The sequence below is a fragment of the Arthrobacter sp. 24S4-2 genome (assembly GCF_005280255.1).
In the GTDB taxonomy this organism is placed as follows: Bacteria; Actinomycetota; Actinomycetes; order Actinomycetales; family Micrococcaceae; genus Arthrobacter.
On sequence record NZ_CP040018.1, the window covers coordinates 1,600,584 to 2,061,956 of the forward strand.

The following is a 461,373-nucleotide window of genomic DNA, read 5'->3' on the forward strand; positions in this document are numbered from 1 at the left end:
GTGCGTTGTACAACGCTTCGTCCAGGATGCCCTGGCGCTTGGCCACGATCGTGGGGACGAGCGCCTGCCCGGCCACGTTGACGGCCGTGCGGCCCATGTCCAGGATCGGGTCGATCGCCAGCAGGAGGCCGACGCCGGCCAGGGGGAGGCCCAGCGTGGACAGCGTCAGGGTCAGCATCACGACGGCGCCGGTGGTGCCGGCCGTTGCGGCGGAGCCCAGCACGGAGACGAGGGCGATCAGCAGGTACTGGGTGAAGTCGAGCTGGATGCCGAAGAACTGGGCCACGAAGATCGCCGAGATGGCCGGGTAGATCGCGGCGCAGCCGTCCATCTTGGTGGTGGCGCCCAGCGGCACGGCGAAGGAGGCGTAGGCGCGGGGGACGCCCAGGCTCCGCTCGGTCACGCGCTGGGTCAGCGGCAGGGTGCCCACCGAGGAACGGGAGACGAAGGCCAGCTGCACGGCCGGCCAGACGCCGGAGAAGTACTGCTTGACGGACAGTCCGTGGGTGCGGACCAGGACCGGGTAGACCACGAACAGCACCAGGGCCAGGCCCACGTAGATGGCAAACGTGAACTTGCCCAGCGAACCGATGGTGTCCCAGCCGTAAACGGCCACGGCGTTGCCGATGAGGCCCACGGTGCCGATCGGGGCAATCCGGATGATCCACCACAGGACCTTCTGGATCACGGCAAGGGCCGAGGCGTTGAGGTTGAGGAACGGCTCGGCGGCCTTGCCCACCTTCAGGGCGGCCACGCCGACGGCGATCGCGATCACGAGGATCTGCAGGACGTTGAAGCTGACGGCGGTGGTGGCCACGCCGTCGGTTACGGTGGTGCTGGCGCCCAGGCCCAGGAAGTTCTTCGGGAACAGGCCGATAAGGAAGGCCCACCAGTCACCGGACTTGCCGCTGTACTTAGCTTCCTGGGTGATGCCGGTGCCGGCGCCGGGCTGCAGCAGCACGCCCAGCCCAATGCCGATCAGCACGGCGATCAGCGACGTGATGGCGAACCAAAGCAGCGTGTTCCACGCCAGCTTCGCGGCGTTGGACACCTGCCGGAGGTTCGAGATGGAGCTGACGACGGCGGTGAAGATGAGCGGGACCACGGCGGTCTGCAGCAGCGAGACGTAGCTCGAGCCGATGGTCTGCAGGGTGGCGCCGAGGGCATTGGGGCTTGCCTTGGTGCTTCCCGTGTACTTGGCAAGGAGGCCAAGGCCCAGGCCCACGATGAGGGCGGCGATGATCTGGAAGCCGAACGATCCGACCCATTTGGGCAGCCGGAAGCCGGTGTTTCCGGCGGGGAAGGGGGTGCTGGTTTGAATGGTCACCCGAACACGCTAGGCGCGGGATGCATACCACCACGAACGCACGTTGAGAAATGTTACGGGAATAAAATCGATCCGCCCTTCGAATTCCCCAGAGAATGGCGTAATGGGGCCCTTTTGTGAAGTTATTCCCGGCGCAGGTGTGGCAAACGTCTCGCGCCTGAGTGGCCCAGACGCCGGTGCAGTCAGCCTCAGGGCCTACGTCAGCAGCGCCCGCCTGAGGGTGTCCAGGCCCACGGAGCCGATGTTCAGGGCCTTGGTGTGGAAGGCCTTGAGGTCGAAGCCGGGGCGGGCCTCGAGTTCGGCACGGATCTGCTCCCAGAGGCGCTGCCCCACCTTGTAGGAGGGCGCCTGGCCGGGCCAGCCGAGATAGCGGGCAAATTCGAAGTTGAGCTGTCCCACGCTGATGGCGAGGTTCTCTTTAAGGAAGGCATAGCCCTTGTCCGGAGTCCACCTTCCGCCGCCCCAGCGTTCCGGGACGTCGAGCTCCAGGTGGACGCCGATGTCGAACACCACCCGGGCGGCACGCATTCGCTGCATGTCGAGCATGCCCATATGGTCGCCCGGGTCCTTGAGGTAGCCCAGTTCCTGCATTAGCTTTTCGGCGTAGAGTGCCCAGCCTTCGCCGTGGCCGGATGTCCAGCAGACGTTGCGCCGCCACTTGTTGAGCAGCTCCCGGCGGTAGATCGCCGTGGCGATCTGCAAATGGTGCCCGGGGACGCCTTCGTGGAACACTGTGGTGGTCTCGGCCCAGGTGGTGAAGGTGTCCTCGCCCGCGGGGACAGACCACCACATCCGGCCCGGCCGGCTGAAGTCGTCGGTGGGTCCGGTGTAGTAGATGCCGCCCTCGTCGGTGGGTGCAATCAGGCATTCCAACGTCTTCATGATGTCCGGAATCTCGAAGTGCACGCCGGCAAGATCCGTGATCGCCCTGTCCGAGAGGTCCTGCATCCAGGCCTTAAGGGCGTCGGTGCCCTTGAGTTGGCGGTCCGGATCGTTGTTGAGGATCTCCTTGGCTTCCTCGACCGACGCGCCGGGGCGGATCTCCGCGGCCACGCGTTCCTGTTCGGCAATGAGCCGGTCCAGTTCCTGGACGCCCCAGGCGTAGGTCTCATCGAGGTCCACGGCGGCTCCGAGGAACGCGCGGGAGGCCAGCGCGTAACGGTCCCGGCCCACGGCATCCTTGTCCGGGGCTGCGGGGAGCAGTTCGGTGGACAGGAAATCAGCCAGCCTGGCGTAGGCGGCGCGGGCCGCGGCAGCGCCGCCGTCGAGCTTTGCCTGCAGTCCAGCCGAAAGCTGGCCTTCCTTGGTCTTCGAGCCCGCGGCCATTTTCGCGAAGAAGCCGTCCTCGGCTGCATACTTGGTGGCCTGCTCGATGACGATTGACACCTGCCGCGCGGCGGAGACCTTGCCCTGTTCCCTGGCGGAGCGCAGCGATTCAATGTAGCCGTCGATCGCTCCGGGAACGCTGTGGGCGCGACCGGCGATGTGCTCCCAGTGCTCCTCCGTATCGGTGGGCATCAGGTCGAAAATGGAGCGGATATTCTGCGCCGGCGATTCGATGTTGTTCAGTTCGGCGGCATCCCAGCCGGACGCGTGGATTTCCAACTGCAGTCCCAGCCGTTCGCGCATGGCGTCCAGCGTGACGGCGTCCACGTCGTCTTCCGGCTCCAGCCCGTCCAGGGCCGCCAGGGTTTCGCGCGCTGCGGTGGCGAACTCCGCTATTCCGGCCGGGGAAAAGTCCTGGAATTCGGTCTCGTGGCCCGGCACGCCCAGCACTGTGGCGAAGCTCGGGTTGAGCCTGATGAGCGTATCCGTGTAGGCGTCGGCGACGGCGTCGATGGCTGTGTGGGGGCGCGCTGAGGCGGCGGGTTCGGTAGTCACCCCACGAGACTAACGGGGCAGTCCCAGTTATGAAAGACTCACTGAACTTTTCGGTGTGTCAGCGGACGGCCGCTGCGGCGGCAATCCGCACCGCCTTACCCCCGGCTGCGTTTCCAGGCTCCCGGCCCCGGAGTTGGTGCCAGCCGCAGTTGCTGTCGCCGGACCCACTGCCGGATGCTGGGCTTCGCCTCGCCTTGGGCGGCGGCGGTGCCGAGGGAGAGTACGACGGCGGTCAGTGCCGCCAGTTCCTCGTCGTTCGGTTCGCCTTTGACTACTGAGAACAGCGGCTCCGCAGCTTCTGGTTCGCTCCCCGCCGTTTCGCTCCCCGCCGCCGCGCCGCGGCCCGGCTCCACGTCCGGCATCACAGCGGGATGTTTCCGTGCTTCTTGGCGGGAAGGCTGGCGCGTTTGTCCCGCAGCGCACGCAAGCCCTTGATGAGCTGCATCCGGGTTTCGGAGGGCGCGATAACCGCGTCCACGTAGCCCAGCTGGGCGGCCTGGTACGGGTTGAGGAGCTCCTCCTCGTACTGCCTGATGACTTCGGCACGCTTGGCCTCGACGTCGCCGCCCGCCTCCGCAACCGCGGCGAGTTCCCGGCGGTACAAGATGTTGACGGCGCCCTGGGCACCCATGACGCCAATCTGCGCCGTGGGCCAGGCCAGGTTCAGGTCGGCGCCGAGCTTCTTGGAGCCCATCACGATATACGCGCCGCCGTAGGCCTTGCGGGTGATCACGGTGAGCTTGGGGACCGTGGCTTCGGCGTAGGCGTAGAGGAGTTTTGCGCCACGGCGGATGATGCCCTGGAATTCCTGGTCCTTGCCCGGCAGGAAGCCAGGCACGTCCACCAGCGTGATGATGGGGATGTTGAAGGCGTCGCAGTGCCGCACGAAGCGGGCGGCCTTTTCCGAAGCCGAGATGTCCAGCGTGCCCGCGAACTGCATGGGCTGGTTGGCGACGATGCCCACGGTGTGTCCTTCGATGCGGCCGTAGCCGATCATCACGTTGGGCGCGTAGAGGGCCTGCATCTCCAGGAAGTGGCCGTCGTCGACGATCTGCCCCACGACCTTGCGCATGTCGTAGGGCTGGTTGGCGGAGTCCGGGATGAGCACGTCCAGGGCGAGGTCGTCGTCGTCGACGTCCAGTTCCTGCTGGTGTTCCAGCACGGGAGCTTCGGCCAGGTTGTTGGAGGGCAGGAAGTCCAGGAGTTCGCGGACGAATTCGATGGCATCTGCTTCGTCCGAGGCGAGGTAAGTGGACGTGCCCGTGGTGGCGTTGTGCTGGCGTGCGCCGCCCAGGGTCTCCATGTCCACGTCCTCACCGGTGACGGTCTTGATGACGTCGGGGCCCGTGATGAACATGTGCGAGGTCTTGTCCACCATCACCACGTAGTCCGTCAGGGCGGGGGAGTAGGCCGCTCCGCCGGCGGAAGGGCCCATGATGAGCGAGATCTGCGGGACTACGCCGGAGGCGTGGACGTTGTTGCGGAAGATGTCGGCGAACATGGCCAGCGAAGCCACGCCTTCCTGGATCCTCGCGCCGCCGCCGTCGAGGATGCCCACCACCGGGCAGCCGTTGCGGAGGGCGAACTCCTGCACCTTGACAATCTTTTCGCCGTTGACCTGGCTCAGCGAGCCGCCGTAGACCGAGAAGTCCTGGCTGTAGACGGCGACGGGACGGCCGTCCACGGTGCCGTAGCCGGACACCAGGCCGTCGCCGAGGGGCTTCTTCTTTTCCATGCCGAAGGCCGTGGAGCGGTGCACGGCAAGGGCGTCCAACTCAACGAACGACCCTTCATCGAGCAGGAGGTCGATGCGCTCGCGTGCGGTGTTCTTGCCGCGGGCGTGCTGCTTCTCGATGGCCTCGGGGCCGGATGGTTGCTCGGCGCGCGCCTGGCGGTCGCGGAAGTCTGCAATCTTTCCCGCGGTCGTTGTCAGATCGTGGCTCATCAAGTGTCTCCGGCTCTGTAGCTGATAGTCGCTGGCCCTGTAGTTCGACGGCGCTTAAGTAGCTTCCGCACAAAAACCGGGCCCTGTTGGCTAGTCTAGTGACGCTATTGGCCCTGACCGCTGTAGAAACCCTACAATTTTCCGCGCCATAGACGAGCCGGACAGTATGTTACTCGTCGGTAACATAAGTCAGTTAGAGTGTCCTTATGACTTCAAGCAATGATGCTTCGGGCACCGCCGCAGGGCCGTACCAGGCCGCCGGTTCCCTCCATGGCCGCACGATTCTGATGTCCGGCGGCAGCCGCGGCATCGGGCTGGCCATTGCCACCCGGGCCGCGCGGGACGGCGCCAACATAGTGCTGATGGCGAAGACGGGCGAGCCGCACGCCAAACTCGAAGGCACTGTCTACAGCGCCGCCGAACAGCTTCAGGCCGCCGGTGGCCAGGCGCTCCCGATCGTCGGAGACGTGCGCAATGATGACGACGTGGCCGGTGCGGTTGCCGCCGCCGTCGAACGCTTCGGCGGGATCGACATCGTGATCAACAATGCCTCCGCCATCGATCTGTCCAAGACGGACGCCATCGACATGAAGCGCTATGACCTCATGCAGGACATCAACGTCCGCGGCACCTTCCTGCTGTCCAAGCTCGCACTGCCGGCCCTTCGCCGGTCACCGTCCGCAAATATCCTCACCCTCTCGCCGCCCCTGAACCTGGATCCAAAATGGGCCGGCATGCACCTGGCGTACACCATGGCGAAATACGGCATGAGCCTCACCACGCTTGGCCTCGCCGACGAACTGAAAGATGACGGCATCAACGTCAACTCGCTCTGGCCGTGCACGCTGATCGACACCGCCGCCATCCGCAACATGCCCGGCGGCGAGACCATGGTCAAGGCCGCGCGCGGGCCGGAGATCATGGCGGATGCGGCGCATGCCGTGCTGACGGGCAGCAACGCGACAGGCGAAGCCGGCCCCCTAACCGGCAATTTCTACACTGACGAACAAGTACTCGCAGCGGCCGGTGTGACTGACTTCTCCGCATACAGCCTCGGCGCTCCGGAGAGCCGCCTGGTGCCTGACATTTTCCTTTGAGAACGTCCGCATCCACGGCCGGAGCTGCGCCAACTCGGTAGGATTCAACTATGGACGCCCCACAGCACGCCGACGGTCAGGAACCGATCAACCCGCCCTCCCCGGACAGTCCCACAGGCGCCTCCCCGGCAGTGCAGCCACAGGCGGTCGCCCGCGTGGGGCTGGACCGGAGCGAGCTGGGCAGCGGCGATTTCCTGGCGGCCAACGGCATCGCGCAGCTCACCGTGGTGGACTCCACAGGTTCCACCAACGCTGACCTCCTCCAGGGCGTAACTGTGGATCCCCGGGCGTGGCCGGACCTGTCGGTGCTGACCGCCGAACACCAGACCGCGGCACGCGGCCGGCTGGACCGGCACTGGGAGGCGCCGGCACTGAGCTCCGTGTCGGTCTCGATCGTGCTCCGGCCGGTGAACGCGGACGGGCGGCCGCTGCCCACGCACAGCTATTCGTGGTTCTCGCTGCTCGCGGCCCTTGCGCTGCGCGAAGCCCTTCTGGAGACGGCGGGCATCCCGGCCGAGATCAAGTGGCCCAACGACGTCATGGTGCGCGGCAAGAAGATTGCCGGGATCCTTGCGCAGCTGGGCCCTATGGGGGACGGTTCCGTCCCTCCGGTGGTGCTCGGCACGGGCCTGAATGTCACGCTGACTGCGGCGGAACTGCCGGTTCCAACGGCAACGTCCGTCTTCCTGGAGAACGCCCGCACGGTGGACCGCACCACGCTGCTCAAGAGTTACCTCTCACGCTTCGCTGCGCTCTACCGCAATTTCTGCAATGCCGATGGCGATCCCGCCGCCGGGATGGCCGGCGGGCCGTCACTGCACAAGCGCGTTGAATCGGTGATGTCCACTCTCGGCAAGCAGGTGCGCGCGCAGTTGCCGGGCGACCACGAAATCATCGGCCACGCATCCCGCCTGGACGAGTACGGCTCCCTCCTGGTGGTCGATGCGGCCAAGCACGAGCACGTCGTGACTGCCGGCGACGTGGTCCATCTCCGGCCGTGGACGCCGCCGGGCTCGGAGGGCAAGGAACCCGGCACCGCGGAAAGCGGATATGCGTAGAGATCTCCTGCCGGGTGAACAGGTCATCACTGTAACGCGGCCGCAGCCCCGGAAGCTGTTCATTCCGGCGCTGCTGTTCATCGTCGTTCCTGCGTTGGGCGCCTTTGCGAGTGCCTGGATCATCAAAGGCGAACCGGCGAGGCTGGTGCCGCTGATCACCGGGGAATGGACGCCTTGGCTTGTCGCAGTGTGCGTCGCCGCAGTTGCGTGGATACTGTTGGGGTATTGTCTGCCGCGTCTGCTCAAATGGCACGCGACGCAGTACGTGCTGACCAGCCGGCGGATAGTTGCCCGTTACGGCATGTTGCGGAGGCGGGATATGCAGATTTCGCTCGCCGCGGTGCGTCACGTGGAGGTGAGCCAGTCGCTGTGGCAACGCATATTGCGTTCCGGGAATATATCGTTGGACACCGGGCATGGCGTCGACGCCGTGATCCCGGATGTTCCGGAGGTGGCACGGTTTCGCAACTTTGTCCTCGACGCGATCGATGAACTGCCGGACAGTGCGACGTTTGATGGTGCGGGTTTTGACGGTGGGATTTTTGAGGCCGACCGGGCTCAGGGCTTGGCCGGGGACGTGACGCGATACGGGTGGGATACGAGAGAAGGTGGAAGAGATGAGCGCTGAGAATGCCGGCCCGATGAATGAGCCGGAGCCCTCTGAGCTGCCGTCGCCGCCGAAGGCCGTGGTGGAAACCGCCACGCTCGAGGCTGCGATCATCGAAACAGCCACCCTGGACGCGGTGTCGCTGGAGCCGGAACCTGCCCTGGTGGATACTGCGTCCGTTGAGGCCGCCTCGCTGGGCTCCACCTCACTGGACTCCGCGTCCGTTGCGGCACCCGTGCTCGAAACGTCCGTACCTCACGACCCGGTGTTCCACCAGCCGATACCCCATGACCCCGTGGCTCGTGATTATGCGGCGGAAAGCGCCGCCGGGGACTCGGCGCGCGCCGAACCCACTCCCACCGGGGTGCTTTCCGCCGAACGGCTGGCAGCCAAAGCGCTCGAGGCCAGGCTGCTGGGCGGGGAACGCAAGCTGCGCCGCCGTGAAGTGGCCGCCGGTGCCGGCCTGTCCCTGCTGTCTGCACGCAAACTTTGGCGCGCCTTGGGCTTTCCCAACCTCGGCGACGACGATATGGCATTCACCGAACGCGACCAGGCGGCGCTGTCCACCGTGGTGGACCTGGTCCGGGCCGGAAAGCTCACCGAAGAAGCAGCAATTTCCGTCACCCGTGCCATCGGGCAAATGACCGACCGCATGGTGGTGTGGCAGATCGAGGCCCTGGTGGAGGACATGGTCCACCAGCAGGGCATTCCGGACGCCGTGGCCCGGAAGCGGCTGGTCAACCAACTGCCGTCCCTCGTTGATGCTCTGGAGGAAATGCTGGTCTATTCCTGGCGCCGCCAGCTCAACGCCGGTGTCCAGCGCCTGGCCGTGCGGGCCGAGGCCGGCCTCCAGGCAAGCGAGGAGGGCCGCGAGGGTGACGAGGATGACGCCCCGTTGCCCCTTGCGCGGGCCGTCGGCTTCGCGGACCTGGTTTCCTATACCAGCCTTTCCCGGCGCATGAACGAAAAGACCCTTGCCCAACTGGTGCAGCGCTTCGAGAACAAGTGCGCCGAGATCATCTCCGTGGGAGGCGGCCGGCTCGTGAAAACGGTGGGCGACGAAGTCCTCTATATCGCTGAGACGCCGGCAGCCGGTGCGGAAATTTCCCTGGCGCTGTCGCATGCCTTTGCCGAGGACGAGATCCTGCCAGAGGCCAGGGTCGCGATGGTCTGGGGCCGCATCCTCTCGCGCCTGGGCGACATCTACGGCCCCACGGTGAACCTGGCTGCCCGCCTGACGGCACTGGCAGACCCGGGCACGGTGCTGGTCGATTCCATGACCGCAGCTGCCCTGGAACAGGACGAACGGTTTGTGCTGGTTCCGCAAAAGGCCGAGGAAGTCCGCGGTTTCGGTGAGATCCACCCCGTGCTCCTGCAGCGCGGCAGCGGCCGCGGCCTGGTCCTGGACTGATCTGGACTGTTCCCCGCGGCATTGCCGAGTTCTGCGGCCGTTCACGGGGTTTCTAAAATTGATGGCCTTATGGCATAGTCGGAACTGACCCGCCACTTTTCTGCCGGGTTTTGGCATGCGCGGAGTGCTCTTTTGTGGGGGAAAACTGGTAATGAAGCGGCTACTTGGAAACGTGCGGCCAAAATCAGGACCGACGCGGAGCCGTCGGCGTACCAAAACACTGCGCGCCGCAGTATTTGCGGTGGCCGGTGCTGCGCTGGTGGCGGGTGCGGTGATTTATCCGGGGTTCAAGACCACTGAGGTGGAGTTGAACGACGGCGGTGTGTGGGTGGTCAGCAAGGCCAAGAACGCGGTGGGCCGGCTCAATTACCCCTCTCGTGTCCTGGACGGTGCGGTGACTCCGGCGAGCACCACGTTCGACGTGCTGCAGGACGCGGCGAATGTGTTTGTCGACGACAACGAGGCATCCACGCTCAACCAGGTTTCGGCCGCGAACATGCGCCTGGGCGGCGACAAACAGCTGCCCGGTGCGGCGGATGTCAGTTTCGGGTCCGACGTCATCTCAGTGACCGACGCCGCCAAAGGCCGGACCTGGGCGTTGTCCCCTTCTTCCGTCAACGGATTCGATGCGGAATCGAGTGAACCCGCGGTTGAGGGATCGCAGGGACTCGTGTCCGCCGTCGGATCCGATGACCTGATCTACAGCGTTGATCCGAAATCCGGCAAGGTCACCGTGACGGCAATGTCCGCGGACGGTGTGACCCGGGAAATAAAATCTGAAACCTGGGGCGGGTTGAAGGGTGCGGGGGATCTGCAGCTGGCGGTGGTGGGGGATAAGCCGGTGGTGCTGGATGCGGGCCGGGGGAAGCTGTTCCTGCCGGGCGGGCGTGAGCTGGCGCTGGAGAACGCGCGGGACGCGAAGCTGCAGCAGTCCGGTCCGGCGTCGGACAGTGTTGCCGTCGCCACGCAGAAGGCGCTGCTGAAACAGCCGCTGGACGGCTCGACGGCGAAGACGGTCACGTTCGGCGGTGAGGGTGTGCCGGCGGCGCCGGTGCAGCTGGGCGGGTGTGTCCATGCGGCGTGGTCGGGGGCGAACAAGTACGTCCGTGACTGCGTGAATGATGCTGATGACAAGAACGTGGATGTGCCCAAGGCGAGTGCGTCGCCGTCGTATGTGTTCCGGGTGAACCGGGACCTGGTGGTCCTGAACGACGTGAATTCGGGCAATGTGTGGCTGGTGAACCAGAACATGCAGCTGGTCAACAACTGGGACGACGTCGTCCCGCCGCAGCAGACGTCGGATGACGCGGACAAGGACTCCGCCGACGAAGTCCAGCAGACAGTGCTGCCGGACCGGACGAAGCCTAACAACCCGCCCGCCGCCAAACCGGACACCTTCGGTGTCAGGGCCGGCAAAACCACCGTCCTTCCGGTCCTGGACAACGACACCGATCCCGACGGCGACGTCCTCACCGTGCGCGGTCCGGATGCGATCGGCTCGGGGACGCTCGCGCCCATCTACGGTTCCACCGGCTTTCAGGTAGCCGTCCCGGCGGACAAGACGGGATCGGAAACGTTCAAATACACCGTCGACGACGGCAGGGGCCTTTCCGCCTCCGCCGATGTAACCCTGAACATCATTCCGCCGGGGGACAACACGGCCCCGCGGCAGAAGCCGAACCGGAACACCGCGCTGGTGGTCCAGGCCGGCAAGTCCGTCACGCAGAACATCCTCACCGACTGGATCGACCCCGACGGCGACGACCTGTATGTCAGCAAAGCCGTCAGCAGCGACCCCCGTGACCAGGTGAAGGTCCGTCCTGACGGCCTGCTCAGCTTCCAGGACGGCGGAACGGAGCCGGGCCGCAAGACGGTGTCCCTGGCGGTCGGCGACGGCCGGGATACCACTGAGGGCAAGATCACCGTTGATGTCCGCGCACCCGGTGCCCTGCCGCCCATCGCCAACGCGGACCACGTCGTCGCCATCGCCGGCGTCGACACCGTGATTGCCCCGCTCAAGAACGACACCGACCCCCAGGGCGGCGCGTTGCGCCTCGCCCAGGTGGCGCCGGACGGCAACTCCACCGCAACCCTCGGAGCCGACCAGCAGACGTTCACGTTCAGCGCTTCGACGCAGGGGACCCACTACATCACCTACATGGTCACCAACGGACCCGCCAGTGCCCAGCAGCTGGTACGCGTGGATGTGGTCCCCGGCGGCGGCGACGGAGCCCCGGTGGCCGTGCGGGACACAGCGCTGCTTCCCAGCGGCGGCAGCGTCCTGGTGGATGTCCTCGGCAATGACTCTGACCCTTCCGGCGGTGTCCTGGTGGTGCAGTCGGTGACGGCGGCAGACGGGCTTCCGGTCAGCGCGGCCGTCCTTGACCATTCAGTCGTCAGGATCACCGACATCCGGGCCGAGGGGCAGCTGAACGTCAAGTACACGATCTCGAACGGGAAGTCCTCGGCCGCCGGCGAAATTGCCGTGCTGGTGGTCCCCGCGCCGGCGAAACTGCAGGCACCCCAGGCGAAGCCTGACGAAGCAACCGTCAGGACAGGCGACGTTGTCACCATCCCGGTGCTGGAGAACGACGCCGACCCCGACGGCGGGAAGCTGACCCTCGAGCCGGTTCTGGCCCAGGCGCCCGACGCCGCGGACGGGCGCACCTTTGTCGCCGGCGACGCCCTGCGTTTCATCGCCGGCGATGTCCCCAAAACCGTCTATGCGATCTACAAGGTCACCAATGCGTCCGGCCAGTCGGACTCGCAGCAGGTCACCATCCACGTCCGCGGCCGCGATGACGAGCGGAACACCCGCCCCGAGCCGAAGAACCTCACGGCGCGCGTGGTCGCCGGGATGGTGGTCCGCGTTCCCGTTCCGCTGCACGGCATCGACCCCGACGGGGACTCCGTCCAGCTGATCGGCGTCGACAAGGCTCCGGCGATGGGGACCGCGGTCGTCAGGGACGGTTACCTGGAATTCACGGCAAGCGCGAACGCCGCCGGCACCGACACCTTCAGCTACCGGGTCCGGGACCGGATCGGCGCCGAAAACACCGGCACCGTGATCGTCGGCATCGCCCCGCAGGAACCCAACAACCAGAAGCCCATCGCCGTTGACGACTCGGTCGACGTCCGCCCCGGCCGCCAGATCGCCGTCGACGCCCTGGGCAACGACTCGGACCCGGACGGCGACCCGATCAGCCTGGTCTCCAACGGGTTCGAAGGCCGCCCCGAACTCAAGGTCGAAGCAGCCGAAGGCGGCAAAGTGCTCCTGACCGCGCCCGGTGCTGCCGGTCATGAAAGCGTCGGCTACAAGATCCAGGATGACAAGAAGGCACAGGCCAGTGCAGTCGTCCGGGTCCAGGTCAGCCCCGATGCCACCCTGAAGGCCCCCGTCGCCCAGGACGATGTTGTCACTCCAGCGGAGACACTGGGCAAGGCAGCCGTGGACGTTCCGGTGCTGAAAAACGATTCCGATCCCGACGGCGTAGCCGCGGATCTCAAGATCAGCCTGCCGGACGGCAACCCCAACGCCCGCGCCGGCAACGACGGCAACGTTGTGGTGACCCTCACCGCGAACGACCAGCTGGTCCCGTACACCGTCACCGACATCGACGGCCAAAGCGCGACGGCGGTCATGTGGGTCCCGGGCCAGGGGGACCAATACCCCACCCTCGCCAGGACCGACGTCGTCGAAGTCATGTCCGGCAAGGAAGTCAGCCTGGACCTGAAGGAATACGTCCGCGTCCGGGAAGGGCGCACCCCGAGGATCACCCAGGTGGACAAGGTCAAGGTGCAGGGCGCGGATGGCCAGAACGTGGTCACCGGCGACGGCAACACCCTGCGCTACGCCGCCCTCCTGGACTATGTGGGCCCCGGCTCCGTCACCTTCGAGGTGACGGACGGGACCGGTCCCGACGATGCACAGGGACTGAAATCCACCCTCAGCATCATCACCCGGGTCATCCCTGACCCCAACGCGAACCACCCGCCAAGCTTCAGCGGCAGCGACCTCGATGTCCCCAAGGGCGAGACCGCCGCCCTGGATCTGGGAAACCTCGCCAAGGACGTGGACGACGGCGACTCCGGCAAGCTGAAGTTCGAACTCGACGGGACACTGCCCGAGGGCTTCAAGGCCACGCTGGAGGGCTCGGCGCTGAAGGTCAGTGCGGACTCTGCAGTAACGCCTGGACGCAGGGGCTCCATCCCGCTGAAAGTCACGGACGGCCGCTCCGAACCGGCCAAGGCCACGGTTACGGCCACAGTCGTCGCGTCGAACCGCCCGCTGCCGGTGGCCAATGAGGACGTCGTGGAAAAGTCCAACGCGGGGAAGACCGAATCCATTAACGTCCTGGCCAACGACTTCAATCCCTTCAGTGATGCACCGCTGAAGATCGTCTCAGCGGCCGTGGAAACGGGCTCGGCCGCCGGATCACCCACCGTGGCAGGGGACTCCGTCAGTGTCACGCCCGCAGCAGGCTTCAAGGGCGTCATGGTTGTCCGGTACACGCTGCTGGACAAGACAGAAGATCCGAGCCGGCAGGCAACCGGCCGGGTGCGCATCACGGTGCGGGACAAGCCGGATGCGCCCTCCGCACCGTCCGCAACGGACGTCCGAAGCCGGACCGCCGTGCTCAAGTGGGCGCCTCCGTCCGACAACGGTGCCCCCATCACCAAGTACACGGTCCGTTCCACCGGGTTCACACAGGAATGCCCCACCACCACCTGCACCCTCTCCGGGCTGACCAACGACGTGAAGTACGTATTCACGGTCACGGCCACCAACGAGGTGGGCGAATCCGCGCCTTCGGTGCCGTCCAATGAGATCCGGCCGGATGAAAAGCCGTCCCCGCCGGAGGCTCCCACGGTCAAGGCCGGGGACAAGAACATGGTGGTCAGCTGGCCCGCGGCCAAAACGGAGGGTTCCGCCGTCAAGAGCTACAACCTGGAGATCTCCCCGCCGCCGGCCAACGGGATCGCCGTCAAGAACGGCGTGACCGGGCTGAACTACACCTGGCCGTCCCTGACTAACGGCGTGCGGTACAAGGTACGCGCCCAGGCCGTTAACGAGCTGGGGCCGTCCGACTGGGGGATCTACTCCGCAGAGGACAACCCCGCCGGAGTGCCGGCCGCCCCCGCGGCGCCGACCACCACGGTGGCCTCCGCCGTCGGAAGCTCCAACCAGCTGAAGGTCAGCTGGAGCGAACCCGACACCAATGGCGACGCGATCAGGAACTACTACGTCACCATGAGCGGCGGCGACGGGACCACCCACACCCAGACGGTGCCCGGTACGGTACGGACCGCAAACTTCACCGCCAACAACTCCGAGTCGTCCTACACGTTCACCGTCCAGGCGGAGAACAAGGCGGGAAAGGGGGCCGTCAGCCAGCCGTCAGCACCCCGGCGCGCCACCGGCAAGCTCTCCCAGGTCTCCGGGGTCAGCGCCACCGAGGCCAACACCGGCGGCGCCGGCCAGCAGGTCACCATCAACTTCCGCGAACTTACCGCCGAGCAGCGCAACGGCTCCGCCTACGGCGAGGTCAGCTACACCTACAATGCCAGCTCGGCGTCCGGAACCCAGTCCGGAGCAATCAAGCCCGGACAGACCGTGAGCGGCTTCGCCAATGGTGCCCGCTGGACTTTCACGGTGACCGCCAACTCCGCTGTGGCACCTAGCTCGGATGCCAGCGCCGCTGCCGCTGCCACGCCGTACGGCGCCCCGGAACCCCTTCGGCTTCGGGCCAGAACGGCGGCCAGAACCAGAAGTCGCTCAGCTTCAGCTGGAACTCGCCGTCGACGTCCACGAATGACGTTGCCTACACGCAGATCAACATCGACGGCAACGGCTGGGAACGGGTGGCGGCTTCAGGCACCCGCACCGTGAACACCGGGGGCTTCGATGAACGCCACTCCATTCAGGTCCAGACCGTCAACTCCGTGGGAACCGGCGGCGGCATCGCAACCGCTGCCGCCCAGTCGGGCCCGGCCAAAACCAGCTGGGACACCACAGTTCCCGCCGCCGGATACCGCACCTGCACGGACCTGCCGGCGTCGGGACAGACGTCCTGGGACTCGACGACGCCCGGCCACCGCTGTGACGGAAAGGTCAGCGGCTACCCCTGGATCTACAACGGCAACAACTTCAGTGTGAATTGCTGGATGTGGCGCACGGTCCCTGACGCGCGGGGCCCCGGCCAGTGGTACCGGATCAACTCAGCCCCTGATGGCCGGTACGTCGGACGGACGATCCACGTCAGCAACACCACGCTGGGGGATCCCGGCCCCCAGGGATCCCGCAATGCTGAGCCCCGGGGCACGAGGAACCGCAGGTCAAAGGCGTGGGGAGGGCTCCCCATCGCGGTCCGGGACATGGTTGGGTAGGCTATCGCGGGAAACAGAGAGCCCGGTACCGGGTCTTTGGACACGCTGCCCTGGGGGCGGCTGCGATTTTGAGGGATTTGAAAACTTGTGACAACTCTGTTCGGCAAGCTGGGTCTCAGGGAGCGCCGCAGGAAGTTGGTTTCGGGCGCCGTTTTTGCGGTGGCCGGTGCTGCGCTGGTCGCTGGTGCCGTGATTTATCCCGGGTTCAAGACCACTGAGGTGGAGTTGAACGACGGCGGCGTGTGGGTAGTCAGCAAGACCAAGAACGCCGTGGGGCGGTTGAACTACCCCTCTCGTGTGCTTGACGGTGCGGTGACGCCGGCGAGTACCACGTTCGATGTGCTGCAGGATGCCGGGAACGTGTTTGTGGATGATGAGACGGGTTCGACATTGAACCAGGTTTCCGCCGCGAACATGCGCCTGGGCGGCGACAAACAGCTGCCGGGTGCGGCGGATGTCAGTTTCGGTGCGCAGGTCATTTCGGTGACCGATGCGGCCAAAGGCAAGGTCTGGGCGCTGTCCCCATCCACGGTGAACGCGTTTGACGAGGAGTCCAGCAAACCCGCCCTTGTCGGCGCTGAGGGCCTGGTCTCCGCCGTGGGTTCCGATGACCGGATCTATTCCGCGGATCCCACATCCGGCCAGGTGACGGTGACCGGGGTGGATTCCAACGGCGACGTGACGGAGTCTAAATCTGAAACGTGGGGCGGGTTGAAGGGTGCGGGGGATCTGCAGCTGGCGGTGGTGGGGGATAAGCCGGTGGTGCTGGATGCGGGCCGGGGGAAGCTGTTCCTGCCGGGCGGGCGTGAGCTGGCGCTGGCGGACGCGCGGGACGCGAAGCTGCAGCAGTCCGGTCCGGCGTCGGACAGTGTTGCCGTCGCGACGCAGAAGGCGCTGTTGAGGCAGCCGCTGGACGGCTCGACGGCGAAGACGGTCACGTTCGGCGGTGAGGGTGTGCCGGCGGCGCCGGTGCAGCTGGGCGGGTGTGTCCATGCGGCGTGGTCGGGGGCGAACAAGTACGTCCGTGACTGCGTGAATGATGCTGATGACAAGAACGTGGATGTGCCCAAGGCGAGTGCGTCGCCGTCGTATGTGTTCCGGGTGAACCGGGACCTGGTGGTCCTGAACGACGTGAATTCGGGCAATGTGTGGCTGGTGAACCAGAACATGCAGCTGGTCAACAACTGGGACGACGTCGTCCCGCCCAAAAACCAGTCCAACGACCAGGACCAGGAATCGGCGGACAACAACACCGTCAACATCCTGCCGGACCGCACCAAACCCAACAGGCCGCCGGAAACCAAGCCCGACGCCGTCGGCGTCCGCCCCGGACGGACCACGGTCCTGAGCATCCTGGACAACGATTCCGACCCCGACGGCGACGTCCTGACGGCGTCCGTTGGAACCTCCGGGCCCAGGTCCGGCAGCCTCCAGAACATCTACGGCGGCACCGCTTTCCAGATCACAGTGCCTCCGGATACCAAGCCGGGCACCGAAAATTTCAACTACAACGCATCCGACGGCCGCGGACTGTCCGCCGGCGGCCAGGTCACCCTGAACGTCGTGGGCCCTGACGAAAACAAACCGCCCGTCTTCAAGCGCGGCGACCCCACCACCATGCTCGTGGAACAGGGAAAAACCGTCAGCCAGAACATCCTCACCGACTGGACCGACCCCGACGGCGACGACCTGGTCCTGATGGACGCCACAGCAGACAACCAACAGGACCAGGTCAAGGTCCGCCGCGACGGCCTGCTGACCTACCAGGATTCCGGCGCCGCACCTGGCAAGAAGTCTGTGACGGTGTCCATCTGGGACGGCCGCGCCACCACCACCGGCAAGGTTGTGGTGAACGTGCAGCCGCCGGGCGCCCTCGCGCCGGTGGTCAATGCGGACCACGTCACCGCCGTCGTCGGCCAGGACCTCGTGATCGCACCGCTGAAGAACGACGTCGACCCCAACGGCGGCGCCCTGCGGCTCGCCCAGGTGGAGGCCTCCGGGCCGGCCGAACTCGGCCCCGTCACCGACGGCGGAACCTTCACCTTCCGCAGCGAGACCGCCGGCCCTGTCTACCTGAGCTACATCGCGAGCAACGGTCCGCAAAGCAGCCAGGGGCTCATCCGCGTGGATGTGGAATCGGGCAACGACACCGGCGACCCCGTGGCGGTCCATGACGTTGCGCTCATGCCGACAGGCGGAAGCGTGCTCCTCGACCCGCTGGCCAACGACTCCGATCCCTCCGGGGGAGTGCTGGTCCTGCAGTCAGTGACCCTCCCGGAAAACTCCACGGCATCTGTGAGCGTGATCGACCACAGCGTCCTGCGCATCACCGATATCGTCGGCACCAAGGAGCCGTTCCTGTTCACCTACACGATGTCCAGCGGCCGCAAGTCCGCCACAGGCAGCGTGTCAGTGGTCCCGGTTCCGGCGCCTGCCGTCGTCGAAGCCCCCCAGCCGAAACCGGACGAAGTCAACGTGCGCGTCAACGACGTCGTCACGATTCCGGTGCTGGCCAACGACACCCACCCCAGGGCGAGAAGCTGACCGTGGATCCGGTGCTGCCGCAGGCGGTGGCGGACCAGGACGGCAAGAGCTTCGTGTCCGAAAACACGCTCCGGTTCATCGCCGGTCCGCAGCCCAAGACCGTCCGCGCAATCTACAACGCCGTGGACCCGCAAGGGCAGAAGAGCGCGGCCGCCGTCACCATCCACATCCTGCCGCTGGAAGGCGCGGAGAACTCCCGGCCCCAGCCCAAGAACCTCACGGCACGGGTGGTCGCATCGGGGTCGGTGCGCATTCCGGTGGAACTGGACGGCATCGATCCTGACGGTGACTCGGTCCAGCTCACCGGCATCGACAGCACGCCCAACATGGGCACCGCTACGGTGGGCAGCAACTTCATCGACTTCACCGCAGCCGGCGACGGCGCAGGCACCGACACCTTCCGCTACAAGGTGGTGGACCGGCAGGGTGCCGTCAACACGGGCACCGTAACGGTGGGCATTGCGCCGCGGAGTGACAACAACCAGAAGCCCACCCCGGTGGATGATGAAGTGAAGGTCCGGCCGGGCCGGCAGATCGCCGTCGATGCCACCGGGAACGACACCGACCCCGACGGCGATCTGATCCGCATCCTCACCGACGGCATCGAAGCGGATCCTGCGCTGCAGGCCACGGTCAGCAAACAGAGCGGGCGGATCCTGCTAATGGCGCCCGGCGCCGAGGGCACCGTGAACGTCCGCTACACGGTGGCCGACGACCGTGGCGCGTCAGCCCAGGCCACCATCCGCATGGTGGTGGACGGCAACGTGCCGCTGCAGGCACCCATCGCCCGGGACGACCGTGTGACGTCCGCGCAGACGCTGGGCAAAACCGCCGTCGACGTCCCCGTCCTGAAAAATGACGAGGACCCCGACGGCGTGGGCGAAAACCTGAAGATCAGCACCGCGGCTAAGACCGCGCGGCCGGGCACCGAGGGAAACATGATCGTGGACCTCACCGAAGCGCCGCAGCTCATCCCCTACGAGGTGGAGGACGTGGACGGCCAGAAGTCCACCGCCATCATCTGGGTCCCGGGACTTGGCCAGCAGGTTCCCACGCTGGCGAAAGATGAAGTCCTTGAAGTCATTGCCGGGCAGTCTGTCACGGTCAACCTGAACGACTGGGTGAAGGTCCGCGACGGACGGTCGCCGCGCCTCACCCAGACCGACCGGATCAAGCTGATCGGTGCCGACGGCGGCGATCCCGTGGCCGGAAACGGCACAGCGCTGAAGTGCACCGCGGGTGTGGACTACATCGGTCCGGGCTCGCTGAGCTTCGAGGTGACGGACGGAAGCGGCCCCGACGACCCGGACGGGCTCAAGGCCACGCTCAGCATCCGCACGAAGGTCCTTCCGGATCCCAACCGGAACAATCCGCCCGCCCTGCTGGGAAGCGCTGTAGACGTCCCGAAGGGCGACTCGGCGAGCACCGACCTGAGCCGGCTGGCGTCGGACCCGGACCGGGACGACGTGGACAACATGAAGTACGAGCTGGTGGGCGACAGCCCGGCCGGCTTCAACGCCCGTATCGAGGGGAAGACCCTGAAGACGTCCGCGGACGGCTCAGCGGCCACCGGCACCTCGGGAGCCGTGCAGGTGAGGGCGAAGGATCCGCGCGGGCTGGAAGCAACGGCAACGTTCCAGCTGGCGGTCACTGCCTCCAACCGGCCGAAGCCCGTTGCCAGCGACGATCTGGAGCCCAATGCGGCGGCGGGCAAGACCGTGTCCGTCAACGTGCTGGCCAACGACTCCAACCCGTTCCCGGAAACTCCGTTGAAGATTGTCCAGACCGGAGTTGAAACGGGCCTTGGGAACGTTGACGTGGCGGGGGGCAACGTGAACGTCACCCCGGCCGATGGCTTCACCGGCACGCTGATCGTGTCCTACACCGTGGAGGACAAAACAGGGGAAGCCTCACGGAATGCCACGGCCCGGATCAGGCTGACGGTCAAGGACAAGCCGCTGGCCCCCGCCACCCCTCAGGCGCAAAGCGTGGGTGACCGGACTGCCCTCCTGAACTGGACCGCCCCTGCGGACCGCGGCTCACCCATTACCAAGTACACGGTCTACGGCGAAGGCGGGTACAAACAGGACTGCCCGGCGAACTCCTGCACCCTGAACAACCTGGTCAACAACACCAAGTACCACTTCCAGGTGACGGCCACCAACGAGTTCGGCGATTCCGACAGGTCTCCCGTCTCGGCCGAGGTCAGGCCCGACGTCAAGCCGGACACTCCGGTGGCCCCGGCGCTGAGGTTTGGCGACAAGCAGCTGAGCGTTAGCTGGTCCGCCCCGGCCAGCAAGGGGTCCCCGATCAAGTCCTACGACCTGGAAATCTCCCCGGCTCCCCCCGGACAGAACGCCCAGATCCAGAACCTGACCTCGCTCAGCTACGTCTGGAAGGGGCTGCAGAACGGTGTGGCCTACAAGGTCCGCGTCCTGGCCCGCAATGACGCCAAGGAGCCGTCCGAGTGGAGCGCCTACTCGGCTGCGGAAACTCCTGCCGGTGTTCCGGTCACGCCGGCCGCACCCAGTGTCGCCGGGGCCGGCTCGGTGGGAACGCAAAGCCAGCTCAAGGTCAGCTGGCCGGCGCCGAACAACAACGGTGATGCCATCTCGGCGTACACGCTCACCACTTACCGGGGCGGTGCCGCGGTCACGAGCCAGCAGGTGACGTCCGGGACCACCCAGAACGTGACCGTCGACAACTCGGAATCGGACTACACCTTCACCGTGTCCGCCACGAACAAGGCCGGTACAAGCGGCACCAGTGGGAAGTCGGCCCCCATCCGGGCCGCCGGCAAGCCGGGCACGGTGAGTAGCGGGACGGTGGTGGAAACCGGAACGAGCGGCCAGCTGAAGGTGACGTTCACCGAACTGACGCCGGCGCAGCGGAACGGTTCCCAAGCCACGGAAATCCGCTACAGCTACAGCGCCTCAAGCGGCCAGCAGGGTGCCATCAACCCGGGCGGAGGGAACATCAACGGGCTTCCCAACGGAACCAACGTCACCATCAACATCATCGCCACCTCGATCAAGAACAACACTTCGGGTGATGCCAAAGCCATCGGCACGGCCAACCCGTACGGACCGCCGAACGCACCCAACGTGGACGGACGGAAGTCCGCCGTCGGCGACGGCCAGGTGCACTGGACCTGGAACGACCCTGCCACCAACGGCCGGGCGCTTAAATTCTATGAGGTGAGCGTCGACGGCGGCGGATGGACGAACGTCGGCAGCGCCAACCGCTACGACGTCTCCGGCGGCGGCTGGGACAAGACCCATACCCTTCGGGTCCGCGCCGTTACGGCTTCAGTCGGCCCTACCGGCAGCGCATCTTCGACCTCGGGCAACGACCCTGCTCCGCCGCCCGCGGTCTCCGAAATTCGGGCACACAACAGCACCTGTCCCGGCAAACCGGGCCAGCCTGACTCATACAACCCGAGCGGTCCGTCGTGTGGTGTCGGCTGGGTGGAAAATTCGTGGGGCTGGCTGAAGGTTGACTGCACCAAGGACATCTATGGCAACGGCACCGACTGGTACCGCCTGACGGAATCCGCGAAGAGCGGCTGGTACGTAAAGTCCACCACCGTGGACTTGAGGGGACCAAAGCCCGGCGGATGCTGACGCAAACAATTAGACTAACCGCTGGACGAAGCGGGCATGGGCCCGAAGTTTCACCCGAACCCGGAAGAGGATTCACCACATGACCATGACAACTGAGCAGGCCGCCTGGTTTGCAGGAACGTTCGAGAAGCTCGTTGCCAACGTGGGCCAGGCGGTACTGGGCAAGGCCCACGTCATCCGCCTGACCTTTACGGCCATGCTTGCCGAAGGGCACGTCCTCTTCGAGGATGCCCCCGGAACCGGCAAGACCTCCCTGGCCCGCGCCCTGGCGGCAACGGTCCAGGGCTCGAACAACCGCATCCAGTTCACCCCGGACCTGCTGCCCTCGGACGTCACGGGCGTGACGATCTACGACCAGAAGACCCAGAAGTTCGAGTTCCACAAGGGCCCGATCTTCAACAACATCGTGCTCGCGGATGAGATCAACCGGGCCTCGCCCAAGACGCAGTCCGCCCTCCTGGAAGTCATGGAGGAATCACGGGTCACCGTCGACGGCACCACCTACGAGGCAGGGCGGCCGTTCATGGTGATGGCCACCCAGAACCCGATCGAGCAGGCGGGCACCTACCGGCTGCCCGAAGCCCAGCTGGACCGGTTCCTGATCAAGACCTCCATCGGCTACCCGGACCACGCCTCAACCGTCCAGCTGCTGGGCGGGGCCAACCTTAAGGACCGGTCGAAGGAAATCACCCCCGTGATCACGACGCAGGCGATCGGGGACATGGCTGACCTGGCCGCCACCACCCACGTTGACACCGCCGTGCTCGAATACATCTCCAGGCTCTGCGAGGAGACCCGCAGCGCCCCGGAGACCCGCCTCGGCGTGTCCGTACGCGGCGCGCTGGCCATGGTGCGTGCCGCCAAGGTCTGGGCCGCCAGCCAGGGCCGCAACTTCGTGCTGCCGGACGACGTCAAGGACCTCGCATCCGTTGTCTGGACCCACCGGCTGGTGATGGACCCGGAAGCCGAGTTCTCCGGTGCCACGCCCGAGGCCGTGCTGACGCGCGTCCTGTCAGAGGTCGCCGCCCCTCAGCAGCGCGCCGCCGTCGTCTAGCCCGACGGCCCCGCCGCCGCGGGATCCCGGTACCCCTGTAATCCAGCACTAACAAAGGCATCCACATGTCCACCAGCACTCCGCTGAGCCGGCTTGCTGAACAGCTGCAACGGCCCTTCCGCCGGGACGGCCGGCCCACCCGTCTCCATCCCGCCGCCCTCTGGTCAGAGGCCGTCGGCACGGTCGGCCTTGCACTGGCCCCGGCCTGGTCCAGGGTCCGTGACCTGTGGCTGAGGTACATCTGGCCGGTGCTCTCGGTTGTCAGCGTCCTTGGCTGGTCCGTCCTGGCCGCCTCCATCCTGCTGTGGAGCGTCGGCCAGGCCTACGGCTGGCAGGAGGCGAAGGCCGCCGCCGTCGCGGCCTTCGTGCTGTTCGTCATCGCCGTCGGATTCATCCTGGGCCGTTCCTCCTACGGCGTGGTGCTGGATCTCGCCAGGACCAGGGTGGCGGTGGGGGACAGCGCCGTCGGCAGCATCGCCGTGTCCAACACGTCCGCCCGGCCCCTTTTGCCGGCCGCGCTGGAGCTCCCGGTGGGCACCGCCACTGCCGTCTTCCACCTGCCGCGGATGAAACCGCAGCAGGTCCACGAGGACCTCTTCACCATCCCCACCTCACGCCGGGCCGTGATCGTGGTGGGCCCCGTCCGGTCCGTCCGGGCCGACCCGCTCCACCTGCTCCGGCGCCAGGTGCTCTGGACGGAACCGGAGGACCTTTATGTCCACCCGCGGACCGTTGCCCTGGCCGGGTCCGCGGCCGGTTTCATCCGCGACCTGGAGGGCATGCCCACCACGGACCTGTCCAGCGCGGACGTGTCGTTCCACGCCCTCCGTGACTACGTGCCCGGCGACGACCGCCGCCACATCCACTGGAAGACCACCGCCCGGACCAACAAACTCATGGTGCGCCAGTTCGAAGAGACCCGCCGCGCCCACCTGGCCATCTCACTGTCCATCAACACGGATGAGTACGGCTCCGAACTGGAGTTCGAGATGGCCATTTCCGCCGCCGCGTCCATCGGCCGGCAGGCTATCCGCGAACAGCGCGAACTCGACGTCCTCACGCAGAAGGGCCCGCTCAGGTGTGAGACCGGCCGGAACATGCTCGATGACATGACCCGGATCGTGGGCTCGCCGCTGCGGAAGACCGCCGTCGACCTCGCCCGGACGCTTGCCGACACGGTGCCGAACGCGTCGGTGGTCTTCTTCGTGGTGGGCAGCCGTGTCTCGCCCGCCCAACTCCGTTCTGCCGCGGCGTCAGTACCTCCGGGCGTCCGCAGCCTCGCCGTCCGCCTCCAGACGGGGGCCGCACCGGCGCGGGCCAACATCGCGGACCTGACAGTCCTGACGCTCGGTGACCTGTCAGACCTCGCCATCATCCTCAGAAAGGCGGCTGCATGAGCTCCGCGCCCGCTTTCCGCCCGCGCCGGCAGCCCGCCGAACAGCAGCCTTCCGCCTTCAGCGACGGCCAGCCGGCCTGGCACTTTATGCTCGACGCCGGTGCGCTGCTTGTCCTGCTGGGGCTGGGAGTCCTGGGGTTCAGCCTCAGCTTCGGCGGCGACCCGTATTATCTGATCGCCGGATTCGGCGGCATCCTGCTCGGCCTTGGGATTGCCGCGGCAAACGCACATTTCCGCCTGGGCCTGCTGATCACCGCCGCGGCCACCCTGGGCGCCTACCTTGTCCTGGGAACCGTACTGGCAGTTCCGGATGCCGCCATCGGCGGGTTCCTCCCTTCGTTTGAATCCCTCCGCACGCTCCTGCCGGGCGTCGTATTTGCCTGGAAGGACATGCTGACAGTGGGCGTCCCGGTGGGAACCGCCGGGGGATGCTCATTGTCCCGTTCCTCAGTGCACTGATCACGGCGCTGGCCGCGGGACTGGCGTCCTGGCGGCTGAAGAGCCCGTACTGGCCGCTGCTGCCGGTCCTGGTGCTGTTCGTCACGGGCATTGCGTTCAGCACGAACGCCGGGTTCCTGAACGTGGAACGTGGCATCTCCCTGACGGTGGTGGCCATCGCCTGGGCCACGTTCCGCAGGGACGCCCACCGGCGCAGCGACACCCGGAAGGTGTCCGTCAACCGGCCGACGGCGGACGCCGCCACAGCGCGCCGGGCCAAGGTGCGCAGGCTCGGAACGGCCGCAGGCGTCATTGCCGCCACCGTGGTGATCACGGCGGTGGCATCGCCCCTGGTCACCGCCAGCGACGACCGCACCGTACTCCGCAACACGATCGTTCCGCCGTTTGACCCGAAGGACTACATCACCCCCTGGCCAGCTTCCGCAATTTCGTCAAGGACAAGAAGGACGACGAGCTGTTCCTCGTGAAGGGCCTGCCCCGTGACGGCCGGGTCCGGCTGGCCGCGCTGGACGCCTTCAACGGCACCAACTACAACATGGACCCGAACAGCTCCGGCAACTTCAGCAAGGTGGGGGACGCCAAGTCCATCAACACCCTCGCTGATTCCGACGGCATTGTCCCCAGCAACGATTACACCCTGGACATCACCATCGGGGACTACCAGGGCTACTTCCTGCCGGGCGGCCGCCGCACCACCGGAATCAGCTTCACCGGGGACTCTTCCGGAGCCGCCTCAGGGCTGTACTTCAATTCCGGGACGGACACTGCCGTCACCACCCGTGGCCTGGCGAAAGGCGACTCCTACAGCGTCCAGGTAGCCGATCCCGCGAAGCTGGAGCACGGGCAGCTGACGCAGTACGACTTTGCCAAAGTGACCCTGCCGGAAGCCCTCGAAGTTCCGCCCGTGGTGGGCTCCCAGGCCAACGACCTCTCCGCGGATGCCCCCACGGCGATCGACCGGGTCCGGCAGATCGAGGCACATTTCCAGAAGAAGGGGGCCTTCAGCAACGGCCTGATCGACGACGGCCAGCTGCCCAGCGTGTCAGGGCACGGCTCGGCGCGCATCCGAAACCTCCTGACCGCGAAGCAGATGCTGGGCGACGACGAACAGTACGCCGTGGCGATGTCCCTGATGCTCCGGCACCTGGGCATCCCGTCCCGTGTGGTGATGGGCTTCTACCCGGATCCCAAGAGCCCGGAAAACGGCGCCGGCGAAGTGAAAATCACCGGCAAGGACGTCCACGCCTGGGTGGAGGTCGCCTTCGACCGCGTCGGCTGGGTGTCCTTCGACCCCACTCCGCCGAAGGACAATGTTCCGATTCCGCCGGACCCCGAGAACAAGTCCAAGCCCAAACCGCAGGTCCTGCAGCCGCCGCCCCCGCCGCAGGAGCCGGCCGACCTGCCGCCGGATTCTTCCCCGGACGCCTTGGACGCAGACCAGAAGAAGAACAACCCCTGGCTGTTCTGGGGCCCATCCTCACCGCAATCGGCATTGCCCTGATTCCGATCGGGATCCTGGCCCTGCCGCTGCTGCTCATCGCCCTGCTCAAGGGCCGGCGCCGCAAGACCCGTTTCTCCGACGGACACCCGGCCCAACGGGTGGGCGGCGGCTGGAACGAAGTGGTCAGCCTCGCCACGGACATGGGGGCCGCGGTGGACGGCAGGGCTACAAGGCGGGAGTCCGCCGTCGTGCTCGGCGAGGCATTCCCCGGCACCGCCGGAACCACCACCTTGCTGGCGCACCGGGCTGATGCCTCCATCTTCGGTGCCGGCCAGCCGAGCGAAGCAGACGTCCGGGAGTACTGGACCATCGTGGACGGCTCGCTGAAGGAAATGACCGCCACAGCGGGCTTCTGGGGACGGCAGGCGGCCCGCTTCTCGCCGCGCTCGCTGCTGGCGGACGGCAGGACCGCGCTCAAGCTGCGTGGACTCAGGCCAGTCCCCCCGGCCAAAACGGACCCCGCCGGTAGGGTGGAGAACAATGACGCATAACACCGAGCGCTGCCAGCGCTGCCAGCAGCTGATACGGCCCGGAGCATCTTTCTGTCCTGCGTGCGGCGCCCCGCTGACCAACCGGGCAGCACGCAATGTCCGGAACATCGACCACTCCCAAAAGGAGCTGATGGACAGGGCCGCCGCGCATGGTGGACCGATTCCCGGTAGTATCCCGGTAGCGCCGGCCCGGACGGAAACGGTCCGGGAAGGCGCCCACGGACGCGGGGCCGCGCTACAAGGGTCCCAGGAACAAGGTGTCCACGTACAAGGGGAGGTACCGGAATGGGCGGCAAGCTGGAGTTGGTTCCTGCAGCGGCCGGCAAACGCCTGGGCGCCGCAGTGCTCGACTGGGTGGCCCCGGCAGCGGTGCTTGCGGTGATGTTTACCATCGGATTCGCCAGCATCACCCGCACCCAAAGCGGCGGGTTCATCATTTACGACACCGGCACGCTGGTGCTGCTGGGCAGCATCGCCATTGGCATCACGGTTGTGTACATGCTGGTGCTGCTGGGGGTCGAGGGCCGGACCGGCAACAGCATCGGCAACCGGCTCATGGGAATCCGGAGCACGGACCAGGACGGCTACGCCCCTGGCGCCGGAGCCCTGTTCCTGCGCGGCCTCATCACGGGGGCAGGCATCCTGCTGGCCGTGGTGGCAGCGGTGTTTGTGGTGGTCTTCAAATGGTTCGAGGCGGCCCTGTGGATCCTCACACCCCTGGCATTGGTCGGGGTCGCATGGGCAGTTTTCGTGGTGGTTTCCAGCTCGTGGGACAAGAACGGCAAGGCGCGGGGCTGGCACGACGCCGCAGCCAAAACCCTCGTGTTTGATGTCGCGGAAGGGCGAAATCCCGTGACCACCGGCGGAATCCAGGGGCCGTACAGTTTCGCGCCGCTGGACCTCCCGCCGGTGCAGCAGGTTGCCTCGCCGATAGCCGGAGCCTCTGCCAGCCAGCCTGTCGCCATTCCGCAGGCACCCCTGAACCCGAACCAGTGGCAGCCGCCCGCCGTACCCCAGCCGATCTCACCCCAGCCGATCTCACCCCAGCCGATCTCACCCCAGGCGGCCGCGCCTCAGCCGCCTGTCGTGTTCCAGCCAACGGTTCCCCAGGCGGCCGTGCAGACCCAGCCGGTGCCTCCCGCCCTCCAGACTCAGCCCGTCCAGACGCAGCCCCTTGAGCCGCCGCCGGGGCATGGGCTGTTCGCGCCCTCCTGGGCCGCGCACCCGGACGATGACCATGACCGGACCCAGATGCGTGGGGAAGCTGTCCCGGCGCCCGTAGCAGTGTTGCGGATCAGGCTTGATGACGGCCGGGACTTCCAGCTGGACCGCACGGTCCTGATCGGCCGGAATCCCAGCGGCCTTCCGGGCGAACACATCGCCCAACTGCTCGCAGTCGCAGACCCGGGCCGCTCCATCTCCAAGACCCACCTGCACCTGCTCGAGGACAACGGAGGTGTGTGGGTGACAGACCGCAACTCAACCAACGGCAGCGCCGTCACCACCCCGGACGGCATCCGAACAGCTCTGCAGGCCGGGCAACCCGCCTATGTACGCCCAGGGTCCACCGTGCATTTCGGTGACCGCACCTTCCACCTAGGACAGGCATGAATTCCCAGCCGACCGCCGCCGCCTCCGACACGGGCCGGGAGCCCGGACTTCAACTGAGCTGCGGCTACGGGACCGATCGCGGCCTGCGCCGGGAGCTCAACGAGGATTCGTTCATCGCCTCGGATCCGGTGTTCGCCGTCGCGGACGGCATGGGAGGGCACGAAGCGGGCGAGATCGCCAGCGGAATCTGCGTCCGGACGCTCGCCGGGATGCCGCAGCTGGCGACGGGGGAGCGCACGGCAACGGCCGCCGTCGTGCAGCAGTATCTGGTCAGTGCCGATGAACGGATCCGGACCGCCACCGGGTCCCGCGCGGGCACTACCCTCTCCGGAGTGGTGGTGGTGGAACAGATGGGTGCCCCGTACTGGCTCGTCTTGAACATCGGCGACTCACGGACCTACCGGCTGAGCCAGGGCGAATTCACGCAGGTCACCGTTGACCATTCCGAAGTCCAGGAACTTGTGGACGCCGGCGAGATCACCAAGGAGCAGGCAACAGTCCATCCCCGCCGGCACGTGGTGACCCGCGCCCTGGGCACCGGCGACGAGACGGAAGCGGACTACTGGCTGCTGCCCGTTGAGGAAGGCGACCGGATCATGGTGTGTTCGGACGGCCTGAACGCCGAACTTACCGATGACCACATGTTCCGCATCCTGAGCACTGTTGGCCACCCGCAGGACGCGGTCGATGCCCTGATCCAGGCAGCGCTGCGAAGCGGCGGACGCGACAACGTCACCGTTATCGTCGTGGATGCCAAGAACGTCATGAACGACGCCGGAACTGACACTGCGCCCCGTCCCGGCATGGGCGTCGAAGACGAGGACACGCTGCCGCGCGCCGAGGTCCTGGATAGCACCGAGGTGGACACGGAGGAGCTTCCCGAGGCTCCGGACGCCGTGAACGACGACGGGGACCGTCACGATGGCCTCAAGTAGCTACACTCCGGGCACGTGGATTGGCGTGGTCCGGGCGGGGACGGCCGTGTTCCTTGCCCCCGGCGCCCCGCCTGCGCTGGTGGACTCACTGTGGGAACTGCTGGCGGGCGAACCCGAGGTCCACGAGGTGCTGCATGCCGTGACCAGCGCCTCCTCCGGCTCGCTGGCGGAAATCCCGTGGTTCGGAATCGTGGATTTCCGCGATTCCCTGCGCGTGTTCCTTCGCGGCGACATTGAACTGACAGCACGGCTTGCTGCCGGCCCGGTGGAACTCAACGGCAGGGACGTCACCACTTGGACGGAACGCCGGCTCAGCCAGCCTGAGTGGTACAGCGTCTCCGTCCCCGGCGACGGTGCCGGCCCGGGCGAACTCCCGCTGGGGGAGGGGGTTGTGCTGTTGCAGAGCCTCACGGTGGGCCGCGTTGACGCTGCCATGCCCCCGGTGCCTGTGCAGACCACTCTGCCGGTCTCCGTGCAGGTACAGGAACCGGTCCGGGAAGTGCCCGCTGAACACGGTGCATCCGCCGAGACTGTGATGGGTCTTCCCGACGACGAACTCGAATACACGGCCGCCGGGATAGACATCCAGCACGACGAACCCGTTCAGGATGTGCCGGAGTCCGCCTCGGCAGGGCAGAATCCCGAGCCTGTGCCCGCGAATGAGCTGACGGGCAGCTACGACCACCTCTGGGACAAGACCGTGATGCGCCGGATCGAGGATGCTGCGGTGCGGGACGAACCCGAAGAGGAGCACGGGGACCGGCCCGGCGACGACCCGGGCGGCCCGGAGGAATCCGCCGACGGGGACGTCGATCGGGTTGAGGCAGCCGCGCAGGAACCCCCGCAGGTCCCCGCGCAGCCCGCTGTCCCAGCCCAGCCCCCCATTCCGGCCCAGCCCCCCATTCCGGCCCAGCCCCTCATTCCGGCCCAGCCCCTCATTCCGGCCCAGCCCCTCATTCCGGCCCAGCCCCTCATTCCCGCGCAGCCCCTCATTCCCGCGCAGCCCCTCATTCCCGCGCAGCAGGGCGGGCTGATCGATTCCGTGCCGTGGCATACCGGTGGCGACAACGCCGCCCGGCCGCCGGCACCGCCGTCGTTCGTTCCGGAAGCTGCCGGCGACATGCCGGACTGGCACAGCCCGTCGGCCGTTCCGCCGGTGCTGGAAGGCGACCACGATGGCGAAACCGTCATGAAAAGCGACGTCGCCGGCCCCGGCCCAGCCGCCCGGCCGTCCGTTCCGGCCGTGGGAACCGATGTCAACACCGGGCCGATGGTCCTGGCACGTGTCTGCGCCCAGGGCCACGCAAACCCGCCAACGCATTCGCAGTGCGCCGGCTGCGGCATGGCGCTGGCCGCGGACGCCGTGCAGGTGCGCCGGCCGCAGCTGGGGCGCGTCCGCGTCTCCACTGGTGAACTGATCGACCTGGACCAGTCGCTCGTCATTGGCCGCCAGCCGTCCGTGTCCCGGGTCCAGGGCGGCGGGATGCCGAAGCTGGTCCAGGTGCCCAGCCCAAGCGGCGACATTTCCCGGTCACATGTTGAGGTCCGCCTTGAAGGCTGGCATGTGATGCTCTGCGACCTCAAAGCCACCAACGGCACAGTCCTGGTGCGGGAAGGCCAGCCGCCAAGGCGCCTTGCCCAGAACGAGATGGCGATCCTTCTCGACGGCGACATTGCAGAACTCGGCGACGACGTGTCGCTCCGGTTCGAGGAGATTCTATGAGTTCCAAGCGGCCAGTAGCCCCGCCGCCGCCGATTCCCGGCTTCACCTATGTCAGCCTGCTCGGTTCGGGCGGGTTTTCCGACGTCTACCTGTACGAACAGGACCGGCCTCGGCGCAAGGTCGCCGTCAAGGTCCTGCTCTCCGACCTGAAAACCGAGGGCGCACGGCGCCGCTTCGAGTCCGAAGCGAACCTCATGGCCCAGCTGTCCTCGCACCCTTACATCGTCACCATCTTCGAAGCCGAGGTCACCGAGGACGGCCATTCCTACCTGGCTATGGAGTATTGCTCCCGGCCCAGCCTGGACGTCCGCTACCGCCGACAGCGGTTCAGCGTGGACGAAGTCCTGGCCGTCGGGATCCAGGTGGCATCCGCCGTCGAGACCGCCCACCGGGCCGGCATCGCCCACCGCGACATCAAGCCGGCGAACATCCTGGTGACCGACTACAACCGACCGGCACTGACGGACTTCGGAATTTCCGGCACCCTCGGCAGTGATGCGGACGAAGACGCCGGCATGTCCATTCCCTGGTCCCCGCCCGAGCAGTTCCGGGATGGCCCGGTGGACGGCGTGATGGTTGACGTCTGGGCCCTTGGCGCCACGCTGTATACCCTGCTGGCCGGACGGTCGCCGTTTGTCCTCCCGGGAGCCGACAACTCCCAGCGCGAACTGATTTCCCGGATCACCAATTCGCCCGTGCCCCGGCTGGGCCGTGCCGATGTCCCCGAATCCCTGGAACTGGCCCTGTCCACGGCGATGGCCAAGTCGGCTGCGTCGAGGTATTCCTCGGCCCATGCCTTCGCCCTGGCCCTGCAGCGGATCCAGGCCGAACTGAACCTTTCCGTCACACCCTTTGAGGTGCTGGAGGAAGCGCACGCCGAGGAAAGCCACCCCGACGACGGCTTCGAGGAGACCCGGGTTCGGAGCATCGCCTCGGTGGACCCGGACCAGACCGGAAACGCCCCGACGTTCCCCGCCCGGACGAGGCCTTCGACGCCGGGCGCGTTTCGGCCCGTCCTGCCGTCGGGCCAGCCATTCAGCCCTTTGCCGGGGCCGGCTGCGGCGCCCGCAGGTCCCGTCCAGGGCCCGGTTCCCGGATCTGTTCCCGCGCCGGGCGTCCGCCCGGACCAGCATGACGACTGGGCCCAGGGCACCATGCTGCGCGGCAGCATCGCGGCTGGACCGCAGGCAGCACCGCAGTCCGGTGCGGGCACCGGCATTTCCGCCGACGCCGACGCCGACGCCGCCACCGTCCACCGGGCCGCCGGAAGCCGGCCGGGCGGGCGGCCGGACAGCCCGACGGGCGGTGTCCGGGACGATTCGGACCTCGCCGCAACAGTGAACCGGCCGCAGGCATCCGAGCCGGTGCCCGCAGGAACCACCGCGGATCACCGCAAGCGGAATCTCTGGCTGGCCGTGGCCGGCGGCGCCGCCCTCGTCGTCGCCGTGGTGGTGGGACTCGTGCTGGGTTCCTCCCGGCCGGAGCCGGTTGTTGAACCGACCGGACAGGTCTCCAAACCGCCGGCGGACGCCCTGGACAACGGTACGGTACCCGATGTCACCAACCTGGTCGGAGTGAAGGGCCCCGCCGGAAAGGCAAAGTTCACCTGGACGAACCCGCAGCCAAAACTCGGGGACACCTTCAAGTGGCGGGTCTTCGATTTCGGGGCCACCGGCACCGGCCAGTATCAGGCCACGGAAAAACCGGAAGCGGAAGTGGCGCTCAACCCGGTGGACATGACCTGTATCCAGGTGATGATAGTCCGAACCGACGGGGCCTCGTCGCCGCTGGAAGCTGACGCAATCGGCTGCGTCAAATAATGAGGAGGCACGGAACATGGGGATCTAGCAGTAGATTTCTGTGGCGAATGGTACGAACCGTCGGACGAGGATGTTTTCAGCATCGGCCGCGAGGGTGACCTGGAGGTGGACGACAACCCCTACCTGCACCGGCGTTTCCTCCAGATCGCCCGGTACGACGGCATCTGGTGGCTCAGCAACGTGGGCAGCATGCTGTCCGCCACCGTTGCGGACAGCAGCGGCGGCATGCAGGCGTGGCTCTCGCCGGGTGCGCGGATCCCGCTCGTTTTCAGCCACACCAAGGTGATCTTCACCGCCGGGCCCACCACGTACGAATTCGCCGTCCACCTCAAGACGCCGTCCTTCCGGCAGGAGGCCCCCGACGAGAAGAGCGGCGGTGACACCACCATTGGCCCCGTCGTCTTTACCGACTCGCAGAAGGCGCTCATCGTTGCCCTTGCGGAACCGATGCTGCGGCGAGACGGCACGGGCTTCAGCGCAATACCGTCGTCGGCTGCCGCCGCCAGGACCTTGGGCTGGGCACTGACCCGGTTCAACAGGAAGCTGGACAACGTGTGCGACAAACTGGACAGGGTGGGAGTGGCCGGTCTACGCGGCGGTGGCGGAAAGCTGGCCACCAACCGGCGTGCCCGGCTGGTTGAACACGCCGTGACATCGAACCTGGTGACGGCCGAGGACCTGTACCTGATCGACAAAATAAGGGGGGTCGACGAAGGATGAAGATCCGACTGACACTGCGCCGGGATCCTGCCGAAGCCAAAGACCTTGCCGTAACCGTTGACGGCCTGGCGACCGTGGCGGACATCGCCACCCAGCTGTGGGCCGCCGATCCCGAGCGTCGCGGCACCCAGCCACCCGGCAACCTGTCCCTCAGCATCGACGAGGCCTTCGTGGCTGGCGGCATGCGGGGCAACGTCCTGAACCGTCAGGACAACCTGCTGGAGTCGGGCCTGCGGCCCGGCTCCATCGTCTCCCTGACGCAGGTGAGCGAACAGTTTGCCGCGCCGGGCGCGAACCGGGGCCCCGCCGCGGCAACGCTGCGCATTCTGTCCGGGCCCGACGTCGGGCAGGAGTTTTCGCTGCCGTCCGGCACCAGCTACATCGGCCGGGACCGCGACGTCGACATCCGGCTCTCAGACCCGATGACGTCCAAGCGGCACGCCCGCATCACGGTGGGGGAGACCGTGGAAATCGTCGACACGAATTCCGCCAACGGGCTGATCATGGACGGGCTGCCCGTCACGCGCGCCACGCTGAATTCCTCGGACACGGTGACCCTGGGCGACACGACCGTTGCGGTTGTGGGGCTCGGCCACCACGGGGGTGCGCCGACGTCGCCGCTGGTGGACTTCAACCGCTCGCCGCGTGTGGTTCCGCGCTTCGCACCGCCCAAGCGGGTCCTCCCGGCCGGGCCTAAACGCCAGGACCACCAGCCGTTCCCTTACATCATGCTCATCGCGCCGCTCATGATGGGCGCCATTTTGTTTGCCGTCACGGGCAATGTCCTCTCGGTCCTGTTCATGATGATGATGCCGCTGTTCATCATCGGCCACTATGTGGACCACAAGATGCAAAGCAAACGTGAACGCAAGGAGCAGCTGAAGCAGTTCCGCGAGGCGATGGCCGCGTTCCGCAAGGACATCACCGAGCTGCAGAACATCGAACGGTCCGTGCGGCTGCAGGAGGCACCTTCGGTCAGCGACACGGTGGATTCAATCTACAAGCTGGGGCCGCTGCTCTGGACCCACCGGCCGGAGCACAAGGGGTTCCTGGGCCTGCGCTTCGGGCTGGGCACGGCGCCGTCGCGCATTCCCTTCGAAGAACCCGGCAACAACGAAACCGAAGCCGAATACATGCAGGAAATCCAGGCCTGCCTCAAACAGTTCCAGGTCATTGAAGGCGTACCCATCGTCTCCCAGCTCCGCACTGCCGGCGCGTTCGGGCTGGCGGGCGCCCGGGGGCTTGTGGACGACGTGGCCCGCGGCATGGTGCTCCAGACCGTGGGGCTGCATTCACCGGCTGAGGTTGTGGTCGCGGCCATCACGTCGGCACAGTCGCGGGAGCGCTGGAACTGGCTCCAGTGGCTGCCGCACGTCGGCTCGGGCCACAGCCCGCTCAGCGGCGACCATCTCGCGGCAGGCCCGGCCGGCGGATCCTCGCTGCTGGCCCGGCTGGAGGACCTTATCGACCAGCGCGAAGCCGGTGCCCAGTCGCCTCGGCCGGTTCCCCGGCCCGGCCTCGACAGCGAAACCGGGGACATCCCCGGACCTGTCCTGCCGTCCGTGCTGGTCATCGTGGAAGACGACGCCCCGGTGGACCGCGGACGCCTGACAAGGCTCGTTGAGCGCGGCCCCGACTCCGGCGTGCACGTGATGTGGGTAGCCACGAGCGTGCAGTCCCTCCCGGCCGCGTGCCGCGACTTCATGGTGGTCGACGGTGACAACGGCACCACCACCGGCCAGGTCCGGCTGGGCCGGCACACGTACCCGGTCAGCTGCGAAAGCCTGGATGCTGAACTCGCCGGACAGCTCGCCCGGATGCTGTCCCCGGTCATCGATGTGGGCAAGCCCGTGGACGACGACTCGGACCTTCCCCGTGCGGTGTCCTACGTCAGCCTGATCGGCAAGGACTTCATGGACAACCCTCAGGCCGTGGCGGACCGCTGGAAAGAGAACAACTCGGTCCACGCCACCGCGGTCGCCAACCGCAAGGACAACGGCACCCTCCGGGCCCTGGTGGGGTCCAAAGGCATCGAACCGCTGTACCTGGACCTGAAGAACGAAGGTCCGCACGCCCTGGTGGGCGGCACCACCGGCGCCGGAAAATCGGAATTCCTGCAGTCCTGGGTCATGGGCATGGCAGCCGCCTACAGCCCGGACCGGGTGAGCTTCCTGTTCGTGGACTACAAGGGCGGTGCGGCCTTCGCGGACTGCCTGCACCTGCCCCACACCGTTGGCCTGGTGACCGACCTGTCCCAGCACCTGGTGCGCCGCGCCCTGACGTCCCTCCGGGCCGAACTGCACTACCGGGAACACCTGCTCAACCGCAAGAAGGCCAAGGACCTCCTGGGCCTCCAGCGCGAAGCCGATCCCGAGGCGCCGCCCTACCTCATCATCATCGTGGACGAGTTCGCGGCCCTGGCCACGGAAGTCCCTGAATTCGTGGACGGCGTGGTGGACGTAGCAGCCCGCGGCCGGTCGCTGGGCCTCCACCTGATCCTTGCCACGCAGCGGCCCGCTGGCGTCATCAAGGAGAGCCTGCGCGCCAACACCAACCTTCGCGTCGCGCTTCGCATGGCCGACGAGGACGACGCCACCGACATTCTGGGCGTTCCCACCGCGGCGTACTTCGACCCCTCGATCCCGGGACGAGGCGCGGCCAAAACCGGCCCGGGACGCATCCAGGGCTTCCAGACCGGCTACGCCGGCGGCTGGACAACGGAGAAGCCGCAGGCCCCGCAGATCGACATCGTGGAGATGGCGTTCGGTTCCGGACCCAGCTGGGCCGCACCTGCGCCGGAGAAACCGGTACGGGAAGAACCCGCGGGCCCCAATGACATTGCCCGGATGACGGCAAACATCATCAAGGCAGCGGAAGTCCTCTCCATCGAGCCGCCACGGAAACCGTGGCTCAACGAGCTGGCCACCACCTACGACTTCTCCAAGCTACCCAACCCCCGGACGGATGAACGGCTCCTGCTGGGCGTGGCTGACGACCCGGCCCACCAGGACCAGCCCACCGTTTTCTACGAGCCGGACAAAGACGGCAACATGGCCATCTACGGCACGGGCGGCTCGGGCAAGTCAGCCGCCCTGCGGGGCATCGCGATCGCCGCGGCGGTCACGCCCCGCGGCGGCCCGGTCCACGTCTACGGCATCGACTGCGGTTCCTCGGGGCTAAAGATGCTCGACGGGCTGCCGCACGTGGGCGAGATCATCAACGGTGACGACGTCGAACGCGTTGGCCGGCTGCTGCGCTGGCTGCGTGACGTTGCCGACGACCGTGCGGCCCGATACGCCGAGGTCCGCGCCTCCACCATCGTGGAATACCGGAAGCTGGCCAACGATCCGGACGAGAAGCGGATCTTCATCCTGGTGGACGGCATGTCCACGTTCCGCGAAGCCTACGAATACAGCCGCCTCTCGGCGCTGTGGGACATTTTCCTGCAGCTGGCCACCGACGGCAGGCCCCTGGGCATCCACCTGGTGGTCACCGGCGACCGGCCCAACTCCGTGCCGGCCTCGCTGCTGGCATCGATTCAGCGGCGCCTGGTGCTGCGGCTCTCGTCCGAAGACGACTACATTTCATTGAACGTGGCCAGGGACGTCCTGAGCCAGGGCTCGCCCCCGGGCCGCGGCCTGCTGGGAGCGCACGAGGTCCAGCTCGCAGTGCTCGGCGGCGACTCCAACCTGGCCCTGCAGGCACGCGAACTGCACAAGCTCAGCGAAGCCATGCTCCGCCAGGGCATGCAGAAGGCGCCGCAGATCGAACGGCTCCCCGAACAGGTGGACCTGGACATCCTCCCCGCCGGCAGTCCGGACCTGCCCGTCATCGGTGTGGACGACGAAACGCTCCAGCCGGCCGAGATCATGGCCAAGGGCCCGCTGCTCCTCGCCGGCCCGCCGGGTGCGGGGCGCACCGTTGCCCTGGTCACCATGGCCTACGCGCTGCGCCGGTCCAACCCGGACACCGAGCTGATCTACATCGGCTCCCGCCGCTCCGCCGTCGCGTCGCTGAAGGTTTGGAACCGGTCATTTGTGGGGACGGACGACGTCGAGGAGGCCATCGAGGACCTGGTGGAGTACTCGTCCGGGAACCCGGGCAGCCTGGCCATCTTCATCGAGGGCCTCACCGAGTTCACGGACACTACCGCGGAGTCCGGCATCGAGCAGCTGGTCACCACGTCCATCAAGGCAGACCAGTGGGTGGTGGGCGAATCCGAAACCTCCACCTGGTCCTCCGCCTGGTCCCTGTCACAGCCGTTCAAGTCAGGCCGCCGGGGACTCCTCATCAACCCGGGCGACATCGAAGGCGACAGCCTCCTGAGCACCTCGCTGGGCAAGATCAGCTCCGACTTCATCCCCGGCCGCGGCTACATCGTGGGCCGGGGCAAGGTCCGCAAGCTGCAGATAGCCCTGCCGCCGGAAAACCGCAGCCAGACCGGCCCGGACCTGGGCCGGGTGGGAGCGGCGCGCTGAGTGGTGCATGGGGAGCGGTGCCCATCGACGGTGGTTGGGGCGCGGGATAGGTTCTAGGTAATGGATCTTCCGGATGAGCCGGGGGCCGCTGGGGAGCCGATCGGATCGGGTCCGTTGACTGAAGGAGAAAACTAACGGCTATTTGGGGTGCAGACATTGCTCAGCTCAAGGCACTGGGAACCAAGCTTCAGGCTGGTTCGTCCGAGATTGAGAAGCAGAAGTCGCAGCTGACCAAGGCTCTTGACGGCACCGACTGGAAGGGCCCGGACGCGGACAAGTTCCGCAGCGAATGGTCCGGTTCGCACGTCACGGCCCTGGCCAAGGTGGCGCAGGCGCTGCAGGAAGCCGGCAAGCAGGCTACCAAGAACGCTTCCCAGCAGGAAGAGGCTTCCCGCTAGGAACGCCTCCCTCCGGGAGTACTTTGCCGGATGCCCCGGACGCAGCTACGCGTCCGGGGCATCCGTGTGTTACCAGCCAGACAATGTCGTAGATCTAGGGCAGGATAGGTCTGTGAGCACAGGGAACACGGCAGAAGACACCAAGACAGACAGCACAAACCAGGCAAGCAGTGGCCAAGTGCCTTCCGGCGAGGTGCGCGAGGAGTACGAAAGCCTGGTGGAACAGGTCCGCAAGCACCGCTTCGCCTACTACCAGGAAGATGCGCCGACCGTTTCGGACGCTGAGTTCGACGAACTCTTCCGGCGCCTCGAAACGATTGAGGCCATGCACCCGGAGCTGGTGGCCAACGATTCCCCCACCCAGGCGGTGGGCGGCGAAGTCTCCGCCGCGTTTGCCGCCGTCGAACACCTGCAGCGGATGTACAGCCTCGAGGACGTCTTTTCCCTCGAGGAACTCGAGGCCTGGATCGCCAAGGCCGAGGCCAGCGTCGCCAAGCTGGGCAACGGCAGTGCCGGTCCCACCTGGCTCACCGAACTCAAGATCGACGGCCTGGCGGTCAGCCTGCTGTACCGCGACGGCAAACTGGTCCGTGCAGCCACCCGCGGGGACGGCTACACCGGCGAGGACATCACCCACAATGTCCTGACCATCAAGGAAATCCCGCAGCAGCTAAGCGGCAGCAACTTTCCGGCCGAAATGGAAGTCCGCGGCGAGGTCTTCATACCGTCCAAGGCCTTCGCCGAATTCAATGAGGCACTGATTGAGGCCGGCAAGGCGCCGCTGGCCAACCCCCGCAACGCCGCCGCAGGCTCGCTGCGCCAGAAGGACCCGGCGGAAACCGCCAAGCGCCCGCTGCGCATGTACGTCCACGGCATCGGTGCCCGCGAAGGCCTGGAAACGGCAAGCCAGTCGGACACCTACCGCCAGCTCGCCGAATGGGGACTGCCTACGAGCCCGTACTTCGAGCTGCTCGGCAGCCTGAAGGAAGTGCTCGGCTTCATCAAACGCTACGGCGACAAACGGCACAGCCTCACCCACGAGATCGACGGCATCGTGGTTAAGGTGGACGATTTCGCCACCCAGCGTGCCCTCGGGTACACCTCCCGGGTGCCGCGCTGGGCCGTCGCCTACAAGTATCCGCCGGAGGAAGTCCGCACCAAGCTGCTGGATATCGCGGTGAACGTTGGACGTACCGGCCGGGTCACCCCGTTCGGCGTTATGGAGCCTGTGAAGGTGGCCGGCTCCACCGTGGGAATGGCCACCCTGCACAACCAGGACGTCGTCAAGGCCAAGGGCGTGAAGATTGGCGACATCGTGGTGCTCCGCAAAGCCGGGGACGTCATCCCGGAGATCGTGGGCCCCGTGCTTGCGCTTCGGGACCAGCAGGACCCGCCGGTGCGGGATTTTGTGATGCCCACCGAATGCCCGTCCTGCGGGACGCCCCTTGCTCCCGGGAAGGAAGGGGACGTGGACATCCGCTGCCCCAATTCACGCTCCTGCCCGGCGCAGCTGCGTGAACGTGTGTTCCATGTGGCCAGCCGCGGCGCCTTCGATATTGAGGCCCTGGGTTGGGAAGCCGCCATCGCCCTGACGCAGCCTGCCGAACCGGAAACGCCGCCCCTCACCAGCGAAGCCACGCTCTTCCGGCTCACGCGCGAGGACCTTGCCGATGTCCGCATCAGCCGCGAAAAGCGGTCCAAGGGAGTGGGCACGGGCGAATTCGAGCTGGTGCCGTACTTCTTCAGCAAGGGCACGGCCAAGTCACCTTCGAAGCCGACGGTCACCACCGAAAAGCTCTTCACTGAGCTGGCGAAAGCCAAGACCCAGCCGCTGTGGCGCGTCCTGGTGGCGCTGTCCATCCGCCACGTCGGGCCCCGCGCATCGCGCGCCCTTGCCACCGCCTTCGGCTCGATGGACGCCATCCGGCAGGCCTCCGAGGAGGAGCTCGCCCACGTGGACGGCGTGGGCCCGGTGATCGCCGCGGCGCTGAAGGAGTGGTTCGCCGAGGACTGGCACCGTGAAATCGTGGACACGTGGGCCGCGGACGGCGTGCGGATGGCCGATGAGCGGGACGAATCCACGCCGCGGACTCTGGAAGGGCTGACCATCGTGGTCACCGGCAGCCTCGAAGGCTTCAGCCGGGACGAGGCCAAGGAAGCCATCCTCATCCGTGGCGGCAAAGCCGCAGGATCCGTCTCCAAGAACACCAGTTATGTCGTGGCCGGGGAGAACGCCGGAACAAAACTGGACAAGGCCGAGCAGCTGGGCCTGAGAGTGCTGGACGAGGACGGGTTCCGCGAGCTGCTGGCCAACGGTCCGGCCGTCGCAGCTGAGGAAGCGGCCGCTGCTACCGGGGATTCCGAAGACCACCTGGAAGGGACGGCGGAATGAGTGCCCCGACAGCTGACCGTGCAGCCGACCTGCTGGAGGTGGCCAAGGCTGCAGCCGCTGCCGGGGCCGCCGTGCTCGCCGCCCGGAACGCCGCCGAACTGGATGCCAGCAACAAGGGAGCGGCGGGGGACTGGGTGACCGCTTTCGACGTGGCCGCCGAGAACGCGGTGCGCGAAGTCATCACCCGGGCACGGCCGCAGGACACCATCACCGGGGAGGAACACGGCACGGTCAGCCGCGGGAATCCCAGTGGCTACCGCTGGTCCATCGACCCGCTGGACGGCACCACCAACTTCATCCGGAACATCGTCTACTACGGCACCTCAGTGGCCGTGGCGGCCCCCGACGGCGCCTGGCTCGCCGGCGTCGTGAATGCCCCCGCCCTGGGCCGCATCTACTATGCATCGCGAGGCGGCGGTGCCTGGCTCGAGGAACAGGGCCAGCGGACCCAGCTCACCGGCCCCGTTCCCGGGCGCAAGGGCCAGATCCTGGCCACCGGCTTCAGCTACGATCCCGATGTCCGCGCGGAACAGGCCGAGGCACTCGGCGGCTTCATGGACGGGTTCGCCGATGTGCGCCGGCTCGGGTCCGCTGCGTTGGACCTGTGCCTCGTGGCGGACGGCACCCATGACGCCTTCGGGGAACGCGGGCTCAATGAGCATGACTTCTCCGCCGGCGCCCTCATCGCCGAGGAGGCCGGATGCTGGGTCCGCCGCCCACGGCTGACCAGCCCCCTCGACGGCGGGCCTTCGGATGAGGAACGGCTTGCCGCGTGGACGTGCGCCGGGACCCTCGAGCTGTCAGGGAAGTTCCCGCTGTAGGAAGGGCTCACGCCCCCGCTGTGGCCAGCCCTGCGGCGCCGGAGTAGCGGTTGAGCGGCCGTTCCAGTCCGTAGTGCCCGCGCAGTGTGCTGGCGGTGTACTCCGTCCGGAACAGGCCGCGCTGCCGAAGCACCGGCACCACATGGTCCACGAATGCCTCCAGCCCTGAGGGAAGCACGGCGGGCATGATGTTGAAGCCGTCGGCGGCGCCGTTTTCGAACCAGAGCTGAATGGCATCGGCCACCTGCTCCGGCGTTCCCGAGAACGTGCGGTGCCCGCGGCCGCCGCCGAGGCGCCCGATCAGCTGGCGCACCGTGAGCCGCTCGCGGCGGGCAAGTTCCACGATCAGGGTGTAGCGGCTCTTCGCGCCCTGGACGGAATCTTCATCCGGGAGGTCCGTGGGCAGTTGCCGGTCCAGCGGCAGGTCCTCCGGGCTGACGCCCAGGGTCTTCGCCAGTTCGATCCGTGCATACTCAGGGCGGATCAGCTCATCCAGTTCACGTTCCAGCTTCTTGGCCCCGGCCTCGGTGCCTGCCAGCACCGGCACGATCCCGGGCAGGATCTTGATGCCCTCCGGGTCGCGGCCGGCTGCCGCCGTCCGGGCCTTGAGGTCGGTGTAGAAATCCTGGGCGTCCTCGAGGGTCTGTTGTGCGGTGAACACAGCCTCTGCGTACAGTGCCGCCAAGCCTTTGCCGTCTTCGGAGGATCCGGCCTGGACGATCAGCGGGTACCCCTGGGGTGAGCGCGGTACGTTCAACGGACCGCGGATCCTGAAGTGCTCGCCCACATGGTCGATCGGCCTGACCTTATCCGGATCGGCCCAGACACCGGCTTCCTTGTCCGCCACCACGGCGTCGTCGTCCCAGCTGTCCCACAGCTTGCCGGCGACATCCAGGAACTCCGCCGCCCGCTCATAACGGGTGGCGTGGGCAGGCTGGTCATCGTCGCCGAAGTTCCGCGCGGCCTCGGGCCCTGCGGTAGTGACCACGTTCCAGCCGGCACGGCCTCCGCTGACGAAATCCACGGAGGCGAATCGACGGGCAAAGTTGAACGGATCATTGTACGTGGTGGATGCGGTGGCAATGAGGCCGATCCTCTCGGTGGCTGCGGCGATGGCGGTCAGCAGCACGGTGGGTTCGAACTTTCCGGCCGGCCGGCGGCCCACGTTGCCGAAGATCACGGGGGAGTCTGCGAAGAAAATGGAATCGAAGGTGCCCCGCTCGGCGATTTGTGCCAGGTTGCGGTAGTGGCTGATGTCCGTGCTGGCAAGGGGGTTGCTTTCGGGCAGCCGCCAGGAAGCTTCGTGGTGGCCGGTGCTCATAAGGAATGCGTTGAGGTGCAAGGTGCGTTGGGAGGGTGCCATGGTGTGATCCTGTCGGTCGGGTTGGAGATGGGTTGGCGGTCGTGTGCGGTTCGGTGGTGCAAATCAACCACAGCCAAACCGGCCGCTGCCAGCCTTGGCGACCACTGGAGAAACGGTGCGACACAGCGGGAAACCCCCGGAAATGCAGGGCAACACAGGGCAACTTCTGGACACACAACGAAACGCAGGACACAAGTCAAGGGCATCGGGACAGCACGGATCGTAGTGATAGTTCAGTCACGGAAACGGCCGTTTCGCGGGGAGGGGGACGCCCCCGCGACTACCATGTACAAGTGCATTCGCAGATCCTCATTCGCCCCGCCGTTCCGGCAGATTACGACGCCGTTGCCCGCATCACCCGGGACGCCTACCTCGCCGCGGGCTACTTCGCGAGTGCCGACCACCCGTACATGCTGCAGATCCAGGATGTCGCCACGCGGGCAGCGCAGGCCACCGTGTGGGTGGCTGAGCGCGCGGGCCGCATTGTCGGTTCGGTGACGCTGGCAGTTGCCGGAGAGCCCTATGCGGACATTGCACTGGCCGACGAACTCGAATTCCGCATGCTCGTGGTGGATCCGAACGTCCAGCGCAGCGGCGCGGGCAAAGCGATGGTCGAGGCCATCATCGGCCATGCTAAGTCGCTGGACGGCATAAAGGGTGTGGCCCTGACGACGGGCCGCGATTGGGAAAGCGCGCACGGGCTGTACCGCAAGACTGGCTTCCAGCGTGTTCCCGAGCGCGACTGGTTCGTGCCGGACACCGACATAAAGCTGCTGGTTTACCGGCTCGACGTCTAGCAGCCCTAAAGTGGTGCCGACTCAAGGCACCATCGAAAGGCACACCATGCGCAAGACATTCGGCACCGGCTCCACGTGGGAGCAGAAACTCGGCTATTCCCGCGCGGTACAGGTGGACAACACCCTGTACATCTCCGCCACTGCCGCCAGCGGGGACAACGGAATCGTGGGTGAAGGCTTCTACACCCAGACGAAGTACATCCTGGAAAAGCTGGGCGCAGTCCTCACCGAGGCCGGGTTCGAATACGGCGACGTGGTGCAGTCCAAGCTGTACCTAACGGACATCAGCAAGTGGGAAGACGCCGGCCGCGCCCACGGCGAAGTGTTCGGCGAGATCCGTCCCACGCTGTCCCTGGTCCACGTGCTGCCGTTCCTCGACCCCAAGATGCTGGTGGAGATCGAACTCGTGGCCCACAAGAGCGCCAGCTAGCAGGCTCCAACGCTATTGAGCCGGGAGGCCGTAGCGGTGTTCCGGGCGGCCCGTGGTTCCGTAGCGGAGTTGGATGTCGACGGCGCCGTCGTCCGCCAGCGAGGAGAGGTACCGCTGGGCGGTGGCGCGGGATACCCCCACCCGCCCGGCCACTTCCGCCGCCGAATACTGCTCGCCTGGTTCCAGGGACTCCAGCACCGCCACCTCGGTCGCGGAGCGCGGCTTGGCGGACGCCGTGACGTCGCCGGGGATCAGCGAACGCTTGGCCCGCTCCACAGTGTCCTGGTCCAGGGAGCCCGGCTGGGCCAGGATCCGCCGGTACCGGGCATAGGAGCGGAGCTGCTGCGACAGGGACTCGGCGGTGAACGGCTTCAACAGGTACCCGAGGGCGCCGCGACGGAAGGCCACCCGCAGCGAAACGGAGTCGGACGCCGCGCTCAGGATCATGGTGTCCACATCCAGCTGGCGGAGCAGGTCAAGGCCCGAGCCATCAGGCAGGTACACATCCAGCAGCACCAGGTCCGGGCGCAGGCTGTGGATGGCCTGCAGCGCCTGCGACGCCGATCCCGCAGGCGGCAGCGCCAGGAATCCCGCCACCGAATCCACATACGCCGCGTGCAGCTTGGCCACGTGGAAATCGTCATCCACAATCAGCACCCTGAAATCCTCAGCCATCCCTGTCCTTCCCGATGAAACTGTCCTTCCCGATGGGCTTGTCCCTTCCGGGCAGGTCGGCAGTGGTCCGCGGCAGCGTTGCCATGAACACGGCGCCGGGGCCGCCTGGGGAGCCGGGGTCCAGGACGCTGACGTCCCCGCCGCGGCGCCGAGCAAGCTGCCGGGCAAGCGCCAGCCCCAGGCCCTGGCCGCCGCCGGCACGCGCCGGCCGTGCCGCCGTCGTGAATCCTTCGGCGAACACGGCTTCCGCCCCGGCGGTCGCCGTTTCGGGAGCCAGGCCGTCGCCGGAATCCGCGACGACGATGTGCAGCGTGCCGCCGTCGGGTCCCGGCTCGTCCAGCAGTTCCACTTCCACCCAGCGGTCCGACGCGGAGCCGGCGACGGCGGCGTTCACGGCGTTGTCGATCAGGTTTCCCAGCACTGTGGTGACGTCCTGCGGCTCGGTGACCTGTCCGCGCACCAGGGTTTCCGGGCCGATGCGCAGTGTCACGCCGCGTTCGTCCGCCTCCACGCCCTTGGCACCGACGAAAGCCTGCAGGTAAGGGTCCTGCAGGAGCTCGGCCTGGTCCACCGGGAACTTGAGCGGACCGGTGGCGGCCAGGCGCGCCAGGTAGTCGCGGGCCTGTTGGTGCTGCCCGATGCTCATGAAACCGGCAATGGTGTGCAGTTGGTTGGCGAACTCGTGGCGCTGGGCGCGCAGCGCGGTGGACATGGTGCCAACGGCATCCAGCTGGCGGGTCAGGTGCTGCAGCTCGGTGCGGTCGCGGAGCATCACCACCCAGCCCAGGTCCTCCTGCCGGTGCAGCGCCTTGCGGGCGCTGGCCACCAGCACGCGGGCACCGGAAATGACTTCGACGGCGTCTGCTTCGGCCGCGTCCGGCCGGGTCAGGGCCTTCAGCTGCTCCGGGACCGGAGCCTGCTCCCACGGTGTGCCGGCGAGATCGGGCTGGTCGAGGAGCCTCTGCGCCGCCGCGTTGAAGACGCTGATCCTGCCGTCGGCCGCTACGCCGATCACGCCGTCGTCAACGCCCTGGAGGACAGCCACCTGGTCATGTACCAGCGTGCTGATCTCCTCCGGTTCCAGGCCCAGCGTCAGCCGCTGCAGGCGGCGGCGCAACAGGAACGAGGCCAGGATTCCGGCCAGCAGGGACCCGGCCGCGGTCAGCGCGATGGGCGTGATGTCCCGGGCCAGGCTCTGGACGACGCTCTCAGTGGAATACCCCACGCTGACCTCGCCCACCACCGTGTCCGAATCCGGGCCGAAGACCGGCACCTTGGCTCCCGCCGATGGTCCCAGCGTTCCGGTGTTCCGGGTGGTCACCTCCTTGCCCGAGAGGGCTTCGGAGGGATCCGTGCTGACTTTTTCGCCGAGCCGGTCGGCATCCGGGTGCGCGAGCCGCAGGCCCGTTTCATCCGTGATCACCACGAACAGCGCGCCGGTGCGGGTCCGCGCACCCTCGGCCGCCGCCATCAGCGGGCCGGTGAGCAGAACCGACGCCGGGGGAGTGCCCGCCTCCCGGCTGATGGCCTGGACCTCCCGGCGGACCGTGGGATCCGAGGCTACGGTGCGCGCCAGGGTGAGTGCCTGGCTTTCCGCCTCCCGGCCCAGCCGCTCATACGTCAGCCAGGCATGCACCGCGCCGCTGAGCAGCACAACGAGCAAAACCACTCCGAGCTGGAGCAGCAGGGTCTGCGTGGAAAACCGCAGTGGCTGCCTCGGTGCCGGACGCTTCATTGCCCTCCTGACGGGATTGTGGCCGCTGTGCCGGGGATTTCCGCCGGACGGCGGCAGGGCCGAAACAGGGGAAATCGGCGCGCTGAGCTAAATGAGCAAAATGCTCCCAATAAGCAGTATGCCAATCAATTGAGCCAAAGGCACGGCCGTGACGCGGGCCACCCTAACGTCTGTAGTACGCATCACACCGGGGTGGTGCGTAACACACAAAGGAGCCGGCTGTGCTGGTATTACTAGGATTCGCCATGATCGCGGTATTCATGGTGCTGATCATGACGAAGAAGTTGACGCCAGTGCTGGCGCTGATCATTGTTCCCACCGTCTTCGGGCTGTTCGCCGGGGCTGGACTGGGTATCGGGGACATGGTGCTGGACTCGATGAAGTCCATGACGTCCACCGCAGCCCTGCTGATGTTCGCCATCATCTACTTCGGCCTGATGATCGACGTCGGGCTGTTCGACCCGCTGGTGCGGTTCATCCTCCGCAAGCTGGGCAATGACCCCGCCAAGGTGGTGCTCGGCACCGCCATCCTGGCCGCCGCGGTGTCCCTCGACGGCGACGGCTCCACCACCTTCATCCTCACCACCGCCGCCATGCTGCCCATCTACCTGCGGCTGAAAATGAGCCCCGTGGTCCTGACCTGCGTGGCCGGCCTCGCCAACGGCACCATGAACATCCTGCCGTGGGGCGGCCCCACCGCCCGCGCCGCCACCGCGCTCAAGCTCGACGTCAACGACGTCTTCGTTCCGATGATCCCGTCCCTGATCGCCGGCCTGGTCGTTGTCCTCGTCTTCTCCTGGCTGCTTGGCCTGCAGGAACGCAACCGCCTCCGCGCAGTCGCTCCGGAAATCTGGGGAACGCCGTCGTCGGCAGAGCCGTTTTCCGCAGTAGCGTTCGACGGCGGCACCCCGGCAGCCGGCACGGCCGGCGGGTCCGGAACCGGCCGCGGCCGCAAGGGCTCCGGTCCTGCCCCCGCCGGCCTCTCCCCGGAAGGTTCCTCCGTTGCAGTCCTGGAACGGCCCGAAACCCTTGTTGACGACCGCGACTCCGCCATGGCGGACACGGCCCTGGACCCGAACCGGAAGACACTGCGGCCCAAGCTGCAGTGGTTCAACCTGGGCCTCACCGTCGCCGTGATGGTCATGCTCGTTGCAGACCTGGTGCCGCTGCCGTTCGTCTTCATGGTGGGCTCGGCTATCGCCCTGCTGGTGAACTTCCCCAAGGTCAAGGACCAGGGCGCCCAGCTCATCGCCCACGCACCGTCCATAGTGGCCGTCGTCAGTATGGTCATGGCCGCCGCAGTGCTCACCGGTGTCCTGAAAGGCACCGGCATGGTCGAGGCCATGTCCGCGTGGCTCGTGCAGATCATCCCCACCAGCATGGGCCCGTTCATGGCCGTCATCACCGGCGTCCTCAGCATCCCTATGACGTTCTTCATGAGCAACGACGCCTTCTACTTCGGCGTCCTCCCGGTACTGAGCGAGACGGCTGCGCACTACGGCATCAGCGGTGCCGAAATGGCGCGGGCCTCCATCACCGGCCAGCCGTTCCACCTGCAGAGCCCGCTGGTTCCTGCCATCCTGCTGCTCGTGTCGCTGGCCAAGGTGGACCTCGGCGACCACCACAAAAAGGTGCTTTGGCGCACCGCCGTCATCTCGCTGGTAATGCTCGGAGTCGGAATGCTGACGGGAGCCATCGGCATCGGCTAGGGTAAAGCTGCCTGCGGCCGCACGCTGCTTGCAGATGCGCTGTGGGTCGGTGCTGCCCGTCTGACGCCCGCTGGGGGTCGTCAGGCGGGCACACTGTTGCAACGTAGACTATGGGGGAAACCAAAACTACATTGCAGGGGAGATCCATGGCTGCGATCAACCGCGACGACGTCGCGCATCTCGCGCGTCTCGCGCACATCGAGATGAGTGCTGAAGAGCTGGACCGGATGGCCGGCGAACTCGCCGTCATCGTCGAATCAGTGAAGTCCGTAAGTGAAGCCGCCGGTGATGATGTCCCGGCCACGTCCCACCCCATCCCGCTGACGAATGTGTTCCGCGAGGACGTTGTGGGCCACACCTTCACAGCCGAGCAGTCCCTGAGCGGTGCCCCCGACGCATACGAAGGCCGCTTCAAGGTTCCGGCCATCCTGGATGAGGACTGATACATGACTGAACTGAACAGCACCGACTCTTCCAGCTCCGCCCTGATCCGGCTCTCCGCGGCCCAGCTCGCCCAGAAGCTCGCGGCCGGCGAAGTCACCTCTGTCGAGGTCACCCAGGCCTGCCTGGACCGCATCGCAGCGGTTGACGGCGGCCCGCGCGGAGTGCACGCCTTCCTGCACGTCAACACCGAGGAGGCGCTCGCCGTCGCCGCAGAGGTGGACGCCATCCGCGCCGCCGGCGGTACTGCCGCCGAGGAACTCCACGAACTCGCCGGCGTGCCCATCGCCGTCAAGGACCTCATCGTCACCGTCGGCCAGCCCACCACGGCCGGCTCCAAGATCCTCGAAGGCTGGCTCAGCCCGTACGACGCCACGGTGGTCAAGCGCCTCCGCGACGCCAAGATGCCCATCCTGGGCAAGACCAACCTGGACGAATTCGCCATGGGTTCCTCCACGGAGCACTCGGCCTACGGCCCCACCCGCAACCCGTGGGACCTGGACCGGATCCCCGGTGGATCCGGCGGCGGCTCGGCTGCCGCCGTCGCCGCGTTTGAAGCGCCCCTTGCCCTGGGCACGGACACCGGCGGGTCCATCCGCCAGCCCGGCGCCGTCACCGGCACCGTGGGCGTGAAGCCCACCTACGGCAGCGTGTCCCGCTATGGCGCCATTGCGATGGCCTCCTCGCTGGACCAGATCGGCCCGGTCTCCCGCACCGTGCTGGACTCGGCGCTCCTGCACCAGGTCATCGGCGGCCACGACCCCTATGACTCCACGTCCCTGCAGGACCCGCTGGAGGACCTCGTTGCCGCGGCACGGCTGGGCAATGTGGACGGCATGAAGATCGGCATCATCAAGGAACTCCACGGTGAGGGCTACCAGGCCGGCGTCGAGAACCGTTTCAACGAATCGCTGGAGCTGCTCAAGCAGGCCGGTGCGGAAATCGTTGAGGTGTCCTGCCCCAACTTCAAGTACGCGCTGGGCGCCTACTACCTGATCATGCCGTCGGAGGCTTCCTCCAACCTGGCAAAGTTCGACGGCGTCCGGTACGGCCTGCGCGTCCTACCCAAGGATGCGCCGCTCACCATCGAACGCGTCATGGGTGCCACCCGCGCCGCAGGCTTTGGCGACGAAGTGAAGCGCCGCATCATCCTGGGCACCTACGCGCTCAGCGCCGGCTACTACGACGCCTACTACGGCTCGGCCCAGAAGGTCCGCACCCTGATCCAGCGTGACTTCGAGGCCGCGTTCGCCAAGGCCGACGTGCTGATTTCCCCGACCGCGCCCACCACGGCGTTCAAGCTGGGCGAGAAGCTCAACGACCCGCTGGCAATGTACCTCAACGACGTCGCTACCATCCCCGCCAACATGGCGGGCGTCCCCGGGCTCTCCCTGCCAGGCGGCCTGGCCGACGAGGACGGACTGCCCGTGGGCATCCAGCTGCTGGCTCCGGCCCGCCAGGATGCGCGCCTGTACCGGGTGGGTGCTGTCCTTGAATCCCTGCTCGAGGCGAAATGGGGCGGACCGCTCCTGGCCCAGGCCCCGGCTCTGGCCACCTCGGTGGTTGAGCCTGTCGAGACCCTCGAAACCCAGGAGGCAAAATAATGAGCGTTGACGCAACCCTGAGCTTCGAAGAGGCCATGGAGAAGTACGATCCCGTCCTGGGGTTCGAGGTCCACGTGGAGCTCAACACCAAGACCAAGATGTTCTCCTCCGCGCCGAACGTCTTCGGCGACGAGCCCAACACGAACGTCAACGAAGTTGACCTCGGCATGCCGGGCGTGCTGCCCGTGGTGAACAGGACCGCAATCGAGTCCTCCATCAAGATCGGCCTCGCGCTCAACTGCAAGATCGCCGAGACCTGCCGCTTCGCCCGGAAGAACTACTTCTACCCGGACACCCCGAAGAACTTCCAGACGTCCCAGTACGACGAACCCATCGCGTACGACGGCTACCTGGACATCGAACTTTCGGACGGCACCGTGTTCCGCGTCGAAATCGAGCGCGCCCACATGGAAGAGGACGCCGGCAAGCTGACCCACATGGGCGGCTCCGCAGGCCGCATCCAGGGTGCGGACTACTCGCTGGTGGACTACAACCGTTCCGGCGTTCCGCTGGTGGAAATCGTCACCAAGCCGATCCAGGGCGCCGGCAGCCGTGCTCCGGAACTGGCCAAGGCCTACGTGGCCGCGGTGCGTGAGATCGTCAAGAACCTCGGCGTTTCGGACGCCAAGATGGAGCGTGGCAACGTGCGCTGCGACGCCAACGTCTCGCTGCGCCCGCACGGCCGCGAACGCTTCGGCATCCGCTCGGAAACGAAGAACGTGAACTCGCTGCGCGCCGTCGAACATGCCGTCCGCTACGAGATCCAGCGGCACGCAGCGGTCCTGGATTCCGGCGAGCCGGTCATCCAGGAAACGCGCCACTGGCACGAGGACACCCGCTCGACGACGTCGGGCCGGGCCAAGTCCGACGCCGACGACTACCGCTACTTCCCGGAACCGGACCTGGTGCCGATCGTCGCTTCCCGCGAATGGGTGGAGGAACTGCGCGCCACCCTGCCCGAGCCGCCAGCCGAGCGCCGCAAGCGCCTGCAGGCCGACTGGGGCTATTCGGACCTGGAATTCCGCGACGTGGTCAACGCCGGCGTCATGGACGAGATCGAGGAAACCATCGCCGCCGGCGCCACCGCCACGGTGGCCCGCAAGTGGTGGATGGGCGAGATCGTGGGCCGCGCCAAGAACGCCGACGTCGATCCCGGCCAGCTGGGCGTCAAGCCCGAAACCATCGTGGAACTGAACAAGATGGTCGAAGCCGGCAAGATCAACAACAAGATGGCCGCCGAAGTGCTCGACGGCGTTCTCGCCGGCGAAGGCACCCCCGCGGAGATCGTGGAGAAGCGCGGCCTGGCCGTGGTCTCCGACGACGGCCCCCTGCTGGAAGCCATCGACGCGGCCCTCGCCGCGCAGCCCGACGTCGCGGAGAAGATCCGCGGCGGCAAGTTGCAGGCCATCGGCGCGATCGTGGGCGGTGTCATGAAGGCCACCCGCGGGCAGGCCGACGCCAACCGCGTTCGCGAGCTGATCCTGCAGAAGCTCGGCGTCGAAGGCTGATTCACCCGTTTTAACCCAACCGGGTCGCAGTTAATGTCGTTTAGAACGCTCATAACGACATCTACTGCGACCCAGTTGGGTTAAGTGTCGCCTACGCCTGGCCCACAAGTCCGGCCATGATGTCTTCCAGGGCCTCGCAGACCATCATCACCGAGGTCCGTTTCAGGTTTTCCGGGCGGGCCAGGATGTCGATGCGGCGGCGGGTGCTGATGCCCTGCAGCGGCCGCAGGACAATCTCCGGATTCAGCACCGGCCGTGCGGTATGCCGCGGCAGCAGCCCTATCACGCTGCCGGTTGCCACCAGTCCCGCCACGGTGGAGTAGTCGTTGATCCGGTGGACAATGTTCAGTTCCCTGCTGGACACGGCCGCGACGGCGGACAGGACATCCGCGGGGGAGTAGCCGGTGTGGCTGGTCACCCAGGGTTCGCCGACGACGTCGTGCGCCGTTAGGATTTCCTTCCCCGCCAGCCGGTGCCCGGCGGACAACGCCACGTCCAGCGGCTCGTGCGCCAGAGGGATGACGGCCACCCGCTCCTCCGGCCAGCGCGGGCTGTGGTCCATGCGGTGTGCCAGCACCAGATCGTAGCGTGCAGTGAGCGCCGGGAAGTCCTGCTGGGCCACGTCCTCGTCCGAGAGCAGCACCCGGGGTTTGTCGGGTGAGTCCAGCAGCCGGGCCAGCGGTGCGAACAGTGCCTGCCCGGCGCTGTGGAAGCCGCTCACCGTCACGGGGGCGACCGTGGAGCCGTGGTACGCGCCGATCGCCATCCGGGCGTCCGCCATGGCGCTCACGACGGCGGCCCCGGCGTCGGCCAGTGCCTGGCCGGCCTCGGTAAGCACCAGGTTCCGGCCCTCCTTGCGGGTCAGCGGCACGTCGACGCTTCGCTGTAGCGCCGCCAGCTGCTGGGATACGGCGGAGGGTGTGACCAGGAGTGTTTCGGCGACCGCCTTGACGCTGCCCAGCGCGCCGAGTTCCCGAAGCATTTCGAGCTGATGGATTTCCATGCCTCCGATTCTATTGCTTAGAGATTCCTAAATCGTCGATTGAGATAAATTCGGTTGTGCTAATGCTTCTTTGTGGTTCTAATGAAGGGAGCCAGCCGCGCAGCACCACCGCGGGGCAACCGCAGGATTCAGACCGCAACACCGAGAGTTAGGAAGCCAATGAAGGCTCTGTACAAGGCCGGCGCACACGCTGGATTTGAGCTGGTGGACCGCCCCGAGCCGGAAACCGGCCCCAGCGACGTGAAGATCCGCGTGATGACCACCGGGATCTGCGGCACAGACCTGCACATCCAGTCCTGGGATGCGTGGGCACAGGGCATCATCCAGGCTCCGCTGATTGCCGGCCACGAGTTCTATGGCGAAGTAGTGGAAACCGGCGAGGACGTCATGGACGTCAAGGTGGGCGACCGCGTCTCCGGCGAAGGGCACATCGTCTGCGGCATCTGCCGGAACTGCCGCGCCGGACGCAAGCAGATGTGCATCCACACGGTGAGCGTCGGCGTGCAGCGCGACGGCGCGTTCGCCGAATACGTTGTCATCCCCGAAACCAACGTCTGGGTCCACCAGGACCCGTCCGTGACCCCCGAGCTGGGCGCGATCTTTGATCCCTTTGGCAACGCCGTCCACACCGCCCTCAGCTTCCCGCTTGTCGGCGAGGACGTCCTGATCACCGGGGCCGGCCCCATCGGACTCATGGCCATTGCCGTGGCCCGCCACGCCGGCGCCCGGAAGATCGCCATCACGGACGTCTCGGCACCGCGGCTGGAACTGGCCCGCCAGCTGGGTGTGGACCTTGCCATCGACGTCTCGAAGATGCGCGTCAAGGACGCCCAGCGCGAGCTGGGCATGCGCGAAGGATTCGACATCGGGATGGAAATGTCCGGCCACCCCACAGCTCTGCCGGAGATGATCGACAACATGAACCACGGCGGCCGCATCGCGATGCTGGGCCTGCCGAGCCAGTCCATCGACATCGACTGGGGCAAGGTGGTCACGCATATGCTGACCATGAAGGGCATCTACGGCCGGGAAATGTTCGAGACCTGGTATGCCATGAGCGCCATGCTGTCCTCCAACCCGGTGCTGCATGCCAACATCTCGGCGGTGGTGACGGACGCCTTGCCCGCCACGGACTGGGAGAAGGGCTTCGAGGTTGCCCGCGCCGGCGTAGGCGGCAAGGTTGTCCTCGACTGGACCGTTTTCTAAAACCCCACAATTTTCGGCAACGTACAAGAATTCACCCCGCTGAGGAGCGCACCCCATGTATTCAGCCATCAAGGACCAGCTGCAGAGCGAGCTGGATGAGATCCGCACCGCGGGCCTGTTCAAGACCGAACGCCACATCGACTCGCCCCAGGCCAGCCACATCACGGCCGGCCAGATCGGCGAGTCGGGAGCAGACGTGCTGAACTTCTGCGCCAACAACTACCTGGGCCTGGCGGACCACCCGGACATCATTGCGGCCGCGAAGGCCGCCATGGACGAGCGCGGCTTCGGCATGGCCAGCGTCCGCTTCATCTGCGGCACCCAGGATCTCCACCTGGCGCTGGAGGCGCGCGTCTCGAAGTTCCTGGGCACGGAGGACACCATCCTGTTCTCCAGCTGCTTCGATGCCAACGGGGGCGTGTTCGAGTCCCTCTTCGGTCCCGAGGACGCCATCATCTCCGACGCCCTGAACCACGCGTCCATCATCGACGGCATCCGGCTCTGCAAGGCCCAGCGGTTCCGCTACGCCAACCGCGACATGGCGGACCTTGAAGCGAAACTGATCGAGGCCACCACGCAGGAGAAACCCGCCCGCCGCAAGATCATCGTGACGGACGGTGTCTTCTCCATGGACGGCTACCTGGCCCCGCTCGAAGCGATCTGCAACCTGGCTGAAAAGTACGACGCCCTGGTGATGGTGGACGACTCGCACGCTGTGGGCTTCATGGGCGCCACCGGCGCCGGAACCCCCGAGCACGCCGGCGTGGGCCACCGGGTGGACATCTACACCGGCACGTTCGGCAAGGCGCTGGGCGGCGCCTCCGGCGGGTACGTCTCAGGCCGCGCCGAAGTGGTGGCCATGCTCCGCCAGAAGGCACGCCCCTACCTGTTCTCCAACTCACTCGCACCGGCCATTGTCGCGGCAACGCTGAAGGCCCTGGACCTCGTGGAGAACTCCGCAGAGCTGCGCAGCAAGCTGTTCGCCAACGCCGAGCTGTTCCGGAGCCGCATGGCGGCGGAAGGCTTCGAACTGCTCGACGGCGAGCACGCCATCGTGCCGGTAATGTTCGGCGATGCCGTGATGGCCGCCAAGGTGGCCGACCGGATGCTCCACCACGGAGTGTTCGTCACCGCGTTCAGCTACCCCGTGGTGCCCAAGGGTGCGGCCCGGATCCGGGTCCAGCTCTCGGCCGCACACAGCGCAGAGGATGTCGAAGCGTGCGTCCGCGCGTTCGTCGACAGCCGCAACGCGGTGGAGTCCTAGGTACTGACGTGACGTCCTGACGGGTGCAAGGATGTAGGCATGTCAGCAAATTACGATGTGGTGATTGTGGGCGGCGGCATTGCCGGGCTGTCCCTGGCCTCTGCCCTGGCCGGTAAATGCAGTGTGGCCCTCGTTGAGGCCGAACAGTCGCTGGCGTACCATACGTCGGCGCGTTCGGCCCGGCAACTGATCCCCAGCTACGGCCCTGTCGTAGTGCAGGAACTGACCCTCCGCACCCTGGGGCTGATAGCGTCCCGGGATGCGGAAATGCCCGAGCCCGTGCTGTCGCCGCGCAGCTTCATGCTGATCGGCGACGAGGACACGGTCCGCGAGGAAGCCAGCGGTCACATGCACCGGATCTCCCATGCCGAGGCCCTGGAACTGTGCCCGGTGCTGGATCCCGGGTTCTTCACAACGGCCGGCCTGGATACCGGCTCTTTCGCCTGCAACGCGCCCGTGCTGCTGGAGGACCACAGGCAGCGGGCAGAGGCCGGCGGCGTGGACATCATCACCGGTGCCAGGGTGCATTCCGCCCAGCGGGTGGGATCCGGCTGGGAGCTCGGCGCCGGCCAGGAAGCCTTCCAGGCCGGCACCGTCGTCAACGCGGCCGGCGCCTGGGCCGATGAGCTGGCTGTGATCAGCGGCGTGGAGAAGCTCGGTCTCCAGCCGTACCGCCGCACGGTGGCGATTGTCGACGTCGAACGTCCCCTCCCGGAATCCTGCCCCATGGTGGCGGCGGCGGACGAATCGTTCTACTTCCGCAAGGAAGGCAACGACGTGCTGATTTCGCCGTCGGAATCCGTGCCGAGCGGACCGGAGGATGCGAAACCCTATCCCGGCGACGTCGATGCGCTGGTGGCGCGGCTCAACGCCGTCACCACCCTGGGCATCAAAAACGTCAGGACAGCGTGGACCGGACTGCGCACCGAAGCCGCCGACGGCGTTCCGGTCGTGGGGTTCGACGCCGAAGCCACCGGATTCTTCTGGCTCGCCGGGCAGGGCGGCTATGGCTTCCAGACGTCCTCCGGCATCGCGGAACTGGCCGCCGAACTGATTCTGGCCGGGCCGTCTGTGGGGCAGCGCGTCCGGGACGACGACGCCGGCCTGGGTCCGGCATCCCGGACAGCAGCGGCGCTGGCCGCCACGCGCTGGTCCATCCGGCACTGAAGAATGGACTCATGAGCACCCTCATCACCAACATTGCCGAACTGATGACCCAGGACGCGGAGCACCGCGTCCTCAAAGATGCCGCCGTGGTGATCGAGGGGGAGCGCATCTCGTGGATCGGGCCGGCGTCCGGCGCCCCCGCCGCGGACGACGCCGTGGACGCGGGACGGAGGGCGTTGCTGCCGGGCTGGGTGGATTCTCACACGCACCTGATCTTCGCCGGCGACAGGACCGCCGAGTTCGAGGCCCGCATGGCGGGCGAGAGCTACAGCGCCGGGGGCATCGCGGTGACCACCGGCGCCACCCGGAGCACAAGCGACTTCGACCTCACCCGGCTGGCCCTTGGCCGGGTGGCCGAGGCCGTTTCCCAGGGGACTACGTACCTGGAAACCAAGACCGGCTACGGGCTGGACCTTGAGAACGAGACGCGCAGCGCCCGCATCGCCTCCACCGTGGCTGACGAAGTGACCTACCTGGGCGCCCACCTGGTCCCGGCCGGAGCCGATGCAGACGAATACACGGACCTGGTGTGCGGGCCCATGCTGGCCGCAGTCCGTCCCTACGTCGGCTGGGCGGACGTGTTCTGCGAGCAGGGCGCCTTCAACGAGGAGCAGTCGCGCCGCGTGCTCCAGGCCTGCAAGGACGCCGGACTGGGCCTCCGGGTCCATGGCAACCAGCTGGGCCAGGGCCCCGGCGTGCAGCTGGCCGTGGAGTTCGGCGCGGCCAGCGTGGACCACGTGAACTACCTTTCCGCCGCGGACATCGATGCCCTGGCCGCCAGCTGGGCCGGCGGCAAGGAGTCCGGAACGCGCGGCATTGGAAGCCGTGGAACCGTGGCCACGTGCCTGCCCGCCTGCGACCTCTCCACCCGCCAGCCGCTGGCGCCCGGCCGGGAACTGCTCGACGCCGGGGTGCCGATAGCCCTGGCTTCCAACTGCAACCCTGGCACGTCCTATACGAGCTCGATGGCGTTCTGCGTCACCACCGCCGTGCTGCAGATGCGGCTCAGCGTCCACGAGGCCGTCCGGGCCGCCACCTACGGCGGCGCGCTGGCGCTCCGGCGGGAAGTGGGGAACGACGTCGACGGCGAACGGGCGGTGGGTTCGGTGGCCGTCGGCCACCGTGCGGACCTGCACCTGCTCAACGCCCCCTCCGCCACGCACCTGGCCTACCGGCCGGGCATCCCGCTGACCCACGCCGTCTGGCGGGCGGGCGTCCGCGCCCGCTGACGTCGGTGCGGGCTGCGGCCGGCTAGAAGACCATCGGCGGGGCGTCCAGGACCGTCTCGTCCACACGGCGGTCCACCCACTGGCTGAACGGCTTGTCCAGCTCATATTTGCCCATGTCGGTGCGCACCAGGGTCCGCACTTCGGCGTTGTCCGGGTTGTTGAGGGACTCGAAATACTCCACGGACCAGTGGAACCAGCGCATGCAGAACAGCCGCATCGTGAGCCCGTGGGTGACGAAGAGGGCGTTCGGAGCATAGCTGGGCTTGGACCAGTGCCGGTGCAGGGTCTCCATGAAGGACGAGATCCGGTCGTAGACGTCCGAGCCGGATTCACCCTCCCGGAACCGGTAGAAGAAGTGGCCGTAGGCGTTCCGTAGTTCCTTCTGGTCCTCGATCTCCCCGGCGATCTGGAAGTTCGCCCAGTCCTGCTCGCGGAGCCGGGGCTCTTCGATGACCCGCTCCACGAGGGATCCGAGGTTGAGCGCTTCGAGGGTCTGGTAGGCCCGGAGGTAGGGCGAGACGTAAACACACACCTGCCGCCCGTCCAGTTCCCGGCGGACCTGTTCACCGGCTGCCTTCGCCTGTTCCAGGCCGAGTTCCGTCAGCGGAATCCGGTAGTCGGGCACCCGGTTATAGATGGAGGTGTCGGCATTGGCGGCGGACTGGCCGTGCCGGATCATGATGATTTTCCCGGGCTCACTCATAAATTCCAAGCATAGGCCCCGGTGCAGACGGTCCCGGAGCGCCCGCAGGGCGGCGGACAGGAAAGAACCAGAAAGTGCAGGCAAGATAGGAACATGCTGGTTCCCTCCCGCCGTCGTCTGCGGATAGAAGTCTGGATCGTCCTGGGTCTGTCACTGGGGCAGTCCGCCGTGTACTCCGTGGTCCAGTTGCTGGACAAGCTGACCCGGGCGCCCCTCGCGGAAGGGACCTCCACCCTCAACCGTTCGCAGAGCACCCGCGAGTACTTCGACCTCACGTACCAGCTGCTGGACATTGTGTTCGCCCTGGTTCCCGTGGTGCTGGTGATCTACTTCCTTACCGGGCACCGGACGGCGGGGGAGTCCGGCGCCTCCGCCTTCCGCAAACTGGGCTTCAACTTTGCCCGCCCCGGCAAGGACCTGCTCCAGGGCATGGGCCTCGCGGCACTGATCGGCATTCCCTCCCTGGGACTCTATGCCGCCGGCCGGGCGCTGGGCATCACCACCGCGATCATTCCCAGTGCCCTGGACTCGTACTGGTGGACCGTGCCCGTACTGATTCTTTCCGCGGTGCGGCACGGCATCGTGGAGGAAGTCATCGTGGTGGGGTACCTGCTGGACCGGCTCGGCAAGTTCGGATGGAGCATGCCGCTGGCCATCTTCGCCAGCTCCATGCTCCGGGGCAGCTATCACCTCTACCAGGGCTTCGGCCCGTTCATCGGCAACGCCGTGATGGGCGTTGTGTTTGCCTGGATCTACACCAGGACCCGCCGCGTCATGCCGCTGGTCATCGCGCACGCGGTGCTGGACATCGTGGCCTTCGTCGGCTTCAGCCTCTTCGGCAAGGCCATTGGGCTGGGGTAGTTGCTAGTTAAAAGGATTCGGCCGCTATCGGTGGGTGACGTCATTGGCACCCGCTGATAGCGGCCGAAGTTCAGGGGCAGCGCGCTGCCCGTGGCCCATGGCGGACCACACGGTGGATCAGGATCAGATGATTACTGCCCCGGAGGCGGTTTCGAAAGTGACGGAAAGGATTCCCGGCGTCCCGTGCGGTGCGATCCAGTTCACCGCAACGTCCTCCAGCGGCCTCTCGACCGGCTCGCCCAGCCATTCTGTGACCCGCTCCGCGGAGCCGGCAATGGTGAGGCTGGACATCTTGACGTTGCTTGCGTAGGCGTTGGACGGGTGGAGGTCCGGATCGCCTTCCCACTTGAGCATGTAAGGCACCTGCGGGTCCGCGATGAGGCCCAAAATGCCGATCTGCTTCCAGACGAGTTCGCGGCCGTCGGGGAACTTGCGGTTGCCGTTGACGGCGGCGCGGCCCAGACGTTCTTCGAACGGTGCCAGGTCGTCCACTTCGACGCACCAGCCCATCCAGCCGCCGCCTGCGGCGGAGCGTGCCCGGACGGCCTGGCCGAACGGAGCCTTGTCGGATGCCGGGTGGTCAAGGACCTCCACAACCTCCAGGTATTTGTGCCCGGCGAGCGGGATGATCATGTTACGGGTGCCGAAACGGGGGTGCACCCCGCCCTTTACGGCTTCGACGCCGAGGGCGGACGAAATACGTTCGGTGGTGGCTGCCAGGCCATCCTGTTCACAGGCGTAAGAGACGTGATCCATGCGCATGCCATCATCTTGACACTTTGTGATGGAGCTCTCAGCTAAGGGTCCCCTAACCTTGATGGGATGTCCCGAACGGGCGCCCGGGAGCCGCCGGAACCAGGGGGTTGACGTCCTTCGTCACAAAGCTGTTCACGCGCATCTTCCCTTTCCTAGACTGGGCCCAGGTCATGAGCGCCAGCATCAAGCCCCGGCTTGCTGGCCGGCAACCCTCGTTCCGCGGTGGGGTGCCCCGGGTGAAGACCAGGCCTTCCGGCGCCCGCCGGGCGGCAAGCGCGGCACCAGCCCTGGGACGGCACATCCTGCCTCCGGCACAGGTGCCCTTCCCAAGAAGGAGCTTCCCGATGTCCAACGCATGGTCATTTGAAACCCGACAGATCCACGCCGGCCAGGAGCCGGACAGCGCCACCGGCGCGCGGGCGCTGCCCATCTACCAGACGACGTCGTTCGTGTTCCCCAGCGCCGAAAGCGCCGCCAACCGCTTCGCGCTGGCCGAGCTTGCGCCCATCTACACACGGATCGGCAACCCCACCCAGGACGCGGTTGAACAGCGCGTCGCCAGCCTCGAAGGCGGCCTGGCGGCCCTGCTGCTGAGCTCCGGGCAGGCAGCCGAAACGTTCGCCATCCTCAATGTCGCCGAAGCAGGCGACCACGTGGTGGCCAGCCCCAGCCTTTATGGGGGCACCTACAACCTGCTGGCCCACACCCTGAAGAAGTTCGGCATCTCGGTGACGTTCGTCGAGGATCCGGACAACCTCCAGCACTGGAAGGACGCTGTCCGGCCCAACACCAAGCTTTTCTTCGCCGAAGTGGTGTCCAATCCCCGCCAGGACGTCCTGGACATCGAGGGCGTCTCGCGCACCGCCCACGAAGCCGGCGTCCCGCTGATCGTGGACAACACGCTGTCCACTCCCTACCTGATCCGGCCGCTGGAGTGGGGCGCGGACGTCGTGGTGCACTCGGCAACGAAGTATCTCGGCGGCCACGGCAGTGCCATCGCCGGGGTAATTGTGGACTCGGGCAACTTCGACTTCGGCAAGGACCCCGAAAGATTCCCTGGCTTCAACATCCCCGACCCCACCTACAACGGACTGGTGTACGCGCGGGACCTCGGCGCGGACGGTGCCCTGGGCGCCAACCTGTCCTACATCCTCAAGGCCCGCGTGCAGCTGCTTCGCGACCTTGGCTCGGCCGTCTCCCCGTTCAACGCCTTCCTCATTGCCCAGGGCCTGGAAACCCTGAGCCTGCGCGTTGAGCGTCACGTCGCCAATGCGGTGAGCGTTGCCGAGTGGCTGGAAGCCCGGAACGACGTCGAATCCGTTGCCTATGCAGGGCTGCCGTCCAGCCCCTGGTACGAACGCGGCCGCAAGTACGGGCCCAAAGGCACCGGCGCCATCGTGTCGTTCAACATCGCCGGCGGTGCCGAAGCCGGTAAGCGGTTCGTGGACGCCCTGGAACTGCACTCCCACGTGGCGAACATCGGTGACGTGCGCTCCCTGGTCATCCACCCGGCGTCGACCACGCACAGCCAGCTGACCGCCGAGCAGCAGGCGGTTGCCGGCGTGACGCCGGGCCTCGTCCGGCTGTCGGTGGGGCTCGAACACATCGATGACATCATCGCTGACCTCGACGCCGGATTCCGCGCCGCCAAGGGCGACTGAGGCGCCGGCGCGGCCGCCCCGACGGGCCTGCCGCCGCAGCGCTGAACCCCTGTGACTCCCGGCGCCTCGACGCCGGGAGTCATATTGGTGTCACAATCTTCGCCATTGCACGGACGCATTTCGTAGACTCGTTTCAGGTCATGAGTGCCAGTGACAGCCCCGGCTTGCTGGCCGGCAACCCTCCTTTCGCGGCGGGGTGCCCCGGGTGAAGACCTGGCCTGCCGGCCAGTTGGCGGCGGGCAAGCGCGAAGAAGAGGTCTTCAAATGACGATTGCCGTCACCCGCAGTGGTGTACCCGAAACAAACATTCACACAGTGAATACCAACACAGTGAATACCAGCACGGCCCCTGATGGAACCGCCCCTGATGGAACCGTCAAGTTCCTGAGCATCGGCAGTCTTGACCTGGAAGCGGGCGGCCACCTGCCGGAGATAACGCTCGCCTACGAAACGTGGGGCACCCTGAACGCCGACCGCTCCAATGCCGTACTGGTGCAGCACGCGCTGACCGGCAGCACGCATGTGACGAGGGGAGCCAGCGACGAGGAGGGCTGGTGGGAGCAGCTTGCCGGCCCGGGTGCACCCGTTGACACTGACCGGTACTTCGTCGTCTCCATTAACATCCTGGGCGGCTGCTACGGCTCCACCGGCCCCTCCACTCCAGCCCCGGACGGGAAGCCGTGGGGCTCACGTTTCCCCCTGGTCACCCTTCGCGACACCACGGCCGCCGAGGCCCGGCTGGCCGACGTTCTGGGCATCGACAGCTGGTACGCGGTGCTGGGCGGATCGATGGGCGGGGCCCGCGCCCTGGAATGGGCGGTGAGCTACCCGGACCGGGTCCGGCGCTGCGGCGTGATTTCCATCGGTGCCAGCAGCACTGCCGAGCAGATCGCCTTCGCCCAGGCGCAGACCCTGGCCATCCGGCAGGACGTCAACTTCAACGGGGGCGACTACTACGGCGGCCAGGAGCCCGAGGCCGGCCTGGCCCTTGCCCGCAGGATCGCGCACATCACGTACCGCTCCGCGGATGAGCTGGAGACCCGCTTCGGCCGCAGCGCCCAGGGCGGCGAAGCGCCACTGCAGGCAGTCTCGCTGGGGGACCGGGGCCGCTACCAGGTGGAGAGCTACCTCGACCACCAGGGCACCAAGCTGGTGCGGCGTTTCGATGCCAACAGCTACATCGCCATCACGGAAGTACTCATGAGCCACGACGTGGCGCGGGGGCGCGGCTCGCTCAAGGAAGCCCTGGCTCAGGCCAGGGCGGAATTCTTCATTGCCGCCGTGGATACCGACCGGCTGTATTTCCCCGCGCAGTCCCATGAACTCGCTGCGGCACTTCCAGGCGACGTGCCGGTACACGTGATCGAGGCACCTATCGGCCACGACGGATTCCTGACCGAGATCGGCCAGCTCAACGTGCAGTTGCGGGAGAACTTCTTCGCATAGGCCGTCGGCTCAATGTGCATTTATGCAGAGCAGTCCTGCAGAAAATGGCGTTGAGCCTGCGGCAATGTGAGTCCATACTCTAGGGGACCGGCGCATTGGTGGTGCACATCACACGCGTTCGCTACGGAATGGTCCACATGGTGTCGACGGAGACGCCGAAGGAGTTCACACATGAGTACGCAAAACTCTGCCGCAGGGCGCACAGATGAGACTGACGTCAAGGCCTCAGGCCTGAAGAAAGTGGTCACGGCCTCCATGGCCGGCACTGTTGTTGAGTGGTATGAGTTCTTCCTCTACGCCTCCGCGGCCACCTTGGTTTTCGGCAAGATGTTCTTCCCCAATTCCGGCACGGAACTGGACGGGATCATTGCCGCCTTCGTCACCTACGCTGTGGGTTTTGTTGCACGCCCCATCGGTGGCATCGTCTTCGGCCACTTCGGCGACAAGTTCGGCCGGAAACAGCTGCTCCAGCTCAGCATCATCCTGGTGGGCGTCTCCACCTTCGCGATGGGCTGCCTGCCCGGCTTTGCGCAGATCGGCTATTTGGCCCCGGCGCTGCTCGTGTTCCTGCGCTTCGTCCAGGGCTTCGCCGTCGGAGGTGAATGGGGCGGCGCAGTGCTCCTCGTGGCAGAGCACAGCCCGAACAAGTCGCGCGGGTTCTGGGCCAGCTGGCCGCAGTCCGCCGTACCGATGGGCAACCTGCTGGCCACCGGCGTGCTGTTCACCCTGTCCTCCACCCTGTCGTCCGCGGACTTCCTCGGCTGGGGCTGGCGCGTTGCGTTCTGGCTGTCCGCGGTGATCGTCATCATCGGCTACTACATCCGCACCAAGGTCCAGGACGCCCCGATCTTCCTTGAAGCACGCAAGGAAGTCGTTGTTGAGAACAAGGGCTACGGCGTGGCCGAGGTCTTCCGCCGCTACCCCCGCGGCGTGTTCACCGCCATGGGACTGCGTTTCGCGGAAAACATCCTCTACTACCTTGTGGTTACGTTCTCCATCACCTACCTGAAGGTGATCGTCCAGGCCGACACGGCCCGGATCCTGCTGCTCCTGCTCGTGGCACACCTCATCCACTTCTGCGCGGTGCCGCTGGTCGGAAAGATGTCCGACGCTTTCGGCCGCCGCCCTGTTTACATGGCCGGCGCCGTCCTCGGCGGCACCTGGGGCTTCTTCGCCTTCCCCATGATGAACACGGCCAATGACCTCGTCATCCTCGCAGCCATCACCATCGGCCTGCTCTTCCACGCACTGATGTACGCCGGCCAGCCGTCCATCATGGCCGAGATGTTCCCCACCCGGATGCGCTATTCAGGGGTCTCGTTGGGCTACCAGGTCACCTCGATCGTGGCCGGTTCGCTGGCGCCGATCATCGCGACGGCCCTGCTGAGCACCTTCAAGTCCTCCACGCCGGTGGCGCTGTACCTGCTGGGCGCCTGCATCGTGACAGCCGTTTCCGTGTACTTCCTCAAGGAGACCCGCGGCATCTCGCTGCACGACGTCGACGCCGCGGACGCACAGGGCACGGCGGACCTTCTTGCCTCCGGGAAGAAGTAGCCGCCCATGCACGCCGCAGTCCTCTATGCCACCGTTCCCGCCGGAACCGGCTACACCGAAGCCCGTCCGCTTCTGATCCAGGAACTGGACCGGCCCGAACCGCGGCCAGGCGAGCTCGGCGTCGCCATCACGTACTCCAGCCTGTGCCACTCCGATCTTTCGGTGGTGGACGGATCGCGGGTCAGGCCGCTGCCGATGGCACTGGGGCATGAGGCCGTGGGGCGGGTGGTGTCCGTCGGTGAGGGAGTGGACGATGTCTCCGAAGGCGATCACGTGGTGCTCGTCTTCGTTCCCAGCTGTGGCGACTGCCGGGCGTGCCGTTCCGGCCGCCCGGCACTGTGCCACCGCGCCGCGGAGGTCAACGGCTCGGGCGACCTCCTGCACGGTGAGGCGCTGCTGCGGACGCCGGCGGGGGAGCGGATCAACCACCACCTCGGGGTGTCGGCCTTCGCGGACTATGCCGTGGTGGCGCGGGAATCCGTGGTGGTGATCGGCGAGGACGTCCCGGACACCGTTGCGGCCATGTTCGGCTGCGCGGTGCTCACCGGAATGGGGGCCGTGCTGAACACGGCGGCCGTCACCGCCGGGCAGTCGGTGGCAGTGTTCGGGCTAGGGGCCGTCGGACTTTCCGCCGTGATGGCGGCGTCCCTGGCTGGCGCCTCCGCCGTCATAGCCATCGACCCCAACGAAGGCAAGCACCAGCTCGCCCGGGAGTGCGGCGCCACCGCAGTGGGAACTCCCGACGACTCCGCCCGGCTGGTCGCCGAGGCGACCGGCGATGGTGTGGACACCGCCGTCGAGGCCGTGGGGTCCGCCGGCGTCATCGCCGCGTGCCTGGACCTCGTAACGCGAGGGGGCGCCGTCGTCTGCGTCGGACTGCCGAAACCGTCCGCGGAACTTACCGTCGGGGCCCTGCAGTTCGCCGGCGCCGGGAAACGGCTGCTCGGTTCCTACATGGGTGACGCCGTGCCGGAGCGGGACATCCCGCTGTACCTTGACCACTGGCGGGCCGGGCGGCTGCCCGTGGAGCTGCTGCACACCGACACGAAGCCGCTGGCGGAGATCAACGAAGGCCTCGATGCCCTCGCCGCCGGCGAGGTGGTTCGGCGGCTGTTCCGGGCGTAGGCGCGCCTCGGTAGGCGCGTGTGTGTCAGGCCGCCAGGATTTCCTGGCGGCCTGACACTTCCGCCTTGAGCGCATCCACCACGGCCCGCACAGGCGCCGATCGCAGGGACTCCGGCCGCGCCACGGCCCAGATGGGAAGCTGGCGCTGGAACAGCTCCGGCAGCACCGGAACGAACTCCGGGTTGTCCGCCACCATGAAGTTCGGCAGCAGGCCGATGCCTGCGCCGCAGCGGACAGCCTCCACCTGGGCGAACACGCTGGTGGCCTGGAAGCTGGATTTGGGGGCGGGCAGCTGCGAGGACCGGTGCCCCAGCTCGGCCACCTGCAGCGCCGACTCCACGTAGGAAACGAAGCCGTGATCCCGGACATCGTCCAGGGCTGCGGGCAGCCCGCGGGACCGGACATAGCCGGGCTAGCGTAGAGGCGCAGGAAATAGTTGGTGAGGAAGATGGGCTGCGCGTTGGTGACTTCCGTCCGGCCCACCACCACTTCCAGGTCCACGCCGGAGCGGTTCTGGCTGACTTTGCGCGTGGCGCTGAGCATCTCCACGTTCAACAGGGGATTCGCCTGCTGCAGCCGGACCAGCGCCGGCGCGACGAATTCCGCGCCGAACCCGTCCGAAGTGCTGATCCGGACCAGGCCGGAGAGCGTGGCGTCGCCGTTGCTGATGGCGCCGGTCAGGGAGCCGAGCGTCGCCTCGATCGCTTCCGCGGCGGCGACGGCCTGGCCGCCCAGCTCGGTGAGTTCCCAGCCGTGCGGGCTCCGCTCCAGGGTCCGTCCGCCCAGCTGCCTGTCCAGGGCGAGGATCCTGCGGGAGATGGTGGTGTGGGTGGTGCCCAGCGTGTCTGCCACGGCGTTGAACCGGCCCAGCCGGGCCACGGTCAACAGGATCAGCAAGTCATCCGGACTCGGCAGCCGGTTCAAATCCATGGTGCAGCCTTTTCGGATCGGTGTGCATCAATGCACATAGCCTCTGTAATTTTTCCCCTTGATTGCACTGTAACAGGGTGTGATGGTGGACACGGAACGTCCGGCCGCATCGGCCGGTCCACGAAGCAAAGGAGCTTTCGCCATGGCAGTTGTCGCTTGGATCGGTCTTGGAAACATGGGTGGGTCCATGTCAATCAACCTGGCCAAGGCAGGGCATGACGTCCGCGGTTTCGACCTCAATCCCGAGGCAGTGGCGGCTGCCGAGGCCGGCGGCGTGAAGCCCGTGGCGAGCATCGCCGAAGCGGTGGACGGGGCCGACGTCGTGTTCACCATGCTGCCGAAGGGCGAGCATGCCCGTGCCGTGTACCTGGGCGGGGACGGCGTCCTTGCGCACGCCGACACCCGGACGTTGCTGGTGGATTCCTCAACCATCGATATCGCCTCCGCGCAGGCACTGCACGACGCCGCCGCTGCCGCCGGCTACCGCTTCGTGGACGCCCCGGTGTCGGGCGGCATGAGCGGGGCGAAGGCCGGAACACTCACGTTCATGATCGGCGGCGAGGCGGGAGCCGTTGCCGACGCCACCGAATACGTCCGTCCCATGGCCTCCAACATCATCCCCACCGGCGGCGCCACGACAGGGCAGGCGGCGAAAATCTGCAACAACCTGATGCTCTTCATCAACCTTGCCTCCACCGCCGAAGGTGCCGTGCTCGCCGAGCGCCTGGGCCTGGACAAGCAGGTCTTCTGGGACATCGCCTCGGTTTCCTCCGGGGACAGCTGGGCACTGCGGACCTGGTACCCGGTGGGCGGCGTGGTTCCCACCGCCGCGTCCAACAACGACTTCGCCCCCACCTTCACCACCGAGCTCGCCAACAAGGACATCGGCCTCGCCATCAGCGCCGCCCGCGACACCGGCACCCCGCTGGAAATCGGCGAGCACGTGCAGACCCTCTTCCAGCGGCTCATCGATTCCGGCCAGTCCGGCAAGGACTGCTCGATGATCATCAAACTCGTCGACGGCTCGCTCGAGACCTCCAACTAGCCGCAGCCGCAACCACGAAAAGGACATTTCCATGCAACGCATTCCGCACTTCATCAACGGCGCCCTGATCAGCGACGCCGACCGCTTCGGCCCCGTCTTCAACCCCGCCACGGGTGCGCAGGAGAAGGAGGTTGCCCTGGCCTCGGCCGCCCGCGTCGAGGAAGCCATCGCCGCCGCCCAGGCCGCCCTGCCCGGCTGGCGGGCCACCAGCCTGGCCAAGCGCACCAATATCTTCTTCCGCGTCCGGGAACTCCTGACGCAGCGCAAGCCCGAACTGGCCGCCATCCTCACCAGCGAGCACGGCAAGGTGCTCTCCGACGCCGAGGGCGAGATCTCCCGCGGCCTGGAAAACATCGAGTTCGCCACCGGACTCTCCCACATGCTCAAGGGAGAGCGGTCGGAACAGGTTTCCAGCGGCGTGGACGTCCACTCGGTGCGCCAGCCGGTGGGCGTAGTTGCCTGCATTACCCCGTTCAACTTCCCCGCCATGGTGCCGCTGTGGATGATCGGCAGCGCATTGGCGTGCGGAAACACCGTCCTCCTCAAACCCAGCGAGAAGGACCCGTCGTCGGCCGTTTTCATCGCGGAGGTGTTCGCCGAGGCGGGCCTCCCGCCGGGGGTCCTGAACGTGGTCCACGGCGACAAGGAAGCGGTGGACGTGCTGCTGGAGCACCCGGGGGTGAAGGCCGTCAGTTTCGTGGGATCCACCCCGATCGCGCAGTCCATCTACAAGCGTGCGGCCGACCACGGCAAGCGCGTCCAGGCGCTGGGCGGTGCCAAGAACCACATGGTGGTCCTGCCGGATGCGGACCTGGACATGGCCGCGGATGCCGCCATCTCAGCCGCGTACGGCTCCGCGGGGGAACGGTGTATGGCCGTCTCCGTGCTCGTGGCGGTGGGCAACATTGCCGACGACCTTGTATCGGCGATCAGCAGCCGCATGGCGGACCTCAAGATCGGTCCCGGTACGGATCCGGCCTCGCAGATGGGTCCGCTGATCACCAAGGAACACCGGGACAGGGTGGCCTCCTACGTGGCGGGGGCAGCGGATGAAGGCGCCACGGTGGTGGTGGACGGGCGTGCCCAGGCCTTCGACTCGGACGGCTTCTTCATCGGGGTCAGCCTGGTGGACCACGTGAAGCCAGGCATGAAGGTGTACGACGACGAAATCTTCGGCCCCGTGCTGTCGGTGGTCCGCGCGGAGAGCTACAGCGACGCCGTCAGGCTGGTCAACGACAACGAGTTCGGCAACGGCGTGGCCATCTTCACGCGCGACGGCGGGGCGGCCCGCCAGTTCGAGTTCGACGTCGAGGCCGGCATGGTGGGCGTCAACGTGCCCATCCCGGTTCCGGTGGGGACGTTCTCCTTCGGCGGCTGGAAGAACTCGCTTTTCGGCGACACCCACATGTACGGCCCGGACAGCATCCGCTTCTACACCCGCGGCAAGGTTGTGACCACGCGCTGGCCGGATCCGTCCACGTCCGTGATCGACCTCGGCTTCCCGCAGGTCGACTAAGCGTCAGGCGGCCCGGACCGAATCAGGCGGGTCGCTGCCCTGAAACAGCCCGTGCCCTCACTGCTAAGGCAGGAGGCACGGGCTGTTTTGGCACCGCCAATAATGTCCCAGACATTAATGTCATAGCCCAGAGAGACACTTGGGTTATGGACGGTATTGGGGGGTCCGAAGCGGCTCTGGCAACGGTGGGGTGCGATTGTGCTTGCTGCTGTGGTCAGGAGCCGGTAGCAGAGGACGCAGCCTTGGCGCTGTGCCGTGGCGTGTCCGAGGAGGAGGGTGCGCGGCTGATTGATGAGATCCGGGCGCTGGAGGACAGGAAGTCTGCGTTGGCTGCCCGTCAGGCCCGGTTGTCGGTGGCCTTTGATCAGCTGCAGCGCCGCGCCCAGGCTGAAGCCGGGCTTCCGGCGGATGAACTGGGGAAGGGCATCGCCGCTCAGATCGCCCTCGCCCGTCGTGAATCGCCTGCCCGCGGTGGACGGCTGCTGGGCCTGGCCAAAGCCCTTGTGACGGAGATGCCCCACACGCTCTCCGCTTTGGAGGCTGGGCAGCTGAATGAGTGGCGGGCCACGTTGCTGGTGCGCGAAACGGCGTGCCTGTCCGCGGCGGACCGGTGCGCGGTCGATGAGCAGCTCGCCGCGGATTCCGGGGCCCTGGCCGGCGCCGGCGACCGGACCGTCGTCGGCGCGGCACGGGCAGCGGCCTACCGATTGGATCCGCGCTCGGTCGTCAACCGGGCGCGGAACGCCGTGGCCGACCGGCACGTGAGCCTCCGTCCGGCTCCGGACACCATGTGTTACCTGACCGCGCTGCTTCCGGTCACCGCCGGCGTGGCCGTCCAAGCAGCGCTCACCCGGCAAGCTGACAGACTGCGTTCGGCCGGTGACAGCCGCTCCCGTGGGCAGATCATGGCCGATGAGCTGGTTGAACGCGTGACCGGGACGCCGGGCGGGATCAGCGGCATTGAAATCCAGCTCGTCATGACCGACCGGACTCTCTTCCAGGGCGACAGCGAACCGGCCCGCCTCCCCGGGTACGGCATCGTCACTGCCAACTGGGCCAGATCGGCGGTCACACCCTTGCTGGAAAGCCCGGGCGGCGAAGCTGTTGCTGGCCCGGCTACAGCTCCGTTCACTGCCTGGGTTCGCCGGCTTTACACGGCTCCGGGCAACGGGGAACTCATAGCGATGGATTCCCGGGCGCGGCTCTTCCCCACAGCACTGCGCCGTTTCATCCAGGCCCGGGATGACACCTGCCGCACACCCTACTGCGATGCACCGGTCCGCCACCACGACCACATCGTTCCGTGGCGCGATGGCGGGTCCACCAGCCTCAAAAATGGCGAGGGACTTTGCGAAGCCTGCAACCAGAGCAAGGAAGCACCCGGTTGGGGCGCCGAACCACGCCCCGGACCCCGACACACCCTGCAAATCCACACTCCGACCGGGCACAGTTATCAATCCACTGCGCCCCCATTGCCCGGGACGCCGCCCGGAATGCCGTTGCCCGGCTCGGTGCTGCCAACAAACCGGCGCCCGAGATGCGAACTGCTGCACCGCGCCAAAATCCTGAAACGGACGCGCCTCCGTAGCGCGCTTGCCGCCTGAGGGATGGAGCATCCCCACTAGTGGTGCCTTCAGCGGAGCAATAGGATGACTGGATTCCGCCCGGTGATCGGCAGCCCGCCGCCATCGCGGCGCCACAGTCAACGTGTATGAAGGGCGGTCCCAGCCATGCTTGCCACCGACATCCGCCGGCTCTTCCCCGGGCTCAGGGACACCATTTACCTCAACACCGCCAGCATGAATGTCGGATGTACTCCCGCTAGGGAGGCCTACGAACTGGCGCTTGGGCGCTGGTCCGCCGGCCGGTTCGACTGGATGGAAGCTGAGCGGGCCGGGGAGGAAGCCCGCGCCCTGTTCGCAGAGATCATCGGCGCCACCGCCGCGGAGATAGCCATCGTTCCGGCGGTGAGTACGGCCGCGGGGATTGTCGCCGCCAACCTGCCGACCGCGAGGCACGGCGAGAACATCGTCGTTGCCGAGAATGAATTCAGCTCAAACTACTATCCCTGGCTTCTGCTCCGGGAACGCGGCTACGTGGTCCGCACCGTGGCGCCGGAGGGTGACGGCGTTTCGGCCGAGGCTCTTGGACGTGCAGCCGACTCAGGCACCCGCCTGATCGCAGTCAGCGCCGTGCATTCCGCCAACGGTTACCGGGCGGACCTGGCCGCGCTCGGCCAGGTGGCTGCCAGCTCCGGCGCCTGGTTCTTCGTCGACGCCTGCCAAGCGGCCGGCGCGGTGCCACTCGACGTTGTGCACGACGGGGTCGATTTCCTAGCCGCCGCCAGCCACAAGTTCCTGCTCGGCTCGAGGGGCATGGGCTATCTCTACGTTCGCCACGGGCTCCTCGATCGCCTCTTACCCATCGTGCCCGGTTGGAAGGCCGCCAGAACACCGGCCGAGAGCTTCTACGGACCCGCCATGGACCTGTCCCCGACTGCATCCAAGCTCGACGCTTCGTTGGCTTGGTTTCCCGCCCTGGCTGAACAGGCGGCGCTCGGCATCTTCCGCCAGTTCGGAATCACAGCCCTCCTCGACCGCAACGCCCAGCTTGCCGTTCGGCTTCAGGACGCGCTGGCAGCTGAGGGTTCTGCCTTCCGTCCGTTCCCCGACCGGCATCGCTCCACCATTTTCTCCGTCCCCGTGACCGACACCGAGGCGGTAATGGCGCGCTTCCGTCGGGACAACGTGGTGGCGTCGGTCCGGGCCGGAAAGATCCGGCTGGCGGTACATTTCTACAATTTGGAGAAGGAAGTCGATCGTGTTGCCGAGCTGATCGGGCGGGCATGAGGTGTGGGGGACAGCCTCACAGCGCTTGGCGTCGGCTAGGTCCGCAGCGGCCGGGGGGCCGAGGTTGTGGGCCTCTAGCCCTTCATGATCTCGTCACGGCGGGCCATGTATTCCTCCATGGCGATCTTGCCGTCGCTGTACTGCTGGTCCAGTTCCGCGAGTTTCCGCGCGCGGAAACCCAGGGGGGCCGACGGCGGCGGGGGAGTTGCCGGCGCGGACGGCTGCTGCGGTTCCGGGCGTGACTGGTTGGTCGGATAGTCCGGGCTGTCCTCGTACGGCACTTGTCCGGGGCCACCGGTGGCCGGGAAGGCAGGGTTCTGGTAGCCGGGGTTGTTCTGGTAGCCCGGGTTGACGTACGGCTGGTCCAGCGGGGGCTGCTGCGGCCCGCCGATCTGCCGGAAGCCGCCGCCGAAGTAATCCTGCTGGGTGAAGCCGTCGCGCGGCTGGTTGTTCGGCCGGCCCGGCTGCTGCCCGGGGAATTGGCCCGGGAACTTCGAGTTGAAATCCTGATTTTGGTTCTTGCCGCGGACCGACTTCCGGTACATGCGCATGGCGAATGGAACCACGAACGACAGGATGATGATCCAGAAAAACACGTTGCTCACAGTGGAGGGCCTCTCAGAAGTGTCCCTTCAGTTTAACCCCCGCGGCCAAGCCCCACCCGGGCGGTCCTCGGCGGGACCTCGCGCCAGCCGGGCAGACCACCTATTTCCGGACCACCGGCATTTCCAGGAACCTACCGTAGGCCGCAACGGCGTCATCGATTGCACGGATGGTGGCTCGGTCGCCGCCACCGCCGGCCACCGCTCCGATGCGGATGTCCAGCTCGCAGCGGCCGCCGCCAAAGACATGGCGCCACGAGCCGATCATGCGGCCATCCCGCAGCACCACGTGCATGGGAGTGTCCCGCTCGGGCAATGCGGGCGCCGTGCCGCCCAGGAAGTGCCGCGTCCGCGAATAGCCCATGACGTATTCGTCGTAGCACTGGATCAGATCGATCCGTGGCTGTCCGTCCGCCGCAGGTTCGTGCTGGGAGTCCGGCAGGAAATGAACCTCCGTGCCGTCCAGCGCGGCGGTCTCGAGTGCATCGGGGTCAATTTCGAGCGCCAGGCTCAGTCCCAGCCGGACGTCAGCGACCGTAAGCCCGGACCAGTCGGCACAGTCTTTGACCGTGGCCGGTCCCCGGCTGCAGAAATAGCGCCTGACAAGCTCCGCCAGTGCCTCCTCGCGGTCGGACGGGCCTCCTGCCGCTGGCGGAACACGCTCGTCGAAGAGGGCGTAGGTCTGGCGCAGCGCTCCTCCCTTGCTGCGAACGGGCGTCCCGCTGGTCAGGACCCCGCTGATCTCAGCGTGCATGATCAGGTATGCAAGTTCCAGGCCCCTGGCCGCGAAACCGTTGCGCTGCAGTTCTGCCGCGAGCTCTTCCCGGGTTTTGTGGGCGCCGTCGGCCACGGCGGCGGCCATGACCCCTCGGCTCCTGGCCGCCGCTGCGGAGTCGATGCCTGTTTGCCGGTACATGCCCCCGTTTCCCTGATGCAGCCGGGGAGCGGACAGCAGCATCAGCCAGCGGAGGTCGTCTCGGTGCACAAAATGCCAGGTGGGCCGCAGGATGTGCGTCCGGAGGATCCTGCCGTCAGCAACGGCCTGTTCGACGTCGGCGGCGTTGGCTCCTGCTGTGCGCTGCGCCAGAGTCCAGCGCGCATAGGCGAACTCCTGCGACTGGACGGCCAGCAGGCTCTTCAGGGCAGCCTCGGGTGAAACCGCGTGGGGAGGGCGGAGCTGCTGCCGGCTAAGCCTTAGCCTGACAACGCCGTCGGCGTCCACCCGTACCTACCCCTGCCTGGGCTCTTGTCCCGGGACCTCGCCCGAACCCAACGGCATGCCGGGACCAAACACCGGACCGGGCGTGGGCCGTTTGGCCGTGACGCCGTCCCCGGAGGACTGGTGGCGCAGCCGGCGGACAACCCACGGAACGAAGTATTCGCGCGCCCACACCAGGTCCCCGGACCGTGCCTCGCGCCAAGTGCGCTGGGGGAGCGGCTTGGGGGAGAGCGGCTCCAGGGTGTGCCGGACGTTGAGGGAATCCAGCACCATGGCCGCGATGGTGTGGTGGCCCAATGGCGAGAAGTGCAGGCGGTCCTGGTTCCACATCTGCGGGTCGCTGAGCTGGCGGAGGGACCACATGTCGGCGATGACGGCGTCGTGCCGGGCCGCAACGGTGCGGAGGTTCTCGTTGTAGATGGCGATCTTGCTGCGGATTCTGCCCAGCACGGAGGAACCGGTGTCCGGGCCGTTGAACAGCACCACGGTGGCGCCGCCCAGGCTCAGGATGTGCACCACTGAGTCCAGCTTTTCGGCCAGTGCATCCGGGTCGCCGCCGGGACGGATAAGGTCGTTGCCGCCCGCGGACAGGGTCACCAAATCCGGTTTGAGGGCCAGGCACGGTGCCAGTTGCTGGTCCACGATCTGCTGCAGCAGCCGTCCGCGGACAGCCAGGTTCGCATAGGCAAAATCAGCGTGGCCGCGGCTCAGTTCCTCGGCCACGCGGTCCGCCCAGCCGCGGTGCCCGCCCGGGCTTCCGGGTTCCGGGTCGCCGATGCCCTCAGTGAAGGAATCACCCATGGCGGCATAACGTCCCCAGGGGTGGGCATCAACAGTGTCCTGCGGATTCGGAATGGCTTCAGTTTCGCTCACGTTTCCATCCTGCCTCGTAGGTAACAAGCTACGCCACCGTAGGTTGTTACCCGGGGGTAACTGCAAGAATGGTTCCATGACTGAAGCCGACGTTTCCACCGCCCCTGTTGTCCTGTGGTCCACCCCGGAAGAGACCCGCTCGGGAAAGCCGCTCCTGGTGCTGCTGCACGGTTACGGTGCCAATGAGCAGGACCTCCTGAGCCTTGCGGATCTCCTCCCCGGCGATTTCGCGGTCGCGTCCGTCCGGGCCCCAATCGCCATGGGGCCGGGCTTCACCTGGTTCCCGCTGACGGACTCCGCAGACTACTCGCTGGACGCGGTCAAGGACGCTGCCGGTTTTGTCCTGGACTGGCTCGACGGCGTCAAAGGTGACCACCCGACCGTGACCCTGCTTGGTTTCTCGATGGGCATGGCGATGGCCACCACACTGCTGCGTCAGCGTCCCGCTGACTTCGCCGCCGTCGTCGGACTTTCCGGTTTTGTGGTGAACGCAGACGGGGATCCGAGCTTCCGCGACGGCGAACTGGACGGCACTGTGCCGCTGTTCTGGGGCCGCGACCAGCAGGACCCGGTCATCACCCAGGACAAGATTGAGTACACCATGGGCTGGGTGCGGGGCCACGTGAAGCTGACGAAGGTCCTCTACGCAGGCATGTGGCATGGGATCAACCAGCAGGAAATCGGCCACGTGTCCGAGTTCCTCACCCACGAGGTGCTGAAGAAGTAGTTCAGGAACCGGCGGGGGTCGAAATCCGCACGGTCCGGCCATTGACAGTGACTGTGTCGCCGTCGTGGAGCTGGCGGCCCCGCCGGTCGTCAATTTCGCCGTTGACCTTGACCAGCCCGTTCCTGATCAGCTCCGTGGCCTCGACGCCGTCCTCCACGAGGTTGGCGAGCTTCAGCAGCTGGCCCAGGCGGATCATGTCGTCACGGATGGGGATCTCTTCGATTTCCGGGTTGCTCATACAAGCAATGATGCCTGACGTAAGGTGAATCCAGTGACCCATGCACCCCGCCTTCCACTCATTGCAGGACTGCCGCTGGCTGTAGCCGCCGGCCTCGCCATCCCCATCCAGGGCCGGATCAACGGTGCGCTGGGCGCCCGGCTGAACGACGGCATCGCCGCCGCGGTGGTGAGTTTCACCACGGGGCTGATCCTGATGACGGTGGTGTCGCTGGTCCTGCCGAGAGGCCGCCGCGGGTTGGCGCAGATCCTGCCGGCGCTCCGGGAACACCGCTTTCCGCCGGTCTACGTAATCGCCGGCACGATCGGTGCCTTCTTTGTCTTTGCCCAGTCCTTCACCGTGGGGCTCCTGGGCGTGGCCCTGTTTACGGTGGCCACAGTGACGGGCCAGACGCTGAGCGGGCTGCTCGTGGACCGGCTGGGAATCGGCCCCGCCGGCAAGAAGTCGGTCACCGGCATCCGCGTCCTGGGCACCGTGCTGACCATCGCCGCCGTCGCCTGGGCCGTGTCCCCACGGTTCGGCGGCGCCGGGGCAGGCGGAGCCGCCGGGCCCGGCGCCGGCGCGGACCCGGCCCAGTTGCTGCTGCCGGTGCTCCTTCCCGTCATTGCCGGCTTCCTGATGAGTTTCCAGCAGGCCATGAACGGGACGGCCACCGTGCATTACGGCACGCCCGTCGCCGCAACCCTGGTGAACTTCATCTCCGGCGCCACGGTGCTGTGGGTGGCCTGGCTGATCAAGCTGGCCGTCGTCGGGGCAGGGAACGGCCTGCCGGGGGACTGGTGGTACTACCTGGGCGGTCCCATGGGGTGCGCGTTCATCGGACTGGGAGCCCTGCTGGTCCGGAGCCTGGGTGTGCTGGTTACGGGACTGGGCATGATTGCCGGCCAACTGCTCGGTTCCCTCGGCCTGGACCTGGCCCTTCCCGCGCCCGGCACAGTGGTGGCCCTGCCCACCGTCCTTGGCACCGTCCTGACACTCGGTGCCATCGTCCTGGCCACCTTGCCGTGGCCCCGCGGCGCGCTCAAGCGGTAGCCGGGCCGGTAGGCTAGGACACGCAGCATCCTGCACATTTTTCCTTCGTACCGCCCCGCCCGGCAACCAGCCGGGTGCAAGGGGCCTGAAAATCGCGCGGACCGCACCCAGCGGCCCTGTAGAAATTGGAGTTCCCATGGCAGCAAAATCCGTACTCGACCAGGTCATCTCCCTCTCCAAGAGGAGGGGCTTCGTCTTCCAGGCCGGTGAAATCTATGGTGGCTCCCGTTCTGCCTGGGACTACGGGCCCCTCGGTGCCGAGCTGAAGGAAAACATCAAGCGCCAGTGGTGGCAGTCCGTGGTCCGCGGCCGCGAGGACGTGGTGGGCCTTGATTCCTCCGTGATCCTTCCCCGCCAGGTATGGGAAGCCTCCGGCCACGTGGAGGTCTTCTCCGATCCGCTGGTGGAGTGCCTCTCCTGCCACAAGCGCTACCGCGCCGACCACCTCGAGGAAGAGTACGAGGAGAAGAAGGGCCGTCCGGCCGAGAATGGCCTGAAGGACATCGCATGCGCCAACTGCGGCACCCGCGGCGAATGGACGGAGCCGCAGGAATTCTCCGGCCTGCTCAAGACCTTCCTGGGCCCGGTGGCCAACGAGGAAGGCATGCACTACCTGCGCCCGGAAACGGCGCAGGGCATCTTCGTGAACTTCAACAACGTGCTCACCACCTCGCGGAAGAAGCCGCCCTTCGGCATCGGCCAGATCGGCAAGTCCTTCCGCAACGAGATCACGCCCGGGAACTTCATCTTCCGGACCCGTGAGTTCGAGCAGATGGAAATGGAATTCTTCGTCGAGCCCGGCACGGACGAGCAGTGGCACCAGTACTGGATGAAGGAGCGCATGGACTGGTACACCGGCCTGGGCATCCGCGAAGAGAACCTGCGTTTCTTCGAGCACCCGCTGGAGAAGCTGAGCCACTACTCCAAGGGCACCACGGACATCGAATACCGCTTCGGCTTCCAGGGCTCCGAGTGGGGCGAGCTGGAAGGCATAGCCAACCGCACGGACTTCGACCTCTCCACGCACTCCAAGGCCTCCGGTCACGACCTCAGCTACTTCAACCAGGCCACCAACGAGCGCTTCACCCCGTACGTGATTGAGCCCGCCGCCGGCCTGACCCGTTCCTTCATGGCGTTCCTGATCGACGCCTACACCGAGGACGAGGCCCCAATGCCAAGGGCGGCGTGGATGTCCGCACTGTGCTGAAGCTGGATCCGCGGCTGGCTCCGGTCAAGGCCGCCGTGCTGCCGCTGAGCCGCAACGAGGACCTGTCCCCGAAGGCAAAGGCCCTGGGCACCCAGCTGCGCAAGAACTGGAACATCGACTTCGACGACGCCGGCGCCATCGGCCGCCGCTACCGCCGCCAGGACGAGATCGGCACGCCCTTCTGCATCACCGTGGACTTCGACACCCTCGAGGACCAGGCTGTCACCATCCGCGAACGCGACACCATGAGCCAGGAACGCGTCTCCCTGGACAAGGTGGAGGGCTACCTTGCCGCGCGGCTGATCGGCGCCTGAGCATGGCAATCGAATACCGGGAGTGGCGCGAGGGCGACGACCTGGCGCTGCTGGAAATCTGGGGCGGACCGGAAACGGTCCAGGCCGGGCAGTTCCGCGGCACCCTGGCACCTTCGGGCAACTCGCCGTGGCGCCGCTGCATCGTGGCCGAAGACGTGGTCGACGGAATCGGCGTCCCCGTGGCGGCGGGAGTCGTCCACGAGGCGTCCCTCCACCCGGAACGGCTCTGGGCGTACATCGAAGTGTCCCGCGACCACCGCCGCGAAGGCATCGGCTCCACCCTGCTGACCATGCTGCGCCACGAGGCTGCAGCGGCGCCGTCGGGCGTCTCCAAGCTCCGGTGCAAAGTGGAGCCGGAAACCCCGGGGAAGCCTTCGCCGAAGCTGCCGGCCTGGCGCCCATCCAGCGCTCGCGGCTGGTGGTGGTGGAGTCCGCCCCGCTGAAGCTTCCTGTGTTCGGCGACGGTTCCGAGGCCGCCGCATCCGAGCAGGTGGAGGACCTCGCCACCGGTTCGGTTGAACTGAGCGACGTCGTGGGCCGCTACTACACCTCGGTGCACGGCTGGGACAGTCCGGGCGAACTGGGAATCCCCACCGTCCAGCGCCTGTTCCTGGACGACCTCACCGGCGCGCACGGCGCCATCGTGCTGCGCGCACCGAAGGCCAGTGCCTTCGGGCAGGGCGTGCCGCCCAGCCGGAAGGGCCGGCTGCAGGCTTTTGCCATCAGCTACGCGCAGGCTGTCCCCGGGGTTGGCGGTCCCGAAGAGGGCCACGCGGCGAAGGCCGGCGGGCCCTCGGACGTGTTCCTGGGCCACGAACCGGAACTGCCTGCGGACGAGGCGCAGGCCGCGGTCCGCGACCTGCTGGCGCTGATCGCGTACCAGTACCCGGTGCTGCTGGAACTGGACGATTCGATGACAGCGCTGCGCGCCGTCGTCGAGCCTCTGCTGGCGGACGGCAAGGCACGCGTTCAGGGTGCCGAGACGTTCGTCGTTGCCGACCCGGCCTAGCCCTTAACCCAGCTGGCCCGCAGCAGTCCCCGTTTTCCAACGGCGGCTGCTGCGGGTCAGATTGGTTTAAGGCGGGATGCGAATCTGCCGGCCTAACCGCGCCGTCCGCCCGCGCGCCGCGGCCCTTCGGCCGCATCCAGCCGCTGCCGTTCCTTGTCTGTCGGTGCACCGCCGGCCAGGTGTGCGGGCATCCACCAGGTTCCCGGGGCCGGCGTCAGGGGGAAGTCCCCGGCAGCAACGTCGATGCCGGACTGGAGGACCTTCCTGAGCTCTTCGGTGGCAGGCCGGGCGTCGTGGGCAGGGTCCGGCAACGTCCCGGGCTGCAGGGGCTCGCCCACATGGATCCGCACCGGCGCCCGCCAGGCCCGCCAGGGGGAGAAACCGTGGTGCCGGGTCAGGAGCCGGTGCGCGCCCCAGACGGACACCGGGATGATCGGCACCCCGGCTTCGGCGGCCATCCGGACGGCGCCGGTCTTGCATTCGCGGACCGTGAAGCTTCGGCTGACACCGGCTTCGGGCAGGACGGCGACATACTCGCCAGCGCGCAGCTTCGCGACGGCGGCATCGTACGCCCCGCCGCCGGAACCGTAGGGAACCACCACCTGCCCGGCCGCGCTGACGGCGGGCCCGGCAAACCAGTGGTCCGCCGCTCCCTGGGTGATCAGGAAGCGCAGTTGTGCCCGGGTATGCTGCCACAGCACCAGCTCCGCAAAGGCGAAGTCCAGGTAGCCAAAATGCGTGATGGCGACGACGGCTCCCTCACCCGGGACTACCCGACGGTATGGCCCGTTGAGTGCTCCCGCCGCGGGGAGGTGCTCCTTCCCGGTGAGAATGACACGTACCCGGAACAGCCCGCGGAACACCAGCCCGGTCCGGACAATCAAGCGGTAGAAGCGGTCATTCGGCCGCGGACGCCATGCCAACTCAGCGCCCGCCCGCCGGCCGGCGCGGAGGCCAGGGGATAAAGCCCGACGTCGACTCCACGTACTGCTTGTAGCCCGGCCGTGCGGACATCGCCTTCTCGGTAAGGCGCTTACCGGTCTTGCCGGCCAGCGCCCAGATCATCAGCGCAGGGGACAGAACGGTCAGGATTCCGGGCCAGGAGTCTGCGGCGATGAGGAACAGCCCGGTCCACACGGCGGCATCACCGAAGTAGTTCGGGTGGCGGGTGTACCGCCACAGCCCCGTGTTCAGGACCGTTCCCTTGTGGGCGGGGTCCTTCTTGAATTGCGCCAGCTGCCAGTCGCCCACGGTCTCGAAAACAAAGCCGACAGCCCAGAGCACCACACCCAGCAGGGCCGCCCAGCCCAACGGGCCGGTGGCGAACATCCCCACCTGGGCGGTGAGGGAGACGAAGAACATCACCATGCCCTGAGGCAGGTAGACGCGGCGCAGCGCATAGGCGTTGCGCGAGCCGGGCGCCCCGCCGAGAATGGCCTCATAGCGGGGGTCCTCGTGGCCGCCGCGGGCCCGCCAGCCGATGTGTATCCCGAGACGGAGGCCCCACACGCCTGTGAGCAGCAGGAGCAGTAGGCGACGGCCGTCGTCGCCCGTTCCCGCGGACAGCAGCCACGACACCGCCGCAACGGCGACGAAGCCGGGACCCCAGGCCACGTCCATCACGGAGTGCCTCCGCTGCGCCACCGCAACGGCGAAGGTGGCGGCAAGGACGCCGGCCACAGCCAGGGCTGTCCACGGCAGGCTGGCCAGGAACCCGTACACGGGAAAACCGGCCATGATCAGAGCACCACCGGAATGCCGGCCGCGGTTTCCGGCAGCAGGGCATCAAACCGGGCCGGTCCGGCGCCGACTTCCACTCCGGCGCGCTCGCCGTAGGCCTTCAGCACGTAGCCCGTGGCCAGGTTGTGCCACAGCCGGACCCGGCGGAACATGAAGTGTCCGGCCCCGGCCAGCGACACGTAGCGCAGTTCCTGCGCGAGGGGAGCGGCGCGCTGTGCGAACTTCAGCGATTCGGCGGGACTGGTCCAGCGGTCCGCGGAGCCGTGAACAATGAGCACCTTGCGGCCGGCCACCCTCTCCGCCGGTGTCTCGGCACTGAGCCACGGGGCCAGCGACACAACGGCACCAACGTGCGGGTCGTCGGCCACGCATATAGCGGTGAGCCCTCCCATCGAATGCCCCAGCAGGTAAACCGGCACGCCCGGGTGCTGTTCGTGGATCCGGGCGAGCGCCCACCGTGCATCCTGCAGCGGTGACATGTCCGGGCCGTTCCAGCCGCGCACGCTGTTCCGAAGCGTCCAGACGGCAAGTCCGTGCTTGCCGCCGGCACGGTGCAGGTGCCTTGCGAAGGGCACCATGCGGGCGGGGCTGAGGTGGCGTGCCTCAACAGGCTGGTAGCTGTGCGAACGCCCGCCGTGCAGCACCAGGGCCACGCCGCGGGTGGCGCCGGCGGCTTCGCGCACGGTCAGCACTGGCCGGGTGACGGCCGCCCCGGTATTTTCTTCGCCGTTCGTGCGATTGCCCACGCGCGCCTCCAGACTCCTCGTCCTACAGTTATAAACCCAGTGGTGCCGGCGTTTAGTTCCGGTCTGAGCCGGTACTCCTGGGCATGCCGGACATTCCCGCGGTCATACAGGGCATTCGGAGCCGCTAAGCCCAGCGATTGCTGTGCAGTTTCCAACGAATGATGGGGCCTCCGGATGTGATCCAGAAGCGTCCGGCATATCTTCAGCTCCTGAAGCATGGCATGCAAACTTTCTCATCCGGAGCTGATCTGCATGGTTTTCCACCATTGGCCAGTTATTGCGATGCCGAGCAGGGAGACCGGGATGCAGAGGAAAAGCTGCAGCGGGCTGACCGTATCGGCCGCCGCCGCGCCGCCCATGCCCATCCAGAGGCTCGGTGCGGCGTAGGGAAACCACGCTCCGGCCCCGAACGCTGTCACTACCTGGGTAGTGACGACCAGCAGCACGAGTGCGCCGACGCCGGGCAGATAGCCGCGGGCAACGCTGGCTACCACGGCGAGAGGACATGCGAGCAGGGCTGCCATGCCGCCGGCGCACCATGCCTTGCCCGCGGCTGCCAGGTCCTCCGGACCTGGCACGCCCAGGCCGATGGCGGCGCCGGCAACAAGCGCAGCGACAACGGTGGCCAGACATAGCAGCAGGGCCCAGAGCAGGATCACCGTGAACTTCGCGTAGGCGAGCCGCCGCCGACTGACCGGTAGGGCAAACAGGCAGGCCTGGGTTTTTTCGGTGAACTCGCGACCGAAGCACCAACACACCACGAAGCCGATGCCCATCAGCGCTCCGACGGACAAGAGCATTCCCACCATTGCCAGATACCCGGCCCAGCCCGCGCCGGTTAGCATGGCGGCGGCTTTGAGGCCGATCTGGCTGGACCCGTCGGAGGTCGCAGCGACCATGAAGGCAGCTGCGAGCACTGGCAGGCCGGCGCCAATGAGGACGGATACCGTCCGCACCACCGGTGCCCGGCGGAATTTCAGGGCCTCGAATTCGCGTGCCTGCCCGGAAGTCCTCATGGTTGCTCCTGCTCTCGCATGTCGGAGTGCAGTACCAGGTCGAAGAACCGGCGTTCAAGGTCCACGGTTCCGGGCTGCAGTGTGCCAATGATCTTTCCCCGGTGGAGCACGCTGATCCTGTCGGCGATGCGTGCGACCTCATCAAGGTGGTGGCTGGAGACCAGGACGGCTGCGCCCCTGTCCCCGCATGCCTCCTGGAGCAACCGGCGGAGAACGATGACACCGCGGGGGTCCAGTGCGCTGGTCGGTTCGTCCAGGACAAGCACGTCCGGTCCATGGGCCAGGGCCGCGGCCAGACCTACGCGCTGCCGGTTTCCCAGCGACAGCGTCCCGGCGCGCCGGGTGGTGTATTGCTCCAGCCCCAGATCAGACAGGGCCCTCCCGGCGGCGGATCCGGCGGCGTCCCGGTCCATTCCGTGCAACCGGGCGGAGCAGTACACGTTCTCGCGTGCGGTCAGCTCCGGGTACGCGAACGGGGTCTCCAGCATTTGCCCGACCCTTGACCATACCTGCGGTCCTGCATCGGCTACCGATAGCCCCGTCAGATGAGCCGAGCCTCGGTCGGGTTTGAGCATGCCCAACAGGATCCTCATCAACGTCGTCTTTCCGGCGCCGTTCAGTCCTACCAGGGCGTGGATTTCCGACGGTCCCACGTCGAGGGACACATCGTCCAGGACGGGGATTCCGCCGAGGGCTTTCGTTACTCCCACCGCCCTAATGGCTGCGGACGTCTCCATCAGTTTCGCCGCTCTGTCCGGCCTGATTCGCCCATCAGGTCCAGGGCCGTGTTCATACGGTCCCGCAGTTCCTGCCCGTCCGACGCCGACGCCCAATCCAGCAGGGCGGCAGTCAAGCCGCCCAGGCAGGCTCCTGCTGCGACTCGGGCTTCAAGTCGGCCAACGCCCGTCCCCGTCAGTGCTTCAACGATCCGGTCCTCGGTCCTGCGGTTGTTCTCCCAGATGCCGGCCGCAAGCCGCGTATGTCCTGCTACCAGCTTGATCCTTTCCCTGGTCGATTCGTCGGTGGCGCCGGGCGCCGAGCTCCACGCGGCCAGAAGGCCCAACCGGACACGTTCCAGGGCCGGCAGCCCGGGGTCCTGGTCGGCAATGTGATCCGCAATCACCGGATCATATGGGTCATCCAAGACCACGGCCTCCTTCGTCGGAAAATACCGGAAAAAGGTCATCTGCGAGACACCGGCCGCCTCCGCGATCTGCGCGACGGTTGTTCCGTCGAAACCTTGCTGAAGGAACAGTGCCATGGCCCGTTCCTGCAGGAGCGCCCGGGTGGCTGCGGCTTTTCGCATAATGAGAATGTTAGTCTCTAACATTCTCGGTGGTAAAGATCTTCCCTCCGGCCGGCACATGCCGTACCCAGCCTTGAATTCGGCCTTCGACTGGATATATCCCAAGGTTGCCCGATCGACGGCAAGTCCCGGGCAGCACGTAAAGTGCAGGCATGAGGTTTTACTGCTGATGGGTGCCGGACACTCGCACGGTCACATGGATCATTCGGAGCTGACACCCGGGGCACTCGCTGCGCGGAAACGCGCCAACTGGCTCCTGGCGGCGGTGCTGGTACCGCTGACGCTCCTTACCCTCGCGGCCATGGCCATGATGTGGCCCTCGGGGAACAAAGCGGACCTGAAGCTGTCCAGTCCCTACGCGGCGGCGCCCGGGGTGACGTTCGATACCGGCAAGATCCAGCGGGTGGTGGTGGAAAGCTGCATCCAAGGGGCCGCCCAGCCACAGGCAACCCAGCAGGGGAGTGACTGCACCTTCGCATTTACCGAGCCGGACAAGGGCGGCAACCCGGTCAAGGTGGTGATCAACCCGGACGTCGTGAAATCCCATGGCGTCAAAGTCGGGGACGACATCCGCTACCTGAACCTCTCCAACGCCCAGGGCGCGTCCGGCGGCCAGGGCTCGCCGGCCTATATCTTCGTGGACTTTGTCCGCACCATGCCCATCATCCTGCTGGCCATCCTGTACGCCGTGGTGGTGATCGCCGTGGCGCGCTGGCGCGGGCTGCGGGCGCTCATCGGGCTCGTGGGCGCCTACGCGGTGCTGGTGTCCTTCATGCTGCCGGGGCTGGTGGAAGGGAAGCCGCCCCTCCTGCTGGCGCTGGTGGGGTCCACGGTGATCATGATCGGGGTCCTCTACTTCGCGCACGGCTTCACGGCGCGAACATCCACTGCGCTGCTGGGCACCATGTTCGGCCTGGGCATCACCGCGCTCCTGGCGGCGTGGGCCACGGATGCGGCCAACCTGGCCGGTGTGGGCAGCCACGACGCCGCCACCCTGGCGAACATCTCGGACAACATCTCCATTTCCGGCATCATCCTGTGCGGCCTGATCATCTCCGGCCTCGGTGTCCTCAACGACGTCACCATCACCCAGTCCTCCGCGGTGTGGGAACTGTATGAGCTCGCCCCCGAAACGGGCGCGCGGCAGCTGTTCTCGTCCGCCATGAGGATCGGCCGCGACCACATTGCGTCCACCGTGTACACCATCGCGTTCGCCTATGCGGGGGCGGCGCTGCCCATCCTCATCATCGTGATGCTGTACGACCGTCCGCTCGGCGAGGCGCTCACCAGCGCCGAGCTCTCCGAGGAAGTCATCAGGACGCTGGTGGGCTCGGTGGGCCTGGTGCTTGCCATCCCGGTCACAACACTCATCGCGGTGCTGGTGGTCAAGGCCACCGGTCCCCGACGGCTCGGTGCAGTCGGCGCCGCGGCCTCGCAGCCGGACCGCGACGACGGCAACGTCCGCGAGCTTGAAACCGCGGCTGAGTCCGCTGACGCCTTTGAATCGTTCGACACCGGCGAGCTTGCCGCCGTCGTTATGACGCGGCGGGCACGCAGGGAAGCCGAGCGGAGGGAGACGGAGTAGCTCCCGGGCCATGACATTTGTCATCGATGATTGGTGACACCTGCCCCCGGCACCGGACGCGGATCACGGCTTGGATGGGTAGTGGACCAACCCATCAGCCAAGGAGAGTCATGACAACAACGGGTGTGCCGGCCGTCCACGCCGCCGGATTGCACAAGAGCTTCGGAAAGGTCCACGCCGTCCGCGGCCTGGACCTCACCGTGCAGCCGGGGGAGGTGGTGGCGTTCCTCGGGCCCAACGGCGCGGGCAAGACCACCACCATCGATATGATCCTCGGATTGAGCGCCCCTGACCAGGGAAGCGTTTCCATCTTCGGCCACACTCCCCGGGGAGCCATCGCCCGCGGCCAGGTGGCAGCCGTGATGCAGACCGGCGGCTTGTTGCGGGACATCAGCGTCCGTGAGACCGTGCAGCTCACCGCCGCCATGTTCGATTCCTCCCGTCCCGTGGATGAAGTCCTGGCGCGGGCCGGCATTCTGGAGATCGCGGACCGCAAGGTGGAAAAGTGCTCGGGCGGCCAGCAGCAGCGCCTGCGCTTCGCCATGGCACTCGTCTCCGATCCCGGACTGCTCATCCTGGACGAGCCCACCACCGGCATGGACGTCGCCGGACGGCGCGACTTCTGGACCGCCATCAGGGCCGATGCCCTGCGCGGACGGACTGTCATTTTCGCCACCCATTACCTCGAAGAAGCCGATGCCTACGCGGACCGGATTGTCCTGGTCCGGCAAGGCAGCATCGTTGCCGATGGCACTGCCGCCCAGATCAAGAACCTTGCCTCCGGCCGCACCGTCAAGGCTTCGCTCCCGGCAACAGAGCGCGGGCTGCTGGCAGGGATGCCGCCTGCGGAAAGCATCGAGTACGACGGCGGACGCCTCACCGTCCGCACCGGCGACTCGGACGCCGTCGTCCGGTACTTGCTCAACAACACTGGAGCGCATGACGTTGAGGTGGCTGCCAACAACCTCGAGGAGGCCTTCGTCGCCCTCACCGGCGACGCCGCCGCGCCGGAATCCGAGAGCATGAGTTTTGAAGGAGACCTCGTATGAGCACGGCGGCCATCCAGGACCGAAAGCCATCCGCGGGCGGGGTCAACCGGACGTTCCTCTGGATCGAGATCAAGCGGATGCTGCGGAACCGCCGGACGATTATTTTCACGGTGTTCATGCCGGCAATCTTCTTCTTCATTTTCGGCCTGTCCAACAAGGACCAGCACCTGCCCAATGGACACAGCTACGGCCAGTACATCCTCATCAGCCTGACGGTTTATGCGGCCATGACCGCAGCAACGGGCGCCGGCAGCCAAGTGGCAGTGGAGCGCGCACAGGGCTGGAGCCGCCAACTTCGCCTCACGCCCCTCCTGCCCGGTGCGTACATCGCAGTGAAGGCCCTGGCTGCACTGACGCTGTCCCTCGTAGCAGTCGTTGCCCAGTTCGCCATCGGTGCCCTGGCCGGTGTCACCATGGATGCGCAGACCTGGCTGACAGCGGGGCTTGTGGCCTGGCTGGGCTCCCTCGTCTTCGCTGCCCTCGGATTGTTCGTCGGCTACCTTATGCCGAGCCAGAACGTCATGCAGATCCTTGGCCCGGCCCTGGCCATCCTTGCCATGCTCGGCGGGCTGTTCATGCCGATCGAGGTCATGGGGGAGACGTTTGGGAACATCGCCAAATTCACGCCGGCCTACGGGATCGGACAACTGGCGCGGAGCCCCATCACCGGCGAGTTTGATTGGGCCTGGATCGCCAATGTGGTCTTTTGGCTGGCGATATTCGTGGCCGGGGCCGCGATGGCTTTCCGCCGCGACACGAAACGCGTCTGAACAGGCCACTAAGGTAGGCACCATGACCAGCAAGACAGGCGGCATTTCCTGCAGGGACGTGTTCACCGGCAACATGTTCAGGGGACCTGGCCCGCGCGGCTGGTTCATTGGAGCGGGACTCTCCATCCTCCTCTGGGCCTGGCCGACGTGGAACCTCGTGTGGTCCGTGGACGAGCCGCCGGCCTGGAAAGCGGCGGCGTCGGTGTCGCTGATCGCGTTCTTTGCCGCCTACGCCTTCCTGCCCCAGATCAGTTGGCGCCTGGGCGTCCGGGTGGGCATCGCGTCTGTCTGCATCATGCTGGCCCTGAGCGGGGTGATCATCTTCCTCATCGGAAGGGAAGCCTTGTGGACTTGGACGTTCCTCGCCTGCGCCATCGCCATGACGTCCCTTCCGCCGCGCACGGACTTCTTCCTCATCGTCACCTTGTCCGTCGCCTCCGCCACCATCCAACTGGTGACGGGAAACGCGGAGCAGGCGCTCGTCCAGTCCGGGCTCGTGTTGTCACTCGGCCTCATGATGTCCGCCTTCGCCCGGCTGATCAGGCAGACCGCCCGTCTCCGGGAAGCGCAGACCAAACTGGCCGATGCCGCCGTCGCTGCGGAGCGCAGCCGGGTAGCCCGGGACATGCACGACATCCTGGGTCATTCCTTGACGGTGATCGCCGTCAAGGCCGAGCTGGCCGGGAGGATGCTGGACACCGTCCCCGGAGATCCTGCCCGGGACAAAGCCGCCGCCGAGATCGCCGCGGTGCAGGACCTGGCCCGAGGTGCGCTCGCCGACGTCCGGGCCACGGTGGCAGGCTATCGCGGCGTCAACGTCCTGGCCGAGCTCGCCGTCGCCCGGACGGCCTTGGAATCGGCCGGGATCGACGCCGAATTGCCGGGAACCGTTGAACAGGTTCCGGCGCGGCACAGGGAACTCTTCGGCTGGGTGCTGCGCGAAGGCATCACCAATGTTGTGCGGCACTCCGGCGCCGCGCGCTGCCGTGTCCGGCTGTCGGCGTCGGGCGTTCTGGTGGAGGACGACGGCGTCGGCCTGGCGTCCGGGGGCCGCTCCGGGAACGGTCTGATTGGGATCCGTGAAAGGGTGGATGCCGCCGGGGGAACCGTCAGCATTGGCCCGAGTGACCTGGGAGGGTTCAGATTGGCGGTTGAGGTATGAACATTCGATTGGTGATCGCGGATGATCAGGCGCTGGTGCGCGGAGCCCTGGCAGCATTGCTCGGCTTGGAGCCGGATATCGAGGTGGTCGCGGAACTGGGCGACGGGACCGGGGTGGCGGCCGCCGTCGTCGAGCACTCTGCCGATGTGGCAATGCTCGACGTCGAGATGCCCGGCCTGGACGGGATCAGCGCGGCAGCAGCAGTCCGGCGTGCGGCACCGTCCTGCCGGGTCCTCATGGTCACTACCTTCGGCCGGCCCGGCTACCTCAAGCGCGCCATGCAGGCGGGAGCCTCCGGATTCGTCGTCAAGGACACCCCGGCGCGGCAGCTGGCCGAAGCCGTACGCCGGGTCCATCAGGGACTCCGCGTGGTGGACCCCGTGCTCGCCGCGGAATCATTGACCGCCGGAGACAGCCCGCTGACCGAGCGTGAAGCGGAGGTGCTCAATGCGGCGTCCGACGGCGGAACAGTCGCCGATATCGCGAAGTCGGCAATGCTCTCCGAAGGGACGGTCCGAAACTACCTGTCTGCGGCCATGGCAAAGACGGGCGGGCGGACCCGTGCCGAGGCAGTGCACATCGCGGAAGACAACGGTTGGCTGCTCTAGGTGTTGCCCGTCCGGCGGGGTTGTGCGGCCGGTTCGCCGATTTGCCCGGCTTTGAGACAATGAACGGGTGACTGTTGTAGCAACGCCTCCCGCCCCCAAGCTGGAACTCCCGCCCCTGAAGCTGGGACCCCTCACGGTGGACACCCCCGTGATCCTGGCTCCCATGGCGGGCATCACCAACTCCGCTTTTCGTCGTTTGTGCCGTGAATACGGTGGCGGCATGTATGTGGCGGAGATGGTCACCTCCCGCGCCCTCGTGGAGCGCACTCCCGAGTCGTTGCGCATCATCTCCCATGACGACGACGAAAAGGTCCGGTCGGTCCAGCTGTACGGCGTGGACCCGGTGACCGTGGGCCAGGCAGTGCGGATGCTGGTGGAGGAGGACCGGGCGGACCACATCGACCTGAACTTCGGCTGCCCCGTTCCCAAGGTCACGCGGCGCGGCGGCGGTTCGGCCCTGCCGTGGAAGATCGACCTGTTCACCTCGATTGTCCGGACGGCCGTCAAAGAGGCGTCCAAGGGCAACGTCCCGCTCACTATCAAGATGCGCAAGGGCATCGACGAGGACCACCTGACGTACCTCGACGCCGGCCGGATCGCCCGCGATGCCGGCGTCGCCGCCGTCGCACTCCACGGCCGCACGGCGGCGCAGTTCTATTCGGGCCAGGCAGACTGGTCCGCCATCGCACGGCTGCGTGAAGCACTGCCGGACATCCCGGTGCTGGGAAACGGCGATATCTGGTCCGCCGAGGACGCTGTGCGCATGGTCCGCGAAACCGGAGTGGACGGCGTGGTGATTGGCCGCGGGTGCCAGGGCCGCCCGTGGCTCTTTGGGGACCTGCAGGCCGCTTTCGAAGGCAGCGACGCCCGCCACAGGCCGAACCTGCGGCAGGTTGCGGAGGGCGTCTACCGGCACGCCGAACTCATGGTGGAGACCTTCGGCGACGAAGGCAAGGCACTACGTGAAATCCGCAAGCACATGGCCTGGTATTTCAAGGGCTACGTGGTGGGCGGGGAACTGCGGACCAGGCTGGCCCTGGTCACCAGCCTGCAGGTGCTGCGCGAAACGCTGGCCGAGCTGGATCAGGATTCCCCGTACCCCGGTGTGGACGCCGAAGGCCCCCGCGGCCGCGCCGGGTCGCCCAAGAAGCCTGCGCTGCCCAAGGACTGGCTGGATTCCCGGGCGCTCAACGCCGAGCAGTCCCAGGACATCGCCGCCGCGGAACTGGACGTGTCAGGTGGCTGAAACCCGGACGGCAGCACCCGTGCTGCCGGGCTACGAAGCCCACGACTCCGCCCGCTGGGTGGAGGAGCCGCCCAAGACCACGTACCGCTCCGACTTCGAACGGGACCGTGCACGGGTCCTGCACTCGTCCGCGCTGCGCCGGCTGGGCGCCAAGACGCAGGTTGTCGCCCCGGACACCGACGACTTCGTCCGGACCCGGCTCACGCACAGCCTTGAAGTGGCCCAGGTGGGCCGCGAACTGGGGCGGACGCTGGGCTGCGATCCCGACGTGGTGGACACCGCCTGCCTCAGCCACGACCTCGGCCACCCGCCGTTCGGACACAACGGCGAATCCGCGCTCAATGAGATGGCGCATGGAATCGGCGGATTCGAGGGCAACGCCCAGACCCTCCGGCTGCTGAGCCGGCTGGAGCCCAAGGTCCTGGCCGCCGACGGAACGCCGGCCGGGCTCAACCTCACCCGCGCCAGCCTCGACGCCGCCGCCAAGTATCCCTGGTCGGCGTTGAACGCCCCCGTGATCCACGGCCAGCGGACCAGCAAGTTCGGCGCCTACGAGGACGACCTGCCCATCTTCGACTGGCTGCGCGAAGGAGCACCGGAGCGCCGTTCGTGCCTCGAAGCGCAGGTCATGGATCTCGCGGACGACATCTCCTACTCGGTGCACGACGTCGAGGACGCCATCGTGGCAGGGCACTTCCAGCTGCGCTGGATGGACAACCCGGACCACCGCGCCCGCGTGGTGGGCTACGCCAAGCAGTGGTACCTGCCCCACAACGATCCCGCGGCGATCGACGCCGCCCTGGCCCGGCTCGAGGCGACGGACGTCTGGGTGCGCGAAGCCGACGGCAGCCGCAAGGCAATGGCCGCCCTGAAAGACATGACCAGCCAGCTGATCGGCAGGTTCTGCCAGAGCGCCCTGGAAACCACCCGCGCCGTCTACGGCCCCGAAAACCTGACCCGCTACAACGCCGAACTGATGGTGCCGGACGAAACCGTGATGGAAATCGCGGTGATGAAGGGCCTGGCCACCACCTTCGTGATGACCACAGAGCACCGCCAGCCCATCTACGAACGCCAGCGCGAGGTCCTGCACGCGCTCGTGACGGCGCTGAACGCCACCGGGGACCGCCACCTGGAGCCGATGTTCGCCGCTGACTGGCGGGACGCGCCCGACGACGGCGCCCGCCTTCGCGTCGTCATCGACCAGGTCGCTTCATTGACGGACGGTTCGGCGCTGGCCATGTACGAACGGCTGGTGGGCAGCCTGCCGTCGCTTTGGTAGCGGCTAGGATGGCTCTGTGGCTGGGCTGATTAAACGCGAAGATATTGACGAAGTACGCCAGCGCACGGATATCAAGGAAGTCGTTGACGGCTACGTGACGCTCAAGGGCGCCGGGCTGGGGTCGTACAAGGGCCTTTGCCCCTTCCACGACGAGCGCTCGCCGTCGTTCACCGTCCGCCCGCAGGTGGGCCGGTACCACTGCTTCGGCTGCGGCGAGGACGGCGACGTCATCGCCTTCGTCCAGAAACTGGACCACACCTCGTTCCATGAAGCCGTGGAAAAACTTGCCGCCCGGATCGGCTTTGAGCTGCGCTACGAGGACGGCGGCACGGGCCCCAACCGGGAAGACGTGGGCAAGCGCCAGCGGCTTCTGGACGCCCACAAAGTGGCTGACGAATTTTTCCGGGCACAGTTGCTGACTGCGGGCGCCGCCGAGGGCCGCAACTTCCTCCACGGCCGCGGCTTCGACCGCGCCGCAGCCGAGCAGTTCGGCGTGGGTTACGCCCCGCAGGGCTGGGATGCGCTCCTCAAACACCTCCGCGGGCGCGGCTACACCGATGCCGAGCTGAAGCTCACGGGCATGTTCTCGGAAGGCAACCGGGGGATCTACGACCGCTTCCGCGGCCGCCTGATCTGGCCCATCCGCGACATCGCGGGCGACACCATCGGCTTCGGCGCCCGGAAACTCTATGAGGACGACCAGGGCCCCAAATACCTCAACACCCCGGAGACAACGCTCTATAAGAAGTCCCAGGTGCTCTATGGCATCGACCTGGCGAAACGGAACATCGCCAAGGAGCGGCAGCTGGTGGTGGTGGAGGGCTACACCGACGTCATGGCCTGCCACCTGTCCGGCATCGCCACCGCCGTGGCCACCTGCGGCACCGCGTTCGGCGCCGACCACATCAAGATCGCCCGGCGGCTGCTGTCCGACGACGGCACCGGCGGAGAAGTCATCTTCACCTTCGACGGCGACGCCGCCGGCCAGAAAGCTGCCTTGCGCGCCTTCGAGGAGGACCAGCGCTTCGTGGCGCAGACCTACGTCGCGGTGGAGCCCACCGGCGCCGACCCCTGTGACCTGCGGCAGTCCCGGGGCGACTCCGCCGTGCGGGACCTGATCAGCAGCCGCCGTCCGCTGTTTGAATTCGCCATCAGGGCCACACTGAGGCGGCACAACCTGGACACCGTCGAAGGCCGCATTGCCGCCTTGCGGGAGTCCGCACCGGTCGTGGCCCAGATCCGGGACGCGGCAATCCGGCCCGGCTACGCCCGCGAACTCGCCGGCTGGCTCGGCATGGCTGTTGAGGAGGTCAGCCGCGCGGTGGCCGTCGCCGCCAAACGCGCTGCCCAGGGCGAAACGCCCACGGGCCAGGGCGGTGGGCAGCAGCGGACAGGCGCGGCTCCCGGCATTGCCGAGTTGCCGGCGTCGGGCGTTGTGCCGTCCTTCAACAGGCCGGACCCCAGGGACCCGGTGGCGTCCATGGAGCGGCAGGCGCTGGAGGTGGCCCTCCAGGAGCCCGCCATGCTCGCCGGAGGGATCTGGGACCGGTTTAGTGCGGCCGGGTTCAAGACCCCCGCCTACCAGGCCGTCCACGACGCCATGCGCGCCTCCGGGCCCGGCCTGACGGGTGATCCGGCGCGCTGGGTGGAGCAGGTCATGCAAGAGGTGCCGGAGCCTCTCCGGCCGCTGGTCTCTGAGCTTGCCGTGGTGCCGCTGCCGGCGAGCAACGCCGAAGGTGTGCTCAAGTACTGCCGTGACATCCTGGCCCGGCTCTTCGAACTGCAGATCACCAGGGTCAAGGCGGACAAGATGGGGCAGCTGCAGCGCCTGGACGGTTCAGCCCACCCAGAGGAGTTCCAGCGGCTGAACCGTGAGCTGATGATGCTGGAAATGGAGCGCCGCTCGCTCCGTTCCGATGCCTGAGCCCGGCCCGGCACGCAGGCCCGGGACTCCTTCGGATCCGCTCAATTCCGTTTCCCGATTTCACTTCCCAGCGGGGTCTTTGCTAGGCTAGTACCCGCTTCATTCCTCCTTAGCTCAATTGGCAGAGCATTCGACTGTTAATCGAAGGGTTGCTGGTTCAAGTCCAGCAGGAGGAGCGCGCAGTCCCCGTTCCGGGTCACCGGGGCGGGGACTTTTTTATACCCCGGCGGGGTATTTAGGCGTGCGCTGCCGCCCGATTTCACATTGGGGCAAAACCTTTGCTAATGTCATACCTGCTTCATTCCTCCTTAGCTCAATTGGCAGAGCATTCGACTGTTAATCGAAGGGTTGCTGGTTCAAGTCCAGCAGGAGGAGCGGACAGGCCCTGTGGCCGGCTAACAGCCGGCCGCAGGGCCTTTTTTATTGGGGCGCTAGACGAAGTCCATCTCCACTTGCAGGAAGCGCTCTGCCTCGGCTATGGCTTCGCGGAAGGCTTCGTCCTCGGTGGGGGACTTCCGTGGCTCGCGCGGGTGCCATTCATGCGGCGCTGAGTGCACCCTGGTAAAGCCGCCGTCCGGCGGCGCGTAGAAGATGCCAAACCGCTGCACAGGCCATTCAGGCGACGTTTCAGGTGCCACCAGGAGCGCGGCGTTGAAGGCAGGATTGAACCATTGGGCGATGGGGCGTCGCCGGTCTTCGGTGAACAGCCCGGCGGCGTACAGCGCTGCCGACTGCGGGCTTGTCTGACTGCACAGCCGTTCCCACCACAGGGGCAGGATGCCGCCGTCGCATCGCTGCCACGTGGCCGGAAGGGGTGGATGATGCTGCCAGTCGGGCACACAACAACTTTATCGCGCGGGCAATTGCCGGAACAGGGCCAAAGACCCTGTCGGGGCACACGGTGTCAGGGCCGGTTCCAGGGGCCCGGGTTGACCCGGTACAGCAGGGCCGAGCCGGCAACAGCACCCAGGATGATGCCCATGGCCGGGTTCCCCATGGCGCGTCCGGCGAAGTAGCCGGCGACGGCGCCGAGCACCGCGCCGAGGAACAGGCCCCTGCGGTTGCGGTGCGGTCTTCCGGTCATCAGTTCAGCCTAGCGGTAGCCTGCGCGGGCTCTCGTGGATGGAGGGTACCTCAGTGAATGGAGGGTACCTCAGTGAATGGAGGGTACTGTGCGCGGCCGGACGATCAGCCACAACACGGCAACGGCCAGCAGGATGCTGGTGGCCTGCACGCCTCCCATGACGGTTGCGGAGATGTCACCGAACCAGCCCACCACCGGGGAAACGATGCCCGCCATCATGAACGTTGCGGCACCCAGGAGCGACGCGGCGGTTCCCGCCTGCGCTCCGTGGGTGGACAGTGCCAGGACCTGAACGCAGGGGAACGTGAAGCCGGTGCCGAGGATATAGAACCAGAGCGGCACCATCACGCCCCAAAGTCCGAAGCCCAGTTGGTCGAAAATCACAATCAGGAGCGCCATCAGGAACATCCATGCCGTGGAACAGGCCAGGATCCACTGAGGCGGCACCCGTTTGATCACCCGGGAGCTGCTCTGCACGCCTGCCACGATGCCCAGCGAGTTGATGCCGAACAGCAAACCGTACTGCTGCGGCGTGAACCCGTATACATCCTGGAACAGGAACGGCGAAGCGGAGAGGTACGCGAACAGCCCGGCGAAGTTCATGCCGCCAAGCAACAGCAGGCCCACAAAGATCCGGTCCGAAAACAGGAGCTTGTAGCGCTGGGCGGCGGTGAGTCCGGACTTGCCCCGGAGTTCGCGGGGGAGTGTTTCGCGGACCAGGAGGATGGCGGCAATGATCACCAGGGTGCCGTAGCCGGCCAGGAAGTAGAAGATTCCCGGCCAGGGCATGATCAGCAGCAGCTGCGAGCCAATGACGGGAGCCAGGATCGGGGCCATCCCATTCACCAGCGCCATCCGGGAGAACATCCGCACCATGGCGTATCCGCTGAAGAGATCACGCACCATCGCCATGGCCACCACGCCGCCACCGGCCGCTCCGATGCCCATCAGCACCCGGAAGAGTCCCAGGCTTGCCAGGTCGGTGGAGAGTGCAGCGCCGAGCGAAGCTGTGATGTGCAGCGCAGTGGCAAGGATCAGGGGCAGCCTCCGGCCGAACTTGTCACTGAGCGGTCCGACGACCAGCTGGCCCAGGGCGAAGCCGACTGTTGTTCCGGTCAGCGTGAGCTGAACTTCCGCCTCGGACACCCCGAGACTGGCCTCAAGGGCAGGAAAGGCCGGAAGGTACAGATCGATCGTGAATGGCCCCAGGGCCGTCAGGGCACCGAGGAGCAGGATGTACAGGAGTTTCCGGCGGCGGCTCAGGGAGTCGCCCGGATTGGCGGGGATGCTCACAGGGAACCATCCTATGGCCCTTGGATCATACTTTTACAGCGTTGGAGGGCGCGCCACACGCTATTACCAGAAGGAGGGCCCGAACCTGAATGATAGTTTTGTCAGCGGGGAGTGTGTGAAGCCGCGCAGGCCCCCGGAATCCAGCGGAATCCGAATCAAAGATGGAACCAGTTAGGCGGGATCGATGAGCGGACGACACAGCGGCCGGAGCAAAGGCGGACTGAGTATTGCGGCGCTGCCCAAAACGCTGAGGCTGGTTGCCAAGCTGGCGCCACGGCAGCTCAACGACGAAATCGCCCTCGCAAAAATCGAGGTCAAGCGCAAAGGCATCCAGGTCGGGGTGGCGGCGGCGTTCTTCGCCGTCGCACTGCTGTTCGTTGCCTTCCTCGTCATCGGACTCATTGTTGCCGCGATCATGGGGCTTGCCACCATCATGCCCGCCTGGCTTGCGGCCCTTCTGGTGTGCGCCGTGTTCCTCGTTATCTCCGTCATCGGCGCACTGGTGGGACTGCGCAAGTTCAAGAAGGCCATGCCGCTGGTTCCCGAAGACACCATCCGCGGCCTCAAGCACGATCTCGGCATTGCGAAGCAGGGCTCGGAGTTCGATCCGGCCGTCCTCGACCCGTCCTCCGAGCAGGCCAAGGCAGCCAAGGAAGCGAAAGCTGCCCAGGAGAAGGCCGAGAAAGAGGCAAAGAAAGCGGCAAAGCCCGACCTTGGCCCTGCCCCCACAGAGGCCGAACTGCGGCGGCGCCTGGACCAGCGACGCCGCCACCTGACCGGCGTCCGCGACGAACTGGGCGAGGAACTCGACGTCAAGACGCAGGCTCAGGTCCTGCTGGACGCCACCCAGAAGCAGCTGAAGACCGGCAAGGAACGGGCCGGCCAGCAATTCGAGTCGCTGACGCGTTCTGCCTCCAATTTCCTGAACCGCGCCAATGAAGGGCAGTCCGGCGTTCGCTGGAAGCCTCTCGCAGCACTGGCCGCGTCCGCGGCGGTACTCGTCGTCCTGCTCCGGAGGCTCCTCAAGGGCTAATGGCGGGCCCACGGCGCCATCGCCGGGCCGGCACGCAAGGCGAAGGGCACCAAGCTGCGCCTCCCGAGAATCAGGCAGGCCGCAATCGTGGCCCGGGCGGCCGACGAGTAAGTGGAAGGAGGTTAGGGGTGAAATTCATCAACGCCGGCGCGCGTCAGGGCCAGGGGCACGTAGACAGCGACGCCGTCTTCACCATCCCCAACCTCCTCACTGTCCTCCGGTTCATGGGGGTGCCGCTGTTCATCTGGCTGGTCCTGTGGCAGAAGGAATATGCCGCCGCCACGCTGGTGCTGGTCATCATGGGCAGCACGGACTGGGTGGACGGGTACATCGCCCGCCGGTTCAACCAGACCTCCCGCCTCGGCCGGATCATGGACCCGGTGGCGGATCGCCTGGCCCTCATTGCCGTCGCCGTCACACTGGTCATTGCCGGCGTCGTGGAGTGGTGGTATCTGACCGCGCTGGTGGTCCCGGACGCCATCCTGCTGACCGCTTCGCTCTTCTACTTCCGCGGCCACCCGGACCTGCCCGTCAGCCGGATCGGAAAGATCCGCACGGCACTCCTCCTGGTCGGCACCCCGTTGCTGGTCCTGGCCAAACTGCCGATTCCGTTCACTGAGGCCTACTTCGTGGCGGCGTGGGTCTTCCTTGGATTGGGGCTGCTCGGCCACTGGGTGGCGGCCTACAACTATTTCCGGGCCATCGTCCGTAAGGGCAGACTCCTGGCCGCGGACCACGGCGGACGCGGCTGATGGTGGGGCTGGCCGTCTTCCTGGCCGTGCTCGGCGCCTTTTGCCTGGCATTCGGCGCGCAGCGCCAGGGAAGCGCCGTCAAGGCGGACACCGGCGGCCTTGCGCTCAGCTCCTATGGCTTCCTCCGCCTGCTCCGGAATCCCCGCTGGGTGTTCGGGCTGCTGCTGCTGTGTGCCGGCATGGCGATGAACGCCGTCGCCCTCGTGTCGGCGCCGCTCACGGTGGTGCAGCCGATCGGGGCCATTGCCCTGGTCATCACCACGATTGTCAATGCCAAGGATCAAGGGCTGAGCATCAACCGGGCCACCGTGGTGGCCATCTCCGCCTGCGTGACCGGTTCGGCGATGTTCGTGCTGCTGGCGGTGAACGTCACGCAGGAAAACCACCACGTGAGTTTCGACGACGAACTCACCATTGTTCTGCTGCTCGCGCTGGCTGTGGGCCTTTTCGGCACCCTGGCCCTGGTGTTCAAGCACCGGATGAGTGCGTTCATCTACATACTTGGGGCCGGCGTGCTTTTCGGCTTCGTTGCGGTGCTCACGCGCATCATCGGCAAGCACCTGCTCGACCCGAACGGGCTGGCACTGCTCAACGTGCAGTGGTATTCGGTGGTGGCAATCGTCGCCGCGGGTGGGCTGGGTTCATGGTTTGTCCAGTCGGCGTACTCCGGGGGGCCGCCGGACCTTGTCATCGCCGGGCTGACGGTCATCGACCCGATCGTGGGCATCGCCATCGGTATTGCAATCCTTGGCGAGCTCCGGCCCGATGTCCACGCCGTATTGGCAATTGCAATGGGGACGGCCGCTTCCCTTGCTATCGTGGGAGTAATCGCCCTCTCGCGGCACCACCCCGAAGTGACCAAGCGCAAGAAGGACGCGCGCAAGGCCGCGGGACGCGTGCCGTAGGGCGATCGATACCCAGACTTCACCAGAAGTCCCGGCGCGACAGCGCCGAGGGACAGCCGGCTCCCACAGCCACCGCTGACCGCCCCGTGACCACCAGGAGCTCTCCACGTGACCATGCCTGACAGCCAGCAACCTCTCACCATCCTGATTGCTGCGGACACCTACCCGCCCCACGTCAACGGTGCCGCCCAGTTTGGCTACCGGTTGGCCAAGGGCATGACCGCGCGGGGACACGACGTCCACGTGCTGGCCTGCCGGCCGGACAAGGGCAAGAGCTTCACCGAGTCCCGCGCCGAGGGCACTGTCCACCGGATACGTTCGCACTCCGTGCCCACGCACGAATACTTCCGCATCACCTTCCCTTGGGAAATCAAAAAGGAGATCAGCCTCCTGTTCGACCGCGTCAAGCCCGACGTGGTGCACATCCAGAGCCACTACATGATCGGTGAGCACGTTCTGTACGAGGCCGAACGGCGCGGCATTCGGATTGTGGCCACCAACCACTTCATGCCCGAGAACCTGAACCCTTTCCTGCCGTTTCCACAGTGGTTCAAGGACATCGTGGGACGCATCTCCTGGAAGGATATGGGCAAGGTGATGGGCCGGGCGGACGTCGTCACCACCCCAACACCCCTTGCGGCCAAGGCCATGCACCAGCACGCCTTCCTGCGTAAGGTGCTGCCGCTCTCCAACGGCATCGATTCAGCCGCCTATGAGCTCCGCGAGGACGAAGTCATCGAGCGGCACCCCTACCCCACAGTGCTGTTCGCCGGCCGCCTCGCCGAGGAGAAGCACGTCAACGTGCTCATCGATGCGGTCGCCAAGACTCCCGCGGAGCTCAACGTGCACCTGGAGGTTGTGGGCGGCGGAGAGGTGCGCGCAGCCCTCGAAGCCCAGGTATCCCGGCTCGGACTGGAATCCAGGGTGAAGTTCCTGGGCCTGGCCAGCGACGCGGAACTGCGCGAGGCGTACATCAAGGCGGACCTGTTCTGCATGCCGGGAACGGCCGAGCTCCAGTCCCTGGTCACCCTGGAGGCCATGTCCGCCTCAACCCCGGTCCTGCTGGCCGATGCGATGGCATTGCCACATCTGGTGCGCGACGGCGAAAACGGGTACCTGTTCACTCCGAACGACAGCGACGACATTGCCGCCAAGATCATGCGCGTGCTCGAGCTGCCGGCGGAGGATCTGGCCCAGATGGGCAAGGCCAGCCGGTGCATGGTGGAGCCCCACAGCATCCAGGGGACACTGCAGACGTTCGAGGACCTCTACTACGGCGCCAGCTACGACGACAAAGTGGTGTAACCCCGGCGTTCGGCCGGGCCCGGAGTGCCGGTGCACGAATCAGGCGATTACTATTGCTAGAGTGTTTTTGCCCCGGAACTGCCGAGGCTCCCGGCGGAGCCTGCAGTACGCGGGGTGCACGGGGCTATAGCTCAGCTGGTTAGAGCGCGGGACTCATAATCCTAAGGTCCTCGGTTCAAGTCCGAGTAGCCCTACATTCCAGCCCTGCCTCCCCGTCCACGCGGAGCCGGGAGCCTGTGCCACGGGAGCCGTGGCCGATGTTCAGACATCGGCCGCGGCTCTTTTTGTTTGCCGCCCTTCCTGTTTGCCCCCTTGCCCGGACCGTTCAAAGCCTTGCCCGGACCCTTCAAAGCCCTGTTTCGGCTTGCCCGTCCGGCCCCGCTGCGGTATGTTACTGGTGAGTAACTTATCACTGGCCCACAGACCGGGACCCTTGGTCGCTGCTGATCACACGTGAAGGAACAACATGTCCAAAGCTGCAATCGACATCAACAACCTGCCGTACGCCGACGGGGACTTCTTCGCCTTCGAGCAGCTGCTCAGCGGCAAGGAGCAGGACAGACTGGCCGAAGTCCGGGAGTTCCTGGCCCGCGAGGTCAAGCCCATCGCCGTCGACTGCTGGAACCGTGCCGAGTTTCCCATGGACCTGATTCCGAAGCTGGCCGAGATCGACCTCGTCAGTCCCGTGCGGCGCCAGGGCTACTCCAACCTCTTTGCCGGCATCCTGCACGCCGAGGCCACCCGCGCGGACACCTCCATCGCTACGTTCATGGGAGTCCACGACGGCCTCTTCACAGGGTCCATCGAAGCCCTCGCCTCACAGGAGCAGCAGGATGCCTGGCTGCCCGACATTTACTCGCTCAAGAAGATCGGCGCCTTTGGGCTGACCGAACCGCTGGGCGGGTCCGACGTCGCCGGCGGTACCCGCACCACTGCGCGGCGTGAGGGCGGCAACTGGATCCTGAACGGCGCCAAGCGCTGGATCGGGAACGCCACGTTCTCCGACTGGGTGGTCATCTACGCCAGGGACCTCGCCGACAGCCAGGTCAAGGGCTTCCTGGTGGACACCCGGACCGAGGGCTACAGCGCCACGAAGATCGAAAACAAGATCTCGCTGCGTACCGTGCAGAACGCCGACATCACGCTGGAGAACGTGGTGGTGCCGGACTTCTTCAAGCTGGCCAACGCCAACAGCTTCCGCGACACGAACAAGGTCCTGAAAGTCACCCGCCTCGCCGTTGCCTGGCAGGCCGTCGGCCAGCAGCTCGCGGCTTTCGATGTCGCCCGCCGCTACGCCGTGGAGCGCAGCCAGTTCGGCCGTCCGATTGCATCCTTCCAGCTGGTCCAGAACCAGCTGGTGCAGATCCTGGGCAACGCCGTCAGCTCCATGGGCATGATGGTCCGGCTCTCGCAGCTGGAGGATGCCGGCGAGGCCAAGGACGAACAATCCGCGCTCGCCAAGGCCTTCACGACGGCGCGGATGCGCGAAAGCGTGGCCATTGGCCGCAGCCTCCTCGGCGGCAACGGCATAGTGACGGACTTCGAGATGGCCAAGATCTTCTCCGACGCCGAGGCCATCTACTCCTATGAGGGCACCCACGAGATCAACACGCTGGTGACGGGGCGGGCAATTACGGGCATTTCCGCGATCGTGTAGCCGGCCCGGCGGCGGCCCTCATCCTCTTCCCGGCACGCCCGGCGGGAGCAGGATTGAGGGCCGCAGGTCCGTCACGAAGGACAACGGATTGACGTAGTCTTCGCCCCGGCGCACACCCCAGTGCACGCAGGGAATTGCGGCGCAGTGCCCCGGCAGGACTGTTCCGATCACGTCGCCCTTGGCCACCACGGCACCGGCCGAAAGGCTGCTCTGCACAGGTTCGAAACTGCTGCGCAGGCCGCCGCCGTGGTCGATGGTGATCACCGGCCGGTCCACCACCACCCCCACGAAGCTGACCGTTCCGGACTCCGGCGAGGTGACCGGGGCGCCGTCGCCCGCTGCCTGAAGGTCAACGCCGCGGTGCCCGCTCATCCACGGCTTGTCCGGGGGATCGAATGCGCGGAGCACGGCCGGCCTGGGTGTCAGCGGCCAGCTCCAGGGGCCGGGTGTGACGGCTGCGCCGGACGCCGGGGCGATGGCTGCGACGGACAGCAGGATGGCGGCCGGGATGGCTCGGGCTTTCATGTCTTCAGCCTGCTGCCCGGAAGCAGGGGCCGGAAGGGCCTTGCGCCGCTATGTGGACAAGGCCGGCGGCGGGTCCAAATGGTGCAATTCACCGGGGCCGCTGTAGTACACTTGACGGAGCAGTTTGCTGTGCCCTCAACGATGCCCGGCTGGCGGTTCAAGTCACTTTCTGGTCACTTGGTCCTGTTGACCGTTCTAGTCAGCACGTCTCATTCAGAGGTGTGGGGGAGCAGTGGCTGACTACGCGTATCCAGCCCTCCTCATAGGAAGCCCAAAACTTCCGGTGCGGAGGACTGTGCCTCCTGCGGTCCGTTCCATATGGCACGGATGGGAAGCGCAGCGGATGCCAGGAGCAGCGCCCGCCTGGGCGAAGCTAATCAACCGTCAACTATTGGCAGGGTAAGAGAGCCTTGGGTTCTCTCATGAATGACCTGCCGGAAGGAGCGTCGGCATGCCCGTCGTAACTATGCGCCAGCTGCTTGACAGCGGCGTCCACTTTGGACACCAGACCCGTCGTTGGAACCCGAAGATGAAGCGATTCATCTTCACGGAGCGCAACGGCATCTACATCATTGACCTGCAGCAGTCGCTGTCCTACATCGACCGTGCCTACGAGTTCGTGAAGGCCACCGTTGCACACGGCGGCACCGTTCTCTTCGTCGGCACCAAGAAGCAGGCGCAGGAATCCATCGCTGAGCAGGCCACCCGCGTTGGCCAGCCGTACGTCAACCAGCGTTGGCTCGGCGGTATGCTGACCAACTTCCAGACGGTCTCCAAGCGCATCCAGCGCATGAAGGAACTCGAAGAGATTGACTTCGACGACGTCGCCGGTTCCGCATACACCAAGAAGGAACTGCTGCTCCTTCGCCGCGAACTCACCAAGCTCGAGACCAACCTCGGCGGTATCCGCAACCTGACCAAGGCACCGTCCGTGCTCTGGATCGTGGACACCAAGAAGGAGCACCTCGCGGTTGACGAGGCCAAGAAGCTGAACATCCCGGTTGTTGCCATCCTCGACACCAACTGCGATCCCGACGAAGTCGACTTCCCGATCCCGGGCAACGACGACGCCATCCGCTCCGTGAACCTGCTGACCCGCGTTGTTGCCGACGCTGTTGCAGAGGGCCTGATCGCCCGCAACCAGCGCGCGACCGGCACCACCGAAGCTCCGGAAGAGCCGCTGGCTGAGTGGGAGCGCGAGCTCCTCGAAGGCAGCAAGGCCGAAGAAGCTCCGGCTGCTGCAGAGGCTCCGGCCGCTGCAGAAGCTCCCGCTGCTGCAGAGGAGGCCCCGGCGGCTGCCGAGGCCACCGAGCCCGCCGCCGGCGAAGCCGACGCTGCCAAGTAGGCAGACAAATAAATCTGGACCATCCCCGGCACTGTCCGCAGTGCCGGGGGTTTCTGACAGGATGGCCGCTCACTCCGTGAGCTGCCGTCCTGTCAGTCCGTACACCACACAAAATTTCTAGACAGAGGGGTTCACATGGCGAACTACACTGCCGCTGATATCAAGGCTCTGCGTGAGCGCACGGGCGCCGGCATGATGGATGTCAAGAAGGCTCTTGACGAAGCCAACGGTGACGCCGAAAAGGCCATCGAGATCATCCGCATCAAGGGCCTCAAGGGCGCTACCAAGCGTGAAGGCCGCTCCACCGCAGAAGGCCTGGTTGCTGCCAAGGTTGACGGCGGCGTCGGCGTAATGATCGAAGTCAACTGCGAGACCGACTTCGTGGCCAAGGCTGACAAGTTCATCCAGCTGGCCGACAAGGTCCTGGCCGTCGCAGTCGAGTCCGGCGCAGCCGACATCGAAACCCTGCTGGCCACCGAAGTTGACGGCAAGCCGCTGTCCGAGGTTGTCGTCGAAGAGGGCGCAATCCTGGGCGAAAAGGTTGTTGTCCGCCGTGTTGCCCGCATCGAGGGCGGCACCGTTGACGCGTACCTGCACAAGACCTCCAAGGACCTCCCGGCCCAGGTCGGCGTCCTGTTCGCCGTTGACGGCGAAGGCGAAGGTGCCGCAACCGCAGCTCACGACGTCGCCGTCCACGTTGCCGCCATGGCTCCGAACTACCTGACCCGTGAAGACGTTCCGGCTGAGCTGGTTGAGTCCGAGCGCCGCATCGCCGAGGAAACGGCCAAGGCCGAAGGCAAGCCCGAGGCAGCCATGACCAAGATCGTGGAAGGCCGTGTCACGGGCTTCTACAAGGGTGAGGTGCTGGTTGACCAGGCATTCGCCAAGGATGCCAAGAAGTCTGTGGCGCAGGTCCTCGAAGAGGCCGGCGTCAAGGCTACGAACTTCGCGCGTTTCCGCGTCGGTTCCTAGTTACACACGCAAAGGGGTGGTCACTTCGGTGGCCGCCCCTTTTGCATGCAACCGCAGCCTTCCGGGCTGCATGTACGGGCCGGGGAAATGACACCTTTGGCCATCCGGCACGATAACCTAGCTCAGAGCTCATTTACGGGAAGGCACCATGGAAACCGTCAACAATTCTGTCCAGTCAGAGAAGAGCCGGCGTCGCGTCCTCCTGAAACTTTCCGGCGAGGTCTTCGGTGGCGGAAAGCTGGGCGTGGACCCGGACACCGTCCGCGGGGTCGCCAAGCAGATCGCCGCAGCAGTTCCCGACGTCGAAGTGGCGATCGTGGTGGGTGGCGGCAATTTCTTCCGCGGCGCTGAGCTGTCCCAGAGCGGCATGGACCGCTCCCGTGCGGACTACATGGGCATGCTGGGCACCGTGATGAACTGCCTCGCTCTCCAGGATTTCCTGGAACAGGCAGGCGTTGAGACCCGCGTGCAGAGCGCCATCACCATGGGCCAGGTTGCCGAGGCATACATTCCCCGCCGCGCCATCCGCCACATGGAAAAGGGCCGCGTCGTTATCTTCGGCGCAGGCGCCGGGCTGCCGTACTTCTCCACCGACACCGTGGCCGCCCAGCGTGCGCTGGAAGTCCACGCCGACGTCGTGCTCATGGCCAAAAGCGGAGTCGACGGCGTCTACACCGCAGACCCGAAAAAGGACCCCAGTGCCGAAAAGCTGGACCGGCTCAGCTATGACGATGCCCTGCGCCGCGACATCCGCGTCATGGACCAGACAGCCATGACCATGTGCAAGGACAACAACCTCACCATGGTGGTGTTCGGCATGGAAGGCGAAGGCAACGTGACCCGGGCCATCCGCGGCGAGGACCTGGGCACCGTAGTCACCCCCTAGCAACAGCTAGGATGATTTGAGGAAGGTCTGCCCCCGAGGGACAGGCCGCAAAGACGGAACGAACCGTGCAAAGTTCCGGCCAGCCGGAATGCACCAATTTCTGAGGAGAGACCGTGATCGAAGAGACCTTGCTCGAAGCCGGGGACAAGATGGACAAGGCTGTCGAGGTAGCCAAGGAAGACTTCGCCTCGATCCGGACCGGCCGTGCCACGCCAGGGCTCTACAACCGGGTGCTCGTGGACTACTACGGCTCGCCCACCCCGCTGCAGCAGCTGGCATCGTTCGCCGTTCCGGACGCCCGCACCATCCTGATCACCCCGTTCGACAAGACCGCCCTGCGCGATATTGAACGTGCCCTCAGCGACTCCGAAGTGGGCGCCAACCCGTCCAACGACGGCAATGTCATCCGGATCACCATCCCCGAGCTGACCAAGGAACGCCGCAAGGAATACGTCAAGATCGTCAAGGCCAAGGGCGAGGACGCCAAGGTGTCCATCCGCAACATCCGCCGCAAGGCCAAGGAAACCCTGGACAAGCTGGTCAAGGACGGCGAAGCCGGCGAGGATGAAGGCTCACGCGGCGAGAAGGAACTCGACGCTATGACCAAAGCACACGTGGACGGCATCGACGATCTGCTGAAGCGCAAGGAAGCCGAGCTGCTCGAGGTCTGATGAATCAGGCAGAGCAGGGGCCCGGACCGGGGGTCCGGGCCCGGGGGAAGCAGCGCTCCAACCCGACACCGAAGGCCGGAAGAAACCTTCCCGCCGCCACCGCGGTGGGTCTCGCGATGCTTTTCGCCGTATTGGGGGGCCTCCTCTTCCTGCCGCTCGGATTTGTCCTGGTCACCACCACCTTCGCGGTGTTCGGCGTGTGGGAGATCTTCCGGGCGCTCGAGGTGAGCGGGACCCGGCTGCCCATCGTGCCAGTCATGGTGGGCACTGTGGGCATGCCGCTGGCGGCATACTTTGGCGGAGTCGAGAGCCTGCTGTTTGCGTTGCTTGCCAGCAGCGTTGCGGTGCTGCTGTGGCGCACCATTGAGAGCGCCGCCGGGTCCGCACGCAGTATCTTTGCCGGAGTCTTCACCTTGGCGTGGGTGCCCTTCTTCATCAGTTTCGCGATCCTGCCGCTGCATGCGGTGGGGAGCGCCACACCCGTGGGCCTCTGGCCCGGCGGAGTGATTCCCAACGGGGCGTGGCAGATCGCCACGATGCTCCTGCTGGTGGTCTCCAACGACACGTTCGGCTATCTTGTGGGGGCGTCCTTCGGGAAGAATCCCATGGCGCCGAAGATCAGCCCGAAGAAATCCTGGGAGGGCTTTGCCGGCTCGATCGCCGGGGCCATCGTCGTCGGCGTCCTGGCCTGCCTTTTCGTACTGGACAAGCCCTGGTGGGTCGGAGTCTTGCTCGCCGTGGGCATGGTGGCAGCGGCGACAACCGGGGACCTCGCCGAATCCATGGTGAAACGCGAACTTGGCATCAAGGACATGAGCAGCATCCTGCCCGGCCACGGCGGCGTCATGGACCGCCTGGATTCAATCGTCTTCGCCTCTCCGGCGGCGTTTATCCTGTTCACAGCCGTTTCGGGAGCCTGAGGCGTCCTGTCTGGCAACCGCTCTGCGCCGTAGACTGGTGCGGAGCATGAACAGCTGAACAGCATGAAGGAAGCAAAAAGTGACAGTGGACATTCAACGGCAGATACCTGCGTCATTTGACCGCGTGCAGCGGAACGAATACGGCTACAACGCCAAGCAGGTGGACCAGTTCCTGCAGCGCGCACGGGTATCCTTCGAGAACCCGCATGCTGCCGCCGAGGCCATCAAGAGTGCCGACGTCCGGGCAGTCTCTTTTGATCCGGTCAAAGGCGGCTACGCGGCTGCCGGCGTAGACGCCGCGCTGGACCGTCTCGAGGACGCTTTTGCGCGGCGCGAACGGGACGACCTCATCGCCGCCCGCGGCGAGGACGCGTGGCTCCGCGAGATCGGCAAACTGTCCGGCCTCCTCCGCGGACGGCTCCACCGGACCGACGGCGACCGGTTCCGCCGGCCCGCCGGCACCCGCGGGCGCAGCTACAACACGGTGGACGTGGACAACCTGTGCCACGACCTCATCGGCTACCTCGAGCACGACCAGCCGCTGAGCGTGGACAACGTCCGCCGTGCGGTCTTCCGCCAGGCCAAGGGCAAGGACGGCTACGAGGAAACTCAGGTGGATGCCTTCCTGGACCGTGTGGTTGAGCTCATGGCCGCCATCGACTGAACGGTGGTTACGGACGGCCTGACGCCGCCGCTTAGCGTTCGGTCGCCAGCGGCCGTTCCGGCGTGTGGAGCCTAGTCATCACCCTGGTCAGGGTCCGCGGCACACGGGCCTTCGTGGCACGGGACACCAGGATCATCACAGCGAATGCTGCCGGCACGGTCCAGGCGGCCGGCTGGGCCAGCCAGGCCGGAGTGGCCGTGCCCGACCCGGACACGGCTCCGGCCACCATAGCCCCGCCGCAGAGGACCCCGCCGGTCGCCATGCCGGCAATCGCTCCCGCGTCGGTGAGGCCGCGCCACCAGATCCCCAGCAGCAGTGCGGGGCAGATCGTCGAAGCGGTGAACGCGAAAACCAGGCCCACGCTGCCGGCCAGTGCCAGCGAGTCGGTTGTGAAGGCGAAGCCGAGCGGCACGGTTGCTGAAATCAGTGCCGCCAGCCGGAAGCCCCGGACACTTCCGCCCAGCACGTCCTGGCTGATGACGCCGGCGAGGGACACCACCAGGCCCGACGTGGTGGACAGGAACGCCGCGAAGGCACCCGCCACCACGAGGGCGGAGAGCATGTCGCCGGCCGGCCCGCCGACCAGCCTGCCGGGCAACAGGAGGACCAGGGCATCCGCCCTGCCGCCCTCCGCCAGGCCGGGAGCGAACATCCGTCCCGCCAACCCGTACGCCGTGGGGAACAGATAGAAAACGGAAAGCAGTCCCAGAACGATCAGCGTGGTGCGGCGCGCTGAATGCCCATCGGGGTTGGTGTAGAACCGCACCAGGACATGCGGCAGCCCAAGGGTGCCGAAGAGCAGGGCAACCAACAACGAGATGTTTTGGTAAGGGCCGGACGGGGCAAGGCCGGTGGGATTGGCATTGGCTTCGGCGATTGCCGGAGTCCCGTTGCCGGCGAGGACCAGGGCGATAAACACGATCGGTACCGCCAGCGCAGTCAGCTTCAGCCAGTACTGGAAAGCCTGCACAAAGGTGATGGAGCGCATTCCGCCGGCAACCACGGTGAGGCACACCACGATGACCACCGCCACCGATCCCACCCAGGACGGCAGGCCCGTGGTGATCCGAATGGTCAGGGCGGCGCCGTGGAGCTGCGGCACAATGTACAGCCAGCCCACCACCACAACCACGAGGCTGGTGACGCGGCGGACCCGGCGCGAATCCAGGCGTACTTCGGTGAAATCCGGAATCGTATAGGCACCGGAGCGCCGTAGCGGGGCGGCAACGAAGAGCAGCAGCATGAGGTATCCGGCGGTGTAGCCGATGGGAAACCAGAGCGCGTCGGTGCCGGAGAGCAGGATCAGTCCGGCCACGCCCAGGAAGCTGGCCGCAGAGAGGTATTCGCCGCCGATCGCGGACGCATTCCACCAGGGCCTGACTGTCCGGGACGCCACGTAGAAGTCGCCGGTGGTACGGGAAATGCGCAAGCCGTAAAACCCGATGACGGCCGTGGCCACGGACACGGCAACGAAGGCCGAGATGGCCACTACCGGGTTCAAGGCCGCCTCACCGTTCCTCCGCCAGGTCCCGATACCGGGCCTCGTTGCGGGCCGCCGTCCGGATGTACAGCCAGGCACTGAGGCCGATCACGGGGTAGATGCCGGCGCCCAGCAGGAGCCAGCCGAAGGGGATGCCAGCGATTTTCGATTCCGCCAGCCCGGGAACCAGCCCCAGCAGAACAGGAAAGGCAAACAGGATCAGCAGGAAGCATGCGGCCACTACCAGCGCGAGCCGCAGCTGGGAGCGGATCAGGGACCGGACGAACACCTGCCCCACTTCGGATTCCTCGGCGGCCTCGCGGGAATCCACCACCGGCCTCGCGGCGGACCGCGGGGCCGTCACCCGGACGCGCGTCATGCCTGCGGCCGGATCCGGGTGGTTTCGAGCTTCTCCCGTACCGAGGGAAGGTGCCGGCGGCTAATGGGCAGCTCGGCTCCCGCCACGGTGACGCTCGGTCGGGCGGCGGCCAGCTTCATGTGGCTGACATGGTTGAGGGCGATCAGGTAGGAGCGGTGCGTGCGGAGGAATCCTGCCTCGGCCCACTGCTGCTCCAGATCGGCCAGGGGAACACGGATCAGGAAGCTGGCATCGGCGGTGTGCAGCCGGGCGTAGTCGCCCTGGGCCTGGACATACGTGACGTCGTCGCGCCGGATCATCCGGGTGGTGCCGCCCAGGTCCACGGTGATCATCTCCGGCGCAGTGGCCCCGTCCTTCATGAGCTCGCTGATGCGGCCAACGGATCGGGCCAGGCGTTCAGCGCGCACGGGTTTCAGCAGGTAGTCGACGGCGGCAAGCTCGAAGGCTTCCAGCGCGCATTCCTCGTCGGCCGTGACAAAAACCACCGCCGGCGGATTGCTGCTGCGTGAGATGGCGCGGGCGATGTCCAGGCCCGACAGTGCCGGCATGTGGATGTCGAGGAACACGGCGTCCACGGCTTCGGCGTCCAGCACCCGGAGGGCTTCGGCCCCGGACGAGGCCCGGTGCACCGCGCCGATCCTGTCATCCCGCCCAAGCAGGAAAGCGAGCTCCTCGACGGCGGGGAGTTCGTCGTCGGCGACGAGGACGTTGATCATGCTTCTAGATTATCCCGGCGGCCCGCATCCCGCGGTGTTGTCGGCCAGAATCCCGGTGTCCAGTCGGCTGGTGGTCCGGTGGCCCGCCGTCAGGCATCGTGGCTGGGCTGCGACTTGGGCACCCGCATGGTGATCAGCGTGCCCTCGCCGGGAGCCGTTTCGATGACCAGGCCGTTGTCCTCGCCGTAGACCTGGCGGAGCCGGGCGTCGACGTTGCGCAGTCCCACATGGTCTCCGTCGCTGTGCCCGGCAAGCACGGACCGCAGCTGTTCCGGATCCATCCCCACGCCGTCGTCCTCGATGGTGACTTCGGCGAAGGCGCCGGAGTCATTCGCCGCAATGGTGATGTGCCCGGGACCCTCTTTGGCCTCCAGGCCATGCCGGACGGCATTTTCGACCAGCGGCTGCAGGCTGAGGAACGGGATTACGGTGCTAAGCACTTCCGGTGCGATCCGCAGGCTGACCTGCACGCGGTCGCCGAACCTCGCCCGTTCAAGCAGCAGGTACCGGTCGATGCAGCGGAGCTCTTCAGCGAGGGTGGTGAAGTCCCCGTGCCGGCGGAAGGAGTACCGGGTGAAGTCCGCAAATTCGACCACAAGCTCACGGGCCCGCACCGGATCCGTGTTGATGAAGGACGCAATGGCGTTGAGGGAGTTGTAGATGAAGTGCGGGCTGATCTGGGCGCGGAGTGCCCGGACCTCGGCTTCCATCAGGAGAGTCCGTGAGGCGTCGAGTTCGGCGAGTTCAACCTGGGCCGCCACCCAGTCGGCCACTTCGCCGGTGGCCCTGACCAGTCCGGCCCCAGCGGACGGTGCGAAGGCGGCCACTACCCCCACCACCCGTGCGCCGGCCTTGATCGGGGCGATGACGGCAGCGCGCTCCAGGTCAGGAGTGATGAGCCCGGAGGCTGTATCGCCGGCGAGCATCTGCAGCTCGCCGGCCGGGATCACGGCGGTGTGGCCGCTCTCGAGGACCCGGGCCGCGAGCCCCATGAGCGCCGGCCTGAGTTCCTCGGCCGCGCCGTCCCAGGCGAGCACCCCGGACGTGTCGGTGATGGCGAAGGCATCGGAGCCCAGGAGCGTGCGCAGCTGCCGGCTGGCTTTGGCCGCGCCGGCGGGGTTCAGCCCCGTGCGCAGGTGCTGTCCGGCCCGGGACGCGGCGTGCAGTGTCCGGTACGTTGCGCGCTCGGCATCGGTGCCCAGTTCGCGGAAGGAGCGCAGGACTTTGAGGCCCACGGCGACGACGACGGCGATCGCCATCGCGATGACGGCGAGGGCCGCAGCGGTGAACAAGGGGGAGTCCGGCATGTTGCCCAGCGTAGCGGCGGGTGCCGTTTGGCGCAGCATCAGGACCGCTGAGCGACGGCCAGCGGACTTCTCTGGAATGTAGGCAAGTCACGCGTCAGAGTGATTGCAGTCACACTGGCCGGAAGCTGTGTCCAGAGGATCAGGAAGCCGGTGTGCACGGCAAGTCTCAATGAGGAGGAATGATGGGTAACGATGCCCGAACTCCGGACGCAACGGCGTCCGTGGACTTTAAGCAAGTCCAGTCGACCGAACAGTTCCAGGAACTGCGCAAACGTCACCGCAGCTTTGTCTTTCCCATGGCCGTGGCGTTCCTGCTCTGGTACTTCGCCTACGTCCTGCTGGCCGACTACGCCGTTGGCTTCATGTCCACCAAGGTCTGGGGCAACATCAACATCGGGCTCATCCTGGGCCTGCTGCAGTTCGTGTCCACCTTCGCCATCACGGGCTGGTACGTGAGCTACTCAAACCGGCGGCTTGATCCCATCGCCGCCGAGATCCGCCATGAAATCGAAGGCCACGAGTTCGACAAGGCCGGCAACCGAGTGGGCGGGACAGCAAAATGATCGGAATGGTTCCGGCGGTCAACGTCGCCGCCCTCAAGGACACCACACTGCTGAACATGGGCATTTTCGCCCTATTCGTCGCGGTCACTATGTTTATCGTGATCCGTGCCAGCCGCAACAATAAGACGGCGGCTGACTACTACGCGGCCGGGCGTTCGTTCACGGGCCCGCAGAACGGCACCGCCATCGCCGGCGACTACCTCTCGGCGGCCTCGTTCCTAGGGATCACCGGTGCCATCGCCATCAACGGGTATGACGGATTCATGTATTCCATCGGCTTCCTCGTTGCCTGGCTCGTGGCCCTGCTGCTCGTGGCCGAACTGCTCAGAAACACGGGCAAATTCACCATGGCGGATGTGCTCTCCTTCCGGCTGAAGCAGCGCCCTGTCCGGATCGCGGCAGCCATTTCCACCTTGGCCGTCTGCTTCTTCTACCTCCTGGCCCAGATGGCCGGTGCCGGCAGCCTCATCTCCCTGCTGCTGGGCATCAGCGACTGGGGCGGACAGGCCCTGGTGATCGTCGTCGTCGGCGCCCTCATGATCATGTACGTACTGATCGGCGGCATGAAGGGCACCACCTGGGTCCAGATCATCAAGGCGATGCTCCTGATCGCGGGTGCTGCAGTCATGACGTTCTGGGTCCTGGCCATATACGGCTTCAACCTCTCCGACCTGCTCGGCGGTGCGGTGGAAACCTCGGGCAACCCGAACATGCTCAACCCGGGCCTGCAGTACGGCAAGACCGAAACGTCCAAGCTGGACTTCATGTCGCTTGGCCTGGCCCTGGTGCTCGGCACCGCGGCCCTGCCGCACGTGCTCATGCGTTTCTACACGGTGCCCACGGCCAAAGAGGCCCGCAAGTCCGTGGTCTGGTCCATCTGGCTGATCGGCATCTTCTACCTGTTCACCCTGGTCCTGGGCTACGGTGCCGCTGCCCTGGTGGGCGCCGACACCATCAAGTCGGCTCCGGGCGGCGTCAACTCCGCTGCACCGCTGCTCGCCTTCCACCTTGGCGGACCGCTGCTCCTCGGCTTCATCTCGGCGGTGGCATTCGCCACCATCCTCGCCGTGGTTGCCGGCCTCACCATCACTGCTGCGGCGTCGTTTGCCCATGACATCTACGCCAACGTGATTGCGAAGGGGAAGGCCGACGCCGACACTGAAGTAAAGGTGGCACGGCGCACCGTGGTGGTCATCGGCCTCCTGGCCATTGTCGGCGGCATCTTCGCCAACGGCCAGAATGTGGCCTTCCTGGTGGCGCTCGCCTTCGCGGTCGCGGCTTCGGCGAACCTGCCCACGATCGTCTACTCGCTGTTCTGGCGCAGGTTCACCACCCAGGGCGCAGTCTGGAGCATGTACGGCGGTCTGGCGTCGGCGATCATCCTGATCGCGCTGTCACCGGTGGTTTCGGGTGCCAAGACATCGATGATCCCGGGATCCAACTTCGCGATTTTCCCACTGAGCAACCCGGGCATCGTGTCCATTCCGCTCGCGTTCTTCCTGGGCTGGCTGGGCACCGTGCTGGACAAGAAGCTGGAAGACACCACCAAGCAGGCCGAGATGGAAGTCCGCTCCCTCACGGGGGTGGGCGCCGAGAAGGCCGTGGATCACTGACCCGGCGGCGCTGACCCGACACAACGCCCACACAACAGGAGCTCCCGCCGATGGCGGGAGCTCCTGTTTGCTAGGGGAGGACCAGGTTCTTAGCCCTGTGGATCAGGCTTTGGGCCGGAGCTTGATGTTGATCATTTTCATGTCCTTGTTGCCGTCGAAGCGGTAGGCAAGGTCCACTTCCTTGCCGTCGCAGGTGATGATGCCAGCGACGTCGGCGGAGTTGTTGCCGTTTTCCGTGCTCACCTTGACGTCGTTGTAGCTCGGCTTGCACGTGTTGTTCAGTTCCAGGCTTTGCACTCCGGCGGCGAATTCCTCCTTGGACAACTTGTCCTGCAGGGCCGGGTCGAGGAAGTCGTCGTACGCCTTGTCGGTGTCTCCCGCGATGACACGTTGGGTGAAGTCGTCCGCGAGGCCCCTGGCCTTGCTGGTTGCGCCGCCGACGAGGTTGACCAGCAGCACCACTCCCACGATGGCCAGCAGCAGAACTCCGCCAGCAATGCCCAGTACGATCCACACTTTCCGGCGGCTCTTCACCGGCGGCTGTTGGCCTGGTGCGCCATACGGCCCGGGCACGCCATATTGCTCTTGCTGGCCGGGCGGCGCGTACGGCGGTACCGGCGGTTGAGGCGCTCCGTGCTGCGGCGCTCCATACTGTGGTGCTCCGTACTGCGGCGCTTCATACTGCGGGCCGGGCGGCTGCGGGACGGCCGGCTGCTGCCACTGGGGCGGCCCGCCGGCATCCGGCTGGTACGGTTCCTGAGGATTGCTCAAGATCAAGCCTTTCCGGCAGCCGCCCTGGCCACTGCCTGATGCACGGGCCGTTCACGGCCGCGATGGGTTTTACTCGAACCCAGCCTATAGCCCCGGGCCCCCGTGACTTCTTTCCTTTACCGGCACACGGCCACGCTTTACCGGCACAGCGTCACGCTGACGTAAATCCCTAACCCGCGGCAGGGCCACGCTCAAGCAGCGGCTGGATCCGGAAAGGGATCAGCTCGCCCATCGCCAGCGCGGTATCCGTCCGGTCCACTCCGTCGCAGGCCAGGATCTTGCCGTTGATGCGGAACAGGTCCTCGGCGTCCAGTGCCACCACCCGCAACAGGAGGTCTGCCGAGCCGGTCAGGCCGTAGCCTTCCAGGATTTCCGGGATGCCCGCCAGGTCCACGGCCAGCTGGCCCAGCTTCTGCTGCTGGACGTGGACCGAGATAAACGCCATCAGCGGGTATCCCAGGGCGGCAGGATTGATCCGCCGTTCAAAGGTAAGGAAGACGTGCTTCTTCTCCAGCTGGGCCATCCGGGCCTGGACCGTATTCCTGGACAACCCCAGTTTCTGCGCCAACGCCACGACTGTCCGCCTGGGGTCCTTCGCGAGTGCCGAGAGGAGTCGGGTGTCGGTGCCATCCAAAGCTTGCATAATGCGCAAGGCTAGCACGGTGGATGGTCGGCAGACAGTGCATTCTGCTCAGTATTTTCGGCAGTGGTTGTACCCATTGAGCATTGTGAGTATGGTCACAATTATCCGGGGCAACGGCGCCCGGGCGGCTGGCGTGCACGGGGATCACGAGTCCCTTGAGCGGCGGTGACACGACGTATGAAGGTTGCGTGCAACTGTGTTTACAGACGAGTTGGGCCAGGGCGGCAACGTCGCCGGCGGCCCGGACAACAGTGCAGGACATCACAGCGGGGCAGGCGAGAGCTTTGTCCAACTGATCACTCCCGGCGGTGAGCGCGTCAGTCATCCCCAGTATGACCACTGGGTCCGGGACGTCAGTGATGAGCAGCTCGGCTCCCTTTACGAGGACCTGGTGGTCATCCGGCGGATCGACACCGAAGCCACCGCCCTCCAGCGCCAGGGGGAACTCGCGCTCTGGCCGCCGCTGCTGGGCCAGGAGGCCTCCCAGATCGGTTCCGCGAGGGCGCTCCGGGATGATGACTTCGTGTTCTCCAGCTACCGCGAGAACGGCGTCGCGTACTGCCGGGGGGTGGACCTGACCGATATCGTCAAGGTGTGGCGGGGTAACGCCTCCGCGGGCTGGGATCCGTACACCATCAACATGGCAACCCCGCAGATCATCATCGGCGCCCAGACCCTGCATGCCACGGGGTATGCCATGGGCATCCAGAACGACGGAGCAGACGCCGTCGCCATTACATACTTCGGTGACGGCGCCACGAGCGAAGGCGACGTTAACGAAGCCATGGTGTTCGCCGCCAGCTTCCAGTCCCCGGTGATCTTCTTCTGCCAGAACAACCATTGGGCCATTTCCGAACCGGTCCGGCTGCAGTCCCACATCAAGATCGCCGACCGGGCGGCCGGGTTCGGCATTCCCAGCATCCGGGTGGACGGCAACGACGTCCTGGCCGTGATGGCGGCAACCCGTGAAGCCCTCGAACGGGCACGCCACGGCGGCGGCCCCACCTTCATCGAAGCCGTCACCTACCGGATGGGCCCGCACACGACGGCGGACGACCCCACCCGCTACCGGGATGCCAACGAGCTGGAGGACTGGGCGGCGAAGGACCCGATTGCCCGCGTCCGGGGCCTGCTGGAGCGCAAGGGCCTGCTCACGGAACAGCTCGAGGCGCAGGTGGCTGCCAAGGCCGACGCCGTGGCCAGGGAAATGCGGGCCGGCTGCATCAACATGCCGGATCCGAAGCCGCTGGACATCTTCAAGCACGTCTACAGCACCCCCAACTCCTGGCTGGACCGCCAGGAAGACCACTACTCCCGCTACCTGGCTTCCTTCGGCGATCCCGCAGGGGCCCACTCTGAAGAAGGTGCTCGCTGATGACGCAAATGACCTTTGCCCGGGCAATAAATTCCGGACTCCGCAAGTCCCTCGAAAACGACCCCAAAGTGATCCTGATGGGGAGGACATCGGCACCCTCGGCGGCGTCTTCCGCGTCACCGACGGTCTGCAGAAGGACTTCGGCAAGCACCGCGTTGTGGACACGCCGCTGGCCGAGTCCGCCATCATGGGCACCGCCGTCGGACTTGCCTACCGCGGTTACCGGCCGGTGGTGGAAATCCAGTTCGACGGGTTCATCTATCCCGCTTTCGACCAGATCGTCTCCCAGGTGGCCAAGCTCCACTACCGTACGCAGGGCGCCGTGAAGATGCCCATCACCGTCCGCGTTCCGTTCGGCGGCGGCATCGGATCCCCGGAACACCACTCGGAGTCTCCCGAGGCGTACTTCACCCACACCTCCGGACTGCGCGTCGTCAGCGTCTCCAACCCGCAGGACGCCTACATCATGATCCAGCAGGCCATCGCTTCAGATGACCCGGTGCTGTACTTCGAACCCAAGCGCCGTTACCACGACAAGGGCGAAGTGGACGAGTCGGTCGACCCCGCCACGGCACTGTCCATGGAGAAGGCGAGGGTAGTCACCGAGGGCAAGGACGTCACACTCGTTGCCTACGGCCCGCTGGTCAAGACGGCCAAGGACGCCGCCCTGGCTGCGGCGGACGAGGGCATTTCGGTTGAGGTCATCGACCTGCGCTCGCTGGCCCCGGTGGACTTCGCAACCCTGGAAGCCTCCGTGCGCAAAACGGGCAGGCTGGTGATCACGCACGAGGCCGGGCAATCCGGCGGTCTCGGCGCCGAGGTGGCCGCGAGCATCACGGAACGTTGCTTCTACCACCTCGAGGCGGCCCCCGTCCGGGTGACCGGCTTCGACATCCCGTACCCCTATTCGAAGCTTGAGATGCACCATTTGCCGGGTCTGGACAGGATCCTGGACGGCGTTGATCGTGCCCTGGGCCGCCCCAACTCCCTCAGCGGGCTGGAAGGATGAGCGCCGCCATGATTAAGGAATTCAGGCTCCCGGACCTCGGCGAAGGGCTGACGGAATCGGAAATCCTCAGCTGGAAAGTTGCCGTGGGCGACACCGTGGCCCTGAACCAGGTCATCGCGGAAGTGGAAACGGCCAAGGCCGTCGTCGAACTGCCGTCACCGTTCGCCGGTGTGATCACCGCCCTCCACGAACAGCCCGGAACCGTCGTGGAGGTGGGCAAACCGATCGTTTCCTTCGAGGTGGCGGGCGACGACGGCGGGCCCGGCGCCGGAGGTCCGGCACCGGCGGAGACCGCCAGGCGCGAGCCAAACCTCGTGGGGTACGGCGCCGTCGTCGAAGGTTCCGGCCGGCCTGTCCGGCGCGCCCGCACCTTCGCGGCCCCGGTAGTGGAAGCCGCCGAAAGTACGGCCCCGATCGTGGAGCCTGCCGAGACCCGCGCCGCCCTGACAACCGCTGCGGAACGGCCGCGGTCCACCCCGCCCGTGCGCAAGCTGGCCAAGGACCTCGGCGTTGAGCTCGCGGCGGTGACCGGCACGGGCGCCGGCGGGCTGATCACGCGCGATGACGTCCGCAATTTTGTGGGCGGGGGAGACCTCCCCGCGGCGGCCCAGGCACTGGCCGGGGCAGAGCCTGCCGTCAGTGCGGGAACCGGAGCACAGGCGCCGCGTGAAGTACGCACGCCCATCAAGGGAGTCCGGAAACTGACCGCGGCGGCCATGGTGTCCAGCGCCTTCACGGCACCGCACGCCACGGAATTCCTCACCGTCGACGTCACGCCCACCATGGAACTGCTGGCCCGGCTCAAGGCCAGCAGGGCTTTCGAAGGCCTCAAGCTGACGCCCCTGACGCTGGTTGCCAAGGCGCTGCTGATCGCCCTACGCCGCCAGCCGACGCTTAACACACGTTGGGACGAAGCCAACCAGGAGATCGTGCAGTTCAACTACGTGAACCTGGGAATCGCCGCGGCCACTCCCAGGGGGCTGACGGTGCCGAACATCAAGGACGCCGACCGGATGTCCCTGACGGAGTTGTCCACGGCGCTCACGTCTTTGACCGAGACTGCCCGCGCCGGGAAGACCAGCCCTGCCGAGCTTTCTGGCGGCACCATCTCCATTACGAACATCGGGGTGTTCGGCATCGATGCCGGCACACCGATCCTCAACCCCGGCGAAGCTGCGATCCTCGCCATGGGGGCGGTGCGGAATATGCCGTGGGAGTACAAGAACGAGGTGGCGCTGCGCCAGGTCATGACCCTCAGCCTGTCCTTCGACCACCGCCTGGTGGACGGCGAGCAGGGGTCCCGTTTCCTCGCGGACATCGGTGCCATCCTGGCTGACCCCGGCATGGTCCTGGCCATGGTCTAGCCAGCAGACGGCGGAAGCTGCCGGCCCACCCTTCCCGGAGCGGTGGCCGGCGGCTGCGGCCGTCGGCAATTGTGGGGCACTTTGAGGCCAATTTGCGACGGCGCCACCACAGTTTTCGGCGTGTCCGTGTCTAAGTGCCCCGGTTAGGCCGCGGGCCAGCGTCCCGAGAGGCGTCAGCTTTGATTTTTCCGCGGCAGCGTCAGCTGAGCGGTTGGGGCGTGGCGGCCACCAGCAGGGCAGCGAGGGCCATGCTTTCCAGCAGCGGCCGCGCAGACTTGGTGGCCACCCGCCGACCGTGGCTGCGGACAGAATGCGGTGTGGAGTTGATGAGGCCAAAGGCTGCGTGCGCCCGCATGCGGAGTTCGGCCGCGTCCGTCCCGCCGTGAAGCTGTTGAAGCACTTCAACCCACAGCTCCACGTAGTTGCGCTGGAGGGTGCGCACGTCGGCCTGGTCGTCGTCGGTGAGATTGCTGAAGTCGCGGTCCTGGACCCGGATGACGTCGGGGTTGCTCAGCGCGAAGTCCACGTGGAACTGGACCAGCCGGGCCAGGGCGGCAGCGGGGTCGCCGGCATCCGCCACAACACGGCGTCCGCCGTCCAGCAGTTCCTGGCTCACGCTCAGCAGGAGCGCCCCCAGCACCGCCTGCTTGCCCGCGAAATGCCGGTAGACGGCGGGTCCGCTGACACCTGCGGCGGCGCCGAGGTCCTCCAGGGAAACGCGATTGAAGCCGTTGACGGCGAAAAGTGTGGCTGCCGAGGACAGCAACGCCCGGCGCCTGCTCTCTTTTGCCTGGCTGCGCTGGGTTGCTTGGGTGGGCGGGGTTGCTTGGGTGGGCGGTATTGCCCGGATGGGCAGCTCCGCCTGGCTGTCGGGGCCGGGCTGCGTTGCCGGGCCACGCTCGATGATCGGCACATTTCCTCCTTGGAACTGCAAATCCTAGCAATGCGCGAGCGTGTTGGACATCACAGTTAATAGAGACTAACCTAAATCTCAGTTATGCGGTACTAACCGAATTGCTCAGGTCGGCCCCGTTGGGGCGTCCGGGAATGGAAGCAGTCAATGGAGACAATCGCCAGCCAGCTGGACGCGAGCAGCGCAGCCTTCACCGCAAACCGGGAGGCCCAGCTGGGGCTCGCGCGTGAGCTGCGGGAACGCCTCGCGGCCGCAGCCCTGGGCGGTCCGGAGAAGTCCCGGGAACGCCACGTTGCACGCGGCAAGCTCCTCCCGCGTGAACGCATCGACCAGCTGCTCGACGACGGCAGCCCCTTCCTGGAGATCGCCCCGCTGGCAGCCAACGGCATGTACAACGACGATTCCCCGGGGCCGGCGTCATTGCCGGGATCGGCCTGGTCCACGGCCGCCAAGTGCTGGTGATCTCCAACGACGCGACAGTCAAGGGCGGCACCTACTACCCGATGACGGTGAAGAAGCACCTGCGGGCGCAGGAAATTGCCCTGGAGAACCGGCTCCCCTGCATTTACCTCGTGGACTCGGGCGGCGCTTTCCTGCCGAAGCAGGACGAGGTGTTCCCGGACAAGGAGCATTTCGGCCGGATCTTCTTCAACCAGGCGAAGATGTCCGCGGCAAAGATCCCGCAGATCGCCTCGGTGATGGGCTCCTGCACCGCCGGCGGCGCGTACGTGCCCGCGATGAGCGACGAGACCGTGATTGTCCGCAACCAGGGCACAATCTTCCTGGGCGGTCCGCCGCTGGTGAAGGCCGCGATCGGTGAAATCGTCACGGCGGAGGAGCTCGGCGGCGGGGACGTCCATTCGAAAATCTCCGGCGTCACCGACCACCTGGCCGAAAACGATGAGCACGCCCTGCAGATCGTCCGGGACATCGTCTCCACCCTGCCGGGGCCGGCTGCCCCCGCCTGGGAGGTGGACACCGCCGTCGAGCCTGTGGCGGATCCGGAGGAGCTGTACGGCGCCGTCCCAACGGACGTCAACGCGCAGTACGACGTGCGCGAGGTCATCGCCCGGCTGGTGGACGGCAGCCGGTTCCACGAGTTCAAGAAGAACTACGGCACCACCCTGGTCACCGGCTTCGCGAAGCTTCACGGGCACCCGGTAGGCATTGTTGCCAACAACGGCGTGCTTTTCAGCGAGTCCTCGCTCAAGGGCGCGCACTTCATTGAACTGTGCGACCAGCGCGGCATTCCCCTGATCTTCCTGCAGAACATTTCCGGGTTCATGGTCGGCAAGGACTCGGAGCAGGGCGGCATTGCCAAGAACGGCGCCAAGATGGTCACCGCCGTCGCCACCGCCCGCGTGCCCAAACTGACCGTGGTGATCGGCGGATCCTTCGGTGCCGGCAACTACTCCATGTGCGGGCGGGCCTACTCACCGCGTTTCCTCTGGATGTGGCCCGCCAGCCGGATCTCCGTGATGGGAGGCAACCAGGCCTCCAGCGTGCTGGCCACCGTCAAACGCGACCAGTATGAGGCACGCGGTGAGGAATGGTCCGCCGAGGACGAGGAAGCCTTTAAAGCACCCATCAAGGCCCAGTACGAGGACCAGGGAGGCCCGTACTACTCCACCGCCCGCCTCTGGGACGACGGCGTGATCGACCCCGCGGACACCCGCACCGTCCTGGGACTGGCGCTCGACGTCGTCTCCCGCACCCCTCTGCCGGAGACCTCCTTCGGCCTTTTCCGGATGTGAGCCAGCAATGACTATTTCTTCGCCGACCACAACCTCCCAGAAGCCGCTGTTCAACACGGTGCTCGTCGCGAACCGCGGCGAGATCGCCTGCCGCGTGATCCGGACCCTGCGCGCCCTTGGTATCCGTTCGGTCGCCGTCTACAGCGACGCCGACGCCGGTGCCCGCCACGTGCGCGAAGCCGACCGTGCCGTCCGGATCGGCCCGGCGGCCGCCACCGAGAGCTACCTCAAGATCGGGGCCATCATCCAGGCGTGCCGCGAGACCGGCGCCGAGGCAGTGCACCCGGGCTACGGCTTCCTGAGCGAGAACGTCGACTTCGCCCGCGCCCTCGAAGCTGCCGGGATCACGTTCATCGGGCCCGGCGTCGAATCCCTCAACGTCATGGGCGACAAGATCCGCTCCAAGAACCACGTGACCGGTTACGGCGTGCCCGTGGTGCCGGGCGTTGCCGAGCCCGGGATGACGGATGCCCAGCTGATTGAGGCCGGCACGGGTGTCGGGTTCCCGCTGCTGATCAAGCCCTCCGCGGGCGGCGGCGGCAAGGGCATGCATATTGTAGAACGCCCCGAGGACCTGGAGGCCACCCTGGCCACCGCCCGGCGGGTCGCGGCCAGCGCCTTCGGCGACGACACCCTGTTCCTGGAACGGCTTGTCACCACGCCGCGGCACATCGAAGTCCAGGTTCTCGCCGACAACCACGGCAACGTCATCCACCTGGGGGAGCGTGAGTGCTCGCTGCAGCGCCGCCACCAGAAAGTCATCGAGGAGGCGCCCGCCCCGCTGATGGAGTCCCTGCCCGACGGCGCTGCCGTCCGCGCCCGGATCGGTGAGGCCGCCTGCAACGCCGCCCGCAGCGTCCACTACTCCGGCGCCGGCACCGTGGAGTTCCTGGTCTCGGACAACGCCCCGGACGAGTTCTTCTTCATGGAGATGAACACCCGCCTCCAGGTCGAACACCCAGTCACCGAGATGGTCACCGGAATCGACCTGGTCGAATGGCAGGTCCGGATCGCCGCCGGTGAGGTGCTCACGGTGGCCCAGGGCGACGTCGTGCTTAACGGGCACTCGGTGGAAGCGCGGGTCTACGCCGAAATCCCGGAACGCAACTTCCTGCCCTCCACCGGACGGGTTGTGTTGCTGGACGAACAGTCCGCTGACTCAGCGGGCCGCGTCCGCGTCGACTCCGCACTGCTGGAGGGTCTCCAGATCTCCTCGAGCTATGACCCGATGATTTCGAAGGTCATTGCGTGGGGGAGGATCGCACGGCGGCGTTGGACACCCTGGACGATGCGCTCGCCGGGTACACCGCGCTGGGCATCGACACCAACGTCGAATACCTGCGACTGCTGATCAACGACGCCGACGTCCGCGCCGGACGGCTCGACACGGGCCTGATCGAGCGCAGGATGCCGGAATTCACCTTCCGCCATGCGGGTGAGTTCGAGGTGGCTGCCGCTGCCGTCTACCTCGCTGCTGTGCAGGAGCATGATGCGCAGGCCGCCGGGACAAGCCCGTGGGACCTCCGCGACGGTTGGAGGCTTGGCGCTCGCGCCCCGCGGCGGATCAGCCTGGGCCTGCCCGGCGGCGGTGTCGCCACGGTAGGGGTGTCCGGCGCGGTAGGGCAGGGCACGGCGACGTTGAGCGTCGACGGCGGGCCGCAGCGCCCGGCATCACTTCGTTTCCCCAAACGCAACCACGCAGAGTTGATTCTCGGCGGCGAGGTCCGGACGTACTCGCTCGCGCCGGTGTCCATGGGAAGCGTCCGGCCGGGCCGGGACAACCCGGCGCCCACGGAGATCTTCCTCGGCAACGACGGCTGGTCCTGCCGGCTCGAGGTGCTCACGCGCGAGTCCCGGCTCGCACGCGTCCTGGCCGCCGTCCAGCGCGAGGAAGGCGCCGCGGACCCCGAGGTCCGGTCAGCCATGCCGGGCACGGTGGTGTCCGTCTCCGTCCGGGACGGCGAAACCGTCGAGGCCGGTCAGGTGCTGCTCTCGGTGGAGGCCATGAAGATGGAGCACCAGCTCGTGGCGCCGCTCGACGGCACGGTCCACATCAGCGTCGGATCCGGCGACCTCGTCAAGGCGGACCAGGTGGTTGCCACGGTCCACCCCGCTGCCACGGCCGCACCGCCGGCGGCGGCGGACGCAGTGGAGGACGCCGTCATCGCTATGGGCGCGGCAGAGTAGCCCCTCCGCCGCCGGTTCCAGACCGATTCGGACGGTCGGTCCGGATCTAACCATTCACTACCCCCAACAGACCAGTTAGTTAATAAGACAAGGAATACCCAACATGGCTGATTTTGAGCTCAGCGAGGAATACCAGGACCTCAGCAATACTGTCCGCGAATTCGCTGACGAAGTGGTGGCACCGGTATCCGCTAAGCACGACGAGGAACACAGCTTCCCGTACGAAGTCGTCTCCCAGATGGCTGACATGGGCCTCTTCGGGCTCCCCTTCCCGGAAGAGTTCGGCGGCATGGGCGGCGACTACTTCGCCCTGGCGCTGGCCCTGGAACAGCTGGGTCGGGTGGACCAGTCCGTGGCGATCACCCTCGAAGCCGGCGTCTCCCTTGGCGCCATGCCGGTCTACCGCTTCGGCACCGATGCCCAGAAAGAGGAGTGGCTGCCGTCCCTGGCGTCCGGAAAGGCGCTCGCCGGCTTCGGCCTGACCGAGCCGGAAGCCGGCTCCGATGCGGGCGGGACCAAGACTACCGCCCGGCTCGAGGTCGTCGGAGGCGAAAAGACCTGGATCATCAACGGCAACAAGGAGTTCATCACCAACTCCGGCACTGACATCACGCGCCTGGTCACCGTGACGGCCGTAACTGCCAAGCACGAGCGCAAGGACGGCAGCGTCAAGAAGGAAATCTCCACCATCCTGGTGCCCACCAACACCCCCGGATTCAAGGCGGAGAAGGCCTACAACAAGGTGGGCTGGAACGCCTCCGATACCCACCCGCTGACGCTCAAGGACGTCCACGTGCCCGAAGCGAACCTCCTGGGCGGACAGGGCCGCGGCTACGCGAACTTCCTGTCCATCCTGGATGAGGGCCGCATCGCCATCGCAGCACTGGCCACGGGAGCGGCGCAGGGCTGCGTGGACCTGTCCGTCAAATACGCCAAGGAGCGCAGCGCCTTCGGCCACAACATCGGCAAGTACCAGGCCATCGCCTTCAAGATTGCCCGGATGCAGGCCCGCGCCCACACGGCACGGCTGGCCTACTACGATGCCGCGGCGCGGATGCTGGCCGGGAAGCCGTTCAAGACGCAGGCGGCCATCGCTAAGATGGTCGCAGGTGAGGCAGCCATGGACAACGCGCGGGACGCCACCCAGGTGTTCGGCGGCTATGGTTTCATCAACGAGTTCACCGTGGCACGCCACTACCGCGACTCCAAGATCCTTGAAGTGGGGGAGGGCACCACCGAGGTCCAGCTGATGCTGATCGCCCGCGAACTCGGCCTTTAGCACCCCGTTGGGGAGCAAACCAGGGAGCGGGACCAGGAGGGATCGACGATGATTGACAAGGTTGTTGCCAGCGCTGAGGCCGCGGTTGCGGATATTCCCGACGGCGCGTCACTCGCCGTCGGGGGTTTCGGATTGTGCGGCATCCCGGTGGCCCTCATCGATGCCCTGCACCGCCGCGGAACGCGTGACCTGGAAACGGTGAGCAACAACTGCGGCGTTGACGATTGGGGCCTCGGAATCCTCCTGAAGGACGGCCGGATCCGCCGCACCATCAGCTCGTACGTGGGGGAGAACAAGGAATTCGCCCGGCAGTACCTCTCGGGCGAACTTGAGGTGGTGCTGACCCCGCAGGGCACACTCGCCGAAAAGCTGCGCGCCGGCGGCGCCGGCATCCCGGCGTTCTACACACCGGCCGGCGTGGGTACCCAGGTGTCCGACGGCGGCCTGCCGCAGAAGTACGACGCCGACGGCACCATCGCGATCGCGTCCGCGCCCAAGGAGGTCCGCACCTTCGGCGGCGCCGACTATGTGCTGGAGGAATCGCTGACCCCGGATTTCGGCCTCGTTCACGCCTGGAAAGGCGACCGGCACGGAAACCTCGTCTTCCACGCCACGGCAATGAACTTCAACCCGCTGTGCGCCATGGCCGGAAGGATCACCATCGCCGAGGTGGAGGAGCTGGTGGAGCCGGGCCAGCTGGACCCGGAGCACGTCCATGTTCCCGGCATCTTCGTCCAGCGGGTCGTGGTTGCGCCGCAAGGCGAGAAACGCATCGAAAAGCGCACCGTTGCCGTGTCCGCGGCGGTCACCCAAGCCGAAGCAGCCGAGCAGGCAGGAGCATAGCCGTGGAATCGAACAGCACGCAGGGAGCCCCTCCCCGCCCCGAAGCCGTCCGCCACGAATACCGGCGGTCCGCCGTCGGGCACCCCGGGGGCGCCAATCCGGAGGCCAAGGGCTGGACCCGCAATGAGCTGGCCGCCCGGGTGGCGCAGGAACTCCACAACGGTCAGTACGTCAACCTCGGCATCGGGATGCCGACGCTGATCCCGAACTACATTCCGGCCGGTATCGAAGTGGTGCTGCATTCGGAAAACGGCATCCTGGGCGTGGGGCCGTACCCGGCCGATGACCAGGTGGACCCGGACCTGATCAACGCGGGCAAGGAAACCGTCACCGTCAACAAAGGCGCAGCGTTCTTCGACTCGGCGGCTTCGTTCGGCATGATCCGCGGCGGCCACGTGGACGTGGCCGTGCTCGGCGCCATGGAAGTGGCGCAGAACGGCGACCTGGCCAACTGGATGATCCCGGGCAAGATGGTCAAAGGCATGGGCGGGGCGATGGACCTGGTCTTCGGTGCCAAAAAAGTCATCGTGATGATGGAGCACGTGGACCGCAACGGCAAGCCCAAGATCGTGGAGCGGTGCACGCTGCCGCTCACCGGCAAGGGTTGCGTGGACCGGATCATCACGGACCTAGCCGTGATCGACGTCGTCACCGAAGGAAGCTCCGCCAGGCTGGTACTGCGCGAACTGGCCCCAACGTGACGGCCGAGGACGTCGCCGCGGCCACCGGCGCCGAGCTGTTCGAGGAAGACCAGGAGCTCACCGTATGACGGCCGGCCACGCGGCACAGAGTGCCACCGCGGACCCGACGCCGCCGCGGATCATCGAGCAGCGCGGCCTGTATTTCGATGAACTGGAAGAGGGCGTGCTCTACGCGCACCGGCCAGGCAGGACGGTCACCGAGACGGACAACGTCATCTTCACCACCATGACCATGAACACACAGGCACTGCACCTGGATGCTGCCTGGAGCGCCGGGCAGCCCTTCGGCCAGCGGCTGATGAACTCGATGTTCACCCTGGCCACCGTGGTGGGTCAATCCGTAACGCAGCTGACCCAGGGGACCATCATTGCGCAGCTGGGCCTGACCGACGTGTCCTTTCCGCATCCGATGTACCACGGCGACACGCTGTACACGGAGACGGTCATCACCGGTAAGCGGCTGTCCGCATCACGGCCGGGCCAGGGAATCGTGACCATGCAGCACACGGGCCGGAACCAGGACGGCGCGGTGGTGGCGCTGGCCACGCGCAGTTGCCTGATGTGGACGCGGGAAGCGCACGCCGCGGCGCAGAAGGAAACAGCGCAGAAGGAAACAGCGCAGAAGGAAACCGAGCAGAAAGAATCCGCGGAAAAGAGGACAATCTAAGCATGAGTTTCCTGATGGGTCCCGCCCTGCTTTTTTGCCCTGCCGACCGCCCCGAGCGTTACCAGAAAGCCGCCGGGCGTTCCGACGGCGTGATCGTGGACCTGGAGGACGCCGTGGCCCCGGCTGACAAGCAGCGCGCCCGCGGCGCCATCCTGGCCCAGCTTGGCGCCACCGGCGATGTTCCGGAGCTGGATCCCAGCCGCACCATCATCAGGATCAATCCCGCCGGCACGGACGAGTTCGAGAAGGACCTGCACTGCCTCAAGCACACCCCGTACCGCCACGTCATGCTCGCCAAGGCCGAAAATGCCGGCCAGCTCAAGGCGCTTGAGGGGTACAGCGTGATTGCGCTGTGTGAGACGGCCGCGGGGATCGTCAATGCCGCCGCCATCGCCGCCGAGCCCAACGTGGTGGGGCTGATGTGGGGAGCCGAGGACCTGCTCGCCTCCCTGGGCGGGACGTCCAGCAGGAACGACGACGGCGGCTACCGTGCTGTTGCCCTGCACGCACGCTCCACGGTGCTGCTGGCGGCCGGCGCCTTCGGCAAGGAAGCCATCGACTCCGTGTACGTCAATATTCCGGACCTCGAAGGGTTGGCTGCGGAGTCCCGTGACGCGGTGGCTTCCGGGTTCGGGTCCAAGGCCTGCATCCATCCCAGCCAGGTTGCCGTGGTTCGTGACGCATATGCCCCGGCCGAGTCGGACGTCGCGGCCGCAGCCGCGCTGCTGGAGGCAGCAGCGGCTGCTGGCAGCGGAGTGTTCCAGTTCGACGGAAAGATGATCGACGGCCCCATCCTGAAGCACGCGGAATCAACCTTGCGGCGGGCCGGCCGCTAGAAACGTTGCAGGACATGCCAGAGGCCGGGAGTCGAACGACTCCCGGCCTCTGGCATTTCCGGCTGGATTGCCGGCCTGGGCTACTGCCCGGCTTTGACGGCGAGGACGGGGCAGTCGGCCTCGAGGAGGATCTGCTGGGCCGTGCTGCCCATGATCAGTTTCCCCACCGGAGTGCGTCTCCGCAGGCCGATGACAATCAGGTCCGCACGGTGCTGTTCGGCTGCCTGCAGGACCTCGTTGGCTGCATCGTTGCCACGGACCGGCTGCTGGATCAGGTGCTCGATCCCTTCGCTCCGGAGACGTTCCTCGATTGTGGCGATGTCATCGCCGGCGGCGTAGCGCTTGTCCACAACGGCGTCGCCACGGGAAGAATTGATCACCACCAGCAGCTTCCCGTTTTTCCGCGCTTCGTCAATAGCGGTGGCCAGGGCTGCCGCCCCTTCCGGGGTGGGTACGTATCCGACGATGATGCTCATGGGCTCTCCTGCCGTCGTTGTGTGCGGGGAGCCTGCCGGCCGCTTTCGGCCAGGTGGTTGTCCGGGGGTGTGTCCGTCGCTTCGGTGTGTGTCGGGTGGATGCCGGCAATCACCGGCACCGTCTGCGGGCGGGCCTTGCGCCAGAGCCGCATCAGCAACGGCCAGAGGAGGATGACCCCCACAATGACGTAGATTCCGACGGCGATCGGCTCGCTCAAGAGGCCGGAAGGGTCGCCGGCGCTCAGCTTCAGGGTCTTGCGGAGCTGACCTTCAATCCGCGGCCCGAGGATCACGCCGAGAATGAGCGGCAGTACGGGGAGTCCGAAGCGCCGCATCATGAACCCGAGCGCACCCAGCACCAGCAGGATCACCAGGTCGAACGCCTGCAGGTTCACCGAGTAGGCGCCCAGCGTGGCGAAGAACAGGATCCCCGCGTACAGGTACGGCCGCGGGAGCTGAAGGAGCTTTGCCCACAGCGGCGCGAGCGGAAGGTTGATGATGAGGAGCAGGAAATTGCCGATGAAGAGGCTGGCGATCAGGGCCCAGACCAGCGGCCCCTGGCTCTCGAACAGCTGCGGGCCGGGCTGGATGCCGTACGAGGTGAAAGCCGCCAGCATCACGGCTGCCGTGGCGTTGGTGGGCAGTCCCAGGGCAAGCATGGGGGTCAGGGTTCCTGCGGCCGCCGCGTTGTTGGCGGCTTCGGGTCCGGCCACGCCTTCGATTGCGCCCTTGCCGAACTCTTCGGGGTGCTTACTGAGGCGCTTCTCCGTGACGTAGGAGAGGAACGTGGGGATCTCCGCACCGCCCGCAGGAAGTGCTCCGAACGGAAACCCGAACGCGGTTCCGCGTAACCAGGGCTTCCAGGAACGCTTCCAGTCCTCTTTGCCCATCCACGGCTGGCCTACCGGGATGATGTTCAACGGCGTGCGGCGCAGGTGCGCGGCCACCCAGAGCGCCTCGCCGACGGCGAAGATGGCTACAGCCACCACCACGATGTCCAGTCCGTCAGCCAGCAGGGGCTGGCCGAACGTGAGGCGTGCCTGCCCGGTGACGGAGTCCAAGCCCACCAGGCCGATTGCCAGTCCCAGGCCCAGCGAGGCGAAGCCCCGGAGGCGGGATGATCCCAGGACGGCTGTGACCGCCAGGAGCGCAAGCACCATGATGGCAAAGTAGCTCGGTGAACCCAGGCTGACGGCGAATTTCACCACGACGGGTGCGCAGACGGCCAGCAGCGTGGTGCCGATGGTGCCGGCCACAAACGAGCCGATGGCCGCCGTCGCCAGTGCTTGGGCGGCCCTGCCGGCTTTCGCCATCTTGTTGCCTTCGATGGCGGTGACCACCGACGACGATTCCCCGGGAGTGTTGAGCAGGATGGATGTCGTGGAGCCGCCATACATGCCGCCGTAGTAGATGCCGGCGAACATGATGAAGGCGCTGGTGGGTTCCAAGGCGTAGGTGACCGGGAGCAGCAAGGCAATGGACATGGCCGGCCCGATCCCCGGGAGCACGCCGACGGCGGTACCCAGGACCACGCCGATCACGGCGTAGAGGAAATTCATGGGGGTCAGGGCGGTGGCAAACCCGTCCATGAGGGAGGAAAAGACATCCATCAGAGAATCCCTTCCAGGAGCCCGGCGGGCAGCGCAATGCCGAGGCCAAGGTAGAAGCCATAGAACGTGAGCAGGGACATGGCAAGGGAAACCAGCCCGTCGCGGACGTAGTGCCGGCTTCCCAGGGACCACACGCTGCCCCAGAACAGGATGGTTCCCGAGACCACCCATCCTGCCCAGTCGATCAGGAGGATGTTGGCGATGAAGGCGCCGGCCAGGGGCAGGACGGTCTTCCAGTCGGCGGGGTGCGCCAGGTCAACGTCCTCGCCGCCCTCGGCCTCGCCGTGGCCGCCCCGCAGGACGTTGACAGCCAGCAGCACGGCACAGGCGAGCAGCAGTCCGCCCACGATGTACGGAAGGGTCTTCGGCCCTACAGGATCAGACTGGGAGTAGGGAACGACGATGCGCGCCGCGTCCCAGATGACCAGGGCCCCGGCCGCCCCGAGCAGGAGGGCTACCCCCAGCTCGGAGCGGCCTTTGAGCCGTGAGGTCAAAGTGGTTGCGGAGCTCACGCCAGGCCAAGCTTCGTGAGGACGTCCGCCACCCGCTTGTCCTGCTCGGTCAGGAAGGTCTTGAAGCCGTCGCCGGTGATGAACGCGTCGGTCCAGCTGTTGGTCTTCAGGGCTTCCTTCCAGGCGTCGGTGCCGTGCATCTTTTCGAGGGCGCCGATCAGCTTGGCCTTGTCGGCGTCGCTGATGCCGGGAGGGGCCACCACGCCGCGCCAGTTGCTGAACACCAGGTCGATCCCGGATTCCTTCAGCGTCGGTGCGTCCACGCCGTCGAGGCGCTTCTCGCCGCTGGTGGCCAGGACACGGACCTCGCCGGATTCAATCTGCTTGAGGTATTCGCCGGCGCCGGAGGCTGCAAAGCCGAGCTTGTTGCCGAGGATGGCCGGGAGGAGGTCACCGCCGCCGTCGTAGGCAACGTAGTTGACCTTGGTGGCGTCGATGCCAACGGCCCCGGCAAGCTGCATGGGCAGCAGGTGATCAGGGCCGCCAGGCGAGGAACCGCCGCCCACGGCGATGGACGCGGGATCAGCCTTCCAGGCCTTGACCAGGTCATCGATGGTCTTGTAGGGCGAAGCTTTGTTGACCATGATGGCGCCGGGCTCTTCGATGAGCTTGGCCAGTGGGGTGGTGTCCGTCAGCTTGGACTGGGACTTGTTGGTGTAGCTCGCGCCCACCACGCCAAGGCCCATCAGCATGGCGAGGTCGCCGTTGCCTTTTTCGTTGACTATGCGGGCCAGGCCGACGGTTCCGCCTGCGCCGGCGAGGTTGAACACCTCGGTGTTGGTGGCAATCTTCTCGTCGTCGAGAACCTTCGCGGCTACACGGGCTGTGGTGTCGTAGCCGCCGCCTGCAGTGTTGGGGACCAAGATCTGGAGCCCCGTCAGCGGACCGGCGGCTGCGCCGGAGCTGGCGGCGGGGGAGCTCTTGCCGGTAGCTCCGCAGCCGGTGGCCATCAGGGCGATGCCGGCGGCGACGGCGGCAATTCGCAATGCGCGGATCTGGCGCATGGTGTTCCTCTTCTCAATAAGACTGCTAAGCAAAACTGACTGGTGCTTTGATGCTAGGGGCACAAGTGACGGACATCACTCTTGTGTACGCAGAGAAAGTTAAGTTCATTTCGTTCACGTTTCCGGCCCTCAACCAAGCCGGACCGGCACCCGAATCGGCGCCGGAATTGAACCGCCGCCGTGGGGTATAGTTCACCCCACCGCCGCGGATTTGCATCCCCACGGACGCTCCCGCCTCCGGTCTAAGGAATCCGGCTGAACCATCACCCAGGAAATAGGAAAGACGGCACGTGACTCGACGAAGAGGAATGTCCCTCGCCGGGCAATACCTGTTGCTGCAGCTGCTGATCGTCCTGGCCGTCCTGGTGGCCGTTGTCGCCATCTCCCTGGCCCAGTCTGCCGCGGCCTTTGAACGGACCGAGGGCCGCCGCGCACTGTCGGCCGCGGAAGCCCTTGGCAACAACCCCACGGTCCGGACCCTGCTGCCATCAGCCGAGCCGCGCAGCGGTTCTGCCCTGCCGGCCGTCGCGGAGTCGGTCCGCACGGTTTCGGGGTCCGCGCAGGTTGCCCTGGCCCGGCTTGACCGCACGGTGGTGGCTTCCTCGGACCCTGGGCTGCTGGGCCGGCCGCTGGAACTTGGCGGGAGCCGGGTGATGGAGGGACGGGCCTGGACCGGCGTGGTGGATGCGGCTGCAACTCCGATACTCTCCGCCCACGTTCCCGTCCTTGATGACTCGGGCAAAATGATCGGCATCGCCTCGATCAGCAGGAACTATCCGTCCACGTGGGAGCGGCTGGGGGACGCCGTGCCGAACCTGCTCACCTACCTTGGGGTGGCCAGCGTCCTGGGCGTGGCCGGTTCCCTGCTCCTGGCACGCAGGGTGAAGCGGCAGACCCTCGGCATGGAGCCCAGCGAAATCACCGGCCTGGTGGAGAACCGCGAGGCGATGCTGCACGGCCTCAAGGAAGGGGTGGTGGCGCTGGACCTCCACGGACGGATGACGGTGGCCAACGACAGTGCCCGTGCGCTGCTGGGCCTGCCCGCCGACTGCGTGGGTAAAGACCTGGCCGGCCTGCCCGTTGAACCGGCGCTGAAGGAAGTCCTGACCGGTGAGCAGCCGGACCAGGACCAGATGGTGCTTGTGGGGGAGCGGCTCGTCGTCCTGAACCGGGTGCCCATCCGTTCCAAGGGCCGCGTGATCGGTTCCGTCGCCACGCTGCGCGACCGGACCGAGCTTTCGTCCCTGGAACGCGAACTGGGCGCAACGCGCACAGCGACGGACACGCTCCGGGCGCAGGCCCATGAATTCGCGAACCAGCTGCACGTCATTTCGGGGCTGATCCAGATCGGTGAATACGATTCCGTGGTGCAGTTCGTCAATGGTGCAACGCTGGACCGGACGCGCCTCAACGACGAAGTCACCGGCCGCATCCAGGACCCGGCGCTCGCAGCCCTGCTGATCGCCAAGTCCAGCCTCGCCGCGGAGCGGGGGGTGCCGCTGCAGCTGGACTCCGATTCGGCGTTGTCCCCGGTGGCGGACGAACTCTCCCGCGACCTGACGACGGTGGTGGGAAACCTCGTGGACAACGCGCTCGACGCCGTCACGGGAGCCGCGGAGGCGTCCGTCCGGGTCCTCGTCCAGGACAGTCCCGAGGAAGTGGTCGTCACCGTCCGGGACACCGGCCCGGGCATTGACGGCGCGGCTGCCGAGGAGATCTTCAAACAGGGATTCAGCACCAAACAGCCCGGCCCGGCTGGTGCCAGGGGCTTCGGCCTGGCGCTGTCGCGGGTCGTCTGCCGGCGCAGCGGCGGCGAGCTGGAGGTGGCCAACGACGGCGGGGCCGTCTTTACCGCGCGGTTTAAGCGTCCGCGGCTGAAACGGACGCCGCCAACGCCGACACCGCCGCCGGGAAAGGTGGTACAGCCATGATCAAAGTCCTCATTGTCGACGACGACTTCATGGTGGCCAAAGTGCATGCGGGGTTCATCCAGCGGACGCCGGGGTTCGCCGTCGTCGGGGTTGCCCATACCGGGGCGCAGGCCATGGCCGAAACCGCCCGCCTGCAACCTGACCTGGTGCTCCTGGACATCCACCTGCCGGACATCAACGGCCTGGACCTCATGACCAGGTTGCGGGAAACGGCGCCGGAGCTGGACGTATTGGTGATCAGTGCGGCCCGCGAAGTGGAGACCGTCCGGCGGGCTCTTCGCGGCGGCATTGTCCATTACCTGATCAAGCCGTTTTCACAGTCGGACCTGCAGGAACGGCTGGAGCATTACCGCAGCGCGTACCAGGGCCTGGACCTCTCGAAGGATGTTGCCGAGCAGTCGGACGTCAACCGGGTGTTCGGGCTGGAACGCGCCGAGCGCGAGCGCAGCGAACCCCACCTCCCCAAGGGCTGCAGCGCGGAAACCCTCCGGCTGGTGGTCGACGTGCTCCAAACCGCCGACACTGACCTGGCGGCCGCAGAAGTCGCCGACCTGCTGGGCATGTCCAGGGTCAGCGCGCGCCGGTACCTCGAATACCTCCACGACGAGTCGAGGGTGGATGTCAGGCTCAAGTACGGTGCCGGCCGGCCCGAACGCCGTTACGCGCTGAAGCCCGCGTAGCATCGGCGACCGGAAGTGCCCGTCAGCGACCCGGCGGGAGCGAGAGCGGCGGGATGGCCTCATACAAGCGGGTCCGGATCCAGCGCTGGCCGGACTCCCGGAACTCCGCCCGGCTCGCGAAGCGGTACAGGTAGCTGTGGACGCGCACCCACCGGGGACGGGCGCCGTCGAACGGGTCCAAGCGAAGTAGCCGGAGCACAGCCGCGTCCCCTTCCAGGAGCTTGGCCAGGAACGCGTAAAACCATTCCTCGTGCACGGTGCGCAGGGGCAGGAACCACATGAGCCAGTCAAGGCGCAGGTGGTACGGAGCCCACTGCCGCGGGAGCCGGCGGACATCCCCCGGCTTCCCGCGGAAACCGTACTCCCGCCAGTCGGACCCGTCGTCGGGCTCGGCGTCTAGGGTCCCTTCCACCACGATCTCAATCCGCAGCTTGGTCACCGTGCCGAATGCCCCGTATGTGTTCACCAGCTGCCAGCGGTTGAAGCTGGCATTCATGAGCTGCCGGTGCTGGATGAGGTTCCGGGCCGGCCAGTAGCTCAGCACCAGGAGGAGCAACGTCACGGCCAGGACGATGGCGAGCCACCACACCGGGGCCCGCCAGCCTTCGGCGCCGGAACCGGTCCCGTGCCAGTCCAGCGGGATGACGGGCAGCACGGCATGAGCCACCGGATCGCTGACGGCCGCGAAAGCCAGGATGATGGCCATCCAGTTCAACCAGGCAAAATTCCCGGTTGCCACGAGCCACAGCTGGGTGAAGATGACGACGCCCGCCGCGACACTGGCCAATGGCTGCGGGGCGAACAGGAAGAACGGGACCACCAGTTGCGCGAAGTGGTTGCCCAGGACCTCCATCCGGTGCAGCGGCTTGGGAAGAAGGTGCGCCTGGCGGCTCAGCGGGCCAGGCATCGGCTGGGTCTCATGGTGGTAGTACAGCGCAGTCAGGTCCCGCCACTCGCTGCCTCCGCGGATCTTGATCATCCCGGCCCCGAACTCCAGCCGGAACAGCAGCCATGCCAGCAGGATGAGGATCGCCCGGGGCGGGGGAACCTGGTCCGAGCCAAGGAACGCCACAGTGAAGCCCGCCTCCAGCAGCAGCATCTCCCAGCCGAAGCCGTAGAACGTCTGGCCAACGTTGACGATCGACATGTACAGCAGCCACAGGGCAAGGAAGGCGATCATCGGAAGCCACGCCGGACCCAGCTGGGGAAGTCCCGCCACGAGCATGGCCGCGATGGCCATGCCGCACCAGCAGACCCACTGCAGCAAGCGGTCCGAGTAGCGCCACAGGAACAGGCTGGGCCGGCGCCGGCGCCTGAAGCTGTCCAGGTAGTCGGGGACGGGAAGCAGGCCGCGCTCGCCGAGGAGGGCAGGAAACTGGTTGCGGCAGGAGAGGAAGGCCACGAAGAAGATCGTCGCAACGCCGCGCTGCAGCACCTGCCGGGCGAACTCGTACTCCGGCGCGTCGAACCAGGCGGCCCACTCCACGTTGTTCACGTTACGCCTGCCGCGCACGGCGTCAATGGACTGCGGGCCGGACTTTTCCGCCACGGCGCCGAACCCTCCCGCTGCGGCGCCGGTCCCTTCCGCTGCGGCGCTGAACCCTCCCGCTGCGGCGCTAGGATCGAACCATGTTTGCTCTGGTGCTCATCGCCGTAGTGGCCGGGGCACTGGCCCAACGCATCGCCGGTCTCGGCTTCGGCCTGCTGGTGTCCCCGGTCCTGGTGGTGCTGCTGGGCCCCTTCGACGGCGTGATGATCATCAACCTCTGCGGGGCGGCGTCGTCGCTGCTGATCCTGTCGAGGGTGTGGCGGCACGTCAACTGGCGGCGCTACGCCGGGCTGGCCGCGTCCGCAGTGGTGGGAGTGGCCCCGGGCGCCTGGCTGGCCAGCAATGTCCCCGCTGCGCCCCTGGAAATCTGCATCGGAGTTTTGCTCATCATCGCCCTGCTCGCTTCCCAGCGGCTGACGCGGAGTTCGTGGCGCGCCACGGGCCCGGTCCCCATGGTGTCGCTGGGGTTTTCCAGCGGCCTCATGAACGCTGCGGCAGGCGTGGGCGGCCCGGCGATCACCGCTTATGCGATCGCCACGCGCTGGGACCAGAAGAGCTTCGGTGCCACTTTGCAGCCGTACTTCGTCACCACCGGGCTGACCTCGCTGACCACCAAGTACTTCTTTTCCGGTGGCCACGTACCGGCGCTGGAAGGGTTGCAATGGCTGGGAGTTCTGGCGGCCATGGTGCTCGGAATCATCGCGGGCGACCTGCTCTCGGGCGGGTGCGGCCCGGGGCGGTCCGCCGGATCGTCGTGGTGATCGCCTACACGGGCGCCGTGTCAACGATCACCAAGGGCATGGTGGAGCTCGCCTTCGGCTAGGTTGCCCGGGCCCGCGGGCGCCCCTTGGCGGGTCAGCATGCGGGATACTTAACGGATGCAGCCACGCAGAATCGTTCTTCTCGGATCCACCGGTTCCATCGGCACCCAGGCGATTGACGTCGTCGACGGCGCCCCACACCTGTTCGAGGTGGTGGCGCTGAGCGCCGGCGGCGGCAACCTGGAGCTCCTTGCCCGGCAGGCTGTGCACACCAGGGCCGCGGCGGTGGGCATTGCCGGCGGCGACGCGGCTGCTCTTAATGCATTGATCGACGACGCCGCCCGCGCGGCCGGCGTCACCGGCTACCGCCCCGAGATCATCACCGGACCGGACGCGTCCACCAGGATCGCGGCGATCGAGGCCGACGTTGTGCTCAACGGCATCACCGGCTCCATCGGGCTGGCACCCACGCTGGCGGCCTTGAAGTCAGGGGCCACGCTGGCACTCGCCAACAAGGAATCGCTGATTGTCGGCGGCGCACTCGTGAAGGCTGCAGCCCGGGAGGGCCAGATTGTCCCGGTGGATTCCGAGCACTCCGCCATTGCCCAGTGCCTGCGCTCCGGAACGGCCGCCGAGGTGGACCGGCTCATCCTGACAGCCTCCGGCGGACCTTTCCGCGGCCGGACACGCGAGGAGCTGCACAGCGTATCGCCCCAGGAGGCGCTGGCGCACCCGACGTGGGACATGGGCCTGATGGTCACCACAAACTCCGCAAGCCTGGTGAACAAAGGCCTCGAAGTCATCGAGGCGCACCTGCTGTTCGACATTCCGCTGGACCGGATCGACGTGGTGGTCCACTCGCAGTCCGTGGTCCATTCCATGGTCCAGTTCGTGGACGGGTCCATCATTGCCCAGGCCTCACCCCCGGACATGCGCCTGCCCATAGCGCTGGGCCTCGGCTGGCCGAACCGCGTGCCCAACGCGGCGCTGGCCTGCGACTGGACGAAGGCCACCAGCTGGACGTTCGAACCGCTTGATGCCAAGGCATTCCCGGCCGTCGGGCTTGCCAAGGACGCCGCGAAGCAGGGGAGTACGTTCCCGGCCGTCTTCAATGCCGCCAATGAAGAGGCAGTGATGGCCTTCCATGCTGGCCGGATCCGGTTCACCGACATTGTGGATACCATCGAAGCGGTGCTCAGCGAACACCCAGGATCTTCCGGGCTGACAGTTGAGTCCGTGCTGGATGCTGAAAAGTGGGCACGAGCACGCACCCACGAACGTTTAGCAGTGAGCAGTCTCTAGGAAGCAGCAGATCTAAGCATGAGTCCCGTTATCCTCTTCATCCTTGGTGTCGTCTTTGTGGCGGTCGGCATCGCCGTCTCCATCGCGCTGCATGAAGTGGGCCACCTCCTTCCGGCCAAGCTGTTCAATGTGCGCGTCACCAAGTACATGATCGGCTTCGGCCCAACCCTGTGGTCAAAGCGCAAGGGGGAAACCGAATACGGCGTCAAGGCCATCCCGCTGGGAGGCTACGTGTCCATGATCGGCATGTACCCGCCCAACAAGGACGACGGCACCGTCCGCCCCTCCAGCACCGGCATGTTCCAGACCCTCGCCAGCGAAGCCCGTTCCGTGGCCCACGAGGAAGTGGGGCCCGGAGACGGGAAGCGGGTCTTCTACCGGCTGCCGGTCTGGAAAAAAATCATCGTGATGCTTGGCGGCCCCGCGATGAACCTGCTGATCGGTGTGGCGCTGACGGCGGTGCTGCTGATGGGATTCGGGACCAGCACACCCACCACCACTATTGCTGACGTCTCCAAGTGCCAGGTCAAGGCCGGGGAGACCGTCGATCCGGATTCCGCCGACTGCAAGCTCACGCCCGCTGCAGCGGCACAGCTCAAGCCCAATGACACCATCACCTCGTTTGACGGCAAAGCCGTGACCAGCTGGGCTGAACTCACCGGCTGGATCCGCGCGTCGGCGGGCCGGGAAGTCAGCATCACCGTCGACCGGGACGGCTCGCCCCTCACCACGAAAGTGACTCCGGTGCTCTCGGCGCGGCCGGTCATCGGCGCCGACGGCCGGCAGGCCACTGATTCCAACGGAAGTCTCCAGTATCAGGAAGTCGGCTTCCTGGGGATCGGTGCCCAGACGGCGCTCGTCGCCCAGCCGGCGTCGTCCGTGCTGCCCATGGCGGGGGAAAACATCAAGCAGGTGGCGGGAGTCGTATTCAATCTCCCGGCACGCGTGGTGGGCGTGGCCAAGGCGGCCTTCAGCGAGGAACCCCGCGATCCGAACGGCCCCATCAGCGTGGTGGGTGTGGGGCGCGTGGCCGGTGAAGTTGCGGCCATGGAAGAGGTGCCCCTGCAATCCAGGCTCGCGGCGCTGGTTGGCCTGCTGGCCGGGCTGAACTTCGCACTGGCCGTGTTCAACCTCATCCCGCTGCTGCCGCTGGACGGCGGCCACGTGGCCGGGGCGCTGTATGAAGGTGTCCGACGGCGGGTGGCCAAGTTGTTCGGCCGCCCGGACCCGGGCGCCTTCGACATCGCCAAGCTGCTCCCGGTGACCTACGTGGTGGCTGTGCTGCTGATGGGCATGGGTGCCCTGCTGATATACGCCGACATCGTCAAGCCGGTCAACCTCTTCGGCTAGTCAGCCTTCACGGGCTTAGTTTCATATATCACCTCTTTTTGACTGATTTTTAAAAATCAGTCAAATTTGATTGATACTGAATAATCAGTCGGTTATGTTTGCTTTATGTACGTACTCACGATCGACCAGCGTGGCAGCACCGGGGACCGGGACCGCGTTCCAGGGCTCCTGGCCGAGCTGCAGGAAATCACCCGGAGCGGACGGTTCGAACGCTCCGTGGGCGACGAAGTCCAGGGTGTGGTGGAACAGCCCGGGGATGTGGTGGAAATCGCCCTGCATGCCCTGCGAAGCGGCCGCTGGTACGTGGGAATCGGGGTGGGTGCCGTTGACCTGCCGCTGCCCGCCAGTCCGCGGGAAGGCTCCGGGCCCGCCTTCGTCGCCGCCCGGTTGGCAGTTGATGAAGCCAAGTCCGCTGCCGCGCACGTGCCGCTGTCCGTGGTTTCCGGCGGAATGGGGCGGGGCGCAATGCCGGCGGAAGCAGGGCCGGGCGCCAAAGCCTGTGCCAACGCCGAGGCAGTCCTGCGCCTGATCGGCCGGCTGGTGCAGGACCGCACGGAGGCGCAATGGAAAGTGGTGGACGCCCTCCGCGCCCTGCAGCAGCAGGGCGGTACCGCCAGGCACGGGAGCCAGAAGCTCGCAGCCCGGAATCTCGGAATCACGGATCAGTCGGTGAGCCGCGCCGTGCTCCGGTCCGGCTGGCAGGAAGAATGGGCCGCGAGGCCGGCGGCCGAGATGCTCCTGTCGATTGCCCATGACGCCGTCCTGGAAGGAAACCGGTGAACGCTCTCTGGATTACGATTGCCCTGCTGACCGCAGGCTTCGTCGGCTGGCCCGTCACGGCCCTGGTGTTCCGGCTGGCCCGCACCATCGACGACAAAGCGGATGCGGCCAAGGCGGCGGAGGACCGGGCCGGTGCCGCCGACCGCTCGGCCGATGACCCCGCCGCCGACGTCACCGTTGATCGTGGACAGGAAGACCGGGAACCAGCAGGCCGGGAATCAGTAGACCGTGAACCGGGCACTTCGCCGGCGCCCGGTACCCGCATCCTGCGTGGCGGCGCCATCATCGGCGTCCTGGAGCGGCTGGCCGTGTGCCTTGCCATCATGGGAGGCCAGCCGGTGGCCATCGCCTATGTAGTGGCCATCAAGGGCCTGGGGCGTTTTGCCGAACTGAAAGAGACCCCCGTGGCGGCCGAGCGGTTCATCATTGGCACCCTGGCGTCCATGCTGTGGGCGGCCGGCGTGGCCGCACTCGCCAGGATCCTCTTCCTCGGCTGACCTCGGATACATACTCTGGCGGACAGGGAGATAGGGTATCCATATGACTGTTTTTGCTGTTGAGTACGTATACGCCGCCGACTCCACCGAAGCACGCAACGCCGCCCGCCCGGCGCACCGGGAGTGGACGGCAGGCCTCGCCCGGGAGGGCGCTCTCCTGGCCAGCGGCCCGTACGGGGACGGAGCCGGAGCCCTGCTCATCTTCAACGCCGCGGACGAGAACGCCCTGAATGGCCTCCTTAAGCAGGATCCCTTCGCCGCGGCCGACGTCATCGCAGGCACGCGCACCACCGAATGGGCCCCGGTGACCGGCCTGCTGGCCGAGCACGCCGCGTAGCCCGCCGGCTTAACACACCACCGATACTTCGATTTAAGAGGAGTCCACGTGACCTCGGTCAGCCTGGGAATGCCATCAGCACCGCCACCCGTCCTCGCTCCGCGCAGGAAGACCCGCCAGATTAAGGTGGGCTCGGTGGGCGTAGGCTCCGACTCGCCCATCAGCGTGCAGTCGATGACCACCACGCCCACCACGGATATCAACGCCACCCTGCAGCAGATTGCGGAATTGACGGCGTCGGGCTGCGACATCGTGCGGGTGGCCTGCCCGTCCGCGGACGACGCCGAGGCGCTCCCGATCATCGCCCGGAAGTCGCAGATCCCGGTGATCGCTGACATCCACTTCCAGCCGAAGTACGTCTTCGCGGCCATCGAGGCGGGTTGCGCGGCCGTCCGTGTCAACCCGGGCAACATCCGCAAGTTCGATGACCAGGTCAAGGAGATCGCCCGGGCGGCCAAGGACCACGGCACCTCCATCCGGATCGGTGTCAACGCCGGCTCCCTCGAGCCCGGCATCCTGAAGAAGTACGGCAAGGCGACCCCGGAGGCCCTTGTCGAGTCCGCCGTCTGGGAAGCCTCGCTGTTCGAGGAGCACGGCTTCCACGACTTCAAAATCTCGGTCAAGCACAACGACCCCGTCATCATGGTTGCCGCGTACGAGATGCTTGCCGAAAAGGGTGACTGGCCCCTGCACCTCGGCGTCACTGAGGCCGGTCCTGCATTCCAGGGCACCATCAAGTCCGCTACTGCCTTCGGCGCGCTCCTTTCCCGGGGTATCGGCGACACCATCCGCGTTTCCCTCTCGGCTCCTCCGGTCGAGGAAATCAAGGTGGGCAACCAGATCCTGCAGTCGCTGAACCTGCGTCCCCGCAAGCTGGAAATCGTCTCCTGCCCGTCCTGCGGCCGTGCCCAGGTGGACGTCTACACCCTCGCCGAGCAGGTCACCGCAGGCCTAGAAGGCATGGAGATCCCGCTGCGTGTCGCGGTCATGGGTTGCGTGGTTAATGGCCCGGGTGAAGCGCGTGAAGCTGACCTGGGCGTGGCCTCGGGCAACGGCAAGGGACAAATTTTTGTTAAGGGCCAGGTCATCAAGACTGTTCCCGAAAGCGAAATTGTTGAGACACTGATCGAAGAGGCCATGAGAATCGCTGAAGAGATGGGGGAGGCCGATGGCGAAGATGCTGTCAAGGGTAGCCCCGTGGTTAGCGTCTCGTAAGGAGAGCGCCGGAGCCGGCGTATCCATCAGGGTGCTGGCCGGCCCGGACACTGCCGGGCTCAGGGAACTGGCCAAAACGGACGCTGTGGCGAACGTCTTCATCCTGTCGCACCTGGCCGCGACCGCTACGGCCGCGCCCACCATGGGCGGGGCCAGTATCTTTGGGGTGTTCGACGGCGACGACCTGATAGGGGCGTGCTGGGCGGGGGCCAACCTGGTTCCCATCCAGCTGGATCCGGAATTTGCCGGGCTCGTCGCCATGCGCGCACACCGCTCCGGCCGCCGCTTCGCCTCGATTTTCGGCCCGGCCGAAACCGTCCTGGCAATGTACGAACAGCTGGAGCAGCTGGGCCAGCTCGCGCACGATGTCCGGGCGGACCAGCCGCTGATGACCATCGCCGGGCCGCCCGCGGTGAAGGCGAACGCAGCACTTGGCTTTGGCCAGCTGGCCGACTTTGAGAAGATCCTGCCGGCCTGCGCTGCCATGTTTGAGGAGGAAGTGGGCTATTCGCCGTTCCTCGGCGGTCGTGACTTCTACAGCAGGCGCGTTGAGGGGCTGATCAGGCAAGGCCATTCCCTGGTCCACCTCAGTGACGACGGCCAGGTGATGTTCAAGGCTGAACTGGGCGCCGTCACTCCCGACGTGACCCAGGTCCAGGGCGTGTGGATGAACCCTTCCGGCCGCGGGCTCGGACTCAGCGCCGGCTATATGGCCGCCGTCGTGCTGCTTGCGCAGCAGCTCGCCCCTGTCACCAGCCTTTATGTGAACGACTACAACGCGCGCGCAAGGGCAACCTACGGGCGGGTGGGGTTCCGCCAGGTGGGTACGTTCGCTACAGTGCTGTTCTAGCTGGCCGCCGGTCCCGATGCCCCGTCCATTGCGCCCGGCGAAGCCCCCGAGTCTACTGCAGAAAAGTGTGTGACGACTCTTGTAATGGTGCCGTGGATCACATACGTTCTACCTATGCCGCGCCGATGGGGTGCGTGCGGTCTCAGAGGGGAAACAGCAGTTGGCACTACGTGTGTACCCTCCCAGCAGGTACACCTAGCGCCTCCTCCGGACTTACCGGTCTGACAGGCCGAAAGAGCCACGCCAAAACAGGATGACCAGCCGGCAACGGCCAGGGGCTTCCTTTCAGTTCTGGCGTGGCTCTTCTCCGTTAAGCGCCACGCTCACGCCGTCGTGTCCCCGCCCGCGCGGCTTCCTTCACCTCGCATGGGACTCGGCACCCGCCGCGCCACGGTAGATTAGTACCCAGACGAAATTGCCCAGCCCGTCATCCAAACAGGCGCCTCCCAAGAAACGGATTCCTACCCGTGGTCCTTCGACTTTCCAAGCTGTTCCTGCGCACCCTGCGCGAAGATCCCGCCGACGCCGAGGTTGCGAGCCACCGGCTCCTGGTGCGTGCCGGCTATATCCGCAGGGCAGCGCCGGGCATCTACACCTGGCTGCCGCTGGGCCTGAGCGTGCTGCGCAAGGTGGAGAAGGTCATCCGCGAGGAAATGACGGCCATTGGTGCCCAGGAAGTCCACTTCCCGGCGCTCCTGCCCAAGGAACCGTACGAGGCCACCAACCGCTGGACCGAGTACGGCGAAGGCATCTTCAGGCTCAAGGACCGCAAGGGCGGCGACTATCTGCTCGCCCCTACGCATGAGGAAATGTTCACGCTGCTGGTCAAGGACCTTTACTCCTCGTACAAGGACCTGCCCCTGAGCATCTACCAGATCCAGAACAAGTACCGCGACGAGGCGCGTCCCCGCGCGGGCCTGCTGCGCGGCCGCGAGTTCATCATGAAGGACTCCTACTCATTCGACGTCGACGACGCCGGCCTGGACGCCAGCTACAACGCGCACCGCGCCGCCTACCTGAAGATCTTCGAACGCCTTGGCCTCGAAGTTGTTCCCGTGGCAGCCACGGCCGGCGCCATGGGCGGCTCCAGGAGCGAGGAGTTCCTGCACCCCACCGAGATCGGTGAAGACACGTTCGTGCGTTCGGCCGGCGGCTACGCAGCCAACGTTGAGGCAGTGACCACCGTGGTGCCCGCCGAGATCGACTTCACCGACGCCCCGCCCGCGGAGATCCGGGACACCCCGAACACTCCCACCATCGAAACCCTCGTCGACGCCGCCAACCAGATGGTTCCCCGCAGCGACGACGACGGCGGCGCCTGGACAGCCGCTGACACCCTCAAGAACGTTGTCCTCGCCGTCACCCTGCCCACGGGGGATCGCCAGATCGTTGTCATCGGTGTTCCCGGCGACCGAGGTGTCGACCTGAAGCGCGTCGAGGCCAACATCGGCGCGTACCTGCCCGTTGCCGGCGAGATCACCGTGGAAGCTGCGGGCGAAGAAGACCTCGCGCGCAACCCCCTGATCGTCCGGGGATACCTGGGCCCGGGCATGTCCCTGGGCACTCCGCTTCTTGGCCTGGAAGGCGCCGCCAAACTCCTCTACCTGGTGGACCCCCGCGTCGTCAGCGGCACCGCCTGGGTGACCGGAGCCAACATGGCCGGCAAGCACGTGTTCGGCCTCGTAGCCGGCCGGGACTTCAGCTGGGACGGCGTGATCGAGTGCACCGAAGTCCGCGCCGGTGACGAAGCCCCGGACGGTTCCGGTCCGCTGGAGACCGCCCGCGGCATCGAGATGGGCCACATCTTCCAGCTCGGCCGCAAGTACGCCGAAGCCCTCGAACTGAAGGTCCTGGACCAGAACGGCAAGCAGGTTGTGGTCACCATGGGTTCCTACGGCGTTGGCGTGACCCGTGCCGTCGCGGCACTGGCCGAATCCAACCACGATGCCAAGGGCCTGGTCTGGCCGCGGGCCGTGGCCCCGGCTGATGTCCACGTCGTGGCGGTCGGCCGTGGCGAAGAGATCTTCGCCGCTGCCGAGCAACTCGCCCTTGAGCTTGAAGCCAACGGACTTGAGGTCATCTACGACGACCGCCCCAAGGTCTCACCGGGCGTGAAGTTCGGCGACGCCGAGCTCATCGGCGTGCCGACCATCCTCGCCGTCGGCAAGGGCCTCGTGGACGGCGTGGTGGAGATCAAGGACCGCCGCAGCGGTGAGGCGGAAAACGTGGCCGTGGACAAGGCTGTTGACTACGTGGTCAACGCCGTCCGCAGCAAATAACTGCTTGCGGTCCAAGGAGTGATCTCGGGATTCGAGTCGCTGGAGCCCGCCACGCTGATCCTGATCATCGTTGCGGGCTTCGCCGCGGGCTGGATTGATGCCGTGGTGGGCGGCGGTGGACTCATCCAGCTCCCGGCCCTGCTGCTGGTGCCGGGCATCAGCCCGGTCCAGGCGCTGGCCACCAACAAGATGGGTTCCATCTTCGGCACCACCACCAGCGCTGTGACCTTCTACCGCCGGGTGAAGCCGGACCTTTGGACGGCCATCCCGATGGCGGTCATTGCGCTGGCCGGAAGCTTCGGCGGGGCCGTGCTGGCGGCCACCCTGCCCGCGAGCGTGTTCAAGCCCATCATCGTGGCGGCGCTGGTCGCCGTCGCGCTCTTCACGGCGTTCAAACCGAACATCGGTGACCTGACCGCGCTCCGTCACGACGGCCGGACCCACTATGTGGTGGCGTGCCTCATCGGTGCGGCCATCGGCTTCTACGACGGCCTGATCGGACCCGGTACAGGCTCGTTCCTGATCATCGCCCTGGTGTCCGCAATGGGCTACGCGTTCCTCGAAGCCAGCGCCAAGGCGAAGATAGTGAACATGGCCACCAACGCCGGTGCCCTGATTTTTTTCCTTCCGCACGGCTCACTCCTGTGGGGAGTAGGGCTGGTCCTGGGGCTCGCGAACATGGCTGGCGGCTACCTCGGCGCACGGACTGCGGTGAAACAGGGCAGCACCTTTATCCGCAACGTTTTCCTGGCGGTCGTCGGTGCGCTGATCCTCAAACTGGGCTATGACATTTGGCAGGACACCTTCGCCTAACGGGCCCTCCCGGCCGGGCGGCAGAGGGCGTAGCATGCTCCTATGTCAGCAGGATCGGAACCTTTCCGGGACGCACTGGACGCAGCCGCGCGGCACGCCACCGCCTGGCTGGAAAGCCAGCCAAAGCGGCACGTCGGACCGGCCGTGTCAGCGGCAGATCTGTCCGCCGACTTCGGCGGCCCGCTGCCGGATAGCGGGATGCCTGCGGCCGAGATAATCAACTACCTCGCCGCGAAGGCCGAGCCTGGCCTGATGGCAATGCCCTCCGGACGCTTCTTCGGCTGGGTCATCGGCGGCTCGCTGCCGGCCGCCCTGGCGGCTGACTGGCTCGTGAGCGCGTGGGACCAGAACACCTTCCTCCGGGCAGCCACTCCCGCCGCGGCGGCCATCGAGGAAGCGGCCGGCCGCTGGTTCCTGGATCTGCTGGGGTTGCCGGAAGAGTCCGACGTCGGCTTTGTCACCGGGGCTACCATGGCCAACTTCACCGGCCTTGCGGCCGTCCGGTGGCGCGTCCTCGCCGACGCCGGCTGGGACGTTGATGCGGACGGACTCGCCGGAGCGCCGGCCATCCGCTGTCTTGTCGGCCAGGAGCGCCACGACTCGATCGACCTGGCGCTGCGGTACCTCGGCCTGGGCCGCCCGGCCGCGGTGCCCACGGACCGCCAGGGCCGGATAGATCCGGCGGAGCTGGACCGCGCCCTGGACCGTGCGCTCAACGGTTCCAACGGATCCGCCCCGACCCCGTTGATCGTGTGCCTGCAGGCAGGAAACCTGCATTCCGGAGCCTTCGACCCCTTCCTTCAGGCGATCACCGTCGCGAAAGCCCACAAGGCCTGGGTGCACGTCGATGGTGCCTTCGGACTCTGGGCGGCAGCGGTTCCCGAGGCCGCAGCGCTGACCGCAGGCCTGCACCTCGCCGATTCCTGGGCCACCGATGCGCACAAGACCCTGAACGTTCCATACGACTGCGGCATTGTGGCCGTCCGCGACACACAGGCGCTCCGCGCCGCGATGAGCGTGAATCCCAGCTATATGATCCGCGACTCCGGTGCGGCCGCGGATCCCTTCCAGCTCGTTCCGGAACTGTCGCGGCCGGCCCGCGGTGTGCCCGTGTGGGCGGCGATCAAGTCCCTGGGCCGGGACGGCGTCGCCGCCCAGGTCCGCCGGCTCATGGAACGCGCTTCCGCCCTTGCGGACAGGCTCTCGGCGCTGGACGGCGTCGAAGTGCTGAACGACGTTGTGTACACGCAGGTTTCGCTGGCCTTTGGCGACGACGCCACGACCCGCGCCGTGACGGCCCGGATCATCGGCGACGGCCTGGTGTGGATGTCCGGCTCCCGCTGGCAGGGACGTGATGTCCTGCGGATCTCGGTGAGCGACTGGACCACGGACGACGGCGACGTCGGGCAAGCAGTCGGGGCCGTGCGGAGGGCGCTGGCCGCCGTCCGCGGCTAGACGGCGGCCAGTCCGGCGGCTTCTCCGGGGGCGGGGAGGTCATGTGCCGCGGGCAGCCTGCTGAGGGTGTGCCCGGCGAGCGTGCTCGCCACCCACAGGGAGCGCGCGAGGTCGCCGCCGTGGTGCGGCCGCGAGGCGTAGGAGAGCGCGTTTTCAACTTCCCGGGCAACGCTCCACTGCCGGGCGATCTCGGCATCGAGGCCAGCCGCCACGCTGAAGTCCCGGCATCTGTCCAGAAGACCCCGCTCCGGGTCGGCGCGCGGGAGGTCCCGGATGCGGTTCCACAGCAGCGGGGCCACGGCGAACTCGGCTTCGCCGATCATCGGCTGCGGGTCGATGGCTGCGAATCCGTCCGTGGCGGCGTCAGCGGACGGCAGCGCGGCAGCTTCAGGGCGGGCGAGGACATTCAGGTAGTGGAAATCGGTGTTGACCAGGACATCGGTCCCGGCCCGCCGGCCAACGGCGCCCCGGATCTGGCAGACCTCAAGGGCGGCCTCCAGCAGCCACCGCGGAAAGGGCCGCCCCAGTTGCTCCCAGTCCGCTGGCAGGTCATCGCTCCACTGCTCGGCCCGCGCGGCCACATGGTCGAATTCCTTCCATTCCGGGCGGTGGTCCGGAGTGAGGCTCAGCTTCCGCATCAGCACGCCCCAGACGTCCACGGCCGCGTCCAGAGGAACGTCCTGCAGGGAGCGGCCGGCGTCGAGCCGCTCCAGGAGCATGGAGCACGTTCCGGCGTCCGACTCCAGGAGCCGGACTGCGCCGTGGCCGTCCCAGAGCCTGAGGGCGTGACGCTCCACTTTGGCTTCGTCGTGGGGGTAGGCAACCTTCAGCGCGGCCGGAGTACCTGCCCGGAGCACCGGGACCACCAGGCCGCCGTGCCCGTTCCACGGCAGTTGCCCCGGGCGGAGATCCACCTCCAGCTGCCAGCGCTCAAGGCGTCCGCAGACGAGCCCGGGAAGCGATCCAAGCCAGGCTCGACCCGGGCTGCTGCCGCTGTACCTCCGCAGGAGGTCGGGCGGAATCGGGACTTCTGCTGGGCTGCTCATTTCCTCCAGAGTAGTTCAGCGGGCGGCATCCCGAGCGGAAATCAGACGACGCCCGTGGCGCCCAGGAAGTTGCCAATGGCGAATGTCGCGGCAAGCGCCAGCGCCCCGCCAACCACCACCCGCACCGCTGCCCTGGATTTGGAACTGCCGCCGAGCCAGGCGCCAACGGAACCGGTTGCCGCCAACGCCACCAGCACGGCCGCGAACGTCAACGGGACCCTGATGTTCTCCGGCGGCAGCAGGATGGCCAGCATGGGCAGGATAGCCCCCACGACAAAGGCGATTGCCGAGGCCAAGGCAGCGTGCCAGGGGCTGACGATGTCCTCCTGGTCAATGTTGAGTTCAGCCGACAAATGGGCAGACAGGGCGTCGTGTTCCGTGAGTTCCCTGGCCACCGCCTGGGCAGTGGCCTGGCTCAGGCCCTTGCTTTGGTAGATGGCCGCCAGCTCGGCGAGCTCTTCTTCGGGCTCTTCCTCCAGCTCCCGCCGTTCCTTTTCGATCAGGGCTTTCTGGCTGTCGCTTTGGCTGCTGACGGAAACGTATTCACCCAGTGCCATCGAAATTGCGCCGCCCACCAGGCCGGCGGCGCCCGCGGTCAGGATCGGGCCGGTCGCGGAGGTGGCACCGGCCACGCCCACTACGATTGCGGCAACGGAGACGATCCCGTCATTGGCCCCGAGCACACCGGCGCGCAGCCAGTTCAGCCGGTGCGCAATGTCATTGCCATGGGGCTCGTTCTGATGCAGCGCTGGTGCTCCGGCAGTATCCATGACTACAGCAAAGCACCACTGTCGGGGGCTTGCCAGTAATACGGTGCTAACGAAGGTAAGCCATGCTTCGCACGGCAGGCTCAGGGTGCCGGCGCCGTGCCTGTTCCCGTGGACTGCGCTGAGTTGGGGGACGGCGCTGAGTTGGGGGATGTCGGGGCCGGGTTGGCTTCCGGCAACTGGGGGAGCTGCGCGGTGTCCACCACGATGCCCGGCAGGGGACCGGAATCGGCACCCCAGAGCGCCGCCCGGTTTGCGGCAGCCAGCAGGCCGGAGATGGCCCATTGCCGCGTGCTGCCATCGCTAAGCGCCACCAGGTCACCGTAGACCGGCAGCGTGCCGGCCTCCAGGCTTCCGAGGCCGGCGGCAGGCTTCTCCAGGAACAGCGGGCCAAGCGTGTAGCCCGCTTCCCTCGGCGGAATGCTCGCGCAGTCTGCCCGGCTCAGGGCCTCAGCCTCGGCCAGCACGGCTTCGTGGCGCGCCAGGAGTTGCGATGCCGAGCCGGCGGCACTGCCGTCGAGGCGCGCCAGTGCCACCTGGTAGCCGTAGACCGTTTCAGCCTCGGTCTTGACTGTCATGGCCAGGGCTGATTCCGAGGTTGCGCCGCCCCCAGCCGCGCCGGAGGAGGTCGCCGCGGCCGGGCAGGACCGTGCAGACTCAGACGGAGACGGAGACGCAGCCGCGGGCGTCGAACCCGGTTCTGCGGGTGCCGGGAGTTCCGGGCCGGGTGCCCCCACCGCCGTCGCCAGCGAAGACGCCTGAAGCAGCTGCGCGGTGCCAACGGCCGCCAGCAGGCGTGCCATCCCGCCGTCGGCCGCTTCCGCATCCTTAAACCGCCGGCTGCTGCTGGCGCTCAACGCCGCCGCCAGCTCGGGAGCTGAGCCTGCGGTCGGGGCTTCGCCGCCGGCAGGCGATGGGGCGCCGGTGCCCGGGGCGGTAGCTGAGGGGTTACCGGAAGCGGTGCCCGTGGCAGTTGGCGTCGGGCCCTGGTCCGGCCCTATGAGAGCCCTGGCCTGCGTTGTCAGCAACGTCACAGTGTGCAGAAGGGCCTGGCGCTCCGCTCCGGAAACGGCGTCGGCAAGTGTGCTGCTGGCCTGGCGCAACCGCATCGTTTCCGCGAGGGCCGCGGTGCGCGCCTTCTCAGAAAAGGCGGGTTCCGGGGCCTCGGGCGGCGTCCCCGGAATCAGGGCCAGTCCGAGGCTGAGGACCAGTACCGCCAATGACGCAAGGATGCCGTACCGGAAATAGCGGGCCGGCCGTCGTCTTTCCTTGGTGTCGTCTTTCACAACAGACCATTTTGTCATGCCCGGCAGCAAGCGAGTGCACCATGCCGCCCATAAAATCGCTACGCTAGTACACACAACATCATCTAGCGGGAGGCGGCCGGCATCGTGAGTAATGCAGAAGCCACGACTTCATCAGACCGGACCGGGACGGGTAAGGCTGAGGCCGAATCCGTCCACAACCCGGAGGCCGAGCGCGTCCGGGCGCTGCTGGAACCCTCGGTCCAGGCAAACCGGCTCTACCTGGAGGACGTTGCCATCAACATCCAGGGTTCCCACCGGGTGGTCCACGTGGTGGTGGACCTGCCGCAGGAGGAACCCGGCGGAGTAAGCCTTGACGTGATTGCCGAGATCTCCAAGGAACTCTCGGACATCCTCGACAGCGACCCCAGCTACGACAGCCGTCCCTATGACCTGGAGGTTTCCTCGCCCGGCGTTGGACGGCCCCTGACCGAGCCGCGCCACTGGCACCGTGCCCGCGGGCGCATGGTCAAGGTGAACGTCATCCAGGGGGACAACGTTATGGGCAGGATCCAGTCCGTCGACGACGACGGCGTGACCCTGGTTCCGGAGATCGCGGCAAAAAAGGGAATGAAGCCCAAGCAGGGCGAGCCAGAGAAAATTCCTTTCGACAGGATCCGCAATGGAAAAGTCGAGATAGAGTTCAGCCACCTCGACGAGGTCGGTCTGGAAGACGAACACAATGGACCTTCTGAGGAGGCCTGATGGATATTGACATGAGCGCACTGAGACTTCTGGAGCGTGAGCGTGAAATTCCGCTGGACCTCCTGATCCCCACCATTGAGCAGGCACTGCTGGTGGCCTACCACAAGTCTCCGGGAGCCTTCGAAAAGGCCCGCGCAGAGCTGGACCGCAAGAGCGGCCACGTGACCATCTGGGCCACCGAAATCGACGACGACGGCGCCCCGATCGGTGAGTTCGAGGACACCCCGGCCGGCTTCGGCCGGATCGCTGCCAGCACGGCCCGCCAGATCATCCTGCAGCGCCTGCGCGACGCCGAGGATGACAACGTCCTGGGCCAGTTCAAGGGCCGCGAGGGCGAGCTTGTGGCGGGCACCATCCAGCAGGGCAACAACCCGCACATGATCCAGGTGAACCTCGGAACGGTGGAGGCGCTGCTGCCCCCGCCCGAGCAGGTACCCGGCGAGAAGTACATCCACGGCAACAGGCTGCGCGCCTTCGTTATCGACGTGCACCGCGGCACCAAGGGCCCGTCCATCACGCTGTCGCGTTCGCACCCCGGCCTGGTCCGGAAGCTGTTCGAACTGGAAGTTCCGGAAATCGCCGATCACTCGGTGGAGATCGTGGCGCTGGCCCGCGAGGCCGGGCACCGCACCAAGATCGCCGTCAAGGCCAACATTGCGGGCATCAACGCCAAGGGCGCCTGCATCGGTGAAATGGGTTCACGCGTCCGGGCAGTGATGACCGAACTGAACGACGAAAAGATCGACATCGTCGACTTCAGCGAGGACCCGGCCACGTTCATTGCCAGCGCCTTGTCGCCGTCGAGGGTGAATTCCGTCACTATCACGGACGAAGCGACCCGCTCCGCCCGCGTTGTGGTGCCGGACTACCAGCTGTCGCTGGCCATCGGCAAGGAGGGGCAGAACGCCCGCCTGGCCGCCAAGCTCACCGGCTGGCGCATCGACATCGTCTCTGACGCCGCGGCTCCGCGCGAAAACTGAGCCGCACCGGCGGAGGGACCCTCGGACTGTCCGGCCCGGTTTCGACCCGTTGTTTCGGGGCCTGGGCACCTGAGGGGCTAGAATAGACATTGACCGCGCCTTAAGGCCGGTATTCGTGCGCCCTGAGCGTGCCCGCAGAATCTGCGTTTCATGAGGAAACCGGATTTGGCGGGTGTGTTCCGGGCGGCAGATATGTATGGGCAGGAAAGATACTCACCGTGGCGCTAGTGCAACACCTTGAGAATCAGCCGCAGCGTACCTGCATCGGATGCCGGAAAAAGGGGCCGCGGTCTGAGTTACTCCGGCTCGTCGCCGAAGGCAGCGGTTCCACCGCTGTCGTGGTGGACGAACGACGCCGGATGGCTGGCCGGGGTGCATGGCTGCACTTCAGCGAAACGTGCCTGGCGCTGGCAATCAAGCGGCGTGCGTTCGGACGTGCCCTCCCGGGCACAACCGGAACAGCCGCCGTCGAACGCCGGATAACGGCAGGCACGAAAGCCGTGGACACTCCGGTGGCCGCAGCAACAACCGTCCAACCTGAAAGCGGGTCAGAAAACTGATGGAAACCCGATGAGTTCCCAGCGATGAGTGCGCAACGATGACAACTTTGTTGCGCTCTGCAATGGGCCTTTCAGCTGCTATGGCGGCGGAGGCCCGCAGTAAGAAGTAGACGGTTCGTGCCTGGCTCGGTGCGGACCGAGACAGGAGAAATGTGGCCAAGGTCCGCGTACATGAGCTTGCTAAAGAGCTCGGTATTACTTCCAAAGATGCAGTAACCAAACTGCAGGAACTGGGCGAATTCGTTCGCTCTGCCTCTTCCACCATTGAGGCCCCCGTTGTGAGGAAACTCCGCAACGCCTACCCCGCCGCTGGCGCTTCGAAGTCCGAAGCTCCCGCCGCAGCGCCTAAGGCGCCGGCGAGCCCTTCGGCTAACCGCCCGGCCCCCGCGCCCGGCCCGGCAGCTCCGAAGGCTCCGGAACCCAAGGCTGAAGCTCCGGCTGCGGCCGCGCCGTCGGCACCCGCTCCGGCAGCAGCACCCGCCCCGGTGGCCCCTGCTGCTGTAGCTTCTGCTCCTGCGGCCCCGGCTCCGGCTGCACCGTCCACCGGTGCAAAACCCGGCGCCCGCCCGGCCCCCAAGGCTGAAGCTCCGGCTGCCCCGTCCCGCTCCGGCGGACAGGGCAGTTCCGCTCCCCGTCCGGGCGGTCCCCGTCCCGGCAACAACCCGTTCGCCACGTCCCAGGGCATGCCCCGCGGACGCGGCGGCGACAACGAACGTCCGCCGCGTCCGGGTAACAACCCGTTCGCTCCTTCCCAGGGCATGCCCCGTCCGGGCGGAAACCGTACCGAGGGCGAACGCCCCGGCGGTCCTCGTCCGGCAGCTGGCGCCGGGGGTCCCCGTCCGGGTGCTCCCCGTCCCGCTGGTGCACAGGGTGCACGTCCGGGTGCTCCGCGTCCGGCCGGTGCTGCCGGTGCACGTCCCGGTGCAGGCGGCGGAAACCGTCCTACTCCCGGCATGATGCCTAACCGCACCGAGCGTCCCGCACCCGCTGGTGCAGGCCGTCCCGGCGGCGGAGGCCGTGGTCCGGGCCGTCCGGGCGGCGCTCCGGGTACCGGTGGCGCTCCCGGTGCCGGTGGCGGCGCTCCGGCCGGCGGTGGCTTCGGCAAGGGTGGCCGCGGTCGCGGTGGCACCCAGGGTGCCTTCGGTAAGGGCGGCGCAGGCCGTGGCAAGCAGCGCAAGTCGAAGCGTGCCAAGCGCCAGGAACTGGAGCAGATGAGTGCTCCGTCGCTGGGCGGCGTAAGTGTGCCCCGCGGCGACGGCAACACCGTTGTCCGGCTCCGCCGCGGCTCGTCCATTACGGACTTTGCCGACAAGATCGAGGCAAACCCCGCAGCACTGGTGACCGTGCTCTTCCACCTCGGCGAGATGGCCACGGCCACGCAGTCGCTGGATGAAGAGACCTTCGCCCTGCTCGGCGAGGAGCTTGGCTACAAGCTTCAGGTCGTATCGCCGGAGGACGAGGAGCGCGAGCTGCTCAGCACCTTCGACATCGACTTCGACGCCGAACTGGAAGCCGAAGGCGACGAGGACCTCGAAGCACGTCCGCCGGTGGTCACCGTCATGGGTCACGTTGACCACGGTAAGACCCGCCTGCTTGACGCCATCCGTAACTCCGACGTCGTCGCGGGTGAACACGGCGGCATCACGCAGCACATCGGTGCCTACCAGATCACCACCGATCACGAAGGCATCGAGCGGAAGATCACCTTCATCGATACTCCGGGCCACGAGGCGTTCACCGCCATGCGTGCCCGTGGTGCGAAGGTCACTGACATCGCCATCCTGGTGGTCGCAGCGGACGACGGCGTTATGCCGCAGACCGTTGAGGCCCTAAACCACGCACAGGCGGCCAACGTGCCGATCGTCGTGGCTGTGAACAAGATCGACAAGGAAGGCGCCAACCCGGACAAGGTCCGCGGCCAGCTGACCGAGTACGGCCTGGTTCCCGAAGAATACGGTGGCGACACCATGTTCGTTGAGGTCTCTGCCCGCCAGAACCTCAACATCGACGAGCTGCTCGAGGCTGTCCTGCTCACCGCAGACGCAGCCCTGGATATGCGCGCCAACCCGAACAAGGACGCCCGCGGCATCGCGATTGAAGCCAACCTGGATAAGGGCCGCGGTTCCGTGGCCACCGTCCTGGTTCAGTCCGGCACGCTGAAGGTCGGCGACACGATCGTGGCAGGCACGGCCCACGGCCGCGTCCGCGCCATGTTCGACGACGACGGCAGCATCCTGAGCGAGGCCGGCCCGTCCCGCCCCGTGCAGGTACTGGGTCTGTCCAACGTCCCGCGTGCAGGCGACACCTTCTTCGTGACCGCTGACGAGCGCACCGCCCGCCAGATCGCCGAGAAGCGTGAAGCAGCAGACCGCAACGCCGCACTGGCCAAGCGCCGCAAGCGCATCAGCCTGGAAGACTTCGACCAGGCCGTCGCCGAAGGCAAGATCGACACCCTCAACCTCATCCTCAAGGGTGACGTGTCCGGTGCCGTGGAAGCCCTCGAAGACGCGCTGCTCAAGATCGACGTCGGCGAAGGTGTCCAGCTCCGCGTTATCCACCGCGGTGTCGGTGCGATCACGCAGAACGACGTCAACCTTGCAACGGTCGACTCCGCCGTCATCATCGGCTTCAACGTCAAGCCCGCCGAGCGTGTTGCCGAACTGGCAGACCGCGAAGGCGTGGACATGCGCTTCTACTCCGTCATCTATGCAGCAATCGATGACATTGAGATGGCCCTCAAGGGCATGCTCAAGCCGGAGTACGAAGAGGTCCAGCTTGGCACCGCCGAGGTCCGCGAAGTGTTCCGTTCCTCCAAGTTCGGCAACATCGCCGGTTCCATCGTTCGCTCGGGTGTTATCCGACGCAACACGAAGGCCCGCATCAGCCGCGACGGCAAGATCATCGGCGACAACCTCACCGTTGAGACGCTCAAGCGCTTCAAGGACGACGCCACCGAGGTCCGCACGGACTTCGAGTGTGGTATCGGTCTTGGCTCGTTCAACGACATCACCGAAGGCGACATCATCGAGACCTTCGAGATGCGCGAGAAGCCGCGCGTCTAAGGTCGCGTAGCAGTCTCGGTGCGGGGCCGTTGGATTTTTCCGGCGGCCCCGCATTTTTCCGCCGACAAGGGGGCCCCGCCCCTGCGACGGACGGCCTGCGATCTTCGATCGGCAGCCGTCCGTCTCCGGCAGGCCCGATGCCACTCCCGGGCCCCCTCATCAGCTCCAAAAGGGCCGCCGGAAGAATCCAACGGTAGTCCGTCATAGACTCGCCTTAGTGAGTGGCATTTATTCGAACTTGTGTACGTAAGCCGCTATGGCGCCGTCGTACATCCAAATTTTTAGGAGTGGAAATGGCTGATCCGGCACGCGCTGCCAAGTTGGCGCAGCGGATTAAGGTTGTTGTTGCAGAGGCTTTGGGCCGGAAGGTCAAGGATCCCCGGCTTGAGGGGATTACCGTCACCGATGCCCGTGTGACCAATGATCTGCAGCACGCCACGATCTACTACACCGTGTTCGGGGACCAGGTTGTGCAGGCGGATGCCGCCAAGGGCCTGGAGAAGGCCAAGGGTGTGCTCCGGCAGGAAGTAGGCCGCAACATCACCGTTCGGCTGACCCCCACCCTGGAATTCGTGGCTGACCAGATTCCGGTCAACGCCTCCAACCTTGAGGAACTGCTCCGCGCCGCCAAGAAGCGCGACGCCGAAGTGGCCGCCCTGGCTGCAGGCGCCAAGCACGCCGGCGACGCCGATCCCTACAAGAGCGACATTCCCGAGGACGTGGAAATCGACGAGGACGACTTCGACGAAGAGGATGAGGACCTCCTCGACGACGAAGAACTCGACGAAGACAGCAACAAATAGAATCAATCGCATAGGGCCGCTGGCCCAGCGCGCCAAAACATCAGTGTGGCCGGACCCGCGAAGGGGCCGGCCACACTTTTGCGTTAAGTCCGGTCAGCCACAATCCGGTCAGCTGTGGGAGTGCCCGTTGAGGTCCACGGAAACCAGCTTGCCGTCAGGCGCCTGGTTCTCTGCCGGAAGGGAATCGACCGTTGCATAGAGCGTCGAATCCCTGAGGGCAACGTCAGCAGTAAGGTTTCCGGTCAGCACCACCGTCCGGTCATCCCCGGAGCAGCCGAGCCGGAGGACGCCTTCGCCAAAGAGGGAAGCGACGTAGACGTTGCCGTCATCGTCCACTGCCAACCCGGTGGGGGACATGACGTCGTCAGCGAACAGCGTGACCTTGCCGCTGTGCGGGTTCACCCGGTAAACGGCGCCGCGGGCACCGAGGGCGGGATCCTCCGGTCCGCCCGGGAGCACGGACACGTACAGCAATCCGTCTGGGCCTACCGCCACATCGGTCGGCACAGGCTCAAACGCGTAGCTGTGGTCCGCGACGCAGGCCGGCAAATTCAGGGCCGTCGCCACTTGGGCCGTGACCACAAACGGACGAGGCGGCAGGACCGCCACTGTTTCCGCCTCTCCCGTGTCGGAGTCGACTGCCACGATGCTGTTGGCCCCGGCGTCGGCCACGTAAACAGTGTTCCCGGACAGCGCGATGCCGTACGGGTGGGAGTCAACGGTTCCGGTGTACGACGCCGGAACTTCAGGCGGAAGCTGCGCCGCACACCCATCCGGAAGGTCCTCGAAGCCGTACTGGACGTCGCCATCGGCATTTTCTTCGGTCTCCAGGGCCGCCAGATCACCAAACGTAGCCTGCGTTCCGTCGGCTGCAATGGTCCTGACGTGACCGGCAAGCGGGCGGGGATCCATGGGGCCGGCCCCCTGGCTTTCAACGAAATAGGTGGTGGAACGGCGCTGGGCGCTGCCCGCGACGTCCCATCCGGCGTCGGAGTACAGTACCGTCTTGGTTCCGTCGTTCTTCACTTGCGTCAGCCTGCCGGCAAATTCCTCGCTGACTATCACCGTGCCATCACGGCCGGTGCTGACATGCAGCGGACCCACCAGTGCAGTGGCATGAGTCGTGGGCGGGGTTTCCGCCGGAGCTGCGACGGCCGCCGAACCGGCGGCCAGGAATACCGCGGCGGTGGCCGCAGCCGCGACAAGGGACAGGTATTTTCTCATGGTTTTCTCCAATGGCCAGTCATGCATATCAAAGGCCTAGAGACCACGGAGTTGGCTTCCGGAAAACACGGCTGCCCCCACTGCGGACATTCTATTTCTTCGCCCTCGGCTTAGTCGATGGCCCCGGCAAACTGCCGCCGGCGTCTTCACGTGAGGCGGGGGATAGCTGGCTATGATCGGAGCATGGATGCCCAACCCTCTGCCGCTGATATTCAGGAGTTCCTCAGCCAGGCCGTTGACCTGGCCGTTCGGAATGTGGACGACGGCGGTGGCCCGTTCGGTGCGCTGGTGGTCACACGTGACGGAAAGCTCCACTTCGGCGTCAACCGGGTAACCCGCGACAACGATCCCACCGCGCACGCCGAGGTTGTGGCAATCCGCACGGCGGCGGCCGAATCCGCCAACTTCGACCTCAGCGGTGCCGTGCTCTATGCGAGCTGTGAGCCGTGCCCGTTGTGCCTGTCTGCGGCGCTGTGGGCACGGATCGACCGCGTATATTTCGCCGCGGACCGGCACGGGGCAGCATCCGCCGGGTTCGACGACGCCGTCTTCTACGAGTACTTTGAGGGCACCCGGCCGGAACTGATGCCGGTCAGCCAAACTGACGTGCCGACGTCGAACGTTCCCTTTGAAGCGTGGCGCGGCAACCCGGACCGCACCGAATACTGACGTCTTTTCTGGAACCGCGGCTTGTTCTGGAACCGCGGGCAGCCGGTGCCGGCGGGACCTTCGACTCTATGCCGGTCCGGCCCCGAGGCGTCCGATTAATCCATGACTTCAGGCGCGACTGGAAGGCAGCGAGGAGCCGTGGAAGCAAGACTCGTCAGGTGCCCCGCTTGCGGGAAGACCAACCGGATTCCCGCAGCTGCCCCGGCCGTCCCCGCTGCGGCAACTGCCGCCACGAGCTGCCCTGGATCGTCGATGCTGTTGATGCGGACTTCAAACGGATTGCCGAGCAGTCGACCGTGCCCGTGCTGGTCGACTTCTGGGCGGTATGGTGCGGGCCGTGCCTGCTGGTCAGCCCGGTGCTTGAACAGCTCGCGACCGAAAAGGCGGGCCGGATCAAGCTGGTCAGGGTGGACGTGGACCGCGCGCCTGGACTTTCCTCCAGGTTTGCCGTCCAGGCTATCCCCACCCTGATGGTGATCGTCAGCGGAATGGTGATCGCCCGCCAGTCGGGTGCCGCACCGGCGCCTGAACTCCGTACCTGGCTCGAACACGCACTGTCCTCAAACCTGAGCTGACACGCCTGGACTTTTGGCTTACGTCCGCCGGGACCGCCGGCCACCCCGTGCGCCCAGGCCCCCAGCAGCGGCGACCCCATGCCCAGCAGGAAACCGAAGTCGTACCAGTTCCCGGCTCTCCCGGTGTTATAGAAAGGAAATTCCTGCCACGCGCCGAACACGTGGGCAATGAGGATGATCCACGCCGTAATACCGTTCCAGAAGCCCCACAGCAGGTCCTGCCACCACATGTCGTTCCTCTCCGGAGCCGCCCCTGTGGACAGGTTAGACGTCGGCCGGCTCCTGCACTAGGGACTCTGTGCCCGTCTTTGGCGGTTACCTGCGGTCGGGTAGCCGGCCCAGTCCTTCCACGAGGTCTGCCTGCGCGCCGCAGAGCGCGATCCGGACCCAGCCTTCACCGATGGAACCGAAAGCTGTCCCGGGAGCAAACGACACTCCGGAATCAGCCAGGAAGCGCCGGACCCAGGAGCGAACATCGCCGCCGCTGGCGTGGGATACTTCGGCCCACAGGTAGAAGGCGCCCTGCGCTGAAAGGAAAGGGATGCCTTTGTCCCGGAGGACGGCGGACGCCGCATCGCGATTGGCCCGGTAATGCGCGTGGGCGTGGTTGACGTAGTCCTGCGGCCCTGTCAGTGCGGCGATCGCGGCGTACTGCGAAGGCGAGGCCACGCAGGAGACAATCGACTCCATGACGTTGTTCATCTTCTGCTCCAGCCCGGGCGGGCAGACCAGCGCGCCGATCCGTAGCCCGGTAAGGCCGTAAGTTTTCGAGAGTGTCAGGGAAGTGAAAACCCTGGCTTCTCCGGGGACGTCACTGTCGAACCTGGCCGGGCTGACATGGGGGACGTCGTAGGTGAAAGCCTCGTAGCATTCGTCGGAGATGATCCACAGGTCATGGCGTCGGGCCAGCTCCACAAGGCTGCGGGTCAGTTCCTCGCCCAGCACCGCGCCCAGCGGATTGGACGGCGAGTTCAGGACCAGCACACGGGTGCGCGGCGAGACCAGCGCCTCAATGTCTGCGATCCTCGGCTGGAAGTCATGTTCCGGGTACAGCGGATACTCCACCGGCACGGCGTGAAGCAGCCGGCTGGTCATGGCGAACGTGGGGTAACCGGGATTCGGGATCAGGATTTCATCTCCGGGGGAGAGGAGCAGGCTCATGGCGAAGTGCAGTCCCTGCTGGGCGCCGTCCACCACGTAGACCCGCTCAGCCCCGATGTCTACGCCATTGTGCTCACGGAACTTCGCTGCGAAGGCCTCGCGGAGGGCGGGGATTCCGGCGTTCGGCGTGTAGTTGGTTTCGTCCCGGTCCAAACAGGCCATGCCGGCTTCGAGGACGTGCCGGGGGAGGGGGAACCCCGGTTCTCCGATGCTCAGCACAATGGCGCCTGGGCTGGCCCATGCGGCTTCGGTGATCTCGCGGATCTGGTTGACGGGAACGTCGCGGATATGTGCGGCAAGCTCGGGCATGTCTGCCATCCTAACCGTCAGCGTCACCGCCGGACGGCGGGCTCTCCCCTCTCGGCGTCCGCCCGGCCCGCCGGGCCCGCCGGGCCGGCCGCCCGCCGTCGGGCTTTCCCCGCTCGGCGTCCGCCCGGCCGACCGCCTGACCTGCCGCCGTCGGACGAAAAGGGAGAGCGTTCGGCGCGGATATACTGGGAGGCGTGCTTTCTGGACTGGTAATAGTGGACAAGCCGCAGGGATGGACCAGCCACGATGTGGTTGGTCGGATGCGGCGGCTGGCCGGTACCCGGAAAGTGGGGCACGCCGGAACGCTGGATCCCATGGCCACGGGGGTGCTGGTGCTTGGCATCAACAAGGCCACCCGCCTGCTGACCTACATCGTCGGAACCTCCAAGACCTACACCGCCACCATCCGCCTCGGTGAATCCACCGTGACGGACGACGCCGAGGGCGAGGTCGTCAGCACCCAATCTGCCGCTGCCGTCACCGAGGAAGCCATCCGAGCCGGCGTCGCGGCACTCACCGGTGAGATCCAACAGCGTCCCAGCAGCGTCAGCGCCATCAAGGTGAACGGCGAGCGTGCGTATGCCAGGGTCCGGTCCGGAGAAGACGTAAAGCTCGCGGCGCGACCGGTCACCATTCACCGCTTCGATGTCCACTCGGTCCTTCCGCAGCGTGAAGGGGAGGTCCTCGACGTGGACGTCACCGTGGAATGCTCTTCCGGAACGTATATCCGTGCCCTGGCCCGGGACCTTGGCGAAGCGCTGGGTACGGGAGGCCATCTGACGGCGCTCCGGCGGACCCAGGTTGGCCCGTACACGCTTGACCAGGCCCGGACTCTCGAGCAGCTTGCCGAGGAACTTGAAGTGCTGGAAATGTCCCTGGCCGCGCGCGCGCTCATGCCCAACCGCGAGCTCAGCGAGGATGAAACCACTGAAATTTCTTTCGGTCGTCGCATCTCCGCCGGGGCCGCGGCCGGCACGCCCGAAGCAGCCACCGCGGACAAGCCCGCCGCAGCTTTCGCCCCTGACGGCGCCCTCGTGGCCCTATTGGCCGACGCCGGCAGCTACGCAAAACCGGTGCTGGTGTTTGCCCCCAGCAACGAACAGCAGGCCAAGTAGCGTGGACGCATACTTTTACATCATTCTGGCCATCGGGCTGCTTTCCACAGTCATCTGCACCGCGGCGGGGATCATGAAGAAGGCTCCGAACGATGCGACCATCCTGTCCGTCGCCGCTGTGGAACTCGCGCTGCTGGTTTACCTGGTGGGTTCGATTGTCCGTGTTGCGTCGGGGGAGCACATCGCCGGCGAAGCGTGGGAGTTCTGGGGCTACCTGGTGACTGCACTGATTCTCCCGGTAGGCGCCGTGTACTGGTCCATTTTGGAGCGCACCCGGTGGAGCAACTTTGTCCTGGCTGCCGTGGGCGTCACCGCCCTGGTTATGGCCGCCCGCATGAACCAGATCTGGTACTGAATTGGAAGAAGCACACAACGTGACTCCGCAGACCCCCGCCAACAAAACTCAAAATACCGATGCCAAGGCCCAAGCCCAGTCCACCGACACCCGGAATACCGGCCCCGGACGGCTGCTGATTGCGGTTTATGCCGTCTTCGCCATCTCCGCTACGGCCCGGGCCGGCTATCAGATCTTCACCAAGTTCTCCGAAGCGCCGCTGGCGTATCTGCTCTCCGCCTTCGCAGCGATCGTTTATGTCGTGGCGACGGTCTCGCTGGCGAAAGCGGGACGCACCTGGTTCAAGGTCTCCGTGGCTGCGGTCCTTGTGGAGCTCCTGGGCGTGCTCGTGGTCGGGGCGCTAAGCATTTTCGACTCCGTCAGCTTCCCGCATGAAACCGTGTGGTCCCTCTTCGGCCGCGGCTACGCTTTCATACCGCTGCTGCTGCCCATCCTCGGACTTGTGTGGCTATACCGCAGGCGTCCGGCACCGCTCAAGGCATAGCGCGGCACCTGATCCTTCCGGACTGATTCCTCGGGCGTAAATTGTCTGACCCCTTTGGGAGAGTTATCCCATGGAAGCCATGGGGGATCTTGCAGCGGGAGGTGCGTTGCGGTGGGCGAAGCTTCGCGGCGCCTCTGCTGTTCAACCTCCTGCTGTTCCATCGCGTGCTGTTCAACCGGCTGCCGCGCGCTTCCGCGGCCTGCGCAGCGTCCCCTCGGAACGCCGGCATCCGGACGCTTTGGCGTCCGACGGCGGTGCGTCCGGTGATCTGGCCCGGAGCCTTGAGTTGCTCAAAAGCCTTAGTTCGACGGCGGTCGCCGAGGCCGCACTGCTTGATTTCCGTGAGGCCGCGGATTTCGCCGCCAACGTCGAGGAAGTCTCCCGGACGGTCGAATACTTGCAGGTTGTTGCGGCCGGTGCTGTGGACCGGAGCCGGCGCCAGGCCACAGCAGCGGCGCGTGCAGGGTCGGGCGCGGCGGTTGGCTGGGTTACGGGATGGGGTGAGACTGCCGTGCGCGAGCCGGTGGGCTGGGTCACCGGGAAAGCCGGCCAAGCCGAGAGCGGCCCTGGCGACAGCCAAACCGGCCCATCGGGAAGCGGGCCTGGCGCCAGCGGTCCGGCGGCCAGCGGCGGGCCGGGATCCGCCCCGCCGGATCCTGCGGATGACGGGTCCCGGAACGCCCCCGAGTTCCTCCGTGCCCGGCTGCGGATCAGCGCCGCTGAAGCACGCCGCCGGATCACTCTCGCTGCGGCGGTGCTGCCCCGGACAGGGTTCACGGGCCACACGGAGCCTGCGGAGCGGCCCGAACTCGCCGCCGCCCTCGCCGCCGGGACCATCGGCTCCCGTCCGGCGACCATCATCACAATGGCTTTGGACCGTGTCCGGCACCACGCCCCGGACGAGGCCCTGGCCCGGATGGAACATGCACTGACCCGCACCGCGGCCGAACGCGACACCGACTTCCTGACCCGGATCGCCCGCCAGTGGACCGATGCGATCGACCAGGACGGTTCGGAGCCTTCCGAGGAAGAACTCCGCCGCCGTCAGGGTGCGTTCCTCCGCCCGGCCCGCCGCGGACTGCACCATGTGGAAATCTTCGCCACCCCCGACCAGTACGAATCCCTCCTCACCGTCATGAACACCGCCACCAACCCCCGCACCCGCCCGGAGGGGCTGCCGACTGTGACACCGGCAGCGACGGAAACGGCGACGGCCCAGATACGGACACAACCAACGGTGCGGCGGCGGACAGCGGCGCCATGGCAGACACCGGAACCGGCACGGAGGGCGCTTCCGCCGCGGCCCACAATGCAGAGGCGGACACCACTGCACCGGCCGGCGAGGACTGGGATGGGCAGGACGGCGCCACCGACACGGACCTGGACAGGCGCACCCGCCCGCAGCGGCTCCTCGACGGCCTCATCGGCGCGTGCAAGGCAGCCCTCGCCGCCGGCACCCTCCCGGCCGCGGGCGGGCTGCGGCCCCAGGTCATGGTCACCATCGACTACCGCGACCTCCTGGACCGCCTCGAACACACCACCAACCAGGGACCCCGCTACCGCTCCCGAACCGCAGACACCAGCCACGGACATGGCTCCGGCTCCGGCTCCGGCCACAACGACACAGCCCACCACGCCAATGCTGCCACCGGCTCCGCCCCGGGTGAGGGCCCGCGCGATGCGGGCGACCACGGCTTCCACGGCTTCGACACCGGCCACGGCTTCGACGGCTCCAGCCATGCCGACAACCACGGCTTCGACGGCTCCAGCCATGCCGACAACCACGGCTTCGACGGCTCCAGCCATGCCGACAACCACGGCTTCGACGGCTCCAGCCATGCCGACAACCACGGCTTCGGAAGCGCTACAGCTGGGCACCACGGGTCCACCGGGATCCCGGGCACGGGGTCGTTCACGTTCACCGGCCCGGTCACCGCCGCCACCGTCCGGAAGATCGCCTGCGACGCCGACATCATCCCCGTCCTGCTCGGCAGCGAAGGCCGCATCCTGGACATCGGCCGCACCACCCGGATCTTCCCGCCCCACATCCGCAAAGCCGTCACCGCCCGCGACCAGGGCTGCGCCTTCCCCGGCTGCACCATCCCCGCACCCTGGTGCGAAGCCCACCACATCACCTACTGGTCACACGGCGGACCCACCAGCACCGACAACGGAACCCTGCTCTGCTCCCATCACCACCACCTCATCCACAAAGAACTGTGGACCATCCAGGTCAAAACCGGCGTCCCCTGGTTCATCCCGCCACCCCACATCGACCCACACCAACAATCACAACGAAACAGGTACTTCAGACTCGAATGGCGCGCGCCAGGTCCCCGAGCTCACCGGCCCGTCACGGCAGGTGACGACAAACGCTGACCCTCGAATCGCCCGCACGAGCACCTCGGGGTTCCTTGTGTACGTGGACCAACCCACTGATTCGTACAGGGCAACCACCTATGCGGTGGGAATCTCACTGCCGGTATGAAAACTGAACCCAGGCATCGGATCAGTGTTGAATATCCGCGGTCCGCCGCAGTCCGAAGAGAGCACACTCTGAACCGGGCGATTCGAGGGGTGCTATCGTGACAAATCGCCGGTGCAGCGTGTTAAGGGGGATGCGCGAAAGCGCCGAGCAAGATAGGGGAGCTGATAGTGAAACCCATTCCCGCAAATCCGTCCAGGGTCCTCTTCTATGGTGTGACGGGAAGCGGCAAGTCGTCGGCCGCACACGCGTACGCGGCCGCTTCGGGCCTCCCGGAGTTTTCGGCTGACGACGATATCGGCTGGCTGCCCGGGTGGCAGCAGCGCGGCGCCGACGAGCAGCGGGAGATCGCAGCGGATGTCGCGGCACGCGATCGCTGGGTCCTCGACAGCGCCTATGGCGTTTGGCGCGACATCGTGGTTCCCAGAGCCGAGCTCGTTGTGGCGTTGGACTATCCGCGTTGGCTTTCGCTCTCCCGCCTGGTGCGCCGCTCCCTTCGGCGAGTGATCGCAAAAGAGCAAGTTTGCAATGGGAACACGGAAACGCTCGGGAGGCTTTTAGCGAGGGACTCGATCTTCTTCTGGCATTTCAATTCATTCGCCAGGAAGAAACGCGTATTCAGCGAGTGGCAGTCCAACCCCGACATGCCGCCTGTGTTGGTGTTTCGCAGGCCTGCGGACTTGAACGACTGGCTGGCCCAAGTTCCAGCGGCGACCCGTCCTTGGGTGTCGATGACGACGCCGGCCGCCTCTGATCTGGTGCCGGGCACCGGCCGGGGTGTCGGCCGAGGTTGGGGTGTATAGGGGTGATTTGAGGTAATTGCCGCAGGCAATTGCGGGTAATCTTAGAGAGTTCCGGGGCCAGGCGCGGCTCCCCGGACGAGTCAATGGCAGGCAGCAAAAGGCGAGGTTGATGGTCCACATCTGGAACGATCCGTCCGAGGTCCCCGCGGACTTCGGCCCCACCGTTGTCACGTTCGGCAATTTCGACGGCGTGCACCGGGGCCACCAACAGGTGCTGTCGCAGCTCATCCGAACGGCGCGGCTCAACGGGGCGCGGTCAGTCGCTGTCACGTTTGACCCCCATCCTGCGCAGGTGCACCGGCCCGAGTCTGCTCCCGAGCTAATCATGGGCCTGGAGGACAAGCTTGTTGCACTCGGCGAGCTGGGCCTCGATGCCGTGCTCGTCATGAAGTATTCCCTGGAACTGGCCAGCCTCACTCCGGAGGAGTTCGTGGCCGGCGTCCTCGTCGGCAGCCTCAAGGCCAGCCACGTGGTGATCGGCCACGATGCGCGCTTCGGCCGCGGCAACTCCGGCGACCTGGCCACCATGCAGGAGCTGGGGGAGAAGTTTGGCTTCACCGTACAGGTCATCAGCGAGTTCGGTTCCGAAGGTTTTCCGATTCACAACGACGCCGGCGAGGACCGCCGCTGTTCGTCCACTTGGGTTCGTGAGGCCTTGCGGGAGGGCGACGTCACTACCGCAGCTGCTGTGCTGGGCCGTCCGCACCGGATGCGCGGCGAAGTGGTCCATGGCGCCGCCCGCGGCCGTGCCCTCGGTTTCCCCACCGCCAACCTTGCCGCGGACGCCACCGGCTACATTCCTGCGGACGGCATCTACGCCGGCTGGCTGGTGGATCAAGCTGGCACCCGCTGGCCGGCTGCCATCTCGGTAGGATCCAACCCGACGTTCGACGGCGTGAGCAGGCAGGTTGAAGCACACGTCATCGACCGCCCGGAAGAGCCCATCGAGGACTTCGATCTGTATGACCAGACAGTAGTGGTGGAATTCGTGGCGCGGCTGCGCGGCATGGTGGCGTACCGTGGGCCGGAGGCGCTCGTCGAACAGATGCGCCTGGACGTCGTCCAGGCCCACGACATCCTGTTCCGGCGCTGACCACAGTCACTGGCAAGGAAGGCACCGCTGTGTCGGTTGAGAAGAACACCAGGAAACTGGAAAAGGACATTGTCCGGGATTTCAGTTCGCGGATGAGTTACGCGTCCTACCTGCAGCTGCCCACGCTCCTCAGCGCGCAGCAACCGGTCAGCGATCCCGAACACCACGACGAACTGCTCTTCATCATCCAGCACCAAACCACGGAGCTGTGGCTGAAGCTGGTCCTGCACGAGCTGCGCAGCGCGGCGGCGTGGCTCCGCAGCGACGACCTCGGCTCCGCCTTGAAGGCAATCGCGCGGGTCAAGCACATCCAGAAGACCCTGACAGAGCAATGGTCTGTGCTGGCCACGCTCACGCCCACTGAGTACTCGCAGTTCCGCGGCTTCCTGGGCAACTCTTCCGGCTTCCAATCCAGCCAGTACCGGGCGGTGGAGTTCGTCCTGGGCAACAAGAACCGCAAGATGCTCCCGGTGTTCGAGTCCGATCCCGAGGCCCATGAACAGCTCCGCCGCGTCCTCGAGGCGCCGAGCATCTATGACGAATTCCTGGCCTACCTTGCCCGTCAAGGATTCGACATTCCGGCGTCCCTGCTGGAACGCGATGTCACGAAGGCGCACCAGTTCTGCCCCGAGCTGGTGCCGGTGTTCAAGCACATCTACGAAAACGCGTCGGACAACTGGGGCGCCTACGAAGCGTGCGAGGAACTGGTGGACCTGGAGGACAACTTCCAGCTCTGGCGGTTCCGGCATCTGCGGACAGTGCAACGGACCATCGGCATGAAGGCAGGCACGGGCGGGTCAAGCGGCGCGGCGTTCCTGCAGAAAGCCCTGGAGCTGACGTTCTTCCCCGAACTCTTCGCTGTCCGGACGGAGATTGGCCAGTGAGCACGGTTCACGAGACTCAAGACGCCTTCCTGCAGCGCGCCGTCGAACTCGACGCCGCAGACCCGCTGGCAGGTTACCGCGACCACTTCATCGGAACGGACACTGACCTGTCCTACCTGGACGGCAACTCCCTGGGCCGTCCGCTGAAGCGGACCGTCGCGGACATCAGCGCCTTCATCTATGAGAGCTGGGGCGGCCGGCTGATCCGGGGCTGGGACGAGGGCTGGCTCCAGCTGCCCGAGGCCATTGGCGACCAGCTGGGCCGGGCCGTGCTCGGCGCTGCTCCCGGGCAGATCATCATTGCCGACTCCACCACTGTGGTCCTGTACAAGCTGATCCGCGCGGCCCTCGCCGCGGTCACGGACCCCGCCAGAACCGAAATCGTCCTGGACACGGACAACTTCCCCACGGACCGCTACCTCCTGGAAGGCATCGCCCGCGAAGAAGGGCTGACGCTGCGATGGATCGGCGCCGATCCCGCCGCCGGCGTGACCGTGGATCAGATGCGGTCGGCCGTTGGGCCGGCCACCGCCGTCGTGGTCCTCAGCCAGGTGGCGTACCGCTCGGGGTACCTTGCCGACCTGCCGGCGATCACGTCCGTAGTGCACGACTCCGGCGCCCTGATGGTGTGGGACCTGTGCCATTCCGCCGGGTCGGTTGAGCTGCAGCTCGATGACGCCGGAGTCGATTTCGCCGCAGGCTGCACCTACAAATACCTCAACGGCGGCCCGGGCTCGCCTGCCTTCGCCTACGTCAATTCGCGCCATCTTCCGGGGCTGAATCAGCCGATCTGGGGCTGGATGGGCCGCAAGGACGCCTTCGAGATGGCGGCGGGCTACGAGCCGGCCCCGGGCATCCGGGGGTTCCTCAGCGGAACACCGGCAATCTTTGGCATGATCGCAATGCAGGGCACGCTGGACCTGATCGAAGAAGCCGGGATGGGCGCGCTCCGCGAGAAGTCACGGAAGCTGACTGCCTTCGCGCTCGAACTCCATGATGCGTGGCTGGCTCCGGCAGGTGTGCAGCTGGCGACCCCGCGTGACCCGGAGCAGCGGGGGAGCCACATCACCGTGGACCATCCGGACTTCCGCGGAATCACGGCCGAGCTCTGGGAACAGGATGTCATCCCTGACTTCCGCGCTCCGGAGGGGATCCGGATCGGCCTGTCACCGCTCAGCACGTCGTTCGCGGAGGTCTACCGCGGTGTCGCCGCCATCCGTGACCTGCTGGCCCGCCCATAGGTGTGGGCGCCAGCGAAGCGTGTTTCGACAAGATTGCAGCTTGGCCGGTAAACTAAACGTTGGATCCGGCTGCAGTCCGTGGCGGCTGGCTCTTGCTATGCGCGGGAAATCCGGGATTAACCGGGATCTTCGACGCAGGCACACCCGGCAGTGCGTTACTGATTCGGGCCTCACGGCACATCTCTAGGAGTTATTGTGGCACTTGAAGCCGCTGTAAAGCAGTCCATCATCAAGGATTTCGCAACGTCCGAGGGCGACACCGGTTCACCGGAGGTCCAGGTTGCAGTCCTGACTCAGCGGATCAAGGATCTCACTGAGCACATGAAGGAGCACAAGCACGACTTCCACACCCAGCGCGGTCTGCTGGCCATGGTTGGTCGTCGCAAGCGCATGCTCACCTACCTCAAGAACACTGACATCAACCGCTACCGTGCGCTCATCGAGCGCCTCGGCCTGCGCCGCTAGTCAGCTCTAAGGGGCGGCCCATTCCACCCGGAACGGGCCGTCTCCTTCAGTACAAAAACTAAACAGGAGGATCAACCGCATCACGCATTCGCGGTCCTCGGTAGTGATCTCCGGGAAGCTTCGTTGACTGAAGCAGGGCCCGTGGGTCTCGATCGATGACCGGGTGCAGTGCAGGCCAGTAGACAGATGCTGGACTGGGTTGATGCGGCTGGACTTCCGTAAATCATGAAACGGAGGTGACTCTCTTGGAGGGTCCCGAAATCCAGTTCTCAGAAGCAGTCATTGACAATGGCCGCTTCGGCAAGCGTGTAATCCGCTTCGAAACCGGCCGTCTTGCCAAGCAGGCAGCCGGCGCAGCCATGGTGTACATCGACGAAGACACCGCGCTGCTGTCCGCAACCACCGCCGGCAAGCACCCGCGTGAAGGCTTCGACTTCTTCCCGCTGACCGTTGACGTCGAAGAGCGTATGTACGCCGCCGGCCGCATCCCGGGCTCGTTCTTCCGCCGCGAAGGCCGCCCGTCCACCGAAGCGATCCTGGCTTGCCGCCTGATGGACCGCCCGCTGCGTCCGGCTTTCATCAAGGGCCTCCGCAACGAGGTCCAGATCGTCGTTACCGTCCTGGCGATCAACCCGGACGAGCTCTACGACGTCGTGGCCATCAACGCCTCGTCGATGTCCACCCAGCTCTCCGGCCTGCCCTTCTCCGGCCCGATCGGTGGCGTCCGCGTTGCCCTCGTTGCTGACGAGAACGGCTCGCAGTGGGTTGCTTTCCCGAAGCACTCCCAGCTTGAGAACTCCGTGTTCAACATGGTTGTTGCCGGTCGCGTTGCCGGAGACGACGTCGCCATCATGATGGTTGAAGCCGAAGCCACGGACAACTCCTGGAACCTCATCAAGGAACAGGGCGCCACCGCTCCCACCGAAGAGGTTGTTTCCGAAGGCCTCGAGGCTGCCAAGCCGTTCATCAAGGCCCTCTGCGAGGCCCAGGCCGACCTGGCTGCCCGCGCCGCCAAGCCGACCGTCGAATTCCCGGTCTTCCTCGACTACGAAGACGATGTCTACGCCGCTGTTGAAGCCGCTGCAGCCGAGAAGCTTGCCGCTGTTTTCCAGATCGCTGACAAGCAGGAGCGCGACGTCGCAACGGATTCGCTCAAGGACGAAGTCACTTCTTCGCTTGCCGGCCAGTTCGAGGGCCGCGAGAAGGAGCTGTCCGCAGCTTTCCGCTCGGTGACCAAGCAGGTCGTGCGCCAGCGCATCCTCAAGGACCAGATCCGCATCGACGGCCGCGGCCTGACGGACATCCGCCAGCTCACCGCGGAGGTCGAGGTTCTGCCCCGCGTCCACGGTTCGGCCATCTTCGAACGCGGCGAGACCCAGATCATGGGTGTCACCACGCTGAACATGCTGAAGATGGAACAGCAGATCGACTCGCTGTCGCCGGTAACGCGCAAGCGCTACATGCACAACTACAACTTCCCGCCGTACTCCACCGGTGAGACCGGCCGCGTGGGTTCGCCCAAGCGCCGCGAAATCGGTCACGGTGCCCTGGCTGAGCGCGCCATCGTGCCGGTGCTGCCGTCCCGCGAGGAATTCCCCTACGCCATCCGTCAGGTGTCTGAGGCTCTCAGCTCCAACGGTTCGACGTCGATGGGTTCCGTCTGCGCCTCCACGCTGTCCCTGCTCAACGCAGGTGTGCCGCTGAAGGCTGCCGTTGCCGGTATCGCCATGGGCCTGGTTTCCGACCAGGTCGACGGCCAGACCCGCTACGCTGCGCTGACCGACATCCTTGGCGCCGAAGATGCTTTCGGTGACATGGACTTCAAGGTTGCCGGTACCTCCGAGTTCGTCACGGCCATCCAGCTGGACACCAAGCTCGACGGCATCCCGGCCTCCGTCCTGGCTGCCGCCCTGAAGCAGGCACGCGAAGCACGCCTGCACATCCTCGAGGTCCTGAACTCCGCGATCGACACCCCGGACGAGCTCTCCGAGTTCGCGCCGCGCGTCATCGCGGTCAAGATCCCCGTGGACAAGATCGGCGAGGTCATTGGGCCCAAGGGCAAGATGATCAACCAGATCCAGGAAGACACCGGCGCGGACATCTCCATCGAGGACGACGGCACCGTTTACATCGGCGCCACCAACGGCCCGTCCGCCGACGCCGCACGCTCCGCGATCAACGCCATCGCCAACCCGCAGGTTCCGGAAATCGGAGAGCGCTACCTGGGTACGGTCGTCAAGACCACCACCTTCGGTGCCTTCATTTCCCTCACCCCGGGCAAGGACGGCCTGCTGCACATCTCCGAGCTGCGCAAGATCGCCGGCGGCAAGCGCGTTGACAACGTCGAGGACGTCGTCTCCGTGGGCCAGAAGATCCAGGTCGAGATCACCAAGATCGATGACCGCGGAAAGCTGTCCCTGTCTCCGGTCATCGCCGAAGAAGAAGGCGCTGAAACCGCTGAGGTCGTTGAGGCGGCCGCAGAGTAGTCTGCAGCGCACTTGGCAGTGCAAACACGACGGCGGGGCCGGTGGAATTTCCACCGGCCCCGCCGCCGTTAAGCCGAGCGATGGAACGGGCAGTTCCCGGGGCGTGGGGCAGCGGTCCGCTGGTACGATTGCAGGCAGATTTGGCACCCGTTTCTTGAAAGGCCTTGATGACTGTCGTACGCCTGCCGCTAGTGCAGAACCAGCCCGGTGACACCCTGATCCACGGAGCCGACGGCGGGTCCGTTGTTCGCCGTTCGGTGCTCCCCGGCGGCGTGCGCGTACTGACGGAGGCCATGCCCGGCCAGCGTTCCGCGACCATCGGCTTCTGGGTAGGCGTGGGTTCCCGGGACGAAGCGCACGGGCAGCACGGGTCCACGCATTTCCTCGAGCACTTGCTGTTCAAAGGCACCAGGCGGCGCACAGCGCTGGAAATCGCATCCGCTTTCGACGAGGTCGGCGGGGAGTCCAACGCGGCCACGGCCAAGGAAAGCACCTGCTACTTCGCCCGCGTCCTGGACACCGACCTTCCAATGGCCATCGACGTCATTGCCGACATGATCACTGGTGCAGTCCTGGACCCGCAGGAGATGGAGCAGGAGCGCGACGTCATCCTGGAGGAAATCGCGATGGACAGCGACGATCCCACGGACGTTGCCCACGAGCATTTCGTTGCCGCCGTCCTTGGAACACACCCGCTGGGCCGTCCGATCGGCGGGACCCCGGAGGCCATCCGGGCGGTTGCCCGCGATTCCGTCTGGGACCACTACCGCCGGTATTACCGCCCGGGCGAGCTTGTCATCACGGCGGCCGGCGGCCTGGAGCACGACGTCGTCTGCGGACTCGTGGTGGATGCGCTCCACGAGGCGGGCTGGTCGCTGGAGCCCGGTGCGGCTCCGGTGGACCGGCGCTCGACTGAACGGGCGGAGATCACCGGGACTGCCGGACTGCACGTGGTGAAGCGGCCCGTTGAGCAGGCAAACATCATCATGGGCTGCCCCACGATCGTCGCCACGGACCAGCGCCGCTACGTCATGAGCGTGCTGAACGCGGTGCTCGGCGGCGGCATGTCCTCGCGGCTTTTCCAGGAAGTCCGGGAAAAGCGCGGCCTGGTGTACTCCACCTACTCTTTTGCCTCGTCCTACGCCGATGCAGGCTACTTCGGCATGTACGCCGGCTGCACGCCGTCGAAGGTCCGCCAGGTCCTTGAATTGCTCGGGGCTGAACTGGACAAGCTTGCGGAGCACGGCATCTCCGATGACGAACTGAAGAAAGCCGTGGGCCAGCTCTGCGGCGGCATTGTGCTCGCGCTGGAGGACACCGGCTCACGGATGTCGCGGCTGGGCCGGGCCGAGTTGGTGTCCGGTGAATACCAGGACATTGAGGAGACACTCCGGCAGATCAAGGGTGTCACCGTGGAGCAGGTGCGGGAGCTGGCCCAGGAGCTGGCAGCAGCCCCGCGGACCGTGACCGTCGTGGGACCGTTCGAGGAAGACGAAACCTTCGGCCTCTGACCTGGCCCGTTCTGCCCGTTGCGCCGAGGCTGCCGGCTGTGCGTTCCGGACATCCCCATCTGGACATCCCAACGTAGCCGCGTGATGATGAACCCGGGGTCACACTGGAGGAACCATGGACCGTACGCACCCGGGCACTGCGCAGGAGCTCGAGGCCTTCCTCGGCCATTGGACAGGCACTACCCATATTGAGGCGTCGCCGCGCGGACCGGCCCGGACAGCGGACGCTGAAGTGGTGTTCACCAAGGCCGCCGGCGGCTTTGCCGTTCTGCAGAGCTACCGTCACACCGAATCCGGAGGGATCCGGTTTGAGCGGCACGGCATGTTCACCATGGACACTGACCACCCGGACACTGTCTGGTACCACATGGACAGTGTGGGCCTGCCGCGGGAAGCCCCGACGCGGTGCGGCTTGCACGGCGGGGTGCTCACCGTGGAACGGCGCAACGGCAGGGACACGACCCGGCACACTTTCCGGGTGAACGACGGCGTGCTGACGCACACGTCCGAGGTCCGCCGGGCCGACGCCGCGGCTTTCGCCCCGTTCATGACGTCCGTTTGCCGCCGAACCTGACAGCGCGAGCGGGCATTTCCGGCCCCGGGGGCGCCCGGGAACCACGCGATCCGAGACCTAGACGCTCTTGGCCGCGCGTGTTGTGAGGTCTTCATCTGAAATTGTGCGGACAGCGCGAGCTGGAGTACCGACAGCGATGGTCATCGGAGGGACACCGCGGGTGACGACGCTGCCTGCGCCGATTACGGATCCGTAACCGATTCGTACGCAGGGCACGACGGCTGAGTTGCTGCCGATCCACACCTTGTCTTGGAGGACGATCGGTTCCGAGAAGCGAGCGAAGTCGACGTGGCAGCTGGGGTGGACGGGGAGTCCGGTAGCGGTAAGGGTCACGCTCGGCGCAATCATGACGCCAACGGACGGCGTGAATCCCGTGCGCTAGTTATTGCAGGACAGCGTCCGGGGGACGCGGTGTGATGACCGGGTCTGCATGGCGGTGCACCAGCGCCCACGTGTTGCCCTCGGGGCGATAAACGCTCGTTACACGCAAATCAAACTGCGATATTTCGTCTCCTCCTCCAAGCTTGGCCTGCCAGTGTTCTATGTCGAGGAAGACGGCGAGGTCGGAAGTCACGTGCCTGGTGAGGCCATCAACAGCAGTGACACGTCCATCCTTGAACCGGGCAGCGGCTGAATCGAGGGCCTTAGATACCCGATCCCAGCCCACAACTGGAGGACCCCAGGGATTCGCAAGGGACCCGTCCTCGCCGTGGGAGAAAATGGCCTTGGCGGGTTCCGGGTCTCCTTTAGCAAAATCATTCATCGTTTGATGAAACCGGCCGACGACCTCGTCAAGCTGCATTGTTCCCACCTTCTGCCTGATTGTGGCGTTCCGAGTACCGAATCATACGCCGGGGGATCCCTCCCGTCACCAACTGCCTGAATCGATCAAAACGGGCACAAATGGCAACGGGCGGTCCTCAGTGACGGCGGGGTTGTCGGCGAAATGTCTCCGATCATCGAAACGGGTATCTCAGTTCCAAGGGCTGAGACGCGACATGGAGGCCCATGTCCTTCAAGGGTCCGCGACGCCCTTCTCGATGGATACCAGTCAGTGCGATCACTCACCCGGCTCGCCTCGAGATGGAGTGCGAAGACTGACGCATTGAGGTGCAGCAATGGCGAAAAACCGGTCCCCGGATCTTCCCCTGTAAGGAGGGCCGTGACGTAGGCCGATTCACACCGGGATGATTGCGTGTTTGTGTCCCTTCCGCAAAGCTCCGGTTATGCAGAGGGCTGCGCGGTCGCCAGGGCACCGGCAGAGGTTCGGACCGTGGCCACGTGGAGGTTCTCGGTGGCGGCGATGATGCTCCTTACTGTTTCGGGGTCTGCCTTACGCCCGCCTGGGGGGCAGTCCTCAAGGGTCGTCGTCGGCACAATGCACCAGCCGGCGTCGGTGGTGACAGGATCCAGGTCATGCCAAGCATTTTGCGCCCCCGCGGACAGCCAGTCAGCCGGCTGATTCCACAATCCGCGTAATCGGTGCCCCGTTCAGGGCAGGGGCGGCCGGGGAATCCCACACCTTCTGCTGAAGCTTGGCCAGCAGCGCTTCGGCCTGGTCCAGGCTGTCGAAGTCGAGTTCCACCACCACGTAGCGGGGATCGTCCACCGGACGGCCGACGCGATGGGCAAGAACGCCCGAGGCCACCCGGTTTACCGGGTCGCGATCGAACGCTGTCTTCCACATCGCAAAGTCCTTGATGCCGTGTTCGATTTGAAGCGTGTACATTTCAGTCCCTTCCTTCCAGGGCGCCTTCGCAGTTACGGATAGCCACACGGTAGGCCTGCACCGGGCACGCCCGGTATCCCAGAAATCTGGAAGGGCCGATGCCCCGCACGTTTCGGGGGCTTGCCGGGCCATACTGTTCCCATGACCACGAGTTGGGCGGTGAGCCGTAGCCTGGAAAGAATTGCCCTGCTCTGCGGTTCGTCCCTGGAGGACCATGAGTTGCGCGCAGAAGTGCTTTCCGAGCTGGGGAGCATTGTTCCTTTCACCTGGTTTGCCTGGCCGCTGACGGACCCCGAAACCTGCACGGGCGTTTCCCCGATGGCCCGGATTCCATGCCCGCAGGAACTGCCCGCCCTCATCAGGCTGAAGTACGTGACCTCGCCCGGCCGGTGGACATCGCTCCTTGCTGGTGCTGAGCCTGCTGTGACCCTGCAAACGGCAACCGGGGGAGACCCTGACCGCAGTCCGTTGTGGAGCGGCATCCTCAGGCGCTACGACGTCGCGGATGTCCTGTCCACGGTTTTTGCCGACAGCCACGGCTGCTGGGGCTGGTTGGATCTGTGGCGGAGCGCGGACGAACGGCTCTTCACGGACTTGGAAACGAAGCACCTGGCGGCAGCGGCGCCCATTGTCGCGGCCGGTTTGCGGGGAAGCAGGGCAGCCCGGATGAGGCGCGATTCCCAGCCGGGCCGAGAGGACCAGGAACATCCTGACGACTCGGACCACCGCCTTGCCCACCACCGCCGGCTTCCGGCATCCGGTCTGCCCCAACAGGCGGTGCTGACGCTGGACGCGGGGCTGGCTATCACTGGCCGGAGCGCCTCTGCCGCTGACTGGCTAGCCCTGCTGCAGCCAGGGCCCCGCCCCTACGAGGCCGTTCCGGCAGAGGTCTTCAACGTGGCGGCGCAGCTCCTGGCGCGCGAGGCAGGGGTGGATTCCCATGCGGCGTCGGCCCGGGTACCCATCGGTTTGGGCCAGTGGGCGGTGCTCAGGTCATTCCGGATGGACGTGGGGAGGGGCGGCGAAGCGCCGCTGGCCGTGACAATCCAGGAATGCCCGGCGGCCGAACGGCTCGAGGTGTTTGCCCGGTGCTTCGGCCTGACGCCCAGGCAGCGCAGCCTGCTGGGACTCGCCGCGGGCGGACTGGACACCGCGGCGCTGGCGGCGGCCCTCGGGATCAGCCCTTACACGGTGCAGGACCAGTTCAAGGCAGTGTTTGCCGCATGCGGTGTCCGGAGCAGGAACGCCCTGCTGGCCCTTGCGCTGGGGACATCGGCGAGCGCCCGTCGTCGTGAGAACCCATCGTCCTAAAGCTCCGCCGTCGCAAGAACCTGTCGCTGTCGTAGCGAGCACGCGTACGCACGAATCCCGCCGCTGGAAACCGGACGCGGAAAACCTACCCGCCGGCAAACGGCGGCAGCACGTCCACTACGTCATCCGGACCCAGGACCACTGACCGGTCGCGGACCGCCACCTCGTTGAGCAGGAAGCTGCTTCGCGACAGGAGCCTGGCAAGTGGCGGGGTGCCGGCGGGCGGAACCGGCCGTTCGACGTCAAGCACGGCAGCCAGCAGTGCCTCGACCGTGGAGCCGGCAGGGAGCTCAAAGCGTTCCTCTTCCACGCCGGCCGCGGCGCGTGCGGCAGCGAAGTAACGTACGTTCAACGGTTTAGCCTCCGATGGCGCTCATGCTGCGGTCGGGCTGGACGAAATCCGGTGCGTCCAGGCCGACGTGGTCCATGCCATGGGCCTTGGGCTTGACCCACATGGCGTCCTGCCAGCGTTCCGCGAGCTCCTGGTCGGTGGCGCCGCCGCGCAGCAGCCCCAGCAAGTCGAACTCTTCCCGGGAAAACAGGCAGCTCATGATCTTGCCCTCGGCCGTGATCCGTGTCCGGCGGCAGTCCGAGCAGAACGGTTCGGTGACCGAGGCAATTATGCCCACAGTGCCCAGTACGGGCCCGGTGGCCTCGGCTGAACCCGGGGCCCGGCGTCGGACTTCGAAGCGTTCGGCCGGAGCGCCGTCGCGGTCCCGCGGATCAGCACTGAGCACGAAGTCGACGGACAGGAGTTCACGGATTTCCGCGGCCGTGATCATGTTCCGTCTGGTCCAGCCGTGGTCCGCGTCCAGGGGCATCTGCTCGATGAAGCGGAGTTCATAGCCCCGGTCCAGTGCCCACGCCAGCAGCGAGGGGGACTCGGCGTCGTTGATTCCGCGCATCAGCACGGCATTGAGTTTCACCGGGCCCAGCCCGGCGGCCCAGGCAGCGTCCACTCCGGCCAGGACCTTGTCCAGGAACGGGCGGCGCGTCAGCTTGGTAAATGTCTCTTCGTGCAGGGAATCGAGCGAGACGTTGATTCGGGAAAGTCCTGCAGCCTTGAGGCCGGCCGCTTTCCTGTCCAGGCCGACTGCGTTGGTGGTCATGGAGATCGGCAGCTCGGGGTGGGCCTGGCGCAGGGCGGAAATGATGTCCAGCAGGTCGGCCCGGACCAGGGGTTCGCCTCCGGTGAGGCGCAGTTCGCGAACTCCCAGCACGTCGACGCCGATCCGAACGATCCGGACGATTTCCGCCGCTGACATCACGGCTTGTTTGGACAGCCACTCCAGGCCTTCGGCCGGCATGCAGTACGTACAGCGCAGGTTGCATTTGTCCGTCAGGGAGAGCCGCATGTCCGTGGCGCGGCGTCCGTAACGGTCCACCAAGCCCGCAGGCATGCCCGCCGGGCGCGACGGCAGCGCCAATGCGGGTACTCCCGGATCCGAACCGGTCCCCTCCCGGGGCTGCGGCATGCCAAGCTGAACACTCATAAAATCAGGCTACGCCACCTAGGGGCCAACCATCACGCCTGTGACAAACACGGATCTTACGGAATCCCTACGGATCGCCCCGGACGCCCGCAAACCGGTGCCGCGGCCCGGCCCCGTCCCTATGCTGGAGGTGTGAACAAGTCCCAGCCTGCCCCGGTCCAGGCCGAAGTGGGGAACCGGCGGATACTCCTCGTCGAAGACGAACAGACCATCGCCGGCGTGGTCCGTGACTACCTGGTTCAGGCAGGCTTCCAGGTGGACCTGGCCGGTGACGGCTTTACGGCCCTGCGGCTGGCAGCCGAGCGGAACCCCGACCTTGTGCTGCTGGACCGCATGCTGCCGGGACTGGACGGAGTGGAAGTATGCCGTAGGCTCCGCCAGACCATGAGTGTGCCGGTCATCATGCTCACTGCCCTCGGGACCGAGGACGACAGGATCCTGGGCCTGGAGGTCGGCGCCGACGATTACATCACCAAACCGTTTTCACCCCGCGAACTGGTGCTTCGGGTCCGTTCCGTGCTGCGGCGCAGCATCCAGGAATTCAGCCCTGAGCCTGCGGTTGAGGTGGCCGGCTTTGAGCTCAACCCGGCAGCCCGGACCGTGACACACCACGGCCGCCTCCTCGCCCTGACCATCCGCGAGTTTGACCTGCTGGCCTTCCTGCTTCGGCGTCCAAACCAGGTTTTCAGCCGCGAGGAGCTGATCAAGGCGGTGTGGGGCTGGGACTTCGGAGACCTGTCCACGGTCACGGTCCATGTCAGGCGGCTGCGGGAAAAGATCGAGGCTGACCCCACCCGGCCTGCCCTCCTGAAGACGGTGTGGGGCGTCGGCTACCGGCTGGACACCCCGGACGGGGCATCCGGTGCAAACCTCTGAGCTTCTGGCCATCGTGGCCTGGGCGCTGCTGTGGGCCGTGGTCATCGGCGCCGTGTCGCTGCTCCTGCTCAGGCCCCTCCGCAGGACCTCCATCGCCGTTCAGATCTGCGTGGTGGTGCTCTCCACGGTCGCCGTCCTGACCGCGGGAATGGTCAGTGCCTTCAACGCCATGTTCATCTCTGCCCGGGACCTCGAAGTCATGTGGTACGTCCTGGCCATCGCCTCCGCCGTGGCACTGGCCATCTCCCTGGTCCTCGGGGCACGGGTCTCGCGCAACGCCAAGCTCCTCGCCGCAGCCGCACGGAGCATCGGGCGCGGCGAAAACCCGGGCCTGCCCGCACCGCTCATGAGCTCCGAACTCTCGGAACTCGCGGACGAACTGGAACGCAGCAGCCGCATGCTGGCCGAATCCCGGGAACGGGAGGCCGCGGTGGAGAATTCCCGCCGGGAACTTGTCAGCTGGATCTCGCACGACCTTCGCACTCCGCTGGCCAGCATGCGCGCCATGGCTGAAGCCCTCGAGGACGGGATGGCCGCCGACGTCCACGGCTACTACCGCAAGATCATCGGCCAGACTGACCAGATGGCCGTAATGGTCAACGACCTCCTGGAACTCTCGAAGATCCAGGCCGGAACGCTGCGGCTCAAGGCCGAGCCGCTGGACCTCTACGACCTCGCCAGCGACGCCATAGCGGACCTGGCGCCGCTCGCCGCCCGCCGGCAGATCGCGCTCGACGGCGGTGGCGTCCGGGAGTGCCTCGCGCTGGCCGACGGACCGTCCCTGGGGCGTGCGGTCCGCAACGTGGTGCTCAACGCCATCCTGTACAGCAGGCCGGGCTCCGGCGTGAACGTGGAAGTCGGCAGGGAAGGTGGGCACGCTGTGGTGTCGGTGACGGACGGTTGCGGCGGAATCGCTGCCGAGGACATCGGCCACGTCTTCGAGACAGGCTGGCAGAAAAATCCTGCCCGCGGCCGGTCCGGCGGAGACTACTCCGGACGGGAACCCGACGCCGGCATGGAACCGGCCGCGGGCTACCGCGGCGCCGGGATCGGGCTCAGCATGGTGGCCGGGATTGTCCGCGCCCATGAGGGCAGCGTCACGGTGGAGAACGTCGACGGCGGGTGCCGGTTCTCACTGCTCCTCCCGGCCCAGGAAACTGCGAACCAGCCTGCAAGCCCACGAGATGACCTCCAGGAAACCACGGTGCAACGTGAACAGTGATTCGCAGAGCAGGGCGCCCGGCCGCTGGGCGGCCGCCGCCGGCGTCGTGGCCGTGACCGCAGGTGTGGTCCTCGGCGAACTCGTCGCTGCCTTGGTGAGCCCGTCCCTTTCGCCCGTTACGGCCGTTGGGGGTGCCGTCATCGACGCTGTTCCGCCAGCCGTCAAGGAGTGGGCGATCGCACTCTTCGGTACTGCTGACAAGGTGGCGCTGCTCACCGGAATGGGATTGGCCATTGCAGCCCTGGCTGCGTTGGCGGGCGTCGTGGAATGGCGGCGCCGCTTTGCGGGGTTTGCGGTGATTGCAGTATTCGGCGTCGTGGGCCTGCTGGCCGTCCTTAGCCGCGCCCAGGTCACCGGCAACGCCATTCCGCTTCCCCTGCTTGCAGCTGGAACCGGGATCCTGGTGCTGCGTTGGCTGATCCTGCGCCTGCGGGACTGGGGGAGGGACCCGGCGGGGCCGGATGCCCCGCAAGCCGGAGCGGCAGCAGGAACAGAGCGCCGCCGCTTCCTGCAAGCACTGGGCGGCGGTGCCGTCGTCGCCATGGTTGGCGGCGTGCTTGCCGCCGCGCTGCGCGGTGCCGCCGCGGGCGTCAGCGAGCTTCGGAGCAAACTGTCGCTGCCTTCACCGGCATCTGCCGCCCCGCCTGTTCCGGCCGGCGCAGAGATCAGGCTGAGCGGCATGGACCCGCTGGTAACGCCCAACCAGGATTTCTACCGGATAGACACGGCGCTGACTGTTCCGGCGGTTGACCCCGACTCGTGGGTGCTCAGGGTCACCGGCCTCGTGGAACGCGAAATCGAGCTGGACTTCGCCACGTTGCTGGCCAAGCCCATGATCGAGCGCCACATGACCATCGCCTGTGTCTCCAACGAGGTGGGCGGCGACCTCATTGGCAATGCCCTGTGGCTGGGGTGGCCCGTCCGGGAGCTGCTGGCCATGGCCGGGCCCAAGACCGGCGCAGACATGGTGCTGTCCCGCAGCAAGGACGGATGGACGGCCGGCACGCCGCTGGAGGTCCTAACCGATGACAGGGACGCCCTGATCGCCGTGGGCATGAACGGCGAACCGCTGCCGCTGGAACACGGCTTCCCGGTGCGCCTCATCGTGCCGGGGCTGTATGGGTACGTGTCCGCCACCAAGTGGCTCACGGAACTGAAAGTGACGCGGTTCGCTGACGACGTCGGCTATTGGACACCCCGCGGCTGGACCGACCGCGGGCCCATCAAGACGTCCTCCCGCATCGACGTTCCGCGGGCCGGCCGCTCCGTCCGGGCCGGGTCGGTGGCATTCGGCGGTGTCGCGTGGGCGCAGCACACCGGCATCAGCAAGGTGGAACTCCGGGTCAACCGTGGTCCGTGGCAGGCCGCCGCGCTTGCTCCCGGCATTTCCCGGGACACCTGGTACCAATGGCAGCTGTCCTTGCCGCTGACAACCGGGCAATATGAGATCCAGGTCCGGGCCACCGACCTCAAGGGTCAACCGCAGGTTGAAGAGCGCTCCCCGGTGGCTCCTGACGGTGCTACCGGATTCCACACCATTAGAGTTGACGTGACGCCGTAGCAGGCCCAATCGCAGTTCACCCGGACCGAGGTAAGGAACGCATGCACCGCACCGACAACAGGCACGTCACCGGCGGAAGCCACGGCAGCGATCCCGACGGCGCCCACCCGGCCCGCTCCGTGGAGGCCCACCGCGACGCAGTTCGGGAGCTCCTGGCGGGACTCGGCAGCCCTGGCCGCACTGAACAGCTGCCACTCCTCGATGCGCTGGGCCGCGGCCTGGCCGAGGATGTCCTTGCCCCCATGAACCTGCCGCCTTTCGCAAACTCGCAGATGGACGGTTTTGCCGTCCACAGCCCGGATCTTCCCGACGGCGGGGCGGAGCTCACGGTTGTGGCCCCCATCCCAGCCGGTGCCACCGCGGCGGCGCTTGAACCGGGCACTGCCGCCCCCATCATGACCGGGGCCATGATCCCCCGGGCGCGGACGCCGTCGTACCCATTGAGAGGGCGGTGCCCGATTCCTTTCCGGAGCCCGGCACGGCTGCAGCGGTCCGGCTGCCGGCAACGGAGTCCGGAACCTACGTCCGCCACGCCGGCAGCGATATCCGGGCTGGGGAACTGGCGCTCGCCGCCGGAACCTTCCTGGGCCCGGGCCAGCTGGGACTGCTGGCGGCCCTGGGCATCACGGAAGTCACCGTACACCGGCGGGTGAAAGTACTCCTTGCCACCACGGGGGACGAAGTGGTGGAGCCCGGCCGGCCGCTGGAACCCGGCAAGATCTACGACGCCAACGGCACCCTCCTGGAAGCAGCCATGCGCCAGGCCGGGCTGGAAGTCCTGCGGACCGCGATTTCAACGGACAGTCCGGAGGAGCTGACAACCCTCCTTAGGGAGCACGCTCCGCACGCGGACCTGATCGTCACCACCGGTGGCGTCAGCAAGGGCGCCTACGAAGTGGTCCGGCAAGCTGCCGCCGGGCACGCTGTCGAGTTCCTGCACGTGACCATGCAGCCCGGCGGCCCGCAGGGAATCGGAAAGTTCGACGGCGTGCCGTTCGTCGGGTTTCCGGGGAACCCGGTCAGCTGCCTGGTCTCCTTCGAGCTTTTCCTCCGTCCCGTCCTCAGCGCCCTCCTCGGAGCGCCGGAACCGCGGCCGGCCGTCCGGGCCAGGCTGGCCGGCCCGCTGGAGTCGCCGGCAGGGAAGCACCAGCTCCGCCGCGGCACCCTCCTGCCGGACGGCACGGTCCGGGTGGAAGGCGGAGAGGGCTCCCATCTGATCCATGCACTGGCCCATTCCAACGCCCTGATCCACGTCCCGGTGGGGACTTCTGCGCTCGCCGCAGGCGCAGAAGTGGAAGTATGGACGCTGTGAACACTGAAGACAACGCTGCGGCCCTGACGCATCTGCGCCGGGACGGCACAGCACAGATGGTTGATGTTTCCGGCAAGGCAGAGACCACGCGCGAGGCCACGGCCACAGCCACCGTCCGCACCACTGCCGAAGTCCTGGCACTGCTGGGCTCCGGAGGGCTGCCCAAGGGCGATGCCCTGGCGGTGGCCAGGGTAGCCGGGATCATGGCGGCTAAAAAGACCCCCGACCTCATCCCGCTGTGCCATCCGCTGCCCATCTCCAAGGTCACCGTTGACTTCGAACTGGGCCACGACGCGGTCACGGTCCTCGCCACCGTCAAGACCCGCGGGGTCACCGGCGTGGAAATGGAGGCGCTCACGGCTGCGTCGGTGGCAGCCCTGAGCGTGTACGACATGATCAAGGCCGTGGACAAGCACGGAGTGCTGACTGACATCAGGGTCCTGGCGAAAAGCGGCGGCAAGAGCGGGGACTGGACAGCATGAGCAGCTTTGGACAGCAGGCCGAACCGCACCGCCACGGCGACGCCACCGGGCGGAAGGCCGGCGTCGTGATTGCCTCCAACCGGGCGGCGGCCGGCATCTACCGGGACGAAACCGGCCCGGTGATCATCGACTGGCTCACCGAGCACGGCTTCGAAACGTTCCCGGCCATGGTGGTGCCCGACGGTGAACCGGTGGGGGCCGCGCTGCGCGCCCTGCTGACGCAGCAGCCCGCGGTGATCATCACCAGCGGCGGAACCGGGCTCAGCCCCGATGACCTCACGCCGGAAATGACCGTTCCCCTGCTGGACCGCGAGATTCCAGGGATCATGGAGGGCATCAGGCAGGCCGGACTGGCCAAGACACCCATGGCCATGCTGAGCCGCGGACACGCAGGCGCCGCCGGCCGGACGTTTATTGTCAATCTTCCGGGATCACCCAAGGGCGTCATGGACGGCCTCAGCGTGCTGGACCCGGTCATCGGTCACCTTTGCGACCAATTGGAGGGCGATCATGGGCACTGAAAACAGTTTTGGAAATGGCCTTGAAACCGGCCCCGCAACCGGTGCGGCAACCGGCTTCGAGATTGTGAACGCGGTGCTGAGCGCGGAACCCATCTCCGTGGCGCAGGCAATTGCCGCGGTGGAATCGGACACGGCGGGCGCCGTGGTCAGCTTCAGCGGAGTGGTGCGGAACCACGACGGCGGGAAGCCCGTGGAGCGGCTCAGCTACAGTGCGCATCCCACGGCACACCAGGTAATGGCCGACGTCGTGGCACAGCTCGTCGCTGAACACGCCGGCGACGCCGTCGGGGCCGCTGTTGCTGTCCCTGTCGGTGCCGCCTCCGGCAGCGAGCCGGTTCGCATCTGGGCCGCACACCGGGTGGGCATGCTGGAAATCGGCGACCCCGCCCTGGTTTGCGCGGTGTCCGCGTCGCACCGCGGCCAGGCCTTCGAAGTGTGCTCGGAGCTCGTTGACCGGATCAAGGCGCATGTGCCCATCTGGAAGGAACAGTTCTTCAGCGACGGGACCGTCGAATGGGTAGGGGCCGACGGCTAGCTTCCCGCGCCGGAGCCCGGTATCCCGCGGACGGAGCCCGGGTAACCTGCAGGACCGGTTCATTCGGGCGGCGGCCCGACGGTAGGGTTAAGTGCATGACCGAACAACTTGCCGTCGCCGTCCTGGGCGCGAACGGGCGCATGGGCGCCGAGGCCGTGAAAGCCGTTGAAGCGGCCGCCGACATGAAGCTCGTAGCGGCCCTTGGGCGGGGCGATTCCCTGGATCAGCTGGTCGACGCCGGAGCCCAGGTTGTGGTGGACCTGACCGTCCCCGAAAGCACCGAAGCGAACGTCCGCTTCGCCGTCGAACATGGTATGCACGCCGTCGTCGGCACCACGGGCTGGGACGCGGGCCGGCTCGCTGGTCTTGAGGAACTGCTTGGCCGGAATCCCGGCGTAGGCGTCCTGATCGCACCCAACTTCGCGCTCGGCTCCGTGCTGGCCTCGGCGTTTGCAGCGAAGGCCTCCAAATACTTCGAATCCGTGGAGGTCATCGAACTGCACCACCCGGACAAGGTTGATGCACCGTCGGGCACGGCGGTCCGGACCGCGCAGCTGATCGCGGCCGAGCGCGCGGCCGCCGGGGTTGGCGCCAGTCCCGATGCCACCACCACAGGACTCGACGGCGCCCGCGGCTGCGACGTTGACGGCATCCGCGTCCACAGCGTCCGGCTCCGCGGCCTCGTGGCCCACCAGGAAGTCCTGCTCGGCGGCCCGGGGGAGCAGCTGACGCTGCGGCACGACTCTTTCGACCGTGCCTCGTTCATGCCCGGCGTGCTGCTGGGAGTCCGGAATGTCACGTCCAACCCCGGGCTGACCGTGGGCCTGGACGGCTACCTGGACCTCGGAGTCTGACGGCTATGGGCAATGTTCTAACGGGCCTGAAGAAGAACCGCACCAAAATCTGGGTCGGAGCGGTGACGCTGCTGCTGGTCTTCTATTTGGTGGTTTCCTTCCAGCGGTCGGTCCTGCTCCTCACGGACGCGAACCCGGTGGCAAAGGCCATTGGGGCCGCCTATCTGGTTCTCCCCATCATTGGAGCCTGGGCGCTTATCCGTGAACTGCTGTTCGGTGCCCGCACGGAGCAGATGGCCAAGGTCCTCGAAGCCGAAGGCGGGCTGCCGGTGGATAACCTGCAGCGCACTCCCGCCGGGAGGATCGTGCGGGAATCCGCCGACGCCGAATTTGAGAAGTACCGGACCGAGGCCGAGGCTGCGCCGGATGACTGGCGATCCTGGTTCAGGCTCAGTTGTGCATACGACGCCGCGGGCGACCGCAAACGGGCACGCGCGGCGATGCGCGATGCCCTGAAACTGTTCCGCGACAGCAACGCCGCTCCGGGCACCGGCCGCACGTCCCAGTAACCAGTGTTGCAGCGGGCGCCGTCCGAAAGCACCCGTGCCCGCTGTTCCTACTGCACTCCCGCCCGCCGGTGCCGGCCCGCTTCGCTGGCGGCGTGGGCCACCCACTCCAGCGGCCCGCGCCAGTTGAGCGCCGCAACCGAACCGCCAATGAGGACGGCGGTGAGGGCCTGGGCGGCGTACACGCCTTCCGCAGTCCAGCCGAGGGGCAGCGGCTGCAGGTACATGGCAGCCACCAGGCACACGTGGGCCGTGTACAGGCTGAGTGTCATGGCGCCGGCCCCGCGGAGCGGCAGCAGCAGGTCAAGATTGAGCCATTCGCCCAGCCGCCCCAGCAGCAGGCAGGCTCCCACCACGGCGGCTGCGAAGGCCGAGGTGTGGAGCAGGTCCAGTGACGTGCCCGAATGCGGTGCGCTGCCCGCCAGCCACCACAAGGACCCCGATTGTTCGACGCCGGCAAGGTTCACCTGCAGCAGGCTGTCCAGCGGGTAGCGGGGGTCAGCCAGCTGAGCCTGCAGGGCCTCCTTGCCGCCCCACTGGTCCATCGCCAGCTCGCCCAGCCATTTGGCGAACACGGCCACCACCGCCCCCCGGCCAGCAGCATGACCTGCACCGTCGTCTTCGTCAGCGCCAGCCGGCCGATCACCAGGCCGATCAGGAGATAGCTGAGCCACTGCAGGACAGGGTAGTAGCCGGTCAGGAAGACGTCCCCGAGCAGGCGGCCGGGCGTGGCAAGGTCGTCCCAGTTTGGATTGTGGCCCAGCTGCAGCGGCGGTGAGGGTGCCAGGAGCCACGGCCGCAGCAGGAACGCCAGGACCGGTGAACCGAGCACCCATCCGGCGGCCAGCGCGCAGAGCGGCCTAATGCTGAGGCCGATGAACGGCAGGACACATAAGAACAGCACCGCGTAGTGGACCAGGATCACCGCGACGTTGACTTCCAGCCCGCCGAGGAAGAGTCCGACGACGGCGATCACGAGGGCGCGGAGGGCGATCCCGCGGCGTGCGGCCCACAATTCCGGGCCTTCCGGCGGCCGCTGCTTTCCCGTGGACAGGGCCAGCCCGATGCCGGCCAGGACGGCAAACAGGGCCGCCGCCCGCCCGGAGAAGGTGAGGCCGATCCAGGTGGGCGTCAACTGCGCGTCGGCTTCGAATGTGGGAAGCAGGTGGGTGGCCATCATGCCGAGCAGGGCCAGCCCCCGGGCAGCGTCAATTCCGGTGAGTCTGGTCGTCTTGGTGGTGCCTTTGGCGGTCCTCGAGGGTGAATCAGTGCCACGGGAGGTCATAAGCCGATCGTCTCATATCCGGCCGACGCCCCTTGTATTCGAATATATGTTCGAATACTATCGGGTCATGAACAACGCACCAGATCGCGGAGCAACAGTGGCCGGCACAACGAAATCGGCGGCGGGCAGGGCGCAGCCGCGCAGCCCGGGATCCGACAGGCCGGCTCCGGCCGCGGCGACGGGGCTGCTGAAGGCAATGAGCCCCGGCGTGGTCGATTACCTCTTCCGGCAGCTGGTGACCGGAAACCCGGCCGAGGACGTCCAGTGGGGCAGCGAAGGAGTGGCACTCTCGGCACAGCCACCGGGAGCGGAACTGGCGCGCAGGCTATCCGAGTGCGACCTTGAGGCGCTCACCCCCGTAGAGCTGTTCCACTATGTCCGCGCAGCCCAGCGGCTCGCCTCATGGGCGGAGTCGCTCCGGGAGGACGCCGTGAGCCGGTCCTGCGGTACGCCTACGTCTGGAACGCACCCTGAGAAGTGACACCTGACGGTCCGAATTTGACGATCATCACGCCTTCGCCATTGTCCTAACAAGGCACGGACAGGGTAACGTTTTTCCTATGGCTGAAACTTCCGCGAATATCCCTGCTTTTGGCACCCTCCTGACCGCCATGGTCACGCCGTTCACTGAGGACGGCAAAGTGGACTACCAGCAGGCGGCGGAACTGGCCGTGAAGCTTGTCGACGACGGCTGCGACGGCCTGGTCGTCACTGGAACCACCGGCGAAACCTCCACCCTCGCCGACGAGGAGAACGTGGGGATGTTCCGTGCTGTGAAGGAAGCTGTCGGCGGCCGTGCCGCGATCATCGCCGGCACCGGAACCAACGACACCGCACACTCCGTGCATCTTTCCCGGCAGGCAGCCGACGTTGGCGTCGACGGCCTCTTGATCGTCACGCCGTACTACAACAAGCCCAGCCAGGCCGGCGTGCGCGCCCACTTTGAGGCCATTGCCTCCTCCACCGACGTTCCCGTGATGCTTTACGACATCCCCGGCCGTTCCTCGATCCAGATTGCTCCGGATACCATGATCCGGCTTGCGGAGCACCCGAACATCGTCGCGGTCAAGGACGCCAAGGCTGATTTCGCTGCCGCCACCCGCGTCATGGCAGAGACCGACCTGCTCTTCTACTCCGGCGACGACGGCCTGACCCTGCAGTGGATGGCGCTGGGCGCTGTCGGGCTCGTGGGCGTCACCACCCACGTTGCCACCCGCCGATTCCGCGAGCTGATCGACGCCATCAACGCGAACGACTTCGGCACCGCCCGGAAAATCAATTTTGAACTCGAACCTGTTATCCGGGCCACGATGACCCGCGTACAGGGGGCCGTTGCGGCCAAGCAGATTCTTAAGTGGCAGGGAGTCCTGCCCAACTCGGTTGTCCGTTTGCCCCTCGTGGAGCCGGACGAAGCCGAGATCGCAATCATCCGCGAGGATTTGGCGGAAGCAGGAATGGTCTTTTCCTAATCGGCAAAGACCCCACTGTTCCGCCCGGAAAGTAGTGCACTATGACCCAAACCGCCCTTCCCGGCCTTGTCACGCCACCGAAACTGCCCCAAGGGACCCTGCGGATCGTCCCGCTCGGCGGCCTGGGGGAGATCGGCCGCAACATGGCCGTCTTCGAAATCGACGGCAAGCTGCTTATCGTCGACTGCGGCGTCCTCTTCCCTGAAGAGACCCAGCCCGGCGTCGACCTGATCCTGCCCGATTTCTCCTACATTGAGAACCGGCTGGATGACATCGTGGCCGTCGTCCTGACCCACGGCCACGAGGACCACATCGGTGCCGTGCCGTACCTGCTGCGCCTGCGGGCCGACATTCCCCTGGTCGGGTCCCAGCTCACGCTTGCCCTCATCGAGGCCAAGCTGCAGGAACACCGGATCAAGCCCATCACGCTCACCGTGACGGAGGGTCAGGTGGAGCGCTTCGGTCCCTTCGAAACCGAGTTCGTTGCGGTCAACCACTCGATTCCCGATGCCCTGGCCGTTTTCATCCGCACCGCGGGCGGAACTGTGCTGCACACCGGCGACTTCAAGATGGACCAGCTCCCGCTGGATGGCCGCATCACTGACCTGCGCCACTTCGCCAAGCTGGGCGAAGAAGGCGTTGACCTGTTCATGTCGGATTCCACGAACGCCGATGTCCCGGGCTTCACCACCGCCGAGAAGGAAATCGGCCCCACCCTGGACCGGCTCTTCGGGCAGGCCAGCAAGCGGATCATCGTCGCGTCCTTCTCCTCGCACGTCCACCGCGTGCAGCAGGTCCTGGACGCCGCGGCCAACCACAACCGCAAGGTTGCCTTCGTGGGCCGCTCCATGGTCCGCAACATGGCCATCGCTGCAAAGCTCGGCTACCTTGACGTGCCCGACGGCATCGTGGTGGACATCAAGAACATCGACAACCTGCCGGACAACCGCGTGGTCCTTATGTCCACAGGTTCCCAGGGCGAGCCGATGGCGGCCCTGTCCCGGATGGCCAACGGCGACCACCGCGTTGTCGTGGGCAAGGGCGATACCGTCATCTTGGCCTCGAGCCTCATCCCGGGTAACGAGAACGCGGTTTTCCGCATCATCAACGGCCTGCTGAAGCTCGGCGCCGACGTCATCCACAAGGGCAACGCCAAGGTCCACGTGTCCGGCCACGCCGCCGCCGGGGAGCTGCTGTACTGCTACAACATCCTCGAACCGCTCAATGCCATGCCGGTGCACGGCGAGACCCGGCACCTGATCGCCAACGGCAAGATCGCCCTCGAGTCGGGTGTGCCGGACGAAAGCATCCTGCTGGCGGACAACGGCACCGTGATCGACCTCCGCGACCACCAGGCGGACGTCGTGGGCCAGGTTGAGGTTGGCTTTGTCTACGTGGACGGCTCCAGCGTTGGCGAGGTCACCGAAGCTGACCTGAAGGACCGCCAGACCCTCGGCGATGAAGGCTTCATCTCCATCATCACCGTGATCCACCGCGCCACCGGCAAGGTGGTCTCTGGGCCCGAGATCCACGCCCGCGGCGTCGCCGAAGACGATTCGGTGTTCGATGAGATCATCCCCAAGATCAACGCCGCGCTGGAAGAGGCCGTCCTCAACAACACGGAGCACACCACCCACCAGCTCCAGCAGGTTGTCCGGCGCGTTGTCGGCACATGGGTCAACCGCAAACTCCGCCGCAAGCCCATGATCATCCCGGTCGTGCTTGAGGCATAAGCGACTGGACATGTCTTGGCGGGGCCATCCCCGCAGGAAGGTGAGCCTTGGGGCCACCGTCCTGCGTGGAGGCCCTGCTGTTTTTAAGCCGGGCCCAAGCCGGGCGAAGCCCGCCCGGCAGCACGTCCTTCAGGCCCTCCCATCTGCAACATGCATCCCCGGCCGCCCCGCAAATCCGCGGTTTCTGGCCATTGATCCGGTACCGTGGCGAGTATGGCGACACGTACCTCCTCCGCGCCTAGGGGCAACTCAAGCGGCAAGTCAGGCAGCTCAGCGGGCAGGGGCCCCGCTGCGTCCAAATCCAGCCGGACCGGAGGCACGTCCGGCACGGCCCGCACGCGCCAGCTGGCCGCCGTCGAACCCCGGCAGCCGTGGCTTGTACGCGTAGCCGCAGGGGCCTGGCTGGGCATCGGCCACGTGGTGGGTGCCGGCGTTCGCCGGATCGGCTCTGACGTCAGCGACCTCGCCCCCGAGGACCGCCGGGACGGTGCTGCCCTGTTCAACCTGGCCCTCGGCGTCTTCGTCGCCACCTTCGCCTGGTGGGGCTTCAAGGGCTGGTTCCCCGACACTGTTTTTGCGATCGTCAACGGGACCTTCGGGTGGATGTCCCTGCTGCTGCCGCTCATGCTCTTCGTCTGCGCCTTCCGGCTGTTCCGCCAGCCCTCGGACGGGCGCGGGAACAACAGAATCGGCATCGGATTCCTCATCATGACCTTTGCCGGCTGCGGCCTGGCCCACGTCATTGGCGGCCAGCCCACGGTTGAAGACGGTTTTGACGGACTGCGCCAGGCCGGCGGGATGCTCGGCTTCCTGGCCGCATCGCCGCTCGCTGCACTGCACACCGCCGTGCCGGTGGCCGTTTACGCGCTGCTTGCCTTCACGTCCCTCCTGATTGTTACCGCCACTCCCTTCGGGGCGATTCCCCGGCGCATCAGGGACGCCTACGAGCACCTCATGGGCATCGACCTGCAGGAGCCCGGCGACGAACACGACCGCAGCTACCTCTACGAAAATGCAGCCGAGGCGGAGCCGAAAAAGAAGAGGCGCGGCCGCCTCTTTGGCAAGGACCAGGACACCGATCCCCGCCTCGAAGGCTATGTGGGAGACGAAGCCTTCGAGCACGCCGTCATCGACGACGACGAGGCGGCGGAAAACGCCAAGGGCGGCAAGGGCGCCCGGCCGGCGCCCGGCGTCCGGCGGCCCACGCAGGCCGAAATCGCCGTCGGGAAAATCAAGGCCGCCCAGGGTCTCGGCACCAAGGGACAGGACCTCCACGGGGATAACGCCACCGAGGCCATTCCGCTCGTCACCCCGGGCATGGTCGCCGCCGGATCCCTGAACGCCGCCGCCGGAACTGCAGCAGCAACCGCCGCCGCAGCCGCGGCTGCGCAGGTTCCCTCACGCCCCGTCGCCCCGGCACCGCTGCCCACGCCGATTCCGCAACGCACGGAGCAGCTTTCGCTTGCCGGCGACGTCACGTACACGCTGCCGCCGTCGGACGTCCTGGCACCCGGCTCCATCCCGAAGGAGCGCACCGAGGCCAACGACGCCATCGTGGCCTCCCTGACGGACACGCTGAACCAGTTCAACGTCGACGCGCAGGTCACCGGCTTCAGCCGCGGGCCCACCGTGACCCGCTACGAGATTGAGCTATCCGCGGGCACCAAGGTGGAACGCGTCACGGCGCTGTCCAAGAACATCTCCTACGCCGTTGCCTCGAGCGACGTCCGCATCCTGAGCCCGATTCCCGGCAAGTCCGCCATCGGCATCGAGATCCCCAACACGGACCGCGAGACGGTCTCCCTCGGCGATGTGCTTCGCAGTCAGAATGCCCGCCGGACCGACCACCCCATGGTGATGGGCGTCGGCAAGGACGTCGAGGGCGGCTACGTGGTGGCCAACCTGGCCAAGATGCCCCACCTGCTCGTGGCCGGTGCCACCGGCGCCGGTAAGTCCTCGTTCGTGAACTCCATGATCACGTCCATCCTGATGCGTGCCACCCCGGACGAGGTCCGCATGGTCATGGTGGACCCCAAGCGCGTGGAACTCACAGCGTACGAAGGTGTCCCGCACCTGATCACGCCCATCATCACCAACCCCAAGAAGGCAGCAGAGGCCCTGCAGTGGGTGGTCCGGGAAATGGACGCCCGCTACGACGACCTCGCCAACTACGGGTTCAAGCACATCGACGATTTCAACAAGGCTGTCCGGGCCGGCAAGGTCCATCCGCCCGTTGATTCGAAGCGGGTCATCCGCCCCTACCCGTACCTGCTGGTGATTGTCGACGAACTCGCCGACCTCATGATGGTGGCCCCGCGCGACGTCGAAGATTCCATTGTCCGCATCACCCAGCTCGCCCGCGCCGCCGGCATCCACCTGGTCCTGGCCACCCAGCGCCCCTCCGTTGACGTCGTCACCGGCCTGATCAAGGCCAACGTCCCGTCCCGGATGGCGTTCGCGACCTCCTCCGTGACCGACTCCCGCGTGGTCCTGGACCAGCCAGGAGCGGAAAAGCTCATCGGCCAGGGTGACGCGCTCTTCCTGCCCATGGGCGCCTCAAAGGCCATGCGCGTCCAGGGTGCCTGGGTCACCGAGTCCGAAATCCACAAGGTGGTCGAGCACGTCAAGGGGCAGCTCAAGGCTGTCTACCGTGACGACGTCGCCCCGGAGGCGCAAAAGAAGCAGATCGACGACGACATCGGGGACGACCTCGAAGTCCTGCTGCAGGCCACCGAACTGGTGGTCACCACCCAGTTCGGCTCGACATCCATGCTCCAGCGCAAGCTGCGCGTCGGCTTCGCCAAGGCGGGCCGGCTCATGGACCTGCTCGAGTCCAGGGGAGTGGTGGGGCCGTCGGAGGGGTCCAAGGCACGCGACGTGCTGGTGAAGCCGGATGACCTGGCTGCGGTTCTGGCAGCCATGAAGGGCCAGGATGCCCCCGCCGCGCCGGATTCGCAGACTGCGGCGCTGAGCGACAACGCCAACGCGAACATCGCCCAAGGCGGTTACGCCGAGGACCTGGTTGCCGCGGACCTGGAGAACCGGACACAGAAAGTTGAGTACTTCGACGGCGCCGACGGCGGCTCGGGGGATACGGCGACGACGAAGAGGGCTCCGAGGACGCCTGGTCGCTCACCGGACGGTAGCCTAGGAGGGTGACTAGCACTGAAGCCAACAGCTCAGGCTCCGCCTCCGGGATCTGGAACCTTCCGAACATCCTGACGATGCTGCGGATTGTTCTGGTGCCGTTCTTCGTCTGGTTCCTCCTCGCGGACGCCCCGGGGCTCACCAGCCAGAACGGGATCTGGCGCTGGGCTGCGGCACTGACGTTCGCCGTCGCGATCTACACCGACAAGCTCGACGGCGACATCGCCCGCAGCCGCGGGCTCATCACCGACTTCGGCAAGATTGCCGACCCCATCGCCGACAAACTGCTAACGGGCTCTGCCCTGGTGATGCTCTCCCTCCTCAGCGAACTGCCGTGGTGGATCACCATCCTGATCCTGGTCCGCGAATGGGGGATCACCGCACTCCGGTTCTTCGTCATCCGGTACGGCGTCATCGCGGCGTCGCGCGGCGGAAAACTGAAGACCGTTGTGCAGACCGTTGCGATCCTGCTGTATGTGGTCCCGCTCGCGTCGCTGGCACCGTGGCTTGGTGTGGTGGCCTTGCTGGTGATGCTCGCCGCCGTCGCCATCACCGTCTGGACCGGTGTCCAGTATGTTGTTGAAGCACTCAAGCTGCGGGCGAGCGGACGGCGTGCCGCCAGCCAGCGCGTTCAAGGAGAAATGCCGTGAGCAATCTGCACCGCACCGCCGAACAGGCCGTTACCGGAGCCATCGCCCGGGGAGTGACCGTCGCCACCGCCGAATCGCTGACGGCGGGCATGGTGACGGCCGTACTTGCCGACACGCCCGGCGCGTCGGACATGCTGCAGGGCGGCGTCGTTTCCTACCAGAATTCGGTCAAGGCCGACGTCCTGGACGTGCCCCGGGAGCTGTTGGACGCCGTCGGATCCGTCGAAGGCGCCGTTGCAGAAGCGATGGCAGCGGGAGCACGAAGGGTCTGCGGGGCCGACATCGGAGTGTCGACAACCGGCGTCGCCGGCCCGGAACCGCACGGCGGGAAAGCAGTAGGGACCGTGTTTGTTGGCATTGCCACAGCGGCGGGCACGACGTCGTTCGGTTACGTTTTCGAAGGGAACCGTGCCGACATCCGCGGGCAGGCTTGTGCGGCTGCCTTGGAACGGCTCCTTGAAGCACTATCTTCCGAGGCTTACCCGGCGTAAAGTTGCCGGGAACAAAATTTGATTCCTAATAGTTGTTACATTGTGTCGCTTCCGAACAATGGAGGCGCCTAGGATGAGTAAATAATTATGGTTCGCCTGATGACGGCGGACCTGACGTACGAGGGAGCAAGGCGATACAGATGGTAAAGCAGCCCGTATCCGTGAACGGCGTTGTCCGCTGGAAGGATGTGGGCCTCGCCGATCAGGCAAAGAGCGAACAGAAGGAGCGCAAGATGGTAGTACTTCGTCACGAAATCGGTGATGTTCTGCGCGACGTTCGCCAGCGTCAGGGCCGAACCCTCCGCGAAGTTTCACACAGTGCCCGGGTTTCCCTGGGATACCTCAGTGAAGTGGAGCGCGGCCAGAAGGAAGCCTCTTCGGAGCTGCTGTCTTCGATCTGCTCGGCCCTGGACGTTCCGCTGTCCAGCATGCTCCGCGAAGTCAGCGACCGCGTTGCTGTCGCTGAGGGCGTAGCTGTTCCGGACACCATTCCGCAGGAATTCTCGCAGCGTTACGGCCGCGATCTTGACCGCGAACTCAACACCGAACTTTCTGACGAACTGGCCAAGGGACTGCTCTCGGGCGCCCGCTGACCCGCATTCGTCAGGACTAAGTCGTTCCAGACTCACACGAAAGGCCTCCGGCGCAGCCGGGGGCCTTTCGTGTCGCCGGGACTTTTCACAGCCCCTGGGGCATTTCGTGATTCGGGTCCCGAAGCTATTTGGCTTCGTCCTTCGGGAAGCCGTCCCGTTCGTAGGTCGAGTTGAGCTTCGCCATATAGGCGGCCAGTGTCTGCAGCTCTTCCACCGGCCATTCGCCCAGCCGTTCACGAAAAACCTCGCGCCGGGCATCCTGTACCTGGTGCATCTTCTCCTCGCCTTTGGCCGTCAGCCGGATGGTCTGGGCACGGCCATCGAGGGGGTCGGCTTCCTTGGACACCAGGCCGATGCTCTCCAGGAAAGCGATCTGACGGCTGACCGAGGGCTTACCCACGCCGATGCAGGATGCCAGTTCCGTGAGCCTGATGGGCCCCTCGCGGCGGATAACAGTCAGGAGACCGTACGCGGCGGGCTCCATATCAGGGTGAACCTGCCGCGACAGCTGCTGGGAAATGGAACGGCCGCGGCGCCAGAACAGGCTGATCTGGTGCTCCACGGTCCGCAAGGCCGCGTCGACGCTGTTTTCGGTGGTTCCTGAAGCCTCGGGTTCCACGGCTGGGTTGCTCATGGCAACCATTCTATTGGCCACGGGCGTGAGAGACTTTATCGGTGAGAATCAGCGACTTTTGGCGGCTAATGGACGATGAGTTCGGAGCGGGGTACTCCCGCGTGCTCAGCAGCTCGCTGGTACTGGCAGGCGTCGGCAGCCGCACCGCGGACCAGGCGCTGGCAGCAGGAGTTCCGCCGCGGCAGGTCTGGCTGGCGATGTGCGATGTGCAGGACGTTCCGGCCGAACGCCGGCTTGGCAGGGACGTTAAACCCTCCCGGAACTGATCCGAGGCGCTCTGACACGCCGGGCCCCGCCTGACACGCCGGGCGGTTGTTCGAATATCTGTTCGGGTAGGGCTATGCTTTTTTCAGACCGTTTTCCACATACGCAATGTCATCCGGCAAGAATGTCGGTGGGTGCCGTTAGCGTCGGTGATGACAGATATAGGGCCGCTCAGGCCACTCCACAGCGAGAAAATTAGAGGTGTGAACCATGGCGGCAGCCCCGGATCGTCAGAAGGCGCTCGACGCAGCGCTTGCACAGATTGACAAGCAGTTCGGCAAAGGCTCCGTCATGCGGCTGGGCGACGAAGTGCGGGCCCCCATTGAAGTGATTCCCACCGGCTCCATCGCCCTGGACGTCGCGCTGGGAATTGGCGGCCTGCCGCGCGGCCGTGTCGTGGAAATCTACGGACCGGAATCGTCGGGTAAGACCACCGTCGCGCTTCACGCTGTGGCGAATGCCCAGCGCCTGGGTGGAATCGCTGCGTTCATCGACGCCGAGCACGCCCTGGATCCGGAATACGCCGCCAAGCTGGGTGTCGATACGGACGCCCTCCTGGTGTCACAGCCGGACACCGGCGAGCAGGCCCTGGAAATCATGGACATGCTGATCGGCTCGGGGTCCCTCGATGTCATCGTCATCGACTCCGTCGCCGCACTGGTGCCCCGTGCGGAAATCGAAGGCGACATGGGCGACAGCCACGTAGGTCTGCAGGCCCGCCTCATGAGTCAGGCGCTCCGAAAGATCACCGGACGCCTGAGCCAGACCAAGACCACCGCCATCTTCATCAACCAGCTGCGCGAAAAGATCGGTGTGTTCTTCGGATCCCCCGAAACCACTACCGGTGGTAAAGCCCTGAAGTTCTACGCGTCCATCCGCATCGATGTCCGCCGGATCCAGACCCTCAAAGAGGGCGCCGATTCCGTGGGCAACCGCACCAAGGCGAAGATCGTCAAGAACAAGATGGCCCCGCCCTTCAAGATCGCCGAATTCGACATCATTTATGGCCAGGGCATCTCCCGTGAGGGCGGCATCATCGACATGGGCGTGGAGCATGGCCTGATCAAGAAGTCCGGTTCCTGGTTCACCTACGACGGTGACCAGCTGGGCCAGGGCATGGAGAACTCGCGGCGCTTCCTGCGCGACAACCCGGAGCTGGCCGCGGAACTGGAGCGCCTCATCAAGGAGAAGCTCGGCGTCGGCGTCAAGCCCGCCGAGGCTGAAAAGGAAGCGTCACCGAAGCTCAAGGCCGTTGACGGCTTCTAGGGGAAACCGGCTAAGCGGGCCAGGTTTCCCCTCCCGGAAATCTGGCCCGGCTGCGTTCGGCCAGGCAGGCCAGGATACGGGCTTCACTGACGGGGCCCAGGCTTCCCTGCACCCGCAGGCCGAACAGGACACTGAACCGGATCCGGCCTCCGTGGCCCGGGCTATCGTGCTTCGGCAGCTCACCAGCTCGCCCAAGAGCAGGCTGCAGTTGGCCCGCAAGCTCGCCGAACGCAATGTTCCGGAGGACGTGGCTGAAGCCGTGCTGGACAGGTTCGAGGAAGTCCGGCTCGTGGACGATGCCGAGTTCGCAGACATGTGGGTTCGGAGCAGGTCCCAGACCCGGAAGCTCGCCAAAGGCGCGTTGCGGCGGGAGCTTGCGGACAAGGGAATCGACGCCGACATTGCGGCACAGGCCTTGGAACAGCTCAGCGACGAAGCGGAGGAGTCTGCCGCCCGTGAACTGGTCCAACGCAAGCTCAAAGGCACAGCAGACCTCACGGACCGCTCCGAGCGGGACAAAGTCACGCGCCGGCTCGCGTCCATGCTGGCCCGCAAGGGATACCAGCCGTCGCAGGCCTTCCGCATCGTAGGGGAAGTCCTCGATGCCGCTACCGGTGAACGTGCGGCAACGGAATTCCTGTGCCGGTACCCTTAACACGTGAGTTTGACCATTCCCTCCCCAGCATCCGGCACCAGCACTTCGTCCAGCACCGAAACGGTGGCTGCTTCTGTGCCTGCGGCCGACGAGCACCGCACCTACCAGGTGCGGACCTTCGGCTGCCAGATGAACGTACACGATTCCGAGCGCATGGCCGGGATGCTGGAAGACGCCGGGTACGTCCCGGCGACCGGTGAGCACGCCGACGTGGTGGTGTTCAACACGTGCGCCGTCCGGGAGAACGCCGACAACAAGCTGTACGGCAACCTCGGGATGCTGGCGCCGGTCAAGGCAGCCAACCCCGGCATGCAGATCGCGGTGGGGGGTTGCCTGGCGCAGAAGGACCGCGAAACCATCCTGAAAAAGGCGCCCTGGGTGGATGCCGTCTTCGGCACGCACAACGTCGGGGCTTTGCCTGCGCTCCTGGACCGTGCCCGGCACAACAATGAAGCACAACTTGAAATCCTGGAGTCCTTGGACGTCTTCCCGTCCACCCTCCCCACCAAGCGTGACTCTGTTTACTCAGGCTGGGTATCAATCTCCGTGGGTTGCAACAACACCTGCACGTTCTGCATCGTTCCCGCCCTGCGCGGCAAGGAGAAGGACCGCCGCCCTGGCGACATCCTCGCCGAAATCCAGGCACTCGTCGATGACGGCGCCATCGAAGTCACACTGCTCGGCCAGAACGTGAACTCCTACGGCGTGGAATTCGGCGACCGGCAGGCCTTCTCCAAACTGCTGCGGGCCTGCGGCGAAATCGAAGGGCTTGAGCGGGTCCGGTTCACCAGCCCGCACCCCGCAGCGTTCACTGACGACGTTATCGACGCCATGGCCGAAACCCCGAACGTGATGCCGCAGCTCCACATGCCGCTGCAGTCAGGCTCTGACAAAGTGCTCAAGGACATGAAGCGTTCCTACCGCTCCACCAAGTTCCTGGGCATCCTGGACAAGGTCCGGGAACGCATTCCGCACGCGGCCATCTCCACGGACATCATCGTGGGCTTCCCTGGCGAAACCGAAGAGGACTTCCAGGCCACACTTGACGTCGTCGAGAAGTCCCGGTTCGCCACGGCCTTCACCTTCCAGTACTCCAAGCGCCCTGGCACGCCGGCCGCGGACCTGCCGGACCAGCTCCCCAAGGCCGTGGTCCAGGAACGCTTTGAGCGCCTGACTGCGCTGCAGGACCGGATCGCGGCTGAGGAGAACGCCCGCCAGCTCGGCCGGCGTGTGGAAGTCCTGGTCACGGCGCAGGCGGGCCGCAAAGCGGAGGAAACACACCGGCTGTCGGGCCGGTCGCAAGACCAGCGGCTGGTGCATTTCTCCGTCCCCCAGGGCGCGGAAACGCCACGGCCCGGCGACCTCGTGACGGTCACCATCACCGAAGCAGCCGCCTTCCACCTGGTCGCGGATCCGGCGTCGGCGGCGGACTACGTCCTGCGCCGTTCGCGTGCCGGCGACGCCTGGGACAGGTCCCAGGCAGACTCCTGCGGAGCCCCGGTGCCCGGCGCAGGCGCCGGTAGGAGCGCCGGTAAGAGCGGCGTGTCTCTCGGCATGCCGGCGCTCCCCGTCCGCCGCAGCTAGTCCGTGCGCAACCCCCAGCAGACCGCACCGGAAACGCCACTTCCGGTCACCGGCGGAAGCGACGTCCAGCAGCCCTCGGTCGTGGCGGTGGTGGGGCCCACCGGGTCCGGCAAATCAGACCTGGCCGTGGCCCTGGCGCTGCAATTGGACGGCGAAGTAGTCAATGCGGACGCCATGCAGTTCTACCGCGGCATGGATATCGGCACGGCCAAGATCACCCCGGCGGAGCGCAGGGGAGTCCCGCACCATTTGCTGGACACCCTCGACGTGACCGAAGAAGCCAGTGTCTCCGATTTCCAGCGGGAGGCGCGAGCTGCAATTGCTGATATCCACGGCCGCGGCAAACGCGCCATCCTCGTCGGCGGGTCCGGACTGTACGTCCGGGCCGCCTTGGACGTTCTGGAGTTTCCCGGCACGGATCCGGACATCCGGCGCCGTCTGGAAGCGCAGCTCGCCGACGCCGGGCTGGCCCCGTTGCGCACCCGCCTGGAGGCCGCGGACCCGGTCTCAGCCGCACGCCTGGGCGACGCCCGCCGGGTTGTCCGCGCACTGGAGGTCTTCGAACTGACGGGCCGCCCGTTCAGTTCCTTCATGCCTGCCAGGGAGTACTTCCAGCCGGCAGTGCAGATCGGGCTCGAGGTGGACCGGCAGCTTCTCAAGGACAGGCTCGCCCGCCGCGTTCATGGCATGGTGGCCAACGGTCTCCAGGACGAAGTGCAGCGGCTCGACGCCGCCGGTTTGCGCGAGGGCAAAACCGCCGCCCGGGCGCTGGGCTATTCACAGTTCCTGAAGGTCCTCGACGGCGAATGGGATGCGGACCAGGCCACGGAGGACACCATCGTGGCGACGAGAAAATTCGCCCGCCGGCAGCTCACCTGGTTCAGGGCGGATCCCCGCATCACGTGGCTGGACTGGCAGGACCCGGACCTCGTGGCCAAATCCGTGGGACTCTGCCGGTGATCACCGGCTCCGTCGCCGCAGCCGTTCGCGGCAGCCGGTTTTCCGGCCCGTCCTGCCGTGACTGTAACCTTGAACCATGGACGAAACCCTTGCACCCGCCTCAGACCGCGCACTCCAGAGTCTGAGCGGCCTGGCGTTCTCCAAGGGCCACGGTACCGGCAACGATTTTGTGCTTGTCGCCGACCCCGCAGGCACGTGGCCCATTACCCCCGAACAGGTCGCGGAACTTTGCGACCGCCACCGGGGCATCGGCGGTGACGGCCTGATCCGGGCCGTGCCGTCGCGCTACCTCCCCGAAGGCCGCGAGCTCCAGGCCGTGCATCCCGACGCCGAGTGGTTCATGGACTACCGCAACGGTGACGGCTCCCTATCCGAAATGTGCGGGAATGGCGTGCGCGTCTTCGTCCACTTCCTGGTCGCCGAGGGACTGGTCCGGCTCGGTGCCGGCGAGTCGCTGGTCATCTGCACCCGCGGCGGCGTCAAGACCGTGGTGCGCACAGAAAACGGCTACGCCGTGGACATGGGCCCGTGGGAATTCATCTTCCCCGGCGAAGCCACCGCGCGGGCCATGGACTCACTCGTGACCGCTGACGGCCTGGAGGTGCCCCGACCGGCGCTGTCCGTTAGCATGGGGAACCCGCACACTGTGGTGGCCCTGGCGGAGCTCAGCGAACTTGAGGCCACGCAGCTTTTCAAGGCGCCCGACGTCGACCCAAAGCCCGCCAACGGCACCAACGTCGAGTTCGTCGTCCCGTCCGAGCCGCTGGTCCACGACGGCGTCGGCACGGTCACCATGCGCGTCCACGAACGCGGTGTAGGGGAGACCCAGTCCTGCGGCACCGGAGCCTGCGCCGCCGCGGTGGCTATCCGCCACTGGGCCGGCCAGGGCGCCCCGACGCCTGGGACGTCAAGGTGCCCGGCGGCGTCGTCGGCGTTAAATTCTTTGCCGGGCCCGAGGGCCACGAACACGTGGAACTCAGCGGCCCTGCCGTGATCGTGGCTAGCGGGAAGCTTTCCTGACCCGAAGGATCCTGAACGACTTGGATGTGCTTTCCCGGGTAACGGTGAAGCTCTTGTCCAGTTCGCCCGCCAGCCAGCGCTGCAATGAATCGGAACCCAGGTTCTTCTGGACCACCAGCCAGGCCGAGCCGCCCGGCGCAAGGCGAGGCAGCCACAGCAGCAGCAGGGAGTGAAGCTCGTCCTTGCCAATCCGGATCGGGGGATTGGACCAGATCGTGTCGAACCGGAGCCCGGGATCAACGCCGTCGGGCAGGCTGGCGGTGACGTTGCTCAGCCCCAGCAGGCCGGCGTTCTCATTCGTCAGCGCCACACAACGCTCATTCACGTCCACGGCGTAAACCTGGGCGTGGGGAGCACGGAGCGCCATCGTCAGGGCGATCGGTCCCCATCCGCAGCCGATGTCCAGCAGGTTGCCCTGCGGCGAAGGGGCCGGAACGTCGGCCAGCAGCACGGCAGTTCCCTTGTCAATGCCGTCCGGGCTGAAGATGCCGCTGGAGGTCTGCAGCCGTCGGGTTTCACCGGCAAGCTCCACGGTTAGCGGTTTGCGGGTGAACGGCCCGGCTGGCTGGGCGCTGAAATAGTGTGCAGACTCCATAACTCGCCAGATTAGTTGTCCCGCGCGCGGATGGGAAACGCGGGGAACGGGGCGGGGAAACCGATCTGCTAATCTTTAATCCATGTTCTTGATCTTTGAGTAGCCGGCCCGGGCCTTTGCCCGTCCCGCAGCGACGCAGGTATTCACCTTCCGCTCCGTGCGCCACCCCGCCGTTATTGCCTGGCCGGGTGCTCCGCCCGAACTACTTGGAGTCCAGCAGTGCTGACCATCTGAACCGTCCCAACGCCTGGATCCTGCTCATTGACGGGCAGCATCCACTCGCTGACAGTGCCCATCCATAGGATGCGGTCAATGAGCCTACCGGTGTCACCGACGTCACCATTCCACGAAGAGATGCCTGCCCTGCAGTCCGTCACTTGCGTTCAACGCCCGTACCGGCGCCAGCGGGGCCTCCGCCAGCGCCGGCATCCCAGGAGCCCGAATGACCAATAGTCGTCAGCCCAGCGCGAATACCGCGCCGCAGTCAAGCAATCAGCATTATTCTGAAGATGTCGAATCTTCAAAGGAGAACATGACCAACCAGCCCAACACCGGATCAGATTCAGCCTCCCAGGACATGAGCCCTGAGGAAATCCAGGCTGTCATCGACCGGATTCTGTCCAAGGATGTCCCGGCCCACGTTGCCAAATCCGCTCCGGAAGATCCCCGGGGCGTCCTCGGATCGGCCCAGGCGATTTCCCGCCAGGACAGCGAACACAGCATCTTCGACGGCGACCAGCAGGACTTGGAAGAACGCCGTGCCCTGCGTCGCACCGCCGGGCTCTCCACGGAGCTTGAGGACGTCACCGAGGTTGAATACCGGCAGTTGCGCCTCGAACGCGTTGTCCTCGCCGGTCTCTGGACCGAAGGCACCCTTGCCGACGCCGAGAACTCGCTTCGCGAACTCGCCGCACTCGCGGAGACAGCCGGTTCGGAAGTGCTGGACGGCATGGTCCAGCGCCGCGCGAAGCCTGACCCGGGCACCTTCCTCGGTTCCGGCAAGGCACAGGAGCTCAAGGACATCGTGATGTCCACCGGCGCTGACACCGTGGTGGTTGACGCCGAGCTGGCACCGTCCCAGCGGCGCGGACTCGAAGACATCGTGAAGGTCAAGGTTATTGACCGGACCGCCCTGATCCTCGACATTTTCGCGCAGCACGCCAAGAGCCGCGAAGGCAAGGCGCAAGTAGAGCTCGCGCAGCTCGAGTACCTGCTCCCGCGCCTGCGCGGCTGGGGCGAATCCATGTCCCGCCAGGCCGGTGGCCAGGTGGGCGGCGCGGGTGCCGGCATGGGCTCCCGTGGCCCCGGTGAAACCAAGATCGAGCTGGACAGGCGCAGGATCCGCACCCGGATGGCCAAACTGCGGCGTGAAATTGCCGCAATGAAGCCCGCGCGCGAAACGAAGCGGGCCAACCGCCGTCGTAATTCCGTGCCTTCGGTTGCCATCGCCGGTTATACCAACGCCGGAAAGTCCTCGCTCCTGAACCGGCTGACCGACGCCGGAGTCCTCGTGGAGAACGCCCTGTTCGCGACGCTGGACCCCACAGTCCGCAAGGCGGAAACCGCCGACGGCCTGGGATACACCCTCGCCGACACCGTGGGGTTTGTCCGCTCGCTTCCGACCCAGCTGGTGGAAGCCTTCCGCTCCACCCTGGAGGAAGTGGCCGACGCGGACCTGATCCTGCACGTGGTGGACGTCTCGCATCCTGATCCGGAAGGACAGATCGCCGCGGTCCGTTCCGTGTTCAGCGAAGTGGACGCGCGCAAGGTTCCGGAAATCATCGTGCTGAACAAGGCCGACGCCGCGGATCCCTTTGTGGTGGAACGCCTCAAGCAGCGCGAACCCCGCCATGTTGTGGTGTCTGCCCGCACCGGGCAGGGCATCGCCGAACTCCTGAAGGCGATCAGCGAATCCATTCCCCGGCCCAGCGTCAAGATGGAACTGCTGATTCCGTACAACCGCGGGGACCTGATCAGCAAACTCCATGAGGCGGATGCCGAAATCCTCCGCCTCGAGCATGAGGAAGAGGGCACGCGTGCCCTCGTCATGGTGCGCGAGGGGCTCGCCTCTGAACTGGAATCCTTCATCAGCAATGTCTGATCCAGGGGCTGGTGAGACCAGCGGCTCGGCCGGCGAGCAGTTTGTCATCGAACTGCTCGACCGCGCGGTTTCCGGCATGGGCGGACAGAGCCGCAGCGGCCAGCACGAAATGGCCCGGCAGGTGGCGCGCGCTATCGACAGCGGCGACCACCTGCTGGTCCAGGCCGGAACCGGCACCGGAAAGTCCCTCGCGTACCTGATTCCGCTGATCGCCCATTCCCTGGTCAGCGACAAACCCACCCTCGTGTCAACGGCCACCCTGGCCCTGCAGACGCAGATCGTGGGCAGGGACCTTCCCCGGCTGCTGGAGACAATCACTCCGGCGCTGGACCGTCCCGTCAAGGTCGCCCTGGTCAAGGGCAGGTCCAACTACGTCTGCCGCCACAAGCTCGAGGGCGGCTTTCCTTCGGAGGAGCCCTCCGAAGGCCAGCTCTTTTCCCTCGGCGAGGACACCAGCGTCCCGCACTTCGCCGCAGCCATGGGCGGCCCGGCATCCCAGCTGGGCAAGGAAGTGGTGCGGCTCCGCGAATGGGCCGAGAAGACGGCCAGCGGGGACCGGGACGAACTTATGCCCGGCGTGACGGACCGCGCCTGGCGGCAGGTCTCGGTCACCTCCATGGAATGCCTGGGGGCGCAGAAATGCCCCATGGCCGCGGAGTGCTTTAGCGAGCTTGCCCGGCAGGACGCCGCCGATGCCGATGTTGTGGTCACCAACCACGCTATGCTCGCCGTCAGCGCCTTCGAAGGCCTGGCAGTCCTGCCGGAGTACGACGTCGTGGTGGTTGACGAGGCCCATGAGCTGCAGGACAGGGTGACGGGAGCAGTTTCCGGCCAGCTGTCCGTGGCCATGGTCCACGCCGCCGCTTCGGGCGCACGCAAACATACCGGCATCACGGTTGATGCACTAAGCAACGCCGCGGCGAACCTCGAACTGGCCATCGCCGGTGCCCCCAGCGGGCTGTTGCCCAACGGCCTGAACGACGAGCAGCTCGACTGCGTGGACCAGCTGCGCGAAGCCTGCCGCGCGGCCCTGTCGGATTCAAAGGGGGACAGCTCAGGAACGGCCGACGGCGGGCGGCAGCTCGCGCGGTCACGCCTCATGGTCATCCTGGAGCTGTGTGAACGCCTGATCGCGGCCCGCGACAACCGGGAAGTGGTGTGGTTTTCGCGGGCCAGCACCTTTGATCCGCAGCAGGGCTACTCGCAGCCGGACGACGGCGCGCCGGCACTGATCAACATCGCCCCGCTGAGTGTCGCCGGAAAACTCCGCGACGGGCTGTTCGCGGGCCACACCGTGGTCCTCACCTCGGCAACCCTAGCGATTGGTTCGGCTTTTGAGCCGGCAGCGGGAGGGCTGGGGCTCGTGGGACCCGGCGCGCCCAGCTGGACCGGCATCGACGTCGGATCCCCGTTCGACTACCCCAAACAAGGGATCCTCTACGTTGCCAGCCATCTGCCCAAACCGGGCCGCGGAACATCCCCGGAGGCGCTCGACGAACTCGAGAAGCTGATCCGGGCATCCGGGGGCGGGGCACTCTGCCTCTTTTCCTCCCGGCGGGCCGCGGAGGAAGCCGCAGAAGCCATGCGGCCGCGCCTGGATCTCAGTATTCTCTGCCAGGGCGAATCGACCATGACGGCCCTGGTTCGCCAGTTCGCCGACGAACCGGACACCTGCCTTTTCGGCACCATGTCGCTCTGGCAGGGTGTCGACGTGCCCGGCGGCTCGTGCCGGCTGGTGGTCATCGACCGGATCCCGTTCCCCCGGCCGGATGATCCCCTCATGACTGCCCGTTCCCGGGCGGTGGCCCAGGCGGGCGGCAACGGCTTCATGTCGGTGTCGGCCACGCATGCGGCGATCCGGCTTGCCCAGGGGGCGGGGCGCCTGATCCGCTCTACGGGGGACAAGGGCGTTGTGGCTGTACTTGACTCCCGGCTGTCCACGGAACGCTACGGGGGCTTCCTGCGGGCCGCCCTGCCGCCTTTCTGGCCCACCACGGACCCGGCGATCGCGGTTGCGGCGCTGGCGCGGCTGGCCAAGGCGCCGGCGGCAGCCGCGGCCGCCGGCTGAACCCTTCCCGCGCCTCGCGCCGGCTGAACCCTTCCCGCGCCTCGCGCCGGCTGCGGTACTGCCGTCCGTGCCTGGCGTGAGCCGGGCGGGTAGGGAGGCGTGAGGCCGGTTAGAGCGAGCGGAGCACCGACACGACCTTGCCCATGATGTTGGCGTGATCGCCCAGAATGGGCTCGTACTGGGTGTTCTGCGGAAGCAGCCAGGTGTGGCCGTCACGCTGGCGGAACGTCTTGACGGTCGCTTCATCATCAAGCAGGGCGGCCACGATGTCGCCGTTGACGGCATCGCTTTGCCGGCGGACCACCACCCAGTCGCCGTCGCAGATGGCGGCATCGATCATGGAATCTCCGGTCACCTTCAGCATGAAGAGCTCGCCGTGGCCAACGAGCTGCCGGGGGAGGGGCATGACGTCCTCCACCATCTGATCGGCCAAGATGGGGCCGCCTGCAGCGATCCGGCCCACCAGCGGGACCATCGCGGTATCCGTCGCTGTGGCCAGTTCGGAAATTGTGAGTCCGCCCACGGTGCGCAGCCGGGCCGGCTTCTCGACGCCGGAGATCTTGGCGGACCCCTCATCCAGGGTCAGCGGCATGAGCACTTCCATGGCACGGGGACGTTTGGGGTCGCGGCGAAGGTAGCCGAGCTTCTCAAGCTGCGAGAGCTGATGCGTGACGCTGGAGAGGCTGGCCAGGCCCACGGTGTCGCCGATTTCGCGCATCGACGGCGGATAGCCGTTGTCATTGACCGAGCGCTGGATGGTTTCCAGAATCTTCTTCTGCCGCACCGTGAGGCCCTTGGGCTTCGCTGGTGATTGCTGGCTCCGCTGCGTAGCCCTGCCGCCGGTGGCTTGTGCTGCCATGTTCGCCAACGCCTTTCGTTCCACCCGGCCTCCGTGGCTGCAGCTGCCGGGAACTTCCGGCCTGAAAATGTCAGACCCTGCTGATCAACTGCAGAAGTGGTTGATCTGTAGCTCAAACGTAGGCCAGCCACACACCTTTTTCAAACATTTGTTCTAGTGAGTCTCGACAATGTTCGTTAATAAGTGCTAGAACAGAACCAGCAAAGTTCGAATATGTGTTCTAGTCTCCAGCTCCATTCGGCCCTATGTTCGAAGACCGGGCCGGGGCGGACGACATCTTGAGGAACATGCCGGGCGGCAAAGTCAGGTCCAGGAGGGCTCAGTTCATGTCAACAATAAGCGCTATTCACGGTTCAGCAGGCCAGCGTTCCACCGCCGATGGCCGGACCAGCCATGGAACGGGAATGCAGGGCTTCAACTGGGAGGAACGTCCCGTGCGCAAGGCCAAGGCAGCCCAGCCGCCGCTCCGCCTGACGCGCCGTGGGCGCATCGTCCTGGTGGGGCTCCCGCTCATTCTGTTGTCAGCGGTCCTGATCACGCTGGCCGGTTTCCTGAACTCCCCAGCCAAGGCCGCGGAATCCGCCTCGGAGCTGTCGGTGACGCCGACCGTTTCGGTCACCGTCCAGCCCGGGGAGTCCCTTTGGGGGATTGCCGGCACCGTCGCACCTGAGCGCGACCCCCGGGATGTGGTGGCGGACATCGTGCAGCTCAACAACCTTGACGGCGGCAGGGTCATGCCAGGCCAGCAGATCTTTGTCCCCTCGAAATAGGCAGTTCTGCTGCCGGGTGCCGACTGCAGAACCGATAGCCGGGCGGGCAGCAACCCCGGCGAAGACGCCGTTGCGGAGGTCCGGAAAGCGTCACAGTTTCAGTGCCCCGGCCGCCCTCACTTAAACTGGTGAAGTGACTGACCAGCTAGAGCGCCTTAACCGACTTCCCCTCCGGTCCAATCTGCGGGGCCTCACCCCATACGGTGCGCCGCAGCTGGACGTTCCCATCCTGCTCAACGTCAACGAGAACACCCATGGCGTTCCGGCCGACGTCCTGGCAGCCATATCCGAAGCGGTCACGGCCGCCGCGGCGGGACTCAACCGCTATCCGGACCGTGAGTTCACCGAGCTCCGGGAACGGCTGGCTGACTACCTCGGCCACGGCCTGGGAGCGGAGAACATCTGGGCGGCCAACGGGTCCAACGAAGTGCTGCAGCAGATCCTCCAGGCGTTCGGCGGCCCGGGACGCACCGCCCTCGGATTCCCGCCGACGTACTCCATGTACCCACTGCTCGCCAGCGGCACGGACACCGAATACATCGTTGGCCAACGTGCGGAAGACTACGGCCTCAGTGCCGAATCCGCAGCCCGGCAGGTCCGGGAACTGCAGCCCAATATTGTCTTCCTGTGCTCACCCAACAACCCGACCGGCACCGGCCTGGGACTCGACGTTGTCGAGGCAGTCTACGAGGCCGGCGAAGCCAGCCAGACGGTGGTGATTGTTGACGAGGCCTACCATGAGTTCGCCCACGACGGCACGCCGAGCGCCTTGACGCTGCTGCCTGGCCGGGAGCGGCTGATCGTGTGCCGCACCATGAGCAAGGCCTTCGCCCTGGCCGGGGCGAGGCTGGGCTACATGGCGGCAGCGCCCGAGGTGACGGACGCGCTGCGCCTGGTGCGGCTGCCATACCACCTGTCAGCCATCACCCAGGCCACCGCTCTGGCTGCCCTGACGCACCGTGAGGCACTCATGGCGGACGTCGAGGACATCAAGCGGCAGCGCGACCGGATCGTTTCGGAGCTGATCCGGATGGGCCTCAAACCTGCAGCGTCGGACTCCAACTATGTGTTCTTCGGCGGCCTTGAGAACCCCCACGACGTCTGGCAGGGGCTGCTGGACGCCGGCGTCCTCATCCGGGACGTCGGAATCCCCGGCCACCTCCGGGTGACGGCAGGCACTGAGACCGAAACCACAGCGTTCCTGGAAGCCCTTGAGCACATCCTGACCAGGCAGCCAAGCGTCCCGGCCTAAACTGGAGCCAGGACCAGTACTCACGCAAGCCGAGTACTCAAGAGAACCCGCGCTCGGGAACGGGCACGCAGACAGCCCCCCTCCTTCGTCTAAAGGACACAACACATGAGCACCACCGGATCCATTGCTGCCGAGGCCCGGACCGCACGCATGGAGCGCGCCACGAGCGAATCGTCAGTGCTCGTCGAGATCAACCTTGACGGCACCGGCGTCTCGGATATCAGCACCTCGGTTCCGTTCTATGACCACATGCTGACTGCCCTGAGCAAGCACTCACTCATCGACATGACGGTCAAGGCCACCGGTGACATCCACATCGACGTCCACCACACGGTGGAAGACGTCGCCATCACCTTCGGCGAAGTGCTCCGGACGGCCCTTGGAAACAAGGCGGGGATCCGCCGCTTCGGCGAAGCCACAGTACCCCTCGACGAAGCCCTGGCCCACGCCGTCGTCGATGTCTCGGGCCGCCCCTACCTGGTGCACGGCGGGGAACCCGCGGGTCAGGAATACCACCTGATCGGCGGTCACTTCACGGGTTCCCTGACCCGTCATGTCTTCGAGGCCATCACCTTGCACGCCGGCATCTGCCTGCACATGAACGTCATCGCCGGCAGGGATCCGCACCACATTGTCGAGGCCCAGTTCAAAGCCTTCGCGCGTGCACTCCGCGCAGCCGTAGAACCGGATCCCCGCGTCGAGGGCATCCCCTCCACCAAGGGTGCCCTGTGACCGGCCCGGTGCTGCGTGACGGCGCCATCCTGGACCCCGCTGGCAGCGCGAAGCCCGCGTCGCCCGAAGGCAAACCCACGGTCACGGTGCTGGATTACGGCTCCGGCAACGTCCGCTCGGCCGTCCGCGCCCTCGAGCGCGCCGGCGCCGAAGTCATCCTCAGCGCCAAGCCGGAGGACGTCCTGAACGCTGACGGCCTGCTGGTGCCCGGCGTCGGCGCCTTCGAAACAGTCATGCGCGAGCTCAAAGCCGTGGACGGCATCCGGATGATCGGCCGCCGCGTTGCCGGCGGCCGTCCCGTCTTCGCCATCTGCGTGGGCCTCCAAGTGCTGTTCGAAGCCGGGGTGGAACACGGCACCGAAGCCGAAGGCATGGGGGAGTGGCCCGGCAAAGTCGAGCTGCTGCCCGCCGAGGTGGTTCCGCACATGGGCTGGAACACGGTCAAGGTGCCGGAAGGCTCCTCACTGTTCGACGGCGTTGAAAACGAGCGCTTTTACTTCGTGCACTCCTATGGCGTGCAGCACTGGGACTTCGACGTGATCCAGCCGCGGATGGCAGCTCCGCTGGTCACCTGGTCCGAGCACGGTGCACCCTTCATTGCCGCCGTGGAGAACGGGCCGCTGTGTGCCACGCAGTTCCACCCGGAAAAGTCCGGCGACGCCGGTGCGAGGCTGCTCCGTAACTGGGTCAACGGCCTCCGCCGCGGCAAGGCCGAAGCTCCGGACGCCGCAGCGTCCACCGCCGGCAGCACCACGCCGGGGTCAACAGCCGCCGCAGCAACAGCCGCCGACTCCGGACCGGCCGCCTAGATGTGGTCGATTGTCCTGATGGGCCTCGCCGGCCTCCTGGTTGGCGGAGCACTGTCGTTCAGGCAGCAGCACAAGCCGCTCTGGACCCAGATCGTCTTCTACGTGCTGGCCGGAATGGCGTTGCTGGCCGCCTACCTGCTTACCCTGCCGGCGAACTAGCCGCGCAGGCGCACCCCGATCAACGCAGCTTCACTACAACCTGAGGACCCCAAGATGACCACCGAAACGCCGCTGCCCGTACTGGAACTGTTGCCCGCCGTCGACGTCGTGAACGGCCAGGCCGTCCGCCTCGTGCAGGGCGAAGCCGGCAGCGAAACCAGCTACGGCACGCCGCTGGAAGCGGCGCTGACCTGGCAGGAACAGGGCGCCGAATGGGTTCACCTGGTGGACCTGGACGCAGCCTTTGGCCGCGGCTCCAACGCGGAACTGCTCCGCGAAGTGGTGGGCCGGCTGGACATCAAGGTGGAACTCTCCGGCGGCCTTCGCGATGACGAGTCGCTCGAAAAAGCCCTGGACCTGGGCGTAGCCCGCGTCAACCTGGGCACGGCGGCCCTGGAAAACCCCGAATGGACTGCGCGTGCCATCGACCGCTTCGGCGACAGGATCGCCGTCGGCCTTGACGTTCGCGGGACCACCCTGGCCGGCCGCGGCTGGACCAAGGAAGGCGGGGACCTCTGGGACGTGCTGGCCAGGCTCGAAGAGGCCGGCTGCGCGCGCTATGTGGTCACCGACGTCACCAAGGACGGCACCCTCCAGGGCCCCAACGTTGAACTGCTCCGCCAGATGGTGGAGAAGACCGGCAAGCCGGTCGTCGCCTCCGGCGGAATCTCCAGCCTTGACGACCTCAAGGTCCTGCGATCCCTCGTCCCCCTGGGCGTCGAAGGCGCCATCGTGGGCAAGGCGCTGTACGCCGGGGCGTTTACGCTGCCGGAAGCGCTGGACGTAGCAGGCCGCCGCTAGGCCGGCAGCCACCATGAGCCAGCACCACCCGTCGTCGTCCACCGGCGATCCACGCAACGGCGATGCACGCCACTCCGAAGCGCGCAACGTCGAACCAGCCACCGGCCGGCACGGCGTCGGCGAACCAGCCAGCGGCGGGCCGTCGGCGGCGCCGAGGGCTGCCCGTGAGCTGCCCGGCCACATCGCCGCCGCACTCGCCGGATCCGGCGGCGCCACCGACTCGGCCGGACAGCCCTGGGCCGGCCGCAGCCTCGCCGGCGAGGACGCAAAGATCCATAACTTCGAGGACGACGACGGCACCGCCGACGCCGGGTACCTCGCCGCCGTTGCGGCCCTCCAGTCCGCCGGGGGCGATGAGGCGGCGGTGGTGGCCTCCCTCGCCGCCGCCCGGGTGTTCGTGCCCATTGTTGCCCAGTTGGCCGAAGAAGGCGACGCGGCAGCAACGCCGAATGGTCACACCGTGCATGGGGACAAGCAGGCGGATATGGCGCTCGTGACGCTCAAGGCCCCCGACGGCCGGACTGCCATGCCGGTGTTCACGTCGGCGGCTGGCCTCGCGGCATGGCATCCGCAGGCCCGTCCGGTGGCGGTCTACGCCGCGCGGGCGGCGCTGTCCGCAGTGGCCGAAGGCGCGGAACTCCTGGTCCTGGATCCCGGCTCCGAGTACACATTCGTTGTCCGGCGGCCCGCCGTCTGGGCCCTGGCCCAGCAGCACGACTGGGTTCCGTCCTACGCGGATCCGGAACTGGCTGAAGCGGTGGCGCAGGCCACGGCGGGCTATCCCGCGGTCCGGCGCGTCGAACTCCGGCCCGGCGGCGGTGTGGCCTCGGCGACCGCCGCCGGCGCGGTTGTTCCGGGCGGCGGTCCCGGCCCGGAGCTCCGGGTGGTGTTGTTTCTCGAGGACGGTCTCGACGCCGCCGGTGTCCAGGCTGTCGTGGCGGGGCTGAATTCGGACTGGTCCCGGAATGCGGTGTTTGCCGAACGCGTTGACTCGATCGAGGTAAAGTTGCAGCGCGCAGCAGAGTAGCCGGCAGCCGGGGGACGCGTCCCTGTCCTGGCGCCGGCAGGACGAAGGACGTAACCCGTGAATTTCGCTCTCTACAAGGAGCTTCTTGCAGTCAGGCCCATCAGGCGCCTACTGATCGTCGGAATGATAGCCCGAGTGCCGCACTCCGCAGCGGGCGTCCTGCTGACGCTGCACATCGTACTGACCCTCGGCCAAGGGTACGCCGCCGCAGGGGCCGCGGCAGCGGTGATGACCATTGGCATCGCTCTTGGCGCTCCCTGGCGCGGACGCCGCGTGGACACCGTGGGGCTTCGCCGGGCACTCATCCCGTCGGTAGTTTCAGAGGCCGTCATCTGGTCCATCGTGCCGCACGTTCCGTACGAATGGCTGCTGGCGCTGGTGTTCGTCGGAGGCCTCCTGACGCTCCCCATCTTTAGCGTGGTGCGCCAGTCCCTTGGTGTGCTGGCAGGGGGCGAACAGCGCCGGACTGCATTCGCATTGGACGCCATTACCACCGAAATGGTTTTCATGATCGGCCCCGCCGTCGGCGCCATAGTGGCCACCACAGGGTACTCCGTCATCGGGCTGACCGTGGTGGGGTTGTCCACGTCCGTGGCCGGGCTTTGCCTCATGTGGTTCAACCCGCCCACCCGCAGTGCTGTGCCGGACGAGGACTACGAAGCGGACCAGCAGGAGGGCGCCGAAGTGGCGGTGGTCGCGGCGGCACCGGCGCATCTGCAGGAAGCTGCGGCGGAACTAGCGCCGATGGCGGCCGGCGGCATTCGGCGTTCCGGGCTGCGGCACAAAGTGGCGCACAGCTTTATCTGGTTCACTGCCGCGGTGGCCGCGGTCTTTGCCGTGGCGGCCGGGGCCGGTATGGTCCTCAGCGGCACCGACGTGGGCATTGTTGCCGCCCTGGAGATCGGCGGACACCAGGCGGAGATCGGCCTGGTCTTTGTCTTCTGGTGTGCGGCTTCCGTGGTGGGTGGGCTCATCTACGGTGCGATGCACCGGCCCGTTTCGCCAATACTCCTGCTGCTCGGCATGGCCGCGCTGACCATTCCCATGGGTTTCGCACGGGACACCCTGACGCTGTGCCTGCTGTCGCTGCTTCCGGGGCTGCTTTGCGCTCCGGTCCTCTCCGCTGCCTCGGAGAAGGTGGCCGACCTCGTGGAGGAGAGCCGCCGCGGCGAAGCCATGGGCTGGTACGGGTCTGCGCTGACTGCGGGAGTTGCCTTCGGCGCCCCGCTGGCCGGAGTGTTCATCGACGGCATCGGACCGTCCGCCGGATTTGTCTCGGTGGGAACCGCCGGCGTCGTCCTCTGCCTCCTGGGCCTGGCGCTGCAGCACCGGCGCCGCCGCGGGATGGCCGCCTGACGGCGGGTCTGAAACTGGCCTGAAACCACGACGGCGGGCGGACCATTCGTGGTCCGCCCGCCGTTGCGTTCTGCCTGTGAACCGCCTAGTTAACTGGTCCCGTGTACTTCTCACCCGGGCCCTTGCCCGGAGCATCGGGAATGACGGACTCTTCCCGGAAGGCCAACTGCAGGGAACGGAGTCCGTCGCGCAACGGCCCGGCGTGCTGGGAGCCGATTTCCGGCGCGGCTGCCGTGACCAGCCCGGCCAGTGCAGTGATCAGCTTGCGGGCCTCGTCCAGGTCCTTGAGCTCCTCGGCATTCTCCTCAGCCGCGAGGCCCAGTTTGACGGCTGAGGCGCTCATGAGGTGAACAGCGGCGGTGGTGATGACCTCGATGGCCGGGACCTCGGAGATGTCGCGGATCTGCTGCGACACCTGTTCCTGGCCGCTTCCATGGCCGGCTGCGGGCTCGAAAACATGTGAATTACTGTCTGAAGTGCTCATACTGGTAAGCTTGTCACAGACCGACTGAATGTCGTTATTTTGCTATGTGAAACTCGTGGCTGCGAATGTGCAGTATTCGGGCTTCTGTCTGTAGAATTGATTTTCAGTTTGCAAGCGGAGTTCTCTCCCACCCGCGTCAGCCGTTTTCCGCAAGGAAGCAATTCCCATTGGAAGCAAGGTTGCCGGGTACCTGGTCGGGCATTCCATCGCGGCATCAGCCGTGCGGAACGCGTACAGCCTTCACGAAGGCGCGTACATCCGATCTTCGAGGCCTTCGATTGCTCCGGCAATTGGGGGCCTTCTCTATTTGCCGGTGGAATACTCACCTCAACCACAGGAGTTCTAACATTAGCGAGCCAAGAATCAATGAGCGTATCCGCGTCCCCGAGGTGCGGCTGGTCGGCCCTGCAGGCGAACAAGTAGGAATTGTCCGTATTGAGGACGCCCTGCGTTTGGCTGCCGAGTCCGACCTTGATCTCGTTGAAGTTGCACCGCAGGCCAAGCCTCCGGTGTGCAAGCTGATGGACTTCGGCAAGTACAAGTACGAAGCCGCTGTCAAGGCACGTGAGGCCCGGAAGAACCAGACAAACACGGTTCTGAAGGAAATCCGTTTCCGGCTGAAGATCGACACCCACGACTACGAGACCAAGCGCGGGCACGCCCTCCGCTTCCTCGGTGCCGGGGACAAGGTCAAGGCCATGATCCAGTTCCGCGGCCGCGAGCAGCAGCGCCCTGAAATGGGCATCCGCCTGCTCCAGCGCTTCGCCGACGACGTCGCTGAAGTGGGCGTAGTGGAGTCCAGCCCCCGCATCGACGGGCGCAACATGGTCATGGTGGTAGGCCCGCTGAAGAACAAGGCTGAGGCCAAGGCCGAAGCGCGCCGCGCTACGCAGCGTGCCGAAGCGAAGGCACAGAACGAAGCCAAGGCCGATGGCCGGGTGGACGTCAGCCGCGACCAGCCCGCCTTGACGCAGTCCCTGGCGGACCTGCTTCCTGAAGGATTTGCTGTCTCGACTGAAGAGGCAGCGCCCGAGGTGAGCGCTGAGGCCGTTACGGAGTCAGCCGACGTCGAGGCACCTATCGAAACGGTTGCTGCACCCGAACCCGAGGCCCAGGCGACGGAAGCTCCGAAGCAGGAAGCTCCCAAGCAGGAAGCGCCGGCCGAGGAAGCTCCCAAGCAGGAAGCTCCCAAGCAGGAAGCTCCGAAGCAGGAGGCTCCCAAGCAGGAAGCACCGAAGCAGGAGGCTCCCAAGCAGGAAGCACCGAAGCAGGAGGCTCCGAAGGCTGCCAAGCAGGCAGCGCCCAGGCGGGAAGCCCCCAGGGCTGAAACGCCGCGTCCTGCAGTCAGCAGGCCGGTTGCGGCCAAGGCGCCTGAGGCGCCGAGGCCCGCTGCGGCCGCCCCTGCGGCGCCGAAGCCTGCCGGAGTCCCCGCGCCGCCGCCCAAGCCGGTAGCACGGCCCGCAGCGCCCAAGCCTGCAGCACGGCCGGCCGCTCCCAAGCCGGGCAGCAAGAAGACCAACTAGTTCAAAGCTGCACGAAGCACCGTCTTCGCGCAGCAAGCAACCAGCACGCCGCCCGCAGGGGTGGCTGCACGAAAGACTGCAGACTTGTCTGCGGATACGTAAGGAGATCGGTTCCCATGCCGAAGATGAAGACCCACAGTGGTGCTAAGAAGCGCTTCAAGCTGACCGGCAGCGGCAAGCTGCGCCGCCAGCAGGCCAACCGCCGCCACTACCTTGAACACAAGTCCTCCAGGCTGACCCGTCGCCTTGCCGGCGACAAGATCGTCTTCAAGGGCGATGCCAAGGTCATCCGGAAGATGCTCGGCATCTAAGTTCCAAGTTCTCTGACTGCTCGCCACCTGGCAGCGGTCAACTACCAAAAAGGCTTCTCAGGCCAGCCGGACTTCCGGCAGTAGACGCTTGGGATCAGAATTCTGAAGGAGTACGCACGTGGCACGTGTGAAGCGGGCGGTAAACGCCCACAAGAAGCGCCGGGTTATCCTCGAACGCGCAAAAGGCTACCGTGGACAGCGCTCACGCCTGTACCGCAAGGCTAAAGAACAGCTGCTGCACTCGTTTGTGTACAGCTACGGCGACCGCAAGAAGAAGAAGGGCGACTTCCGCCGCCTCTGGATCCAGCGCATCAATGCTGCATCCCGCGCCAACGGCCTGACCTACAACCGCCTGATCCAGGGCCTGAAGGCCGCTGAGGTCGAGGTTGACCGCCGCATGCTGGCGGAGCTGGCCGTCTCTGACGCCAACGCCTTCGCCGCTCTGGTACAGATCGCCAAGGACTCGCTGCCTGCAGACACCTCCGCGCCGGCCGTCACGGCCGAAGCCGCCCCGAAGGCTAAGGCACCGAAGGCCAAGGCCGCCAAGGCCGAGGAAGCTCCGGCTGAGAAGGCCCCCAAGGCCAAGGCTGCAAAGAAGCCGGCTGCTGACGAGGCTGCCGAGTAGCATCCCCGTTCAAGGACTGGTGGCAACAGCCACTAAAGTTCTTATATGAACGAAACCGGGCGCCCGCAAGTCTTTCCACTCTCCAACCCCCGAGCTGATCGGGTGAGGAAGGTGGCACAACTTGCCGGGCGCCCGGCCCGTTTAAAGCGCCGCGAATTCCTGGCGGAGGGTCCGCAGGCCGTGCGCGAGGCCCTGACACTACATCAGAAGCGGATTGCCGCGGGGGAGCCCGGCATCGTCTATGAGGTCTACGCGAGCGAGTCCTGCCTGGACCGGCACCCGGATCTGGAGATACTCGCGGAGGGCACCACCGCATACCTCGCCACCGAGGAAGTGCTCGCCGCCATGGCGGACACGGTCACCCCGCAGGGCATCCTCGCGGTCTGCGGTTTCCTGGACGTGAGCCTTGAGCAGGTACTCGACGCCGGTCCGCAGCTGGTTGCCGTCCTGTGCCAGGTCCGCGACCCCGGCAACGCCGGAACCGTGCTCCGCGCGGCCGATGCCGCCGGCGCCGACGCCGTCGTCCTAACCGCGTCCAGCGTGGACATCTACAACCCCAAAGCTGTCCGCTCGACGGCGGGATCCCTCTTCCATCTGCCAATCGTCCTCGGCGCCGACGTGGCGGAGCTGGCGGTCCGGTGCAAGGAGCGGGGGATCGGGGTCCTGGCTGCCGACGGTTACGGCCAGCTGAACCTGGACCGACTCCAGGACGAGAACGCGGCCCGCCGTCTGGGGTACTCCGCCGCTGAGTCGATCTACGCGCTGGAAAAGCCGACAGCCTGGCTCTTCGGCAACGAGGCCCAGGGCTTGTCTGAGGATGAAATCGCGCTGGCGGACCACCGGGTGGCCGTACCCGTCTACGGGAAAGCAGAGAGCCTGAACCTCGGCACCGCCGCTACGGTGTGCCTCTACGCAAGCGCCCGGTCGCAGAAACGCGGCTGACCGGCATTCCTGCCGCAACGCAAAGGCGGGGCCCACCTTACGGTGGGCCCCGCCGTCGTAGTCCTCACCATTGGGCATCTCTGTGCCCTCAGCGGTGGTGAGTGTAGTTATGTGGTGGTCTTGCTCCTGCCGGTGATGAAGCCGTAGATGCCGGCTACGACGAGGCCGCCGACAATGGCCAGAAGCCAGGAACCGAGGTTCCAGAATTCCATCCTGCCGCCGCCAAACAGAGCGTCGCCGATCCAGCCGCCGACGATGGCGCCAACGACACCAAGCAGAAGGCTGGTAACCCAGCCGCCGCCGACCTTGCCAGGCATGATTGCCTTGACGATTGCTCCTACAATGAGTCCGAGAATGATCCAGCCAAGAAAGCCCATGTCTCCTCCTACATAATCGTCGGAACTCACTACGGGTCCCGATTAGCTTCAAGCTAACACACGGTGTGTTGGCTTGTCAGCAGGCTTAGATTCAATGATTTTGGTGTCATCCGCAGTGACGCGTGGTGCGTCCGGCCGCGGCAGCCGGGTACGGTATTCCTTGCGGGCATCAGCGTTGTGCGGTGATCGCACATGCAAATTTCCGGCAATCCCTGAAGAGGTGAAGCTCACTTGGCTGCAAATGGCGGTTCCAAGGCGATCGTCGCGGCTCTGGCTGCAAACCTGACCATCGCTGTACTGAAGTTCGTCGCTTTCATCCTGACGCTGTCTTCGTCAATGCTGGCCGAGGCCATCCACTCCGTTGCCGACTCAGGCAACCAGGTCCTCCTGCTGGTAGGCGGCAAGCGAGCCAAGCGTGCCGCGAGCCCGGAACACCCCTTTGGCTACGGACGTGAACGGTACATCTACGCGTTCATCGTCTCGATTGTGCTGTTCAGCGTGGGTGGCCTCTTTGCGCTCTACGAGGCGTGGGTGAAGATTCAGCATCCCCATGCCATCGAGGGCGACTTCTGGTGGGTCCCCTTGGCCGTCCTCATCGGGGCCGTCGTCGCCGAATCGTTCTCATTCCGAACGGCGATCATCGAATCCAACCACATCCGCGGCAAGCAGGGCTGGGTGCACTTCGTCCGCAACGCCAAGCAGCCCGAGCTCCCCGTGATCCTGCTGGAGGACCTGGGCGCCCTGCTGGGGCTCGTGTTCGCGCTGTTCGGCGTCAGCCTCACGCTCATTACCGGCAACGGCATCTGGGACGCCCTGGGAACGGCCATGATCGGTTTCCTGCTCGTGGCCATCGCCATCATTCTCGCCATGGAAACCAAATCGCTGCTGCTGGGCGAATCCGCCACCAAGGCTGACAACGCCAAGATCTGTTCGGCCATCGAAGCGGACGGGACGCGCATCATCCACCTGAGGACCATGCACCTGGGTCCCGAGGAACTGCTGGTGGCCGCCAAGATCAGCATCGGTGCAGCAGATTCGGGAGCAGAAATCGCCAAGGTGATCGACGACGCCGAAATCCGCATCCGCGAAGCCGTCCCCATTGCGCGGGTCATCTACCTGGAACCCGACGTGGAGCGGGCACACGTCTGATTCCGTCGCGTTTGGGGCAGGCAGGCAGGCAGGCAGGCAGGCAGGCAGACAGTCACGTGTGGGGCTGCCGCCCTCGTTTAGCGCTATGCGGAGGGCCGTTGGACCCGTACTGCTTGGAGCAGGCTACGAGACCAGCGGCCTTTTGCGTTCCAGCAGGCCGCTGACCGCGGCAACGCCGAGCCCCAGAATCGCCAGGACAGCCCCCACCAGTGCAGGGGCAACGTAGCCCCAGCCCCATGCGATGACCAGGCCGCCGAGGAAGGCACCCAAAGCGTTGGCCACGTTGAGGGCTGCGTGATTGAGCGAGGAGGCCAGCGACGGAGCGTCGGGGGAGGCATCCAGCAGCCGTGTCTGGAGGGCGGGCACCAGAAGCGAACCTGCGCCGCCCACCACGAACACCATGACCAAAGCGGACCACGTCCAGTGCACCGCTACGGCATACACCACCAGCGCGACGGCGATGCCCGGCAGGACCCAATAGATTGTGCCCATGACTGACTTATCCGCAATGCGGCCGCCAACGATGTTTCCTGCCACCATGCCCAAGCCGTAAAGCGCGACGACAAGCGGCAACCATCCGGAGGGGATGCCCGCCACGGAGGTCATGGTGTGCGCAATGTAGGTGTACGTGGCAAAAAAGCCGCCGAAGCCAACGATGCCGATCAGGATAGCGAGCCAGACCTGAAGCCGTTTCAGGGCGCCAAGTTCACGGCGCATGCTGGCGTCGGGGTGCGCCGCCTGGAACGGGACGAACTTCCAGAGCATGGCAAGCGTCACCAGCCCGATGACACCCACCAACACAAACAGCAGGCGCCAGCCGAAAGTCTGTCCCAGCCAGGTGGCGAAGGGAACCCCGATAACGTTCGAAATGGTCAGCCCTGCCATCACCATGGATATCGCCCAGCCCCGCTTGGTCGGAGCGACCAGCGAAGCGGCGATCACGGCCGCCACACCGAAGAACGCACCGTGAGGCAGTCCGGCCGCGAACCGGGACAGCAGCATGGTGCCGTAATCCGGAGCGATGAACGAGGTGAGGTTGGCCAGGCTGAAAAACAGCATGAGGCCCAGCGCGAGGTGCTTGCGGGGAAGTTTCGCGCCCACGGCCGCCAGCAGCGGCGCACCAATGACGACGCCGAGCGCATAGGCCGAGATGAGGTGGCCGGCTTCCGGAGTGCCGATGTTCAGGCCCTGTTCCACCTCCTTGAGCAGTCCCATCATGGTGAATTCGGTGACGCCGATGCCGAAACCTCCCATCGCCAGGGACACGATGGCCAAGGCGAGGTGTTGGGCTCCGACCTTCGGCTTGGCGGGGCTGAGTGTGGGCGTGGAGGTCATTGGCCTGCTCTTCGAAAGTTCGGGTTCATTGGAGGTGCTGTATGGACCAGCCCGGCAATATAAATCTGATTACTTCAACATTGGGGGAGTGGCCCGTATTCCGGAGTGAACGCTGTTCGGGGGTCATCGCGGCACCGGCCACAACCATTGTCCCCCATAGACTGTTTCGGTGACTGGACTCATCAATGTTGTTGGCGGCGCTGTTGTGGACTCCCTGAGCGCCCCTGCCCGGCTACTGGTGGCCCGTCGGACGGCGCCGCCCCAGTTCGCCGGCATGTGGGAATTCCCCGGCGGGAAGGTGGAGCCTCTCGAATCCGCGGAAGACGCCCTGCACCGGGAACTCCGCGAGGAACTGGGCATCAGCGTCCGGCTGGGCACTGAATTGCCGGCCGAAACCGTCGCCGGCTGGCCACTCAACGCCAAGGCATCCATGCGTGTTTGGTTTGCCGAGATTGCCGATGGCGAACCCCGGCCGCTGGAAGACCACGACGAACTGCGCTGGATCAGCCTGACGGGAAGTGACGAAGCTCTCACCCTGCCCTGGATCCCCGCGGACTTCCCGATTGTCCGCGCCCTGCTGGCTGCTGTTGCCGGTTCGGAACCGGTTTCGGCTGAATCGTGAAAATATCCGGGTGCTGAACACCGCTTCCGCGGAATAACTTCGGATGGGTGTTTCGCGTGGATCGAGCCATCAATCCGCCGGAACGTCCGTATTCCAGGTCGGTCACGGTGGACGGCGGTGATGTCACCACGCTGACCGGTGCCGGCCTGCGCGGCGCGCCGGACGCGGGCCAGGTTCGTGGGCTTGGTGATGCGGGCCAGCTAACGCGGCCGACGTACTCCGAAGGCGCCCCGGGCCACAACGCTCTGGCGTCAGAAGAGCGTTGGCTGGGCTGAGTCCGGCGCTGAGTCCGGCGCGGCATTCCTTATGGCGACACCGCGTCCTGCCAGGTCAGCACGTCGCCGCTGAGCCGCGCTTCCGGCCGGACGGGCTCGCGGTTCCGGAATGCTGCCCGCGGGATATTGCGCCTCTTCTTCCCTGGGATCCTGGGCGAGGTCCCGGTGGCTGAATCCCTGAGAACCGGCAAATCCATGCCGCGCCTTGAAGTAGCGGATCCGGTCAGCCAGCCATTGCCTGTACTCCTTGGACGCGTAGGATCCGGTTCCGTACAGGCGCCGATAGCGCCCGGCCAGCTCAGGGTGCCGGGCAGCGATCCATTGCATGAACCACTCCCGGGTGCCCGGCTTCAGGTAGAGGGCGCCGGCCGTGACTCCCGTGGCGCCGGCTGCCGCGAGGGAACCGAACAGCGAATCCAGCGCTTCGTCGCTGTCGGAGAGCCACGGCAGGATGGGCATCGCCATCACACCGCACGGCAGGCCGGCCTCCCGCAGCCTCGACAGCAGCTTGAGCCGCGCCCGCGGACCGGGCGTTCCCGGCTCGATGGCCTCCGACAACTGCTCATCAGTCATGGCCAGCGAAATCCCGATACCCACCGGCACCTGCGCAGCGGCATGCTTCAGCAGCGGGATGTCCCTCGCAAGCAGCGTTCCTTTGGTCAGGATGGACAGCGGCGTTCCCGAATCGGCAAGCGCGCGGATGATGCCGGGCATGAGCTGGTACCGGCCTTCGGCGCGCTGATAGGGATCCGTATTGGTCCCCAGAGCCACATGGTGGTGGCCCCAGGAAGGCTTCGCGAGCTCCTTCCGCAAAACCTCTGCGGCGTTGATCTTGACCACCACCTGGCTGTCAAAGTCCAGGCCGGCGTCAAAATCCAGATACGTGTGGCTCTTGCGGGCGAAGCAGTAGACACAGGCGTGGCTGCAGCCGCGATACGGATTGACTGTCCATTCGAAGGGCATGCGGGAACCGGCCGCCACTTTGTTGAGCACAGATTTTGCAGTGACCTCATGGAAAGTGACCCCGGCAAATTCGGGGGTAGAAACGGAACGCACAAGCCCGGCCAGCGGCAATAACGCTTCAGCGGCCGGGGCGGCTGCTGTTGCGTTGTCTGCGCCGTTGCCTGCAGGCGCCGGCCGGAGTGCTTGTGCGTCCCATCTCATGACTACTATTCGAAGGTATGTTCGAATCAATGTCAAGGACCCTGGTGGTCCGGCCCTGCTGATCAAGGCTTGCTGGTCAAGCCCTGCTGATCACACCGTCCCGTCAGGGGCGGTTGCTACGCTGGGGCCATGATCCTCCTGACAGGCTTTGAACCGTTCGGCGGCGAAACCACCAACCCGTCGTGGACCGCAGCGGAAGCGGCGTCCTCCATCCTGCGGGCCGACGGCCACGCCGTCGCCGCGGTGGAACTGCCCTGTGTGTTCGGCGAATCGGTCAAGGCATTGGAGGCGGCCCTGGATGCGTACCGCCCGGAGCTCGTGATCTGCGTCGGCCAGGCTGGCGGGAGGGCACGGATCTCCCTGGAGCGGGTCGCCATCAACTGCGATGACGCCCGCATTCCGGACAACGACGGAAACCGTCCCGTGGACGAGGAAGTCATCCCCGGCGGACCCGCTGCCTACTTCAGTACGCTCCCGGTCAAGGCCGGGCTGGACGCCCTGCGTTCGGCGGGGATACCGGCCGAGGTCTCGCAGAGCGCCGGAACCTACGTCTGCAACCACATTTTCTACGCTCTGATGCATGCCCTTAGCGAGGGCACGCCCAACGGCGGAACAGTAAACGGAGCCAGGGGAACCAGCGATTTCAAAGGAGCGCGGGGCGGCTTCATCCACGTCCCGTACGAGACACACCAGGTGCCCCGGGGCAGCGGTACCCCGTCACTGCCTGCCGCCGTGATGGCGGAGGCGCTCGCCGTCGTCGTCCGTACCGCACTGACAACCACGGCGGACATCAAGCTGGCCGCCGGAAGCGTTCATTAGCTGGCTACCGAAGCTCCCACACAACGCCCACCGTGGCGGACACGCTCGACTGCCCGGCCTCGATCCCCACGGAATCGGCGGCCATGGCGCGCTGCATTCTTGCCAGTGGAATCGGCGCCGGAACCCCGGGCTGCTGGGTGACGGACACTACCGGGCCGAGTTCGGCGCCGGCCAGCGAGGCGAACTGCCGCGCTGTGGCAAGGGCATCCTGCCAGGCCGCCTCGCGCGCCCGTGCCGTCACCGCAGCCGGATCCGAAAAACCGAGATCCAGCCCGTTCAGCCTGACGTCGTTGCCGCCCGCGGCCACCGCACCGGCGATAATTTCGGACGACCCGGCAACATCCCGGAGCCGCACGGACAGGACACTGGAGGCCACATAGCCTGCCACGGTCTGGCCCTGGCCCTCCTTCCACACGACGTCCGCGCGGACGTTAAGGCCGGAGGTGCTGATGTCCGGATCGCCCACACCGTGTTCCCGCAAGGATGCAGAGATCCCGGAGGCCGCCCTGCCGGCCGCCGCATACGCGGCGCCCACGTCCTCCCGGCGGCACTCGACGCCGATGGAAACAGTAAGCAGGTCCGGAACGGCCTCGGCGGTCCCGGAGCCGGTCACCGTGATGGTCCGTGCGGTTTCCGTCATCTCAGGCCTCAATCCCATCGGGGCAGCATTGCCCGTTCGGCGTTTGTCCGTCATGCGTTTGCCCGTTCGGCGTTTGTCCGTTTCACGGAGGCGGGGGTCCACATATCCGCCCGCTTCCAGCCCCGCCAGGCGTTCAAAGATGTTGGCGGAACCGGGGTTCCCCGTCCGCAGCAGCGACCACCCTGCCGCGAGGAAGTACAACGGCAGGAACGGCAGGCCAAGGCACCAGGCGTATTGGCTGCTGTGCCGTTCCTCGTGCCCCAGCAGCACCGGATTGGCAAGGGCACCCGACGCCCCGGCCCGGAACAATACGACGTTCCCCACGGTAAAGGCCTGGGCGACAGGGAGCGGCCACCGGTAGCCCGTGGCGATCAGCAGCCCCCGCGGTCCGGTGCGGATCGCGGTCCGTGCGCACCTGGCAAGCAGCAGTCCCAAGAGGGTGGTTGCATTCAGCACGTTGGCGATCTGCCGCAGACGCTGTCCGGAGGTCATGATGCCATGGTAGCGGCGGCGGTCCGTCCGCGCTCCTGCCGCTGCTCCTCCCCGTGGGCCCGTCTCGCCGAGCGGCCGTGGCACGTGCTGCCGGGCGCCTTCAACTAGACTGGGGGAGAGTGCCCGCCGGACGGATTCCGGTGAGCCCTGCCCTTTGTCGCTCCGTACGGCCGCCCAAAAAACGGCCGGGTGGAAAGACAAGTCAGTGACGGACACGCTGCCGGTGGAGCCGAATGCAGCCGGACAGGTCGCTGGCGATACCCGACTCGTAGCTAAGAACAGTAGATGACTGAAACTTTGCCGGGCGCTGCCATCCCGAACCCTCTGGATGAAGCCGCCATCACTGCCGCCGTAGACCACGCCGTCGCCGCCATTGCCGCTGCCACCACCCTTGATGAGCTCAAGGCCGTGAGGCTGGCGCACACCGGGGAGAAATCGCCGCTGAGCCTTGCCAACCGCGAAATCGGCGGCCTGGCCAAGGACCAGAAGGCCGCCGCCGGAAAACTCATGGGCGCATCCCGCGGACGCGTCAACAAGGCGCTCGCGGACCGCACCGCCGAGCTCGAAGCCGAAAACGACGCACGGATCCTTGTCGAGGAGACCGTCGATGTCACGGCGGCTCCGCGCCGCCGCCGCGCCGGCGCGCGCCACCCCCTGTCCACCCTGCAGGACCGTGTGGCAGACATCTTCGTCGGGATGGGCTGGGAGATCGCGGAAGGCCCCGAAGTGGAGTCCGAGTGGTTCAACTTCGACGCCCTGAACTTCAAGCCGGACCACCCGGCCCGCGAAATGCAGGACACCTTCTTCGTGGAGCCCCCCGAGGCCCACCTGCTGATGCGCACGCATACCTCCCCGGTGCAGGTCCGCTCCATGCTGGAACGCGAAGTGCCGATTTACGTGCTGTGCCCGGGCAAGGTGTTCCGCACCGACGAACTCGACGCCACGCACACCCCGGTGTTCCACCAGTTCGAAGGCCTGGCCATCGACAAGAAGCTCAGCATGGCTGACCTCCGCGGGACGCTGGAACACTTCGCCCGGCAGATGTTCGGCGACGAAGCCCAGATCCGGCTGCGCCCCAACTACTTCCCGTTCACCGAGCCGTCCGCGGAGCTGGACATCTGGCACCCCGGCGCCAAGGGCGGCCCGCGCTGGATCGAATGGGGCGGCTGCGGCATGGTCAACCCCAACGTCCTCCGGGCTGCCGGCATTGATCCGGACGTCTATTCAGGTTTTGCCTTCGGCATGGGCATCGAGCGCACCCTTATGTTCCGCAACGAGGTGGGCGACATGCGCGACATGATCGAAGGCGATGTACGTTTCAGCGAGCACTTCGGGATGGAGATCTAACAGTGCGTATCCCACTTTCCTGGCTGCGTGAGTTCGCGCAGGTACCGGCCGGAGCAACGGCCGAAGACGTTATGGCAGAACTGGTCAAGGTCGGTTTTGAAGAAGAAGCGGTCCACCGCCCCACGGACACCCTCAGCGGTCCCGTCGTTGTGGGCCAGGTCCTGAGCCTGGTCAAGGAACCGCAGACCAACGGCAAGACCATCAACTGGTGCCAGGTCCGCGTGGTCCCCGAGGGCCAGGAGCAGACCCTCACCGGCGAGGGCATCGACCCCTCCGGTGTCCAGGGCATCATCTGCGGAGCCCACAACTTCGTGGAAGGTGACAAAGTCGTCGTCACCCTTCCGGGTGCCGTGCTGCCCGGCGACTTCCACATCTCGGCGCGGAAGACCTACGGGCACCTCTCCGCAGGCATGATCGCGTCCGTCCGCGAACTGGGCATCGGCGAGGACCACGACGGCATCCTGGTGCTGTCCCGCCTCGGCCTGGACCCGGAAATCGGGACCGACGCCATGGAGCTCCTGGGCCTCTACGACCAGGCCGCCGAGATCAACGTGACGCCGGACCGCGGCTACGCGTTCTCCATCCGTGGCGTGGCCCGCGAATACGCCCACGCCACCGGTACGTCCTTCACGGACCCGGCCGCAAAGGTACAGCCGCCGGCTGAACTGGCCGGCGGCTACGGCGTCAAGCTCAACGACGACGCGCCCATTTACGGCAAGCCCGGCTGCGACCGTTTCGTGGCCCGCACTGTCCGCGGGGTCGACGCGACCAAGCCGACGCCGCTGTGGATGGTTTCGCGCCTGCGGCTTGCCGGCATCCGCTCCATCTCCCTGCCGGTGGACATCTCCAACTACGTCATGCTGGAACTCGGCCAGCCCACGCACTGCTACGACCTGGACAAGCTGTCCGGCGACATCGTGGTCCGGCGCGCCGTGGCGGGGGACAAGATCACCACTCTTGACGACAAAGAGCGCAAGCTCGACGTCGAGGACCTCCTGATCACTGACGGTTCCGGCGCGATCGGCATCGCCGGCGTCATGGGCGGCGCCGCCACGGAGGTCAGCGACTCCACCGCAAACGTCCTGGTTGAGGCGGCACACTTCGACGAAGTCTCCATCGGCCGGTCACGCAGGCGGCACAAGCTGCCCTCCGAAGCGTCCAAGCGTTTCGAGCGCGGCGTTGACTGGCACGTTGCGGGCATCGCCGCGCAGCGGGCGGTTGACCTCCTGGTCGAACTGGCTGGCGGCACCGCCGACGACCCGGGCACCGACGTCGGCACTGCGCCCGACGCCGTGACCATCGGGCTGCCGGCGGCTTTCGCCGCAGCGCGGATCGGCATCGATTTCACCGAAGAGCAGATCGTCACCTCACTCGAGGACCTCGGCGCTGCCGTGGTGAAGAACGACGCCGGCTGGACAGTCACTGCCCCGAGCTGGCGGAACGACCTCGAAACCAAGGAAGACCTCTCCGAGGAAATCGCGCGGCTGGTGGGTTACGACAACATCCCCGCCACACTTCCCGTGGCGCCCCCGGGACGCGGCCTGACCCGCGTGCAGCAGCAGCGCCGTCGCCTGGTCCAGGCCCTCGCTGATGCGGGGCTCACCGAGGTCCTGGCCTACCCGTTCGTGTCCAAAGCCGCCAACGAAACCTTCGGCGTGGCCGAACAGGGTGCCGCCCGCAAGGCCGTCAAGCTGGCCAACCCGATCAGCGAGGAACAGGGCTACCTGCGGACGTCCATCCTGCCCGGCCTGATCGAGGTGGCCAAGCGCAACCACTCCCGCGGCTTCCGCGACCTGGCGGTCTTTGAAGCGGGCCTGGTGTTCCTGCCGGGTGACACCGTGGGGACGCCCTCCATCCCTCCGCTCGGCGTCAAGCCCTCCGATGAGGTGCTGGATGCCCTGTACGACGGCGTCCCGGACCAGCCGCTGCACATCGCAGCCGTGCTGACCGGCCACGACTCGCCCGCCGCCGCGTCGCACACTCCGCGTGCCTGGGACTGGGCCGACGCCGTGGACATCGCCCGCCTTGCCGGAGACGTCCTCGGCGTCGAAATCGTGGTCAGCCAAGGCCACCACCAGGCGTACCACCCGGGACGCGCGGCCCAGCTGGCACTGCGCTCCGGCGAAGTTGTTGGCTACGCGGGCGAGCTGCACCCCAAGCTGCTGGCCGCGCAGGACATGCCGGCGCGTTCGGTGGCGCTTGAAATCAACGCTGATGCCCTCTTCGAAGCGGCCGCAGACGTCATCGTGGCGAAGCACATCTCCGGGTTCCCGGTGGCCACGCAGGACGTTGCCCTGGTGGTTCCGAAGGAAATCCCGGCTGACGAGGTCCTGGCCGCCCTCCGCGAAGGCGCCGGCGAACTGCTGGAAGACGTGGCACTCTTCGACGTCTACGCGGGCAAGGGCATCGAAGACGGCAAGAAATCGCTCGCCTTCGGCCTCCGCTTCCGTGCCGCGGACCGCACGCTCACGGCTGACGAAGCGTCGGCCGCGCGCGAAAGCGCCGTGGCCGTGGCTGCCGAGCGCTTCGGAGCCGTTCAGCGCTAGAAGCGTTTCAGCGATAGGACCGGAAGGGCGGGCCATGGCATCACAGCTTGTTGTGCGTGCCTGCCCGCCCTTTCGCGTACCCGGACGGGATTCCGCCCCGGCCGTTGCGGCACTGGAGCGTGATGCCCTGAGGCTCCTGGACGAGCCGGAGCTGGAGCGTGCCCGCGCCATGATGCCCGTGCCGCGGCAGGATTTTCTGGCCGCCCGGATTGCCCAGCGCAGCCTTGCCGCGGAACTGCTGCAGGTCCGGGCGCAGGACCTGCGCGCCAGTTACGCCTGCCCCCGATGCGGAAGCGGACCTGACATCGCCCACGGGAGGCCGGGCTACCTGCTGGCCGGTGCGCCGGCGCCATTGCTGCTGAGCCTGTCCAGGGCAGCGGGCTGGACGTTACTGGGAGCGGTGACGGAACCGGGCCCGGGGCAGCGGCTCGGGATCGACGTCGAGGACCCGCGGCGGCTGGATTTTGACGGCTTCGATTCCGTGGCGCTGACTCCGGCGGAGCGGCATAGCGTGGCTTCGCTGCGCGGAGACGGGCTCCTGCGCGCCCGCGCCCGGCTGTGGGCGCGGAAGGAGGCTGTCCTGAAGATGACGGGGGAGGGCCTGAACCGCTCCCCGGAGACGCTCGAGGCCGTGGACCACCCCGGCGTCAGGGACCTGGCGCCCGCCGCTTCCGGGCTGCCCGGGAGCCTGGTGGCCGCCGTCGCCATGGGGTGACGGCCGCGCCCGGCCAGGGTGGGTGGGGACTGCTAGCGGACCGGAAGGGCGGGCAAAGTGGGTTCGAACAGCCAGGGATGCAGCAGGGCTTCCGAGTCGATTCCGGTCACACGGTCTGCCGTCAGGATGAACGTTGCGGTGGTCACCGATCCGTGGCGGTTGGTGGCGGCCCAGTCGTGCAGCAGGGCGAAGAAGGCCAGATCGCCGCACCTGGTCCGCAGGGCGTGCAGAGCCAGGGCTCCGCGCTTGTACACGCGGTCATCGAACATCAGCTCGGGCCCGGGGTCCCCGATAACGATGTCCTGGTTCCCGGCGTCGAGCTTCCGCCAGGCGGCCGCGGCGCGGTCCGCGACGGTCATGACTCCGGCCGCCTCGGACCAGATCCATTCGGCATAGCAGGCGAAACCCTCGTGCAGCCAGATGTCACTCCAGATGGAAACAGTCACGGAATTGCCGAACCACTGGTGCGACAGCTCGTGGGCGATCAGCCGCTGCGATTCCCAGCCCGGGTCGAGGTGGTTGCGGCCCAGGATGGAGAGCGTCTGGGCCTCGAGCGGGATTTCGAGCTCGTCCTCCGCCACCACCACGGTGTACTCCTGGAACGGGTACGGGCCGAAACTGTTGACGAAGGTCCGCATCATCTCCGGCTGGCGGGCCAGGCCGCGGAGCGCGGAATCAGCCAGGGCTGCCGGCACCGCGACGTGCTGCGGGACGTTTCCGGGGACGGGGGAGGAGTCCAGGGTCAGGACGTCGTAGCGGCCGATCTGGACCGTGGCCAGGTACGTGGCCATCGGCTCGGCCTGCTCGTAGGTCCAGGTCTCCCGGCTGGAGCCGCTTTTGCGGGAGATCAGCAGGCCGTTGCAGACGGGCCGGTAGTTGGCGTCGGTGGTCACCGTGATCCGGTAGCTGGCCTTGTGCTGCGGATGGTCGTTGCAGGGAAACCATGACGCGGCGCCGTTGGGCTGGCCCGCCACGAGCACGCCGTCGGTCAGTTCTTCCCAGCCCACTTCGCCCCAGAGGCCCCGGCGGGGGGCCGGGTTGCCCTCATAGCGGATGTCAAGCACGAAGAAGTCGCCAGGCAGCAGGGCGACGTCGGGAACGATCACCAGCTGCTCGGCCCGCTGGCTGAATCTGCGCACCTTCTTGCCGTTCAGGGAAACTTTGACGGCGCGGAGCCCCGCGAGATCCAGGACAACGGCCGACGCCGGACGGTCCGCCTCGGCGTGCAGCACAGCCCGGCCGTTCAGCCTGTTGCTGGCCAGCTTGTAGTCGAGGTCGAGTTCGTACCGCGTGACCCGGTAGGCGTTCGTTCCGTGGCCGGGGACATAGGGATCCGGGGAGCCCGATGGCTCGCCCGTCCGCCGGACGCCATCGGGACTGGAAGTTGCTGCGAAACTCATGGGAGCGGGCCTTAGGTGCGAACGGTTGTGGATCCTGGACGTGGCGTGCTGGAGCTACTTGAGCCGCCGCGCCGGGACTGCCGGGCCGGTCCACGGGCTGACCGGGTTACCCATCCAGTACGTCCCGGCGGGAACGGTTTCCCCGCGCATGACCAGGGACGCCGGCCCCACGGTGCCGCCCCTGCCGATGCGTGCGCGCGGAAGAATGACGCCGTGCGGACCCATGGTGGCTCCGTCTTCGAGCGTAACAGTGTCGATGCTCATGATGCGGTCGTGGAACAGGTGGGTCTGGACCACACAGCCCCGGTTGACCGTGGCGGACCGGCCCAGGGTTACGAGGTCAGCTTCAGGCAGCCAGTAGCTTTCGCACCACGTGCCGCGGCCGATCGTGGCGCCCAGGCCGCGGAGCCACCACACGAGCGCCGGGGTTCCCGTGGCGGCGCGGGCGAACCATGGGGCGCTGACCATTTCAATGAACGTATCCACCACTTCGTTCCGCCAGATGAAGGAGCTCCACAGGGTGTGCTCGCCCGGCCTGATCCTGCCCACCAGCAGCCATTTGGCCGCCACGGCGCTGGCTGCGGCAATGGCGCCCGCGGTGAGAAGGACCAGGCCTCCCAGCAGTGCCGCGGCGGCGTAGCCGGCAACCGTGGCAAGCCAGTCGAAGCCAAGCATCACGCCGGCAGCGAGGGCGACGGTGAGCACCACCGGGATGAACCGGCAAAGTTCCCAGGCTGCACGCGCCAACTTCAGTCTTACGGGCGGCTGGAAGGTGCGCGTGTTGTCGGTGGCGATGGCTGTGCGGCGCAGCCGGACCGGCGGGCTGCCCAGCCAGGACGTGCCCGGCTTCGCTTTCGCAGGTGTGGCGGACAGCACCGCAACCAGGGAGTTCTTGGGAACGCTTCGTCCCGCCGCGGTCATCCCGGAGTTGCCCAGGAAGGAACGCTTGCCGATTTTTGCCGGCGCGATCCGCATCCAGCCGCCGCCCAGTTCGTAGGATGCAACCATCGTGTCGTCCGCAAGGAACGCGCCTTCGCCGACTGTGGTCATCTTGGGGAGCAGGAGGACTGTGGACGCCTCAACATTCTTGCCGATCTTCGCTCCCAGCAACCTCAGCCATACCGGTGTGAAGAGGCTGGCGTAGATGGGAAACAGGACGTCGCGGGCCAGGTCCAGCACCCGCTCCGTGGCCCAGACCTGCCAGCCGATCCGGCTCCGTACCCGGAAATATCCCTCCTTGAGCCCCACGCCGAGCAAGCGGGTTGTGGCAAGGATCAGCAGCAGGTTGGTGGCGAACCAGGCCAGCGCCGCCAGCGGGAGGGAGGCCAGGACCTGCGGGACAGCAGCGGAGAGCGATTCGCTGCCGCGGATGAACAGGAAGACCACCAGGGCCGCGGCGGCAGCGGAGAGGTAGGGGATGGTGGCCAGCACGGCCGAGGCGGCGGCAAACGCTGCGAACCAGAGCCTGCCAATCAGCGCATGGCTCTGCGGCGCATCCGGCCATGCGTGCCTGGCCTTGCCGATCCGCTCGGCAGGGGAGCCTGCCACCAGCTGACCGGCCTTGACTTTTCCGAGGACAGCGGAGCCGGGTTCCACCTGGCCGCCGGCTCCGATGCTCGCCCCGGGCATGAGGGTGCTGCGGGCCCCTACGGTGGCGTTGGCTCCGACGTGCACAGCGCCGATGTGGACGAAGTCGCCGTCGATCCACCATCCGGACAGATCCACTTCGGGCTCGATGTTGCAGCCGCGGCCCAGCGACAGCATTCCGGTGACGGGCGGCAGTGAATGAAGCTGGACATCGTTGCCGATCTTCGCTCCGAGGGCCTTCGCGTAGTACGGCACCCAGGGTGCGCTGGCCAGGCTGATGGCACCGGCGAGGTCCTGGATCTGTTCCGCCAGCCACAGCCGCAGGTGGATCTTGCCGGACCGGGGATAGGTCCCGGGCTTCACATTGCGGAGCAGGGTCCGGGCGGCCAGCACTGAGATGGCCATCCGGCCTGCCGGGCTGACGAACACCAGCCACGAAGCCGCCACCCACCACCACGAAACAACGGGAGCCGCGGTGAACCCGGCGAAAGCGGCCAGGAGGTTGTTTGCCGCCATCACGTAGGTGAGCCAGCGCATGCCCACCAGGATGTGCAGCGGGACGCCCATGAGCGTCTGGAAAATCTGCGACTTGAGGGCTGTGGGACGAACCGACCGCTCCGGCGCGGGTCCGGCGATCCCGTCCGGCAAGGACTGCCGGGCCGTGTCGATCAGGGCGCCGACCCTGGGCGTGGCGTAGATGTCGGCCACCGTAACGGTGGGGTAGCGGACCCGCAGTGCCGACACGAGCTGGGCGGCCGCAAGGGATCCTCCGCCGTGCGCGAAGAAGTCCGCGTCCAGGCTCGACGCCGGGGTCCCCAGCACGGCGCCCCACTGCTCCACGATCCAGCTGGCGTCGTCGGGCAGGTTCAGCGGGGCGTTCTTTGCGTCAGCCGCCCCCGTCCCCGCCAAGGGCCACGGCAGCGAGCGGCGGTCCACTTTACCGCTGGTTTTGGTCGGCAGCGAGCCCACCACGGTCAGGAGCGGAATGAGCGCCGCCGGCAGGCTGGCGCCCAGCAGCTCCCGTGCCGCGGCGAGATCGATCTCCGCGGTGCCGGCAGCGGCAAGGTAACCCACGAGGATCTCGTTCCCGGCCGCCGTCGAGCGTACTGCCGCCGCCGCACCGCCGACATCAGGCAGGGCCTGCAGCGCAGCGTCGATCTCACCGAGTTCTATCCGCCGGCCGCCGAGCTTCACCTGTTCGTCGGCACGTCCCATAAAAACGAGGCCCGCCGCCTCGTAGCGGACCAGGTCACCGGAACGGTAGGCCCGCGACCAGCCGAGGGACGGCATGGCGGCATACTTTTCAGCGTCTTTATCGGGGTCAAGGTACCGGGCCAGCCCCACGCCGCCGATGATCAGCTCACCCACGTCGCCCTCGCCTACAGGGATGCCCTCGGCGTCAACGACGGCCAGGTCCCAGCCGTCCAGCGGCAGGCCGATCCGGACGGGGCCGGGCGCGCCCAGCGGAGCCGCGCACGCAACCACGGTGGCTTCGGTGGGGCCGTACGTGTTCCACACTTCCCGGCCGTCAACGGCCAGGCGCTCGGCGAGCTCGGGCGGGCAGGATTCGCCGCCGAAGATCAGCAGGCGCACGTTTTCCAGTGACTCGGCGGGCCAGAGCGCAGCGAGCGTTGGCACCGTGGAGACCACGGAGATCCCGTGGCTGATCAGCCAGGGCCAAGGTCCATGCCGGTCCGGACCAGGGAACGGGGCGCGGGAACAAGGCACGCCCCGTGGCGCCAGGCAAGCCACATCTCCTCGCAGGACGCATCGAATGCCACGGACAGCCCGCCCAGCACCCGGTCCTGGGGGCCGATGGGCTCGTCCTGCAGGAAGATGCGTGCTTCCGCATCCACGAAGGCTGCGGAGGAGCGGTGCTGCACGGCCACGCCCTTCGGCGTTCCCGTTGACCCTGAGGTGAAGATCACCCACGAGTCGTCATCGGGCTGTGGCATCCGGGGCCCGGGGAACGGCCGGGGCCGGTTGGCGCCCGCAACGATTTCACCGTCGGCCCTGAGGATCGCGGCCACCCGGGCTTCGCTAAACACCAATTTGGCCCGTTCGTCGGGATCGTCCGCATCCACCGGGACGTAGGCCGCCCCGATCAGCATGATGGCCAGGATGGACACGTAGAGCCGGTTGGTCCCGGACGGGATGCGGACACCGATCTTGTCACCGGCACCCAGACCGGCCAGATGCAGTTCGCGGGCCGCGGCCCGGACTTCGGACATCAACTGCGCATAGCTGAGGCGCTGCCGGCCGTCGTCCAGGGCCGACGCGTCGGGAAACCTCCTGACAGACTCCTGGAGGACATCAATCAGGGTCCGCTCCGGCGGGGCCGCGGCGGCGCCGGGCAATTGCGGCGGATACACGTTCCGGACGGCGGGAAGTGCATCGGGTCCGGTCTCGGGCGCGGGTACGAATCCGGGCGCTTGCGGTGCTTCAGTCACAGGGTGATTCTTTCCGCACAAGATGAACAAAAGGTGTCGCCGTTTGCCGCGGGTTCTCCCGATGTTTTCAGGGGATTGGTGCCGCGTTTACCGGATCAGGGGCGTGTACCCGGTCAGGGGACCAGGAGGACTTTTCCGGTGGTCCGTCGCGCTTCCAGGTCGGTGTGGGCCTGCGCCGCCTTGGCCAGCGGGTATTGAGCGCCGATCCGGACGTTGAGGCTGCCGTTGGCAGCAGCCGCGAAAATCTCACCGGAGCGCCAGCGCCGTTCCTGCGGGTTCTGCAGGTGGTGGCCGATGGTGGGCCGGGTGACGAAAAGGGACCCGGCAGAGTTCAGTCGCTGCAGGTCGAAAGGCGGCACCTTGCCCGAGGCGGCACCGAACAGCACCAACATTCCGCGGACCCTGAGGCTGGACAGGGAGCCCTCGAAGGTGTCCTTTCCCACGCCGTCAAACACAACGTCAACTCCGTCGCCGTTGGTGATTTCCCGCACCTTGTCGGCGAACCCGTCATAACGCAGTACGACGTCGGCCCCGGCCTCGCGCGCCAGCGCTTCCTTTTCGTCGGTGGAGACGGTGGTGATAACCCGCGCGCCCCGCGCTTTCAGCAGCTGGAGAAGGAGCAGACCCACCCCGCCGGCCCCGGCGTGGGTGAGCACGGTCTGGCCGGGCTGGACGTTAAACGTTGAGTTCATCAGGTAGTGCGCCGTCATGCCTTGCAGCGGCAGTGCGGCCGCGGTTAGAAGATCGACGCCCTCAGGCACGGGGAGGATCCTGTCGGCAGCTGCCAGGGCGTATTCGGAATAGCCTCGCGACCCCTCCGCGGTGGCCACGCGGTCGCCGACAGCCACGTCCGTCACGCCATCGCCTACGGCGTCCACCGTTCCGGAGAATTCACCGCCCGGAGTAAACGGGAACGCGACGTTGTAGGCGCCGCTGCGCTGGTAGGTTTCGATGAAGTTGACCCCGGCGGCCGCGACCTTGACGAGGACCTGGCCGGGGCCGGGGAGCGGCCGCTCAACTTCTGCAAGTTCGAGTACTTCGGGTCCGCCCGGCTGCCGGGCGACGATTGCATGCGTCATGGGTGTCTCCTCCTCCGGGCAGGTAGGTCCTTGGCCCGGATCCTGAAACCATCCTAGGCTCCGCCCGGAGGCGGGAGCCGAACGCGTCAGTAGCGGCGGGTAACAGTGGCCATGGGGCATTCGAAGTGGCGCCCGGCGGTCAGGCCCACATCGTTGAGGTAGCGGACGATGATGCCGTAGGACTGCAGCAGTGTGGTTTCCGTGTAGGGGACCTGGTGCTTTTCGCAGTACTCGCGCACGATCTTCGCGGCCTTGTCCAGCTGGGGACGGGCCATGTCCGGGAAGAGATGGTGCTCGGCCTGGCGGTTGAGGCCGCCGAGCAGGATGTCCATGAAGCGGCCGCCGGAGATATTCCGGGAGGTCAGCACCTGGCGGCTGAAGAAGTCCACACGGCTGTCTGCCGGGAGGACCGGCATGCCTTTGTGGTTGGGCGCGAAGGACGCGCCCATGTAGAAACCGAAGACGGCCAGCTGGACGCCGATGAACGCCAGGGCCATGCCCCACGGCAGGAAGGTGAACGCGAGCACCGGGAGGACGCTCAGGCGTGCCACCAGGATCGGGAGTTCAACCCAGCGGTGCGTGACTTTGGCTCGGCGGAAGACGAACTTGACCGAGTCGATCTGCAGGCCCAGGCCCACCAGGAACAGCAGCGGGAAGAAGAACCATCCTTGCTTGCGGGTAAGGAAGGAGAACCGTCCCTGCCGGTCGGCTACCGCTTGGGGGTGGAAGGCCATGGGGCCGGGCGCGATGTCCGGGTCCTTGGAAATGACGTTCGGGTGGTTGTGGTGCGCGCCGTGCTTCTGCTCCCACCAGGAATAGCTCATGCCGGCAACTGAGGTGGCGAGCAGCCTTGCGGCCCAGTCGTTGGCACGCCGGGAGGCGAAGATCTGGCGGTGACCGGCCTCATGGGCCAGGAAGCTTAGCTGGGTGCAAAGGATGCCCACTGCTGCGGCGATGAGGAGCTGGAACCAGCTGTCACCGATGAGGGCGAAACCGAACCAGGTGGCGGTCATCAGGAGCACCAGGCTGGCGAAGACCGTGATGTAGAAGCCGACGCGGCGTTCGAGCAGGCCTGCGGCCTTGACGCTCTTGAGGAGCTCTGAGTAGCTCAGGACAACCGCGTTGGGCTGCCGGACGCGCGACTGCGGGCGCTCCGAAGTTGTTGTGGGGGTCATGGACTCGGGGCCTCGTAACTGTTACGGGCAACGCTGCAGCCGACGTTCGGACCGCGCGGTCAGGATCACCCTTCACCCAGCATACGCTCACCGGCCTAACCCGCGCCGGCGCGGGGCCCTCCGCAATCACCGGGCAGGCAGCATCGGATGCATAAATATCGGCACCTATGCATAGTCTTGCTGTATAGTCGTTCCCATGACTATTTCTGTTGCCGTTTCCGGTGCGAGCGGTTACGCCGGCGGCGAGGTGCTGCGGCTGCTGGCCGGCCACCCCGACGTCACCATCGGCGCCATCACAGCCCACAGCAACGCCGGTTCCAGACTAGGCGAACTGCAGCCTCATCTCCATGGTTTGGCCAGCCGCATCCTGGAAGACACCACGGTGGAGAACCTCTCCGGTCACGACGTGGTCTTTTTGGCCCTGCCGCATGGAGCCTCCGCCGAGATCGCAGCGCAGCTGCCCGAAGGCACGGTAGTGATCGACGCCGGCGCCGACCACCGGCTGGAAGATCCCGCCGCGTGGGAAAAGTTCTACGGCTCCGCGCACGCCGGGACCTGGCCCTACGGCCTGCCCGAGCTGCCCGGGCAGCGGGAAAAGCTTAAGGGAGCCAAGCGCATCGCCGTTCCCGGCTGCTACCCGACGTCGGCCCTGCTGGCCCTCACGCCCGGGTTCGCTGGCGGCCTCCTCCAGCCCGACGACGTTGTCATTGTCGCTGCCTCAGGCACCTCGGGCGCCGGCAAAGCCGCGAAGGCCAACCTGATCGGCTCCGAGGTCATGGGGTCCATGAGCCCCTACGGCGTGGGCGGCGGCCACCGGCACACGCCGGAGATCGAACAGGGCTGGGCAACGCCGCCGGCGAGCCGGTGACAGTGTCCTTCACACCCACCCTTGCCCCGATGAGCCGCGGCATCCTCACCACGGCCACCGCCAGGGTTAAGCCGGGCGTCACTGCGGCAGAGCTGCGCAACGCCTGGGAAGAAGCCTACGACGATGAGCCGTTCGTGCACCTGCTCCCGGAGGGCCAGTGGCCTGCCACCAAGGCGGTGCAGGGCTCCAATCACGCCGTGATGCAGCTCGCCTTTGATGCGCACACTGGCCGCGTCATCGTCACGTGCGCCATCGACAACCTGACCAAGGGGACCGCCGGCGGCGCCGTGCAGTCCATGAATATCGCCCTTGGCCTGGCGGAAACCGCCGGCCTCAACCTGCAGGGAGTTGCCCCGTGACCGTTACCGCCCCCAAGGGATTCCGGGCCGCCGGCGTCAAAGCCGGCCTGAAAGCCTCCGGCAACCCCGACCTTGCCCTCGTGGTCAACGACGGCCCGTCCAAGGCCGCGGCGGCGGTCTTCACCTCGAACCGCGTGGCCGCAGCACCGGTGCACTGGTCCCGTGAAGTGGTGAAGGATGGCCGCGTCGACGCCGTTATCCTCAACTCCGGCGGCGCCAACGCCTGCACCGGCCCCCAGGGCTTCCAGAACACCCATGCCACCGCAGAAAAGACCGCCGAAGTCCTGGGCGTCTCCGCCACGGACATCTTTGTCTGCTCCACCGGCCTGATCGGTGAGCAGCTGCCCATGGACAAGGTCATCCCGGGCATCAGCGCGGCCGGGTCAGCCCTCAGTGCCGACGGCGGACCCGCCGCTGCCACGGCGATCATGACCACGGACTCGGTGTCCAAGGAGGCCGTGTTCACCGGCAAGGACGCCGAAGGCAACGGGTTCACCATCGGCGGCATGGCCAAGGGCGCGGGCATGCTTGCTCCCGGGCTGGCCACCATGCTGGTGGTCATCACCACGGACGCGGACGTGCAGCCTGAAATGCTCGACGTCGTGCTCCGCGACGCCGCCCGGGTCACCTTTGACCGGGCGGACTCGGACGGCTGCATGTCCACCAACGACACCGTGGTGCTGCTGGCATCGGGCGCCTCGGATGCCGTGCCCTCCGCTAAGGAGTTCGGTGCCGGACTGACCCAGGTCTGCGCCGAACTGGCCCGCAAACTGATCGGCGACGCCGAGGGTGCAAGCCATGACATCGCCATCCGCACCTTCAACGCCGCCAGCGAAAAGGATGCCGAAATCGTCAGCCGGGCCGTGGCCCGCTCCAACCTCTTCAAGACCGCCATCTTCGGCAAGGACCCCAACTGGGGCCGAGTGCTGTCCGCCGTCGGCACCACCGATGCCGCGTTCGAACCGGACCAGCTGAACGTTTCCATGAACGGCGTACAGATCTGCCGGAACGGAAGCATCGGCGAGGACCGCAACCTGGTGGACCTCGAGCCCCGCGAGGTACTGGTGGAGATCGACCTGCAGGCCGGTGGCGCCGAGGCCACGATCTGGACCAACGACCTCACGCACGACTACGTCCACGAAAACAGCGCGTACTCAAGCTAGAACCACCAGCCACCCCTGGAGACAGCAGCACATGAACACCCAGACCCGCGAGACCACGTCGATGAGCGATGCGCAGGACAAAGCAGGCACCCTGATCGAGGCCCTGCCGTGGATCCAGCGCTTTGCCGGCACCACCATGGTGATCAAGTACGGCGGCAACGCCATGGTCAACGACGAGCTCCGCCGTGCGTTCGCCGAGGACGTCGTCTTCCTGCACCACGTGGGCATCCACCCCGTGGTGGTGCACGGCGGCGGTCCGCAGATCAACGCCATGCTCAGCCGCCTGGGCATCGAGTCAGAATTCAAGGGCGGCCTGCGCGTCACCACCCCCGAGGCCATGGACGTGGTCCGTATGGTGCTCACCGGGCAGGTGGGCCGGGAACTCGTCGGGCTGATCAACTCCCACGGCCCGTACGCCGTCGGCATGTCCGGCGAGGACGGCGGCCTGCTGCGGGCCGTCCGCACCGGGACCGTCGTGGACGGCGAAGAAGTGGACCTGGGCCTCGTCGGGGAAGTCGTGGGCGTCAACCCGGAGGGGATTGTCGATATCCTCGCGGCCGGCCGGATCCCGGTGATTTCCACCGTTGCCCCGGAAATCATTGATGAGGGAACCGGTGATGAAGGAACCAAACGGTTCCAGACCACCGGGCTGGTGCTCAACGTCAATGCGGACACCGCGGCCGCGGCAGTGGCGTCGGCACTGGGCGCCTCCAAGCTGGTTATCCTGACCGACGTCGAAGGCCTTTACGCGAACTGGCCGGACAAGTCATCGCTCATTTCGTCGCTGACGGCCTCGGAGCTGCGGGAGATGCTGCCGCGGCTGGAGTCCGGGATGATCCCCAAAATGGCGGCCTGCCTGAGGGCTGTCGACGAGGGCGTGGAGCGTGCGCACATTGTGGACGGGCGCCTCCCGCACTCCATGCTGCTGGAAACCTTCACCACCGCGGGCATTGGCACGCAGGTGGTCCCTGACGAGGAAGTGAACGCATGAGCCAGATTGAAAAGTCCCCGGTGGTCGACCTTGTCGAAACCAAAGGCCACACGACCGGAGCCGAGTGGCTGAACCGCTACTCCTCCTCGCTCATGGGCGTCTTCGGCACACCGCAGCGCGTCCTGGTGCGCGGGGCCGGGTGCCTGGTCTGGGACGCCGACGGCAAGGAATACCTTGACCTGCTCGGCGGCATCGCCGTCAACGCCATGGGCCACGCCCACCCCTTCGTGACCTCGGTGATCTCCAGCCAGCTGGCCACCCTGGGCCACGTCTCCAACTTCTTCACCAGCCCCACGCAGATCGCGCTGGCTGAAAAGCTGCTGGAACTGAGCAAAGCGCCGGCCGGTTCCAAAGTGTTCTTCGCGAACTCCGGCACTGAGGCCGTTGAGGCGGCGTTCAAGCTGGCCCGCCGCAACTCCGGCGCGGGCGCGGATGGAAACGGGAAAACACGGACAAAGATCATCGCCCTGGAGGGCGCCTTCCACGGCCGGACCATGGGCGCCCTGGCCCTGACTGCAAAGGAAGCGTACCGGGCGCCGTTTGAACCGTTGCCCGGCGGCGTGGTGCACATCCCGTTCGGGGACGTCGACGCCCTGCTGGAGGCCATCGATGAAACGACCGCGGCTGTCTTCCTCGAACCCATCCAAGGCGAGGCCGGTGTCCGGCCGCTGCCTGCCGGCTACCTGCAGGCCGCACGTGAAGCCACCACCAAGGCCGGCGCCCTGCTGATCCTGGACGAAGTCCAGACCGGCATCGGCCGCACCGGCAAATGGCTGGCCAGCGAAGACGCCGGAATCGTCCCGGACGCCGTTACCCTCGCCAAGGGCCTGGGCGGCGGCTTCCCCATCGGCGCGCTGGTCACGTTCGGCCCAGCAACGTCCTCGCTCCTGACGGCCGGACAGCACGGCACCACCTTTGGCGGGAACCCCGTGGCCACGGCAGCCGCCCTGGCCACGCTGCACGCCATTGAAAGCCAGCGCGTCCTGGACAACGTCCGCAGCGTCGGCGAACACCTCCGCTCGAAGCTGGCCGGAGTCGACGGCGTCACGGAAGTGCGCGGCGAAGGCCTCCTGATCGGCTTTGACCTGGACGCCGACGTCGCGGCCGCCGTCGTGACGGCCGGACTGGATGCCGGGTTCATCGTCAACAGCCCCGGTCCGCGGACCATCCGCCTTGCCCCGCCGCTGATCCTGACCGCCGACCAGGCCGACAGCTTCATCCAGGCACTGCCCACGCTCCTCCAGACCGCAAAGGATGCCCAGTGACCAGCTCCGCAACCACCCGCCACTTCCTCAAGGACACCGACCTCACCCCGGCCGAGCAGGCCGAGGTCCTGGACCTCGCCGTGCGCATGAAGGCCGCGCCCTACAGCGTCCAGCCGTTCGCCGCTGAAGGCAGCGGACGCAAAACCGTCGCCGTCATCTTTGACAAAACCTCCACCCGGACCCGGGTCTCCTTTGCCACCGGCGTGGCGGACATGGGCGGAAACGCCCTGATCATCAACCCGGGCGAGGCACAGATTGGCCACAAGGAATCGGTGGAGGACACCGCCAAGGTGCTCGAACGTATGGTCTCCACCATCGTCTGGCGCACCGGCGCACACGCCGGGCTCGTTGCCATGGCCGGGAACTCCAGGGTCCCGGTGATCAATGCCCTGTGCGACGACTACCACCCCTGCCAGCTCCTGGCCGACCTGCTTGCCGTCAAGGAGCACAAGGGTGAGCTCAAGGGCCTCACCATGAGCTACTTGGGCGATTCCGCCAACAACATGGCGAACTCGTACCTGCTGGCCGGCGTGACGGCGGGGATGCACGTCCGCATTGCAGGTCCGGACGGCTATCTGCCGGCCGCCGACATCGTGGCTGCGGCGGAGGAACGTGCTGCTGAAACAGGCGGCTCGGTGCTGATCACCACGGACGCGGCGGAGGCTCTCAAGGGTGCCGACGTCGTCGCCACCGACACGTGGGTGTCCATGGGCCAGGAAGCCGAGAAGGAAGCCCGGCTGCAGCTGTTCCGCGACTATTCCGTGGATGAAGCGGCGATGCAGCTCGCGGCGCCGGACGCCGTCGTGCTTCACTGCCTGCCGGCGTACCGGGGCTATGAGATCTCCGCAGGCGTCATCGACGGGCCGCAGTCGATCGTCTGGGACGAGGCAGAAAACCGGCTCCACGCCCAGAAGGCACTCATGGCCTGGCTCATGCACCGGTCGGGGCTGGCTGTTGTTGACGGGCTGGCACCGGTCCGGGGACTCGGATAATGTCCATCCCCCCGGCGGCCCAGGGCGCGAGCCCGGCCACCAAAACGGCCAGGCTTGCGCGGATTACCGCGATCCTGACCGGCGAGTCCGTCCGTTCGCAGGCGGAGCTGGCCGCGCTGCTGGCCGACGACGGCGTCCAAGTCACCCAGGCCACGCTGTCCCGGGACCTCGTGGAACTCGGCGCAGTCCGGGTCCGCGGCAAGGACGGCGTTCTGGTCTACGCCGTGCCCGGCGAAGGAGGGGAGCGCGCCGCCAAGAGCGGGGTCACCCAGGAGATCCTGGACGCCCGGCTCGCCAGGCTGTGCGGGGAACTGCTGGTGACGGCCGATGCCTCGGCCAACATCGTGGTGCTCCGGACTCCGCCGGGTGCGGCGAACTTCCTGGCACTGGCCATCGACCATTCCGTCATGCCGTCGGTCCTGGGGACCATCGCCGGAGACGACACCGTGCTGCTGGTCACCCGCGACCCGCTGGGCGGTGCCGAGCTCGCCGCCCGGTTCCTACAGCTCGCCGAGGAAGCCGGCAGCCAGTAGCCCGCCGTTACCGGCCGGCGGTTGCCAGGCAGCTGAACGCCGCCGGATTGGGACTGCCAAAGCGATGTGACAGGCTTTGAACAGACACCTTCCACAGACAACTTTCATCAGACATCAAGCATCACCAAACAACTAAAGGAGCATTTGACGTGACTGAGCGTATTGTTCTGGCCTACTCCGGTGGCCTCGATACTTCCGTAGCCATCGGCTGGATCGGTGAAGCCACCGGTGCCGAGGTCATCGCCGTGGCGGTCGATGTCGGACAGGGCGGCGAGTCGCTGGAGACCATCCGCCAGCGCGCACTGGGCTGCGGCGCCGTCGAAGCCTATGTGGCCGACGCCAGCGATGAGTTTGCTGACGAATACTGCATGCCCACGCTGAAGGCCAACGCCCTCTACCAGGGCCACTACCCGTTGGTGTCCGCGATCTCCCGCCCGGTGATCGTCAAGCACCTGGTCAAGGCCGCCCGCGAATTCGGCGCCACCACGGTTGCCCACGGCTGCACCGGCAAGGGCAACGACCAGGTCCGCTTCGAGGTGGGCATCCAGACCCTTGGCCCGGACCTGAAGTGCATCGCCCCGGTCCGCGACCTCGCCCTGACCCGCGACAAGGCCATCGCCTTCGCCGAGGAAAAGGGACTGCCGATCGAGACCACCAAGAAGAACCCGTACTCGATCGACCAGAACGTCTGGGGCCGCGCCGTCGAAACCGGCTACCTCGAGGACATCTGGAACGCCCCCACCAAGGACATCTACGACTACACCGCTACCCCGGAATTCCCGCCGGCCCCGGATGAGGTCACCATCTCCTTCGAAGCCGGTGTTCCGGTAGCGATCGACGGCGTCAAGGTCACCCCGCTGCAGGCCATCAAGGAACTGAACCGCCGTGCCGGTGCACAGGGCGTGGGCCGGATCGACGTGGTCGAGGACCGCCTTGTGGGCATCAAGTCCCGCGAAATCTACGAAGCCCCGGGAGCAATGGCCCTGATCACCGCGCACAAGCACCTCGAGGACATCACCGTCGAGCGCGAACAGGCACGCTTCAAGGCCACTGTCGGCCAGCGCTGGTCCGAGCTGGTCTACGACGGCCAGTGGTTCTCACCGCTCAAGCGCTCCCTGGACGCCTTCATCGAAGACACCCAGAAGTACGTCTCCGGCGACATCCGCATGACCCTGCACGGCGGCCAGGCAGTGGTCAACGGCCGCCGCTCCGAGACCTCGCTCTACGACTTCGACCTCGCCACGTACGACACCGGCGACACCTTCGACCAGTCCATGGCACGCGGCTTCATCGAGCTGTGGGGCATGTCTGCCAAGGTTGCCTCCGGCCGCGACATCCGCGTCGCAGGAAAGTAGCCCGCGTGGCTGAGCAAAAGTCCGAAGCCACCAAGTCCGAGGCGACCAATACAGGCGCGCTGTGGGGCGGCCGGTTCGCCGGCGGCCCCGCGGACGCCCTCGCGGCGCTGAGCAAGTCAACCCACTTTGACTGGCGGCTGGCCCGCTACGACATCGCCGGGTCCAAGGCGCACGCCCGCGTGCTGCACAAGGCCGGGCTGCTGGACGACGCCGAGCTCGAGGGCATGCTTGCCGCCCTGACGCAGTTGGACGAGGACGTCGCCTCCGGCGCCTACCTGCCGGCGGAGTCCGATGAAGACGTGCACGGCTCGCTGGAGCGCGGCCTGATCGAGCGCGCCGGCACCCAGCTCGGCGGCAGGCTCCGCGCCGGCCGGTCCCGCAACGACCAGGTGGCCACGCTGGGCCGGATGTTCCTGCGCGACCACGCCAGGATCATCGCCCGCGGGGTCCTGGCTACGATCGACGCGCTGGTGGACCAGGCCAAGGCGCACCAGGGCGTGGCCATGCCCGGCCGCACCCACCTCCAGCACGCTCAGCCGGTGCTGCTCAGCCACCACCTGCTGGCCCACGCCTGGGCGCTGCTGCGCGATGTGCAGCGGCTGGCCGACTGGGACAAGCGCGCCGGGGTTTCGCCCTACGGTTCGGGTGCCCTCGCCGGCTCCTCGCTGGGACTGGACCCGGAGGCCGTGGCCGCGGAGCTGGGCTTCTTCTCGGCGACGCACAACTCGATCGACGGCACCGCCTCGCGAGACGTCTTTGCCGAGTTCGCCTGGGTCACGGCCATGATCGGCGTGGACCTCTCGCGCGTCTCGGAGGAGGTCATTCTGTGGGCCACCAAGGAGTTCTCCTTCGTCACCCTGCACGATTCCTACTCCACCGGGTCCTCCATCATGCCGCAGAAGAAGAACCCGGACGTGGCGGAGCTGGCGCGCGGCAAGGCAGGACGCCTGATCGGCAACCTGACCGGGCTGCTGGCCACGCTCAAGGGCTTGCCCCTCGCGTACAACCGGGACCTGCAGGAGGACAAGGAGCCGGTGTTCGACGCCGCGGACACGCTGGAGGTCCTGCTGCCTGCAGTCTCCGGCATGATCGCGACGCTGAAGTTCAACACTGAACGGATGGAATCACTGGCTCCCCAGGGCTTCGCGCTGGCCACGGACATTGCCGAATGGCTGGTCCGCCAGGGCGTTCCGTTCCGCGAGGCGCATGAACTCTCCGGTGCCGCGGTGAAGCAGGCCGAAAGCCGCGACGTCGAGCTGTGGGATCTGACGGACGAGGAATACGCCGCGATCTCCGAGCACCTGACGCCGGAGGTACGCACGGTCCTCAGCACCGAAGGTTCGCTCAACAGCAGGAACTCGCAGGGCGGCACGGCGCCGGCCGCCGTCGAACGCCAACTGCTCGCGCTGGAAGCCGAGCTTGCCGGCGTGCGCGAGTACGCGGGGTAACTCCCGGCTTCTGCGCGAGAGGGCACTTCTGGGCAATGTTTTTCGTAAACACTGCCGCGAAGTGCCCTCTCGCGGTGGTTAAGGCGCTGGCCGCGGAAGAGCCGCAGCCGCACGCGCGCGGCCGTCGTCCCGGATGCTGATCCTGAAGGACATCGACGACGACGGCTGGCACATCGCGACGTCACGCAAGGGGAGGGAACTCGCGGCGAACCCGAAGGCTGCGCTGAATTTCTACTGGCCCCTGCAAGGCAGGCAGGTCCGTGTGGCTGGGCATGTCGTGGAGCTCTCCGCGGCGGACTGGGACGCGAGGCCCGCGGCGGACGGCAGCCCCAAACCGGACTGGCAGCTCTATGCCATCCAGCCGCTCGAGATCGAGTTCTGGCAGGCCCGCCACGACCGCCGCCACGTGCGCCACCGCTACGGTCCGGGCGAGGAGAACGGGCTGCGATAAGTGCAATTAACTGTCCGCTACGATTGCCGTATGACCGCAATCACACCGGACGCACTGCTCGCCGAACTCCACAAAGCTGCCGACGTCGTTGCCTCCCAGGCACGCAAACTCACCGAAGCCGACGTCCCGGCACCGTCCACGTTGCCCGGCTGGACACGCGGACACGTCCTGGCGCACATCGCCGGGATCTCGAACGCCATGGCCCGGCAACTCGAATTCGCCGGGCACGGGGAGAGCGTTGATCTCTACGACGGCGGCTACGAAGGCCGCACCAAGGCCATCGGGATGGTCGCCGGACACACCCTGGTGGAACACCGTGCCGATCTGGATTCTGCGCTGGAACGGGCCCTGCGTGCCTTTGATTCTTTGGATGCTGACGGCTGGCACGTTCCTATTTCCTACCGCGGGGGAGTGGTACTGGACGGCGGTTTCGCGCTCTGGCGGGAACTGGTGATCCATGCCTCGGACCTCAACACCGGACTCGGTCCTGAAGCCTGGAGCCGCACCTTCTGCGAGCAGCTGTTCGATTTCGTCGCGGCCAGGGTGCCGGAGGGACAGAGATTCGTCCTGCAGCCCCTGGGCCTGCCTCCGGTGACCATTGGCACGGGAACCCGGTCCACTGTCATCAACGGAATGCTGACCGACATCGCTGCGTGGCTCGCGGGACGCGAACCTTCCCTGGGCAGCCTGCGCGCGGCTGCTGCTGCGGATGGCGTGGACCTTCCGGAACTCCTGCCGTGGCCGTCGGGCGTTCCGATCACCAAGTAGGCTGCCGCCAGCCCGCCGGTGTCAGCGCTTTTCCCGTCCCAGCAGGCTTTCCTTGACGGCGAGCCCCCACCTGAATCCGCCCAGCGTGCCGTCCGTCCGCACCACGCGGTGGCACGGCACAAACAACGCTGCCGCGTTGAAAGCACAGGCACTCGCCGCGGCACGGACCGCCTTCGGGTTCCCGGACAGCTCCGCATATTCGGTGTAGGTCACCGGCCGCCCGGGCTGACCGTCCGGAGGACATCCCAGGCATGGCTGCGGAACGGTCCGGACTTCTGCAGCACCGGCACCCGCATGGCGGGCTCCGGGTCACCGGCGTAGAAAGCATCCACGGCGTCAGAAATTTCGCCCAGCTCCAGGACCGGGACGAACTCGTCCGGCAGCAGTTCGGGATGAATCTGTCCGGTCAGCTCGGCGGGCTCCGCGGTCCATCCGGAGGCCAGGACGGCGCCGTCGCGGGCAATGATGGTGAACGGGCCGTCCGGGGTGGACATGGTCAGCAATTCGGCTTTCATGGCTTCGCTTTCTTGGGTTAAGTCGCCGGTACGGCGGAGGGTTGCCGGGTTTCGGCACGGCCCGCGGGGCGCAGGCCTGCGGCCGCCCGCCAGAGGTGCATGGTGGCATACGACCGCCAGGGGCTCACTTCAGTGAAATCGGGCGTGTGCCGTACACCTTGCTGAGGTCCGGCGTCGAGCATGCCAGCGTCGAGGACACGGATCCCGTTTCTCACGGCTGCGTCATTGGCCAGGAACACGTCGGGAGCGCCGATCACCCGCATTGCAACGTATCCCACGGTCCAGGGTCCCACTCCGGGGAGTGGCAGGAGCTTGGCCTGCAGTCCGGCGAGGTCGTCGCCGTAGCCGAATTCGAGGTCCCCGGAGGCCATGTCGGCAGCGGCGGCCCGGACGGAGTCGATCCGGCGCTGCGGACCCCGCAGCAGTTCGAAGCCGGTCTCCTCGATCTGGGCGGCGCTGGGGAACATCCGGTGCAGTCCGTCAGCGGGCGCCATGCTCTCGCTGCCGCACACGGACAGCTGGGTCAGTGCGGTCCGGGCCGCGGCCACGGTGATCTGCTGGCCGATCATCGCCCGGACCAGCAGCTCCTGCGGGTCCACCGCCCCGGGCATCCGCATGCCGGGCAGGGCTCTTACGGCCGGGGCCAGCCGCGGATCTGCTCCCAGCGCGCCGTCGATGGCCACCGGGTCGGCATCGAGGTCCAGCAGGCGCCGGACGCGGCTCAGCAGTGACGGCAGGTCCCTCAGGTCCACTGCCCCGATGGTGAGGATAATCGGACGGCCGGGGACGGCGGCGTCGTACTCAACGCTAAACCGGGCGTCGGCGTGGGGGAGCCGCAGCGTCCTCGCGTAAGAGGTGCCGGTGCCGGATTCGATCCCCGGAATGGACCGCACAGCGAGGAAGTCGAAGATGCCCGGATCGAACGGTTCACGGTACGGCAGGTTGAGCGTCAGCGCCGTTGTGGCGGCCGTCGCCCGGTGGTGGCGGGCGGTGGCCCGGAGTGCGGTCGGCGTCATGTCGAAGACCTCGCCGATGGTTTCGTTGAACTGGCGCACGCTGCTGAACCCGGCTGCGAAGGCCACGTCGGCGAGCTTCATCTGCGTGGACACCAGCAGCGTCCGGGCGGTCTGGGCCCTGCTTGCCCGTGCCAGCGACAACGGACCGGCGCCCAGCTCGTGGCTGAGGATCCGGTTGAGCTGCCGGGACGAGTAGCCCAGGCGGGAGGCCAGGCCCTCAACGCCGTCGCGGTTGATCACGCCGTCATTGATGAGGCGCATGGCGCGTCCGGCGATGTCGGAGCGGAGGTTCCACGCGGGTGTGCCGGGAACGGCTTCGGGCAGGCAGCGCTTGCAGGCGCGGTACCCGGCGTCATGGGCGGCAGCGGAGGTTTCGTAGAACGTGACGTTCTCGGCCTTCGGCGTCCTGGCCGGGCACGACGGACGGCAATAAATGCCCGTGGTCCGGACGGCCGTGTAGAACTGCCCGTCAAAACGGGTGTCGCGGGCATCGATTGCCCGGTAGCGCTGCCAGAAGTCCATGGCTCCATCCTGTCAGCGAACGGCAGCGCGGGCTAGCGGAAATCGGACATGGCCGTGGCAGTCCTTGTTGACCCGGCCTTTGTTAAAGTCGAAGCATGAGCAGCAGCCCGACGCGATCCGGTCACGAACACACAGCGCGGCAGCTGCTGTCCGGGGACGCCCGGCACGTCGCGCCGCTGCTGCTCGGAGCGGTGCTCACCTATGACAGTCCCGAAGGCTCGGTCTCGGTGCGGATCACCGAGGTGGAGGCCTATCTCGGCCCGCACGATTCGCTGCACCCGGACCCTGGTTCGCACACCTTCCGCGGACCCACGGGGCGCAACAAGCCCATGTTCGGACCAGCCGGGCACCTCTATGTCTACTTCACCTACGGGATGCATTATTGCGCCAACATCGTTTGCGGGCCGCCCGGCGTGGCCTCCGCCCTGCTCCTGCGCGCCGGTGAAGTCGTGGGAGGCGCGGAGCTCGCACGGACCAGGCGTCCGACGTCGAAATCCCCCAAGGACCTGGCCAGCGGACCCGCCCGGCTCGCAACGGCAATGGGACTGACGACGGCGGACAGCGGCCGCGACGCGCTCGGCGAACCCTTCGGGCTGGAGCTGCCGGTGGCCCGGGCACGCGACGTCAGCTCCGGGCCGCGTGTGGGAGTTTCGGGCGCCGGCGGCAGCCACGCCTATCCGTGGCGGTACTGGCTCACCGGCGATCCCACCGTTTCGCGGTACAAGGCAGCCAAAGCCCGTCCGGGGTAGGCAGCCGGCGTGGCTGCTTCGGGCGGCACCGGCCGTGAACGCACGCGATCGTGAAGAATAGCTGCCACCGGCATAGGGTGGATGCGTGAATCAAAGCGAGCCTGGCCATGCCAGAAGAACCGTTCCCGTGGACCAGCTGGTCAACAGCCTCTGCACCACGGTGCCGGACTACCCCAAGCCTGGAATCGTTTTCAAGGACCTGACGCCCGTCTTCGCCAACGGAGAGGCCTTCCGCGCCGTCGTGGACGCCCTCGTTGAGCCGTTCAAAGGGCAGTTCGACGCCGTTGCCGGAGTGGAAGCGCGCGGCTTCCTCCTGGCGGCGGCTGCCGCGTATGCCACCAACACCGGCGTGATCACGGTCCGGAAAGCCGGAAAACTCCCCCGCAATGTGGTTGCGGAGGACTACGCGCTCGAATACGGCACAGCGACACTGGAACTGCACACCACCGACCTGCCGGCCGGAAGCCGGGTGCTGATTCTTGACGACGTCCTGGCCACCGGCGGCACGCTTGGCGCCGCCACCCGGCTGTTTGAACGCTGCGGCATCCACGTTGCCGGTGTGGGGGTGGTCATGGAGCTCGGCGAACTCCGCGGGCGTTCCGCCCTGACAGGCCACCGTGTCCGCTCGCTCATCCGGATCTAGCGTGGGCTTGCGTGGACCGCTGCGCAGTGTCCGGCCACGAGTGTCCGGCCACGGGGTTGCTGCCGGAAAACGGCGGCACTGAACTGTTTCAGGCGCGTTCATCAAAATGGTTGTAGAATGGACGGTCTGTCTTTTGCGATAGGGGAAAGTCTCGATGCTCGACGCTGATTTGGTCCATGAACGGGACTATGTTGCCGGACTGTATGCCCGCCTTGATGAGTTGCGCGAGGAAAAGCGCACACAACTGGCCCAGGTCCGCCGTGCCGGAGCCGTGGGAACCATGCAGAATGTTTCCGAACGGGACGCCTTCGCGGCCCTCTATGAGGACCGTCTGGCGCAGCTGGACGCTGTGGACGACCGGCTGGTTTTTGGCCGCCTTGACCTGGACTCGGGGGAGGCCCAGTACATCGGCCGAATCGGCCTGACAACTGATGACCTCCAGCGGCTCATGGTTGACTGGCGCGCGCCCGAAGCCGGGCACTTCTACCAGGCCACGGCCTTCGACCGCCAAGGCGTGCGCCGCCGCCGCCACCTGATTTTGCAGGGCCGCGAGGTCAAGGCCATTGAAGACGACGTCCTCGACGCCGACATGCTGGCCGACAACGAATCGCTGCAGGGGGAGGGCGCGCTGCTGGCGGCCCTGAACTCCAAGCGCACCGGACGCATGTCGGACATCGTGGGCACCATCCAGTCCGAGCAGGACAGGATCATCCGCTCGTCCATCTCCGGAGCCGTCGTCGTCCAGGGCGGGCCAGGAACGGGCAAGACCGCCGTCGCACTGCACCGCGCTGCGTACCTCCTCTATACGCACCGCGACCGGCTCAAGACCGCGGGCGTGCTGCTCGTGGGGCCGTCGTCGTCGTTCATGAAGTACATCGAGCGCGTCCTGCCGTCCCTTGGGGAGACCGGCGTGGTCATGGCAAGTGTCGGCCGGCTGATGCCCGGTATCAATGCCGTGCCCGAACAGGAAGCCGACGTGGCTGCCGTCAAGGGCCGGCTGGACATGGCCGAGGTGGTGGCCAGCGCGGTGACAAACCGGCAGCGCATTCCGGCGGAGGACCGGATCCTTGAGGTGGATGGCCGCAAGCTGGTCCTGACCCCGCGCCAGGTGCGCCGGGCACGCGAAAAGGCCCGCGCCACGCACAAGCCGCACAACGAGGCGCGACTCACGTTCGTCAAGATCCTGCTCCGGGAACTGACCGAACAGATGACCGAGCTCGTGGAAGCCGGCAGCATCGGCAACAACGCTGACCGTTCGTATCTGGCCGAGGACGTCCGCACGGCACGCGACGTCCGGATCGCGCTGAATCTCTGCTGGATGCCGATGACCCCGGAAAAGCTCATCTCCGAGCTCTTCAGCAAGCCCGCCATCCTGGCAGCCTGTACGCCCAACCTGACCGACGCTGATCGCGCCCTGCTGGCCCGCCCGGCCGACAGCCCCTGGACCGAAGCGGACGTGCCCTTGCTGGACGAGGCCGCCGAGCTGCTCGGCGAGCTCGATCCCGCCGCGGGACGCGGACTGGCCCAGCAGGAGCATGACCGTGCACGGGACATCGCCAACGCGAAGCAAACCCTGGTGAACATGGAAACCGCCGGCGTGGACGTCCTGATGACGGCCGAGGAACTCGTTGACCAGAACCAGGAACGCGAAGCGCGGCTCACTGCCGCGGAGCGGGCCACCAGCGACCGCACGTGGGCCTTCGGGCACATTGTGGTTGACGAGGCCCAGGAACTGTCTCCGATGCAGTGGCGCCTGCTGGTCCGGCGCTGCCCGCTGAAGTCGTTCACAATCGTCGGGGACATCGCCCAGACGAGTTCCGTGGCCGGCGCCAAGTCCTGGCAGAGTGCGCTGGAGCCGATGTTCGGTGACCGCTGGCAGCTCGAGGAACTCACGGTCAACTACCGGACGCCCTCACAGATCGCGGAGGCCGCCGCCAGGATGGCCACAGCCGCCGGCCTGGTGATCTCGGCTCCCAAGGCTGTCCGGGAAGGTCGCTGGTCGCCGATCATTGACCGCGTGGACGCCGGATCGGTGGTCAGCCGGCTCGTTGAGGTCCTCCCGGACGAGCTGGACGCGCTCGACGGCGGCCTGCTCGCCGTGATCGCCGACGGTGAACTGCTGCCGCAGGCCACCTCGGCGCTGCGCGCTGCCTACGGCCGCCGCGTCGGTACCGGTGCAGGCAGCTACGAGCAGGACATTGTTGTCATCAGCCCGAGGGAAGCCAAGGGGCTGGAGTTCGACGGCGTTGTGGTGCTGGAGCCGTCCATGATGCTCAACCACGAGCACGGACGCGTCGGCGATCTGTACGTTGCCATGACCCGGCCCACGCAGCGGCTGCGGCTCATCTCGGCCGCCCCGGTGCCGGCAGGCATCGAACGCTAATTGCCGAGGGCAGGGGGACCGGACCACACCGGCCTCCTGCCCGCCCGGCGGCACTGTCACGCTGCGCTGGCCGGACTGACACGCTGCGCTGGGGACCGGCCAATCCTGCTAACTTAGATCACGTGTCCCAACTAAATGATCTCGAGTCCCAGCAGAACGATCCGAGCTTTGCCAACATCTGGCAAGAGCTCAACTGGCGCGGCCTAGTCCACGTATCCACTGATGAAGTGGAACTGGAGAAGCTGCTCGCCGGGGACCCGGTCACCTATTACTGCGGGTTCGACCCCACGGCGCCCAGCCTGCACCTGGGCAACCTGGTGCAGTTGCTCGTGATGCGCAGGCTCCAGCTCGCCGGCCACAAACCGTTGGGCCTGGTTGGCGGGTCGACAGGACTGATCGGTGATCCGCGGCCGACGGCGGAACGCACCTTGAACACCAAAGACACCGTTTCCGAGTGGGTCGGCTACCTCCAGGCACAGGTCCGCCGCTTCCTGAGCTTCGAAGGCGACAACGCCGCCAGGATGGTCAACAACCTGGACTGGACCGCACCGCTGAGCGCCATCGACTTCCTCCGCGACATCGGAAAGCACTTCCGCGTGGGCACCATGCTCCGCAAGGACGCCGTGGCTTCCCGCCTCAGTTCGGATGAAGGCATCAGCTACACCGAGTTCAGCTACCAGATCCTGCAAGGCATGGACTACCTCCAGCTCTTTCGCGATTACGGCTGTGCCCTGCAGACAGGGGGCTCCGACCAATGGGGAAACCTCACCAGCGGCACCGAGCTCATCCGCAAGGTTGAGGGCAAGCACGTGCACGCGCTGGGCACTCCGCTCATCACCAATTCGGACGGCACCAAGTTCGGCAAGAGCGAAGGCAACGCCATCTGGCTCGACCCGGAGATGTGCAGCCCGTATGCCTTCTACCAGTTCTGGCTAAACACGGCGGATGCCGACGTGGCCGACAGGCTGAAGGTGTTCACGTTCCTTAGCCGCGCCGAGATTGAAGCCCTCGAAGTTTCCATTGCGGAACGTCCCTTTGCCCGCGAGGGCCAGCGGAAGCTCGCGTTCGAAGTGACATCCCTGGTTCATGGCGTCGAGGCTACGGAAAAGGTCATCGCTGCATCTGCGGCGCTGTTCGGCGGCGGGGATCTCGCGGCGCTGGACGAGGGCACCCTTGCGGCTGCGACGGCCGAGCTGCCCTCGGCCCGTATTGCGGCGGATGGCCTCGGCATCGTGGATCTGCTCGTGGCCTCCGGTCTCTCGGACAGCAAATCGGCTGCCCGCCGGACGGTCGGAGAGGGCGGTGCCTACGTCAACAACTCCAAGGTGACCGATCCCGATGCCGTCATTCCTGGCAGCGAACTCCTGCACGGGCGCTACCTGCTCCTGCGCCGGGGGAAGAAGAACCTCGCCACCGTCGAAGTGACAGCGTCCTAAGACTCATGTGCACGCTCCTTTCCGGCCGATTTGCGCGGCCGGGGAGGGGCGTGTATTGTTTTCTGAGTCGCCACCGCTGAGTGGTGACCAATCCCCTACAAATGAAAAGCAATTCTTCATGCGCACGGCGCAGAAATGAAAAGTTGCTTCACGTTTTGCTGGGCGGATTCGTTCCACCAAGTGAATTTCGGAAGAATAACCGGATTTGCAAAGTGGAAATGAATGAAATAAGCTATAAACATCGCAGCGAAGAAATACTAACAAAGAATTCATCGGAATTCAAATATTTGTTTGAGAAGTATTCGAATGTGTCTGTTGTTTGAGAACTCAATAGTGTGCCAAGTTTGTTGATACCAATTTGTTTATATGGATTGGTTGAATTGACTGGATTATGCCACCCCGTGGTGTGGTCTGGTTTTTACAGCTGGTTTCAAATTTTGTGCATTGTGTGCATCCCGTTTTCCCGGGGGCGCATGGTGTGTCTGTTTTTGTTTTACTTCAACGGAGAGTTTGATCCTGGCTCAGGATGAACGCTGGCGGCGTGCTTAACACATGCAAGTCGAACGATGATGCCCACTTGTGGGTGGATTAGTGGCGAACGGGTGAGTAACACGTGAGTAACCTGCCCTTAACTCTGGGATAAGCCTGGGAAACTGGGTCTAATACCGGATATGACTCCTCATCGCATGGTGGGGGGTGGAAAGCTTTTTTGTGGTTTTGGATGGACTCGCGGCCTATCAGCTTGTTGGTGAGGTAATGGCTCACCAAGGCGACGACGGGTAGCCGGCCTGAGAGGGTGACCGGCCACACTGGGACTGAGACACGGCCCAGACTCCTACGGGAGGCAGCAGTGGGGAATATTGCACAATGGGCGCAAGCCTGATGCAGCGACGCCGCGTGAGGGATGACGGCCTTCGGGTTGTAAACCTCTTTCAGTAGGGAAGAAGCGAAAGTGACGGTACCTGCAGAAGAAGCGCCGGCTAACTACGTGCCAGCAGCCGCGGTAATACGTAGGGCGCAAGCGTTATCCGGAATTATTGGGCGTAAAGAGCTCGTAGGCGGTTTGTCGCGTCTGCCGTGAAAGTCCGGGGCTCAACTCCGGATCTGCGGTGGGTACGGGCAGACTAGAGTGATGTAGGGGAGACTGGAATTCCTGGTGTAGCGGTGAAATGCGCAGATATCAGGAGGAACACCGATGGCGAAGGCAGGTCTCTGGGCATTAACTGACGCTGAGGAGCGAAAGCATGGGGAGCGAACAGGATTAGATACCCTGGTAGTCCATGCCGTAAACGTTGGGCACTAGGTGTGGGGACATTCCACGTTTTCCGCGCCGTAGCTAACGCATTAAGTGCCCCGCCTGGGGAGTACGGCCGCAAGGCTAAAACTCAAAGGAATTGACGGGGGCCCGCACAAGCGGCGGAGCATGCGGATTAATTCGATGCAACGCGAAGAACCTTACCAAGGCTTGACATGGGCCGGACCGGGCTGGAAACAGTCCTTCCCCTTTGGGGCCGGTTCACAGGTGGTGCATGGTTGTCGTCAGCTCGTGTCGTGAGATGTTGGGTTAAGTCCCGCAACGAGCGCAACCCTCGTTCCATGTTGCCAGCGCGTAATGGCGGGGACTCATGGGAGACTGCCGGGGTCAACTCGGAGGAAGGTGGGGACGACGTCAAATCATCATGCCCCTTATGTCTTGGGCTTCACGCATGCTACAATGGCCGGTACAAAGGGTTGCGATACTGTGAGGTGGAGCTAATCCCAAAAAGCCGGTCTCAGTTCGGATTGGGGTCTGCAACTCGACCCCATGAAGTCGGAGTCGCTAGTAATCGCAGATCAGCAACGCTGCGGTGAATACGTTCCCGGGCCTTGTACACACCGCCCGTCAAGTCACGAAAGTTGGTAACACCCGAAGCCGGTGGCCTAACCCCTTGTGGGAGGGAGCTGTCGAAGGTGGGACTGGCGATTGGGACTAAGTCGTAACAAGGTAGCCGTACCGGAAGGTGCGGCTGGATCACCTCCTTTCTAAGGAGCACCTACAATCACCCTGCCGGGCGTATGCCCGTGTGGTGGGGTTGTCAGGAGTAACGCCCGTTGCGCAGACGTTTGTTCTGCGGCGGGTGCTCACGGGTGGAATATCAGCAGATAGCGGCCGCGGGTTTTGTTCATCCTGCCTAGTACGGATGCCGGTTCTTTGGAGCCTGGTGTCCTGGAACGGTGCGGGTGGGGGACCGCGGTTTAGTGTTTGGCACACTGTTGGGTCCTGAGGCAACAGGACCGGGGTTAGCCCCGGGATTTGTTTGTTTCTGGTTTCCTGGCTGCAGCGATCATGCGCGGATGGTTTTTCCTTTGGGAGATGCCGGTGTGTGGGGTGTGTGGTTTGGGGTTGTTGTTTGAGAACTACATAGTGGACGCGAGCATCTTTTATAAGAAGCAATTTCCAAGAATATGAACCTGGATCTGGCTGCGCGGGATGATGGCTGGCCCTTTTGGGGGTTGGTGGTTGTTGGGTGTGGTTGGTTTCTGTGGTTCTCTCGAAAATTAGCGTTTTTGATCTTTTGTGGTCAAGTTTTTAAGAGCACACGGTGGATGCCTTGGCATTAGGAGCCGAAGAAGGACGTAGGAATCTGCGATAAGCCTGGGGGAGTCGATAACCGGACTGTGATCCCAGGGTGTCCGAATGGGGAAACCCCGCCAGGGGCGCGAGCTGCCTGGTGACCCGCATCTGAACACATAGGGTGCGTGGAGGGAACGCGGGGAAGTGAAACATCTCAGTACCCGCAGGAAGAGAAAACAATAGTGATTCCGTTAGTAGTGGCGAGCGAACGCGGATCAGGCTAAACCGTTCCATGTGTGATAGCCGGCGGGCGTTGCATGGGCGGGGTTGTGGGACTTTCCGTACTGTCTCTGCCGGGACAGTGGGGTGTGATGTGCAGGCATAGGTGAACGGTCTTGAAAGGCCGGCCAGAGAGGGTGTGAGCCCCGTAACCGTAATGTTGTGTACCGCCTGTGAGAGTATCCCAAGTAGCACGGGGCCCGAGAAATCCCGTGTGAATCTGTCAGGACCACCTGATAAGCCTAAATACTCCCTAATGACCGATAGCGGACCAGTACCGTGAGGGAAAGGTGAAAAGTACCCCGGGAGGGGAGTGAAACAGTACCTGAAACCGTGTGCTTACAATCCGTCGGAGCCAGTCTGATTCTGGTGACGGCGTGCCTTTTGAAGAATGAGCCTGCGAGTTAGTGTTACGTCGCGAGGTTAACCCGTGTGGGGCAGCCGTAGCGAAAGCGAGTCTGAATAGGGCGTTGCAGTGGCGTGATCTAGACCCGAAGCGAAGTGATCTACCCATGGCCAGGTTGAAGCGACGGTAAGACGTCGTGGAGGACCGAACCCACTTCAGTTGAAAATGGAGGGGATGAGCTGTGGGTAGGGGTGAAAGGCCAATCAAACTTCGTGATAGCTGGTTCTCCCCGAAATGCATTTAGGTGCAGCGTTGCGTGTTTCTTACCGGAGGTAGAGCTACTGGATGGCTAATGGGCCCTACAAGGTTACTGACGTCAGCCAAACTCCGAATGCCGGTAAGTGAGAGCGCAGCAGTGAGACTGTGGGGATAAGCTTCATAGTCGAGAGGGAAACAGCCCAGACCACCAACTAAGGCCCCTAAGCGTGTGCTAAGTGGGAAAGGATGTGGAGTTGCGAAGACAACCAGGAGGTTGGCTTAGAAGCAGCCATCCTTAAAAGAGTGCGTAATAGCTCACTGGTCAAGTGATTCCGCGCCGACAATGTAGCGGGGCTCAAGTACACCGCCGAAGTTGTGGATTTCAGATAGTAGCCAAGCCGCTCCCTTTGTGGGGTTGGTTCAGGCGTCTGGAGTGGTAGGGGAGCGTCGTGTGGGCAGTGAAGTCGCGGTGTAAACCAGCGGTGGAGCCTACACGAGTGAGAATGCAGGCATGAGTAGCGAAAGACGGGTGAGAAACCCGTCCGCCGAATGATCAAGGGTTCCAGGGTCAAGCTAATCTGCCCTGGGTAAGTCGGGACCTAAGGCGAGGCCGACAGGCGTAGTCGATGGACAACGGGTTGATATTCCCGTACCGGCGAAAAACCGCCCATGCTGAACAGGGGATACTAACCGCCCGAGACCTGCCCTAGCACCCTTCGGGGTGTGTGGGTTTTGGTGGAGCGCGGGACCTGATCCTGGGAGGTAAGCGTATTAACAGGTGTGACGCAGGAAGGTAGCCGAGCCGGGCGATGGTTGTCCCGGTCTAAGGATGTAGGGCGAACGGTAGGCAAATCCGCCGTTCATGATGCCTGAGATCTGATGGGACCCCTCACGGGGGATTTGGTGATCCTATGCTGCCGAGAAAAGCATCGACGCGAGGTTTTAGCCGCCCGTACCCCAAACCGACACAGGTGATCAGGTAGAGAATACTAAGGCGATCGAGAGAATTATGGTTAAGGAACTCGGCAAAATGCCCCCGTAACTTCGGGAGAAGGGGGGCCCCAACCTTGAACCACACTTGCTGTGGGGAGGGGATCGGGGCCGCAGAGACCAGGGGGAAGCGACTGTTTACTAAAAACACAGGTCCGTGCGAAGTCGCAAGACGATGTATACGGACTGACTCCTGCCCGGTGCTGGAAGGTTAAGAGGACCGGTTAGCCGCAAGGCGAAGCTGAGAATTTAAGCCCCAGTAAACGGCGGTGGTAACTATAACCATCCTAAGGTAGCGAAATTCCTTGTCGGGTAAGTTCCGACCTGCACGAATGGAGTAACGACTTCCCCGCTGTCTCAACCATAAACTCGGCGAAATTGCAGTACGAGTAAAGATGCTCGTTACGCGCAGCAGGACGGAAAGACCCCGAGACCTTTACTATAGTTTGGTATTGGTGTTCGGAGTGGCTTGTGTAGGATAGGTGGGAGACGTTGAAGCCCGGACGCCAGTTCGGGTGGAGTCATCGTTGAAATACCACTCTGGTCACTTTGGACATCTAACTTCGGCCCGTAATCCGGGTCAGGGACAGTGCCTGATGGGTAGTTTAACTGGGGCGGTTGCCTCCTAAAAAGTAACGGAGGCGCCCAAAGGTTCCCTCAGCCTGGTTGGCAATCAGGTGTCGAGTGTAAGTGCACAAGGGAGCTTGACTGTGAGAGAGACATCTCGAGCAGGGACGAAAGTCGGGACTAGTGATCCGGCGGTACATTGTGGAATGGCCGTCGCTCAACGGATAAAAGGTACCTCGGGGATAACAGGCTGATCTTGCCCAAGAGTCCATATCGACGGCATGGTTTGGCACCTCGATGTCGGCTCGTCGCATCCTGGGGCTGGAGTAGGTCCCAAGGGTTGGGCTGTTCGCCCATTAAAGCGGTACGCGAGCTGGGTTTAGAACGTCGTGAGACAGTTCGGTCCCTATCCGCTGCGCGCGCAGGAAATTTGAGAAGGGCTGTCCTTAGTACGAGAGGACCGGGACGGACGAACCTCTGGTGTGTCAGTTGTACTGCCAAGTGCACCGCTGATTAGCTACGTTCGGATGGGATAACCGCTGAAAGCATCTAAGCGGGAAGCTCGCTTCGAGATGAGATTTCCATACACCTTGTGTGTGAGAGGCCCCCAGCCAGACCACTGGGTTGATAGGCCGGATGTGGAAGCGAGGACTAACGACTCGTGAAGCTGACCGGTACTAATAGGCCGATAACTTACACCACACACCATTGGTGAACCCGTTCAAAAGGGGTTCACACCAACAATGGTAAAAAGAAACAAGACTGCTTGCGTCCACTATGTGGTTCCCAACCAACAAACCCGCACCACGGGCACGTTGCACGGAAACCGATAACTGAATAACAACACCACACCTGCCTTAACCGGCAGGAACATGTTGTAACCACAGATTTCCCACCACCCCGGTCAAAGCCAGGGCGGAACGGGTACAAGGGTTACGGCGGTCATAGCGTGGGGGAAACGCCCGGTCCCATTCCGAACCCGGAAGCTAAGACCCACAGCGCCGATGGTACTGCACCCGGGAGGGTGTGGGAGAGTAGGTCACCGCCGGACAACCATTAGGTCGAGAGCCCCAACCAGGCAACTGGTCGGGGCTCTCCCACGTTAACCACCACTCCCGCACCCAGGCACCCCCTCCCACATCCCGCACCGAAACCCCGAACGCTCTCCCACATCCTTCAAATTTTCGGAAGACGCTCTCTCAGATCCTGAACCGCAACCCGGGACGCTCCGTTCCTTCCGCGAAGGGCCGGCGAGGCACCCACGCCCGCACACCGCCGTCGTCCCCGTGTCAACGCAAGAGAGAGCGTCACTGGCTAACCTGCAAGACGTGAGAGAGCGTCCGTGAATTTCCTGCAGGAAGTGAGGGAGCGTTATCCGGCGCGTGCCTCTTGTGAGGCTTGACACCAGAGCCCTCTGTGGCCCCGGCGCAGTTAGTTCACGGGGATCGAAGCGCCTAGAATTGCATGAGATGTACGGACTTCGAAGCGCTTGATTTCGGGTTGCGTGGCATAACGAAACACGGATAAGAGCGGCTGCGATTGCGCCAGTGGTCGGCTCACAACAGGAGGAATCCAACATGGCTGAGCACAACGGCGGCAATCGAAGCGGAAAAGACCGCGGCAGCTACGGAGGCGGCCGCCCTTCAGGTGGCGGCCCGTTCCGGGCCCCAAATAATTCAGGTGGGGATCCCCGCGGATTCCGTTCCAAGGACGACAGCGGTGATCGTCCGTCGCGTGAAGGCGGCGGGGAGCGCCGTAGTTTTGGTGCGGGTGACCGTGATCGTAAGCCTCTTGGTGATCGTCCGTCGCGTGAAGGCGGCGGGGAGCGCCGTAGTTTTGGTGCGGGTGACCGTGATCGTAAGCCTCTTGGTGATCGTCCGTCCCGAGAAGGTGGCGGGGAGCGCCGCACCTTCGGCGGAGGTGCTGGTGATCGTGATCGTAAGCCGTTCGGTGCAGGGGACCGTGACCGTAAGCCGTTCGGTGATCGTCCGTCCCGTGAAGGTGGCGAGCGGCGCAGCTTCGGCGGCGGTGCTGGTGATCGTGACCGCAAGCCTTTTGCTGATCGTCCCCGTCGTGAGGGCGACGGTGAACGCCGCACCTTCGGCGGCGGCGCGGGTGCCGGTGACCGTGACCGTAAGCCGTTCGGTGCTGGAGACCGTGATCGCAAGCCGTTTGGGGATCGTTCCTCCCGCGATGGTGGCGAGCGGCGCAGCTTCAGTGGCGGCGACCGTGATCGTAAGCCCTTCGGTGCTGGTGACCGTGAGCGTCCGCGCCGCGAAGGTGAAGGCGAACGCCGCACCTTCGGCGGCGGCGACAACCGCAAGCCCTTCGGTGACCGCCAGGAGCGCGCTCCCCGCAGCTTCGACCGTGGCGAATCAGGCCCGCGCCAGTTCGGTCGCGACCGGCCCGAGGACCGCCCCGCACGTGTCCCGAACGCGCGTGACCTGCGCAGTGCCAACCGCCCGGACCGTGAGCGCTCTCCACAGATCGACGAAGACGTTACGGGCCAGGAACTGGACCGTGCCACGAAGCACGAGATCAAGACCCTCGAACCCAAGAGCGCTGAGTGGGTTGCACGCCATCTGGTCATGGCCGGCCGCCTCATCGACGATGAACCGGAATTGGCATTCCAGCACGCACTTGCAGCCAGCCGCCGCGGCGGACGTCTGTCGGCCGTACGCGAGGCTGTGGGCCTGACCGCCTACGCTGCCGGCCACTATGGCGAAGCCCTGCGGGAGTTCCGCACCTACCGTCGGATCAGCGGTTCAAACGTTCACCTGCCCGTCATGGCGGACTGCGAACGCGGACTCGGCCGTCCGGACCGCGCCCTTGATGTGGCCCGCTCCGAGGAAGCCAACGACCTCGACGCCCCCGGCAAAGTGGAACTGGCTATCGTGGCCGCCGGCGCGCGCACTGACCTTGGCCAGCTGGATGCCGCAGTTGCCGAACTGGAAATCGCCCAGCTGGACATCAACCGCGCCTTCTCCTACAGTCCGCGTCTTTTCCGTGCCTATGCGGACGCTTTAGCGGCAGTAGGCCGCACGCAGGAAGCAGAGAAGTGGCAGCGACAGGCGGCAGTTGCGGACAACGCGCTCGGCCTTGGCGCCGACGAGGAACCTGACATCATCGACCTCGGCTGGGACGAGGAAGAAGAAGCCCGGGAAGAGGAAGCCCGGCGCCGGCTGCTCGCCCAGCAGCAGGCTGACAGCGCTCCTGCCACCTCGGCGGCCGTCCAGGACTCCACTCAGGCAGCTGTTATCGAGGCCGCTGCGTCCGACGCAGCCGTCCTGGACGACGGTTCTGACGATGCCGAATCCGACTACTTCGAGTCCGATGATGCCGAATCGGACGAGGACTCGGTAGAAGAAGACGCGTACGAAGAGGCGTCAGCAGAAGACGACTCCACGGACACCAGCGATGCCGATGCCGCACAGTCGGACCGCGAGAAGGAATAACTGCGCATGAGCGGTGACTCATTGATTTCACGGTTCGACGCCCTGCTGTCAGACCTCGACGGTGTTGTGTATGCCGGTCCGCACGCCATCCCTGGTGCCGTCGAGGCACTCCGTCAGCTGGCAGGGTTCGACGTCGGGCTGGGCTATGTAACCAACAATGCGTCCCGCACGCCCGCGCAGGTGGCCGCACACCTGCGTGAGCTCGGAGCGCCCGCGGAAGACCAGCAGGTGGTCAGTTCGTCCCAGGCTGCCGGCGAGCTGCTGGCCGGCCTCCTGCCGGCAGGGGCACGGGTTATGGTGACCGGAAGCCCGGCGCTGGCGCACGAGATGGAGCTGGTGGGATTGACGCCGGTGCACAGCGCCAAGGAAAACCCTGTGGCTGTGGTCCAGGGCTTCAATCCCGAGATCGGCTGGAAAGACCTCGCCGAAGCCTCGTATGTCGTGGCCGGCGGCGCCCTCTGGGTGGCCACGAACACGGACATGTCCATCCCTCAGGCGCGCGGGATGGCCCCGGGCAACGGAACACTGGTCGCAGCGGTGTCCGCGGCCACGGGGCAGAAGCCGCTGGTTGCGGGCAAACCCGAGGCTCCGCTGTTCCATTCCGCGGCAAAACGGCTAGCATCCGAGCGCCCGCTGGTGGTGGGTGACCGGCTCGACACCGATATCCTCGGCGGGAACAATGCCGGGTTCGCCACCGTGGCGGTGCTCACCGGCGTCGACACCCGCGAATCAATCCTTGCCGCCCGCACAGCCGAGCGGCCGGACTACCTCATCAACGACCTCAGCGATTTGTACCGCCCGTACCCCGCCGTGGAGGAGCATGACGGCGGGACCTTCCGTTGCGGTGCTGCCACCGCCGTGGTGCGGGGCGAATCAGTCCGCATCAGCGGGGTCGCGGATGACCTGAACTCCTGGCGTGCCGCCTGCGCGGCGTGGTGGACGGCGCATCCCCAGGCAGACGCTCCGCAGGCACCGGCTGTCGAGTGGCTGACGCAGTAGGCCGACTCACTAGACTGGGAAACATGACCGAGCTGAACAATTTTCCGGAGACGGACGCAGATCCGGCTGGGGTCAGCTGGCCTGCCGTCCCGGCTGGCGCAGCCAACCGTGCAGGAAACATCGCTGGCAGCCCCGGCGCCAGCCAAGCGGGCGACGCTTCGGTGGCGGCTGTGCTGGAACGGCTGACCGGCATTCCCGAGCTTCCGGTTTCCGGGCACGCGGAGGCCTACGCAGGCCTTCACGACGCCCTGCTGGACGCGCTGAACGAAGCCAATCCGTCCGTTGCGGGTGACGCCTGAGAATGGCCAGGCTCGACCAAATGCTCGTCACCAGGGGACTGGCGAGATCCCGCACCCATGCCGCGCGGCTGATCGCGGAAGGAAAGGTCAGCTCTGACGGGGCTGTCCTGGCGAAGGCTTCCAGCCAGGTTGATGACCTGACGCCCCTGGATGTTGCCGATGACGGACAGGACACTTACGTCAGCAGGGCCGGCCATAAACTGGCTGGCGCGCTCGACGCCTTCCCCGAAGTCATCGCTGAAGGAAAGCGCTGCCTTGACGCCGGTGCCTCAACCGGTGGTTTCACGGAGGTCCTGCTCAAGCGGGGCGCGGACCACGTCGTAGCCGTTGACGTGGGGCACGGGCAACTGGTTCCCCAGCTCCGGAACGACGCCAGGGTTTCGGTTCACGAAGGCCTGAACGTGCGCTACATGACTCCCGAAGAGATCGGAGGTCCGGTAGCCCTGACTGTCGCGGACCTGTCCTTCATCTCGCTCACGTTGGTGCTGGAACCCCTTGCGGCATGCACGCATCCCGGCGGCGACCTGGTGCTGATGGTGAAGCCGCAGTTCGAGATCGGCAAGGACCGGCTGGGCCGCACCGGCGTGGTGAATTCCGAGCGTGAACGCCGGATGGCCGTAGAAAAAGTCGCCAAAGCGGCGCTCGGGGCCGGACTGGATCTGCACGGCCTGGCGGCCAGCCCCTTGCCCGGCCAGGACGGAAACGTCGAATACTTCCTGTGGATAAAGCGCAGGATCACCCCAGACTTGCCTAAGATCGAAGAGCGGGACGCAGCCGTGGCTGCATTGCTCGGAACAATCTGGCCGAACCACTAGAAAGCGGAACCCGATGAGCAGGCGTGTACTGGTCCTTGCCCACACCGGCCGCGAGGAATCACTGAAGGCTGCCTGGGAGGCGTGCACACAGCTGCATGCCTCGGGCATTGTTCCGGTGATGCAAAAATCCGAACTCGAAGACATGGAAGGATTCTTCGGCAGGCTTGATGACCCTGTCGAGATCCTCCACGACCACATCCAACTCCCCGACGTCGAACTGGTCATGGTGCTCGGCGGCGACGGCACCATCCTCCGTGCGGCCGAACTGGTCCGGGAAGTGGACGTCCCGCTGCTGGGGGTCAACCTTGGCCACGTGGGCTTCCTCGCCGAAAGCGAGCGGGCCGACTTGGCGCAGACCGTCGAATGGATCGCGAGCCGTGACTACACGGTGGAAGAGCGGATGACCATCGACGTCCAGGTCTGGGTCCGCGGACAGAAGATCTGGCACACGTGGGCGCTGAACGAGGCCGCCATCGAGAAGGGCAACCGGGAACGGATGCTTGAAGTGGTCACCGAAGTGGATGAGCGCCCGCTGTCGTCGTTCGGCTGCGACGGCGTCGTGATGGCGACCCCAACCGGGTCAACTGCCTACGCCTTTTCGGCGGGAGGGCCGGTGGTGTGGCCGGAAGTGGAAGCCCTGGTGATTGTTCCCATCAGTGCCCACGCGCTGTTTGCCAAGCCGCTCGTGGTCTCGCCCCGGTCCAGGCTGGCCGTGGAAGTCCTGAACCGGACCGATGCCCAGGGAGTGTTGTGGTGCGACGGCCGCCGTTCCGTCGACCTGCCCCCCGGTGCCCGCGTTGAGGTAACGCGCTCGGCCACGCCGGTGCGGCTCGCGCGGACGCACCAGACGCCGTTTTCGGCGAGGCTGGTCCGTAAGTTCCAGCTCCCCATCCACGGCTGGCGCGGCCCCATGCCCCAGTCCGAGTCCGTCCACACCGGGCCCGTACCCATCATCCGTACCCCCAGGCCCATGCTGCCGCCTGCGGGTCCCCGGCCCGCCGGGACGTCCGAGACTGATCCGACGACTGCGAAGTGAATCATGCTTGAAGAACTGAGAATCCGCGACCTCGGCGTCATCACCGACGCAACCCTGCCACTGGGCCCGGGCCTCAGCGTGGTGACCGGCGAAACCGGTGCCGGCAAGACCATGGTGGTCACCGCCGTCGGGCTTCTCCTGGGTGCCCGCTCAGACGCCGGTGCCGTCCGGAGCGGCGCCAAGAGCGCCTCCGCTGAGGCTGTACTTAAACTCGACGGCGGCCACCCTGCCGTGGAACGCGCCCGGGAGGCCGGAGCCGACGTCGAGGAGTTCGACGGCGGCGCCGAGCTGCTGCTGGCCCGCAGCGTGGGCGCGGACGGACGCAGCCGTGCGTACCTCGGCGGGCGCGCCGCCCCAGTGGGGGTTCTGGCCGAGATCGGCGAAAAGCTCGTGGTGGTGCACGGTCAGTCGGACCAGATCCGCCTCAAGAGCCCGGTGGCACAGCGGGAAGCCCTGGACAAGTTTGCCGGCGAGACGTTGACCGTGGCCCTGGCCAAGTACCAGGAGCTGCACGCGCACTGGAAGGGGATCCAGGCCGAACTGGACGGCCTCCGCAGTGCTGCGCGTGAGCGGCTGCGCGAAGCAGAATCGCTCGAGGCCGCACTGGCCGAAATTGATGCCGTGGACCCGCAGCCGGGGGAGGACGAGTCACTGAAGGCGGAGGCAGTCAAACTGGCCAACGTCGAGGAACTGCGGATCGCCGCCAATACTGCCCACCAGGCCATCATCGCCGAGGACTTCGGCGACGCAGGGGACGCCACGTCCTTCGTGGACGCTGCCAAGCGCACCCTGGAACACGTAGCCGAGCACGACGGGGAGCTAGGGGCCGCCGCCGCCCGCCTGGCCGAAATCGGGTTCCTGCTCAATGACATCGCCGGGGAACTGTCCAGCTACCAGGCGGGGCTGGACACCGAGGGACCGGAACGCCTGGCCGAGATCGAGGAGCGCCGGTCCGCGTTGGCCAAACTGGTCCGCAAGTACGCGCCAAGCATCGATGAAGTTCTGGAATGGACCGAAAGTGCCCGCGCCCGCTTCGATGAACTCCAGGACGACTCGACCCGCATCGAATCTCTGGAAGCGGAAGTGGAACGGACCGAGGCTGCCCTCCGTAAGCAGGCGGCCGGCATCAGCAAGAGCCGGAGCAAGGCCGCGAAGGACCTGTCCGCCCGGGTCAGTGCTGAACTGACCGCGCTGGCCATGGCTGACGCAACTCTGGTGATCAACGTTGATTCGGGGGAGCAGCTGGGACCGTTCGGTGTGGATGAAGTCGCGTTCCTGCTTCAGCCGCACTCCGGCGCCCCCGCCCGCCCGCTCGGCAAGGGTGCCTCCGGCGGTGAGCTCTCCCGCGTGATGCTGGCCATCGAAGTGGTGCTGGCAGCGGTAGATCCGGTACCCACCTTCGTCTTCGACGAGGTCGACGCCGGTGTGGGCGGCCGGGCCGCCGTGGAGATCGGCCGGCGCCTGGCGATGCTGGCCCGCCACGTACAGGTCCTGGTGGTCACCCACCTGCCCCAGGTGGCGGCTTTCGCCGACCAGCACATCCGTGTCACCAAGACCTCAGTCCGCGGCTCGGACGGCGCCACCGCCACAGGGTTCACCTCCAGCGACGTCCGGCTGCTCGATGAGCCGGAACGCGTCAAGGAGCTGGCCCGGATGTTGGCCGGCCAGGAGGACTCCGAAACGGCGCAGGCCCACGCCCAGGAGCTTCTGGACGACGCCAAGCTGCTGCCCCAGCGGGCCTGACGCGCGGGCGGGCAGCGCCCTTGGGACGCGGCGTTCAGGGGCCGGGCGCTCCTGGGGAGGCCGCCGCTACGGCCGCTGCAGGCGGCGTGCGGCGCGGACCATCATGGAGCGCACCACCAGCGGGTGCAGCACGCGGACAGGCGCGAAGTACAGCCGTCCCCGCCAGCCCTTGAGCCGCACGGTGGTGGTTACCCGCAGGAGCCGGGCGCCGGCGTCGAACGCCACCCCGCAGCGGAAGTCCAGATGCGTGTCGTCGGCGCTGATAAGCGCCTCCTCGCCGCGGACATCCGAGACGGCGAAGACGTCTTTAGGGGCGCGGTTGATTCCGGCAAGGCCCACAACGGCCTGCCGCACGCCCATCAGAGCCCTCACCCACGCAGGCATGGACTGCGGCGAGAAGAGTGTCTGCGCCCAAACCTGGGGATCCGAAGGGCATCCGGGCGGGACTGGGAGAACAATCACATCGGCATAGTCCGGCACCGGGATCGCGTCGATGGCGAGGGACCTGAAGACGGGGCCGGATCCCGCCCGGGCCGCGTCCTGCGGGTGTTCCGGGGCCGCTCCAGGCAGATCCTCCGTGGTCACCCCTTGATCGTAGTGGGACGGCACGGGAGACTGAAGCATTTGGGGAATCCGTTTTCGACCCGTGGAAGGCTCATTTGATGATAGGCTCGAATTCCGTGGTGCAGCGATCAAATTCCCGTGTAAATTCCCGGTTCCCGGGCTCGTCCAAGACGACCAAACACATCTTCGTCACCGGTGGTGTGGCGTCCTCGCTAGGTAAGGGACTGACGGCTTCGAGCCTCGGACACCTGCTGCGGGCACGCGGTTTGTCTGTAACTATGCAAAAGCTCGATCCCTACCTGAACGTGGATCCGGGCACGATGAACCCCTTCCAGCACGGTGAAGTCTTCGTGACTGACGATGGCGCCGAAACAGACCTCGACGTCGGCCACTACGAGCGCTTCCTGGATGAAAACCTCGAAGGCTCGGCCAACGTCACCACCGGCCAGGTGTACTCTACGGTCATCGCCAAGGAACGCCGCGGCGAGTACCTCGGTGACACCGTCCAGGTCATCCCGCACATCACGGATGAAATCAAGCGCCGGATGCGGCTCCCCGCCGAGGGCAAGAACGCTCCGGATGTGATCATCACGGAAATCGGCGGCACGGTTGGCGACATCGAGTCGCAGCCCTTCCTCGAATCAGCCCGCCAGGTCCGCCAGGACATCGGCCGCAACAACGTCTTCTTCCTGCACGTTTCCCTGGTCCCCTACATCGGGCCGTCGCAGGAACTGAAGACCAAACCAACGCAGCACTCCGTTGCCGCACTGCGTTCCATCGGCATCCAGCCGGAGGCGATCGTGATCCGTTCGGACCGCGAGGTCCCGCAGCCGATGCGCGACAAGATCGGCCGTATGTGCGACGTCGACATCGACGCCGTCATCGGTTGCCCCGATGCCCCGAGCATCTACGACATCCCCAAGACCCTGCACAGCCAGGGCCTGGATTCCTACATCGTCCGCGCCCTTGACCTGCCTTTCAAGGACGTTGACTGGACCAGCTGGGACAAGCTGCTCGAAGCCGTCCACAACCCCAAGCACGAGGTTGAGATAGCGCTCGTCGGCAAGTACATCGACCTGCCGGACGCCTACCTGTCCGTCACGGAGGCACTGCGCGCCGGCGGTTTCGCCAACGACACCAAGGTCCAGATCCGCTGGGTCCCCTCGGACGAGTGCGAAACCCACGAGGGCGCGGTGAACTCACTCTCCGGCGTGGACGCCATCTGTGTTCCCGGCGGGTTCGGCATCCGCGGCCTGGAAGGCAAGCTGGGCGCGCTCAAGTTCGCCCGCGAAACCAAGCTGCCGGTCCTGGGCCTGTGCCTGGGCCTCCAGTGCATGGTCATCGAGTACGCCCGTAACGTGGTGGGCCTCGAGGGCGCGTCATCCAGTGAATTCGAACCGGACTCCAAGTACCCGGTTATTGCCACCATGGAAGAGCAGCTGGACATCGTGGACGGCAAGGGCGACCTTGGCGGCACGATGCGCCTTGGCCTGTACGAAGCCAAGCTGGACGAGGGCTCCGTGATCGCCGAGACCTACGGCACCACCCAGGTGAGTGAACGCCACCGCCACCGCTATGAGGTCAACAACAAGTACCGTGACCAGATTGCCGCGAAGGGGCTCGTGTTCTCGGGAACTTCGCCGGACGGCAAGCTCGTGGAGTACGTGGAGCTTCCGCGGGAAGTCCACCCGTACTACGTTGCCACTCAAGCCCACCCCGAGCTGAGCTCCCGACCCACACGGCCGCACCCGTTGTTCGCGGGCCTGGTCAAGGCCGCCCTGGACCACCAGAAGGGGGCGGACTTCCTCCCGGCCGCCGACGTTGATGCACCGGCTGACGACGTTGATGCACCGGCTGACGCCGTTGAAGCACCGGCCGACGCCAGCGGGTCCCCCGCAAGGTATCGGCCAAGTAGTCACCAACTAAATCAAAGGACGGCGCGATGCCCGGTATGCCTGAAACCCCCAATGCTGCACGGCAGGTTTCGGATGCGCCGAGCCCGCGCCGTCTTTTGTCGTCCCGGAAGGTGTACGAAGGCCGCATCTGGGACGTTGTCAGCGACAGCTTCCAGCTCAGCGAGCAGGGCGACGAGCTGGTCCGCGACTACATCGACCACCCCGGGGCGGTGGCTGTCCTGCCGATGAATGACGCCGGTGAGGTGCTGCTGATGAAGCAATACCGGCATCCTGTTGGCATGGACCTCTGGGAAATTCCGGCCGGCCTGCTGGACATTGAGGGCGAGGACTTCGTGGTCGGTGCTGCACGCGAACTCGCCGAGGAAGCGGACCTGGTGGCCGGGACCTGGAATGTGCTGGCAGACTTCTTCAACTCCCCGGGGTCTTCCAGCGAGGCCATCCGCATCTACCTGGCCCGCGATCTGAGCGACGTGCCCCATCACGAACTCCACGTCCGCACGGATGAGGAGGCCGAGATTGAACTTCACTGGACGCCGTTGGAGGAGGCCGTGGCGGCCGTCCTGGAGGGCCGGCTGCACAACCCGTCCGCCGTCGTCGGCATCCTTGCGGCAGCGGCCGCCCGCGCGGCTGGCTTCGAAAACCTGCGTCCTGCAAACGCCCCCTGGCCCGCCCACCCCAGCCAGCGCTAATGGGCGGCACCGTCACTCCCGCTCCGGAACGTGCCGGTGCCCGGCGCCCGACGGCGGAACTTGTCGAGGTGCCAGCGGCACTTGCCGAGCAAGCACCCGCCGACCGGATACCCGCGGACGAAGCACCCGCCGACGAGGCGCAGAACGGCAAGCCGGAACGGCCGCGCAACTCCATCGACCGCGCCGTCAACGACTACCTCCAACACATGGGGGTGGAGCGGGGGCTCGCGGCCAACACACTGTCGGCCTACCGGCGGGACCTGACCCGCTACGCAAACTACCTCGCCGCGTCGGGGCCGGCGCGCCCCACGGACGTCACCCGCCGGCATGTCACCGGTTTCGTGCAGGCATTGTCCGACGGCTCCGACGGCGGCACGGCGCTCGGCGTCAGATCTGCGGCCAGGACCGTCGTGGCCGTCCGCGGCCTGCACAAGTTCTGGGCACTGGAAGGAATCACGACGGCGGATCCCGCCAGCGATGTCCGCCCGCCCATGCCCGGCAAACGGCTGCCCAAGGCCATCAGCGTTGATGAAGTCACCAGGATCCTTGAAGCCGCCGGCACGGACACCGCTACAGGCCTCAGGGACCGCGCCCTGCTGGAATTCCTCTATTCCACCGGCGCCCGCATCAGCGAGGCAGTGGGCCTGGACGTCGACGATATTTCGCTGCAGACCGAGCAGGCCGGCCCTGCCATCGTCAGGCTGTTCGGCAAGGGTTCCAAGGAGCGACTGGTGCCGCTCGGGTCCTACGGCGCGCGGGCTCTGGACGCATACCTGGTGCGCGGGCGGCCCCTGCTGGCGGCCAAGGGCAAAGGCACTCCGGCGCTCTTCCTCAACGCCCGCGGCGGCAGGATAAGCCGGCAGAGCGCCTGGACCATCCTCAAAGCCGCAGCGGACAAGGCCAACATCACCAAGGACGTCTCGCCGCACACCCTGCGCCACTCCTTTGCCACGCATCTGCTCGAAGGCGGCGCCGACGTCCGGGTTGTCCAGGAACTCCTTGGACACGCTTCCGTCACCACCACGCAGGTTTACACCCTGGTTACCGCCGATACCTTGCGGGAGATCTACGCCGCCGCGCACCCTAGGGCGCTTGGCTGAGGTCCCGGGTTAGTCTGGTTGCCATGACCTCGACTCCCGTCACCCTCTGCTTCCTGCTCCGCGACCGTCCGGACTGCAGCGCGGAGGTCCTGCTTGGCCTCAAAAAGACCGGATTCGGCACCGGCAAGATCGTTGGGCTGGGCGGTCACGTCGAGCCGGGGGAAAGCGACGCCGAGGCCGCCGTCCGCGAGGTCCAGGAAGAAGCGGGCGTAACCGTGCTCGAGGGCGACCTGCGCCGCGCCGGCACCGTGGAATTCGTCTTTCCCGCACGCCCGGAATGGGATATGCACACCACCCTGTTCACAGCCCGCCGCTGGCAGGGGGAGCCGTCCGAAAGCCCGGAGATCGCGCCCGAGTGGTTCGATGTGCTCTCGCTGCCCGTAGACCGGATGTGGCAGGACGCCGACCACTGGCTGCCGCCCGTTCTGGAAGGGGGAACGGTGGACATTGTTGTCACGCTCAACGCCGATAATGAAACGGTGGCGTCGTCAGTGAGTGTCTTGCGAAGTCTGTAACCACCACGATTCCCCAGCGGCGAGTGCAAGCAACGCATGACGACGGCGGGCCCGGTCACCTGGGAAAGGTGACCCGGCCCGCCGTCGTACGTGCTGTTTTCGCCGTTCTGTTTGCCGCGAACGGGTTTACGAAAGGTGCCGTTCCTCCACGCCGTTGTACTCGCTCAGCGGGCGGATCAGGGAGTTCGAATCCAGCTGCTCCATGATGTGCGCGGTCCATCCGGTGATGCGGCTGGCCACGAACAGGGGGGTGAACGTGGCGGTGTCGAAGCCCATGAGGTGGTACGTGGGGCCGGTGGGGTAGTCGAGGTTCGGTTTGATTCCCTTGGCCTCGTCCATGGCCGCCTCCAGCCCGTTGTAGAGCCCCAGGAGTTCGGGCCGGCCGTAGTGGGCGATCATCTTGTCCAGCGCGGCCTTCATGGTGGGGACGCGCGAGTCGCCATGCTTATAGACGCGGTGGCCGAAGCCCATGACCTTCTTCTTCTGCGCCAGGGCGTCCTCCATCCAGGTCTTTGACCGGGCGGCGGCGTCCTCGAGGGACTCCTCCGGCCGGATGCCGATCTCGTCGAAGGTGTGCATCACGGCCTCGTTGGCGCCGCCGTGGAGCGCACCCTTGAGCGCGCCGATGGCGCCGGTCACGGCCGAATGCAGGTCCGACAGCGTGGACGTGATCACGCGCGCGGTGAACGTGGAGGCGTTGAACGAGTGCTCGGCGTACAGAATCATGGAGACGTTAAAAGCGTCCACGACTTCGGGCACCTGCTCCTCGCCGAAGGTCATCCAGAGGAAGTTGGCGGAGTAGTCCAGATCATCCCGCGGTTGCACCGGCTCCTGGCCGTGACGTCGCCGCTGGTCGTAGGCCACCACGGCCGGCATGGCGGCGAACAGGTCGATGGCTTTCTTCATGTTGGCTTCGCGCGAGGAGTCCTCGGCGAGTTCATGGCGGGCGCCCATGACCGAGGCCGCCGTCCGGCACACGTCCATCGGGTGGGAGGTGACGGGCAGCGCGTCGATAACCTGTTTCACCACAGGATCCAGCCGCCGGCCCGCCCGCTCCCGGGCGGTGAACTCGGCGAGCTCCTCCGGCGTGGGCAGTTCGCCGTTCCAGAGGAGGTAGGCCACTTCCTCGAAACTGCACTTGGCGGCGAGTTCCTGGACCGGGTAGCCGCGGTACAGCAGCGAGTTCGTGTCTGAATTGACCTTGGACACCGCGGTGTAGTCCACCACGACGCCGGCGAGGCCCTTTTTGATCTCATTTTCAGCCATGCTGAAACTCCTTCGTTCCTTGTGCCTGTGTGCCGGCCGAAGCCGGAAGTCCGGGATGGTTGGGGGTCAGTGGGTACCGGGAATCTTGAAATTGAAGACTCCGGTGTCAAAGCGGTTATAGGCTTCGTAGTCCACGAGGTCGTACAGCCGCGCACGGGTCAGCATGTTCTCTACCTGTGCCTCCTGGGTTCCGTCGGACCTGATCGATTCCAGAGTACGCTCAGCAGCGCCCATGGCACTACGGAGCAGGGTTACCGGGTAGATCACCATGTTGACGCCCACGCCCTGCAGCTGCTCCACCGTGAACAGTTCGCTCTGGCCAAATTCGGTCATGTTCGCCAGAATCGGCACGTCCACGGCGTCGCGGATGGCCTGGAACTCGCTGAGGTCCTTCATCGCTTCCGGGAAGATGGCGTCGGCGCCGGCCTCCACGAGCGCCCTGGCACGTTCCTGTGCGGCTTCCAGGCCGTCGGTGGCACGGATGTCGGTCCGGGCCATGATGAGGAAGTTCGGGTCCCGGCGGGCATCCGCCGCCGCGCGGATGCGCTTGGTGGCGGTGTCCAGGTCCACCACGTTCTTGCCGTCCAGGTGGCCGCACCGTTTGGGGTTGAACTGGTCCTCGATGTGGCAGCCGGCCAGGCCGGCGTTCTCGAGTTCCTGGACGCTCCGGGCGACGTTCATGGGTTCGCCGAAGCCGGTGTCGGCGTCGACGATGCAGGGCAGGTCGGTCATCCGCGCCATCTGGCCGGCCCGCGTGGCGACCTCGGTGAGCGTGGTCAGCCCGATGTCCGGCAGGCCGAGGTCGTTGGCGAGGACGGCGCCGGAGATGTAGACACCGGCGAAGCCCTTCTCTTCGATGAGCCGTGCGGAGAGGGGGTTGAAGGCGCCGGGGAACTGCTGGATGGTCCCCGAGGCGAGCAGTTCGCGGAACCGGATCCGCTTCTGTTCCGGTGTGACTTTCGAGTACAGCATCAGAACAGTCCCTTGGGTGCGGCGGCGAGGTCGATCACGCCGTCGGCGGCTTTGATGTTGAGCTGGTCCAGTTCACCGGCGGCCAGCTCGGGGAGCCGGGCGGCTGCGGCGAGGAAGCGGTCGATTTCCTCCTCGGCGACGAGGCCGGCGGCGAGCGTGCGGAACTTGTTGACGTACTGTTCCCGGGCGAACGGCCGGGCGCCCAGCGGGTGGGCGTCGGCGACGGCGATCGACTCGGTGATGACCGTTCCGTCGTTCAGCGTGATCTCCACGGTGCCGCCGAACGCCTTCTCCGCGATGTCCAGGGAGTGGTAGCGGCGGGTCCATTCGGGGTCCTCGACGGTGGTGACCTTGTGCCACAGTTCCACGGTGTCGGGCCGGGCGGCGCGTTCGGGGGCGTAGGAGTCCACGTGGTGCCAGGCGCCGTCCTGCAGGGCGACGGTGAAGATGTACGGGATGGAGTGGTCCAGCGTTTCGCGGCTGGCCGTGGGGCTGTACTTCTGCGGGTCGTTCGCGCCGGAGCCGATCACGTAGTGGGTGTGGTGGCTGGTCTTGATCAGCACGGACTTTACGTTGGCGGGGTCGGTGACTTCGGGGTGTTCGCGGTGGAGCTTGCGGGCAAGGTCGATCCACGCCTGCGCCTGGTACTCGGCCGAGTGCTCCTTGGTGTACGTGTCGAGGATGGCGCGCTTGGCCTCCCCGGGCGTGGGCAGCGGCACCATGTAGAAGGCGTCGGGGCCGTCCAGCATCCACGCGATCACGCCGTCTTCACCTTCATAGATGGGCACGGGGGAGGTCTGGCCGCGCATGGAGCGGTCCACGGCTTCCACAGCCATCTTGCCGGCGAAGGCGGGGGCATGGGCCTTCCAGGTGGAGATCTCGCCCTTGCGGGACTGCCGCGTGGCGGTGGTGGTGTGCAGGGCCTGGCCCACGGACTGGAAGATGGTTTCGACGTCGAGCCCCAGCAGGGTGCCGATCCCGGCGGCGGCGGACGGGCCGAGGTGGGCCACGTGGTCGATCTTGTGCTTGTGCAGGCAGATGGCCTTGACCAGATTCACCTGGATCTCATAGCCGGTGGCGATGCCGCGGATCAGGTCCTTGCCGCTGGCACCCGTGTGCTGGGCCACGGCCAGGATCGGCGGGATGTTGTCGCCCGGGTGGGAGTAGTCCGCGGCGAGGAAAGTGTCATGGTAGTCGAGTTCGCGGACCGCGACGCCGTTGGCCCACGCCGCCCATTCCGGGGATACGCGCTCATCGATGCCGAAGACCTTGGACCCCTTGCCGCCGGTGGTGGGGCCGTGGGTGAGGGCCTGGGCGCGCGCTGCGACGATCGGGGCACGGTTCAGGGAAGCGATGGCCACCGAGGCGTTGTCGATGATGCGGTTGATCACCATGTCGGTGACCTCGTCGCTGACGTCAACGGGGTCGGTTGCGACCACCGCGATCTTGTGCGCGAGCTGGTCCTCGCGGGCCAGGTTTTCCTCGCTCTTGTAAACGCGGACGTGGTGTTCCTTAACCATGGTGCTCCCTTTACTGAGGTGTGTGAGTGGCTTTGACGTGGGAAAGACTGCGGTGCAGGTGGACGGTGGTGGCGGCTTCAGCCAGGCGGGGGTTGCCGGCGGCTATCGCTTCGGCGATGGCCGCGTGTTCGGCGGCGGCTGCCGTGAGCCGCGCGGCGTCGTCCGCAGCGAGCCTCCGGACCCGCACGAGGTGCACGCGCAGGCTGCGCATGGACTGCGCCAGGTAGGAGTTGGAGACGGCGGCATCGATTGCCGAGTCGAGGCGGCCAACCAGGGCGTAGTAGTCGTGCCGGGCAGGGTCGCTCCCGCTGATCAGGGCCGGGGCGCCGAGGAGTTCGTCCTGCAGCTTCCGGAAAGTCGCGGCGTCGCCGCGCGCGGCGGCCAGCGCGGCTGCCTTCCCTTCGAGGGTTTCGCGGAGCTCGAAGAGTTCGTCGATGTCCTCCAGGGAGATATCGGTGACGACGACGCCGCGGCCGCCCGCCGTCGTCGTCAGCCCCTCCGCGGTGAGCCGGCTCAGGGCCTCCCGCAATGGCGTGCGGGAGATGCCCAGCCGTTCCGACTGCTCCACTTCCGCGAGCACTGTCCCGGGAAGCAAGCGCCATTCGATGATGTCGTCGCGCAGGGCCGCATAGGCCTTATCGCTCGCACGCATCCTGCCTCCTTCGTTGGCTGACTGACATCAGTGTATACACAGGAAGGCTTTTCGCGCACGCATTCCCCGAAAATCGCCACATTAATGTCCTCTGTGTATACATGGACCTTGTGTTGGCGTCCGGTCCCGCGCTAGCATGAGCCACATCACAACGTAGTGGACGGGATTCATTTCATGGTTACCAAGAGCTACCGGGACAGTTACGAACGAAGCCTGGAACAGCCCGAAGGATTCTGGCTGGAAGCCGCGAATAAGGTCTCGTGGTCCTCACCGCCGGCGAAGGCGCTCGACTCCGGCCGGGCCCCACTGTACGACTGGTTTCCCGACGGCCTGCTGAACACGTCCTTCAACGCGCTTGACCGCCACGTGCTGGCCGGCCGCGGTGAACAGGACGCCCTGATCTACGATTCCGCGATGCTCGGGGAACAGCGGCGGTTCAGCTACTCGGAGCTCACCGACCTGGTTTCCCGCTTCGCCGGCGTGCTCCGCGCGCAGGGTGTGGGCAAGGGGGACAGGGTGGTGATTTACATGCCGATGATCCCGGAGGCTGTGATTGCCATGCTCGCCACAGCCAGGCTGGGCGCGGTCCATTCAGTGGTCTTCGGCGGTTTTGCGCCCAAGGAACTGGCCGCCCGCATCCGCGATGCCGAACCGGCTGCAGTGGTCACGGCGTCCGGCGGCATCGAGCCGTCGCGCCGCGTGGAATACCTGCCCGCGGTGAATGAGGCCCTGGACCTTGCCGGCGCTGCGGACCTCCCTGTCCTTGTCAAGCACCGGGCCGGTTTCTCGGCCAGCGCCCCGGACGGCTGGCTGGACTGGGACGCCGAGATGGCCGGTGCCGTGCCCGCCGCGCCTGTGGACGTCAGCGCCACCGATCCCCTTTACATCCTGTACACCTCCGGTACCACCGGGGCCCCCAAAGGCGTCGTGCGGGACAACGGCGGGCATGCTGTGGCCCTCGCCTGGACCATGGAGAACATCTACGACGTCGGCCCGGGAGACGTGATGTGGACGGCATCGGACGTCGGCTGGGTGGTGGGCCACTCCTACATCGTGTACGGACCGCTATTGGCCGGGGCCGCCACCGTCCTGTACGAGGGCAAGCCTGTGGGGACGCCGGACGCGGGGGCCTTCTGGCGGGTGATCCAGGACCATCAGGTCAATGTCCTGTTCACGGCTCCCACCGCGCTGCGGGCCATCCGGAAGGCCGACCCCGAGGCGAAACTCCTGGCGGGATACGACATTTCCAGCCTGCGGACTCTCTTCGCCGCGGGCGAGCGGCTCGACACCGACACGTACCACTGGGCGGCCAACACCCTTGGCGTGCCGGTGGTGGACCACTGGTGGCAGACGGAAACGGGCTGGGCCATTTCCGCCAACCCACGCGGGCTGGAGCCTTTGCCCATCAAGGCCGGTTCGCCTACGGTGCCCATGCCCGGTTTTGATCTCCGGATCGTGGACGGAGCCGGAGAGGACGTGTCGGGTGCCGAAGAAGGGAACATCGTGCTGGGCCTTCCCCTCCCGCCCGGGACGCTCACCACGCTCTGGCGGGACGACGAACGCTACATTTCCTCCTACCTCCAGGCATTCGAGGGCCACTACGCCACCGGCGACTCCGGCTACCGGGACGCGGACGGCTACTTGTTCGTTATGGGCCGGACCGATGACATCATCAACGTCGCCGGACACCGGCTGTCCACCGGCTCCATGGAACAGGTGATCGGGCAGCACCCCGCCGTGGCCGAGTGCGCGGTCATTGGCGTGTCTGATCCGCTCAAGGGCCAGCATGCGAGCGGTTACGTGGTGCTAAAGGCAGGAGTGGAAGTCGCAGATGCGGTGTTGGCCCAGGAATTGATAGCCCTGGTCCGCCGCGACATCGGCCCCGTGGCGGACTTCAAGAATGTCACGGTGGTGGATGCGCTGCCCAAGACCCGGTCCGGGAAGATCCTGCGTAAAACGATGCGCCAGATTGCCGACGGCGAGGGCTTCGTGGTCCCGTCAACCATTGAGGACTCCGGTGTGATCGACCGGTTGATGGCTGTGCTTCGTCCAGGCACCGGAAACCCGTCGCAGGGCCGGGAGGACGGCTAGCTGCGGGTCCAGCGGTATTCGTTCTCCGGCCGCCCCGGCGCGCCGTAGCGGGCGGTGCGGGAGACGGTTCCGGCGTCCGCAAGGTATTCAAGGTAACGCCGGGCGGTCACCCGTGACATCCCGAGACCGTCCATGACCTCCGTGGCCGAGACCGCGTCCTGCTGCTGCCTCATGAACTCCTGCACGGCGTCCAGGGTCGACGTCGACAGTCCCTTGGGGAGCGGCAGCTCACTTGGCGCCCGCAGGCTTGCGAAGGCCTGGTCGACGTCGCTCTGTGAAGCTCCGGCCTTGGTCCCGCCGGAGCCGGCGGCGAGCTGCTCGCGGAAGAGGCGGTAGCTCGCCAGCTTGTCCGCAAATGTTGCGAAGGTGAAGGGCTTGATCAGGTACTGGACCACGCCGATGGACACGGCGCTGCGCACGATGTTCAGTTCGCGCACGGCGGTAATGGCAATGATGTCCGCGAACAGCCCCGCGGACCGCATCCGCCGGGCGATGTCCAGCCCGTGGAGATCGGGAAGGTTCATGTCCAGCAGGACCAGCTCCACGGGGTTGCCGGCGGCCGCGAATTCCGTCAGCAGGCGCAGGGCCGACTGTCCGTCGGGGGCTGTTCCGGCGAGGGAGAAGCCGTCGAGCCTTCCCACGTACGCGGCGTGCGCCGCGGACGCTACGGGTTCGTCCTCGACGACGAGGACTCTGATATCGCTCATTTGGGCTCCTTGGTGGTGCCGGCTGCATTGCCGGAAACGGCACCGGGTATGGCACGGGGTACGGCGTCTGAAGCGGTGCCTGAAGTGGTGGCGGCCGGGAGGAAGACGTGGAAATGTGCCCCGCGGGGGTTGGTGATGGTCATGGTGCCGCCCAGCCGGTGGACGGCCTGCCGGACCAGCGCCAGGCCGAGCCCGCGCCCGTACTTGCCGGGGTCTTGGTGCTGAAGCCGTAGCGGAATACATCATCCACGGCACCGGGATCGATTCCGCGTCCGGAGTCCTGCACAGTGATCTCCACGCCCCGGCCCCCCGAGTCTACTGACAGTTCCACCCACTTGGGCGCCGGGGCATCGGCCGCCGCATCGATGGCATTGTCCAGCAGATTGCCCAGAATGGTCACCAGGTCCTGGACAGCGACTCCGGCCGTCCCTGCAGTGCTGTTGGCTTGCAGGCCGAGCTCCACGCCGCGCTCGTGGGCCTCTGCTGCCTTGCCCATCACCAGGGCGCTCAGGACGGGCTCCTCCATGGAGCCCACCATCTCGTCGGTGAGCTGCTGGCTGAGCTCCAGGTCCTTGGTGGCAAAATCGAGGGCTTCATCCGCCCTGCCCAGTTCCATGAGCGAAACGATCGTGTGGAGGCGGTTTGCATGCTCGTGGGTCTGGGCCCGCAGGGCATCGGAAAGAGTCCGCATGGTTTCCAGTTCACTGCCCAGGGATTCGATCTCCGTGCGGTCGCGAATAGTTGCCACGGTGCCGAAGACCGCCGGACGCTGCCGGCCGGCCGAGGACGCCGGGCCAACCGCGGGCCCTGGTTCACCACCAGGACCCGGGTCCCGGCCAGGTGGATTTCATCGAGCGCAGTCCGCCCGGACTCGAACAGGTCCTTCAGGCTGGTTGCCAGCGGGAGACCGCTGAGCAGCGCAGCGTCGGCGGGGTCGCCCCCGGAAGGCCGTGGGGCCAGGTCCAGGAGCTCGGCGGCCTGGTCGTTGTACATCACCACCCGGCCCTTGGGGTCGATCAGGATGACTCCCTCGCGGACGGAGTGCAGGACGGACTCGTAATACGCAAAAAGCTGGGCCAGTTGCTCGGGTCCCCATCCCCGGGTGACATTGCGCAGGTAGCGGCCCAGCAGCCACGAGGCCACGGATCCGCCCACCAGCAGGGCGAAGGCAATGGCCAGCAGGGCCGGCAGCCGGCCGGAGACGGCAACGTCCACCGTCCGCACTGTCACTCCCGCAGCCACCAGGGCCCTGACGTTCCCGGACTGGTCCTTGACCGGTGCGATGGTGCGCACGGACGGTCCCAGGGTGCCGGCCGTGATTTCGGTGAACACCTGGCCGTTCAGGGCGGCGTCGATGGAACCGATGTAGGGCTTGCCGAGTTCCTCGTCGTTGGGGTGCGTCCACCTGGTCCGGTCCGGAGCCATGATGGTGATGAAGTCCGCATCGGCGTCGGCCATGACATCCAGGGCATAGGGCTGGAGCGTAGCGGACGGATTAGACGTCCCGGCCGCCTGAAGCACCAGGGGATTGTCGGCAATCGCCGTGGCGATGCCTGACATGCGCCGGCCCGCTTCCTCATAGGCGTGGTCGCGTGCGTCGATGAACGTGGCCGTTCCCACTGTTGCGGTCAGCGCGAGCATGAACAGCAAATGCGCCACGAAGAGCCGGCGCGCAATGCTCCACTTATGCCTCATTCCAACCTTCCATGACCAATATGAACGCAACGGTGAGCCAGGTCACGCCATGCCCAATGATGGATATCACACCGGACGGACGTGAAGAGCCCAGAGAATGTGCCGCAACGTCTTCCAGATTATCCATAAGGAGACACATCATGGCTTCTCAACGAGGAGAGTCAGCCGCGCCAGTCAAGGCCGCGCGCAAAGGGCTCGACAAAACCCATTATCTCTACATCGCCGTCATCGTGGCCGTTGTCCTTGGCGCAGCGATCGGACTGCTGTTCCCGGAGGTGGGCAAGAACCTCAAGCCCCTCGGTGACGGATTCATCAAGCTGATCAAGATGATGATCGCTCCGGTCATCTTCTGCACCATCGTCCTGGGCATCGGTTCCATCGCCAAAGCCGCCACCGTGGGCAAGGTCGGCGGACTGGCGCTGGGCTACTTCGTCGTTATGTCCACGTTCGCATTGGCCATCGGCCTGGTGGTGGGCAACATCATCCACCCCGGCGAGGGACTCAAGCTGAGCGCGTACGACCCCAACAAGAAGGCCGCCGCGGACAGCACCGTTGACTTCCTGCTGGGCATCATTCCCGGTGACATCCCGGTGCTGCCCACCCTCCTGGCCGCCATCCTGGTTGGCTTCGCTCTCCAGAAGATGGGCGCCCAGGGCGCTCCGATCCTCAAGGCAATCGCGCACGGCCAGGCCCTCGTCTTCCGTATCCTGATCATGGTGATGTGGCTGGCTCCCATCGGTGCTTTCGGCGCCATCGCCGCTGTCGTCGGTGCCACCGGATTCCAGGCAATCGTGGGCATGTTCACGCTCATGGTGGCCTTCTACATCACGTGCGCCCTGTTCATCGTGGTCATTCTTGGCGGCCTCCTGCAGGTAGTGGCAGGCGTCAACATCTTCCGGCTCATGAAGTACCTCAGCCGGGAATACCTGCTGATTTTCTCCACGTCCTCGTCCGAGGCGGCCCTGCCCCGCCTGATCGCCAAGATGGAGCACCTTGGTGTGTCCAAGCCGGTCGTCGGCGTCACCGTCCCCACCGGATACTCCTTCAACCTGGACGGGACCGCCATCTACCTGACCATGGCGTCCTTGTTCGTGGCCAACGCCATGGGCACCCCGCTGGACCTCGGTGCGCAGATTTCCCTGCTGATCTTCATGATCATTGCATCCAAGGGTGCCGCAGGTGTGTCGGGTGCCGGCCTGGCCACCCTGGCCGCAGGACTCCAGGCACATGCCCCGCAACTGCTGGGCGGCGTCGGCATGATCGTCGGCATCGACCGCTTCATGTCCGAGGCCCGCGCGCTGACCAACTTCACGGGCAATGCCGTGGCCACGGTCCTCATCGGCACCTGGGTCAAGGAAATCGACGGCGGCCAGGTGGATCGCGTCCTCTCGGGCGAAGAGCCCTTCGACGAGCAGACCATGATCGCAGGCCACCACATGGCAGAGGAAGCGCCGGCGGCAGCGGTTCCGGCCCGCGCCTGAACCGAACACCCGAAACATGGCGCCCCGGCGCCAAGACCGCCCGTGCAGGATCTCCTGCGCGGGCGGTTTTTCGCGTCGCCGGACACAACCTTCGGCCTTTACCAGAAGGTAAAGGCTCAATCAAGGACGCGTGTCAAGTTCCGTCGGATCACGGGCGGGGCGCTGTAACCTTGGTGGGAAGTAGCATCGGCGCTGAACATTCAGCGGCAGGACACCAACGTCATCGAAAGTGTGGATAGATACGTGAGTAGCGAGCAGGGTTCAGCAACTCTGGAAGGCACCGAACTCGACCTGGAAGACGCCGTCATGGGTCCCACCGGGCGTCCCTACCGCGAATTCCCCGAGCCTGCGCCGCTGTCTTCCCACGGCCCCGCCCGTGTGATCGCCATGGTGAACCAGAAAGGCGGCGTCGGCAAGACGACGTCCACCATCAATCTGGCCGCTGCGCTCGCCGAATACGGCCGCCGTGTCCTGCTGGTGGACTTCGATCCCCAGGGCGCCCTGTCTGCAGGCCTCGGGACGAATCCGCATGAACTGGACCTCACTGTCTACAACGTGCTGATGGACCGCAAGGTGGACATCCGGGACGCCATCCAGCACACCGGCGTCGAGAACGTGGACCTGCTGCCGGCCAACATCGACCTCTCCGCCGCTGAAGTCCAGTTGGTCAACGAGGTTGCCCGGGAACAGGTCCTGGACCGCGCGTTGAAGAAGGTTGAGGACGAATACGACGTCGTGCTGATCGACTGCCAGCCGTCGCTCGGCCTGCTTACCGTCAACGCCCTCACGGCCGCCCACGGCGTCATCATCCCGCTAATCTGCGAATTCTTTGCCCTGCGCGCGGTGGCGCTGCTGGTGGAAACCATCGACAAGGTCCAGGACAGGCTGAACCCCAGGCTCCAGGTGGACGGCGTGCTGGCTACCATGTACGACGCCCGTACCCTGCACAGCCGCGAGGTCATCAGCAGGCTCGTGGAGGCCTTCGGTGACAAGGTCTTCGAGACTGTCATCAAACGTTCCATCAAGTTTGCCGACGCCACTGTCGCCGCGGAGCCCATCACCAGCTACGCCGCCAACCACATCGGGGCAGACGCCTACCGCCGCCTGGCCAAGGAGCTGATTTCGCGCGGCGGCGCGCCCTAGCCAACACCGTGGCATTGGCAGGCACCCCGCTCGCTCCGGCGGAGACGGCGAAAAAACCCGGCTTCGAAGTCCGGCTGGCAAACTTCACCGGCCCCTTCGACCTCTTACTCGGCCTGATTACCAAGCACCAGCTGGACATTACGGAAGTGGCCCTGGCCACGGTCACCGACGAATTCATCAAGTACATCAAGAACCTCCAGCAGCTGGGGGAGGAGTGGGCCCTTGACGAGGCCAGCGAGTTCCTGGTGATCGCCGCCACGCTCCTGGACCTCAAAGCCGCCCGGCTCCTGCCGGCAGGCGAGGTCGAGGACGATGAGGACATCGCACTGCTCGAGGCGCGGGACCTTCTGTTCGCCCGCCTGCTCCAGTACAAGGCCTTCAAGCAGGTGGCCGGACTGATCAACACCACCCTGGAGCTCGAAGCCCGCAGCTACCCGCGCCAGGTTGCCCTTGAGGGACACTTCGCGGCGCTGCTTCCGGAACTGGTGTGGCGGCATACGCCGCAGCAGTTCGCCGCCCTGGCCGACGCTGCGCTGAAGCCCAAGGAAGCAGCATCCAACGAAGTCGGCCTGGCACACCTCCACGGCAGTGCCGTCAGCGTTAAGGAGCAGGCCGAAATCCTGGGGCTGAAGCTCCAGCAGGGGCGGCCGATGTCGTTCCGGGCACTCATCGCCGACGCCGAATCCACCCTCGTGGTGGTGGTGCGGTTTTTGGCACTGCTGGAGATGTTCCGTGACAAGGCGGTCGGGTTCGACCAGCTCCTCCCGCTGGGCGACCTCACCGTTCATTGGACTGCGGGGAATGATGACTGGAGCAGTGACCATCTCAGCGAGGAATACGAGGAGCAGCCTTGAGCGCCACAACGTCGGATCCGGGCACGAGCGGGGAAGGGGACGGCGGGCTTAATGTCGCCGATCTCCCCGGCGGCGCACGCGCCGCGATTGAAGCCGTGCTCATGGTGATCGACCAGCCGGCCACAGCCACCGAACTGGCCGCAGGGCTGAACCTGACGGTCGACGCCGTCGAGCAGCTGCTCGCGGAACTTCAGCGTGAGTATAACGGCTATACTGTTAATGCCCCGGACACGGACGTTGCCAGCGAAACTGGCCACAAATCCAGCCCCCGGGGTTTTGAATTGCGGAATATCGCCGGAGGCTGGCGCATCTATTCCCGCGCGGAGTTCGCCGATGTCGTAGGCGGGTTCGTGCTGGACGGACAGACAGCCAGGCTGACGCAGGCGGCGCTCGAAACGCTCGCCGTCATCGCATACCGCCAGCCCGTGTCACGGGCCAGGGTGTCTGCAATTCGAGGAGTTAATGTTGACTCTGTCGTGCGGACGCTGATGCAGCGGGGACTGATCGAAGACTCGGGAACAGATCCCGAGTCCGGAGCCATCCTTTACCGCACGACGTCGTATTTCCTGGAACGCATGGGAATCGGCTCGGTGGCTGAGTTGCCGCAGCTTTCACCCCATCTTCCGGGGCTTGAAGGCATCGAAGAGTTCTACGACGCCGGAAGAATGTAGGCAGTTTCCCTGCCTGCGCACGAGTATCCACCAGGCGGAACCAATCTGCCCGGCTGGCTGGTGTTGTCGGGAGACAACCATCGCCGGCCAACATAACGAAGGACGGGTCATGACACAGGCGGGACGCCAGGGTTCACCACGTAACAGTTCGGGACGCAACAGCGCCGGACGCGGCAATGCCGCACAAGGCGCCGGGCAAAATAGAGCCGGACGCAATCCGGCGCAGGGCGGCAGCCGCGCAGGCGGCGCCGGCTACAAGGGCGGCGGCGACCGCCCCTTCAAGCACCCCAAGCCTCGTGAAGAGGCCTTCATCGATCCGGACCTGCAGGGTCCGGCCGGCGCGCCGGCAGACCGCCCGGCATCAGGAGACTGGAAGCAGGGCAAGCCTGCCGCCCGGAAGCCCGGTTCGCGCAAGCCCGGCGCAGGCAAGGTCCCCGGCACGCCCGGCGCCCTCAAGCCCAAGCCGCGCTCCACTGCGGCCAAGGCCTTCGCTACGCGCGCCTTCGGCGGCGAGCGGTTCGGCCAGAACCTCGGCGCCGTCCGCAAGCCCTCGCGCAAGCGCGGCCCCCGCGGCGACGTCCCGCAGTCCGAACTTCACGACGCCGACGGCGTCCGTCTGCAAAAGGTCATGGCCTCGGCCGGCGTCGCTTCGCGGCGCGTCTGCGAGGAAATGATCTCCGAGGGCCGCGTTGAAGTGGACGGCAAGGTGGTCACCGAACTCGGCGTCCGCGTTGACCCGAAAACCGCCGTGGTTCACGTGGACGGCTTGCGCATCCAGCTGGACGAAAACATGGTCTACATGGTGTTCAACAAGCCCAAGGGCGTTGTGTCCACCATGGAGGACCCGGACGGCCGCCCGTGCATCAGTGACTTCGTCCGCAACACCAACGGCGAACGCCTCTTCCATGTGGGACGCCTCGACGTCGCCACCGAGGGCCTGCTGCTGCTGACGAACGACGGCGAACTCGCCAACCGTCTGACGCACCCGTCCTACGAAGTGCCCAAGACGTACCTGGTCCAGGTGCGCGGCCCGTTCCCGCAGGGAATCGGCGCACAGCTGAAGTCCGGCGTCGAACTCGAAGACGGATTCGCCTCGGTGGACTCGTTCAAGCTGGTCGACTCCACCCCGGGCCACGTCCTGATCGAGGTCGTGCTGCACTCCGGCAAGAACCGCATCGTGCGCCGGCTCTTCGACGCGGTCGGTTTCCCCGTGCTGCGGCTGGTGCGCGTCAAGGTGGGCCCCATCGGGCTGGGAGACCAGCGCCAGGGGAGCATCCGCAACCTCGGCAAGCAGGAAGTCGGCCACCTGCTGGCATCCGTAGGGCTGTAAGCGCATGTCTGCATTTCGTACCCACGGCCGGGGGCACCTGAACGGCCCGGTGGTGGTTATCGGAACGGGGCTGCTGGGTACCAGTATCGGGCTCGGCCTCAGGGGGCGCGGCGTATCCGTGTTCCTGTCCGACCCGTCGCCTACCAACCAGGCTGTCGCCGTCGATATCGGGGCGGGCCTGCCGTTGGCGCGCCTCGGTGACGAACAGCCCGAACTGGTGGTTGTTGCCGCACCGCCGGACGTGACGGCTGACGTGGTGGAACAGGCGCTGGCTGATTTCCCGGAGGCTACGGTGGTGGACATCGCCAGCGTCAAGGCCGGCATCCTGTCCGAGCTGCGGGGCCGCGGAGTGGACCTGAGCCGTTACGTGGGGACGCATCCGATGGCCGGGCGGGAAAAATCCGGTCCGGTGGCGGCCCGCGGTGAACTGTTCACGTCCATGCCGTGGGTGGTTTGCCCGTCCGAAGAGACCTCGAACGGTGCCCAGCAGGCAGCACGCTCGCTGGCAGTGGATCTGGGCGCCGTCGTGACGCAGTTCGGTGCCGAGGAACACGACCAGGCTGTTGCCCTGGTATCGCATTTGCCCCAGGTGATGTCCTCGCTGGTGGCCAGCCGGCTGCAGGGCACGCCGATGCACGCGCTTTCGCTGGCCGGCAACGGCCTCCGTGACGTCACGCGCATCGCGGCCAGCGATCCCACCTTGTGGGTCCAGATCCTTGGGGCCAACGCCGGGCAGCTCGTTGACATCCTGCACGGGGTACGCGAAGACCTGAACCGCCTGATCGGCACCTTGGAGGATCCCACCGCCCCCGGCGCCCGCCTTGACCTGGCACAGCTGATCAGCGAGGGCAACGCAGGGCAGTCCCGGATACCGGGGAAGCACGGCGGACCTCCGCAGGCGTATTCCTGGCTGACTGTCCTGGTGGATGACCGGCCGGGGCAGATCGCCCGCCTCCTCACCGAGATCGGTGAAATCGGGGTTAACCTCGAAGACCTGCGGCTGGATCATTCTTCCGGGCAGAATGTAGGCATGGTGGAGCTCTCGGTTCTGCCCAACAAACATGATCTGCTGATCGAAGCACTCAACGACCGTGGATGGCGGGTACTGCAGTAATGACACAGGAACTCATCGATACCGTGCCCATGCTCCGCCAAGGCCGGCCGCTGGTTGTGGCTATCGACGGCCCGTCGGGGTCCGGAAAATCCAGCGTCAGCCGCGAAGTCGCACGGCGCCTTCGCCTCGCCTACCTTGATACCGGAGCCATGTACCGTGCCCTGACCTGGTACTGCCTGGACCGGGGGATTGACTTGGGCGACGCCGCTGCCATCGAACAGGCCTCCGAGGACCTGCCGTTGGAAGTCAGCACCACCCCGAACGAGGAATTCGTACATGTCGGCGGAACCGACGTCACCCAGGCCATCCGGGAACCGGCCATCTCCTCGGCCGTCAGTGCCATTGCCACCACCCTGGGCGCACGCAAGGAGCTGGTCCGCCGTCAGCGTGAGCTGATCGAGGTCCATCACCGCCGCATCGTGGTGGAGGGCCGTGACATTACCACCGTCGTCGCCCCCGGCGCTGAGGTCCGCATGCTGCTGACCGCCAGCGAGGAGGCCCGGCTTCGCCGCCGCGGAGTCCAGCTCGGTGGGACGCAGACCGCCGAACAGCTTGCGGCCCAGGTCACGCAGCGCGATGCCAAGGACTCCGCCGTAGTGAACTTCACTACGGCGGCGGATGGCGTTGTCACCTTGGATTCTTCGGATCTGGACTTCGACGGCACGGTTGACGCGGCCTTGGGCATTGTCAACAAGGTCGTCAATCGTGACTGACGGCGGACGGCACCCCCGGACCCCGCTCCCGGTGGGAACTCCTGTACTCCCGGCCGCCTGGACAATGGTCTGGAGCCGCCCAGTCGGCTGGTTCCTGGACCACGTTGTCTACCGGACAACTGTCCACGGACGGGAAAACGTGCCGTCGGATGGCCCTGTGATCTTCGCCGGCAACCACATCAGCTTCCTGGACGGCCCGGTGATGTTCGGTGCGTCGCCGCGCCCGATGCACATCCTGGTCAAGAAGGAGATGTTCAAGGGGTTCCTCGGACGGGTGCTGCAGGCATCCGGCCAGCTTCCCGTTGACCGGTCGGGTGACCGTGCCGCGCTGCAGCTCAGTAAGGCCGCGCTCGACGCCGGCCGTTGCGTCGGCATCCTCCCGGAAGGAACGCGGGGGAGCGGCGAGGCATCGACCATCAACAATGGGGTGGCCTGGCTCGCGCTGAACTCCAGTGCGGCGGTGGTTCCGGTTGCCATCCTGGGCACCAGGATTGCCGGAGAGCACCTCGACGCCGTTCCGCGGCCCGGCAGGAAGCTGCACGTCAGCTTCGGCGAAGCCGTTGCAGTGAGCCGCGAAAGCGGCGAGACGGGCCGTGTTTCAATGGACAGGGCGGGAAACGAGATCCGCGCAGCCCTGGCACGGCACGTCCAACAAACCATTCAACTCAGCGGGCAGTCCCTGCCCGGCGCGGATTCCCCGCAAGAACGCCATAAAGAAGTAGCCGGGACGCCGGCAGATCACCACTAAGGAAAGTGCAATGAGCGATACGACTCAAACCTCCGGCAACTTTGGCGCCGGCGAAGACGAATACACGCCCACCGGCACGGACCAGGTGGCAGAGCATCTTGCTGCCTTGGACGATGACGAGGCCGAGCTTCGTGCCGCCTCCCTCCGGGCCGGCCTGGACGACTACGAACTGGACGAGGAGGACGCCGCCCTCCTGAGCGGCCACTACGACGACCAGGACTTCGACGGTCCGGTCAAGCTGGACCCCGTCCTGGCCATCATCGGACGGCCCAACGTGGGCAAGTCCACGCTCGTGAACCGCATTCTCGGCCGCCGCGAAGCCGTGGTGGAAGACACCCCCGGAGTCACCCGCGACCGTGTCATGTACTCGGCACAGTGGAACGGCCGCAATTTCACAATCGTTGACACCGGCGGCTGGGAGCATGATGCCCGCGGCATCCACGCCCGGGTGGCCGAACAGGCCGAGATGGCCGTAGAACTTGCTGACGCCGTGCTGTTCGTCGTCGATTCGGCCGTCGGCGCCACCGCCACGGACGAAGCCGTCGTCAAGATGCTGCGCAAGTCCAAGAAGCCGGTCATCATGGTGGCCAACAAGGTGGACGACTTCGCCCAGGAAGCCGACTCGGCAACGCTCTGGGGCCTCGGCTTCGGCGAGCCGTACCCGGTGTCAGCGCTGCACGGCCGCGGCGTCGCCGACCTCCTGGACCACGTGATGGACACCCTGCCCGAGTTCTCTACGATCGAGGGCCTGGAGCGGTCCGGCGGACCCCGGCGCATCGCCCTGATCGGACGCCCGAACGTGGGCAAGTCCTCGCTGCTGAACAAGCTGGCGGGTTCCGAGCGCGTGGTGGTGGACAACACCGCCGGCACCACCCGCGACCCCGTCGATGAGTTCATCGAACTCGGCGGACGCACCTGGCGCTTCGTGGACACCGCCGGCATCCGCCGCCGCCAGCACATGGCCCAGGGCGCCGACTTCTACGCCTCGCTGCGCACGCAAAGCGCCCTCGAAAAGGCTGAGGTCGCCGTCGTGCTCCTTGCCGTGGATGAAGTGCTCAGTGAGCAGGACGTCCGCATCCTTCAGCTGGCCATCGAATCAGGGCGTGCCCTGGTTCTCGCGTTCAACAAGTGGGACCTGCTCGACGACGAACGCCGCAGCTACCTGGAACGGGAAATTGAACAGGACCTGGCCCACGTGGCCTGGGCCCCGCGGGTCAACATTTCGGCCCTGACCGGCTGGCACAAGGACCGCTTGGTTCCTGCGCTGGACACCGCACTGGAAAGCTGGGACAAGCGCATCCCCACGGGCCGGCTCAATGCTTTCCTCGGCGAGCTCGTTGCCGCGCACCCGCACCCGGTCCGCGGCGGCAAGCAGCCCCGCATCCTCTTCGGCACCCAGGCCTCCAGCCGCCCGCCGAAGTTCGTGCTGTTCACCACCGGATTCCTGGATCCGGGATACCGCCGCTTCATCACCCGCCGTCTCCGCGAAACCTTCGGTTTCGAGGGCACCCCGATCGAGGTCAACATGCGTGTCCGCGAAAAGCGGGGCAAGAAGCGTTAATTCCGACACACCTTGCCCGTGACACCCATAAAGTGTCACGAGCACCCTCCGGAATCGTGTAAGCTTTTGGAGGTGGTTCGGCCGGACTGCTGAGGTGAAAATCCCGGGGAAACCCGGAGTCACACCGAGGCGGAGAACGGCGGAACTAACGGGCTGTAGCGCAGCTTGGTAGCGCACTTGACTGGGGGTCAAGGGGTCGCAGGTTCAAATCCTGTCAGCCCGACCAACAAAAAGAGCCGCCCCATCTCCGGGAAATATCCCGGGGGTGGGGCGGTTTTTCGTTGTTCCAATCCCGGCGGCTGTTTGTCGGCCGCTACTTCAGGAAACGCGACGTCCGCCGGTCCGCCAGGATCTTGCCGCCCGTCTGGCACGTCGGGCAGTACTGCAGCGACCGGTCGGCGAAAGACACCTCCCGGACTGTGTCCCCACATACCGGGCAGGGCTGGCCTGTCCGGCCGTGGACCCGCATGGTGCTGCGCTTGGCATCCTTCAGTTCGTTCGGCGCCTTGCCGACCGCCTCTGCCACGGCTGCCCCCAGCACGCTGTGCATGGAGTCGTACAGGACCTTGACGGCGTCCGGCCCCAGGGACTTTGCGATGGCGAACGGGGAGATCCGGGCCGCGTGCAGAATCTCGTCGCTGTAGGCGTTGCCGATTCCGGCAATGACGCCCTGGTTCCGTAACAGTCCCTTAATCTGCTGTGTGCTGGTGGAAAGAATCCCGGCGAACGCGTCAAGGTCGAAGGAAGGACTCAACGGCTCCGGACCTAGGGAAGCGATTCCCGGAATCTCCACCGGATCCCGGACCACATAGAGCGCCAGGCTCTTTTTGGTTCCCGCCTCGGTCAGGTCGATGCCCAGATGCGCTTCGCCGCTGGCGGCATCGGGCCCGGCCCTGGTGAACTCCAGCCGCGCAGCGATGTACCCCTTGCCGCGGGAGAGCTGGGCGTGCGTCGGTGATTCCGTGTACCGCAGCCAGCCGGCCTTGGCCAGATGGAACGCGAGGTAGGTGCCGCCGGCATCCACGATGATGAACTTTCCCCGGCGCTCCACGCCCGTGATGGTCCGCCCTTCCAGCACCGAATAAGGCGGGTCCGCCGTCTTGAGGACCGCGAAGGAGACGATCTGGATTTTCGTCAGCACGGCTCCGCGGAGCTGGGTGCCCAGGAATGCGCTCAGCCCGGCCACTTCGGGTAGTTCTGGCATGGCACCACTGTGCCACAAGGGACCGGCCCGGGGCTCCCTTCGGCGGCCATTGATATGCATATACTTTCAGCGGCGGCTTGTTCTGCAGACCTCCGTTGACATTGCTGATTGACCGTTAGTCCTGGTTGACCCGATGAAAGGCCCCTGATGAGCAACATTCCCGAAGACCTGTCCTACACTGCCGAACACGAGTGGGTTACCGCCCCGAACGCCGATGGCGTGGTTCGCGTAGGCATCACCGATTTTGCCCAGGACGCTCTGGGCGACGTCGTGTACGCCCAGATGCCGGAAGTGGGCACCAAAGTTACTGCGAACGACGTCGTGGGCGAGGTCGAGTCCACCAAGAGCGTGAGCGACATCTACGCCCCCGTGAGCGGCGAAGTCGTTTCCCGGAACGAAGCCCTGGACACCGATTCGGCCCTTATCAACAGCGATCCCTACGGCGAGGGCTGGCTGATCGAAGTCAAGCTCGCCGAAGCTGACGCAGTGGAGTCCCTGCTCAGTGCATCGGAGTACGAACAACAGGTAGGCTAAAGATAACCGGCATGGAGGTCCGGCTGTTAAGGACTTAACAGCCGGACAACAGGCCGCAGGACCGGATCTGCCAGGCTTTTCCGGAGGGCGCGCGTTGTTTGCAGGGGGACATCTGCAACGGAAGAGGAGGAATCCATGGTTGGTCACGAAAAGAACCACAGCAGTGGTGATTACGGCACGGGCGGAGTGAAGGCTTCGGAGACCACCTCGATCCACCTCACGCCAGTCCGTGACGAGCCGATCATTGAGCCCAGGCTGTCCCGGGAGGAACGGGTTGCCGTCGAGGCACTGCCTTTCGGTTCGGCACTACTGGTCGCCCACAGCGGACCCAACGCGGGCGCGCGCTTCCTGCTGGACTCGGACGTCACCACGGCCGGCCGCCACCCGGACGCGGACATCTTCCTTGACGACGTCACAGTGTCCCGCCGGCACGTCGAATTCCGCCGCACCGCCCGCAGCTTCGAGGTCGTTGACACCGGAAGCCTGAACGGAACGTACGTCAACCACGACCGCGTGGACAGTGTGGAGCTCAGGTCCGGAAATGAAGTCCAGATCGGCAAGTTCCGGCTCACCTTCTACCTCAGCCCTGCCCGCGCAGCAGGCAACGTCTGATACCGGGGTAGTTGCCTGTGGCAATGGCACAACCGGAACGGCGCGGACCCCAGGTCCTGAACATCGGGGAAGTACTCGCGCAGCTGAGCGACGACTTTCCTGGAATGACGGCGTCGAAAATCAGGTTCCTTGAAGAAAAAGGCCTGATCAACCCGCAACGCACGCCCGCCGGCTACCGGCAGTACGCGGACACTGACGTTGAGCGGCTGCGGTTCGTGCTGGCACTTCAGCGCGACCAGTACCTTCCGCTGAAAGTCATCAAGGACTACCTCGACGCGATCGACCGGGGGGAGCGCCCCGAGAACCTGCCGCCCGGGGTGACAGTTTCGCCCCGGATTGTGTCCGATGAGCTCGCCACCGAACTGCATAACAAAGTGCGCCGGCTGAGTGAGGAGCAGCTGCGGGCCGAGTCCGGTGCAAGCGTTCCGCTGCTGCAGTCGCTCCTCGACTTCGGCCTCATTGGCCACGTCAACGGCAAGTTCGATGAGCACGCCCTCCAGGTGGCCCGCGCCTGCGTCCAGCTGGAAAGCCACGGCCTCGAGCCACGTCACCTGCGGCCCTTCCAGGCCGCCGCGGAGCGGGAATTCGGCCTGGTGGAAAGGGCTGTCGCCCCGCTGACCTCCCGCAAGGACGCCGCGTCCCACGCCCGCGCGGCCGAGGCAGCCCGGGAAATCAGTGATCTCTGCCTGACGCTTCACCGGGCCCTGGTGCAGGACCGTATATCGCGAATGGACATCTGATGATTGAAGTCGAGATCGTGGGTGTGAGGATCGAATTGCCCTCGAACCAGCCGCTGGTGCTGCTCCGCGAGATCCATGGCGAACGGCACGTGCCCATCTGGATCGGCACGCCCGAAGCCAGTGCAATTGCGCTGGCCCAACAGGGTGTGGTGCCGCCGCGTCCCATGACCCATGACCTCCTCATCGACGTTGTTGAGTCTTTGGGCCACTCGATCGTCAGCGTGAATATTGTTGCGGTGGAAGACAACATCTTCTACGGCCAGCTGCAGTTCGAAGACGGCACCACGGTGAGCTCCAGGGCCTCTGACGCCCTTGCCCTGGCCTTGCGGGCCAAGTGCCGCATCTGGTGTGCGGATTCCGTCATGGATGAAGCCGGTGTCCGGATCACCGAACACGATGAGGGCGAGGATACCGAGGCCGGTCCCACCGTGGACGAGGAGCGGGAACTGCGGCGTTTCCGCGAGTTCCTCGACGATGTGGAACCGGAAGACTTCGACGGCTGAGGTCACACTAAGGTTAAAGTTGAGGCTGAAAGTTTCGACACGCCCCCGTAATGGGGCCAACGTCTTTGACCTTGGGGCGTGGCGGGCCTAACGTCGAAGGTATCAAGTTCCCATTGCATACAACAGCCGCGCAAGTCACACTGGAATGTGCAGCTCCGGCTGAATTACACGGATGAATTTCCGGGCCGTGATCGCTGTTGCTGCAACTTCCTTAGGGGAGCATACGACGAGGAGGGTCCACGTGAGTCCGAAAGGCGAAGCAGGCGAGCTAAAGCAGGCTTCAACAGCAGGTGTCGCCCTGCCCGCGAGCGGTGCCCAGGGCCTCCTCTTCACGGAAGACCTTCCCGTCCTGGACGAGGACGCAGGTTACCGCGGTCCGACCGCCTGCAAGGCTGCCGGCATTACTTACCGCCAATTGGACTACTGGGCACGCACTGGGCTCGTGGAGCCCGCCGTGCGGGGTGCCGCCGGTTCCGGGTCGCAGCGTCTTTATGGTTTCCGCGACATCCTGGTGCTGAAGGTGGTCAAGCGCCTGCTGGACACCGGAGTCTCGCTGCAGCAGATCCGCTCCGCAGTGGAGCACTTGCGGGAGCGCGGCGTTGAAGACCTCGCCCAGATCACCCTGATGAGCGACGGCGCGAGCGTCTACGAGTGCACCTCTGCCGACGAAGTCATTGATCTGGTCCAGGGCGGACAGGGCGTCTTCGGGATCGCCGTCGGCCGCGTCTGGCGCGAAGTGGAAGGCAGCCTCGCAGCCCTTCCCAGCGAGCACGCCGTCGAGCAGTCCTTTCCGGACGATGAGCTCAGCAAGCGCCGGGCCGCCCGCAAGATCAGCTGACACCGCAGACCGGCCGGATGTGGAACCGGCAAGAGACCAGACTTAGCAGAAAGGCCGCTTTCCGTGAGGAAGGCGGCCTTTCCTGCGCTCAGCTTGCGTGGCTGCAGCCATGGCTGCCCGCTGTGGCGGCGTTCCCGCTGCGGAGCAGCTAGCGCAGGCTGCGTTCCCGGACAGCAGCGCCCGAAACGGCGCCGTTCGAGTCAAGGAGGTTGTCCAGCAGCGTGTTGAAGAGGCCGGCGGCGTTCTTTGCGGAGTCGCCCGGCCAGTGGTGCACGGAGTGGGCCGCGCCCTGGATCTGCTGCCAGTTGGCCTGCTCGGGGATATAGGGCGTCAGCAGGAGTTCGCCGAACATCGACTGCATCTCTGCCAGGCGGAAGGCGTGCTCGGACGAGCCGGTGCGGACGCGGTTTGCCACAATTCCGGCGGGGGAGAGGTTCGGGGCGAACTCCTGGCGGAACAACTGGATGGCGCGCATGGTGCGCTCCGTTCCTGCCACCGAGAACAGGCCGGGTTCCGCCACGAGGGCCACCTTGTCGCTCGCTGACCAGGCCATCCGCGTGAGCCCGTTCAATGACGGAGGGCAGTCAACGAGGATCAGCTGGTATTTGTCAGTTCCGGCGAGCACCGCCGAGAGCCTCCGCAGGTCCCTGCGGCCGAGGTCCGGGCGGTCGTAGATGCCGGTATACGCCGAGCCCACCGCCACGTCCAGGACGGCGGGGCGTGCGCCGTTGTAGTTTTCCCGGGCCACCCAGCCGCTGGTGACAACGTTCTCCGCCAGGCGGGCACGGCGGGGGCTCTTGAGCATCCTGCCGATGTCAAGCTGGTCATCGGGCTGGACGCCGAGCGCCGTGCTGGCGTCCGCATGCGGATCAAGATCCACCACAAGGGTGGGGATGCCGGCGGCCAAGGCCGCAGATGCCAATCCGCTGGTGACGGAAGTTTTGCCGACCCCGCCTTTGAGGCTGCTGATGCTGACTACTTGCACTTGAAAAACCAATACCTAACGCCGGTTGCCGTGTTGGGATAGTGCCGGCTCCGGCTCACCGGAGCGGAGGGCGCGCGTGCGCCACCTCCAACTCATCATATGTTGCCGCGGTGTTGAATCCCGTTTCATCGCGTGTGTGTGCGGCACTTCCCACACGGCTGCCGGGGGCATTGCGGTATTGGCCTGCTTAATGCCGCCGAGATGACGGATAATTCTGTGATGGTCGACACAATGATTTGTGTTTCCACTCGCGCGTCTTACACACTGTGACCACTTACCGAGTACACCCGCAATGATGCAGGAGAAGCATGTTTTCCAAGATTCTGGTGGCTAACCGCGGCGAAATCGCGATCCGTGCCTTCCGTGCCGGCTACGAGCTGGGCGCCAAGACTGTAGCTGTGTTCCCCAACGAGGACCGTAACTCGATCCACCGCCAGAAGGCTGACGAAGCATATCTGATCGGCGAAGAGGGCCACCCCGTCCGGGCATACCTCGACGTGGATGAAGTGGTCCGTGTGGCCAAGGAATCCGGCGCCGACGCCATCTACCCCGGTTACGGCTTCCTCTCCGAAAACCCACGGCTGGCCCGGGCCGCCAAAGAAGCCGGCATCACCTTTGTCGGGCCGCCTGCCGAGGTCCTCGAGCTGGCGGGAAACAAGGTTGCCGCCCTCGCGGCGGCACGCGCGGCCGGTGTTCCCGTGCTCAAGTCGAGCCAGCCCTCAAAGGACGTGGACGAGCTGATTGCGGCCGCCGATGAAATCGGCTTCCCCATCTTCGCCAAGGCTGTCGCCGGCGGTGGCGGTCGCGGCATGCGCCGGGTGGACACCCGCGAAGCCCTGCCCGAGGCGCTGCAGGCCGCCATGCGCGAGGCAGACGCCGCGTTCGGTGACCCCACCATGTTCCTGGAGCAGGCCGTCCTGCGTCCCCGCCACATCGAGGTCCAGATCCTGGCCGATGCCGAGGGCAACGTCATGCACCTCTTCGAGCGTGACTGCTCCATCCAGCGCCGGCACCAGAAGGTCATCGAGATCGCCCCGGCCCCGAACCTCGACGAGGGCATCCGGCAGGCGCTCTACCGTGACGCGGTCAAGTTCGCCAAGGCGCTTAACTACGTCAACGCCGGCACCGTCGAGTTCCTCGTGGACACCGTTGGTGAGCGCGCCGGCCAGCACGTTTTCATCGAAATGAACCCGCGCATCCAGGTGGAGCACACGGTGACCGAGGAAGTCACTGACGTGGACCTGGTCCAGGCACAGCTGCGCATCGCCTCGGGCGAGACGCTCGCGGACCTAGGGCTGTCGCAGGAAACAGTGCAGCTCAAGGGCGCCGCCCTGCAGTGCCGCATCACCACCGAGGACCCGGCCAACGGCTTCCGTCCGGACGTCGGAAAGATCACCGGTTACCGGTCCGCCGGCGGCGCCGGTGTGAGGCTCGACGGCGGCACCGTCTACTCGGGTGCCGAGATCAGCCCGCACTTCGACTCGATGCTGGTCAAGCTGACCTGCCGCGGCCGCGATTACCCCGCAGCCGTGGCGCGCGCCCGGCGTGCCCTGGCGGAATTCCGCATCCGTGGTGTGTCCACCAACATTTCCTTCCTCCAGGCCGTCCTGGACGACAAGGACTTCATCGCCGGGGATGTGGCCACCAACTTCATCGACCAGCGCCCCGAGCTGCTGAAGGCCCGTGTCTCCGCGGACCGTGGCACCAAGCTGCTGACGTGGCTTGCGGAGGTCACCGTCAACAAGCCCAACGGCGAACTTAAGGTCCACTCGAACCCCGCAGCGAAGCTGCCGGCCGTCGGCGACGCCCCCGCGCCCAAAGGTTCGCGCCAGCGGCTGCTGGAGCTGGGTCCCGAAGGCTTCGCCCAAGCCCTTCGCGACCAGGTAGCTGTTGCCGTCACCGACACCACGTTCCGTGACGCCCACCAGTCGCTGCTGGCCACCAGGGTCCGTACCCGCGACCTGGTGGCAGCCGGCCCGGCCGTCTCCTCGCTGCTGCCCGAGCTGCTCTCCGTTGAGGCCTGGGGCGGAGCCACCTACGACGTCGCGCTGCGTTTCCTCGGCGAGGACCCGTGGGACCGGCTTGCCGCACTGCGGAAGGCACTCCCGAACATCTGCCTGCAGATGCTCCTCCGCGGCCGGAACACGGTGGGCTACACCCCGTACCCGGAGGAAGTCACCGAGGCCTTCGTCAACGAGGCTGCAGCCACCGGCATCGATATCTTCCGGATCTTTGACGCCCTCAATGACGTCAACCAGATGGCTCCGGCCATCCGGGCTGTCCGTGCCACCGGCACCGCCGTCGCCGAAGTCGCCCTCTGCTACACCGGCGACATGCTCGATCCCGACGAAAAGCTGTACACCCTGGACTACTACCTGGAGCTGGCGCAGAAGATCGTCGACGCAGGCGCCCACATCCTGGCGATCAAGGACATGGCGGGCCTGTTGCGTCCTGCGGCCGCAGCGAAGCTTGTGGCGGCCCTGCGGGAGCGCTTCGACCTTCCGGTCCACCTGCACACCCACGACACCGCAGGCGGCCAGCTGGCCACGCTCCTGGCTGCAGTGGACGCCGGAGTGGACGCCGTTGACGTTGCATCGGCTTCCCTGGCCGGAACCACCAGCCAGCCTTCCGCCTCCGCACTGGTTGCAGCGCTGGCCCACACGCCGCGCGACACCGGCCTGAGCCTGGCCAAGGTCAGCTCGCTGGAGCCGTACTGGGAGGCCGTCCGCCGCGTCTACGCGCCGTTCGAATCAGGTCTGCCGGGTCCCACCGGCCGGGTCTACACGCACGAGATTCCCGGCGGCCAGCTCTCCAACCTGCGCCAGCAGGCAATGGCACTGGGCCTGGGCGAACGCTTCGAGGCAATCGAGGACATGTACACGGCGGCCGACCGGATCCTGGGCCGGCTGGTGAAGGTGACGCCATCCTCCAAGGTGGTGGGCGACCTCGCCCTGCACCTGGTGGGCCTCAACGCCGACCCCGCCGACTTCAACGAAAACCCGCAGAACTACGACATTCCGGATTCCGTCATCGGGTTCCTGTCCGGTGAACTCGGCGACCCTCCCGGAGGCTGGCCCGAGCCGTTCCGCACCAAGGCCCTCCAGGGCCGCAGCATCAAGGTGCGCGACGCCGAGCTCAGCGCCGAGGACAGCGCCGCCCTGAAGAGCGACTCCAAGACCCGGCAGCACACCCTGAACCGCCTGCTGTTCGAAGGTCCCACGAAGGACTACCTGAAGAGCGTTGAGACGTACGGCAACCTGTCGGTCCTGGACACCCGCGATTACCTGTTCGGGCTCCAGCGCGGCGCGGAACACGAGATCGAGCTGGAGAAGGGCGTGCACCTGATTGCCTCCCTCGAGGCCATTTCGGAGCCGGACGAGAAGGGCATGCGCACAGTGATGTGCACGCTCAACGGGCAGTCCCGGCCGGTTGTGGTCCGCGACCGCTCCGTCGTCAGCAACGTCAAGGCCGCTGAAAAGGCAGACCCGGCCCAGCCGGGCCAGGTCGCCGCCCCGTTCGCCGGCGCCGTCACCCTGACAGTCAAGGTGGGCGATGCCGTCATCGCCGGCGACACCGTTGCCACCATCGAGGCCATGAAGATGGAGGCCTCAATCACGACGCCGGCAGCCGGCACGGTCTCCCGGCTGGCAGTGTCCGCTGTGGAACAGGTCCAGGGCGGAGACCTGCTGCTCGTTGTCGAGTAAGGCAGTGAGTCGAGTAAGCCAGTAAGTCGAGTAAGCCAGTAAACAGAAGGAGGACCTCCCGGCCGGGAGGTCCTCCTTTTTTGTTCTTGCGACTTTTTTCGTGCGACCGGGCTAGTGCTGCCCGGACGGCTCGTGACGTGCCGGGCGCGGGGCGGCATACATTTCCCCGATGACGGAATCGAAGTCCTTCATCACCTGGGCCCGCTTGACCTTCATTGACGGGGTCAGGTGGCCCGAGGCCTCGGTGAAGTCGGACGGCACGATCCGGAACGACTTGATGGCCTCGGCCTGGGACACGGACAGGTTGGCGTGCGTAACCAGGTCCTGGACGGCTGCCTTGACCACGGGGTGGTTCGCGGCCTCCACGAGGGTGACGGTGGCGGGCAGGCCATGGCGCTGCAGCCAGCCCGGCAGGGCTTCCTCGTCCAGCGTGACGAGTGCGCCGATGAACGGTCGGTTGTCGCCCACCACCAGGACCTGGGAGACCAGGGCGTCGGCGCGGATCTGGTCTTCGAGCAGGGCCGGCACCACGTTCTTGCCGCTCGCCGTCACGATGATTTCCTTCTTGCGGCCCGTGATGGTGAGGAACCCGTCCTCGTCCATTTGCCCGATGTCGCCCGTGCGGAACCAGCCGTCCACGAACGTGTCGGCCGCAAGGTCGTCACGCTTGTAGTAGCCGCGCATCACGCAGACGCCCTTGGCGAGGATCTCGCCGTCGTCGGCTATCTTCACCGCGTTACCGGGCAGCGGAGCACCGACCGTTCCGATCCTGATCAGCTGGGGCGTGTTCACGGTGATCGGCGCCGTTGTTTCGGTCAGGCCGTAGCCTTCGAGGATCTGCATGCCGATGCCCTGGAAGAAATGTCCCAGGCGTTCGCCCAGCGGACCGCCGCCGGAGACCGCATGGGCCACCTGCCCGCCCATCGCCGCGCGCAGCTTGCTGTAGACGAGTTTGTCGAAGAGGGCGTGGCGGAGCTTCAGCCCGAATCCGATGGACCCGGCCTGCCGGGCACGGGAGTACGCGATGGCCGTGTCCGCGGCCTTGTGGAAGATGGCTCCCTTGCCGCCGTCCTCAGCCTTCGTGAGCGCGGAGTTGTAGACCTTTTCGAACACGCGGGGCACGGCCAGGATGAACGTGGGCTTGTAGCTTTGCAGGTCCGGCAGGAGGTGCTTGATGTCCGGGGTGTGTGCCACGGTGACGCCGGCAGCCACGGCCAGCACGGAGATAAACCGGGCGAATACGTGGGCCAGCGGCAGGAACATGATGGTCCGCGCCTGTTCGTGGACGATGCCGGACAGAGAGGTGGCCAGTGCGTTCTCGGACAGTTCCACGAAGTTGCCGTGCGTCAGTTCGCAGCCCTTGGGCCGGCCGGTGGTCCCGGACGTGTAGATGATGGTTGCCACGTCGGCCAGGGACGCCCGGCTCCTGCGTGCTTCCAGCTGGTCGTCGCTGATGGCGGTTCCGGCGGACCGGAGTTCGTCCAGGCCTGCTCCTTCGAGCTGCCAGACATGCGCCAGCGAAGAAAGGCCTTCGGACGTGGCTGCCTGCCGGATGATGTCCTCGTGGTGGGCTGCTTCGCCGAAGGCCGCCACTGCACCCGAGTCGCCGAGGTTCCAGGCAACCTGGGTGGCGGAGGACGTCTCGTAGATGGGGACGGAAACTGCACCCGCGAACCAGATGGCGAAGTCCACCAGGGCCCATTCGTAGCGCGTGCGGGACATGATGCCCACCCGGTCCCCGGCCTCCACCCCACTGGCCATCAGGCCCTTGGCCAGGACGCGGACATCGGCGAGGAAGTCCGCGGCGGAAATGTCCTGCCACTGCCCGGCGGCATCGAGCCTCGAATACAGGGCCGGGTTCGAGGCCTTGGCGGCCTGCCGCAGCACCAGATCGGTGATGTTGGTTTCCGGGGGTACTTTCACCAAGGGCGGAACACTGAATTCGCGCACGATAGCTCCTTTGTTATCCATAGACCCGCAGGGGTACTGCTAAGACTAGTACGCCCTCTGCAGGGGGTTGTCCTGATTAACCTACTGGCGAGTAACTTTACGGTTAAGTGGCCAAAAACCGCCACCCCGCCGGTAGGAAAAGTTGTTTGACGGGCGCGGCTGGCCCGGGCAATAGAATGGGGAACCATGCACACACCTTCGCCCGGCGACCTGCCCAGACCCTACCGACGGAAGGCCGCCTGGCTGCGGAGGAGGCCGGCCGTGCAGGACACACCCTCGGCGGGCCAGGGCCTCCGCGAGCACCTGAGGCTGGGGCGCAAGGGCTTGGCCATCGGCGTGGACATCGGCGGGACCAAGGTGGCCGCCGGCGTGGTGGATGCCGACGGCAGGATCCTCAGCCAGGCCAAGCGTTCGACACCCGGCAGTGACCCCCGGGCCGTGGAGCAGGTGATCGTGGAACTCGTGGAGGAGCTCAGCCGCGGCCACCGCATCTGGTCGGTGGGGATTGGCGCCGCGGGCTGGATGGACCTCGACGGCGGCACCGTGCTCTTCAGCCCGCACCTTGCCTGGCGCAACGAACCCCTCCGGGACAACCTCCAGCGGTTGCTTCGCCGGCCTGTGCTGTTGACCAACGACGCCGATGCCGCCGCGTGGGCCGAATGGCGGTTCGGTTCCGGCCAGGGGCAGAACAGGCTAGTGTGCATCACGCTCGGCACCGGGATCGGCGGCGCCATGGTGATGGACGGCCGCGTGGAACGCGGACGGTTCGGCGTGGCCGGCGAATTCGGCCACCAGATCATCATGCCCGGCGGCCACAGGTGCGAATGCGGAAACCGCGGCTGCTGGGAACAGTACGCCTCCGGGAACGCCCTGGGCCGGGAAGCCCGCGAGCTGGCAGCCGCCAATTCACCGGTGGCACAGGAACTCCTCAAGGCCGTGGACGGGAAAGTGGACCGGATCACCGGCGTCACCGTCACGGAACTGGCCAAGGCAGGGGACGCCACATCGCAGGAACTGCTGGAAGACGTCGGGGAGTGGCTGGGACTCGGACTGGCCAACCTTGCGGCTGCGCTGGATCCCGGCAAGTTCGTGATCGGCGGCGGGCTCTGTGACGCCGGCGAACTGCTGGTCGCCCCGGCCCGCAAGGCTTTTGCGCGGAACCTGACCGGGCGCGGCTTCCGGCCGGCAGCAGAAATCGCACTGGCGGCGCTGGGCCCCAACGCTGGACTGATCGGTGCCGCCGATCTCTCCCGCGTCAGCAGCCGGATGCACGGCTGACAGGCCACCGGCCCGAGAGCCGGTCCGCCCGGCTAGACCCGGGCGCCGTCGTCGTGCTCGTCCTTCTCCTGCGGGAGCTGCATGATCAGGTAGATCACGGACAGGACGAAGGCCGCAACCATTCCCAAGATCGCCATCAGCGGGGCCGACCGCCAGAACATTGCCGAGAGGACCAGGGCTACGGGGCCGCCCACGGCTCCCAGCCACGCGAGCATGATCAGCGGGTCCGTACCGGCCAGGCTTGGAGGTTCCTCCGGAACGAAGGGCTCGTCGTCGTCGGCCTCGTAGTCCCGTGGTCCAGGTGCCGCCGGTTGCCCGGTTCCCGTAGGGTCGCCCTCCGGCTGAAGTGCGCCGGGCAGCGGCTGCCGGGCAGCGGCCTGCCGTTCGGACGCCGACGGTTCCCTGGGAGCTGCGCCCGAGAGCCCCAGCGGGTCGAAATCCCGGAACGGCCGCCTGGCCGGAGGGCTGACTTCCCCGTCGGGAGCCGCTGCGCCGCGGCCCTCGAGCCGGGATACCAGGTCCAGCCAGACGGCGTCGTCCTGGTTCGCGCTCTGGTCCGAGGAATTCGAATCGGATCCGGTCATCAGCCGTGGCCTCCGGAACTGGCGGGGGAGGTTCCGGCCGCAGGGCCGCCGTCCGCCGGACCGGCGATCACTGGACCGGAAACCACGGACCGGATGAATTCAGCCGTCCCGCTGAAGATCTGCGGGGCATCGTTATCCAGCGTGGCCACGTGGTAGCTGTTTTCCAGTGCGCTCAGTTCGAGCCGGGCGTTCGTGAGGCCCCGTCGAAGCGCCACGATGCTGGAGTCGGACACCACATGGTCCACCGTGGAACGGAACACCCTCACGGGCGCGGTGATCCGGGGCAGCAGGCGCAGGGTGTCCTTGAACATCATGTTGAGCTCATGGGCTGCCGCCACGGGCGTCCGCTGGTAGGCGCCTTCGTCCATGTCCGGCTTGAAAATGTCGTTGGCAATCGCCGGCGTGCTCTTCAGCACGAACTTGAGGACGCCGGCGAAGGGCGCCCGGGGGTCGTCGATGACCAGCCCCGGATTCACCACGATGGTTCCGGACACAGGACGCAGGGCAGCCACGCGCAGGGCAAGTGCGCCTCCCATGGACAGGCCCGCCGTGAACACATGGTCGCACTCGGCCTCCAGCTCCAGGTACGCCGCGTCATAGGCGCGGTGCCAATCCTGCCACCGCGTCCGGGCAAGTTCCTGCCAACTGGTTCCATGGCCCGGCAGGAGCGGCATCCGTACGGCAAAGCCGGCGTCGGCCAGCGATTGGGCCCACGCCCGAACACCGTGCGGGCTTCCGGTGAAGCCGTGGGAAACAGCCACCCCGATCGAAGGGCCATTGCCGCTAAACGGGCTGCTGAACGGGCTGTGGTCGGCAGGGATGCTCATGATGTCTCCGAGGATACGTGGTGTGGCGCGTGCTCAAGGAAAAAGCGGGACGAAAGGTCGAAAATCGTGGGCGCATCCGTGTCCAGCGTGGCCACATGGCCGCTGTGCGGGAGCGGTACTACTTTAAGGGCTGCAGATCCGAGGCCGCGCCGGATCATTTCAAGGGACGACGGTGGAACCACGTCGTCCGTGTCCGATTTGAACACCAGGACCGGAGCCGTCACGCGCGGCAATCCCCGGCGCGCCGCGACAAACAGCTTCTTCAGCTGGTGGACGGCGGCAAGGGGGGTCTGCGAGTAATCGCCGTCGTCAGTGCTGGCCGCCGTCGGGTTGGCCTCCACAATGGGCAGGGTGGTGGGCTGAAAATACTTCAGGATTCCCACGATGCGCACCCTCCGGTCATAGAAGCTCAGGCCGGGATTGACCACGGCCACCCCGCCGACCGGGTGGCGGGCCGCCGTGCGCAAAGCCACGGCACCGCCCATGGACAGCCCGGCCACATAGCAGGTGTCACTCCGGCCGGCCAGCTCCAGGTACGCGCGTTCGAAGGCAGCAGCCCATTCGCGCCAGCCCGTCCGGGCCAGCTCGCGCCAGTCGGTTCCGTGACCGGGCAGGAGCGGAACGGAGACGGCAAAACCCTGGTCGGCCAGGTGCAGGGCCCACGGCATGATGCTGTGGGGGCTCCCGGTGAAGCCGTGGCAGATGGCAATGCCGGTCCTGGCATTCAGGCCATGGCCGGGATAGCTGAAAGCGGCAGGCACCGTCGGTTTGCTGCTTTCTCTCATATGCCCATCGTGTCACTCTTCGCCACAAATCTCACTAGAGTAGGGTTGCATTGAAGTCCTGGCCGGGCCCGACGAAGGGCCGGCCAGACGCCTTCCGGAGAGGTACGCCACGTGTTTTATTGGTTCACGAAGACCTTCGTTCTGGGTCCGGTGCTGAAGCTCCTGTTTCGCCCGTGGGTCAAGGGCCTCGACAACGTTCCCGCCGAAGGCCCAGCCATTCTGGCCTCCAACCATCTTTCGTTTTCAGACTCCATTTTCATGCCGCTGATGGTCCCGCGACCGGTGGTCTTCCTGGCGAAATCGGAGTACTTCACCGGAACGGGCGTCAAGGGCAAACTGACGGCACTGTTCTTCCGCCTGACCAACCAGCTGCCCATGGACCGCTCCGGCGGAGCCGCCTCCGCAGCCTCGCTCAACGCCGGAATGGACGTCCTCTCCCACGGTTCGCTGCTGGGAATCTATCCCGAGGGAACCCGCAGCCCGGACTCACGGCTCTACCGCGGGAAAGTCGGCGTGGCCAAGCTCGCACTGGAGGCCAGGGTGCCGGTGATTCCCGTTGCCATGATCGGAACGGACAAGGTCCAGCCCATCGGGAAACGGCTGCCCAACATCAGGCGCATCGGGATGATCTTCGGCGAGCCCCTGGACTTCAGCCGCTACTACGGCATGGAGGATGACCGCCTCATCCAGCGCTCGGTCACGGACGAAATCATGTATGAACTGATGCGGCTGTCCGGCCAGGAATATGTTGATGAGTACGCCGCGGTGGTCAAACTGCGGCTCGCGGGCAAACCGGTGGACGGCGCGGACGGTGCAGGCGGCGGCAGCAGCGGCCCAGCGGAACCGGGAAAAGTGTGACGGAAGTTCGGTGCGAATGACGGTTAGTGTGCCGGAAACCCGGATCCGGGAACTAGTCTTGTAGTGTGACTGAGCTATCCGCAAAACCTGCCTCCCTGCTGACCAGTACCGCCCAGAGCGGAGCCGCCAACTATCCGGGACTGGACCACTGGCGGGAGCTGCCGGTCTCCCAACAGCCCAGCTGGCAAGACAAAGGGGTCTTTGACGCGTCAGTGAAGGAACTCTCCGTCCTGCCGCCGCTCGTGTTCGCCGGCGAAGTGGACATCCTCCGTGAAAGGCTCGCCGCTGCCGCACAGGGCAAGGCCTTCCTGCTCCAGGGCGGTGACTGCGCCGAGACGTTTGAGGCCGCAACCGCGGACAAGATCAGCGCCAGGGTCAAGACCATCCTGCAGATGGCAGTGGTCCTCACCTACGGTGCGGCGATGCCGGTCATCAAGATGGGCCGCATGGCCGGCCAGTTCGCCAAGCCGCGCTCCTCCAACGACGAAACGCGCGACGGCGTGACCCTCCCGGCATATCGCGGCGACATCGTAAACGGCTACGATTTCACGCCGGAATCCCGGGCTCACGACGCCGGCCGGATGCTGAAGGCCTACCACACGTCCGCTTCCACGCTGAACCTCATCCGTGCGTTTACCCAGGGCGGTTTCGCTGACCTTCGCCTGGTGCACCACTGGAACAAGGGCTTCACCGAGAACCCGGCCCACGCCCGCTACGAATCGCTGGCCCGCGACATTGACCGCGCCATCAAGTTCATGGCCTCCTGCGGAGCCGACTTCGAAGCCCTGAAGCGCGTGGAATTTTTCGCGAGCCACGAGGCCCTGCTTCTGGACTACGAGCGCGCCCTGACCCGCATCGACTCGCGCACGGGACTCCCGTACGACACCTCCGCGCATTTCCTCTGGATCGGCGAACGCACCCGCGAACTCGACAACGCCCACGTCGACTTCCTGTCCCGCGTCCGCAACCCGATCGGCGTCAAGCTGGGCCCGTCGACGTCCGGCGACGACGCCTTGCGGCTGATCGACAAGCTGGATCCGGACCGCGAACCGGGCCGGCTGACTTTCATCACGCGAATGGGCGCAGGCAACATCCGTGAAAAGCTGCCCGCCATCGTCGAAAAGGTCACGGCCTCCGGCGCCCAGGTTCTCTGGGTGACGGACCCCATGCACGGGAACACGGTCACCTCGCCCAACGGCTACAAGACGCGCAACTTCGACGACGTCATCGACGAAGTGCGTGGCTTCTTCGAGGTCCACCACTCCCTGGGCACCATCCCGGGCGGCCTGCACGTCGAAATGACGGGCGACGACGTCGCGGAGTGCCTCGGTGGCGCCGATCCCATTGACCAGGAAGCCTTCCTGGACCGCTACGAATCAGTCTGCGATCCGCGGCTGAACCACATGCAGTCCCTGGAGATGGCCTTCCTCGTAGCAGGGGCACTCTCCAAGCGCTGACCCCGCCGCACTGGCTGAAAGAAAAGCTCCGCCCGGCTGGAACCAGCCGGGCGGAGCTTCTTCGTGAGTGCGCCTTCCGGGCGCTCCTGGAGGGCGCCCGCTGGAAGGGCGCCTTAGACGACCGTGAGCGTCACTACGGAGCCTTCGGGCACCTGGGTGTCCACTGGTTCCTGGTCCCGTACGGTGCCGAAGAATCCGCCCAGGATGTTGTTGACCCGGACCTCGAAGCCCAACTTCTCCAGCGCCTTGCGGGCATCATTGGCCTGTTTGCCGATGTAGCTGGGGACGTTGACCAGTTTGGGTCCCTTGGAGACGGTGAGTGTGACTGCCTTTCCCCTGGTCAGCGTGCCGGAGGCCGGTTCCTGCGACACCACGGCGCCCTTGGGAACCTTCTTGTCGTTGACGGTCTCGGGCGCGATGACGGCCTTCAGCCCCGCGGCCTCAATTGCCTTGACTGCGGTGCCCTGCTCCTGCCCCCGGACATCCGGTACCGGGATGGGTTCAGGACCCTTGGATACCGTCAGGTTGACCGGTGTTCCCCGCCTGGCAGGGGTGTCCGCCGCGGGATCCTGGGCGAGGACCGTCCCGGCGGGCCCTGATTCGCTGAAGGTCTCCGTGACGGTGCCCAGGGCCATTTCGGCGCCGTTGAGTGCGTTCTTCGCGTCGTCGAGGGACTTGCCGCTCAATCCGGGCAGCGGGAAAAGCTGCGGGCCCTTGGACACAAAAAGGGATACGGCCTGGAACTTGCGGATTTCCCGCCCCGCAACAGGTTCGGTGCCGACTGCCAGCCCCGCCGCTATATCGTCGTCGAAAACGTCCCTGGTGGTGGACTGAAACCCGGCCGTGCTGAGGAGTTGCTGTGCTTCTGCCACGGTTTTGTTGGTGACCCGGGGAATGGTCCCGGGGGAGCCGGGGCCCATCCCGAAGAACCAGCCTGCACCGGTGGCCAGCAGCGCCGCGATCACCAGGATGATGATCCACAGCACCCCCGGCGGCGTGCGCTGCCTTCGCGCAGCGAACGCACGGGGGTCGCTGCCGCCTTCGACTGCGCCCTGGCGGCGTCGCGGTCCTGCTTGCGCTGAGCCCGCTTGCTCAAGGGGCCCGCCGTGTCCGGCTGATCGCCGTCTGCGTCTGCGTCGGCAGGTTCCGGATCCGTCGGGGCCGCCAGCGCACCGAATTGGCCGGGGCGCCGTTGAGCCGCCGAAAGCACTGTGGTGGGGTTGCTCTGGCGCGTGATGACTTCTGTCGGGTGCTGTCCGGCAGACAGGACTTCTGTGTGTTCCAGGCCGTCGCGGCCGCCCTGGGGATCCGGCCGGTCCTGGCGCTCGGTAGCGTGGCTTCCGAAAGGCGGGTGGACGGGAGGGTGCGCCGGATGCGCCGCCGCGGGTGAATGCGCGATGGCGGCCGGTGGCTGGAGGTCGAGTTCGGCGTCGGTCAGGTTCGTCCGGATGTGCCGGAGTTCGGACAGCAGCGCATTGCCGTCCACGGGGCGCTGCTCGGGGTCCCTGGCGGTGCACCACTGCACGAGTTCGTCCACTTCGGCAGCGAGCCCGGGCACTTCGCCTGATGGCGCATCGACCGAGGCGTTAACGTGCTGGTAGGCAACCTGGATGGGCACCTCGCCGTCGAACGGCTGCCTGCCAGTGATCATTTCGTACAGCATGATGCCCACCGAGTAGATGTCGCTGCGGGCATCGGCCTGCCTGCCGAGCACCAGTTCCGGTGACAAGTACGCCACCGTACCGATCAGGGCTCCGGTGCTGGTTGACGTCGTCACGGCCCGGGCGAGTCCGAAGTCACCAACCTTGATCCGGCCGTCGTCGGCGATAAGGACGTTCTCCGGCTTGATGTCCCGGTGGATGAGTCCGGCGGCATGCGCCGCTCCCAGCCCTTCAACAACAGGGTCAATCAAAGCCAGCGCCAGCCTGGGCGACAGTGCGCCCTTCTCCTTGATGACGTCCCGGAGGGTATGGCCCTTGATGTACTCCATGACCAGGTAGGCGGTTTGCCCGTCCGTGCCCTGGTCCAGCACGCCTACGACATGGGGGTGGGAGAGTTTGGCCGCGGCCTTGGCCTCCCGGCCCAGCCTGTCCAGGAAGTTGCCGTCATTGACCAGGTGGGGATGGAGGACCTTGAGCGCAACGTCACGTTCCAAACGCTGGTCGGTAGCCAGGTAAACGGTGGACATTCCGCCGCGCGCCAGCCTGGACTGGACCCGGTAGCGATTGTCCACCAGGGTTCCAACAAGGGAGTCCGACACTTTTTCCTGCACCCTACGATCCTAAGTGACACACGGAAACGGGCCCGAATCGACATGCAATCCGGACCCGTATCGTTACCCGCCGGCACGCGCGGACCGCGTACCGGCGTGCACTTAGCTGAAGTTCTTCTTGTGCGCCTTGATCGCCGCGACATAGTCCTTCGTGTCGTCGAACATGCCGTTCTTGCTCACCGAGTACTGGCCCTGGTAGTAGCCGGCGATGGCGTTGTCCAGGTCCTTGCTGGTGCGGATCAGTTGGCGGATGATCGCCACACCCGCGGTTGCATTGTCATAGGGATCGAGCAGGTTCAGCTTCCGGCCCACAAGGTCCGAGGCCCATTCGCCGGAGGCCGGGATGACCTGCATGGTGCCGATGGCATTGGCCGGTGAAACGGCCCGCTGGTTAAAACCGGATTCCTGGTAGGCGAAGGCCAACGCCAGCGAAGGATCCACACCCATCCGTCGTGCGGTATCGGCCACGATGGACTTCATCTGTTCCCGCGAGGGGACAGGCGAGGCGTTGAGGAGGGCCTTGTTCTGGTTGGCGGAGGAGACCACGGCGTCCGGGTAGGAAAAACCGAGGAAGGAACTCGGGACCAGGGGAGTGACACTGCCCGCAGGCTGGATCGAGGCGCCGGGGATGACCAGCTTGTTGCCGGGGTAGATCATGCTGGTCATGGTGAGCTTGTTCGCCGACAGGATGTCAGAGAGCTTGACGCCGTGCTTCGCGGCGATGCCTGACAGCGTGTCGCCTGCCTTGACTGTGTACGAGCCCGAGCTGGGGGCAGGAGCTGGAGCAGGAGCGGGTGTGGCGGCCGGCGCCGGGGCGCTGGACTGGCCGCTTCCGATCTTGATCTTCTGGCCCGGGTAAATGATGGAGTTCATGTTGAGCCCGTTCCAGCTCAGCACTTCGGAAAGCTTGACGCCGTGCCGGGCCGCGATGGCGCCGAGAGTGTCGCCGGGCTTGACCGTATAGACGCTGCCGCCCTCGTTGGCCGGGGCCGGCGACTCCTGCTTGGCGGGGGCGGCAGGTGCGGAGGCCGAGCCGGTCAGCTTGATCTTCTGGCCCGGGTAGATGATGGTGTTCGGCTGGAGGTTGTTCAGCTTCAGGATCTCGTTGGTGTCCAGTCCGTAGCGCCCCGCGATACCGCTGATGGTGTCGCCCCTGGCAATGGTGTATTCGGCCGGCGCGGCGGGCTGTGCGGGCCGCAGCGAGCTGGGCAGCGACGTCGAAACCGAGGCCGCAGGAATGACACCGGCCTTCACTGCGGCTTCCTGGGCCTGCATAGCCGCAGCCAGGGTGGCAGGCACCGTCCGCGGTCGGACGTCGGCCGCGGCAGGGTGGGCCATGGCCAGCGAGGACAGGACCACTGCCGGGAGGGCGGCCGTGGTTGCCGCAATCACAGGCAGGCTCGGCCTGGGGTGCTGCTTTGGCGATCGGGGCGTCGTCATGGGAGGGATCCTCTTCTCAGCGGCGAATGCTGTCGGTCAGGCCGGTGTTACGAATGATACTAGTGTTACTAAAGTTAGTGTTGGTGCAAATGTGATCTATGCGAATCTCTCACGAATTGCCGTTTAGCACAAGAAATGTTGGGCATTCCTGATATGCGTTTCTTCGGAGTGTCGATTCCGGCGTACGGCCCGCTTGGTGCCCGCTGACTAGGCGCAATTGCGCCCGCCGTGGCAATCTTGATCCGTGAGTACTGTAGAAAGCCTTGTAGGCGAATGGCTGCCTCTGCCCGATGTGGCAGAAATGATGAACGTTTCCATCACGAAAGTCCATGGATTGCTGGACGAAAAAGCGCTGGTGGCTCTCAGGATCGGCGACCGTCGGATCAGGTCGGTGCCCGCGGACTTCATGCAGGACGGCCACCCCGTCGAAAGCCTGAAAGGGACCATCGTTGTCCTGTCGGATGCCGGCTATTCCGATGAGGAACTGATTACGTGGCTTTTCACCCCGGATGAATCATTGAGGGGCCGGCCCATTGACGCACTGCGTGAAGGCCGGAAGACCGAGATTCGCCGCAGGGCGCAATCCCTCGCCTGGTAATAGCTGTAAGAACCCCGCGCCGCTGAGCCGCGCCGCTGAATTCAGGCGGCGCGGCTGACGGTTGCCTCGGCAAGTTTGCGCAAGGCGGTCTTGGGGAGATCTTCCAGCGGCAGCAGTTCGAGTTCCGCGAAGGCGGCCCGTCCGAACTCCTCAATCAGCACTTCCGTGGCCTGGAGGGCTCCGCAGTCCACGATGATCCGCCGGATTTCCTCGACGTCAGCGTCGGACAGGTCCGGGCTTCCCAGATTCGCATCCAGGAAGCGGGATTCCTCCGGCGCAGCCTGGTCGAGGGCGAAGGCGACCAGGACAGTGCGTTTGCCTTCCCGGAGGTCGTCGCCGGCCGGTTTGCCCGTGGTGACCGGGTCACCGAAGACCCCCAACACATCGTCACGGAGCTGGAAGGCTTCACCCAGTGGTAGGGCGAAGGCCGAGTAGCCACGGAGCAGGTCATCGGAGGCGCCTGCGAGGGCGCCGCCCAGGGCCAGCGGGTGCTCAGTGGAGTACTTTGCCGACTTGAACCGGATGATGGACTGGGCGCGGCTGACGGCTCCCGCACGGTCACGCATCGGCCCGGCAACTTCCTCCAGGATGTCAAGGTACTGGCCTGCCATCACTTCGGCCCGCATCAGGTTGAAGATGAGCCGGGCCCGGCTGCCCGACGCCGCGGACTCGCCGATGTCGGTGAACGATTCCTCACTGAAGGAAAGGCACAGGTCGCCGGTCAGTATGGCCGCGGCGTGACCGAAGCGCTCACTGTCCAGGGCCCACCCCTGGTCCTCATGCAACTGGCTGAAGACGCGGTGCACGCTCGGTCCGCCCCGCCGGGTGTCGGACCGGTCGATGATGTCATCGTGAATCAGGGCCGCCGCCTGGAACAGCTCCAACGCCGAGCCGGCTGTCACCACTTCAGTGGCCGTTGCCTCCCCGCCGGCGCCGCGCCAGCCCCAGTAGCACATAAGTGCCCGCAGCCGCTTGCCGCCGGTGACCAGATTGGAGATGGAACCCATCAGCGGGTCGATGTCCTGGGAGATGGCGGACATCACGGACTGGCGGGTTGCCAGGAAGTCGTTAAGCTTGCCGGCGACGGCGGCAACGTACGCGGTCTGCTCCACCCGGAGCTGCTCTGCCACCATCACTTGGCGGACTCAGCTGCGACGTTGGCGCCGATGGTGAACGTGGAGACCGCGCCGGTCTCCACCACCGCGATATTCACGGTTTCGTTGTCGCCGCGGAGGAAGTCCTTTGACGCCACCGCACCCACGTTCTCACCGGGCACAGCCTTGAAGCCCTGGGCTTCGAGCTCCTTCGCATAGAACGCGACCACTGCCGCGGCCGGGGAGCCGATGTTGCCGACCAAAGCCGCGGTGGCCGGAGTGGTGGTCTTGTCGAAGCTGCTCGAGACGACCGTTGCCCCCGGCATGACGGGCAGGAGTTTTTCCGGGAAGCCGGCAACAAGCGCGCCCACAGTTGCTGAGGTTCCGGGAGATGCCGAAGGGCTGGGAGGCGCAGTGGTGGATGCCTGGTCAGTGGCGGAAGCTGAAGCGCTGGCGGTCCCCGAGGCCCTGGCTCCGGGATCGGCGGGGGTGCATGCCGCCAGGGCCAGCAGGGCGCCGGCCACGATCACGGCACAGCCCGCAGGCTTGAGCTTTCCAATTAACTTCACAGAGACAGTCCTCCTGGTGTTGACGCCGGATTCAGCCTCCAGTTTAGTCAGTCCCACGGCATAGGATTGAAGGCGTGGGGTCGGACCAGGATAAACAGCAGCTCGAAGCGACCCTTCGGGAGCTCCGCAGAAGCAGCATCATGCATGTGGACATGGATGCCTTTTTCGTCTCGGTGGAGCTCCGAAGCCGTCCGGAGCTGCGCGGCAAGCCGGTGATCGTGGGTTACCCGGCGGACCGTTCCGTGGTGCTGTCCGCGTCCTATGAGGCACGGAAATTCGGGGTCAAGTCCGCGATGCCCATGGTCATTGCGGCCCGGATGTGCCCTGCCGCCGTCATCATCGAGCCAAGGCACAAGCTCTACTACGAGGTGTCGGCACAGCTCATGGACATCTTCGGCTCGATCACGGACCTGGTGGAACCCCTGAGCGTGGATGAAGCCTTCCTGGACGTCGGCGGAGCCATCCGGCGGCTCGGAAGCCCGCGCATCATCGGGGAGATCATCCGGCAGCGCGTGCACAACGAACTTGGCATTACGGCGTCCGTCGGCATCGCGGCCAGCAAGTTTGTGGCGAAAATAGCGTCCACACGGTGCAAGCCTGACGGCCTCCTGCTCATCGAACCGGATCAGACAGTTCCCTATCTGCACAGCCTGCCGGTGAACGCCCTTTGGGGCGTCGGCGCGAAGACCGGCGAGGTGCTGGCACGCATGGGAATCCGGACCGTGGCGGACGTCGCCGCAACCCCGCCGGCCTCCCTGAAGAAGGCGCTCGGGGCAGCGGGGGAGCACGTCTACAGGCTGTCCTGGGGGATAGATCCACGGCCGGTGACGCCGGTGCGCCTGGAGAAGAGCATCGGTGCCGAGGAAACGTTTGCCGTCGACACGGGGGACAACGCCCTCCTGCACCGGGAGCTGCTGCGCCTGTCCTACCGGACGGCCGAACGGCTGCGCAGCGCCGGGATGATGGCCCGGACCATCGCGCTGAAGCTCCGGTACGCCGATTTCTCCACCATTACCCGCAGCAGGACTGTTCACACGCCGGTCGATAGCGCGCAGCTGATCTACGCCGTCGTCGTACAGCTCCTCGATTCAGTCGGCCCCCGGACCATGACCATACGCCTTGTCGGTGTCCGGGCCGAACAGCTCGAGGACGCTGCCCAAACCTCGCTGCAGCTCAGCCTGGACCGCCGCGATGACAACTGGCGTGCCGCGGAACAGGTCCTTGACCGGGTGGCCGAGAAATTCGGCTCAAAATCCGTGCTCCCGGCCCGGCTGCTGGACCCGAACAAACCCGGCGGATGACCCGTCCCGCCGCGCCGGGAGTGTCTTTCAGAACAGGGCACAACAAACTATCCTTAGAGATACATAGATTTCGAACGTTTGGAATTACTGAACAGCCAGCTGGGTCAGCCGGCGTCCGAATGCGTGGATCCCGGGTTTGCCGTTATACGGTGGCCGGGAACCTCCTGCGCATGCCGGACGTTATCGGTTTGAGAACCAGAGGCCACGGCAAGTCCGGACGTTGGCCGACTTAAGGAGGTCGTGATGCCGCTCTCGGAGCACGAACAGAAGTTGCTCGAGCAGTTGGAGAAGCAGCTGCACGAAGACGATCCGAAGTTTGCCAACTCAATGGGATCGGATCCGGGCCGTACCTGGTCCACGCGCCACATCGTGATCGGCGTGCTGGCCACCCTGGCCGGAATCCTCCTCCTGCTGGTGGGCGTATCACTTCAGAGCATCTTTGTTGGTGTCCTCGGATTTATCGTGATGGGAGCCGGAGTCTATTTCGCAACGATGCGCAGCTCCGCCGCCGCCAAAGCGAAATCCGCCGGTGGCAAGAAAGCCGGCAAGGGACGAAGCTCGTTTATGAGCGGCCTTGAGGAACGATGGGACGAGCGGCGACGCGGCGAGCCGTGACATTTGACCGCTAGCACTCCACTTCGCACCACCCGGCCCCTGAACGGCCAGCACGAAGACCCGCTCCGGCGGGTCTTTTGCATTTAATGCCGGAAATCCGGGCCCCGGACGCCGGGCTGGTCCTGGCCTCCCGCCGTCGTGCTTTCCATGGAAGCCCGGGTGCGCCACTCGCCGCCAAAACCCCTCCACTTTCCACCACGCGCCGTATCCCTTGATTTACGCGGGATTATTCATCCAGTCCCGGGATGAAATTACCGTGTCGCGTTGACTGTGGTGCGATGTGGAGTAAAGTGGAGCAGGTAAGAGGGTAGTGGCAGCACAGGGGACGTGCAGCTCCTGACGACAGACGGGCGGGTGGCCATGTTTCTTGGCACACACTCGCCGCGGCTGGACGAAAAGGGGCGGATCATCCTCCCAGCGAAGTTCCGCGAGGAACTTGCCAGCGGACTGGTACTCACAAGGGGCCAGGAACGCTGCATCTACGTCTTCAGTGAGCGGGAATTCGAACGGATTCACGAGCAAATGCGGGAGGCGCCAATATCCTCCAAGCAGACTCGTGACTACATCCGGGTTTTCCTCTCTGGAGCCTCGGACGAGGTACCTGACAAGCAGGGGCGCGTGACTATTCCTCCCGCACTCCGGGCATACGCAGGTCTCGGCAGGGAGCTCGCCGTGATTGGCGCAGGCTCCCGGGCGGAGATCTGGGATGCCCAGGCCTGGAACGAGTACCTGGCGGAGAAGGAAACTTCCTTCTCCGAAACCGACGACGCCATCCCGGGAATTCTCTGAATCCCGCAGGCGACGGCGGAAGACGTTTCTTGAACGAGATCTCCAGCCGCCCATCCGAACGTTGTCCTGGCTCACTTCCCCGGAGCCAGGCGGACGCTGGGATAGGCGCGGATGGGGATCTGGCTCAAGAAACGCACCGAGGCCCCCCGGTACAAAACAGTACAAACGGCACGAAAGGACGAAGGTATGAGCGATCCCAACCAGCCAAAACCCACGTCCGAACGCCATGTACCGGTCCTCAAAGACCGGTGCATCAATTTGTTGGCTCCTGGAATCGAGGCTGCCCGGCAGCGCGGTGACCGTCCGGTGGTCATCGACGCCACGCTGGGAATGGGCGGACACTCCGAAGCCCTTCTCCAGCGCTTCCCGGACCTTCACCTGATCGGCATCGACCGTGACGAAGAAGCCCTGGCCCTTGCCGGTGAGCGACTGAAGCCCTTCGAGGACCGCACTGACCTGGTCCACGCGGTCTACGACGAAATCGCCGACGTGCTCCGTAGCGTTGGCGTCACGGAAGTCCACGGAGTCCTGATGGACCTGGGCGTATCCTCCCTTCAGCTCGACGAGCGTGAACGCGGCTTTGCCTATTCCTTCGATGCACCCCTGGACATGCGGATGGACACCAGCCGCGGGCAGACTGCCGCGGACGTCGTCAACAACTACAGCGAAGAAGACCTCGTGCGGATTATCCGCAAGTGGGGGGAAGAGAAGTTCGCCGGCCGGATAGCCAACCGGATCGTTGCCGCCCGCGCGGCCAAGCCCTTCACCACCACCGGCGAGCTGGTGGACACCATCCGCGCCGTCGTCCCGGCCGGGGCGGCAAAAACCGGCGGCCACCCGGCGAAGCGGACCTTCCAGGCGCTGCGGATCGAAGTCAACGAGGAACTTGATGTGCTGGAGCGCGCGGTCCCCGCGGCCGTCAGCGCCGTTGCCATGGGAGGCCGTGTTGTGGTCATGTCCTACCACTCGCTGGAGGACAAGATCGTCAAGAAGGTGTTCCAGGCCGGCTCGAAGTCGTCCGCACCCTTGGGCTTCCCGGTGGAACTCGAAGAGCACAAGCCGGAGCTGAAAACCCTGACGAAGGGCACCGAGGTGCCCACCGCCGACGAAATCGCCGAGAACCCACGTGCAGCGTCCGCCAGGTTGCGCGCAGTTGAACGAATCAGAGCCAGGAGGGCCGCATGAGCACCGCCGCTGCCAAGAACTTCCCAGTCGTGTCCGGCACGGCGGCCCGTGCCCTCACGGGGCTCAAACCGTCCGGCGGATCAGAACGGAAGCTCCGCACGCCGTTGTCGGTGGTCCGCTCGGCCCCCCGCAAGCGCCGCGCGCCGTTCGTGGTGCTGTGCTTTGGCCTCCTGGCTGTGGCACTGATGGCGGTCCTGGTCCTGAACATCTCCGTTTCCACGGCCCAGTACCAGCTGGTGCAGCTGCGGAGTGACCAGTCAACGCTCACCAAGCAGAACCAGGATCTGACACAGCAGGTTCAGAACTTCGATGCTCCCCAGAACCTGGCAGCCAAGGCCACAGAATTGGGAATGGTAGCTTCCACCGGGAAGGGCCAGATCGATCTGTCCACGTTGACTGTCAGCGGAAACCCCAAGCCTGCGGTCAAGGGTGACAAACCCGGCGCGGTCATCGCAGCCCCGGCTGTCGCCGGACAGCTTGCCGTGGTTCCGCCGGCCACCACCAAGGAGCCGCTGGCGGTCCGCAAGCCGGCTGAAACCCCCGCTCCGGCGGCTCCGGCGGCACCGGCCGCCGCAGCCCCGGCACGGGCGGCGGACCTGCACGGCGGATCCGTACCGGCTCCGCGGCAGAAGACGCCGGGGCAGTAACAGACAGGACTGACCACCAGATCGCAAGCAGCAAGGAATCATCGTGGCGCAGAGCACGGGCAAGAAGACAAAAGCAAAAGTGCCAAACGCCACCAGGAGGCTCCGCCTCGGCCTGGGCATGATGCTTGCATTGCTCCTTGTGGTCGGCGGCAAGCTGTTTATGGTCCAGGGCCTGGACATGGGGGGCATGGCTGAGGCCGCCCTGAACAACCGGCTGACTCCCATTGAACTGCCCGCAGAACGCGGAAGCATCCTGGATGCCAACGGAACCGTGCTTGCCAACAGCGTCATCCGCTACAACGTCGTGGTGGACCAGCGCGTCAACACCAAGACCGAGTCATTCAAACGGCTGGAAACCACCGGTGACAAGGAACAACTGGTCACGGTTTCGCGGGACGAGGGAATCCAGCAACTTGCCGCACTCCTCGGCCAGGACTCCCAGGATGTCAAGGAAGCCCTGACCGGCGAGAAGCCGTACTACATCGTGGCAAAGGACCTCAAGCCTGACATGGAGGACCGGATCTCCAAGCTGCAGATCCCGGGCATCGTTACGGTGGGCACCAGCAAGCGCGTCTACCCGAACGGCTCCGTGGCCGGTGGAATCGTTGGCTTCCTGCAGGACGGGACAAGCGGCCAGGCCGGTTTGGAGCAGACGCAGGATGAAGTCCTCAAAGGAACGCCCGGCAAACGGGTTTTCGAGATAGGTGCCGACGGCCTGCGCATCCCCGTGGGCGTGGATGAGCTGACGCCCGCAGTCAACGGCAAGGACATCCGGCTCACGCTCAACTCGGATCTCCAGTATTTTGCCCAGCAGGCCATCCAGAGCCAGACGGACAAGCTGAGTGCCGAGTGGGGCGTCATCATTGTCCAGGACATCAAGACCGGCAATATTGTCGCCATGGCGGACACCAACGCCCCGGACCCCAACGACCCCGGCAAGGTCGCAGCCAAGGACCGTGGCGTTCGTTCGGTGACCGCCGCGTACGAACCGGGCTCGGTGGAGAAGATGATCACGGCCGCTTCAGTCATCCAAGAGGGCAAGTCCAGCCCGCTGGACCATTTCACTATCCCGCCATCCCTTGTGGTGGACGGCCAGGTGTTCACGGACTCGTTCGACCACGGCACAGAGGAGCGGACACTCGCGGGAATCCTTGGCTGGTCCATGAACACCGGAACGGTCATGGCGGGTTCGCGCCTTACCAAGGAACAGCGCCATGACTGGCTGCAGAGGTTTGGCATTGGCGAAGCACCTGACATCGGGCTGCCCGCCGAGACCAGCGGCATCCTCACTCCGGCTGACCAATGGGACGGTCGCCAGGAGTACACAGTCCTCTTCGGACAGGGCGTGTCGCAGTCCACCCTGCAGACAGTCCGTGCCTACCAGTCGATTGCCAACGACGGCGTGATGCTCCAGCCCCGCCTGATTGACAGCTACATCAACCCGGACGGAACCGAGGAGAAGGTTCCCGCCAAGGACAGCCGGCAAGTCGTTTCCAAGGAGACAGCGAAGCAGGTGCGGGACATTCTTGAGAGCGCCGTGACCGAAGGCCAGATCAAGGACGCAGCCATTGACGGCTACCGGGTGGGCGCCAAGACCGGAACATCCGAATCCCCGTGCGACGACGGCAAGTCCGGATACTGCGGGTACACGGCGTCGATGGTGGGAATGGCGCCGATGGACGATCCGCGGTTTATTGTTGAGGTGGTCCTGCAGCGCCCCAAGGGCAGCATTTACGGAATTACCAACGGTCCGGTGTTCCGCTCGGTGATGAGCCAGGTTCTGCGGACTTACAACGTTCCGCCATCAACGGGCGAGCCGGCAAGGCTGCCCCAGTACGTCAAGTAGCACGTCCACAACATCGCACGCATCAGGGGATCTTCCCCTACGCCCGGTGTGATCCACTAGCACCAACGGAGATCCACTTGTCAGAGCACCATGCCCCAAGCAGTACCGACACAACGAGCGGCGATAATCCCGGTTCCGGGTTCCGGCCGACAGCCGTCGCCGCAGTGCCCCTCGGCACCATCGGCGACTTTGCCGGCGTCGTTGTTCCCGGGGCATCGGCCGCCATTTCGGTCACCGGCATCTCCCTGAATTCGCGGACGGTGCAGCCCGGCGACCTGTACGTGGCGCTGCCCGGCGCCACCAGGCACGGGGCTGACTTTGTGTCCCAGGCCATCACGGCCGGTGCGGTAGCAGTGGCGACGGACGACGACGGCGCGCGCCTGCTTGCGCTGTCAGCAGACACTTCGGTGCCGGTACTGGTGCTTGACGAACCCCGGGCCGCAGTAGGCGGCCTCGCAGCGCTGATATACCGGAGCCGTCCCGAAGGCAGCTCCACGCCTGCCCTGTTCGGCGTCACCGGCACGAACGGCAAGACCACCACCACCTACTTCATCAACGCGCTGCTGCAGGCGCTGGGCCGCAGGACAGGGCTGATCGGCACCATCGAGATCCTGGCCGGCGGCGAGCCGATCCCCAGCCTGCTGACGACGCCCGAGTCGACGGACATTCACGCCTTGCTGGCCCTTATGCGCGAACGTGGCCTGGACGCGGCGTCGATGGAAGTTTCCTCGCACGCGGTGTCCTTCCACCGGGTGGATGGCGTTCAGTTCGACGTCGCCGGTTTTACCAACCTGACCCAGGACCACCTGGACCTGCACGGCACCATGGACGAGTATTTCCAGACCAAAGCGGAGCTTTTCACGCCCCACCGCGCCAAGTCCGCCGTGATCACCGTGGACGATGAATGGGGCCGCCGCCTGGCCGCGGCCGCAGTCATCCCGGTCACCACCCTGGCCACGGCCGAACCAAACGACCCGGCAGGGTCCGCTGCTGACTGGACAGTGGCTGCCACGGCACCGCGGGGGCTCGGTACCGAGTTCATGCTCCGGCACCGCGACGGCACTGAGCTGCGTGTGCACACGGGCCTGCCCGGCAGCTTCAACGTCTCCAATGCGGCCCTGGCAACCGTCATGGTGCTGGCCAGCGGAGTGGACCCTGCAGCCTTGCAGGCGGCCTTGGACGCGGCCGATCCGTTCACCGTTGCGGTGCCGGGACGCATGCAGCTGGTGTCCACGGCCCCCGCCGCCGTCGTCGACTTTGCCCACAACCCGGATGCCCTCCAGCGTGCGCTGGAAGCCGTGCGCTCACCGCAGCCGGGTTCCAGGGTGATCGTGGTCTTCGGCGCCACCGGACAGCGCGACCAGGGCAAGCGCCCCGCGATGGGGGCTATCGCGGCACGGCTGGCGGACGTGGTCATCGTCAGTGACGACGACCCCCACGACGAGGACGCCTCGGCCATCCGCGCCGACGTGCTGGCCGGTGCCATCGAAGCGAAGGAATCGGCTGGCCTCGGCTGCACGATCCTCGAGTCGTACCCCCGCGATGCCGCCATCCGGCAGGCCGTGGACATGGCCGGCCCGCAGGACACGATCCTAGTGGCAGGGCGGGGCCACGAAGTCTGGCAGGAGGTCAACGGCGTCAACCTGGCGTTGGATGACCGGGTGGAGCTCCGAGAGGCCTTGACAGCCCGCGGATTCACCGTTCTGCAAGACGAGCGGATAGAGTCCTAGACCGAGATGATTGCATTTACTGCGGCGGAAATTGCCGAACTTACAGACGGCCGCCTTGTGGCCGATCCGACCATCACACCACTTTCCGTGGTCACCGACTCAAGGGAAGCCACTGAGGGTTCCCTCTACGTGGCCAAGCCGGGCGAGTCGGCTGACGGCCACGACTTCCTTCAGGCAGCCTTTGACCGCGGCGCAGTTCTTGCCCTCGTGGAACGTGAAGTAGCGGATGACTCCGGGCAGCACTACCCGGCCATAGTGGTGACGGACGCCGTCCTTGCCATGGGGGCGCTGGCAGCCGAATCCGTCCGCCGGATCCGTGCCCGCCGTGAGGCCGAGGGGTCCGCGTTTACCGTCATCGGCATCACCGGGTCAGCCGGAAAGACCACCACCAAGGACCTGCTTGCCGGGATCCTGTCCGCCGAGGGCAACACCGTCTCGCCGCAGGGTTCCTACAACGGTGAGGTGGGAGTTCCGCTGACCGTCTTCAAGGCCGGATTCGATACCAGGTACCTGGTGATCGAGATGGGCGCCACCGGCGTCGGGCATATCCGCTACCTTGCAGACATGGTCCAGCCCCGGATCGGGGTTGTCCTGGGCGTCGGAACTGCGCATGCCGGTGAATTCGGCGGCGTGGACAACATCGCCGTCGCCAAGGGCGAGCTGATCGAGGCCCTCCCCGGGAGCGGCACCGCAGTGCTCAACCTCGATGACGGCCGCGTGGCCGCCATGCGAAGCCGGACAACTGCCAAGGTCCTTGGATTCTCCGCCCTGGAGGGGAGCCACGGTTCCGCCGCAGAGGTTCGCGCCGTCAACGTGGAAACGAACCCGGGCGGAAACCCGGAGTTCGAACTTGTCCTTCCCGGCGAGGCCGGCAGCCACCACGTGCGCAGCCGCCTCATCGGTGGCCACCATGTGACCAACCTGTTGGCCGCGGCCGGTGCGGCGTTCGCCGCCGGCGTCCCCGGCGAGCGGATCGCGGCGTCGCTCAGCGCACAGTCCGCCGCAAGCCGCTGGCGGATGGAACGCACGGAACGGCCGGACGGCGTCACCATCATCAACGATGCCTACAACGCCAACCCGGAATCGATGCGGGCCGCCCTGCGGACCCTTGCCGACCTCGGCCAAGGCCGCCGGACGTGGGCAGTCCTTGGGGCCATGCTGGAACTGGGGCCCGAGTCCATCCGGGAGCACACCGCCGTGGGCACCCAGGTGGTCAGGCTCAACATCTCACGGCTGGTGGTCGTCGGCCGCGAAGCCCGCTCGCTCTACGTCTCCGCCGTCAACGAAGGCTCCTGGGGGACGAATGCGTCTTCACGGAGTCCGCCGAGGAGGCGTTCGAACTCCTCCAAAAAGAGCTGGAACCCGGCGACCTGGTCCTCTTCAAGTCCTCCAACAGCGTCGGGCTGAGGCATTTAGGGGATCGGATAGCATTACCTCCACAAACCCGAGCAACCGCCAATGCCCGAGCAACCGCCAATGAAGGGAGCGAGACGCTGTGATCGCACTGCTGATCGGCGCTGGACTGGCCCTGCTGTTTGCATTGGTGGGAACCCCGTTGTTTATCCGCCTGCTGGTCCGGAAAAGCTACGGCCAATTCATCCGGGACGACGGCCCGACGTCCCACCACACCAAGCGCGGCACACCGACCATGGGTGGCACTGTCGTGGTATTTGCGGTGTTGCTGAGCTATGCGCTCACCCACCTCATCATGTGGATGATGAATCCACGGTCGCCCGGGCCGTCCGCCTCTGCCCTCCTGCTGCTGTTCCTGATGGTGGGCATGGGACTCGTGGGATTCCTGGACGACTTCATCAAGATCTCCAAACAGCGAAGCCTCGGCCTGGACGCCAAGGCCAAGTTGATCCTCCAGGCCGCGGTGGGCATTATCTTCGCTGTCCTGGCACTGAACTTTCCCAACGCCGACGGTGTCACGCCGGCGTCCACGCAGATCTCCCTGGTCCGGGACATCCCGTGGCTGAACCTTGCCTTCGGCGGAACCGTCCTGGGTGCCATTCTCTTCGTGCTCTGGTCCAACCTGATTGTCACCGCGGCCACAAATGGAGTGAACCTGACGGACGGCCTGGACGGCCTTGCTGCCGGAGCCTCGGTCATGGTGTTCGGCGCGTATACGCTGATGGGGATCTGGCAGAGCAACCAGGCCTGCGGTTCCCCGCGGCAGGCGGGCGGCGGCTGCTACTCAGTCCGGGATCCCCTGGACCTTGCCCTCCTTGCCGCGATCCTGAGTGCAGCGCTGGTGGGCTTCCTCTGGTGGAACACGTCACCGGCGAAGATCTTTATGGGCGACACCGGGTCGCTGGCCATCGGCGGCGCCGTCGCCGGTTTTGCGATCCTTTCCCGCACCGAGCTGCTGCTCGCCTTCATTGGCGGCCTCTTCGTCCTCATCACCCTCTCGGTGATTATCCAGGTGGGCTACTTCAAGATCACCAAGGGCAAGCGGTTCTTCAAGATGGCCCCGCTCCAGCACCACTTCGAACTCAAGGGCTGGGCGGAAGTCACCGTGGTGGTCCGGTTCTGGATCCTCGGTGGCCTCTTCGTCGCCGCAGGTCTTGGCATCTTCTACGCTGAATGGGTGGTCCTGCTGTGAGTAGCCCTATTCCTACGCCGCTGGCAACGTCCCCGCGGCTCGAGAACCTCGTCAGCTGGGACTCCGACTGGAGCGGGCTGCGGGTGGTCGTCACCGGCATCGGTGTGTCCGGTTTCGCCGCGGCAGACACCCTGATCGAACTTGGGGCCCGGGTTGTAGTGGTGGACGCCGCCACCAGTACGAAGGCGAAGGCGCAGGCTGACACGCTGAAGATTGTCGGTGCCGTGGACGTCCTCCTGGGCGAGGACGCCGTGCACGCGATACCCAAGATCGACGGCCAGAAACCGGAACTCATCGTCACCTCCCCGGGCTGGCGCCCGGACCAGGCCCTGCTGGCCGCGGCTGCCAGGGCCCACATCCCCGTCTGGGGCGATGTGGAGCTCGCCTGGCGCGTGCGCGAACGGGAGGGCCGGAAAACCGCCGACTGGCTGACCATCACCGGAACAAACGGGAAGACCACAACCGTGGGCCTGGCCGAATCCATGCTGCAGGCCGCCGGGCTCAAGGCGATCGCCGTCGGGAACGTGGGAACACCCATCCTCGATGCCCTCCGGGATCCGGTGGAGTACGACGTACTCGCGGTGGAGCTGTCCAGCTTCCAGCTGCACTGGAGCCACTCCATTTCGCCGGTCGCCAGCGTATGCCTCAATGTTGCCGAAGACCACGTGGACTGGCACGGCTCCTACGCCTCCTACCTGGCCGACAAGGCCAAGGTCTACGGAAACACCCGGACGGCGTGCATCTACAACGCCGAGCAGATCGAAACTGAACGCATGGTGGAGGACGCAGACGTCGTGGAAGGGTGCCGCGCCGTCGGGTTCACCACGCTTACTCCGGCGATCAGCATGGTCGGTGTGGTCGAAGGGCTCCTGGTGGACCGCGCCTTCATCGCCGAACGCAAGGACAGCGCGGCCGAGCTGGCGGCGATCCCGGACCTTGGACCGGTGGCACCGCGCCACATGGTGGCGAACGCCCTCGCGGCGGCAGCGCTGGTCCGGGCCTACGGCGTGGAGCCGCAGGCGGTGCGCCAGGGACTGAAGAACTACATTCCGGGGGAGCACCGCATCCAGCTCGTGGCCCGCCACAATGATGTGCTCTGGATCAACGACTCCAAGGCGACCAACCCGCACGCCGCAGCGGCGTCGCTGGCGGCCTTCACCAACGTCATCTGGATCGCCGGCGGCCTCTCCAAGGGCGTCAGCTACGACCAGCTCGTCCAGGAACAGGCACCCCGGCTCAAGGCCGTCGTCCTGATCGGTGCTGACACAACTGCGTTGTCCGACGCCCTCAAGCGACACGCACCGGATGTCCCCGTGATCGGGCGTTCGAAGAGCCACACTGAAAACGTGCAGTCTGCCGAAACGGGTGATGCCGGCGCAGTGCCCTCACCGATTTACGGGGAAACTGTGATGGCCCAGGCCGTTGCCTCGGCGGCGCAGCTGGCCTCCCCGGGGGACACTGTGCTGATGGCCCCGGCGGCTGCTTCCATGGATCAGTTCTCTTCCTACGCTCACCGTGGCGACGCCTTCATCGAAGCTGTCCGCGGGCTCGTGGAAGGGCAGGCTCAGACCGGCGAGGAGTAACAATGGTCAGCACGCCCACACGTGCCCCGGCTGCCAGGCAGCCAGGCCCGACGCCCCCGCAGGCGGGAAAAACGGCCCGGCCCAACAGACAGACACCCAAGGGGCAAACGTCCCGGCCACAGGCGTCCAGGGGACAAACGTCCAAGGCCCCGGCAGCGGGCCAGGCAGGACGGGTACCGCCCGCCGCCAGGCTGCGTGCCTCGTACCGGACGTTTTGGTCAAAGCTGGAGGGGACAGGGACTTCCCGCAACGGTTCCACCTACTACCTCATTCTCGGTTCCACGCTGGCGCTCACGGCGATCGGCATCATGATGGTCCTTTCGGCGTCCAGCGTCGAGGCGATTGCCGCAGGCGAGTCGCCCTACACAGCCGCACTCAAGCAGGGCATGTTCGCCGCCATCGGTGTCTTCCTGATGTTCGTGCTCTCCCGGGTCAATGTAGTCTGGCTCAAGCGCCTGGCCTGGCCCGGAATCGCGGGGGCGTATGTTCTCCTCGTGCTGGTGCTCCTGATCGGTACGAGCACCAACGGCAACAGGAACTGGATTGACATCGGCGGCATCACCTTCCAGCCCTCGGAAGCGGCGAAGCTGGCCCTCGCGCTCTGGATGGCCACGGTCCTTGCCGTGAAGGCAAAACTGCTTCACCGCTGGCAACACGTTGTGGTGCCGGTCCTTCCCATCGCCGGCGGCATCATCGGCCTGGTCCTGGCCGGCAACGACCTCGGCACAGGCATGATCATCATGATGATCATGGCGGCAGCGCTTTTTTTTGCCGGCGTCCCGCTATACATGTTCGGCATCGCGGCCCTTGCTGCGCTGGGCGGGGCAGGCTTGATGGCCGTCACCAGCTCCAACCGCATGTGCCGGATCACGTCCTGGTGGACCGGCAATTCGTGCGGCGAGGGAATCGACGCCAACTACCAGTCAACCAACGGCCTCTACGGGCTGGCCTCGGGCGGCTGGCTTGGCGTGGGGTTGGGCCAAAGCCGGCAAAAATACAGCTGGATCCCCGAAGCGCACAACGACTTCATCTTCGCGATCATCGGCGAGGAGCTCGGCCTGGTGGGCACCGTCGTCGTCCTCATTCTTTTCGCCATCCTCGGCGCCGCAATCTACCGGGTTGTCGTCGCCCAGGAGGACATGTTCCACCGGGTCCTGGCCGGCACCATCATGGTGTGGCTGCTGGGCCAGGCCACCGTCAACATGTCAGTGGTCACGGGACTCGTGCCCGTCATTGGCGTGCCACTGCCTTTCATCTCCTATGGCGGCTCGGCACTGCTCATGTCGTTGTGTGCCATCGGCGTAGTGTTGTCGTTGGCGCGGGCACAGATGGCGCCGAGCGTCCAGCCAAAACGGCTGCTCAAGTTCCGCACCAAAGGCGGACGCCCCCACCCCACACGAAAGCGTAAATAGCACTTAATGAATGCCGAGTCTTTGTCAGTAGTCCTTGCCGGCGGCGGAACAGCGGGGCATATCAGCCCCCTCCTGGCCATAGCCGACGCCGTCCGGGAAGTGCGTCCGGACGTGCGCCTCCTGGCCGTGGGCACGCCGAACGGAATGGAGACCAGGCTTGTCCCGGCGGCAGGCCTTGAGCTTGCCACCATCAGCCGTGTGCCGTTTCCGCGCAAGCCGTCCCTGGACCTGGTGCGGCTCCCCGGCCGCCTTGCCGCCGCTGTGAGGCAGGCCGGAAAGATCCTGGACGACGCCAAGGCGGACGTCCTGGTGGGAGTCGGCGGGTACGTCTGCACGCCGCTGTACCTCGCCGCCCGGCGCCGGAAGATCCCCATCGTCATCCACGAGGCCAACACACGTGCCGGCCTGGCCAACAAAGTGGGTGCCCGGTTCAGCCGACACGTTGCGGTGGCATTCGCAGGCACCAAGCTGCGCGGCGCCCGGCACGTCGGAATGCCTATGCGCAAGGAAATTTCCGGGCTCGACAGGAAATCAGCCCGGTATGCCGCACGGGAGCTTCTCGGGCTGGACCAGGACAGGCCGGCGCTGATCGTCACCGGCGGCTCGTCCGGTGCGCAGAGCATCAACCGGACCATCGCTGAATCCCTCGATGCCTTGTCGCAGGCGGGCATCCAGACGCTGCACATCACCGGACGGGGAAAGACTGTCCTGGACGTCGACGGCAAGCCCCTGGCCGCGGACGGCTACCGCCAGGTGGAATACGTCGACGCTATGGAAAACATCTATGCCGCCGCCGACCTGCTCCTGGGCCGTGCCGGGGCCGCCACCGTCTGTGAAACCGCCGCCGTCGGCGTCCCGGCGGTATTCGTTCCGCTCCCCATCGGCAACGGCGAACAGGCACTGAACGCCGCCGGCCCGGTGGCGGTGGGAGGCGCCCTGATCGTGGAGGACAGTTCGTTCACCCCCGAATGGGTCAGCCGGGAGATCATCCCGTTGCTGTCCGATCCGGCCCGGCTGGCGAAGATGGCAGCGAGTTCCGAAGCCCTTGGTATCCGAAACGCCGATCGCCGAATGGCTGATCTTGTCCTGGAAGCGGTAGGCCAATGACCACAACCACAGCGGGCCCCGGGACCCGGAGCCTGGAATCCCTGGGCCGTGTCCACTTCATCGGCATTGGCGGTGTCGGCATGTCAGCCGTCGCCCGGATCATGGTGGCCAGGGGTGTCCCGGTGACAGGCTCCGACGCCAAGGACCTGCCTGTCATGGCTGACCTGGCTGCCGCCGGAGCCGGTATTTCCGTGGGCTATTCGGCCGGTAACCTCGGAACCGCCCAGACGGTGGTGGCCGGTTCTGCCATCCGGGCGGACAATCCTGAGCTGGCGGCCGCCCGCGCGGCCGGGCTCCCCATCCTCCACCGCTCGGAAGCGCTTGCCGCCACAATGGCGCAGGACCGGGTGGTCACCGTCGCCGGTACGCACGGGAAATCCACCACCACCTCCATGATCGCGGTGCTCCTGCGGGGCGCCGGCCTGGACCCTTCCTTCGCCATCGGCGCGAATGTCCCCGCCCTCGGTGTCAATGCAGCCAGCGGAACCTCCAAGGTCTTCGTAGCAGAGGCTGACGAATCGGACGGATCGTTCCTCAACTACCGCCCGCATATTGCCGTGGTGACGAACGTTGAACCCGACCATCTTGACTACTACGGCACTGCCGACGCCGTGTACGCATCGTTCGACCGGTTCACGGAGCTCCTTCCGGCCGACGGCGTCCTGGTAGCCTGCGCGGACGACGCCGGTGCCCTTGCGCTGGCCGGGCGCACCGCCGCCCGCGGCAACACCAGGGTGGTCCTCTACGGCACCGCCGGTGACGCGCAGCTTCGGCTGCACGACGGCGGACCCGGTGACGTCTGGGTGGACACCCCCGCGGGACGATACGCGCTGCAGCTCCAGGTTCCCGGCCGCCACAATGCCCTCAACGCGGCCGCGGCATTCGCTGTGGCGCTGGAACTGGGCGTCGCCCCCGAAGCCGCGTCCGGTGCCCTTTCCCATTTCTCCGGAGCGTCACGGCGGTTCGAGTTCAAGGGCGAGGGACGCGGCGTCCGGGTGTACGACGACTATGCCCACCACCCCACGGAAGTCCGGGCGGCCCTGGCCGCAGCCCGGTCCGTGGCAGGCAATCAGAAGGTGCACGTGCTCTTCCAGCCGCACCTGTTCTCCCGCACCCGTGAGTTTGCCGGCGAATTTGCCGAAGCACTCAACACCGCGGACACCGCCCTGGTCCTGGACATCTATCCGGCGCGCGAAGATCCTATCCCCGGGGTGAGCAGCAAACTCATTGGGGACCACCTGTCCTCCGGCGGACGGCTTGTGTCCGCCGCCGACGCAGTCCGCGCCATCGTGGCCGAAGCTGCGCCGGGGGACATCGTGCTCACCGCCGGCGCAGGCGACGTCACTGCCTACGGTCCCCTGATTGTCGAGGCCCTGGCGGCTGGGGCGCCCGGTGGCTAGCACCCGGCGCCCTACGTACAAGACCGGGGGCAGCGGCCCTTCGGCAAAGGCGAAGACCGAGGCAGGCGCGGGGCGCCACGACGTGATTTCGGCATCCAAGGCCGCACCTTCCGCTGAGGGTGGCTCCGCTGCTGCCCCCGGCACCCCCGACAATGTGCTGTCCTTTCCGGAGCCCAAAGGGAAACGGATCAGGCGCAACATTATCGTCGCTGCGAGCATCGTCGCGGCCATCGTTGCCGGCCTGCTGGTCGCAGCCGTGTACTCGCCCCTATTTGCCGTCCGGACTGTGGCTGTGGACGGCACCAGGATGCTGACGCCCGTGCAGGTCCAGGTTGCGCTCGAACCACTCCACGGGAAACCCCTGCCCCAGGTGAGCGACGACGACGTCAGGAAGCTCCTGGAGCCGCTTGTCCAGGTCAAGGCGGTGACCTCGGAGGCGCGGCCGCCGTCAGTCCTGGTGGTCCACGTGCAGGAACGTACACCGGTGGCCCTCGTGAAGCAGGGCGAAGTGTTCCAGCTGGTGGACGTCGACGGCGTTCAGCTGGGCACCACCCAGGATCCGGCCAGCGTCCAACTGCCGGTGATCGACGGCGGGGCCGGGGTGATCGGTAAGGACCTCTTCAAGGCCATCACCGCTGTGCTCGCAGCGCTGCCTGCGGATGTCCTCGCCAAGCTGTCCGATGCATCTGCAAAGTCCGTTGACGCCGTCGAACTGAAGCTCGTGGACGGACAGACGATTGTCTGGGGAAACGCAGGGGAGAAGGAGCTGAAAGCGAAGGTGCTCTCCGCCCTGCTGAAGGCGCCTGCGAACCCCAAAAACCCCGTGCAGATCTACGATGTCAGCGTGCCGCGGCATCCCGTGACACGATAGGGGACGAAGTCCTGGGACCAGCACCGGGCAGACATTCCGGCAGGCCGTCGCAACCGCAGGCCGGCGGACGCATTCCAAGGCAATATCGGGTCTATTTAGCGGGTATTCCTACGACACGCGGAGCCGGTCATTGAATGTCTCAGGCATAGGAAATAGCGTCACAGGCATGAGTTACTTGACATAACTATAACCCTCAAGTCGAAGGTTAAGGTTAGAAGTTTCAAGCACGACTCCATCAGTTTTCGCAATAGGACACGAACAAGGGACACGTAACGTGGCAGCTCCGCAGAATTACTTGGCCGTCATCAAGGTCGTCGGCATCGGCGGCGGCGGCGTGAACGCAGTCAACCGCATGATCGAGGTCGGTCTTCGCGGCGTCGAATTCATCGCAATCAACACCGATGCCCAGGCCCTTCTGATGAGTGACGCGGACGTCAAACTTGACGTCGGACGCGAGCTGACCCGGGGTCTTGGTGCAGGCGCGAACCCCGAGGTTGGCAAGCAGGCGGCCGAGGACCACGCCGACGAGATCGAAGAGGTCATTCGCGGCGCTGACATGGTCTTCGTCACCGCCGGAGAAGGCGGCGGCACCGGCACCGGCGGTGCGCCTGTCGTGGCCCGCATTGCACGCTCCCTCGGCGCCCTGACCATCGGTGTCGTCACCCGCCCGTTCACCTTCGAGGGCCGCCGTCGTGCCGGATCCGCCGAGGCGGGCATCGACGCCCTCCGCGACGAAGTCGACACCCTGATCGTGATCCCCAATGACCGACTGCTGTCCATCAGCGACCGCAACGTCTCGGTCCTGGACGCCTTCCGCTCCGCCGACCAGGTCCTGCTGTCCGGTGTCCAGGGCATCACTGACCTGATCACCACCCCGGGCCTGATCAACCTTGACTTCGCCGACGTCAAGTCCGTGATGCAGGGTGCCGGTTCGGCGCTGATGGGCATCGGCTCGGCACGTGGAGAGGACCGGGCCGTCAAGGCCGCGGAACTCGCCATTGCCTCGCCGCTGCTGGAGGCTTCGATCGACGGCGCCCACGGCGTCCTGCTGTCCATCCAGGGCGGCTCGGACCTCGGCCTCTTCGAGATCAACGAGGCCGCCCGCCTTGTCCAGGAAGTTGCCCACCCGGAAGCCAACATCATCTTCGGCGCCGTAATCGACGACGCCCTCGGCGACGAGGCCCGCGTCACCGTGATCGCCGCCGGTTTCGATGACGTCAAGGCGACGTCGCCGTCCATGGACCAGTCGCAGCCGCAGGCCGCCCCCCAGCGTCCGGCCGCACCCGTCTCGGCTCCTGCCCCGCGCAGGCGCCGGCGCAGCACGTCCAGCCCGTGCACGCCGGCATCGGGGCGTCGGGCCTGAGCAACTGGGGCCAGCAGCGTCCCTCTGCCGTCCCGGCGGACTCCGGCTTCGACGTCGACCTTCCGTCCGTTGTGGAGCCGGACCTGTCCGGCTCCCGCTCGGACGACCTGGACGTTCCCGACTTCCTGAAGTAAGGATCGGCTGGACAGGTTGTCCGCAGGTCAGTTAGCGGTGTTTTGATTGTTTTGGTGGCGAAACGAAGTCCGGCCCGGCGTCTGGGTGGCATTCACCGACGCCGGAGCCGGAAACCTCGCCCTCCATGTGGGCGACGATCCGGTTGCAGTGCTTCGCCGGCGGGAAGTGCTCGAAGCGGAAGTTGGCCTGGCAGCAGGCAGCTTCCAGTACATGAACCAGGTACACGGTAATGCCGTAGCCCTTGTCGGTGCCGCGGCTGGAGACCCGGCCGCCGGGCCGACGGCAGACGCCATGGTGTCCGCCGGGCGTCCGCTGGCCGTTATGGTCGCCGACTGCGTCCCCGTTGTCCTGGCCGGTGAGACAGCAGCCGGCCGGCCGGTGCTGGGTGTGGCTCATGCGGGGCGGCCCGGCATTGCCGCCGGCGTCATCCCCGCAGCGCTGGCGCGGATGCGTTCGGAGGGCGCAGTGGACATCCGGGCGTGGATCGGGCCGTCGATCTGCGGCTCCTGCTATGAGGTTCCGGAGGCAATGCGGACCCAGGTTGCCCAAGCTGTGCCGGTCACGTGGTCAACAACATCGTGGGGCACTCCGGGCCTTGACCTTCCGGCCGGGGCAAGAAGCCAACTGGAGGCCGGGGGTGCCGCCGTGGAATACTCGGGCGGGTGCACCCTCGAAAACGAACCTCTGTTCTCCTACCGCCGCAACACCAGCACCGGCCGGTTTGCGGGGCTGGTGTGGACCGATGAGTGAGAGCCCTGGACCGCACGCCGCGGAAGACCCGCGCTTCCTCGAAATCCGGGATCGCCTTGCCGTGGTCCGGCGTCGGATCGCTGATGCCTGCGAGGCGGCGGGCCGGCAAAACAACCCTCCGCAGCTGATCGTGGTCTCCAAGTTCCACCCGGCAGATGACGTGCGGAGGCTGGCTGCCCTTGGCGTCACGGACGTGGGGGAGAACAGGGACCAGGAAGCGTCGGAAAAAGCTGCCAAGCTGGGCGCGCTGGGGCTCCGCTGGCACTTTGTCGGCCAGCTGCAGAGCAACAAGGCAAAATCCGTCGTGCGCTACGCCCACGCCATCCATTCTGTGGACCGGCCCCAGCTGGCATCAGCCCTTGCCCGGGCTGTGGCCGCGGAACAGGAAAGGACCGGCCGGAGCCCGCTGGAATGCTTCATCCAAGTGAGTCTGGACGACGACGCCGGCAGTCATCGGGGCGGTGCAAGCCGGCTGGATGTCCCGGCACTGGCGGAGCAGCTGGCCGGATCACCCGGCCTCGTCCTTGCCGGCCTGATGGCTGTTGCGCCGCTCGGCGCTGATCCGGTTGCATCGTTCGAAAGATTGGCTGATATTTCGGTGCAGTTGCGCCAGGATCATCCGTCCGCGTCGGCGATTTCCGCCGGAATGAGCCAGGACCTCGAAGCGGCCGTCAGGGCCGGTGCGACACACCTGCGAATTGGCTCGGATATTCTGGGTTCGCGTCCTGCGTTGCGGTAGCGTCAAAGCATTGGAAGAGAATGGCGGGGATTCCAATGCTGTCAAGTCAACTCAGCGGCCCGCTTACGGACACGATTAGGAGTCGACCATGGCCGGCGCTCTGCGCAAGACAATGATCTATCTTGGGCTCGCCGATGGCGATGAACACTACGAGTCTGAGCACCACACTCCGCACAAAGACGAGGACGATTCAATGGAGCATGACCGCGAGGAACGCCGGGCACCGGCGCCCGTCCGCGAGGTCGTCCGGGAATCTCCACACGCCGCCGAAGAGGAATATCGCGCACCAGTGACACCTATCAAGCGCGCGGCCTCGAGCCGCGAAGAGACCACCGGGCTCCGCCAGATCACCACGATCCACCCGCGGTCCTACAACGACGCCAAGCTGATCGGCGAAAGCTTCCGTGACGGCATCCCCGTCATCATGAACGTCACCGACATGGGGGAGGCCGACGCCAAGCGCCTGGTCGACTTCTCGGCGGGACTTGTGTTTGGGCTGCGCGGCAGCATCGAGCGCGTCACGAACAAGGTGTTCCTGCTCTCGCCGTCGTACGTTGAGGTCATCGGTGACGACAAAAAGGCCAGCGAGACCCAGGCCAGCTTCTTCAACCAGAGCTAGCGCGGGCCTCACCACAGATGCCAGGCAGGACACCTGTCTGGCATCTGTGCTGAAATAGATAAGAACGTCGACAGGACACTGCGGTATCCGGAATGAACATGGAGATATGAGTTAACTCATGGGAATTGTTTTCGGACTTGTCTATATCGCTTTATTATTCGTTTTTGTGGCATTGATCATCCGTTTGGTCTTCGATTGGGTGCAGATGTTTGCACGTGAGTGGAGGCCTAGGGGAGCCGCCCTGGTGGCGGCGCACACTGTCTATTCCGTCACAGATCCGCCCCTGAAGGTGCTCAGGCGGCTGATCCCGCCCCTGCGGCTTGGCGGGATTTCGCTGGACCTGGGGTTTTTGCTGTTCTTCATCGCTATCAGCGTGGCTATGGCAATCGTCCGGAATTTCGCGTAATTTTCGTAACAGCTTGCGGTGCGGTAACAGGACGGGAAACCGGCCTCCCGGCATCGCGAAGAAACTCCGGTTTGACACCTCAGTGTTGAATTAGAGGAACCAGACCATATTTAGGTACCGTAGTTTTGACGGCCGGAAGGCCTACTGACTAACTAGACCAACGAGGTGACCAGATGGCTTTGACGCCAGAAGACGTTGTCAACAAGCGCTTTCAGCCGACCAAGTTCCGCGAAGGCTACGACCAGGACGAAGTTGACGACTTCCTGGACGAAATCGTCGTCGAACTGCGCCGCCTGAACCAGGAGAACGACGAGCTACGCAAGAAGCTTGCCGAGAGCGGCTCAGGTACGCCTGCCAGCTCCGCAGCGGCGGCGCCGGTAGTGGAGAAGGTCCCCGCGCCGGTCAAGGCCGAGAAGGACGATTCCCGCGCCAAGGCCGAGGCTGAGGCCAAGGCCGCTGAGGCGAAGAAGAAGAGCGCCGAACCGGCTACTGCCGTTGCGGCTGTTCCGGCCCCTGCCTCCGCTGCCGCGGTCAACCCGACTGCCGAGTCGGCTGCCGGCCTGCTCGCCATGGCGCAGCAGATGCACGACAAGCACGTTGCCGACGGCCAGCAGCAGAAGGACAAGATCATCGCCGAGGCGCAGATCGAAGCCAGCAGCCTGGTCAACGATGCGCAGGAGAAGTCCCGTAAGATCCTCGGCGCACTTGAACAGCAGCGCTCCGTCCTGGAACGCAAGGTTGAGCAGCTTCGCGGCTTTGAGCGTGACTACCGTTCACGCCTCAAGGCCTACATCGAAGGTCAGCTCCGCGACCTGGATGCCCGCGGCTCCGTGGCAGCTCCTGAGGTTACTGACGGCAGCCCCGCCGTTTAGCAAGTATTCTGAAAGCCGGTGGCTGAGGACTCCTCGGTCACCGGCTTTTGCCATTAAGCGCTGCAGCCACGACCAACGGCAGCTACGAACAACCTCCGTCCGGCCCCCGGGCCGGCTCCCGAATGAAAGCTTTATGACTGACGAAACAGCACCTGCCCCAGCGCAGCCAACACCGACACAGGCCCGGCCGCGGAAGGTGGTTCTTTTCTCGCTCTTCGCGGGCTTTGCTGTTTTCGCCTACATCTTCGACCAGCTGACCAAACTGTGGGTCACAAGCACCATGGTGGAGGGCGAACGGATCCCGGTGCTGCCGCCGCTGCTGCACTGGTATTACATCCGCAACTCTGGGGCGGCGTTTTCCATCGGCGAAAACGTCACGTGGATCTTCACCATCATCATGGCTGTCGTTTCAATCGCCATTCTCTTCCAGCTGCGCAAACTCGGTTCGGCGTGGTGGGCACTTGCCCTGGGACTGCTTCTCGGCGGGGCGCTGGGAAACCTCACGGACCGGCTGTTCCGCGAGCCGTCATTTGCCATGGGCCATGTGGTGGACTTCATCCAGCTGCCCAATTTCGCAATTTTCAACATCGCCGATTCGGCCGTTGTGTCCGCCGTCGTGATTATCTGCCTGCTCACCCTCCGGGGCATCTCCCTGGATGGCTCACGGATCCAGAAACACGTGGAGGAATCCGGTGCCTGAGAAACTCACCGTTCCCGAGGAGCTCGCCGGCACCCGCGTGGATGCGGGGCTTGCCCGGCTAATGGGAATATCCCGGTCGCAGGCGGCAACGCTGATCGCCGAAGGCAATGTCAGCTCGGGAGGCAAGGCCGTGGGCAAGTCGCTGAAGCTCGTCTCCGGCGTCGTGCTGGAGGTTGTGGTCCCCGAACGTCGGGACGCCCTGGAAGTCGTGGAGGAAGTTGTGGAAGGCCTTAAGGTACTGCTGGACGACGAGGACTTCGTAGTCATCGACAAGCCAGTGGGTGTGGCCGCGCACCCCTCTCCGGGCTGGGTGGGACCCACCGTGGTGGGCGGCCTGGCAGGCCTCGGCTACCGGATTTCGACCTCGGGAGCCCCTGAGCGGGCGGGCATCGTGCACCGACTCGACGTGGGTACCTCCGGGGCCATGGTGGTGGCGAAATCGGAAGAGGCCTACACAGCCCTCAAACGGGCCTTCAAGGAACGGACTGTCGACAAGGTGTACCACGCCGTGGTTCAGGGGCTGCCGGATCCCCTGGCGGGCACCATCGATGCGCCGATCGGCCGCCATCCGGGCCATGACTGGCGGTTCGCCGTCATCGAGGACGGCCGCGACTCCGTGACCCACTACGAGGTCCTCGAGGCGTTCGGCAAGGCATCGCTGGTGGAAGTGCACCTGGAGACCGGCCGGACCCACCAGATCCGCGTCCACTTTTCGGCCCTGCGCCACCCCTGCGCCGGAGACCTCACCTACGGTGCGGATCCGCGCCTCGCCGCGACGCTGGGCCTCACCCGCCAGTGGCTCCACGCCCGGCAGCTCGGGTTCGACCACCCACGGACGGGGGAGCGCGTCACCGTCACCAGCGACTACCCACAGGATCTCGCACAGGCACTGGAAATACTGGCCTCCGGGCAGGCCTGACTCCAGACTGTCGCCGGTCGGCACTAGAATGGTCCGGTGACTTCCAGCAACGACTCGTTTGTCCATCTCCACAACCACACCGAGTACTCGATGCTGGACGGCGCCGCCCGGCTCGGAGAGCTCTTCGATGAAACCGAGCGTCTGGGCATGCCGGCCCTGGCCACCACTGACCACGGCTATCTCTTCGGCGCCTTCGACTTCTGGAAGAGGGCCACGGACAAGGGCATCAGGCCCATCATCGGTGTCGAAGCCTATGTGACCCCGGGACCGCCCGCGGGGACAAGAGCCGGGTCCGCTGGGGCGAGGAAAACCAGCGCAAGGATGACGTCTCCGGCGGTGGCTCCTACACCCACATGACGCTTCTCAGCTACAACAACGTGGGCATGCGGAACCTGTTCCGCGCCTCGTCGATCGCCTCGTTGGACTCGGTCTTCGGCAAATGGCCCCGGCTGGACCGTGAGCTGCTGAACACCTACTCGGAAGGGCTCATCGCCACCACCGGCTGCCCGTCCGGTGAGGTCCAGACCCGGCTGCGGCTGGGCCAGTACCGCGAAGCGCTTGAGGCCGCCTCAGAGTTCCGCGACATCTTCGGCGCGGAGAACTACTTTTGCGAGCTCATGGACCACGGACTCGACATCGAGCGTCGTGTCACCGGCGACCTGCTGCGCCTGGCCAAGGAGCTCAACCTTCCGCTCGTTGCCACGAATGACCTGCACTACACGCACGAACACGACGCCAAGGCGCACGAGGCACTGCTGGCCATCCAGTCCGGATCGACCCTCCTGGAACCCACCTACGACAACGGCGGTTCGCGGTTCGCCTTCTCTGGCAGCGGCTACTACCTGAAGTCCCCGCAGGAAATGCGCGAATTGTTCCGCGACCACCCCGACGCGTGCGACAACACGCTGCTGATCGCCGAGCGCTGCGAAGTCTCGTTCAATACCGGCGCCAACTACATGCCCCGGTTCCCCTGCCCGGAGGGTGAGGACGAAACGTCCTGGCTGGTCAAGGAAGTCGACAAGGGACTCGAATACCGTTATCCCCAGGGCATCCCGGACAAGGTCCGCAAGCAGGCCGACTATGAGCTGGAGGTCATCACCTCCATGGGCTTCCCCGGCTACTTCCTGGTGGTGGCCGACTTCATCAACTGGGCCAAGAACAACGGCATCCGGGTAGGTCCCGGACGTGGTTCGGGTGCGGGCTCCATGGTGGCGTATGCCATGCGCATCACCGACCTTGATCCGCTCCACCACGGCCTGATCTTCGAGCGCTTCCTTAACCCGGACCGCGTCTCCATGCCCGACTTCGACGTCGACTTCGATGACCGGCGCCGTTCCGAAGTGATCGACTACGTCACGCGGAAGTACGGCGACGAACGTGTGGCGATGATCGTCACCTACGGCACCATCAAGACCAAGCAGGCGCTCAAGGACTCCTCGCGCGTTCTGGGCTACCCGTTCAGCATGGGCGAGCAGCTGACCAAGGCGCTGCCGCCTGCCGTGATGGCCAAGGACATTCCGCTGGCCGACATTCAGAACAAGGACGCGAAGCGATACAGCGAAGCCGGTGACTTCCGCCAACTGATCAGCACCGACCCCGAAGCCGCCAAGGTTTTCGAGACCGCTCTGGGCATCGAGGGCCTGAAGCGGCAGTGGGGCGTGCACGCCGCCGGCGTCATCATGTCCTCGGACCCCATCATCGACGTGATTCCGGTCATGCGCCGCTTCCAGGACGGCCAGGTCATCACCCAGTTCGACTATCCGACGTCCGAAGGCCTCGGCCTGATCAAGATGGACTTCCTCGGGCTGCGAAACCTGACGATCATTTCCGATGCCCTGGAAAACATCAAGATGAACCGCGGCATCGACCTCGACCTTGAAACCCTTGAACTGGATGACACGGCGTCCTACGAGCTGCTGGCCCGGGGTGACACGCTGGGCGTGTTCCAGCTCGACGGCGGCCCCATGCGGTCGCTGCTCAAGCTCATGAAGCCTGACAACTTCGAAGACATCTCCGCCGTGCTGGCCCTCTACCGGCCCGGCCCCATGGGCGCGAACGCGCACACCGACTACGCCTTGCGCAAGAACAAAATCCAGGAAGTCATCCCGATCCACCCGGAGCTTGAGGAACCGCTCTCCGAAATCCTCGGCGGAACGTACGGCCTGATCGTGTACCAGGAGCAGGTCATGGCCGTGGCGCAGAAGCTCGCCGGCTACACTCTGGGCCAGGCCGACATCCTGCGCCGGGCCATGGGCAAGAAGAAGAAATCGGAACTGGACAAGCAGTTCGCCGGGTTTTCCCAGGGCATGCAGGACAACGGCTACTCCATGGCCGCGGTCAAGACGCTCTGGGACATCCTGCTGCCGTTCTCCGACTACGCGTTCAACAAGGCGCACTCGGCCGCCTACGGCGTGATCTCCTACTGGACGGCTTACCTCAAGGCGCACTATGCACCGGAGTACATGGCAGCCCTGCTGACCAGCGTCGGCGACGACAAGGACAAGTCGGCAATCTACCTCAACGAATGCCGGCGGATGGGTATCACGGTGCTGCCGCCGGACGTCAATGAGTCAGCCCTGAACTTCACCCCTGTGGGCAACGACATCCGCTTCGGTATGGGCGCCATCCGCAACGTCGGCGTGAACGCCGTCGAAGCCATGGTGGCCGCGCGCGAAAAGGAGGGCGCCTACACGTCCTTCAAGGACTACCTCATGAAGGTCCCCGCGGTGGTCTGCAACAAGCGAACGATTGAATCCCTGATCAAAGCGGGCGCGTTCGACTCCCTGAACCACCACAGGCGTGCCCTGGCCATGATCCATGAGGAGGCCATCGACTCCGTCATCACGCTCAAGCGCAACGAGGCGATCGGCCAGTTCGACCTCTTTGCCGGTTTTGACGAAGCCGAATCCGAGGCGTCCCTGAGCATTGAGATCCCCGACCTTCCAGAGTGGGAGAAGAAGGACAAGCTCTCCTTCGAACGGGACATGCTGGGCCTTTACGTCTCGGACCACCCGCTCCAGGGACTTGAGGGGCTCCTGAGCCAGCATGCTGACCAGTCCATCACCTCGATCATCGCGGAGGACGGCCCGCACGACGGCGCCATCATCACCATTGCGGGCATGATCACCTCGCTGAGCCGGCGGATCGCGAAAGCCAGCGGCAACGCCTACGCCCGTGCGGAGATCGAAGACCTGGGCGGTTCCATGGAGGTCATGTTCTTCGGCCAGGTCTACGGGCCCATCGCGTCCGTGCTGGCCGAGGACCTGATCGTGGTGGTCAAGGGGCGGCTGCAGCGTCGCGACGACGGCGCCGTCACCCTGAACTGCATGGAACTCTCCGTTCCGGACCTCAGCGAGGGCCTGAACGGGCCCCTGGTCATCACCATGCAGACCCACAAGGCCACCGAGGCGGTTGTGACCGAGCTCGGCGACGTGCTGCGCACCCACCGCGGCAATTCGGAGGTCCGGCTGCACCTGCAGGGCGACACCCGGGTGGAGGTCATGGGGCTGCCCGTGCACCTGAGGGTCAACCCGAGCCCGTCACTCTTCGGCGACCTGAAGGTGCTGCTCGGGCCAACCTGCCTGGACGGCTAATGGCCCCTGGCCCGGGCACTGCAGTGATCTCCGGCACTGCAGTGGTCTCCGGCGCAGGGCGGGGCTTCGGCGCCGCCCTGGGGAGAGCCTAGATTTCGTAGTCGAGCGGGACGGGCTGGCCGTAGGAGCCTGAGTGGTACAGCAGCGGTGAGCCGTCCTCGCCGACCTGGCCTTCCACCACCTCCACCACTACCACGGCGTTGTTCTCGAACGAGAGGCGCATCTGGATCTTGCCGATCAGCCAGCCGGCCACATCCTTGAGGATTGGCACCTCGTGGGGTCCGAGTTCCCAGTGGTCGCCCTCGAAACGGTTCTTGGTCCGCGCGAACCGGTCGGCGAGTTCCTGGTTATCGAGCCCGAGCATGTGAACGCCGATGTGCGAAGTGTTGGCTATGGCCGGCCACGAGCTGGAACTGCGCGCCATGTTGAAGGTAAAGCGCGGCGGCTGCGCGGACAGCGACGCCACGGAAGTGGCGGTAAATCCGAAAGGCACGCCGTTGTAGTTCACAGTGATAATTGCCACGCCGGCCGCGTGCCGGCGGAACATCTCCTTGAACGTGCCTTCGAAGGCTGCGTTGTCTGAGGTCACTGTGATCTAACTCCCTGCTAAAACTGTTGTTGGTCTGGCGTTCCGCATGCCAGCGTATTCCCGCCCGGCCGTGCTCGTGACTTGTTTACCCGCAACGTCATTTGTTTAACGGCGGTGAACGTTTGTTAAGGTTTGTTTCATGACACAGCCAGCATCCGACCGCCCGGTTCCGCAGAATCCGAAGCATTCGGGGGATGCCGGCGGCACACCCGCCTATGCTGAACTTTACCGCCCTGAAGGGGATTCTGATGGCGCCGGCCGGGGCACCATGGCCGTCCGCGCCCGCAGTTCCGTGCCTGGCGTCCGGGACCGGGCGGGGTGGCAACGGTTTGCGGTCATTGCCGCGACGGGAATCCCGGTGGGTCTGGTGTGGTGGTTGCTGGCGCCCGGCGGCCTGAACCTGCTGACCGGCGATCCCGCCCTGGCCCGGGGCACCAATGCTGAAGGCTGGCTGCCAAGGGACCTGGTCCTGGCAGGGCTCTTCCTGCTGGCCGGCTGCCTCACCGGGTTCCTCCTCAACGGAAAGCGAAGCGGTTCTCCGGCCCCCGTCACCGTAGTCCTCGCCGTGGCCGCCGGCGCACTGGGAGCCTTGATTGCCTGGCAGGCGGGAGTGCTGGCAGGGCAGTGGTGGGGCGCACCGGAGGACACCGCACCGAACGCCAGCATCGCCTTTTCCCTTCGTTCCTTCGCCGTGCTGGCCATCTGGCCGGCAGCCGTGGCAATATCCGTCTTCGTGACCAGCCTGGTCAGCCTGCTCCGGAATCCGCCCGCACAGTAGGCGTCGGCAGACCTCCCCCGGTCCGTCTTACCCGTAAAATGGGCAGGTGAGCATTTCTCCGGACAGCCCCGTACAGACCACCTCCCCGGCCATCAGCTTCCGCACCATTGATTTGCGCGGCCAGCGACTTTCCCTGGCCGGGCTACGCGCAGCTGTTCCGCGTGCCAGGCACCAGACCATGGCGGACGCTGAAGAGAAGGTCGCGGCCATCATCACGGCGGTCCGCTCCCGCGGCTTCGCCGCCCTCAGCGAATTCGCGAAAGCGTTCGACGGCGTCGAACAGGAACACCCCCGGGTTCCGGCCGCGGCGCTCCGTTCTGCGCTGGAGAACCTGGACCCCGCAGTGCGGGCTGCCCTGGAGGAATCCATCAGCCGCGCGCGCAGGTTCGCTGACAGCCAGCGGCCGGCAAACATCGACGTCGAACTCGGCGAAGGCGCCGTTGTCAGCCAGAACTGGGTGCCCGTGGGCCGCGTCGGCCTCTATGTTCCCGGCGGCCTGGCGGTCTACCCGTCATCAGTCATCATGAACGTTGTCCCCGCGCTGGCTGCCGGCGTAGCGTCCATTGCCCTGGCCTCGCCTCCCCAGAAGGACTTCGGAGGGCTCCCGCACCCCACCATCCTGGCCGCAGCGGCGCTGCTGGGCATCGACGAGGTGTACGCCATCGGAGGAGCCCAGGCCATCGCTGCCTTCGCCTACGGTGTTCCAGCGGAGCATCAGGAGGCTGCCCTTGATCCGGTGGACGTGGTGACCGGTCCGGGCAACATTTTCGTGGCGACGGCCAAGCGGCTCGTCAAGGGTGTGGTCGGCATCGATTCCGAGGCAGGCACCACCGAAATCGCCATCCTTGCGGACAGCGGGGCCCGTGCGTTGCTGGTTGCGGCCGACCTTATCAGCCAGGCGGAACACGATCCGAAGGCGGCGTCAGTCCTCATCACAGACTCCGAAACCCTCGCCGAGGCAGTCCGCGCGGAGCTGGAGGTACAGGCTGAGGCCACGAAGCACTCGGAGCGGGTGCGGGAAGCATTGTCCGGTCCGCAGTCCGGCGTGGTGCTGGTGGAGGACCTCGAGCAGGGGATCGCGGCCTGCGATGCCTATGCCGCTGAACACCTCGAGATCATGACGGCGGACGCCCCGGCGGTCGCGGCCCGCATCCGCAACGCCGGAGCGATCTTCGTGGGGGACTACAGCCCCGTGAGCCTGGGGGATTACTGCGCCGGCTCAAACCACGTCCTGCCCACCAGCGGCACGGCCGCGTTCTCCTCGGGCCTGAACGTGACCACGTTCCTTCGCGCCATCCAGGTGGTCAACTACAGCAGGTCGGCTCTCGAAAAGGTCAGCGGGCACATCGTCAGCCTCTCCGGGGCGGAAGACCTGCCGGCCCACGGCGAGGCTGTCACGGCGCGCTTCGCAGCTGGCGGCTAACCACTACATGTAGTAATTACAGGCTTGTTATTCAGCTACATGTAGTCGTAAACTGAGGTTGGAAGAACACCTTCCGGCCAATTGAAGTTCGACAACTGAATTCCGCCAGGGGAAGGAAGCAACGTGTATTGCCCGTTTTGCCGCAACCCTGATTCCCGCGTGGTGGACAGCCGGATGGCCGACGACGGTTCCGCCATCCGCCGCCGCCGGCAGTGTCCCGAATGCGGACGCCGCTTCACCACCGTGGAAACCACCAGCCTCACAGTGATCAAGCGCTCCGGCGTGGGCGAGCCGTTTAGCCGGAGCAAGGTGATCAACGGCGTGCGGAAAGCCTGCCAGGGCCGGCCCGTGACCGAAGACGACCTTGCGATGCTGGCGCAGGAGGTCGAGGAAACAATCCGCGCTTCTGGGGCTGCGGAAATCGACGCCCACGAGGTTGGCCTGGCCATCCTCAGCCCGCTTCAGAAGCTCGATGAGGTTGCGTACCTTCGTTTTGCGAGCGTCTACCAGGCCTTCGAGTCCCTGGAGGACTTTGAGACCGCCATTTCGATTCTTCGCCATGAGGCGGAAGTGGAAGCCAAGGCTGCCAAGGGCCAGAAGTCCGAGACGAGCCCACTCTAGACTCCGGTGGTGGCAGCGGAGGGGAAGCCGAAGCCACCACCGGCACCAATCGGGGAGAACCCGCCCTCAGCGGCCACCGGCAACAGGCAGCACGGCCCCGGTGACGTAGCCGGCTTCGCCTGACAATAGCCACATCACCGCAGCCGCCACTTCGTCGGGTTCGGCGCCACGGCCCATGGGGATGGTCGGATTCAGCCGTTCCACCCGGTCCGGCATGCCAGCCGCCGCATGCAGGCCGGTGTTGGTGCTTCCGGGAGCAACGCCATTGACGCGTATTCCCTGTGACGCGACCTCCGAAGCGAGCCCAACGGTCAGTACGTCGACGGCTCCCTTGGATGCGGCGTAATGGGCCCAAGTGCCCGGGGATCCGGCCTTTGTGGCCGTGGACGAGATGTTCACGATGGAACCGCCGGGTCCGCCCGTGCGGGTGCTGAGCCTGCGAACGGCTTCCTGGCAGACGTAGATGAGGCCGGAGACGTTGACGTCCATGACGCGGCGGACGGTGGCCGGCGGCACGTCCACTAGATCCCCGATCAGGTTGCCGGTGATTCCGGCGTTATTAACGACGGCGGTGACGGGGCCCAAGGTTGCGGCCTGGTCAAACATCGGTCCGACGGCGGCGGGATCGCTGACATCTGCCTGGTGGGCCAGCGCATCCCCGCCGCAACCACGGATTTCCTCTACCACGGACGCCGCACCAGCTGCGTCCGAGGAGTAGTTGACCAGCACCGAATACCCGGCCTTCGCCGCACGCACGGCGATGGCGGCTCCGATTCCCCGGCTGGCCCCGGTGACGATGGCAACACGTGCGTCCATGGCAGTCAAGGAACCGGAACAACCGCCTACTTGGCCAGTTTGTGCGTCAGTGCGACCTCAATGGCGGCGCCCACAATCCCCGCATCGTTCTTGAGCTCGGCCGGGACGATCCGCGTGCGCAGCTTCATGTGCGGCAGGTACTCGTCGGCGCGCTTGGAAATGCCGCCGCCGACAATGAACAGTTCGGGGGAGAAGAGGAACTCGACGTGTGAGAAGTACCGCTGCAGCAACACGCTGTATTCGGTCCAGCTCAGGCCGTCCCGCTCCCGGGCCACTGCTGAGGCCTTGCTTTCGGCGTCAAAACCGTCGATCTCTAGGTGTCCGAGTTCGGCGTTGGGAACCAGCTTGCCGTTGAAGATGAAGGCCGAGCCGATGCCTGTCCCCAGCGTGATCACCAGGACGGTGCCCGAGACACCCTCGCCCGCGCCGTAGCGGGCTTCGGCGAGGCCGGCGGCGTCGGCGTCGTTGATGACCTCGACCGGGCGGCCCAGGCGCTTCGTGAGCAGGGCGTCGATGTCCGTGTTGAGCCAGGACTTGTCGACGTTGGCGGCGGAGTGAACCACGCCGTGCTGGATGATGCCCGGGAACGTCACTCCGACGGGGGAGTCGGGGGAAGGGGCATCAGGCCGTGCGTTGAGCTCCTCGACCACCGCGGCCACCGTTTCGGCGACGGACTCCGGGGTGGCCGGCTGCGGGGTGGGGACGCGGAAGCGGTCGCCTACGAGCTTGCCCTTCTTGAGGTCGACGATGCCGCCCTTGATTCCGGTGCCGCCGATATCGATGCCGATCAGCGGGGCGTTCTTGGTTGACTTGTCGTCCTTCTTGGCCAATGTGATTCCGTTCGTGGCTGGTGTCTGGCAATGGGCGGAGCGGATATAGAAGCCGGCGGGGCCGGCCGGAAAATCAGGGAAGCGTGAGGAGCTCGGCGCCGGATTCGGTGACGAGCAGGGTGTGCTCGAACTGGGCCGTGCGCTTGCGGTCCCGCGTCACTACGGTCCAGTCGTCGGCCCACATGTCCCACTCGACCGTACCCAGCGTGAGCATCGGTTCGATGGTGAAAACCATGCCGGGTTCGATCACGGTGCTGTAGGCGGGAGCGGCGTCGTAATGCGGGATGATCAGGCCCGTGTGGAACGCCTCGCCGACGCCGTGGCCCGTGAAATCCCGGACAACACCGTAACCGAAACGCTTGGCGTAGGACTGGATGGCGCGTCCGATGACGTTGATTTCGCGCCCGGGAGCCACTGCTTTGATGGCCCGGTTCAGGGATTCCTGCGTGCGCTCCACAAGGAGGCGGGATTCCTCGTCTACGTCGCCCACCAGGAAGGTGAAGTTGGTGTCGCCGTGGACGCCGCCGATGAAGGCGGTGATGTCGATGTTCAGGATGTCCCCGTCCTGGACCACGGTGCTGTCAGGTATTCCGTGGCAGATCACTTCGTTCAGCGAGGAACACAGCGATTTGGGGAACCCCCGGTAGCCCAGCGTGGAGGGATAAGCCTGGTGGTCCAGCAGGAACTCGTGGCCGATCTTGTCCAGCTGGTCCGTCGTGACGCCGGGGCGGATGTGCTTGCCGACCTCCACGATGGCCTGGGCCGCGATGCGGCTGGCGACCCGGATCTTCTCGATGGTCTCAGCTGTCTTCACCTCTGAACCCGTAAATTTCTCCGGACCGGGCTTCCCCACGTACTCGGGGCGGGGAATTGATGCCGGCACAGGCAGCTGCGGGCTGACTATTCCGGGGACCAGGGTGCCGGTGGGTGCAGTCGAGGCAAGAGAAGGCATAGATTGATCATATAAGGCGGCACAGAAGCCCATGTAACGGAGTCCCGGATCGGGGACCCGATGCGTGCCAACGTTACGGGGATCACTTATGCCGGGCAGGAGCCTGCACGATGCGAGGAGCAGCGATGACCGAGTACTGGTACAACGTCAACACCCACGAGGTGGAAGAAGACGCCATGTCTGACTGGACCCAACTGATCGGACCGTACAAGACGCGCGAGGAAGCCGAGCACGCGCTGGAGAAGGTCAAGGCCCGCAACGAATCCTGGGAAAAGGGCGACGACGACTAACCTGCTAGAACGAGTGCTCGGGTCCGGGGAACTGGCCAGTGCGCACTTCGTCACCGTACGCTTTCGCGGCCTCGCTGAGGGAGGTGCGCAGGTCGGCGTACTGCTTGACGAACTTGGCCATCTTGCCGCCGCGGAGGCCGGCCATGTCCTGCCAGACCAGAACCTGTCCCGTGGTGGCGTTGCCGGCACCGATGCCCACAGTAGGAACAGCGACGGCGGCGTCGACCGCTGCTGCCGTGGCGGCCGGGACCATTTCCATGAGCACGGAGAACGCGCCGGCGTCGGCCAACGCGACGGCATCGTCGATGAGTCGCTGGGCATCGTCGCCGCGGCCCTGGACCCGGTACCCGCCCAGGGAATGCTCGCTCTGCGGAGTGAAGCCGATGTGTGCCATCACGGGGATGCCGGCCTGGACCATGGCCCGGACGGTGTCTGCATAGAACTTGCCGCCCTCAATCTTCACGGCGTGTGCGAGTCCTTCCTTAAGGAAGCGGACGCCGGTGGCGACTGCCTGCTCGGCCGACACCTCGTAACTGCCGAAGGGAAGGTCTGCGACCACCAGGGCGCGCTTGGCGGACCTCGCCACGGCACGGCACAGCGGAAGCAGTTCGTCCACGGTGACGGGCAGGCTGGTCTCGTTGCCGAAGACGTTGTTCGAGGCCGAGTCGCCCACCAGGAGGACCTCGATACCGGCTTGGTCGAAAATTTCCGCTGTGTACTGTTCGTACGCCGTGAGCATGGCGAAGTGCTCGCCGTTTGTTTTGGCCTGCTGCAGGTGGTGCGTCCTGATTCGGGCCACGGGCTTTTTGGCGGGTTCCGACGGCGTTACCACCGTCCCGGCGGGGCCGTCGCCGTAGGGAGCAGGTACTTCAGCGGACATGCTGGAATCGGAACTGTTGCTTGTGGCCATGGCTAGAGCGTAATGCGATACCGTGCGTCCTAGCTACCGGAAGGCTGGCCCGGACCGGTGAATCGCGTCACAATACGGTGCCTGCGCGGCCGCCCGGAGCGCTGCTGGCCGGCGCAGCCGGCGGTCATTCGTGTTAACGCTGTGTTACGTGGACGTCCGGCTCCAGCATTCCGCGGGAATGCTTAGTAAAGTGAATCGTGAGCTGCCGCCGGCTCTAAGGAATACGGACCCGGGGCAACAAGAACGTTGATCCGGAGAAGAGGCCATAATGGACCGCCAGCAAGAGTTTGTCCTGCGGACGATCGAAGAGCGTGACGTGCGGTTCGTGCGGCTGTGGTTCACGGACGTCGTGGGTTCACTCAAGTCTGTGGCGCTCGCGCCCGCCGAAGTTGAGGGCGCCTTCGAAGAGGGACTCGGCTTCGACGGATCCGCGATCGAGGGCCTGGCCCGTGTGTTCGAGTCCGACATGCTGGCCCAGCCGGACCCTTCCACGTTCCAGATCCTTCCGTGGCGTGGCGAAACCGAGCAGACATCGCGGATGTACTGCGACATTCTGACGCCCGACGGCGAGCCCTCCGCGGCCGACCCCCGCAACGTCCTCAAGCGGACGCTCGCCAAGGCCGCGGACATGGGCTTCACCTGCTACACGCATCCCGAAATCGAGTTCTACCTGCTCAAGTCGCAGGAGCCGGGCCCGGACGGTTCGCCCATCCCGGTTGACGAGGGCGGCTACTTCGACCACGTCCCGGGCGGCGTCGCACAGGACTTCCGCCGCACGGCGGTCACCATGCTGGAGTCTGTGGGCATCTCCGTGGAGTTCAGCCACCACGAGGCCGGTCCGGGCCAGAACGAGATCGACCTCCGGTACGCCGACGCACTGCAGACCGCGGACAACATCATGACGTTCCGCACCGTCATCAAGGAGGTGGCCCTGCAACAGGGCACATACGCCACCTTCATGCCCAAGCCGTTCACGGCCCACCCGGGTTCCGGAATGCACACCCACTTCTCGCTCTTTGAAGGTGATACGAACGCCTTCTACGAAGCGGGCGCGGAATTCCAGCTGTCCAAGACGGCCAAGCAGTTCATCGCGGGCATCCTCAAGCACGCTCCCGAGTTCACGGCCGTCACCAACCAGTTCGTGAACTCCTACAAGCGGCTCTGGGGCGGTGGCGAAGCGCCCAGTTACCTGAGCTGGGGCCACAACAACCGCTCCGCGCTGGTGCGCGTGCCCCTGTACAAGCCGGGCAAGGGCCAGTCCGCCCGCATTGAGTACCGAGGCATCGACTCCGCGGCCAACCCCTACCTCGCCTACGCCGTGCTGCTCGGCGCCGGGCTTAAAGGCATCGAAGAAGGCTACGAGATTCCCGCCGCGGCAGAGGACGACATCTGGTCGCTCAGCTCGGCCGAGCGCCGCGCCATGGGCCACGATCCGCTGCCCGCCAGCCTGCACGACGCCATCAGGGCCATGGAGGATTCCGAACTCATGCCGCAGATCCTTGGCGAGCAGGTGTTCGAGTACTTCCTACGCAACAAGCGCGCCGAATGGCAGGACTACCGTCTCCAGGTGACGCCCTACGAGCTGCAGCGCAATCTCGGCATCCTGTAGGGGGCAGCGGTGAGCCTTGCCCGTCGCCTGATCTCCGCCGGTTTCAGCGACCTGGAAAAGGGGGAGCGGTTCCTGGCTGCCCGGGAACTGGAAGGAATCGACCAGCAGGCCCTGTTCGCGGGATTCCACCTTGCCGCCAATCCGGATACCGCACTGCAGTCACTGGTGCGCCTGATCGAAAAGCACCCCGACCTTCGGAAGCTCGCCGCGGCGGACATCGATACGAGCGAGCCGCTGTACCGGGTCCTGGGTGCCTCCGAGGCCCTGGGCGAATTCCTGATCCGCCATCCGGAACACCTTGACGCCTTCGACGTGGTGGCGAGCCCGGAACCGGTTCCGGCCGACGCCGGCGAACTCCGTGCCCGCCTCCTGAGGTCTGTCCAGGCCGACCCGAGGGTGCGTCGGCCGGTGGCGGGGCTGTCCGGCCCGGACGCCTATGCGGCTCTGCGGACCGCGTACCGCCGGGGAGTGGTGGACCTTGCGGTCAAGGACCTGTGCGCCGCCGATCCTCTGGACTTCATGCCCGCTGCGGGTGCCGAACTGGCGGACCTTGCCGGGGCGGCGATTGAGGCGGCGCTGGCCGTCTCCCGGGCCGAGGCGGGGGAGCAGTTCTCGGCATCGGAAGTCGCCGACGTCGGGCTGGCCGTCATCGGCATGGGCAAGTGCGGTGCCCGCGAACTTAACTACATTTCCGACGTCGACGTCATCTACGTGATCGATGCGGACGGGCTGGATGATGCCCGCGCCAACACGATTGGAACAGCCCTCGCCACCGGGATCTCGCGGGCCATCATGTCCATCGGACGGGAACCCGGCCTCTGGGAAGTGGACGCCAACCTGCGCCCGGAGGGCAAGTCAGGTCCGCTGGTGCGGACCCTGGCGTCCCACGAGAGCTACTACGCGCGGTGGGCCGAAAGCTGGGAATTCCAGGCGCTCCTGAAGGCGAGGACCATCGCCGGTGACGCCGAGCTGGGCGCCCGGTACGAGGCCGCGGTCCTGCCGCTGATCTGGGGTTCGGCCAACCGGGAAGGCTTCGTGGAATCGGTCCAGGCCATGCGCCGGCGGGTCACCGACAACATTCCGGCGGATGAGGAACAGCGCCAGATCAAACTGGGCCGCGGCGGCTTGCGGGACGTCGAGTTCACCGTGCAGCTGCTGCAGCTCGTGCACGGCAAGGCCGACGAGTCCCTCCGCCACCGGGACACCACCTCGGCGATCGCCGCGCTCTCTGCCGGCGGCTACATCGGGCGGACGGACGCCGCCGAATTCGACCACGCCTACCGGTACCTGCGGCTGCTGGAACACAGGATCCAGCTGTTCCAGCTGCGGCGCACCCACCTCATGCCGGTCAGGGAAGAGGCCCTGCGTGCCCTCGCGAAAGCCGTGCTGGGACCGTTCGCGCGTGAACGGCCGCACCCCGATGCGCTGCTTGCCGCCTGGCAGAAGACGAAGCGGTCCGTCCGAGAACTGCACGAGCGCATTTTCTACCGGCCGCTGCTGAACACCGCCGCCAAGCTCAGTAGCGAAGAAGCGCGACTGACGCCGGAGGCTGCGCAGGGCCGGCTGGCCGCCTTGGGGTACCTGGATCCGCAGGGGGCCATGCGGCATATCGAGGCGCTCACCGCCGGAGTGAGCCGGCGTGCGGCGCTGCAGCGCCAGCTGCTGCCCATCCTGCTGGGCTGGCTCGCCGACGGAGTGGATCCCGACGCCGGGCTGCTGGGTTTCCGCCGCGTCAGCGAGGCACTGGGAACCACGCACTGGTACCTGGGGATGCTGCGGGACTCGACGGCGGCCGCCGAGCGGCTGTGCCATGTGCTCTCCAACTCCCGGCTGATTGCCGACCTCCTGGAGGTCTCCCCGGAATCGGTGGCCTTGCTGGGGACCGACAAGGAACTGACCCCGCTGGGCTTCGAAGCACAGTGGCTGGAAATCACCTCCAAGATGTCCCGGCATGAAAATCCGGAAAGCGCCATGCGGCTGATCCGGCTCATTCGGCGCCGCGAGATCCTCAGGGTGGCCATTGCGGACAGCGCCGGCCTGCTCGATCAGGGCCAGGTGGGGGCTGCCCTCGCAGATACGGACCGCGCGGCCATCCTGGGTGCCCTTCGGGTGGCCGAAGGAATCGTTGGCGCGTCAGGGCCGCTCAAGACACGCGTCCTGGTGGTAGCCATGGGCCGGCAGGGCGGCCGGGAAATCGGCTACGGCTCGGATGCGGATGTGATGTACGTCCACCGGGGCCTGCCCGGTGTTTCCGAGGAGGAAGCACAGAACCAGGCCGCCCAGATTGTGGGCCACATTTCCAACCTGCTGACCCAGCCGCTGAAGCCCGCCATCCTTGCCGAGCGCGTCCTGATGGTGGACACCGACCTGCGGCCCGAGGGCAAGAGCGGCGCCATGGTGCGATCGCTGGATTCCTACGCCGAGTACTACCGCCGGTGGTCACTCGTCTGGGAAGCCCAGGCGCTGCTGCGCGCACTGCCCATCGCCGGCGACGACGAGCTGGCCGCCGACTTCGTGGAGCTGATCGATCCCATCCGCTATCCCGCGGAACTGTTGGAGAAGGACGTGCGTGAAATCCGCCGGATCAAGGCCCGGGTTGAAGCCGAGCGGCTGCCCCGCGGCGCGGATCCCGCACGGCACCTCAAGCTGGGCCGGGGAGGCCTGAGCGACGTCGAGTGGCTAGTGCAGCTGCTGCAGCTGCAGCATGCCGGCAAGCACCCGGAACTTCGGACCACGTCCACTGTGCCGGCCTTGGCAGCCGCAGCCTCACTGGGGTTCCTGGAGGCAGACGAGGCGGAGCTCCTCACCAAGGCCTGGCGGCTCGCGAGCCGCATCAGGTCGGCCAATGTGATCTGGACCGGCCGCGCCTCTGACCTCCTGCCGTCCTCGCGCAGGGACCTGGAAGCCGTGGCCCGCTGGTGCGGCTACGAGCCCGGCAACGCGGCAGCCCTGGAAGAGGACTACCTGAGGCTCAGCCGGCGTGCCCGCGCGGTCTTCGAGCGGGTGTTCTACGGGCAATAAGCAGGCCGGAGTCCGCGACGGCAGACGTCCGAGGGGCTGACACACGACGGGGCCTGATGTAGTTTGAGCGCATGGCCACGCAACTGTATCTGAATCTTCCCGTCAAAGACCTTAACAAGTCGGTCGAGTTCTTCACAGCGCTCGGCTTTTCCTTCAACCCGGACTTCACCGATGAGAACGCCACGTGCATGATCGTCAATGACAACGCCTTCGTGATGCTGCTCGTGGAAAACTTCTTCGAAACCTTCACCTCGAAGAGCATCGCGGACGCCGGCAGCGGCACCGAAGCCATCATGGCGTTCTCCGTGGACAGCCGCGAAGCCGTGGACGAAACCGTCCGGAAGGCCCTGGCTGCTGGCGGCACCCCGTCGCAGGAAGTCCAGGACTACGGTTTTATGTACAACCACAGCTTCCAGGACCCGGACGGTCATCTGTGGGAGGTCATGTGGATGGACCCGGCCGGTCCGCCCGCAGAGGCTTCGGCACCCTAGCGGCCCTCCCCGCCAACCGCCGCCCCACCGACCACAGGCTGGACGCCGGCCGTCACCGCAAAGGTGGCGGCCGGCGTCGTGGGTTCTGGGTAGGCTCGGACCATGTCTGAATCCGTCTGGCTTATCGCCCTGAAGAACCTCGACGACGACGCCAGGGCCATCAAGCTGGGCGAGGTCGCAGAGCTGGAACTGGGGGAGGGCCAGCGGGACTTCGCCGGTGATCCGCTGCGCATGATGCTCGTCGCGCTTGAAGAGGACTCACGCTTTCCGTATGTGGTGGACGCCGGCGGAGAAGCTGTCGGCGTGTTCACACTCCAGCGCGGTGCGGCGTCACTGGCGGGTTGGGGCGACGACCACGCCGTGTGGCTCCTGCGGGGCTTTCTCATCGACAGGAACCGGCAAGGCAAGGGACTTGGCACCCTGGCGGCCGCCGCAGCCGTCCGGGAAGCCGCGAAACTGACGGCCAGGCTGGGTGGCGGAGAGGCCGGCGTCGTTCTTTCGGTAAATGAACGCAATCCGGCCGGGCAGGCCGCCTACCGCAAAGCGGGATTTGAGGACCGCGGACAGTACCTCGGCGGCGACGCCGGACCGCAGCGGACCATGTACCGGGCCTTCTGAGCGGCTTCACCCGCTAGTCAACTTACGTTGACGGCGGCACCCGCCGTCAACTAAGGTTGACGCAGGGAGGCGGCCGTGAAAACACTGATCAGTTCAATGGACGGCAAAGGGCCGGCGGAGGCCCTGTATGCCGTGGCGGAGCTCCACAAGGAGCTCGCGCGCACGGAGACCGAAGCCGTGCTCCGGGCCCGCCAGGCGGGACTGTCCTGGGAGGCGATTGCGGTATGCCTCGGGGTGAGCAAGCAGGCTGTCCACAAGAAATACGGAAAGCGCTGAGATGGTGCGCAGATGTGCGCCGGGCAGGTTTCCGCCTGAGGACGCCGGGGGCACAAAAAAGTCCGCATGTGCTGCCGTGGCAGCACATGCGGACTTTCAGCAGACTAAACCACGTTTAGGCCAATGGGTCTGACTAGACGCCGTAGTAGAGCTCGAACTCGTACGGGTTCGGGCGCAGGGAGAGCGGCTTGATCTCGTTCTCGTACTTGTACTCGATCCAGGTGTCGATCAGGTCCTGGGTGAACACGCCGCCGGCCTGGAGGAACTCGTTGTCCTCGGCCAGTGCGTCCAGGGCCTCCTCGAGCGTGCCCGGGGCCTTGGGGATGTCCTTGGCTTCCTCGGCGGGGAGCTCGTAGAGGTCCTTGTCGATGGGAGCCGGCGGTTCGATGCGGTTACGGATGCCGTCAATGCCGGCCATCAGCTGGGCAGCGAATGCTAGGTACGGGTTGGAGGAGGGGTCCGGAGCGCGGAACTCGATGCGCTTGGCCTTCGGGTTGGAGCCCGTGATCGGGATGCGGATACCGGCGGAGCGGTTGCCCTGCGAGTAAACCATGTTGACCGGGGCTTCGAAGCCCTTGACCAGGCGGCGGTAGGAGTTGACCGTCGGGTTGGTGAAGGCCAGCACAGCCGAGGAGTGCTTCAGCAGGCCGCCGATGTACCAGCGTGCCATGTCGGACAGGCCGGCGTAGCCCTTCTCGTCGTAGAACAGCGGCTCGCCACCGTTCCACAGCGACTGGTGGCAGTGCATGCCGGAGCCGTTGTCGCCGAAGACGGGCTTCGGCATGAAGGTGACCGACTTGCCCCAGGCGTCAGCGGTGTTCTTGATGACGTACTTGAACTTCTGCAGGTCATCAGCCGCGTGGGTCAGCGTGGTGAACTTGTAGTTGATCTCAGCCTGGCCGGCGGAGCCGACTTCGTGGTGGCTGCGCTCGACCTCAAGGCCGGCCTCGTCCAGGGCAATACACATGGCGTCGCGCAGGTCGGCCTGCTTGTCAGTGGGGGAAACCGGGAAGTAGCCGCCCTTGATGGGGGTCTTGTAGCCGAGGTTTCCGCCTTCTTCTTCGCGGCCGGTGTTCCAGTGGGCTTCTTCGGAGTCGATCTTGTAGAAGCTGCCCTGCGGGGAGGACTGGTACTGGACGTTGTCGAACACGAAGAACTCGGCTTCGGGCGCGAAGAATGCGGTGTCGGCGATGCCGGTGGACGCGAGGTAGGCTTCAGCCTTCTCGGCCACGCCGCGGGGGTCGCGGTGGTACGGGTCGCCGGTGCGGGGGTTCACGATGGAGAAGTTCAGCGCAAGGGTCTTTTCCATGCGGAACGTGTCCAGGAACGCCGTGGTGACATCCGGGATGAGCTGCATGTCGGACTCGGCGATGCCCTGGAAGCCGCGGATGGACGAACCGTCGAAGAGCTGGCCGTTGATGAAGAAGTCTGCATCAACGCTCTTTGCCGGCACATTGAAGTGCTGCTGCACGCCAGGAAGGTCGGTGAAGCGGATATCGACGAATTTAATATCTTCGTCCTTGATGAACTTGAGGACTTCGTCCGCAGTCTTGAACATCTATGCTCCTTACGCATAAGTAATAACTGGCTGGAAAGCCATGTGGTCCAGCGCAATCCGACGGCGCGAAAACACAAAAATGTCCCCGCTCCCAGCTCGCTAGCAACTGTTACCACCCTAGGGACACGGGATTTCCCGTCCGTGTCCGCATTGTTTCCGGCAGGTTACAGAACCGCCTGATATGTAAACGCTATACGGTGTCCACACTGTGGTCTATCCGCATCCATAGTGTGAACTTCAACGGAAATTCCGCGGCCGTCCACCCGCAACGTAACAGCGAATGTATGGTGAAGCCGATAGTCTTGATCCGTGGTTGATCGCAAAGACATAGGCTCCTGGCTCAGCGGACCGGACACGTCCGGCATTTCCAAGTACCCGGGGGAGCGGCTTGGCCTGCCGGAGTCGGGCCCCGGTTCGATCGCCCGTGCGGGCCGCCGGATCCTTGCCATCTGCATCGACTGGGGCCTTGCCCTCGTCATCAGCAACTTCGCGTTCGGCGGCGACCCGTGGGCAACGCTGGCCGTTTTTGCCATCGAACAGATCCTGCTCATCGGTACCCTTGGCTACAGCATCGGCCACAGGATCGCCGGAATCCACGTTGTACGCCTGGGCGGCGCACCGGCGGGTCCGTTGGCCGCCCTGGTCCGCGCCCTGCTCCTCTGCCTGGTCATCCCGGCCGTCATTTTCGATCCGGACCACCGGGGCCTGCACGACAAGGCGATGAACACGGTCCTGGTCCGGATGTAGCCGGAAGCCTGCAAGGTCCGGGGCAGCAAAGGCCCGTCAGACCCGGACGTCCTCGTGCTGCTCCGCGGCAATCACTGCGTTGCCCGCCGGTGTCAGGAAGCCACGCTTGCCTGCCCAGCGCTCAAACAGGATGGTGGCGAACGGAACCACCGCCGAGAGACCGGCAAAGAGTGCCACGGGGAAAGGCCAGCGCTGCAGGCGCCACAGCGTCAGCGCCACCACGCCGTAGGCAATGAAGAATGCCCCGTGCACGGGCCCGGCGATTTCCACGCCCAGTTCCGAGGTCCTGGCAATCCATTTGAAGTACATGCCGGTAAGGAGGGTCGCCCAGCTGAACGCTTCGGCTACGGCGAGCACACGGAAGAGGCGGATCACGGCAGATGTCGAGGGAAGTTTCACGTTTCTCCGGGTTGGGTCGTGACGGCGGGCGTCGGGGCGGTCAGGTTCCAGTCGGTGCGGTCAGGTTCCAGAAATGAAACGCCCCGGTCGGCCGGCCAGGGGGCCGGGCGCCGGGGCGTCTCAGTTGCTGCTAGCGGCCGCGGGCCGCTTTGCGGTCCGGCCTGGCTTTGTAGGGGTCGATTCCCTTGGGGATGGGGAGGCGGTTTCCCAGCGAGGAAATACGCTTCGCGACGGCGCTGACTTCAAGTTTGGTGAGTTCCTTGTCCAGCTTGTTCATCTTTTTGGCGATCTGGCTGAGCGGCACCTGGCCTTCGCCGCGGCCGCTCTCAATCACGTGGACGGTCACGTTGGGCAGGATGCGTGCGAGGCGCTTGCGCTCCGCGTCGACGAGCGGCCGGACCCTGTGGGTGGGACCCTCGCTGACCAGCACGACGCCGGGACGGCCGATGGCGCGGAAAACGGCGTCCTGGGTGCGGGGATTGACCGCGACGGGCTGGTCTTCGGTGATCCAGCCCCGCTTCAGAGTGCCCAGTGCGGCACCGGAGGCGCCCGGCTGGTTCTCGATCTGGGCGAACGCCGCCCGCTCAGCGCGGCGCGAGAGGATAAGCGTGGCGGCAAGGAGACCAAGCGGAATGCCGATGATCAGGCCCGTGATCCAGTTTTCCAGCAGGTAGCCCACCAGGAAGCTGACAGCTACGACGCCCAGGAATGACAGCAGCATGAGCCAGACCACCATGGGATCGTGGCGGCGCGTCATCTGGAAGACTTCGTTGATCTGCTTCAGCCTGTTGGGCTTTTTGACCTTGGCTTCCTTCGGCTTGCGAGAGAAGAGGCCACGCTTCGGAGCGTCGGAGGCTGCCGGAGTCGGTTTGCTGGAATCAGGGGAATTCGCCATAGTGCCTTAATTCTACGTGATTTATGCCTGAGGGCCGGACGCCGGGGTGCTCCGGTGCCGGCCCTCAGGCACGTTTGTTACGAAAGGTCCTAGGAGTGGGCCGCGATGAGGGAGCTGGCCTCCTGGCGGGTGCTGCCGGAGCTTTCGATGTGCGAGAGTTCCGCCGGGATTTCCCAGCCCTTCTTGCGCATCGCGGTGGCCCAGAGCCGGCCGGCACGGTAGGAGGAGCGGACCAAGGGCCCGGACATGACGCCGAGGAAGCCGATTTCCTCGGCCTCGGTGGCGAGGTCCACGAATTCCTGCGGCTTGACCCAGCGGTCCACCGGAAGGTGCCGTTCGGACGGGCGGAGGTACTGGGTGATGGTGATCAGGTCGCAGCCGGCCTCGTGCAGGTCCCGGAGCGCGTCGGAGATTTCCTCGCGGGTCTCGCCCATGCCCAGGATCAGGTTGGACTTGGTGACCATGCCCAGCTTCCGGCCCTGGGTGATGACGTCCAGGGAGCGGTCGTAGCGGAACGCGGGACGGATGCGCTTGAAGATCCGCGGCACGGTCTCGACGTTGTGCGCGAAGACCTCGGGCTTGGAGTCGCAGATCGCCTCGATGTGCTCGGGCTTGCCGGAGAAGTCCGGGATCAGCAGTTCCACACCGGTGCCCGGGTTCAGCTCGTGGATCTTGCGGACCGTTTCGGCGTAGAGCCAGACGCCCTCGTCGGCGAGGTCGTCACGGGCCACACCGGTCACGGTGGCGTAGCGCAGCTGCATGGCCTGCACCGAGCGGGCCACCTTGGTGGGTTCGAACACGTCCACCGGGGAGGGCTTGCCGGTGTCGATCTGGCAGAAATCGCAGCGCCGGGTGCACTCGGAGCCGCCGATCAGGAACGTGGCTTCCTTGTCTTCCCAGCATTCGAAGATGTTGGGGCAGCCGGCCTCCTCACACACGGTGTGGAGGCCTTCCTTCTTGACGAGGTTCTTGAGCTGGACGAACTCCGGGCCCATCTGGACCTTGGCCTTGATCCACTCCGGCTTACGTTCCACCGGTGTGGCCGCATTGCGCTGCTCAATGCGCAGCATCTTCCGGCCTTCTGGTGCCAGTGTCACAGTAGAGCTCCTTCGGGGCTTGAAACGAGTGCTTCTTCGTGCTTGCGGAATTCTTCCACGATCCGGTCCGCGATATCCCCGGGGGCGATGTTCCTGCCGGTTTCGATGGACATCGTGGTGACTCCGGCATCGGTTATGCCGCACGCAATGATCTGGGCATAGGGTGCCAGATCATTGTTGCAGTTGATGGCGATCCCGTGCATTGTGACCCCATCCAGGACGCGGATGCCGATAGCGGCGATCTTGCGGTCCGGTCCTTTGCTGTCGGCCTTGATCCAGACGCCGGCGCGTCCCTTGATCCGCTCGGCGTTGATGCCGTAGTCGGCCATGACGGCGATCATGACGGCTTCGAGTCGCTCAACGTAGTCGCGGATGCCGGACCGGTTCTTCAGCTTGAGGATCGGATAGGCGACCAGCTGGCCGGGGCCGTGCCAAGTCAGCTTGCCGCCGCGGTCCACGGCTACGACGGGCGTCCCGTCGAACGGCCGTTCGTGGTCTTCGGTGAGCTTGCCGGCGGTATATACGGCGGCATGCTCTAGGAGCAGAACTGTGCTGGGTGCCTGGCCTGCGACGACTTTGTCGTGGAGTTCGCGCTGGATGTCCCAGCCCTTCATGTAATCAACGAAATCCGGGGCAAGACCCAGCGTGGAAAACTCAAGAGTCATGGCATCCAGCTTAGACCCCGTCCGCCGTCCCACCGGATTCTGTGCTTAACCTCTCACCGGCTGCCCACCCGCCGCCGCCCGGCGCCTGTGGATAACTTCTGCGGAAATCCGGCGTTTCCGATATTCCTTGGGTATGGACAAATTCGAGAACGACGGCGGCGCGCACCAGGGCGGGCAGACGGCTCCGGCCGCCGGGGCCTTCCCGGGACTGGCCCGCCGCCCAGCGGAACGGCCGGCTCCCGTGGTGCCGGGCTACGCGGTTGGGCGCGAGCTGGGCCGCGGTGGCAGCGCCACCGTGTGGCTGGTGAGCCAGGAACTGACGCTTCGCGAGTTCGCTGTGAAATGCTTTGACCCGCCCGGCGCGCCGCAGCCTCCGGACGGCGGCGGTGTCAGCGGCGGCGGTGTCCCCGGAGGCGGACGCGAGGACGCGGAGGACGCCGTGCGCCGTGAAGTCCGGATACTCTCCGCACTGGATCACGACCACCTGGTGAAGGTGCACGACGTCGTGCGGCTGCGTGGTACCGCCGACGGTGCCCTCGTGATCGTCATGGACTATGCAGCGGGGGGATCGCTCGGGCAACTGGTCAGCTGCCGGGGCGCGCTCAGCGTTGGCGAGACCGTCACGGTCCTGACGCCAATCGCCCAGGTCCTGGCCTACCTGCATGGCAAGGGGTTCATGCATTCGGATGTTTCGCCGGGCAACATACTCTTCTCCGCCCACGGCAAGCCGCTCCTGGCGGACCTTGGCGTGACACGGATGGTCGGCGATGCGGTGGACCTTTCGCGTGCCGGCACGGAAGGCTTTCTTGACTCCGCGCCCGTGGACGCCGTTAGGGCCGGGCTTCAGCCCGAGCGGGACGTCTACTCAGCAGCAGCCATCGGCTGGTACTGCCTGACCGGGAAGGCGCCGGAGGCCGGAGCCGGCCGTCCGCCTCTGTCGCTCCTGGTGCCCGGCGTGCCGGCGGCCCTCGCCGCCGCCCTGGAAGCAGGCCTAAGAAGCGACCGCCGGGAGCGGCCGACTGCCGCTGAGTTTGCGGCCGCTGTCTTCCGCAGCGCCGATGCCGCCCCCGTGGACCTGGCCGGAGCGGTCCACCCCACGGTCCTTCCGCAGCTCCTCACACGCCGCAATGTCCCGCCGTCGCGCAGTGCACGCCGCGCCGCGAAGCTCCGGTCCTGGCGGCGGCGCCTGGGCACTTCCGGCGGCACGGCCAGGCGGCCTGCACGCAGCCCGGGCAGGCATGCCGGCCGGAATGGGCGGAGGATGGCCTCCATTGCCGCGGCGCTCGTCGCCGTCGGGATAGCCACCGCCTGGTTGCTGGCCGTTCCGCAGCCGGCAGCTGCCCCGGACGCAGCATCGGTTCCGGCCGGACTGGAAACAGGCTTCATTGCGGATGGCGAAGGAAGCACGGTTCCGGCCGATGTGAGAGACCTTCTCCTGTCCCAAAAGCCCGACGAGGCAGCCCGCGGACTGGCGTGGCTGCGCTCTGCGGCCCTGAGTTCCGGGAAGCTCGGGCTGCTGGACGAGGTTAACGCGGGAAACTCGCCGGCGGCCGATGCCGACAGCAGAATCAGCGGACGGCTCAGGGAGTCCGGGCATGTCCTGGCCGGCTTCGGCACCACCCTGACCCGCACCGAGGCCGAACCCGGTGGCTCGGGTACCAGGGCCGTGGTGGCAGTCACCGCAGTCACTTCGGGCTATCAGGAGACAGATGCGGCCGGGACGGTCGTGGCGGTGGAAGCTGCCGGATCAGAGCAGCAGCTCCGCCTGGTCCTGGTCAGCTCCGGTGGCCGGTGGCGGATACAGGAGATCCTGCCGGCGGCCTGACTTCCGCCAACCTGGCAGCAGGCAAGGCACACGGCCAGCGCCGTTAGTCCTTGCCGGCCACCCAGGCCGAAGCCCCGGCCAGCGACGGATGACGCCACTCAAAGCCGGCCGCTGCCAGCAGGGCCGGATCCATGCGCTGGCTTCCCAGCAGCAGTTCATCAGCCAGTTTTCCCATGACCAGCCGCAGCACGGGGGCGGGTACCCGGAACATGGCCGGCCGGTGGAATGCACCGGCCAACCCGGCAATCAGGGCATTGACGTCAGCCGTTTCCGGGGCGCAAAGGTTTACCGGGCCGGCCAGCGGGGCCGCCAGCAGGAAACTGAACGCGGAGGTCACATCGGGCAAGGTGATCCAGGGCCAGCATTGCCGGCCGTTCCCCAGCGGGCCGCCCACGCCAAGCCGGAGCAGGGGAAGGAGCCGCCCCAACGCTCCTCCCGACCTGCTCAGCACTACGCCGGTCCGGGGAGTGACAACGCGTACACCGGCCGGAGCTTCATGCGCGGCGGTTTCCCACTCAAGGCAGATCCGCGCCATGATGCCGCTGCCGTTGGGCGAGGTCTCTCGAAGCACGGAAGCGCCGCTATCACCGTAGTAGTTGGCACCGGACTGGCTGATAAAGACCTGCGGCGGCTGCTCCAGCTTCGTCATCGCCACGGCCAGGGTGCGGGTCGGATCCAGCCGCGAGCGGAACAGCTCATCAATGCGGCGCCGGGTCCAGGGGCGGTCGCCGATTCCTGCCCCGGCCAGGTTAATCACCGCGTCCGCGCCCTCAAGATGGTCGGGATCAAGTTGTCCGGCCGCAGGATCCCACCGGAATTCGTCCGCCCCTGCCGGCGCCCGGCGCACCAGGCGGATGACGTCGTGCCCCGCCGAGCGGAGGTGGCCCGACAAATCGCTTCCGATGAGGCCCGACGCACCGGCCATGATGATTCGCATGATCCATCTCACCATGTCCGGCGCGGCCGCGGCACCTCCCTTCCGGCTAACTGACTTTGACTATGATCGAATGATGACCTCTTCGAGCTACTTTCGTTTCCCGCATCTGCACGGCGATCTGGTCACCTTCGTGGCCGAAGACGACGTCTGGATTGCGCCCCTGGACGGAGGCCGCGCCTGGCGGGTCTCTTCCCTCCAACTGCCCGCCCGCAATCCGCGCTTCACTCCTGACGGCAAGCGCCTGGTGTGGACGGTTGTACAAGGGACGGCGCCGGAGGTTGTCACCGCGGACGTTGACGGCGGCGGGTACCGCCAGCTGACATATTTCGGCCACAGCTCCACCCGGGTCAAGGGCTTCACCGCCGCGGGCGACGTCCTCGTCACCAGCGCGTTCCGGCAGGCTGAAAGCCGCCACACACACGCCTACAGCGTTCCCTTGGAAGGCGGCTGGTCCGAGGAACTGGCGTTCGGCCCCGTCGAGTCCGTGGCGTTCGGCCCGGAGGTTGGCGATGAACGCCCGGTGGTGGTTTCCAGCGTGCTGTCACGTGAGCCTGCCTGGTGGAAGAGGTACCGGGGCGGAACCGCCGGAAAGCTCTGGATCGATGCTGACGGCAACGGGGAGTTCGAGCGGCTCGTTCCGGAAGTGGACGGCAACCTCGCGGATCCCATGTGGGTGGACGGCCGGGTCGCGTTCCTGTCTGATCACGAGGGCTACGGCAACCTCTACTCGGTGCTGCCCAACGGCACCGACCTTCGCCGCCACACCGATCACGAAGATTTCTACGTCCGCCACGCCGCCACGGACGGCAAGCGTGTGGTGTTCGAATCCGCCGGCGAGCTGTGGCTGGTGCCGGACCTTGGTTCAGACGCGGTGAAACTGGACATTTCCCTGGGATCGGCATCCCAGGGGCGCAGGCCGGCACTCCTGAAGACCCCCGGCACCTTGGCAACGTTGTTCCTGACCACACCGGCTCGTCCAGCGCAGTGGAAGCCCACGGCACCATCCACTGGCTGCGCCACAAGGATGGCCCTTCGCGAGTTGTGGAGGCCACCCCCGGTGTCCGCGCCCGGCTGCCACGGCCCCTGGGCGAAGGCCGCATTGCCTATGTCGCCGACCACGGCGGCATTGAAGCCCTGTACATCAGAGAAATCGCTCCGCAGGTGGCGGGTCCGCGGACGGCTCCGGCCGCGCGGCCGCAACCGGCCGCCGGGCCGGAATCCGGAACACCGCTGCCAAAGCCGGTTCCGGCGTCAGGGACGAACCGTCCGGGCATCGAGTCACCTGCGGGCGACGACTCCGCGGCGGATTCCGTTGCGGGTGCAGCGGCGAAAGATATTGCCCTCCCCGCGCCTACCGAATCCGCGGGCACACAGAAGATCGACTTCCCCAAGTCCACCCGGGCCAGTGCTTTGGAGACGAGCCCGGACGGCCACACGATTGCCGTGGGGACATCCTTCGGCGATGTGTATCTGGCCGACACCCGGACCGGGGCCATCAAGCTTGTCACCAGCATTGGCGAAGGCACCATCGACGGCCTCTGCTGGTCGCCGGACTCGGCCTGGCTTGGCTGGTCCGAACCGGTCACCTCCTTTGGCTCACGCAGCCGGCTCCGGATCGTCAGGGTGGACGATCCCGAGTTCCGGGTCGTGGAGGTCACGGACGGACGTTTCCGCGATGCCTCGCCGTCGTTCACTCCCGACGGCAAATTCATCGCGTTCCTCTCCAACCGGAGTTTTGACCCCGTGTACGACGGCCACTCCTTCGACCTGTCGTTCCCGAGCCCCATCAAGCCTTACCTGGTGGCACTCGCTGCCGACACGCCGTCGCCCTTTGGTCCGTCCGTGGATCTCGCGGACGGACCGGACAACCCAACCGGAGGCCCGGAAGAAGGCACCGGCGCGGACCAGGCCGGCAACGTCGCCGCGGTTCCTGCGGTGCGGGTGGACGCTGACGGACTGGCCCACCGCGTGATCGGAGTGCCGGTGCCGCAGGGCAACTACTCGGCCCTTGAGGCGACGCCGGGCGCACTGCTCTGGCTGGACAACGCCCTTGCCGGGGTCACCGGCGATGGCCGGGCCACTACGGACGACAAGGACGAAGCGCCCAGCCTGGTGCGCTTTGACATCGCCAAGCGCAAGGCTTCCACCATCGTGGACGCCCTGGACAGCTACCGGGTGTCCGGCGACGGCAAAAAGGTGGTCTTCCTCCAGGACAAGCAGATCCGGGTGGCACCGGCCGATGCCAAGGGCGACGAGGAATCGGGCCAGCTGGTGAAGGTGGACGTCAGCCGCATCCGCGTCCTCATGCATCCGCTGAGCGTCTGGGGCCAGGCCTTCGACGAGGCCTGGCGCCTCCAGCGTGACTTCTTCTGGACCGAGGACATGGCAGGGCAGGACTGGGAGTCCGTGCACCGCCGCTACCGCCCCCTCGTGGACCGGCTCGGCTCCCATGATGACCTCGTGGACCTGCTGTGGGAACTGCACGGCGAACTGGGAACGTCACACGCCTACGTCCGCCCCGCAGCCGTCACGGAAAACGGCAGCAACGGCCAGGGCCGGCTGGGCGCCGATCTGACGTTCACCGGGCAGGGCTGGGAAATCACCCGCATCCTTGCCGGGGAGTCCTCCGACCCGCTTGCAACCTCCCCGCTGACCAGGCCGGGCGCAGACGCCAAAGCCGGGGACATCCTGCTCGCAATCGACGGCGTGGAACTGTCTGAAACGCTGACGCCGGCAATGCAGCTCGTGGGTGCGGCAGGAAGGGCAGTGGAGCTGACGCTGCGCAGCGGAGCAGCCCACGGCGAGGCAGCAGGCAAGCAGCGCCGCATCGCCGTGGTCCCGGTAAAGGACGAGGAACGGCTGCGCTATCAGGAATGGGTTGCCGCCAACCGCCGCACCGTACGCGACGCCTCCGGCGGCACCTACGGCTACCTCCACATTCCGGACATGCTGGCGAACGGATGGGCACAGCTGCACCGCGACCTCGACACCGAGACGGCACTGGACGGACTGATTGTGGATGTCCGGCGTAACCGCGGCGGCCACACCTCCCAGCTTGTTGCCGAGCTCATCGGCCGCAAGGTGACGGGCTGGAGCATGCCCCGCGGCGAACGTCCCCGGACCTACCCGCATCACGCGCCTCGCGGGCCCGTCGTCATCCTCACCGACGAGTTCGCCGGATCTGACGGGGACATCATCACCCAGGTGTCCAAGCTCCGCGGAATCGGCCCCGTCATCGGCACCCGGACCTGGGGCGGCGTGGTGGGGATCGACAACCGCTTCGCCCTCGCGGACGGCACCGGCGTCACCCAGCCGCGCTACGCCACCTGGTTCAGCGGGGAGTAGGCTGGGGCGTCGAGAACTTCGGTGTCACCCCGGACATCGAAGTGACGTTCCCGCCGCACGCCTATGCCGCCGGCAGGGACCCGCAGCTTGAATACGGCATCGGCGCCCTCAAGGAAATGATCCAGGAGCTTCCCACGGACCGGCCGCCGCTCCGTGAAGGCTACCGGCGGCTGCTCCCGGCTCCGCTGCCGGCCCGCGCCAAGGGCTGAGCCGGCAGCCCGCCCGGACACACAAAGGCCCCGTTTCCTGCCTGACCATCAGGGCAGGAAACGGGGCCTTTGCCATGCGGTACTGCAGCCGCCGGAGCGGCCGCAGCACTGAAGCCTAGGAAGCGGCGAGCGTCGCGTCCATAGTGATGTCGATGCTGGCCAGGGCGCCGGAGACGGGACAGCCGACCTTGGCTTCCCCTGCGATCTTCTGGAAATCCTCTTCGGAAATGCCGGGGATCGTGGCGCTGACCGTCAGGTGGCTGCCGGTAATGCCCGTGCCGGGCACGAAGGTGACGTCTGCCTTGGTATTGATTTCTTCAACGGTGAAGCCGGCCTGGCTGAGCGCGAGGCTGAACGCCATGGAGAAGCAGGCCGAGTGCGCTGCGGCGATCAGCTCTTCAGGGCTGGTCTTGCCTTCCGACTGTTCCGCTCGGGCCTTCCAGGTAACGGCATAGGTGCCCAGTCCGGAGCTGTCCAGCGTGGTGTTGCCGGACCCCTCGAACAGGTCGCCGTTCCATACGGTGTGCGCGGTGCGTGTTGCTGCCATATCCACTCCTCAGCTTAGATTCGATCCGGTCCGGGCTTGCGCCCAAACCTTCCGGATCAATCCTATGGATTCAGGAGCCGCGACGCACGGGCTGTCCGCTGTCAGAGGATTATGACCGCCCGGTTCGACCAGTTCGTCTGGCTCAAGCCGGCTTCGTCCGAAGCCCCGCAGCTCGCCCTCCAGGAGGTTCCGAACCCCACCACGGGCCGCCGGCGGCTGCATCTTGACATCCACGGCCCCGATCCCGAAGCCCTGCGGGCCCATGCGGAATCACTCCGCGCCGTTTTCGTGGAAGGGCACGACATCGGTGATTTCCACTGGGACGTTATGCACGACCCGGAAGGAAACGAGTTCTGCATCGCCGGAGAGTGACCTGGCCCGCGTGGGGCCAACACAGGATGGAACGACGACGGCGACGCTCCCCGTGCGGGGAGCGTCGCCGTTGGTGGCCGTTGGCGTATGGCGCCTTGGTGGTGCGGGGGGAGCTACTGCCAGAGGGTGGCGATGGCCACGTTGAGGAGAGCAAGGCCGCCAACACTGTGGGCGAGGCCCTTGCTGATCGGCTCGTCCTTCTTGTACTTGCGGCGGCCCATGAAGGCGAGCACGGCGACAGCCAGCGCAATGGCGAACTTGATGCCGAGCTTGAAGTAGTTCGCATCCATGTGCAGCGCAGGGATGAGTCCCATCATCACGATGCCGGTAATGAGCTGAAGTGCGGCGCCGTCGAACTGGCGCGGATGCACGGTGGGCTTTTTCATGTTGCCGATCCAGATGCCGACGATCATGGCGGCGCCGACGATGTGGAGGAAGACCATGATGTTGAAGACGATGTTCATCCGCCCAGTCTAGCCAGAGGTTCTACGCTTCGTAGTAAGCCCCGCGGGAAGCTTTGGCGACGATTCGGCAACCAAAACGACGGCGGTGCAGGCCTTCCGGTGGTTGCCCACCGGTGCCTGCACCGCCGTCGCGATTCGCTGCCGGGTCAGAGTCCCAGGTCCGCCTCGAAGGCACCTTCTTCAAGGCGTGCCTTCAGGGTCTGCAGGAAGCGGCCTGCATCGGCGCCGTCCACCAGGCGGTGGTCGTACGTCAGGGACAGGTACATCATGGACCGGATGGCGATCGAGTCGTCACCGTTCTCGTCGGCCACCACCACGGGGCGCTTGACGATCGCGCCGGTGCCCAGGATGCCCACCTGCGGCTGGTTGATGATCGGGGTGTCGAACAAGGCGCCAACCGAACCGATGTTCGTGATGCTGAACGTGCCGCCGGACAGCTCGTCCGGGCCGATCTTGCCCTTGCGGGTGCGGTCGGCGATGTCGGCGATCTTTCCGGCGAGGCCGGCAAGATTAAGGTTGCCGGCGTCGGAGATGACCGGAACCAGGAGTCCCTTGTCCGTGTCCACGGCGATCGCAAGGTGCTCGGCGTTGTGGTAGGTGATTTCCTGCTTGTCTTCGTCGTACGCGGCATTCACCTTCGGGTGCTGCTTCAGTGCCTCGGCGACAGCCTTGGCAATGAAGGGCAGGAAGGTCAGCTTCACGCCGTTCTGGGCCTGGAACGAGTTCTTGGCCTTGAGGCGCAGCTTGGCGACCTTTGTCATGTCCACTTCGTGGACCTGCGTCAGCTGGGTGGAGATGTCGAGGGATTCGCGCATGCGGCGGGCAATAACCTGGCGGATGCGCGGGGCCTTCTGCACGGTGCCGCGCAAGGAGGAAACCGCAGCCGAAGCGGGTGCGGCTGCTGCGGACGGTGCCGGTGCGGCGGCCGGGGCTGCCTTGGCTTCGGCGGCAGCGAGCACGTCCTGCTTGCGGATGCGCCCGCCCACTCCGGTTCCGGCGAGGGAGGAGATGTCCACACCCTGCTGGTTGGCGAGCTTGCGTACCAGGGGAGTGACGTAGCCGGACTCGGCCGGTGCGGCGGATTCTGCTGCAGGTGCGGCTGCCTTCGCCGGAGCCGCCGGGGCCTCCTGCTTGGGAGCAGCAGGTGCCTCTTCCTTAACATCCGGTGCGGCGGCCGGTGCTGCTGCGGCGGCGGGTGCCTCCTGCTTCGGAGCTTCGGCGGCGGGGGCGGCTGCGGGTGCCTCCTGCTTGGGGGCGGCTGCGCCGGAGCCGATGACGGCGAGAACGGAACCAACCTCGGCGGTCTCGTCCTCGTTGACGCGGATCTCCTGGAGCGTACCGGCAACCGGCGACGGGATCTCCGTGTCCACCTTGTCGGTGGATACCTCGAGGAGGGGCTCGTCAACCTCGACGGAATCGCCGACGGCCTTGAGCCAGCGGGTCACGGTGCCTTCGGTGACGGATTCGCCGAGGGCCGGGAGGGTAACTTCGTGGCCTTCGCCGGAGGCGGCCGGGGCTGCTTCCGCGGCGGGTGCTTCAGCGGCAGCGGGAGCCTCGGTGGAGGGCGCTTCTTCAGCTGCGGGTGCTTCTTCGGCCGGCGCCTGCTCTGCGGGTGCTGCTTCTTCGGAAGCACCGGCCGAACCGGAGCCGTCACCAATGCGGACGAGCGGGGCGCCGACTTCGGCGGTCTCATCTTCGGCGACGAGGATTTCCTCAATCACGCCAGCAATCGGAGAGGGGATTTCGGTGTCTACTTTGTCGGTGGAAACCTCGAGCAGCGGTTCGTCCACCTCTACCCGGTCACCGACCTGCTTGAGCCAGCGGGTGACGGTTCCTTCGGTGACACTCTCACCGAGGGCGGGCAAGTTAACGGATTCAGACATGTCGTCCCCGTTCTCCTTATTGATCTTTAGTGCGGATGATTGCTGCCTTGTTCGAGCTTAGTGCACCCTGCGGATCATGCCGGGTGCACTAAGCTCAGTGTTCTTGCGGTGGTGCGGGCGGAACGACTAGCCGTGGAGGGCTTTGCCCGCGAGGGCAAGATGGGCCTCGCCGAGGGCCTCGTTCTGGGTCGGGTGCGCGTGCACAAGCTGTGCCACGTCCTCCGGGTAGGCTTCCCAGTTCACGATCAGCTGTGCTTCGCCGATCTGCTCGCCCATGCGCGATCCGATCATGTGGACGCCCACCACGGGGCCGTCCTTCTGGCGGACCAGCTTGACGATGCCGCCGGTGCCCAGGATGGAGCTCTTGCCGTTGCCGGCGAGGTTGTATTCCTGGGTTTCCACCTGGTCGTCGCCGAACTTTTCCTTGGCAGCCTTCTCGGTGTAGCCCACAGTGGCGATCTCAGGCTCGGAGTAAGTGACCTTGGGGATGTTGACGTCTTCAACGATGACCGGCTTCAGGCCGGCGATTTCCTCGGCCACGAAAATGCCCTGCTGGTAGCCGCGGTGGGCCAGCTGGACGCCCGGGACGATGTCGCCGACGGCGTAGACGTTGCCGACGCCGGTGTGCAGGCGTTCGTTGGTGATGACGAAGCCGCGGTCGATGGTGATGCCGGCCTCTTCGTAGCCAAGGTTGGCGGTGACCGGTCCGCGGCCGACGGCCACGAGGAGCAGGTCGGCTTCGAAGGTCTTGCCGTCAACGAGGGTGACCTTGACGCCGTCGCCGTTCTGCTCAACACCCTGGAAGAAGATACCGGTGGAGAACTTGATGCCGCGCTTCTTGAACGCGCGCTCAAAGTTCTTGACGATCGCGGCGTCCTCGTTCGGGACCAGCGACGGCAGGCCTTCAACGATGGTGACGTCCACGCCGAAGGACTTCCAGACCGAAGCGAACTCGACGCCGATCACGCCGCCGCCCAGGATGATGGCGCTCTTGGGGATGTAGTCCATGGTGAGGGCTTCGTCGGAGGTGATGACCTTGCCGCCGATTTCCAGGCCCGGCAGCGTACGGGAGTAGGAACCCGTGGCGAGAACGATGTTCTTGCCCTTGTAGGCCGTGCCGTTCACGACGACGGTGTCCGTGCCCTGAAGTTTGCCTTCACCTTCGATGACGGTGATGCCCTTGGACTTGATCAGGCCCTGCAGGCCCTTGAACTTGCCGGCGACGATGCCGTCTTTGTAAGCGTTGACAGCGCTGATGTCGATGCTGTCCAGCGTGACGTTGACGCCGTACTTCGCGGAATCGCGGGCGTGGTCGGCGAGTTCGGCGGAGTGCAGGAGGGCCTTGGTGGGGATGCAGCCGTTGTGCAGGCAGGTGCCCCCGAGTTTCCCCTTCTCCACGAGGCCCACAGTGAGGCCAAGCTGAACGGCGCGGAGGGCCGTGGCGTATCCGCCGCTGCCACCGCCGAGTACCAGGATGTCGAATTCTTGCGCAGTTGCCTGATCGGCCACTTATACGCTCCCTCGCGTGAACGATGACACGAGAGTACGCATCATCTGGTCTTGGAACTTGCTCTGCCGTGATTATGCCAGCAGGCCGGTTCTCTTGCATTTGTGACTACCGCAGTTCACCTTAGCGAACCACTTATCCATGCTCCACCTTGTCACGGCGTTTGTGGAGCGCTTGTGTCGAGTGTCACGCGGCTTTGTGGCGGAGGCATCATAGACTCCGCCACAAAGCCGCGAATGGCTCACCTGCCGTTAGGCAGAAGCAGTTCAGGCGGAGGCCGCCAGGACGTCTTCGACATACGCCACGAGGGTGCGGACCGTGCAGCCCGTGCCCTGCTTGGGGGTGTAGCCGTAGGGGCTGCCGTTGTTGAAGGACGGGCCCGCGATGTCGATGTGGGCCCACGGAATCTGCTCGCCGTCCTTGCCCTTGCCCACGAATTCACGCAGGAACACGGCTGCGGTCATCATGCCGCCATGGCGCTCACCGATGTTGGCGATGTCCGCAACTTCGGAATCGAGCGAGGCACGCAGCTCGTCGGGCAGCGGCATCGGCCACACCAGCTCGCCGGCGCGGTCCGCCGCGGCCTTGAGCGGGGCGGTGACGCTGTCCGAGCCCATCACCCCGGCGGTCCGGTTGCCCAGCGCGATCAGCTGCGCGCCGGTCAGGGTGGCGACGTCGATGATGGCATCCGGGTACTCCTGGCTGGCGGCCACAATGCCGTCCGCCATGACCAGGCGGCCTTCGGCGTCCGTATTAAGGACCTCGACGGTTTTGCCGCCGAACATGGTGAGGACGTCCGCGGGACGCTGCGCTGCGCCGGACGGCATGTTCTCGGCGATGCAAAGCCACGCGGTTGCCTTGACCGGCAGGCCAAGTTCGGCGATCGCCAGCACCGTGTTAAGTACGACGGCGGCCCCCGCCATATCGCTCTTCATGTCGCCCATGCCCAGGGCCGGCTTAATGGAGATTCCGCCGGTGTCAAAGGTGATGCCCTTACCCACGAGGGCGATCTTGGCGGTCGCCTTGGACGGTGCATACTCCACCTTGACCAGTCGCGGCTGCCGGGCGGAGCCCTTGCCCACTCCCATGATCCCGCCGAAGCCCTCTTTTTCGAGGCGCTTTTCGTCCCACACCGTCACCTTGACGGGCAGGCCCTTGGAGAGTTCCTTGGCGGCATCGGCAAAGGACTCGGGGAACAGGTGGCTGGGCGGCTGGTTCACCAGGGAGCGGGTGGCGTTGACGGCCTTCCCGATCAGGGCCGAGCGGTCCAGCAGGGGCTGCAGGTCCTTGTCGGCGGCGAACCCGGTGAAGATCACCACGTTCTTCACCGGATCCTTGCGGCCGTTGGCGGCTGAGCGGTGCTCGGTAAATGCGTACGAACCCATGGCCGCGCCTTCGGCGACGGCGGCGACGTCGGCAAGGGACGCCGTCGGAAGCGCCAGAGTCACCGTGGTGAGTCCGGCAAGCTGGCGGACGGCGGAACCGGCAGCGCGGCGAAGCGCTTCCTCGGTGAGATTTCCGCCCGCGTCCCGCTTGCCGACGCCTGCCAGCACCAGGACAGATGCGCCGGCTTCGGGAAGGCCGGGCAGCCTGTGGACCTGGTCGGGCGCGCCGGTGAGGCCAAGAACCTTCAGTGACTCTGCGATTGCTTCGGCGGACTTGGCCGTCAGCGGGTTGTCCAGCAGCACGGGACCGTCAGGACCCTGCGCCACTCCAATGACCAGAGCGTCAGCTGGCGACTTCTTAACGTCACGCGCAATGACGCTTAGTTTGATTTCAGTATTCTTGACCACGAGGATCAGTCCTCAATTCTCTGTGATGTTCGGCGGGAAGCGCATGTTGGGCGCCCCACCATGGAACCGGCCGTCGTCGGCTTGAGACGCAACCCGGTGTCGGCAAGGCGGCAGTAAGGCCAGTTCCGATCGTAGTCTCTCCGCCGCAGCCGCGCTGAATCCAATGAGACCTGCCGCACATCACCGGTGCGGAATGGTTCGGACGGCCGGGGCGTTGTAAAAAATATCCGGCGGATCTGCGCGGATCCCCCCAATCCAAAGCGCTGCCGAACTCCGCCTCCGCCGCCACCTCGAAAGGAACATGCCGTGCTAGAACGGATTTCCGGCTCCCTGCTGGACCCCGACGCTCTCTATGTGAGCAACGCTGAGCTGTTCCACAGCCCGTCCCTCCGCGGACTCAACCTGGTCATGGGCTTCACGGGATTCGCCGACGCCGGCCACGTGGTCAAGCAGATCACCACCGAGCTGCTGGACACACTCGACTCGGAAGTCGTTGCCGTCTTCGATGCGGACCAGCTGATCGACTACCGTTCGCGCCGTCCGCACGTGACGTTCGTCGAGGACCACCTCCAGGACTACCAGGCACCGAGCCTCGCCCTGTATCGGCTGGTCGACGGACTGGGGAATCCGTTCCTCTTCCTCGCCGGTTTCGAACCCGACCTGCAATGGGAGCGGTTCGCCCGCGCCGTCGTCCGGATTGTGGAGCAGCTGGACGTGAACCTGGTGACGTGGATCCATTCCATCCCGATGCCCGTTCCGCATACCCGCCCGGTAGGAGTCACCGTCCACGGAAACCGTCCCGAACTCATCGAGGGAATCTCGGTCTGGAAACCCACCGTTGAGGTTCCCGCGGCCGTGGGGCACATCCTTGAACTCCGCCTCACGGAAGCCGGCCGGAACATTGCCGGGTACGTCATTCACGTACCCCACTACCTCGCGGAGGCCGAGTTCCCCAACGCGGCCGTAGCCGGCCTTGAATACCTGGGCGCGGCCGCGTCGCTAATGCTTCCCTCGGACCGCCTCCGCGAGGCCGGCCGTGAAGTCGGCCGGCAGATTGCCGAGCAGCTGGAGGCGTCCGAGGAAGTCCAGCAGGTCGTCTCCCGCCTGGAGGCGCGGTATGACGAAAAAGCGGAGGGGACCGTGCGCCGCTCGCTGCTGGCGGACGAAAACGATGAACTTCCCAACGCTGACGCGCTCGGCGCCGCCGTCGAGGCCTACCTGGCCCGTAAAGAACCCGGACAATAAATCCTATTTATCCTTGCGGCAGGCATAATGGTTAGGTGACTGCACCCCGCGCCTGGCTCATCTGGACCGTCGGGATATTCGCGTACCTCGTGGCCGTCAGCCAGCGCACGTCGTTCGGCGTCGTGGGGCTGGAGGCCACGGAACGGTTCCACGCCACCGCCGCGGAGATCTCGTTCTTTACCGTGCTCCAGCTCCTGGTGTACGCGGGCCTCCAGATCCCCGTGGGGTTCTCGTGGACCGGCTGGGATCGCGGACGATGATCGCCGGAGGAGCTGTCCTGATGGGGCTGGGCCAGCTGCAGCTGGCATTCGCGGACAGCATTCCCGGGGGAGTGCTCGGCCGTGTGCTGGTGGGCGCAGGGGATGCCATGACGTTTATCTCGGTGATCCGGCTGATACCGCTGTGGTTCGCCCCGGCCAGGGTGCCGCTCATCACGCAGCTGACCGGCATGTCCGGCCAGCTCGGGCAGCTCTTCAGCGTGGTGCCGTTTGCCCTTATTCTCCACTCCGCCGGCTGGACACCCGCCTTCCTGACCCTTGCCGCGATGTCCGCCCTGGCCGTCGTGCTGGTGCTGGCTGCTCTAAAGGACCGGCCGCCCGGCCATCCCCGCCCGGAACCGGGCCAGGGACTGAAGGCCACCGGGGTCTCGCTGTCCAGCGCCTGGCGGCAGCCAGGCACCCGGCTGGGGCTGTGGAGCCACTTCACCATCCAGTTCAGCGGCACGGTGTTTGCCATGACTTGGGGATACCCCTTCCTGATCTCTGCGCAGGGCCTCGATGCGGGCACCGTGTCGGGCCTGATGGCGATCTATGTTGCCGCGGCCATCGCCGCCGGTCCGCTGATCGGACGGTTTGTGTCACGGCATCCGCTCCGCCGCTCCACGATGGTGCTCCTGATTGCGGCCACCACAGCCGCGGCCTGGGCGGCGGTGCTGCTGATGCCCGGCCGCTCACCGCTGTGGATGCTGGCAGGGCTGGTGGTGGTGCTGGCCATCGGCGGCCCCGGCTCCATGATCGGCTTCGACTTTGCCCGGACATTCAATCCGGCCCACCGGATCGGGACTGCTACGGGAATCGTCAATGTCGGCGGGTTCATAGCCGCGCTGGTGGCCATCTACCTGATCGGCGTCGTCCTGGACGTCCTCAACGCCACCGGATTCTCCCGGGGCGAGCTGTACGGCCTGGACCCGTTCCGGATTGCCCTGAGCGTCCAGTTCGTGCTGATCGGTGTCGGCGCCGGGGCCATCATCGCAACCCGCCGGAAAGTCCGGCGGCAGATGGCCGCCCAGGGCGTTGTAGTGCCGCCCTGCTCCAAGCCCTTGCCCGGCAGCGCAGGCGCAACCTGGAACGCCGCCGCACAAAGTAGGGCCAGGCCTTTGTCCACATAGGCCAACTAAGTTCTTACGGCGGGGCTCGGTGCGTTCCAGTCTGGATGCATGACACCTCCAGAACGAATGACCATCACCGGCCCCGAGGACATCCTGGGCTTCATCCCGCATTCCCTGGGCTACTGGCCGGCCAACAGCCTCGTGGCCATGACCATGCAGGGCAAGCGGCTGGGCGCCACCCTCCGCGTCGACCTCCCAGGCCTCGACTCAGATGCGGGGCTGCTCCGGTTTTCGCGCACGGTGAGGGATTACCTGGAAGCGGACGACGACGCCGACGGCACCCTCCTGGTGCTCTTCAGCAATGAAGGATGGTTGAGAGGCGCAGATTCTGCTCCCGGCGTTGTCCCGGCCGGAGCGCCGGTGGAGGGGACGTTGGCGTGGCTGCTGGTAGCACTGGAGGTCGAGTTGGAATTATCCGGGAGGCCGGTCCGCGACGCCTGGTACGTCAGCGACACCTTCTGGCGGAATGCGTATTGTTTTGATCCGTTCTGCTGCCCCTTTCCGGGCCGTTCCGTGGACGAGATCAGGGACAGCCGGCTCAACGCGGAAATGGTGTTCCGCGGCAGTAGCGTGGGCGAGGACCCTGCCTCTTTCACAGCCCCGGAGCTGCCCGGCGAAGCGACCGCCGACCCGGACGTAACTGAGTCGGAACAGCGCTGGGCCGCACGGTTCCTGCAGTGCCGCGGGAGCCGCCCGCAGTTCGCCGCCATGCTGGACATCTGGGGTCGAGTGCTGGCGGGTGACGGCGGAAACGAGACGCCCGCTGAACTGGCCGGGTACCTGCGTGCCTCGCTTCGCATTCCCGATTGGCGGGATGCGGTGCTGGTGATGAGCGCCGCCGGCCGGCAGGCTGCGGAGCAGGGCGCCGAGGATTTCGGGATCTTCGGCCCTGCCCCGGACCTTCCTGTTACATTGCCTCCGCTGGACGGGCTGCCCCCGGATGTCCCGGCCGATGAGGCGGCCTACCCCGTGCCGGGATACGGGGACGTCCTGCTGGGTCTGGCGCCGGGTACGCCACGCTGGGACCGGATGGGGTCGCTCGAACGGGTGCTGCTGCAGCTGGGTGCCGCTGGCGGCGGCGAAGCGGGGGCTGCGGCTCTCACCGGCCGGGGCTGGATCGAATGGTGCCGCGGCAGGGGTTCGTTTGCGCACGCACTTCTGGACCAGGCCTCGGCAGCACACCCCGGTTACCGCCTGGCGGAACTACTCTCGGAGCTGGTCAGCCGGGGGACGCTGTGCGGCTGGGCAGGGCGTCGTGATGCGGCGTGGCAGAAGTTCGAAACGGATGCGGCCTAAGGAACTGCCGCCCGGGCGCACCGGAGGCCTGCGGCCCGGACGAAACATTCGGGCCGGCGCACCACCTGAGGCGTCGATTGGGAAAATCATGAGACAATGGATGCCGAGACCCGGTTGGGTCCGTGAATCACGTGCATGTAGTGGTGCCCGGAAACGGGAACATTACGGCCGCTCCGGCAGTTCTACTTTATGGCTCTGCTGGCCGCGATCGCACCTGATATGAATCGCGGACTTGACAGGGTCATAGTGGTGTTGCCCGTATGGTGATTCCACAGACCGCCGCTAGAAAGGTTTTCTGTGACCCCGTCTTCCGCCAAGAAGGAACCCGCCGACCAGGCCGAATTGTCCCCTGAGGAGAAGAAGGCGGCCACGAGCGCCAAGCGTGCCGCCACGCGCGCAGCCAATAAGGCTGTCAAAGATGCTGCTTCCGACGGCGGCGACGCCCTGGGCAAGCCCGAGCCCAAGAAGCGCGGGCCCAAGCCAGGAGCCAAGGCCGCTGCCGAAGCTGCCGGCAAGTCCCGCTCGTCCGACGACGACGAGGACGAGGTGGACGAAGATCTCGACGATGTGGCTCCGGACCCGTCCGAGCTGAGCGAAGAAGAAGCCGCCAGCAAGACCGGCGCGGCCGCAACCGGCTCCGGCTTCGTCTACTCCGATGCCGATGACGACGACGCCCCTGTCCAGCAGGTTATGTCGGCCGGTGCCACTGCCGACCCCGTCAAGGACTACCTGAAGCAGATCGGCAAGGTGGCCCTGCTGAATGCAGAGCAGGAAGTGGACCTTGCCCTCCGCATCGAGGCAGGCCTGTTCGCCGAAGAGAAGATCGCGGCCGACGACGGCTCCATGGATCCGAAGCTCAAGCGCGAGCTCGAGTTCGTCATCCACGACGGCAAGCGCGCCAAGAACCACCTGCTGGAGGCCAACCTCCGCCTCGTTGTGTCCCTGGCCAAGCGTTACACCGGCCGCGGCATGCTGTTCCTGGACCTGATCCAGGAAGGCAACCTGGGCCTCATCCGTGCGGTCGAGAAGTTCGACTACACCAAGGGCTTCAAGTTCTCCACGTACGCCACCTGGTGGATCCGCCAGGCCATCACCCGCGCCATGGCCGACCAGGCCCGCACCATCCGCATCCCGGTGCACATGGTGGAAGTCATCAACAAGCTGGCACGTGTCCAGCGCCAGATGCTGCAGGACCTCGGCCGCGAACCTACGCCGGAAGAGCTGGCCCTCGAACTGGACATGACACCCGAGAAGGTCGTTGAAGTCCAGAAGTACGGCCGCGAGCCCATCTCGCTGCACACACCACTGGGCGAAGACGGCGACTCCGAATTCGGAGACCTCATCGAGGACTCCGAGGCCGTTGTTCCCGCCGACGCTGTCAGCTTCACCCTGCTGCAGGAGCAGCTGCACTCGGTGCTGGACACCCTGTCCGAGCGCGAAGCCGGCGTTGTGGCCATGCGGTTCGGCCTCACCGACGGACAGCCGAAGACTTTAGACGAAATCGGGAAGGTCTACGGAGTGACGCGCGAGCGGATCCGCCAGATCGAATCGAAGACGATGTCCAAGCTGCGGCACCCGTCCCGGTCCCAGGTGCTGCGCGACTACCTGGACTAGGGGCGGCTGCGCCAGAAGCCTGCGTCAACGTCCCACGGGCCGCCCGGCATGGCGATCCACGGATCGCCATGCCGGGCGGCCCGCGTCGTTTGCGCCACTCGCTGCTTCACCTAATCCTGCTTAAAAGGATCAGGACCCCTCCTGTGGAGGGGTCCTGAAGGATACCTGGTGATCTAGTCGACTGCTACGGGCGTCTTCTCGTGAAGCCGGCCTGTCTCATCGTGCCACTCAGAGCTCAACGGCTTGAGCGTTGCCTCGATCGCACGGGCATGGTGGCCGCAGAAGAGCAGCTCACCGCCGGAGGACTCGAGTACAACGCGGACATATGCCTGAGCTCCGCAACGATCGCACCGGTCAAGTGCATTGAGTGTGCGGTCTGCCACTGCTGTTGTCATGTCGGCCTCCTTAGTAGATCTGTACCTCTATGTAACCAGTATTCGTAGCAATTCCATCGCAAGGATGGGGCAAGTTCGCTGTACGCGTATCCGCAAGAATTGATCAAGGCCTGAGAATCCGGTTACGAAAACATAACGGGTGGGCCCGTCCACACCCGTCGGAAGGTGTGGCAGACGGGCCTCCGGGGCCGGGCCTACTAACCTAGGAAGAGCGTCAAAAAGCCTTAGCTGTTCCGTCACTGAAGGAGTTCACAACCCGTGGCACCAAGTTCTGAGTACACCGCCCGGCATCTCTCTGTACTGGAAGGCCTCGAGGCCGTCCGCAAGCGCCCGGGCATGTACATCGGTTCCACCGACTCCCGCGGCCTGATGCACTGCCTCTGGGAGATCATCGACAACTCCGTCGACGAGGCCCTGGCCGGTTACGGCCACGACATCAAGATCATCCTCCATGCTGACAACTCCGTGGAGATTCACGACGACGGCCGCGGCATCCCCGTGGACGTCGAGCCCAAGACCGGGCTGACCGGCGTCGAGGTCGTCTTCACCAAACTGCACGCCGGCGGTAAGTTCGGCGGCGGCTCGTACACGGCGTCCGGTGGCCTGCACGGTGTCGGCGCATCGGTCGTCAACGCACTGTCCTCCCGGCTGGACGCGGAAGTGGACCGCGGCGGGAAGACCTACAAGATGTCCTTCCGGCGGGGCGAGCCCGGCCGGTTCAAGGACCCGGGCACCAAACCGGACCCGGCAGCCACCTTCGAGCCCTTCGTGGACAACTCCGTCCTCGACGTCGTGGGCAAGGCCAAGCGCGGCGTCACCGGCACACGCATCCGCTACTGGGCTGACCGCCAGATCTTCACCCCGGACGCCAAATTCTCCTACGACGAACTGGCCGCACGGGCCCGGCAGACCTCCTTCCTGATCCCGGGCCTGAAGCTGACCGTCCGCGATCAGCGCAGGATCCCGGGCACGCCGGGCGAGCTGGGCGGCCACGAGGAAATCTTTCACCACGACGGCGGCATCTCGGAGTTCGTGGACTACCTCGCCGCGGATCCTGCGGTCACCGACACCTGGCGGCTGCACGGCTCGGGCAAGTTCAAGGAAACCGTACCGGTCCTGGACGAGCGGGGCCACAGCCAGCTGGCCGAAGTTGAGCGCGACTGTGAAGTGGACGTGGCCCTGCGCTGGGGCATCGGCTATGACAACACCGTCCGCAGCTTCGTCAACATCATCTCCACGCCCAAGGGCGGGACGCACCAGTCCGGCTTCGAGCAGGCACTGGTCAAGACCTTCCGCAAAGCCGTGGAAACGAATGCCCGCAAGCTCAAGGCCGGCAACGACAAAATCGAAAAGGACGACATCTTCGCCGGACTCACCGCGGTGCTGACCGTCCGCCTGGCCGAGCCGCAGTTCGAGGGCCAGACCAAGGAGATCCTTGGCACGTCCGCGGTCCGGGCCATTGTGGCGCGGGTGGTGGAAAAGGAGATCAACGCCAAGCTGAACTCGGCCAACCGCAACGACAAGGCACAGTCTGCGCTGCTTCTGGAAAAAATCGTCAGCGAGATGAAGTCCCGCATTTCGGCGCGCGTCCACAAGGAGACGCAGCGCCGGAAAAATGCGCTGGAGACGTCGTCGATGCCCACCAAGCTGGCTGACTGCCGCACTGACGACGTGGCCCGCTCGGAACTGTTCATCGTGGAGGGTGACTCCGCGCTCGGAACGGCCAAGCTGGCCCGCTCCTCTGATTTCCAGGCGCTCCTGCCGATCCGTGGCAAGATCCTCAATGTTCAGAAGGCTTCGGTGGGGGACATGCTCTCCAATGCCGAATGCGCGGCGCTCATCCAGGTGGTGGGCGCGGGGTCCGGCCGCAGCTTTGACATCGCGGCGGCTCGCTACGGCAAGGTAATCCTGATGACGGATGCCGACGTGGACGGCGCGCACATCCGCACACTGCTGCTGACGCTCTTCTTCCGCTACATGCGCCCCATGATCGATGAAGGCCGCGTGTTCGCCGCCGTCCCTCCGCTCCACCGTGTTGAGGTGATCAACGCCGGCCAGAAGGCCAATGAAATGATCTACACGTACTCCGAGGCCGAACTCCACGTCCTCCTGGCCCGGCTGGCCAAGGAAGGCAAGCGCTACAAGGAACCCATCCAGCGCTACAAGGGCCTCGGGGAAATGGATGCCGAGCAGTTGGCCGAGACCACCATGGACCCGCGCCACCGGACGCTGCGCAAAGTGGGGATCGAGAACGCGAAGCAGGCCGAGGAAACGTTCGACCTGCTGATGGGTTCGGACGTCGCACCGCGCAAGGACTTCATCATCGCCGGTGCGGCAAGCCTGGACCGGGAGCGCATCGACGCCTGAGCCGGTTCCTGGCCGGTGAGCTGGTTCGCGAACAGTGGGCGGATTCCGGGTGCCGGGCGAAGCTAGCCGAGCAGGCCAGGAACAATCAGCAGTGCGGTGGGCAAGGCCAAAAGCAACAGGCAGCCGGCCAGCACCAAAGCCCTGAGCGGGGCCGGCAGGGGTTCCTTGGGCGACAGCAGCCGGCTAACCCGGGAAGCGGTGGTGCGGGCCGAACCGGCGCCGCCGGACGCGCCCTGGATCCCGCCGTCGACAATTCCGTCTGCCCCAATGCCGGCCGGTCCAACTCCGCCAGGTCCTTTGCCGTCTGCGACGGCGGGCAGTTGCGCGCCGTTGAAAGCCACCCGGCTGACCGGAGCGCCTGACGGCCCGCTGGCCACGATGGCGATCGCCTTGATCAGCGTGGCCTTGCTTTCGGTTTTCAGGGCGACGTCGTCCGCCAGCATCTCAATGAGTGAGTTGACCGCTTCCTGGGCCAGCCGCGTGGTGGGGATCCAAGGGAGGGCCTGGCGCCACGCCGCGAAGGCCCAGAGCAGGAGGTGGTGGCGCTGGCTCAGGTGGGCATTTTCATGGCTGAGCACAGCGCGCAGCTCCGCAGGCTCCAGGGCCGCCATGAGCCCGTCGCTCAGAACGGTCACCGACCGGGCGCCCCCGGGCAGGCAATAGGCTACGGGGGAATCATGGTTGATGACCACCGTTCCGGGCCCGTCATTCGACGGCGATGCCAGGAGGGCCAGGAGTTCCCGGTGGCGTCTTCGCTGACGTTCGATCCGGTAATAGGTCAGCAGGAGGGTAAAGACGAGATGCGCGGTGAGCAGCGCCGCGGCGGACAGCGCAAAAAGGTGCCAGAAGCCCAGTGCGGTGGTGGGGGCGTTGAGGAGGACCATGCCGGCCAGCCCGCGCAGCCCAGCGAGGAGGTTGTCCCCGATGGGCTCCAGACCGTAGACCAGCATGGCACCAATCATCGACAGGCCACCGGCGAGGGCGATTGCCTGCCACAGCAGCATTGCGGTGAACGGCGACCGGGCCGGCCACTGGGCGCGCGAAAGAAGGATAGGTACCGGCCACGCCAGTACTATCGCCAGGACCGCCAGAAAATATGAGGTCCAGAACATGTGCTGTTAGTTGTGGCCAAGCAGTTTGCGCAGCGTTTCGGCTTCACTTTCGGTGACGGAGCCAATAAAGCGGGCGAGCACGGCTTCGCGGTCCGGCGCGGAGCCCAGAACTTCGTGCATGAGTTCGGCGGTGTGGTCCGCCCGGCTGGAAACCGCCTGGTAGCGGTGGGGACGGGTTCCGCGTTCGCGTTCCACGAGGCCCTTCTTCTCCAGGCGCGAGAGGACGGTCAGGACGGTGGTGACAGCGAGGTCTTTGCCCACGTGGCCCGCCGTGCCGCCCTGCGCCTGCGTGCTCTGGGCCAGCAGGTCCCGGAGGGTGTTCGCGGTGGCCGCTTCCTGGCCTGCCCAGAGCAGGTCCATCACTGCCCGTTCCAGTTCACCAAGACTTGCCATTCCGTACATCCTTCTTGACGTTCCGTTCCGCGGAGCCCGATTGGCCGGCGCGGAGACGTGGTTCGAATACTTAGGCTCTAAATTTACCTCCTTTTGCCGTTTTCTTCTACATGAGGTAGAACAGGCGGCGCGTCGCGGCCTTGCCTCTGGCCCCAGGCAGTGGAACTGTATGTTTACATTGCACACCGAAAGTGTTCTACACTCTGTAGAAGTTGAACTTCTACGATACGTAGAAAACTTGGACTGTTGAGAGCCTAGCCAAAAGTAGGGACTGCCTTGGACGCTTTGGAAATCGCACGCTGGCAATTCGGTATCACCACGGTCTACCACTTCATGATGGTGCCGCTCACCATCGGACTGGGCCTCGTGGTGGCAGTCATCCAGACCATCTGGTACCGCACCGGCAAACCCGAATACCTGCGCATGACCAAGTTCTGGGGGAAGCTGTTCCTCATCAACTTCATCATGGGCGTTGCCACCGGCATTGTGCAGGAGTTCCAGTTCGGGATGGCCTGGAGCGAGTACAGCCGCTTCGTGGGCGACGTGTTCGGTGCACCCCTGGCGCTGGAAGCACTGCTGGCGTTCTTCGTTGAGTCGACGTTCCTGGGCCTGTGGATCTTCGGCTGGAAACAGCTAAAAAAAGGCGTCCACCTTGCCTGCCTCTGGATTGCCGTGGTCGGTTCCGTGTTCTCGGCCTACTTCATCATCGTGGCCAACAGTTGGATGCAGCACCCCGTCGGCGTGGAAATGATCAACGGGCGCCCGGTCATGACCGATGCCTGGGCCGTTTTCACCAACAACACCGCCCTCGTCGCGGTGCCGCATACGCTCTTCGGCGCCCTGGCCGTGGCCGGCGGCTTCCTGCTCGGCATTGCTTGGTACCACCTCTGGCGCCGTCGCCACGACGGCATCGACACCGTGGGCACTGACGGCAAAGTCATTCCCGGCGAAGCGGACATTGCCGGGCGGGACAAGGCAGACCACAAGGTGTGGATCCGCTCGCTCCGGATCGGCGCCGTCGTCGCCATGATTTCCTTCGCCGGAACGGCACTGACCGGAGACCTCCAAGGCAAGCTCATGTTTGAACAGCAGCCCATGAAGATGGCCGCCGCAGAGGCCGCCTGCCACGACGGCACCGGCTTCTCGGTGCTCAGCGTCGGAAACGTCGGCTCGAAGAACTGCGACGACATCGTGGCGGTCATCGAAGTTCCCGGCATCCTGTCCTTCCTCGCCAAGGGTGACTTCACCACAGAGGTGAAGGGCGTCAACAGCCTGCTGGACCAGTACAAGGCCGACTACGGCACCCACCTCCCGGACAACCCCATCTACGGGGACCGGGCCGGGCAGGAAATCCAATACGTGCCCGTCATGGAAGTGACCTACTGGGGCTTCCGGATGATGATCGGCTTCGGCGGGCTGGCTGCCCTCGCCGCGCTCGTGGCCCTCTGGGTGACCCGGAAGGGCACGGTGCCGGCGTCCCGCGGGCTCATGCGCCTCGCCGTCGTCGGCATCATGGCACCGTTCGGCGCTAACGCTGCCGGCTGGATCTTTACCGAAATGGGCCGGCAGCCCTTCGTGGTGGCGCCCAATCCGGATCCGAGCGGGATTGACCAGGTGTTCATGTTCACGGCAGCCGCGGTGTCGCCGGGTGTTTCCGCCGGGGAGCTGCTCACGTCCCTGCTGGTGCTGACGTCCGTCTACGCCGTGCTGCTGGTGGTGGAGGTCAAGCTGCTGGTGAAGTACATCCGCGGCGGCGTCGTCTCGGCCATGCCGGAACTCGCCCACGCCCCGGTCGACGAAAACGAGGATGCCACCCCCGGCGGTCCCGGCACGGGCAAGCCCGGTGACGCCGACGACGTCCTGGCATTCGCCTACTAAGAGCAGAGGAAATTCGATAATGGAACTGCTGCCCACCATCTGGTTCATCGCCATCGCGGTGTTGTGGACGGGATACCTCTTCCTCGAAGGATTCGACCTCGGCGTCGGCATGCTGATGAAGCTCTTCGCCCGGAACAACACCGAACGCCGCGTCCTGCTCAACACAATCGGGCCCGTCTGGGACGGCAACGAGGTCTGGCTGCTGACTGCTGGCGGCGCCACGTTCGCTGCCTTCCCGCTCTGGTATGCATCCTTGTTCTCCGCCCTCTACCTTCCCCTGCTGCTGGTCCTCGTGGCACTGATCTTCCGCGCCGTGGCGTTCGAATACCGCGGCAAGGTGGACACGGACCGCTGGCGCGCGGTGTGGGACTGGTCCATTGCGGCCGGATCCCTTGTGGCGGCTTTCGGCGTCGGCGCGGCGCTGGCCCTGACCACCACCGGGCTTCCGCTCAACGCCAACGGTGACCGCGAGGGCGGACCATTCGCCTGGTTCAGCGGGTACGCCGTCCTCGGCGGTCTCGCCGTCGTGTGCTTCTCCCTGCTGCACGCACTGGCGTTCCTGGCCCTGAAGACCGACGGCGACGTCCGTCACCGCGCCCGCAACTGGTTCGTCCGGCTCCTGCCGGTCCTCCTGCTCCCCATCGCAGGCTGGGCCATCAGCGTCCAGCTCCTCAGCGGCGAAGCCTGGACCGTCGCGGCGGTTGCTGCGGCTGTGGTTGCTGCGGTGCTCGCCTGGATGTTCGGCCGAAACGGCCTGGAAGGAAGGGCGTTCCTGTCCCTCGGCGTGTTCCTCCTGCTTGGCAGCGCCTCGATCTTCGGCGCGGCCTTCCCCGTGGTGCTTCCCTCCACCATCAGCCCGGACTTCAACCTGACCATTTCCAACGCCTCATCCTCCGATTACACCCTGGGCCTCATGAGCATCGTCGCCTGCGTGGGACTCCCGCTCGTTGTGGCCTACCAGGCCTGGACGTACTGGGTGTTCCGGCGCCGGGTCAGTGCCGCCCACATCCCGGAGGCCCACAGCTTCCTCCCCGCCATCGCCGCCCGGGCACTGGCCCCCAAGGACTAGGACTCCATGAGACCGCAGTTCCCCGCCGGCCCCGCAAACCGCCTGGCTCTCTACGGGCTGGGCGTCCTCGCAGCCCTCAAAGCTCTGTCACTGGTGCTCATGGCGCAGGCGGTTGCCTCCGCCCTGGCCGGACTGATGTCCCACAGTCCCGCATGGGGGGAGCAGCTGGCGTGGGGACTCACCGGTGTGGTCCTGCGCTCCCTCACAGTGTGGGCGCAGGGCGTTGCGTCCCGCCGGGCAGCGCTCGGAGTCAAGGAGGAACTGCGCGCGGGGCTGCTGGCCCGCGCGCTCCGGAACGGCACACGCGCTGCGGGGCCGTCCGACGGCGGCCTGGCGATCCTCGCCACGAGGGGCCTGGACGCCCTGGACAGCTACTACACGCAGTTCCTGCCTGCCCTGGTGAACTGCGCCGCCGTTCCGCTCCTGCTTGGCGCCCGCATCCTGTTCGCCGATTGGGTCAGTGCGCTGGTAATCGTCCTGACGGTGCCCCTGGTGCCGGTTTTCATGGTCCTGATCGGCCGCTACACGGAAGACCGGGTCCGGGCCGCGCAATCGACGCTCGCCAGGCTCTCGGGCCACATGCTGGAACTGGCCAAGGGACTCCCCGTGCTGGTGGGGCTGGGCCGCGCCACCGCCCAGCGCAAGGCGCTCGAGGACATTTCGGAGGAGTACCGGTCCCGGACCATGGTCACCCTCCGCACGGCCTTCCTCTCCGCCCTGGCGCTGGAGCTCATCGCCACGATTTCCGTCGCCGTGGTGGCTGTCTTTATCGGTGTGCGCCTGGTGCACGGGGACATGGCCCTGGAAGCCGGCCTGCTGGCCCTGATCCTGGCGCCGGACTGCTACCTGCCGCTCCGGGAGCTTGGCACCGCCCACCACGCCAGCGATGACGGCCGCGCCGCCCTCGCAGAAGTCACCGCAGTGATGGACGCGCCGGAAGCCCGGCGGCTGCAGCCGCACGACCACCCGCAGGAACAGGCACCCGACGGCGGTGCGGGACCCCGGACGCTGACAGTCCGGGACCTGACGGTGACATACGGCGGACGGCTTGAACCCGCCGTCGGGCCCCTCAGTTTTGATGCGCCGGCCGGAAAGATCACGGCGCTCGACGGGCCCAGCGGTTCGGGCAAGAGCACGGTCCTTGGCGTCCTGGCAGGAACGGTGGGCACCGGCGGTGGCGCCGTCGCGGGCGGCAGGGTTGCGGGGTTCGCTCCCGCGGAGGTGGCCTGGGTGCCGCAGCATCCCGTCATGGTGCAGAAGACCGTCCTGGCCGAGGTGCGGCTGTACCTGGGCGCCGGCGCAGTTGACGCCGGTTACCCCGCTTGCCCCGCTGACTCTGGCGATACAGCGCGGCGCTGCCTCGAGGCGGCCGGGGCCGGGCACCTGGCGGAAAAACATCCGGCCGAGCTCAGCCCGGGGGAACTGCGCAGGGTGGCTTTGGCCCGCGGCCTGGCCCGGATCGAGGCGGGAGCCACCCTGCTCCTGCTGGACGAACCCACCGCACACCTTGACCGCAACTCCGCCAACGTGGTCAACCGGGCCATCCTGGGGCTTCGCGGCCGCGCCACGGTCCTGCTGGTAGCCCATGACCGGCAAACCCGGGAACTCGCGGACCACGTGGTGCCGGTGGCAACGCAAGGCACCACCACACGGCCGGCGGCCCGGTCCGAGCCGCTTCGAACAGGCTCCCCGGCAACCGTCCCGGCAGTCGCCCTGACGGAGGCCGCGGCCCGGCACCCGGCGCACCCGGCGCAAGGAAACGACGGGGCACGCACACCCGTGGAGCCCGCCGGTCTTCTTGCGGGCCCAACCCGGGGCGCCACCCCGGCACGGATTCTCCGGCTCCTGCAGCCGGAATCCGCCAAATTCGGTTGGGCCGGCGTGATGGGTGTCCTGGCCGCGCTGTTCGCCGTGGCGCTCGCAGGCCTCTCCGGGTGGCTGATCATCCGGGCAAGCGAACAGCCGCCCATCCTGTACCTCCTCACGGCGATAGTCGGGGTGCGGTTCTTCGGCATCGGCAGGGCAGTCCTGCGCTACACGGAGCGGCTCCTGCTGCACGACGCGGTCTTCGCCTCGCTGACCCGGCTGCGGGCCGGCTGTGGGATTCGCTGAGTCGTCGGGCGCTGTCCCTGCGCAGGCTCCTGCAGGGCGGCAACGTCCTGGGAACCGTGGTTGACGACGTCGACACGGTCCGGGACCTGCTGCCCCGGGTGGTTCTTCCGCCGATTACCGCAGTGGCAGTGGGCGCGGCAGCTGTGGCTGCCAGCGGCGCGCTGCTGCCGGCCGCGCTTCCCGCAGTCATCGCCGCGGCACTGGTGGCCCTGGTAGCTGCGCCGGCTGCGGCACTGCTGGCGGACAGGATGTCGGCACAGGCCGAACAGCGGCTCCGCTCCGGGGTCCTGCGCGACGCCGCGGCTGCCCTGGATGCGCGGGCTGAACTGCACGCCAACGGTGTTAGTGCGCCGGTGCTGTCCGCCATCAGTGAGGCAGACAAGGCGGCAACGGCGGCCTCGCAGCGTTCCGCGTGGGCGGAGGGCCTGGGCCAGGCACTGACCGTGCTCGCCTGCGGTACCGCCGCCTTTGCCTGCGCCGTCCTTGCCGCACCACAGGTGCTGGCCGGATCCGTGGAAGCGGCGACGGCCGCCGTCGTAGTTCTCCTGCAGTTGGCGCTTGTGGAACCGTATGCTGCCTTGACGACGGCGGTGCGCCAGTACCCGGCGCTCCGCCTGGTCCTGGCGCGGATCAGTGATGCCGGTGTGCTGGAGGCTGCCCGCGCCACCGCCGTCACCGGGGACGGCGCCACCGCCGGAATCGGGGAAGCCGGAACGGGCGGGCTGGAGGCCGTCGCGGAACGCGCCGGCGCCAGGGCGGGCCTCGAGCTGGTTGCGCTGTCCGCCGCCTGGCCGGGCGGACGCGAGGTCTTTGCCGGTGTTTCCGCCACCGCGGAACCGGGGCGCTGGCTCGCAGTGACCGGGGCTTCGGGGTCCGGCAAGTCCACGCTGCTGGCCGTGCTGCTCGGTTTCCTGCCGCCACAGTCCGGGCGGATCGCCCTCAGCGGCCGGGCAGCCTGGTGCCCCCAGGAAGCGCACCTCTTTGATTCAACGATCCGGGGCAACCTCATGCTCGGCCGGCCGGAGGGCGGGGCCGGTGACGCCGCGCAGGAGATGGCGGCAGCTCTGGCCGCCGTGGGGCTCGGCCCCCTGCTGGGCCGGCTGGAGGACGGCCTGGACACACGGATCGGACCCGGCGGCGCGTTCCTGAGCGGCGGGGAGCGCCAGCGGCTGGCGGTTGCCAGGACGCTCATGACCGGGGCGGACGTTATCCTCCTCGACGAGCCCACCGCCCATCTGGACGCCGAAGCAGGCAGGGCCATGCTGGCCGACCTCCGTCAGGGGCTCACGGCGCGGACGGTGGTGCTGGTGACCCACAACCCCGATGACATCGATCAGGCGGACCTTCGCCTGGACCTCGACGCCGAGGCGGCCGGAGCCGGCGTCCCCGCACACCGTTCCGTCGAAGCCTCCGTCGAAGCCTCCGCCGGGGAGTCCGCAGGTGCGTCCGCCGGGGAGTCCGCCGGCGAGCCAGCCAGGGGCGTGGCGGTGACGGCGGCCGGGCCGGTTCTCGCGCGCGAAGGGACCCGCCGCTAACCTGTTGCCATGCGGAACGACGAGGCCCTGACGCCCGGATCCTGGCAGAATGCACTCGAAGGCATGGGGCTTGCCTGGCGTCCGGCGGCGGAACCGGACCTGGAGCCCTGGGCAGCCCTGGTCGCCCGGACCGCTGCGGCGGAAGAACCGGTGTGGTTTGAACGCCGGGCAGACCTCGAACAGATCCTGCAGTCCAGGAAGAACCACCCCGCGGCCAGCACCCTCCTGGTGCTGGACACCCAATCGGTTCCACGGGCCTACGCCCGGATTACCAAGAACCGGGACGGCGACAAAGCCTACGGCTTCGGCTGCGTTGATCCGGGCTGGCAGCGGCGGGGGATCGGCGCGGCCTTGCTGGGGTGGCTCAGCGAGCGGACCATCCGGCGCTTCGCGGAAGACAATACGCCTGACGCTGATCGGCCGGTCGGGGTCGCGCCTGACGGTCAGAGTCCGGGGCCGAGGCTGCGCATCCACATGGAGCAGCAGCACGAGCACCAACAACGGCTGCTGCGCACAAACGGGTTCCGCGTGGTGCGCTACTTCAACGAGATGCACCGGCCGCTGGGAACATCGCTCCCCGAAGTGCGGCTCGCCGACGGGCTGGAACTCGTGACCATGCGCGCCGACCTCAGCGAGGACGTCCGGCTGGCCCACAATGCCGCTTTCCGTGACCACTGGGGCAGCGAGCCCCGGGATGAGGAGTCCTGGGGATTCATAGTCAATGATCCGCAGGCGAGGCCGGACCTGAGCGCCGTGGTCCTGGACCGCAGCTCCGGACTCGTGGCCGGCTACCAGCTGGCCACGCACGATCCGGACAGTGCGGTGTCCCGGGGTTACAGCGAGGGTTACACGGACCTGCTGGGCGTACGCCGTGAGTACCGGGGCCGGGGAGTGGCCCGGGCCTTGCTCGCCGATGCCATGCGGCGGTTCGCCGCCGCCGGCATGGACCGGGCATCACTGGATGTTGATTCGGAGAACCCGACGGGCGCGATGGCGCTCTACGAAAAGATGGGTTACGCCGCCGTCAACAGGAGCCTGGCCTGGGACAAGGAACTGCCGGCGGCTGACCGTGCGGCGGCTGACCGTGCGGCCGGCTGACCGTGCGGCCAGCTGACAGCGGCGCGGCTCAGGCGTCGACGTCGTGCAGGTGGTGGACGACGTCGTGCAGGAAGTACTGCGCGAGAGTCATGACCGTGAACTCCGAGCCGTTGCTGCGGAGGCCTTTCCTGCTCCACTCGTCCTCGTGCACTCCGGCGAACGACCCGGCCACCTGTTCGCCCTCGGCCGTAAGTTCGGCACTGACGACGGCGGGGTCGGCGTTGGCGTAGTCCTGGTCCACGGCCGTCTGGTCCTGGTCCCAGTTCTCAAACCGGGCGTTGTCTTCGCTGAGCATCAGGTTCAGCCGGTGGTCGAAGAGGCTGAAGACGTCCCGGACGTGCGACGCGTACTCCAGCACGGACCACGTGGCGTCGTCCGGGCGTTCGGCCACATCCGGCCGGCGCAGCGCCGCCCGCCAGCGCGGAAGCATATTGGAGACGGTTCCGGGAACCGTGGCAGGAGTGACTGTCGAGGCGTCAAAACCGCATTCGGGGCAGGCCCGGGTCAGCACCCAGGTCCAGTCCTTTTCGTCAGGGATGATAGGCATGGCAGTAGTCTAGGCTCAGGCCATGCTCGGCCCAATCGCATCCACTGCCTGCGACAGCGGGATGCCGGAGCCGTCCCGGCGGCCATGCTCCTGCGGCAGCGACCGGGCCACGCCGGCAAGCGAGGACGCCTTGGCGGGCCCGTGGCCCGCCCAGGCAATGAGGAGGGTGTCTTCGCCCTTGAGGAAGCGGTGCGCGCGCACGCCCGCCGTCGCCCGGCCCTTTGCCGGGTACTCGTCGAACGCGGTCACTTTGGCGGCCCCGGGGGCCGTGCCCGGCAGGGCGCCTTCGGTTCCGGAAACGGTCACGACGACGGCGGCGTCGTCGCCCGGTGCGACGGTTCCGAAGAACATGACCTGATCCTCGGCCCCGAGTTTGATCCCGGCCATGCCGCCGGCGGTACGGCCCTGCGGCCGGACGGTGCCGGCACTGAAGCGCAGCAGCTGCGCCTGCCTGGTGAGGAACACGAGGTCGACGTCGTCGGCTCCCGCAGGTTCAACGCCCACCACGGTGTCCTTGTCCTTGAGGGCGATGACCTCCCAGTCCTCCCGGTTGAGGGGGTAGTCGGGCTGCACGCGTTTGACGATGCCTTGCGCGGTGCCGATGGCCAGGACCGTGTCCAGGGGCGCGAAGGCAACCAGCGTTTCGCCCTTCAGCAGGGTGATGAAGTCCTTGGCGGGCACGCCCCCGGCAAGGTTGGGAAGACCGGACATCGGCGGCAGGACCGGCATGTCCATGATCTGCAGGCGCAGCATCCGGCCCAAGGAAGTGACGGCGGCGATCTCGCCCCGCGCGGAGGTCTTCACCACAGACCGGAAGACGTCGTGCTTGGACCGGGGTCCGGTCTCGGCGAGGGGCTCCTGGTTCGAGGTACGGGCTATCTGCCCGCTCGCCGTGAGGATGGCCCAGCACGGGTCATCCGCGATCTCCAGCGCCAGCGGCGCCGCTTTGCCCTTGCCGCCGGGTGCAGCGGCCAGCGCGGCGACGGTGGGGGAGACTGCCTCGGATTCCAGCAGGACGGTCCGGCGGGGGTGCCGTACTTTTCCGCGATTTCGGCCAGTTCATCGGAGACCAGTTCGCGCAGGCGCTGGTCAGAGCCCAGGATGGCCTCCAGTTCGGCGATTTCACGCTTCAGCTGGTCCTGCTCTTTTTCGAGCTCGATCCGGGAGTACTTGGTCAGCTGCCGCAGCCGGAGTTCCAGGATGTAGTTTGCCTGGATTTCGGTGAGGTCGTAGATGGACATCAGCCGTTCCCGGGCGGCGGCCACCTCGTCCGAGGACCGGATGATCTGGATGACCTCGTCGATGTCCACGATCGCGATCAGGAGGCCCTCCACCAGGTGGAGCCGGTCCTTCTTCTTCTCCAGCCGGAACGCCGTCCGGCGCCGCACCACGTTAATGCGGTGGTCCACATAGACGGAGAGGAGCTGAAGCAGCCCGAGGGTCTGCGGCTGCCCGTCCACGAGCGTCACGTTGTTGATGCCGAAGGAATCTTCCATGGGCGAGTAGCGGTACAGCTGCTGCAGGACGGCGTTCGGGTTGAAGCCGTTCTTCAGCTCGATGACCAGGCGCAGTCCGTGCTTGCGGTCGGTCAGGTCCACAATGTCGCTGATGCCGGTCAGCTTCTTGCTGTTGACGGCGTCCTTGATCTTCTCGATCACCTTCTCCGGGCCCACCATGTACGGCAGCTCGGTGACCACCAGGCCGGTGCGGCGGGCGGACAGCTGTTCCACCTCCACCTTGGCCCGGGTCTTGAAGGAACCTCGGCCGGTGGCGTAAGCGTCCCGGATGCCGTCCAGGCCGACGATCCGGCCGCCCGTGGGCAGGTCCGGGCCGGGGACGAAGCGCATCAGGTCCTCGAGTGTGGCGTCCGGGTTGGCAATCAGGTGCCTGGCAGCGGAGATGACCTCCACCAGGTTGTGCGGGGCCATGTTGGTGGCCATGCCGACGGCGATGCCGGTGGCGCCGTTGACCAGCAGGTTGGGGAACGCGGCGGGGAGCACGTCCGGCTGGGTGAGCTGGTTGTCGTAGTTGGGGACGAAGTCCACAACGTTCTCGTCGAGGTGGTCCGTCAGCGTCAGGGCAGCTGCCGCCAGGCGGGCCTCCGTGTACCGCGGTGCTGCCGGGCCGTCGTCGAGCGAGCCGAAGTTGCCGTGGCCGTCGATCAGCGGCAACCGCAGCGAAAAGCTCTGGGCCATGCGGACCATGGCGTCGTAGATGGCGGTGTCGCCGTGCGGGTGCAGCTTGCCCATGACCTCGCCCACCACGCGGGCGCTCTTGACGTGGCCGCGGTCCGGGCGAAGGCCCATCTCACTCATCATGTAGAGGATGCGCCGCTGGACCGGCTTCAGGCCGTCGCGGGCGTCCGGTAGGGCCCTCGAATAGATGACCGAATATGCGTACTCGAGGAACGAGCCTTCCATTTCGGACGTGACGTCGATATCAACGATGTTCTCGGTGTAGTCCTGGACGGCGTCCCCTGCCGGGGCGGAACTTTGGCGGCGGGCCATGGGGCTGGTGGATCCTTAACGGTTTACTGGCGGAGTTTTAGCTAGGCTAAGCCTATGGTGGATCAGCCCGGGGACGGCGTATATCCGGAATATTGGGAAGCCGATGTTGTTCTGCGGGACGGCGGGACGGCACATTTGCGCCCCATCCACCCCTCGGATGCCGACGCCGTGCAGGCTTTCCACACAGGCCAGTCGCAGAAGTCCATCTACATGCGGTTCTTCGCCTTCAAGGCGCGGCTCTCCAGCAAGGAGCTGAAGCGCTTCACGGAAGTGGACTACAAGGACCGGGTGGCGCTGGTCATCACCATCGGCGGGGAAATCCTGGGCATCGGCCGCTACGACCGGCTGGCCGATCCCGAAGAAGCCGAGGTTGCCTTCAATATAGCCGACGCCCACCAGGGCCGCGGCATCGGGTCGATCCTGCTGGAACACCTGGCCGCCGCTGCCCGCGAACACGGCATCCGGAAATTCAGCGCCGAAGTGCTGCCGGAAAACCGCAAGATGCTGATGGTCTTCTCCGACGCCGGGTACGACGTCAAACGGCACTTCGACGACGGCGTCGTCAGCCTCGAGTTCAACATCGACCCCACGGAAAAATCCCGGGCCGTGATGGAATCCCGCGAGCACCGTGCAGAGGCGCGCAGCATCCAGGAGCTGCTGGCGCCGTCGTCGGTCGCCGTGATCGGCGCCAGCCGCAAATGGGGCACAGTGGGATACCAGCTGCTCGAACACATCATCGAGGGCGGGTTCACCGGACCGGTGTACGCAATCAACCCCGAGGCGCTCGAACTCGCGGGCATGCTGTCCTTCGCCAGGCTCGCCGAAGTGCCCGACGCCGTCCGGCTGGCCATTATCGCTGTTCCCTATGAGGAAGTCCCCAAGGTGGTGGCGGACTGCGCTGCCGCAGGGGTGAAGGGGGTTGTGGTGGCCACGGCGGGATACGCCGACGACGGCGAACGCGGCCTGGCACGGCAGCGCGAGCTGGTCCGCCAGGCCAGGTCCAACGGGATGCGCGTGATCGGCCCGGCGTCCCTCGGCATCGTTAACACCAATCCCGCGGTGTCCCTGAACGCGTCCATGGCGCCGAGCCTGCCCCGCCGGGGCGGCCTTGGCCTGTTCAGCCAGTCCGCGGCCATCGGGGTGTCCCTGTATGCGGCCTCCAGCCGGCGCCGCGTGGGGCTCTCCACGTTCCTCTCGGCCGGCAACCGCGCGGACGTCTCCGGCAACGACATGATGCAGTTCTGGGAAGACGACGCCGACACCGCCGCGGTGGGGCTCTATCTCGAATCCATCGGCAACCCGCGCAAGTTTTCCCGGTTGGCCCGCCGCCTGGCCCGCACCAAACCCGTCATTGTCGCCAAATCCGACGCCATGGGACTTCAGCTGCCGCCAGGCCACGCCGTGCGCACCACGCAGGCCCCGCCCGGCGCCCTGGACGCCATGATGCGCCAATCCGGTGTCATCCGCGTAGAGACAATTGAACAGCTCATGGACGTCGCCCAGATCGTGTCCGGCCATCCCCTCCCCGCCGGGCGGACATAGCGGTGTTCAGTAACTCCCGGGCACTCGGCAAGGTGGTGGCCGACAGCGCGGCAGCTGACGGGCTGGGCGTCGAACGGATTGTCACAGACGTGGACCTTGACGCCGGAATGTCGGTGGCACTGCCGGCCCTCCGGGAGAGCCTGACAGCGACCCTCGCTTCCGGCTCCGTCCATGCTGTGGTGGTCGCCCTTCTCCCGGCACGGGGCCTCACCGTGGAGAGCATCGCAGGGGTCCTGGCGGACTGTTCGGCAGCAGCCGGGAAGCCGGTGGTTGCCGCCTTCACCGGGATCCTCGACCCGTCCATTTACGTCGAGGGCATGGTGGGTGCGGACGCGGCCGCCAGCTCCGTGCCGTGCTATTCCAACCCGGGTGCCGCCGTTGCGGCGCTCGCCGCCGTGGTCAGGTATGCCGAGTGGGTGGACCGGGACAAGGGACTCTTCGTGGAGCCCGACGGCTGCGACCCGGACAGTGTCCGGGCTGAGCTGGAGGAGCTGCTGCACGATGTCCCCGGTGAGCAGCTGTTGCAGCTCGCCCCGGCAACCGCGGCCACGCTGCTGGCGCACTACGGCATCCACGTTGTTCCTTCCGAAGGGTTTGAGTCGCCGGACGAAGCCGTGGCGGCTGCAGAGCGCCTGGGATGGCCGGTGGTGCTCAAAACCATGGATCCCGCGCTGCGCCACAGGCTGGACCTGGGCGGTGTCCGGCTGGACATCCAGGACGCAGATTCGCTCCGTCGCAACATCATCCAGATGCACCGCGCCCTGGCTCCCTACGGGTCGGCCTCCATGGAAGTCCAGACCATGGCTCCGGTGGGGCAGGCCTGCACGTTCCGGGCCATCGAGGATCCGCTACTGGGACCCGTGGTGTCCTTCGGGCTGGCCGGTGACGCCGTGAACCTGCTGGAGGACTGGGCCCACCGGGTTCCCCCGTTGTCCGGCGCCGATGTCCACGATTTCATCCGCGCACCGCGGGCATCGCGGAAACTCTTCGGGTACCAGGGCCTTCCGGCCGTTGACGTGGCGGCACTGGAGGACCTTGCCGCGCGGCTGACCAGGCTGAAGGACAACCACCCCGAAATCGCCCTGGTCGAGTTCAACCCCGTGCTGGCCGGCCCGGGCGGTGCAACGATCCTCGCCGCCGATGTCCGGATTGCCAACGCCGCCCAGCGGACGGACAGCGCCCGCCGCGCGATGCGGAGCTAGCTGCCGGCCGGTGGCTCACGGCTGCCCGCTGGGCCGGGCCGCCGGACACACAGTTAGCAAGTGCCCAGCCGATCTGTGAAAATGGGGTAATGACCCAGCCTCCCACGTCGAAGCCGCAAGCACCCATGTCCGGCCACCAGGCCGCACACAGCCACAGCGCACATGACCACGGTGCCCAGGGGCAGAGCCTCGAAGGGGCGCTCCAGCAGGCGGGCTTCTACCCCCGGCTGGTGGCCGATGTTGTGGAAGACGCCCTGGACGGCCGCGACTGCATGGCGCACCTTGTGCACCTCGAGACGCACTTCGACCGCGCCGAGGTCCGCCGCCATATCACCGTGCTGGTGCTGACGGACGACATGCTGGTCATTGCCCACGTTGACGACCAGCAGCTGGACGAGGCCGGGGAACAGATCGTTGCGCAGATTTCCACGGAGTCGGTGCCCGTGGCGCAAATCCGCTCCGTGGTGCTCAGTTACATGTATGCCCAGCCGCAGAACTACAAACCCTCGGATCCCGTCCGCGAGCTCACCCTTTCCATTGCCTGGTCCGGCGGCCAGCGGCTGGACATGGGCCCGGCCAGCTGCGGCGACCCGCAGTGCGAAGCCGACCACGGCTACAGCGGCACCATCGCGCAGGAAGACATTGTGCTGCGCATCAGCGCCGAAGCGGACGGCCTGCAGGCCGTGCAGGATGCGAAGCTGTTCGCCCGGGCGCTGCGCGCTGTCAACACCGGGTCGGCCGCGCCTGTGCCGCACGCCGGCACCCTGGCTCCGCCGCGTCCCCGTACGGGGGTCTTCGGCAACCGCCTGAGCCGCGGGCACCAGCGCTGAGATGACGCCAGACCACAGACCGGAACCGTCAGCCCTGGCCATTGCCGAAGGCGCCACCGGAGCCTCCCCGCTGCCCCCGGCCCCTGCTTTCGGGCAGCGGTCCATCGCCGAAGTCCTTACCAGCGCCGCTGCCAGTCTGGGGATACCGGGATTTGAGAACCGGCTGAACCTGCCTGACGCCAAGCGCGTGTGCGTGGTTTTGGCGGACGGGCTGGGCCGCAACCTGCTGAAGCAAAAATCGGCCCACACCCCGTACCTCCGCTCCGTGATGCAGCAGGGCCAGGGAGCCGTGCCGGTGGCCCTGGACTCGGCCTTTCCCTCCACCACGGCATCTTCCCTCGCCAGCTTCGGAACGGGGCTTCCTGCCGGTCAGCACGGCATGGTGGGCTACGACGTCCTCGACCCAAGCCAGGACAAAGTGGTCAACATGCTGGGAAACTGGGATGCCGGCGTCGACCCCCGCGCGTGGCAGCCGTTTCCCACCGTGTTTGAACGGGCTGCCGCCCACACGGATGTGACCACCATCAGCCTTCCTCAGTTCGGCTCCTCGCCCATGACGCAGGCCGCGCTGCGCGGGGCCCGGTTCATCGCCGCCGGCACGCCGCATGCCAGGACCGCAGCGGCGGCCGAGGCCATGCTCGGCGCCGACAGCTCCCTCATGTACTTCTACGTCAATGACCTGGACAAGGCCGGGCACCGCTACGGCTGCCAGTCGGCCCAGTGGGAACACCAGCTCGAGGAACTGGACGCCACGGTGCGGCGCCTCAACGCCACCCTCCCGCCGGGCACCACGGTCCTGCTCACGGCTGACCACGGCATGCTCGACGTTCCGGAGTCGCAGCGTCTGGACTACTCCGCGGAGCCGGCGCTGATCGCCGGCGTGCGGCACACGGCGGGGGAGCCCCGCATGGTCCACCTTTACCTGGAGCCCGACGCCGGGGAGCAGCAACGTGCGCTGCTCATCGACGCGTGGCGGGCCCGGTTCGGCGACAGGATCTGGGCGTTTACCAGGGACGAGGCCGTCGCCGCCGGATTGTTCGGCGACGTCCGGCCGGACGTCCGCGGCCGGATCGGGGACGTCATGATCGCCGCACGGGATGCCCTGGCCCTCTACGACACCCGGCGGGTGCGTCCCACCGCCCTGGAAGTCGTGGGTCAGCACGGGTCGCTGACCAAAGCCGAGCGTGAAGTCCCGCTGCTTTGTTTCCAGGCTCAAGGCAGAAAGGGCGCGCGTGGCTGAACTCGTCTTCTTCTCGGGAACCATGGACTGCGGAAAGTCCACGCTCGCCCTGCAGATGGACCACAACCACCGCGCCCGCGGACGCGGTGGGGTCCGGTTCAGCCGCAACGACCGTGCCGGCGGCGCCCGGATTTCCAGCCGCCTCGGGCTGGAAACCGATTGCGTCGAGGTGCTTGATTCCACGGACTTCTGGGACGAAGTGATCCAGCGCCGGACACGCGGCCTCCGGGTGGATTACCTCATCTGCGATGAGGCCCAGTTCTACTCCCCGTCGCAGGTGGAACAGCTGGCCCGCGTGGTGGACGAGATCGACGTCGATGTGTTTGCTTTCGGCATTAGTGCGGATTTCCGCACCCGGCTCTTCCCGGGATCCCAGCGGCTGATCGAACTCGCGGACCGTGTCCAGGTGCTTCAGGTGGAGGCACTTTGCTGGTGCGGGCGCCGGGCCACCCACAATGCACGCACGGTCGACGGCGTGATGGTTACCGAAGGCGCGCAGGTGGTGGTGGGCGACGTCGATATGGCCGGGGACCTGGGCACTGCAAACGAAGCGGACCACACCCCTGTGGTGGGTTACGAGACGCTGTGCCGGCGCCACTTCATGCGGCGGGTCACTGCCCACGGCGCCAACGTCATGGCCCAGCAGGACCAGTTGCTGCCGTTCGAAGTGGATGCCTGCCTGTGGCACGGCTCAAATGGGCACGGCTCAAGCGGGGATAGTTCCGGTGGGCACGGCTCAAGAGAAGCCCGCAGGGGCTGACCTGTCCGGCCTGCCGGGCTTAGTCCCCGCGTGCGCCGAACACTATTTCATCCCAGCTGGGCACGCTGGAGCGTTTCGGCTTTGCGGGTTGCCGCTCCGGCTGCTCGGCATCACGGTCGCTCCTGGTGTCATTCCTAGTACCGGCAAGTACGTCATCCCGGCTGCGGCGCGGGCTCCCGCCGCCCAGCAGCTCATCCAGGCCCACATTGGGACTTGACTCACGGTCCCAGCCGGACTGCCGGCCGGGAGCGGGTTCCCGGACGGGCGTGGATTCAGGGCCGGTGGCTGCTTCGCGGTGCGGGCCGGCATCGGGAACCGCCGGCAAACTCCCGGTACCCGTTCCGGACGCCTCGTCCGGATTCTCAACCGGGCGCAGCGGGGAGGCAACAATCGTGATTTCCCGGGTTTCCGTGCTCACTCCGGCATGGAGGCTAAGCCGGTCGTCTTCCTCCCCGTTCTGCCGCGGAGCCAGGCTCAGGCGCGAGAGCATCGCGGCCCGGCCGTCGCGTTTGCGCGTAAGGGAATCCCCCTTGGCGGCCGGTGCATCGGCCTTTTGTGTCCCGCTCCCGGTTTCTTCGGGTTCGGGTTCCGCCACCACTTCGGAGGGCCTGGGGTGGGCTGCCGGCACTCCGTTGGTCAGCAGCATGGCCAGGGCGTCGTCGCCGTCTTCGTCCACGCCCAGGCGCTGGCCCCGGCGTGACCGCAGCATATCGAGCAGTCCGTCGGAATCCTTGCCGGGCTGGCCCGATGCCGTCCGTGCGGCGGCCGCCTCGGCGTCTGTTTCAAAGTCGAACGGGCGGTCGGAGACAGCGGACAGGCGGCGGGCAGGTACCGGGCCGTCCAGCGGCTCCAGTTCGCTCAGCTGCTGGGCCCAGCGGTTGGCGTTCTGCAAAGATTTCCGGGTGGGAATGAAAGTCCACATGGCGGGCGGTTCTTCACCGATGCTTGCATGTCCGCCCGGTTTGGGTTCGAACCGGGCAACCACGGTCCACGTTCCGTCGGGGCGCCGCCAGGAGTCCCAGTCGACGGTTGAGGAGTCGATGCCGTGGGCCGTGAGCCGGTGGGCGACCATGTCGCCGAGGGTGGCCGGGTTGTCACCGAATGCGGAACGGTAGACATCGTGGCCAGGGGCAGGGGATGCCACTTCGATCTTTCGGGCCTGTTGGGCCACATAGTCGCGTTCCGCGAGCACGGGTCCTTCGTAGCGCTGCACCTTTGCCAGCGGGATACCGGAGAGTTCGGACACTTCTGCAGCCGTTGCCCCGCTGCGGATGCGCGCCTGGATGTCCCTCGGGGACAGGGCGACGGGCGCCACAGGAGCGGCAGCGCGCGCCGGAGAGCGGCTGGCCGCGAGCCGGAGAGCTTCGTCGATCGGCAGCCGGAACATCTCGCCGCCGGTGCCGCTCAACAGGAGATGCCCTCCGTCGTCGTGGACGCCTACAAGCCTTAGATCCTGCATTCAAATCCTCCACCCTGGCATTACTGACATTCGAAACTCTGCCATCCGGCAGCCGTTTTTCCGGGTAGGGGAGAGGGCGCGCCGCGATATTCCGCGACTTTCCGGCTCCCGGCGTGCCTCCGTCCTGCCTCAGGCCTCTTTCTGGCGGGAATCAACGGCAAAAACCCTCGCTTTCGTGCCCGGCTTAGGGAAAAATGGGCGCCTAAGTCGGGCACAAAATAGGGCAATCCAGCGTTTACATCGGTGAACCGGACCAGGTGGTCGGGCAAAAGGGCATTTGCCCGAAGGAACGGCCACCGGGACCCGGCGACCCAACGGAATAAAGCGGAGTGTGAGCAGAGAATAATGGCGACAGATTATGATGCGCCGCGGAAATCAGAAGAGGAACAGAACGAAGATTCCATTGAGGAACTGAAAGCCAGGCGCACTGACAAGCCCACGGCAGTGGTGGATGAGGACGAATCCGACCTCGCCGAAGGCTACGAACTCCCCGGCGCTGATTTGTCTGGTGAGGAACTCCTCGTGCGGGTACTTCCTGCCCAGGCTGATGAATTCACGTGCTCGTCATGCTTCCTCGTCCGGCACCGCTCGCAGATCGCCCGTGAAAAGGACGGGTTGCTCTTCTGCAAGGAATGCGAGGGCTGATACTCCCGCCGGACGGCACTCACGAGGCGGCACTCACGAGGCGGCACTCACGAGGCGGCACTCAGGAGGCGGCGCCCAGGAAGTCGCTCAGGAAGTGGTGAGGGCCGCCAGCAGTTGCTCCGGCCGTCGCGTGGACGTGAGCCAGTAGGGAGTGGGGTCGGACGGATCAGTGATTTCGATCCGAACCACCGGGTCCACCCAGCCGCGGATACACAGATAGGCCAGCCCGTTCAGGCGCGTGCCCCGCTCCGCCGTGGCTTCTTTGCCCCGGAACTGCGACACCGCTCCCACATGGCGGCGCTCGATCGTGGCCCTGCCCACCTGCAAGGTGTCCGGCGTCACCGTGATGGACGGAGTGGACACCACCAGCAGCACCGAGATGATGGCGAACAGCACAAGTGCGGCAGTGATGCCGGCAGCGATGCTGATCGGGGCGAACACCAGGATGCCTGCGGCGGACATGCCCGCGGCCACCAGCCAGATCCAAAGATTGGGGTGCAGCTTCTCGCTGTAAAGCACTGTTGCTCCGCGGGGTGTGCTGTTGGGGGCAGGCGCAGCTGCACTAGATTCCGGCATAGGCCCAGCTTTCCACTTTTCCCCGGGTATTTCACCTTGGGTCCGGCGCCGGCCGGCCCCCCCGGGGCGGCTAGGCCCGGGGACGCCGCTGGCGTTAGAGTGAATGACTGTGACTGAAGAAACTGCAGCCGTGAGTACCTTGCCGCCGAACTCCCTCGAAGGGGGTGCGGGAGCGTACGGATCACCCACCCTGTCCGTGCAGCTGAAAATGCTCGACGACGGGCTCGAAGCCCCGTCCTACGCACATCCCGGGGACGCGGGGGCGGACCTGCGTGCCCGCGAGGACGTGGTCCTTGAACCCGGGGAACGCCGCCTTGTGCCTACCGGAGTCTCCATCGCGCTGCCGAACGGATTCGTTGCCCTGATCCACCCGCGCTCCGGACTTGCCACCAAGCACGGACTGACCGTGGTTAACGCGCCCGGAACGGTCGACGCCGGATACCGCGGCGAAATCGCAGTGACCCTGCTGAACACGGACCGTGACAAGGCCATCGAGCTGCGCCGCGGCGATAGAATTGCACAAATGGTCATTCAACGCGTGGAGTACGCGCAGTTTGTGGCCGTGGCGGAATTGAGCGACTCGGTCCGCGGTGACGGCGGCTTTGGTTCCACCGGTGGTTTTGGTTCAGCCGGCGGGTTGGCCACACCGCGGGCCTGACCCGCAGACGCTGCACGAATATGTCGGTGCCGCATGACTTACCGAGCGGCCCGGACGGCACCGCGGGACTAGATCACAACTAAGGAGACAACCCGATGGTTTTTGGGCGTGGCAAGAAAGCCAAGAAGGACCAGGCGGCAGAGCCCGGGGAATCCCAGGAAACTCCAGTTTCCGGGGCCGGGGAGGGCACCGGCCGGCAAGCCACGGGACCGTTTGACGTCTCGGAGATCGACAGCACCAACGGTTACGTCGACCTCGGCGCGCTGCTGATCGCCCCCCGTGAGGGTCTCCAGCTTCGGCTCGAGGTCGAGGAAGCCACCCAGCGGGTCGTGGCCGTCACCATGGACCTGGACGGTTCCAGCCTGCAGCTCCAGGCCTTCGCCGCCCCGCGCAGCGAAGGACTCTGGGATGAAATCCGTGAGCAGATCGGCGAGTCCGTGGGAAGCCAGGGCGGGCAGGTCGAGGAGGTTCCCGGAGCCTTCGGTCCCGAACTGCTCGCGAAGCTCCCGGCGGCGACCACCGATGGTACCGGCGGCTACCGCGTGGCCCGGTTCATCGGCGTCGACGGCCCCCGCTGGTTCCTCCGCGGCGTGCTGGGCGGCGAGGCCGCAATAGACCGTGACGCCGCGGCGAACCTCGAGTCGCTGTTCCGCCAAATCGTGGTGGTCCGGGGCGAAAGCCCGATGCCGCCGCGGGACCTGCTGCAGCTCCGTCTGCCGAAGGATGCCTCCGGCCCCGCACCACAGGGCGCCCCGGAATTCGAGCGGCCCGAGCGCGGACCGGAGATCACCCAGATTGGCTGATCCGGCCGGCGATTTTCCACAGCCCGAGCTTTCCGTCAGCGGATTGCCGGACCGGGGACGAGTGCTGTGCCGCGGCTACATCGAGTCCGTGACCTACGTTCCGGCCACCCAGGTCGCGTCGTTCACCGCTATCGTGACGGAACATGATCTTCCCCACGGCAAGCGCGCCAGTGCCCCTTCCGCCCCCGCACCTGCGACGGCCCGCAAGCCCGGCGGACCCGGGCGGCGTGACCGGCTCCGCGTGGTGTGGCTAGGCCGGCGGCGTGTTCCCGGCGTTGATCCCGGCTGTGAACTTCGGCTCGAAGGCATGCTGACGGTGCGCGACGGGTTGCCCACCATGTTCAATCCCCGCTACGAAATACTGTCCCGCCAGGAGAACCAATGACGCCGTCCGAGAACCCGGATCCCGCAGCCGGATCCGCCGCGTCCGAACCGGTCAAACCACCGCCCACACCCGAGTCCCCATCGGTGGCAGACCTCGCGGAAGGGTACGCCGTCAAGGCGGGCCTGCACCGGTCCAAGGACGGCAGCATCGACGTGCTCAAGAGTGCCGGCGGCCTGCAGGGCATCGCCGAAAGCATCGTTCCCGGGCTCGTGTTCCTGGTGGCCTTCACCATCACACGCGAACTGACACTCTCCCTCGCGTCCGCCCTGGCGGGGGCCGCGGCCTTCACGGTGGCCCGGCTGGTCCAACGGCGTCCGTTGACGCAGGCGCTGGCCGGGATCGCCGGCGTCGGCGTTTCCGCGTGGCTGGCCAACACCACCGGGAAAGCGGAAGACTTCTACGTCCCGGGCTTCTTCACCAACGCCGCCTACATTGCGGGGATGGTGATCTCCATTGCGCTCCGGTGGCCCATCGCCGGGCTGCTCTTCGGGTTCATCCGTAACGAAGGCCTGGACTGGCGCAAGGATCCCGCACGCGTCAGGGCATACCGGCTGGGCACCTGGGTGATTGTGGCCGTGCTGGCTCTGCGGCTGCTGGTGCAGGTTCCCCTGTACCTCCTCGGCGAGCAGGGCCTGCCGGGCCTCGCCACAACACGGCTCATCATGGGCGCGCCGCTGTACATCCTCGGCATCTGGGTTGCCTGGCTTGTTACCAAGCCCGCTGCCCGGACGCAGCCGGCGGCCCCGACGCAGGCCTAGCCCTCGAAGCCGTCGTCCTCCGGGGCCTGCTGCTCCGGCTGCGGGACAGCGTCGGAAAGCGTGCCGTCGGATGCAGGCTGGTGGTCCTGCTGCTGTTCGGGCGAAAGCAGCGCCCGCAGGTCGTCCTCGGCCGCAATCGTGGTGACGAAGAAGAGCTCGTCGCCGCCGTCGATCACGTCGTCCCGGCTTGGCGTGATGGGAGCCTGGTCCCGCAGGATCGCCACGAGGGTTGAGTCTTCCGGCCAGTCAATGTCACCCACGGTGAGCCCGATGACGTACGAGTCGTGCGGGACGGTGAACTCCACCAGTGACGAGACCCCGGTCTGCAGGGTCAGCAGCCGGACGAGGTCGCCGATTTCCACAGCTTCTTCCACGAGGGCGGTCATGAGCTGCGGGGTGTTGACGGCGACGTCGACCCCCCAGGAATCGTTGAACATCCAGTCGTTCTTGGGGTTGTTAACCCGGCCGACCGTACGGCCGACGCCGAACTCGGTCTTCGCCAGGAGCGAGACCACCAGGTTGACCTTGTCGTCTCCCGTAGCCGAGACCACCACTTCGGCGTCTTCGAGCTTGGCATCCTGAAGCGTGCTCAGCTCGCAGGCATCGCCGACCAGCCAATGCGCGCCGCGGAGCCCGCTGCGGCCGATCACCTCCGGTTTCAGGTCGATAAGCAGAATCTCGTGTTTGTGGGCGAGAAGCTCGCGGGCGATCGAGGAACCGACGCTGCCCGCCCCGACGATGACGACTTTCACTTACTGCTCCTTGGGTGGTTCTTTGGCAAGAATGTGGCCGACTTCGGCGCTCCGGTCCACGCGCACCATGGCATGGACGGTGTCGCCCTCCTGGTAGGACGTTCCGGATCCGGGCAGCATCCCTTCGCCGAACCTGGTCAGGTAGGCAACCCGGATACCGGCCACCTTCTCGATTTCGGACACGGCATGCCCGATCCACGACGGGTCGAGATCGATTTCGGCGAGCACCAGCCTGCCGGACGGCTCACGGAAGTCGCCGGCAAGGTGCTGTTCGGGCAGGATCCGCCGCAGGACCTGGTCCGCGCTCCACCGCACCGCCGCGACCGTGGGGATGCCCAGGCGCTGGTAGATCTCGGCACGGCCGGGGTCGTAGATCCTGGCCACGACGTGGGGGACGTGGAAGGTCTCGCGGGCAACCCGGGTGGCCAGGATATTGGAGTTGTCACCGCTGGATACGGCGGCGAAGGCATAGGCCTCGGACACGCCTGCCTGCTTGAGGGTCTCCCGGTCGAACCCGACTCCCGTGACCTTGCGGCCGGAGAACCCGGTGCGGAGCCGGCGGAACGCGCGGTCGTCCTGGTCGATGATGGCCACCGAGTGGCCCGCATCCTCGAGGGTGTGCGCCAGTGTTGCTCCCACGCGCCCACAACCCATGATCACGAAGTGCGCCACCCGTGCCTCCTCAAGTCCCTTGTTGCTGTTGCTGCGTAAGACTCTACCGGCCTCCCGGGCCGCCGGGCCCGCATCCGGCTGATCCCTGCCGCCGCGGGCGCGGGCACGGTGGACTTGCCGTCATGACATCGCGTCCGAATCAGACTAGCTTTGTGGAGTGCTGACAATATTGAATGCCGTGAAACGGGTACTGGTGGGGAGACCCTTTCGGAACGATCGGCTGGCCCACACGCTGTTGCCCAAGCGGATTGCGCTTCCCGTTTTCGCCTCCGACGCCCTGTCCTCGGTGGCCTACGCGCCGGACGAAATCCTCCTGACCCTGGCACTGGCGGGAGTCAGTGCGGTGGCGCTGGCGCCGTGGGTGGGCCTGGCCGTCATGGTGGTTCTGCTCACGGTGGTGGCATCGTATCGGCAGAACGTTCACGCCTACCCGTCCGGCGGCGGCGATTACGAAATAGCCAACGTCAACCTCGGCAAATACGCCGGACTGACAGTGGCGTCAGCGCTCCTGGTGGACTACGTGCTCACGGTCGCCGTCTCCATGTCCTCAGCGGCGACCTACCTCACCACCGCGGTGCCGGCACTTCACGGCCAGCAGGCGATGATTGCCACCGTGGGCGTGGTCATCCTCGCGCTGGTGAATCTTCGCGGGATCAAAGAGGCCGGAAGCGTCTTCGCGGTTCCCACGTACATCTTCATGGCGTCAATACTCGGAATGACCGCCGTCGGGGTCTTCCAGGCAGTGACCGGCCAACTGGGCGAGGCAGCCTCTGCCAACTTCACGATTGTGCCCCAGCCCGGATTCGACGAGGGACTGGTGGGACTGGCCGGCGCCTTCCTGCTGCTGCGGGCATTCTCCTCCGGGGCCGCGGCCCTGACCGGTGTGGAAGCCATCAGCAACGGCGTCCCCAACTTCCGGAAACCCAAGAGCAAGAACGCGGCAACCACCCTCCTCCTGCTGGGCCTCATCGCCTCCGCCATGCTCGCGGGCATCATCTACCTGGCCAATGCCACCAGGGTGCACATCGTCCTGGATCCCGCCACGGAGTTCCTGCTCAACGGGCAGCCCCTTCCCGAGAACTACATCCAGAGCCCGGCCATCAGCCAGATCGCCCAGACCATTTTCGGCCCCGGTTCGGTGCTGTTCTACATAGTGGTCGCCGCAACAGGGGTCATCCTCGTGTTTGCCTCAAACACCGCCTTCAACGGATTCCCCGTTCTGGGGTCCATCCTGGCGCAGGACGGCTACCTCCCGCGGCAGCTGCGGACCCGCGGTGACCGCCTCGCCTTCAGCAACGGCGTGCTGGCCCTCGCCGCCGGCGCGCTGGTGCTCATCCTCGCGTTCAACGCCGACGTCACCAAGCTCATCCAGCTGTACATCGTGGGGGTCTTCATTTCGTTCACTGCCAGCCAGATCGGCATGGTCCGGCACTGGGGGCGCGAACTGAAGCTGGCACGGGACAAAGCAGTCCGCCTCCGGATAATGAAGTCGCGGACCATCAACATGATCGGTTTCGGCATGACCGCCCTGGTCCTGACCATCGTGCTGATCACCAAATTCGAGCAGGGGGCCTGGATTGCCCTGCTGGCCATGTTCGTGCTCTTCCTCGTCATGTGGAGCATCCGGGCACACTACGACAACGTTGCCAAGGAACTTGCCGTGGACCAGGACTCCTCGCCGCGCGCCCTGCCGTCCCGGGTCCATGCAGTGCTCCTGGTGTCGCACGTCCGCAAGCCGGTGCTGAGGGCCCTCGCCTATGCGCGGGCGTCGCGGCCGTCCCGGCTGGACGCCATCACGGTGGACATCAACTCGGAAGAAACCGCCCACACCTTGGCCGATTGGGAAAAACTGGAAATTCCGGTGCCCCTGACCATCCTGGCCAGCCCTTACCGTGAAACCGTGACGCCCATCATGGAATATGTGAAGAACATGCGGCGGGACTCGCCCCGGGACCTGATCGTTGTCTACATTCCTGAATATGTGGTGGGCAAATGGTGGGAACAGCTGGTCCACAACCAGACCGCACTGCGCATTAAGACCCGGCTCCACTTCGAGCCGGGAGTCATGGTGGCCAGTGTTCCCTGGCAGCTCAAATCGTCCGAAGAAGCCAAGAAACTGCAGGATATTCAATGAACCCCGACACCCAGGCCCGCACGGATACCGACCTCGTGATGGACATCGGGCCCATCGCCCACGGCGGGCACTGCGTTGCCCGCCATGAGGGACGCGTCGTGTTTGTCCGGCACGCCATTCCCGGCGAAAAAGTCCGGGTCCGCCTGACCGACTCGGGCGAGGAATCCAAGTTCTGGCGCGCCGACGTCGTGGAAGTGCTTGAGGCATCCCCTGACCGGATGGCCCATTTCTGGCACCTGGCCGATTCCCTCCGGGCGTGGTCCCACGGCCACCCGCCGGTGGGCGGCGCGGAGCTGGGCCACGTATCCCTCAGCCGCCAGCGCAGCCTCAAGGGCCAAGTCCTGGCGGAGCAGTTGAAGCGGCTCGCCGGCGTCGAACGCGTTACGGAAGTGGAAGCTGTCGGGGGAGGCGACGACGGCCTTGGCTGGCGCACGCGGGCCAGCTTTGCCGTGACCGCGGGAGGGAAGCTGGGCATGCATGCCCACCGGTCCGAGCACGTCATTCCCGTCCGCGAGATGCCGCTGGCCAATGCGGGCATCAACGGCCTCCGGCTGTGGGACGTTGACCTGCAGGGAATTGAACGTGTGGAGGTGGCGGCCCCTGCCAACGGGTCGCGGCCGCTCGTGCTGCTGGCCCCGGCAGCGGGCACCCGTGCCAAGCGCCTCAACGCGATCCTGGCGCAGCTGCCGGCCGACGTCTCCGTGGCAAGTTTTGATCCGGCCAAGGGGGAGGCGCTGCAGCTGCGCGGCAGGACGTGGGTGCAGGAATCTGCAGCAGGGCACGAGTACCGGGTTACCGGGGAAGGCTTCTGGCAGATCCACCGGGACGCTCCGGACACGCTGGTGGGGGCGGTCAGGGAGTTCCTGCACGACGGCGGTTACCTCGAACCGGGCGCTGTGGTGGCGGACCTGTATGCCGGGGCGGGTCTGTTCACTGCCGCACTGGCGGATGCCGTGGGGGTCACCGGTTCCGTCCTGTCCGTTGAAGGTTCGCCCGGCACCAGCAGGGACGCGCGAAAGAACCTGCACGGGTCACCCCAGGTGGAGGTTGTGCAGGGGCGCGTGGAACGGGTGCTGCGGCAGAAGCCCCGAAACTTCGATGCGCTGGTCCTGGACCCGCCGCGAGCCGGGGCCGGCAAGGCAGTGGTCAGCCAGCTGATCGCTGCAGGCCCCCGCGCCATCGCCTATGTGTCCTGCGATCCGGCGTCCTTCGCCCGTGACGTGGGGTACTTCCAGCAGGGCGGGTGGAAGCTCGCCGGGCTCCGTGCGTTCGACCTGTATCCGCACACGCACCACATGGAGACGGTGGCGTTGCTGACGCCCCGCGGCTGATGTGACTAGGATGGGCGTAGTAGTCCCACGTCGCGCGCCGTATTCTCGGCTGACCCCATGCTCTTTTGTATGACCTTGCACTAATTAGGATGACCTAACTAGCAAGCGGTCTACCGCGCGACAAAGATGAAACTGTTGCGAGAGGAGTCCTGCGATGAGCATTGTGGACAGCTTCGGTTCAAAAGGCAAACTTAATGTAGCCGGTACCGAATACGAAATTTTCCGGTTGAACTCCGTTGAAGGTGCAGAAAACCTTCCGTTCAGCCTCAAGGTATTGCTTGAAAACCTGTTGAGGACCGAGGACGGCGCGAACATCACGGCCGATCACGTCCGATCACTGGCCGGCTGGGATCCCAGCGCGGAGCCCGACACTGAAATCCAGTTCACGCCGGCGCGCGTGATCATGCAGGACTTCACTGGCGTGCCCTGTGTTGTGGACCTCGCCACCATGCGTGAGGCCGTCAAGGAGTTCGGCGGTGACCCCAAGCGGGTGAACCCCCTGGCGCCCGCCGAGATGGTGATTGACCACTCGGTGCAGATCGACGTATTCGGTAACTCCGGCGCACTGGAGCGCAACATGGAGATCGAATACCAGCGCAATGGTGAGCGCTACCAGTTCCTGCGTTGGGGCCAGACCGCGTTTGACGACTTCAAGGTCGTCCCGCCGGGAACCGGCATCGTGCACCAGGTCAACATCGAATACCTGGCCCGCACCGTGATGACCCGCGAAATTGATGGCGTCCTGCGTGCCTACCCGGACACCTGCGTCGGCACCGACTCGCACACCACCATGGTCAACGGCCTGGGCGTGCTGGGCTGGGGCGTCGGCGGCATTGAAGCCGAGGCCGCCATGCTTGGCCAGCCGGTTTCCATGCTGATCCCGCGCGTTGTCGGTTTCAAGCTGACCGGCTCTATTCCGGCCGGCGCTACCGCCACCGACGTGGTCCTGACCATCACCGAGCAGCTGCGCAAGCACGGAGTTGTGGGCAAGTTCGTGGAGTTCTACGGCGAGGGTGTGGCGGCAGTGCCGCTGGCCAACCGCGCCACCATCGGCAACATGAGCCCGGAGTTCGGCTCCACGGCCGCCATGTTCCCGATCGACGACGTCACCATCGAGTACCTGCGCCTCACCGGCCGCTCCGAGCAGAACGTCGCACTCGTGGAGGCCTACGCGAAGGAACAGGGCCTCTGGCACGATCCGTCGCACGAGATCAAGTTCTCCGAGTACCTCGAGTTGGACCTGTCCACGGTTGTTCCCTCCATCTCCGGCCCGAAGCGTCCCCAGGACCGCATTGAGCTCACGGATGCCAAGGAGCAGTTCCGCAAGGACATCCACAACTACGTGAGCATCGAAGACGGCAGCGTGGACGAGTCCCTGGAAGAGTCCTTCCCGGCCTCCGATCCGCCTTCCTTCACCCACGCTGATTCCCACACCACGGAAACAGCACGCGTTGAATCCGCAGCCAACGGCGCACACGGGCGTCCGTCCACCCCGGTGCACGTTGTCACCGAAGACGGCCGCGAGTTCGAACTGGACCACGGAGCGGTGTCCATCGCCTCGATCACGTCCTGCACCAACACGTCCAACCCGTCCGTGATGCTCGCCGCAGCCCTGCTGGCGCGCAACGCCGTGGACAAGGGCCTGACCTCCAAGCCGTGGGTCAAGACCTCCGTGGCTCCCGGTTCCAAGGTAGTCACCGACTACTACGAAAAGTCCGGCCTCACCCCCTACCTGGAGAAGCTCGGCTTCTACATTGTGGGCTACGGCTGCGCCACCTGCATCGGCAACTCCGGCCCGCTCGACGCCGAAATCTCCGAGGCCATCCAGGCCAACGACCTTTCCGTCACCGCCGTGCTGTCCGGTAACCGCAACTTCGAAGGCCGGATCAACCCGGACGTGAAGATGAACTACCTGGCCTCCCCGCCGCTGGTCATCGCCTACGCCCTGGCCGGTACCATGGACTTCGACTTCGACACCGACTCGCTCGGCAAGGACGAAGCAGGCAACGAGGTATTCCTGAAGGACATCTGGCCGAACCCGGTCGAGGTCCAGCAGGTCATCGATTCCTCGATCGACAAGGAAATGTTCGCCCGCGGCTACGAGGGCGTCTTCGACGGCGACGACCGCTGGAAGGCCCTCGACACCCCGGCCGGCGACACCTTCGCCTGGGACGAGAAGTCCACGTACGTCCGGAAGCCCCCGTATTTCGAGGGCATGAAGGCCAAGCCGGAGCCCGTCACGGACATCTCCGGTGCCCGCGTGCTGCTCAAGCTCGGCGATTCCGTCACCACGGACCACATCTCCCCGGCGGGTTCCTTCAAGTCGGACACCCCGGCCGGCCAGTACCTCCTGGCCAACGGCGTGGAGCGCAAGGACTTCAACTCCTACGGCTCACGCCGTGGCAACCACGAGGTCATGATCCGCGGCACCTTCGCGAACATCCGCATCAAGAACCAGCTGCTCGACGGCGTCGAGGGCGGCTTCACCCGCGACTTCACACAGGCTGACGGCCCACAGGCCTACGTCTACGACGCCGCGCAGAACTACCAGGCAGCCGGCACCCCGCTGGTGGTCCTGGCAGGCAAGGAGTACGGCTCCGGTTCGTCCCGTGACTGGGCCGCCAAGGGCACGGCGCTCCTGGGCGTCAAGGCCGTTGTGGCCGAAAGCTACGAGCGCATCCACCGCTCCAACCTGATCGGCATGGGCGTCCTGCCGCTGCAGTTCCCGGCCGGCGAATCAGCCGCCACCCTGGGCCTGACCGGTACGGAAACCTTCGCAGTCGAGGGCGTCACAGCCCTGAACGAAGGCACCACGCCGAAGACGCTCAAGGTTACGGCCACGGCCGAAGACGGCTCCGCCAAGTCCTTCGATGCGGTTCTCCGCATCGATACCCCGGGCGAGGCTGACTACTACCGCAACGGCGGCATCCTGCAGTACGTGCTGCGCCAGATCTCCGCCAACTAGCGGAGACCGCAGCACCTGAGCAACGCAAAAGCTCCGGCCCGTCACTGACAGGCCGGAGCTTTTGCGTTGCCGCGGCCGGGCCCGCGCCCGCCCCGCCTTCGAGGCGGTAGAGTTAAAAGGCATGTCTACCACCCGAAGGAGGCCCCGTTGGGAATTTTGGACACCATCCGGAATCCGCAGGACCTGAGCAAGTTGACCGAAGAACAGCTGTTCCAGCTGGCTGCGGAGGTCAGGAGTTTCCTGATCGGCAACGTGTCGCAGACGGGTGGCCACCTCGGACCCAACCTTGGGGTAGTGGAACTCACCATCGCCGTGCACCGGATTTTCGACTCTCCCCGCGACAGCATCGTTTTTGACACCGGGCACCAGTCGTACGTCCACAAGCTCCTCACCGGACGCCAGGACTTCAGCACCCTTCGCCAGGAAGGCGGGATGTCCGGCTACCCGGACCGGGCCGAGTCCGAGCACGACATCGTGGAAAGCTCGCACGCCTCCTCCTCGCTGTCCTGGGCCGACGGCATCTCCCGCGCCCGGCAACTGACCGGCGACGGTGACCGTTACGTGATTGCCGTGGTGGGCGACGGCGCCCTGACCGGCGGCATGGCCTGGGAGGCCATCAACAACATCGCGGCGGACAAAAAGCGACGCGTAGTCATCGTCGTCAACGACAACGGCCGGTCCTATGCCCCCACCGTGGGCGGCTTCGCGGACTACCTCGCCTCGCTGCGGCCCACCATCGATTCGTTCCGTGCGGCCCCGGCCTACGAGGGCACCATGGACTGGTGGAAGCGGAAGCTCCAAAACGGCGGGCCCGTGGGCCAGTTCACCTACCGGAGCCTGCACGCCATGAAGAAGGGCATCAAGGACTGGTGGGCTCCCCAAGGCATGTTCGAAGACCTCGGCATGAAGTACATCGGCCCCGTGGACGGCCACAACCTCCAGGCCATGGAACATGCACTGTCCACGGCCAGGAACTATGCCGGCCCGGTCATCGTGCACGCGATGACCGAAAAGGGCCACGGTTACGCCCCGGCCCGCGCCCACGAGGCCGACCAGTTCCATGCCGTGGGGATCATCGACCCCGAAACCGGTGTGCCCACGGAGGCCGGCAGTGCCCAGTCCTGGACCTCCGTCTTCGCCGACGAAATCGCGAACATTGCCGATGAGCGCAAGGACATCGTCGGCATCACCGGCGCCATGCTCATACCTGTCGGCCTGCACAAATTTGCGGCACGGCACCCGGAACGCGTTTTCGACGTCGGGATTGCCGAGCAGCATGCGCTGACCTCCGCCGCGGGCATGGCGTTCGGCGGACTCCACCCCGTGGTGGCCGTTTACGCCACGTTCCTGAACCGTGCGTTTGACCAGCTCCTGATGGACGTGGCCCTGCACAAAGCCGGCGTCACCATCGTCCTGGACCGTGCCGGCGTCACCGGGCCGGACGGCGCCAGCCACCACGGCATGTGGGACATGGCCATGGTGCAGATCGTCCCCGGCCTCCACCTTGCCGCCCCCCGCGACGCGACCAGGCTCCGCGAGGAACTCCGCGAAGCCGTGGCCATCGAGGATGCCCCCACCGTTGTCCGCTATTCCAAAGGCAGCGTCGGCGCCGAAGTGGAAGCCCTCGAACGCCTCAGCGACGGCGTGGATGTGCTGGCCCGCCGTCCTGCAGGCTCCAGCGAAAACGACGTCCTGATTGTCAGCGTGGGTGCCATGTCCGAACTCGCCCTGGACGTTTCCAACCGCCTCGGTGCCCAGGGGATCAGCTCCACCGTAGTGGACCCCCGCTGGCTGCTGCCGGTCCGGAAATCCATCATCGCGCTTGCTGCCCGCCACCGGCTGGTCATCTGCATCGAAGACGGCGTCCGCGCCGGCGGTGTGGGCTCACGCATCCGCCAGGAAATGCGTGCCGCCGGTGTGGACACCGCCCTGAACGAGGTGGGGCTGCCGGTGGAGTTCCTGGACCACGGCACCCGCGCCCAGGTCCTTGAACGCGTCGGGTTGACGGCACGCCAAATCACGCACGACGTCGTGGCGCAGGTCCTGGGGACCAAGGTGCCTTTCGCACGTCCCCTCCCCGGCCACGAACACCCGACTACGGGCAGCCTGCCAAAACTGTGATTCCGCACGAGGCCACACCTCCCGAGAGCCTCAAAGCGGGAGACCTTGTGGTGGCGCGGAACCGCAAGTGGAACGGCGGCGCCCACTGGGTGGTGCCGGGCAGCTATCTGGGCGAGGACCGCCACGGCTGGTGGATCTTCCAGCCCAAGGGATCGTTCATCTCACGGCCCGGTGCGGCGTTCCACGCCAGGTCCGACGCCGTGCTGCTCGTTCCCCGGACCGGCGACTACGTGGCCACGTTCTACGACGACACGTACCCCGGGGACTTCCGCGTGTACGTTGACCTCGCCGTGGGCCACGGCTGGACCGCTATCAGGCCCGGGACGTTCGAGTTCCACGTGATCGACATGGACCTGGACGTGATCCGGTCCGTCACCCGCGGCGTCTACGTCGACGACGAAGACGAATTCGCCGAACACCAGGTGAGCATGGAGTACCCGAACGAGATCGTGGACCGCATGCTCCAGGAGACAGAACAGCTTTATCAGGCCGTCAAGGCACAGCACGCACCGTTCGACGGCACAGACGCCGAGTGGTTCAGGAGAGGACGGGCATGAGCGGAATTATCCGGGTTTACAAACGCGACGACGAAGGGGTCCTGCTGTTCCGGGAAGCCTGGTTCGATGAGGACTACAGCCAGTTCGTGATGAACCACGGCGTCGTAGGGCACCAGAGCAAGACGGACGAAACCGACGTTGCAGATGCCGCGGCGGCGGAAGGGCTCATGGACGCTTTCGCCGTGCAGTGCGCCGAGGACGGCTACGCCGAAATTGCCGACGAAGAACAGTTCTGGGTGGTCGCCCAGTATGCGCTCAAAACCAAAGACGGCACGGACCGGGACCGCTACCTGGAGGAAAAAGCCAAGGACGCCCTGATCAGCCACCTGGCCTGGCGCGGCCTCGGCACCGTGGAACGGTCGGAGTTTGGCGATTCGAAGCTGAACATCTTCTGCCTGTGCCCGGACGTCAGCAAGGCCGTCAACGCCATCAAGATCTGTATCCGCGGCGAGGACCTGGACTTCACGAAGCTCAGCATCGGGGCGGCGCCTTTCAGCGATCCGGAGGCGTTTAAGCTCAAGCACTCGCCGAAACCCGCTTCGGGCTTTACCCTCTAAGAGGGGGCAACCGACTTTCTGGGAGGCATCCGATATGACGCGAAAATCCGTTCAACCAGGCCACACCCCGATTCCGCACGGAATTGGCGCGCCTGCCCGCCGGGCCATGGCCCACGCTGGACTGGAGACCCTTGAACAAGTGGTCCAGTTCGGCAAGCGGGAGCTGTTGAAGTTGCACGGAATGGGCGTCAGGACCATGGCCCAGCTTGAGGATGCCATGGACGAGCACGGACTCGAGTTCCCCGCCGCCTCCTGACCAGGTTCGGCGTGCATGCCCGTCCGGCCTACACAACGGGCGGGCGTCCGGTCCTTCCCGGCGGCCGTTATAGGCTGATTTCATGACTGAACACCGCCGCCTTGGAAATTCCGGATTGACCGTCTCAGTTGTGGGTCTCGGCTGCAACAACCTTGGGCGGGCCAATACGGTGACGGAAACGCAGGAGGGGACCGACGCCGTCGTGCGTGCCGCCCTGGACGCGGGCATTACGCTTTTCGACGTCGCGGACACCTACGGCCGCGAGCCCGGACTCAGCGAAACCATGCTGGGCAAGGCCCTTGCCGGACGGCGGGACGACGCCGTCGTGGCCACCAAGTTCGGCATGGACATGCGCGGTGCCAACGGCAACGACTTCGGAGCCCGCGGTTCCCGCCGCTACATCGTCAAGGCCGCCGAGGCGTCCCTGCGCCGGCTGGGAACGGACTGGATCGACCTCTACCAGTTCCACACTCCGGATCCGCTGACGCCCATCGATGAAACCCTCGCGGCCCTGGACCACCTCGTCACGGGCGGCAAGGTGCGCTACATTGGCCACTCCAACCGGGCCGGCTGGCAGATCGCCGAGGCCGAATTCGTAGCCCGCGAAAGCGGAGGCTCCCGTTTCATCTCGACGCAGAACCACTACAACCTGCTGGACCGGCGCGCCGAACTGGAAGTCACACCGGCGGCCGAGGCCTTTGGGCTGGGGGTCCTGCCGTACTTCCCTTTGGCCAACGGCCTGCTGACCGGCAAATACGCTCCGGGCAAGGCGCCGGAAGGCTCCAGGCTCAGCCACACGCGTACCAACCTGGTCCACGACGCCGACTGGGACCAGCTGGAGAAGTTCAGCGCGTTCGCCGCTGAACGCAACCTCAGCGAGATCCAGGTGGCGTTCTCCTGGCTGGCCGCCCAGCCGTCCGTCGGCAGCGTGATTGCCGGCGCCACCAGACCGGAACAGGTCCGCGAGAACGCCGCCGCGGTTGCCTGGGTGCCCACCGCCGACGAACGCGCCCAGCTGGATGAGATCTTCCCCCGCACGCCCAAGGTTGCCCTGTTCTGATGCACTCGGTCCTGATGGACGTCGACACCGGAATCGACGACGCCCTGGCACTCGTCTACCTCCTGTCACGGCCCGACGTCCGGCTGCACGCCATCACCTGCACCGCCGGAAACGTGGGCGCGCGGCAGGTGGCGCTGAACAACCTGGCCCTGCTGGAGCTGTGCGGCCAGCCGGGCATCGAAGTCGCGATCGGGGCCGAGGTGCCGCTGGAGATTCCATTGGTCACCACTGAGGAAACCCACGGGCCGCAGGGGATCGGCTACGCGGAACTTCCGCCGCCAGCTGGCGCGATCTCAGCGCGGCACGCGGTGGACGTCTGGGTGGACGAGGTGCGGAAACACCCGGGGGAGATCACGGGCCTGGTCACCGGTCCGCTGACCAACTTCGCCCTCGCCCTGCGCCGGGAACCGGCCCTGCCGCGCCTGCTCAAGGGGCTCGTGATCATGGGCGGCAGCTTCTACTACCAGGGCAACACCACGCCGACGGCGGAATGGAACGTCTCCGTCGACCCGCACGCCGCCAAAGAGGTGTTTGCCGCCTACCGGGGCCTGCCCGAGGACAAACTCCCGATAGTGTGCTCGCTGGAAACCACGGAACTGATCGAGATGCGCCCCGAACACTTGCGGCGACTCGCGGAGGCGGCCGGCACGGACAGCCCTGAGCTCGTGCTCCCGGAGCAGCCGGAAGGCCAGCGCAGCCGCTCCAGCAGCCCCCTGGTGGCGTGCCTGTCGGACGCCATCCGGTTCTACATGGAGTTCCACCGCCTCTATGACCAGGGGTTTGTCGCCCACATGCACGATGCCTTCGCCGCCTGTGTGGCCGTGGGGCGGACGGAGTTTTCGGCCCGGCTGGCCACTGTGGATGTCGAAACGGACTCGCCGATGCTGACGGGGACCACGGTTGCGGACTTCCGCGGACTGTGGGGCCACCCGCCCAACGCACGCATCGTATCCGGGAACAATCCCCGGCAGTGCTTCGATGAACTCATCGGTTCGGTGGGGGCACTGGCCCGGCGCCTCGGCTCCCGCTAGAGACCCCGCGGACATGGCAGCCACGCGGGAGGGCGGCGCTAAGATGAAAGCTGCGCCAAGGTGACATAGGCGGACGTTTGCTGGACCCGGGTAGCGACGTACCCGGAAGACGCAGCCCACAGCCAAAGGAACAACCATGTCACAGTATTCCCTGACCCTTCCCGCGCCCGGACAGGCGGCAGGCCGCAGCCGCCGCCTGCTCGAAGTGCTTGGCGCGGTATCCATTGCGGCCACCTTCGTTTTCCTGGTCCTCACCCAGCCCACGGATATCACGAACGGACTGGCCAGCGTCTCCACACTGGTAGCCCTGGGCGGGTTCCTGCTGGGAGCCATCCTCCTGATCATCGGAGTGCTGCCCACCTTGCCCACCTCCACCCTGGTGCTGATTCCCGTGGCGCTGGTACTGAACATCGCGCTCGGCCAGATCATGGGATCCACCGGCCTGCCGTTCTACTTCGACGCCATCGGAACGGTGCTCATCGCCGTCCTGGCAGGCCCGGCAGCGGGGGCTGCAACAGGCGCCCTCAGCAGCGTGGTCTGGTCCTTCATCAACCCCACGGTCCTGCCCTTCGCCGCCGGCGCCGCGCTCATCGGCTTCCTCGCCGGGCTTGCCGCCCGCACCGGCCTGTTCCGCCGGTTCTACCTGGCCCCGGTGGCGGGCTTCGTGACCGGCATCCTGGCCGGTGTCGTGTCGGCGCCGATCGCGGCCTTCGTCTTCGGCGGCACCTCCGGCGCCGGCACCGGTGCGATCGTCAGCGCCTTCCGGGCCATGGGCGACACCCTGCTCGCTGCCATCACCAAGCAGGCGCTGATCTCGGACCCGATGGACAAGGCCATCGTCTTCACCATCGTGGCCCTGCTGGTGTATGCGCTGCCGCGACGGACCGCTTTGCAGTTCGCCTTCGTCCGGCGCTTCAACGTACTTGCCGGCAAGAAGCGGTCCAATCCGGACACCTGACACCCCGTGCCTGCGCGCCTGAGCACCGTCACCGCACTGAATCCCGGTGCAGCATTGAATCCCCTGACAGCACTCACGTTGGCCGTCGCCACTGCGGCGATCACGACGGCGGCAGCCAGTTGGGCAGTTTCCCTCGCAGTGGCCCTGGCGGCTGCCGTGCTTGCCGTGCGGGCCGGAGTGTCCGGCCGCCTGGTTCCGGCCGCTGCGGTGATCCTGGCCCCCTTCTGGATCTCCCTGCTGATCATGCACGGGCTCTTCTTTCCTGAGGGGCGGACAGTCCTGGCGCAGTGGGGTGCGGCACGGGTCACCGCCGAGGGGCTTTCCTTCGCCCTGGACATGGGCAGCAGGACGGCGGCCTGTGTGCTGGTGTTCCTGCTCTTTTCCTTCACTGTCAGGGTGCCGGATCTGGTTGCGGTGATGGCCGCACGCCGCGTGCCGCCGCAGTTCGGCTACGTCCTGGCGTCCACCCTCACGCTGGCACCCGCCATCGCCGCGCGGCTGGACCGGATCAGGCAGGCCCAGGAGTCGCGCGGACTGGTGCTCCGGGGCGGGTTTCTGCCGCGCCTGGCTGCGGCACGGCTGCAGATGGTGCCGCTGGTGCTCGCCCTCATCCAGGACGCAGGAGACCGGGCGCAGGCGCTCGACTCCCGCGGATTCAACGGCACCAGGGCGCGGACCAGCTACCGGGACGTGCCCGACTCGGCTGCCCAGCGCGGCGTCCGGGCAGTTGCCCTGCTGGCCGCCGTCGCAGCCGTCGGGCTGCGGATTTCCGGACACTGGCCCGAAATGCAATGGCCCGGCGGGGTCCCGGCATGAGGACGCAACCGCTGCTGCACGCCCGGATCGCGGAATTCGCGTACCACGGCGCGGCAGCGCCCGTACTGCATGACGCGGACATCACCGCGGAACCCGGCACGCTCACCGCCGTTCTCGGGGGCTCCGGCAGCGGAAAGTCAACGCTCGGCCGGCTGCTGGCGGGCTGGCTGTCCGGCGCGAATTCAGGGCTGTTCAAAGGCAGCCTGCACCTTGGCGCCGCGGCCAGAACCGCGCCTGGGCGGGACCCCGGACCGCTGGTCTTCTCCGGAAGCCCGGACGACCCCCGGATCAATCCCGCGCTCTGGTCCCATCATGTGGGCTACGTTCCGCAGGACGCAGCCGCGCTGTTGTCCACGGTTGGCTCCACGGTGGCCGAGGAGCTGGCATTCGGCCTCGAAAACCGCGGAGTGCCCAGGGACCGGATGCACCGGGACGTGGCGGCCGCCGCCGAAGCCGCCGGGCTCTCCGCACTGCTGGAACGCGACCCCGCCACCCTGTCCGGCGGGGAGCTGCGGCGCCTCGCCGTGGCCTGTTGCGCCATTACCCGCCCCGGCGTGCTGGTGCTGGATGAGCCGCTGGCGTCGCTCGATGAAGCCGGCGCGGCGTCTGTGCGGACGCTCGTCCGGGCGCTGGTGGAGTCCGGCACTGCGGTCATTGTTCTGAGCCAGGCCGCGGACCCGCTCGCCTTCGAGGCCTCCCGCTGGCTGGTGCTCGACGGCGGAACTGTCACCGGCCGCGGCACGCCCGCCGAACTGGCAGGCGGCCGGGAACTGCTGGGTTCCGGCGTCGTGCTTCCTGGCCCGGCCGGCTACGGGGCCGGGGTGTGCCGCTCGGCTGCTATCCGTCAGTCTGAAGCTGTCCAAACCGGAGTGAGCTCCGGAACCGGCACTGCGGTCCTGGAGCTGGACCGGGTCACCTTCAGTTTCCCGGCCCGGCGGAAGGGGAAAGGGGCGGACGTCCTGCATGAACTCAACCTGGCGGTCAGGCCGGGGACGGTTGTGGCCGTGACGGGTCCCAACGGCGCCGGCAAATCAACCCTCCTGCGGCACTTCAACGGCCTGCTCCGGCCGGACCGGGGATCGGTGCAGGTCAGCGGTACCGACATCAGTGGCATCCCCACGGGAAAAGCGGCGGACCAGGTGGGCCTGCTCTTCCAGCACCCGCGGGACCAGCTGTTCGAACGGACTGTGCTGCGGGAAGTGCTTTTTGGCCTCGACCGGAAGTTCGGGCTTCAGACGGACGCGAAGGCGCGGGCCGCACTGGCTTCCGTCGGACTCGGTGAGGAGCTGGAGACGCATCCGCATGAGCTGCCGGCGTCGGCGCAGCGGCTCCTGGCACTCGCCACAGTCGTGGCACGCGAACCGGACCTCATGGCCTTGGATGAGCCCACGGTGGGGCTCGACCGCCATGGCCTGGCCAGGCTGTGCCAAGTTATGGACGCGGCAGTTGCACGCGGAGCGGCGGTAGTGATGGTCACCCACGACCTCGCGTTTGCCCGGGCCACTGCCGACCACATCCTGTGCCTCAGTGGCGGCCGGCTGCGGGAAGCCTGACCCCGGCGGGAGTCCAGCGGCCAGCCCAGCAGTGCGCCTCAGCGGTGCGCCTCAGCAGTGCGCCTTAACAGTGCGCCGCCGTCCGCACTGTTAAGGCGTGCGGACGGCGGCGGCCGGTTTGCGGTTGGGTGGCGCGCGGTCGCGTGATGCTAGGCCGGTACCCCCGCGGAGGCCACGCCGGGAGCCAGGAACCGCTTGCCGTTGACCCGTTCGGAGGCGCCCACCCGGTCCAGATACGGCGTGATGCCGCCCAGGAACATCGGCCAGCCGGCGCCAAGGATCATGCACAGATCGATGTCCTCCGGTCCGGCCACCACGCCCTCGGCCAGCATGAGCCCGATCTCCTCGGCCAGCGCGTCCTGTGTGCGGCGCAGCACTTCCTCGCCCGTGGACGGGGAAGTGCCGAAGGAGAGCAGCGCCAGCGTTTCGGCCGGGATGAACGGCCGTCCGTCCGGGCCGTTCTCCGGCGACCACAGGGACTTCACACCGTTGTCGATCAGTTTCTGCAGGTTCTGCGAGACCGTAAACCGGTCCCCGAACGCGGCATGCAGGGATTCCTGGACGTGCTGGGCCACCGGCAGGCCCACCATCGCGCCCAGGGTGAACGGCGTCATCGGCAGGCCCATGGGCCGCAGCGCATTGTCCGCCACCTCGGCCGGAGTCCCTTCATCGAACGCGGCCGTCACTTCGCCCATGAGCCGCAGCAGGATGCGGTTGACCACAAACGCCGCCGCGTCCTTGACCAGAACGGCGGACTTCTTGAGTCCCTTGGCGAGCTCAAACGCGGTGGCCAGCACGGCGTCGTCGGTCTTCGGGGCGCGGACGATCTCCAGCAGCGGCATCACGGCCACGGGGTTGAAGAAGTGGAAGCCCACCAGACGCTCCGGGTGCTCCAGGTCTTCAGCCATGGCCGTCACGGACAATGAGGACGTGTTAGTGGCCAGGATGCACTCGGGGGAGACAATGGCCTCCACCTCGGCGAATACCTGCTTCTTGACGTTCAGCTCCTCAAAGACGGCCTCGATGACGAAGTCGGCATCGGCGAACGCGTCCTTCGAAACAGAGCCCGTGACCAGGGCCCTGGTGCGGTTGGCGGCGTCGGCACTGATCCGCTTTTTGGCCAGCAGCTTGTCCACTTCGGCATGGACGTAGCCCACGCCCTTGTCCACGCGCGTCTGGTCGATGTCCGTCATGACCACGGGCACCTTGAGCTGCCGGGCGAAGAGCAGGGCCAGTTGGCTGGCCATCAACCCGGCACCCACCACGCCCACTTTGGTGACGGGCCGGGCCAGCTTGCGGTCCGGAGCGCCGGCCGGGCGCTTGGTGCGCTTCTGCACGAGGTCCAGGAACGCGTACACCGTGGAGCGGAACTCGTCGGTCTGCATGAGTCCGGCCAGTGTCTCGCACTCGAGCGCTGCTGATTCCGCCTGGCTCATGGTCCGGTTGGCTTCCATGATGTCCAGCACCTTGGCGGGCGCGGGGGAGGCATTGGACGTCTTGGACTCCACAAAGGCCCGCCCGGCCGTAAGGGCCTTCTCCCAGCGTCCGGCAACTGCAGGATCGGAAGGCTCGACGGCGTTGGGCCGCTCCGGGGTGATTTCGCCGGAGATGACCCCGGCAGCCCAGGCGAGGGACTGCTCCACGAAGTCGGCGGGTTCAAACATGGCGTCTGCAATGCCGAGGCCGAAGGCCTCCGGGCCGGTGAGCGTCCGGTTGTTGCTGAGCGGATTCTGGATCATCACCTTGACGGCGTTCTCCGGTCCGACCAGGCGCGGCAGGACGTAGACGCCGCCCCAGCCGGGAACCAGGCCGATGAAGGCTTCGGGAAGGGCCAGCGCGCCGGCGCCGGTGGATACCGTGCGGTACGTGGACTGCAGGGCGATCTCCAGGCCGCCGCCCAAAGCCACGCCGTTGATGAAAGCGAAGCTGGGGACTCCCAGGTTGGCCAGGGTGGCGTAGACGTCGTGGCCGAGCTGGGCCATCCAGAGGCCGTGGTCCCGGTTGTTGAGGGACTTGACGGCGGACAGGTCCGCGCCGGCCACCAGGAAGTAGGGCTTGCCGGTCACACCGACGCCCACGATCTCGCCGCGGACCGCGCGGTCCTTGAGCCCTTCGAGGACCGCGCCCAGCTCCACCAGGGTGTTCGGGCCCAGGGTGGTGGGCTTGGAGTGGTCCAGGCCGTTGTCCAGGGTGATGAGTGCGAAGGTTCCCGCACTGGGCTTCCCACCACTGGTCTTCCCGCCTGTGGCGGGTAGCTGGATGTCCTGCACGTAGGAATGGGTGACCGTCTCATCGGGGAAGAGATCGGCAAGCTTGCGGAAATCTGCGGCGCTCATGCTGCGGCTCCTTCGGTTTCGGTCGTGGCAGTTTGGTTTGTGGCGGCGTTGCCGGGCGGGGGCCATGCGGCGCCGCTGTAGTCGCTGTGGTGCGGGTTCTCCCAGATGACGGTGGCGCCCATACCCAGGCCGATGCACATGGTGGTGATGCCGTACCGGACCGTGGGGTCCTCTTCGAACTGCCGCGCCAACTGGTTCATCAGCCGCACGCCGGAAGACGCCAGCGGGTGGCCGACGGCGATCGCGCCGCCGTAGCGGTTGACGCGGGGATCGTCGTCGGCGATGCCGAAGTGGTCCAGGAAGCTCAGCACCTGGACGGCGAACGCCTCGTTGATTTCAAACAGCCCGATGTCCGCGATGCCCAGGCCGGCGTTCTTCAGTGCCTTCTCCGTGGCCGGGACCGGACCGATGCCCATGACTTCAGGCTCCACGCCGGCAAAGGCATAGCTGACCAGGCGCATTTTCACCGGGAGGCCCAGTTCCGCGGCGGCATCGGCGGAGGCGAGCAGGGCTGCGGTGGCGCCGTCGTTCAATCCCGCAGCGTTGCCGGCGGTGACCCGGCCGTGCGGGCGGAAGGGCGTGCGCAGCGCGGCTAGATCCTCACGGGACGTGCCCGGGCGGGGCGGTTCGTCCACGGTATTGACCGTCCACCCCTGGCCCGGCTTCATGGTGGCCACCGGCACCAGGTCAGGCTGGATCCGGCCCTTCCCATAGGCGGCCGCCAGCTTGTCCTGGGACGCCACCGCGTAGGCGTCCGTGCGGTCCTTGGTGATGGCCGGGAAGCGGTCGTGGAGGTTCTCCGCCGTGTTTCCCATGTTGAGCGCGGCCGGGTCCACGAGCCGTTCGGACATGAACCGGGGATTGGGGTCGGAGCCCTCGCCCATCGGGTGGTTCCCCATGTGTTCCACTCCGCCGGCAATGACGACGTCGTACGCCCCGAAGGCGATGCCGCTGGCCGTGGTGGTCACTGCGGTCATCGCACCTGCGCACATGCGGTCCACGGCAAATCCCGGAACCGTTCGGGGGAGCCCGGCCAGCAGCGCTGCGGTGCGGCCGATGGTGAGGCCCTGGTCGCCAGTCTGGGTGGTGGCGGCCACGGCCACTTCGTCGATGCGGTCCGCGGGGAGCGAGGGGTTGCGGCGCATGAGTTCGCGGATGCATTTGACCACGAGGTCATCGGCGCGGGTTCCGGCGTAGATGCCTTTTTCCCCCGCGCGGCCGAAGGGGGTGCGGACACCGTCGACAAAAACGACGTCGCGGACGGTGCGGGGGCTTCCGCTGCTGTGATTTTCGCTTCTGTTTTGTCCGTTGCTCGGGTGTTCGCTCACGTGGTACTCCTCATCGAGACATTGGTGCCGGACGCATGCAAGTGGCAGCTATGTTCCGGGCGACATTGATCCCAATGTTACTCGTGAGTAACTTAGCTGGCAAGAACCCTTGTGGACTTCGGCATTCCGCGGTCCCGACGTCCAACGCCTCGATGTTCCAACGCCTCGATGTTCCAGCGCCTCGATGTTCCGGCCCACGGGCGGGCCTGCGGAATACCGGAGTTAGCTGCCGGCGGCGGGAGCCGCCGCCGGGGCGGCCTTCGGCTCCTTGGGTGGAAGCGGTTGAGGATTCAGGAACGCGGACGTGATCAGGGGCGCGGTGAGCTCAATCTGCCACGGGCGTGCGCCGAGTTCGCTGAGCTCTTCGGCAATCGCCTCCTCGCTGAGTTCCGCAGGCGGCCGCCAGGCCACGCGGCGCAGGAAGTCCGGTGTGAGCAGGTTTTCGACCGGGAGGTTCAGTTCGTCGGCCTTGTCCTGCAGTAGCGGCCGGGCAGTCGCGAGCCTTTCGGCCGCGGCCGGATCCCGGTCGGCCCATACCCTGGGCGGCGGCGGGGCATTGGTGGGAAGGTGCAGCGGCGGGAGGTCCTCCATGGTCCTGGCCGTGGCGATGCAGCGGAGCCAGCGCGGAGCCTCACGCTGGGCGGCACGGCCATGGAAGCCCTTGGTCCCCAGAAGCTGGGGAACGGTCGAAGGCATGGCTTTGGCGGCTGCCACGAGCGATGAGTCGGGGATGAGGCGGCCGGGGGCCACATCGCGCTTTTGGGCCAGCGAATCCCGCTCCAGCCACAGTTCCCGGACCGCTGCCAGCTGCCGGCGGTCCCGGATCTGGTGCAGTCCGGAGGTTTTCCGCCACGGGTCCACGCGGGGCGGGGCAAGGCCGGCAGCGAGGATGGCCGCGAACTCCTGCTCGGCGTATTCAAGCTTCCCGTCGCCCTGAAGCAGTTCGATGAGTTCTTCGCGCAGCTCCGTGAGGACCTCGACGTCCAGGGCCGCATACCGCAGCCAGGGTTCGGGGAGCGGGCGGGTGGACCAGTCGGCGGCGGAATGTTCCTTGGCCAGGCCGAAGCCAAGCAGCTGCTCGATGACGGCCGCCAGTCCCACCCGCGGCAGCCCCGCGAGCCGCGCGGCCAGTTCGGTGTCGAAAAGCTTGTGCGGCCACATGCCCAGCTCGGACAGGCAGGGGAGATCCTGGCTTGCAGCGTGCAGGATCCATTCGACGCCCTCGAGGGCGTCGTTGATGATCTGCAGGTCCCCGAACGGTTCGGGATCGATGAGCCAGGTGCCGGAGCCTTCGCGCCGGATCTGGACCAGGAATGCCCGTTGCCCGTAACGGAAGCCCGAAGCGCGCTCCGCGTCCACGCCGGCCGGGCCGGTTCCGGCGGCAATGGCGGCGGCGCAGCGTTCCAGTCCGGCGGGAGTTTCAATGACGAGCGGCACTCCGTCCCGGGGGGAGTCCAGGTCGATGACCTCGGGGACCAGGCTGTCGAAGCCGTCCACCGTGATGTGGGGAGTAATGTCAGCAGCCGGGACGCCGGCTGTGGTGTGTTCCGGATTTTGAGGGGTCATGATGCCTTCAGTTTACCGACATCGCGCCGGAGGGCGCCCCGCCGTGGTCAGCCATGGTCAGTTGCGCCGCCTTCGGGGCAGGGCGGATACGCCCTCCGGCAGCGGTGGAAGGCCCGCAAATGTGCAGACCATGTCCGACCACGCCTCCAAGTGCGACTGGATGTCCGGTCCCGCCGGCGTCCAGGAGGCCCGCAGCTCGATGTCGATGGATTCGGGCCTGTCAGAAAGGGTGCCGAAGCTCTCGGACAGCACCCTCGTGGCCGTTCCGCCGGCCGCACGGTAGGGGGCCTTGTGGTTCTCCAGCGCCTCAACGAGCCAGGTCCAGGCCACTGATCCAAGCATTTCATCATTCCCCATTTCCGGCTCCAGCTGGGCGCGGATGTAGGTCACGATCCTGAACTCCCCGTCCCACACCGCCGAGCCGTCAGGATCGTACAGGAGGATAAACCGGCCGGTGGCGAGTTCCTCGGCGTCGTCGTCAAGTGTTCCGGCGGCCCGGACCAGCCCGGCGGAAACGGGTCCGTGTACGGCGGCCTGCGCCGGTCCCGGGACAGTCCCCATGACCTCGGCGCCGAGGGCCACAGCGAACGGTGCCAGCCTTGAGGGCGCCGGGATCTCGTCCAGGTGCAGCTCACTGCGGCACCGGGCTTTTCGAAGGGTTCCCAACGCGGTAAGGAACTCCGCAGGAACCTGGGCGAGTGCGTTCACCTTCGCAGGTTACGCAAATTGTGGCGCCGATCCCTGCAGGCTCGCCGCCCCGGGCGCCTGCTCAACCAGCTGCCAGCTCCCGCTTGATGGCGGCGACGAAGGAATCCACGTCCTCTTCGCTGGTGTCGAAGGAGCACATCCAGCGGACTTCCCGGGCAGCCTCGTTCCAGTCGTAGAAGCGGAACGACTGCCGTAGGCGGTCCGCGATGCCCTCGGGAAGGATGGCGAAGACGCCGTTGGATTCCGTCCTCTGGGTGGGCTCGACGCCGTCGATCCCGTCCACCGCGGCGCGCAGCCGCGAAGCCATCGCATTGGCGTGCCTGGCCGACCGCAGCCACAGGTCTCCCTCGAGCAGCGCGATGAACTGGGCGGACATGAACCGCATTTTGGAGGCCAGTTGCATATTCATCTTGCGTAGGAACAGCAGGCCGTGCGCGGCCTCGGGGTTCAGCGCCACCACTACCTCGCCGTACAGCAGCCCGTTCTTGGTGCCGCCGAATGAGAGGATGTCCACGCCGGCGTCGCGGGTGAACGCCCGCAGCGGAACGTCAAGGTGGGCGGCGGCGTTTGCCAGCCGCGCACCGTCCATGTGCAGTTTCATGCCCTTGGCATGGACGTGGTCGGCGATCGCGCGGACCTCTTCCGGGGTGTAGCACGTGCCCAGCTCGGTGGTCTGGGTGATGGAAACGGCGAGCGGCTGTGCGCGGTGTTCATCGCCCCAGCCCCAGGCCTCACGGTCGATCAGTTCCGGCGTCAGCTTGCCGTCCGGGGCGGGTACCTGCAGGAGCTTGATGCCGCCGATGCGTTCAGGCGCGCCGTTCTCGTCCATGTTGATGTGCGCCGTGGACGCGCAGATCACCGCGCCCCAGCGGGGGAGCAGCGACTGCAGCGACAGGACGTTCGCCCCCGTTCCGTTGAAGACGGGGAAGCACTCGATCCCGGCGCCGAAGTGCTGTTCCATCAGCACCTGCAGCCGCGCCGTGTAGTCGTCTTCACCGTAGGAGACCTGGTGGCCCTCGTTCGCCGCGGCCAGGGCCGCCAGGACTTCGGGGTGGACGCCTGAGTAGTTGTCGGAGGCAAAACCCCGGATGGCGGGGTCATGGAGCCGTGCCGCGTTGCCGGCAGGGGCAGTTTCAACTGTGGTTGTCATCGCTTTGGTCACGCTTTCAGTCTAGGGATGTCCGCGGTTAACGGCTAAGCAGCAGCCGCTGGCCGTTCAGTTCCGCCGCGGGGGTGGTGAAGAGCCCGACGGCGGCTGCCGCCAGCTCGTCCACATCGGTAAAGCCGGGGAAGCTGCGTCCGGGAGATTTGGCGCGCATGCTTGCGTCCACGAGGCCCTTCACCACGAAAATGACGGCGGCGCTGTGCGATTCCCTGCTGAAGCCCTCCGCCACTGCCAGGGTCCAGGCTTCGGCAGCAGCCTTGGCGGCAACGTAGCTCGCGCCGGCCGCCGTCGGCGTCCCGACGGCCGTGGAGGACGCCATGGCAAAACGGCCGGAGTCCGACGCCGCGAGGTCGTCGTAGAACACCCGGGTCACGTTCCGGAGCGTTGTAATGGCGCTCCGTTCCAGGAAGTCCCAGTCGTCGTCGCTCTGGTCCGTGATGCCTTGGGCGCCGCGCCAGCCGCCCACCAGGTGGATGACGCCGTCGACCCTTCCGGCCGTGCCGGAAATCGAGGCATGCAGGGCCCTGACGTCGGCCAGGCTGGCGAGGTCGCAGACGAGGGGAGTGACGCCGTCGCCCGCTTCGGCGGCGGCGGCCCCGATCCGGGGACCGTCCGAGCCGACCGTGAAGACCGTGTGGCCGGCTTCGCGCAGGGCACGTGCCGTGGCGATCCCGGACGGCCCGCTGCCGCCCGTGACCACCACGGTCAGAGCTCGTGCAACGCTCATCCGGCGTTCATGGCCAGTGTTGCGGCCCCGGCGTTCGCCGCTCCGGTGCCGGACGTTCCGGTGATGCCGGCCGTGGACTCAATAACGGGGCGCATCTTCTTCTCGAGTGCCTCGTAGAACATGGACAGCGGGAATTCGTCGTCAAGCACCTGGTCGGTCAGGCCGCGCGGGGGTCCGTCCAGGGGAAGGGCGGCCGGGCCTTTGGCCCAGACGGAGGACGGGTTGGGTGTGACGGTGCCCGAAATGAGGTCGTAGGCGGCCAGCCAATGGGCCGTCTTGGGCCGGTCGATCGAGCGCCAGTACAGCTCCTCGATCCGTGCGCCGAGTTGAATCACGACGTCGGCAACTTCGTCCCAGTCGATGCTGAGCTTGCTGTCGGTCCAGTGAAGGACGCGGTGCTGGTGCATCCAGGCGAAAAGCAGCTGGCCGCCGAGGCCGTCGTAGTTGCGGACCCTGCTGCCGGTGATGGCGAAGCGGAAGATCCGGTCGAAGATGACGGCGTACTGCACCAGCTTGGCGTGGCGGCGTGCCTCGGGGTCGGCGTCCTCGTCCTTCTCGATCCTTACCGATTCGCGGAAAGCGGTCAGGTCGCAGCGGAGCTCTTCCAGGGAGTACAGGAAGAAGGGCATGCGCTGTTTGATCATGAACGGGTCGAAGGGAAGGTCCCCGCGCATGTGGGTGCGGTCATGGATCAGGTCCCACATCACGAAGGTTTGCTGGGTGAGTTCCTGGTTCTCCAGGAGTTCGGCGGCTTCGGCAGGGAGCTCCAGGCGGGTGATGTCAGCCGCGGCCCCGAGGACCCGGCGGAAGCGTGCTGCTTCGCGGTCGGCGAAGATGGCGCCCCAGGTGAACGTGGGGGTTTCCCGGACCGCGACGGTTTCCGGGAACAGCACGGCTGAGTTGGTGTTGTAGCCCGGGGTGAAGTCCACAAAGCGGATGGGGACGAAGAGCTTGTTGGAGTATTCGCCCTCCTCGAGGCCGGCAATGAACTCGGGCCAGATGACCTCGATCAGGACGGCCTCCACCAGGCGGCTGCTGCTGCCGTTCTGCGTGTACATGGGGAACACCACCAGGTGCTGAAGCCCGTTGATGCGGTGCTGCTGCGGCTGGAACGCAAGCAGTGAATCCAGGAAGTCGGGCACTCCGAAGCCGCCCGCGGACCACCGGCCGAAATCCCTGACCAGAAGTTCGAGGTACCGGGCATCGTGCGGGAACGCGGGGGCCAGGGATTCCACCGCGGCGCAGATGGTGCTGGCATGCATGGCGGCGGCGCGGTGGTCGGCGGCGTCCGGCACGGAGCCGTCCTGGGCCTGGAGCGACTGGATTGCCGTTGCGGCGGCCTTGAGGCGCACCCACTCCGGGTGGTTTTCGGTGAGCGGGGCGGCTGCGGTGATAGCGGTCGTGGTCATCGTCGGCGATCGCCTTTCTGGTTGCTTGGAGCTTCTACGGCGAGCGTAGCAAGCAATCAGATCTCCTAATGCAAAATTGGCTCGAGCATAAGAAAGACTGGTTCAAATGGGCCGGCAACCCCGCCCCAGGTGTAGCGGGGGCCGGGGCTGCCGATCCGGGCGCCGCGCGATCGGGGCGGGGCGGGACGGACTATTTTGCGGCGTCGTCCGTGGAAACCAGCTTCAGTGAAACAGAGTTAATGCAGAAGCGCTGGTCGGTGGGAGTGCCGTAGCCCTCGCCTTCGAACACGTGGCCCAAGTGGGAATCGCAGCTTGCGCAGCGGACTTCAACGCGGTCCATGCCCACGGTGCGGTCATGGATGTAACGGACGGTGCCGTCTGCAAGCGGCGCCCAGAATGACGGCCAGCCACAGTGCGAATCGAACTTTTCGCTGCTCGTGAACAGTTCCGCGCCGCAGGCACGGCACTGGTAGACGCCGGCGGTGTGCGAATCCCAGTACTCACCCGTGTAGGGCCGCTCGGTTCCCGCCTGCCGGAGAACGCGGTACTCCTCCGGAGTAAGTTCCTGGCGCCATTCCGCGTCCGACTTTTCCACCGGCAGAGCGGCGTCTGCGGCGGTGGACCCGGTGCCGGGGGCTGCGACCGGCGATGGGACCGGCGTGACTTTTGGCCTATTGCTAAAGATGCTCATAGCCTGAACAACGCTCAAGAGTCCCCGATAAATCCCGACCCGGCATACAGGTGCAGCACTGGCAGCCCCAACTGGTCCTGGGCTTTGTTGGCCCAGTCCGTGTGGAAGGTGTCCGCGATGGCGTGCGGGCGCGTGATGACCACGGCCTGCCCCGCACCGAGTTCCTTGACCTTGGCCACCAGGCCCTGCACGGCGCCGCCGCCCACCACCTCGCCGGTGACACCGCTGCCCAGCCCTGCCAGTGCGTTGAGCGAAACAGCCAGGGTTTCGGCGGCAGCTGCGCGTTCGGTGGCAGGATCCGGCGCATGGGAGGTCAGCTCGCGGAATGCCTTGGCGACGTCCAGCAAGGACAGGTTTTCGAGGAAGTCCACCAGCAGGTGCCGTTCGGTGTTGGCCGGCACCAGCACCACGAGGGGCGCGTCACCGCCGTCCACCAGGCGTTCGATATTGACTCGGTCGTCCGCACCCAGCGGCTCTTCTGTCAGAATGACGATTGGATCGCTCATGCCCCCAGCCTAGTCCCGGCCCGCCCTCCCCGCACGAATTTCGTCCGGACCGGCGTGCGCCCGAATATGTCCGGACGGCATGCTGCAGTAAGAATGGATCATGGCATCCATTCCGCGGCCGCGCCCGGCCACGCAGGTGAACCGGCCGGCGGCTGCAGCCGGCGTCCAAGGCACCACAGAAGCCCGCATGTCCACGAGCGCCAAATGGGCGGTGGGCGGCGCCATCGCCGGCGGTGCGGCGGCCGGCCTGCTCGGTGCCGGGTCCTCGGCCCTTGCGCTCTACTTCGCCAGGCGGGTGATCACGCCGGTGCGGGTCCGGGACGAGAACCAGGAAGTGCTGGCCGTCATCCGGGATGCCGGCAGCCTGCAGATTATTCTTGCCGCCACCGACGATGCCACCGTGGAGGGCGTCTACGGACTGTTTTTCGACGGCGGCCGCGGGCATGCGCGGATCGGCCGGATCCTGTCGTATTCACCCGCCGAACGCACCGTCCTCCGCGAAGTGGAGGCTGTCTACTCGGGGGACCTCACCACTGCCCGCCGCGGCTATTGGAGCGGGTCCGCCTACCCCGACGCCGCTTCGATCGGGCTGTCTGCTGAGGACGTTCAGATCGACGTCGACGGCGGAACCGCGCCCGCATGGCTGGTGCGGGGGGCACCGTCGTCGGACATCTGGGCCATTATGGTGCACGGGCGCGGTGCCACCCGGCTGGAATGCCTGCGGGCCCTGCGCCCGGCGCAGGAAGTGGGCATGACCAGCCTGGTGATCTCCTACCGCAACGACGGCCTGGCGCCGTCAGCACCGGACGGACGCTACGGCCTGGGCTCCACCGAATGGCGCGACGTCGAGGCGGCGATCAGCTTCGCGGTGGCCAACGGCGCACGGGACGTGGTGCTGTTTGGCTGGTCCATGGGCGGCGCGATCTGCCTGCAGACGGCTGACCTGTCACGCCACCACCACCTGATCCGCGCCATGGTGCTCGACGCGCCGGTGGTGGACTGGGTCAACGTCCTGGCGCACCATGCGGAGCTGAACCGCATCCCGTCGGCGGTGGGCCGTTACGGGCAGCTGATGATGAGCCATCCGCTGGGCCGCCGCCTGACAGGGCTGGCCGCACCCGTGGACCTGAAGTCAATGGACTGGGTATCCCGGGCTGTGGAGCTCCGGACGCCCACCCTGATCCTGCACAGCGTGGACGATGAGTATGTGCCGTACGGCCCGTCGGCCAGCATTGCCGAGAAGAACCCCGAGATGGTCACTTTCGAGACCTTCCAGGACGCGCGGCACACGAAGGAATGGAACGTTGATCCGGAACGGTGGGAAGGGCTGGTGACCGCCTGGTTGCGGCGACAGCTGGCGCCCAGGAACAATCCCGGCTCGGCTCCCGGTCAGTACCGGGAACGCGGCGCCGGTTCGTCCGATGCCGCCGCTAACGGTCCGGACTAGCTTTCTGACCGGTTCCGATGCGGGCGGTAACGGCGCCGGTAAGCCGGATCAGGTCCGCCGGGTCGAGCTCAATGTCCAGTCCGCGCCGTCCGCCGGACACCAGGATGGTGTCCAGGCTTGCCGCGCTTTCATCCAGGACAGCGGGGGATGGCTGGCGCTGGCCCAGCGGTGAGATGCCGCCCAGGACGTAGCCGGTCCTGCGCTGCGCCGTGGCCGGGTCCGCCATGCCGGCTTTCTTTCCGCCGAGGGCGGCCGCCATCGCTTTGAGGTCCAGGCTGCCGCTGACCGGGACGATCCCCACCGCGAGCCTGCCGTCGACGTCCACCATCAGCGTCTTGAAGACCCTGGCAGGATCGATCCCCAGCACTTCGGCGGCTTCCAGGCCGTAGCTGGCCGTCGAGGGATCATGGCTGTACGGGTGCAGCACGAAAGGAACGCCGGCCGCAGCGAGTGCTGCTGTAGCCGGCGTTCCCTGCGAAGCCTGTTTGCGTGCCATCCGGGACCGGCGCGTTCCGGCTAATCCTTCGGCGCGGCGGAGGCCGCTACCTTGCGCTTGATGCGTCCCAGCATGGCTGTCATTCCGCGCATGCGCAGGGGAGTGATGGCGCGGGTGAGCCCCAGGAGCTCGGGCATGTCATCCGGGACCGCGAGGATCTCCGGTGCCGTGAGCCCGTCGAGGCCTTCATGAAGGACACCTGCGAAGCCCCGGGTGGTGGGTGCTTCGGGCGGCGCCTTGAAGTAGAGCCGCACGCTGTCCGGATTGCCGGCGTCGTGCTTTTCCGTCTCAATGGTCAGGAACAGCGGTGACTGGCACTCGACAACCTGCTCAAGCAGTTCCGGGTGGTCCTTCAACCGGTCCGGAAGCTCAGGGAGTCCCTGGGAGAATTCCAGCAGCAGTTGCAGCCGCTCGGGTTCGGTGAGGGCCTGGAAGTCGTCAACTATTTCCGCCAGCGCGGCGGGAAGGTCTTGGGTATTCATCAAGTCCAGTTTACGCCGGTACCGCGCCGCGCTCGGTTCCCTTGGCGATGGGCACGCGCACGGCGTTGCCCCACTCGGTCCAGGAACCGTCGTAGTTGCGCACGGTGTCGAAGCCCAGCAGGTACTTCAGGGCGAACCAGGTGTGGCTGGAACGCTCACCGATACGGCAGTACGCCACGACGTCGTCGCCTTCCTTCAGGCCGGCCTCGCCGAGGTAGAGGGCCTCCAGCTCGCCGCGGTTGCGGTACGTGCCGTCGCCGGCCGCCGCGCGTGCCCAGGGGATCGACGCAGCCGTGGGGATGTGGCCGCCGCGCAGGGCGCCTTCCTCGGGATAGGCCGGCATGTGGGTGCGCTGCCCGGTGTATTCCTCAGGGGAGCGGACATCGATCAGCGGCTTGCCGAAGTGCGCCAGCACGTCCTCCTTGAACGCACGGATGGGGGCATCGTTACGTTCGATGACAGGGTAATCGCCGGGCGCAGGCTGAGGCACGTCGGTGGTCAGCTTGTGCCCTTCGGCGATCCACTTGTCGCGGCCGCCGTCGAGCAGCCGGACGTCCTCGTGGCCGAAGAGGGTGAAGACCCACAGGGCGTAGGCGGCCCACCAGTTGGACTTGTCGCCGTAAATCACCACGGTGGAGTCCCGGGAAATGCCTTTGGCCACTGTAAGGGCCGCGAACGCCTTGCCGTCCACGTAGTCGCGGGTGACCTCGTCGTTCAGGTCTGTGTGCCAGTCGATCTTAACGGCACCAGGGATGTGGCCGGTTTCGTACAGCAGGACATCCTCATCGGACTCAACCAGCACGAGCTTTCCGTCGGCGACGGCGCCGTTTTCGATGGCCTCTGCGAGCCATTCGGTGGACACAAGGCGTTCCGGGTTCGCGTACTCGGCGAACTTTTCGTTCTGTTCAACGGGGTAGGACATTGGGATGGCCTTTCACTGAAACGGTCAGGGGGCCCGCCGCGGGACATACGCGTTGCGGGCGGGCCAGTTCCAACACTAGCCACGGCCCGGCGCTATTGCGTCCCTGCGTTCACAGAGGGAAATATGGCCTTCGTCACGTGGCGCTACTGTCCTATGAAGCCAGCACGCCATTGCCGGTATCCTTTCTGGGGACACGAGACCAGCAGAACGGACCACCTTGGTACAGATCGAACAGCTCTCCGCGCGGACACCGGCGGTTTCCGTGGATGAACTCCTGAAGGGCTTCTATCCTTCGTCGCGCTTCGGAGAAGTTTCCTTCGCGAGCTACCGGCCGGACTCCTCGCAGCCCAGCCAGGCAGGGGCGGTGACCGCGCTGGAGTCCTTTGCGGCAGGTGTCGGCGCCAACGGCAGCTCAGGTCTTTTCAAGAAGTTTTTTGCGAAGAAGGACAATTCCCGCGCGGGCATCTACCTCGACGGCGGGTTCGGCGTCGGCAAAACCCACCTGTTGGCCTCGCTCTGGCACGCGACGCCGGGGCCCAAGGCCTTCGGCACATTCGTCGAATACACCAACCTGGTGGGCGCCCTCTCCTTCCGCAAGACCGTGGAGGCGCTCAGCCACTACAAGCTGGTGTGCATCGATGAATTTGAACTCGACGATCCGGGCGACACCGTCCTGATGTCCCGGCTGATGCGGGAACTGGCGGACGCCGGCGTGAAGCTCGCCGCGACGTCGAACACCCTCCCCGGGTCGCTCGGCGACGGACGGTTCGCCGCGGTGGACTTCCAGCGCGAGATCCAGGTTCTGGCCGACCAGTTCGACGTCGTCAGGATCGACGGCGAGGACTTCCGCCACCGCGGACTCCCGGCGGCCCCGGCTCCGCTGAAGAACGAAGACCTGACGCACCACATGCAGGCGGAATTCCACGGCAAGACCGTGGCCCGGGACGATTTCAGGACCCTTATCAACCACCTTGCCGGCGTCCACCCGAGCCGTTACCGGCAGCTCCTGGCAGGCATCGAGGGTGTGGTGTGGCGTGATGTGGAAACCATTACCGAACAGGCCGTGGCCCTCCGGTTCGTGGTGCTGGCGGACAGGCTCTACGACAAGGACGTGCCCATCCTGGCCAGCGGGGTCCCGTTTGATCAGCTCTTCACGGACGAGATGATGACCGGCGGCTACACCAAGAAGTACTACCGGGCCGTGTCCCGCCTCACGGCGCTGGCGCGCGAAGGCCAGAACCACGAACCGTCCTAGCCGTTAAACGCCAAAGGTGCCGGCGCCGCCTCACGGCGGGACCGGCACCTCGCTGACGTTCCTTGGTTTAGAGGCCCTGCTGCCGGGGTTCCCCGGCTACAGGTGGCTCACCGGCGACGGGAGGTTCATCGGCCGTCGGAGCCGTGTCCGGCTTCGGGTCGACCTTGTCCACGAGGCCGGCTGCGCCCTGCTGGACGGTATCGATTTTGTCGGCGTACTTTCCGCCGGTCTTTGAGTCGATGAAATCACCGGCTTTGTCGATGCCGTCCTTGATGGCCTGTTCGTTGCCACCAACCAGTCGCTGAGCCTTGCCCTTCAGATCGTCAAGAATTCCCACGGGCACCTCCCTTCTGTCGTGGAGCCAGATCGCTCCTCCGCCTTCGATCCTAGCCCGTGACCCTGGGTGGGCCAAGGGCAGGGCCACGGGCAAGTCCACCGCCTTGTCTAGAGGCTTGGTGCCCTGTCGGGGGTTCCGGTGAGGTATCCGGGCAATAAAAAAGCAGCTCCGGAGAGCTGCTGTGGTGGGCGATACTGGGATCGAACCAGTGACCTCTTCCGTGTCAGGGAAGCGCGCTACCGCTGCGCCAATCGCCCGCGTCCGGAAGAATCCGGCGGGGAAGACCGGCTTCGCCGATCCATGCTGCGTGATTAAAGAAAAGAGAGCGGACGACGAGATTCGAACTCGCGACATCCACCTTGGCAAGGTGGTGCTCTACCAGCTGAGCTACGTCCGCACATGAAGCACGTGCCGGTTGGACCGGCCGTTCAACAACAAGCAAGTTGCCTTGCTCTGGTGGGCGATACTGGGATCGAACCAGTGACCTCTTCCGTGTCAGGGAAGCGCGCTACCGCTGCGCCAATCGCCCAAAATGTTCTCCGGGGTAAACCGGAAACCAAGGTTTTCACCGAGGTGGGTACGGGATTCGAACCCGTGTATACGGCTTTGCAGGCCGCTGCCTCGCCTCTCGGCCAACCCACCGTGTAAGCCAGGATTCCAAGGAACCTTGCTGTGACAGTGTCCTGCGAGCGGACGACGAGATTCGAACTCGCGACATCCACCTTGGCAAGGTGGTGCTCTACCAGCTGAGCTACGTCCGCAATATTGTCAGCATTTCCGTGCCGCATTCGGCATTTCCTCGCGTTCCAACGAGTAAGAACTCTATAGGAGGTTCAGTGAATCTACAAATCGGGGCAGTGCGCGCGGCCACGAAGGCCCCGCTTTCCTTGAAATCTAGGGGATTTTGCTAATTACAGGGATGTAATTCCGCTCAGTTGTTCCGGCGGCTGTTGGGGTGGCCGTGCCTGTCGGGGAACGCCCGACGGCGGTCGGTCGGCCGGCTGCGGACCGGTCCGGACCGGCGCCGAAAGGGCCGATTTCCAAATGCCGCCGGGGTGGGCTAGCATTCAATGGCATTGGGGCGATTGGCGCAGTGGTAGCGCGCTTCGTTCACACCGAAGAGGTCACTGGTTCGAACCCAGTATCGCCCACCAATGAATGGCCCGTTCCGCTGAGACAGCGGGACGGGCCATTTCGCTTTTCCGGCCACATATTCCTGTCAGACCTACATGAAAGAGTGTTTGCATGACTGATCCACTCCTTGCCCACGCCACGGAATACGGGCGGATGTATGCGCGCTCCACCTCCGACTCATTCTCTGTACCGTCCATCACTACGGTCATAGGGCAGCAGCCGCACGGCCTTGACGGGTGGTTCGGCTACATGGGGGCGAACAGCCTGGCCAGCGATCCGCTGCTCCCCGGCATCCTTGGCAGCCCTGCCAAGGTCCGTCAGGCGGTCAGCCGGGCCGCGAAGGCCGCCGAGACCTACCGTGATGACGCAGCGAAGCGCGGTGACCGCGTACACAACTACTGCGAACAGGTTGCGCTCAGGGCCATGGGCCGGCCGCACCAGATGAAGGAAATGCGCGAGGCCCTGGCAGCAAACGGCGAGGAAGCCTTTGCAGCGCGCTTTGACGAATGGTGGGAGCTCTTTGGCGTGGAACCCGTTGCCCCGGAAGTCACCGTTTGGAACAAAGCCGTCGGCTACGCAGGCACGCTTGACCTTGTAGCCACGATCAATGGCCGGACCTGCATCATCGACTACAAGACCAAAGGCACGTCCCGGGACGGCACCGTCAAGCCGCTGGATGACAAGGTAGTCATGCAACTGGTGGCCGGGATGAAGGCCGAGGAAAGCCTGGTCGATCCCGTCGCGGGGGAGTGGGAGCCCTGGAAGCACGGCGATTCCCCGGTGCTGCTGGCGGTTGCCATTGGCGAGACAGAGGTCCGCCCGATGCGGGCCAATCCGGACGTGCTCAAGCATCACTGGTGGAAGTTCTGCGCCCTGCGCAGGGTGTGGGAGATGTCCGCAGACACGGTGAGCGCCGGCACCGCCCTGCTTCCGGTGGCGCCGCCATCGCTGCCCGCAACATCGCTGCCACCGTCCGGGCCGGCCCTTCAGGTGGCCGCCGGAACGTAACCGGCACCCCCGCGAAGCGCCGTGTCCGGGGAGTGCCGGTTCACCTGGGATACCGGGTCCCGGTCCGGGCAGCGGGCAACTAAACTGGACTGGTTCCCGTACAGCCCATCCCGTACAGCCACCGTAAGGACAGATTGCACATGGCCATATTGAATATCCGCATCATCGGCGATCCTGTGCTGCGCACAGTTGCCGATCCCGTGACGGAATTCGGGCCGGAACTTGCAAAACTTGTTGCCGACATGACCGAGACCATGGAGGACGTTGACGGCGCAGGCCTGGCCGCGCCCCAGGTTGGAGTCAGTAAGCGGGTCTTCACCTACCGCATCGGCGGCGTGGAGGGCCACATCATCAACCCCGTCCTGGAAAACAGCGAGGACTTCCAGTCCGACGAGGTGGAAGGCTGCCTGTCCATCCCGGGCCTCGGTTTCCCCGTCCGCCGGCGCAGGGCCACCCGCGTCACCGGAGTGGACCTGCACGGAAACCCCGTCACCGTGGACGGCGAAGGCATGCTGGCCCGCTGCTTCCAGCATGAGACAGACCACCTCGACGGCATCCTCTTCACGGACCGGCTGGAAGGCGATGACCGCAAGGCCGCCCTGCGGTCCATCCGAAATGCCAACTACGACGCCATTACGGAACAGACGACGTCCAAGCGGGCGAAGACCGTGGGATCCAGTTTCGGTGGCGGAAGCTTCGGCGGCGGCAGTTTCGGCGCCGGCGAGTGAGGGTACTCTTCGCCGGAACGCCGGCAGTCGCGGTCCCGTCCCTCGACGCCCTGGTGCAGGCCGGCTTTGAGGTCGTCGCTGTCCTGACCCGTCCGGATGCGCCGATCGGACGCAAACGCGTGCTGACGCCGTCGCCCGTTGCCGCCCGTGCCGCTGAACTGGGCATTGAAGTGATCCATGCCGCGAAGGTGGACGCTGAGGTCACGGCACGCATCGCCGCCATCGCGCCGGATGTCGCAGCGATCGTGGCCTACGGCGGACTGATTCCGCGCCCCGCCCTGGATATTCCCCGGCACGGCTGGATCAATCTACACTTCTCGCTGCTGCCCGCCTGGCGGGGTGCCGCGCCGGTGCAGCGCGCCGTCATCGCAGGAGATGACATCACCGGGGCCGTAACGTTCCTCCTCGAAGAAGGGCTGGACACCGGCCCCGTCTTCGGCACCCTCACCGAGGCCGTCCGCCCGGATGACAGCTCGGGTGAACTCCTGGAACGGCTGTCCCACAGCGGTGCCGTCCTGCTTGCGCAGACGCTCTCGGCAATAGAATCCGGACGGGCAAACGCCGTTCCGCAGGAAGGCGAAGTGTCCCTGGCGCCAAAGCTTGGGATCGACGACGGCCGCATCGACTGGCGCCAGCCGGCCCTGGCCATCGGACGCCGGGCACGCGGCGTCACGCCCGAACCCGGCGCGTGGACCACCCTGGACGGACAGCGGGTCAAACTCGAACCCGTTGCGCTCCGGCCGGACGTTCCGGCGTTGCTGCCCGGACAGGTCCTGCTGAACGGGAAGAGTGTGCTGGTAGGCACGGGATCCCACCCTGTGGAGCTCACACGGATACAGCCCTCGGGCAAAAAGATGATGGCCGCGGCTGATTGGGCGCGCGGACAAGGTGCACTGGAAGGTGTGGAATTCGAATGAGTGAGTCCGGAACGGGCGGCAACGGCCGCGGCAACAGTCCCCAGCGCGGCCGCGGCGTAAGCCAGCGGAACGCCCAGGGCCGGGAGCGTAACCGCGGCCCGAAGCGGAACTTTACCGAGAGCGCCCCCTCCCAGCGCACGCGGCGGGCAGATCCGGCCCGGCTGGTGGCTTTCGAAGTTCTGCGCGCCGTGGCAGCGGAGGACGCGTACGCAAACCTTGTGCTGCCGGCCCGTATCCGCCACCACGGACTGGACAAGCGGGACGCAGGGTTCGCCACCGAGCTGGCATATGGTGCCCTGAGGGGCCAGGGCACCTATGACGCAGTACTGGCCCGCTGTGTTGACCGGCCGCTGGACCAGCTGGACCCCGCTGTCCTGGACGCCCTGCGGATCGGCGCCCACCAGCTGCTCGCGATGCGTGTCCCCGCCCACGCCGCACTGGACCAGACCGTGGGACTGGCCCGCGCAGTCATTGGCGCCGGGCCGTCCGCGCTGATTAACGCCGTGCTCCGCAAAGTCTCTGCCCGCACCCTTGAGGAGTGGCTGGAGCTCCTCCTCAGTGACGAGACAGACGAAACCCGGATCTCCTCCATCCGATACGCCCACCCGGAGTGGATTGTCCGGGCGCTGCGGCAATCGCTGGTGGCACACGGCCGCCCGGTTTCAGAGATCAATGAACTCCTCGAGGCGGACAACGCCGTCCCGGTGGTGAACCTCGTCGCCCTGCCCGGCTTAGGCAGCCTTGATGAAGCGCTGGAAGGCGGAGCCACGCCCGGTGAGCTCGTCGAAGGCTCGGCTCTCTCCAGCGGAGGTGACCTTGGCCGGCTGGCGTCGGTGCGCGAGGGCAGCACCAGGGTGCAGGACGTCGGCTCCCAGCTCGTCGCCCGGGCGATGGCCGCCGTGGACCTGGACGCCGTTGGCGGTCAGCCCGCCGGCAAGGCCGGCGAAAAATGGCTGGACCTTTGCGCCGGACCGGGCGGCAAGGCAGCGCTGCTGGGCGCCCTGGCCCGGGAGAACGGCGCCACCCTGCTGGCCAACGAGCCCGCACCGCACCGCGCCAAGCTGGTGCGGCAGGCGCTCGCCGCAGTACCGCACGAGGTCTGGCATGTCCGGACAGGAGACGGCCGCGAGGTGGGCACTGAAATGGCGGAGAGCTTCGACCGCGTGCTGGTGGACGTCCCCTGCAGCGGACTCGGTGCCCTGCGGCGCCGGCCCGAGTCGAGGTGGCGGCGCACTCCCAAGGACCTCGCGGACCTTGGCCCGCTGCAGCGCGAACTGCTCAAATCAGCGCTCGACGCCGTCCGGCCGGGAGGCGTGGTGGCCTACGTGACCTGTTCGCCCCACCCCGCCGAGACCACCGCCGTCGTCACCGATGCGCTGCGCAAGCGAGACGACCTTGAACTGCTCGATGCCGGCGCCGCCCTGGACAAAGTGAGCCTGCCGGGCCACCTCGACGCCGGGCATGAACTGACGGCCCAGCTGTGGCCGCATGTGCACCGGACGGACGCCATGTTCCTCGCCCTCATCCACAAGAAACCCTGATCCTCCGCCCACCTGATCCCTCCGCCTTCAGTGAAAGGAGCCGACATGGCTCAGTGCTGCATCAACCCCAGCATCCTCTCCGCCGACTTCGTCAACCTCGAGGCCGAGCTGCGCAGAATCAGCAATGCTGACGCGGTCCACGTAGACGTCATGGACAACCACTTTGTGCCGAACCTGACCCTCGGCCTGCCGGTGGTCCAGCGCATACAGGCGGTCAGCCCGGTGCCGCTTGACGCGCACCTGATGATCGCCGACGCCGACCGTTGGGCGCCCGCCTACGCCGACGCCGGCCTCGCCTCCGTGACGTTCCACGTCGAAGCCTCCATCGCGCCGATCAAACTGGCGCGGGAACTGCGGGCACGGGGGGCGAAGGCCGGCATGGCCCTGCGCCCGGGCACCCCGGTGGAGCCCTACCTGGACATGCTGTCGGAACTGGACCTGTTGCTGATCATGACCGTGGAACCGGGTTTTGGCGGCCAGTCGTTCCTTGACCTGACGCTCCCCAAAATCAGGCGTGCGCGGGCAGCCATCGACGGATCGGGCACCGGGGTGGCCCTCCAGGTTGACGGCGGCATCACCGAGGAGACCATTGTCCGGGCCGCCGAGGCTGGAGCCAACGTTTTCGTTGCAGGCTCCGCCGTGTACGGTGCGGACGATCCCGCAGCAGCGATCGACCGACTCAGGGCAGCCGGATCGCGCCCGCTTTCAGCCGGAGCGGGCGCTGTCTCGGAATCATGACGGCGTCTGACGGGAATAGCAGGACCAGTCACTCAGTTGTGACAGAATAACAACACACATTACGTGCTCCGGGGTCGGTGTAAGTCCGAACCGGCGGTGACAGTCCGCGACCCGCGAGCCGGCACAGGTCCTTTCCAGGAACTGGTCCGGCGGACGGTTGAACCGGTGAAATTCCGGTACCGACAGTTAAAGTCTGGATGAGAGAAGCACGTACAGCTGTTACTGCAGCGCCCCTTGGGCGGTGCGGTATTTGCGCTGTCGTATACCCCCGGAGCCAAATCGGTTCTCGAGGGAAGGAACGACGAACGCTTTGACGCCGCAGACAACAGGCATGTTCAGCGCCACCGAGATCGATGCCATGGAGGCCGCGCTCGATGCGGCGCTGCAGGGTCCCCGAGGGGCTAACCCGCTGGTGGGGGCTGTCATCATCGGACCCGACGGCCGGCAGCTCGTGACCGGATACCACCGCGGCGCCGGGACGGCCCACGCGGAGGCTGACGCCATTGCGCAGGCCGCCATGAAAGGCATCGACCTTGCGGGGTCCACCATGGTGGTCACTTTGGAACCCTGCAACCACTGCGGCCGGACCGGGCCGTGCGCCCAGGCAATCATCGACGCCGGAATCGCGTCCGTGGTCTACGCCGTGGACGATCCCCACGACCCCGCCGCCGGAGGAGCCGCAACGCTCCGCGCCGCGGGCGTCGGCGTGAAGTCGGGGCTGTCCGCGCGGGCGGCATTCGAGCTGAACCAAAGGTGGTTTGAAGCCGTCCTGGCCAAACGCCCGTTCGTCACGCTCCACATCGCCCAGACCCTGGACAGCCGCATCGCAGCAGCGGACGGCACCAGCCAGTGGATCTCCAGCCCGGAATCCCTCGCGGACAACCACGGACTCCGCGGCCGGGTGGACGCCATCCTGGTGGGCACGCAAACGCTCCTGGTGGATAATCCGCGGCTCACGGCCCGGGATCCTTCAGGCGAGACGGCAGGCAGCCAACCACTGCGGGCGGTCATGGGCCTGCGCGGGATTCCCGCGGAGGCTGCCATTCATGGGGACGACGGCCGGGTCCTCCACCTGCCCACCCGCGACCCGCGCGAAGCCCTGGAGCAGCTCTTCGCCGCCGGCGTCCGGCACGTCATGGTGGAAGGCGGATCGCGGATCCTTAGCGCGTTCCTCGCGGCCGGCCTCGTGGACGAGCTGATCGTCTACCTGGCGCCCACCCTGCTGGGTTCCGGCACTCCGGCGCTTGGCGACCTTGGCATCACCACCCTGACGGAGGCCCAGGCCTGGGAATGGGATCAGGCGTCCGGGGGAGCCGTGCAAACGCTCGGCAGGGACCTCAGGCTTCACCTCTTCCCCGGGCACACCGAACCCGCCGGCCGGCACGCCGACGCCGGTACCGAACTGTCTTCATCCGAAATCCACCCACCCGAATCCTTACCGCACCGCAATGGCGCGGGCACAGCCACAGGAGGCCACTGATGTTTACCGGAATTATTGCCGAACAGGGCAGGGTGCTGTCCGTTGAACGCAACGGCGACGTCAGCGCCACTGTGCGTTTGCATGCGCCCGGAAGCACTGAAGGACTCACCCTCGGCGGTTCGATCGCCGTCAACGGAGTGTGCCTGACCGCCACAGCGATTGACGGCAAGGACTTCAGCGTTGACGTCATGGGCGAGACCCTGGTGCGGAGCACCATCGGCGAGCTCGACGCCGGCGATTCCGTGAACCTGGAACGCTGCGTTCCGGCCGGCGGACGCCTGGACGGCCACGTTGTCCAAGGACACGTGGACGGAGTCGGGGAACTGCTCGAACGCGAGGCGCTGGGCAACTGGGACCGGCTGCGGTTCGCGGTTCCCGTGCGGCTGGCGAGGTACATCGCCGAGAAGGGCTCCATCGCCGTCGACGGCGTCTCCCTCACGGTCACCGCGGTCAGCGACGCCTCGGAATCCGCGCCGTGGTTCGAGGTGGGCCTCATTCCCACCACGCTGGCCGACACCGGACTGGGGGCCAAGAGCACCGGCAGCAAGGTCAACCTGGAAGTTGACGTGCTGGCGAAGTACACCGAACGCCTGCTCGCCTTCGCCGGCGGCGCCGCCACCGGCACTGCCACAGCCGGACTGGGGGACGCGAAGTGAACCAGCTCAAGCACACCCCCGAAGTCCACACTCCGGAACTGCGCGCTCCCGAACTGCACACTCCCGACGTGCATGCCGAAGGACTCCCGGCTGGGGCCAGGACCGGCCTTGACCGGATCGAAGACGCCGTCCGCGCAATGGCTGCCGGCCTTCCGGTCCTGGTGGTGGACAACGAGGACCGCGAAAACGAGGGCGACATCATTTTCGCCGCCCAGCATGCCACCCCCGCCCTGATGGGCTGGACGGTCCGGTACAGCTCCGGGGTGATCTGCGTGCCGCTCGACGGCGCCCGGGCCGACGCCCTGCTGCTGCCGCCGATGGTTGAAGTCAACGAGGACTCCAAGGGCACCGCGTACACGGTGTCCTGCGATGCCGCCGTCGGAGTCAGCACCGGAATCTCCGCAACGGACCGGGCCCTCACGGCCCGCGTGCTGGCGGACCCCGGGAGCCGTCCGGGATCGATCACCCGCCCCGGGCATGTTTTCCCGCTTCGGGCCGTTAACGGTGGAGTGCGTGAACGTCCGGGCCACACCGAAGCGGCCGTGGACCTGTGCCGGCTGGCCGGATTGGAACCTGTGGGCGTGATCGCGGAGGTTGTGTACGACAACGGAGAGATGATGCGACTGGACGGTCTTCGCGGCTTTGCTGCAGAACACGGTTGCCCCCTGATCTCAATCGAAGACCTGGTGGCCTACCTTGAAGCAGCGCAGCCCGGCGGGCAGGCAACGGTCCCGGCAGGGAAAGAGGAGATACGATGACGGCTTCAGAGGCACGAAACGACGTAAGGGCCGGCCGCGGGACGCACCCTGTGAGCGGCGGGCCCATTGTCCAGCTGCCCAGCGAATTCGGGGACTTCGTGGCGCAGGCGTGGACGGACCTGGTCACCGGCGCCGAGCACCTCGCGGTCAGTTCACCTCTTCCGCCTGTGCACGGCAAGGCCCCGCTGGTGCGACTGCACTCGGAATGCCTGACCGGAGACGTCTTTGGCTCCTACCGCTGCGATTGCGGCGAACAGCTGGCCTACGCCCTCGAGAAGATCAGCGAGGAAGGCGGCACCCTGCTGTACCTGCGCGGACAGGAAGGCCGCGGCATCGGCCTGGCCAACAAGATCAAGGCCTATGCCCTGCAGGAAGCCGGCTTCGACACCGTGGAAGCCAACGAGCAGCTGGGCCTGCCGGTTGATGCGCGCTGCTACAAGGCCGCGGCCCAGATCCTGGCCGAGCTGGGACTTCATGAAGTCCGCCTGCTGAGCAACAACCCGGACAAGCAGAACCGGCTGGCGGACGCCGGTGTCACGGTAGTGGAAATGATTCCCACCGAGGTTCCCTCGCGCGAACAGAACATCCGCTACCTGCAGACCAAAAAGGACCGGATGGACCACCGGCTCGTCCTGGATACCCAGGCGGCGGAACCGGTGACGGCGCTGCCGTCGCCCGGCCAGGGTCCCTTCCAGCACGAACAAGACTAAGTCAGTACTGACAAGCCTGACCAAAAGAAACGAACCAGGAGACATTAGATGAGTGGACACGGCGCACCGGAGATTGACCTCACAACCCTCAACCCGGAGGAGACGTCACAGCTGAAGCTGGCCATCGTGGCTGCCAGCTGGCACACCCAAATCATGGACGGGCTGCTGGACGGCGCCCTCCGCGCCGCGAAGGACGCCGGCATCAGCGAACCCACCGTGCTGCGGGTTCCGGGCAGCTTCGAGCTCCCCGTGGCCGCTGCCCGGCTTGCCAAGCACTTCGACGCCGTCGTGGCGCTCGGCGTCGTAATCCGCGGCGGAACCCCGCACTTCGAATACGTCTGTGAGGCGGCCACAATGGGCCTGACGGACGTCAGCGTCAACACCGGCGTGCCAGTTGGCTTCGGCGTCCTCACGTGCGATACCGAACAGCAGGGCCTGGACCGCGCCGGCCTGCCCGGTTCCTCGGAGGACAAGGGCCACGAGGCCGTTACCGCAGCTCTTGCCACCGCCGTGACCCTGAAGCAGTACAGCTAAGGGACCCCTTGCTTGCTCCGGTCCTGTGTTGCTGTTGGTTGCAGTGTCTTGCCTCACATCCACGCCGTCATGGAACGGCCCGAGAGGCGGGGTCAGGCCCGGAGCAAGTAGGCTGGAGGGCGTGAAGAATTTCGAGACGCTGTTCGCAGAACTGAGTGAGAAGGCAGCCACCCGCCCGGCAGGCTCCCGCACCGTCGCAGAATTGGAGTCCGGAGTCCACGGCATCGGCAAGAAGGTCGTGGAGGAAGCCGCCGAAGTGTGGATGGCTGCCGAGTACGAATCCGATGAAGCGGCAGCCGAGGAGATCTCCCAGCTCCTGTACCACCTGCAGGTTCTGATGCTCGCCAAAGGACTCACCCTGGAAGACGTCTACAAGCATCTGTAGCCATGCGCTGCGTGGCCGATTGCCTGTAACCAAAACTTCCTAACCCAGAAAGACCCCCATGCTGCGAGTTGCCGTCCCCAATAAGGGATCCCTGTCCGAAGCGGCTTCGGCCATGCTGTCCGAAGCCGGCTACCGCCAGCGCCGCGATACCCGCGAGCTGGTCATGGTGGATCCTGACAACGACATTGAATTCTTCTTCCTCCGCCCGCGTGACATCGCCGTCTACGTCGGCCGGGGAACGCTCGACGTCGGGATCACCGGCCGCGACCTGCTGCTGGACGCCGAGGTGGAAGCGGAAGAGCTGCTGCCGCTGGGTTTCGCCGCCTCAACGTTCCGCTTCGCCGGCCCCGTGGGCGATTTCTCCACGGTTGAACAGCTCGAAGGCAAACGCCTGGCCACCAGCTACGACGGCCTCCTGCGCGGCTTCCTCGCCGAACGCGGCGTCAACGCCAAAGTTGTCCGGCTGGACGGTGCCGTCGAGTCATCGGTGCGGCTCGGCGTCGCGGATGCGATTGCCGACGTCGTCGAAACCGGCAACACGCTCAAGGCCGCCGGGATGGAAATCTTCGGTGAACCGATCCTCAAATCGGAGGCCGTGCTGATCCGCCGCACCGGCCAGGGCGGTGCCGCGAACGGCACGGCCAAGGAGATCGAAGTGCTGATCCGCCGCCTGCAGGGCGTGCTGGTGGCCCGGCAGTATGTCCTGATGGACTACGACATCCGCAAGGAACTCGTGGAGCAGGCCGCCGCGCTGACCCCCGGACTGGAATCACCCACGGTCTCCCCGCTGCGCGATTCGGACTGGGTTGCCGTGCGTTCCATGGTCCCCAAGAAGGAAACCAACCGGATCATGGACGAGCTCTACGACCTCGGTGCCCGCGCCATCCTGGTCAGCAGCATCCACGCCTGCCGGATCTGAGCCGGGCCCCTATCCAGAGGCCTTCCCGAATCTCCCTCCAGCGAACCTTCAGGAGTAATCATGGCTGTAGCAGTGCGCGTCATTCCGTGCCTGGACGTTGATGCCGGCCGCGTGGTCAAGGGCATCAACTTCGAAGGCCTCAGGGACGCCGGCGACCCCGTTGAGCTGGCTCACCGGTACGACAACGGCGGGGCCGACGAACTGACGTTCCTGGATGTGACCGCGTCGTCGGGCAATCGTGAGACCACCTTCGACGTCGTCCGCCGCACCGCCGAGGAAGTCTTCATCCCGCTGACTGTCGGGGGTGGTGTCCGGGGCGTGTCCGAGGTGGACAAGCTCCTGCGCTGCGGGGCGGACAAGGCCTCCATCAACACGGCGGCCGTCGCCCGGCCCGACGTCATCGACGAAATCACCCGGCACTTCGGATCGCAGGTGCTGGTGCTCTCCCTGGATGCCCGGCGCACCCGCCCCGGATCCGAGCCCACGGCGTCGGGTTTTGAAGTGACCACTCACGGCGGCCGGCAGGGGACCGGGATCGACGCCATCGCCTGGGCACGGGAAGCCGCGGACCGGGGCGTCGGCGAAATCCTGCTGAACTCCATTGACGCCGACGGCACCAAGGACGGCTTCGACCTCGAGCTGATCCGCCTGGTGCGTGCCGCCGTCAAGGTGCCCATCATCGCGTCCGGCGGTGCCGGCAAGCCCGAACACTTCCCGCCCGCCGTCGCAGCCGGGGCGGACGCTGTACTGGCGGCGTCGATCTTCCACTTCGGGCCGGTCGACATGATTTCGCAGGTTAAGACCGCCATCCGCGAAGCGGGTTTCGAAGTGCGCTAGCCGTTAACTAAAAACGCGGGGCCACCTGCGCATCATCCTTTGACCGGATGGCGCCAGGTGGCTCCGCGTTTCCCGTTAAAGTGCGTTTCCCCTTAGTAGGCTTAATAGGGGAGGGTTTTAGAGCCCGACTTCGGCTGACTGCAGAAGCGCGACGGCGTCAGGCTGGCCTTCGAAGGTAACCAGGGCATGGCGGGTCCGGCCATGGGCGTGCATCAGCAGCTCGCCCGGCTCGCCCACAATGGCCACCGACACGGGAGCGCGCTTGGCGACATGGCGGGGACCCGACGGTCGCACCAGGACAATGCCCAGGTCCACGCCGCGGTACAGGATGGCAGCACGCTTGACGAGTTCGTCCCACAGGGCGTCTGAATACTCCTCGTCCAGGGCCCGCGGCGCCCAGCGGTCCACGGCACGGCGCACGTCCTCGGTGTGCACGAAATACTCGATCAGGTTGGAGCTCTCGGCCAGGGCCCTGATCCTCAGCGGCGACAGTGCCGGCGGACCGCCGCGGAAGGTATTGACCAGCCGGGTGTAGTCCTCCGGGGTCTTGAGTTTGGCGGCCAGCTTCGCGGTGGCCTCGTCGGAGGCTTTGGCCAGGCTCTTGATGATCAGGCCAAGGCCCACACCGGCCTTGCGTTCGCGCAGGTAAAGGTGCGCGGCGAGGTCGCGGGTACGCCAGCCGCGGCAAAGCGTGGGGGAGTCAGGACCGGCCGCCAACAGGGTTTCGGCCAGGACTTCTCGGGACGGATCGACGAAATGCATCACTTGTGAAACTAGCACGAGAGGCCTCGTGTTGCGCAGTGGACCCGCTGCGAATATCGAGCTGATCGTCACACTGCCGTGAGGCACTAGACTTGGTCTGATGTCTGAGCAGCCTGCCCCCGCCCCAGTACCCGTTTCGGCGCCCGTTGCGGCACCCGATGCCGGGCCGATTTCGGCGCCTGCTGCCGCACAGGATGGCAGAGTGCTTCCTGCCGAGGTGGCGGCGGCGCTCAAGCGTGACAGCGCCGGGCTGGTTGCCGCCGTCGTGCAGCAGTTCGACACCAATGAGGTGCTTATGTTGGGCTGGATGGACGACGAAGCGCTGCGGCGCACCATGACCACAGGGCGTGTGACGTTCTACTCCCGCTCCCGCCAGGAATACTGGCGCAAGGGCGACACCTCCGGCCACGTGCAATGGGTCAAGTCCGTTGCACTGGACTGCGACGGCGACGCCCTGCTTGTCCGCGTCGACCAAGTGGGCGCGGCCTGCCACACGGGCACCCGGACGTGCTTCGACGGCCGCGGGCTTTCCGTGGTTTCCGGCAACGCCGGCTAGCACATCCCTTGGCAGGTGCCGGCGGAAGACGCCGGACACCCACCCCACACGATTCAGGCACCACTCAAGAACAGGCGGATCACCATAGCCATGCAGGACCTTGGAATCATCAGCCCGGGCCTCGAAGAATTCCGGGAACTCGCCAGCCACAGCCGCGTCATCCCCGTCCGGCTCAAGGTACTGGCCGACGCCGAGACGCCCATCGGGCTGTACCGGAAGCTGGCCAACGGCCAGCCCGGCACGTTCCTGATGGAATCCGCTGCAGTGGGCGGGGCGTGGTCCCGCTATTCCTTCATCGGCGCCAAATCGCGCGCCACCCTGACCACGAAGGACGGCCAGGCGTACTGGCTGGGCCAGCCGCCTGCGGGCGTGCCCGTCGACGGCAACCCCGTGGATGCCATCAGGGACACCGTGGAGGCCCTCCGGACCGACCGATTCGACGGCCTGCCGCCCTTCACATCCGGCCTGGTGGGATTCCTCGGCTGGGAGACAGTCCGGCACTGGGAGAAGCTCACCAGCCCGCCCGAAGACGACCTTCAGCTGCCCGAACTGGCCCTGAACCTGGTCACCGACATGGCAGTGCACGACAACATGGACGGCACCGTCCTGCTGATCGCCAACGCCATCAACTTCGACAACAGCTCCGAGCGGGTCGACGAGGCCTGGCACGACGCCGTGGCGCGGGTCAAGGCGCTCCTCGCCAGGGTCAGCACGCCTGTTGAACAGCCGATTTCGGTCCTGGAGCCTGCCGCGCTGGACTTTGCCTCCAGCGTCCAGGAGCGCTGGAACGAGCCCGACTATCTCGCAGCGCTGGACCGCGGCAAGGAAGCGATCGTGGACGGTGAAGTGTTCCAGGTGGTCATTTCACGGCGCTTCGAAATGGAATGCGGGGCCGACCCGCTGGACGTCTACCGTGTGCTGCGCAACACGAATCCCAGCCCGTACATGTACATCTTCAGCCTCGAAGACGCCGCCGGCCGGCAGTACTCCATCGTGGGCTCCTCCCCGGAAGCCCTCGTGACGGTCACGGGCGAGGAAGTCATCACGCACCCCATCGCCGGCTCCCGCCCGCGCGGCAAGACCGTGGAGGCGGACAAGGCCTTGGCCGAGGAGCTGCTGGCCGACCAGAAGGAGCGCGCCGAGCACCTCATGCTGGTGGACCTCTCCCGCAACGACCTCTCCAAGGTGTGCGTCGCCGGCACGGTGGACGTCACGCAATTCATGGAAGTGGAGCGGTTCAGCCACATAATGCACCTGGTTTCAACGGTGGTAGGCAAGCTCGCCCCCGCCGCCAAGGCGTACGACGTCCTCAAAGCCACGTTCCCGGCCGGTACGCTCTCCGGGGCTCCGAAGCCCCGCGCACTGCGGCTCCTCGACGAGCTTGAGCCCCACCGCCGCGGAATCTACGGCGGCGTGGTGGGGTACCTGGACTTCGCCGGTGACATGGACATGGCCATCGCCATCCGTTCGGCGCTGCTGCGCGAAGGCCGGGCCTATGTCCAGGCCGGCGGCGGCATTGTGGCCGACTCGGTCAACCCGACGGAAGCCCTGGAAACCGTCAATAAGGCTGCCGCGCCGCTGCGCGCCGTCCACACGGCCGGTTCGCTGCACAACATCACTGCCGACTCCGTTCCGGAGCCGGGAGATGCCACCGGCGGTGGCGCCGGCGCCCCGGCCAGCCAAAGCTCAGGCAGCTGATGGCGGTCATGCAGGAAAAAGCGAGCCGGCCGGCCACTAAGCGAACAGGAACACCGGCGTGGGCACGGAAGTCCACGCTGGTCCTGCTCATTGCGGCCATGGCCCTGGCCGCCTTCGGCACCACGACCCAGACCTGGCTCACCGTCCACCTGGACCCCGCCCAGCTTGGCCAGGCGGTCAACAGCCAGGACGGCCTCCAGGTGCAGGGCAGCAAGGCGGCCACCACTGTCACCGCCCTCGCCCTCGTGGCGCTGGCTGGCGGCCTGGCTGCCTCGATCGCCGGCCGGATGGCCCGCTGGGTCATCACTGCGATCATCGTCCTGGCGTCCGCAGGCATCGTGACCGCGGCCGTCACGGTCATGACGGACCCGCTCGCCGCCGCCCAGGGTTCCATCGCCGCCGCCACCGGGATTACGGGGAGCAGCGTTCAGGTGAGCGTTTCGGCCTTCCCGGCCCTCGCCGTCGTGGCCGGTATCCTGCTGGGGCTGGGCGCCCTGCTCATCATCCCGGCTGGACGCCACTGGAAGGCCAGGACCAAGTACGACGCCGCGGCCCCCGGCACCCCGGGTGCGCCGGAAGGCCCCGCAGATGAGATCGACAGCTGGGACAGGCTGTCGCGGGGCGACGATCCCACGTAGCCCGCGGGCAGGCCGATGTCCAAGGCGCGGCCAAAAAATGGCAGAATGTAAGCAGTATTCATCCTGAGGAGATTTCCATGAGCAAAGCCACTGTTTCCGCATCCAAATCCGCTGCTGCCGAAACCGTCAACACTGGCGTGGACCACAGCGCAGACCTGGGCCACGGCAACAGCCCGGCAGCCTGGACGTGCGTGATCGTCATGCTGATCGGCGCACTCATCGCGTCCATCGCCTTCGTCATCGCCAGCACGCCCATCTTCATTGCCGGTGCCGTCGTTATGGTGATCGGCCTGATTGCCGGCTGGATCATGCGCAAGGCCGGCTACGGCGTGGACGGCAGCAAGCTCAAGAACTCCGGCCACTAGCAGTGACTGTTCTCGATGACATCAATGCCGGTGTCAGGGAGGATATGGAGGCCCGCCAGCGCCTGGTTTCCCTCGCTGAGCTGAAGGAACGTGCCGCAGCGGCCGCCCCGGCGCGTGACGCCTGGGCCGCCCTCGGCGGAATTTCCGCGGTGCGCAACGAGCTGAAGGTGATCGCCGAAATCAAACGGCGAAGCCCCTCCAAGGGCGATCTGGCAAGCATCACGGACCCGGCCGACCTCGCCGTGCAGTACGCCGACGGCGGAGCTTCCGTCATCAGTGTCCTCACCGAACAGCGCCGGTTCAATGGGTCCCTCGCCGACCTCGACGCCGTCCGCAAGGCCGTGGACCTTCCGCTGCTCCGCAAGGACTTCACGGTCGACGAGTACCAGATCTGGGAAGCCCGCGCCCACGGCGCGGACCTGATCCTGCTGATCGTGGCCTCGCTGAGCGACGCGGAACTGCGCGACTTCAGCCAGCTCACCCGTGAGCTGGGCATGAACGCCCTCGTGGAGACCCACACGGCCGAAGAGATCGAACGCGCTGTCGCGGCGGACGCCCGGATCATCGGCGTAAACGTCCGCAACCTCAAGACGCTCGATGTCGACCGCTCGCTCTTCGCCTCCCTCGCCGGCGGCATCCCGTCCGAGGCAGTCATAGTGGCCGAATCCGGAGTCCGCGGCGTGGACGACGTGCGCCACTACGCCGCGGACGGCGCCAACGCCATCCTGGTGGGCGAAGCCCTCGTGAGCGACGCCACCCCGCGTGAGCGGATTGCCGAATTTACCGCTGCCGGGGCGGAAGCCATCGCAGCACGGGTCTGACGACCGGGGCACCCGGCCGCAGACAGCTGCTGCCGGGTGCCGCCCGATATTTCTTATGAACAGTGGAACAGGATGGTGAGACCGATGGTCGACGCGCCAACAGCGGGCTCTGACGAGGGCACCGCGGACGCATTTCTTCAAGGAGACCGGTCCCTGCGCCACGCGCCGGGTCCCTACTTCGGCTCCTACGGCGGGCGCTGGATGCCCGAATCCCTCATCGCAGCTTTGGACGAGCTGGAGGACACCTTCGAGAAGGCCAAGGCCGACCCGGACTTCGTCGCCCAGATAGCGGACCTGAACAAGAACTACTCCGGCCGCCCGTCCCTGCTCACCGAGGCCAAGCGCTTCGCCGAGCACGCCGGGGGAGTCCGCATCTTCCTGAAGCGTGAGGACCTGAACCACACAGGTTCGCACAAGATTAACAACGTGCTGGGCCAGGCCCTTCTCGCCAAGCGCATGGGCAAGACCCGCGTGATCGCCGAGACCGGCGCCGGCCAGCACGGTGTTGCCAGCGCCACTGCCGCGGCCCTGCTGGGCCTGGAATGCGTGGTGTACATGGGTGCTGAGGACTGCCGCCGCCAGGCGCTGAACGTGGCACGCATGGAGCTCCTGGGAGCCACGGTCATTCCGGTGACCAGCGGATCGCAGACCCTCAAGGACGCCATCAACGAGGCGCTCCGCGACTGGGTGGCGAACGTCGGCCACACACACTACCTGCTTGGCACGGCCGCCGGAGCCCACCCGTTCCCGGCCATGGTGCGGTACTTCCACGAGGTCATCGGCGAGGAAGCCCGAGCCCAGATCCTTGACCAGGCCGGCCGGCTGCCTGACGCCGTCTGCGCGTGCATCGGCGGTGGTTCCAACGCCATCGGCATCTTCCACGGTTTCCTCGACGATCCCTCGGTCCGGATCTACGGCTTCGAGGCCGGCGGCGACGGCGTGGACACCGGACGCCACGCCGCCACCATCACGCTGGGCAAGCCGGGCGTGCTGCACGGCGCACGCTCCTACCTGATGCAGGACGACGACGGGCAGACTATCGAGTCGCACTCCATCTCGGCAGGCCTGGACTATCCGGGCGTCGGCCCGGAACACTCCTACCTCGCGGACATCGGCCGCGTCAGCTACGAGCCCATCACCGACACCGAAGCCATGGACGCCTTCCGGCTCCTGTGCCGCACCGAAGGCATCATCCCCGCCATCGAATCCGCCCATGCCCTGGCCGGTGCCATCAAGGTGGGCCAGCGCCTCGCTGCCGAAGCCAGCGCCGCAGGCGAAATGGCAGGCGACAAGATCGTGATCGTGAACCTCTCCGGCCGCGGCGACAAGGACGTGGCCACGGCCGCCGAATGGTTCGACCTGCTGGACGAGAATTCCGCAGAGGCCGAGATCGGCAAAGAAGGGGAACAGCTGTGAACGGCGTCCAGGACATCACCAGCACCAGCAAATCGGCGGCCGCCATTGACAAGGCACGCGCCGAAGGCCGCGCAGCCCTCATCGGCTACCTGCCCGCCGGCTACCCCAGCGTGGAGCAGACCATAGCGGCCGGCATCGCGCTGGCCGAGAACGGCGCCGACCTGATCGAGATCGGGATCCCGTACTCAGACCCCGTTATGGACGGGCAGGTCATCCAGGCAGCCACCACCGAGGCCCTCGCGAAGGGCTTCCATGTCCGCCAGGTCTTCGACGTCGTAGCCGGCATCACCAGCAAGACCAACGCCGCCGTCCTGGTCATGACCTACTGGAACCCCGTCCTGCGGATGGGTGTGGACGAGTTCTCGCGCCGCCTCGCCGAGGCCGGGGGAGCCGGACTCATCACTCCGGACCTGATCCCGGACGAGGCCGCCGAATGGATGGCCGCCTCGGACAAGTACGGACTGGACCGCGTGTTCCTCGTGGCCCCGTCCTCCTCGCCGGAGCGCATGAAGCGCACGGTGGATGCCAGTCGCGGCTTCGTCTACGCGGTGTCCATCATGGGCGTCACCGGCGCGCGTGATTCCGTCAGCACCGCGGCCAAGGACGTTGTTGCCGCCGCCCACGCTGCGGGCGCCGAACGCGTCTGCGTCGGACTGGGCGTTTCCAACGCGGACCAGGTCCGGGAAATCGCGGCCTACGCCGAGGGTGTCATCGTGGGAACGGCGCTTGTCGCCGCCATCCGCGACGACGGCGTGGACGGCGTGGCCGCGCTAACGAAAGACCTCAGCACCGGCCTCACCAGGGAAGAAGCCTAAACGATGCAGACTGTCCTCCAGGCGGCGGCCTTGGTCCCCGCCAGCATTCCGAGCCCGGACTGGTCCGGGTTCGACATCCCGCTGCCGTGGGGGTCGCTGCGCATCCACGCGTACGCCCTGTGCATCCTGGCCGGAATCGTCGTTGGCCTCTGGCTGACCTCCGTTCGCTGGAATAAGCGCGGCACGCCTGAGGGCAGCCTGTGGGACATCGCCATCTGGGCCATCCCGTTCGGCATCATCGGCGGCCGCCTGTACCATGTGTTTTCGTCCCCGGACGCCTACTTCGGCCCCGGCTTTGACGGCACAGGCGACCTCTCCCTGATCCCGCAGATTCAGCGCGGCGGCTTAGGGATCTGGGGTGCTGTGCTCCTCGGGGCAGTGGGCGCCTGGATCGGCTGCCGCCGGGCCGGCGTCAAGCTCACGGCATTCCTGGATGCAGCAGCTCCGGGTCTGCTCCTGGCCCAGGCCGTTGGCCGCTGGGGCAACTACTTCAACCAGGAACTCTTCGGCGGCCCCACCACGCTGCCCTGGGGCCTGCAGATCGACGCCGCCAACCCGAACTTCCCGGCGGGAATGCCGGCCGATACGCTGTTCCACCCGACGTTCCTTTACGAATCCCTGTGGAACATCGCCGGCGTGGTGATCCTGCTGGCACTGGACCGGAAGTTCAGCTTCCGCCGCAGCCGGCTGTTCTGGCTATATGCCATGTACTACACGCTGGGCCGTGTCTGGATCGAAGCCATGCGGATCGACGACGCGGAACAGATCAACCTGTTCGGCATCACTACCCGGCTGAATGTCTGGACCAGCATCGTCGTCTTCCTGGCGGCCCTGATCGTGTTCGTAGTACTCGGTCTCCGCAAACGCGATGAGCCGGATACCCCGTACCTGGACGGTCATATTCCGGCGGACAATGCCGTCGACACGGACGCCGGCAATGGCGACGATGCCGAATTGGCAGCCGTTCCGGCGCACGGCAAAACCATCCGGCATTCGGACAAGAGTGTCTCAGATAGTGGGTCCCGTGATAATCTCCCAGATAACCAAAGCGGTCCGGGGCACACTTCCGCCCCAACTGAAGCGGTGACGGATTCGTCTGTCGGCACTAAGCCCGCCAAGGGCTCGCCGGCCGAAGGAAACCCCGGTCACCAGGACTCCGGAACCGCGCCGGACACTGACGGCACCAAGTAGTCAGCGCCGGCAAACCGGGCAGCAGGGCTACCGCTCGCAGCGCCCGTTCCCACAGCGTCGTGGCACCAGGGCCCCGTTCCCGTCAGCACAGAGCTGTTGACGGGTCAAGCCCGGGTCAGGGGCCTGCGTAACTGTTAGTTCAGCAGGCCGGGCTGACCTACAATTTCCAGTAACTAACACTTTGTTGTGCCCATCACACCGGCATTGCGAGTGGGGCCAACGTTGTCCCTTCCATACGCACGATCAGGAGGAAGGACGTCTCCCATGACCCAAACTCTTCACAGCCCCAGTTGGTCCGAGCCGACCCGGCCGGATGCCGCCATGTCGCCGTTCAAGCGGTTCGCGGCCCTTCCGGAAGCGGCCGGACTGTATAACCCGGAGCGCGAGAAGGACGCCTGCGGCCTCGCCATCATTGCCACGCTCCGGGGTGAGCCCGGCTATGACATCGTTGATGCCGCCCTGACTGCCCTGCGCAACCTCGAGCACCGTGGTGCCGTGGGCGCCGACGAAGGAACGGGCGACGGCGCCGGGCTGCTGATGCAGGTCCCGGACGAGTTCTTCCGCGCCGTGGCAGAGTTTGAGCTTCCTGCGCCCGGACAGTACGTCGTGGGTACCGCGTTCCTCCCGGCCGAGCAGCGCGAAGCCGATGCCGCCAAGGCCGGCATCGAGGGCCTGGCCGCCGACGAGGGGCTCACCGTCCTCGGCTGGCGCGAAGTCCCCGTGGTGGCCGATCTCGTCGGTGCCATGGCGCGTGCCTGCATGCCGTACTTCTCGCAGCCGTTTTTTGCCTCCAGCACCGGGGAAGTGCTGGAGCGCAACGAACTCGATTCCCGGGCCTGGCGCATCCGCAAGCGTGCCCAGAACAAATTCGGCGTGTACTTCCCGTCGCTGTCCTCCCGGACCATCGTCTACAAGGGCATGCTCACCACAGCCCAGCTGGAGCCGTTCTACCCGGACCTCTCGGACAAGCGCTTCAAGACCAAGCTCGCGATTGTCCACTCGCGCTTCTCCACCAACACGTTCCCGTCCTGGCCGCTGGCCCAGCCCTTCCGCACCATCGCCCACAACGGTGAAATCAACACCGTCAAGGGCAACCGGAACTGGATGCGCGCCCGCCAGTCACAGCTGGCCAACCCGCTGCTGGGGGATTCCCCCGAGGAGCTGTACCCCATCTGCACCCCGGGCGCTTCCGACTCGGCCTCCTTCGACGAGGTTGCCGAGTTGCTATGGCTGTCCGGGCGCCCCATCACGCACTCGATCATGATGATGATCCCCGAGGCCTGGGAAAACCACGCCACGATGGATCCGGCCCGCAAGGCTTTCTACGAGTACCACTCCCTGCTGATGGAACCGTGGGATGGCCCGGCCGCCGTGTCCTTCACCGACGGCAGCTTGGTGGGCGCGACGCTCGACCGCAACGGCCTGCGCCCGGGACGGTACTGGATCACCGAGGACGGCCTGGTGGTCTTCGCCTCCGAGGTGGGCGTCATCGACGTCGAACCTTCCAAGGTGGTCAAAAAGGGCCGCGTCTCGCCGGGCAAGATGTTCCTGGTGGACACGGAAGCCGGCCGCATCATCGACGATGAAGAGGTCAAGGCAGAAGTTGCCGCCGCCAACCCGTGGGCGGAGTGGGTCAAGGACAACCTGATCGACCTCGACGACCTGCCGGAACGCGAGCACGTGGTGCACACCGCCGCGTCGGTCAACATCCGCCAGCGGACCTTCGGCTACACCACCGAGGAACTGAAAATCCTGCTGGGCCCGATGGCCCGCACCGGCGCCGAGCCCCTCGGCGCCATGGGTTCCGATACCCCGGTGGCCGTGCTGTCCAAGCGCCCCCGGCTCCTCTTCGACTACTTTGTGCAGTCCTTCGCCCAGGTGACCAACCCGCCTCTGGACGCCATCCGCGAAGAGCTGGTCACGTCCCTGATGTGTGCCATCGGCCCCAACGGCAACCTGCTGGACACCAAGCAGGTCCGGCAGCCGCAGGTTTCGCTGCCGTTCCCGGTGATCAACAACGACCAGCTCGCCAAGATCGCAAACATCGAAAGCCCGGACGGCGACAGGATCGCCATGAAGGTCCGCGGCCTGTACCGCCCCGAAGGCGGCGAAAACGCCCTGCGTGCCCGCCTGACGGAAATCTGCGAACAGGTCTCCGGCGCCATCAACCGCGGCGTGCAGTACGTGGTGCTCTCGGACCGTGACTCGAACGCCCAGTGGGCGCCCATCCCGTCGCTGCTGCTTGTCAGCGCTGTGCACCACCACCTGCTGCGCAGCGCCAACCGCACCAAGACCGCCCTGGTGGTCGAGGCCGGCGACGTCCGCGAAACGCACCACGTCGCCGTCCTGATCGGCTACGGCGCCTCCGCCGTCAACCCGTACCTGGCCATGGAATCCGTGGAACAGCTCATCAGTACCGGCGACGTTGTGGGCGTAACTGCCCAGGACGGCGTCTACAACCTGATCAAGGGCCTCGGCAAGGGCGTCCTGAAGATCATGTCCAAGATGGGCATCTCCACGGTGGCGTCCTACACCGGCGCGCAGACGTTCGAAGCACTCGGCCTCGGCCAGGAACTCGTGGACGAATTCTTCGCCGGCACGCACTCCCAGCTCGGCGGTGTGGGCCTGGACGTCATTGCCGCGGAAGTTTCCGCCCGGCACCAGATGGCCTACCCGGAAAACGGCATCGAACAGCCGCACCGCCCGCTGCTCGGCGGCGGCGAATACCAGTGGCGCCGCGACGGCGAGCCGCACCTGTTCAACCCGGAGACTGTCTTCCGGCTGCAGCACGCCACGCGTGAACGCCGCTACGACATCTTCAAGGCCTACACCCGTGGCGTGGACGACCAGTCCGAGAACCTCATGACCCTCCGCGGCCTGCTGAAGTTCAAGTCCGGCGCACGCCCCGCGGTGCCGCTTGAGGAAGTTGAGCCCGTCTCCAGCATCGTCAAGCGCTTCTCCACTGGCGCCATGAGCTACGGGTCCATCTCGAAGGAAGCACACGAGACCCTGGCCATCGCCATGAACCGGCTGGGCGCCAAGTCCAACACCGGTGAAGGCGGCGAGGACGTGGACCGCCTGCTGGACCCCGAGCGCCGCTCGGCCGTCAAGCAGATCGCCTCCGGACGCTTCGGCGTCACGAGCCTGTACCTGACCAACGCTGACGACATCCAGATCAAGATGGCGCAGGGCGCGAAGCCCGGCGAAGGCGGCCAGCTGATGGCGCAGAAGGTGTACCCCTGGGTTGCCCGCACGCGCCACTCGACCCCCGGAGTCGGACTCATCTCCCCGCCCCCGCACCACGACATCTACTCGATCGAGGACCTCGCCCAGCTCATTTATGACGCGAAGCGTGCCAACCCTTCGGCCCGGGTGCACGTCAAGCTCGTTTCCGAGGTGGGCATCGGCACGGTTGCCGCCGGCGTCACGAAGGCGAAGGCCGACGTCGTACTGGTTTCCGGCCACGACGGCGGTACCGGCGCCTCGCCTCTGAACTCGCTGAAGC

Annotated in this window: 373 protein-coding genes, 10 tRNA genes, 3 rRNA genes, 32 pseudogenes and 3 riboswitches (2 of these 421 running past the window's edge); of the genes and pseudogenes, 293 read left to right on the forward strand and 125 right to left on the reverse strand. The window is 66.2% G+C overall.

Going from position 1 to position 461,373, the window contains the following annotated elements; translation table 11 throughout:
• From FCN77_RS07365 to FCN77_RS07380, 4 genes are all read right to left on the reverse strand, one after another.
• Positions 1 to 1,327, reverse strand: partial view of a dicarboxylate/amino acid:cation symporter gene (locus FCN77_RS07365; protein ID WP_137321741.1) — the 5' portion only. It extends 119 nt beyond the left edge of the window; the window shows 1,327 of its 1,446 coding nt (coding positions 1-1,327); its start codon is at positions 1,325 to 1,327; its stop codon lies off the left edge, out of view.
• A 195-nt stretch (positions 1,328 to 1,522) separates the two neighbouring features.
• The gene (locus tag FCN77_RS07370; RefSeq protein ID WP_137321742.1) at positions 1,523 to 3,208 is read right to left on the reverse strand and encodes a DUF885 domain-containing protein; all 1,686 of its coding nucleotides are present in this window, start codon (positions 3,206 to 3,208) and stop codon (positions 1,523 to 1,525) included.
• A gap of 95 nt (positions 3,209 to 3,303) precedes the next feature.
• The gene (locus FCN77_RS07375; protein ID WP_137321743.1) at positions 3,304 to 3,570 is read right to left on the reverse strand and encodes an acyl-CoA carboxylase subunit epsilon; all 267 of its coding nucleotides are present in this window, start codon (positions 3,568 to 3,570) and stop codon (positions 3,304 to 3,306) included.
• A complete protein-coding gene (locus FCN77_RS07380) occupies positions 3,570 to 5,153 on the reverse strand; it encodes an acyl-CoA carboxylase subunit beta (protein ID WP_137321744.1) in 1,584 nt (527 codons plus the stop codon). Before FCN77_RS07380 ends, FCN77_RS07375 begins: the two co-directional genes overlap by 1 nt.
• A gap of 206 nt (positions 5,154 to 5,359) precedes the next feature.
• Between FCN77_RS07380 and FCN77_RS07385 the strand changes: the two genes are divergently transcribed.
• The 20 genes and pseudogenes from FCN77_RS07385 to FCN77_RS07475 all read left to right on the forward strand — a co-directional run bounded on the left by FCN77_RS07385 (position 5,360) and on the right by FCN77_RS07475 (position 41,679).
• Entirely contained in the window at positions 5,360 to 6,250 is an 891-nt protein-coding gene (locus tag FCN77_RS07385; protein WP_137321745.1) for an NAD(P)-dependent oxidoreductase, read from the forward strand.
• Positions 6,251 to 6,300: 50 nt separating this feature from the next.
• Positions 6,301 to 7,308 (forward strand): biotin--[acetyl-CoA-carboxylase] ligase, encoded by a 1,008-nt coding sequence (locus tag FCN77_RS07390; RefSeq protein ID WP_254678894.1) that lies wholly within the window; start codon positions 6,301 to 6,303, stop codon positions 7,306 to 7,308.
• On the forward strand, positions 7,301 to 7,936 hold the full coding sequence (locus tag FCN77_RS07395; protein WP_137321746.1) for a PH domain-containing protein: 636 nt from the start codon (positions 7,301 to 7,303) through the stop codon (positions 7,934 to 7,936). Before FCN77_RS07390 ends, FCN77_RS07395 begins: the two co-directional genes overlap by 8 nt.
• Positions 7,926 to 9,326 carry an adenylate/guanylate cyclase domain-containing protein gene (locus tag FCN77_RS07400; RefSeq protein ID WP_254678895.1) on the forward strand — a complete coding sequence of 467 codons (1,401 nt, stop codon included), beginning with the start codon at positions 7,926 to 7,928 and terminating at the stop codon, positions 9,324 to 9,326. The genes FCN77_RS07395 and FCN77_RS07400 overlap by 11 nt, the downstream gene beginning before the upstream one ends.
• 151 nt (positions 9,327 to 9,477) lie before the next feature.
• Complete coding sequence (locus tag FCN77_RS07405) at positions 9,478 to 15,216, forward strand: Ig-like domain-containing protein (RefSeq protein ID WP_368074321.1); 5,739 nt, start codon at positions 9,478 to 9,480, stop codon at positions 15,214 to 15,216.
• Entirely contained in the window at positions 15,213 to 15,713 is a 501-nt protein-coding gene (locus FCN77_RS27605) for a hypothetical protein (RefSeq protein ID WP_368074322.1), read from the forward strand. Before FCN77_RS07405 ends, FCN77_RS27605 begins: the two co-directional genes overlap by 4 nt.
• A gap of 87 nt (positions 15,714 to 15,800) precedes the next feature.
• Positions 15,801 to 21,880: pseudogene (locus tag FCN77_RS07410) on the forward strand (Ig-like domain-containing protein).
• 79 nt (positions 21,881 to 21,959) lie between these two features.
• Positions 21,960 to 22,934 (forward strand): MoxR family ATPase, encoded by a 975-nt coding sequence (locus FCN77_RS07415; RefSeq protein ID WP_137321747.1) that lies wholly within the window; start codon positions 21,960 to 21,962, stop codon positions 22,932 to 22,934.
• 65 nt (positions 22,935 to 22,999) lie between these two features.
• Positions 23,000 to 24,331, forward strand: coding sequence for a DUF58 domain-containing protein (locus FCN77_RS07420; protein ID WP_137321748.1), 1,332 nt, complete (start codon positions 23,000 to 23,002; stop codon positions 24,329 to 24,331).
• Positions 24,328 to 26,781: pseudogene (locus tag FCN77_RS07425) on the forward strand (transglutaminase domain-containing protein). The gene FCN77_RS07420 and the pseudogene FCN77_RS07425 overlap by 4 nt, the downstream one beginning before the upstream one ends.
• Positions 26,771 to 27,163: a zinc ribbon domain-containing protein gene (locus FCN77_RS07430; protein WP_137321749.1), complete on the forward strand. Its 393-nt coding sequence runs from the start codon at positions 26,771 to 26,773 to the stop codon at positions 27,161 to 27,163. The pseudogene FCN77_RS07425 and the gene FCN77_RS07430 overlap by 11 nt, the downstream one beginning before the upstream one ends.
• On the forward strand, positions 27,067 to 28,392 hold the full coding sequence (locus FCN77_RS07435) for an RDD family protein (protein WP_137321750.1): 1,326 nt from the start codon (positions 27,067 to 27,069) through the stop codon (positions 28,390 to 28,392). The genes FCN77_RS07430 and FCN77_RS07435 overlap by 97 nt, the downstream gene beginning before the upstream one ends.
• A complete protein-coding gene (locus FCN77_RS07440) occupies positions 28,389 to 29,327 on the forward strand; it encodes a PP2C family serine/threonine-protein phosphatase (RefSeq protein WP_137321751.1) in 939 nt (312 codons plus the stop codon). Before FCN77_RS07435 ends, FCN77_RS07440 begins: the two co-directional genes overlap by 4 nt.
• Positions 29,314 to 31,050: an FHA domain-containing protein gene (locus FCN77_RS07445; protein ID WP_137321752.1), complete on the forward strand. Its 1,737-nt coding sequence runs from the start codon at positions 29,314 to 29,316 to the stop codon at positions 31,048 to 31,050. The genes FCN77_RS07440 and FCN77_RS07445 overlap by 14 nt, the downstream gene beginning before the upstream one ends.
• A complete protein-coding gene (locus FCN77_RS07450) occupies positions 31,047 to 32,870 on the forward strand; it encodes a serine/threonine-protein kinase (RefSeq protein ID WP_137321753.1) in 1,824 nt (607 codons plus the stop codon). Before FCN77_RS07445 ends, FCN77_RS07450 begins: the two co-directional genes overlap by 4 nt.
• Positions 32,871 to 32,975: 105 nt before the next feature.
• Entirely contained in the window at positions 32,976 to 33,590 is a 615-nt protein-coding gene (locus FCN77_RS07455) for a hypothetical protein (protein WP_254678896.1), read from the forward strand.
• Complete coding sequence (locus FCN77_RS07460) at positions 33,587 to 38,068, forward strand: FtsK/SpoIIIE domain-containing protein (protein ID WP_137321755.1); 4,482 nt, start codon at positions 33,587 to 33,589, stop codon at positions 38,066 to 38,068. Before FCN77_RS07455 ends, FCN77_RS07460 begins: the two co-directional genes overlap by 4 nt.
• 140 nt (positions 38,069 to 38,208) lie before the next feature.
• Complete coding sequence (locus FCN77_RS26695) at positions 38,209 to 38,466, forward strand: hypothetical protein (RefSeq protein WP_137324687.1); 258 nt, start codon at positions 38,209 to 38,211, stop codon at positions 38,464 to 38,466.
• A gap of 112 nt (positions 38,467 to 38,578) precedes the next feature.
• Complete coding sequence (gene ligA, locus FCN77_RS07470) at positions 38,579 to 40,858, forward strand: NAD-dependent DNA ligase LigA (protein WP_175417181.1); 2,280 nt, start codon at positions 38,579 to 38,581, stop codon at positions 40,856 to 40,858.
• Positions 40,855 to 41,679: an inositol monophosphatase family protein gene (locus FCN77_RS07475; protein ID WP_137321757.1), complete on the forward strand. Its 825-nt coding sequence runs from the start codon at positions 40,855 to 40,857 to the stop codon at positions 41,677 to 41,679. Before ligA ends, FCN77_RS07475 begins: the two co-directional genes overlap by 4 nt.
• A 7-nt stretch (positions 41,680 to 41,686) precedes the next feature.
• Here FCN77_RS07475 and FCN77_RS07480 read toward each other — a convergent pair whose 3' ends face one another.
• On the reverse strand, positions 41,687 to 43,042 hold the full coding sequence (locus FCN77_RS07480; protein ID WP_137321758.1) for an LLM class flavin-dependent oxidoreductase: 1,356 nt from the start codon (positions 43,040 to 43,042) through the stop codon (positions 41,687 to 41,689).
• 293 nt (positions 43,043 to 43,335) lie between these two features.
• Between FCN77_RS07480 and FCN77_RS07485 the strand changes: the two genes are divergently transcribed.
• Both FCN77_RS07485 and FCN77_RS07490 read left to right on the forward strand, forming a co-directional pair.
• Positions 43,336 to 43,839: a GNAT family N-acetyltransferase gene (locus tag FCN77_RS07485; protein WP_137321759.1), complete on the forward strand. Its 504-nt coding sequence runs from the start codon at positions 43,336 to 43,338 to the stop codon at positions 43,837 to 43,839.
• Positions 43,840 to 43,885: 46 nt separating this feature from the next.
• Positions 43,886 to 44,269, forward strand: a complete 384-nt coding sequence (locus FCN77_RS07490) for a RidA family protein (RefSeq protein ID WP_137321760.1) — start codon at positions 43,886 to 43,888, stop codon at positions 44,267 to 44,269.
• Positions 44,270 to 44,281: 12 nt separating this feature from the next.
• Here the strand turns inward: FCN77_RS07490 and FCN77_RS07495 are convergent, their stop codons facing one another.
• Both FCN77_RS07495 and FCN77_RS07500 read right to left on the reverse strand, forming a co-directional pair.
• Complete coding sequence (locus FCN77_RS07495) at positions 44,282 to 44,944, reverse strand: response regulator (protein WP_137321761.1); 663 nt, start codon at positions 44,942 to 44,944, stop codon at positions 44,282 to 44,284.
• A complete protein-coding gene (locus tag FCN77_RS07500; RefSeq protein ID WP_137321762.1) occupies positions 44,937 to 46,679 on the reverse strand; it encodes an ATP-binding protein in 1,743 nt (580 codons plus the stop codon). The genes FCN77_RS07495 and FCN77_RS07500 overlap by 8 nt, the downstream gene beginning before the upstream one ends.
• Before the next feature lie 221 nt (positions 46,680 to 46,900).
• On the opposite strand from FCN77_RS07500, the gene FCN77_RS07505 reads away from it, so the two are divergent.
• The 4 genes from FCN77_RS07505 to gatB all read left to right on the forward strand — a co-directional run bounded on the left by FCN77_RS07505 (position 46,901) and on the right by gatB (position 51,941).
• Positions 46,901 to 48,388 (forward strand): CitMHS family transporter, encoded by a 1,488-nt coding sequence (locus tag FCN77_RS07505; RefSeq protein ID WP_137321763.1) that lies wholly within the window; start codon positions 46,901 to 46,903, stop codon positions 48,386 to 48,388.
• Positions 48,389 to 48,534: 146 nt separating this feature from the next.
• Positions 48,535 to 48,831 carry an Asp-tRNA(Asn)/Glu-tRNA(Gln) amidotransferase subunit GatC gene (gene gatC / locus FCN77_RS07510; RefSeq protein WP_011691167.1) on the forward strand — a complete coding sequence of 99 codons (297 nt, stop codon included), beginning with the start codon at positions 48,535 to 48,537 and terminating at the stop codon, positions 48,829 to 48,831.
• Between the two features lie 3 nt (positions 48,832 to 48,834).
• A complete protein-coding gene (gatA, locus tag FCN77_RS07515) occupies positions 48,835 to 50,433 on the forward strand; it encodes an Asp-tRNA(Asn)/Glu-tRNA(Gln) amidotransferase subunit GatA (RefSeq protein WP_137321764.1) in 1,599 nt (532 codons plus the stop codon).
• Entirely contained in the window at positions 50,433 to 51,941 is a 1,509-nt protein-coding gene (gene gatB / locus FCN77_RS07520) for an Asp-tRNA(Asn)/Glu-tRNA(Gln) amidotransferase subunit GatB (protein ID WP_137321765.1), read from the forward strand. The genes gatA and gatB overlap by 1 nt, the downstream gene beginning before the upstream one ends.
• Positions 51,942 to 52,032: 91 nt before the next feature.
• On the opposite strand, the gene FCN77_RS07525 is transcribed toward gatB, so the two are convergent.
• Complete coding sequence (locus tag FCN77_RS07525) at positions 52,033 to 52,944, reverse strand: LysR family transcriptional regulator (RefSeq protein ID WP_137321766.1); 912 nt, start codon at positions 52,942 to 52,944, stop codon at positions 52,033 to 52,035.
• A 159-nt stretch (positions 52,945 to 53,103) separates the two neighbouring features.
• On the opposite strand from FCN77_RS07525, the gene tdh reads away from it, so the two are divergent.
• From tdh to FCN77_RS07545, 4 genes are read left to right on the forward strand one after another with little or no spacing between them, the layout of a single operon-like run.
• Positions 53,104 to 54,150: an L-threonine 3-dehydrogenase gene (gene tdh / locus FCN77_RS07530; protein ID WP_137321767.1), complete on the forward strand. Its 1,047-nt coding sequence runs from the start codon at positions 53,104 to 53,106 to the stop codon at positions 54,148 to 54,150.
• Between the two features lie 55 nt (positions 54,151 to 54,205).
• On the forward strand, positions 54,206 to 55,414 hold the full coding sequence (locus FCN77_RS07535; protein WP_137321768.1) for a glycine C-acetyltransferase: 1,209 nt from the start codon (positions 54,206 to 54,208) through the stop codon (positions 55,412 to 55,414).
• 39 nt (positions 55,415 to 55,453) lie between these two features.
• A complete protein-coding gene (locus FCN77_RS07540; protein ID WP_137321769.1) occupies positions 55,454 to 56,581 on the forward strand; it encodes an FAD-binding oxidoreductase in 1,128 nt (375 codons plus the stop codon).
• Between the two features lie 11 nt (positions 56,582 to 56,592).
• On the forward strand, positions 56,593 to 57,810 hold the full coding sequence (locus FCN77_RS07545; protein ID WP_137321770.1) for an amidohydrolase family protein: 1,218 nt from the start codon (positions 56,593 to 56,595) through the stop codon (positions 57,808 to 57,810).
• Between the two features lie 22 nt (positions 57,811 to 57,832).
• On the opposite strand, the gene FCN77_RS07550 is transcribed toward FCN77_RS07545, so the two are convergent.
• The gene (locus FCN77_RS07550) at positions 57,833 to 58,513 is read right to left on the reverse strand and encodes a histidine phosphatase family protein (RefSeq protein WP_137321771.1); all 681 of its coding nucleotides are present in this window, start codon (positions 58,511 to 58,513) and stop codon (positions 57,833 to 57,835) included.
• Between the two features lie 93 nt (positions 58,514 to 58,606).
• Between FCN77_RS07550 and FCN77_RS07555 the strand changes: the two genes are divergently transcribed.
• Positions 58,607 to 59,374, forward strand: a complete 768-nt coding sequence (locus FCN77_RS07555; RefSeq protein WP_137321772.1) for a CPBP family intramembrane glutamic endopeptidase — start codon at positions 58,607 to 58,609, stop codon at positions 59,372 to 59,374.
• A gap of 123 nt (positions 59,375 to 59,497) precedes the next feature.
• Here FCN77_RS07555 and FCN77_RS07560 read toward each other — a convergent pair whose 3' ends face one another.
• Positions 59,498 to 60,136, reverse strand: a complete 639-nt coding sequence (locus tag FCN77_RS07560; protein ID WP_137321773.1) for a VOC family protein — start codon at positions 60,134 to 60,136, stop codon at positions 59,498 to 59,500.
• Between the two features lie 160 nt (positions 60,137 to 60,296).
• Positions 60,297 to 60,412: riboswitch (SAM riboswitch) on the forward strand.
• A gap of 62 nt (positions 60,413 to 60,474) precedes the next feature.
• On the opposite strand from FCN77_RS07560, the gene FCN77_RS07565 reads away from it, so the two are divergent.
• From FCN77_RS07565 to FCN77_RS07580, 4 genes are all read left to right on the forward strand, one after another.
• The gene (locus FCN77_RS07565; RefSeq protein ID WP_137321774.1) at positions 60,475 to 61,791 is read left to right on the forward strand and encodes a bifunctional o-acetylhomoserine/o-acetylserine sulfhydrylase; all 1,317 of its coding nucleotides are present in this window, start codon (positions 60,475 to 60,477) and stop codon (positions 61,789 to 61,791) included.
• Between the two features lie 136 nt (positions 61,792 to 61,927).
• Positions 61,928 to 62,043, forward strand: a riboswitch (SAM riboswitch).
• Positions 62,044 to 62,055: 12 nt separating this feature from the next.
• Complete coding sequence (locus tag FCN77_RS07570; protein ID WP_137321775.1) at positions 62,056 to 63,237, forward strand: homoserine O-acetyltransferase; 1,182 nt, start codon at positions 62,056 to 62,058, stop codon at positions 63,235 to 63,237.
• Positions 63,238 to 63,408: 171 nt separating this feature from the next.
• Positions 63,409 to 64,791, forward strand: a complete 1,383-nt coding sequence (locus FCN77_RS07575) for an MFS transporter (protein ID WP_137321776.1) — start codon at positions 63,409 to 63,411, stop codon at positions 64,789 to 64,791.
• A 6-nt stretch (positions 64,792 to 64,797) separates the two neighbouring features.
• A complete protein-coding gene (locus tag FCN77_RS07580) occupies positions 64,798 to 65,916 on the forward strand; it encodes a zinc-dependent alcohol dehydrogenase family protein (protein WP_137321777.1) in 1,119 nt (372 codons plus the stop codon).
• A gap of 25 nt (positions 65,917 to 65,941) precedes the next feature.
• Here FCN77_RS07580 and FCN77_RS26700 read toward each other — a convergent pair whose 3' ends face one another.
• Both FCN77_RS26700 and FCN77_RS26705 read right to left on the reverse strand, forming a co-directional pair.
• Entirely contained in the window at positions 65,942 to 66,256 is a 315-nt protein-coding gene (locus FCN77_RS26700) for a LysR substrate-binding domain-containing protein (RefSeq protein WP_254678897.1), read from the reverse strand.
• A 449-nt stretch (positions 66,257 to 66,705) separates the two neighbouring features.
• Positions 66,706 to 66,846 (reverse strand): annotated as a pseudogene (locus FCN77_RS26705) (LysR family transcriptional regulator); the annotation flags it as partial.
• A 142-nt stretch (positions 66,847 to 66,988) separates the two neighbouring features.
• Here FCN77_RS26705 and mmsB point away from each other — a divergent pair.
• The 4 genes from mmsB to FCN77_RS07605 all read left to right on the forward strand — a co-directional run bounded on the left by mmsB (position 66,989) and on the right by FCN77_RS07605 (position 72,256).
• Complete coding sequence (gene mmsB, locus FCN77_RS07590) at positions 66,989 to 67,891, forward strand: 3-hydroxyisobutyrate dehydrogenase (RefSeq protein ID WP_137321778.1); 903 nt, start codon at positions 66,989 to 66,991, stop codon at positions 67,889 to 67,891.
• 31 nt (positions 67,892 to 67,922) lie between these two features.
• Positions 67,923 to 69,407, forward strand: a complete 1,485-nt coding sequence (locus tag FCN77_RS07595; protein WP_137321779.1) for a CoA-acylating methylmalonate-semialdehyde dehydrogenase — start codon at positions 67,923 to 67,925, stop codon at positions 69,405 to 69,407.
• Between the two features lie 146 nt (positions 69,408 to 69,553).
• On the forward strand, positions 69,554 to 71,011 hold the full coding sequence (locus FCN77_RS07600; RefSeq protein ID WP_137321780.1) for an HNH endonuclease signature motif containing protein: 1,458 nt from the start codon (positions 69,554 to 69,556) through the stop codon (positions 71,009 to 71,011).
• A 126-nt stretch (positions 71,012 to 71,137) separates the two neighbouring features.
• Entirely contained in the window at positions 71,138 to 72,256 is a 1,119-nt protein-coding gene (locus FCN77_RS07605) for an aminotransferase class V-fold PLP-dependent enzyme (RefSeq protein WP_137321781.1), read from the forward strand.
• Between the two features lie 74 nt (positions 72,257 to 72,330).
• Here FCN77_RS07605 and FCN77_RS07610 read toward each other — a convergent pair whose 3' ends face one another.
• From FCN77_RS07610 to FCN77_RS07620, 3 genes are all read right to left on the reverse strand, one after another.
• Positions 72,331 to 72,861, reverse strand: coding sequence for a hypothetical protein (locus FCN77_RS07610; RefSeq protein ID WP_137321782.1), 531 nt, complete (start codon positions 72,859 to 72,861; stop codon positions 72,331 to 72,333).
• Positions 72,862 to 72,961: 100 nt separating this feature from the next.
• Entirely contained in the window at positions 72,962 to 74,080 is a 1,119-nt protein-coding gene (locus FCN77_RS07615; protein WP_137321783.1) for a winged helix DNA-binding domain-containing protein, read from the reverse strand.
• Positions 74,081 to 74,086: 6 nt separating this feature from the next.
• Positions 74,087 to 74,878 carry an SGNH/GDSL hydrolase family protein gene (locus FCN77_RS07620; RefSeq protein WP_254679003.1) on the reverse strand — a complete coding sequence of 264 codons (792 nt, stop codon included), beginning with the start codon at positions 74,876 to 74,878 and terminating at the stop codon, positions 74,087 to 74,089.
• Between the two features lie 148 nt (positions 74,879 to 75,026).
• On the opposite strand from FCN77_RS07620, the gene FCN77_RS07625 reads away from it, so the two are divergent.
• Complete coding sequence (locus FCN77_RS07625) at positions 75,027 to 75,677, forward strand: alpha/beta hydrolase (protein ID WP_137321785.1); 651 nt, start codon at positions 75,027 to 75,029, stop codon at positions 75,675 to 75,677.
• 1 nt (position 75,678) lies between these two features.
• Here FCN77_RS07625 and FCN77_RS07630 read toward each other — a convergent pair whose 3' ends face one another.
• Positions 75,679 to 75,915, reverse strand: a complete 237-nt coding sequence (locus tag FCN77_RS07630) for an RNA-binding S4 domain-containing protein (RefSeq protein ID WP_137321786.1) — start codon at positions 75,913 to 75,915, stop codon at positions 75,679 to 75,681.
• Positions 75,916 to 75,948: 33 nt separating this feature from the next.
• On the opposite strand from FCN77_RS07630, the gene FCN77_RS07635 reads away from it, so the two are divergent.
• The 3 genes and pseudogenes from FCN77_RS07635 to FCN77_RS07645 all read left to right on the forward strand — a co-directional run bounded on the left by FCN77_RS07635 (position 75,949) and on the right by FCN77_RS07645 (position 79,477).
• Positions 75,949 to 76,947 (forward strand): DMT family transporter, encoded by a 999-nt coding sequence (locus tag FCN77_RS07635; protein ID WP_137321787.1) that lies wholly within the window; start codon positions 75,949 to 75,951, stop codon positions 76,945 to 76,947.
• A 136-nt stretch (positions 76,948 to 77,083) separates the two neighbouring features.
• Positions 77,084 to 78,468 (forward strand): annotated as a pseudogene (locus tag FCN77_RS07640) (glycine--tRNA ligase).
• Between the two features lie 2 nt (positions 78,469 to 78,470).
• Positions 78,471 to 79,477, forward strand: a pseudogene (locus FCN77_RS07645) (GNAT family N-acetyltransferase).
• Positions 79,478 to 79,569: 92 nt separating this feature from the next.
• Here the strand turns inward: FCN77_RS07645 and FCN77_RS07650 are convergent.
• The 6 genes from FCN77_RS07650 to FCN77_RS07675 form a co-directional block, all read right to left on the reverse strand.
• Positions 79,570 to 80,400 carry a 1-acyl-sn-glycerol-3-phosphate acyltransferase gene (locus tag FCN77_RS07650; RefSeq protein ID WP_137321788.1) on the reverse strand — a complete coding sequence of 277 codons (831 nt, stop codon included), beginning with the start codon at positions 80,398 to 80,400 and terminating at the stop codon, positions 79,570 to 79,572.
• Between the two features lies 1 nt (position 80,401).
• Complete coding sequence (locus tag FCN77_RS07655; RefSeq protein ID WP_137321789.1) at positions 80,402 to 81,214, reverse strand: DUF1295 domain-containing protein; 813 nt, start codon at positions 81,212 to 81,214, stop codon at positions 80,402 to 80,404.
• Positions 81,215 to 81,216: 2 nt separating this feature from the next.
• The gene (locus tag FCN77_RS07660; RefSeq protein WP_175417182.1) at positions 81,217 to 81,963 is read right to left on the reverse strand and encodes an alpha/beta hydrolase; all 747 of its coding nucleotides are present in this window, start codon (positions 81,961 to 81,963) and stop codon (positions 81,217 to 81,219) included.
• Between the two features lie 233 nt (positions 81,964 to 82,196).
• The gene (locus tag FCN77_RS07665) at positions 82,197 to 82,979 is read right to left on the reverse strand and encodes an ABC transporter permease (RefSeq protein ID WP_137321790.1); all 783 of its coding nucleotides are present in this window, start codon (positions 82,977 to 82,979) and stop codon (positions 82,197 to 82,199) included.
• A complete protein-coding gene (locus tag FCN77_RS07670; protein WP_137321791.1) occupies positions 82,976 to 83,716 on the reverse strand; it encodes an ABC transporter ATP-binding protein in 741 nt (246 codons plus the stop codon). Before FCN77_RS07670 ends, FCN77_RS07665 begins: the two co-directional genes overlap by 4 nt.
• On the reverse strand, positions 83,716 to 84,285 hold the full coding sequence (locus tag FCN77_RS07675; RefSeq protein WP_137321792.1) for a TetR family transcriptional regulator: 570 nt from the start codon (positions 84,283 to 84,285) through the stop codon (positions 83,716 to 83,718). The genes FCN77_RS07670 and FCN77_RS07675 overlap by 1 nt, the downstream gene beginning before the upstream one ends.
• A 169-nt stretch (positions 84,286 to 84,454) precedes the next feature.
• Here FCN77_RS07675 and FCN77_RS07680 point away from each other — a divergent pair, with 169 nt between their 5' ends.
• From FCN77_RS07680 to FCN77_RS07725, 10 genes are all read left to right on the forward strand, one after another.
• Positions 84,455 to 85,870, forward strand: coding sequence for a YibE/F family protein (locus tag FCN77_RS07680; protein ID WP_137321793.1), 1,416 nt, complete (start codon positions 84,455 to 84,457; stop codon positions 85,868 to 85,870).
• Positions 85,871 to 85,980: 110 nt separating this feature from the next.
• Positions 85,981 to 86,919 carry an ABC transporter ATP-binding protein gene (locus FCN77_RS07685; RefSeq protein ID WP_137321794.1) on the forward strand — a complete coding sequence of 313 codons (939 nt, stop codon included), beginning with the start codon at positions 85,981 to 85,983 and terminating at the stop codon, positions 86,917 to 86,919.
• Positions 86,916 to 87,689: an ABC transporter permease gene (locus tag FCN77_RS07690; RefSeq protein ID WP_137321795.1), complete on the forward strand. Its 774-nt coding sequence runs from the start codon at positions 86,916 to 86,918 to the stop codon at positions 87,687 to 87,689. The genes FCN77_RS07685 and FCN77_RS07690 overlap by 4 nt, the downstream gene beginning before the upstream one ends.
• 22 nt (positions 87,690 to 87,711) lie before the next feature.
• Complete coding sequence (locus FCN77_RS07695; RefSeq protein ID WP_175417183.1) at positions 87,712 to 88,851, forward strand: sensor histidine kinase; 1,140 nt, start codon at positions 87,712 to 87,714, stop codon at positions 88,849 to 88,851.
• Entirely contained in the window at positions 88,848 to 89,459 is a 612-nt protein-coding gene (locus FCN77_RS07700) for a response regulator (protein ID WP_137321797.1), read from the forward strand. The genes FCN77_RS07695 and FCN77_RS07700 overlap by 4 nt, the downstream gene beginning before the upstream one ends.
• A 67-nt stretch (positions 89,460 to 89,526) precedes the next feature.
• Positions 89,527 to 90,705, forward strand: a complete 1,179-nt coding sequence (gene dusB / locus FCN77_RS07705) for a tRNA dihydrouridine synthase DusB (protein ID WP_137321798.1) — start codon at positions 89,527 to 89,529, stop codon at positions 90,703 to 90,705.
• Positions 90,698 to 91,987 (forward strand): deoxyguanosinetriphosphate triphosphohydrolase, encoded by a 1,290-nt coding sequence (locus FCN77_RS07710; protein ID WP_137321799.1) that lies wholly within the window; start codon positions 90,698 to 90,700, stop codon positions 91,985 to 91,987. Before dusB ends, FCN77_RS07710 begins: the two co-directional genes overlap by 8 nt.
• 16 nt (positions 91,988 to 92,003) lie before the next feature.
• A complete protein-coding gene (gene dnaG / locus FCN77_RS07715; protein ID WP_137321800.1) occupies positions 92,004 to 93,911 on the forward strand; it encodes a DNA primase in 1,908 nt (635 codons plus the stop codon).
• 103 nt (positions 93,912 to 94,014) lie between these two features.
• A tRNA-Asn gene (locus FCN77_RS07720) sits at positions 94,015 to 94,087 on the forward strand.
• A 126-nt stretch (positions 94,088 to 94,213) separates the two neighbouring features.
• A tRNA-Asn gene (locus FCN77_RS07725) sits at positions 94,214 to 94,286 on the forward strand.
• Between the two features lie 56 nt (positions 94,287 to 94,342).
• Here FCN77_RS07725 and FCN77_RS07730 read toward each other — a convergent pair.
• From FCN77_RS07730 to FCN77_RS07740, 3 genes are all read right to left on the reverse strand, one after another.
• Positions 94,343 to 94,750: a hypothetical protein gene (locus FCN77_RS07730; RefSeq protein WP_137321801.1), complete on the reverse strand. Its 408-nt coding sequence runs from the start codon at positions 94,748 to 94,750 to the stop codon at positions 94,343 to 94,345.
• Between the two features lie 65 nt (positions 94,751 to 94,815).
• Entirely contained in the window at positions 94,816 to 94,995 is a 180-nt protein-coding gene (locus tag FCN77_RS07735; protein ID WP_137321802.1) for a hypothetical protein, read from the reverse strand.
• Between the two features lie 69 nt (positions 94,996 to 95,064).
• Entirely contained in the window at positions 95,065 to 96,288 is a 1,224-nt protein-coding gene (locus tag FCN77_RS07740; protein ID WP_137321803.1) for a multidrug effflux MFS transporter, read from the reverse strand.
• Between the two features lie 184 nt (positions 96,289 to 96,472).
• Between FCN77_RS07740 and FCN77_RS07745 the strand changes: the two genes are divergently transcribed.
• The 6 genes from FCN77_RS07745 (at position 96,473) to FCN77_RS07770 (ending at position 101,940) form a co-directional block, all read left to right on the forward strand.
• Positions 96,473 to 97,321 (forward strand): phage holin family protein, encoded by an 849-nt coding sequence (locus tag FCN77_RS07745; protein ID WP_137321804.1) that lies wholly within the window; start codon positions 96,473 to 96,475, stop codon positions 97,319 to 97,321.
• 128 nt (positions 97,322 to 97,449) lie between these two features.
• Positions 97,450 to 98,073 (forward strand): CDP-alcohol phosphatidyltransferase family protein, encoded by a 624-nt coding sequence (locus FCN77_RS07750; RefSeq protein WP_137321805.1) that lies wholly within the window; start codon positions 97,450 to 97,452, stop codon positions 98,071 to 98,073.
• Complete coding sequence (locus FCN77_RS07755; protein WP_137321806.1) at positions 98,073 to 98,978, forward strand: DMT family transporter; 906 nt, start codon at positions 98,073 to 98,075, stop codon at positions 98,976 to 98,978. The genes FCN77_RS07750 and FCN77_RS07755 overlap by 1 nt, the downstream gene beginning before the upstream one ends.
• A 108-nt stretch (positions 98,979 to 99,086) precedes the next feature.
• A complete protein-coding gene (locus FCN77_RS07760; RefSeq protein WP_137321807.1) occupies positions 99,087 to 100,283 on the forward strand; it encodes a glycosyltransferase in 1,197 nt (398 codons plus the stop codon).
• 120 nt (positions 100,284 to 100,403) lie between these two features.
• Positions 100,404 to 100,477 (forward strand) — tRNA-Ile (locus tag FCN77_RS07765).
• Positions 100,478 to 100,749: 272 nt separating this feature from the next.
• Complete coding sequence (locus tag FCN77_RS07770; RefSeq protein WP_137321808.1) at positions 100,750 to 101,940, forward strand: acyl-CoA dehydrogenase family protein; 1,191 nt, start codon at positions 100,750 to 100,752, stop codon at positions 101,938 to 101,940.
• A gap of 18 nt (positions 101,941 to 101,958) precedes the next feature.
• On the opposite strand, the gene FCN77_RS07775 is transcribed toward FCN77_RS07770, so the two are convergent.
• Positions 101,959 to 102,465 carry a M23 family metallopeptidase gene (locus FCN77_RS07775; protein ID WP_137321809.1) on the reverse strand — a complete coding sequence of 169 codons (507 nt, stop codon included), beginning with the start codon at positions 102,463 to 102,465 and terminating at the stop codon, positions 101,959 to 101,961.
• Positions 102,466 to 102,916: 451 nt separating this feature from the next.
• On the opposite strand from FCN77_RS07775, the gene rpsB reads away from it, so the two are divergent.
• The 6 genes from rpsB (at position 102,917) to FCN77_RS07805 (ending at position 107,923) form a co-directional block, all read left to right on the forward strand.
• A complete protein-coding gene (rpsB, locus tag FCN77_RS07780; protein ID WP_137321810.1) occupies positions 102,917 to 103,810 on the forward strand; it encodes a 30S ribosomal protein S2 in 894 nt (297 codons plus the stop codon).
• A 135-nt stretch (positions 103,811 to 103,945) separates the two neighbouring features.
• On the forward strand, positions 103,946 to 104,782 hold the full coding sequence (gene tsf / locus FCN77_RS07785) for a translation elongation factor Ts (RefSeq protein WP_137321811.1): 837 nt from the start codon (positions 103,946 to 103,948) through the stop codon (positions 104,780 to 104,782).
• Positions 104,783 to 104,930: 148 nt separating this feature from the next.
• Complete coding sequence (pyrH, locus tag FCN77_RS07790) at positions 104,931 to 105,668, forward strand: UMP kinase (protein WP_137321812.1); 738 nt, start codon at positions 104,931 to 104,933, stop codon at positions 105,666 to 105,668.
• A 113-nt stretch (positions 105,669 to 105,781) separates the two neighbouring features.
• The gene (frr, locus tag FCN77_RS07795) at positions 105,782 to 106,339 is read left to right on the forward strand and encodes a ribosome recycling factor (protein WP_137321813.1); all 558 of its coding nucleotides are present in this window, start codon (positions 105,782 to 105,784) and stop codon (positions 106,337 to 106,339) included.
• The gene (locus FCN77_RS07800) at positions 106,339 to 107,259 is read left to right on the forward strand and encodes a phosphatidate cytidylyltransferase (protein ID WP_137321814.1); all 921 of its coding nucleotides are present in this window, start codon (positions 106,339 to 106,341) and stop codon (positions 107,257 to 107,259) included. Before frr ends, FCN77_RS07800 begins: the two co-directional genes overlap by 1 nt.
• A 79-nt stretch (positions 107,260 to 107,338) precedes the next feature.
• Positions 107,339 to 107,923, forward strand: a complete 585-nt coding sequence (locus tag FCN77_RS07805; protein ID WP_137321815.1) for a DivIVA domain-containing protein — start codon at positions 107,339 to 107,341, stop codon at positions 107,921 to 107,923.
• Between the two features lie 31 nt (positions 107,924 to 107,954).
• On the opposite strand, the gene FCN77_RS07810 is transcribed toward FCN77_RS07805, so the two are convergent.
• The 4 genes from FCN77_RS07810 to FCN77_RS07825 form a co-directional block, all read right to left on the reverse strand.
• The gene (locus tag FCN77_RS07810; RefSeq protein ID WP_137321816.1) at positions 107,955 to 109,424 is read right to left on the reverse strand and encodes a cation acetate symporter; all 1,470 of its coding nucleotides are present in this window, start codon (positions 109,422 to 109,424) and stop codon (positions 107,955 to 107,957) included.
• Positions 109,425 to 109,431: 7 nt separating this feature from the next.
• Positions 109,432 to 109,782: a DUF485 domain-containing protein gene (locus tag FCN77_RS07815; protein WP_137321817.1), complete on the reverse strand. Its 351-nt coding sequence runs from the start codon at positions 109,780 to 109,782 to the stop codon at positions 109,432 to 109,434.
• Positions 109,779 to 110,498: a LytTR family DNA-binding domain-containing protein gene (locus tag FCN77_RS07820; protein WP_137321818.1), complete on the reverse strand. Its 720-nt coding sequence runs from the start codon at positions 110,496 to 110,498 to the stop codon at positions 109,779 to 109,781. The genes FCN77_RS07815 and FCN77_RS07820 overlap by 4 nt, the downstream gene beginning before the upstream one ends.
• 89 nt (positions 110,499 to 110,587) lie before the next feature.
• Positions 110,588 to 111,805 (reverse strand): sensor histidine kinase, encoded by a 1,218-nt coding sequence (locus FCN77_RS07825; protein WP_137321819.1) that lies wholly within the window; start codon positions 111,803 to 111,805, stop codon positions 110,588 to 110,590.
• 182 nt (positions 111,806 to 111,987) lie between these two features.
• Here FCN77_RS07825 and FCN77_RS07830 point away from each other — a divergent pair, with 182 nt between their 5' ends.
• Entirely contained in the window at positions 111,988 to 112,368 is a 381-nt protein-coding gene (locus FCN77_RS07830; protein WP_137324689.1) for a DUF485 domain-containing protein, read from the forward strand.
• Positions 112,365 to 113,981 (forward strand): cation acetate symporter, encoded by a 1,617-nt coding sequence (locus FCN77_RS07835; RefSeq protein WP_137321820.1) that lies wholly within the window; start codon positions 112,365 to 112,367, stop codon positions 113,979 to 113,981. The genes FCN77_RS07830 and FCN77_RS07835 overlap by 4 nt, the downstream gene beginning before the upstream one ends.
• A gap of 102 nt (positions 113,982 to 114,083) precedes the next feature.
• Here the strand turns inward: FCN77_RS07835 and FCN77_RS26710 are convergent, their stop codons facing one another.
• Both FCN77_RS26710 and FCN77_RS07845 read right to left on the reverse strand, forming a co-directional pair.
• On the reverse strand, positions 114,084 to 114,752 hold the full coding sequence (locus tag FCN77_RS26710) for a hypothetical protein (RefSeq protein ID WP_254678898.1): 669 nt from the start codon (positions 114,750 to 114,752) through the stop codon (positions 114,084 to 114,086).
• Between the two features lie 169 nt (positions 114,753 to 114,921).
• On the reverse strand, positions 114,922 to 115,395 hold the full coding sequence (locus FCN77_RS07845; protein WP_137321821.1) for an Lrp/AsnC family transcriptional regulator: 474 nt from the start codon (positions 115,393 to 115,395) through the stop codon (positions 114,922 to 114,924).
• 196 nt (positions 115,396 to 115,591) lie between these two features.
• Between FCN77_RS07845 and pdhA the strand changes: the two genes are divergently transcribed.
• From pdhA to FCN77_RS07860, 3 genes and pseudogenes are all read left to right on the forward strand, one after another.
• Positions 115,592 to 116,770 carry a pyruvate dehydrogenase (acetyl-transferring) E1 component subunit alpha gene (gene pdhA / locus FCN77_RS07850; RefSeq protein ID WP_137321822.1) on the forward strand — a complete coding sequence of 393 codons (1,179 nt, stop codon included), beginning with the start codon at positions 115,592 to 115,594 and terminating at the stop codon, positions 116,768 to 116,770.
• Positions 116,770 to 117,779 (forward strand): annotated as a pseudogene (locus FCN77_RS07855) (alpha-ketoacid dehydrogenase subunit beta). Before pdhA ends, FCN77_RS07855 begins: the two are co-directional and overlap by 1 nt.
• Positions 117,776 to 119,143: a dihydrolipoamide acetyltransferase family protein gene (locus FCN77_RS07860; protein WP_137321823.1), complete on the forward strand. Its 1,368-nt coding sequence runs from the start codon at positions 117,776 to 117,778 to the stop codon at positions 119,141 to 119,143. The pseudogene FCN77_RS07855 and the gene FCN77_RS07860 overlap by 4 nt, the downstream one beginning before the upstream one ends.
• A gap of 199 nt (positions 119,144 to 119,342) precedes the next feature.
• Here FCN77_RS07860 and FCN77_RS07865 read toward each other — a convergent pair whose 3' ends face one another.
• Positions 119,343 to 119,993: a TetR/AcrR family transcriptional regulator gene (locus FCN77_RS07865; protein ID WP_137324691.1), complete on the reverse strand. Its 651-nt coding sequence runs from the start codon at positions 119,991 to 119,993 to the stop codon at positions 119,343 to 119,345.
• A gap of 210 nt (positions 119,994 to 120,203) precedes the next feature.
• On the opposite strand from FCN77_RS07865, the pseudogene FCN77_RS07870 reads away from it, so the two are divergent.
• From FCN77_RS07870 to FCN77_RS07900, 7 genes and pseudogenes are all read left to right on the forward strand, one after another.
• Positions 120,204 to 121,810: pseudogene (locus FCN77_RS07870) on the forward strand (carboxyl transferase domain-containing protein).
• A 7-nt stretch (positions 121,811 to 121,817) separates the two neighbouring features.
• A pseudogene (locus FCN77_RS07875) lies at positions 121,818 to 123,997 on the forward strand (biotin carboxylase N-terminal domain-containing protein).
• 103 nt (positions 123,998 to 124,100) lie between these two features.
• Positions 124,101 to 125,276, forward strand: coding sequence for an acyl-CoA dehydrogenase family protein (locus FCN77_RS07880; RefSeq protein WP_137321824.1), 1,176 nt, complete (start codon positions 124,101 to 124,103; stop codon positions 125,274 to 125,276).
• Positions 125,277 to 125,324: 48 nt separating this feature from the next.
• Positions 125,325 to 126,119 (forward strand): CoA transferase subunit A, encoded by a 795-nt coding sequence (locus tag FCN77_RS07885; RefSeq protein WP_137321825.1) that lies wholly within the window; start codon positions 125,325 to 125,327, stop codon positions 126,117 to 126,119.
• Positions 126,120 to 126,121: 2 nt separating this feature from the next.
• Positions 126,122 to 126,888: pseudogene (locus FCN77_RS07890) on the forward strand (CoA transferase subunit B).
• Positions 126,885 to 127,487, forward strand: a complete 603-nt coding sequence (locus tag FCN77_RS07895; RefSeq protein ID WP_137321826.1) for a MaoC family dehydratase — start codon at positions 126,885 to 126,887, stop codon at positions 127,485 to 127,487. The pseudogene FCN77_RS07890 and the gene FCN77_RS07895 overlap by 4 nt, the downstream one beginning before the upstream one ends.
• Positions 127,488 to 127,489: 2 nt before the next feature.
• A complete protein-coding gene (locus FCN77_RS07900) occupies positions 127,490 to 128,323 on the forward strand; it encodes a CoA ester lyase (RefSeq protein WP_137321827.1) in 834 nt (277 codons plus the stop codon).
• Between the two features lie 80 nt (positions 128,324 to 128,403).
• On the opposite strand, the gene FCN77_RS07905 is transcribed toward FCN77_RS07900, so the two are convergent.
• The 4 genes from FCN77_RS07905 to FCN77_RS07920 are packed head-to-tail and all read right to left on the reverse strand — an operon-like array spanning position 128,404 to position 131,925.
• Positions 128,404 to 128,799 carry a universal stress protein gene (locus FCN77_RS07905; RefSeq protein WP_137321828.1) on the reverse strand — a complete coding sequence of 132 codons (396 nt, stop codon included), beginning with the start codon at positions 128,797 to 128,799 and terminating at the stop codon, positions 128,404 to 128,406.
• The gene (locus FCN77_RS07910) at positions 128,796 to 130,409 is read right to left on the reverse strand and encodes a tripartite tricarboxylate transporter permease (RefSeq protein WP_254678899.1); all 1,614 of its coding nucleotides are present in this window, start codon (positions 130,407 to 130,409) and stop codon (positions 128,796 to 128,798) included. Before FCN77_RS07910 ends, FCN77_RS07905 begins: the two co-directional genes overlap by 4 nt.
• Positions 130,409 to 130,921 (reverse strand): tripartite tricarboxylate transporter TctB family protein, encoded by a 513-nt coding sequence (locus FCN77_RS07915; protein ID WP_137321829.1) that lies wholly within the window; start codon positions 130,919 to 130,921, stop codon positions 130,409 to 130,411. Before FCN77_RS07915 ends, FCN77_RS07910 begins: the two co-directional genes overlap by 1 nt.
• Positions 130,918 to 131,925: a tripartite tricarboxylate transporter substrate binding protein gene (locus tag FCN77_RS07920; protein ID WP_137321830.1), complete on the reverse strand. Its 1,008-nt coding sequence runs from the start codon at positions 131,923 to 131,925 to the stop codon at positions 130,918 to 130,920. Before FCN77_RS07920 ends, FCN77_RS07915 begins: the two co-directional genes overlap by 4 nt.
• A gap of 308 nt (positions 131,926 to 132,233) precedes the next feature.
• On the opposite strand from FCN77_RS07920, the gene FCN77_RS07925 reads away from it, so the two are divergent.
• Both FCN77_RS07925 and FCN77_RS07930 read left to right on the forward strand, forming a co-directional pair.
• Positions 132,234 to 133,856: a sensor histidine kinase gene (locus FCN77_RS07925; RefSeq protein ID WP_137324692.1), complete on the forward strand. Its 1,623-nt coding sequence runs from the start codon at positions 132,234 to 132,236 to the stop codon at positions 133,854 to 133,856.
• Complete coding sequence (locus FCN77_RS07930; protein ID WP_137321831.1) at positions 133,853 to 134,536, forward strand: response regulator; 684 nt, start codon at positions 133,853 to 133,855, stop codon at positions 134,534 to 134,536. The genes FCN77_RS07925 and FCN77_RS07930 overlap by 4 nt, the downstream gene beginning before the upstream one ends.
• A 22-nt stretch (positions 134,537 to 134,558) precedes the next feature.
• On the opposite strand, the gene FCN77_RS07935 is transcribed toward FCN77_RS07930, so the two are convergent.
• Complete coding sequence (locus FCN77_RS07935) at positions 134,559 to 136,022, reverse strand: lipase maturation factor family protein (RefSeq protein WP_137324693.1); 1,464 nt, start codon at positions 136,020 to 136,022, stop codon at positions 134,559 to 134,561.
• A gap of 143 nt (positions 136,023 to 136,165) precedes the next feature.
• Here FCN77_RS07935 and FCN77_RS07940 point away from each other — a divergent pair, with 143 nt between their 5' ends.
• The 11 genes from FCN77_RS07940 (at position 136,166) to FCN77_RS07990 (ending at position 147,724) form a co-directional block, all read left to right on the forward strand.
• Positions 136,166 to 136,846, forward strand: a complete 681-nt coding sequence (locus FCN77_RS07940) for a sulfite exporter TauE/SafE family protein (RefSeq protein ID WP_254678900.1) — start codon at positions 136,166 to 136,168, stop codon at positions 136,844 to 136,846.
• Positions 136,847 to 136,963: 117 nt separating this feature from the next.
• On the forward strand, positions 136,964 to 138,148 hold the full coding sequence (gene dxr / locus FCN77_RS07945) for a 1-deoxy-D-xylulose-5-phosphate reductoisomerase (protein ID WP_137321832.1): 1,185 nt from the start codon (positions 136,964 to 136,966) through the stop codon (positions 138,146 to 138,148).
• A gap of 18 nt (positions 138,149 to 138,166) precedes the next feature.
• A complete protein-coding gene (locus FCN77_RS07950; RefSeq protein WP_137321833.1) occupies positions 138,167 to 139,498 on the forward strand; it encodes an RIP metalloprotease in 1,332 nt (443 codons plus the stop codon).
• A gap of 105 nt (positions 139,499 to 139,603) precedes the next feature.
• Entirely contained in the window at positions 139,604 to 140,278 is a 675-nt protein-coding gene (locus FCN77_RS07955) for a MarR family transcriptional regulator (protein ID WP_137321834.1), read from the forward strand.
• Positions 140,275 to 140,775, forward strand: coding sequence for a hypothetical protein (locus FCN77_RS07960; protein ID WP_137321835.1), 501 nt, complete (start codon positions 140,275 to 140,277; stop codon positions 140,773 to 140,775). The genes FCN77_RS07955 and FCN77_RS07960 overlap by 4 nt, the downstream gene beginning before the upstream one ends.
• 43 nt (positions 140,776 to 140,818) lie before the next feature.
• Positions 140,819 to 141,112 carry a YciI family protein gene (locus FCN77_RS07965; protein ID WP_137321836.1) on the forward strand — a complete coding sequence of 98 codons (294 nt, stop codon included), beginning with the start codon at positions 140,819 to 140,821 and terminating at the stop codon, positions 141,110 to 141,112.
• A gap of 48 nt (positions 141,113 to 141,160) precedes the next feature.
• Entirely contained in the window at positions 141,161 to 142,327 is a 1,167-nt protein-coding gene (gene ispG / locus FCN77_RS07970; RefSeq protein WP_137321837.1) for a flavodoxin-dependent (E)-4-hydroxy-3-methylbut-2-enyl-diphosphate synthase, read from the forward strand.
• Positions 142,290 to 143,177 carry a GNAT family N-acetyltransferase gene (locus tag FCN77_RS07975; protein ID WP_137324694.1) on the forward strand — a complete coding sequence of 296 codons (888 nt, stop codon included), beginning with the start codon at positions 142,290 to 142,292 and terminating at the stop codon, positions 143,175 to 143,177. Before ispG ends, FCN77_RS07975 begins: the two co-directional genes overlap by 38 nt.
• A gap of 467 nt (positions 143,178 to 143,644) precedes the next feature.
• Positions 143,645 to 145,456, forward strand: a complete 1,812-nt coding sequence (locus tag FCN77_RS07980) for a proline--tRNA ligase (protein ID WP_137321838.1) — start codon at positions 143,645 to 143,647, stop codon at positions 145,454 to 145,456.
• Between the two features lie 18 nt (positions 145,457 to 145,474).
• Complete coding sequence (locus FCN77_RS07985) at positions 145,475 to 146,269, forward strand: TSUP family transporter (protein ID WP_137321839.1); 795 nt, start codon at positions 145,475 to 145,477, stop codon at positions 146,267 to 146,269.
• Positions 146,270 to 146,311: 42 nt separating this feature from the next.
• Positions 146,312 to 147,724, forward strand: coding sequence for a pyridoxal-dependent decarboxylase (locus FCN77_RS07990; RefSeq protein ID WP_137321840.1), 1,413 nt, complete (start codon positions 146,312 to 146,314; stop codon positions 147,722 to 147,724).
• Here the strand turns inward: FCN77_RS07990 and FCN77_RS07995 are convergent.
• The 3 genes from FCN77_RS07995 to FCN77_RS08005 form a co-directional block, all read right to left on the reverse strand.
• Entirely contained in the window at positions 147,721 to 148,770 is a 1,050-nt protein-coding gene (locus FCN77_RS07995) for an aminoglycoside phosphotransferase family protein (RefSeq protein WP_137321841.1), read from the reverse strand. The two genes, FCN77_RS07990 and FCN77_RS07995, sit on opposite strands and share 4 nt — an antisense overlap.
• A 41-nt stretch (positions 148,771 to 148,811) precedes the next feature.
• A complete protein-coding gene (locus tag FCN77_RS08000) occupies positions 148,812 to 149,540 on the reverse strand; it encodes a VIT1/CCC1 transporter family protein (protein ID WP_137321842.1) in 729 nt (242 codons plus the stop codon).
• Positions 149,541 to 149,620: 80 nt separating this feature from the next.
• A complete protein-coding gene (locus FCN77_RS08005) occupies positions 149,621 to 150,841 on the reverse strand; it encodes a ferritin-like domain-containing protein (RefSeq protein ID WP_137321843.1) in 1,221 nt (406 codons plus the stop codon).
• Between the two features lie 87 nt (positions 150,842 to 150,928).
• Between FCN77_RS08005 and rimP the strand changes: the two genes are divergently transcribed.
• From rimP to rbfA, 5 genes are all read left to right on the forward strand, one after another.
• Positions 150,929 to 151,546 carry a ribosome maturation factor RimP gene (rimP, locus tag FCN77_RS08010; protein WP_137321844.1) on the forward strand — a complete coding sequence of 206 codons (618 nt, stop codon included), beginning with the start codon at positions 150,929 to 150,931 and terminating at the stop codon, positions 151,544 to 151,546.
• The gene (nusA, locus tag FCN77_RS08015; protein ID WP_137321845.1) at positions 151,546 to 152,526 is read left to right on the forward strand and encodes a transcription termination factor NusA; all 981 of its coding nucleotides are present in this window, start codon (positions 151,546 to 151,548) and stop codon (positions 152,524 to 152,526) included. The genes rimP and nusA overlap by 1 nt, the downstream gene beginning before the upstream one ends.
• A 218-nt stretch (positions 152,527 to 152,744) precedes the next feature.
• Entirely contained in the window at positions 152,745 to 153,086 is a 342-nt protein-coding gene (locus tag FCN77_RS08020) for a YlxR family protein (protein ID WP_137321846.1), read from the forward strand.
• Between the two features lie 152 nt (positions 153,087 to 153,238).
• Positions 153,239 to 156,148, forward strand: coding sequence for a translation initiation factor IF-2 (infB, locus tag FCN77_RS08025; RefSeq protein WP_137321847.1), 2,910 nt, complete (start codon positions 153,239 to 153,241; stop codon positions 156,146 to 156,148).
• Between the two features lie 293 nt (positions 156,149 to 156,441).
• Positions 156,442 to 156,951, forward strand: a complete 510-nt coding sequence (gene rbfA / locus FCN77_RS08030) for a 30S ribosome-binding factor RbfA (RefSeq protein WP_137321848.1) — start codon at positions 156,442 to 156,444, stop codon at positions 156,949 to 156,951.
• Between the two features lie 108 nt (positions 156,952 to 157,059).
• Here the strand turns inward: rbfA and FCN77_RS08035 are convergent, their stop codons facing one another.
• Entirely contained in the window at positions 157,060 to 158,175 is a 1,116-nt protein-coding gene (locus tag FCN77_RS08035; RefSeq protein ID WP_137321849.1) for a ScyD/ScyE family protein, read from the reverse strand.
• 183 nt (positions 158,176 to 158,358) lie between these two features.
• On the opposite strand from FCN77_RS08035, the gene FCN77_RS08040 reads away from it, so the two are divergent.
• The gene (locus tag FCN77_RS08040; RefSeq protein WP_137321850.1) at positions 158,359 to 158,844 is read left to right on the forward strand and encodes a nucleoside deaminase; all 486 of its coding nucleotides are present in this window, start codon (positions 158,359 to 158,361) and stop codon (positions 158,842 to 158,844) included.
• Positions 158,845 to 158,982: 138 nt separating this feature from the next.
• Positions 158,983 to 159,419, forward strand: a pseudogene (trxA, locus tag FCN77_RS08045) (thioredoxin).
• A 315-nt stretch (positions 159,420 to 159,734) separates the two neighbouring features.
• Here the strand turns inward: trxA and FCN77_RS08050 are convergent.
• Positions 159,735 to 160,889, reverse strand: coding sequence for a pyridoxal phosphate-dependent aminotransferase (locus FCN77_RS08050; RefSeq protein ID WP_175417185.1), 1,155 nt, complete (start codon positions 160,887 to 160,889; stop codon positions 159,735 to 159,737).
• A gap of 194 nt (positions 160,890 to 161,083) precedes the next feature.
• Here FCN77_RS08050 and truB point away from each other — a divergent pair, with 194 nt between their 5' ends.
• The 13 genes and pseudogenes from truB (at position 161,084) to FCN77_RS08120 (ending at position 174,385) form a co-directional block, all read left to right on the forward strand.
• Positions 161,084 to 162,004 (forward strand): tRNA pseudouridine(55) synthase TruB, encoded by a 921-nt coding sequence (gene truB / locus FCN77_RS08055; protein WP_137321852.1) that lies wholly within the window; start codon positions 161,084 to 161,086, stop codon positions 162,002 to 162,004.
• Position 162,005: 1 nt separating this feature from the next.
• Positions 162,006 to 162,359: a hypothetical protein gene (locus FCN77_RS08060; protein WP_137321853.1), complete on the forward strand. Its 354-nt coding sequence runs from the start codon at positions 162,006 to 162,008 to the stop codon at positions 162,357 to 162,359.
• 19 nt (positions 162,360 to 162,378) lie between these two features.
• The gene (locus FCN77_RS08065) at positions 162,379 to 162,843 is read left to right on the forward strand and encodes a hypothetical protein (RefSeq protein WP_254678901.1); all 465 of its coding nucleotides are present in this window, start codon (positions 162,379 to 162,381) and stop codon (positions 162,841 to 162,843) included.
• Positions 162,844 to 162,922: 79 nt separating this feature from the next.
• Positions 162,923 to 163,981, forward strand: a pseudogene (locus FCN77_RS08070) (DUF222 domain-containing protein); the annotation flags it as partial.
• A 750-nt stretch (positions 163,982 to 164,731) separates the two neighbouring features.
• Positions 164,732 to 165,222 (forward strand): annotated as a pseudogene (locus FCN77_RS08080) (HNH endonuclease signature motif containing protein); the annotation flags it as partial.
• 276 nt (positions 165,223 to 165,498) lie between these two features.
• The gene (locus FCN77_RS08085; protein WP_217496249.1) at positions 165,499 to 166,131 is read left to right on the forward strand and encodes an adenylate kinase; all 633 of its coding nucleotides are present in this window, start codon (positions 165,499 to 165,501) and stop codon (positions 166,129 to 166,131) included.
• 109 nt (positions 166,132 to 166,240) lie between these two features.
• The gene (locus tag FCN77_RS08090; protein ID WP_137321855.1) at positions 166,241 to 167,224 is read left to right on the forward strand and encodes a bifunctional riboflavin kinase/FAD synthetase; all 984 of its coding nucleotides are present in this window, start codon (positions 166,241 to 166,243) and stop codon (positions 167,222 to 167,224) included.
• 29 nt (positions 167,225 to 167,253) lie between these two features.
• A complete protein-coding gene (gene kynA, locus FCN77_RS08095) occupies positions 167,254 to 168,108 on the forward strand; it encodes a tryptophan 2,3-dioxygenase (RefSeq protein WP_137321856.1) in 855 nt (284 codons plus the stop codon).
• Positions 168,105 to 169,349 carry a kynureninase gene (gene kynU, locus FCN77_RS08100; RefSeq protein ID WP_137321857.1) on the forward strand — a complete coding sequence of 415 codons (1,245 nt, stop codon included), beginning with the start codon at positions 168,105 to 168,107 and terminating at the stop codon, positions 169,347 to 169,349. The genes kynA and kynU overlap by 4 nt, the downstream gene beginning before the upstream one ends.
• Positions 169,350 to 169,544: 195 nt before the next feature.
• Positions 169,545 to 169,814 carry a 30S ribosomal protein S15 gene (gene rpsO, locus FCN77_RS08105; RefSeq protein WP_137321858.1) on the forward strand — a complete coding sequence of 90 codons (270 nt, stop codon included), beginning with the start codon at positions 169,545 to 169,547 and terminating at the stop codon, positions 169,812 to 169,814.
• Between the two features lie 245 nt (positions 169,815 to 170,059).
• Positions 170,060 to 172,300 carry a polyribonucleotide nucleotidyltransferase gene (locus FCN77_RS08110; protein WP_137324695.1) on the forward strand — a complete coding sequence of 747 codons (2,241 nt, stop codon included), beginning with the start codon at positions 170,060 to 170,062 and terminating at the stop codon, positions 172,298 to 172,300.
• A 167-nt stretch (positions 172,301 to 172,467) separates the two neighbouring features.
• Entirely contained in the window at positions 172,468 to 173,811 is a 1,344-nt protein-coding gene (locus FCN77_RS08115) for a pitrilysin family protein (RefSeq protein WP_137321859.1), read from the forward strand.
• A 115-nt stretch (positions 173,812 to 173,926) separates the two neighbouring features.
• The gene (locus tag FCN77_RS08120) at positions 173,927 to 174,385 is read left to right on the forward strand and encodes a DUF1579 family protein (protein ID WP_137321860.1); all 459 of its coding nucleotides are present in this window, start codon (positions 173,927 to 173,929) and stop codon (positions 174,383 to 174,385) included.
• Between the two features lie 57 nt (positions 174,386 to 174,442).
• Here FCN77_RS08120 and FCN77_RS08125 read toward each other — a convergent pair whose 3' ends face one another.
• The 3 genes from FCN77_RS08125 to FCN77_RS08140 all read right to left on the reverse strand — a co-directional run bounded on the left by FCN77_RS08125 (position 174,443) and on the right by FCN77_RS08140 (position 176,114).
• A complete protein-coding gene (locus FCN77_RS08125; RefSeq protein ID WP_217496250.1) occupies positions 174,443 to 174,718 on the reverse strand; it encodes a hypothetical protein in 276 nt (91 codons plus the stop codon).
• Positions 174,719 to 174,767: 49 nt separating this feature from the next.
• Positions 174,768 to 175,187, reverse strand: coding sequence for a nuclear transport factor 2 family protein (locus FCN77_RS08130; protein WP_137321862.1), 420 nt, complete (start codon positions 175,185 to 175,187; stop codon positions 174,768 to 174,770).
• A gap of 648 nt (positions 175,188 to 175,835) precedes the next feature.
• A complete protein-coding gene (locus tag FCN77_RS08140; RefSeq protein WP_137321864.1) occupies positions 175,836 to 176,114 on the reverse strand; it encodes a hypothetical protein in 279 nt (92 codons plus the stop codon).
• Positions 176,115 to 176,255: 141 nt separating this feature from the next.
• On the opposite strand from FCN77_RS08140, the gene FCN77_RS08145 reads away from it, so the two are divergent.
• Positions 176,256 to 177,425, forward strand: coding sequence for a LuxR C-terminal-related transcriptional regulator (locus FCN77_RS08145; protein WP_137321865.1), 1,170 nt, complete (start codon positions 176,256 to 176,258; stop codon positions 177,423 to 177,425).
• Positions 177,426 to 177,510: 85 nt separating this feature from the next.
• Here the strand turns inward: FCN77_RS08145 and FCN77_RS08150 are convergent, their stop codons facing one another.
• A complete protein-coding gene (locus FCN77_RS08150; protein ID WP_137321866.1) occupies positions 177,511 to 177,777 on the reverse strand; it encodes a MoaD/ThiS family protein in 267 nt (88 codons plus the stop codon).
• Positions 177,778 to 177,781: 4 nt separating this feature from the next.
• On the reverse strand, positions 177,782 to 178,918 hold the full coding sequence (gene moaA / locus FCN77_RS08155) for a GTP 3',8-cyclase MoaA (RefSeq protein WP_175417186.1): 1,137 nt from the start codon (positions 178,916 to 178,918) through the stop codon (positions 177,782 to 177,784).
• Between the two features lie 132 nt (positions 178,919 to 179,050).
• On the opposite strand from moaA, the gene FCN77_RS08160 reads away from it, so the two are divergent.
• From FCN77_RS08160 to FCN77_RS08200, 9 genes and pseudogenes are all read left to right on the forward strand, one after another.
• On the forward strand, positions 179,051 to 179,794 hold the full coding sequence (locus FCN77_RS08160) for a response regulator transcription factor (RefSeq protein ID WP_137321867.1): 744 nt from the start codon (positions 179,051 to 179,053) through the stop codon (positions 179,792 to 179,794).
• The gene (locus FCN77_RS08165) at positions 179,781 to 181,016 is read left to right on the forward strand and encodes a cell wall metabolism sensor histidine kinase WalK (protein ID WP_137321868.1); all 1,236 of its coding nucleotides are present in this window, start codon (positions 179,781 to 179,783) and stop codon (positions 181,014 to 181,016) included. Before FCN77_RS08160 ends, FCN77_RS08165 begins: the two co-directional genes overlap by 14 nt.
• The gene (locus FCN77_RS08170; RefSeq protein WP_254678902.1) at positions 181,006 to 182,577 is read left to right on the forward strand and encodes a molybdopterin-dependent oxidoreductase; all 1,572 of its coding nucleotides are present in this window, start codon (positions 181,006 to 181,008) and stop codon (positions 182,575 to 182,577) included. Before FCN77_RS08165 ends, FCN77_RS08170 begins: the two co-directional genes overlap by 11 nt.
• Before the next feature lie 41 nt (positions 182,578 to 182,618).
• Positions 182,619 to 183,889: pseudogene (gene glp, locus FCN77_RS08175) on the forward strand (gephyrin-like molybdotransferase Glp).
• A complete protein-coding gene (moaC, locus tag FCN77_RS08180; protein WP_137321870.1) occupies positions 183,877 to 184,371 on the forward strand; it encodes a cyclic pyranopterin monophosphate synthase MoaC in 495 nt (164 codons plus the stop codon). Before glp ends, moaC begins: the two are co-directional and overlap by 13 nt.
• Positions 184,368 to 184,892, forward strand: coding sequence for a MogA/MoaB family molybdenum cofactor biosynthesis protein (locus tag FCN77_RS08185; RefSeq protein WP_137321871.1), 525 nt, complete (start codon positions 184,368 to 184,370; stop codon positions 184,890 to 184,892). The genes moaC and FCN77_RS08185 overlap by 4 nt, the downstream gene beginning before the upstream one ends.
• A complete protein-coding gene (locus FCN77_RS08190; RefSeq protein WP_254678903.1) occupies positions 184,882 to 185,427 on the forward strand; it encodes a molybdenum cofactor biosynthesis protein MoaE in 546 nt (181 codons plus the stop codon). The genes FCN77_RS08185 and FCN77_RS08190 overlap by 11 nt, the downstream gene beginning before the upstream one ends.
• A gap of 95 nt (positions 185,428 to 185,522) precedes the next feature.
• A complete protein-coding gene (dapB, locus tag FCN77_RS08195; RefSeq protein ID WP_137321872.1) occupies positions 185,523 to 186,281 on the forward strand; it encodes a 4-hydroxy-tetrahydrodipicolinate reductase in 759 nt (252 codons plus the stop codon).
• A gap of 5 nt (positions 186,282 to 186,286) precedes the next feature.
• Entirely contained in the window at positions 186,287 to 186,790 is a 504-nt protein-coding gene (locus FCN77_RS08200; protein ID WP_137321873.1) for a hypothetical protein, read from the forward strand.
• 47 nt (positions 186,791 to 186,837) lie between these two features.
• On the opposite strand, the pseudogene FCN77_RS08205 reads toward FCN77_RS08200, so the two are convergent.
• Positions 186,838 to 188,072 (reverse strand): annotated as a pseudogene (locus tag FCN77_RS08205) (heparan-alpha-glucosaminide N-acetyltransferase domain-containing protein).
• Between the two features lie 67 nt (positions 188,073 to 188,139).
• Between FCN77_RS08205 and FCN77_RS08210 the strand changes: the two are divergent.
• The 7 genes and pseudogenes from FCN77_RS08210 to FCN77_RS08240 all read left to right on the forward strand — a co-directional run bounded on the left by FCN77_RS08210 (position 188,140) and on the right by FCN77_RS08240 (position 196,155).
• Complete coding sequence (locus tag FCN77_RS08210; RefSeq protein ID WP_254678904.1) at positions 188,140 to 188,553, forward strand: hypothetical protein; 414 nt, start codon at positions 188,140 to 188,142, stop codon at positions 188,551 to 188,553.
• Between the two features lie 79 nt (positions 188,554 to 188,632).
• Positions 188,633 to 189,541 carry a 4-hydroxy-tetrahydrodipicolinate synthase gene (gene dapA, locus FCN77_RS08215; RefSeq protein WP_137321874.1) on the forward strand — a complete coding sequence of 303 codons (909 nt, stop codon included), beginning with the start codon at positions 188,633 to 188,635 and terminating at the stop codon, positions 189,539 to 189,541.
• A gap of 41 nt (positions 189,542 to 189,582) precedes the next feature.
• Positions 189,583 to 191,274, forward strand: coding sequence for a ribonuclease J (locus FCN77_RS08220; protein WP_137321875.1), 1,692 nt, complete (start codon positions 189,583 to 189,585; stop codon positions 191,272 to 191,274).
• A 213-nt stretch (positions 191,275 to 191,487) separates the two neighbouring features.
• Positions 191,488 to 194,420 (forward strand): annotated as a pseudogene (locus FCN77_RS08225) (DNA translocase FtsK 4TM domain-containing protein).
• A gap of 9 nt (positions 194,421 to 194,429) precedes the next feature.
• Positions 194,430 to 195,071, forward strand: a complete 642-nt coding sequence (pgsA, locus tag FCN77_RS08230; RefSeq protein ID WP_137321876.1) for a CDP-diacylglycerol--glycerol-3-phosphate 3-phosphatidyltransferase — start codon at positions 194,430 to 194,432, stop codon at positions 195,069 to 195,071.
• The gene (locus tag FCN77_RS08235; RefSeq protein WP_137321877.1) at positions 195,068 to 195,562 is read left to right on the forward strand and encodes a CinA family protein; all 495 of its coding nucleotides are present in this window, start codon (positions 195,068 to 195,070) and stop codon (positions 195,560 to 195,562) included. Before pgsA ends, FCN77_RS08235 begins: the two co-directional genes overlap by 4 nt.
• 140 nt (positions 195,563 to 195,702) lie before the next feature.
• Positions 195,703 to 196,155: a helix-turn-helix domain-containing protein gene (locus FCN77_RS08240; protein WP_137321878.1), complete on the forward strand. Its 453-nt coding sequence runs from the start codon at positions 195,703 to 195,705 to the stop codon at positions 196,153 to 196,155.
• Positions 196,156 to 196,279: 124 nt separating this feature from the next.
• Here the strand turns inward: FCN77_RS08240 and FCN77_RS08245 are convergent, their stop codons facing one another.
• A complete protein-coding gene (locus FCN77_RS08245; protein ID WP_137321879.1) occupies positions 196,280 to 196,789 on the reverse strand; it encodes a MarR family winged helix-turn-helix transcriptional regulator in 510 nt (169 codons plus the stop codon).
• Positions 196,790 to 196,857: 68 nt separating this feature from the next.
• On the opposite strand from FCN77_RS08245, the gene FCN77_RS08250 reads away from it, so the two are divergent.
• The 6 genes and pseudogenes from FCN77_RS08250 (at position 196,858) to dapF (ending at position 202,538) form a co-directional block, all read left to right on the forward strand.
• Positions 196,858 to 197,055 carry a DUF3046 domain-containing protein gene (locus FCN77_RS08250; protein WP_254678905.1) on the forward strand — a complete coding sequence of 66 codons (198 nt, stop codon included), beginning with the start codon at positions 196,858 to 196,860 and terminating at the stop codon, positions 197,053 to 197,055.
• Between the two features lie 208 nt (positions 197,056 to 197,263).
• Positions 197,264 to 198,319 (forward strand): recombinase RecA, encoded by a 1,056-nt coding sequence (recA, locus tag FCN77_RS08255; RefSeq protein WP_055798340.1) that lies wholly within the window; start codon positions 197,264 to 197,266, stop codon positions 198,317 to 198,319.
• Between the two features lie 151 nt (positions 198,320 to 198,470).
• Positions 198,471 to 198,974 (forward strand): regulatory protein RecX, encoded by a 504-nt coding sequence (locus tag FCN77_RS08260; protein WP_137321881.1) that lies wholly within the window; start codon positions 198,471 to 198,473, stop codon positions 198,972 to 198,974.
• 3 nt (positions 198,975 to 198,977) lie between these two features.
• On the forward strand, positions 198,978 to 200,558 hold the full coding sequence (gene miaB / locus FCN77_RS08265) for a tRNA (N6-isopentenyl adenosine(37)-C2)-methylthiotransferase MiaB (RefSeq protein WP_175417187.1): 1,581 nt from the start codon (positions 198,978 to 198,980) through the stop codon (positions 200,556 to 200,558).
• An 81-nt stretch (positions 200,559 to 200,639) separates the two neighbouring features.
• Positions 200,640 to 201,518, forward strand: coding sequence for a tRNA (adenosine(37)-N6)-dimethylallyltransferase MiaA (miaA, locus tag FCN77_RS08270; protein WP_254679004.1), 879 nt, complete (start codon positions 200,640 to 200,642; stop codon positions 201,516 to 201,518).
• A gap of 76 nt (positions 201,519 to 201,594) precedes the next feature.
• Positions 201,595 to 202,538 (forward strand): annotated as a pseudogene (gene dapF, locus FCN77_RS08275) (diaminopimelate epimerase).
• Here the strand turns inward: dapF and FCN77_RS08280 are convergent.
• Positions 202,519 to 203,133, reverse strand: coding sequence for a class I SAM-dependent methyltransferase (locus FCN77_RS08280; protein WP_137321883.1), 615 nt, complete (start codon positions 203,131 to 203,133; stop codon positions 202,519 to 202,521). The pseudogene dapF and the gene FCN77_RS08280 overlap by 20 nt on opposite strands.
• 532 nt (positions 203,134 to 203,665) lie before the next feature.
• On the opposite strand from FCN77_RS08280, the gene hflX reads away from it, so the two are divergent.
• Both hflX and FCN77_RS08290 read left to right on the forward strand, forming a co-directional pair.
• Complete coding sequence (gene hflX / locus FCN77_RS08285; protein WP_137321884.1) at positions 203,666 to 205,234, forward strand: GTPase HflX; 1,569 nt, start codon at positions 203,666 to 203,668, stop codon at positions 205,232 to 205,234.
• The gene (locus FCN77_RS08290; RefSeq protein ID WP_137321885.1) at positions 205,227 to 207,302 is read left to right on the forward strand and encodes an ATP-dependent DNA helicase; all 2,076 of its coding nucleotides are present in this window, start codon (positions 205,227 to 205,229) and stop codon (positions 207,300 to 207,302) included. Before hflX ends, FCN77_RS08290 begins: the two co-directional genes overlap by 8 nt.
• A gap of 109 nt (positions 207,303 to 207,411) precedes the next feature.
• Here the strand turns inward: FCN77_RS08290 and lexA are convergent, their stop codons facing one another.
• A complete protein-coding gene (lexA, locus tag FCN77_RS08295) occupies positions 207,412 to 208,161 on the reverse strand; it encodes a transcriptional repressor LexA (protein ID WP_137321886.1) in 750 nt (249 codons plus the stop codon).
• 404 nt (positions 208,162 to 208,565) lie between these two features.
• On the opposite strand from lexA, the gene FCN77_RS08300 reads away from it, so the two are divergent.
• The 8 genes from FCN77_RS08300 (at position 208,566) to FCN77_RS08330 (ending at position 215,067) form a co-directional block, all read left to right on the forward strand.
• A complete protein-coding gene (locus FCN77_RS08300; protein ID WP_137324700.1) occupies positions 208,566 to 208,931 on the forward strand; it encodes a LysM peptidoglycan-binding domain-containing protein in 366 nt (121 codons plus the stop codon).
• A gap of 133 nt (positions 208,932 to 209,064) precedes the next feature.
• Positions 209,065 to 210,183, forward strand: a complete 1,119-nt coding sequence (locus FCN77_RS08305) for a histidinol-phosphate transaminase (protein WP_137321887.1) — start codon at positions 209,065 to 209,067, stop codon at positions 210,181 to 210,183.
• 105 nt (positions 210,184 to 210,288) lie between these two features.
• Entirely contained in the window at positions 210,289 to 210,915 is a 627-nt protein-coding gene (gene hisB / locus FCN77_RS08310) for an imidazoleglycerol-phosphate dehydratase HisB (protein ID WP_137321888.1), read from the forward strand.
• On the forward strand, positions 210,912 to 211,724 hold the full coding sequence (hisH, locus tag FCN77_RS08315; protein WP_254678906.1) for an imidazole glycerol phosphate synthase subunit HisH: 813 nt from the start codon (positions 210,912 to 210,914) through the stop codon (positions 211,722 to 211,724). Before hisB ends, hisH begins: the two co-directional genes overlap by 4 nt.
• A complete protein-coding gene (locus tag FCN77_RS25885; RefSeq protein ID WP_175417188.1) occupies positions 211,725 to 211,883 on the forward strand; it encodes a hypothetical protein in 159 nt (52 codons plus the stop codon).
• A gap of 54 nt (positions 211,884 to 211,937) precedes the next feature.
• The gene (gene priA / locus FCN77_RS08320) at positions 211,938 to 212,684 is read left to right on the forward strand and encodes a bifunctional 1-(5-phosphoribosyl)-5-((5-phosphoribosylamino)methylideneamino)imidazole-4-carboxamide isomerase/phosphoribosylanthranilate isomerase PriA (RefSeq protein WP_137321889.1); all 747 of its coding nucleotides are present in this window, start codon (positions 211,938 to 211,940) and stop codon (positions 212,682 to 212,684) included.
• A gap of 13 nt (positions 212,685 to 212,697) precedes the next feature.
• A complete protein-coding gene (locus FCN77_RS08325; protein ID WP_137321890.1) occupies positions 212,698 to 213,711 on the forward strand; it encodes an SseB family protein in 1,014 nt (337 codons plus the stop codon).
• 57 nt (positions 213,712 to 213,768) lie between these two features.
• Positions 213,769 to 215,067: an MFS transporter gene (locus FCN77_RS08330; RefSeq protein WP_137321891.1), complete on the forward strand. Its 1,299-nt coding sequence runs from the start codon at positions 213,769 to 213,771 to the stop codon at positions 215,065 to 215,067.
• 85 nt (positions 215,068 to 215,152) lie between these two features.
• On the opposite strand, the gene FCN77_RS08335 is transcribed toward FCN77_RS08330, so the two are convergent.
• Positions 215,153 to 215,551 carry a DUF1844 domain-containing protein gene (locus FCN77_RS08335; RefSeq protein ID WP_137321892.1) on the reverse strand — a complete coding sequence of 133 codons (399 nt, stop codon included), beginning with the start codon at positions 215,549 to 215,551 and terminating at the stop codon, positions 215,153 to 215,155.
• Between the two features lie 389 nt (positions 215,552 to 215,940).
• Here FCN77_RS08335 and infC point away from each other — a divergent pair, with 389 nt between their 5' ends.
• The 4 genes from infC (at position 215,941) to FCN77_RS08355 (ending at position 218,952) form a co-directional block, all read left to right on the forward strand.
• Entirely contained in the window at positions 215,941 to 217,074 is a 1,134-nt protein-coding gene (gene infC, locus FCN77_RS08340; protein WP_254678907.1) for a translation initiation factor IF-3, read from the forward strand.
• A gap of 116 nt (positions 217,075 to 217,190) precedes the next feature.
• A complete protein-coding gene (gene rpmI, locus FCN77_RS08345; RefSeq protein ID WP_009358635.1) occupies positions 217,191 to 217,385 on the forward strand; it encodes a 50S ribosomal protein L35 in 195 nt (64 codons plus the stop codon).
• Between the two features lie 118 nt (positions 217,386 to 217,503).
• Positions 217,504 to 218,010, forward strand: coding sequence for a 50S ribosomal protein L20 (gene rplT / locus FCN77_RS08350; RefSeq protein ID WP_137321894.1), 507 nt, complete (start codon positions 217,504 to 217,506; stop codon positions 218,008 to 218,010).
• Between the two features lie 45 nt (positions 218,011 to 218,055).
• Positions 218,056 to 218,952, forward strand: coding sequence for an RNA methyltransferase (locus FCN77_RS08355; protein WP_137321895.1), 897 nt, complete (start codon positions 218,056 to 218,058; stop codon positions 218,950 to 218,952).
• A gap of 107 nt (positions 218,953 to 219,059) precedes the next feature.
• Here FCN77_RS08355 and FCN77_RS08360 read toward each other — a convergent pair whose 3' ends face one another.
• Complete coding sequence (locus FCN77_RS08360) at positions 219,060 to 219,329, reverse strand: GlsB/YeaQ/YmgE family stress response membrane protein (RefSeq protein ID WP_137324701.1); 270 nt, start codon at positions 219,327 to 219,329, stop codon at positions 219,060 to 219,062.
• Positions 219,330 to 219,560: 231 nt separating this feature from the next.
• Between FCN77_RS08360 and FCN77_RS08365 the strand changes: the two genes are divergently transcribed.
• On the forward strand, positions 219,561 to 220,478 hold the full coding sequence (locus tag FCN77_RS08365; RefSeq protein ID WP_137321896.1) for a cation diffusion facilitator family transporter: 918 nt from the start codon (positions 219,561 to 219,563) through the stop codon (positions 220,476 to 220,478).
• A gap of 123 nt (positions 220,479 to 220,601) precedes the next feature.
• On the opposite strand, the gene FCN77_RS08370 is transcribed toward FCN77_RS08365, so the two are convergent.
• Positions 220,602 to 221,813: an MFS transporter gene (locus FCN77_RS08370; protein WP_137321897.1), complete on the reverse strand. Its 1,212-nt coding sequence runs from the start codon at positions 221,811 to 221,813 to the stop codon at positions 220,602 to 220,604.
• 169 nt (positions 221,814 to 221,982) lie between these two features.
• Here FCN77_RS08370 and FCN77_RS08375 point away from each other — a divergent pair, with 169 nt between their 5' ends.
• Positions 221,983 to 222,435, forward strand: a complete 453-nt coding sequence (locus tag FCN77_RS08375) for a (deoxy)nucleoside triphosphate pyrophosphohydrolase (RefSeq protein ID WP_137321898.1) — start codon at positions 221,983 to 221,985, stop codon at positions 222,433 to 222,435.
• 56 nt (positions 222,436 to 222,491) lie between these two features.
• Positions 222,492 to 222,710: a hypothetical protein gene (locus tag FCN77_RS08380; RefSeq protein ID WP_137321899.1), complete on the forward strand. Its 219-nt coding sequence runs from the start codon at positions 222,492 to 222,494 to the stop codon at positions 222,708 to 222,710.
• Here FCN77_RS08380 and FCN77_RS08385 read toward each other — a convergent pair.
• The gene (locus FCN77_RS08385; protein WP_137321900.1) at positions 222,687 to 223,874 is read right to left on the reverse strand and encodes an Rv2578c family radical SAM protein; all 1,188 of its coding nucleotides are present in this window, start codon (positions 223,872 to 223,874) and stop codon (positions 222,687 to 222,689) included. The two genes, FCN77_RS08380 and FCN77_RS08385, sit on opposite strands and share 24 nt — an antisense overlap.
• A gap of 129 nt (positions 223,875 to 224,003) precedes the next feature.
• Here FCN77_RS08385 and pcp point away from each other — a divergent pair, with 129 nt between their 5' ends.
• A complete protein-coding gene (pcp, locus tag FCN77_RS08390) occupies positions 224,004 to 224,693 on the forward strand; it encodes a pyroglutamyl-peptidase I (RefSeq protein WP_137321901.1) in 690 nt (229 codons plus the stop codon).
• A gap of 4 nt (positions 224,694 to 224,697) precedes the next feature.
• On the opposite strand, the gene FCN77_RS08395 is transcribed toward pcp, so the two are convergent.
• Together FCN77_RS08395 and FCN77_RS08400 are read right to left on the reverse strand one after the other, a co-directional pair.
• Entirely contained in the window at positions 224,698 to 225,387 is a 690-nt protein-coding gene (locus tag FCN77_RS08395) for an SIMPL domain-containing protein (protein WP_368074337.1), read from the reverse strand.
• Between the two features lie 45 nt (positions 225,388 to 225,432).
• Positions 225,433 to 225,825: pseudogene (locus FCN77_RS08400) on the reverse strand (hypothetical protein); the annotation flags it as partial.
• 285 nt (positions 225,826 to 226,110) lie between these two features.
• Between FCN77_RS08400 and pheS the strand changes: the two are divergent.
• Genes pheS through FCN77_RS08415 form a run of 3 tightly spaced genes read left to right on the forward strand, consistent with a single transcriptional unit; the run spans position 226,111 to position 230,433 of the window.
• Positions 226,111 to 227,172: a phenylalanine--tRNA ligase subunit alpha gene (pheS, locus tag FCN77_RS08405; protein ID WP_137321902.1), complete on the forward strand. Its 1,062-nt coding sequence runs from the start codon at positions 226,111 to 226,113 to the stop codon at positions 227,170 to 227,172.
• Between the two features lie 2 nt (positions 227,173 to 227,174).
• Positions 227,175 to 229,718 (forward strand): phenylalanine--tRNA ligase subunit beta, encoded by a 2,544-nt coding sequence (pheT, locus tag FCN77_RS08410; RefSeq protein WP_137321903.1) that lies wholly within the window; start codon positions 227,175 to 227,177, stop codon positions 229,716 to 229,718.
• A gap of 34 nt (positions 229,719 to 229,752) precedes the next feature.
• Positions 229,753 to 230,433 (forward strand): 4'-phosphopantetheinyl transferase superfamily protein, encoded by a 681-nt coding sequence (locus FCN77_RS08415; RefSeq protein ID WP_137321904.1) that lies wholly within the window; start codon positions 229,753 to 229,755, stop codon positions 230,431 to 230,433.
• 32 nt (positions 230,434 to 230,465) lie between these two features.
• On the opposite strand, the gene FCN77_RS08420 is transcribed toward FCN77_RS08415, so the two are convergent.
• From FCN77_RS08420 to FCN77_RS08435, 4 genes and pseudogenes are all read right to left on the reverse strand, one after another.
• The gene (locus FCN77_RS08420) at positions 230,466 to 231,833 is read right to left on the reverse strand and encodes a M1 family metallopeptidase (protein WP_137321905.1); all 1,368 of its coding nucleotides are present in this window, start codon (positions 231,831 to 231,833) and stop codon (positions 230,466 to 230,468) included.
• A gap of 54 nt (positions 231,834 to 231,887) precedes the next feature.
• Positions 231,888 to 235,792 (reverse strand): annotated as a pseudogene (locus FCN77_RS08425) (Pls/PosA family non-ribosomal peptide synthetase).
• A gap of 191 nt (positions 235,793 to 235,983) precedes the next feature.
• Positions 235,984 to 236,949 carry a quinone oxidoreductase gene (locus FCN77_RS08430; RefSeq protein WP_137321906.1) on the reverse strand — a complete coding sequence of 322 codons (966 nt, stop codon included), beginning with the start codon at positions 236,947 to 236,949 and terminating at the stop codon, positions 235,984 to 235,986.
• 86 nt (positions 236,950 to 237,035) lie between these two features.
• Positions 237,036 to 238,124 carry an acyl-CoA desaturase gene (locus FCN77_RS08435; RefSeq protein WP_137321907.1) on the reverse strand — a complete coding sequence of 363 codons (1,089 nt, stop codon included), beginning with the start codon at positions 238,122 to 238,124 and terminating at the stop codon, positions 237,036 to 237,038.
• 196 nt (positions 238,125 to 238,320) lie between these two features.
• Here FCN77_RS08435 and argC point away from each other — a divergent pair.
• The 10 genes and pseudogenes from argC (at position 238,321) to FCN77_RS08485 (ending at position 248,317) form a co-directional block, all read left to right on the forward strand.
• A pseudogene (gene argC, locus FCN77_RS08440) lies at positions 238,321 to 239,351 on the forward strand (N-acetyl-gamma-glutamyl-phosphate reductase).
• The gene (gene argJ / locus FCN77_RS08445) at positions 239,348 to 240,514 is read left to right on the forward strand and encodes a bifunctional glutamate N-acetyltransferase/amino-acid acetyltransferase ArgJ (protein WP_137321908.1); all 1,167 of its coding nucleotides are present in this window, start codon (positions 239,348 to 239,350) and stop codon (positions 240,512 to 240,514) included. The pseudogene argC and the gene argJ overlap by 4 nt, the downstream one beginning before the upstream one ends.
• 31 nt (positions 240,515 to 240,545) lie before the next feature.
• Positions 240,546 to 241,505, forward strand: coding sequence for an acetylglutamate kinase (gene argB / locus FCN77_RS08450; protein ID WP_137321909.1), 960 nt, complete (start codon positions 240,546 to 240,548; stop codon positions 241,503 to 241,505).
• Positions 241,502 to 242,770 carry an acetylornithine transaminase gene (locus FCN77_RS08455; RefSeq protein WP_137321910.1) on the forward strand — a complete coding sequence of 423 codons (1,269 nt, stop codon included), beginning with the start codon at positions 241,502 to 241,504 and terminating at the stop codon, positions 242,768 to 242,770. The genes argB and FCN77_RS08455 overlap by 4 nt, the downstream gene beginning before the upstream one ends.
• Positions 242,767 to 243,762, forward strand: a complete 996-nt coding sequence (gene argF / locus FCN77_RS08460) for an ornithine carbamoyltransferase (RefSeq protein WP_137321911.1) — start codon at positions 242,767 to 242,769, stop codon at positions 243,760 to 243,762. The genes FCN77_RS08455 and argF overlap by 4 nt, the downstream gene beginning before the upstream one ends.
• A complete protein-coding gene (locus FCN77_RS08465; RefSeq protein WP_137321912.1) occupies positions 243,762 to 244,295 on the forward strand; it encodes an arginine repressor in 534 nt (177 codons plus the stop codon). The genes argF and FCN77_RS08465 overlap by 1 nt, the downstream gene beginning before the upstream one ends.
• Before the next feature lie 149 nt (positions 244,296 to 244,444).
• Positions 244,445 to 245,650, forward strand: a complete 1,206-nt coding sequence (locus FCN77_RS08470; protein WP_137321913.1) for an argininosuccinate synthase — start codon at positions 244,445 to 244,447, stop codon at positions 245,648 to 245,650.
• Positions 245,651 to 245,655: 5 nt separating this feature from the next.
• A complete protein-coding gene (argH, locus tag FCN77_RS08475) occupies positions 245,656 to 247,098 on the forward strand; it encodes an argininosuccinate lyase (protein WP_137321914.1) in 1,443 nt (480 codons plus the stop codon).
• A gap of 118 nt (positions 247,099 to 247,216) precedes the next feature.
• Positions 247,217 to 247,549 (forward strand): annotated as a pseudogene (locus tag FCN77_RS08480) (pyridoxine 5'-phosphate oxidase C-terminal domain-containing protein); the annotation flags it as partial.
• Between the two features lie 30 nt (positions 247,550 to 247,579).
• Positions 247,580 to 248,317 (forward strand): maleylpyruvate isomerase family mycothiol-dependent enzyme, encoded by a 738-nt coding sequence (locus tag FCN77_RS08485; protein WP_137321915.1) that lies wholly within the window; start codon positions 247,580 to 247,582, stop codon positions 248,315 to 248,317.
• 21 nt (positions 248,318 to 248,338) lie between these two features.
• Here the strand turns inward: FCN77_RS08485 and FCN77_RS08490 are convergent.
• Together FCN77_RS08490 and FCN77_RS08495 are read right to left on the reverse strand one after the other, a co-directional pair.
• Positions 248,339 to 248,832: pseudogene (locus tag FCN77_RS08490) on the reverse strand (methylated-DNA--[protein]-cysteine S-methyltransferase).
• A gap of 17 nt (positions 248,833 to 248,849) precedes the next feature.
• Positions 248,850 to 250,370, reverse strand: a complete 1,521-nt coding sequence (locus tag FCN77_RS08495; RefSeq protein ID WP_137321916.1) for a DNA-3-methyladenine glycosylase 2 family protein — start codon at positions 250,368 to 250,370, stop codon at positions 248,850 to 248,852.
• Positions 250,371 to 250,465: 95 nt separating this feature from the next.
• Between FCN77_RS08495 and FCN77_RS08500 the strand changes: the two genes are divergently transcribed.
• The 13 genes from FCN77_RS08500 (at position 250,466) to recN (ending at position 268,922) form a co-directional block, all read left to right on the forward strand.
• Positions 250,466 to 251,119 carry a DNA-3-methyladenine glycosylase gene (locus FCN77_RS08500; RefSeq protein ID WP_137321917.1) on the forward strand — a complete coding sequence of 218 codons (654 nt, stop codon included), beginning with the start codon at positions 250,466 to 250,468 and terminating at the stop codon, positions 251,117 to 251,119.
• Between the two features lie 85 nt (positions 251,120 to 251,204).
• Entirely contained in the window at positions 251,205 to 251,762 is a 558-nt protein-coding gene (locus tag FCN77_RS08505) for an adenine phosphoribosyltransferase (protein WP_137321918.1), read from the forward strand.
• Between the two features lie 154 nt (positions 251,763 to 251,916).
• Entirely contained in the window at positions 251,917 to 254,145 is a 2,229-nt protein-coding gene (locus FCN77_RS08510; RefSeq protein ID WP_137321919.1) for an AAA family ATPase, read from the forward strand.
• 122 nt (positions 254,146 to 254,267) lie between these two features.
• Positions 254,268 to 255,581, forward strand: a complete 1,314-nt coding sequence (gene tyrS, locus FCN77_RS08515; protein ID WP_137321920.1) for a tyrosine--tRNA ligase — start codon at positions 254,268 to 254,270, stop codon at positions 255,579 to 255,581.
• Positions 255,582 to 256,079: 498 nt separating this feature from the next.
• A 16S ribosomal RNA gene (locus FCN77_RS08520) occupies positions 256,080 to 257,603 on the forward strand.
• Positions 257,604 to 258,140: 537 nt separating this feature from the next.
• Positions 258,141 to 261,277: ribosomal RNA gene (locus FCN77_RS08525) — 23S ribosomal RNA — on the forward strand.
• A gap of 232 nt (positions 261,278 to 261,509) precedes the next feature.
• Positions 261,510 to 261,626, forward strand: a 5S ribosomal RNA gene (gene rrf, locus FCN77_RS08530).
• Together the 16S, 23S and 5S rRNA genes form the textbook arrangement of a ribosomal RNA operon.
• A 526-nt stretch (positions 261,627 to 262,152) precedes the next feature.
• The gene (locus tag FCN77_RS08535; RefSeq protein ID WP_137321921.1) at positions 262,153 to 264,030 is read left to right on the forward strand and encodes a hypothetical protein; all 1,878 of its coding nucleotides are present in this window, start codon (positions 262,153 to 262,155) and stop codon (positions 264,028 to 264,030) included.
• Between the two features lie 6 nt (positions 264,031 to 264,036).
• Positions 264,037 to 265,029, forward strand: coding sequence for an HAD-IIA family hydrolase (locus tag FCN77_RS08540; RefSeq protein ID WP_137321922.1), 993 nt, complete (start codon positions 264,037 to 264,039; stop codon positions 265,027 to 265,029).
• Positions 265,030 to 265,052: 23 nt separating this feature from the next.
• Positions 265,053 to 265,328: a hypothetical protein gene (locus FCN77_RS08545; RefSeq protein ID WP_137321923.1), complete on the forward strand. Its 276-nt coding sequence runs from the start codon at positions 265,053 to 265,055 to the stop codon at positions 265,326 to 265,328.
• Between the two features lie 2 nt (positions 265,329 to 265,330).
• Entirely contained in the window at positions 265,331 to 266,143 is an 813-nt protein-coding gene (locus FCN77_RS08550; protein WP_137321924.1) for a TlyA family RNA methyltransferase, read from the forward strand.
• A gap of 13 nt (positions 266,144 to 266,156) precedes the next feature.
• Entirely contained in the window at positions 266,157 to 267,179 is a 1,023-nt protein-coding gene (locus tag FCN77_RS08555; RefSeq protein ID WP_137321925.1) for an NAD kinase, read from the forward strand.
• 3 nt (positions 267,180 to 267,182) lie between these two features.
• A complete protein-coding gene (recN, locus tag FCN77_RS08560; protein ID WP_137321926.1) occupies positions 267,183 to 268,922 on the forward strand; it encodes a DNA repair protein RecN in 1,740 nt (579 codons plus the stop codon).
• A gap of 66 nt (positions 268,923 to 268,988) precedes the next feature.
• On the opposite strand, the gene FCN77_RS08565 is transcribed toward recN, so the two are convergent.
• Positions 268,989 to 269,546, reverse strand: coding sequence for a DUF2867 domain-containing protein (locus FCN77_RS08565; RefSeq protein WP_137321927.1), 558 nt, complete (start codon positions 269,544 to 269,546; stop codon positions 268,989 to 268,991).
• Positions 269,547 to 269,584: 38 nt separating this feature from the next.
• Between FCN77_RS08565 and FCN77_RS08570 the strand changes: the two are divergent.
• The 4 genes and pseudogenes from FCN77_RS08570 to FCN77_RS08585 all read left to right on the forward strand — a co-directional run.
• Positions 269,585 to 271,285, forward strand: a pseudogene (locus FCN77_RS08570) (CTP synthase); the annotation flags it as partial.
• Between the two features lie 143 nt (positions 271,286 to 271,428).
• Complete coding sequence (locus FCN77_RS08575; RefSeq protein ID WP_137321928.1) at positions 271,429 to 272,091, forward strand: NUDIX hydrolase; 663 nt, start codon at positions 271,429 to 271,431, stop codon at positions 272,089 to 272,091.
• A 206-nt stretch (positions 272,092 to 272,297) separates the two neighbouring features.
• Complete coding sequence (xerD, locus tag FCN77_RS08580) at positions 272,298 to 273,191, forward strand: site-specific tyrosine recombinase XerD (RefSeq protein ID WP_254679005.1); 894 nt, start codon at positions 272,298 to 272,300, stop codon at positions 273,189 to 273,191.
• Between the two features lie 23 nt (positions 273,192 to 273,214).
• Complete coding sequence (locus FCN77_RS08585) at positions 273,215 to 273,706, forward strand: 8-oxo-dGTP diphosphatase (RefSeq protein WP_137321929.1); 492 nt, start codon at positions 273,215 to 273,217, stop codon at positions 273,704 to 273,706.
• Between the two features lie 126 nt (positions 273,707 to 273,832).
• Here FCN77_RS08585 and FCN77_RS08590 read toward each other — a convergent pair whose 3' ends face one another.
• The 4 genes from FCN77_RS08590 to FCN77_RS08605 form a co-directional block, all read right to left on the reverse strand.
• Positions 273,833 to 274,972, reverse strand: coding sequence for a bifunctional 2-methylcitrate synthase/citrate synthase (locus FCN77_RS08590; protein ID WP_137321930.1), 1,140 nt, complete (start codon positions 274,970 to 274,972; stop codon positions 273,833 to 273,835).
• A gap of 66 nt (positions 274,973 to 275,038) precedes the next feature.
• Positions 275,039 to 275,944, reverse strand: a complete 906-nt coding sequence (gene prpB, locus FCN77_RS08595; protein ID WP_137321931.1) for a methylisocitrate lyase — start codon at positions 275,942 to 275,944, stop codon at positions 275,039 to 275,041.
• Positions 275,944 to 277,464 (reverse strand): MmgE/PrpD family protein, encoded by a 1,521-nt coding sequence (locus FCN77_RS08600; protein WP_137321932.1) that lies wholly within the window; start codon positions 277,462 to 277,464, stop codon positions 275,944 to 275,946. Before FCN77_RS08600 ends, prpB begins: the two co-directional genes overlap by 1 nt.
• 10 nt (positions 277,465 to 277,474) lie before the next feature.
• Positions 277,475 to 278,116 carry a GntR family transcriptional regulator gene (locus FCN77_RS08605; RefSeq protein WP_137321933.1) on the reverse strand — a complete coding sequence of 214 codons (642 nt, stop codon included), beginning with the start codon at positions 278,114 to 278,116 and terminating at the stop codon, positions 277,475 to 277,477.
• Positions 278,117 to 278,290: 174 nt separating this feature from the next.
• On the opposite strand from FCN77_RS08605, the gene FCN77_RS08610 reads away from it, so the two are divergent.
• Complete coding sequence (locus FCN77_RS08610) at positions 278,291 to 280,207, forward strand: AMP-binding protein (RefSeq protein ID WP_137321934.1); 1,917 nt, start codon at positions 278,291 to 278,293, stop codon at positions 280,205 to 280,207.
• On the opposite strand, the gene FCN77_RS08615 is transcribed toward FCN77_RS08610, so the two are convergent.
• Entirely contained in the window at positions 280,204 to 280,914 is a 711-nt protein-coding gene (locus tag FCN77_RS08615; RefSeq protein WP_137321935.1) for a response regulator, read from the reverse strand. The two genes, FCN77_RS08610 and FCN77_RS08615, sit on opposite strands and share 4 nt — an antisense overlap.
• Positions 280,911 to 282,609, reverse strand: a pseudogene (locus FCN77_RS08620) (ATP-binding protein). Before FCN77_RS08620 ends, FCN77_RS08615 begins: the two are co-directional and overlap by 4 nt.
• 140 nt (positions 282,610 to 282,749) lie before the next feature.
• On the opposite strand from FCN77_RS08620, the gene FCN77_RS08625 reads away from it, so the two are divergent.
• The 10 genes from FCN77_RS08625 (at position 282,750) to FCN77_RS08670 (ending at position 292,450) form a co-directional block, all read left to right on the forward strand.
• Positions 282,750 to 284,090: a cation:dicarboxylase symporter family transporter gene (locus FCN77_RS08625; protein ID WP_137321936.1), complete on the forward strand. Its 1,341-nt coding sequence runs from the start codon at positions 282,750 to 282,752 to the stop codon at positions 284,088 to 284,090.
• A gap of 243 nt (positions 284,091 to 284,333) precedes the next feature.
• Complete coding sequence (locus FCN77_RS08630; protein ID WP_043480364.1) at positions 284,334 to 285,233, forward strand: ParA family protein; 900 nt, start codon at positions 284,334 to 284,336, stop codon at positions 285,231 to 285,233.
• Positions 285,234 to 285,247: 14 nt separating this feature from the next.
• On the forward strand, positions 285,248 to 286,087 hold the full coding sequence (locus tag FCN77_RS08635; protein ID WP_137321937.1) for a ScpA family protein: 840 nt from the start codon (positions 285,248 to 285,250) through the stop codon (positions 286,085 to 286,087).
• A gap of 101 nt (positions 286,088 to 286,188) precedes the next feature.
• Complete coding sequence (locus FCN77_RS08640; RefSeq protein ID WP_254679006.1) at positions 286,189 to 286,758, forward strand: SMC-Scp complex subunit ScpB; 570 nt, start codon at positions 286,189 to 286,191, stop codon at positions 286,756 to 286,758.
• 109 nt (positions 286,759 to 286,867) lie between these two features.
• Positions 286,868 to 288,088: a pseudouridine synthase gene (locus FCN77_RS08645; protein WP_137321939.1), complete on the forward strand. Its 1,221-nt coding sequence runs from the start codon at positions 286,868 to 286,870 to the stop codon at positions 288,086 to 288,088.
• Between the two features lie 4 nt (positions 288,089 to 288,092).
• A complete protein-coding gene (locus FCN77_RS08650) occupies positions 288,093 to 289,202 on the forward strand; it encodes a prephenate dehydrogenase (protein WP_137321940.1) in 1,110 nt (369 codons plus the stop codon).
• Entirely contained in the window at positions 289,202 to 289,915 is a 714-nt protein-coding gene (gene cmk, locus FCN77_RS08655; protein WP_137321941.1) for a (d)CMP kinase, read from the forward strand. Before FCN77_RS08650 ends, cmk begins: the two co-directional genes overlap by 1 nt.
• Positions 289,916 to 289,979: 64 nt before the next feature.
• Positions 289,980 to 290,663 (forward strand): 1-acyl-sn-glycerol-3-phosphate acyltransferase, encoded by a 684-nt coding sequence (locus FCN77_RS08660; protein WP_137324704.1) that lies wholly within the window; start codon positions 289,980 to 289,982, stop codon positions 290,661 to 290,663.
• Positions 290,664 to 290,673: 10 nt separating this feature from the next.
• The gene (gene der, locus FCN77_RS08665) at positions 290,674 to 292,224 is read left to right on the forward strand and encodes a ribosome biogenesis GTPase Der (protein WP_137321942.1); all 1,551 of its coding nucleotides are present in this window, start codon (positions 290,674 to 290,676) and stop codon (positions 292,222 to 292,224) included.
• 149 nt (positions 292,225 to 292,373) lie between these two features.
• A tRNA-Pro gene (locus FCN77_RS08670) sits at positions 292,374 to 292,450 on the forward strand.
• 87 nt (positions 292,451 to 292,537) lie between these two features.
• Here FCN77_RS08670 and FCN77_RS08675 read toward each other — a convergent pair.
• Positions 292,538 to 293,428: an Fpg/Nei family DNA glycosylase gene (locus FCN77_RS08675; protein ID WP_137321943.1), complete on the reverse strand. Its 891-nt coding sequence runs from the start codon at positions 293,426 to 293,428 to the stop codon at positions 292,538 to 292,540.
• Positions 293,429 to 293,575: 147 nt separating this feature from the next.
• On the opposite strand from FCN77_RS08675, the gene gcvH reads away from it, so the two are divergent.
• The 5 genes from gcvH to FCN77_RS08700 all read left to right on the forward strand — a co-directional run bounded on the left by gcvH (position 293,576) and on the right by FCN77_RS08700 (position 296,655).
• The gene (gene gcvH, locus FCN77_RS08680) at positions 293,576 to 293,962 is read left to right on the forward strand and encodes a glycine cleavage system protein GcvH (protein ID WP_137321944.1); all 387 of its coding nucleotides are present in this window, start codon (positions 293,576 to 293,578) and stop codon (positions 293,960 to 293,962) included.
• A gap of 135 nt (positions 293,963 to 294,097) precedes the next feature.
• On the forward strand, positions 294,098 to 294,574 hold the full coding sequence (locus FCN77_RS08685) for an FHA domain-containing protein (RefSeq protein WP_137321945.1): 477 nt from the start codon (positions 294,098 to 294,100) through the stop codon (positions 294,572 to 294,574).
• A 23-nt stretch (positions 294,575 to 294,597) separates the two neighbouring features.
• Complete coding sequence (locus FCN77_RS08690; RefSeq protein ID WP_137321946.1) at positions 294,598 to 295,314, forward strand: MerR family transcriptional regulator; 717 nt, start codon at positions 294,598 to 294,600, stop codon at positions 295,312 to 295,314.
• Positions 295,314 to 295,817, forward strand: a complete 504-nt coding sequence (locus FCN77_RS08695; RefSeq protein WP_137321947.1) for a bifunctional nuclease family protein — start codon at positions 295,314 to 295,316, stop codon at positions 295,815 to 295,817. The genes FCN77_RS08690 and FCN77_RS08695 overlap by 1 nt, the downstream gene beginning before the upstream one ends.
• A 241-nt stretch (positions 295,818 to 296,058) precedes the next feature.
• Positions 296,059 to 296,655, forward strand: a complete 597-nt coding sequence (locus FCN77_RS08700; protein WP_137321948.1) for a MerR family transcriptional regulator — start codon at positions 296,059 to 296,061, stop codon at positions 296,653 to 296,655.
• Positions 296,656 to 296,803: 148 nt separating this feature from the next.
• On the opposite strand, the gene FCN77_RS08705 is transcribed toward FCN77_RS08700, so the two are convergent.
• Positions 296,804 to 297,640 carry a ParA family protein gene (locus FCN77_RS08705; protein WP_137321949.1) on the reverse strand — a complete coding sequence of 279 codons (837 nt, stop codon included), beginning with the start codon at positions 297,638 to 297,640 and terminating at the stop codon, positions 296,804 to 296,806.
• Between the two features lie 308 nt (positions 297,641 to 297,948).
• Here FCN77_RS08705 and FCN77_RS08710 point away from each other — a divergent pair, with 308 nt between their 5' ends.
• Positions 297,949 to 301,344: a pyruvate carboxylase gene (locus FCN77_RS08710; RefSeq protein ID WP_137321950.1), complete on the forward strand. Its 3,396-nt coding sequence runs from the start codon at positions 297,949 to 297,951 to the stop codon at positions 301,342 to 301,344.
• Between the two features lie 111 nt (positions 301,345 to 301,455).
• On the opposite strand, the gene FCN77_RS08715 is transcribed toward FCN77_RS08710, so the two are convergent.
• Positions 301,456 to 303,294 carry a long-chain fatty acid--CoA ligase gene (locus FCN77_RS08715; protein ID WP_137321951.1) on the reverse strand — a complete coding sequence of 613 codons (1,839 nt, stop codon included), beginning with the start codon at positions 303,292 to 303,294 and terminating at the stop codon, positions 301,456 to 301,458.
• A 186-nt stretch (positions 303,295 to 303,480) separates the two neighbouring features.
• Here FCN77_RS08715 and FCN77_RS08720 point away from each other — a divergent pair, with 186 nt between their 5' ends.
• Complete coding sequence (locus tag FCN77_RS08720) at positions 303,481 to 304,572, forward strand: ROK family glucokinase (RefSeq protein ID WP_137321952.1); 1,092 nt, start codon at positions 303,481 to 303,483, stop codon at positions 304,570 to 304,572.
• A 32-nt stretch (positions 304,573 to 304,604) separates the two neighbouring features.
• Here FCN77_RS08720 and FCN77_RS08725 read toward each other — a convergent pair whose 3' ends face one another.
• From FCN77_RS08725 to FCN77_RS08735, 3 genes are read right to left on the reverse strand one after another with little or no spacing between them, the layout of a single operon-like run.
• Positions 304,605 to 305,156: a hypothetical protein gene (locus tag FCN77_RS08725; protein ID WP_137321953.1), complete on the reverse strand. Its 552-nt coding sequence runs from the start codon at positions 305,154 to 305,156 to the stop codon at positions 304,605 to 304,607.
• Entirely contained in the window at positions 305,156 to 305,983 is an 828-nt protein-coding gene (locus FCN77_RS08730) for a carboxylesterase (RefSeq protein ID WP_137321954.1), read from the reverse strand. Before FCN77_RS08730 ends, FCN77_RS08725 begins: the two co-directional genes overlap by 1 nt.
• A complete protein-coding gene (locus tag FCN77_RS08735) occupies positions 305,980 to 306,768 on the reverse strand; it encodes a carboxylesterase (RefSeq protein WP_137321955.1) in 789 nt (262 codons plus the stop codon). The genes FCN77_RS08730 and FCN77_RS08735 overlap by 4 nt, the downstream gene beginning before the upstream one ends.
• Before the next feature lie 111 nt (positions 306,769 to 306,879).
• Here FCN77_RS08735 and FCN77_RS08740 point away from each other — a divergent pair, with 111 nt between their 5' ends.
• Positions 306,880 to 307,626 carry a 1-acyl-sn-glycerol-3-phosphate acyltransferase gene (locus tag FCN77_RS08740; RefSeq protein WP_137321956.1) on the forward strand — a complete coding sequence of 249 codons (747 nt, stop codon included), beginning with the start codon at positions 306,880 to 306,882 and terminating at the stop codon, positions 307,624 to 307,626.
• 65 nt (positions 307,627 to 307,691) lie between these two features.
• Positions 307,692 to 309,083: a class II 3-deoxy-7-phosphoheptulonate synthase gene (locus tag FCN77_RS08745; RefSeq protein ID WP_137321957.1), complete on the forward strand. Its 1,392-nt coding sequence runs from the start codon at positions 307,692 to 307,694 to the stop codon at positions 309,081 to 309,083.
• A gap of 113 nt (positions 309,084 to 309,196) precedes the next feature.
• Here the strand turns inward: FCN77_RS08745 and FCN77_RS08750 are convergent.
• Positions 309,197 to 311,355, reverse strand: a pseudogene (locus FCN77_RS08750) (PASTA domain-containing protein).
• Positions 311,356 to 311,457: 102 nt separating this feature from the next.
• A complete protein-coding gene (locus tag FCN77_RS08755; protein ID WP_137321958.1) occupies positions 311,458 to 312,795 on the reverse strand; it encodes a lytic transglycosylase domain-containing protein in 1,338 nt (445 codons plus the stop codon).
• A 244-nt stretch (positions 312,796 to 313,039) separates the two neighbouring features.
• Between FCN77_RS08755 and FCN77_RS08760 the strand changes: the two genes are divergently transcribed.
• Entirely contained in the window at positions 313,040 to 313,393 is a 354-nt protein-coding gene (locus tag FCN77_RS08760) for an Rv2175c family DNA-binding protein (RefSeq protein WP_137321959.1), read from the forward strand.
• Between the two features lie 41 nt (positions 313,394 to 313,434).
• On the opposite strand, the gene FCN77_RS08765 is transcribed toward FCN77_RS08760, so the two are convergent.
• Both FCN77_RS08765 and FCN77_RS08770 read right to left on the reverse strand, forming a co-directional pair.
• Positions 313,435 to 314,526 carry a polyprenyl synthetase family protein gene (locus tag FCN77_RS08765; RefSeq protein ID WP_175417431.1) on the reverse strand — a complete coding sequence of 364 codons (1,092 nt, stop codon included), beginning with the start codon at positions 314,524 to 314,526 and terminating at the stop codon, positions 313,435 to 313,437.
• On the reverse strand, positions 314,526 to 315,056 hold the full coding sequence (locus FCN77_RS08770; protein ID WP_137321961.1) for a hypothetical protein: 531 nt from the start codon (positions 315,054 to 315,056) through the stop codon (positions 314,526 to 314,528). The genes FCN77_RS08765 and FCN77_RS08770 overlap by 1 nt, the downstream gene beginning before the upstream one ends.
• A gap of 74 nt (positions 315,057 to 315,130) precedes the next feature.
• On the opposite strand from FCN77_RS08770, the gene dinB reads away from it, so the two are divergent.
• The 23 genes and pseudogenes from dinB to dnaE all read left to right on the forward strand — a co-directional run bounded on the left by dinB (position 315,131) and on the right by dnaE (position 342,243).
• Positions 315,131 to 316,357 carry a DNA polymerase IV gene (gene dinB / locus FCN77_RS08775; protein WP_137321962.1) on the forward strand — a complete coding sequence of 409 codons (1,227 nt, stop codon included), beginning with the start codon at positions 315,131 to 315,133 and terminating at the stop codon, positions 316,355 to 316,357.
• A gap of 243 nt (positions 316,358 to 316,600) precedes the next feature.
• Positions 316,601 to 316,972 carry a DUF3040 domain-containing protein gene (locus FCN77_RS08780; protein WP_137321963.1) on the forward strand — a complete coding sequence of 124 codons (372 nt, stop codon included), beginning with the start codon at positions 316,601 to 316,603 and terminating at the stop codon, positions 316,970 to 316,972.
• 360 nt (positions 316,973 to 317,332) lie between these two features.
• The gene (gene mraZ, locus FCN77_RS08785; RefSeq protein ID WP_137321964.1) at positions 317,333 to 317,761 is read left to right on the forward strand and encodes a division/cell wall cluster transcriptional repressor MraZ; all 429 of its coding nucleotides are present in this window, start codon (positions 317,333 to 317,335) and stop codon (positions 317,759 to 317,761) included.
• A gap of 186 nt (positions 317,762 to 317,947) precedes the next feature.
• On the forward strand, positions 317,948 to 318,946 hold the full coding sequence (gene rsmH / locus FCN77_RS08790; RefSeq protein ID WP_137321965.1) for a 16S rRNA (cytosine(1402)-N(4))-methyltransferase RsmH: 999 nt from the start codon (positions 317,948 to 317,950) through the stop codon (positions 318,944 to 318,946).
• Positions 318,943 to 319,593, forward strand: coding sequence for a hypothetical protein (locus tag FCN77_RS08795; RefSeq protein WP_137321966.1), 651 nt, complete (start codon positions 318,943 to 318,945; stop codon positions 319,591 to 319,593). Before rsmH ends, FCN77_RS08795 begins: the two co-directional genes overlap by 4 nt.
• 43 nt (positions 319,594 to 319,636) lie before the next feature.
• Complete coding sequence (locus FCN77_RS08800; protein ID WP_137321967.1) at positions 319,637 to 321,439, forward strand: penicillin-binding protein 2; 1,803 nt, start codon at positions 319,637 to 319,639, stop codon at positions 321,437 to 321,439.
• Between the two features lie 77 nt (positions 321,440 to 321,516).
• Positions 321,517 to 323,169 (forward strand): UDP-N-acetylmuramoyl-L-alanyl-D-glutamate--2,6-diaminopimelate ligase, encoded by a 1,653-nt coding sequence (locus FCN77_RS08805; protein ID WP_137321968.1) that lies wholly within the window; start codon positions 321,517 to 321,519, stop codon positions 323,167 to 323,169.
• Between the two features lie 6 nt (positions 323,170 to 323,175).
• Positions 323,176 to 324,668: pseudogene (gene murF / locus FCN77_RS08810) on the forward strand (UDP-N-acetylmuramoyl-tripeptide--D-alanyl-D-alanine ligase).
• A complete protein-coding gene (mraY, locus tag FCN77_RS08815; protein ID WP_137321969.1) occupies positions 324,665 to 325,774 on the forward strand; it encodes a phospho-N-acetylmuramoyl-pentapeptide-transferase in 1,110 nt (369 codons plus the stop codon). Before murF ends, mraY begins: the two are co-directional and overlap by 4 nt.
• Complete coding sequence (gene murD, locus FCN77_RS08820) at positions 325,756 to 327,357, forward strand: UDP-N-acetylmuramoyl-L-alanine--D-glutamate ligase (protein WP_254678908.1); 1,602 nt, start codon at positions 325,756 to 325,758, stop codon at positions 327,355 to 327,357. Before mraY ends, murD begins: the two co-directional genes overlap by 19 nt.
• Before the next feature lie 2 nt (positions 327,358 to 327,359).
• Positions 327,360 to 328,769 (forward strand): putative lipid II flippase FtsW, encoded by a 1,410-nt coding sequence (gene ftsW / locus FCN77_RS08825; RefSeq protein WP_137321970.1) that lies wholly within the window; start codon positions 327,360 to 327,362, stop codon positions 328,767 to 328,769.
• A gap of 6 nt (positions 328,770 to 328,775) precedes the next feature.
• Positions 328,776 to 329,876: an undecaprenyldiphospho-muramoylpentapeptide beta-N-acetylglucosaminyltransferase gene (gene murG, locus FCN77_RS08830; protein WP_137321971.1), complete on the forward strand. Its 1,101-nt coding sequence runs from the start codon at positions 328,776 to 328,778 to the stop codon at positions 329,874 to 329,876.
• Positions 329,873 to 331,276, forward strand: coding sequence for a UDP-N-acetylmuramate--L-alanine ligase (gene murC, locus FCN77_RS08835; RefSeq protein ID WP_137321972.1), 1,404 nt, complete (start codon positions 329,873 to 329,875; stop codon positions 331,274 to 331,276). Before murG ends, murC begins: the two co-directional genes overlap by 4 nt.
• Positions 331,269 to 332,147, forward strand: coding sequence for an FtsQ-type POTRA domain-containing protein (locus FCN77_RS08840; RefSeq protein WP_137321973.1), 879 nt, complete (start codon positions 331,269 to 331,271; stop codon positions 332,145 to 332,147). Before murC ends, FCN77_RS08840 begins: the two co-directional genes overlap by 8 nt.
• A gap of 274 nt (positions 332,148 to 332,421) precedes the next feature.
• Positions 332,422 to 333,644 (forward strand): annotated as a pseudogene (gene ftsZ, locus FCN77_RS08845) (cell division protein FtsZ).
• Between the two features lie 46 nt (positions 333,645 to 333,690).
• Positions 333,691 to 334,395, forward strand: coding sequence for a polyphenol oxidase family protein (locus tag FCN77_RS08850; protein WP_137321974.1), 705 nt, complete (start codon positions 333,691 to 333,693; stop codon positions 334,393 to 334,395).
• Complete coding sequence (locus FCN77_RS08855) at positions 334,388 to 335,134, forward strand: YggS family pyridoxal phosphate-dependent enzyme (RefSeq protein WP_137321975.1); 747 nt, start codon at positions 334,388 to 334,390, stop codon at positions 335,132 to 335,134. The genes FCN77_RS08850 and FCN77_RS08855 overlap by 8 nt, the downstream gene beginning before the upstream one ends.
• 88 nt (positions 335,135 to 335,222) lie before the next feature.
• Positions 335,223 to 335,753, forward strand: coding sequence for a cell division protein SepF (locus FCN77_RS08860; protein ID WP_137321976.1), 531 nt, complete (start codon positions 335,223 to 335,225; stop codon positions 335,751 to 335,753).
• A gap of 118 nt (positions 335,754 to 335,871) precedes the next feature.
• Positions 335,872 to 336,159 (forward strand): YggT family protein, encoded by a 288-nt coding sequence (locus FCN77_RS08865; RefSeq protein ID WP_137321977.1) that lies wholly within the window; start codon positions 335,872 to 335,874, stop codon positions 336,157 to 336,159.
• 173 nt (positions 336,160 to 336,332) lie between these two features.
• Positions 336,333 to 337,031, forward strand: coding sequence for a DivIVA domain-containing protein (locus FCN77_RS08870; protein WP_137321978.1), 699 nt, complete (start codon positions 336,333 to 336,335; stop codon positions 337,029 to 337,031).
• Positions 337,032 to 337,164: 133 nt separating this feature from the next.
• Positions 337,165 to 337,731 (forward strand): signal peptidase II, encoded by a 567-nt coding sequence (lspA, locus tag FCN77_RS08875; RefSeq protein WP_137321979.1) that lies wholly within the window; start codon positions 337,165 to 337,167, stop codon positions 337,729 to 337,731.
• The gene (locus FCN77_RS08880) at positions 337,724 to 338,650 is read left to right on the forward strand and encodes an RluA family pseudouridine synthase (protein WP_137321980.1); all 927 of its coding nucleotides are present in this window, start codon (positions 337,724 to 337,726) and stop codon (positions 338,648 to 338,650) included. The genes lspA and FCN77_RS08880 overlap by 8 nt, the downstream gene beginning before the upstream one ends.
• 36 nt (positions 338,651 to 338,686) lie before the next feature.
• Positions 338,687 to 342,243, forward strand: a pseudogene (gene dnaE, locus FCN77_RS08885) (DNA polymerase III subunit alpha).
• Positions 342,244 to 342,331: 88 nt separating this feature from the next.
• Here the strand turns inward: dnaE and FCN77_RS08890 are convergent.
• Positions 342,332 to 342,832, reverse strand: coding sequence for a flavin reductase family protein (locus FCN77_RS08890; RefSeq protein WP_137321981.1), 501 nt, complete (start codon positions 342,830 to 342,832; stop codon positions 342,332 to 342,334).
• Positions 342,833 to 342,971: 139 nt separating this feature from the next.
• On the opposite strand from FCN77_RS08890, the gene FCN77_RS08895 reads away from it, so the two are divergent.
• The 3 genes from FCN77_RS08895 to nrdR all read left to right on the forward strand — a co-directional run bounded on the left by FCN77_RS08895 (position 342,972) and on the right by nrdR (position 345,654).
• On the forward strand, positions 342,972 to 343,610 hold the full coding sequence (locus FCN77_RS08895) for a hypothetical protein (RefSeq protein WP_137321982.1): 639 nt from the start codon (positions 342,972 to 342,974) through the stop codon (positions 343,608 to 343,610).
• Between the two features lie 46 nt (positions 343,611 to 343,656).
• Complete coding sequence (gene hisD, locus FCN77_RS08900) at positions 343,657 to 345,033, forward strand: histidinol dehydrogenase (RefSeq protein ID WP_137321983.1); 1,377 nt, start codon at positions 343,657 to 343,659, stop codon at positions 345,031 to 345,033.
• A 123-nt stretch (positions 345,034 to 345,156) separates the two neighbouring features.
• A complete protein-coding gene (nrdR, locus tag FCN77_RS08905; RefSeq protein WP_137321984.1) occupies positions 345,157 to 345,654 on the forward strand; it encodes a transcriptional regulator NrdR in 498 nt (165 codons plus the stop codon).
• Positions 345,655 to 345,720: 66 nt separating this feature from the next.
• Here the strand turns inward: nrdR and FCN77_RS08910 are convergent, their stop codons facing one another.
• The 3 genes from FCN77_RS08910 to map all read right to left on the reverse strand — a co-directional run bounded on the left by FCN77_RS08910 (position 345,721) and on the right by map (position 348,252).
• Positions 345,721 to 346,470 (reverse strand): SDR family oxidoreductase, encoded by a 750-nt coding sequence (locus tag FCN77_RS08910; protein ID WP_137321985.1) that lies wholly within the window; start codon positions 346,468 to 346,470, stop codon positions 345,721 to 345,723.
• A 26-nt stretch (positions 346,471 to 346,496) separates the two neighbouring features.
• Positions 346,497 to 347,300, reverse strand: a complete 804-nt coding sequence (gene ppgK / locus FCN77_RS08915) for a polyphosphate--glucose phosphotransferase (RefSeq protein WP_137321986.1) — start codon at positions 347,298 to 347,300, stop codon at positions 346,497 to 346,499.
• Positions 347,301 to 347,373: 73 nt separating this feature from the next.
• A complete protein-coding gene (gene map, locus FCN77_RS08920; protein WP_137321987.1) occupies positions 347,374 to 348,252 on the reverse strand; it encodes a type I methionyl aminopeptidase in 879 nt (292 codons plus the stop codon).
• A 125-nt stretch (positions 348,253 to 348,377) separates the two neighbouring features.
• Here map and FCN77_RS08925 point away from each other — a divergent pair, with 125 nt between their 5' ends.
• Positions 348,378 to 348,542, forward strand: coding sequence for an SPOR domain-containing protein (locus FCN77_RS08925; RefSeq protein ID WP_137321988.1), 165 nt, complete (start codon positions 348,378 to 348,380; stop codon positions 348,540 to 348,542).
• Positions 348,543 to 348,546: 4 nt separating this feature from the next.
• Here the strand turns inward: FCN77_RS08925 and panB are convergent, their stop codons facing one another.
• Positions 348,547 to 349,452 (reverse strand): 3-methyl-2-oxobutanoate hydroxymethyltransferase, encoded by a 906-nt coding sequence (panB, locus tag FCN77_RS08930; protein ID WP_137321989.1) that lies wholly within the window; start codon positions 349,450 to 349,452, stop codon positions 348,547 to 348,549.
• A gap of 268 nt (positions 349,453 to 349,720) precedes the next feature.
• Here panB and glnA (FCN77_RS08935) point away from each other — a divergent pair, with 268 nt between their 5' ends.
• The 5 genes from glnA (FCN77_RS08935) (at position 349,721) to FCN77_RS08955 (ending at position 355,467) form a co-directional block, all read left to right on the forward strand.
• Entirely contained in the window at positions 349,721 to 351,061 is a 1,341-nt protein-coding gene (gene glnA / locus FCN77_RS08935; RefSeq protein WP_104175506.1) for a type I glutamate--ammonia ligase, read from the forward strand.
• Between the two features lie 9 nt (positions 351,062 to 351,070).
• Positions 351,071 to 354,082: a bifunctional [glutamine synthetase] adenylyltransferase/[glutamine synthetase]-adenylyl-L-tyrosine phosphorylase gene (locus FCN77_RS08940; RefSeq protein ID WP_137321990.1), complete on the forward strand. Its 3,012-nt coding sequence runs from the start codon at positions 351,071 to 351,073 to the stop codon at positions 354,080 to 354,082.
• A 71-nt stretch (positions 354,083 to 354,153) separates the two neighbouring features.
• On the forward strand, positions 354,154 to 354,573 hold the full coding sequence (locus FCN77_RS08945; protein ID WP_137321991.1) for a VOC family protein: 420 nt from the start codon (positions 354,154 to 354,156) through the stop codon (positions 354,571 to 354,573).
• Positions 354,574 to 354,675: 102 nt separating this feature from the next.
• Entirely contained in the window at positions 354,676 to 355,191 is a 516-nt protein-coding gene (locus FCN77_RS08950) for a GNAT family N-acetyltransferase (RefSeq protein ID WP_137321992.1), read from the forward strand.
• Between the two features lie 96 nt (positions 355,192 to 355,287).
• Positions 355,288 to 355,467: an AsnC family protein gene (locus FCN77_RS08955; protein ID WP_137324706.1), complete on the forward strand. Its 180-nt coding sequence runs from the start codon at positions 355,288 to 355,290 to the stop codon at positions 355,465 to 355,467.
• Positions 355,468 to 355,600: 133 nt separating this feature from the next.
• Here FCN77_RS08955 and glnA (FCN77_RS08960) read toward each other — a convergent pair whose 3' ends face one another.
• The gene (gene glnA / locus FCN77_RS08960; RefSeq protein ID WP_137321993.1) at positions 355,601 to 357,025 is read right to left on the reverse strand and encodes a type I glutamate--ammonia ligase; all 1,425 of its coding nucleotides are present in this window, start codon (positions 357,023 to 357,025) and stop codon (positions 355,601 to 355,603) included.
• Positions 357,026 to 357,334: 309 nt separating this feature from the next.
• On the opposite strand from glnA (FCN77_RS08960), the gene FCN77_RS08965 reads away from it, so the two are divergent.
• A complete protein-coding gene (locus FCN77_RS08965; RefSeq protein WP_137321994.1) occupies positions 357,335 to 357,772 on the forward strand; it encodes an RDD family protein in 438 nt (145 codons plus the stop codon).
• A 36-nt stretch (positions 357,773 to 357,808) separates the two neighbouring features.
• Here FCN77_RS08965 and FCN77_RS08970 read toward each other — a convergent pair whose 3' ends face one another.
• The 4 genes from FCN77_RS08970 to lipB all read right to left on the reverse strand — a co-directional run bounded on the left by FCN77_RS08970 (position 357,809) and on the right by lipB (position 360,828).
• On the reverse strand, positions 357,809 to 358,147 hold the full coding sequence (locus tag FCN77_RS08970) for a DUF3817 domain-containing protein (protein ID WP_254678909.1): 339 nt from the start codon (positions 358,145 to 358,147) through the stop codon (positions 357,809 to 357,811).
• Between the two features lie 154 nt (positions 358,148 to 358,301).
• Positions 358,302 to 359,066, reverse strand: a complete 765-nt coding sequence (locus tag FCN77_RS08975; protein WP_137321996.1) for a DUF4191 domain-containing protein — start codon at positions 359,064 to 359,066, stop codon at positions 358,302 to 358,304.
• A gap of 89 nt (positions 359,067 to 359,155) precedes the next feature.
• Positions 359,156 to 360,163, reverse strand: a complete 1,008-nt coding sequence (gene lipA, locus FCN77_RS08980; protein WP_137321997.1) for a lipoyl synthase — start codon at positions 360,161 to 360,163, stop codon at positions 359,156 to 359,158.
• Entirely contained in the window at positions 360,160 to 360,828 is a 669-nt protein-coding gene (gene lipB, locus FCN77_RS08985; RefSeq protein WP_137321998.1) for a lipoyl(octanoyl) transferase LipB, read from the reverse strand. The genes lipA and lipB overlap by 4 nt, the downstream gene beginning before the upstream one ends.
• Positions 360,829 to 360,961: 133 nt before the next feature.
• Here lipB and FCN77_RS08990 point away from each other — a divergent pair, with 133 nt between their 5' ends.
• On the forward strand, positions 360,962 to 362,653 hold the full coding sequence (locus FCN77_RS08990) for a serine/threonine-protein kinase (protein ID WP_137321999.1): 1,692 nt from the start codon (positions 360,962 to 360,964) through the stop codon (positions 362,651 to 362,653).
• Between the two features lie 43 nt (positions 362,654 to 362,696).
• Here the strand turns inward: FCN77_RS08990 and FCN77_RS08995 are convergent, their stop codons facing one another.
• Positions 362,697 to 363,590: a TIGR01777 family oxidoreductase gene (locus FCN77_RS08995; protein WP_137322000.1), complete on the reverse strand. Its 894-nt coding sequence runs from the start codon at positions 363,588 to 363,590 to the stop codon at positions 362,697 to 362,699.
• A 73-nt stretch (positions 363,591 to 363,663) separates the two neighbouring features.
• Between FCN77_RS08995 and FCN77_RS09000 the strand changes: the two are divergent.
• Positions 363,664 to 367,144 (forward strand): annotated as a pseudogene (locus tag FCN77_RS09000) (S41 family peptidase).
• Between the two features lie 115 nt (positions 367,145 to 367,259).
• Here FCN77_RS09000 and FCN77_RS09005 read toward each other — a convergent pair.
• On the reverse strand, positions 367,260 to 367,691 hold the full coding sequence (locus FCN77_RS09005; RefSeq protein WP_137322001.1) for an OsmC family protein: 432 nt from the start codon (positions 367,689 to 367,691) through the stop codon (positions 367,260 to 367,262).
• Between the two features lie 111 nt (positions 367,692 to 367,802).
• On the opposite strand from FCN77_RS09005, the gene FCN77_RS09010 reads away from it, so the two are divergent.
• On the forward strand, positions 367,803 to 368,063 hold the full coding sequence (locus FCN77_RS09010) for a VOC family protein (RefSeq protein ID WP_175417189.1): 261 nt from the start codon (positions 367,803 to 367,805) through the stop codon (positions 368,061 to 368,063).
• 113 nt (positions 368,064 to 368,176) lie between these two features.
• Here the strand turns inward: FCN77_RS09010 and FCN77_RS09015 are convergent, their stop codons facing one another.
• From FCN77_RS09015 to FCN77_RS09030, 4 genes are all read right to left on the reverse strand, one after another.
• Positions 368,177 to 368,527 carry a hypothetical protein gene (locus FCN77_RS09015; RefSeq protein WP_137322002.1) on the reverse strand — a complete coding sequence of 117 codons (351 nt, stop codon included), beginning with the start codon at positions 368,525 to 368,527 and terminating at the stop codon, positions 368,177 to 368,179.
• A gap of 146 nt (positions 368,528 to 368,673) precedes the next feature.
• The gene (sucB, locus tag FCN77_RS09020; protein WP_137322003.1) at positions 368,674 to 370,410 is read right to left on the reverse strand and encodes a 2-oxoglutarate dehydrogenase, E2 component, dihydrolipoamide succinyltransferase; all 1,737 of its coding nucleotides are present in this window, start codon (positions 370,408 to 370,410) and stop codon (positions 368,674 to 368,676) included.
• A 126-nt stretch (positions 370,411 to 370,536) separates the two neighbouring features.
• On the reverse strand, positions 370,537 to 371,919 hold the full coding sequence (gene lpdA / locus FCN77_RS09025) for a dihydrolipoyl dehydrogenase (protein ID WP_137322004.1): 1,383 nt from the start codon (positions 371,917 to 371,919) through the stop codon (positions 370,537 to 370,539).
• Between the two features lie 264 nt (positions 371,920 to 372,183).
• Entirely contained in the window at positions 372,184 to 373,710 is a 1,527-nt protein-coding gene (locus FCN77_RS09030) for a leucyl aminopeptidase (RefSeq protein ID WP_137322005.1), read from the reverse strand.
• A 306-nt stretch (positions 373,711 to 374,016) separates the two neighbouring features.
• Here FCN77_RS09030 and FCN77_RS09035 point away from each other — a divergent pair, with 306 nt between their 5' ends.
• The 4 genes and pseudogenes from FCN77_RS09035 to FCN77_RS09050 all read left to right on the forward strand — a co-directional run bounded on the left by FCN77_RS09035 (position 374,017) and on the right by FCN77_RS09050 (position 379,252).
• Entirely contained in the window at positions 374,017 to 374,955 is a 939-nt protein-coding gene (locus FCN77_RS09035; RefSeq protein WP_137322006.1) for a proteasome assembly chaperone family protein, read from the forward strand.
• Between the two features lie 35 nt (positions 374,956 to 374,990).
• Positions 374,991 to 376,320, forward strand: a pseudogene (locus FCN77_RS09040) (nitrate/nitrite transporter).
• Positions 376,321 to 376,390: 70 nt separating this feature from the next.
• Complete coding sequence (locus tag FCN77_RS09045) at positions 376,391 to 377,638, forward strand: DUF4192 family protein (RefSeq protein WP_137322007.1); 1,248 nt, start codon at positions 376,391 to 376,393, stop codon at positions 377,636 to 377,638.
• 297 nt (positions 377,639 to 377,935) lie between these two features.
• A complete protein-coding gene (locus FCN77_RS09050; protein ID WP_137322008.1) occupies positions 377,936 to 379,252 on the forward strand; it encodes an RNA polymerase sigma factor in 1,317 nt (438 codons plus the stop codon).
• A 173-nt stretch (positions 379,253 to 379,425) separates the two neighbouring features.
• On the opposite strand, the gene FCN77_RS09055 is transcribed toward FCN77_RS09050, so the two are convergent.
• Entirely contained in the window at positions 379,426 to 379,647 is a 222-nt protein-coding gene (locus FCN77_RS09055; RefSeq protein ID WP_137322009.1) for a hypothetical protein, read from the reverse strand.
• Between the two features lie 258 nt (positions 379,648 to 379,905).
• Here FCN77_RS09055 and FCN77_RS09060 point away from each other — a divergent pair, with 258 nt between their 5' ends.
• Complete coding sequence (locus tag FCN77_RS09060) at positions 379,906 to 382,014, forward strand: type IIA DNA topoisomerase subunit B (RefSeq protein ID WP_137322010.1); 2,109 nt, start codon at positions 379,906 to 379,908, stop codon at positions 382,012 to 382,014.
• A gap of 62 nt (positions 382,015 to 382,076) precedes the next feature.
• Here the strand turns inward: FCN77_RS09060 and FCN77_RS09065 are convergent, their stop codons facing one another.
• Together FCN77_RS09065 and FCN77_RS09070 are read right to left on the reverse strand one after the other, a co-directional pair.
• Positions 382,077 to 383,126, reverse strand: a complete 1,050-nt coding sequence (locus FCN77_RS09065; protein ID WP_137322011.1) for a M56 family metallopeptidase — start codon at positions 383,124 to 383,126, stop codon at positions 382,077 to 382,079.
• Positions 383,127 to 383,132: 6 nt separating this feature from the next.
• On the reverse strand, positions 383,133 to 383,519 hold the full coding sequence (locus tag FCN77_RS09070) for a BlaI/MecI/CopY family transcriptional regulator (RefSeq protein ID WP_137322012.1): 387 nt from the start codon (positions 383,517 to 383,519) through the stop codon (positions 383,133 to 383,135).
• A 276-nt stretch (positions 383,520 to 383,795) separates the two neighbouring features.
• Between FCN77_RS09070 and FCN77_RS09075 the strand changes: the two genes are divergently transcribed.
• The 4 genes and pseudogenes from FCN77_RS09075 (at position 383,796) to FCN77_RS09090 (ending at position 391,211) form a co-directional block, all read left to right on the forward strand.
• Positions 383,796 to 385,397 carry a cytochrome ubiquinol oxidase subunit I gene (locus tag FCN77_RS09075; RefSeq protein WP_137322013.1) on the forward strand — a complete coding sequence of 534 codons (1,602 nt, stop codon included), beginning with the start codon at positions 383,796 to 383,798 and terminating at the stop codon, positions 385,395 to 385,397.
• Positions 385,398 to 385,416: 19 nt separating this feature from the next.
• Positions 385,417 to 386,466 carry a cytochrome d ubiquinol oxidase subunit II gene (gene cydB / locus FCN77_RS09080; protein ID WP_137322014.1) on the forward strand — a complete coding sequence of 350 codons (1,050 nt, stop codon included), beginning with the start codon at positions 385,417 to 385,419 and terminating at the stop codon, positions 386,464 to 386,466.
• Positions 386,467 to 386,472: 6 nt separating this feature from the next.
• Positions 386,473 to 389,942 (forward strand): annotated as a pseudogene (gene cydD, locus FCN77_RS09085) (thiol reductant ABC exporter subunit CydD); the annotation flags it as partial.
• Positions 389,943 to 390,122: 180 nt separating this feature from the next.
• Positions 390,123 to 391,211, forward strand: a complete 1,089-nt coding sequence (locus FCN77_RS09090) for an N-acetyltransferase (protein ID WP_137322015.1) — start codon at positions 390,123 to 390,125, stop codon at positions 391,209 to 391,211.
• A 28-nt stretch (positions 391,212 to 391,239) separates the two neighbouring features.
• Here FCN77_RS09090 and FCN77_RS09095 read toward each other — a convergent pair whose 3' ends face one another.
• Together FCN77_RS09095 and FCN77_RS09100 are read right to left on the reverse strand one after the other, a co-directional pair.
• On the reverse strand, positions 391,240 to 391,758 hold the full coding sequence (locus FCN77_RS09095) for a DinB family protein (protein ID WP_137322016.1): 519 nt from the start codon (positions 391,756 to 391,758) through the stop codon (positions 391,240 to 391,242).
• Positions 391,759 to 391,773: 15 nt separating this feature from the next.
• Positions 391,774 to 394,265 (reverse strand): annotated as a pseudogene (locus FCN77_RS09100) (DNA topoisomerase (ATP-hydrolyzing) subunit A).
• A gap of 54 nt (positions 394,266 to 394,319) precedes the next feature.
• On the opposite strand from FCN77_RS09100, the pseudogene FCN77_RS09105 reads away from it, so the two are divergent.
• The 4 genes and pseudogenes from FCN77_RS09105 to FCN77_RS09120 all read left to right on the forward strand — a co-directional run bounded on the left by FCN77_RS09105 (position 394,320) and on the right by FCN77_RS09120 (position 399,839).
• Positions 394,320 to 397,009: pseudogene (locus FCN77_RS09105) on the forward strand (GNAT family N-acetyltransferase).
• 89 nt (positions 397,010 to 397,098) lie between these two features.
• Positions 397,099 to 397,839: a DUF5998 family protein gene (locus FCN77_RS09110; RefSeq protein WP_254678910.1), complete on the forward strand. Its 741-nt coding sequence runs from the start codon at positions 397,099 to 397,101 to the stop codon at positions 397,837 to 397,839.
• Position 397,840: 1 nt separating this feature from the next.
• Positions 397,841 to 399,079, forward strand: coding sequence for an alkaline phosphatase family protein (locus tag FCN77_RS09115; RefSeq protein WP_137322017.1), 1,239 nt, complete (start codon positions 397,841 to 397,843; stop codon positions 399,077 to 399,079).
• Positions 399,072 to 399,839, forward strand: a complete 768-nt coding sequence (locus FCN77_RS09120) for a thymidine kinase (protein WP_137322018.1) — start codon at positions 399,072 to 399,074, stop codon at positions 399,837 to 399,839. The genes FCN77_RS09115 and FCN77_RS09120 overlap by 8 nt, the downstream gene beginning before the upstream one ends.
• A 19-nt stretch (positions 399,840 to 399,858) precedes the next feature.
• Here the strand turns inward: FCN77_RS09120 and sepH are convergent, their stop codons facing one another.
• Positions 399,859 to 401,298 (reverse strand): septation protein SepH, encoded by a 1,440-nt coding sequence (sepH, locus tag FCN77_RS09125; protein ID WP_137322019.1) that lies wholly within the window; start codon positions 401,296 to 401,298, stop codon positions 399,859 to 399,861.
• Positions 401,299 to 401,643: 345 nt separating this feature from the next.
• Between sepH and FCN77_RS09130 the strand changes: the two genes are divergently transcribed.
• The gene (locus FCN77_RS09130) at positions 401,644 to 401,943 is read left to right on the forward strand and encodes a DUF4193 domain-containing protein (RefSeq protein WP_137322020.1); all 300 of its coding nucleotides are present in this window, start codon (positions 401,644 to 401,646) and stop codon (positions 401,941 to 401,943) included.
• An 87-nt stretch (positions 401,944 to 402,030) separates the two neighbouring features.
• Here FCN77_RS09130 and FCN77_RS09135 read toward each other — a convergent pair whose 3' ends face one another.
• Positions 402,031 to 402,519, reverse strand: a complete 489-nt coding sequence (locus tag FCN77_RS09135) for a DUF3093 domain-containing protein (protein ID WP_137322021.1) — start codon at positions 402,517 to 402,519, stop codon at positions 402,031 to 402,033.
• Positions 402,520 to 402,628: 109 nt separating this feature from the next.
• Here FCN77_RS09135 and dut point away from each other — a divergent pair, with 109 nt between their 5' ends.
• The 4 genes from dut to FCN77_RS09155 all read left to right on the forward strand — a co-directional run bounded on the left by dut (position 402,629) and on the right by FCN77_RS09155 (position 405,123).
• Complete coding sequence (gene dut, locus FCN77_RS09140; protein WP_137322022.1) at positions 402,629 to 403,177, forward strand: dUTP diphosphatase; 549 nt, start codon at positions 402,629 to 402,631, stop codon at positions 403,175 to 403,177.
• Positions 403,178 to 403,272: 95 nt separating this feature from the next.
• Positions 403,273 to 403,980 (forward strand): DUF3710 domain-containing protein, encoded by a 708-nt coding sequence (locus tag FCN77_RS09145; RefSeq protein WP_137322023.1) that lies wholly within the window; start codon positions 403,273 to 403,275, stop codon positions 403,978 to 403,980.
• The gene (locus FCN77_RS09150) at positions 403,973 to 404,365 is read left to right on the forward strand and encodes a hypothetical protein (RefSeq protein ID WP_137322024.1); all 393 of its coding nucleotides are present in this window, start codon (positions 403,973 to 403,975) and stop codon (positions 404,363 to 404,365) included. Before FCN77_RS09145 ends, FCN77_RS09150 begins: the two co-directional genes overlap by 8 nt.
• Positions 404,362 to 405,123 carry a DUF3159 domain-containing protein gene (locus FCN77_RS09155; protein WP_137322025.1) on the forward strand — a complete coding sequence of 254 codons (762 nt, stop codon included), beginning with the start codon at positions 404,362 to 404,364 and terminating at the stop codon, positions 405,121 to 405,123. Before FCN77_RS09150 ends, FCN77_RS09155 begins: the two co-directional genes overlap by 4 nt.
• On the opposite strand, the gene FCN77_RS09160 is transcribed toward FCN77_RS09155, so the two are convergent.
• Positions 405,120 to 405,875, reverse strand: a complete 756-nt coding sequence (locus FCN77_RS09160) for a TrkA family potassium uptake protein (RefSeq protein ID WP_137322026.1) — start codon at positions 405,873 to 405,875, stop codon at positions 405,120 to 405,122. The two genes, FCN77_RS09155 and FCN77_RS09160, sit on opposite strands and share 4 nt — an antisense overlap.
• Positions 405,876 to 406,547, reverse strand: a complete 672-nt coding sequence (locus FCN77_RS09165) for a TrkA family potassium uptake protein (protein WP_137322027.1) — start codon at positions 406,545 to 406,547, stop codon at positions 405,876 to 405,878. It abuts the gene before it with no gap.
• Positions 406,548 to 406,704: 157 nt separating this feature from the next.
• On the opposite strand from FCN77_RS09165, the gene FCN77_RS09170 reads away from it, so the two are divergent.
• The 12 genes from FCN77_RS09170 to FCN77_RS09225 all read left to right on the forward strand — a co-directional run bounded on the left by FCN77_RS09170 (position 406,705) and on the right by FCN77_RS09225 (position 421,886).
• A complete protein-coding gene (locus FCN77_RS09170) occupies positions 406,705 to 408,681 on the forward strand; it encodes an APC family permease (protein ID WP_137322028.1) in 1,977 nt (658 codons plus the stop codon).
• Positions 408,678 to 410,012, forward strand: a complete 1,335-nt coding sequence (locus FCN77_RS09175; RefSeq protein ID WP_137322029.1) for a class I SAM-dependent RNA methyltransferase — start codon at positions 408,678 to 408,680, stop codon at positions 410,010 to 410,012. The genes FCN77_RS09170 and FCN77_RS09175 overlap by 4 nt, the downstream gene beginning before the upstream one ends.
• Positions 410,013 to 410,166: 154 nt before the next feature.
• On the forward strand, positions 410,167 to 412,977 hold the full coding sequence (locus tag FCN77_RS09180) for an aconitate hydratase (RefSeq protein WP_137322030.1): 2,811 nt from the start codon (positions 410,167 to 410,169) through the stop codon (positions 412,975 to 412,977).
• A 147-nt stretch (positions 412,978 to 413,124) separates the two neighbouring features.
• Positions 413,125 to 415,098: a 1-deoxy-D-xylulose-5-phosphate synthase gene (gene dxs, locus FCN77_RS09185; protein WP_137322031.1), complete on the forward strand. Its 1,974-nt coding sequence runs from the start codon at positions 413,125 to 413,127 to the stop codon at positions 415,096 to 415,098.
• Entirely contained in the window at positions 415,095 to 415,655 is a 561-nt protein-coding gene (locus FCN77_RS09190) for a DUF402 domain-containing protein (RefSeq protein WP_137322032.1), read from the forward strand. Before dxs ends, FCN77_RS09190 begins: the two co-directional genes overlap by 4 nt.
• A complete protein-coding gene (locus FCN77_RS09195) occupies positions 415,652 to 416,212 on the forward strand; it encodes a hypothetical protein (RefSeq protein WP_137322033.1) in 561 nt (186 codons plus the stop codon). Before FCN77_RS09190 ends, FCN77_RS09195 begins: the two co-directional genes overlap by 4 nt.
• Before the next feature lie 34 nt (positions 416,213 to 416,246).
• Positions 416,247 to 416,468, forward strand: coding sequence for a hypothetical protein (locus tag FCN77_RS09200; protein WP_137322034.1), 222 nt, complete (start codon positions 416,247 to 416,249; stop codon positions 416,466 to 416,468).
• A gap of 82 nt (positions 416,469 to 416,550) precedes the next feature.
• A complete protein-coding gene (locus FCN77_RS09205) occupies positions 416,551 to 417,528 on the forward strand; it encodes an aldo/keto reductase (RefSeq protein ID WP_137322035.1) in 978 nt (325 codons plus the stop codon).
• On the forward strand, positions 417,528 to 418,559 hold the full coding sequence (locus FCN77_RS09210) for a nucleoside hydrolase (RefSeq protein ID WP_137322036.1): 1,032 nt from the start codon (positions 417,528 to 417,530) through the stop codon (positions 418,557 to 418,559). The genes FCN77_RS09205 and FCN77_RS09210 overlap by 1 nt, the downstream gene beginning before the upstream one ends.
• Positions 418,560 to 418,695: 136 nt before the next feature.
• Positions 418,696 to 419,517, forward strand: a complete 822-nt coding sequence (locus FCN77_RS09215) for an ECF transporter S component (RefSeq protein ID WP_137322037.1) — start codon at positions 418,696 to 418,698, stop codon at positions 419,515 to 419,517.
• Between the two features lie 6 nt (positions 419,518 to 419,523).
• Complete coding sequence (locus FCN77_RS09220) at positions 419,524 to 420,333, forward strand: energy-coupling factor transporter transmembrane component T (protein WP_254678911.1); 810 nt, start codon at positions 419,524 to 419,526, stop codon at positions 420,331 to 420,333.
• Positions 420,330 to 421,886 (forward strand): ABC transporter ATP-binding protein, encoded by a 1,557-nt coding sequence (locus tag FCN77_RS09225; protein ID WP_137322038.1) that lies wholly within the window; start codon positions 420,330 to 420,332, stop codon positions 421,884 to 421,886. Before FCN77_RS09220 ends, FCN77_RS09225 begins: the two co-directional genes overlap by 4 nt.
• Positions 421,887 to 422,035: 149 nt before the next feature.
• Here FCN77_RS09225 and FCN77_RS09230 read toward each other — a convergent pair whose 3' ends face one another.
• The 9 genes from FCN77_RS09230 to FCN77_RS09270 all read right to left on the reverse strand — a co-directional run bounded on the left by FCN77_RS09230 (position 422,036) and on the right by FCN77_RS09270 (position 432,322).
• Positions 422,036 to 424,222 (reverse strand): 3-hydroxyacyl-CoA dehydrogenase NAD-binding domain-containing protein, encoded by a 2,187-nt coding sequence (locus FCN77_RS09230; protein ID WP_137322039.1) that lies wholly within the window; start codon positions 424,220 to 424,222, stop codon positions 422,036 to 422,038.
• Positions 424,219 to 425,550, reverse strand: coding sequence for an acetyl-CoA C-acyltransferase (locus FCN77_RS09235; RefSeq protein ID WP_137322040.1), 1,332 nt, complete (start codon positions 425,548 to 425,550; stop codon positions 424,219 to 424,221). The genes FCN77_RS09230 and FCN77_RS09235 overlap by 4 nt, the downstream gene beginning before the upstream one ends.
• Positions 425,551 to 425,772: 222 nt before the next feature.
• A complete protein-coding gene (locus tag FCN77_RS09240; protein WP_137322041.1) occupies positions 425,773 to 427,116 on the reverse strand; it encodes an HRDC domain-containing protein in 1,344 nt (447 codons plus the stop codon).
• 57 nt (positions 427,117 to 427,173) lie between these two features.
• Positions 427,174 to 427,824 (reverse strand): DUF3000 domain-containing protein, encoded by a 651-nt coding sequence (locus FCN77_RS09245; RefSeq protein ID WP_137322042.1) that lies wholly within the window; start codon positions 427,822 to 427,824, stop codon positions 427,174 to 427,176.
• A gap of 61 nt (positions 427,825 to 427,885) precedes the next feature.
• The gene (locus FCN77_RS09250) at positions 427,886 to 428,974 is read right to left on the reverse strand and encodes a low specificity L-threonine aldolase (RefSeq protein WP_137324709.1); all 1,089 of its coding nucleotides are present in this window, start codon (positions 428,972 to 428,974) and stop codon (positions 427,886 to 427,888) included.
• 37 nt (positions 428,975 to 429,011) lie between these two features.
• Positions 429,012 to 429,716 (reverse strand): SDR family oxidoreductase, encoded by a 705-nt coding sequence (locus FCN77_RS09255; RefSeq protein ID WP_137322043.1) that lies wholly within the window; start codon positions 429,714 to 429,716, stop codon positions 429,012 to 429,014.
• Complete coding sequence (locus FCN77_RS09260) at positions 429,713 to 431,125, reverse strand: DUF6421 family protein (protein ID WP_137322044.1); 1,413 nt, start codon at positions 431,123 to 431,125, stop codon at positions 429,713 to 429,715. Before FCN77_RS09260 ends, FCN77_RS09255 begins: the two co-directional genes overlap by 4 nt.
• 190 nt (positions 431,126 to 431,315) lie before the next feature.
• The gene (msrB, locus tag FCN77_RS09265) at positions 431,316 to 431,816 is read right to left on the reverse strand and encodes a peptide-methionine (R)-S-oxide reductase MsrB (RefSeq protein ID WP_254678912.1); all 501 of its coding nucleotides are present in this window, start codon (positions 431,814 to 431,816) and stop codon (positions 431,316 to 431,318) included.
• Positions 431,817 to 431,830: 14 nt separating this feature from the next.
• Positions 431,831 to 432,322, reverse strand: coding sequence for a hypothetical protein (locus FCN77_RS09270; RefSeq protein ID WP_137322045.1), 492 nt, complete (start codon positions 432,320 to 432,322; stop codon positions 431,831 to 431,833).
• Between the two features lie 187 nt (positions 432,323 to 432,509).
• Between FCN77_RS09270 and FCN77_RS09275 the strand changes: the two genes are divergently transcribed.
• A complete protein-coding gene (locus FCN77_RS09275) occupies positions 432,510 to 433,769 on the forward strand; it encodes a S9 family peptidase (RefSeq protein WP_254679007.1) in 1,260 nt (419 codons plus the stop codon).
• Here FCN77_RS09275 and ybaK read toward each other — a convergent pair.
• From ybaK to FCN77_RS09290, 3 genes are read right to left on the reverse strand one after another with little or no spacing between them, the layout of a single operon-like run.
• Positions 433,753 to 434,265, reverse strand: coding sequence for a Cys-tRNA(Pro) deacylase (gene ybaK / locus FCN77_RS09280; protein ID WP_137322047.1), 513 nt, complete (start codon positions 434,263 to 434,265; stop codon positions 433,753 to 433,755). The genes FCN77_RS09275 and ybaK overlap by 17 nt on opposite strands.
• Before the next feature lie 20 nt (positions 434,266 to 434,285).
• Positions 434,286 to 434,747 carry a SufE family protein gene (locus FCN77_RS09285; RefSeq protein ID WP_137322048.1) on the reverse strand — a complete coding sequence of 154 codons (462 nt, stop codon included), beginning with the start codon at positions 434,745 to 434,747 and terminating at the stop codon, positions 434,286 to 434,288.
• A gap of 10 nt (positions 434,748 to 434,757) precedes the next feature.
• A complete protein-coding gene (locus FCN77_RS09290; RefSeq protein ID WP_137322049.1) occupies positions 434,758 to 435,669 on the reverse strand; it encodes a sulfurtransferase in 912 nt (303 codons plus the stop codon).
• Between the two features lie 217 nt (positions 435,670 to 435,886).
• Between FCN77_RS09290 and zapE the strand changes: the two genes are divergently transcribed.
• Positions 435,887 to 436,924, forward strand: coding sequence for a cell division protein ZapE (gene zapE, locus FCN77_RS09295; RefSeq protein WP_137322050.1), 1,038 nt, complete (start codon positions 435,887 to 435,889; stop codon positions 436,922 to 436,924).
• 67 nt (positions 436,925 to 436,991) lie between these two features.
• Here the strand turns inward: zapE and FCN77_RS09300 are convergent, their stop codons facing one another.
• From FCN77_RS09300 to FCN77_RS09325, 6 genes are all read right to left on the reverse strand, one after another.
• Entirely contained in the window at positions 436,992 to 437,261 is a 270-nt protein-coding gene (locus tag FCN77_RS09300; protein ID WP_137322051.1) for an antitoxin, read from the reverse strand.
• Between the two features lie 182 nt (positions 437,262 to 437,443).
• Positions 437,444 to 437,518: transfer RNA gene (locus FCN77_RS09305), tRNA-Val, on the reverse strand.
• Positions 437,519 to 437,585: 67 nt separating this feature from the next.
• A tRNA-Gly gene (locus FCN77_RS09310) sits at positions 437,586 to 437,658 on the reverse strand.
• Positions 437,659 to 437,715: 57 nt separating this feature from the next.
• Positions 437,716 to 437,790, reverse strand: a tRNA-Val gene (locus FCN77_RS09315).
• A gap of 42 nt (positions 437,791 to 437,832) precedes the next feature.
• Positions 437,833 to 437,903, reverse strand: a tRNA-Cys gene (locus FCN77_RS09320).
• A gap of 46 nt (positions 437,904 to 437,949) precedes the next feature.
• Positions 437,950 to 438,022 (reverse strand) — tRNA-Gly (locus FCN77_RS09325).
• A gap of 318 nt (positions 438,023 to 438,340) precedes the next feature.
• Between FCN77_RS09325 and FCN77_RS09330 the strand changes: the two genes are divergently transcribed.
• From FCN77_RS09330 to hisF, 14 genes are all read left to right on the forward strand, one after another.
• Positions 438,341 to 438,415, forward strand: a tRNA-Val gene (locus FCN77_RS09330).
• A 91-nt stretch (positions 438,416 to 438,506) separates the two neighbouring features.
• Positions 438,507 to 439,403 (forward strand): cytochrome, encoded by an 897-nt coding sequence (locus FCN77_RS09335; protein WP_137322052.1) that lies wholly within the window; start codon positions 438,507 to 438,509, stop codon positions 439,401 to 439,403.
• 140 nt (positions 439,404 to 439,543) lie between these two features.
• Positions 439,544 to 440,131 (forward strand): peptide deformylase, encoded by a 588-nt coding sequence (gene def / locus FCN77_RS09340; RefSeq protein ID WP_137322053.1) that lies wholly within the window; start codon positions 439,544 to 439,546, stop codon positions 440,129 to 440,131.
• Positions 440,128 to 441,048 carry a methionyl-tRNA formyltransferase gene (gene fmt / locus FCN77_RS09345; RefSeq protein ID WP_137322054.1) on the forward strand — a complete coding sequence of 307 codons (921 nt, stop codon included), beginning with the start codon at positions 440,128 to 440,130 and terminating at the stop codon, positions 441,046 to 441,048. The genes def and fmt overlap by 4 nt, the downstream gene beginning before the upstream one ends.
• Positions 441,045 to 442,589, forward strand: a complete 1,545-nt coding sequence (locus FCN77_RS09350; protein ID WP_137322055.1) for an RsmB/NOP family class I SAM-dependent RNA methyltransferase — start codon at positions 441,045 to 441,047, stop codon at positions 442,587 to 442,589. Before fmt ends, FCN77_RS09350 begins: the two co-directional genes overlap by 4 nt.
• Positions 442,590 to 442,634: 45 nt before the next feature.
• A complete protein-coding gene (gene rpe / locus FCN77_RS09355) occupies positions 442,635 to 443,327 on the forward strand; it encodes a ribulose-phosphate 3-epimerase (RefSeq protein WP_137322056.1) in 693 nt (230 codons plus the stop codon).
• Positions 443,328 to 443,386: 59 nt separating this feature from the next.
• Positions 443,387 to 443,541, forward strand: a riboswitch (FMN riboswitch).
• Between the two features lie 117 nt (positions 443,542 to 443,658).
• Positions 443,659 to 444,807, forward strand: coding sequence for a bifunctional diaminohydroxyphosphoribosylaminopyrimidine deaminase/5-amino-6-(5-phosphoribosylamino)uracil reductase RibD (gene ribD / locus FCN77_RS09360; protein ID WP_137324711.1), 1,149 nt, complete (start codon positions 443,659 to 443,661; stop codon positions 444,805 to 444,807).
• Positions 444,807 to 445,463, forward strand: a complete 657-nt coding sequence (locus tag FCN77_RS09365; protein WP_137322057.1) for a riboflavin synthase — start codon at positions 444,807 to 444,809, stop codon at positions 445,461 to 445,463. Before ribD ends, FCN77_RS09365 begins: the two co-directional genes overlap by 1 nt.
• Positions 445,464 to 445,516: 53 nt before the next feature.
• Positions 445,517 to 446,221 carry a 3,4-dihydroxy-2-butanone-4-phosphate synthase gene (gene ribB / locus FCN77_RS09370; protein WP_137324712.1) on the forward strand — a complete coding sequence of 235 codons (705 nt, stop codon included), beginning with the start codon at positions 445,517 to 445,519 and terminating at the stop codon, positions 446,219 to 446,221.
• Complete coding sequence (gene ribA / locus FCN77_RS09375) at positions 446,218 to 446,931, forward strand: GTP cyclohydrolase II (RefSeq protein WP_137322058.1); 714 nt, start codon at positions 446,218 to 446,220, stop codon at positions 446,929 to 446,931. The genes ribB and ribA overlap by 4 nt, the downstream gene beginning before the upstream one ends.
• Before the next feature lie 48 nt (positions 446,932 to 446,979).
• Positions 446,980 to 447,465, forward strand: a complete 486-nt coding sequence (ribH, locus tag FCN77_RS09380; protein ID WP_137322059.1) for a 6,7-dimethyl-8-ribityllumazine synthase — start codon at positions 446,980 to 446,982, stop codon at positions 447,463 to 447,465.
• A 121-nt stretch (positions 447,466 to 447,586) separates the two neighbouring features.
• Positions 447,587 to 447,850 (forward strand): phosphoribosyl-ATP diphosphatase, encoded by a 264-nt coding sequence (locus tag FCN77_RS09385; RefSeq protein WP_028270786.1) that lies wholly within the window; start codon positions 447,587 to 447,589, stop codon positions 447,848 to 447,850.
• Positions 447,851 to 447,908: 58 nt separating this feature from the next.
• A complete protein-coding gene (gene hisG, locus FCN77_RS09390) occupies positions 447,909 to 448,769 on the forward strand; it encodes an ATP phosphoribosyltransferase (RefSeq protein ID WP_137322060.1) in 861 nt (286 codons plus the stop codon).
• Positions 448,770 to 448,829: 60 nt separating this feature from the next.
• Complete coding sequence (gene hisF, locus FCN77_RS09395; protein ID WP_137322061.1) at positions 448,830 to 449,606, forward strand: imidazole glycerol phosphate synthase subunit HisF; 777 nt, start codon at positions 448,830 to 448,832, stop codon at positions 449,604 to 449,606.
• A 117-nt stretch (positions 449,607 to 449,723) separates the two neighbouring features.
• On the opposite strand, the gene FCN77_RS09400 is transcribed toward hisF, so the two are convergent.
• Positions 449,724 to 450,368, reverse strand: coding sequence for a TIGR03085 family metal-binding protein (locus FCN77_RS09400; RefSeq protein ID WP_137324713.1), 645 nt, complete (start codon positions 450,366 to 450,368; stop codon positions 449,724 to 449,726).
• Between the two features lie 100 nt (positions 450,369 to 450,468).
• Between FCN77_RS09400 and hisI the strand changes: the two genes are divergently transcribed.
• The 9 genes from hisI to gltB form a co-directional block, all read left to right on the forward strand.
• A complete protein-coding gene (hisI, locus tag FCN77_RS09405; protein ID WP_137322062.1) occupies positions 450,469 to 450,924 on the forward strand; it encodes a phosphoribosyl-AMP cyclohydrolase in 456 nt (151 codons plus the stop codon).
• 90 nt (positions 450,925 to 451,014) lie between these two features.
• On the forward strand, positions 451,015 to 452,622 hold the full coding sequence (locus FCN77_RS09410) for an anthranilate synthase component I (RefSeq protein ID WP_137322063.1): 1,608 nt from the start codon (positions 451,015 to 451,017) through the stop codon (positions 452,620 to 452,622).
• 8 nt (positions 452,623 to 452,630) lie between these two features.
• The gene (locus tag FCN77_RS09415) at positions 452,631 to 453,260 is read left to right on the forward strand and encodes a Trp biosynthesis-associated membrane protein (RefSeq protein WP_137322064.1); all 630 of its coding nucleotides are present in this window, start codon (positions 452,631 to 452,633) and stop codon (positions 453,258 to 453,260) included.
• Positions 453,261 to 453,337: 77 nt separating this feature from the next.
• Positions 453,338 to 453,625 carry an HGxxPAAW family protein gene (locus FCN77_RS09420; protein WP_137322065.1) on the forward strand — a complete coding sequence of 96 codons (288 nt, stop codon included), beginning with the start codon at positions 453,338 to 453,340 and terminating at the stop codon, positions 453,623 to 453,625.
• Between the two features lie 2 nt (positions 453,626 to 453,627).
• Positions 453,628 to 454,446, forward strand: coding sequence for an indole-3-glycerol phosphate synthase TrpC (trpC, locus tag FCN77_RS09425; RefSeq protein WP_137322066.1), 819 nt, complete (start codon positions 453,628 to 453,630; stop codon positions 454,444 to 454,446).
• A gap of 84 nt (positions 454,447 to 454,530) precedes the next feature.
• Positions 454,531 to 455,862, forward strand: coding sequence for a tryptophan synthase subunit beta (gene trpB, locus FCN77_RS09430; RefSeq protein WP_137322067.1), 1,332 nt, complete (start codon positions 454,531 to 454,533; stop codon positions 455,860 to 455,862).
• Complete coding sequence (gene trpA / locus FCN77_RS09435) at positions 455,859 to 456,677, forward strand: tryptophan synthase subunit alpha (RefSeq protein WP_175417190.1); 819 nt, start codon at positions 455,859 to 455,861, stop codon at positions 456,675 to 456,677. Before trpB ends, trpA begins: the two co-directional genes overlap by 4 nt.
• 3 nt (positions 456,678 to 456,680) lie before the next feature.
• Positions 456,681 to 457,868, forward strand: coding sequence for a prolipoprotein diacylglyceryl transferase (gene lgt / locus FCN77_RS09440; protein WP_137322068.1), 1,188 nt, complete (start codon positions 456,681 to 456,683; stop codon positions 457,866 to 457,868).
• 264 nt (positions 457,869 to 458,132) lie between these two features.
• Positions 458,133 to 461,373, forward strand: the 5' portion of a protein-coding gene (gene gltB / locus FCN77_RS09445; protein ID WP_137322069.1) for a glutamate synthase large subunit. 1,376 nt of this gene lie beyond the right edge of the window; only the first 3,241 of its 4,617 coding nucleotides appear in the window; the start codon lies at positions 458,133 to 458,135; the stop codon falls past the right edge of the window.

Excerpts from the sequence above, each read along its gene's own strand:
- FCN77_RS07375 (WP_137321743.1), bottom strand. The coding sequence starts at position 3,570 with ATGCCGGACGTGGAGCCGGGCCGCGGCGCGGCGGCGGGGAGCGAAACG.
- FCN77_RS07380 (WP_137321744.1), bottom strand. The coding sequence starts at position 5,153 with ATGAGCCACGATCTGACAACGACCGCGGGAAAGATTGCAGACTTCCGC.
- FCN77_RS07385 (WP_137321745.1), top strand. The coding sequence starts at position 5,360 with ATGACTTCAAGCAATGATGCTTCGGGCACCGCCGCAGGGCCGTACCAG.
- FCN77_RS07390 (WP_254678894.1), top strand. The coding sequence starts at position 6,301 with ATGGACGCCCCACAGCACGCCGACGGTCAGGAACCGATCAACCCGCCC.
- FCN77_RS07395 (WP_137321746.1), top strand. The coding sequence starts at position 7,301 with ATGCGTAGAGATCTCCTGCCGGGTGAACAGGTCATCACTGTAACGCGG.
- FCN77_RS07400 (WP_254678895.1), top strand. The coding sequence starts at position 7,926 with ATGAGCGCTGAGAATGCCGGCCCGATGAATGAGCCGGAGCCCTCTGAG.
- FCN77_RS07405 (WP_368074321.1), top strand. The coding sequence starts at position 9,478 with ATGAAGCGGCTACTTGGAAACGTGCGGCCAAAATCAGGACCGACGCGG.
- FCN77_RS07415 (WP_137321747.1), top strand. The coding sequence starts at position 21,960 with ATGACCATGACAACTGAGCAGGCCGCCTGGTTTGCAGGAACGTTCGAG.
- FCN77_RS07420 (WP_137321748.1), top strand. The coding sequence starts at position 23,000 with ATGTCCACCAGCACTCCGCTGAGCCGGCTTGCTGAACAGCTGCAACGG.
- FCN77_RS07430 (WP_137321749.1), top strand. The coding sequence starts at position 26,771 with ATGACGCATAACACCGAGCGCTGCCAGCGCTGCCAGCAGCTGATACGG.
- FCN77_RS07435 (WP_137321750.1), top strand. The coding sequence starts at position 27,067 with ATGGGCGGCAAGCTGGAGTTGGTTCCTGCAGCGGCCGGCAAACGCCTG.
- FCN77_RS07440 (WP_137321751.1), top strand. The coding sequence starts at position 28,389 with ATGAATTCCCAGCCGACCGCCGCCGCCTCCGACACGGGCCGGGAGCCC.
- FCN77_RS07445 (WP_137321752.1), top strand. The coding sequence starts at position 29,314 with ATGGCCTCAAGTAGCTACACTCCGGGCACGTGGATTGGCGTGGTCCGG.
- FCN77_RS07450 (WP_137321753.1), top strand. The coding sequence starts at position 31,047 with ATGAGTTCCAAGCGGCCAGTAGCCCCGCCGCCGCCGATTCCCGGCTTC.
- FCN77_RS07460 (WP_137321755.1), top strand. The coding sequence starts at position 33,587 with ATGAAGATCCGACTGACACTGCGCCGGGATCCTGCCGAAGCCAAAGAC.
- FCN77_RS07475 (WP_137321757.1), top strand. The coding sequence starts at position 40,855 with ATGAGTGCCCCGACAGCTGACCGTGCAGCCGACCTGCTGGAGGTGGCC.
- FCN77_RS07480 (WP_137321758.1), bottom strand. The coding sequence starts at position 43,042 with ATGGCACCCTCCCAACGCACCTTGCACCTCAACGCATTCCTTATGAGC.
- FCN77_RS07490 (WP_137321760.1), top strand. The coding sequence starts at position 43,886 with ATGCGCAAGACATTCGGCACCGGCTCCACGTGGGAGCAGAAACTCGGC.
- FCN77_RS07495 (WP_137321761.1), bottom strand. The coding sequence starts at position 44,944 with ATGGCTGAGGATTTCAGGGTGCTGATTGTGGATGACGATTTCCACGTG.
- FCN77_RS07500 (WP_137321762.1), bottom strand. The coding sequence starts at position 46,679 with ATGAAGCGTCCGGCACCGAGGCAGCCACTGCGGTTTTCCACGCAGACC.
- gatC (WP_011691167.1), top strand. The coding sequence starts at position 48,535 with ATGGCTGCGATCAACCGCGACGACGTCGCGCATCTCGCGCGTCTCGCG.
- gatA (WP_137321764.1), top strand. The coding sequence starts at position 48,835 with ATGACTGAACTGAACAGCACCGACTCTTCCAGCTCCGCCCTGATCCGG.
- gatB (WP_137321765.1), top strand. The coding sequence starts at position 50,433 with ATGAGCGTTGACGCAACCCTGAGCTTCGAAGAGGCCATGGAGAAGTAC.
- FCN77_RS07525 (WP_137321766.1), bottom strand. The coding sequence starts at position 52,944 with ATGGAAATCCATCAGCTCGAAATGCTTCGGGAACTCGGCGCGCTGGGC.
- tdh (WP_137321767.1), top strand. The coding sequence starts at position 53,104 with ATGAAGGCTCTGTACAAGGCCGGCGCACACGCTGGATTTGAGCTGGTG.
- FCN77_RS07535 (WP_137321768.1), top strand. The coding sequence starts at position 54,206 with ATGTATTCAGCCATCAAGGACCAGCTGCAGAGCGAGCTGGATGAGATC.
- FCN77_RS07540 (WP_137321769.1), top strand. The coding sequence starts at position 55,454 with ATGTCAGCAAATTACGATGTGGTGATTGTGGGCGGCGGCATTGCCGGG.
- FCN77_RS07545 (WP_137321770.1), top strand. The coding sequence starts at position 56,593 with ATGAGCACCCTCATCACCAACATTGCCGAACTGATGACCCAGGACGCG.
- FCN77_RS07550 (WP_137321771.1), bottom strand. The coding sequence starts at position 58,513 with ATGAGTGAGCCCGGGAAAATCATCATGATCCGGCACGGCCAGTCCGCC.
- FCN77_RS07555 (WP_137321772.1), top strand. The coding sequence starts at position 58,607 with ATGCTGGTTCCCTCCCGCCGTCGTCTGCGGATAGAAGTCTGGATCGTC.
- FCN77_RS07560 (WP_137321773.1), bottom strand. The coding sequence starts at position 60,136 with ATGCGCATGGATCACGTCTCTTACGCCTGTGAACAGGATGGCCTGGCA.
- FCN77_RS07565 (WP_137321774.1), top strand. The coding sequence starts at position 60,475 with ATGTCCAACGCATGGTCATTTGAAACCCGACAGATCCACGCCGGCCAG.
- FCN77_RS07570 (WP_137321775.1), top strand. The coding sequence starts at position 62,056 with ATGACGATTGCCGTCACCCGCAGTGGTGTACCCGAAACAAACATTCAC.
- FCN77_RS07575 (WP_137321776.1), top strand. The coding sequence starts at position 63,409 with ATGAGTACGCAAAACTCTGCCGCAGGGCGCACAGATGAGACTGACGTC.
- FCN77_RS07580 (WP_137321777.1), top strand. The coding sequence starts at position 64,798 with ATGCACGCCGCAGTCCTCTATGCCACCGTTCCCGCCGGAACCGGCTAC.
- mmsB (WP_137321778.1), top strand. The coding sequence starts at position 66,989 with ATGGCAGTTGTCGCTTGGATCGGTCTTGGAAACATGGGTGGGTCCATG.
- FCN77_RS07595 (WP_137321779.1), top strand. The coding sequence starts at position 67,923 with ATGCAACGCATTCCGCACTTCATCAACGGCGCCCTGATCAGCGACGCC.
- FCN77_RS07600 (WP_137321780.1), top strand. The coding sequence starts at position 69,554 with ATGGACGGTATTGGGGGGTCCGAAGCGGCTCTGGCAACGGTGGGGTGC.
- FCN77_RS07605 (WP_137321781.1), top strand. The coding sequence starts at position 71,138 with ATGCTTGCCACCGACATCCGCCGGCTCTTCCCCGGGCTCAGGGACACC.
- FCN77_RS07620 (WP_254679003.1), bottom strand. The coding sequence starts at position 74,878 with ATGGGTGATTCCTTCACTGAGGGCATCGGCGACCCGGAACCCGGAAGC.
- FCN77_RS07625 (WP_137321785.1), top strand. The coding sequence starts at position 75,027 with ATGACTGAAGCCGACGTTTCCACCGCCCCTGTTGTCCTGTGGTCCACC.
- FCN77_RS07630 (WP_137321786.1), bottom strand. The coding sequence starts at position 75,915 with ATGAGCAACCCGGAAATCGAAGAGATCCCCATCCGTGACGACATGATC.
- FCN77_RS07655 (WP_137321789.1), bottom strand. The coding sequence starts at position 81,214 with ATGGCCGGTTTTCCCGTGTACGGGTTCCTGGCCAGCCTGCCGTGGACA.
- FCN77_RS07665 (WP_137321790.1), bottom strand. The coding sequence starts at position 82,979 with ATGAGGACTTCCGGGCAGGCACGCGAATTCGAGGCCCTGAAATTCCGC.
- FCN77_RS07670 (WP_137321791.1), bottom strand. The coding sequence starts at position 83,716 with ATGGAGACGTCCGCAGCCATTAGGGCGGTGGGAGTAACGAAAGCCCTC.
- FCN77_RS07675 (WP_137321792.1), bottom strand. The coding sequence starts at position 84,285 with ATGCGAAAAGCCGCAGCCACCCGGGCGCTCCTGCAGGAACGGGCCATG.
- FCN77_RS07680 (WP_137321793.1), top strand. The coding sequence starts at position 84,455 with ATGGGTGCCGGACACTCGCACGGTCACATGGATCATTCGGAGCTGACA.
- FCN77_RS07685 (WP_137321794.1), top strand. The coding sequence starts at position 85,981 with ATGACAACAACGGGTGTGCCGGCCGTCCACGCCGCCGGATTGCACAAG.
- FCN77_RS07690 (WP_137321795.1), top strand. The coding sequence starts at position 86,916 with ATGAGCACGGCGGCCATCCAGGACCGAAAGCCATCCGCGGGCGGGGTC.
- FCN77_RS07695 (WP_175417183.1), top strand. The coding sequence starts at position 87,712 with ATGACCAGCAAGACAGGCGGCATTTCCTGCAGGGACGTGTTCACCGGC.
- FCN77_RS07700 (WP_137321797.1), top strand. The coding sequence starts at position 88,848 with ATGAACATTCGATTGGTGATCGCGGATGATCAGGCGCTGGTGCGCGGA.
- FCN77_RS07735 (WP_137321802.1), bottom strand. The coding sequence starts at position 94,995 with ATGACCGGAAGACCGCACCGCAACCGCAGGGGCCTGTTCCTCGGCGCG.
- FCN77_RS07745 (WP_137321804.1), top strand. The coding sequence starts at position 96,473 with ATGAGCGGACGACACAGCGGCCGGAGCAAAGGCGGACTGAGTATTGCG.
- FCN77_RS07755 (WP_137321806.1), top strand. The coding sequence starts at position 98,073 with ATGGTGGGGCTGGCCGTCTTCCTGGCCGTGCTCGGCGCCTTTTGCCTG.
- FCN77_RS07770 (WP_137321808.1), top strand. The coding sequence starts at position 100,750 with ATGTCCAAAGCTGCAATCGACATCAACAACCTGCCGTACGCCGACGGG.
- FCN77_RS07775 (WP_137321809.1), bottom strand. The coding sequence starts at position 102,465 with ATGAAAGCCCGAGCCATCCCGGCCGCCATCCTGCTGTCCGTCGCAGCC.
- rpsB (WP_137321810.1), top strand. The coding sequence starts at position 102,917 with ATGCCCGTCGTAACTATGCGCCAGCTGCTTGACAGCGGCGTCCACTTT.
- tsf (WP_137321811.1), top strand. The coding sequence starts at position 103,946 with ATGGCGAACTACACTGCCGCTGATATCAAGGCTCTGCGTGAGCGCACG.
- pyrH (WP_137321812.1), top strand. The coding sequence starts at position 104,931 with ATGGAAACCGTCAACAATTCTGTCCAGTCAGAGAAGAGCCGGCGTCGC.
- FCN77_RS07800 (WP_137321814.1), top strand. The coding sequence starts at position 106,339 with ATGAATCAGGCAGAGCAGGGGCCCGGACCGGGGGTCCGGGCCCGGGGG.
- FCN77_RS07815 (WP_137321817.1), bottom strand. The coding sequence starts at position 109,782 with ATGACGCGCGTCCGGGTGACGGCCCCGCGGTCCGCCGCGAGGCCGGTG.
- FCN77_RS07820 (WP_137321818.1), bottom strand. The coding sequence starts at position 110,498 with ATGATCAACGTCCTCGTCGCCGACGACGAACTCCCCGCCGTCGAGGAG.
- FCN77_RS07825 (WP_137321819.1), bottom strand. The coding sequence starts at position 111,805 with ATGCCGGACTCCCCCTTGTTCACCGCTGCGGCCCTCGCCGTCATCGCG.
- FCN77_RS07830 (WP_137324689.1), top strand. The coding sequence starts at position 111,988 with ATGGGTAACGATGCCCGAACTCCGGACGCAACGGCGTCCGTGGACTTT.
- FCN77_RS07835 (WP_137321820.1), top strand. The coding sequence starts at position 112,365 with ATGATCGGAATGGTTCCGGCGGTCAACGTCGCCGCCCTCAAGGACACC.
- FCN77_RS07845 (WP_137321821.1), bottom strand. The coding sequence starts at position 115,395 with ATGCAAGCTTTGGATGGCACCGACACCCGACTCCTCTCGGCACTCGCG.
- FCN77_RS07860 (WP_137321823.1), top strand. The coding sequence starts at position 117,776 with ATGAGCGCCGCCATGATTAAGGAATTCAGGCTCCCGGACCTCGGCGAA.
- FCN77_RS07880 (WP_137321824.1), top strand. The coding sequence starts at position 124,101 with ATGGCTGATTTTGAGCTCAGCGAGGAATACCAGGACCTCAGCAATACT.
- FCN77_RS07885 (WP_137321825.1), top strand. The coding sequence starts at position 125,325 with ATGATTGACAAGGTTGTTGCCAGCGCTGAGGCCGCGGTTGCGGATATT.
- FCN77_RS07895 (WP_137321826.1), top strand. The coding sequence starts at position 126,885 with ATGACGGCCGGCCACGCGGCACAGAGTGCCACCGCGGACCCGACGCCG.
- FCN77_RS07900 (WP_137321827.1), top strand. The coding sequence starts at position 127,490 with ATGAGTTTCCTGATGGGTCCCGCCCTGCTTTTTTGCCCTGCCGACCGC.
- FCN77_RS07905 (WP_137321828.1), bottom strand. The coding sequence starts at position 128,799 with ATGAGCATCATCGTCGGATACGTACCCACCCCGGAAGGGGCGGCAGCC.
- FCN77_RS07910 (WP_254678899.1), bottom strand. The coding sequence starts at position 130,409 with ATGGATGTCTTTTCCTCCCTCATGGACGGGTTTGCCACCGCCCTGACC.
- FCN77_RS07920 (WP_137321830.1), bottom strand. The coding sequence starts at position 131,925 with ATGCGCCAGATCCGCGCATTGCGAATTGCCGCCGTCGCCGCCGGCATC.
- FCN77_RS07925 (WP_137324692.1), top strand. The coding sequence starts at position 132,234 with ATGTCCCTCGCCGGGCAATACCTGTTGCTGCAGCTGCTGATCGTCCTG.
- FCN77_RS07930 (WP_137321831.1), top strand. The coding sequence starts at position 133,853 with ATGATCAAAGTCCTCATTGTCGACGACGACTTCATGGTGGCCAAAGTG.
- FCN77_RS07940 (WP_254678900.1), top strand. The coding sequence starts at position 136,166 with ATGTTTGCTCTGGTGCTCATCGCCGTAGTGGCCGGGGCACTGGCCCAA.
- dxr (WP_137321832.1), top strand. The coding sequence starts at position 136,964 with ATGCAGCCACGCAGAATCGTTCTTCTCGGATCCACCGGTTCCATCGGC.
- FCN77_RS07950 (WP_137321833.1), top strand. The coding sequence starts at position 138,167 with ATGAGTCCCGTTATCCTCTTCATCCTTGGTGTCGTCTTTGTGGCGGTC.
- FCN77_RS07955 (WP_137321834.1), top strand. The coding sequence starts at position 139,604 with ATGTACGTACTCACGATCGACCAGCGTGGCAGCACCGGGGACCGGGAC.
- FCN77_RS07965 (WP_137321836.1), top strand. The coding sequence starts at position 140,819 with ATGACTGTTTTTGCTGTTGAGTACGTATACGCCGCCGACTCCACCGAA.
- FCN77_RS07975 (WP_137324694.1), top strand. The coding sequence starts at position 142,290 with ATGCTGTCAAGGGTAGCCCCGTGGTTAGCGTCTCGTAAGGAGAGCGCC.
- FCN77_RS07990 (WP_137321840.1), top strand. The coding sequence starts at position 146,312 with ATGTCAGCAGGATCGGAACCTTTCCGGGACGCACTGGACGCAGCCGCG.
- FCN77_RS07995 (WP_137321841.1), bottom strand. The coding sequence starts at position 148,770 with ATGAGCAGCCCAGCAGAAGTCCCGATTCCGCCCGACCTCCTGCGGAGG.
- FCN77_RS08000 (WP_137321842.1), bottom strand. The coding sequence starts at position 149,540 with ATGGATACTGCCGGAGCACCAGCGCTGCATCAGAACGAGCCCCATGGC.
- FCN77_RS08005 (WP_137321843.1), bottom strand. The coding sequence starts at position 150,841 with ATGACAAAATGGTCTGTTGTGAAAGACGACACCAAGGAAAGACGACGG.
- nusA (WP_137321845.1), top strand. The coding sequence starts at position 151,546 with ATGGATATTGACATGAGCGCACTGAGACTTCTGGAGCGTGAGCGTGAA.
- rbfA (WP_137321848.1), top strand. The coding sequence starts at position 156,442 with ATGGCTGATCCGGCACGCGCTGCCAAGTTGGCGCAGCGGATTAAGGTT.
- FCN77_RS08035 (WP_137321849.1), bottom strand. The coding sequence starts at position 158,175 with ATGAGAAAATACCTGTCCCTTGTCGCGGCTGCGGCCACCGCCGCGGTA.
- FCN77_RS08040 (WP_137321850.1), top strand. The coding sequence starts at position 158,359 with ATGGATGCCCAACCCTCTGCCGCTGATATTCAGGAGTTCCTCAGCCAG.
- FCN77_RS08050 (WP_175417185.1), bottom strand. The coding sequence starts at position 160,889 with ATGCCCGAGCTTGCCGCACATATCCGCGACGTTCCCGTCAACCAGATC.
- FCN77_RS08090 (WP_137321855.1), top strand. The coding sequence starts at position 166,241 with ATGGTCCACATCTGGAACGATCCGTCCGAGGTCCCCGCGGACTTCGGC.
- FCN77_RS08115 (WP_137321859.1), top strand. The coding sequence starts at position 172,468 with ATGACTGTCGTACGCCTGCCGCTAGTGCAGAACCAGCCCGGTGACACC.
- FCN77_RS08120 (WP_137321860.1), top strand. The coding sequence starts at position 173,927 with ATGGACCGTACGCACCCGGGCACTGCGCAGGAGCTCGAGGCCTTCCTC.
- FCN77_RS08130 (WP_137321862.1), bottom strand. The coding sequence starts at position 175,187 with ATGCAGCTTGACGAGGTCGTCGGCCGGTTTCATCAAACGATGAATGAT.
- FCN77_RS08140 (WP_137321864.1), bottom strand. The coding sequence starts at position 176,114 with ATGTACACGCTTCAAATCGAACACGGCATCAAGGACTTTGCGATGTGG.
- FCN77_RS08145 (WP_137321865.1), top strand. The coding sequence starts at position 176,256 with ATGACCACGAGTTGGGCGGTGAGCCGTAGCCTGGAAAGAATTGCCCTG.
- moaA (WP_175417186.1), bottom strand. The coding sequence starts at position 178,918 with ATGAGTGTTCAGCTTGGCATGCCGCAGCCCCGGGAGGGGACCGGTTCG.
- moaC (WP_137321870.1), top strand. The coding sequence starts at position 183,877 with ATGGACGCTGTGAACACTGAAGACAACGCTGCGGCCCTGACGCATCTG.
- FCN77_RS08185 (WP_137321871.1), top strand. The coding sequence starts at position 184,368 with ATGAGCAGCTTTGGACAGCAGGCCGAACCGCACCGCCACGGCGACGCC.
- FCN77_RS08190 (WP_254678903.1), top strand. The coding sequence starts at position 184,882 with ATGGGCACTGAAAACAGTTTTGGAAATGGCCTTGAAACCGGCCCCGCA.
- dapB (WP_137321872.1), top strand. The coding sequence starts at position 185,523 with ATGACCGAACAACTTGCCGTCGCCGTCCTGGGCGCGAACGGGCGCATG.
- FCN77_RS08200 (WP_137321873.1), top strand. The coding sequence starts at position 186,287 with ATGGGCAATGTTCTAACGGGCCTGAAGAAGAACCGCACCAAAATCTGG.
- FCN77_RS08210 (WP_254678904.1), top strand. The coding sequence starts at position 188,140 with ATGAACAACGCACCAGATCGCGGAGCAACAGTGGCCGGCACAACGAAA.
- dapA (WP_137321874.1), top strand. The coding sequence starts at position 188,633 with ATGGCTGAAACTTCCGCGAATATCCCTGCTTTTGGCACCCTCCTGACC.
- FCN77_RS08220 (WP_137321875.1), top strand. The coding sequence starts at position 189,583 with ATGACCCAAACCGCCCTTCCCGGCCTTGTCACGCCACCGAAACTGCCC.
- FCN77_RS08240 (WP_137321878.1), top strand. The coding sequence starts at position 195,703 with ATGGTAAAGCAGCCCGTATCCGTGAACGGCGTTGTCCGCTGGAAGGAT.
- FCN77_RS08245 (WP_137321879.1), bottom strand. The coding sequence starts at position 196,789 with ATGAGCAACCCAGCCGTGGAACCCGAGGCTTCAGGAACCACCGAAAAC.
- FCN77_RS08250 (WP_254678905.1), top strand. The coding sequence starts at position 196,858 with ATGGACGATGAGTTCGGAGCGGGGTACTCCCGCGTGCTCAGCAGCTCG.
- recA (WP_055798340.1), top strand. The coding sequence starts at position 197,264 with ATGGCGGCAGCCCCGGATCGTCAGAAGGCGCTCGACGCAGCGCTTGCA.
- FCN77_RS08280 (WP_137321883.1), bottom strand. The coding sequence starts at position 203,133 with ATGGAGTCTGCACACTATTTCAGCGCCCAGCCAGCCGGGCCGTTCACC.
- hflX (WP_137321884.1), top strand. The coding sequence starts at position 203,666 with ATGACCAACCAGCCCAACACCGGATCAGATTCAGCCTCCCAGGACATG.
- FCN77_RS08290 (WP_137321885.1), top strand. The coding sequence starts at position 205,227 with ATGTCTGATCCAGGGGCTGGTGAGACCAGCGGCTCGGCCGGCGAGCAG.
- lexA (WP_137321886.1), bottom strand. The coding sequence starts at position 208,161 with ATGGCAGCACAAGCCACCGGCGGCAGGGCTACGCAGCGGAGCCAGCAA.
- FCN77_RS08300 (WP_137324700.1), top strand. The coding sequence starts at position 208,566 with ATGCAGGGCTTCAACTGGGAGGAACGTCCCGTGCGCAAGGCCAAGGCA.
- hisB (WP_137321888.1), top strand. The coding sequence starts at position 210,289 with ATGAGCACCACCGGATCCATTGCTGCCGAGGCCCGGACCGCACGCATG.
- FCN77_RS25885 (WP_175417188.1), top strand. The coding sequence starts at position 211,725 with ATGTGGTCGATTGTCCTGATGGGCCTCGCCGGCCTCCTGGTTGGCGGA.
- priA (WP_137321889.1), top strand. The coding sequence starts at position 211,938 with ATGACCACCGAAACGCCGCTGCCCGTACTGGAACTGTTGCCCGCCGTC.
- FCN77_RS08325 (WP_137321890.1), top strand. The coding sequence starts at position 212,698 with ATGAGCCAGCACCACCCGTCGTCGTCCACCGGCGATCCACGCAACGGC.
- FCN77_RS08335 (WP_137321892.1), bottom strand. The coding sequence starts at position 215,551 with ATGAGCACTTCAGACAGTAATTCACATGTTTTCGAGCCCGCAGCCGGC.
- rpmI (WP_009358635.1), top strand. The coding sequence starts at position 217,191 with ATGCCGAAGATGAAGACCCACAGTGGTGCTAAGAAGCGCTTCAAGCTG.
- FCN77_RS08355 (WP_137321895.1), top strand. The coding sequence starts at position 218,056 with ATGAACGAAACCGGGCGCCCGCAAGTCTTTCCACTCTCCAACCCCCGA.
- FCN77_RS08360 (WP_137324701.1), bottom strand. The coding sequence starts at position 219,329 with ATGGGCTTTCTTGGCTGGATCATTCTCGGACTCATTGTAGGAGCAATC.
- FCN77_RS08370 (WP_137321897.1), bottom strand. The coding sequence starts at position 221,813 with ATGACCTCCACGCCCACACTCAGCCCCGCCAAGCCGAAGGTCGGAGCC.
- FCN77_RS08385 (WP_137321900.1), bottom strand. The coding sequence starts at position 223,874 with ATGAGATGGGACGCACAAGCACTCCGGCCGGCGCCTGCAGGCAACGGC.
- pcp (WP_137321901.1), top strand. The coding sequence starts at position 224,004 with ATGATCCTCCTGACAGGCTTTGAACCGTTCGGCGGCGAAACCACCAAC.
- FCN77_RS08395 (WP_368074337.1), bottom strand. The coding sequence starts at position 225,387 with ATGACGGACAAACGCCGAACGGGCAATGCTGCCCCGATGGGATTGAGG.
- pheS (WP_137321902.1), top strand. The coding sequence starts at position 226,111 with ATGACTGAAACTTTGCCGGGCGCTGCCATCCCGAACCCTCTGGATGAA.
- FCN77_RS08415 (WP_137321904.1), top strand. The coding sequence starts at position 229,753 with ATGGCATCACAGCTTGTTGTGCGTGCCTGCCCGCCCTTTCGCGTACCC.
- FCN77_RS08420 (WP_137321905.1), bottom strand. The coding sequence starts at position 231,833 with ATGAGTTTCGCAGCAACTTCCAGTCCCGATGGCGTCCGGCGGACGGGC.
- FCN77_RS08430 (WP_137321906.1), bottom strand. The coding sequence starts at position 236,949 with ATGACGCATGCAATCGTCGCCCGGCAGCCGGGCGGACCCGAAGTACTC.
- FCN77_RS08435 (WP_137321907.1), bottom strand. The coding sequence starts at position 238,124 with ATGACCCCCACAACAACTTCGGAGCGCCCGCAGTCGCGCGTCCGGCAG.
- argB (WP_137321909.1), top strand. The coding sequence starts at position 240,546 with ATGAACACCCAGACCCGCGAGACCACGTCGATGAGCGATGCGCAGGAC.
- FCN77_RS08455 (WP_137321910.1), top strand. The coding sequence starts at position 241,502 with ATGAGCCAGATTGAAAAGTCCCCGGTGGTCGACCTTGTCGAAACCAAA.
- FCN77_RS08465 (WP_137321912.1), top strand. The coding sequence starts at position 243,762 with ATGTCCATCCCCCCGGCGGCCCAGGGCGCGAGCCCGGCCACCAAAACG.
- FCN77_RS08485 (WP_137321915.1), top strand. The coding sequence starts at position 247,580 with ATGACCGCAATCACACCGGACGCACTGCTCGCCGAACTCCACAAAGCT.
- FCN77_RS08495 (WP_137321916.1), bottom strand. The coding sequence starts at position 250,370 with ATGGACTTCTGGCAGCGCTACCGGGCAATCGATGCCCGCGACACCCGT.
- FCN77_RS08500 (WP_137321917.1), top strand. The coding sequence starts at position 250,466 with ATGAGCAGCAGCCCGACGCGATCCGGTCACGAACACACAGCGCGGCAG.
- FCN77_RS08510 (WP_137321919.1), top strand. The coding sequence starts at position 251,917 with ATGCTCGACGCTGATTTGGTCCATGAACGGGACTATGTTGCCGGACTG.
- FCN77_RS08535 (WP_137321921.1), top strand. The coding sequence starts at position 262,153 with ATGGCTGAGCACAACGGCGGCAATCGAAGCGGAAAAGACCGCGGCAGC.
- FCN77_RS08540 (WP_137321922.1), top strand. The coding sequence starts at position 264,037 with ATGAGCGGTGACTCATTGATTTCACGGTTCGACGCCCTGCTGTCAGAC.
- FCN77_RS08545 (WP_137321923.1), top strand. The coding sequence starts at position 265,053 with ATGACCGAGCTGAACAATTTTCCGGAGACGGACGCAGATCCGGCTGGG.
- FCN77_RS08550 (WP_137321924.1), top strand. The coding sequence starts at position 265,331 with ATGGCCAGGCTCGACCAAATGCTCGTCACCAGGGGACTGGCGAGATCC.
- FCN77_RS08555 (WP_137321925.1), top strand. The coding sequence starts at position 266,157 with ATGAGCAGGCGTGTACTGGTCCTTGCCCACACCGGCCGCGAGGAATCA.
- recN (WP_137321926.1), top strand. The coding sequence starts at position 267,183 with ATGCTTGAAGAACTGAGAATCCGCGACCTCGGCGTCATCACCGACGCA.
- FCN77_RS08565 (WP_137321927.1), bottom strand. The coding sequence starts at position 269,546 with ATGCTTCAGTCTCCCGTGCCGTCCCACTACGATCAAGGGGTGACCACG.
- FCN77_RS08575 (WP_137321928.1), top strand. The coding sequence starts at position 271,429 with ATGCCCGGTATGCCTGAAACCCCCAATGCTGCACGGCAGGTTTCGGAT.
- xerD (WP_254679005.1), top strand. The coding sequence starts at position 272,298 with ATGGGGGTGGAGCGGGGGCTCGCGGCCAACACACTGTCGGCCTACCGG.
- FCN77_RS08585 (WP_137321929.1), top strand. The coding sequence starts at position 273,215 with ATGACCTCGACTCCCGTCACCCTCTGCTTCCTGCTCCGCGACCGTCCG.
- FCN77_RS08590 (WP_137321930.1), bottom strand. The coding sequence starts at position 274,972 with ATGGCTGAAAATGAGATCAAAAAGGGCCTCGCCGGCGTCGTGGTGGAC.
- prpB (WP_137321931.1), bottom strand. The coding sequence starts at position 275,944 with ATGCTGTACTCGAAAGTCACACCGGAACAGAAGCGGATCCGGTTCCGC.
- FCN77_RS08600 (WP_137321932.1), bottom strand. The coding sequence starts at position 277,464 with ATGGTTAAGGAACACCACGTCCGCGTTTACAAGAGCGAGGAAAACCTG.
- FCN77_RS08605 (WP_137321933.1), bottom strand. The coding sequence starts at position 278,116 with ATGCGTGCGAGCGATAAGGCCTATGCGGCCCTGCGCGACGACATCATC.
- FCN77_RS08610 (WP_137321934.1), top strand. The coding sequence starts at position 278,291 with ATGGTTACCAAGAGCTACCGGGACAGTTACGAACGAAGCCTGGAACAG.
- FCN77_RS08615 (WP_137321935.1), bottom strand. The coding sequence starts at position 280,914 with ATGAGCGATATCAGAGTCCTCGTCGTCGAGGACGAACCCGTAGCGTCC.
- FCN77_RS08625 (WP_137321936.1), top strand. The coding sequence starts at position 282,750 with ATGGCTTCTCAACGAGGAGAGTCAGCCGCGCCAGTCAAGGCCGCGCGC.
- FCN77_RS08640 (WP_254679006.1), top strand. The coding sequence starts at position 286,189 with ATGGTGATCGACCAGCCGGCCACAGCCACCGAACTGGCCGCAGGGCTG.
- FCN77_RS08645 (WP_137321939.1), top strand. The coding sequence starts at position 286,868 with ATGACACAGGCGGGACGCCAGGGTTCACCACGTAACAGTTCGGGACGC.
- FCN77_RS08650 (WP_137321940.1), top strand. The coding sequence starts at position 288,093 with ATGTCTGCATTTCGTACCCACGGCCGGGGGCACCTGAACGGCCCGGTG.
- cmk (WP_137321941.1), top strand. The coding sequence starts at position 289,202 with ATGACACAGGAACTCATCGATACCGTGCCCATGCTCCGCCAAGGCCGG.
- FCN77_RS08660 (WP_137324704.1), top strand. The coding sequence starts at position 289,980 with ATGGTCTGGAGCCGCCCAGTCGGCTGGTTCCTGGACCACGTTGTCTAC.
- der (WP_137321942.1), top strand. The coding sequence starts at position 290,674 with ATGAGCGATACGACTCAAACCTCCGGCAACTTTGGCGCCGGCGAAGAC.
- FCN77_RS08675 (WP_137321943.1), bottom strand. The coding sequence starts at position 293,428 with ATGCCAGAACTACCCGAAGTGGCCGGGCTGAGCGCATTCCTGGGCACC.
- gcvH (WP_137321944.1), top strand. The coding sequence starts at position 293,576 with ATGAGCAACATTCCCGAAGACCTGTCCTACACTGCCGAACACGAGTGG.
- FCN77_RS08685 (WP_137321945.1), top strand. The coding sequence starts at position 294,098 with ATGGTTGGTCACGAAAAGAACCACAGCAGTGGTGATTACGGCACGGGC.
- FCN77_RS08690 (WP_137321946.1), top strand. The coding sequence starts at position 294,598 with ATGGCACAACCGGAACGGCGCGGACCCCAGGTCCTGAACATCGGGGAA.
- FCN77_RS08695 (WP_137321947.1), top strand. The coding sequence starts at position 295,314 with ATGATTGAAGTCGAGATCGTGGGTGTGAGGATCGAATTGCCCTCGAAC.
- FCN77_RS08710 (WP_137321950.1), top strand. The coding sequence starts at position 297,949 with ATGTTTTCCAAGATTCTGGTGGCTAACCGCGGCGAAATCGCGATCCGT.
- FCN77_RS08720 (WP_137321952.1), top strand. The coding sequence starts at position 303,481 with ATGCACACACCTTCGCCCGGCGACCTGCCCAGACCCTACCGACGGAAG.
- FCN77_RS08725 (WP_137321953.1), bottom strand. The coding sequence starts at position 305,156 with ATGACCGGATCCGATTCGAATTCCTCGGACCAGAGCGCGAACCAGGAC.
- FCN77_RS08730 (WP_137321954.1), bottom strand. The coding sequence starts at position 305,983 with ATGAGCATCCCTGCCGACCACAGCCCGTTCAGCAGCCCGTTTAGCGGC.
- FCN77_RS08735 (WP_137321955.1), bottom strand. The coding sequence starts at position 306,768 with ATGAGAGAAAGCAGCAAACCGACGGTGCCTGCCGCTTTCAGCTATCCC.
- FCN77_RS08755 (WP_137321958.1), bottom strand. The coding sequence starts at position 312,795 with ATGACGACGCCCCGATCGCCAAAGCAGCACCCCAGGCCGAGCCTGCCT.
- FCN77_RS08765 (WP_175417431.1), bottom strand. The coding sequence starts at position 314,526 with ATGGTGGCAGAGCAGCTCCGGGTGGAGCAGACCGCGTACGTTGCCGCC.
- FCN77_RS08780 (WP_137321963.1), top strand. The coding sequence starts at position 316,601 with ATGCCGCTCTCGGAGCACGAACAGAAGTTGCTCGAGCAGTTGGAGAAG.
- mraZ (WP_137321964.1), top strand. The coding sequence starts at position 317,333 with ATGTTTCTTGGCACACACTCGCCGCGGCTGGACGAAAAGGGGCGGATC.
- rsmH (WP_137321965.1), top strand. The coding sequence starts at position 317,948 with ATGAGCGATCCCAACCAGCCAAAACCCACGTCCGAACGCCATGTACCG.
- FCN77_RS08795 (WP_137321966.1), top strand. The coding sequence starts at position 318,943 with ATGAGCACCGCCGCTGCCAAGAACTTCCCAGTCGTGTCCGGCACGGCG.
- murD (WP_254678908.1), top strand. The coding sequence starts at position 325,756 with ATGGGTGGTCCTGCTGTGAGTAGCCCTATTCCTACGCCGCTGGCAACG.
- ftsW (WP_137321970.1), top strand. The coding sequence starts at position 327,360 with ATGGTCAGCACGCCCACACGTGCCCCGGCTGCCAGGCAGCCAGGCCCG.
- murG (WP_137321971.1), top strand. The coding sequence starts at position 328,776 with ATGAATGCCGAGTCTTTGTCAGTAGTCCTTGCCGGCGGCGGAACAGCG.
- murC (WP_137321972.1), top strand. The coding sequence starts at position 329,873 with ATGACCACAACCACAGCGGGCCCCGGGACCCGGAGCCTGGAATCCCTG.
- FCN77_RS08855 (WP_137321975.1), top strand. The coding sequence starts at position 334,388 with ATGAGTGAGAGCCCTGGACCGCACGCCGCGGAAGACCCGCGCTTCCTC.
- FCN77_RS08860 (WP_137321976.1), top strand. The coding sequence starts at position 335,223 with ATGGCCGGCGCTCTGCGCAAGACAATGATCTATCTTGGGCTCGCCGAT.
- FCN77_RS08865 (WP_137321977.1), top strand. The coding sequence starts at position 335,872 with ATGGGAATTGTTTTCGGACTTGTCTATATCGCTTTATTATTCGTTTTT.
- FCN77_RS08870 (WP_137321978.1), top strand. The coding sequence starts at position 336,333 with ATGGCTTTGACGCCAGAAGACGTTGTCAACAAGCGCTTTCAGCCGACC.
- lspA (WP_137321979.1), top strand. The coding sequence starts at position 337,165 with ATGACTGACGAAACAGCACCTGCCCCAGCGCAGCCAACACCGACACAG.
- FCN77_RS08895 (WP_137321982.1), top strand. The coding sequence starts at position 342,972 with ATGACACAGCCAGCATCCGACCGCCCGGTTCCGCAGAATCCGAAGCAT.
- FCN77_RS08910 (WP_137321985.1), bottom strand. The coding sequence starts at position 346,470 with ATGGACGCACGTGTTGCCATCGTCACCGGGGCCAGCCGGGGAATCGGA.
- map (WP_137321987.1), bottom strand. The coding sequence starts at position 348,252 with ATGCCTTCTCTTGCCTCGACTGCACCCACCGGCACCCTGGTCCCCGGA.
- FCN77_RS08925 (WP_137321988.1), top strand. The coding sequence starts at position 348,378 with ATGACCGAGTACTGGTACAACGTCAACACCCACGAGGTGGAAGAAGAC.
- panB (WP_137321989.1), bottom strand. The coding sequence starts at position 349,452 with ATGGCCACAAGCAACAGTTCCGATTCCAGCATGTCCGCTGAAGTACCT.
- glnA (WP_104175506.1), top strand. The coding sequence starts at position 349,721 with ATGGACCGCCAGCAAGAGTTTGTCCTGCGGACGATCGAAGAGCGTGAC.
- FCN77_RS08945 (WP_137321991.1), top strand. The coding sequence starts at position 354,154 with ATGGCCACGCAACTGTATCTGAATCTTCCCGTCAAAGACCTTAACAAG.
- FCN77_RS08950 (WP_137321992.1), top strand. The coding sequence starts at position 354,676 with ATGTCTGAATCCGTCTGGCTTATCGCCCTGAAGAACCTCGACGACGAC.
- FCN77_RS08955 (WP_137324706.1), top strand. The coding sequence starts at position 355,288 with ATGGACGGCAAAGGGCCGGCGGAGGCCCTGTATGCCGTGGCGGAGCTC.
- glnA (WP_137321993.1), bottom strand. The coding sequence starts at position 357,025 with ATGTTCAAGACTGCGGACGAAGTCCTCAAGTTCATCAAGGACGAAGAT.
- FCN77_RS08975 (WP_137321996.1), bottom strand. The coding sequence starts at position 359,066 with ATGGCGAATTCCCCTGATTCCAGCAAACCGACTCCGGCAGCCTCCGAC.
- lipB (WP_137321998.1), bottom strand. The coding sequence starts at position 360,828 with ATGACTCTTGAGTTTTCCACGCTGGGTCTTGCCCCGGATTTCGTTGAT.
- FCN77_RS08990 (WP_137321999.1), top strand. The coding sequence starts at position 360,962 with ATGGACAAATTCGAGAACGACGGCGGCGCGCACCAGGGCGGGCAGACG.
- FCN77_RS08995 (WP_137322000.1), bottom strand. The coding sequence starts at position 363,590 with ATGCGAATCATCATGGCCGGTGCGTCGGGCCTCATCGGAAGCGATTTG.
- FCN77_RS09005 (WP_137322001.1), bottom strand. The coding sequence starts at position 367,691 with ATGGCAGCAACACGCACCGCGCACACCGTATGGAACGGCGACCTGTTC.
- FCN77_RS09010 (WP_175417189.1), top strand. The coding sequence starts at position 367,803 with ATGACCGCCCGGTTCGACCAGTTCGTCTGGCTCAAGCCGGCTTCGTCC.
- FCN77_RS09015 (WP_137322002.1), bottom strand. The coding sequence starts at position 368,527 with ATGAACATCGTCTTCAACATCATGGTCTTCCTCCACATCGTCGGCGCC.
- sucB (WP_137322003.1), bottom strand. The coding sequence starts at position 370,410 with ATGTCTGAATCCGTTAACTTGCCCGCCCTCGGTGAGAGTGTCACCGAA.
- FCN77_RS09045 (WP_137322007.1), top strand. The coding sequence starts at position 376,391 with ATGACACCTCCAGAACGAATGACCATCACCGGCCCCGAGGACATCCTG.
- FCN77_RS09055 (WP_137322009.1), bottom strand. The coding sequence starts at position 379,647 with ATGACAACAGCAGTGGCAGACCGCACACTCAATGCACTTGACCGGTGC.
- FCN77_RS09065 (WP_137322011.1), bottom strand. The coding sequence starts at position 383,126 with ATGTTCTGGACCTCATATTTTCTGGCGGTCCTGGCGATAGTACTGGCG.
- FCN77_RS09070 (WP_137322012.1), bottom strand. The coding sequence starts at position 383,519 with ATGGCAAGTCTTGGTGAACTGGAACGGGCAGTGATGGACCTGCTCTGG.
- cydB (WP_137322014.1), top strand. The coding sequence starts at position 385,417 with ATGGAACTGCTGCCCACCATCTGGTTCATCGCCATCGCGGTGTTGTGG.
- FCN77_RS09090 (WP_137322015.1), top strand. The coding sequence starts at position 390,123 with ATGCGGAACGACGAGGCCCTGACGCCCGGATCCTGGCAGAATGCACTC.
- FCN77_RS09095 (WP_137322016.1), bottom strand. The coding sequence starts at position 391,758 with ATGCCTATCATCCCTGACGAAAAGGACTGGACCTGGGTGCTGACCCGG.
- FCN77_RS09110 (WP_254678910.1), top strand. The coding sequence starts at position 397,099 with ATGACCCAGCCTCCCACGTCGAAGCCGCAAGCACCCATGTCCGGCCAC.
- FCN77_RS09115 (WP_137322017.1), top strand. The coding sequence starts at position 397,841 with ATGACGCCAGACCACAGACCGGAACCGTCAGCCCTGGCCATTGCCGAA.
- sepH (WP_137322019.1), bottom strand. The coding sequence starts at position 401,298 with ATGCAGGATCTAAGGCTTGTAGGCGTCCACGACGACGGAGGGCATCTC.
- FCN77_RS09130 (WP_137322020.1), top strand. The coding sequence starts at position 401,644 with ATGGCGACAGATTATGATGCGCCGCGGAAATCAGAAGAGGAACAGAAC.
- FCN77_RS09135 (WP_137322021.1), bottom strand. The coding sequence starts at position 402,519 with ATGCCGGAATCTAGTGCAGCTGCGCCTGCCCCCAACAGCACACCCCGC.
- FCN77_RS09145 (WP_137322023.1), top strand. The coding sequence starts at position 403,273 with ATGGTTTTTGGGCGTGGCAAGAAAGCCAAGAAGGACCAGGCGGCAGAG.
- FCN77_RS09155 (WP_137322025.1), top strand. The coding sequence starts at position 404,362 with ATGACGCCGTCCGAGAACCCGGATCCCGCAGCCGGATCCGCCGCGTCC.
- FCN77_RS09175 (WP_137322029.1), top strand. The coding sequence starts at position 408,678 with ATGAACCCCGACACCCAGGCCCGCACGGATACCGACCTCGTGATGGAC.
- FCN77_RS09180 (WP_137322030.1), top strand. The coding sequence starts at position 410,167 with ATGAGCATTGTGGACAGCTTCGGTTCAAAAGGCAAACTTAATGTAGCC.
- FCN77_RS09195 (WP_137322033.1), top strand. The coding sequence starts at position 415,652 with ATGAGCGGAATTATCCGGGTTTACAAACGCGACGACGAAGGGGTCCTG.
- FCN77_RS09200 (WP_137322034.1), top strand. The coding sequence starts at position 416,247 with ATGACGCGAAAATCCGTTCAACCAGGCCACACCCCGATTCCGCACGGA.
- FCN77_RS09205 (WP_137322035.1), top strand. The coding sequence starts at position 416,551 with ATGACTGAACACCGCCGCCTTGGAAATTCCGGATTGACCGTCTCAGTT.
- FCN77_RS09210 (WP_137322036.1), top strand. The coding sequence starts at position 417,528 with ATGCACTCGGTCCTGATGGACGTCGACACCGGAATCGACGACGCCCTG.
- FCN77_RS09215 (WP_137322037.1), top strand. The coding sequence starts at position 418,696 with ATGTCACAGTATTCCCTGACCCTTCCCGCGCCCGGACAGGCGGCAGGC.
- FCN77_RS09225 (WP_137322038.1), top strand. The coding sequence starts at position 420,330 with ATGAGGACGCAACCGCTGCTGCACGCCCGGATCGCGGAATTCGCGTAC.
- FCN77_RS09230 (WP_137322039.1), bottom strand. The coding sequence starts at position 424,222 with ATGAGCGCCGCAGATTTCCGCAAGCTTGCCGATCTCTTCCCCGATGAG.
- FCN77_RS09240 (WP_137322041.1), bottom strand. The coding sequence starts at position 427,116 with ATGACCCCTCAAAATCCGGAACACACCACAGCCGGCGTCCCGGCTGCT.
- FCN77_RS09250 (WP_137324709.1), bottom strand. The coding sequence starts at position 428,974 with ATGACAACCACAGTTGAAACTGCCCCTGCCGGCAACGCGGCACGGCTC.
- FCN77_RS09255 (WP_137322043.1), bottom strand. The coding sequence starts at position 429,716 with ATGAGCGTTGCACGAGCTCTGACCGTGGTGGTCACGGGCGGCAGCGGG.
- FCN77_RS09260 (WP_137322044.1), bottom strand. The coding sequence starts at position 431,125 with ATGACCACGACCGCTATCACCGCAGCCGCCCCGCTCACCGAAAACCAC.
- msrB (WP_254678912.1), bottom strand. The coding sequence starts at position 431,816 with ATGAGCATCTTTAGCAATAGGCCAAAAGTCACGCCGGTCCCATCGCCG.
- FCN77_RS09270 (WP_137322045.1), bottom strand. The coding sequence starts at position 432,322 with ATGAGCGATCCAATCGTCATTCTGACAGAAGAGCCGCTGGGTGCGGAC.
- FCN77_RS09275 (WP_254679007.1), top strand. The coding sequence starts at position 432,510 with ATGTCCACGAGCGCCAAATGGGCGGTGGGCGGCGCCATCGCCGGCGGT.
- ybaK (WP_137322047.1), bottom strand. The coding sequence starts at position 434,265 with ATGGCACGCAAACAGGCTTCGCAGGGAACGCCGGCTACAGCAGCACTC.
- FCN77_RS09285 (WP_137322048.1), bottom strand. The coding sequence starts at position 434,747 with ATGAATACCCAAGACCTTCCCGCCGCGCTGGCGGAAATAGTTGACGAC.
- FCN77_RS09290 (WP_137322049.1), bottom strand. The coding sequence starts at position 435,669 with ATGTCCTACCCCGTTGAACAGAACGAAAAGTTCGCCGAGTACGCGAAC.
- FCN77_RS09335 (WP_137322052.1), top strand. The coding sequence starts at position 438,507 with ATGACTGATCCACTCCTTGCCCACGCCACGGAATACGGGCGGATGTAT.
- def (WP_137322053.1), top strand. The coding sequence starts at position 439,544 with ATGGCCATATTGAATATCCGCATCATCGGCGATCCTGTGCTGCGCACA.
- FCN77_RS09350 (WP_137322055.1), top strand. The coding sequence starts at position 441,045 with ATGAGTGAGTCCGGAACGGGCGGCAACGGCCGCGGCAACAGTCCCCAG.
- rpe (WP_137322056.1), top strand. The coding sequence starts at position 442,635 with ATGGCTCAGTGCTGCATCAACCCCAGCATCCTCTCCGCCGACTTCGTC.
- ribD (WP_137324711.1), top strand. The coding sequence starts at position 443,659 with ATGTTCAGCGCCACCGAGATCGATGCCATGGAGGCCGCGCTCGATGCG.
- FCN77_RS09365 (WP_137322057.1), top strand. The coding sequence starts at position 444,807 with ATGTTTACCGGAATTATTGCCGAACAGGGCAGGGTGCTGTCCGTTGAA.
- ribA (WP_137322058.1), top strand. The coding sequence starts at position 446,218 with ATGACGGCTTCAGAGGCACGAAACGACGTAAGGGCCGGCCGCGGGACG.
- ribH (WP_137322059.1), top strand. The coding sequence starts at position 446,980 with ATGAGTGGACACGGCGCACCGGAGATTGACCTCACAACCCTCAACCCG.
- hisG (WP_137322060.1), top strand. The coding sequence starts at position 447,909 with ATGCTGCGAGTTGCCGTCCCCAATAAGGGATCCCTGTCCGAAGCGGCT.
- hisF (WP_137322061.1), top strand. The coding sequence starts at position 448,830 with ATGGCTGTAGCAGTGCGCGTCATTCCGTGCCTGGACGTTGATGCCGGC.
- FCN77_RS09400 (WP_137324713.1), bottom strand. The coding sequence starts at position 450,368 with ATGCATTTCGTCGATCCGTCCCGAGAAGTCCTGGCCGAAACCCTGTTG.
- hisI (WP_137322062.1), top strand. The coding sequence starts at position 450,469 with ATGTCTGAGCAGCCTGCCCCCGCCCCAGTACCCGTTTCGGCGCCCGTT.
- FCN77_RS09410 (WP_137322063.1), top strand. The coding sequence starts at position 451,015 with ATGCAGGACCTTGGAATCATCAGCCCGGGCCTCGAAGAATTCCGGGAA.
- FCN77_RS09415 (WP_137322064.1), top strand. The coding sequence starts at position 452,631 with ATGCAGGAAAAAGCGAGCCGGCCGGCCACTAAGCGAACAGGAACACCG.
- FCN77_RS09420 (WP_137322065.1), top strand. The coding sequence starts at position 453,338 with ATGAGCAAAGCCACTGTTTCCGCATCCAAATCCGCTGCTGCCGAAACC.
- trpB (WP_137322067.1), top strand. The coding sequence starts at position 454,531 with ATGGTCGACGCGCCAACAGCGGGCTCTGACGAGGGCACCGCGGACGCA.
- lgt (WP_137322068.1), top strand. The coding sequence starts at position 456,681 with ATGCAGACTGTCCTCCAGGCGGCGGCCTTGGTCCCCGCCAGCATTCCG.